Genomic DNA, 399,589 nt, shown 5'->3' with positions numbered 1-399,589 from the left:
CGCTTTTCTTTTGTAGCGTCCCAGGCGAGATTCGAACTCACGACCTACAGCTTAGGAGGCAGTCTATAATCTGTCATTAATTAACTTTACCATTAGAACATCTTTATTAGGCAACTGTTATTTGTATTATTCAGGACTTGCAAGAGAGGTCTAAATTATGGGGTTGTTGACGAATTGTTGACGAAAACGGTCAACAACTGTCCGTTTTAAACCTACAAGAACATACTTCATTCCTGCTAAAGCCTTGATATGTAAGGGATTTTCTATAATAAATTTATTGCTTCAGTGACTGTTTGCCACTTTGACAGGGTAGAGGTCGCTGGTTCGAACCCAGTCGGAAATATACTTAAAGTGTCTGGCTGCCGATAGCCAGGCACTTTTTTTGTTTACAGGGGGTTGCTTTTAAAGTGGGAACCCCTGCAATGTTTTAACGAAACAGTGATAAGGAATCGTTAAAATATAAAAATTCACAAAATAATTTTTATTAAAAATCTATGCTATAATTTCATTGTGAAATTACAAGAGTTAGGGGATATTTCTATGTTGAAAGATCTGTTTATCGGCCTTTCCCAAAACGAATTTCTGAATAGTGCTGCAAAGAAATATGGGTTGAAATTGGGAGCGCAGAGTGTAGTTGCGGGAACAAATTTAGATGAAGCAATTCAAAGCATAAAAGAGCTGAACGCTCATGGCATCTCTTGTACTGTCGATAACCTCGGGGAATTTGTATATAAAAAAGAAGAGGCGGCAGAAGCAAAGAAACAAATAATTGAAGTGATAGAAGCCATTCATGAAAATCAGGTGGATGCACATATATCTTTAAAGCCTTCCCAATTAGGCCTGGATATCGACTTCTCTTTCTGTCTTGAAAATGTTAGGGAGATAGTAGAGAGAGCAAGCCATTATGGTATTTTTGTGAATATGGATATGGAAGACTCTAAGCGTTTGCAGCCTTCCTTTGATATACTGGATGAATTATCTAAAGAATATAATAACATAGGTACAGTTATTCAAGCCTATTTCCTGAGTGCTGAAGAAGATTTAATGAAATATAAGGATTTCCGCTTGCGAATTGTAAAAGGGGCTTATAAGGAGCCTGAGGAAATTGCTTATCAGGACAAAAGTGACATCGATGCTAACTTTATAAAATTAATAGAATGGCATTTGCTGAATGGCAAATTTACATCTATTGCAACACATGACCATAAAGTAATTAATCATATAAAAGATTTTGTAAGGGCTAACAATATCCCTAAAGAGAAATTTGAATTTCAAATGCTTTATGGCTTCCGCAAGGATATGCAGCTGAAGCTTGCTGGTGAAGGCTATAATTTCTGTACCTATGTACCTTTTGGGAATGACTGGTACGGCTACTTCATGAGGCGTCTGGCTGAAAGGCCGCAGAATTTAAACCTTGTTGCCAAGCAGGTATTTACTAAGAAAACCAATACTGTGATTGGTGTGGCCGCAGGAGCTTTCCTATTAGGCAGATTGACAAAGAAACGGAAGAAATAATACTGCGAAAGTCTCCCTGTTTTATTTAAGCAGGGAGGCTTTTTTGTCTTAAAAGGGTACGGTATACCGGCTATAAAACTTGTGATAAAGGAAATGAAAGAGCTGTATGCTTGTAATGAAATCTACATATCAGTCATCAAGGAGGATGAGCCGGCTATTCGTGTTTATGAGAAAGTTGGTTTCGAACCAACAGGTGAGCTCTTTCAGGCCTTCCATCCTGAGCCCATCTACAAGCTAAGAGTGTAAAAAGAGTCCCTGACAGAGTTGTCAGGGACTTTTGCCTATATTTCAATTTCAACGCCATAATGATCTGAAATGATGGGTTTGTGTATGCCGTTAAAAATAACCCGAGAATATTTCGGCTGTATAGGCTGAGCCGAAAGAATTAAATCAATCCGCATATCATGTTTATTGTTCTCCCAGCCGGCAATCTTTCCTCTAACAGTAACACCAGAATCCTTCCTGGAAGCTAATTCATAAGTGTCGTAGAGCCCATTGCCTGTCAGAAAGTCATAACCTTCATTGCGGACATAAGCGGAGCTGTTGAAATCTCCCATTAAAATGGCGGATTCATCCTTTGGGACTTTTGAAAGTAGAGATTCAACCTGGAATCTATAGGACTCTTCTTGATCGTGCCACCAGCCGAGATGACAAGAATAGAAGGAGATAGGCTTATCTTGATGAAGTAATTTAATACCAACTATTTTCCGTGTCTTCCAGTGTTTCTGGTCTCGGTTTTTTGTAATGAAAAATGATTGATCTTCTTTTATTTCATGCCTTGTTATGATTGCAAGACCTTCTTCATATATATCGTAGCCAATATGTGAAAAATCCCATTTAAAAACGTAATCTTTCACACCTATTTTTCTCAATTCTTCAATTAACAACAGTGCATAATTATCTTCTCTGATATGGCCGTCTATCAAAGGGGCTTTGATATGCTGGCTGACTTCCTGCAGAGCGATGACATCATAGAGGTTCTCTTTAATTGCCTCAGCAAGAATTTTTATTTTTTCCAGCTGCTGATCCTCCTGCCATGAGTGGCAGTTTAGAGTTAATAATTTCATTGTTAAGCTCCCAGCAAGTCCTGTATATCAGATTTAAGGACATCTGCTTTGGGCCCATAAATTGCCTGAACGCCTTTGTCCTTAACGATAAGACCTAAAGCTCCATTCTTCTTCCAGTCCTGTTCACCAGCAACTGATGAAGTGTCCTTTACAGTGACACGCAAGCGGGTCATGCAGGCATCAACATCTTCAATATTTTCTTTTCCGCCTAATAATTCAATTAACACTGGGGCTAGTGAATTCTTATTAACTGAAGTATCCGATGATGCAGCGGTATTTTCTTCTTCAATATAGTTTCCATTACGTCCTGGTGTAGGGAAGTTGAATTTTCGGATCATAAAATTGGCAACACCAAAGTTTAACCCGAAGAATATTAGACAGGCAATTACAAAGTTTACAAGATCCAGCCATAAGCCAGCTTTTAAAATCATTGGTGTTCTTGTAATCAATTCAATGATGCCGAAAGAATGGACACGGATATTTATAATATCAACAATTGCAAAGGCCAGACCTGTCATAACTGCATACACGATATAAAGAAGAGGAGCAGCAAACATGAACATAAATTCGATTGGTTCAGTTACTCCAGTCAGGAATACTGCCAAACCAGCAGATAAGAACATCGATTTGTATTTCTTCTTTTTTTCATGATCTACATTGCGGTACATTGCAAGCGCAATTCCCAGCAGGGCAGCAGCGGATAGAATCATTTGGCCTACTTTGAAACGGGCAGGAGTAACATCATTCAGCAGCTGCTTGTAGCTTTCTGTATCTCCTGCAGTCAAAAAGTTATTTAGGTCAGCAATCCATGCAAGCCATAGCGGATCTTGTCCAGCCACCGTTGAACCTGCATTAGAGCCTGTCAGGATTTTGTAAGTTCCGCCAAGCTCCGTGTAATTAATTGGGACAGTCAGCATATGATGCAATCCAAATGGAAGAAGCAATCGTTCCAGTGCACCAAAAACAAATGGAGCAATAACAGGCGCCGTATTTCGTGATGTAGCAATCCATTGTCCGAAATCATTTAATAATCCTTGAATAAATGGCCACACAATCGATAAGACCAACGCAGCTGCAACAGAGCCGACAATTACAGTGAAGGGAACAAAGCGCTTTCCATTGAAAAAGGAAAGTGAATTTGGCAATTTATCATAGTTATAATACTTGTTAAATAAATTGGCTCCAAGAAAACCTGAGATAATCCCGACGAATACTCCCATATTCAATGCTGGTGCGCCTAAAACAGAAGTGAAATAGTCCGGGACAATAAGGTCTTGTCCAAACAGGGATTTTACCGCGGCCTCAGGATTACCTAACATGTCGGACTTTACTCCGAATATGGCGCCTGTGATTCTATTAATCAGAATGAAAGCAATAAGAGCTGCAAACGCTCCGCCTGCACGTTCCTTAGCCCAGGAACCGCCAATTGCTACTGCGAATAAGATATGAAGATTTGTAATAATGGCCCATCCGATATCCTCCAGCACTCGTGCAATCGCTTGCACAAATGCGATGTCAGTACCCGTCATGCCAACAAGCTTTCCAAGTGAAATCATAATACCTGCAGCTGGCATTACGGCCACTACAACAAGTAATGCTTTCCCAAACTTTTGCCAGAAATCAAAAGAAAATAGTTTTTTCATCGTTCTTCTCTCCCTTATTGTATGGGCTTTCATTAAATGGTCTAAAAAAGTATTTTCATAATTTGACGAAAAAAATTTCGATATATGAATGAATTTATTCCGTGAAAATACTATTTAGCTTTATTATTATCTTAAAATAACACGGGTAGAAATATGATGCAACCGTTTGCGTAAAAATGTTTTTTTAATCTTTTATGAATATGTAAGGAATTTTCCCTTATATTTTCCCAAGTCATACATCTATAAAAAAATGCCCTAGAGTTTCTTTATGGATTAAATGCATAAAAATAAATTTCTTTTACTAAAAATACATTTTTCTCTTGCTAAAGAAGTATTTCATCCTTTAAAATTCTCTTAAAGAAGGATTCCCTTCATGTAGAAGAATAGATTTCTAAATAGATATTGATAAAAATAATTTTGAATAGTGGAAATTCTTCTTGTTAGAGAAGCATTTCATGCTTTATACTTTGCATAAGAAGTTTTTCCTTCACTATTCATGAGGAGCCGGCATGGATAAGAAAACAATGAGCCAGTTGATTAAAGAAAGCTATTCCTCACTCTCACCAGGACAGAGGAAAGCTGCTGAATTTATTCTGGAGCATGCTGATGAAGCTGTTCTATTAACAGCATTTCAAGTTGGGAAAAATGCAGGAGTCAGTGAGACAACGGTCATCCGTCTTGCGTATGCACTTGGGTTCAGCGGTTATTCCCAAATGCAGGATCGAATTAGAAAAGAGTGGCTTGCCGGGAAACAGATGGATTATTTTGAAGATGACTCTTCCATAGAAAATGCTGCGAAAGAGAATCTGTTTAGGAGAGTCATTGATCAGGAGAGGAAGATACTTCGGCAATTGCTTGATCAGGTTGATGAAAGGGAAATTTGGAAAGCGATTGATGCATTAATCCGTGCAGACAGGGTTTATGTTGGTGGTTTTGGCAGCTCTTTTGCCGCAGCATACTGGTTTTATTACACACTTAAACAAATAAGGGGAAATGTTTATATCTCAGGCCCTAACGGTTTTCTTTCTGAGGATGTGTGTGATTTAACAGATAAATCGGCCGTTGTCATTTTTTCTTTTCCTCGCTATCGGAAAGAAGCGTTAAAGCTTGCTTCTTTTGCTGAAAGGCAAGATTCCGGGGTTATTGCCATAACAGACCGCCAGCTGTCGCCTATCGGGCAGTTGGCAGCAGTTACGCTTACTACGGATGAGCTTATGGATTCAGGACATCATTCGGCAGCTTCCGTAATTAGTTTACTGGGGGTACTGATTGCAGGTATCGATGAACGGGATCATGAAAGAATTGCAAAAAGACAGCAGGAACTGGAAATCTTATATGCTGAACAAGAGCGGTTTTTTGAGTAAGTTTGAACAGCAGGGGAGTTAATACAAGAAATAAAGGGGGCAAAATGAATGAGCAGTTTATCAAAGAAGATGATTCAGCAGGAGGAAAGGCCATCCTACACAACTGGGGACTATTTAAAGTTTTTAATTCCTTCTCTAATCGGGGTTTTACTATTTATGGTACCGATTCAAGGAGCTGATGGAATTACCATCCCCGTTGCTTATTTAGCAAATCAAATTAATGGATTACTGGGAGATTCCATACCTTCAATTACAGTTTTGATCATGGCTCTTTCAGTAATTGGCTCACTGATAGCAGTAATTTTTAAACCGGGCTTTATCTTGGACAGTCCATATCTGAACAAATTACTGAATGTGAGCAAGTTTTGGGTGGCGGCCCGTTTATTTGGAACAGTTTTTGCTATTATTACATTATTTGAGTTCGGTTTGGAACCGATATATTCAGAGAATACGGGTGCGCTCTTAATCTATGATTTAATTCCTATACTATTTACTACATTTCTTCTGGCAGGTTTATTGCTGCCGCTTCTATTAAATTTCGGTCTCCTCGAATTTTTTGGTGCATTATTGATCAAAGTTATGAGGCCTGTTTTTAAGCTGCCGGGGCGTTCTTCGCTTGATTGTCTGGCATCATGGGTAGGTGACGGGACAATTGGAGTCCTGTTAACGACAAAACAATACGAAGAAGGATATTACACAAAGCGTGAGGCAGCAGTGGTGGCAACAACCTTCTCAGTTGTTTCCATTACTTTTACAATTGTAATTATTCAATATTTAAACTTAGAGCAATACTTCATTCATTATTATTTAACGATTATTCTGGCTGGTCTGGTGGCAGCTATAGTAATGCCTCGAATACCGCCTTTATCAAGGAAAGCGGATACAGCTTATGAAGGGACAGAGCTCAAGGCGGAAACGAATATCCCTACACACACTACACCTGTTAAATGGGGATTAAATAATGCTATTAAGAAAGCGCGTACAAATAATAGTGCAGCCGCTGTTGTAAAAGAAGGTGTTGAAAATGTTTTGGACATGTGGATGGGAGTACTGCCAATTGTTATGGCGATTGGAACGGTTGCCTTGGTAATAGCTGAATTTACCCCTGCATTTACTATTCTTGGCAAGCCGTTTGAACCGATCCTGGCCCTGATGCAAATTCCGGAGGCAGCTGAAGCAGCCCAGACAATGGTGGTTGGATTTGCAGATATGTTCCTTCCAGCTGTCATCGGCAGCGGCATTGAAAGTGAAATGACAAGATTTATTATTGCCTGTGTCTCTGTAACACAGCTGGTATATATGTCTGAAATGGGCGGCCTGCTATTAGGTTCAAATCTGCCTGTCAGCATTAAGGATTTAATTCTAATTTTCCTTCTGCGTACTATTATAACACTGCCAATTGTAGCAGTTGTGGCTCATATTATTTTTTAGAAACTTTATAGCATTCATAAAAGGCAGCATATAGACCGGAAAATCTTTGGGTATGCAGGAAAGGGGAAGGTTATGAAGCAAGAAGCATTAACATCACTGGTAATTAAAAACCTTCACACAGTTAAGGAGCTTGAAGCTGTATACGAACTTGAAACTCGCATATGGAGTGTGGAAGAAGCGGTGCCGGTTAATCATACGGTGGCAACGGTTAAAAATGGCGGGTTTGTGTTAGGTGCTTTCCTTGAAGAGGAACTGATTGGATTTCAATACAGCTTTCCTGGCTTTGACGGCACAAAGGTATATCTTTGCTCTCACAGCCTAGGGGTTCACGAGGAGTACCGGGCGTTCGGGATTGGAGAAAAGCTGAAACATGCTCAAAAAAAGACAGCGCTTGAGAAAGGCTATGATCTCATTTCGTGGACATATGACCCGCTTGAAACGGTTAATGCCAATCTCAATCTGCATAAACTCGGTGCGGTATGCACTCAATATATTGAAAATGCTTATGGTGAAATGTCAGACCATATGAATGCAGGCATACCATCAGACCGATTTGTAGTGGAGTGGCGAATTAAAGGGGAATGTCCTGAACGTCAATGGTCTGAAGAGGTTCTGCCGATGGCATTGGAAACAGGTATGGCGGATGGCTTTTATTTTCCTGATAATACACAGTTGTTTCATGAAAATGAAAAAATTCTTATCCCGGTTCCGGGGAATTTTCAAGATATAAAAAAGCGGGATTTTGAATTGGCTTTGAAATGGAGGGAGAGCACGAAAGAAGTATTCGTTCATTATCTCAGCAAAGGCTGGATTGTAACGGATCTGATAAGGGACATAACCGCGGAAAACCAATACTTATATCTCTTGGAAAAAGAAAAGGGATACTGCTAGGAGAATGGGAAGATGGACATTAAAAGCATCGTTTTAAGGCACGTCAAAATGGAGCTGCTGAATCCATTTACAACAAGTGTCGGAACGGAAGTGGATAAGGACTTTATTCTGGTAGAAGTAAAATCAAAAAGCGGCGAGTCAGGCTGGGCTGAATCGGTTTCCATTATGGAGCCGATATACAATGAAGAAACAGTTAAAACAAATTGGCATATAATGAGTGATCATTTAATACCGATCCTTTTTGCATCAGAAATCCGGCACCCTGATGATGTTTCAGAGGCATTCAGGCCTATCAGGGGAAACTTTAATGCCAAAGCAGCGCTAGAGGGTGCTGTCTGGGATCTTTATGCCCGGGAGAAGGGGATTTCTCTCGCAAAAGCTTTAGGCGGAGTAAAGGAAAAAATAGAAGTGGGCGTAAGTGTGGGCATACAGGAGTCGGAAGTAAAGATGCTCAAGCAAATTGAAGGTTATGTAAATGAAGGTTACCGGCGGATTAAGGTGAAAATCAAGCCCGGCTGGGATGTGCATATTTTAAAATCCATTCGTGCCCAATTTCCTGAAATACAGCTTATGGCTGATGCCAATTGCGCCTATACACTTAATGATATTGATCATCTTCAAAGGATGGAGGAGTTTAATCTAATGATGATTGAACAGCCTTTAGATCATGATGATATTATCGACCATGCCAAGCTTCAAAGTCATCTGAAAACGCCAATTTGCCTTGATGAAAGTATACATACCTTTGAGGATGCAAGAAAAGCGATTGAGCTTGGAAGCTGCAGAATCATAAATCTTAAAATCGGCCGTGTTGGAGGACTGACAGAGTCCAGAAGAATTCACGACCTTTGCGAAGATCATAACATTCCGATGTGGTGTGGCGGAATGCTTGAAGCTGGAATAGGCCGTGCGCACAATATTGCCATTACTTCGCTGTCCAATTTTACGCTTCCTGGAGATACAGCGCCATCATCTCATTACTGGAAGGAAGATATCATCGATCCTGAAGTCACTATGGAAGATGGATTTATATTCGTGCCTGAAAGGCCTGGAATAGGCTATGAACCTAATCGTTCTAAACTAGAGGATGTCACCCTTTATAGCCGTACTTATTCAAAATAAATGACATGCATAGCTGCGCCAGGGGGAACTCTGGCGTTTTTTTTTTTTCTTATGTTGAAAATTGCATTAGGGCCCGCTTAAATTTGTGATTCATATCACCGAAAGTTTGTCCTGCTTTTGATAAACTGATTGCAAAATTGTAAATGCTGCAAAATAAGGGGTGTGTGCTTTGAAGGTAAAGCGGCTGGCATTTTTAACAATTGTCCTTACCTATTTTCTGATTGTATTCGGCGGGTATGTGGCATCTTCGGAGTCAGGCATGGGATGCGGGCCGGAATGGCCTTTATGCAATGGTCTGGTAATCCCGATATTAGAAGGAGATACCTTAATTGAATTTGCTCACAGGGTTATCGGTGCAGCACTTGGAATAATGACGGCAATGTTGTATTTTAGTATTCAAAAATCAAATCCGGTGCGAGAACTTGATAAAGTTTCTAAGGTACTGATGGTGCTTTTAATAATTCAAATTTTACTGGGGGCTGCTGTGGTTTGGATGGATTTGCCTGCTGTAGTTGTCTCTGTTCACCTAATCGTAGCTATGCTTTTCCTGGCCGCACTGATCTGGATCTGGCGAAATGCTGATGAACAGCGATCACTTGCTGTATTCGGAAAAGATAATAGTTTGCAAAATAAATTTAACGGATTGCTGATTGTGACGCTTCTTACTTTATTCCTTGGTGCTTATATTAAGCATGAATCATTCGGATTGTCATGCGGATGGCTTGAATGTGCAAATGGTTTTATGCCTGTATCTATTCCTGCAATGGTCCAGACCGGACATAGGATTCTGGCTGGAGTTGTGGCATTTTACATATTTATTCTTACGTATCTTTCATTTAAAAATAAATGGGAGGCTGGGTTGCAGAATCGGCTCATGGCTGCCTCCTTGCTTGTTTTAATCCAAATCATTATCGGAATTCTTACCATTATAAGTTACATTGAAATATCCTGGGCCGTTATCCATCTTGCTTTTGGGACAGTGTTATTTGCAATTGTTTTTGAGGCAGGAGTTTTTGTATCACGATTAAGTAGGGTGATTACTCCAGGGAAAATAACCCGTAATCAGAAGTATTTTGGTTAAATTAAGAATGAATAACAACCACCCAAAAAAAGGCAGTCAAGTGACGTGCCTTTTTTGTGTGAGACTTTTTATTTTTGCAGATCTTTTTTTGTCATTTCGCTTCTGATATCTGCCTCTCTTGAGAATTCCGTATCCTGTTTTTGGTTTTTAGGATATTTGTTTTTTCTTTCGCGGTTATCATTTTTGTTGGTCATAAGTATGCCTCCGTTTGGTAATTAAGCTTTTGAGTGAAACCATTTTTTTATTAACCGGCCCATGGGCAGGGCCGGTTAAGTCCAGCAAAAAAACATCCTCTACTGATTTTGCTGGTTTTTAAGCTGCTGTTCTGCCATTGCGACAAGGCGCTTTGTCATCTCCCCGCCGACAGAACCGTTTGCTCGTGATGTCGTATCAGCACCAAGCTGAACTCCAAACTCATTGGCGATTTCCTGTTTCATTTGATCCAATACATTTCCTGCACCGGGTACCAATAGTTTGTTTCTTGCCATGATACATCACTCCCCACGATTATTTGAGCAAATTAATGCTCGTTTTTAACTTATCCGATTAATGAAAAACAGATGCAACTATAAAATTGCCAATCGTTATAATCTGATAATAAAATTCATGTCAGATTATATAACACAAAAATTATAAATTTTCTAAAAACAGATTGACTTCTATAAAATTTAGAGTAAAATAAGGATTAAATTAAATGATGTTAGATAATATAACATTAAATTTATATTAATTCTTACATCAAAAAATAACAGGGAGGAATGACAATTGGATTCCACATTTTTAATGAACAGTCTGTGGGTTATGCTGGGAGCAATTTTAGTCATTTTTATGCTTGGCGGTTTTATTATGCTGGAAGCAGGTTCTACCAGGATGAAAAATGCGGGGCATATTGCAGGAAAAACGATCTTTACCTTTGGTCTATCATCATTAGTGTTTTGGGCAGTAGGCTTTGGCTTCATATTTGGCGGTAACGCAAATATCCTGGTCGGGCTTACCAATTTCTTTTACTCAGGTGCTGAACTTGAGGGAATGGGCTTATCATCTTCGGTATTCTTCGTATTCCAGCTGGCATTTGCCGGTATTGCCATCACGATTGCACTCGGCGGATTTGCTGAACGTGCAAAACTATCCGTTTACCTCATTTTCACCGTATTATTTTCCGCAATTGTATATCCTGTTGTTGCCCATTGGATTTGGGGAGGGGGCTGGCTTGCAGAACACGGCAAGCAGGACTTTGCCGGTTCAACAGTTGTTCACTTAACAGGTGCTATGGCAGCCTTGGCCGCTACTATTTTACTTAAGCCCCGAATTGGAAAGTTTAACAAGGACGGTTCGGCTAACAATATCTATGGTCATAACCAAGTATATACAGCCTTGGGTGTGCTGATCCTGTGGGTTGGCTGGTTCGGTTTTAACGCTGGGAGTACATTGACTGTTGACGATGGGTTCTTTGGATTTGTAGCTCTTAATACAAATCTTGCTGCGGGAGCAGGCGCAGTATCAGCACTGATTATTTCCTGGGTGGTTATGGGGAAATCCGATGTGCCGACAATGCTTAATGGTGCTCTTGCGGGCTTGGTCGCTATTACAGCTTCCTGTGCATTTGTGGATACTTGGGCGGCTGTTGTCATAGGGTTTGTAGCAGGAATACTGGTATTCTACAGTGTGCGATTCTTTGAAAAGAGGAAAATCGATGATCCCATCTTTGCCCTATCTGTTCACGGTGCAGCTGGGGTTTGGGGAACATTATCCACTGGATTCTTTGCGACACCTGAATTGGCAGCAGTCGGAAAGCCAGGATTGTTTTATGGAGGCGGTTTTGAACAGCTGGGAGTCCAGTTCATGGGTGTAGCTGTATCCGGTCTTTATGCATTTGCTGTATCCTTCATTATTTTGGCAGCTGCCAAGAAAGTATTGGGAGGACTTCGGGTAACAGAAGAAGAAGAAATTATGGGATTAGATTTAAGTGAACATGGAAGCTACGGATATCCGGAAGTCTTCATGGCTGAGGAAAACAAAAGTTTAAGCTCATAAGCAGGACTCGAGCTTTCTTTAAAGGAAGTGCCTGGATGGAATCATCATTTAATTCTTATCAATCCCTGAAAAAGTGGAAAGAGGAACAGATAATATATCGCTATGATACCAGTGCCCTGAATGAATTTCACGACCTTATCATGAATGCTGTTATTAGCATAGCTTTGGAGCGATTGAAAATAGAAAGATCACCTTCATGGAAGTTTGCCTGGTTTACGATGGGAAGCGGCGGGAGAATGGAACAGGGCTTTCTGAGTGACCAGGACCATGGCTTGGTGTTTGAACCGGGTGAGGCAGAAGCAGAAGCGTATTTTTTGCAGCTGGGGGAGGAAATTTCAAAAGGTCTGCATGCAGCTGGATATCCCTATTGCGAAGGGAATGTGATGAGTTCAAATCCGCTGTGGTGCAAGTCGCTTTCTAAATGGAAAAGACAGATTCAAGCATGGATGCAGGAGGAGAGTCTGCAGACGATAAGAAATCTCCACATTTTCTATGACAGCAGAGTTCTTGCGGGCCAGGAGGAATATATAGGTGAATTGAAGTCCAGTATCCACACGAACATTCAAAAAAGCCCTCATTTGCTGACCAGGATGATGGAGACCAGTATGCATATAAAAAAATCAGTTGGTCCATTTGGCCAGCTTCTGACAGAGGAAAAGGGGAGCCATCAAGGAGAGCTGGATCTAAAATATGCAGCATTTATACCTTATGTAAATGCGGTTAGAATTCTTGCTGTCAAAGAAGGGATATTGGAGACATCCACTATTGCCCGAATGGGTAAGCTCAAAAAAATGAATGGCTATGATGAGGAAATGGGTAAATATGAAAGTAATTTTGCCGCTTTGTTAAAATGGAGACTTCAATCTTACAGGCAAACAGATACCTATGATGATACTCATTACATTCAGCTGAAATCCTTATCAAAATCTGAAAGAAATGAATTGAAAAATATTTTAAAGGATGGCAAAAAGCTTCATCAATTTGTAATCAGGGCCATTGAAAAGGGTGCAGGTTAATGGGATTCCATCCTTTTGTCCAATTTGTCAGAGGTATTCAAGGAAAACTTCAAACTAATATGTTTGGTGGGATGAATGGTCAAAATCCACAGCAAATGGCATTTATAAGGCAAATGCAGAGGGAATTGGAGAATACCGATTCAATGGCTATTCCATTCGGAAATTTGAATGTGGCTGTCTTTGATATTGAAACAACTGGATTTTATCCGGATAAAGGGGATCAGATTATATCGATTGGTGCGGTTAAAATTATTAAAGGGAAAGTCAGTGAAGACAATTTTTATTCACTCGCCCGATTTGAAAAGCCACTTTCAAACGAAATTAAGGAGCTGACGGGTTTATCTGAGGCTGATTTAGAAAAAGCCCCTCCTCTCTCGGAAGTATTGATTAGTTTCCTTGAATTTGTGAAGGATATGCCGCTTGTGGCCCATCATGCGAACCACGAGAAAAGCTTTATGCAGCACAGCTGCTGGAAGCTATTCCGTACGCCATTCAAGTATAGGATATTAGATACTTCCTTCCTTTACAGGATAGCTGATCATAATAAATCATTCTGGAGATTAGAAGACCTTTGTGAATTTTATAGCATCCCTGTTAAAGACCGCCATCATGCCCTGGGAGATGCAAAGCTTACTGCTCTCTTATGGTGCCGTTTGATCGAGGAGGTTCATAAATTAGGATGCTCCAACTTAAAAGAGGTTTACGAGCGAATAGCCAGGTTTAGCTAAACAGTAGATGCCCTAACACTGGCCGGACAGTAATTACAAAGTTTGCGTATAAACCAATAGGTAAATTAAAGCCCCAATCACTATGAGATTGGGGCAAAGTTGTTATTCCTAAGGCTCACGGCAGTAAGCACAAAGTTCTCCCTTAGAATTCCCCGTCAAAAGGAGTAAAAGGGATGTTAAGTCTATTCTCAACTGCCCTTAGCCTTTGGTTCAGCCGATTAAGCCTTCGTGTATGGCGGTCAACGGTCTGGTTCAGCATTTTAACCTGGTCAGTCAAATTTACCAGCTGCCTGTTCAGCCGGGTAATCTCTCTGGATTGCTCCTGATTTTGCCTTTCCAAAGCTGTAACCCTTCTTTCGAGCTGCTGGGGCTGTCTGTCATCATATTGTTCGTACTGCTGATAATCATATTCAGGGGTGAAGTGGGCTGCTGGCTGAGGAAGATAACCTTGATAATAGCCATATGGATACATTGGGCACTCTCCTTTTATGCAAAAATCCTATAACTCCTTATAAGGTATGCATAAGTGGGCGGAGAGACACGGCAAATGCCTATTTTAATTGCCGGCTGCTAATTTGTGATCGGTATCATCTGAAGGGAAGGTCTTTAAACAGCCGTATCTGTCTTTACATGAAGGGGGGAACACCTTTGCTGATTTCTGAAACAAGGGAAGTGAGTGATTGCATCTGCTGGTCATCGAGGTCAAAAGCAATTTTAATTTTATTTTCAAGATCAGCTGTTACTCTTCTCTTGCCTACCTCAACCAGAGCTATTAGAGAGAAGCTGCAGCTGACAACTCTTGCGAAATCACGCTGTGTCATGTTATAGCTTTTTCTGATTAGCTTAATAATCTCTTTGTTCATTCAAATTCATCCTTTGAAAATTCTCCCTATTTTTTATCAGGGCAAGATTTTTTTAGTATTATAGCTATTAAATTAGCATTGTGCTATAGGTTTGTCAAAGTAATTTAATTACAATGGAAAAGCAGTTTAATAGATTAGCTACATGTATAATTACTAAAATAAGGGGAGAAAAGGATTTAGAAGGGAGCTTTGCCTTTTGAATTTACTTTGGGATTTTGACGGCACTTTGTTTGATACATACCCAGCCTATACAGCGATTGTCAGGGAAGTAATGGGAGATGAAAAGATCTCGGGAGAAGAGATTTTTTGGCAGTTAAAGGTATCATTCAGTGAAGCATTTGAACATTTCGGCTTAAATGATGAACAAATTAAAGCAATCAGGAACATGGCGAGACAGTTGCGGCCCAAAGATTTAACGCCTTTTCCTGAGGTTGAGCATGTATTAAAGCAGGCTGATAAGAATGTTATTATGACTCACAAGGAAAGAGATGATGTTCTATCTATATTGCAGTTCCATAATTTGGATGGATACTTTACCGATATGGTAGCAGGTGACGACGGCTATCCCCGCAAGCCTCACACCGCTTCATATGAATTTCTGCATGAGAAGCATAAAGTGGATATAGCAATTGGAGATAGGGAAATAGACATTTTGCCGGCAAAGGAGCTTGGCATAAAAACTTGCCTCTTTCAGAATAATACTCCAGGAGCAGATTACTATTTGAGTCACTATAGAGATTTTAATAAGATAATAAAATAAAGCATTCATAGAAAATACGCTCCTGGCTAAAATTATGGAAGATACAATACAAGACGCCTGGCACGTCATTAGATGCCAGGCGTCTTGGTTTATAAATCAAGTGTTTTTGGTGAATTTTCTTTTGTGTTCATCAGCGTTATTTTAACCGGTTTAATTTCAAGAACAATTAAATTGGAATCGTTCGGACCATCGAACCAGGGTTCCATATTTTCATTCCATAGTTTTTCTTTTAAAGCATCCGAATCATTAATAGAGGCTGTTCCTTCAATTTCTACATAGGAATCACCAAACCCTTCACCTTCATATCCTGCTAAGATATGAACGTTTGAGTTGGCTTTAATTTCATCTGCTTTATCTGTCTGAATGCTGGTGGGTGTAAACAAGGTAAGATTATCGTTAAAAAATGTCATGTAGCGGGAATAGGGTTTGTTGTTCTTCACGGTAGAAAGGATGCCTATTTTGCTGTTTTCCAGTATATTTATGATTTTTTCCTTTAGGTTATTCTGACTCATAGTATCCAGCCTTTCTTATGTCCTTGTTCCATCGTCATATTTATCGCCAAACAGCTTTTTCTTTTTGATTGTTTCAAAGTCAGCTTTGTACTTTTCCTCTGTAGAAGAACTGCTCTTTATGTTTGAGCCGTTTTTTTCTTCTTCTTTTTCTTGTTTTAAGTCTTCCACTGGAATAGGATCTACATTCTTCTCACTTTCATACTTGTCAAATAAACTTTCTTTTTCGGTTTTATATTGCTCGGGGTTATCCATCTTTCCATCCTGAATGTTTTTGTCAGCCATTTTAGACATCCTCCTTAATTCGGCTTCTCTTCCTGAGGTTTTTCCGGCTCTCTTTGGGGCTCGATATCTTTGTTGTTTTCTTTCTTTTTTTCTTGTTCTATAGAATTATTTTTTTCTGAGTTGTATTTATCTGACATTGTAAAACCTCCTTTAACTGTTAGTATTCATTACCCGCTTCATGAAGAGTAAAACGCAACGGGCCAGATATCCAGAGTGCAGGACTAACAGAATAGAAAGACAGACAGCAACTAAATTTGAAAAAAGGGTATTGGTCTGAAGGATTTCAGCAAATAAAAAAATGCACCTTCATTCTTGTGAATGAGGTGCATTTACAGTTAGGCTGCTGTTAAGCTGGTACTATTTTTGCCAAGCTGTCTATGTTTTATTATCTGGTAAACATACCATACTGCAATAGCAAGCGTAATGACTGAACCGATGATCATCGACAATTGATAATCCATCTGAAAGCCTTCAGGTGCATAGAAGATATACGTCGATACTACACCTGTCATAAACAAGGCAGGCACACCGCAAATCCAGTGGAATTTCTTATTTTTCAAGAGATACATCGTGGCGGTCCAAAGCATGACTGCAGCTGTAACCTGATTTGTCCATCCAACATATCTCCATAAGAAAGAGTAATCGATTGTTGCAAGGTATAAAGTTGGAAGAGCCACTGGTAAGGTGGTGATGACAACCTTCCATCTGCCATCCGTTTTCATAAAAGAGGACAGCGATTCAGCCAGCATCATTCTTGAAGAGCGGAGAGCTGTATCACCGGTTGTAATCGGGAGGATAATAACGCCTAAGATAGCAAGTATCCCTCCGAATGTACCTAGGAGGCTGCTCGAAATTTCATTAACGACTCCAGCTGGGCCTCCTGCTGCTAAAGCTTCCTGAAGACCTCCTGTTCCCCCGAAAAAGGTCATGCCCGCTGCAGCCCATATTAAAGCGATTATTCCTTCTCCAATCATTGCTCCATAGAAAACCTTTCTACCGTCGCTTTCCTTTTTCAGCGTGCGTGAGACAATCGGACTTTGTGTTGAATGAAATCCAGAAATGGCACCGCAGGAAATGGTGACCATCAGTAAAGGCCAGATAGGAAGCTCTCCGGGATGAAAGTTAGAAAGCGTTACATTCGGTATGGGTTTTTCGCTGAATAGCAATGCGACTGCAATGGATACAGCCATAAAAATTAAAATAGCTCCGAGAAAAGGATAAATTTTTCCGATAATCCGGTTTACAGGCAACACAGCTGCCAGGATGAAGTAAGCAAAAATAATGAACAATGAAGCCATAAAACTTAATGGTGTTATGCTGGAAATAAGCTGTGCCGGTCCAGCAGTAAATGCAGCGGCAACCAGTACCATTAAGAGAATAGAAAATATATTAATGGCTGTTTTGGCCGGTTTTCCCAAATATCTGCCAACAATAGAGGGAAATTGCTCGCCTTTATGCCTCAAAGAGAGCATCCCTGAAAAATAATCGTGAACGGCGCCGGCAAAAACGGAACCGGCCACTATCCAGATAAAAGCAACTGGTCCATATAAAGCCCCCATGATAGCACCGAAAATCGGACCCAGTCCTGCAATATTCAATAATTGGATCAGGCTGCCTTTCCACCAGCTCATTGGAACATAGTCCATTCCGTCATTTTCTGTGTAAGCCGGTGTAGGAATGTTATCATTTATACCAAAGATTTTCTCTACTACTTTCGAATAAGTGGCGTATCCTGCCACCAGCAAAACAATCGATCCTAAAAAAGTCACCATGAAACAAGCCTCCTGTTGAAAATGAATTATCGTTAAAGTCTGAAACTTATGAATATGTGGAATATTGTACAAGTAAAATGGAAGGAAAAGCAAGTCTATTTCAGAAAAAAGATATTTTCCGATAATAAATAACGCTTCCATTTTCCGAAGAGTAGAAAAAGAGAAGAAAAATATTGAAGGAACCCTCCTGCAAAAGAAACCATAAGCTACTATAAGTCCATTTGAAGGGGGGAAGGCAATGATTATCCTTTCGAATAATCAAAATAAACCGGGGGTTTCCAGCTTTTTTGGTGTTCAGCGTGAAATTTATCTTGCCCTGGAGAGCAGTCCGGAGACTCATCAATATGATTCAATGCATGAACTGCTGTTTGATATCCTTCTAAGGGAGAACATCATCAAAGCAGCCAGGCAGCTTTATGCCAGCCGAGTTGAATTTGCACCCTTTAACACATCGCGTTTCAATCCGCGCATATGGAGAGGGACAAAATATGGATACCTGCTCGATCCATCCGTTTTACCGTCAGATGCGATTATGGATGTGTTTACGAACAGCTGGGAATATGCTTTTGAATGTACAACAGCCATTGTGCTGATTTTTTATAAAGCTGTCTTGGACTCTATCTCTGTCAGCCGCTTCAATACACTATTTCAGGGGCTTCTTGTTTGGGACTGGAATTATGACCATGATCTATCGATTGTTACAAAAAGAGGCAGGAATTTCATACCTGGTGATGTGGTTTATTTTTATAATCCTGATTATGGTCATCCAGTTTGGACAGGTGAGAATTCCGTATATTTGGGCGGAGGGATGTTCTTTGGGCATGGGGTTGGCATGGAAAGTGAAGCAGGGATGATAAGAGCCCTTAATACGTTAAGGAAACCAGGTGCTACAAGGGATGCTTATCTTATTTCACAGCACAGCCGGTTGAATGTGAAGTATTTATCCCAGTTTGCAAAGCGGCCATTGTCTATAGTCTAAAACGCAAGTAAGCTGGTATTTCAATAGGGTGAATCGCTTATTTTCCAGAAGCCATTCACCCAAATTTATCCTCAATTCAAGTATATTAAGACGATTTTCCGATCCCCCCGTTATTTGTGTCCTTTAGAGGCATATTTCCTGTAAATATGGGAAAACAAAAGATAATGAATATAGACTTATACACCAAATTACTTGATGTTTAAACATTAAAGGAGACAGAAATATGAAATTATCCCAGGTTATTAAGTGCCTAAAGGATAGTGGGGAGATGGATGTTTTTACAAACGATCCTGAAATTAGAGGGATTGAAATGGATTCACGCAAAGTGAGGAAAGGAAGCCTTTTTGTTGCGATTAAAGGCTTTCAGACAGATGGACATCATTTTATTGGACAAGCTGTTGAAAATGGGGCGGCTGCCGTGGTGGGTGAAGAAGCCCTTGAATTGAATGTGCCCTATATAAAAGTAACGGATAGCAGAACCAGTTTGGGGAAGCTGGCAAGCTGTTTTTATGATCGTCCATCAAGGAAACATAAAATAATTGGCATAACAGGAACAAATGGGAAAACGACCACTGCCTATATTTTAAAGCATATCTTGGAGACTGCAGGCAGGACATGTTCCCTCTTGGGAACTGTATCCAATATTATTAATAACAGGGAATATAAGACCAGCAATACTACACCAGATGCTTTACAGATCCAAAAAATGCTGAGTAAAAGCCTTGATGAGTTTGTCGTTATGGAGATTTCTTCACATGCGCTGGAACAATCGAGAACAGAAGGTCTGGAATTAGATTACGGACTATTTACTAATCTGGCTCATGACCATCTTGATTATCATGAAAATATGGATCAGTATTTTCTTGATAAAAAGAAAATCTTCACCTTACTAAAAGACGGCGGTAAAGGAGTTATAAATCTCTATAATTCATGGGGAGAAAAAATGGCAGAGGACCTGCAAAAAGAAAAGATTCCTTTGATTTTGCTTGGTGATGATCAGTGCTGTTCAATAAAAGACGTTGCTATTAATGGGAGAACAGTATTTATTTTGGAGATGAAAGGTCAGTCTTTTGAAATTGAATTTCCTCTTCCGGGACACCATAATGTCTATAATGCAGCAATGGCTTTTTTGACAGGCGTTGATCTGGGGATAGACACTGCAGATATTATTAAGGCCCTGGCTGGATTCCCGGGCATCCCGGGCCGTTTTGAAACTATAATCCACCCTTCAGGAGCTAAGTTCGTTGTGGATTATGCCCATACTGTGGATGCGTTTGAATATTGCCTGGAAGCAGCGAGGCAACAGGGAGCGGAAAGAATCTTTCAAATCTATGGATTCCGCGGAGGAAGAGATCAATCTAAGCGCATGGACATGATTAAGGCATCTGCAAAATACTGCCATAAATTTTACTTAACGGCTGATGATTTAAACGATGAATCTGAGGATGAGATGATAAGCCAATTGCATCGGCTGAATAAAGAATTTGGATGCGGTAAGGGGGAAGTGATTCCCGACCGTACTTTGGCTATTCAGAAGGCATGGCGGGAAGCTGGGGAGAGTGACTGGATTTTTATTACCGGAAAGGGGCCGGAAGCTTATCAAAAGCCATTTGCTCTTCCGGCTGAAAGTGATTTGGAAACCCTGAAGCTGCTCCTGGAATCTGGGAGAAAACAGGCGGTGCTATAAGAAAAGCGGAAGCGCCTTGCCCGCGAAGGAACGCAGACTAAGAACGCCATGTCCTCGCATGTCCTGGGGCCTCACCCCGAGGGGGGAGGCTGTTTGTACAGACAGTTGTCGGCCTTCGGAATTTTATACTTCCTTATCTTTCAAAATAAAGGATGCAGACCATTATTGGTCTGCATCTTTTGTTATTCAATAAGATCTAGATAATCGGCAACAATCCCATCCAGTGGATAATGCTTCAACTTTTCTGCCTCTTTCCTGGAACGCACAGTCCAGGCGATTGCTTTCATGCGATTTGAGTGAATCAGATCGATCACGCGTTTATTAACCACAGTCCATTTTGGGTTCAGGTAACTGGCATATTCAGCAATATTTTTAATCTCAACAGTGTCAGGCGGATAGTTAATTAAGATGGCGACAGGGATTTCCGGCACCAATTCATGGAATCTTTTCATTGATTCGGTTTCGAATGACTGAACAATAATATGGTCGTCCCCTTTTGTGTGAAAATTTCTTTTCTTTAGTTCCTCTGCAATCATTTTTTCAATGCCAGGGTATAGGGACGGTTTTTTTAATTCAATTAAAAGCCCGACGCGATCTGCATATTTGTCTAAAACCTCTTCGAAAGAAGGGATGCAGGCACCGCGGAATTTTTGGGAAAACCAGCTTCCGGCATCCATCTTTCTGAGCTCGTCAAAGGTAAAATCGGACACCTTGCCTTTATGGTCAGTTGTGCGGTCGACAAGTGAATCGTGAATCACAACAATCTTTCCATCCTTGCTTAATTGGACATCAATTTCCAGATAATCTGCACCCATTTCGATCGCACGGTCATATGAAGGGAATGTATTTTCAGGACAGTAGCCGGCTGCTCCCCGATGTCCGATTTTTTTCATTTTGTGAGTGGTGCTTGTCATTTTTTTTATGCCGAAAAATGAAATAACTGTAGCCAAAGCTGTAAAAAAAACATTTTTCATTACCTTCAAAGTCATTTCTCCTCGCCATTTTTTGCTCATCTTAAAGGATTTAAAAACATTTTGTCAACTGCCAGTGGATTTCTTCAAAATAAAATGACTCTGCCCCGGGATAAGGAGCAGAGTATCTTATCTCTGTTTATTCCCATTCTTCATAAACAATAGTACCGCCAGTCAGATCCAGAGTATTTCTTTCGCCCTTATAAAAAAGCTTTCCTTCTTCTTTAACAACCAGGTTCTCATATGTAAATACACTCTTTCCGGAAGGAAGCTGGATAATAATTTTCTCACCTAGTTCTTTTTTAGGGGCTTCTATATTAATGAGGCTTTGAGAATAAAAATATAATGCTGTAAAGACAGCAGCAAAAAAGCACAATAGGACAATTGACATCAGCATAAATTTGCTCTTTGGCTTCCCCATATGCAATTCAGATCTTGTCATGTTCCCTATCCCTCCGCTAACTAGATATATTCGTCTATTCCACCAATTTTCGGCATTTAATCCCCAGTGGCGAATTTTAGTCCCAAAATAAGGTATGCAGAAATAGAGATGAAAATGACAAAAACGGGCTGAAAGTTAGACAAGCTGAACAGATAGAAGTATGAATATGGAAAAAAACTGCGAAAAATGAAACAATTACAGGTTTTTGTCCGTATATAAATTAATCCGTTAAGGGAAAAGGGAAAGGAGGCATGGGATAGAATAGATGGACAATAAAATATGGATAGGGTGATGTAATGGAACTATTTGGTTTTCCTATTCAGACAATATATCTCTTCACACTTATTTTTTCGGGCATCTTAATTATTTTGTATGTGTTTTTTGGAGATATTGCTGACGGAATTGGGGAGGGAAGTTTTCTAAATCCTGTACTGATTCTTGCATTTATCACTTTTCTTTCCGCTGCAGGCTATATCTTTGAAACGGCAACCTCTCTTAATAGCGTGGTCATTCTCTTGATAGGAGCTGGAATTGCAGGACTGCTGGATGTACTGCTGAATATCTTTGTTCTTATTCCATTATCATCTGCTGAAGAATCTCTCGTTTACACAGATGAATCCTTAAGGGGAAGATTAGGTACGGTATTAATACCTATACCGGAGAATGGTTTCGGTGAGGTTTTGATTGAAAATATAAGCGGGAGAATTTCCAAGCCTGCCCTAAGCTATGAAAATACGTTTATAGCAGAAGGCAGCAATGTGCTGATCGTTGAAGTGGAAAATGGAGTTATTAAAGTTATCGATTATAAAGAATTATAGACAGGGGGACATATAATGCTAATGATTTGGGTTGTAATTGGAATTGCAGCATTTTTGCTAATTGCGCTTCTTGGTGTGTTCATTACAAAATATCGGACTGCAGGGCCAGATGAAGCGTTAATCGTAACAGGAAGTTATTTGGGCAGCAAAAATGTCCATGTGGACGAATCCGGAAATAAGATAAAAATAATTAGAGGCGGAGGAACATTTGTATTGCCGGTCTTTCAGCAGGCAGAGCCATTGAGTCTCCTTTCAAGCAAACTGGAGGTTACCACTCCGGAAGTATATACCGAACAGGGAGTCCCTGTCATGGCAGATGGTACTGCAATCATAAAAATCGGCGGGAGTATTGGAGAAATTGCTACTGCTGCAGAACAATTCCTTGGTAAATCAAAGGAAGATCGTGAAAATGAAGCGAAAGAAGTTCTAGAGGGGCATTTACGGTCAATTCTGGGTTCTATGACAGTCGAAGAAATATACAAAAATAGGGATAAATTTTCCCAGGAGGTTCAAAGGGTTGCATCACAGGATTTGGCTAAAATGGGCCTGATCATCGTTTCTTTCACAATCAAAGATGTCCGCGACAAAAATGGCTACCTGGACTCACTGGGAAGGCCAAGAATTGCTCAGGTTAAGCGGGATGCGGATATTGCCACAGCTGAAGCTGAAAAGGAAACCCGGATAAAACGGGCGGAAGCAGCCAAGGATGCCCAAAAGGCAGAACTTGAAAGAGCGACAGAGATAGCAGAAGCTGAGAAGGAAAATCAAATGAAAATGGCTGATTACAGAAGGGAACAGGATATTGCCAAAGCCCGGGCTGACCAGGCATATGACCTTGAAACGGCCAGGGCAAAGCAAGAAGTTACGGAGCATGAAATGCAGATCAGGATCATTGAACGCCAAAAGCAAATTGAGCTTGAAGAAAAAGAAATCTTAAGAAGAGAACGCCAATATGATTCCGAAGTGAAAAAGAAAGCTGATGCAGACAGGTACGCTGTTGAGCAGGCAGCAGAGGCTGAAAAGAAAAAGCAGATTGCCGAAGCGGATGCAAACCAATATCGGATTGAATCACAGGCCCGTGCCGAAGCTGAAAGAGTTAGGGCAGATGGGATGGCGAAGGCTGATTCACAGCGCGCTCAAGGTGAATCAGAAGCCGAAATCATCCGCCTCAAAGGACTGGCGGAAGCGGAGGCAAAGAGGAAAATCGCTGAAGCGTTTGAACAGTATGGCCAGGCGGCCATGATGGATATGGTCATTAACATGCTTCCGGAATATGCGAAGCAGCTTGCAAGCCCGCTATCAAATATTGATAAGATTACAGTGGTAGATACAGGAAGTGACAGCAATAATGGCGGGGCCAATAAAGTAACTGGCTATGCCACCAACCTGATGTCCACGATGCAGGAAAGCCTGAAAGCTTCGTCTGGCATAGACGTGAAGGAGCTTCTCCAAAATTTTTCTGGCAAAGGAAACGTCCGGCAAAGCCTGGAACAGCTGACTGAGGAAATTAAAGAAAAAGAACCCGTCCAATCCGCTAAAGGAATCCAAGCCACTCTAGCTCATAAAAAATAATAAAATTGCCTATTTTTTCAAGGAAGATAGTCTGGAAATACTGTTATATCAGCAAAAAGCAGAAGCCTTCACACGGAAGGCTTCTTTTTTGCGATGAAAACTGTGTATTCGTCTATCGCACAAATTGGGTGAATTGAATAGGATATATTGAATCAAACAAAGGAGGTAATTGACTATGTCAGACGGATGTGGATACGGCGGCGGTTTCGCCCTTTTAGTTGTTTTGTTTATTTTACTGATTATTATCGGTGCTTCTTGGGGTTATGGCGGATTCTAATAATTAAACATGGAGACAGAGTTTATTAGTAAGGGAGGGGATTCTATAATGTATGGCTACGGATATGGCGGCTGTGGATATGGTGGAGCTGGATATGGCGGAGCTGGATACGGCGGCGGTTTTGCGCTAATCGTTGTTCTGTTCATCCTGTTGATCATCGTAGGTGCTTCTTGCTTTAAGTGGTAATAGATTAAAAGAAAAGCAGGGGGACCTGCTTTTCTTTTATATGCATACATACCTTTGGATGTGAGTGTGAGAAGCCACGGCAAATTCCGCTTGAAAATGAAAATATCCACTCGCAAAGAGTCTGTCTCCGCGCAAAAAAAAAAGTGCGCGCAAAAGGAAAAATCCCGCGCAATACAAACAAATACCCGCGCATAAAAATCCGTCTCCGCATACAAAAACCTGAAATCAGTCAGCAAATTCACTAATTGCAAACTCGTGTTTCCTATTAAGCCAAATAGGGAAAAGAAGCAGCATAAACGAAAATGGGAGGTTTGCAAAATGGATGAACTTAAAACTCAGGATCGGGAAAATACGATGAGGGAAATATACTCGATATTGGAGGGTGGACTTCAGCGGGAAATGCATAAAAGCGAGTACAAGCTTGTTTCAGAGTGGGTAAGCGGTTTTAACCTGGAGGAAAGAGCAACGATATTAAATATGCTTAAGGAGCTAACCAACAAGCATATCAGGATTGATTAATGACAAGCAGGCAGATACTTGCATTAAAGCTGCTGATCATTTGCCTATTGACAATAAAAGCCAGAAGCTTATATACTACAATCAAAGAGTTTGAAAGGATGATTTAGGGGCATGAAGTTATAATCTTATTTTTTCTGGTATCTTTTTATATTTAAAAAGTTTAACCCGGAGAACATAGGATTAGTGTGCCCTTTTTTAGTCATCCCTTATCGGAACTGATGGTTACTATATTTGTCTGTAAGCGGATCAAATTTTATTTAGGCGCATGTTTTTTATGTATTTGCACCATTTCCAATGATGGGTGCACAATCCTCTCCGGGTATGGGGAGGTTTTTTTATGTGTGCAAATAAACGTATAATCAGCAATCAGAACAATAATAACCTGCCGATTCTCATGGCCAGGGGTCTTCAAAAGTCATTCGGTGATAAAACGGTGTTTTCTAATTTGGACTTCGATATTTATCAGCAGGACCGCATCGGCCTTGTTGGCTTAAATGGCACAGGTAAAACTACACTGGCCGATATTTTGTTCGGCAGTATTCAAGCGGATAAAGGCACTATCGAGCGGATGAAGGAGCCATGCAGAATTGGCTACCTGCATCAGTCGGCAGACTATTCTGTCAGTGAAATTCGCGATTTCAACCAATCTCCAGATGAAGAGATTCTTCAGCAGGCAAGCAAACTAGGCCTTTTAAAACTCCATGAATGGGAGCCGGATAGACTTGATTCTTTGAGCGGCGGTGAAAGACTGAAGCTTTCTTTAGCTAAAGTCTGGTCATCTAACCCGGATATGCTGATTTTGGATGAACCTACTAATCATTTGGACTTACAGGGCATCGAATGGCTAATTAGCGAAATCTGCAATTTCAGCGGCCCGGTTCTGATCATTTCCCATGACCGTCATTTCCTTGATCAGGCAGTCGGGAAAATTTTCGAATTACAGGAAGGCATTCTCACCATTTATCAGGGTAATTACACAGCATACCGGGAGCAAAAGCAGAAAAACTTTGATGATCAGCTACATCAATTTAATGTACAGCAGAAAGAGATCGAAAGAATCGAAAATCAGATGTCCAATTTAAAAAAGTGGTCTGAAAAAGCTCACAGGGAATCAACTAAAGGCGGAAGTCCTTCTGAGAATAGGCAGATGGGATTTAAAGAATATCACAGAGTGAAAGCCAAAAAGATGGATCAGCAGATTAAGTCAAAAATGAAAAGACTTCAGCAGGAGCTGGATAAAAATAAAGTTGAGAAGCCGGAAGAAGAGGGGAAAGTACATTTTCAATTTGATGCGTCAGGCAAAAGAGGGAAGAGAATCATTGAAGCTAAAAACCTTTCAAAAAGCTTTGGCGATCGGACTCTTTTCGAGGATAGCCAATTTTATATCAAGCACGGTGAAAAAATAGGGATTCTTGGAGCAAACGGGGCAGGCAAGACCACATTTATCCGAATGCTTTTAGATGAAGTACCGCCTTCTGATGGAGAACTTTGGGTCAGCAGCACTTTAAAGATTGCTTATTTAAATCAGGATATCAATGATTTGCCCTTAACCAAAAATGCCGTTGAGGCACTTGATCTCACCGATCGTGAAATGATTTACAAGGCAAGGACCCTGTTAGCGAATTTGGGGATGAAGGAAGCGAAGTTAAATCAGCCGATTGAACAACTTAGCATGGGAGAGCGAATTAGGGTCAAGCTTACAGATATGCTTTTAAAAGAATATGATGTGCTAATACTAGATGAGCCGACGAATCATTTGGATTTGCCGAGCAGGGAACAATTTGAAAAAACACTCAAAGAATTTTCAGGGACGCTCATCATTATTTCTCATGATCTATACTTTTTGGAGAAGTTAAGCTCAAGGTTACTTGTATTTAAAGATAATAAAATTACCAGATTTGAAATGGACCTGAAGGAATATCAGATTAAATCCAGGAATTCCAAACAGGAAAAAGACCATGACTCCATGAAAGAGCAAATTATGGTTATTGATAACCGCATCAGTGTGATACTGGGAGAACTCAGTCTGCTTGTTCCGGGTGACAGCAAATATGCGGAATTGGATAAAGAGTTTAATGGCTTAATAACTAAAAAAAGAAAATTATTAAATCAATAAGTGCAAAAAGGCGGGCCTTAATAAAAATGGCCCGCCTTTTCATCTGATTATTAATTCTTTTTAGTGCTGTTATTATTCTTTTTCGCATTAATCCACAGTTTGCCCTCTGCTGTCTTGCGAGTTTCATTGCCGTAGTCATCCGTTACTTTCACTTCAATTTCGGCACCAGGTGCCTTTACATTTGAAGTGGCAGTATAGTAGCCGACATAATGGCCAGGGGAAGTTTCCATCATTGGAAGTTCAGTAGCGTTATTCAGCTGTCCCCCTGCATTTGTTAAAGGCATTCTGATGGCAAACGTCGCTTTTAACCCTGGTTCGCTATCAAATTCGATTTTTACCGATTCGCCTTTTTTAAGTTCCTTGTCTTCTGCAGGAAGAAGATTTTCTATGGCTGGAGCGGTATACTTAGCTTCGACCGTGATCGTTTTTTCTTCGGTATTCTTCGCTTTATCCTGTGCTGTTACCGTAATGGTGTTTTCACCTTCATCCAGCAGGATGCGAAGAGAGTATTCACCATCTGTAATCTTTGCTGCCTGGCCGTTTACTTTAACCCAATTAAGGTTATCGTCTGAAACGGTTCCTTTAACAGTGACTGTTTCTTTATTTGTTTTGGATTTATCTGCAGGACTTGATATTGTCAATTCCGGCTTTGTTTTGTCATATATTACTTTTACAGATTCAGAGGCATCAGTAGACCCAGACTCTGTAGCTGCCTTCGCTGTAAGAGTATTTTCCCCTTCAGAAAGTGAAACTTCACTTGAGAATGTACCTTCTTCAGTTGTTTCTGCTGATGCGACTTCCTCTCCATTATTAAATACTTTTACAGTAGTTGTAGGAGCCGAAGTACCTTCAACTGTAACCTTCCCTTGGTTTGTGAAGGCTCCGTCAGCCGGAGAAGTGATGACTGGTGCAGTTACTTCATAGTTCACTGTGGCACGGATCATATAGTTTCCTTCATCCTCTGGAGCAGGAGACCATGCACCGCCTACAAGCTGCCAGCTGCGTCCTGCATTTTCTCCATCCTCATCTGTACCAAGACCAGGAGCATTAGGGTTTGGTGCTGATTGGATATATACCAGATAGAAGTCGCCATTTGTAACGATTCCTTCGTCACTAAGATCTACATGTGTCCATTCACCGTTTCTTAAGGCTGTTGCTTCAAATGGACCTGCCAGCTTTTTGCCAGGTGCCCCATCTGGTCCGCTTGCATCATATACTTCCACTTTGAAGTCTGTTCCGCCCGGAGTCGGCCAGCTGGTATCCCAGAAGCGGAATAAGCCGCCAGTAACCATCGCACTGTCATGGCCGGATGCAAGGGACATCTTAACTGCCCAGCCGTTGCCGGCATCGTAGAATGCACGTGCATTTTCAGCTGTACCATCATCATATCCGATTTCACCCGGGTATCCGATAAATGGCTTTAGCTCAATATTTTGCTCTAAAGAAGAGCCGCCTTCGATTGTGATGCTCTGCTCCTTGCTGTAGTAGGAAGGTGCCATAGCTTTTAAAGTGTATGTGCCTTCGTAGGCTGTGATTGTATATTCACCATTTTCATTAGTTGTTACTGGCTGTACTGCTGCATCTTCTATTAAAAGTAGTGAAGTGTTCGCAACAGGCTCCCCAGTTGCTTCATTTGTCACAACACCTGTGACTGTGCCTTTTGGTATTTCCTCAAGGACGAAGTTTGCAGTCGCTTCTCCATCCTGCGGGATATTTACGCTTTGCGTTTGAGAACGATAACCGTAAGCTTCCGCTTTTACAGTGAAATCTCCTGAAGCATGTGTCATTTCAAACGTTCCATTTTGAGGATTGGTAAATACGGACCTGCCTGATTCCAGCACACTTACTTCGGCAGTAAGCGGAAGCAGCACAGGCGCAGGCTGCTGCTGTTTATCATCATCTTTTGCAGGAGTATCCTTTTTAGGAACAATGCTATCCGGATTTACCTTTTCTTTCTTTAATTCTGCAGAAGGTTTATCTTTGCTGATGCCAAGCTGAGCTTTACCTGCAGGTTCAACTGGAGTATCAGATAATTGAACATCATCGATATACCAGCCTTGCTTCTGTACTGATCCATCTGTAGTCACATTGAATGCTACATAAATTCTTTGTCCTGAATACGCACTTAGATCCACTTCTGCATTAACCCACTCTGTTGTATTACCATTTACTCGAAGAACCTGTTCCCAGTTTTCCATGTCAGTTGAAACGAATACATGGCCGTAATCATAACGGTTTTCAAGCTCGTGCCATTGCTTGAACTGAAGGTAGGCATTGCCTTCCGGCAGGTCAATAGGAGGCATCTGAAGATTCATGTTTGCTCTATTTGCATAGTTGCCGTCAAGTTTAGTTGCATATACTTTTTCTCCGGATGCTGCATTGCCAGGACCTGAAGATGGGGTACCCCACTCCCAGCTGTTTTCCGCTCCATATGAAGTCCAGCCGACCGGCTGTGCTTCAAAGTCCTGAGAATAGCCGATGCTGATTCCAGGTCTTACTGCAACTTCATAGGAGTCAGTTTCAGTTAGATTTCCGCCAAAATCATTGACCTTCCATTTATAAGTAACTGAAGGCTCGGCGATGTCTTCTCCAGGAATCACTGCCTGGTAAGTACCATCTTTATAGTTTCCAGCTGTTCTTTCGGCCTCAATGGCTGCCCAGCTGCCGTCAGCTTTTAAGTATTCAAGATCAACTCTTGTGACGCTTACATTATCTGATGCCGTCAATTCAAGTGCCAGATCCATTCCTGCATATGTTTCCTGAGGTGCTTCGTGATTGGCTGCGGGAGCTTCTGAGTCATCTCCTTCTTTTGCAACCTGGCCTTTAATTTTTCCAAGACCGGTCAGTACGGAAGAAACCGCATCGAAGGCATTGACGAGCCCATATCCAAAACCATTATTTGGTGTCTCAGGATAAGTACCATTTGTCAATGGAGTAGAGGTAGTCAGTAAAATTTCCTCCATCTCTTCAACAGTCAGACTTGAATCAACCTGGCGGAGCAGCGCGGCAACCGCAGAAACATGCGGGCCAGCCATGGAAGTTCCATTCCAGCCGCCTTCATATCCGCTTCCGGGAACTGAGGAACGAATGTTGACCCCGGGTGCGGATACATCAGGTTTAATTTCATCGTATGGTGATGGTCCCAGCAATGAGAAGCTGCCTAAACCATTATTAATGTCTGTCGCACCAGTTGCGAATGATTCCGGGTAGTTAGCCGGTGTTGCAACGGAACCAGGTCCGCCTGGATTAAACAAAGTTGTGTTTCCGGCAGAGAACTCTGGGAAAATTTCAGCTGCCCTCCATGCCTGAACCATTGGACGATACCACTCATCCAGCCCAGGTCCGCCGCCCCATGAATTGTTGACAACATCCGGAGCTTTTTCAGGATGCGGGTTTCCTTCAGCATCCTTTGGAGCTAGAATCCATTCACCTGCTTCAAGCAGATCTATGTCAGTTCCGCCGCTTGCAGTGAAGGCTTTTACTGCAATCCATTTCGCACCAGGTGCAACCCCGATCTGATTGGCTCCATTTGGCTCGGAACCCACCATTGTTCCAGTTACGTGGGTACCATGTCCCTGATCATCATATGGTGCTGTCTGGCCTGCAGTGGCATCAAACCAGCTGAATTCATGCGTTGGTGAATCAGGTTGTGCTGGGTTATAGCCCCGGTATTTTTCTTTTAACGCCGGGTGGTTCCACTGAACACCTGTATCAATGGATGCAACGACAGTACCCGATCCGTCGATTCCCATTTCCCATACTGCAGGAGCACCGACACGGTCAATATTCCACTCGATTGAACTTGTTTCTGCTTGTGTTTTGAGAGCTTTTTCGGCTGCCTTTACTGGCTTATGAAGCTGTCTGGTTTCGTTTGGAAGGATTTTTTCTACTTCAGGAAACATGGCGATTTTTTCCATAACGTCCTTTGTAGCTGTTACTGCAATGGCGTTGACGATGTAGAAGGATTGAACATCTTTTGCCTTGCCGTCTTTTTCCTGCTTTTGAAGGAAATTTGTGACTTGGCCTTGAGTTTCAATAGCTGTAGATCTTAGTGAGGATAGGACTGCAGAGCGTTTCATGTACTTGGATTTAGAGGCTGTCAGTTTTTGGGATGCAGCCGCTTTTTGAGCTTTCTTGGCTGCTGCTGAAGTATCAGCTTGTTCTTTAAATTTTATCAGGAATGTTACTTTATCTTTTTTATCAAATTGTTTCAGCAATGAGCTGTTTATTTTGCTTTTTGCTGTCTGAGGTGCAGCTTGCTTAACTGAGGTATGCGGAGAGCTTTTACTTTCAGCTGATCCCATGCCTGGGAACATCAGGGGCAAAATCAAAAAAGCTGTCAGCATCACATAAAGAATGCGATTCAATGATTTTCTTTTTCTTTTCAAAAAATTCCCTCCTTGTTTTGTTTAATTCCTTAAATAGTGTTTTCCGGCAAAATGAACTCGATCACCTCCTAAGGGTTTCTTCCAAAAATGGAAAACCCTTCCGCTAACAAGAACTTTAGCTGAATAATCAGCTGGAGATTGTCGAAAAATGAAGTTTATTGCTGGGGAATGAATAAAATAGCTAGAAGGTTTTAGAGCATTCATAAGGTTACAGTCTTAAAGAATCAACTTAACCTGGTTATATCTAGATGAAAGGAATCATTTTTACCCGGAAATATTGGAATAATAATAATTTTTGGAAAAAATAAGAAAAAGGAGGGAGGCAGTATTTTTCCAGAATGATAAAATGAATAAAAAGAGGGGGAACTTTAAAAGATGCCTTTCGTCAATCCAATAGGAAAATAGCAAGTAAATTATATGAAAATGGGTATTTTGAAGTGTAACTTTCTTTGTATTACTTATGAATTCTGGCTGGAAGAATGGTTACAGTGAAAAGGACTCTTTCTTCGGAATTCGTCTTAATTAATACAAAGGAATCAGAACATTTAGGAAAAATAGGATAAATGAACAGAATTTGTATTTTGACCTGCATGAAATTTGATTTGATTATTTTACATAAATATTTGAATAGTGTTTCTTTTTTATTTTTCATTCGTCTAATAATACGCGAGGGGGCGCCAAAATGGAGAGAATATCGGCAGAAGCTTTTGAAGATATATACAGCGAATACAGCGATCGAATTTATGGATACATATTTCTTCTCGTGAATGATAAGGAAGTCGCCGAAGATCTGACACAGGACACCTTTATTAAAGCTTATAAATACATGAGCCAATTTAATGGGGAATCCCAGATCTTTACATGGCTGGTCCGAATATCAAGAAATGTAGCCATTGATTATCTGCGTAAAAAAAACAGATTCAAATTTTTCTCAATTGAAAAATTCCAGCTCCAATCAGATGAAGAGACTCCAACCGAGATTATGATTAAGGGTGAAAAAGTTACACTCTTATATGAAGCAATCCGACATTTGAAATTAAGCTATCAAGAAGTGCTGATTTTGAGAAAAATAAAGGAGTTTTCAATCAAAGAAACGGCCGAAATCTTGAATTGGAACGAAAACAAAGTTAAAATCACCACTTCCAGGGCACTCGCAGCACTAAAAAAAGAATTGCAGAAAAGGGGGGAAATCCATGAAGAGCTCATTCGGATTCGATAATTCTTTTCGTGAATTAGACCGTATTCCGCGATCGCAAAAGCAAAAACAGGATAGCCTGCAAAAAATATGGAGTGGTATAGAGGATAGGCCAAAAAGAAAGAAAAATATTTTTCCTAAATTTTTATCTGCTGCCGCAGTAATGGCTGCTTGTATTATGTTCGCTTTCATTATTTTTTCTGAGGATTCAACGACAGGGGGCAGCAGCAGTGCAGATATACTTGGAGATAGTTTTATCAGTCAAACAGCTATTGCTCTATCAGAAACTGAGAATTCCTTCTCTGCTGATGGAACGTATTCTGCTGAAACCGCGACTGTAAAAGATGAAAAGTGGGAAAGCACGGCAAGAACTGCCATAAATTCGGCAATGCCTGCAGAGGCCGTCATCGACTCCAAACCATTATATGATATCCAATTTATTATGAAAGGCAAAGAATCTGTAAAGGTGAAAGTCTGGAACGAGCGTGGTGAAGTATATTTCAAGTCAATGGACAGTGAGATAATGTATGCAGTTCCCTCTGAAGAAGGTGCCATATTCATTGAGTATTTGGAAGCCATTGCACACAGTATTCAAAAAACTCCTTAATTCAGACTCCTTTTTAGGGGTCTTTTTTTATTAGGCGTAAAGCCCTGAAAATTTACATATTACGAGAATTTTTTCAAAATAATGTTTTATCCCCAAATATCAGGGTAGTACTATCTTAGTTGTTAATTAATTTATTTGCTGGCCAGTATTTTTCCTTTGCGCAGGGGTTAGGCACAAGCTTAAAGCTGAAGATTAAATATGATTTAGGGGGAGCATCATGAAAAAGGGATTAATCTTTATCATTTCCGCCATCCTGCTTATTGGCACCTTGGCAGGCTGTTCCGGTGAGGAAAGTGTTCAGGCAGAAAAAACGAAGGATGGAAAAGTAATTGTTGATTTTTGGAGCTTCTGGGGTTCGGAAACGAGGCGTCCGATCATAGAAAAAATCATAGAGGATTTTAACAATTCACAGGATGAGGTTTTTGTAAAGCATACATATTTGCCCTGGGGAGATATTTGGACAAAGAACCTGGCATCCGTCGCAGCGGGAAACCCGGCTGATGTTATTATAAACGATATTAATTCAGTCGCCCAGCGAGCTGAAAACGCCCAATCAGAAGATCTGAGCAAGTATATCGATGAATCCTTCAAAAATCAATTTTATCCTCATTTATGGGAAACGGTAATGTACGGGGACAAACCTTATGCAGTTCCATTCAATACAGATACAAGATTGCTATTTTACAATAAAGATGCTTTTAAAGAAGCTGGACTTGATCCGGAAAAGCCGCCAGCAACATGGGCGGAACTGGAGGAGTACGCCGCAAAGCTTGATATAAAGGATGGAGACCGATATGAGAGAGTTGGCTTTTATCCGCTATGGGGCAGCATTGGTGCGGCCAGCTGGATGACAAGCGCTGACGGCGGAAAAGGATTCATTCAAGATGGAGAACTTTATATCAATACACCTAAAAAGCAGGAAGCGCTTCAATGGCTGCTGGGATGGAAAGAGCGTCTTGGTGAGAAGACAGTTCAATCTTTTGAAGCTGAATTTGGCAGTGAGCAGTCAAATCCATTCATAGCAGGCAAAGTGGCAATGTGGGTTGATATCGGCACGTTTTACACACAGATTCGTGACTACGGAGAGGATATGAACTTTGGTGTAGCTCCAATTCCTGCATTTGAAAAAGGTTCGGGGAATTGGAGCGATGGCGGCGGTTTCGTAGCTGAAATACCGAAAGGAGCCAAACATCCTGAGGAAGCTATGAAATTTATCAAGTATTTAACTGGCCCGGAGGCACAAAAATACTGGGCTATGAAAAACTATGATAATGTCGCAAACAAAGAAGCTGCAGAAGCAGTTGTTAATGAACTAAAGGGCGATGATAAGTACGTATATGAAGCTTCGGTGAAAAACCTGGATCAAACGCAATTGTTTCCGGTTCCAGTAAAGTATCCTGATTACCAAAACCGCATCAATCCGCATATAGACAGTGTGCTGCTAGGAAAAACGAAGCCAGAAAAAGCGCTGGCAAAAGCAGAGAAAGATGTTGAAAAACTAAAGAGAAAATAGAACAAAAGAGAGAAGGGGCCTCCTTCTCTCTTTAAAAATAAATAAAAGAAGGTGTATGGGTTGAAATCATATGATACAACGATTGCTCGCCGGGGAGCGGGTCTTGCGGAAAAAAAAGAAAAGACATCACGCAGACGGATGTCCCGCCAAACAAGAGAAAATATCTTTGGATATCTATTCATCAGCCCGTGGATAATTGGTTTCCTTGGACTGACACTTGGTCCGCTTTTATTTTCCTTATTTGCCAGTTTTACAGATTATAATATTACTTCAAGGATGAATTTTATCGGCCTTGATAATTTTAAACGCATGTTTACAATCGATGATCTTTTTAAAACGTCTTTATGGAATACCCTTTATTACGTTTTATTTTCTGTCCCGCTGACTACTGCAGGGGCGATTTTTCTGTCGGTTCTTTTAAATCAGAAAGTAAGGGGCATGAAATTCTTCCGCACACTTTATTATCTGCCTGCTATCCTCTCGGGTGTTGCGGTTTACTTTTTGTGGATGCAGCTGCTAAGTCCTTCGACAGGATTGGTAAATACGTTCCTTGCATGGATTGGGATTGAAGGGCCAGCCTGGCTGTTTGATCCTGAATGGACGAAACCAGCTTTGCTTTTGATGAAAATGTGGAGTGTCGGAGGCGGAATGCTGCTTTACCTTGCAAGTCTGCAGGGAGTTTCAGCTTCACTGTATGAAGCAGCGGATCTTGATGGGGCAGGTGTTATGCAGAAATTCTTTTTTATCACCCTGCCAATGATTTCACCAATCATTTTCTTCGATGTGCTGACTAGTACCATTGGTGCCTTCCAGATCTTTCAAGAAGCATATGTCATGACAGAAAACGGAAGCGGAGGACCAGGAAATTCACTCCTATTCTACAATCTGCATATGTGGAATAACGCGTTTGAAGTGTTTGACATGGGCTATGCATCTGCAATGGCCTGGCTGCTGTTTATTGTCGTAATGGTACTGACAATCATTAATATGAAACTCGGCAAAAAATGGGTCCATTATGAGGGGGGAGATAATAAATGAGAACTGCCGCAGCACCGAAGTTTTATGAGACAAAAAAATTCAAAGATAATTTAAAGCAGACGATTATTTTTATCGTTTTATTAGCGGGAAGTGTACTGGTATTATCTCCCCTGTGGTGGATGATTTCGACATCATTGAAATCTCCTGCTGAGATTGCGCAATATCCGCCTACCTTTGTGCCAAAGGAATTCCATTTTTCCAATTATGTTGAAGCATGGAAAACAGCGCCGTTTACCCGCTGGGCAATGAATACGTTTTTTATTGCCCTCTGTGGAATGGCTGGAAGTGTTCTTGTCAATTCACTCGTTGCATATGCGTTTGCGAAAATCCGTTTTAAAGGAAGAAATGCTTTGTTTATAGTTGTGTTATCAACCATGCTGATCCCAGGGTTTGTCACGATGGTGCCTCAATACATTTTATTTTCGAAGCTTGGCTGGGTAAATACGTACCTGCCGCTGATTGTTCCAGCTTTTTTGGGGAGTGCCTTTTTCATCTTCCTATTGCGCCAGTTTATGATGTCCATTCCTAATGAACTAATAGAGGCGGCAGTGCTTGACGGTGCGAATCATCTGCAGATCTGGTGGCATATTATGCTGCCTCTGACGAAGCCGGCTCTTATTACAGTGGCCATTTTTTCGTTTAATGGGGCATGGAATGATCTTCTCGGACCATTATTGTATATAAATGATGAAAGTCTGTACACACTGCAAATCGGGCTTCAGACCTTCAAGGGAACAGTTCAGACACAATGGCATTACCTGATGGCCATGTCAGTCATGGTCCTCCTGCCAGTTGTACTGCTATTCTTCTTCTTCCAGAAGCACTTTATAGAAGGATCAAATATCGCATCAGGTACTAAGGGATAATAAAACCGGCTAAGCATCTGCTTAGCCGGTTTTATAACTGTCCAGCTCAGGCGTCATCGGCTTATGAATGTCGATGATAAGCATAAGCGCTCCGCTTTTCTTATTGAATAGGGCAATATGTTCTCCATTCCCCGCTAACACATACTTTATGGCGGGGTACATAACAGTCAATGATTACCGAATCTGGATTTAGTCCGCTTTCTTTTAGCTGGGAAGACACTGAAACTTCAGGCTCAGTATTTGCGGATGAGCAAGGGTATCCGCCGCGCCATTCATATTTTGTACAGTAGTAGCATAACTCGGCTGCTGCAGTGATTTTATCGGAAGAGACAGCATTGCTTACTGCTGCTTCTTCAATCAAATGCGTTTTCTTCCTTTCTACCTCTGTCAAATAATCAGTAAAGATGCTGTCTTTCGATATATCTATTTTGGTTTCTTCATTTGACTTCAGGTCTTTTACATAAAAAGCCTGATCCTCAATTAACCTGCTGTAATCGACGAGCCGGACTTTTAATCCTTTTCCGTCGGACTCATAAGAAAATGATAGAAGTGACGAGAAATTTACGAGGGCTTTACTATCTAAGAAAACATTTTTTTCTTTGTATTCTATTTCATATTGAACTGTCCAGCCATATTGTTTTCCTTTTTCATCAACAAGAGCTCTTGGCTTGGCGGCCGCATCTTTTAAAATGGAGGATTTAAATTCCTTAAACTCATCAGCCTTTAATACGGCTTTCATGAAATCTTTCTCAGTCAAATCAGCAGAACGGCTTTTGGTTTCTGCAGAAACATTGCCTGAGAAGACTAGTAAAATAGTCAATAACAAGAAAATATACCTTTTCATTACATACCTCCTAAACGTATTGTCCAATATAAGATTAACCTATATTTCCAAAATTAGGAATGGTGCGAAATGATTATATTTATCTAGTATTTTTTATCTAATCTGAATAAAAAAAACAGCCTTATGGCAAAAGACTATAAGGCTGATTAATCAATATTATAGAAGCTTTTTGTATTATCATACAGCTTCTTAAGAGCGCTGCTGAAAGCTAATTCTTTTAGTTCAGCAAGGGCACTGATGGAATGGGCCATCATGGCTGGATGGGTAGGCTTGTTTTTAAAAGGGCCTTCGAATTCCCATGGACCATCCGTTTCTGCCATCAATTTATCCAGCGGGTAATCCCGTACAAGGTCCTGTATTTCTTTTTCGTACACGATATCTGGAGTAAAGGAGATGTAATAGCCATTGGCAATCAGCCTGCTTGCCGCTGCGCTGTCACCTTTAAACCAGTGAAAATGAGCTTTTTTAATCGAATGCTTTTCCAATAAATTGCACACAATCGGTGCATCATCATAAATTGCATGGAGGGCAATGGGCTTATCCCACCTTTTAGCGAGCTTAATGAATTCTTCGAGAAGTTCAATATATCCCCCAAGCTGCTTTCTCCCTTCAGACCTTAAATAGTATGGAAGGCCAACCTCGCCAACAGCAGCCATTTGTTCTATGTGAATCTTTATCCAGCTGAAAAGCTCTGAAATTTCATGATCACTGGGCAGAACCTGTTCAGGGTGAAAACCGAAGGCAGGTTTAACAAAGGAATAAATTTCTGCAAGAGCAAGATTTCTTTTGCAGGATGCTAAATCGCTTGAAACTGTAACAAGTGAAAGCTGAAACGGCAACTCATGAAACATTTTCTCTAATTCAATATTGCTGTACTTATCAAGATGAATATGGGCATCAATATACTTATCCATGCTGTTGCCTCCTAATGATTTTTCAGCGCATGATGGATGCTTCTTTTGCAGGCAAGGAAATTTTCATTGAGATAAAGTTCCTCCATTCTTGGCCTGTTAAAGGGTACCTTATATTCTTTAATTACTTTAGCAGGCTTGCTGCTCAGTACTAAAATTCGATCAGAGAGGTAAATGGCTTCTTCGATATTGTGGGTTACAAACAGAATTGTCGGCTTATGCTCATTCCAAATATCGAGAAGCCACTTTTGCATATCGTGGCGGGTAAGCTCATCTAAAGCTGAAAAAGGTTCATCCAGCAAAATGATAGGCTGCGGGCTTAATAATGCCCGGATAAAGGCAGCCCTTTGCTTCATTCCCCCTGACAATTCATGGGGGTATGCATTTTCATAGCCGCCGAGACCAGCTTTTTGAAGCATCTTTCTGGCCGCTTCCGAATCGGTTTTACCCATTAGCTCCTGTCCAAGCAGAACGTTTTGAAGAATGGTTCTCCAGGGCATCAGGGAAGGTGTCTGAGGCATATAGCTTATTGAACCGCGTTTGCCGTTGATTTTCACATTCCCAAGCGTTATGGAGCCTTCGTCCGGCAGAAGCATCCCGCCAATCAGGTTGAAAATGGTGCTCTTTCCGCTCCCTGAAGGACCTAAAATCGAAACAAATTCCCCTTCATTTACATGAAAACTCAAATTGTCTAAAACCTGATTAGTATCAAAACTTTTGGTTAAATGATTAACGGATAATTGTATCATTTCCTGGCACTCTCCCGTGACTTCCATTTAATCAGCAAACGTTCAGCCAGTAAAATTCCTCCAAAAAACAGCAAGCTTAACAGCATAATCGCAAAAATGGCAACAAAAACACGGTCTGTCCGAAATGAAGAAGATGCCAGAGTCATATAAACACCTATTCCTTCTTTAGCTCCGAGCCATTCGGATATTACAGCACCCATCACACTATAGGTTGCGGAGATTTTTAGCCCTGAAAATAGAGAGGGAAGGGAATAGGGAAGCTCCAGCTTCCAAAACAGCTGTCCTTTGCTGGCCCCTGCCATCAGCATATAATGCCTAAGTTCTCCGGGTGTCTGGCGAAAGCCGTCCAATGCAGCAACAGTAATGGGGAAGAAGCAAACCAGCGTGATGACAATCAGCTTTGGAAGTATCCCGAAACCAAACCAAACAACCAGCAAAGGAGCCAGAACAATTATAGGCACATTTTGTGAAAGTATGAGGAGAGGGTAAACCGACTCCCTTATAAAAGGCAATAAGTGCAGTATAACGGCTGTGATTAAACCTATGACGGTGCCAATGGCAAATCCCAATAGGGAAAGCATGACTGTCGATTGAAGGTGGTGGCTGAAGCCCTCCCAGCCCGAAATCGCTTCCAGAACGATTTCTGTTGGCGGAGGCAGGAGCCATGCAGGGACTTCTGCCAGATTTACTGCCATTTCCCAAGCAATGAATAAAAGAAGGAGAACCGCAGCCGGCCTCCATCCTTTTCTGAACAAATTTATCATGGACGATATTTCTCCGTTAAATCACTCATTTCAATACCGTCCGGCTGATATAGAACCTTTACCTGTGAGATTACATTGCTGCTTCCTCTTTCAATCATTTTTCTGTTCATATCAGCTATGATTTTCAATAAATGGTCTAAATCGCCTTCCATCGTTGTTTCGAGGGGATGCACTTCGTACTTAACACCGGATTGCTGAATGACACTAATTGCTTCATCAACGTAAGGTATAACATTTTCCCCATCTTTTGTTTTCGGTATGATCTGAATGCTTACAAGTGCGTTTGCCATATTTGAACTCTCCTTATTCCGGCAGGAAGTCATTAGTGAATGCTTTGCCTGCATCTAATTCTTTATCTAAAAGACCATTTTCATGCATCCAGTCTGCATAGTTTTCCCAGACTTCAAGCTTTTGTTCACCCCATCTTGAAGCATCATCCTGATAGCGGGGGGATAGCCATTCCTGGCTTTTTTTGACCAATTCGCTGTCCAGATCCGGAGCATTCTTTAACAAAATATCTGCTGCTTCGCCAGGTTGATCGATTGCAAATTCATATCCCCTTGCTGCTGCTTTTACAAATGCTTTGACAGTATCCGGATCATCTGCAATCATTTTTTCGCTGGTTGCGAGAACGGGCGTGTAGTAATCCAGTTTTTCTGAGTAGTCGGTAAGGTAGACCATATTAATCTTTTCCCCCCGAAGTTCTGCTTCTACACCTGTCCATCCATAATAAATCCATGCGAAGTCTATATCTCTTTTAACAGCTGTAAAAAAGTCAGCATCCCCCATATTAACAATTGAGACCTTATCAATATTAGCGTTTTCCTTCTTCATTAGGGAGTCTATTACCGATTTTTCTACAGGTGCCCCCCAGCCGCCATAAGTTTTTCCTTCAAAGTCTTTCGGCGATTTAATGTTTTTTTCGGCAGGGGATGCAAAACCGGAAGTATTATGCTGAATAACAGCTGCTATCGATACAAGGGGAACGCCCTGTACACGTGCTTCCGTGATGCTTTCCTGATAGCTGACACCAAAATCAGCCTTGCCTGATGCAGTCAATTGATCTGCACCTGCTTCACCTGGCATTATAATTTCTACATCGAGCCCTTCTTCTTTAAAATATCCTTTGTCCTTTGCGGCATATAAGCCGGTATGATTGGTATTAGGTGTCCAATCCAGTACAACAGTAACTTTTTTCAAATCTTGTTTGCTGTCTGAATCTTCGCTTCCAGTCTGATTATCCGGTCCATTGCCGGCACAGCCTGAAAGAAGCAGCAGCGAACAGATAGCTGCAATCCACTTTTTCATAAGTACTCCTCCTAAAAAACGTTATGTAATAAGGAAAGTTAATGATAGTCTGCCCTGAAAAATAAAAACGCCCCGGTATAAACCAGGGCGCATATAAAAAACATTTAGTATGTTTAAGAATATGTTCCCTACGCTGGTATGAGCCAGATCAGGTTCAAAGGGTCAGCATCTTAATGATGAAGTCTCAACCGGCATACCGGTTCCCCTACATTTCTTGCTATTTAATTTTGACAGCATAAATACTTTCCATCATTATTATAGCAAATAATATTAAAATGCACAGAAAATAATTATTTCATTCCAATCGTCCTGCTCTCTTTCCAAATTCTGAATTTTTCAAGTTCACCTGTAATTTGGCTAACGGCAAAACCAAGGACTGCTACATCATCTAAGATTCCCATTCCTATTAAAAAGTCAGGAACAAGGTCTATTGGGGAAACAAAGTATAGTATGGAAGCAATAATAAAGATAATCGATTTTTTTGAAATATGCCGGTAATCGCCTTTAGACCATGACTTTACTAAATCGATCAGAAGCTGAACCTTTTCCCATATATCACTTAATGAAGATTGGTTTTTATCTGCTTTAAGTGTAGCCTTTCTTAAAAGTCCTTTTGTTTTTTCAGGATCGTCCGCATAACGTTTAGCCCTGGATGAAAATTTTTTATAGCCGTCCTTATAAACTTTGGTTTCTATTTCAGGCATAGCTATCACTCCTATATTGATAATTCGCATAAACAGTTATAATCTAGTATTTACCGCATACCTGACATGACATAAACATTTCATTGGGAGAAATAAATGGAAATCAAATTTAACCTGTGACAAAACCTTATTGGGAGCTGATATATATGCTTGAGAAATGGCTGAAAGAATCAAATTATACAGTAATATTGACTGGAGCAGGAATGTCGACAGAAAGCGGACTGCCTGATTTCAGGTCTGCCAATAATGGATTATGGAATGGGAAAGATCCTGGGAAAATAGCCAGTACAAAAGCATTGAATGAAAATGTGAACGAATTTATAGAATTTTATCGGCACAGGGTAATCGGGCTTAAGGAGTGTAATCCCCATCAAGGGCACTATATTCTTGCAGATTGGGAAAAGAGAGGTATTATTAAGAGCATTATTACCCAGAACGTGGATGGATTTCATGGACTCGCGGGAAGTGAAAAAATATCAGAGCTCCATGGGAATCTGCAGACACTCCATTGCCGGAAATGTAAAAAAGAGTTCCCGAGCGAGGGGTATTTGCATGGTCAATTCCAATGCCGTTGCGGGGGTGTGCTCCGTCCTTCAGTGGTTCTGTTTGGGGAAATGCTCCCTGAGGAGGCCTTAGATTTCGCAGCAGATGAAACAGAAAAAGCAGAACTTTTTATTGTTCTGGGATCATCCTTGACTGTAACACCTGCAAATCAGTTTCCGCTGATAGCCAAACAAAAAGGAGCAAAACTTGTGATTATTAATATGGAACCTACGGATTTCGATATTTATGCTGATAAAGTGATTCATGACCGCAAAATTGGTGAAGTGCTGGATGAACTTGATAGAGCCTTCAAATAGTCAAAAAACATGAAATCATAGCACTCATGCTATGATTTTTTTTATCAATCAACTATAATGGACAATGAACATGATTACTACTGCCTCAAGCGATATGATATATAAGGAGTGTTCAGCATGTTATCAAACATCGGTATTCCAGGTTTAATTCTAATCCTGGTTTTGGCTCTGATTATTTTTGGACCTAAGAAACTTCCTGAAATAGGAAGAGCGTTCGGGGAGACATTAAAAGAATTTAAGAAATCTACCCGTGAACTCACAAAAGATGATGACAATGATAAAAGGAAATAACCTATTCAAGTGGTTTAGAACCGGCTTTGCAGACAATAGTCTCGAAGCCGGTTTTTTATTTTCTGGCTTTCGAAGCGAGTGAATGGGTATAGAAAAGAGAGAAATGAAAAAATGGTTGACTAACATGTATATACAAGATAAAATGAAAGCGTAAACAGTTCATGTATATACAAGTTGGTTTGCTAAATTGGATAGAGTTGTAAATGGCGAGAACAATAAATAAAAACCTTATAACTGTTTTTTTCTATAATATGAAAACGGTAACAGGAGGAGAGCGAAGAATGGCTACGAATAAAGAGTCAGCAGAGCAAATTGTAGAAGCTATCGGGGGCAAGGATAATATCGCAGCGGCTACTCATTGTGTTACACGTCTGCGTTTTGCCTTAAAAGATGAGGGGAAGGTCAATAAAGAAAAACTCGAAAATATAGATGTAGTGAAAGGTTCCTTTTCCACAAATGGACAATTCCAGGTTGTCATTGGACAAGGCCTTGTTGATAAAGTGTATAAAGAAATGACAGAAGCAACTGGAATAGGCGAATCATCAAAAGAAGAAACAAAAAGTGCTGCTGCTGAGAACTTAAATCCATTGCAGCGCGGCATTAAAACACTCGCAGATATTTTTATTCCAATCCTTCCAGCTATCGTAACAGCCGGTTTGCTGATGGGGATAAACAATATTATGACAGCACCGGATATTTTCTTTGATGATAAGTCTTTTGTTGAAGTTTATACTAACTGGGCTGATCTGGCTGGCATCATTAACCTGATTGCCAATACTGCTTTCGTATTCCTTCCCGGTTTGATTGGATGGAGTGCTGTAAACCGGTTTGGCGGAAGTCCTCTTCTTGGTATTGTGCTAGGTTTAATGCTAGTGCATCCGGATCTTTTAAATGCATGGGGCTATGGTTCTGCTGAAGAAGTTCCGAAGTGGAACTTATTCGGGTTAGAAATAGAAAAGGTAGGTTATCAGGGGCAGGTATTGCCTGTATTATTTGCTTCATACGTATTGGCTAAGATAGAAGTATTTCTGAGAAAAAGAATCCCTGATGCTTTTCAGCTTCTAACTGTCGCGCCGATCGCTTTACTGATCACTGGGTTTCTTTCTTTTATTGCTATTGGACCGATCACATTCATGATCGGCAGCTGGATTACAAATGGGGTTGTCGGAATCTTTGATGCTGTTCCAGCCCTTGGAGGCTTGATTTACGGTGGATTATATGCCCCTCTCGTTATCACTGGTATGCATCATACGTTCCTGGCAGTTGATCTGCAGTTAATCGGCAGCATTGGCGGCACGTTTTTATGGCCGATGGTTGCATTGTCTAATATAGCTCAGGGTTCCGCCGCTTTTGCCATGATGCTGTTAAGCAAAGGGAACGAAAAACTGAAAGGGCTTGCGCTAACTTCTTCAGTATCAGCGTGGCTGGGCGTAACAGAACCGGCAATGTTTGGCGTAAATCTTCGCTTTAAGTACCCGTTCTTTGCAGCGATTATTGGGTCAGCAATTGCAGGAATCTTCATCACTATTAATGGAGTTAAGGCACCGTCGATAGGTGTAGGAGGCTTGCCGGCATTCTTCTCTATCTTTGCGGAAAATTGGGGTTCTTTCTTTATCGGAATGGGTATTGCACTTGTCGTACCGTTTGTATTGACCTTAGCCTTCTCTAAATTTAAAAAAGCAGAATAGAAAGATTGATGCCATGGGGTTCTATGATTCCATGGTATCGCCATTTCTTGGGGCATGCACACAAATGTTAAAAATCGGAGGTCGCCATATGAAGAAGCAATGGTGGAAAGAAAGTGTAGTTTACCAGATATACCCGCGGAGCTTCATGGATAGCAATGGAGATGGAATAGGAGATTTGCAGGGTATCATCTCCAGGCTGGATTATTTGAAAGAGCTAGGGATTGATGTGGTCTGGCTTTCTCCAGTATATAAATCGCCAAATGATGATAATGGCTATGATATAAGCGATTATCAGGATATTATGAGTGAGTTTGGAACAATGGAAGATTGGGAAGAACTTCTCGGAGAGATGAATAAGAGAGAGATTAAACTCATTATGGATCTGGTGGTGAACCATAGTTCAGACGAACATATCTGGTTTGCAGAGTCCAGGAAATCCAAAGACAATCCATTCAGGGATTATTATATATGGCGCGAAGGAAGGAATGGAAAAGAGCCGAATAACTGGGGAAGCAATTTCGGGGGATCCGCCTGGAAACTTGATGATAAAACAGGAGAATATTATTTGCATCTGTTTTCAAAGAAACAGCCAGATTTAAATTGGGATAATCCGAAACTTAGAAATGAAATATACGACATGATGACTTGGTGGCTGGAAAAAGGCATTGATGGATTCAGAATGGATGTGGTCAACTTTATTTCCAAAGTAGAGGGACTTCCTGATGATGAACCAAAGCCTGGAAAGAAATATGCTTCTGGAAGCAAGTATTATCGAAACGGCCCCAGAATTCATGAATACCTGCGGGAGATGAATGAAAAGGCGTTAGCGAAGTTTAATGTTATGACTGTTGGCGAAATGCCCGGTGTGACTCCTGAGTGGGCCAGGCAATATACAGGGGAATCACGAAATGAGTTAAATATGGTCTTCCAATTTGAACATGTTAGCCTGGACAACGGGCCAAACGGCAAATGGGATCTTAAACCCCTTGATCTGTGTGACTTAAAACTAAACCTGACAAAATGGCAAAATGAGCTGGATAAAGCTGGCTGGAACAGCCTTTACTTTAATAATCACGACCAGCCCCGCTCTGTTTCAAGATTCGGCAATGACGGAGAGTATAGGGAAAAGTCGGCTAAGATGCTCGCAACATTGCTTCATATGATGAAGGGAACTCCTTATGTTTATCAGGGCGAAGAAATTGGAATGACGAATGTCCGTTTCTCAAGCGTTGAAGAGTACAGGGATATAGAAACACTTAATTTTTATAAAGAAGCACTTAACGATGGCTGGACAGAGGATAAGGCCCTTGAAAGCATATACGCAAAAGGGCGTGACAACGCCCGGACGCCGATGCAATGGGATTCTTCCGAGCACGGAGGTTTTTCGGATGGAACCCCCTGGATAAAAGTAAACCCTAACTATAAAGACATTAATGTGGAAAAGGCCATGAAAGACCCTGATTCTGTTTTTCATTACTATAAAAAGCTTATTGAACTTAGAAAGAAAAATGAAATTATTGTTTACGGCAGGTATAACCTAATACTTGATCAACATCCTGAAGTGTACGCTTATACAAGAACATTGGGCAATCAGATCCTTCTTGTCTTGTGCAACTTCTATGGAGGAAACCCTGAAGTAGAACCCCCTGCATACATCCAGGAAAAGAAATTTGAGGCACTGATTGGGAATTATAAAGATATACAAATTAACAGAACAATTAAGCTGCGTCCCTATGAAGCTCAGGTCCTTCTTTTTAACAGCTAAAAACTCAATTTCTAAAAAACTAAAACAGGTGTGATTCTAATGAAACAACCATGGTGGAAAAAATCAGTAGTATATCAAATTTATCCAAAAAGCTTTAACGATACGACAGGAAATGGGGTTGGAGACATTCCTGGTATTATTGCTAAGCTTGATTATTTAAAAGAATTAGGTGTGGACGTCGTCTGGCTGACACCAATTTATAAATCTCCGCAGCGCGACAACGGATATGATATTAGTGACTATTTCAGCATTCACGAAGAATACGGAACTCTAGCTGACTTTGAAAAGCTTCTTGAAGAGGCACATAGCCGGGACATTAAAATCATTATGGATATTGTAGTAAACCATACTTCCACAGAACATCAATGGTTCCAGGAAGCAAAAAAATCAAAAGACAATCCATACCGTGATTTTTATATTTGGAAAGACCCTAAGGACGATGGAAGCGAACCGACAAACTGGGAATCAAAATTCGGTGGAAATGCATGGAAATATGATGAAGCAACCGGCCAATACTATCTCCATCTTTTTGATGTCACGCAGGCGGATCTAAATTGGGAAAATGAAGAGCTTCGCCGAAAAGTGTATGACATGATGGAATTCTGGTTTGAAAAAGGTGTAGATGGCTTCAGACTTGATGTAATCAATCTGATTTCTAAAGACCAGGAGTTTCCCGATGATAACGGATCTGTGCCTCCGGGAGACGGCAGAAAATTCTATACAGACGGACCTCGTGTACACGAATTTATGCATGAAATGAATGAAAATGTATTTTCAAAATACGATAGTATGACTGTTGGCGAAATGTCCTCCACTTCCATTGAACATTGTATAAAGTATTCCAATCCTGAGAGGGAAGAGCTGAGCATGACTTTCAACTTTCATCATTTGAAAGTGGATTACCCAAATGGAGAGAAATGGGCAATCGCTGAATTTGACTTTAGAGCGTTAAAGCAGATTTTATCAAGGTGGCAGACTGAGATGCACAAGGGCGGAGGCTGGAATGCTTTATTCTGGTGCAATCATGATCAGCCCCGAATTGTGTCAAGATATGGTGATGACAGGAAATATCATCGTGAATCTGCTAAAATGCTGGCGACAGTCATTCATATGATGCAGGGAACCCCTTATATTTATCAGGGTGAAGAGTTTGGCATGACAAACCCAGGCTTTGAAAACATTGGAGACTACAGAGATGTAGAATCACTGAACGTTTATAATATCCTTAGGGAAAAGGGAATGAGTGAAGAAGAAATCATAAATATTCTCAAAAGCAAGTCTCGCGACAATTCCCGGACCCCGGTGCAGTGGGATAGTTCTGAAAATGCCGGTTTCTCCGATGGAACGCCATGGATAAATGTTGCAACAAATTATATGGAAATAAATGCCGAAAAAGCATTGAAGGACGGAGATTCTATTTTTTATCATTATAAGAAGCTGATCCAGCTTCGCAAGCAATATGATATTATCACGTACGGAGACTATGAACTGATTTCTGAGGAGCATCCTAAGGTATTTGCTTATGTTCGAAATGGCAATAATGAAAAGCTGCTGGTCGTGAATAATTTCTATGGGGAAGAAACATCATTTATCATTCCTGAACACCATCAGGCAGACGAATATAAAGATGAGATCTTACTGTCCAATTACAATCAGTCACCTCCGGCAGCACAGACCATTAAATTAAGGCCGTATGAATCCGTTATCTATTATTTAAAGAAATAAGATCAAAAAATCCTCCCGTAAATAGCGGGAGGATTTTTCACATGATATTTAAAAAAGCATTCCAGCTATGGCAGCACTTAACATAGAAGCCAGGGCACCTGCTGCAACTGCCTTCAGGCCAAGCCGCGCAATGTCCTGCCTGCGGTTAGGTGCCAGTCCGCCAAGCCCTCCAAGCAGAATGCCCAATGAAGAAATATTGGCAAATCCGCAAAGGGCAAAGCTGACGATTGCGACCGTTTTATCAGATAAATTTGGAATATCCGGTGCAAAAGCAGAATAAGCAACGAATTCATTCAAAATTAACTTCTGGCCAATATAATTTCCGGCCTGCACAGCTTCTGACCATGGAACGCCTATTGCAAATGCAAGAGGCGAGAAAACATAACCCAGAATGATTTCGAGCGTTAATCCCTCGAAGCCGAATAATCCTCCAACCCATCCAAGGAGACCGTTAATCAATGCAACCAGAGCAATAAAGGCAAGAAGCATCGCTCCGATATTCAAAGCCAGTTCCAGCCCGACACTTGCACCTTTTGCGGCTGCATCAATGACATTGGCAGAGTCGCTATCCACTTCCATATCGAATTCTTTAGGCTCTTCTTTATCCTCTGTTTCAGGAAGCATGACTTTGGCCAGTATTAAACCCGCCGGTGCAGCCATAAAGCTTGCAGCCAAGAGATATTCAAGAGGCACACCCAAAAGGGAATATCCGATTAAAACAGATCCTGCCACAGAAGCAAGGCCGCCGGTCATTACCGCAAATAACTCAGATTTTGTCATATTGGCAATATAAGGACGGACAACAAGCGGAGCCTCTGTTTGCCCTACGAATATATTTGCTGCTGCCGACATGGACTCTGCTTTTCTGGTTCCGAGTAGCTTTGACAGCCCCCCGCCAAGGATTTTTATGAAAAACTGCATAATCCTTAAATAATAGAGGACAGAAATCAATGATGAAAAAAAGATTACCACAGGCAGGACCTGAAGTGCGAAAACGAAGGTGATACCCGATTCATCTGTAAAAAGGCCGCCAAATAAAAAATTAATTCCCTGATTAGCGTAATTGATAATATCGTTTACCTTCATTGTTAGCCATTCTAAACCTTTTCTGCCGCCTTCCCACTTTAGAACGAGAAAGGCGAAAATCAGCTGAATGGCAAGCCCACCCGCAACAGTTCTTAAACTAATGGCCCTTCTGTTGCTTGAGAGCAGGAAAGCTAATCCTAAAACGACAATGATACCGAATATTCCCCAAATAAAATTCATATTAACACCTCTTAACTATGTAATTTTCCCTTAAAGGAAGCTCAAGGGAGGATTCTGGCAGTACTCCTATTCCCTAATGAAACTGCTTGTAAAGCTCAATAGTTGTATTATGTGCAAAAGGAATAAATTAATGAAAAAATCTATGCATGCAGCATACATGGTGAAAATAAAAAAGATGAGCAAGATGCTCATCTTTCTGTATTTTTCTCGATATATTCAAACAGAAAAGACTGACCGTTTCTGTAAAATCGGGGATCATAGAGGCCAAGCCTTTCATCATCATCAACAAGAACGACAAATGGGGACCATTCATAAAGGGTTCTAGCTTCAGGACGCTGAGAAAACAATTTATCTAAATCAGCAGTTTCTCTGGATTGAAGCACATATTGAGTTTCCTCTTTCTTAAAAAGGTTATCATTAAAGATGATTACTTCATCGTCTTTTTTGGTTATAACTGAAAAGGTCCATGGAATAAAATCTGCCGAGAGGGCAACTTGATCATATTGATCATCATACTGCTTATAAATAATAAATCCCTGAGTACTTTGGATGATAACATGCACCAGCAAAAAGGCCCATGCCATTCTAAAGTAGTAAGGTGATTTCAGTTTGTTTCTTCTAGAGTAAATAAAAGCAGTTCCCATGATGAACCAAATCACTAAATCAACAATAGGAATCGTGCCAAAGGTAATCCTCATATTTGAAAATGGCTCCAAGTATCCCGTTCCCCACGCATTGAATAAATCACTTGTATTATGTATGAAAACTGCAAGCCAACCCAGCAGGAAAAGCTTCTTATCCTTAACTTTGAAGAGCAGGAAGGATAGCAGAAAAAACAGGAGAGCCCAAACCGGAGTAAGAAAAACTGAATGGGTAATGCCTCTGTGCCACATCTGATAAAGTCCTTCTGTATCCCATAAGCGGGAGATGACATCAATATCCGGAATTTGGCTTGCCCCCACGGCGGTAAGCAAGTACGCTCTCTTGGTGTTCTTATCCATATCTCGTTTATTAACTGCACCGTAAAGGCCCAAGCCGAATAAAGTATGAGTAATTGTGTCCATTTGCAACCTCCTTTTTTATATTTTGTTTCACTATTATAAGCCTGAAAAAGATTTATAAAAAGAAATATGCAATCTTAAAATGCGTTGCAAACTTTACTTCGGAGCGATAAAATTGAAGGTATTGCAATAATTAAGTGTCACATTGATTGCTTGATAAAGTGAAACTTCAATCTGTGGGGGTTCATCCCCCGCTGATTGTAAGTTGAGGCCCGCACGATGTGGGTCACAAAGACGTTGCCACAGGATAAGGAAAGCTACAGAGCGATACATCGCACGACCGAAAGCGGCAGCTTTTGGGAGGACGTGGCATTCTTAGTCTTTGTGCTTCATTCGGGCCTATACGGGCAGTTTAGACTCCCGCTTACCCATTCTCAATTTGCTATGTGTACGACATGGGAGTCAAACTGACCGTTAGACTGCGATAAACAAATTTTCATATAAGTAAGTGAGGAACCAATATGTCCAAAAATTTTAAAGAAGAAGTTTTATCCCGCCGCACCTTTGCAATCATTTCCCACCCGGATGCCGGTAAAACGACGCTGACAGAAAAACTCCTATTATTCGGGGGTGCCATTCGTGACGCGGGTACAGTTAAAGGAAAGAAGACAGGCAAGTATGCAACAAGCGACTGGATGGAAATTGAAAAGCAGCGCGGTATTTCTGTTACCTCCAGTGTGATGCAGTTTGAATATGATGGTGCGCGCGTTAATATTCTAGATACTCCTGGTCACCAGGATTTCAGTGAAGACACGTATCGTACGCTGACAGCCGTTGATAGTGCTGTTATGATCATTGACTCAGCGAAAGGCATCGAAGAGCAGACACTTAAATTATTCAAGGTCTGCCGCATGAGAGGAATTCCGATCTTTACATTTATGAATAAGCTTGACCGCCAGGGAAAGGCACCGCTTGAGCTCCTTGCGGAATTAGAAGAGGTCATGGGAATTGAATCATATCCTATGAACTGGCCAATCGGGATGGGGAAAGAATTCCTCGGAATTTATGATCGGTTTAATAATCGAATTGAGCAATTCAGAGTAGAGGAAGAGGACCGCTTTATTTCACTGAATGAGGAAGGCGAAATAGAGGGAAACCACTCCATTAAGGATTCTGGTCTATATGATCAGACTCTTGAAGAAATTATGCTGTTAAATGAAGCGGGCAATGAGTTTTCAAGAGAGAGAATTGCAAAGGGAGAATTGACCCCTGTGTTTTTTGGAAGCGCGCTGACCAACTTTGGTGTACAGACATTCCTTGAGTCTTATCTCCAATTTGCACCGCCGCCGCAGCCGAGGAATTCTTCAGCAGGTGAAATTGATCCGCTGTCAGAAGAATTTTCTGGCTTCATATTTAAAATTCAGGCAAATATGAATCCTGCTCATCGCGACAGGATAGCATTTTTAAGAATTTGTTCTGGCCAATTTGAAAGAGGCATGGCTGTAAATATACCAAGAATCGGAAAGTCCATCAAGCTTGCGCAGTCCACACAATTCATGGCTGATGACAGAAGTACAGTCGATACTGCAGTAAGCGGGGATATCATTGGAATTTATGACCCGGGAACTTACCAGATTGGCGATACGTTAACGGCAGGTAAAAATAATTTCCAATACGAACGTCTACCTCAATTTACACCTGAGCTATTTGTAAAAGTAACTGCCAAAAATGTCATGAAGCAAAAACATTTTCATAAGGGCATCCAGCAGCTGGTGCAGGAAGGAGCCATCCAGCTGTTTAAAACAGTAAAAATGGAAGAATACCTTCTCGGTGCAGTTGGACAGCTGCAATTTGAAGTTTTTGAACATCGCATGAAAAATGAATATAACACAGAAGTTTATATGGAAAGGCAAGGCTCCAAAATCGCCCGCTGGGTAGAAGGCGATGAGGTCAACGAAAATCTTTCCAGCGGAAGAAGTCTCCTGGTTAAAGACCGTTATGACAAAAACGTTTTTCTTTTTGAAAATGACTTTGCACTCCGGTGGTTCCAGGAAAAAAATCCGGATGTAAAACTATATAATCCGATGGACTCAGAATAATCATGCGGCCTCTTTTAGGGGCCGTTTCTGCTTTTGGTCCCTGTAAATGATCAGCCTCTCTTCTCCTGATTCAATTCCTGTAAATTCCTCTGTCACTCCTATTGACATATTCATCAATAGATAATATAGTATTAACACATCCGCTTTAGTACTAAAAAGCGTTTAAGTTAAAAAGCAGGAAGTTCAATCTCGATAAAAATATAGACTTTGTCCGCAGAAGAAAGTAGAGCAGTTGCCGGCAGCAGATAGAAACTGAATGGGTGATGAAAATTCAGGCAGCAATTGGTCGAAATACAACTGCATTTCACAGGACATTCTTTTTAAGCGGGTAAGCATAAATGGCTTATCAATTAGGGTGGTACCGCGGAGCTCCTTCGTCCCTATAGGCGAGAGGGCTCTTTTTGTTTGCTCTCGAATTTCTTGTATTTTTTTAGGAGGAATACATTATGCATCAGGAACATGCAGCATTGAATTTGAAGCCGCTTGAGGCACTTATTGTCACTCTATTAATCCTTGGAGGGATCAGTTATTCTATTATTTTCGCAGGGGCAGTGCCTCATATTCCCGTTGTTTTCGCGATAATGGGGTTAATTGCTTACGGTTTAATAAAAAAAGTATCCATTACACAGCTGGAAAAGGGGCTGATAGAAGGTGCCCAGTCCGGATTAGGGGCGATTTTCATTTTCTTTTTAATCGGCATGCTGATAAGCAGCTGGATGGCAAGCGGAACCATTCCAACATTTATTTACATGGCTTTGGAAGCTGTTAATGGAAAGTTCTTTTATGCCATTGTGTTTGTGGTAGCATCAGTGATTGGCATGAGCATTGGAAGCTCGCTTACAACGGCTGCTACATTGGGAGTGGCCTTTATGGGAGTCAGCTCTGCTTTGGGTCTTTCGGATGCGATTACGGCAGGTGCAGTTATTTCCGGTGCTTTTTTTGGAGATAAAATGTCTCCGTTGTCTGATACAACTAATCTGGCATCATCGACAGTTAAGGTGGATTTATTTGAGCATATAAAGACCATGGCATGGACAACGATCCCTTCGTTTATTATTTCTTTGGCAATTTTTGCTGTGCTGTCACCAGGCGAGGCAGCATCTGATTTTTCAAAAATTGCCCAGCTGAAAAAAACTCTGCTGGATGAGGGGCTGGTACATTGGTACTCCCTAATTCCATTTGTCATTTTGACAATACTGGCCATTAAAAGAGTATCGGCTATCATCACGCTGTCAGCCGGAATTTTATCGGCTTTAATCCTGGCCATCTTTGTTCAAAACAGCTTCGGTTTCGAAAAAGTGATGTCATTGCTGTTTTCAGGATATGTCTCAAAAAGTGGTTCAGAGGAAGTAGACGCACTATTATCAAGAGGCGGCATGGAAAGTATGATGTTTTCTATTTCATTGGTATTGCTTGCACTTTCCATGGGAGGCTTATTCTTTAAGCTTGGCATTCTTCCAGCTTTGCTTGAAGGAATCAAAGGTGTTTTGAATCGTGTGTCCTCTCTAGTGGCAGCAGCAGCAGGAACAGCAATCGGCATTAACTTCCTGCTTGGAGAACAATATCTGTCGATTCTCTTAACTGGGAATGCGTTCAGAGAGCCTTTTGAAAAAGCCGGTCTGCACCCGAAAAATCTTTCAAGGATTCTTGAGGATGCCGGCACCGTGGTAAACCCGTTAGTCCCGTGGAGTGTTTGCGGAGTTTTTCTGGCAGGTGTACTAGGGGTGGAAACAGCAGCTTACATGCCGTTTGCGTTCTTCTGCATACTAAGTCCAGTTATTACTCTTATCTATGGATTCACTGGTTTAAAAATCGAAAAAATTGAGAAAAAAGCAGCTGTGTAATGCTGCTTTTTTCTGTGGGCAAAGGTTTAGGCAATGTCTTTTTTGGGGTGATTGAGCCCCTTTAAAGTCATAGATATTGTTCTCTATCACCATTCAGCAGCACACTGATTTCTTGCATAGTGATAGCTGCTTTAATATAGTTAAAATGTGTTTATATCTATCTTGCAGCCGTCATATATTTACTGACTTTGAAAGGAGCAGAATGTGTGCGAATAAGTGATTTTTCAATCAAAAGGCCAATCTTTACATTGGTTACGATGTTCTTAGTGCTTATTTTAGGGGCTGTCTCCCTTATGAATATTCCATTAAAGCTCATACCCGATCTGAATCCTCCTGTAGGAGTAGTAGTAACTTCGTATCCAGGAGCAAGTCCCGATGAAGTTGTGGAAAAAGTAACAAAGCCGCTCGAGGAAAATTTGGCAACATTGCCGGGGATTAAAACCTTAACTTCTACCTCGCAAGAGAGCGCAAATTTCATTCTGATGCAATTTTCCTGGACGACAGATATTGATGAAATACAAAATGAGGTTATTCAAAGACTGGACCAGACACAGCTTCCTGATGAAGCCGATAAACCGCGATTTATGAAGTTTGATCCTGCCCAGTTTCCTATCATACAATTATCCCTTAGTGCAGATGAAGAGCCTGAAGCATTGAGAAGGCTTGCAGAACAACTGAACCTGGAGCTGACCAAGGTTAAAGGAGTAGCAAGCGTAAATCTCTCCGGAACAGCCATTAAGGAAGTAAGGGTGGAACTTGATCAGGAAAAACTAAGAGATTTCAAACTAAGCCAGGCAGATGTTGTCGATGTAATTGAATCCAATAATATTACAATGCCGGGTGATCCGGTTTTGACTGAGGGAAAAGAACTGACAACCAGGATCATTAGTTCCATAGATTCCCTTGAAACGCTGAAAAAACTTACTGTAACAGTTGACCCTGCAACAGGCGATAAAGTAAGCCTTGAAGATATTTCAGAGGTTCAGCTGGCCAGCCAGGATGATCGCACTATCACGCGCACAAACCATTCTCCATCTGTCTTGCTGAGTGTCCTGCAGCAGTCAGACGCTAATACGGCAGAAGTTTCAAATCAATTCATACAGAAATTGGATGATCTTCTTGAGAAAGAACAGTTTGAAAATATTGAATCAGAAATTCTTTTTGATCAGGGGGATTACATAAAGCTTGCAATAGGGAATATCTCCAATTCACTGATTCTTGGCGGTGCTTTTGCGATGATTGTGCTATTTTTCTTTTTGAAGAATGTTAAAAGCCCGCTTATTATTGGCATCTCAATTCCTTACTCTGTTATTTTTACGTTTGTTTTAATGTATTTTTCAGATTTCACCTTAAATATTATGACGCTGGGCGGATTAGCGCTTGGAATTGGGATGCTGGTGGATAATTCCATTGTAGTTATTGAAAATATTTACCGCCATTTATCAATGGGGAAAGATCCTAAAACGGCCGCCAGCGATGGAGCAAAAGAAGTAGGCGGTGCGATTACTGCTTCCACACTAACGACTGTCGCTGTATTCCTTCCAGTAGTATTTATTACTGGAATCATCGGTGAATTGTTTAAGGAGTTTGCCCTGACCATTTCCTTTAGCTTATTTGCATCTCTAGCTGTTGCACTGACAGTTGTGCCAATGCTGGCGAGCCGGCTGCTGAAGTCTCCAAAAGCAAATATTGAGACAAAAAGGCAGGAATCAGGCTTAATGCGTTCACTTGAAAAATCAATTAAGTGGTCTTTGCGGAATCGCGCAGTGGTAATAGCGATCACCATGCTGTTATTGGCAGCGGGAAGCTTTGGAATGACCACCTTAGGCACACAATTTCTTCCAAATACAGATGAAGGCTTCTTTACGGTGCGTATGGAGCTTGAAAATGGCACTGCACTTTCAGAAACTGAAAAAGTTATATCTGCTTTAGAGGAAGAATTAAAGGATGAAGAAGAGGTAGATACATATGTCAGCCTCATCGGAACTACACAGGAAGGATCCTTCCGGGGCTCGAAGAATGCCAATATCGCTGAATTGTACATCAAAATGAAAGGGCTTGATCAGCGTGAAAGATCAACCTTTGAATTTGCCGATGATATCAAAAAGGATCTGGAAAATGCTGCATCAAAGGTTAATGAAACTGCCGAACTCTCATTTAACATGCAATCCTCATCCGGTACAGCTCCGAATACTCTGACTTTCAGTGTAAAGGATACAGATCCAAATCGCTTAACGGAAAATGCAGATAAAATCTATAATAGATTGAAGGACTTAGATGATGTAACAGAATTATCCACTGACCTTATGGATACAGTTGAAGAAATTCAAATTACTGTGGACCGTGAAAAGGCACTTGAGCAAGGCCTGGCTCCTGCCCAGGTAGCCATGGCAGTAAATGATGTAACACGTGGCAATCGGGCAACACAAATGATAGATGAAGAATCGAATATATATGGCGTTTTTGTTGAGTACGATCGGGAAGTCACACAGGATATTGATAATTTAAAAAAATTGCTTATAAAAAAGCCTGATGGAAATTATGCTGCTCTGAGTGACGTAACTAATATAGAACGCGGAGAAGGACCGGTCAATATTCAGCGCATCAACCAGCAGGATGCTGTTCAATTTACATTAAAGTACAAGTCTTCAACAAACATGGGTGCCATGTCAAAAGCAGTGGATAAAGAAATTGCTGATCTGGATTTGCCGGATGAAACGGAAATCGTTTTTAGCGGTGACAGGGAGTTGCTGGAATCATCCATTGATGACCTGATTCTGGCCTTTGTTCTGGCAATAATCTTTATATATCTTGTAATGGCAGCCCAATTTGAGTCGCTGAAGTATCCTTTAGTTATCATGTTTACTGTGCCTCTCATGGTGATCGGGGTGGCAATTGCTCTTACAGCAACCCAAACACCTATTAGCTTAACAGCAATAATCGGGATTATTGTGCTGGCAGGAATTGTAGTTAATAATGCAATAGTCATTGTCGATTATATTAACCAAAAGAAAGAAAATGGCCTTAAGACCTATGATGCCCTAATTATTTCCGTTAAGGACCGTGCAAGACCGATACTTATGACAGCTTTAACAACCATACTTGGGTTAGTTCCTCTTGCCCTTGGTTTAGGGGAAGGTACTGAAATTAACCAGCCTATGGGAATTGCTCTGATAGGCGGGCTGATCAGCAGTACATTCCTGACACTATTTGTGATACCTGTTGTATATAGTTTCTTTGACAAGGATACAAGGCGGTTAAATAAAATGTATGCAACACCGGATGGCCATTTAGTGCCAGCCTATCTGCTTGAAGAAAGAGTGGATAAAGACTGGAATCACAATAAAAGTCCAGAAGACAAAAATCAGCTTCAAACCTCTGAAGCCAATTCCTACAGCAGAGATGATATGTCAGCCATGCTGGAAGAGTTGTTAAAAATTGTAAAAGAAGATAACAAAGAAAAAAAAGAACACAACAAGGATGAAAATACTTAATCCGTGCAGGCTCCTTCGATAAGAAGGGGCCTTTTGTCATGGTGTTTCAAAATGGAAATAACTTCCTACTGGATTTTCAGGAAAATATCTGGAAAATTCATTGATAATTGACCTATAAACAGAGCACAATAAAAGTATCGACTTGTAGCTGGTGGTAATGAAATGAAAAAATTCAGTAAACTAGAAGCAGTTTTTTGGAGTATTGCATTGCCTGGTTTTAGCCAATTATTAATGGGGAAGCTGTGGAAGGGAACTTTATTTGTCGCGCTTGAATTCATCATTAATGTATACAGCCATTTTAATTCAGCCATCATGCTCAGTTTCATGGGAGAAATTGACAAAGCGGTTCATGTCCTAAATTATCAGTGGCTCATGTTTTACCCTTGTCTTTATATGTTTGCAATGTGGGATGCATATCGTACTGCTATGCCGGAAAATGAAGAATTATCTTTCCTTCCCTTTGTGTTCAGTGCCTACTTTGTGACAGTAGGACTTATGTACTCAACCAAGCTGAAATTATTTGGGATTTTTTTCGGACCGGTCTTTCTTCCTATGCTCTTTGTAATTCCGGGTGTATTCACCGGTCTATTGATCAGGTGGATCATTTTGAAATGTAGAAAGCACCCGGTGGAAAGTTAAGATGGCACATCATTTAATTAATGAAAAAAGCTTTGGCACACTAATCAATTTAGTGATGTTAAAGCTTTTTATCTTTTTTAAAAATAAATTTTTTAATAACCCCCAAAAATCTCTTTCATGAATCCGTACAGTTGTAATGAACAAGCGGCCGCTTTAATTAAATTTTGAGGTGAAATTATTGAAATTTTTATCCAGTAAAGAAATGAATAAAATGGCAAAAAGCACACTTGCACTGGTAATTGCGGGAACATTCACATTTTCAGCCGCAACAGCCTTTGCAAGTGAGAACAAGGAAGATGAAGAATTTGAAACAGTTGAAATAAAAAATGATCCTTCAGCTGAAGCAACTGCTGAATCAAAAAAAGATGCAGCAGAATCCATTGAAAATGATAAAGAAGAGCTTGATGAAGAAGCCCCATCTCTATTGCCTGGAAGCTTCTTCTACTTTGCAAAGATTGCATTGGAAAAAGTGAAGCTTGCTCTAACTTTTGATGACATTAAAGATGCAAAATTGCTTGCCGATTATGCTTCAGAGCGTATGGCGGAAGCAGAAGCACTTTTTGCTGAAGGAAAGGGAGAAGAAGCTTTAGAAGCAATAGAAAAAGCACTGGAACAGATGGAAAACGCTGAAACTATCGTTGATGAAGAAGCGAATGAAGACCTGGGAAAATCAATATCAGATGAGGAGGACAACGGTAATCTAGACGAATCAGCTGAAGTGGAAACTCCAGATGAAGACGATGCAGACCGTGAAGATTCTTCTGATAATGACACGGCCAACAAGGAAACTGAAGATGAAATAAAAGAAATCCTTGCCCAGAATATCATTGCCCTTCAGGCAAATCTTGCTAAGTTTTCAGAAAGATTCGATGAAAACCATCCCTCTGTTTTAGCGATGCAAAAGAACATTGCTAAGTTCACTGAAAAATGGTCTGAACAATTGATAGAAGAAAAAGAATATACTGGAATTGACCAGGCTGGGCAATCTTCAGAAATGGCGCCTGCTCCGATTAAATCTGAAGAAGCTGAAGCAGCAGAAGATCCGGAGAAAGAGATGGATGAATCAGCTTCTGAAGAGAAAACTGTGTTACCTGAAAATGCCGTGAAGGTGTCTAAAGAGGTAAAAGATGCAGCTAAATCTGAGAAGAAAAAAGAGGCAAAGGCTTTAGAGGCTAAAAAGAGAGCAGAAGCAAAGGCGGCACGAGAAGAAGCTAAAAAAGCAGAAAAGGAAGCACGCGAAGCAGCTAAACAAGCTGAAAAAGCAGAACGTGAGGCAGCTTGGAAAGCAGCAAAAGAACAGCAGGCAAAGAAAGTTCAAGAAAAGCAGGCAGAGGCAAAGAGCCATGCCGGCAAAGGAAAATTGAAAGCTGAAGAAGTAAAAGGTCAAGGAAAAGAGAATAAAGGCAACTGATTTATGCTGGAAAAGAAAGCTCCTCGAGGCTTTCATTTCCTTTGCCAATAAACAAACCACCCTAAAAAAAATAATCTGGACACCGTATGATATAATGTGTTTTGAAAAGAGGTGGGGCAATTGCTAAGTTTATTGTTTTTGGCAAAGAAGCGTAAAAGAACGCTCGAAGAAACGGTAGAGTTAATACAGCAGGGAGATACAGCATTAAATAATGAGCTAATAGAGTCATATAAGCCGTTTATTGCTAAAACAGTATCATCAGTCTGCAAGAGATACATACATGAATCAGATGATGAATTCAGCATTGGTCTCATCGCTTTTAATGAAGCCATTCAAAAGTATAGTCCTGATAAAGGGAGTTCATTGATCAGTTTTTCGGAAGTGCTGATTAAAAGACGGGTTATTGATTATATCCGTAAGCAATCCAAATTTCAGAATCTTAGTTTTAATGGAGGCTCTAATCTGGAAGATGATGATACGGGTTCTGCGATTGAAGACGAATTGTCCATTGAAGACTTCAGAAAAAAAACGGATGAAGAACTGAGAAAAGAAGAAATTCTCCAGTTTACACAGGTTCTGCAGGAATTCGATCTTACCTTCAGCGATTTGATCGAACAGTCTCCAAAACATGCTGATGCACGAAAAAATGCGATGACAGTAGCCAAGATTCTGGTTGAAAATGATGAACTCAAAAACATACTTTATGATAAAAAAAAGCTGCCGATAAAGCAGCTTGAGAGCTATGTATCCTTAAGCAGAAAAACAATAGAGAGAAATAGGAAATATATAATTGCCATATCACTGATATTAACTGGCGATTATATCTTTCTAAAGGATTATATAAAAGGGGTGTTGGAAACGTGAAAACAGGAATTATCATGGAAATAAACGAACGTTTTTTAACACTATTAACCCCGGAAGGTGAATTTCTGCGGGCCCGAAAACAAGATGGGGCATATACACTTGGCCAGGAAATTGAATTCTTCCCAATAGAACTGAAAAACGGAAAAAAGTCGTCGCCTTTAACTATTTTTAATCTATTTAAAGGAAAAGGATTAATGGCAGCAGCTTTTGCACTAATGCTCGCTATCGTTTCATTTCTGCCGTTCCTGCAAAATGACGAAGTGTATGCATATATGTCAATCGACGTTAATCCGAGTATTGAACTAGGGGTCAATCAAAAATATCAGGTAGTAAAGCTCGTTCCTTATAATGAGGAAGGAAAACTAATTATACAAAACATCAAGAAATGGGAAAAAAACAGCATTCATGATGTAGCTGACAAAATTCTTCTTCAGATAAAGAAACAGGGCTATTTTAAAGAAAATAAAGAAGTAGTCATTGCTGCCGTTTATACAGAACAGAGTAAAGAAGCGGATAAGCGTATTCAGGAGGAGCTGGCAGATATAAAACAAGCTGCACAAAAAGAGCAGCTTGAAGTAACTTTACTGGAAGCAAGTGAAGAGGAAAGAGAAGCTGCTATTGAAAAAGGGCTCTCACCTGGATTATATAAAGAAAATAAATTAAAAGCTGACGCTGACAAGATAGAAATGCCTGAACCTGCAAATCCTGTTAAACAGACAGATAAAGAAATTCCTGCTCCGCAAAAGCCGGCAGAAAATACGCAAATCCAATTAAAAAAGCAGGAGAAAATAGAAGATCATAAAGAAAAACCTGCTGTTCCAGGGCAAATAAAGAAATCTGGGAACCAGCAGAATAACAGCGGTAAAAACAATGGAAATAATCCTGGAAATAGGCATGATAATAAAGAAAAGATAAATCAAGAAAATAACGTAAAAGCCCAAAAACATCAAAATCGTCCAAGCGAAAAAAAAAATAATAAAGCTAATGAAAACAGAAAAAACCCCGAGAGAAATCCCAAAGAAAAAGATAATGGGAAAAACAGAGGCGGTAATGGTCCTGATAAGAATCAGAAAGACAGGAACAATCGAAATAATGCCAGCGGAAACAATCAAGGGAAGCATAATGACAGAGGGAATAGGTAAGAATAAAGTCCGGAGATGGCTCCGGACTTTTTCCATTTATATGAAGTTGTTATTGATTATTTTGGCCGGACATTTGTGCCTGTGCTTGCTGTACTAGTCGCTTAGTAATTTCTCCGCCCACAGATCCGTTAGCCCGGGATACAGTATCAGAGCCTAATTGAACACCAAATTCCTGGGCAATTTCATATTTTACCTGGTCCATGTATTGTTCAATCCCAGGAACTAAAAGCTTATTGCTGCTTCTTGCCATTGTATTCAACTCCTTTTTATTGGTCTTACAGAGTTTATCTTCCCTCTGTATTTTTAGTATGAATTAAAAAGGGAGTTTCATAAGTGGTAATATTTCGGCATAAGCAGTTTCTTTATGTTTCTTTATGAACAGCAGCTTCCAGAAGAATATCTGCGATATGAACGGCCTTTACGTTTCCGGATAAACCTTCACGTTCTATCCCCAGCTTCATCTGCAGAAGACAGCCCGGATTAGAGGTCACAATTACTGCTGCATCTGCCGACTTGGCCTGAATCATTTTATGATCAAGTATTTGCATTGACATGTCAGATTCAACAATATTATAAATACCGGCAGAACCGCAGCATCTGTCTGCATCCTTCATTTCCCTGAATTCGATGCCTTTAATTGAATTCAGAAGAGTGCGCGGGGCTGCTGAGGTTTTCATGACATTGCGCAAATGACAGGAATCCTGATAAGTTAGGATCTGCCCTGGCAGCTCAAGATTAACTTTTTTGTGGAATTCTAGTTCGTATAGAATTTCGCTGATATCTTTGAGCTTTTGCGAAAACTTTACAGCTCTTTCATGCCATTCCCGGTCATCTTTAAGAAGATGGCCGCAGTCAATAAGGAATGCTCCACATCCTCCTGCATTTGTAATGATATAGTCTGCGTCCAGCTTCTCAAAAGCCTCTATGTTCCTCTTTGCCAAGTTTTTAGCCGCCTGTTTTTCACCGCTATGGCCATGAAGAGCACCGCAGCAGGCTTGATTTTGAGGAATATGGATTTCACATCCTGCAAGCTGCAGAAGTTTTATTGTCGCATTATTGGTTTCCAGGAACATCGTATCCATTAAGCACCCAGTAAAAAAAGCGGCTTTTTTTATAGGTTTATCTGCTGAGAGATATGATGGCCTATTTTTCATTTCTTTTAATTTTGGCACTTGAGGCAGTACCTTTTCCATGGCCGTGAGGTTTTTTGGAAGCCAATTCAGCATTCCTGTTTTTCTGGCGGCCGATTGGAGACCTGAACGCTGATAAAAGCCCAATAGCCCGGCAGCTGCCCTCATTCTGTTCTGGTGGGGGAACAGCCCATTAAAGACCAAACTGCGAACCGCTTTGACCGGAAGCGAATGTTTCTTATTCTGATTTATAATATCTCTTGCTTCTTCCAGCAAGTGCCCATATTTTACTCCTGAAGGACATACAGGCTCGCATGCCCGGCAGCCCAGGCAAAGATCAAGAGATCTCTCTACGTCTTCATCCGGTTCAATTAATCCGTCAGCAACAGCTTTCATTAACGCGATCCTTCCCCTTGGAGAGTGTGTTTCTTTAAAGCCTGACTCGACATAGGTGGGGCAGGAAGGGAGGCAAAAGCCGCAGCGCATGCAATTCAGGAGTTCATCTTCATTCATTCGGTTCTTAAATTCTTCCTGAATGATTATTTGTTCTTTTAATGTTGTCATTGGGCAACCACCACTCGTTTTCTGTCATCCTTGGCAAAAATTTTGCCGGGATTAAGAATGTTATTGGGGTCTAAAGCAGTCTTAACAGCTTTCATTGCATCAATGCCAGCCTGGCCAAGTTTCAGTTCAAGATAGGGAGCTTTCATGACCCCCACTCCATGTTCGCCTGTTATAGTCCCTCCAAGTTCAATCGCCTTGATAAAAATCTCTTCAAAAGCGTTTTCAACCCGTTTCATTTCATCTTTATCCCGGGCATCTGCAGGGCAGGTCGGATGCAGATTTCCATCACCGGCATGGCCAAATGTACAGATGGAAAGTCCGTATTTTTTGGAAATTTCATTTATTGCTTTTACCATGTTGGCAATTTCAGATCTTGGCACTGTAGCATCTTCAAGAATGGTTGTGGGCTTAAGGCGTGCAAGGGCCGATAATGCGGCACGCCTTGCAGTCCGCAAGGCTTCTGCTTCCATTTCGGAATTTGCGAGCTGTACAGATACAGCCCCTTGTTTCTTGCAGATTTCAGCCATATTCTGCATATCTTTTTCCACCACCTCAATCGGACCATCCTGTTCAATAAGAAGTACTGCTTGGACATCGGTTGGCAATCCAATTTGGGCAAAATCCTCAACTGCCTTTAATGTAGGCTGATCTAAAAACTCAAGGGTGGCGGGTATGATTTTGTCAGCGATGATTTTTGAGACTGATTTTGCAGCTTGTTCAAGATCCTGATATAAAGCAAGCATTGTCTTTTTTGACTCAGGAAGCGGGATTAATTTTAATGTTGCTTCCGTAACGATCCCCAAAGTTCCTTCAGATCCAACCAGCAGTCTGGTAAAATCATATCCTGCCACGTCCTTCGCAAGCTTGCCGCCCGTTCTAATAATGTCTCCGCCCGCAAGTACAGCTTCCAGCCCCATTACATAGTCCCTTGTAACTCCATATTTCAATCCACGCAGTCCGCCGGAATTTTCATTGATGTTTCCTCCGATTGTGCTTATTTTCATCGAACTTGGATCTGGAGGATAAAAAAGCCCTCTTGCTTCAACCTGGTTAATCATGTCAAGCGTGATGACACCGGGCTGTACTGTAACCGTAAGATTTTCTTCATCGATTTCAATCACTTTATTCATATGCTTAAACAGGAGTACAATTCCGCCTTCTGTAGGACAGGTGCCTGCACATAAATTGGTGCCCGATCCCCTTGGTACGATTGGAATTCCTGAGCTGCTGCAAATCTTGAGGATACTTGATACTTCCTGTGTATTTCGCGGACTGATCACTGCGTCGGGCATCGATTGGAAATTTGGAGTAGCGTCATATGAATAGACGAGGCGCCCTGCTTTTGAGTCATCATAATTTTCTGCGCTGACAACGGCTATTAATTCTTCTTTTATTTGAACGTCAACCAAATGGATCCTCTCCTTTAATGGAAGCTGTCAATATCTATTTCTTTAAGTATAAAAAAGCAGGGAATGCCCTGCTATGGTTAACTATACAAATATTCATGGATATTTTAATTGTTTTTTGTACCTTCATCTAAAAGTTTTGCCGCAATGAATAATTTCATTAAATCATTCAGATTTGATGTGTATAGGCCGGAAAGATCCGATATTTTCTTGAGTCTGTAATGAAGGGTGTTAATATGTATATGCAATGCTTCAGCAGTATTTTTCAAAGAGTGATTTTGCCTGAAAAGTTCCTGAAGGGTTACCATAAGATCCTGTTCATTCATGAATGTCCCAATTGTTCTTTCTACAAAGTCCTTTTTAGTTTCTGGTGAGAGGTCATCAAAAATCATTTCAATGGTCAAGTCCTGGTCAAAAATTATGGTGCCACGGTCTTTTGCAATTTTTAAAGCACGTTCTGCCTGCATAAACGATTCGGACAGGCTGAAGGGAGGCAGTGGTTTACCGGTGCCCATACTTACTTCAGCGGCCAGAAGGTTCTCAAGAAAACGATGAAAGCGAGTGACCTTTTCTCTTATCAGGTTCTCTTTTTGTGCTGAAGAAGCTCCAGCTAAAAGCACTATCCGGTTATTGCCCCAGCGGATTAGAATATCATGAGGGCCAGCTTCCTTCCAGGATAATATCCTATTCCAAAGATCCCTATGAAGCAATTGGCTATTTTGCCTGAATTCTGCGATGGAAACCTGTCTGTCCACAGCCAGATTAATTTTCAGAAGATGAGCCCGTTCTTTGAATGCGGGATCCCATTCTTTTGCCTGCAGCCAGTCAAACATAAAACCTTCCAGTGCACGAGCCTGCCAATCGAGCTGCTCTGCAAAGTAACTTTCACTGATAAATAATTCTGTAAGCTTGCGGATGATTTCTGCGAATGGGGAAATTTTATAGGGATTTCCGGTTATGCCAATTACGCCAACTGTTTCTCCTTTAAAAAAGATCGGCAGGTTAATGCCGGCTTTTACACCTTGAAGGCGAGACTGATCCTCCCTGGTAATAATCAGCTTTTCTTTATTTTTTATGCAAATCAGTGCGCCTTCATGAAAACTGCCTATTCTGCCTGCATCTGTACTTGCAATGATTACCCCGCAGGTATTGGCAACTATGATATCTTCCTGAAGAAACTGACGCACTTCAGCTATAATTTTTTCAGCCAGGTCAGGCAACAACATGTTATATCTCCCTTTGATTTTTTGACTTTATTATATATAAATAAAAAACTTCCTGCGAATTTTCTAATATCCCTTTTAAAAACCGGGTATATTCATTATGATAAGGGTTAGAAAAATTTTGAAGGGGACAGGTATGATATGTGGAAAGACGTAAGAAATTGGCTGGATAAACTGACACCTGCCCAAGTAATATCCGGATATTATTTATTGGCAGTATCTGTATCGGTACTTTTATTAAGAATACCGGCTGTACATAAACCAGGAGTGGAGGTTGCATTTATTGATACAGTTTTCACGGCTGTCAGTGCAGTGAGTGTAACCGGTCTGTCAGTGGTTGATATATCGGAAACATACAGTGTTTTTGGTTATTTTGTCATCATGTTCATCCTTCAGTTTGGCGGGATAGGGATCATGGCGCTAGGCACATTCTTTTGGCTCCTGCTGGGCCGTAAGATTGGATTAAGAGGGCGTCGCCTCATCATGGTCGATCATAATCAGTATGCCTTGTCCGGCCTAGTCAATTTAGTAAAAGAAATCATTAAAATTATATTGGTGATTGAAACGCTTGGTGCGCTCATATTGGGTTTTCATTTTCTTAAATATTATCCTGCATGGGATGAAGCATTCCTGCATGCGCTGTTCGCATCTGTCAGTGCTACAACCAACGGGGGCATGGATATAACAGGAGCCTCTCTAAAACCATATGCCGGCGATTATTTCGTGCAGCTGATCAATATTATTCTGATTACTTTAGGAGCTATAGGTTTTCCTGTTCTTATCGAATTAAAGCAATATCTATTTAGGAATAAATGGGACCAGGAACCATCTTTTCGCTTTTCCTTATTTGCAAAATTGACGACCGTTACATATGCCGCCCTTCTTGTGTTTGGTACCGTTATTTTGCTCATCATGGAGTTTAATCAATATTTCAAAGGCATGAACTGGCATGAAAGCTTCTTTTATGCATTTTTCCAATCCGCTACCACCCGGAGCGGCGGGTTATCAACCATGGATGTTAATGAGTTTACAATGCCTACTCTCATTATAATGAGTATTTTAATGTTCATTGGGGCATCACCAAGTTCTGTCGGCGGGGGCATCAGGACGACTACATTTGCTGTGAATATCCTCTTTATATATCACTTTGCCAAAGGAAATCGGGATATAAAAATATTTAAAAGAGAAATTCATGAAGATGATATTCTGAAGTCCCTTGCTATCACTTTGCTTGCTATTGGAATGTGTTTTTTCTCTGTTGTTATTCTAAGCATTACAGAAAAGCAGATGGAGCTTATTGAAATTATTTTCGAGGTCTGTTCAGCTTTTGGTACCACGGGTCTGTCGTTAGGAATCACACCGGAATTATCAATGATCGGGAAATGTATCATAATGGCCTTAATGTTTATTGGAAGAATTGGATTAACTTCCTTCTTATTTATTATAGGCGGCAAAGAAAAACAGCCGAATTTTCATTATCCTAAAGAGCGCGTTATTATTGGCTAAAAAAGCAGACCGGAAGATTATTCCGGACTGCTTTTTTTCTTGTCCCCATCGCCTATGCGCAAGACTTTTCTTATTAATCCGTACCGCGGCTGACATCTTTAGTAGGATGCATGAATGGGTAGGCTTGAGGCGGCTTTTTGCTTTCAAGGAGTTCTTTGTTTTCCGATGTATTCCAGCCGATATCATTTGTCGGATGAATCCAATCCTCACCTGCCATCACTGCAGGATCTGTTTCATCGCTCCAGTTTTCCAGCGGTGAACTGTCAGAAGAATAATAACTGTCCCCAATGGTTACGCCAAAAGAATTCTTGAAAGGCGGCTGAAGTTTCATGCCTGTGTCTTTAAAGCTCGGTGCTTCTATTTGATGTGGAAGTGTCTCATCAATGCCAATGCTATTGTTATCTTTATTCTTTTTATTAGTCATATCGCTCATTCCTTTTTACTCTATTTTTTGCACCGCAGTAAAATTTATGATTGTAAAATAAGGAAGACTCAGATAGGAATGAAACCATGTTTTTTACTAAAAATAAAGCTGTGTTAAACCTTAAAATGGATTTAGCACTATGAAATATTTTTTCAGGGGGAGATTGGGATGGCCAAACGAAAAGCTGAGTATAATGCAGTTGAAAAATACAGCAAGACGCCTAAGAAGAACCTTCAGGAATCAGAGTTTTCAGCAGAATTCAGCCAGGGAGAAAATCCCATGAAAATGGCTAACCGCAACTCCAAGCATGGGGAAGAGGGAAGAGCCTAGTGGATCATAATAAACAACGAAAAAAAGGACGGCAAAATGGCTCGGCCAATGTTGAATTCGGTATGGAGTTTGGTGATATAAATGCCGGAAAACTTTATGAGCTGCCATTTATGAACCGTGATAAAGATAATAAGAAAGATCGGGATAAATGCTAAAAAAAAAACCGGCAGATTTCTGCCGGTTTTATCAATCATGTATAGGGCCAGTAAAGATGGAAACTTTTTCTGAGCTTGAGTCGAAATAGGCAAGCAAAACTGAGTCTCTCTTTTCAATTATTCCATCCTTAATATATTTTTCAATATCAAAAGATAATCTTTCACTTAAGGTATGTTTGTATATTTCTTTTTCATTCAGCTGAAGGCTTAAGAAGTCTTCTCCCAGCTGGATTGGATTTTCAAGCAGAGACTGGTAAAGCTTTGATCTCTCGGATTTTTCAAAGCTTGGCTGCCACCAGGGTTTTCTTGGCTTGTATTTTTGTTTTGAAATATAGTCAAGCTTCATAAGGCCTTCTGCTATCTCCAAATCAGCAATGTTTTTTGACTGCAGGAATTCAAAAAGCCGTTTGAAAAGATCCTCAAGCTGATGGCCAATTCTGGACCATCCTTTTTGTTCCCAATAACTGCCGAATTCCTGGAAGAAATCGAATGGAGTCGGAAATACTTTTGTAACTAAATATTCAACAGTCGCATCCATTCTATGATCATTCCAATATTTCTCTAATACATCTTCAACCTGTTTAATGCGAATGATGTCATCAAAGGACAAAACATTATTTCCAAGTATTTCATATGGAGAATGGTCCATATAAATATATTGATGTTCTTCTGCTCTCAAGCGAAGCCCGGTGCCTCTCAGCATTTTTAAGAAGCCGAGCTGGAGCTCTTCCGGCCGCATTGCAAATACATCGTTGAATGTTCTTTTGAATGAATCATAATCTTCCTCAGGAAGTCCGGCAATTAAGTCAAGATGCTGGTCAATTTTCCCTCCATCCTTTACCATTGTGACTGTTCGGCAAAGCTTGTTAAAGTTCTGCTTCCTCATGACCAATTCATTTGTATAGTCGTTTGTAGATTGCACACCAATTTCAAATCGGAATAATCCTGCTGGAGCTTCCTTGTTTAGAAATTCAATCACTTCAGGTCTCATGATGTCGGCAGTGATCTCAAATTGAAAGACAGTACCAGGCAGATGTTCATCAATTAAAAATTGGAACATCTCCAAGGCATAACTGCGGCTTATGTTGAATGTGCGGTCCACAAATTTAAGGGTTTTTGCGCCATTCCTCATTAAATATCGGATGTCGTCCTTAATTTTTTCCCTGTCAAAGTATCGCACGCCTACTTCAATAGAGGAAAGGCAAAACTGGCAGCTGAATGGGCATCCCCGGCTGGTTTCTATATAAGTGACCCGTTTAGAAAGGTGGGGAATATCTTCTTCAAAGCGGAATGGCGAGGGCAGCTCGCGCAAATCCAGCTTATTCCGCTGAGGATTAATACGAACCTGGCCATTTTCCCTGAAAGCAAGACCATGCACATTTTCCATATTCATTGTGCCATTCAGCTCTGTAAGCAGCTGTTTGAACGTTTCCTCACCTTCACCGATAACAATGTAATCAAATTCTTTTACATTGTTCATCCAATCCGCAACATCATATGTTACTTCAGGTCCTCCGACTGCAATATGAATGGAGGGGTCAATCTTTTTAATCATTTTAATGACCTTAATGGTCTCTTCGATATTCCATATATAGCAGCTGAATCCGATCACATCAGGTTTTTTGCGGACCAGATCTGTAACGATATTCATTACCGGATCTTTAATTGTATATTCGGCTAATTCCACATCGAAATCAGGCTGAGCATATGCCTTTAGATAGCGGATCGCTATATTTGTATGAATGTATTTGGCATTAAGCGTACTGGCGATAACTTTCATTTATTTTTGAACTCCCTTTTTAGCTACTTAAACATCATATAATTGTATCATATTTTTTAATGAAAAAAAGGAAGTAAAACATTGACATATAATAAGGAAAATAAATTATACTAATTATTATAATATTTATAAAAATTCAACAATTTGTATTATAACTATAGTAAGATAGTAGAAAAATATAATATCTAGCTGGGAGAGGGAATGAATGAAGGTAAGTCTTTTTGCAACATGTCTGGTAGATATGTTTCAGGGAAATGCAGGCAAGGCAGCTGTTGAACTGCTAGAACGCCTGGGATGTGAAATAGATTTTCCGGATGCACAGGTCTGCTGCGGCCAGCCTGCCTACAACAGCGGCTATGTGAAGGAATCAAAGGAAGCTATGAAAAGGATGATCACAGCATTTGAACATGCAGAATATGTTGTTTCCCCTTCTGGATCTTGCGCTTATATGTTTCAGGAGTATCCTCATGTTTTTAAAGGTGACTCTGTGTGGGAACCCAGAGCAAAAAAGCTTGCCGAAAAAACATACGAACTTACTCAATTTATTGTTGAAGTTCTAAACGTTGACGATGTAGGTGCAAAATTAAAAGGAAAGGCCACCTTTCATACATCCTGCCATATGACCAGGCTTCTTGGAGTGAGAGAAGCACCTATGAGATTATTAAAAAATGTGAAGGGTCTGGAATTCGAAGAGCTTCCCGGCAAGGAGCAATGCTGCGGTTTTGGCGGTACTTTCTCCGTGAAAATGGCTCAAATATCTGAACAAATGGTAGATGAGAAGGTTGGACATATAGAGGAGACAGAAGCAGAAATTCTCATTGGAGCTGACGCGGGGTGCCTGATGAATATTGGAGGCAGGATCGGTAGGCAGGGAAAGCCAATAAGGGTTATGCATATTGCTGAAGTGTTAAATTGCCGCTAAGCAATTAATGGACATGCTTTCTTAAAAAGCAGGATAGACAGATTTGAAAGTTGATCATTGTCTAGCATAAGCAGCCTGGCGCCTCGTGTGACACTGGCGGGTAAGGCGCTTGCGCTTAAGGGGGAATAGAAATGGCTATGAAAATAGGAACAAACGACTTTAAGGATCGTGTAGATTCCGGAATAAGCAATTCCTTTATGAGAGGGGCAGTTTCAGGTGCACAGGAAAGGCTTCAGACAAGAAGGCTAGACGCTGCAGCAGAACTTGGAAATTGGGAAGAATGGCGGTCGCTTTCAGAAGAAATTCGCCAGCATGTACTGGAAAATCTTGATTTTTACTTATACCAGCTCAGCGAAAATGTAGCTAAAAGGGGAGGGCACGTTTATTTTGCTGAAAGTGCTGAAGAAGCCTCTGCCTATATACGGGAAGTAATTGAAAAGAAGAATGCAAGAAAAGTAGTTAAATCAAAATCGATGGTAACCGAAGAGATTCATTTAAATGCCTCACTGGAAGAGGCCGGATGCCAGGTCATTGAAACTGATTTGGGGGAATACATCCTTCAGGTAGACGACCATGATCCCCCTTCACATATAGTGGCGCCTGCCCTTCATAAGAATAAAGAGCAGATTCGGGATGTTTTTGCAGAAAAATTGAACTATCAGAACACAGAAAAGCCGGAAGAACTTGCGTGGCATGCGAGAGAAATGCTGCGCCACGAATACTTAACCGCCGATGTTGGCATTACGGGCTGCAATTTCGCTGTTGCTGAAACCGGTTCAATCACATTAGTGACTAATGAAGGCAATGCAGATCTTGTCACTGCCTTGCCTAAGACGCAAATTACGGTAATGGGCATGGAAAGGCTGGTCCCGACTTATGAGGAAATGGAAGTGCTTGTAAGCATGCTGACAAGGAGCGCTGTTGGACAAAAGCTTACGAGCTATATTACTGTTCTGACAGGTCCAAAAGAAGAACTCGATGTCGATGGTCCTGAAGAATTCCACCTGGTTATAGTGGACAATGGCCGCTCTTCGATTTTAGGAGGAGAGTTTCACTCCATTCTCCAATGTATCCGCTGTGCTGCTTGTGTAAATGTTTGTCCCGTATATAGGCATGTTGGCGGTCATTCCTACGGATCCATCTATTCAGGCCCGATTGGAGCGGTCCTGTCCCCCCTTTTAGGCGGCTATGATGATTATAAGGAATTGCCTTATGCATCAACACTTTGCGGAGCCTGCACGGAAGCCTGTCCAGTCAAAATCCCTCTTCATGAACTTCTTCATAAACACCGGCAGGTAATTGTCGAAAAAGAAGGAAGAGCTCCCATATCGGAAAAGATGACCATGAAGGCTTTTGGACTGGGAGCAGCTTCACCGTCCCTTTACAAACTGGGGTCAAAGCTGGCACCGGCAGCCATGAATCCATTTACCGCAGGCGACAAAATTACAAAGGGACCAGGCCCATTAAAGGCATGGACAGAAATCAGGGATTTTCCAGCTCCTAATAAAGAAAGATTTCGCGATTGGTTCAAAAATCGGCCGAAAGGAGGCGGACAGCAGTGAATGGAACAATTCAGAATCGAGATGCTTTTTTAAGTAAAATTGCAGGCAGATTAGGCAGAGAAAAAAGAGTTACTGGAGTGGAAAGACCAAAATGGAGCTTTAACCCGCAGGATGCAGTCTTGAAAGAAGCAGATGCTGATGAGCTTCTTGAAGCATTAAAGACACAGTGTACGAAAATCCACACTGATCTTGTTGTAACCAATGCTGACAATTTGACTGAAACGCTCAAAGAAATTGTAGCCCAATATGGCGGGGGGCCAGTTGTGACCTGGAAGGATGACCGCTATAGACAGTTTGGGCTTACACCGCTATTTAAGGAAATTTGGCCAAAAGAGAAAGTAGAGGTATATGAGTGGGATTTTTCTGAAGAAAGAAGAAATATTGACTACGCAGAACATGCTAACATCGGAATTACGGTCAGTGAGATAACTCTGGCTGAATCCGGCACAGCAGTCTTGTTCAGCAGCAAAGATCACGGGCGGACAGTCAGCTTTCTCCCTGCTGCTTCTATCATCCTTATTCCGAAGAGCACCCTGGTCCCGCGTATGACACAGGCTGCAAGGATCATTAGGGAAAGGGTAAACTCAGGGCAGCTGGCACCTTCCTGCATTAACTTCATTACTGGACCAAGCAACTCCGCTGATATTGAGATGAACCTCGTTGTTGGTGTACATGGGCCTGTAAAGGCTGCGTATATTGTTATTGAAGATTTATAATGCCTTTGACACCTGGCATTCTGGTTTGTTAGTACGAGAAAAAAACGCCAACTTTTGTTGGCGTTTTTTTCTGAAAGCGTCCCAGGCGAGATCAGCTTCTATAAGAGGAAGAAGGTTTAGAATATCAGTAGCTAGTTTATTTGAAATGTTCACATTTTCTATGATGGAATGACATTTAAAAACATAAACAGAGGGGAATTTGTTTTCAAAGATAAAGTTTGGATTGGAGCCGACAGTGATTTATTGCAGCTTTATGGGAGAACGAATTGTTATATTGAGTTCTTTAAAACCGGTACTACAAGAAGTGCATATTTCGGATTTGGTAGCGCCAGCAGCGAAGGTCTCACTGTAAGAAATGAAAGGCCAGGCGGTGAACTAACCCTTGTAGCCGGATCTTGTGGGAATGTTAATATTCTGAGGAATGATTTGAAAGTACGTTCAACCACTTATACTTCTGATGAAGAACTAAAAAGTGAAATTGAATTGTATACCAAATCTGCACTAAAAGAAATCCTTGCAACTCCTGTGAAACAGTATTACTTAGAAGGTGATATTCCGGGAGTAGATAAAAAAGGCTTGGTCTTACCTATCAGGAAGCGCCTGTTGATATTGTAACACCACAAAAGGCGCTTGTGGGTATGCAATAGACGTTATGGAATGGAAAGCCATTCAGGAATTATCCCCAAAATTAGATGTGGCGCTTACAGAATTAGAAAATCTAAAAGCCCAAATAGGAGGAGAAATTACATTATGAGCGGAGATAATCAAAAAATTTCTATAGACCCTTATCTTCAAAATGAACTTGGAAAACTAAAACACGAAAATATTATCTTGAAGGCACAATTTAATGTGGTTTCTCAAAACAAAGAATTGCAGCAGAAAATCCAGGAACTTGAAAATAATCTAATTGAATCAAAGGAAGCAAATGGTACAAAAGAACCTAAGATTTAAGGGTTCTTTTTATTACCTTCAAAGGAGGTATTGTAAGTGACAAATGAGGTGGAAACAATGGATTTATGGAAGACATCTGTAAAGAAAGACATTGAAGAAATGAAAGGTGATATTCGCCGGCTACAGGATAAAACACTCTTACAAGACCAAATAATCCAGAACATCCAAGGTGACCTAAAGGAAATTAAAGAAGATACTAAAGAACAATTACAAATGCCATTATTATGTCCGTTTTCACTGCTATAATTGGCGGCGGTATTGCAATTATCTTTACAGTGTTTAAAGGTTAGGGAAAGTAAATTACTTTGTAGAAGAACTATTAATGCAAAATGGAGATAGTTGCCGTTACTTGATGCAGAAGGTTTTCATTTACTACCTTATAGAGTGCTCAATGTGGAAAAGAATATAAATTTTAGCCACTTAAGTCCATATAGCTGGACAAGCACAAGATATCCTTATATGGAGGTTGGTTATCTTGAAGGAGACGGTTAATGAAAATATGTACGACAAAGAAATTGCAGAAATAAAAGGGGATCTTAGAGATATTGAGAATCGGGTGAACAATCTTGAAAAAATTACAACTCGACAGGATCAACAAATTATTTCAATAAATGAAAAGCTAAATAAAATTGACGAAAATACAACATGGATAAAAAGAACAATTACAGCAGCCATTATCACTGCAATCAGTACTGGAATCATTGGGGGAGCGATTGCAATTTTTTATAATGTTTTAAGAGGGGGACAATGAACATGATCAACTGGAAGATTCGCTTTAAAAATCCTGTATTTCTAGCACAGTTATTTCTAGCTTTTTTTGCACCAATACTAGGATACTATGGTTTGACTGCACAGGACCTCACTACTTGGGGTTCTGTTTTTAATTTGCTGGTCGGAGCTTATTCTAATCCATATGTTTTACTGCTGATAGTGGTGAGTGTGTGGAATGCTTTAAATGATCCTACAACAAAAGGAATAGAGGATAGTCAACAAGCAAAACGCTATCAATGGCCTAAATAAGCTGCCCTTTTGGGTGGCTTTTCTTATTCCTTAAAGGGGGTGAGGGTCATGTGAGTTAAGGACAGCAGTACAAGCAGTTAATAGATTTGTGAATAAAAATATTATTAGAGGTGATTTAAATATGGTAAAACTTTTTATTGATCCAGGTCACGGCGGCACTGATCCAGGTGCAGTAGGAAATGGTCTTCAGGAAAAGAATTTAACACTTCAAATCGCTACACGTATAAAAGATATTCTAACCCTTGAATATGATAATATTTCCATCCGTATGAGCCGAACTGGAGATCAAACAGTATCTTTATCTGAGCGTACAAATGCTGCCAATGCATGGGGAGCTGATTACTTCTTGTCAGTTCATATTAATGCAGGCGGGGGAACAGGATATGAAGACTATGTTTATCCAGGAGTTGGAGCACCTACGTCCACCTACCAAAACAATATTCATGCTGAAGTAATTAAGTTGGTAGATTATTATGATCGCGGTAAAAAGCAGGCAAACTTCCATGTACTTCGTGAAACATTGATGCCTGCTTTGTTAACTGAAAATGGATTTATTGACAATGCCAATGATGCAACAAAGTTAAAATCAAGCACATTTATTGAAAATTTAGCCCGTGGACATGTTAATGGAATTGTGAAGAGCTTTAATCTTCCCAAGAAGAGTTCAGCGGTCTACCACACTGTTGTATCTGGAGATACTGTATATTCTTTAAGCAGAACCTATGGGAGCACAATCCAGCAGGTCCGGGATTGGAACAATCTTGATGCAGACTATACTATCTATGTTGGTCAGCGCTTACGTGTCAAATAATAAATAAACCCTTTTTCGATCGAGAGTGGTTATGGAAAATCAAGCCCATCATGGTTTAGCAATTGATGGATTAGTAGGCAGGAATATTTCGTGCAAAATAATCTAAAGGTCAGCCCAGGATGAACAATCCGGGGCATTATTTTTTTCATAAACAAAAAGTTCCACTTTGGAACAATCAAATTATTCAAGAACCCTTTGTGTTATTTTTAGCGTATTAGTTGTTTATAAAGGAGGAATGAAAGATTTTATATCTTTTATATATAGTTACTTGCCTGGCAGTTACAGTTTTCTTCAGCGTTCTGGTTTGGTATTTAATCTATATAGGTGCAGCTGGCGTCGCGGTTGTGGCTTCAATTATATGGTTTGGGTTCATTGTTGGGTTCTTGACAGAAAGAGAAAACAGGGAAAACGATAGGTCGCTTTTTAGCAATCAATATTAAAAACCCTACTCACTCGAGAGGGGCTTTAGTATATTACATCTTTAATTTTCTCCCCGGGTACTCCATAATATCTCGCCAACTTTTCAAGGTCCTCCAGTGAGGGATTAATTTTGTTACATTCGTAGTAACTGAGTTTTTAATATAGATCCCAGTAGCTTCTGCTACTTCTTTTTGAGTCTTGTTCTTTTCGAACCTTAACATTCTTAAATTGATACCTATACTTCCATACATGTTATCACCCAATAATTATTTCGGCAAGAATTACCTGACTTTAATCCAGCAGGCAATATAAAAAGCCCCATCCGAAGAAAGGGCTTATCTAGTCATAGCAACTTTACAGTTGCAAAACTCATTATAGAATATAAGTATTAAAACGGCAAAGCAGCCTTCAGGATTGATTTCCTTCACATTCTCAGTAATATCATTCTTAAATAGGGAAAAAAATTATCTATAAAATTAAAAGGCGTTTGGAAAATGAGGACATTTCCAAATGCCTTTTGTCTACACTGTAAACCAGTTATATAAAACTGGTTTTTTCATTTCTCAGTCAATTGTTTTTTTTATTTCATCCAAATAACTGTATACGGTAACTTTTGAAATACCAAGCTTTTCTGCCACTTTATCTACAGATCCTTTGATTAGAAATATCCCTTTCTCATCCATAAACTTGATTAATTTAATTTTTTCTTTTCTTTTTAACTCTTCGGTTCCGTAATTGGCAATAATGCGATCTATTAAATCGTCTGCAATTTCTACTACATTTTCCATAAGTTCCACATTTTCTTTTTCTTTTTCTTCCTCATCTTGTCCAATACCCATAAAATCATCTAGAAATTCCTTAAAATGAATCATGCTTTCCAAACTATAATTAACACAAAGTGCCCCAATAACTTTTTCGTTCGAATCTCTAATTAAAGCTGTAGATGATTTTATTTCCTTTCCATCGTCGGTACGTATTTTATAATTTGCCAAATAATCGTTCTCAAATTTACTAGATAGAAGCACTTGCTTCACTAGGTGATCGAAAGCCTGTCCAACTTTTCTTCCTGTTACATGATTATTAACAGCGTAAATCACTGAGTTTTGAGGAACGGTTAAGTCATGAATGACGACCTCACAATTCCGTCCAAAGGTCTTTGCGATTAAATTAGCGATTGGGATGTACTTTTTTAATTCTTTATTATTGATATTCATAAGATGGTCCCTTCTTTTTAAACGATATCTATTTATTTGAATCATTTCTAACATGAAATATATATATTTTTATATAAAAATCTTTATTGTGTTGACTTTTGTATAACTTTTTATATAATTTTAATAAATAATAATGATTTAGTTCTATTTTATATAATTTTTTATGTGTTTTCAATTTAAAATATATAAAAGTTTCTTTTCTTGAATTGAATAGTTAATCTCCTTTGTAATTTTTACAATTAACTTAAACTAATTACTACTTTGGTCATCGGTTAGTTGATAAAAAAGTTTTTTAAATCCTACCTACTCAATTGCAACCATGAAAATACTCACTCCCACAAGCTTATCAAAAAAATAAAAAGGAGCCGATAAAATGAAATATGTTGAGTTAGATACACCAGCACTTTTAATTGATAGAGAAATAATGATGGATAATCTTCGCTTCATGCAAAATTACGCTAATGAACATAAAGTACATTTACGTCCACATACCAAAACTCATAAAATGCCTAAGCTTGCTAGATTACAAGAAGAATTAGGCGCAGTTGGAATTACAGTAGCAAAAGTCGGTGAGGCTGAAATTATGGCTAAAAACGGCTTGAAAAACATCTTTATTGCCAATGAGATTGTTGGAAAATCAAAAATTCAACGAATTAGAAAATTAGCTGAGACCATCGATATCTCGTTTGGTATAGATAATAGTTACCATGTAACTGAAATTGAAGAAGTATTCAAAGGAGCAGAGAAAAAAGCCCAGGTTCTAATTGAAATTGAAGTAGGAGAACAACGCTCAGGGATTATGGAAGAAAGTGATTTCAGAACATTATTAGAAAACGTAAAGGCTTGTAAACATGTTGAACTTAGAGGGATTTTTTCACATGATGGGCATTCCTATAAAGCTGAAAACATTGATGAATGTAAAGAGCTTTATCTTGAAAGTGTAAACCGAACCTTGCACTTTGCAAGAATAGCAGAAGAGATGGGAGTTAAACCTGAAGTAATAAGTATTGGCTCGACTCCTCCTTTCATGCTCAATTTCGAGATACCGGACGGGGTTACTGAAATTAGGCCTGGTACCTATATTTTAATGGATTCCTCACAGGCAAACGTTATTGGCACATATGAGCGATGTGCAGCATCGGTCCTTACAACAATCATCAGTAAACCTACTAATGAACGGGTGATTACAGATGTTGGGGCAAAAGGAATTACAGCCCAAACACGAAGCGAGGGACATACAACCACAAATGGTTTGGGGCGTATAAAGGAGTTTGAAGATGTCTATATTCACGGTGTTTTCGACGAACATGCGATCATTTACAATAGAGATTTCCGTAATCAAGTAAATATTGGAGATAAAGTACAAATTATCCCAAACCATATTTGTCCGGTTTGTAATTTATATGAAAAAGCTTATTTGCTTTCCAAAGGCGAAGTTGTTGAAGAAATCCCTATCGACTGCCGGGCAAAACTGCAGTAAATAATTTTGTATTCTCAGTTTCAATTATAAGATCTCTTATAGAGTTTGGACTGATTGAATCAGTTTATTCACAAATTTGATAATGGAAAGGATGAGTTACAATGATCGATTTAAGTGCAATGGGAAACACTGAGTTTCTACTTCTTAGTAGGTCTGAAATTGCCTCCATGATTTCATCTAATGATTACTTAACGGCAATGGAGAGTGCTTTTAGAAAACGGTCTGAAGGTCGAGCTCTAGTTCCAGGATTAATGCACGCGGATGTAGAAGACGGAGAATTTCATATTAAGAGTGGCGGACTTAAAATTGACAAGACGTATTTTGCGCTGAAAGCAAATGGCGGATTTTTCGGAAATTGCACCAAATTCGGCTTACCAAACATTATCGGATTGATTATACTGTTTGATGGTTCGAATGGGAGACCCTTATCCATCATGGACTCAACGGAAATCACCTCAAAGCGTACTGCTGCAACAACAGCAGTGGCAGCAAAATATCTTGCCCGTTCAGACTCATCAACAGTCACTATTTGTGGCAGTGGAAACCAAGCGAGAGTTCAGCTGAAGGCTCTTATGAATGTCATTTCTTCTATCTCTCAAGTATACGTATGGGGAACTAACCAGAACAAGATAGAAAAATTTTCGAAAGAAATGTCAGAGGAGCTTAAAGTGAACATTGAGGCTACTGATAATTTAGCCGATGTTGCACCTAAAAGCGATATTATTATTACTTGTACTTCTGCAAAAAAATTCTTTCTGCACGAAGAGTATGTTCGCCCTGGGACCTTCATTTCTGCAGTTGGTGCAGACAGCCCAGATAAACAAGAACTTGACCCGCAACTTTTGGCAAGTGGAAAACTAGTTGTGGATATTCTAGAACAATGTGCACATGTAGGAGAGCTCCATCATGCTATGGATGCAAATCTAATGTCTACTGGGGATGTTTATGGAGAATTTGGGGATATTGTTACTGGTAAAATTGATGGACGAACAAATTCTGAGGAAATTATTATTTTTGATACCACAGGTAGTGCGATTCAAGATACAGCTGCTGCAGTCGCTGTATATGAAAAAGCTATATCACTTGGCAGAGGAAAACTTTTAAATATTTACGAATAATATTTAATGGAAAATAAGAGCTTTAGTAGTTTCCAACATTAAAACTGTTTATAAGAAGGATCTGTTGAGAAGGTCGCATCTAAGTTAGGCATTTCCAAAGTAGTTATTTGGATGAAATCAAAAATAAGTCAAGTTAAGGGGAATCAAATGAAAAGCATCTTTGAAGTAGGAAATTTAAAATCTAATGGACACTATGCATTAGCAACAGTTCATCAGAACACTGTCTATGTATCAGGGCAATTTGCCATTAATCCAGAAACCGGTGAAAAGAAATTTGGCACAATCGAAGAAGAAACATTACAAGCACTTAAGAATGTGGAAATGATTGTAGAAGCAGCTGGAAGTAAAAAAGAGAAGATTTTGCGTATGACATTATATACTCCGGACGTGAAATTATGGGATAAAGTAGATGCTGTTTATAAGGAATTTTTCGGTGAACATAAACCAGCACGTACCGTTGTACCAACTAATTAATTACATTTTGGCTTCAAAATTGAAATTGATGCCATTGCATATATTTAGTCATATTTTTTTCCTGTTTTGTATGAAAAAATCTAGTTAATATCATTTAAAGGGTTGATTAACGATGAAACAATTTATTTGTAACAGTTGTGGGAAAAAGCATGATATTACACCAACTATATGGAAATGTGAATGTGGAGGAGTCTTAAACATAGTAAAAGATACCCCGAAAGTTGATATTAAAGCTTGGAATAACTATCCAAACTCATTATGGCGTTATTTTGAAACTATGCCATTCGCAAAAGATTCTAAGACATGGGAATCCGTGACAATGGGTGAAGGTCAATCACCATTAATCGTTCTAGATCCTATGGAGCCAAATACGTATGTAAAAGTTGATTATATGATGCCTACATTATCCTTTAAAGATCGAGGGGCCGTTGTTTTGATGACGAAGGCTAAAGAATTAGGGGTATCAAAGGTCATTGCTGATAGTAGTGGTAATGCAGGTACGGCGATTGCAGCTTATGCAGCACGTTGTAATATTGCCTGTGATATTTATTTAAGCGACGAAACATCCCCGAAAAAAATTGCTCAAGTAAAAGCTCATGGTGCAACGATTAAAGAAATTCGTGGTACACGAGAGGACATTGCAGCTGCTGCCCAAAAAGCAGTAAAAAATGAAAATGTATTTTACGCAAGTCATGTGTATAATCCATACTTTTATGAAGGAACAAAAACATATGCTTATGAAGTTTTTGAACAATTAAAAGGTGCGCCTGATGCATTAATAATTCCAGTTGGTAACGGTACACTTTTACTTGGTGCATATTATGGTTTTAAAGAGTTATTGGGAAATGGATTAATAGAAAGAATGCCGAAAATCATTGCTATCCAAGCAGCGAATTGTGCGCCTCTTGTAAATGCCTACAAACATGGTGAGGTAACAGCGAAACCTATTATGAACGAAGGTACTTTAGCGGAAGGGATCGCCATTGCAGCTCCAGCACGTTCAAAACAAATTTTAGAAGCTGTAGGGGAAACAAATGGTACATTTATTGAGATTCAAGAAGATGAGATTCTAAGAGCACGGGAGAAGCTTAGTGAAAAAGGTTTTTATGTTGAAGTGACATCAGCGACCAACTATGCCGGTTATTTAAAATATGGAAAAAAATCGGATGAAAAAATAATAATACCTCTTTGTGGTGCAGGTATAAAATCGAAATAAACCAAGAGGAGCTAGTTGGATGTAATAGAGAATATAGGAGAGAAGCATGAAAAGTAAGCCAACGATAAAAATTATTGGAACCGGTGGAACAATTGCAGGGGCTGGAACTTCGAGTACAATGACCACAGGCTATCAACCAGGAGCTTTGTCTATTGATGACTTATTAAAAGAAGTACCGGATTTAGTCAACATTGCAAATTTAAAAGTTGAACAATTGTTTAATATTGATAGTGTTGATATGACAACAGAACGACTATTGACACTGAGTAAATATATCAATGACATATTATTAGATGAAGAAATAGATGGTGTTGTGATCACACATGGTACAGATACACTGGAAGAAACCGCCTATTTTTTACATTTAGTGATTAAAAGCCATAAACCAGTCGTGATTGTTGGAGCAGTAAGACCTGCAACAGCGATAAGTGCAGATGGTCCGTTGAATATCTACAATGGTGTAAAAGTTGCTTGTAATCAAGAAGCTCATGGAAAAGGTGTATTAGTTGTCCTTAATGACCGAATTGGTTCTGCACGTTATATCACTAAAATGAATGCTACAGCAGTCGATTCGTTTAAAGCTCTCGAACAAGGTTATATCGGATCAATTGTTGGTGGGAAAGTTTATTTTTATTATAAAGATATCACCTATCTTCATACGACTGAAACCATATTTGATGTTAGCTCCATTAGTAAGCTGCCTAAGGTTTCAATTATATATACTCATCAAGGAGATGAACGATATTTATACGACGCAGCCGTTCAAGCAGATACAAAGGGAATCATTGTAACTACTGCTGGGGGCTATACAATCTCTAAAGAAGCAGAGGCTGGAATTCATGATGCGATAAACAAAGGGGTTATCGTCATACGATCATCTCGACTCAATACGGGAATTGTTAGCCGTACTGATATGGATAATCAACACGCATATATCGTATCTGAATCATTAAATCCTCCAAAAGCAAGGATTCTTCTTATGCTAGCATTAAACTTAACAAATGATAAAAATGAGATTCAACAGTATTTTCATATATACTAATTTTTTGAGTGTCCCTTAGAAGAATGAAAAAAAAAGATTTGATTTTTCACGATTTCATTCAACGAATGATTTTTGAAGGAAGCGAAGATTCACGGTGTGAAAAAAATGGTGTAATGCCAGAAAGAATAAGGTGGATTATTATAAAAAGTTTGGTTTAAGAGACCAACTCCAGTTTTATAGGAGAGGGGAAATGCTAGAGTTCTAAAAAATTTAGTAGAGGAGATCAAAGATGGATATTATAGCTTTAAGGCGAAAGTTTCATATGCACCCTGAGGTTGGATTTACTGAATTTCGAACGGCTTCAAAGATAGTGGAGCTGTTAAACTCGCTTGGATATCATTTAATCTATGGGAGAGATGCAATGGACGGAGATTTTATGAGAGGAGTTCCATCCAATGCGGTTTTAGAGATGGCATATCAAAGGGCATTACTGGATGGTGCTAATCCGAATATACTTCAGAAAATGAAAGGTGGCTATACTACTGTAATTGGAGTTTTAAAAGGTATAAAACCGGGTCCTACCGTTGCATTTCGTTTTGATATGGATGCCTTGCCAATTGCAGAGAGTCAGGATGAGAACCATTATCCTAAAGTAAATGGTTTCCGTTCAAAATATGAAGGGAATATGCATGCTTGTGGGCATGATGGCCATACTGCCATAGGCTTGGGGCTCGCTGAAAAACTGGCGGATGGTCAGTTTGCTGGGACAATAAAGCTGATATTTCAGGCAGCAGAGGAAGGAGTTCGCGGAGCATATGCAATTGTACAGAAGGGGTTATTAGATGATGTGGATTATATGTTTTGTCATCATCTAGGTGCAGATGTTCCGACTGGTGAGTTCCATGGTGGTTCAACGCACTTCCTTTCCTCCACGAAAATGATAGCTCACTACTATGGTGTTGCTGCTCACGCAGGCGGTAATCCGGAAATGGGTAGAAATGCTTTGTTGGGTGCTAGTACCGCCTTATTAAATATACATGCTATCCCGCGCTTTAGTACAGGACCCACCCGAGTTAACGTAGGAATCTTAGAGGGTGGAACAGCAACTAATATCATTCCCCAATATGCAAAAATGAATATTGAGACTAGGGCTCTTACCGAAGAGGAGAATAAAGATTTGGAGGAGAGAGTTAGAAATATCATTACTCACAGTGCATCTATGCATGAGCTTGATCATCAAATTGAAGTTATTGGTGCCGCTATCCCAATTACCTGTGACAATGAACTGGTTGAGTTAACTATAGAAGAGGCAAAGCAAGCAGAAGGATTTACATCATTTGGAAATGGTGAAGGTAAAGGACTCGGGAGTGAAGATGCTAGCTTTATGATAAAACGAGTCCAAGATTTAGGGGGAAAAGGGACTTATATGATTGTAGGTTCCACTATACCCGCACCGCATCATAATCCAAAGTTTGATATTGAAGAAGAAATTCTTCCGCATGCAGTTGAATTGTTTAACCGAATTGCACGTCGAATATTAAAATAATTATTATTTGGATTTAGGTTATCGGTCACAAAGTGAATAATCATAACTTATTTGAAGTGTTTATCAGCATAAATTTGAGAAGTCCCGATTAATGTGATTCCTCTATTACACTTTTTTATGTTTAATATATTCATGTGTTATTGAAGATGAATGTAATTAACTAACGGATTCTTAACTTCAACATTAGCTGCTAATCAGGCAGCTTTTTCTTTTTAAACAACACTGATGTCTTAACCAACAACAGGGGCTTTAGTGGCCGATTAGAGGTATGAAATCATAAATAAAAATCGGTTCGACCCCAAACCGACCCCAAACTTGGTATTCTAAGGATTAGGAATAAACATATTGAATAAAATAAAAAGCGCAAAACCCTTGATATAAATGGGTTTTGCGCTTTTCTTTTGTAGCGTCCCAGGCGAGATTCGAACTCACGACCTACAGCTTAGGAGGCTGTCGCTCTATCCAGCTGAGCTACTGGGACATATTGGCGTAAGTATATTTTTTGTAGTGCAGATAAGACTGGTATATCCTGTTTCTTCCTCTGCAAGCCCAATACAAGGGAGCAAATGCGTCGAAACAGAGCTACAGGGATGTAATTCAGGGATGTTTACGCTTAGCTGAGCTATTGGGACAAAATAATATAACACAGTTATTTATTATAATCCCATAATCAAAAATGGTCAATAGTTATGACTAAAGTAAAAACCGGCCATTAATACATGACCGGTTTCTGTTCTAACTTGTAAGTTTTTTACGATAAAATCTGGCATATGCCTTTGATCTATCTTTTAGCTTCTTTAGCTGTGATGTTCTCAGTTCTATAATAGGCTGCGCAAATGAAGTAATCAGTTTGCTTGAGAGAAGCAAAGTCAGCAGCAGCGATATTCCGGCAAGCAGCAGGAAGTTTTCCGGTTTGCTGAAAAAGCCCTGTACATCACTTTCCCTGAATACCCGTACAAAGAATCCGTGAAGCAGATAGACATAAAGTGTATTTTTTCCTAAATCAGTAAAGAAATATTGTTTGCGGGGCACAAAAGCAAAGAAGCTAAATACCATTATCAAACTTAGGACATAAAAGCCCAATCTCGTTAAGACTGCCCCAATTGAAGCTGCCCCCATTTCAGTATATGGCTTTGAGCCAAGCAGCCACTTATAATCCACTTCAGGATAGAGGTAAAAGCCTATAAAGACTACAGCAAAGATTGCTAATGCACTAATTCTGAACTTTGGCTGGAATAGCGCATAGAAATGCTCCTTCTTTAAATAATAACCCAATAGGAATAAAGGAAAGAACACAAATGTTCTCGATAAACTTAAATAGTTTGAAATCCAATCGGCATATCCGACAGCAAGCCCAATGATAAAAGCAGCTACCAGGGAATAAACCGCTTTATACTTTGCAAAGAATAAAAGCATGATATTCCAGCAAAACATACTGATCAGGAACCATAAAGACCAATGCGGGTTAAAAGGATCCAACTCAAAGGTGCCTTTATTATATAAAAAATAATAGAAGATCGAATAAATAACCTGAAAAATAATATATGGCAGTATGAGCTTTTTTGCAATTTTCTTTATATAGCCTTTTTTATAAAAGCCTTTTGCAAAAAAACCGGATACCAGTATAAATGCTGGCATATGGAACGTGTAGATTACCTTATATAAAGTATAGATTGTTTCATTATCTTCAATAAAAGAGCGGAGTAAATGTCCGAAAACGACAAAGAAGATTAAAATAAACTTCGTGTTGTCGAAGTAATAGTCACGTTGTTTCATAAGTCCTCCTCTATTAAAGACCCCCATAAATACTCTTTCTTTCTTTACCCACTTTAACATGAAGCAAACTTCTTTTCTCGTGTAAATAGAAGGTTTAATTTACAGAAAAAGTAAAAACTTCTAACTCTGAAAATGCTGTCATACTAATTAGAAATTACTGTTATACAAATAAATATTGCTTGTTACTTCATATATTATATGGCTTGAATGGATTTAATTTAAATCTGTTTCAAATTTTATTTAAAGAAAATCATTTTTGTCGCAGATAAAAGGGAGTAGTCCGATTAGTATGTCATGACTGATGCTGACGTGAGAAAATCAGGTTTTTTAAGGTAAGAATTTAAAGGGAATAGGTGCAGGGAAGGCTTTATTAAAATGAAAAATTGGAAAAATAATCTTCAAATGTCTTTTTTGTTCTATTATAATGAATTGAAAGAATAGTAAAAAAGAATTAGGTACATACTAGTTCAATTGTTCGCATCTGGTTCAATCATAAAGGGGGAAGTTATGTTGAAAGGGGTAAGAAAATTTATACCTGGCAATAAGGAAAGAAAAGAATCGTCCAGGTCAAAAAAGTTTAAAATAGGCAAGTATTTAAATAAAATGGCGAGCACGAAATGGTGGAGGAACCTGAAGCTTGGCCAGAAATATGGGGTTGCGCTTTTTGTGACCATTGGACTATTCACGGTTTCCACCGTTCTAACTTTCTTCTTGCTGACAATTGCCAATTCAAAACTGGAGACTGTTAAGGATTCTGGGGAAAAAGCCATTAAGATTACAGAATCAGCGGCCACTTTTCATCATAAAGGGAGCACGATTGGAAACTTTATCATTGACTCCAACCCCAAACATTTAAAAACATTTGATGAGCTGACAGAGGATTTTAATAAATTGAAAGAGGAAATTTCTCCGGAACTGAGCGATTCAAAATCAAAAACCCTTTTTAGGCAAATCGATGAAAATGATCAAAAAATCACCAGTTTATTTCATGATGTCATCGAGCCAGAAGTAAAACTGCAGCATGCAAGAGAATATAGGCTGGGGAAATTGCAGGCAGATAATATTATTTCTGAAACGGTTGATAAGTTAAATACCCTTGGCAGAATGATGAAGGAGGATCAGCAAAAGGCTGTGTCTTCTGCCAAATATGGTCTTATCCTTACTTTAATAGTACTTGGTATTTCAATCATCATTTCTGCTATCCTGGGAATCGCGAGCATCCTTTTTATTGGAAGTATAATTTCTAAAAAACTAACTGCCATTGTCCAATTCTCAAATGAAATTGCAGGAGGAAACCTCAATGCAGATTCAGTGGAATATGAAGGTGATGATGAAGTAGCACAGCTTAGCAGAGCCATGAACTCAATGAAAATGAAGCTGCAGGCCATGATTCAGGAAATCAATGCGGTTTCTGGGTATGTGACAGAAAGAAGCGGTGAACTGAATATTGCTGCAAATGAAGTGAAAGCAGCCAGTCAGCAGGTGGCTTCAACCATGCAGGAACTGTCCGGAGGAGCCGAGGATCAGGCGGGTTCTGCAACGCGTTTATCTTTAATGATGGACGAGTACCTGGAAAAAGTAAAAGAAGCTTCATACAGCGGTAATGAAATAAAGAGTGCTTCCACAGAGGTGCTATCACTTACTGAGAATGGAAACAAGCTAATGAAAGAATCCCAGGAACAAATGAGATTAATTAACCAAATAATGAAGTCTTCTGTTGACAAGGTAAATGGACTTGATGGTCAGACAAAACAAATCTCCAGATTAGTTAAGGTTATAAAGGAAATTGCAGACCAGACCAACCTTCTGGCATTAAATGCAGCAATTGAAGCTGCCAGAGCCGGTGAGCATGGAAGAGGCTTTGCAGTAGTGGCAGATGAGGTGAGGAAACTGGCTGAGCAGGTATCATTCTCGGTTTCAGATATCACTAAGATTGTCGGGGGTATTCAAACGGAGTCAAGCAGTGTGGCCACATCCCTTCAAACAGGCTATGTTCAAGTTGAAAAGGGAACCGAGCAAATTCAATTGACAGGACAAACATTTCAGAAAATTTATGAGGCAGTTAACTCAATGTCCAATAATGTCAGTGACATTTCCCGCAGCCTCGAGCAGGTATCCATTAATTCTGCCCATATGAACCAGTCCATTGGCAGTATTGCCGCAGTGTCTGAGGAATCTGCGGCAGGCATCGAACAAACGAGTGCATCAATGGCTCAGACTAACCAATCAATGGAGGAAATCTCAGACAATGCACAGTCCTTGTCGGAATTGGCAGAACAATTAAATGAGATGATTGCAAAATTCAAATTGTAAAATCCAGGCATACTCTCTACACAGGGTATGCCTTGTCCTTTCTCCAGACATTTGAGATGAAAAATTAATAAGACAGTTTTCTCGGAGATTTAAAGGTTTTAGTCAGATATTGTAGAAATATTTAATTAATTGCATATCCCAATAGGAGGAAATAGAGTGGTCATTATGAATCAGGAAATCAGGAGACTCTATGCCAGGATTGAGACTTTGGAAAAGGAAAATAATATTTTGGCCAATAATCATTCACTTAAATATAATATATTCTCACGCTCAAATGATGGAATTTTAATTTTTGATAGCCAGGAGAGAATTGTTGATGTCAATCCATCATTTGCTGAAAGTATAAAGACGGATAAACAACACCTGATCGGCAGGAGACTGTCTGATATCGTGCCGAAAAATAGACATTTCAAGCTTGAAAAGCAAAGGGAATTATTAAAGAAGAAGGAAAGTGTCAGGGGCATTCTGCCAATATATAACGGCAGAACGATAATAGAGTTTGATTTTACTACCAGCATCCTTAATGAGGACGGTCTTTATATGTGTATATTAAGAGATGTAACGAGTAAGCGGCTCCTCGAACGAAAAGTGAAAAAGAATGAAGAGCTGTATGCTGACCTATTTATTGAAGCCCTGGATGGGATCATTTTTTGGCGTGGAAATGGTGAGATCATTGATGCGAATGAAGCTGCTTGCCGAATTTTTGAATGTACTCATGATGAGCTTCTCAATAAAAAGATCAAAGATTTTGTATATGAAAAATCGGAAAGATACAAAAGCATTGTTAAAGAGATGTTCGTTAAGGGAAGCATACGGGATGAGCTAGTTTTTCTTATGCCAAATGGCCAGTTCAAATCTTTGGAGTTTACAGTGAAATTGAACTCCGTTGAAGGCTACCATATGACAATCTTCAGAAATGTCAGTGAGCGTCACGCTATGGAAAAAAGCTTGAGGGAAAGCGAACAAAAATTTCGCATGATATTTGAAGGTGCCCTTGAAGGGATTCTGCTCTGGAACAATCAGTTTGAAATAGTCGATATTAATCAATCAGGTCAGAGAATGCTTCAGATGACAAAAAAGGAGCTTATTGGTGTTTCGCTGCATAGTATTTTAAATGACTGCAATATAACCGATGATGAATTAAAAGAGCAGATAAAAAACATACACTCTGCGGGGCAATCAGACGGTAACCTTTCCATTACTCTGAAATCAGGCAGAAAGAAATTTTTTGAGTTTTCCAACAAGCTGAATATTTTTTCTAATATCAGTATGACAACATTTAAAGACATTACTGAGAAGCTGGAAATGGAAGAACAGCTTCGGAAATCAGACACTTTGCATGTGATTGGAGAATTGGCAGCAGGGATTGCCCACGAGATAAGAAACCCCATGACAGCACTTAAAGGCTTTATACAGCTGCTGGAGGACAGTGTGAAGGAAGATCATACTATGTATTTCAATGTGATTACCACTGAGCTTAGCAGGATTGATTCAATTATTAATGAATTTCTCATACTTGCTAAGCCTCAAGCTGTCAAATTTGTGGAAAAAGACATATCTCAAATCATGAAGGAAACAGTCGATCTCCTTAGTGCTCAGGCTGTGCTCCATAATGTTCAATTCAGGACTTATTATGAAAAGAATTTGCCCAATGTTTTCTGTGAATCCAATCAAATGAAAAAGGTCTTTATCAATATTATAAAAAATGCCATTGAAGTCATGCCTAAAGGTGGATATATTACTGTATCCATCCAGAAAGGGTTTGACCATAAAGTTCACATATCCATTAGGGACGAAGGGACAGGAATTCCTGCACATAAAATAAAAAAGCTTGGTGAACCTTTTTATACTACAAAGGAAAGAGGCACTGGACTTGGCTTAATGGTTACATATAAAATTATTGAAGAACACAAGGGAACAATTGAAGTGGAAAGCAAATTGGGGGAAGGAACTGTATTCCACATCCATTTGCCCTATTCTTTAAAGGCGGGAATGAAATGAAAGGCAGAGTTTATTCTAAAACATACACACCGGCAGGGGACATTTACATTGTCATTGAGAATGGAATCCTTTCGGCTTTATACATGGGGGAAGAAGATTTTCTCGAAGGGGAAGACGTTTTATCATTGAAATTGGATCCCTCCGACTCTTTAATTAAAAGGTGTACAAATCAGCTTGAGGAATACTTTGAAGGGCATAGGAAAGAGTTTGACATCCCCATTGAACCTCATGGCACTGAATTTCAAAAGGCAGTCTGGAAAGAGCTGTGCCTAATCCCATTTGGAGAGACAAGAAGTTATCAGGACATTGCTTTTAAAATAGGGAAAGAAAAAGCAGTGCGTGCCATTGGTCAGGCAAACAAGGCCAATCGCCTTCCGATCATTATCCCATGCCATCGCGTGATTGGAAAAAATAAATCGTTAACGGGTTATGCAGGAAACAGGACTGAAATTAAAGAAGTACTGCTAGCACTCGAAGGGTCTAATTATATAAAATAGCTCAAACTTAACAATCACCTCTTAGGTGATTTTTTTATGGGGGTTATTATATATATGGTTGACTGAATGAGTAGGATTCGATTATCATCTAATTAGATATCGATCGAAATGAGGGCGCTGAAAATATGCAATTAAATCGTTTAGTAGCTTTTTATAAGACAATGGGAGACCCAACCAGAATCAGGATTGTTTTTCTCCTTGCCAAAGGTCCTTTGCATGGACAGGCGATAGCGGGGAAGCTTGGTTTAACTCCGCCAACCATTACTCATCATTTAAATAAACTGAGGGAAATAAACCTTGTTTATCAGAGAAGAGATAAAAATACTGTTTATTTTTATTTAAATGAATCCGTACTGAAACATCAATCAGGTGTTCTTGCAAAATTGGCAGATAAAGAGGAGGTTAAGAAAATGGAAGAACAAAATATAGAAAGCCAGAAGGTTATTGAAAATTTCTTTACCAAAGATGGAAAGCTGAAGAATATTCCTGCACAGAGGAAGAAGAGACTCATGGTTTTTGAGTATCTAATCAAAGGATTGAAAATGGGGAAAAAATATGAAGAAAAAGAGCTTAACGAATATATTCAACAGTATCATGAAGACTATGCTACGATACGCAGAGAATTTATTATAAATCATTATATGTACAGGGAAAATGGCATTTATGAATTAAACCCTCCGGAAATGTGGGCGAAAATAGAAGGGTAAAGCAAGGCAGGGCCCCAGTTAGGGCCCTGCATGCCTTCAATAGTAATAATCCGGTTTGCGGTCGGTAAAAATCGGAATCATGCTGCGGACTTCTTTCACTTTATCCAGGTCTATCTCAGCATATAGGATTTCTTCCGTTTCAGAACCTTCTGCAAGCACTACTCCCCAAGGATCTATAATCATCGAATGGCCAGCAAAGACATTGTCAGGATCAGAACCGGAGCGGTTGCATGCAATTACATAGCACTGGTTTTCAATGGCACGCGCAATCAAAAGTGCCCGCCAATGTGCCAGCCGGGCCAATGGCCATTCAGCTACTACAAATAAAGCTTCAGCACCTTCCGCTGTATGGGTCCGCACCCACTCAGGAAAACGGATATCATAACAAATCATCCCTGCAAACTTCCTATTTTCCAGTGAAAAAACTCCCTTGGCTGTCCCTCCGTTCAGATAGAGATGTTCATTCATCAGCTTGAACAAGTGCAGCTTGCTGTATTCATGTATAAGGTCACCTTGGTTATCTACAATCAGCAGAGTGTTGTAAATGCCATCGGGTGTTTTCTTTGCAACAGATCCGCCAATCATATGAACCCGATTGCTCTGTGCGGCCTCTTTCAAAAAGACTAGCGATGATTCTGCATCCTGGTCTGCAATTTCACCCAATCTGGTCAAGTCATAACCAGTCGTCCAAAGTTCCGGCAGCACAATAACATCCGGTTTATCCCTAAGCGCCTTTTTAATCATGATTTCGGCTGCTTTAAAATTATCCTCGGGTTTTCCAAATGCAATATCCATTTGCAAACAGGCAATCTTTAATTTCATAAAACTCCCCCGCAATCATCATATCCTTATGGTAAAATTAGTCCGATAGATGGAAATTTTCAAAATTTTACTTTACATCTTACCATTTACGTTATATCATTTGTGACTATATTTTCAATCTTTTTTTTAAGCAGGTGAACAATTTGGTAAATTATCCGCAATCAGATCTTTTGAAAAGTCTGCCTAAACAGTTTTTTGCATCTTTGACAGCCAAAGTGGGGAGAAAACTCCAACAAGGGCATGATGTCATCAATCTTGGACAGGGCAATCCTGACATGCCTACACCAGAGCATATTGTCAAGAGTCTTCAAAGTGCAGCCGATAATCCGCAAAACCATAAATATTCCCCTTTCCAGGGCTTCCCGTATTTAAAAAAGGCAGCTGCTGACTTTTATAAAAGGGAATTTAATGTTGAATTGGATCCTGAAACCGAAATAGCCATCCTTTTTGGTGGTAAAGCAGGATTGGTTGAAATCCCTCAATGCCTTTTAAACCCTGGGGACAGCGTATTGGTTCCGGACCCGGGATATCCTGATTATTGGTCAGGTGTTGCACTTGCCAAAGCAAAAATGGTGACAATGTCTCTAAGAGAAGAAAATAACTTCCTGCCAGTATACAGTGAATTGTCAGCAGACCAGCTTAATGCAGCTAAACTGATGTTCCTTAATTATCCAAATAATCCCACTGGAGCAGTGGCAAACAAGGACTTTTTTCAAGAAACAGTTGATTTGAGCAGGAGCCATGGTATTTGCATCGTCCATGATTTTGCATATGGAGGAATTGGTTTTGACGGCATAAAGCCTGAAAGCTTTCTTCAGGCAGAAGGGGCAAAAGAGGTCGGAATTGAAATTTATACACTTTCAAAAACATTTAATATGGCAGGCTGGAGAGTTGGATTTGCAGCTGGAAATGCAAGTGTCGTCGCAGCACTGAACCTTATGCAGGATCATCTATACGTCAGCTTGTTTGGTGCTGTTCAGGAAGCTGCAGCAGCTGCTCTGTCAGGACCACAGGATTGTGTTAAAGAATTGAATTCCATATACGAATCCAGACGTAATACATTCATCTCTGGCCTCAGGGAAATCGGCTGGAATGTTCAAGCTCCTAAAGGCTCTTTTTTTGCATGGCTCAAGGTCCCTGAACAATTTACATCGGAAGAGTTTGCTGACTATCTCTTGGATAAAGCGCATATTGCGGTTGCACCAGGCATCGGATTTGGTGATTTTGGAGAAGGGTATGTGAGAGCGGGTTTACTGACATCTGAGGAGAGACTTAAAGAAGCAGTGGGCAGAATAAAAAAATTAAATTTATTTTAAATTTTTCTCATAATTCAATTGACAAAAATATTAAGCACTGTCATAATTCTAATTAAATTTTAATTCTAAATTAACTGAATACTCGTTTCGTTTTCTTATCAAGAGCAGGCGGAGGGACTAGCCCTATGAAGCCCGGCAACCGACTTATACATGAGCACGGTGCTAAATCTTGCAGCTTATAGCTGAAAGATAAGAAGATGTTAGATTGCTATCCTAACCTCTTCTTATTTGAAGAGGTTTTTTATTGTTTTCATTCTTTGATTTTTGAAAGGAAGAATATACATGAGTGAAATTATTGCAACGTATCTGGTTCATGATGAAAAACATAACCCGGAGAAAAAGGCCGAGGAGATCGCTTTAGGCTTAACGGTCGGGTCATGGACCCATTTGCCGGAACTAGAAAAACAGCAGCTGGAAAAGCATAAAGGCAGGGTCGTTTCTGTTGAAGACTATACTAAAGATGAAGAAAAAAAGGAAACAGCCGCAGTCATTAAGATTGCCTATCCAACTGTTAATTTCAGTCCTGATTTACCGGCAATATTAACAACAGTCTTTGGAAAACTATCATTGGATGGAAAGATTAAATTGTTAGATTTACAGTTTTCCAATGAACTTAAAAGCTTTTTTCCTGGGCCACGATTCGGGATTGACGGACTGAGGGAAAAACTGAATGTATATGATAGACCCCTTCTGATGAGCATCTTCAAAGGGGTGCTGGGCAAAGACATGGATTTTTTAACTTCGCAGCTGAGGGAACAGGCCCTTGGCGGCATCGACCTTGTAAAAGATGATGAAATTCTATTTGAAAACCGCCTTACACCTTTTGAAGCCCGGATAACCGAAGGCAAAGAAGTGCTAAGGCAGGTTTATGAGGAAACAGGCCACCGTACCCTATATGCTGTGAATTTAACAGGCAGGTCTTTTGATTTAAAAGATAAGGCAAGGAAAGCATCCAGACTTGGTGCAGATCTTCTTCTCTTCAACGTATTCTCGTATGGGCTCGATGTTTTGCAGTCATTAAGAGAAGATGATGAGATAGGGCTGCCTATCATGGCACATCCTGCAGTTAGTGGAGCTCTTTCTGCTTCAAGTGTTTATGGGATTTCCTATCCTTTGCTTTTAGGCAAACTCCTCAGGTATGCAGGCGCAGACTTGTCTCTATTCCCTTCACCTTATGGATCGGTTGCCCTTGAAAAAACTCTGGCCTTATCAATTGGGGATACCCTGACTAGGAATGATTTCTGCAAAAGAACCTTTCCGGTTCCATCAGCCGGCATCCATCCGGGTCTTGTACCTTTGCTTTTCGAAGACTTCGGAATAGACAGTGTAATTAATGCCGGAGGTGGCGTACATGGGCATCCGGATGGGGCAAGAGGAGGCGGTTTGGCATTCCGCCAGGCAATAGATTTAATTTTAAATGGGGCTTCTTTAACAGATGCTCCATCAAACTTCCCTGAATTAAAAAAAGCGATTGATCTGTGGGGGTACAAAGAGGTGGCTGTAAAGAATGGCTAAAGTGGCGGTATTTTGTGATTTTGATGGAACTATTACCGAAAACGATAACATCATTCATATCATGAAGCACTTTGCTCCTTCTCAATGGGAGGGGATAAAAAATCAAGTTCTGGGACAGGAAATTACCATTCAAGAAGGAGTAGGAAAGATGTTTTCCCTTCTGCCAAGCAGTCTGAAAGATGCTATCACCGATTTCATCTTAGAAAATGCAAGAGTAAGAGAGGGATTTCAGCCATTTATCGATTATCTGGAAAAAGAAAAAATACCGCTTTATATAGTCAGCGGAGGAATAGATTTTTTTGTGGCTCCTGTACTGGATAAGTATGGACCCTTTGAAGAGGTGTTCTGCAATAGTTCTGATTTTAGCGGAGATACAATTAATATCTTATGGCCCCATAGCTGCGATGAAAAATGCAATAAGAATTGCGGCTGCTGCAAGCCTTCTATTATGAGGAAACTGGTGGATGAGAACACCTTTAAAGTGGTGATCGGAGATTCAGTAACCGATCTGGAGGCTGCCAAACAGGCAGACTTTGTCATTGCCAGAGATCTGCTCCTGGAGAAAAGCAAAGAGATGAACCTAAATCATTCTGCCTTTGAAACATTCTATGATTGCATTGAGCTTTTAAAAAGATTAAATGAGGTGAGGGTATGAGCAGAGTTGGGGAAAAATGGAATGAGCTTGCAGATATTAAGGAAGAGCTTGCAGAAAGGGACTGGTTTATGGGAACAAGCGGAAATCTGGCCATTAAGGTCAGCTCACATCCCCTTCAATTCCTCGTAACAGCAAGCGGAAAGGATAAAAGGAAACGCACTGATGAAGACTTTCTCCTTGTTGATGAATATGGACACCCGGCAGGGGAAACACATTTAAAGCCTTCTGCTGAAACACTTCTGCATTCTGAGATATATCGAAGAACGAAAGCTGAATGCAGTCTTCATGTACATACTATTGACAATAATGTCATTTCAGAAATTTATGGTGATCAGGCGGCGGTTACATTTAAAGGGCAAGAGCTGATTAAAGCATTTGATAAGTGGGAGGAAGATGCTGTTCTCGAGATTCCGATTATTCCGAATCATGCGCATATTCCAACGCTGGCAAAGTGTTTTTCTTCCCATGTATATGAAGATTCAGGTGCCGTCTTGATAAGAAATCATGGAATTACAGTATGGGGCAGAACCTCCTTTGAGGCTAAAAAGATCCTTGAGGCTTCAGAGTTTCTGTTCCGTTATCAGTTAAGGCTCCTGGCATATAAGCCCGATCAGCTAATTAAAGTAGTTTAATATATGAACTGCTGTTATTAAATCATGCGAGAAAAAAATTATAATAGAGAGGAATGATTAGATTGGCATATATCGTACTGAAAAATTCAAAAAAAGAAATTAGGAATCAGGAAGAGGTTGCTGCTTTTCTGGAAAAGCAGGAGGTTATCTATGAGCAATGGGCAATAGATAAATTGCCTGAAAATCTGCAGGAAAAATATTTACTTTCCGATGATGAGAAACAAGAAATTCTGGCTGCATTTGCTGAAGAAATTAAGGATATTTCTGATCGAAGAGGATATAAGGCACAGGATGTAATTTCCCTTTCAGAGAATACGCCGAATTTAGAACAGCTTCTTCAGAATTTCCAGCAGGAGCATCATCATACAGATGATGAGGTGAGATTTATTGTCAGCGGTCATGGAGTCTTTATTATACAAGGAAAAGATGGAGAGTTCTTTGAAGTATTCCTGAATCCTGGCGATTTAATATCCGTACCCGAAAACATCCGTCATTATTTTACTCTTCAGGAGGATCGAAAAGTAGTAGCCATCCGGATTTTTGTTACCGCAGAAGGATGGGTGCCAATTTATGAAAAAAAGGAAGTTCATCAATAATTTAATGACCCACCCATTGCCCCCGGCATTGGGTTTTTATTTTCCTGCTATAACAATTGGATATTTTTTTAACATATTATGGTCTTGCGATTTTTTTATCAAATCCCGTTGATGCCACATAATAAATTTAGCAGAATGTGTCGAAACCCCATGAGGGTGAATTGAAATTGATGTCGATAAAAATAAATTCGGAAAAAGATTGTCTAATATTGCGAATCTATTTACATTTATAGAAATTCTTGTAATAATGCTTCAAGTAGACACATTTATATCGGATAAAGGGATAGGAGTAGGAGGAAGAAAGTTGCGCTATAAAAGAATACAGCTGCTGACTGAAATTCAGCAAAAAAGGGAAACAATGATAGAAACGGCCAAGAAAAATGGAATGGCGAGCCAGGAAACGGTTCGCTGCAGCCAGGAACTTGATCAATTAATTTTTGAATATCAATGCGTCGTTAAAAGAGAGAAGGAACAAAAGAAAAGAATGAGGATTTCCTTCCGGGAAATGATTCTCTTATGGAAGAAAGCTGTTGTATAATTTTAAAATTCCAAGCACATAGATTGAACATATAATAGGGAAGAAAAAAAAGGATCCGTTGAGGATTCTTTTTTTTAGTTGGCGCCAGTTCTCGCTTTTCTTAGTAATGAACTGCACAATTCTTATTAATTCTTCATAGCAGTACTATGCATGTATCGAGAATCATATCGTAATACAAAGCTTTTTTATCTATCTCTTAAAGCGAACTATACTTATAGAAGCTTTAAGTTTAGAGGGGGGAAAGTAAAAAATGCACATAGTAGTGTGTGTCAAGCAAGTGCCTGATACAAAAATTATTAAAATCAATCCCAAAACCAACACTCTTGACCGGCGCAGTGCACCTGCCATTTTAAATCCTTATGATGCCCATGCAGTACAGGAAGCAGTGAAAATAACAAAGACCATAGGAAAAGGCACCATTTCGGTTTTATCCATGGGACCTCCACAGGCTGTTGCTGTTATTAAGAAAAGCATCGAAATAGGAGCAGACCGCGGCTTTTTAATCTCAGACCGTGCATTTGCCGGCGCAGATACACTGGCAACAAGCTATGCTCTGTCTAAAGCATTGGAGCGTATTTCAAAAGATATGCCTGTGGATTTAATCATATGCGGAAAACATGCCATTGATGGAGATACCGGCCAGGTGGGACCAGGAATAGCAAGAAGGCTGGATATTCCGCCTGTTACAAATGTTATAGAGGTATCCGAACTTAATGAAGGTGAAAAAACGATACTGATCAAAAGGAAAATTACAAACGGATATGAATTAATACAAGCTCAAGTCCCTTGCCTGCTGACCGTTGAAAAAGAGATTAATAGCATAGAATACTCCCCTATGCCAAACATGATAAAAGCTGCCAGGTATGAGCCGGTTATCTGGTCTGTAAATGATCTTGAGGAAGTAGATCGTACACAGCTCGGGTTGAAAGGGTCTCCTACGATAGTGGGAAAAATGTTTACTCCTCCCAAGCCGGAAGGCGGAAAGAGGCTTGAAGGGAATGCGGAAGAACAGGTTAAGCAGCTGATGGAGCTGCTTAATGATAAGAAAGAGCTGTTTGTAAGCCGATAATGGGAATAATTAGGGGGGATTTACATGATGGATGAGTACCGGGGAGTGTGGGTATTCATAGAACAAAATGATGGGAAAATAGAAGGGGTTTCCCTTGAATTGCTCGGTGCAGGCAGAAAGCTGGCAGATAAGCTGGATGTGCCTCTTTCCGGTGTTCTGCTTGGATATGAAATAAAGTCTTTATGCCAGGAAGTGATCGCTTATGGAGCTGATCAGGTATATGTTATTGACCATGAAGTGATGAAAGATTATCGGACGGAGTCTTATATGAAGGCAGTAATCAATCTTGCAGAAAAGTATAAACCTGAGATATTTCTCTATGGGGCCACTTCCAATGGTAAAGATTTGGCCAGTGCTGTTGCTACAGATCTTAGCACTGGATTGACTGCTGATACAACCATGCTGGATGTCGAAGTGGATAAAAGGCTGCTTGAAGCTAGCCGCCCGGCGTTTGGGGGAAATATAATGGCAACCATCCTTTGTAAAAAGCACCGGCCGCAGATGGCTACTGTCCGTCCTAAGGTTATGAAAGCCCTGGAGCCAGATCCAGATAGACAGGGCGAGGTTATAGAAGAAGCGATTACCCTAAGTGAAGATGATATGCGCACAAAGGTAATTAAAATTGTGAAAGATGTCACAAAAAAAGTGAATTTAGCAGATGCGCATGTTGTTGTTGCGGGCGGAAAAGGAATGGGGGATTTTCAGAATTTCCAGCTGATCCATGACCTGGCTGATGCAATTGGAGCAACTGTAGGGGGCACAAGGGATGTAGTGGAGGCAGGATGGCTGCCGCATGAACAGCAGGTAGGGCAGACCGGAGAAACCATTACCCCAAAGGTCTATTTTGCTATTGGGATTTCAGGGGCAATCCAGCATGTCGTAGGCATGAAGAATTCAGAGTTCATTATTGCGATTAACAAGGATCCAGACGCACCTATATTTGATGTAGCAACCTACGGAATCGTGGGTGATGCACTTGAAATTGTGCCGAAGCTGATTAAAGAGTTAAAGGAAGCAAGGGAAAGAGGGGGTGAAATGAGTTAGGTCTGAAAAGTTTGATGTCATCGTGGTGGGGGCAGGGCCTGCAGGAACTTCCTGTGCTTACACATGCGCCAAAAACGGTCTAAAAGTCCTTCAAATTGAAAGAGGAGAATATCCCGGCAGCAAAAATGTAATGGGTGGAGTTTTATACCGTAAGCAAATGGAGGAAATCATTCCAGAGTTTTGGAAAGAAGCACCGCTGGAGCGGCCTGTCGTAGAGCAGCGGTTTTGGATGATGGATAAAGAATCGACAGTGAGTTTTGGCTATAAAGGTCTTGAGTGGGGGAAGGAACCATATAATAATTTTACAGTACTCCGGGCGCCATTTGACCAATGGTTTGCAAAAAAAGGGGTTGAACAGGGCGTTCTATTAATAAATGAAACAGTCGTACTTGAGTGCCTGACTGAAAATGGAAAAGTGGTTGGTGTAAGAACTGACCGGCCGGATGGGGAGGTATATGCAGATGTAGTGGTTTTGGCAGATGGTGTAAATTCACTGCTGGCAAAACAGCTGGGCTACCATAAAGAATTTCGCCCTGATGAAGTGGCACTGACGGTAATGGAAGTCATTAATCTTTCTAAAGACAAAATTAATGACCGCTTTAACCTGGAAGACAACCAGGGCTGTACGATTGAAATATTCGGGGACTCCACGAAAGGCAATCTGGGAACTGCCTTTATTTACACCAATAAAGATAGTATTAATATTGGTGTGGGAACCACGCTGTCAAGTATGATTAAGGCGAAGCTTAAGCCTTATGACCTGCTGGATTATTTAAAAACACACCCTATGGTAAGACCCTTAATAGAAGGAGGAGAATCTGCCGAGTATCTGGCTCACTTGATTCCTGAAGGGGGCTACCATTCAGTGCCTAAAGTGGCCGGGGATGGTGTCCTTCTTGCAGGTGATGCTGCACAGCTGGTTAATGCCATACACCGCGAAGGCTCCAATATGGCAATGGCTTCCGGAACAATGGCTGCAGAAACCATCATTGATGCCAAAAAACGGGGTGACTTTAGCGAAACAAGCTTGAATCAGTACAGGGAAACACTTTACCAAAGCTTTATTATTAAAGACCTGGAAAAATATAAAGATGCAACTCACACGTTTGAACACTACCCTCAGTATTTTAAAGAATATGTTCCGATGCTTAACAGGGCAGCGAGCAAATTTTTTACAGTTGATGGAACTCCTAAGAAAGAAAAGCAAAAAGAAATTATGAAGAGCTTTACCAGTGAACGCGGGACCATTCGTGTGCTTCAAGACATGTACAGGGCATGGAAGGCGGTGAAATAATGTCAACGAAAACGATCGAAGAAAAGCAATATTTAGTTCGTTTTAAGGCAGACACCAAATCACATCTTACCGTATTGGATCATGATATCTGTATGACAAAATGCCCCGATAAAATATGCACTATTTTCTGCCCGGCTGAGGTGTATAAGTGGGAAGGATTGAGAATGCAGGTGGGTTATGAAGGATGCCATGAGTGCGGCAGCTGCAGGATTGGATGCCCATATCAGAATATTAAATGGGAATACCCAAAAGGCGGCCATGGTATAGTATTTAGGCTTGCATAAAGTTAACCCTATTTCATACAAAAACCGGCCGCATTTGGCCGGTTTGAAAAGGGGGGTAATGAAAAAGGTTTTATCTTTCGGTACATTTATATTATAGATAAGAAATATTAACAAACTGTTAACAACATATATCAAAACTATTAATCCTGCAGCATACATATCATTCTGTTTTTTTATTATAAATTACCGCGTTAAAGCTTTTAAGTAATAGTACTTTAGTATCTTAATTTTTTAGGCAGGATTTGTTAAACTAAATGTGGTCGGACTATTATAGTTGACCCCCTATAATCTGGAGAGCTTAGAGAAGTCTAGGCTCTTTTTTTGATCTGAATTAAGAATTCACTTTTTGGGATTTTGATTAAAAGTAGAAATTACCTATATGTATGTTATTTCACATTCGAGGGTAAAAAAAGAGTAACGCATAGGGGAATGGATTTTGAGGTTAGCTGATTTTCTCTTGTCTCTTTAAAAAATTGAACTGGGAGTCCTTTACATTGGCTTCAAGTTCTTTAGCATGTTCAAAAGCTTTATGGATGCATTCGTACAGAGATGAAGAATAAAGCGCCTTATTCCATATAAAACTTCCTTCTGAATTGGATGGATATAAGGTTACTTTCCAGAGGTAATATTCTTTTTCCTGTTCCTTAAGCTGTCCTTCCAGAGCAATTAGCCAATGGGTTTGCCCGGCCGGAAGGAATGTATCAGCTCCATTTGCAGGAATAAGGCATTTTTGATAAAAATCAAAGTAGTTTGGCAGATGCATAGTTATCCCTCCTAACATTTTACAGGGTATTTAGCTGCGCCAAAGAGAGCTAATATCTTACCTTTATTATATGGCAAAAAAGAAGAAGATTGCACACAATTATTAAAATTTTTAGAAAATTTTAATAAAAATAATCTATATCCTTTATAAAAAGGAGGGACACCCCCTCCTCCTTACCTATTTATTCCATTCTGAAACAGTTTCATCCGGTGGGAGTAATAATGTCAGCAACCCCAGTACGGGAAGAAAACCGGTAATAATAATCATATTTACCAGACCAACAGTGTCCGCTATATAGCCCAGAGCGATTGAGCCTATTGCCCCCATACCAAAAGCCAGACCCACTGTAAGTCCCGCCATAGTGCCGATTTTGCCGGGAACTAATTCCTGAGCGTATACTACCGTCACCGAAAAGCTTGACATCAATATGAATCCGCTTGCCACCAGCATTATAAATGCAATAGGAGATGGAACGAAAGGGATCATGGCGGATAGCGGAACAGTCAGGATCATGGACAGAAAAATAATTCTTTTCTTTCCAAACCGATCTGCGAGCGGCCCGCCAAAAAATGTGCCCAATGCACCTGATACTAAAAATGCAAATAAGAAGAGCTGCGCCTGACTAATGGAGAAAGAGTATTTTTCTATCGCATAAAAGGCATAGAAATTTGTCATACCCGAAATATACCATGAACGGGCAAATATCAAAAAGAGAACCAGGATCAGTGCACTCCATATTTTTTTTGATATCCTTTTATTATTATGGCCACCAGCTTGTTTTTTTGCTCTGCCGGCAATCAATTCCTCCTGAAGGCGTCCAGTATACCAAAACGCTATATAAATCAGCAGCCCGACTGCAATAGCAGCAACTGCAGTAAACCAGGCAGCACCCATTTGACCTAGCGGAACAAGAATAAGGGCCGTAATGATAGGAGCAAGTGCCTGTCCAGTGTTTCCCCCTACCTGATAGATTGATTGGGCCAGACCTCTGCGCTGGCCAGCTGCCATATAAGCAACCCTAGATCCTTCCGGGTGGAATACAGCTGAACCGAGACCAATGAACAATACTGATATAATAATCCATTTATAATCCGGGGCAAAAGCCAATCCTAATATGCCAAATAAAGTTGAAGTCAGACCGATTGGCAAGGCGAAAGGGAACGGCTTTTTATCAGTGGCCATTCCAACAACCGGCTGCATGATTGAAGACACGATATTAAGTGAAAAGGCAATCATACCCAGCTGTGAGTATGAAAGCCCCATAGATTTTTCTAAAATGGGAAACATGGCTGGAATGACAGATTGAATAGAGTCATTTAATAGGTGGCAAAGGCCAATAATGAATAAGATCCGATAGGCCGTTTTTTGATGTGGCTCATATCTTGGACTGACTGAAGCAGCGGTAGTACTCATAGTATAGTCTCCTTTTTCACTGAACATTTCGTAAAACTAAATATAGTTTACCTTATTCATTAGCCTTTCAAAATAGTTATTTTGGAAATCTATTAAATATTATATAATTTACATTATTCAGATTAAATAAGAGGGCAGGGAAGCCAATGGAAAAAGCAGTTGATGCTTTAATGACGGACGATATTCTCACTAATTTCCTTAGAATCTATTCTTTAAATATAGGAAATTATAAAAAGCTGGGTGACTTTGAAAACTATGTTTATGAGGTTTATAAAGATGAAAAAGCATATATTTTGAGGATTACCCACTCATCTCACCGCATGCTTGAGGAGCTTTTATCAGAAGCAGACTGGATGAGTTATCTGATATCGAAGAGTTTAAAGGTTCCAGAAGTTTTTCCATCACAGAATGGGAATTTGGTTGAGCGGTTAACAGCTGGGGACGATTCTGCCTTTTACGCCTGCCTGTTTTCAAAAGCAGAGGGAAAACCAATAAGTGTTCGGGCACCGGAATTCAATAAGGAGTTATTTCATGCGTGGGGAAGTGCGGTAGGGAAAATGCATGCAGCCACTAAATCATATATGCCATCAGCTGGAATTGTACCGCGGATGCAATGGGATGACGAAGAATTGCTTAAAGTTGAGAAATATATACCTGAAGAGGATCAATTGGTCATTAAGCATACAGAAGATTTGTTGAATCTGCTTCAAAATTTGCCAAAACATATAAACAATTATGGCCTTATTCATACTGATCTCCATTCCGGAAACTTCTTTTATGATGGGAAAGATATACAAGTATTTGATTTCGATGACTGCTGCTATCATTGGTTTGCATCAGATATAGCCATACCGCTGTATTACTCACTTTTATATAAGTTTAAAGAGGCGGATCAAGCGGAAATGGAAATATTCGGCAAGCAATTCCTTGACTCCTTTTTGGATGGCTATCGGCTGGAAAATGAAATTCCCGAAGATTTGGGAAGGCAGCTGCCCTTATTTCTGAGACTGAGAGATATCACACTTTATTCTGTCCTGCATAAAAAAATCGCACCTGAGGAAAGGAATTCGCAGCTATTATTTATGATGGAGACGATCAAGAAAAGAATTGAAAGAAATGCTCCAATCTATGTGAGTTAAAAAAAGAAGGTGCCTCCGAGCGAGCACCTTCCTTCTTATGCGTCGTTTTTGATGGGCAGAAAAATATCTACATGCGTTCCTTTAGTTTCTTTGCTTGTAATAAAAATTTCACCGCCGAAAGAATGCAGAATGCGCCTGCAGACTACGAGGCCAAGGCCCGTGCCCGTTTCCTTTGAAGTGTAGAATGGATGGAAAATCTTTTCAATTTCATCTTCAGAGATGCCTGAACCTGTGTCCGCAATTTTAAGCTGACACTTAGAATGCATTTTATTTAGTTTAATTGTCAGCTTTCCTCCGCCCTCCATCGATTCAAAAGCGTTTTTCGTTAAATTCAGGATAACCTGTTTCATCTGGTCTTTCGTACATTCGACCATGACAGGTTCATCTGAAATAGCAGATTCAAAAGTGACATTGTGTAAATTGGCTTCGGAGAATATCAACGGTTCCAATTCCTTTATGATGTTTCTCAAATCCAGGGTTTCCATCTTTTGAGCTGCAGGTTTACCCAGAATTAAAAATTCACTTACAATTTCATTAATTCTGCTGATCTCATCATTTATAACTGAAAAGTAATACTGGTCATGTGTATTCGTATATTTTTCACTTAATAGCTGTATAAGACCTTTTATTCCTGTTAAAGGGTTCCTGATTTCATGGGCTGTGCTGGCAGCCAGAGTACCCACCAGTTCCAGTTTTTGGAGCTCATTTTCCTTTTTTTCCTCTTCATTCTGCTTTTTAAGCCTTAAATACTTAATAAAGAGAAATAGAATATGGCTTATAATCATTAATACAAGGATAGCCTTAAAAGCATCTTTGACAATTGCCAGCATAACTCTTGGCGGCAATTCTACTTTTACACTCCAGGGAAGCCTGTCAATTGGAATTGAGATGCTATTCTGGCTGGAAAATGATGAGTCACCATTCATGTTGATATCCATAATCGTTTCCCTTTCAGAATTAAGGACAGAAAGTCTTGCTTCTGGAGTAAGAAGTCTCATGATATTTTGTACGTAATCCACCCTCATATGTGCCACAATAATAGAGATTACATCTCCATTGTCATTGAACACGGGTTTTCCTATCCCAACGACTGTTTGCCCATTGGTTAGTGTTTCAGGGGAGTTAGAGATTACAATATCTTTCGTGCGCGAAACCTCTTTAAGATATTTCTTATTAGATAAATCGGAGTTCGCTAAGAATTGATTGGACCCTGTAAGAACCTTTCCGCTGGGATTAAGAAGGTAAATTCCGCCATATCGCGGATCCAGCTGATTGGCTTTTTGGAGCAGAGGCTCCAGTTTATCAGAGGGAGTGTCAGCACTTCCTGCAGTCAGTGATAACATATCAAGTGTGGTCACAGTTTCGGAAATAAACTGGTCCCAGCTTCTTTGGTGTATGGAGCCAATCCATTTTGCTTCTTCCAGCCTTTCCTCATCATTTTGTTTAACAGAGTCCATAAAGAAAAAGATGCTGCCGGCCAAAGTGGGAATAATTACTGCGATTAAATATAGTAGTAAATTTCGTTTTCGACTTTTCATCAGGTTAACTCCAGCATAATTAGGTTAATTTATTCATATCTAACTGACATTATCAATATTATACCATTTTGTGTTAAAAGAGGTTTATTTCTAACAAAGGAATGATATTTTATATGTAAGGAGGGGTTTGATGAAATCAGAAGTTTTTCTCACGGTTTTGGCTACAAGTGATGTCCATGGACATGTTTATCCATATTATTATGGAACTGGTGAGCATGCTGGTCATGGGCTGGGCAAGCTTGCAGCAATAATAAAGAAAGAAAAGGAACAATCTGAGATCTCAATACTTATTGATAACGGGGATCTGATCCAGGGAACTCCTCTAACTTATTATTATTCCAGATACTTAAATAACCAAAAAAATCCCATGATTCAAATATTAAATGAACTTGAATACGATGCAGCTGTAATCGGAAACCATGAATTCAACTATGGAAAGAACACACTTGCAAGAGCTGTCAGTGAATCCAATTTCCCATGGCTGTCAGCCAATATATTATTTAATTCAACAAAAGAAACGTATTTCGGGCTTCCCTATAAAATAAAATCCTTCCCAAATGGCTTGAAAGCAGCAGTTATAGGTGTTACAACCCAGTATATTCCCAATTGGGAGAAAAGGCAGCATATTGAACATCTTGTTTTTGAATCTGCGGTGATCAGCTTAAAAAGGTGGGTTTCATATATTCAGGAGGAAGAAAAGCCGGATGTGATTATTGTCTCTTATCATGGCGGCTTTGAAAAGGATATCAGAACTGGTGAAGAGACGGAAGAACAAACAGGAGAAAATGAAGCATACCGGATCTGTACAGAAGTTCCTGGAATCGATGTTCTGATTACCGGGCATCAGCACCGTTTTATTGAAGGAGAACAAGTAAATGGTGTGGCTGTTGTTCAGCCGGGATTTAATGGTCAAGCGCTTGCAAAGGTCACCGTTAAATTCAGAAAGAAACATAATGATTGGCTGATTGATGATAAACACTCTGCGTTAATCTATCCCGACGGAATACCGTCTGATAATGAGGTTCTGCAGCTGGCTGGGTATTATGAATCCAAAACCCAGAAATGGCTGGATACGGAGATCGGTGAAATTGATGGTGATATGCTGATTGATGATATATTTGAGGCACGTACAGGGGAGCATCCGCTGATTGAATTCATTAATAAAGTGCAGATGGAAGCCTCAGGTGCTGATATTTCCTGCACTGCCTTATTTCATGAGGGGGCACCAGGATTCAAGTCTAAAGTAACGATGAGAGAAATTGTTTCTAACTATATTTATCCAAATTCATTATGTGTCCTCAGAGTTGCAGGAAAGGACATTAAAGATGCTTTGGAGCGGTCTGCAGCTTATTTTGAATTGAACAGTGACGGAAAAATTATAGTGAATCCTGATTTTTCAAATCCAAAGCCACAGCATTATAATTACGATATGTGGGAAGGTATTGAGTATAAAATAGATGTTTCACGACAAAAGGGCAGCCGGATTACAAAGGTTTTGTATAAAGGGCATCCAATCAGGGAAGATGACGAGTATCATGTAGTAATGAACAATTACCGCGCTGCAGGCGGGGGAGGCTACAACATGTTCAAGGATAAGCCAGTGGTGAAAGAGATTTTAACCGATATGACCGAATTGATTGCAGACTATTTTTTGGAAAAGAAAAAGGTAATTCCAACTCTTAATCACAATTGGGAGGTTGTTTCGGGCAAATGATCCGGATGTGTTAAATTGACAGCTTTCTTCCTGTTTTCTATAATGATTGAGAATTGAATTTATGTATACGCTACTAATTAAAAGGAAAAGGGATTGGATAAAATGGGGTCTGAACAAATTGACCAATCGTTGAAATTGTTTATTGTCCTGTCCAGGGCATATAGGGCAATAAATGAAAATGTAAATAAACTAATACAAACATATGGAGTGAATCCAACTGAATTTGCTGTTCTGGAACTGCTATACCATAAGGGTGACCAGCCTTTGCAGCAAATCGGCGGGAAAATACTATTGGCCAGCGGAAGCATCACTTATGTAGTGGACAAGCTTGAGCAGAAAGGCTTGTTGAAAAGGGTCGCATGCCCTAATGACAGAAGAGTTACCTTTGCGCAAATAACAGATAAGGGAAAAGACTTTATCGAAAACATATTCCCTGACCATGAAAAGCATATCCATTCTTTAATGTCCGAGCTTACTCCAGAAGAAAAAGGAACAGCCATTGAGTTATTAAAGAAGCTTGGACTATCTATCTCCAATGATAAAAATAGCTTACAATAACTAAAACAGCCTTGACCGGCTGTTTTTTATTTTGTGCTTTATAGATATGTTCAGGGGAGGAATTAACCAAATATTGTCGAAATAGTTTAGTGGTTTAATTAAAATCGATTTACATATACACGAGGGGGCAATAATGTGAGATTTGAAGACTATACATACGTTCGTCCGGATCTTGATACAGTACAGGGGAAATTCGAAGCAGCGCTTGAGAAATTTGAAAACGCAGCTTCTGCAGACCAGCAAAATCAAGCTATGAAAGAAATTAATGATATTCGCAATGATGTCGGCACTATGTTCAACCTTTGTTATATCCGCCATTCAGTCGATACGAATGATGAATTTTACAAAGCAGAGCAGGATTATATGGATGAGATTCAGCCTGAAGTAGAAGGGTTTGTTACAAAGTATTATCAGGCTTTGGTTAATTCCAGGTTCAGGGCAGAGCTCGAAGAAAAATGGGGGAATCAGCTTTTTGCACTTGCGGAAGCCCAATTGAAGGTGTTCTCGCCAGAGATTGTTCCGCTTTTGCAAAAAGAAAATAAGCTCTCATCAGAGTATACTAAGTTAATTGCTTCAGCCAAAATTCATTTTGAAGGTGAAGAACGCACTCTTGCCCAATTGGAGCCATTTACTGAATCTACAGATCGGGAAATGCGCAAAAAAGCAAGCGAGGCACGCTTTGGTTTCCTGGCAGATAATGAGAAAGAGCTGGACCGTATTTATGATGAGCTTGTCAAGGTTAGAACAGAGATTGCCCATAAACTTGGATATTCGAATTTTGTTGAACTGGCTTATTTCCGTATGTATCGAACTGATTATAACGCCGAAATGGTTGCAAATTTCCGCAAGCAGGTGAAGGATTTCATCGTCCCAATCGCCACAAGGCTAAAGGAACGGCAAAGAGAGAGGATTGGCGTTGACAAGCTGAAATTTTACGATGAAGGATTTGAATTTAAAACAGGAAATGCTGTACCCAAAGGCAATCCTGAATGGATTATTGAAAACGGACAAAAAATGTATGATGAGCTTTCCAGAGAAACCAGTGAATTTTTCTCTTATATGAGAGAAAATAATCTTATGGACCTGGTGGCCAAAAAGGGAAAAGCAGGGGGCGGCTATTGCACTTATATTGAGAACTATAAATCCCCATTCATTTTCTCAAACTTCAATGGGACGTCAGGAGATATTGATGTTCTTACTCATGAAGCAGGCCATGCATTCCAGGTGTATTCAAGCAGTCATTATGAGATACCTGAATATAACTGGCCAACTTATGAAGCTGCAGAAATTCATTCCATGAGTATGGAATTTTTCACATGGCCATGGATGGAGGGCTTCTTTAAAGATGATACTGAGAAATACAAGTTTTCCCATTTGAGTGGAGGACTGCTATTCTTGCCTTATGGCGTATCAGTTGATGAATTCCAGCATTGGGTATATGAAAACCCGGATGCATCACCTCAGGAAAGAAAACAGGCTTGGAGAGAAATTGAGAAGAAATACTTGCCGCATAAAGATTATGATGGCAATGAGTATTTGGAGAACGGCGGATTCTGGCAGCGGCAGGGCCATATCTACAATTCACCTTTCTATTATATCGATTATACATTGGCACAGATCTGTGCATTCCAATTCTGGAAACGGTCCCGGGAGAATCAGGAAGCAGCATGGAAAGATTATTTGAAACTGTGCCAGCTTGGCGGCAGCAAACCTTTTACCGGACTGGTAAAAGAAGCTGGGTTGATTTCTCCTTTTGAAGAGGGATGTGTCGAGTCAGTTATCGGGGAAATTGAGAATTGGCTGAATTCAGTGGATGATAAAAGTTTATAAACAAATAAAAAAGAGCCGGAAGTTATTTAATTCCGGCTCTTTTCGTTCTTTTTAGCGGATGGGTTTAATAACAATTGCTTCGTCTTTGAGATCGGCCTGTAATTGGCTATTTCCGCCATGATCAATGATGAAATCAGCAATCTTGTCTTCAAGTTCATCCTGGATGATCCTTCTTAATGGCCGTGCGCCAAAAGCAGGATGATATCCTTCTGCTGCTAATTTCTCCTTGGCTTCCTGGGTAACAGTCAATTCTATATCCTGCTCATTTAATGTTTCCTGAAGGTCATTGAGCATTAAGTCGACAATTTTCAATAAATGCTCTTTTTCCAAAGCTTTAAATTCAATAATGCTATCAAAACGGTTCAGGAATTCAGGCTTAAAGAAGCTGCCGAGTGATTCAAGAATGTTTGACTCCATGACGGCGTCAGCTGTGCCAAATCCAACATGGATTTCCTTTTGCCCAGCTCCTGCATTGCTGGTCATGATAATGACTGTATCTTTAAAGCTGACAGTGCGGCCTTGGCTATCTGTCAGGCGTCCATCCTCCAGTATTTGAAGGAACATGTGCTGTACATCCGGATGTGCTTTTTCTATCTCATCAAGCAGAATGATGCTGTACGGGTTTCTGCGCACCTTCTCAGTAAGCTGTCCGGCTTCTTCATGACCCACATATCCTGGAGGGGAACCGATAATTTTTGATACGCTGTGTTTTTCCATATATTCACTCATATCAAGCCTTATCATGCTTTCTTTTGAGCCGAATAGCTCTTGGGCAAGTGTTTTGGTTAACTCAGTCTTTCCGACCCCTGTTGGCCCGACAAATAGAAATGATCCAATTGGGCGGTCCTTTGATTTAAGTCCTGCACGGCTTCGGCGAATTGCCTTTGCAACTTTTTGCACGGCTTCTGCCTGTCCGATTACTTTTTCAGCAAGGCTTTCCTCAAGGTTCTGCATTTTTTCCTGTTCATCTTCTGCTAATTTGCCGACAGGAATCCCGGTTTTCTTTTCGATAATCTCCTGAATATGGCTAACGTCAATAACTGGCCGTTCTGCCTTGTTGTCCCCGTTTAGTGCCTGCTGGAGTTTTAGTTCCTTTTCACGGAGTTTTGCAGCCTCTTCATATTTTTCTTCATTTAATACAAGTTCTTTCTGCCTGCTGATTTCTTTCAGCTGATTTTCAATATCATCTGCAGGTATATATCCTGATTGAAGATTCATTTTAGAACCTGCTTCATCCATTAAATCAATGGCTTTGTCAGGCAGGAACCGATCCAGAATATAGCGGCTTGACAGCTGCACACATGCCTTGATGGCATCTTCTGTAAAAGAAACATCATGATAGTCTTCATATTTTTGTTTCAGTCCAAACAGGATATTAATTGCCTCATCAGGTGTCGGCTCATCTACATGTACAGGCTGGAATCTGCGTTCTAGTGCAGGATCTTTTTCAATTTGGCGGTATTCTTTCAAAGTGGTTGCTCCGACCACTTGAAGCTCTCCTCTTGCAAGTGCTGGCTTCAGAATATTGCCTGCATCCATTGACCCCTCAGCTGATCCTGCTCCGACAAGAAGATGAATTTCATCTATAAAGAGAATAATGTTCTTCCGTGACTGAAGCTCAGAGATCAGCTGCTTCATGCGTTCCTCGAATTGGCCGCGGATGCCTGTGTTTGCAACCAGAGACGCCACATCAAGCAAATAGACTTCTTTATTTTGAAGTTTCTTTGGTGCATTTCCCTCGGCAATCTTAATGGCTAGCCCTTCGGCAATAGCTGTTTTTCCTACTCCTGGTTCACCGATTAAGACCGGATTATTTTTGCTTCTTCTATTTAATATTTCAATCACACGATATACTTCATCGTCCCGTCCGATGACTGGGTCGATTAAACCAGCTTTGGCAAGCTGTGTAAGATTTTGTCCGAATTGATCTATAAAACCGCCGTTGCCATGACTGTATCCCGGTGCTTCGTTTAGAGCATAGTTTTCATTCCCTTGGGATGCAGCCATTTTCTTGAAGAAATCCTCTAATGGCATTTGGCCAAAACCTGAAAAACCGCTCAAAGCAGGCCCAAGGGAAGTAAGGCTATTTTGCTTTTCAGTTTGATAACAGTTATGGCATAGGTGTAGATTACGCTCATTTCCATTCACATTCAGTCTTAATTGTACATTTGCTTGTTTTGTTTGACATTTTTGACAAAGCATTTTGCATCCCTCCATTAATAGTTTGGTCTGACTTTGACTATATTTGACCTAATATCCACATTATAATTTGACCTTCTTTGACTTTCAAGTGATTTGTATTGTTATTTTTAACCAAAACTGAAGTTTAGCCATAATGCAAAAAAGCTCGTCTTTGTTTGTACTAGCCTACATATATTGGAAAGGAAGGAGGAGATTAAGTGAAGACAAATTGGGGGGCAGCTTTCCAGATCGCTGCCGTTTATGTGGGAACCGTGGTGGGAGCGGGCTTTGCCACTGGCAGAGAGATTGTGGAGTTTTTTTCCCGATTTGGTTTTATCGGATTAATTGGGATTATAATGAGCGGCTATATCTTTATTTTTCTCGGTTCCAAATTAATGAGAATCTCTGCACGAATAAAGGCTGCATCATATCAGGAATTGAATGAATATTTATTTGGAAGATTTTTTGGTTCTGCCATTAATATATTGATGCTGTTTATGCTGCTGGGCGTTTGCGCCGTCATGCTGTCGGGAGCTGGTGCAGTGTTTGAAGAACAGATCGGCATCAGCAAAACTGCAGGGTTGCTCATAACGATAGGGTTAACGATTATCACAATGATAGTGGGCATTCGCGGATTATTCGCTGTGAATACGTTTGTTGTTCCAATGATGATTGCATTTAGCTTTATTTTATTGTTCATAAGCATGAAGCTTCCTAGTTTTGCAGATCAGGTTCTATTTATCCCATATGCTGAAGATGGATGGAAAGCAGTTGTGGCTCCGTTTTCATATACGGCTCTGAATTTGACATTAGCACAAGCAGTCTTAGTGCCTGTGGCTTCAGAAATAAATGATGATCGGACAATAAAGTGGGGTGGATACCTTGGTGGAGCCGCACTGACTCTTATCCTGCTTTCCAGCCATTTGACACTGATGATGCTCCCAAATCTGCAGGCTTATGATATCCCAATGGCCGCAATTGTGAAGACATTGGCATCATCTTTCTATTGGATATTTGTTTTTATCATCTATGGTGAAATTTTCACTTCTGTTATTGGGAATGTGTTTGGGATCGAGAGGCAGGTAAAAAAATATATTTCCGTGCCGAGTATTATAATTGTGGGCTTTATCTTTATAGTTTGTTACTTTATCAGTTTGATCAATTACGGAACCTTGCTTTCCTATTTATATCCGGTTTTCGGATATGTAAGTTTGACATTTATTATTCTTCTGTGGATGAAACCATTTGATAATGGAAGTAAAGGCAAGAAAGCTTAAAAAAGCTAAATAAAGAGATCCGTTTTGCACGGATCTCTTATTCACTCCATTATTTTTGCGGCTCCTCTTTCATAATGGTTTTCGCCATCTGAAGGAAAGCCTCTTCATGATCAGCTTCTTCCTTATTGAATAGGGTAAGCTTCAGTGAAAGATCTTCGTTTTTCACTAGATAGGCTGAAACCTTCTCGCCGTTTCCTTCAGCCTTCATAACATTAGCATCTTTGTAAAAATCATCTGAAGGAGCATCAGCTGTCTGCACATTTTCGCTAACAGCTCCTAATTGTGCTTTTGTGTTTTCTTCGACCATGTTCCAATCTGCATCATTCGGAAGAAGTTCAATACGCATGAATACCTGATCATTTTCTGAAAGGTATAAAACATCCTTATTAGGCTCCTCGGCAGTTAGTTCATAGGCGGGCAGAACGTACATAGAATAATTCTGATTATCACTATGTTTCAGGAAGGCAGTCTCTTCCTTGGCTTCACCCTCAACCGTATAAGTCATGTTCTGTTCAAGGATTCTGATTACGCTCTGTCCTTCATCCACAGTGCCCTCTTCTGCTGGATCCTGTTCTTCAGTTTGCTCTTGTCCATCCTGTCCATCTGAAGCTGTTTCTTCTTCATTTTGCCCAGGATCTGATCCATTGCCGGAATCATTCTGAGACGTGCCGCAGCCTGCCAGGATAACAGCAAATAAACCCAGAATTAACATAAATTTCGCCATGAATTTCATTAATGTTCCATCCTCCCGTTGTTACTTCTAGCGCTTTTGCATAATTAGACGTAAGTGGAATAAAAGGGTTACATATAAATTCCTATTAATTAGTACATTACCATTTATGTAAAACATCGACAAGACTCAACAAAAACTTTAAAAAAAGACAATCCATTAAGGATTGTCTAATCAACATTGAATCTGCACGTGGCCATTTAATAAAAAGGGAGCAGGACAAACATCAATAAATCAAAAATCAGGTGGGAAACGATTACTAGCGGAATGCTTCTTTTCCATGCGTAAAGCCATCCCCAGAAGAGGCCTGCGATTAACGCTGCAAAGGCCAGCATCCAGTATCCTGAATAAAAATGAACTGAAGAATAGAGGAGAGACGATAGGATGATGGATAACTTAACAGTCGTAAGTTTCATCAATCTCTTTTGAACGAACCCTCTCCAAAAGACTTCTTCTCCTGGAACAATGATTAAAATCAGCACAATATAGTGCCAGATAAAGGAAGGCGAAAAACGGCCATATAGTTTTTCAACCTGATTAACAAGGGGAAGATTGAGTATTTCAAATAAACTGTAGCCGGCCCAAAAAAGACCGTACAATAGAAAACCTGAAAGGGCCCCATAGGTAATAAATGTCCCAAATGAGGCCTTGTCTTCCACTTCCTCCATTATGATGGAATAACTGATTAGAAGCAGTAAAGAGGCAGAAAAGATATACCAAAAAATTGATTTATCCTGAAATGTAAAATACATAAGCAGATGAGCGAGTAATATCCCGCCAATAAAGCGGAGATCTGCGGCAACACTCTTCAATTTTTAATCTCCTTTCAATAAGAAAAGCGGAAGCGCCCTGCCCACCCCCAACAAGCTTATGAACTCGAGGGAGCAGGCGCTGCAGCTGGACAGTTCTCAAAGCAAAAAAACTTTCTTATCTATTAAAAATAACCAAACACTATTCTAACAAAAAACAATCCTAAAAAGTAAGGAAAAGATTTCTTTGGAAACGATAAGATAAAATAATGCAGAAATGCTAATCATAAGCCCATGAGAAGGGAGGTATGTATAATGACGAAATCAAAAAGAGAAAAAGAGCGTGCCTGGACGGTAAGAAAGCAGGATCAGCATCCTCATGGCAAAGTGAAATCCTTAAAAGAACTGTCAGGGGAAAAGGAATAATATCATGGCCTCCTATTCAGGGGGCCGCGAATGTGCAGAATTCCAAGGCTGCGCCTGTTTAATTTGCAAACTAAAAAGAGGACGGTGGAGCAAAAAGCATCAAAAGGCTTGAATGGCAAAGATAAAATAAAAAAATAAAAAAAGCAGCAAGAGAGCTGCTTTTTTTAGACTCCGAAAGAATACGCTTTCATTTTTTCTTTTATACTGCTGATTCTCTTACTACCTTGTAATTTTTATGATTGACAACTGTTCTTTGATCTAATTCCAAATCACGGTAGTTATCCATATACGTTAAATCAACAATAACAGAATTCTCATTTACTTTTTCTACAATTCCCTGTAATCCGTCACGAAACTCAATAATATTGCCAACCTCTGCTTTCTTCAAAAAGCATCTCTCCTTTTGTCCATTTCTTTCGCTGGTAATAACAGTTTGCACTATATTATGAAATGCGTAAAGAATTTTGCAATTCCACTGATGCTTAGGTAATTTATTACAGCATTAGGTTGGTAATATTATACCAGATAAAAAAAATTTGTACATTCAAATTATTTAATATTCAGAAAAAATGATTGGTATGCAAATATAATATTAGATACTTCAAAATTGACAGCACTTTATTTATGATAAGGAAAGAATAGAAATAAAAGGAGTTCTGAGTAATGAATCATGAACAAATCCAGGAAGTGCTCGATCAATTAAAAAATGGAATCATTTCTGAATATCATGTGTCAAAAGATGACTTTCTTCCATTTCGGAGTGTCATAGTGAACAGGGAGGATTTTAAACACTTCCGCGGAGTTGCCCAAAGAGGCGGACACGTTATATATCAATATTTAGATTCGCCCCGGAGCTAAAAAAGGAATGACACTGAAATATAAAGCATAGGAAAGACACCTGAGTGTCTCAGGTGTCTTTCATGCAAGCCTTTATGAAAAATTGAATAGAAAGATAAGCAAGCAGGGTATAAAAGCAATATTGCAAGTTTGAAGGGAATGAAAAGGTATGAGCAAATTTAAAGGAAAAACAGTCATCGTTACCGGAGGAGCCAGCGGAATTGGCAAGGGAATTGCCGAGACGTTCGCAGCGAACGGGGCCAATGTAGTCATCGCAGACTTAGATGAGATGAAGGGGAAAAATTTAGAAGAAAGCTTGAACAAAAATGGACTTATAAGCATGTTTATCAGAACAGATGTTAAGAATGAAGCAGAAATCAAGGGACTTATAACAAAGGTTTATGATTCATTTGGAGCAATTGATGTTCTAATAAATAACGCTGGCATCTCAAAGTTTCATTCATTTTTTGAGCTGACTGTGGAATTGTGGGATGAAGTGATCAATACGAACCTTCGAAGTGTCTTCCTGTGCAGCAGGGAAGCTGCCAAATTGATGAAACAAGGATCCTGTATTATTAATCTCTCATCTACGAGAGCTGTAATGTCTGAAAGCAATACAGAAGCATATTCAGCATCAAAAGGAGGAATTATGGCGATCACCCATGCTTTGGCCAGCACGCTCGCTGAAAAAGGGATCAGAGTTAATTGTATAAGTCCCGGCTGGATTGAAACAGGAGATTATGAAAGTCTCAGGAAGATTGATCATAAACAGCATTTTGCCAACAGGGTTGGAAAACCCGGGGACATTGCAAGGACCTGCCTATTTTTAGCCGATCCAGAAAATGATTTTATAACAGGAGAAAACATAACGGTAGATGGAGGCATGACAAGGAAAATGATTTATGAACCATAATAACTGTCTATTTTCTTAATAATACGATATTCAGCACAAAAACTGCACCAATGAAAATAAGGCATAGCAGGATGTTAATCATTATTCTCGCCTCCTGTCTTAAAGACATTGTAAAATAGCCTCGTTAAATCGCGTTGAGTTCTTTGTAAATTTACTGTGAAAAATGATAAATAAGTTATAAACACGAACAGGCTCATATCCTTTAAATGCTTTAGAACAATTAGAGCGAGTGATTCTAGTGGGAATTACTATGATTATGATTTCATCCGTTTAATTTGCGGTGGGAATTTTGCTTGGGTATTGTATGTCAAGTACTCATTCATACCTATTAACGCCTGTCCATGTCCATATAGGTTTACTTGTGGCATTTCTGGCTTTATTATATAGAGCTTCCAATCATCCTTGGTCCTGGTAACGGAGATTAATGCCTTTCTTCCTGGTACTGCTATTGGAGCCGCTATTACTGCTGCCGGAATTTTAATTTTCGTATGGAACAAACTGAAAACTTTATAAGCTGATTAGTCAGGAATTAGCGTATTGGATTTATTATTCATGCGTTTTTCTTTTTGTCAGGCGAACTATCAGATAATTGTAAATAATAATATTTTTTAGTAAAATTATACCAGTCAATCTAAAACGCAGAGAGCAGCATGGAAGTGAACAGGAGGGCAAAAATGAAATATATGGACAAGCTTAAAACAGAAATTGGGAAAGTAATATCAGGGAAAGACCTGGAAATTGAATTGATGGCCATTTCCTTAATATTCAATGGCCATATCTTATTGGAAAGTGTGCCTGGAACTGGAAAAACAATGCTTGCCAAAGCATTTGCCCGCACCATTAATGGGGATTTCTCACGCATTCAATTTACACCGGATGTTTTGCCGAGTGATGTCACGGGCATACGTTTCTTCAATCCGAAAAATCAGGAATTTGAATTTCATCCTGGGCCAATTATCTCGAATGTTGTACTTGCTGATGAAATTAATCGTGCAGCACCAAGAACGCAGTCAAGTCTTCTCGAAGTTATGGAGGAGCGCCAGGTCACCATTGATGGACACACAATTAGACTTGACCCACCTTTTATGGTTATAGCTACACAGAATCCAGCTGAATCTCAGCAGGGGACATTTCCGCTACCTGTTGCTCAGCTTGACCGTTTTTTTATGAAACTTAAAATGGATTATCCTAGCAGGGAAGAGGAAAAGGCGATGCTTCAAATGTATCGAAGCGGTGCCGCTCCTTCGGAAGTCAATGCCATTTTCATCTTAGATCAAATCATTAATTTAAAGAAGGATGCCGGCAAAATTATTCTAAATGAGCCTGTTGAAGCTTATTTGCTGGATATTGTAAGGAAGACACGTGAACATGCGGATATTGTATTGGGGGTAAGTCCCAGAGGAATGCTTGCCTTAATGAAAGCTTCCCAAGGCAAAGCGCTTATGGAGGGAAGAAACTATGTGATACCTAATGATATTAAAGAAATGGTTCCATTTGTGCTTGGTCATAGGATTTTCCTTTCCACTGAAGCTTCTATGACAAAAAGCCCTGAGTCGGTTCTGAAAGAAGTGCTGGAATCTGTGCCAGTTCCTGTAGAGTCAGGTGCTCTCTAGTATGGAGTGGAAAAAGTATCATGCTGAAGACGGGTATTTGTCCCTTTCAAGTGTATTCTCCGTATTTTTATTAATAGCAAGCTTTTATTTAAAATCATGGGAAGTATTTCTGGCATCAATCCTTTTTCTGCTTATAATATCTGCCAATACATATTATATGAAGCACCTGGGGGAAAAGCTGAGTCTGCAAAACACGAAGGTCAGATACAAATTGTTTGCCGGACAAGAAGCAAAATGGATTTTGGAATTTGATAATAAAGGGCTTCCCATTTTAAAGGGAGAATTAAGGATTTTATTTGACGATTGTATTTGTCCGGTGGATCAAAATCTGGAGCCCAGGCTGGGGAATTTTGAGCTTTCTATCCCTTTTTCATTAAATCATAATGAAAGAAAAATAATAACAATCCCCATTTCTGCAAGGAAAAGGGGAGTTTCAAAAATAAGAAAATTGGAGTTATATATTCCTAACTTTATAGGTTTTGGAGAAACCATTCTTGAATATCGTGCTCAACTGCTGCAGGATGCATTGGTCTATCCAAGTCGTCTGCCAGTTAAAAATATCCTGTCACTCTTTACAGACCGCCCAGGCACTTTTCTTTCCGCCTATTCACTTTTTGAGGATCATTTTTCGCCAGCCGGAACAAGGCAGTATGTTTCATCTGATAGTTTTAATCGGATCAATTGGAAGGCAAGTGCGAGGAAACAGAGTTTGCAAACAAAGGTCTTTGAAAAAGCTGCGGAAACAGGCTGGAATATTTCGCTTAATGTTTCAGCTGGACATTCAATATCTGCACAACTGGAAGAACGCATCAGCAGCGCAGCAGAAATTGCCTATATTTGTGTTAAGGAAAATATCCCTTTTTCCATGTGTATAAATATCCGGACTGCTGGCAGCACTCCCTTTTATTTTATATCTGCTGCATCTGGAAAAGATCATCTGCAAAAGGTGCTTGAAATGCTGGCTGTTGTAGATAATCATTCTTCTATTTACCCTTATGAAAAAATGCTTTCCTTTTATGAAAGACATTTGACTAGTCAGCCTTATTTCCTTCATGCAGGAGAATTGAATCCAGCGGCTTCCAGCGCAATAACTAATATCAGCCGAAAAGGAGCATTTTTATTTGAACTGCAACTGCTTAATGAAGAAGCCGAATTGAGGCCGCTTCAAGTGAAAGCGAAGGAAGTGGCAATACAATGAAAAAAATGTTTGAAGTGAGTTTTCTTCTTGGCATTGAAATCATTTTTGGAGCACTAGTGTTATTCCCTTTTTATATGGCTAATGAAGCGGCTGTTCCTCTCACTGAATATTTTGTGCTTGTTTTTCCTGCAGGAATGGCCTTTATAATTCTGCTCATCAGATTTAGAGAAAAAGGGAAGGTTCTTTTTTTTCTTTTAGAGCTTCCTTTATTATATGTAATCGGAAATTTTCTCTCTTTTTCCTGGTTTTTTATAGTACTGATGAGTTTTTTGGTTTTTTGGAGAACTTATGTTCATTTCAATGAACATAATAACCGGCCTGAGGGCTGGTGGATTCTGCTTACGGTTTTCTTCGGAACTTTCCTGGTTATCTTTTCGGCCATAAAGGACGGTGCTTATACTGGAGAAATTGTGGGATTAATGATATTTGAACTGTTTTTTATCATCTCTGGAGGGTTTATAAAACGTATAATTGAATCGGATGCAAATGCGAAAGAAAAGAAAAGGTTTTTAATTTATTTCTTGTCACTGACTGCTTCAATTCTTGCAGTTGGCATGGTAGTTTCCTTCGGTATGGGAACTGTCAAGTTCCTATTCTTTGGTATCCTAAAATTAATTGCTTCTGCAGCTGCCATCATTGCTTCACCGCTGTTTAATTGGGCAGAGAAACAGGATTGGGCAGTGCATATGAAGTTCTTATCTGAGAATGAAAGCCGTGATAACGATGTACTCTTCAAGGAACCTGCTGATTTGGGGGAAAGCGGGCAATACATAGATCCTGCTGCCTTAATATCTATCCTGTTTATTATAGTTATCATTTTTCTGTTCATTTATATTTATAAAAAAACTATAAAGGTAAGATTCGTGAAAAATGGAGCTGTATTTGCCTCTTATAGTCAGCAGATTGAAGATGAAGGAACATTGCTGTCAAGGAGGTTTCAGCATATTGCTCCTGAAAATCAAATCCGTAAAGAGATTTTTCACCTGGAAAGACATGCAGCTAAATTTGACCTGGGAAGAAAAGAGTCCGAAAGCTTGCCTGAATGGTTTGATAGAATAGGGCTCAAGGACCCCGAAAAGATTGTAGATGCCTATGAAATAGTCCGATACAGCAATAACATGTCCACTCAAAGCGTTGAGAAATATAAACATGCAGTGGATCAAATAAAAAAAGAAATAAAAAGGATTCATAAGGAAAATTTGAAAAGGAAACAGGCAAAGAAAAACTCTAAATAAATAATGTGTATAGTCTTTTCTCATATGGGAAAGGGCTTTTTTAAAACCAATACAAGCTATTGCGATTAAAGGGATAAGCTAGAGGGTATACGGAAACTGGAAAAGGAGCTGCATATGACAACAGATTTGCTATTCGCAATAAGAGGAGTAAGGGTTAATAATATTTTGAATGTGGATCATCTTGACATAAGAAAAGAAAAAGTAACTTGTATTACGGGTGAAAGCGGCGCTGGAAAGTCAACTCTCATGAAATTGCTGAACAAAATGATTTCCCCGGATTCTGGTGAAATCTTCTATGAAGGCGCCCCGCTAAAAGATATAGATTCTGTCCAGCACAGAAGAAAGGCAGTCATGCTATCGCAGGTTCCATTAATATTTCCTGGCACAATAAAAGATAACTTGATGATGGGTTATATGCTCAACGGATCTAAACCTGATGGTGATGAAGTACTTAAGCAGGCACTACATAATATGCAAATGACTAAGGAGCTTGATGAAGATGCAGGGACTCTTTCCGGCGGGGAAAAACAGCGGCTGGCATTGGCAAGAATTCTGCTTCTTGCAGCTGATGTCTATCTGCTGGATGAACCGACTGCTGCATTGGACGAAGACACCGAAATGATGGTTTTGGGTCATTTTATCGCGGAAATTAAAAAGAAGCATGCTTCATTAATCATGATTACTCACTCCAGGAAAGTCAATGAGCAATATGCAGATGAAAGGATTGATTTATCCCAGCTGCCGTTCAGGGAGGAGATGGAAAAGAATATCTAAGGGGGATTATGATGGAAAATAGCTCCATTATTGATATTGAATTTTGGCGGCTAATATCAGCTTATTTATTTGTGCTTCTTCTTATCATTATCTTTAAAGTGAGAGGAATCGCCCGTGAGAAAAAGCTGACTATTGCAGCTTTCAGAATGACACTTCAGCTCGTAATTGCAGGCTATGTATTAACTTGCTTGTTTGAATTTTCCAATCCGCTGTTGACATTAGGTGTTATCTTGATTATGGAAGGTTTTGCTATTTATACAATATATAAACAGGCTGGAACCAGGCTTTCAGTAAACCTTAAGAAAACCATTGCGATATCCATGATAGCCGGTACATCCTTTTGTCTTGTGTTTTTTAATTTTGTAGTTATTCATTTTGAGCCGTGGTATGATCCACGCTACTTTATTCCAATAGCAGGGATGATAATTGGCAACTCCATGACAGGCATTACTTTAAGTGTAAAGGAGCTTCTAAATTCCTTTACAACTCAAAAAGATATGATTGAGGGTGCACTAATGCTTGGCGCTGATCCAAAAGCTGCAGTTAAGCCATATGTTAATCATGCTTTTGATTCTGCTGTTCTGCCGACTATCAATAATATGCTGGGAATGGGCATCATATTTTTGCCTGGGATGATGACAGGGCAGATTCTATCAGGAGTCAGCCCATTGCTTGCGATTGAATATCAGATTGTTATTCTGCTGGGGATATTGGGAAGCGTAGGTTTATCGGTAATCTTATTCATCCTTCTGGCTCATAGGAATTTTTTCAATCTGGATGCCCAATTTTTTCCGGAAGGAAAGAACTAGATTGCTTAATAGCCTAAGCTCACAGCATTTCACTCTTCTGGCCCGCATATAATGAAAAAATCAATCAAAAAGGCGGGATAAAATAATGAAAGTTGAATCCGAAAAAGCATTAAGAGTGAAAAGTTTATCTCAAGATATTTTAGAGCATCTGATGGAAGACAGCACTTCTTATAATCATGAAGACTTGAAACATGTCATAGAAATGCTTTCGCGATCCGTATCGGATCTTGCCACATTGTATACGGACCGGGAATGCGATCATGAAACGGCTCTAAAGGGAACCATTTCAAAAATGCGAATCAGCTATAATGTACTTCAATACAAAGAAACTTCAAAACTGGTTAGAAAACAAGATAAGTATCATCCACAGCCATAAATCAAAAGGAATATTGGATCTGAAACATTAAGTAGAAATCATTGGCAAATGAAAGCGTTTTACTCAAAAAAGTGTGAACAAACGTGAAAAATTAAGGGTTTTTCATTGTCTAAATGAATGTGAAATGCTATTCTTTTGTCTGAGATGTAAGTTGTCCGATGACTTAATTGCAGCCAGGTAATATTTCCTGATTTTATGGAAGTTTTCAAAGTGCAGAGAAGCTTCGAGACGAAGTGATTTTATTAATTTTTCTCAGCCTTTTTGAACAACTATATACATGAATAATAGGGCGTTGGAAAAAATAAAACAGCATATAGGACGAAATATCCGGCATCATTACTGTTTCATCCTGCTGCTGATTTGCAGAATAAGTTCCAGTTCCCGTCTTTAAGTTCGTGAGGCAACGCCTTGCACATCTTAATACAATCATTAATAAGAAGGAGATTGATCCCATATGGTTCAAAAACAATTTAAAGTAACTGCAGAAACAGGAATTCACGCTCGTCCAGCTACAATGCTTGTACAAGCTGCCAGCAAATTTGACTCAGAAATTCACCTTGAGTACAAGGAAAAGAAGGTAAACCTAAAATCAATCATGGGTGTTATGTCTTTAGGTGTTGGACAAGGTGCAGATATAACTATTATTGCTGAAGGCAGTGATGAACAGGATGCCCTTAACAGCCTTGAAGAAACACTGAAAAAAGAAGGTTTGGCTGAATAATGAGCTTTTTAAATGGAATTGCGGCGTCAAGCGGTATCGCAATAGCGAAAGCATACCGTTTGGTTGAGCCGGATCTCTCTTTTGATAGAAAGACAGTAGAAAATGCTGAACAAGAAGTGGAACGCTTTCAGTCGGCATTAGCTGAATCTAAAGGTGAATTGGAAGTCATCCGCGATAATGCCCATAAAGAACTTGGGGCTGATAAAGCTGCTATTTTCGATGCTCATCTTCTTGTATTAAGTGATCCGGAATTAATTTCTCCAATTGAAGATAAAATCAAAACAGATAAAGTAAATGCTGAATCTGCTTTAAAAGAGACAGCAGATATGTTCATTACAATGTTCGAACAAATGGACAATGAATACATGAAAGAGCGTGCAGCGGATATCCGTGACGTAACAAAACGCGTACTTTCTCATTTGCTTGGAGTGCAAATTGCGAATCCCAGCATGATTGCAGAAGAAGTAATCATTATTGCTGAAGACCTGACCCCTTCCGATCCTGCTCAGCTGAACCGCCAGTTCGTAAAAGGGTTTACAACTGACATTGGAGGCAGGACATCTCACTCTGCCATTATGGCCCGTTCCATGGAAATTCCAGCAGTAGTGGGGACAAAGGAATCCACAAAGCAAATTAAAAATGGTGACCTGGTTATCGTGGATGGATTAAAAGGTCTGGTACATATTAATCCGACCCCAGAGGCCATCGCCGAATACAAAGAAGAACACCGCAAATTCGAGGATCAAAAAGCTGAGTGGGCAAAGCTAGTAAACGAAAAATCAGTTACTGCTGATGGCCATCATGTTGAATTGGCTGCCAATATCGGCACTCCAAAAGATCTGAAGGGCGTAGTTGAAAATGGCGGAGAAGGAATTGGCCTTTACCGCACGGAATTTTTATATATGGGAAGAGACCAGCTTCCAACTGAAGAGGAGCAGTTTGAATCCTACAAAGCTGTCCTGGAAGGAATGGGCGGAAAACCGGTTGTAGTCCGTACGCTTGATATTGGCGGGGATAAAGAGCTTCCTTATCTAAATCTTCCTAAGGAAATGAACCCATTCCTGGGCTTCAGGGCGATTCGCCTATGTCTGGAAGAACAGGATATGTTCAGGACACAATTAAGGGCTTTGTTAAGAGCAAGCACTTATGGAAACCTGAAAATCATGTTCCCTATGATTGCAACTCTCGATGAATTCCGTCAGGGCAAAGCAATCCTTGAAGAAGAAAAACAAAAGCTTATAAGCGAAGGCTCACAGGTTGCTGACAACATTGAAATTGGTATTATGGTTGAAATTCCTTCAACTGCTGTTATGGCTGAGCAATTTGCTAAAGAAGTTGATTTCTTCAGCGTAGGCACAAACGATTTAATTCAGTACACAATGGCTGCAGACCGAATGAATGAGCGTGTTTCTTATCTTTACCAGCCGTATAATCCTGCAATCTTGCGTTTAGTTAAAATGGTTATTGACGCAGCACACAAGGAAGGAAAGTGGGCAGGCATGTGCGGTGAAATGGCTGGGGATGAAACTGCAATTCCATTGCTGCTGGGATTAGGACTTGATGAGTTCTCCATGAGCGCTACGTCGATCCTTAAAGCTCGTTCTCAAATCAGTCACCTAAACAAAAAAGACATGGAAGCACTGGCTGAAAAAGCGCTTCATATGAATACAGCAGAAGAAGTAGTCCAAGCTGTAAAAGAAGCAGCGAAACTGTAATTAAATTGAAATAATTAAAGAGTTTTAAATATAATTTCCCGGGTAAATAAGAAGTAAGCACTTAGGTCAGTCTTAAGTAAGCTGATCATTCTCATTTTCCCCCCTTTTTAAGCCGGCCAATAATGGCCGGTTTATTTTTTATCCTTCTCCAGTCGAAACTGCCATTCAGCCTAAAGGATGACGGCAATCACATCTTATGATTGTTATCCGGAATCTGAAACTCTCCTATAATAAAGCTACAACATAAAAAGGAGAGATGGAAAATGGTTACCATGATAATCAGCTTTCTCTTTCATGACCGATATAGATGTATTAAAGATAAGCAGAAAAACGACTTATATGAGAAGCAGAGCTCATTTTTAAGCCGTGTCCTCCACTAAAGAAGCCCGGAAGGGTTTCTTTTGTATTTTGTGAGCTTAAATTAAGGTAACGTTTTAGTTTTATAATTGGGGTTTATCTTAAGGCGAGAATGGAAAAGGTGATGAAAAAGGAGGAATTCTTATGAATAAAAAGCTCATTTGCCTAATCCTTACCGCCATATTAGCCCTGTCTTTGTCAGGCTGCATGCAGGGTCCCCAGGACTCAATCGTTAATAGTCATGCTGAAGCCTTGCTGACTAAAAACAATGAGCTGCAGTTCCGGTTTAAAATTAATGATAAAATCCTTTCAGAAGAAGAATTATACAAAGTAAAAGTTTCCATACATAATGAAAAACTGGCAGCTGCCCTGGGTACGGATGAGTTTGTATATGGGGAGGACACGATAATCGACGGGGAATATATAGAAGTCAATAATGAAAAGGGAAACTTTATTTTTATGAATCCCATTCCTCTTACACAGGACCTGCATGTTTTCGAAATAGAAGAAATGATCGTGAATGAAGATGCGGTATCTGTAGAAATCTTAAATGAGGAGGTAGTAATCGCTAGAGCATTCTTAAATAATTTTTCATCACAGCTTTAAATAGAATCAAATGTGATGACAGGAGTTTTGTTTTTATCTAAATTGGGTAATATTTATTACGCGCATAAAATTGGGGATGGACCAGGTATTTGCCTGGTCTTTTGTCTTTATTGGGACATCTAATATTTTTAATATGAGAAAAGGAATGGTAGAATTAATATAAAAAATTCATATTTAAAGGGAGCGGGTACGTTGATTTCACCTGAAAATACAGTTATCGGTTTTGTGGGAACAGGGGTTATGGGCAAGAGCATGGCGGGACATCTGCTGAAAGCAGGTTATCCATTAGTTGTTTATACAAGAACCAAAGAAAAAGCTTCTGAACTAATAAAACATGGGGCAGAGTGGGCTGAGACGCCGTTGGAAGTTGCAAAGAAGGCAAATGTCATAATTACGATTGTTGGTTATCCGGCAGATGTAGAGGAAGTGTATCTTGGGGAAAATGGCATTATCACAAATGGCAGAGAAAATACATATGTAATTGACATGACCACCTCGACACCTACATTGGCCAAAAAGATATACGAAGAAGCAGGCAAAAAAGGAATGCATGCAATAGATGCCCCTGTTTCAGGGGGAGATATCGGCGCCAGGGATGCAAAGCTTTCAATAATGGCCGGAGGAGACAGGGACGCATTTCTGGCTGTGGAGCCGATTTTCAACCTTCTCGGAACAAATATCGTTTATCAAGGAAAAGCAGGAGCCGGACAACATACGAAAATGTGTAATCAAATTGCGATTGCATCAAATATGATCGGGGTGTGTGAAGCGGTAGTTTATGCTGAAAAAGCAGGTTTAGATCCAAGGACGGTGCTTCAAAGCATATCATCTGGTGCAGCAGGCAGCTGGTCACTATCAAACCTTGCACCTAGAATAATTGATGGCAACTTTGAACCCGGCTTTTATATAAAACATTTTATTAAGGACATGAATATCGCCTTAGATGAAGCAGAAGCAATGGACATGATGACTCCAGGGCTTGCTCTTGCAAAAAAAATGTATGCCGAGCTTTCTGAAAAAGGGGAAGAAAACAGCGGTACACAGGCGTTATATAAATATTGGGATAAGTAATTTGCGCCCGTTAATGAATAAAGCCCCTTTTTTCACTTCAAACTAATAATGAAAGTGAAAAGGGGGTTAGACAGGTGGCTAAAAAAAATAAGAAAAACGATCCTCAGCAAAAGAACAAAAAAGGCTTCGATTCCGCTGTCATTGATTCTGAATTCTCCCACGAATTTGGAAGTGCTGACACAAATAAAATTCATAAGGATAAAGCAAAAAAGGAAAAAGCATCAAAAAACAACGGGCACTATCAGGGGCAGTAAGGGTGATAAAGGCAGGCAGGAAGCCTGCCTTTTTGCTTTGATTGAAATTAGAAGCAATGAATATACAAACAGCGCCATTCCTACTAAAAAGGAAAATGGCGCTATTGACTGAGTGATTCGCTACAATATACCCTCCAGATACTTTTCAATCCGGTCAAGCCCTTCTTTTAATGTATCCATGGAATATGCAAAGGAAATCCGGAAATAACCTTCTCCATATGAGGAGAATGCACTGCCTGGAACTACTGCAACTCCTGCTTGTTTAACGAGAGAAAGGGTAAATTCAAAGGAGTTCATTGATACATCTGGTATTTTTATGAAAAAATAAAATGCACCATCCGGTTTGACTACATCCAGGTTCATTTGTATTAATCGTTCATATACATAATCACGGCGTTTGGCATATTCATTCCTCATTGGCAGGGCGTCGTTGATTCCTGTTGTCAGCGCATCAAGAGCTGCCATTTGGGAGACAGAAGCTGCACATGTCACATTATACTGATGCACCTTCAAGATATGTTTAGCCAGGTTTTCCGGTGCGAATAAAAGACCAATGCGCCAGCCTGTCATTGAATGGGATTTTGAAAGTCCATTAATTACTATAGTTTGCTCCCGCAAAAGGGAGGCGATTGAGTGGTGTGTTTGATCATAGATCAGTTCGCTGTAAATTTCATCAGCAAGGATAAAGATATCTTTGCCTTTAACAAGAGCAGCAATTTCCTCAAGCTCCTCCAAACTCAGACTGACACCTGTCGGGTTCGAAGGATATGGAAGAACAATACACCTTGTTTTATCACTCATATGTTTTGCAATTAAATCCGCAGTAAATCTAAACTTGTTTCTGGAAATATCAGTATGTACCGGAACTGAACCGCAAAGCTTTATGATTGGCTCATAACCGGGATAAACAGGACCAGGCAGAATTACTTCCGATCCTTCATCCAGAATTGTACGGAATGCAATATCGATAGCTTCACTTGCCCCCGATGTCACAATGACTTCTAGTTCAGGGTTATATGTAAGGTTATATTTTGTTTTTACAAAAGAAGCTGCAGCTTCCCGCAATCGAATATCGCCCGCATTGTGTGTATAGGAGGTAAAGTTCTCGTCGATTGCCTGTTTAGCTGCTTCTTTAACATGTAATGGCGTCGGGAAATCAGGCTGTCCAATTGTAAGAGAAATCATGTCCCTGGTGCCGGCAACCATATTGAAAAACTTTCTGATTCCGGAAATTTCAATGTCCTTCACTCTTTGGTTAATTAAATGTTCCAATGTGTTCACCTCGCATAATCATAATGTATATTCTATCACTTTGATGCGGGAGCAAACAGAAAAAAATAAAACAGGCTCTGAATTCTATTCAGAGCCTCCAAAAATAAAATTAGTATCCGTAATCCCAATCGACTTCGTCTTCATGCCATAATACCGGGGATACAGCACCAAAATCGATTACTTTATTTTCTATATGGCATCGGCAATGTTTGTCGCCGCATTGATCTTTCATTTCCTCAAACACAGAATGCTCCACATTTTCCAGGATTGTAACTTTATGTTCATCATGGTAAAGGATTGCTGTACCTTTCATGCCTGATCGCACCTCTTTTTTAATTTATGTAAAACTTACTTTCAGCTTTACAAACTTATTTTATGACTTGGTAAAAACAGTGTCTACACTGTTATAAGACTGTTCACAAAAAAGTCAAGATGAAAACGTTTTAGAGGAATTTTTGTAAAAAATAAATGAGTGTAAAAATTTACAAATAGTTGAATATAATTCATTTAGAGATTAACATTAGTAGATAGTGGAAACTGCATTTTTAGTTTGTTAGTTTTCCAGCTGAATAAATAAAGGAGGTTTTAAAGTGGAGACATCTTTAGAGAAGCAGCCTTATGAAAGCACTAAGGAATATGAGGAGTATGGCGGGTTCTGGCTCCGATTTGCGGCCTATTTAATCGATTCTATTATTGTTGGAATTCCGCTTACAATTCTAAGCATTGTTATCTTTATGATTTTCTTTGGCACTTCTGACGCTTTTAATACGATGATAAGCGACCCATCTTATATGGAAACAGAAATGACCAATGAAGAAGCTTTTGCATTCATGGGATCTTATTTTGGCGCACTTGGAGTAACCTTTCTTGTCAATCTTGTCGTTGCTGTTGCCTATTTTGCAGGCCTGCACGCATCCAAATGGCAGGGAACTGTGGGCAAAAAGCTGCTGGGATTAAAAGTGACTGACTTAAATGGTAACCGTATTTCTTTCTGGAGGGCGCTTGGAAGATATTTGGCCATGGCCATTCTGTCTGGAATTTTCCTTATCGGCTATATCATTGCGGCCTTTACAGAGAAAAAACAGGCATTGCATGATTTAATTGCAAGCACAGTCGTATTAAAAAAATAAGGTATTTGGTAAAGTAGTTACTTTATTACTGAATAATAAGTTTAAAAAACGAGTTGATCTTCGCTGTGGGCACTTGATCCTCGAAAATGCTGACGCATTACCTTCGTGCGGGATTCATACAATGAAGCTTAATCAAGGTCCTGCGGGAAGTGAGGGAATCCCCGCAGACGGAGCCAAGGAGGCTCTCATTCCTCCCCTCGGGTTCGCTGAATGTCCCATGCTGAAATCAACGGGCAGTATTCATAAGCAAAACGGTATTCTATGCAGATAGACCAATAATAATTCTTAATTAAGCTGCTGGGCAACTGAGTTGCAACGCAGCTTTTTTTGGGGTCAGCAATAGGAAGGATTTATTATCTGCATGCAGAATATATTTTTAGGAAGGGAGGATGAAAATGAAGAAGCAAGATATTGTTACTCACTACGAATCATATTCTGTATGGCTTGAGTCGATAAAAGATCTTGGCCGTGAAAATTGGGTAAAGCCTGTCTCGGATGGAAAATGGCCGGTTGCGGCAGTAGTTGCCCATCTGTTATTTTGGGATAAATATTCTCTTGAACAGCGTTTTCCATTTTTTAAAGAGGGTGCAGTACTTGAGAACTATCCTGATTTTCAAAGTGTGAATGACGCTGCAGGAGAATACGCTAAAAAGCATGCACAATTAGAGATTATTGAAGAACTTTTATCAGTACGGAGTCAATTTCTTCAGATGCTTCAAGGCATGTCAGAAGAAAAACTGGATACAGCTTTTAAAATCGGCCGCACCAGCTTAACTGTGCGCGATTATTTTGCAGACTTTATAGAACATGACATTCACCATAAAAAGCAAATAATGCATGCAGCCGGCATCAGTGTATAACACAGGCTGGCAGTCCGATTTTACTGTAAAGTAAGATGCTATAACGTCATGCAGCAAAACAGGCAGAGGCTCCTGATCGGGATGATGCACTCAATAAAACAAAATGCCCAAAAAAGAAGGCACCATCATTGCGGCAATACGGGAAGATTCTGCCTGTTCATTTAACTCCTCCCCTGTTTTGGCCTTCACAAATCAGACAAGTAGATTAATTGCTTTTTGTTCATTTCTTTTCGCTTTTCCCCTCTTTAAATTAATTTCTGCCATTATTGCATAACAAACTTATCTGAATATTCATAAAAATTTCAAAAATGTTGCATTGAATAAAATTTGGTAAAATAAAAGGGTTTTAAAGAAAGGTCTTGAATAAGGATTAAGGTATTTTTTACCTGAAGGAGCTGATGACATGGAAATAGAAAAAACGGAGCTGCAGAAACAGGGGAATTTCAATTCCTGGCGGCTGTATATGACACTGCCCATTGTATCATGGGCACTTTACGATTTTGCGAATACTATTTTTTCCTCAAATATTAATACCATTTTCTTTCCTTTTTACCTGCAGGAAGTAATAGGAGAGAATGAAGTTTTGAATCAGATAGCGAGCACCTTTATTTCTTATTCAAATGCGCTGGCAAGCTTTTTTCTTGTCCTGTTCTCTCCATTGTTTGGGGTTATGATAGACAGGACAGGAAGAAAAAAGAAATATATAGTAATCTTTACGCTTATTACTGTAATGGCGACCATTTTAATGGGGGTTTTTGCATCAAGCCAGATTAGCGGGAAAATATTTGGGCTTCCAGTTTATCTTGCACTCGTTATTATATGTTTTATTATTGCAAAGTTTTTTTTCCATTCCAGTCTGGTTTTTTACGATGCCATGATTTCCGATTTGGGAACAAAGCAGGATATACCGCTGATTTCAGGCTTTGGAGTGGCTGTTGGCTATATCGGAACCCTTGTAGGGCTGACAGTTTATTTATTTGTAGGAGATGACGGTTTTCACGAATCTTTTATACCAACTGCTATATTATTTCTGCTGTTTTCTTTGCCGCTGTTTTTCTTTGTAAAAGATAAGCCTTACCAGGCAAAAGAAAAACAAAAATTTTTATCAGGCTATAAGGAAATTTGGCAGACCTTTAAAGATATGAAACATTATAAGGCGATTTTCACTTTCATGATTGCCTATTTTTTTTTAAATGATGCAATTGCCACAACGATTGCCATGATGGCTGTTTACGCAAAAACCATTGTCGGCTTTTCAACTGGCCAATTCATTTTGCTATATCTTGCTTCAACGGTGTCCAGTATAATTGGTTCTTTTGTATTTGGATATATTACCAAGGCGAAAGGGCCCAACAAAGCGGTTAAATACGTTGGGATCCTTCTTCTTGTTGCTCTGGCAATTGCTGTTGGGGCTGTCAATGAAATCATGTTTTGGATTGCGGGCAGCATGTTTGGCGTCGCTCTGGGGTCCATGTGGGTTACCACAAGGACTTATATTGTGGAATTGACTCCAGAAGATAAAAGAGGGCAGTTTTTTGGTTTGTTTGCATTTTCAGGGAAAGTATCTTCCATAATCGGACCCGTTATTTATGGAAGCATTACTTTGATCTTTGCCAGCTATGGAAACCTGGCAAGCAGACTTGCTTTAGGTTCATTGATGATATTAACTATAATTGGACTGCTTGTTCATTCAAAAATTAAGGATGACAGCATTCCTGAATAGGTATGCATCTGTATCGCATGTAAGAAGCAAGCCGCCAATGGCTTGCTTTTTCTTGTTTTAGCAAAGCAGCTGACTTCCAGTCTCAGAAATAAGGACTTTTTTCATAATGAACTGAAATTTTTATAAGAAATTTTATCCATTCATGGTATATTAATAGAGAAAAAGATTCATAATTCATATTCGGTGTCTTGCTGCTCATAAAACAAGTGTCATACAAACAGGAGCCGCGAACTTAGATATAAGCATATGAAAAAGGAAGGGCGAAAAAAGTGGAACAGAAAAAAGGCATTTTACTGGAAAGCGGAACGAATGAACTGGAGATTGTTGAATTCTCAATAGGAAGGAATAAATTTGGGATTAATGTTATTAAAGTGAAGGAAATTATTAATCCTGTCCCTGTCATTCCTGTCCCGCATTCTCATCGTAATATTGAAGGGATCATTGAACTGAGGGGAGAGGTTCTTCCAGTAGTGGATGTAGCATCATCATTAAATATGCCGGCCTCAGAAAGCCCTCAGCAGGATAAGTTTATTGTGACAGAGTTTAATCAGCAGAAAATTGTTTTTCATGTTCATAATGTTTCAAAAATTCACCGCATTTCCTGGAACCAAATTGAGAAGCCTTCTGAAATGTATCAGGGTCAGGAAAGCCAGATTATCGGAATCATAAAGCTTGAGGATGAGATGGTGCTGCTCCTTGATTTTGAAAAAATGGTCACTGAGATAAATCCTGATTCAGGGATTAGCATCCAGAAGGTGCAGAAACTTGGAAAGCGTGAAAGGTCTGACAAGAAGCTGCTTATTGCTGAAGACTCTCCACTCCTAAGAAAGCTTTTGAATGATACTTTAAATGAAGCTGGCTTTTGTCAAATTGAATTCTTTGAAAATGGATACGATGCTTATAGATATTTGCATTCCTTAGCCGAGTCGGGGCGTGATGTCACTGAGGAAGTGCAAATCATGATCACTGATATCGAAATGCCGCAAATGGATGGGCATCACCTTACTAAAAAAGTTAAAGATCATCCTGTGCTTGCAAAAATTCCAGTTATTATTTTTTCTTCATTGATTACCGAAGATCTTCGCCACAAGGGTCAGATGGTTGGAGCCAATGCGCAGGTGAGCAAGCCTGAAATTGCAGAATTGGTGCTTTTGATAGATCAGTATGCATTATAGAACCACCACAAAGAAAAAGCTGGAATACTCCAGCTTTTTCTTGTTAGGTAAGAAAGTATAACTTTGAACTTTGATAATTGTCTAGCTCCAGCGCCTGCCCCCTCGAGGTCACAAGCCTGTCTAGTTGCGGCTCCTAGGGACGAAAGCCTAGCCAAACCCTTCCAGAAGGAAAGAACACCTTCTTGCATGGCTCGTCTCATGCTTGTCGTCCCTGTGCAGCCGCCTCCACATTTCGGCAATCCTCCTAAAAAGGCAAAGGACGCCTTTCCATGAGGCCCGTCTTAGGCTTTTCGGGGGTGAGCACCTAGGGAAAGCTTCCTTGGATGTTCTTCGCAGGAACAAGCGGTTTCGGCTTGTTCCGAAGGCGCTTGCGCTTTTCTTGATTAAAAGTAACTTTCTCCTAATTTCTTAAATACAGGTTTTTCATAGCGGTGCTTTTTTGCATTTGGCTTGCTATTAAGCTCTTTTAGCCCTGTATATGACATAAGCAATTTTTTCGCCGCATTAAGAGATAGAGAAGATTTTGGATTTCTGACGAAGGAATCGAGTTTGCCCAAATGGGGAAGCTCTGAGAAATCCTCTTTAGAAGGCGGAAGATGGAAAGAATAATTCCCGCATTTTACGAGAACATCTGACTGCTGCTGGCTGTTTTTTGGATTGCCAGAATAGTGAAGGCCTGCTTTCTGGGCTTTTCCTTCTCTAATTAACTTTTGAAGTGCATCGTGCTTTAATTTATACAAAAATTTAGGGTTTGGTGCTGTCTTTGCATGGCGGTTAACGGTGAAGATGGCTTGAGAGAGGTTTTCAACCGTTGGTTGCAGATGGGGATATTGTTTCTTATCAGAATTCAATTTCCAATCTCCTTTCAAATTATAAAGGGGTATAAACAATATTATACCCTTTTTAGTCAATAAAACCAACTTGGATAAGGCTTTTAATACAAAAGCTTATCCATCCAGCTGCTTTCTGCTTATAGGTTGTAAGGATCCTGACTTTTTCCATATAACCATCAGCATTGATGAACCTAATAATGTTGTTGCCAAGCCAGCGCCAATCATAACAAAAGAGGTACCTAGCTGTTTTGCAAGAAGAGCTCCTGCAGCAGGTGCAATAAGCATGGAAAAAGTCTGCAGGGACATGGCGGCAGCCGAAACTCTGCCCATCATTTGCTTTGGTGTTTCAGATTGGAGCACATAGCCGTAAGGAACAGATTCACCAGCTCCTAAAAGACCTAATAGACATGCACCGATTATCCAGACCAGTGGAGGGAAATTAAGAAGACCTAAGCCTCCAAGTCCAACAGCTACAATAAAAGTGCCGCTTAATATGGCCGAAGAACTCATTAAATGGACGGGTTTTCGGTTCCACCCTGTCCAATGGCCCAGCAAAAGTGAGCCAGCAACACTGCCTGCTCCCACTGCACTGATCAGTAATCCAAAATTGCCCTCATTAAATCCAATCTGCTTTGCAATAAAAATAAATAACCCATCATAAAGGAAAATGATGAAAAATGCTGCAGAAGAAAGAATAATTGAGACCCTTAAAAGGGGAGTGTGGAAAATATGTTTTATTCCCTCTGAAAATTCTTTCCAATAACTTGTTTTGACAGTATAGTCTTCTGCCATTCTTTTATCTGATTCCTCAAAAGAAGTTAAGCTGGGAAGAAATAGAAGGAAAACAATGGCTGCAATGAATCCTGCTGCTTCAAATAGAAAGGGGCTTTTTGGTCCGAAAACTGCTATTATCCCTCCGCCTAATGCTGGCCCGGCAATTTTCATGGTATTGACTGAAAGCTGGCTTAGAGTTACTGCTTCAGGCAGCATGCTGTCAGGTACAATCATCCGGATAGCACTCTGCCTTGCCGGGTCGTAAAGGGCTGATACGGTTCCCTTTAAAAAAACAAATAATAGCAGAATGTATAGGTTGGGAGCGTAAAACAAGCCTCCGACAAAGACAATTCTTAAAAGGAGGCAAACGATCATAACAGCTTTTTTCGGTAATCTATCCACAAATACACTTGCAAATGGACCGATAATGACCCAGGGAAGGCCGAGAACAATAATAACAGAGGCAATTGCCGTTTCATCAAGCCCCCAGTGATAAGCGACAATAACCTGCAAAGCAATAAAATCGAGCCAGTTACCCAAATCGGAAAATAACTGGGCACCAAATAGAGAGCGAAAGGATTTCAGCTTGAGTGGTTTAAAAATGCCGGGTTTCATTGGCAATTCCCCTTATCCCCCCCAATGGCCCTCCTTCGCCTGTTTAGCAGCTTTTCAGTATTGCCATGAGGGTCCTGGCCATCTGGCAGATTATTATTTTGCAGCGCTTCAATTGATTCTTCAATCCATTTAATTTCTGTTTCCAGCTTCATTTCTGCATATCGAATAGAGAGGCAGCCAAGCTTGCTGACATAGGAGTATCCATTTCGCGGCCATTCTTGTACAAATTTTAGAATATCAGAGGTTTCTTCTTTTCTTTTTAATAAATGGCTAATTAACACTTCATTATCCATATCTTCATGCCATGTTGACATTTTCATTAGCAATTCATCTTTAATAACCGGGAAAGAAGGAGGAATCTTCAGCCAGTTCTCAAACTCTTTCCAGCCTTTTGCAGTGAGCTCATACATTTTTTTCTTTCTTCCTTCATCTTCCTGCTCGATTGCATAGATAAATCCTTCTTCCTCCAGCTTTTTTAATTTCGGGTAAATGCTCCCATAGCTCATTCCCCAATAAAGGCCAGCAGCTTTGTGTTCAAATTCAGATTTAATATTATATCCTGTGCTGGGCCAAAAGCTTAGTACAGCAAGAATGGTATGTTCTATAGACAATTATAAAACTCCTTTCAATGTATCATGCTGATATATCAATATGATATGTTGTGTTTAAAAAAATATCAACTAAAAAATAAAAACTTTCGCAATTTTTCAGCGAAAGTTTTGTTGAAAGGACGATTGTAAGTAACAGCTAAGGCTGTATCCGTACCCTGGTGCCATTTGGCACTATGCGTGACAATTCGAGCACATCCTGGTTATACATGCGTATACAGCCTTGGGAAACAGATTGGCCAATTGAGGAAGGATTATTAGTTCCGTGAATTCCATAGCCGGCTTTCGACAGGGAAAGCCACATGACACCATATGGGCCGCCGGGATTAGGTTCTCTGTTCACAATAACAAACTCTCCAATTGGGGTCTGTGTCAGCATTTTTCCGACGGCAATGGGGTACACTTTTTGAATGGCACCGTTATATAAAAGAGTTAAGCTTCTTTTACCTCTTGAAACAATGATGGTATACGGAATGGAATCTGGTTCCGGCAGCCCTGGTATTACTAATCGCTGGCCGGGATAGATCAGGCCTGGGTTTACAATGGAAGGGTTTGCCCCCAGAAGCTCGCTTAAAGGGCGGCGGTAATTCTTTGCGATTACAGACAATGTCTCACCAGGTTTTACTATATGGTACATAACAATCACCTCTTTCTGAAAGGTCTATTCAAATATATGCCTGCAAAAATGATCTTGTAACTTATTGAATAAATTGTGTCACGAAGGCAGCAAAAAAAGGAAAGCTGCAAAGGTGTGCTTTCCTTTAATTCCCGCTGTTTGATTGTAGGGTAAATACCGTCAGTTCAGGTTTGGATAAAAACCGGAAGGGCAGCCGGGTTGTACCAAGCCCTCTGTTTACATAAAGAGTTAAAGGGCGTTGGCTGCCGATTTCATAGAAGCCTTCATAGTATCTTTCAGCATGCGGCGGTTTAACTAACGCTCCAATGAACGGCAGTTTTATTTGTCCTCCATGACTATGGCCGCTCAACTGCAGATTGATGTTGAAAGCTGAGGCTTCATCTGCTAAATCCGGTGCATGGGACAATAAAATGTTATAGGAAGAATCGTCCAGACTTCCGCTGGCAAGCTTTATGTCCGGTTTGCCGAGCATGGCATCGTCAATGCCGATAATCTGGATGCTGCTTCCGGAAAACTCGATTTTCCGATTTTCATTCAGCAAAAGAATAAACCCGGATTCTTCCATAATAGATTTATAGATATCAGAACCATAGCCCCCGTGATCATGGTTTCCATAAATAGCAAACCTTCCAAGCGGCGCCTGAATCCTTTTCAGGAGGGGGGCGATTTGGTTTGCCTCTTTATATTTGTTGGGTTCATCCATCAGATCACCTGTAAAGAAGACAATATCAGGCTTCAAGCTGTTTATCTTTTCAATCAATTTTTCAAGCTGTTTCAGGTCATAATGAAATCCTAAATGGGTATCGCTGAATTGGATGATTTTTTTATTATGGAACGCTTGTGGAATAGCGTTGTCAGAAATTTTGTAGTTTGTGATTTCCAAGAGCCGCGGCTCAATATCCCGTGCATAATAATAGCCGCCTGCACTAATACCAAAAACAGCAGCAAAAAAGCCGAGAGCTCTTTTTAAAAAAGATCTTCTGGACACTTTTTCCGGCATTTAGCATACCAACCTATCTATTAAAATTTTTTTTGAAGTATTGAGCATGAGTAAAGGCAATGCTTCTCATAGCAGTATCTTTAATACTATCAAACTATCCTATTAAAAAGAAGAAATAACTATGCTTGTTTTTTATCCTTCATTTTCCTTAAAATTATTAATTAATTTGTAAATAATAATTCGAAAATTCTATATTTAATGGTAAAATATAAATGAATGATCATTCATTTTTTGAGAGGGGAATTAGAATGAAGAATAAAACAGTCATTGTTACTGGCGGTTCCAGCGGTATGGGAAAATATATGGCAAAGAGGTTTGCTGAAGCCGGAGCGAATGTGGTGATAACAGGAAGGAATCCGGAACGCCTTGAGACAGCAAAAGCTGAAATTCAAACCTTCCAGGGTCAAGTTTTGACAATTCAAATGGATGTCCGTGAAATTGAACATGTTAAACATATGCTCAACGAAACACTAAATGTATTTGGACAAGTTGATTTCCTTGTTAATAATGCAGCGGGAAATTTTATATGCCCTGCAGAGAGCTTGAGTGCAAATGGATGGAATTCTGTTATTAATATTGTCTTGAATGGAACCTTTTATTGTTCGAGTGAAGTCGGTAAACACTGGATTGAAAAAGGAGTTAAGGGAAGCATCATTAATATGGTGGCTACATATGCATGGGATGCTGGAGCGGGTGTTATACACTCGGCAGCAGCAAAAGCAGGTGTATTATCCATGACAAGAACCTTGGCTGTAGAATGGGGAAGAAAATACGGAATTAGAGTGAATGCAATAGCCCCAGGTCCGATTGAAAGGACAGGAGGGGCTGACAGGCTTTGGGAATCAGAAGAAGCTGCAAACAGGACACTCCAAAGTGTGCCCCTTGGCAGGCTCGGTAAGCCGGAAGAAATCGCAGAATTGGCATTCTTCCTTTTCTCTGAGCATGCAGGTTATATTAATGGGGAGTGCATCACTATGGATGGAGGACAGTGGCTGAATCAATTTCCATTTTAATCTTATGAATACCGGCTGAATTAATTTCAGCCGGTTGCCATTATCTATTGGTAACTTACTGCTCTGGATTGCAATGCTTTCCATGATGAGATGAATCGTTCTTTAGAAACCTTCACCTGTTTTTTCCCTGAGAGGGGATCGTTTAGAATAACAAACTGTTCATCATAGCCTACCAATACGACTGCATGAAGATCTAAAGGAGTTTTAATGGTTTTGCCGGAGTGAGTCCAGGACTCCCAGCGGTCAGGAAGCCTATAATCTCCTGTTGTCCAGACCACAGCAGGATATCCCTTGGATACATGCATAAGAATCGCTTCAAAATTTTGGCCGGATAAATTTACGGCTCTTCCGGGAAGATATTTATTCACTAATTCTTCAATTGGTTTATCAAAAACAGCGTAGCCTGCACTTGTCCCGGTCATATCTCCTACAAATCCTTCTGCTGGATTACCCCATTTTAAAATATCGCCTTTTGAACGTATCAGCGGATCATTATCTTTCTTTACTGCATTATACAAATCCATTTTCCCTACTTGCACACCTGCATGCCGCAGGACCATTGTCAGGCTGGTTACTTCGCATCCATACTTCAATTCGGGGTTTTGTCTGATTAGTGGAACATCAATGATGACAGATTCCTTTTTCACAGCCGCAGGAGTTTTCGGAGATTGGGCTGTTGCTTTCTGCTGTACCTTCTTTGCCTTTACTGGTATTTGTGCATCCAGATCTTTTGAGGCCATGTCAGGCTTTTGCAAAGGACTGGCAGGTTCTGAATGGCCGCAGCCAAGCAAAGGAATAAGAAGGGATATAAATAGGAGATTTCTCATGAAATACCCTCTTTCTTTGATGTCCTGATATTAGCTTGTGAGAGAAGGCGCGGCAATATGATGCAAAGCTTTTGCCAAACAATGCTGTTTTATCAAAAAGTGGAATCTATATTTTGAATAGTAAAAGTTTTAAGCGAATATGGTATAATAACTCATTAATATACATAGGGAGGCTAGGACATGGATGCATTGGATATCCTTACAGATTTGGATAATGTATTTCCTTATTTCCAGCCAATATTCAGTGCAGATGAGCATCGTGTCATTGGTTATGAGGTTTTAGGCCGATATAGAGGATCTGATGGAGTAATAAGTAGTCTGGGGCCGTTCTTCCAGGATGAGAATATTCCTGAAGAATACCGGATTGAAGTAGATTATGAAGTATTAAAAAAGGCTTTGGATAAGGCCCGGGACCTGGATAAGGATATTTTGCTTTTTGTCAACAGGGATGCTGACTTGCTCATGTATAATGACGGGGAACAATTTTTAAATACCCTCCAGGAATATGAAAAACAAGGAATAAGCCTTGACAGGATTGTATTGGAAATTACAGAACGGAATTATAAGGGAGATATTGACCATCTGGACCATCTATTGAATTATTACAGGACTTATGGAATTAAATTAGCAATAGATAAACTTGGAAATGAAAGCAGTCATCTCGATAGGATCGGGCAATTGGCTCCCGACATTTTAAAGGTGGATCTGGAGTCCATGAAATCAAATGCTTCTGCTTATAATTTTAATGATATCCTCTATTCTTTATCCATGCTTGCCAGGAAAATAGGAGCGAGCATGCTTTTTGAAAATATTGAAATGGTTTACCAGCTTCAGTTTGCCTGGAAAAATGGAGGCCGTTATTATCAAGGTTATTATTTGCAAAAACCGGCTGAAAATTTCACTGATAGAGATATTTTAAAGGAAAAATTTCGAAGTGAATGCCATCGGTTTATTGTACATGAAAAGAAAAAACTGGAGTCCTTGTATCAGGTTACACTTGAGTTCAACGAAAAGATGATTGATTTTGCAAATAAAAATAAAAAGGTTTTTGTATATGAAGAAACCTTGGAGCAGATTGCGGTTCTTCTGGATGGTGCAGCTTTTCGCCTGTATATTTGCGATGAAGATGGATTCCAGAAATCTGCGAATTACTTCAAACGGGATGGGGAATGGATAACCCAGGAAGAATATCTTCACAAAAACTGGAGCTGGCGGCCATACTTTCTTGAAAATATCATGAAAATGCGAATAAATAAAAAAGGTATCCTCTCTGATTTGTATACTGATATTGAGACAGGTGAAACAATCAGGACGTTTTCCTTTCCGCTTAATACCAATGATTACTTATTTGTGGATCTATCGTATGTATTTTTATACAACCATGATGGGTTATTATAAGCATAAAATTTTAAAAGTATAAACAATCTTAATTTGAGGAAATGTAAGTGTAGAACTTTCCTTGAGGAGAGATTAGACATGAGCATGTACACATTGATCATTTTACTAATTGGAGTGGGTATCCTTGGATACTCCTTAGTTTACACTTTGTTTGTTGCAAAAGAGCGAAAAGCCGTAAAGGGCGATATTGATGCAGAATTGCCGGATAATGTTCAGAAGCATGCATATATTAGAAATCCGATTTTTCTAACGTATGTGATTTTCTTTGGAATTGTTCTTGTTATGATTATCTATTTTGCACTTACATGGAATTGGTAAAGACCCTCATAGGCAGGGTCTTTTTTTATTGAAATGGGTACATGCTGCTGATTAACAATATTTACATCATTATTTATATACACTTTTCCGCTTATTGCGTTAATTCTTTGTCAATTCGGGTAGATTCATAACAAGAAAAGAATTATTATGTCAAAACGTAAGAGAATTTCGGGTGCGAAAACCGGCAACAGCAGCTTTATTTGCTGGTAAAATTGATGGTACACAATAGTAAACGATTAAGAAAGGGAGAGTGGAATGTACAAGCACTTAGCAGGAATTATTATAACAATTGCAGTCATGGCAGCAGCGATTCCTTCCCATACAAATGCCGAGAGCCTTAACAATAACCAAGAGGTATACAAATTCTTGCAAAATGCATTTCATACACAGGTTTCGCTGAGCGAGGAAGAGCGAAGCATGAAGGAAGTCGATGAATTGCTTGACCCATATTTTTCTGAAGAGCCTAAAGCTGAATTTCTGAATGAAAACCTTGTTTCAGAGAATGGCAAGTATTTTACCCTTGGATCTGATGCTGCTGCATATTACATTCCCTTCTTTACGTATTCAGATAGTACAAAAGTAGTTAAAGAAGGAAGCAAAATTTATGTGTATGAATACTTTCCGGAAAATAATGAAGGCCCAGTAGAATACGAAGGTCACTATGAGGGACTTTTACTTGTGGAACAAGAAGGGGAATTTAAAGTCGCCAAATTCCTGGGTGAAAATATACCCGAGAAAATTTTAAAGAAAGCCGAGAGTAATGAAGAAGCAGCAACACAAAGCTCATTTAAAACACCTGAAAATCCAAATTGGATTAACAAACCGTCGTATCAATTCGGTTTCCTGCTGAATCCATTCGACGCTTTGTTTCGTTCCGGAAGTATGGTTTTAACAGATAATAAACAAGGTATAATTGCTTTATTTGAACATCAGGAATTAAACGGGCAGCTGGCATCCAATTAGATGATAGGAGCTTAAAAGCTTAGCTTTTAAGCTCCTATTTTTATTATTGCAGCCTGACAGGCAGGAGATCCATGCAATTGAAGTTTCACTTTATGCCATCATCTAATACAGATTGCAGTCTTTCCGGGTCAAATCCCCTAATGACAGTATCTCCGATGACAATTGTTGGAGTGGAAAAAGATTTATATTGTCTGGTCAGCTCTTTGTGGGCTGCTGCATCTTTTTTAATATCTTTTATCGTATAAATATATCCTTTTTCATTCAAAAACATCTTCGTAATCTCACAGGGCGGACAATCAGGCTGTGTGTATAAAACAATTTCTTTCAAAGTGCTTCCCCCTGAGTTTTTTGTTATTCCATCATAATGCAGGATATTAAAGTAAGCAATCAATCAGTTTGTTTTTTGCATATAATCTATCAATCCCATAGAGCAGACAGCGATATCCACAGAAAGGATCTTATATACAGGGTGGTCAGATGGGATGCCTCTGCCATTTAGATTGGCTTTAATTTTTTCTTCAAGCATGGCTTGCGCTGCCTGTGTCTGCTGATCAATAGAACCGCCTTCAGATACGGCAATTCTGCCTGTATGGAGGAATATCTTAAGCCAATCCTTAATTTGCCTGTAGACCTCTTTTGGGTTTGTACTCATTCCATAATGGCCAAAGAAAATAAAATCAAGATCCATTTTTTCATACATGCCAATGGATTCGAGCATTTTGCCTGGATCGAATTGGTTTGGTGAAGTAGAGGGCAGATACATTTCAATTCCATTTTCTTTTAATTGAGGATAAGATACACCAGCCGTGTCTCCTGTGAACATTCCATTTAAAGCAGGATGAAAGATACTGAAGTGGTGATTAGCGTGCCCAGGTGAATGAAAAAATTTCAGAGTGCAATTTGGTCCTATTTTAAGCTCTTCTTCATGTTCTTTTGTGATAATTTTATCCTCTCGAACAGGCAAAATAGGATTAAACAGTCCATCAAATTTATCTCCGTAAACAGCTTTTGCACCAGCAATTAAGCGTGAAGGATCTGCTAAGTGCCTGCCGCCTTTCGGGTGGACAATAACCTTTGCATTGGGACAATGGGTTAGTAAAAGGCCTGTGCCGCCTGCATGGTCAAGATGAATATGGGTAACGATGATATACTCAACTTCCTCAGGCCGAATGTGAAGCTGGCTTAGCCCTTCCAGTATGTAGGGAATTGAAGGGCTTGCGGAAGTTTCAATCAAAGTCAGCTTTTCCTCTGTTAAGACATATGTACCGGTACGTTTTTCCAGTGAAAGATCAAAATCGTCAATTAAATATAGATTTTCCGCTAATTTTTCAGGTTTTGCCAAAAAAAATCACATCCTTTATAAAGCTTTTGCTTGTACAAACACCTGACAATATTTTATTCTGTTAATATTGGTATGTAAAGCATCGAGCTTGAATATTCTGAATTTATTTCTTTAGGATAGAAACATGCCAAAAGAGAAACCTAAATGTAGAATTATGGGTTTTGTTTTGGAAAGGAGAGAGAGCATGTCACAGCTTCAAGGTATATTAACACGCTTAAAGAGCTTACAGGAACAAGCAACAGGCGGAGAGCCAATGCAAAGATTTTTTGAGGTGAATGGTGAAAGGAAATGCCAGGTAACTTTTCATCCGAAAAATGAAACATTTGAACTGGAAGTATATTACGATAAAGAAAAGCCAAAAAGATATCAATTCGACAACATTGATATGATTACGATCGAAATTTTCGATTTGATTCAATAATCCACCATATACATAAGGGGCCTTTTGGGCCTCTTTTCTTATTAAAAACAGCTTGAAGAAAAAGCGTGCTATAATATGAAATATCAATCTTCCAGAGGTGTGAAATGTATTATCTGCTCATGATTTTGCTGTTTTTTACAGTTCTTCTTTTGCTTGCAGATTTAATTAATACAAAAAAAGAAGTAATCCGGATCAGGAAAACTCTTGAAGAAATGAAAGAAATTTTAAAAGATAATAAGGACTCGAAAAAATAGGTATTGAGAACAATAAGTAATAAAGGACCCTTTGATTTGAGGTGAAGCAGAATGATGCCAATTGTAACATGTCCAGGATGCATGGCTGAAAAAGACATCGATGCCGTTTTAACCGCACAGTCCAATCAAAATGTTATTTTTCGCTGTCCTGACTGCGGCTATGAAGTAAAAGACATTCAAACGAGCAAAGGTTAATAGGGGCAAAATGCCGGAGACTATGATAAAATGGGTAAGAAGTATAACTAATTTTTGAGGAGTTTTCGGCGATGATCAGTCTCCATAGCGAGGAATTTTTAGAATTTAACATAAGTGATTTCATGATTCCTTCTGAACGGGTAGCACATGTACAGGTTGGCAATAACCTGGAGCATGCCCTCTTAGTGTTAACAAAAAGCGGATATACAGCAATACCTGTACTAGACCCGCAATATAAGCTGCAGGGCTTAATCAGCACACCCATAATCATGGATTCTATTCTCGGGCTAGAGCGGATCGAATTTGAGCAGCTGGAGCAAAAAAGGGTTGAAGAGGCTATGAACAGAAATATCCCGCGGCTTGATGCTGAGTCCTCTATACAGCAATCGATCGAGCTTTTAGTTGACCATCCCTTTATATGTATAGAAAACAAGGAAGGCTACTTTGAGGGAATACTGACTCGCAGAACAGTTTTGGATCAATTAAATAAGCACATCAGACGATTAAATAAGCGATAAACATCATTCAGCTCCCAGCAGTGGGAGCTTGCTTTATTTTCAATGATGAGAGTACCGGTGTATTTATTTCCGCTACTTGCAGGCGTTATTCATGTTTTTATTCATTTTGGAGGGGAAATGCTTGAGTCAGACTTTACATAAAAAAATGCCGGAAGGAAAGAGAAAAGTTACGAAAAAGCCTTTTGTGCTTGCTTCAGTTATGCTTGCCATGTTTATGGGAGCTATAGAGGCAACCATTGTTTCAACCGCAATGCCTGCCATTGTAGGGGATTTAGGCGGATTTGCTTTATATAGCTGGGTGTTTTCAGCTTATCTGTTAATGAATGCTGTGACTGTTTTAATTTATGGCAAGCTCTCAGACTTATTTGGGCGGAAGCCCGTTTTGACATTCGGGATTATCATATTTTTAATTGGTTCCATTTTATGCGGTTTTGCTGAATCGATGACAGCACTGATCATTTTCCGATTAATCCAGGGGGTTGGAGCTGGAGCAGTCATGCCGATAGCAACCACCATAGTCGGGGATATCTATACAAAAGAGGAAAGGGCACAGGTTCAGGGTTATTTATCAAGCGTATGGGGTATTTCAGCCATAATGGGTCCTGCAATAGGAGGGCTTCTAGTTGAATTCGTCAGCTGGCGATATGTTTTTTGGGTGAACATTCCGCTTGGCATTATGGCTATAGCAGGCTTATGGCTCTTCCTTCATGAGAATGTGGAAAGAAAAAAGCATCAGATCGATTATGCAGGGGCTGTGCTATTAACGGTTTCCATCTCATCTCTGATGTTTGTGCTTGTTGAGGGAGGAACAAATTGGGCATGGAATTCCATCGAAGCAATCAGCCTTATAGCGGTTAGTGTGATTTCCTTTATTTTATTTATCCTGCAGGAACAAAAAGCTGCAGAGCCGATGATGCCTTTTAATATTTGGAAGGAAAAACCGATTTTAATTGCTAATTTAGCTTCACTGACAACTGGTGTGATGCTGATAGGGATTTCCAGTTTTCTGCCGGCATTTGTCCAGGGTGTGATGGAAAGGTCGCCGATTGTTGCAGGTTTTACACTTACGACCATGTCGATAGGTTGGCCAATAGCTTCTGCAGCTGCAGGCAAGCTTCTTTTGAAAATTGGTTTTAGAAGCACCTCTGTAATAGGGGGAGTATTCTTAATTGCAGGGAGCATATTATTTGTCACACTCACTCCTGAAGCAGGACCTGTATGGGCGGCGGCTGGAAGCTTTCTGGTCGGGGCCGGCATGGGATTAACTAGCACTGCTTTTATTGTATCCATTCAGAGTACAGTGGAATGGAAGCAAAGAGGAATAGCTACTGCTGCCAATATGTTTATGAGAAATCTTGGCAACACTATAGGAGCAGCCTTGCTGGGCGGGATTCTGAACAGCCAGATAAAATCATATATACAGAATAATGGTGAAGGCATAGATTCCAGCCTATCTTTAGATTCAGCAAATGTACTTTTAAATGAAGAAGCGAGAAACAGCCTGAATACGGGAGTGAAGGAAATCCTGCAAAATGGTCTCACCATTTCACTTCATTCAGTGTATTATGCGGTACTATTATTTGCTGTTATAAGTTTCTTACTGGTAATTGCTCTGCCAAAGCATGAAAAGGAAGCTGCCGATTAAACGGCAAGAGATCTCTGCATTTAATTTGCAGAGATTTTTATATTCTTAAAGAACTGTAAGCTTTTAAGGTGCTGATGTCCTTTCTAATGATAATGAAACTCTAATTCAATTAAGATATACTATAAGAAAAAGTTATGAGGGGAAGATGTTTATGTCTTCACTTACGGAATTTCACCTTTTATCAGTGCTGGCACAGGAAATGAATATGAGAAAAGCGGCTGAACGTTTATTTGTTTCGCAGCCAGCCCTTTCACAGCGTCTTGTAAATATTGAAAAGGAATGGGGCAGCAAACTATTCCTCCGCTCACAAAAGGGTTTGTCACTGACGCCCGCTGGAGAAATCGTATTACAATTCATTAATGAAGTTCTTGCGAAGGAAGAAAAGGTCAGGGAGTCAATTACAGCCTTGAATTCAGAGGTCCATGGCACCTTAAAAATTGCAGTTGCTTCAATCGTAGGGCAGAATTGGCTGCCTCAAGTTCTTAAGAAGTTTGTCAGCCGCTATCCCCAGGCAAAAATTTCACTGATCACCGGCTGGAGCAGTGAAATATTAAAATCGCTCTATGATGATCAGGTTCACATTGGAATTATTAGAGGGACTCCGGACTGGAAGGGGATTAAAATCCCTTTATTTAAGGACAGTCTTTATCTAGTGGATACAGAGATTACAAGGCCGGAGCAGGTCCTTGAAACAGACAGGCCCTTCATTCAGTTTAAGAGTGATTCCAACTATTATCAGGAAATTCAGGACTGGTGGCTGCGGCAGTTCAAAACGTCTCCAAAACGGACAATAGTAGTTGATCAAATTGAGACGTGCAAGCAAATGACTTTCAATGGAATAGGATATGCCATTCTTCCAGCCATTACACTGAATGGTGCGGAGAAAAATATTTTTAAAATCCCGCTGCTGGATGAAAATAATTTGCCGATTAAGCGTGATACATGGCTGCTGGGATATGAATCCGCCTTTCAGCTCAAGCAAGTTCAGGCATTTGTTGAGTTAATTAAGGAGCATATTGAAGAAGAAGGAAAAGGATATCACCCATGACTTCTATTTTCATTTATTTTTCTTGTTTTCAGCGCTTTTGTTTGTTAAAGTAATGCTAGTTGCAATGTTATACATAGAGGAGGATTTTTAATATGAAAATGATGGATGCCAATGAGATTATTTCATTTATCCAGAACAGCACAAAATCAACACCTGTAAAGGTTTATATTAAAGGTGAATTAGAAGGAATCGACTTCGGTGATTCAGCAAAGGCCTTTATAAATGGCAGTACCGGTGTGGTTTTTGGTGAATGGTCTGAAATTAGCCAGGCAATTGAAGCAAATCAGTCACAAATTGAAGATTATGTTATTGAGAATGACCGCAGAAACTCAGCGATTCCACTGCTTGATATGAAAAATATTAAAGCCCGCATTGAGCCGGGGGCAATCATCCGCGACCAGGTTGAAATCGGTGATAACGCTGTAATCATGATGGGGGCATCCATTAATATTGGTTCAGTGATCGGAGAAGGTACAATGATTGACATGAATGTTGTCCTTGGCGGAAGAGCAACAGTCGGCAAGAATTGCCATATTGGAGCAGGAACTGTGTTGGCTGGAGTTATTGAGCCTCCTTCAGCAAAACCTGTTGTTGTAGAAGATGATGTAGTTATAGGAGCCAATGCAGTGGTTCTGGAAGGTGTAACTGTTGGTAAGGGTGCAGTAGTTGCGGCAGGTGCGATTGTCATTGATGATGTGCCTCCTTACACTGTGGTGGCAGGAACACCAGCTCGTGTAATTAAAGAGATTGATGAAAAGACTAAGTCTAAAACAGAAATTAAGCAGGAGCTTCGCCAATTATAAGAGTTTGAAAGCGTGGATTGCGATCCGCGCTTTTTCTAAAGGTGAAAGCCTTTTGGTTACCCAAGACTGCTATAGCGTTAATGAAATATAAGGGGCATTTTTAACAAGGGGGAAGAAAGTTTGGACACAAACAATCCATTCGTTGCATTACGGCGGGAGCTGCACAAAATACCGGAGTTAGGGTTCCGTGAATTTAAAACACAGCAGTTTCTATTAGATTACCTGTATTCTCTTCCTCAGGACAGCATGGAAATTAAAACTTGGAAAACAGGTATTCTTGTGAAAATCAGCGGCAGGAATCCGTCCAAGATGATTGGGTATCGTGCTGATATAGACGGCCTCCCAATCATTGAGGAAACAGGCCTGCCGTTCAAATCCGTGCATAGTGAACAAATGCATGCCTGCGGACATGATTTTCATATGTCGATTGCACTTGGCCTAATAGCAAAATTTATAGAAGAACGCATTAACGATGATTTACTGTTTATATTTCAGCCAGCAGAAGAAGGGCCTGGCGGAGCAGAACCCATGCTTAAATCTGAAATAATGAAAGAATGGAAGCCGGATATGATATTGGCTCTCCATATTGCTCCAGAATATCCCGTCGGAACAATCGCATTGAGAGAAGGGCTGCTGTTTGCAAATACCTCAGAACTTTTCATTGATTTAAAAGGAAAAGGGGGACATGCAGCATATCCGCATAATACCAATGATATGGTTGTGGTAGCATGTACTTTGGTCAGCCAGCTTCAGTCCATCATTTCAAGGAACATTGATCCTTTGGACAGCGCAGTCGTTACAATCGGAAAAATTACAGGTGGCACCGTTCAAAACATCATAGCTGAAAAAGCGAGGCTTGAAGGTACCATCCGAACGTTATCTCCTGAATCAATGAAAAAGGTAAAAAGCAGGATTCAGGCGCTAGTAAAAGGAATTGAAGTTGGGTATGAATGTGAAGCTTCAATCGACTATGGAAGCATGTATCATCAGGTTTACAATGAGACAGCCTTAACGAAGGAATTCATGGAGTTTGCGCGTTCCAACACAGACATAAACGTTGTTGAATGCCGGGAAGCCATGACAGGTGAGGACTTCGGATATATGCTTGAAGAAATTCCAGGCTTCATGTTTTGGCTTGGGGTCGATTCAGAATACGGACTTCATCATGCCAGGCTGAATCCAAATGAAGCGGCAATCGAAAAAGCGATTGAATTGATTGCAGCATATTTAAGGTATAAAGGATAAGTCAGCTCATTTTGCAATAAGTATTTACTAAATAAAGTGGAAATGTTAAAAAAGCTGATTTCGCAGCACCTTTTTAGGTTCTGCGAAATCAGCTTTTTGCTTACGGTTTTATCCGGCAGCACTTTCTGATCCTGCGTGTTTTTGAATGAGCACCTGATGAGGGAATGGAATTTCGATTCCGTTAGCTTCCAGGGCTTCCTTCAGTGCTTTTCTCAGCTGCCGTTCGACAGCCCACTGTTCCATGTTTTCTGTCTTTGCAATAATTCTTAATACAACATCCGATGAGCCTAATGTTTGTACGCCAATGACATTAGGTCCTTCCACAATCGCCTGGTTTACTTCGGCGATTTTGTCGCAGGTTTCCTGAAGTACTGTGATAGCTTCATCAATATTGTCATCATAGGAGATTCCTATATCAACCAGTGCGCGCATATTGCCGCGGGAATGATTGCTCAGACTGGTAATCTCCCGGTTCGGGATATAATGCAATGTACCGTCAAAACCGCGGATTTGAGTAGTTTTTAATCCAATTTGCTCCACTATTCCTGAGTAGCTTCCGGTAGTAACATAATCACCGACATCAATTTGCCTTTCCAGCAATATAAAAAATCCTGTTACTACATCGCTGACAAGGCCTTGAGCTCCAAAGCCGACCGCCAATCCGACTACCCCGGCACCGGCAAGAATGGCAGTTGCTTTTATACCGAAAATCTGAAGAATCGTAACAGCAAAAATAAAAATAAGTACGTAAGAGAAAATGTTTTTAGCAAGACTTTGCAGTGTCTTCGATCTTCCCGGAGATATTCTTTCCTTCCTCCCGATTCCCTCAAAACTTTTATGTATTATTTTATTCCCCGCAGACTTAACGATTAAAAATGCAAAATAGATAGCTGCCAGCTTTAATAGAATAAGTCCGGCATCAATCAACAGGGCTTCCCAATTTATTTGCGATAAATTTAGATTCTCCATTCTAACGCTTCCTTTCAGTATGATTAAAGTCATCATTTTATCGCAACAGCACTTTATATGCAAACGGTTAGCCTTTCTATCATTCGGGCAGCTCTATATACTGGCTGGATGTGAAAAACTAAATTACTGATATGCAGGATTTTAGATCGAAAGCCTTTTAGCGATTTCAAAGGGTATTAATAAAGATTAGGAGTTTGAATAGACTCATTAAGAAGATAAGCTTAAAAAAAGTGGAAAAATCAAACAAAAAGGGGTGGAAAAATACTTCGAAACTCGATATATTTAATATTACGTTCTAACTTTTCTAATTTTTCCGCAAATTAAAGGGGGCATGCAGATGGAAACATTTAAAAAGTTAAAGCAATATTACTGGCCATATAAACATTACTTTCTCTGGTCCATATTCTTTCTGTTTATTGTGACAGCGATTACGGTTGTGTATCCAATGATCCTTCAGCTGACAATTGATGAGGTTGTCATTGGGGGAAATTATGGGTGGATACCTTATTTGGCTTTAGGCTTCATTGCCATAATGGGTGTAAAAGGGGCAGCGACATATATCCATCAGTACACTGGTGATTTGTTTGGGATCACATCGGTCTATAAACTTAGAAATGTACTTTATGAAAAGCTGCAGTTCTTGCCGTTTCGATATTATGACAATGCAAAAACAGGCGATTTAATGTCTCGGCTTACTGCTGATGTTGAGGGGTTCCGTTTTTTTCTTTCATTCGGATTTTCTGAACTCATACGTTTTGTTTTACTGATCTTTATCAGTGTTTCGGTCATGTTTTATTATTCTATTCCACTGGCGATTGTCACTCTTATTACGCTGCCTTTTCTTGCGGTAGTCACCTTTAAATTCGATAAAGCTGTGCATCCGGCATTCCGGAGCATCCGCAAATCATTCGGACGGCTGAATACAAAAGTTCAGGAGAATATAAGCGGAATTAATACAGTGAAGTCATTATCACGGGAAGATTTTGAGATAAATAAATTCAATGACTCTAACAGTGACTATAAAGATAAATATCTCTTTACATCGGATATTTGGGCTAAGTATTTTCCTTTAATGGAGTTTCTGGGCAATTTAAGTGTTGTATTGCTCCTGGCTTACGGAGGTTATCTTGTTATGGCTGGCAGTCTGAAGCCAGGGGAGCTTGTCGCTTTTTACAGCCTTCTCTGGTATATTATGTGGCCTATTATGAACCTTGGATTCATCGTTAATCTCTTTTCTCAGTCCAAAGCTTCCGGAGAGCGGCTTATTGAGATCCTTGAGGCAGATAATGAAATTGAGGATATAGAATCATGTGTTAAAGCAGAACGTTTGCTGGGTGAGGTGGAATTTCGCAATGTTACGCTGAAATATACCCAGGATGATAATGACGCTTTATCCAACATCTCTTTTCATGCTGAGCCAGGAAAGGTAATTGGGTTAATAGGCTCGACAGGATCAGGAAAAACGAGCTTAACACAGCTTATGACAAGATTTTATGAGCCAGTTGAAGGTCATGTGATTATAGATGGTGTAAATGTGCAGGAATACTCTCTTCAATCTCTGAGAAGAAATATCGGCTTTGTTCTCCAGGAATCCTTTTTGTTTTCTTCTTCGATTAAAGCAAATATTGCATTCGGAAAGCCTGAATCCACTATGGAGGAAATCATTGAAGCTGCCAAACGTGCACAGGCACATGAATTTATCATGGAGCTTCCTGATCAATACGATACCGTTCTTGGCGAAAGGGGCATGGGGCTTTCAGGCGGCCAGAAGCAAAGGATTGCGATAGCAAGGGCCATCTGTGCAGATCCCAGTATTTTAGTATTGGATGATGCAACAAGTGCGGTGGATATGGAAACAGAATTCAGAATACAAAAAGCCTTGAAAGAAGTAATGGCTGATCGAACTACCTTTATCATTGCCCACCGGATTTCTTCCCTGAAGCATGCAGATGAAATACTTGTACTAGAGAACGGGAGAGTGGCAGAACGGGGAACACATGAAAAGCTTCTTAAAAATAATGGCCCATATCAGCGGATTTACGATATTCAATATCAGGACCGCGATAAGGTTCTCCAATCAAATGCAGGCTAGGAGGTGCCTCCTTGAAAAAAAATAAAACAAAAAATGAAAATGTGTTAAATAGATTTCAATACTCAGCCGACGAAATTATTGAGAAGCCTTTTAACTGGAAGCAAATGCTGCGCTTATTCAGTTATATGGAGCCATACAGAAAAAATTTACTTCCGCTCTCAATTATTATGGTATTAATAAATACAGCAGTCAGGCTTATAATTCCCATCTTAATCGGTGTGTATACGTTAGATAAAGCTTTGATTGAAAAGGACGGCAGGCTGCTCGCCATTCTGGTTTCAGTGATTGCAGTACTCTATACCATTTCATATGCTGCAAACTATTACAGGATAAAATGGATGAATAAGCTTGGCCAAAGTGTAATTTATGATCTTCGGAAACATTTATTTACACACGTACAGACGCTTTCGCATCGTTTTTTTGATCAGCGTTCAGCAGGATCCATACTGGTAAGGATTATGAATGACATAAATTCGCTTCAGGAGCTGTTTACCAATGGGGTCATAAATCTGCTGATGGATCTGATTATGCTGGCAGGGATTTTTATTATTTTATTTACACTAAGCCCAGAACTGACTCTGGCAATCATGGTCATTTTGCCCATCATGTTTTTTATCTCGACCAGCTTGCGCAGAAATATCCGTAGATCGTGGCAAACGGTCCGGTTAAAACAATCCAAATTGAATTCTCACTTAAATGAAAGCATTCAGGGGATAAGGATTACCCAGTCTTTTACACAGGAAAAAGAGAATATGGCATTCTTTGATGGTGTGAATACTGAGAACTTTGAAAGCTGGAGAAATGCATCTCAGAAAAATGCAATGTTCAGGCCGCTGGTTGAATTGACCAATGCCCTGGGTACCGCTGTACTGATTTGGTTTGGGGCACATCTGATTCAGGATGGGTCAATCTCAATCGGTGTATTTGTTTCTTTTGCCTTTTATTTAGGGATGTTCTGGGAGCCTATTTCCCGTCTTGGAATGGTTTATAACCAGCTTCTCATGGGAATGGCTTCCTCTGAACGAATCTTTGAGTTTCTTGATGAGAAACCAATCGTATCAGAAAGGAACGATGCATTTCATTTACAGGAGATAAAAGGGAAGATTGAATTTGAGAATGTCACATTTTCCTATGATGAAAAAAGAACAGCCTTAAATGGGGTTTGCCTTGAGATAAAAGCAGGGCAAACCGCGGCGCTTGTGGGGCATACAGGATCAGGTAAAACGACCATAGCAAATTTAATCAGCCGCTTTTATGATCCTTCGGGAGGTTCTGTAAAAATAGATGGCTATGACCTGAAGGATGTATCCTTATCAAGTTTGCGCAAGCAAATCAGTGTGGTGCTGCAGGACACTTTCATATTTTCCGGAACAATCTATGATAACATCCGTTTTGGCAGACCTGATGCAACTGATGAAGAAGTAGTGGAAGCAGCCAAAGCTGTTGGTGCACATGGGTTTATTGCAAAACTTTCAAAGGGATACGAGACGGAAGTGGAGGAAAGAGGAAATATATTATCGGTGGGTGAGAGGCAGCTCCTCTCCTTTGCCCGTGCTTTACTTGCAGACCCTCGTATTCTTATACTAGATGAAGCTACTGCCAGTATTGACACTGAGACAGAGGTCAAAATCCAGCAGGCTTTAAAAACACTCTTAAAGGGAAGAACGGCCATTATTATTGCCCATAGGCTATCCACAATCCGTGAATCCGATCAAATCTTTGTGCTCGATCATGGAAATATTTTAGAAAAAGGAAATCATGAAGAATTAATGAATGCAAAAGGTGAATATTATCATTTGGTAAAAGCACAATTCAATATGCTTGATGCAATGTGAATGAACAAAATAACCTCCGAGCGTCCGAGCGGAGGTTTTATTTTATCAGGAAGGAATATCTAATAGCTATACTTCTGTTTATGCTAATATGGTATTATTGTCTATATTGCTAACTATGCTGGGGGAAGATAGGATGAAGAAAGAATTTGCTGTTATCGGACTTGGACGTTTTGGAGGAAGCATCTGCCATGCTCTGGCTGAAGAAGGAATGGAAGTAATGGCGATTGATGTAAATGAAGACCGGGTGAACGAATTCGCGAAAATCGCTTCACACGCAGTGGTTGGCGATACCACGGATGAATCCGTTATCAAGAGTTTGGGAATACGCAATTTTGACCATGTTATCGTAGCAATTGGCGATAATATTCAAGCCTCCATCCTGACGACTTTAATTTTAAAAGAGGTAGGAGTTAAAAAAATTACGGTTAAAGCTCAAAATGATTATCATGCAAAGGTATTGAGGAAAATAGGGGCAGATCATGTTGTTCATCCTGAACGGGATATGGGCAGAAGAATAGCCCATAGTATCGTTTCAAATAATGTTCTGGATTATCTGGAACTATCAGATGAGCATAGCATAGTAGAAATTGTTGCTAATGAAAAACTTGCTGGCCATAGCATTATTGATCTTGATATCCGTGCAAAGTACGGAATCAACATTGTTGCCATCAAAAGAAAAAATGAAATTATTGTGTCTCCGCAGGCGAATGAAAAAATACAATTTGACGACATCCTTATAGTTATTGGAGCAGACGTAGATATCAACCGTTTTGAAAAGAAAGTGATGTCTTAATTTGAAAAAGGCTGTATCTCTTACTAGAGAGATACAGCCTTTTTTTCTTATACTAAATACATTATCGATCCACACGAGCCCATGAAGGTTATTAAACTTCCATGATAATCGGTAAAATCATTGGACGGCGCTTTGTTTTTTCATAAAGGAAGGGTGCAAGTGTGTCAGTGATTTCATTCTTGATTTCTGACCATTGAGTTGTTCTGCGTTCCATAACTTTGCTTAAGTGTTTTGTAATGAGTGCCTGTGCATCATTGATTAAATCTCCGGATTCCCTCATGTAGACGAATCCGCGGGAAATTAAGTCAGGGCCAGCAGCAATTTTGAAATCCTTCATATTGATGCTCACTACGACAACCACTAAACCTTCTTCAGATAGAATGCGGCGGTCCCGTAAAACTATATTTCCGATATCACCAATTCCGCTTCCGTCAATATAAACAGAACCAGACGGTATTTTACCTGCTACTTGAGCAGAATCTTCGCTCAGGGCCAGGACTTCACCATTATCCATGATGAAGCAGTTTTCTTCATCTACTCCACAATCCACAGCTAATTTGGCATGCATTTTCTGCATTCTGTATTCACCATGAATCGGCATGAAGAATTTCGGCTTAATTAAACGAAGCATTAGTTTTTGTTCTTCCTGGCCGCCATGACCGGATGTATGAATATCGCTTAATTTGCCATAAATGACTTCTGCACCTGCACGGGAAAGTCTGTCAATAGTTCTGCTGACACTAATTGTGTTCCCGGGAATGGGTGAGGAAGAGAATACAACAGTGTCGCCAGGAATGATTTGGATCTGGCGATGCGTTCCGTTAGCAATTCTTGATAGGGCTGCCATTGGCTCTCCCTGGCTTCCTGTACATAGGATTGTCACCTGGTTGGCTGGAAGTCTATTAATTTGATGCGCATCAATAAAGGTGTCTTTTGGTGCCTGAATATAACCCAATTCCTGTCCAATATTTATAGCTGCTTCCATGCTTCTTCCAAAAACAGCAATCTTTCGGCCATTCGTGACGGCCGCTTCAGTCACCTGCTGAAGACGGTGAATATTAGAAGCGAAAGTGGCAAAGATAATCCGTCCTTCAACTTTGCGGAAGATGTCATGTATGCTGTCGCCAACTCGGCGTTCAGACATGGTGAATTCAGGTATTTCACTGTTTGTGCTGTCAGAAAGCAGACAAAGGACGCCTTCCTTTCCGATTTCAGCCATTTTTGTCAAGTTGGCCGGCTCTCCCACAGGAGTGAAGTCGAATTTGAAGTCCCCAGTGTGAACAACTTGTCCAGGCGGCGTTTTAACAACGATGCCATATGAATCAGGGATACTGTGAGTCGTCCGGAAAAAAGTCACGGAAGTTTTCCGGAACTTAATGATATCGTCTTCCTTGATTTCATGAAGAGTGGTTTGTCTCAAGAGTCCGTGTTCTTCAAGTTTATTTCTTAGTAGGCCAAGGGCCAGCTTTCCGCCGTAGACAGGGATGTTAACTTCTCTTAGGAGATATGGAATTCCACCGATATGGTCTTCGTGCCCATGAGTGATAAATAATCCCTTAATCTTATCTTCATTTTTCACTAAGTAAGTGTAATCAGGAATAACATAATCGATTCCAAGAAGCTCGTCCTCAGGGAATTTAATTCCAGCATCAATCAGGATAATTTCATCCTGGAATTGGACAGCGTAAGTATTTTTTCCGATTTCACCCAGTCCGCCCAGGGCAAAAACGGCTGTTTGATCATTTTTAACAAATTTCATAAATTACTCAATCTCCAATACTTTAAAGTCTTCATTTTGTCTTTCGTATTCCAGGAATTCTCCTTGGACAGATGTTACAAATTCAATATTATAGTTGCGGTCAGCCAGCTTTAAGCGAACGTCTCTCTCAGAATCGCCTTCCACAAAAATGGTTTTTGTTTTTTCTCTAACCGGTACCTCTGTCTTAGAATCCTGATAATATACCTTGAAAATCATTTCTATCTCTCCTTAATCCGATAAAAAACTTTTATCTAATATATAAAATAATAACATGTATTACATGTTTTTTCCTGCCGGATATGAATAATAAATTCTTCTCAGTGCTAATATGCTCCCGAATCTATGTAAAAAAGTATACTGATAACCAATTTACAATAAGGAAGGAGCCCTTCGCAAGTTTGAAGGGCTCAAATTTGTCAGGCAATTGATTTTTTTCGAAGCATTTCATTCCACTGTTTTAAAAGCTTCTTTCTCAGCTTCTTTAACATAGTGGATCAACTCCTTACTTTCTATTTTAAACGATCCTTGTCCAAAGTAAAGGCAGCAAGGACGTTTTAAACAGATTTTTGTAAATAATGAGGTCTCTTTTAATAACTGTCTAGCGCAGGGAGCCTACCCCCTTGAGTTGTCAAGGGGCTGGGCAGGCGCATCTGCTTTTCTTAATTATATTATATGGTAAAATAGTTAAATCTCTCATGGGTAAAAATGGAAATGTTGTCTGTTAATAGCATGGAAATTGACTTTTTAACTTTATGGGTTTAGTGTTTTATTACGATAAATCATGTCATAGCAGCCAGTAAAAAAACGCTTGAAAGGAAGTTAATTTTAAAATGAAAAAGATTGTTTTCTTTGATATAGATGGGACCTTATTGGATCACGATAAAAACTTGCCGGACAGTACGAGAGAGGCAATAGGCAAGCTGAAAAAGAACGGAACTTTCGTGGCAATTGCCACCGGCAGGGCGCCTTTCATGTTTGAAAGTCTTCGCAGAGAACTTGATATTGATTCATTTGTCAGCTTTAATGGCCAATATGTAGTATTCGAAAACGAACCCATTTATCGTAATCCTCTTAAATCATCTGAGATTGAAAAGCTATATCTTCATGCACAGTCAAATGGGCATCCATTGGTGTTTATGAATGAGAAAACGATGAAATCCACAGTACACCACCATGCATTTATTGAAAAAAGCATGGGCAGCTTAAAGTTTCCGCATCCTGAGGAAGATCGTGAGTTTTACAGCGGAAGGGAATTATATCAATCGCTCCTGTTCTGCGAGGAAAAAGATGAGGAAAAGTATATTTCTTCTTCTATATATCCTGATTTTGGCTTTATCAGATGGCATCCATACTCCGTTGATGTTTTGCCTGCAGGCGGTTCTAAAGCTGAGGGAATAAAACAAATGATAAAAAGGCTTGGGTTTGATTTGAAGGATGTATACGCGTTTGGAGATGGACTAAATGATATAGAGATGCTAAACGCTGTAGGAACCGGAATAGCAATGGGCAACGCAGAAGATGTGGTTAAGAAGGCTGCAGACCATGTAACCTCCGGTGTTGACGATGAAGGAATTTGGAAGGGGCTAAAGGAACTTCAATTAATATAGGAAATGAAGGAAAGCATCCGAGTAATTAGCTGGAGGCTTTCCTTTTGTCATGCTATGGATCAGCAAGCTACCGCTCTATAGCAATTGCATTTTCAATTGGATGAAACGGATTTTGTTTATTGATGTGATCGTAAAACATGATTCCGTTCAGATGATCAATTTCGTGCTGAAATACAATAGCTGGCAGCCCTTTGAGCCTGAGTTTTACTTCATTGCCCTGCAAATCGGTACCTTTTACTGTCACTTTTGCATATCTGGGTACAAAACCGGGTATGGATTCATCAACAGATAAACAGCCTTCTCCTTCAGCCAGATAAGAAAGCTGCACAGAATGGCTAATGATCTTAGGGTTGAAGAGAGCATAACTGTATAGATCCTGGTTATAGGTTACATGAACAGCGATCATCCGCCTGGAAACATTAATTTGAGGAGCAGCTAAACCAATACCTGCCCTTAAGCCATATTTTGCAGAAAGCTCTGGATCCTGGCTGTTTTTTACATATTCCATCATTTCTTTTAAGATTTGGATTTCTTCTGCAGATGGTGGCATGTTCACTTCCGCGGCAATTTTCCTTAAAGTTGGATGGCCGTCGCGAATAATATCTTTCATGCTCAGCATGATTATCACTCCCGCTAAGTAATAAAGAATAGAAATATGGCTAAATTATTGGCAAGAAGATCAAATGAAATTGCCAAAAAAAACCATGAGTCTATTTAATTATATTCAGTCTATCAGAGCGGGGCAAAAAAGTTAATAAGAGAAGGCGCCTTTGGCACCTTCCCAAATAATTAAAACTTCCAGCAAGCGCAGCCAACTATGATTAAGAGAATGAATAATACTACTATTAACGCAAAACCTCTGCCGCAGCCGGCTCCTGCTGCTGGATATCCGCATCCCAAACCGTAACCGCCATATCCGTACATGAAGGATAACCTCCCTAAAGTAAGATTATCGTCCATTTTTTTGAATTGCCGCATCGGACGATTAATATAGCCTATGTTTCTAATGATGTTTGGTGTAGGCCTATGCCCAAGTCATAAAGGAAAAATGGAGTGAATAGATTTAAATTATACTTGTAATGAGGACAAGCTTCTGCAATGATGCGAAGAGTGTCAAACCAAAGGGCTATTGTCAAACCGGGCAGGTACCTTTATAGTTAAAAATGTTATAAGTAAGGAGGTTTCAAGGTGTTGATTTTGAACAAAAGTAGACTGCTGCTTGTTTTTATCATAGGGGCTTTCATCCTCACAGGCTGTATGAACAGTCCGGATCCCGAGGAAAAAATATATGATGTGCTGGAGAGTGTTGTAGCTAAAGAAAAGGATTTTGAAAAGCAGCAGGAACCGCTCGTGAAGCTGGAGAAAAGAGAAAAGGAATTATACGATAAAATTATCAACCTGGGAATGAAGGATTTCGAGGAAATTAAAAAGTTGTCTGATGAAGCTTCCGCCATTGTGGATCAGCGGGTAGCTCACATGGAGAAAGAGCAGGAAAGCATCCAGGCGTCGAAAAAAGAATTTGAGACATTATCTCCGACCATAGAGGAGATAGAGGATCAAAAATTGAAAGATAAAGCTAAAGAGCTGTATGAGATCATGATGGAAAGGTATAAAATCCATGACGCTCTTTACAAGGATTATTCTAAAGCGACTCAATTAGATGAAGAGTTGTATGCCATGTTTAAAAAGGAGGATCTTACTCTAGAACAGCTGGAAGGCCAAGTGAGCAAAATAAATGATATGTATGAAAAGATACTGGCTTCAAATAAACAGTTCAATGAAAAAACAAAAGAGTATAACGAAGCCAAACTGGATTTCTATAAAGAAGCAGGACTTGAAATAAAAACAGAAGGATAATATTAATGCCGGCATATTAATGCCAGGCATTTTTTTGCTTTTGCTATTCTTAAAAGCAATTGAATGAGAGGAAACGGCGCTCGGGATGAATCCGCTTTCTTTTTGAGGGCGGTACTTTTTATTTTAAAATAATGACGGGAGGGTTTTCTTTACTATAACACATCGAAATATAATAGTTTTTTATAGTACAGATGCGATTCAGTCGATAATACAGTTTTGATTATCAATAAAAAATATAAAAAGTATGGAAACTGTGAAAAACAAAAAGCAAGGTAATTGACTAAGGTCTTGAAGGTGTATTAAACTAAATCTCGTAATTAATTCTGTATCAATTATGTTGCAAAATAAATTGATACAGAATATGATAGTTAAAGATGAACAGAAAGACGTTTTTTTAGAAGTGATCTGTGGAACACTATTTAAAAGTATGCATATGGCAGAAACGAATGTTCTGCTTTTTAGAGATGCTTAATAAAACATGCCGGAAAGAGAAAACTTTTTGCCTTTGGAAAGAGTATCTAATATGGCTTCGTTTTGGGTAACCTAAATTTTGTGTATAAAACTCTATAAACGTCTTTTTATGAAAGGAAAGGGTGACTGATATGGCTTCTAAAACAAAGAAGGCACAATTCGATGCTAAAAAACAGCTCGAAACAGTTGAAGAACAGTTCCAAACTCTACAAATTTTAAACGAAGAAGGCAAGGTTGTTAATGAATCAGCAATGCCTGACTTAAGCGACGAGCAGCTTCAGGAATTAATGCGCCGTATGGTTTATACTCGCATTCTTGATCAGCGATCCATTTCACTTAACAGACAAGGCCGCTTGGGCTTCTATGCTCCTACTGCCGGACAGGAAGCTTCTCAGCTAGCATCTCATTTTGCATTGGAGAAAGAAGATTTCATTCTTCCAGGATATCGTGATGTTCCTCAAATCATTTGGCATGGCCTTCCGTTATACCAGGCTTTCCTATGGTCCCGCGGACACTTTGAAGGCGGAAACATCCCTGAAGGTGTAAATGTCATTTCACCTCAGATTATCATTGGAGCTCAATATATTCAGACTGCAGGGGTTGCCCTTGGAATGAAGAAGCGCGGCGAAAAGAAAGTTGCCATCACTTATACTGGAGACGGCGGTGCTTCACAAGGTGACTTCTATGAAGGCATCAACTTTGCAGGAGCATTCAAAGCACCTGCTATCTTCATTGTTCAGAATAACCGCTTTGCAATCTCTACTCCAGTAGAAAAACAATCAGCAGCAAAAACAATTGCACAAAAAGCAGTGGCTGCCGGAATTCCTGGAATTCAGGTTGATGGTATGGATCCTCTTGCTGTCTATGCAGCTGTTCGCGAAGCGCGTGAACGTGCATTGAATGGTGAAGGTCCTACACTAATCGAAACTTTGACTTACCGCTACGGACCACACACAATGGCCGGTGACGATCCAACGCGTTACCGTACTTCTGACCTGGATAATGAATGGGAAAAGAAAGATCCGCTTGTTCGTTTCCGCAAGTTCCTTGAGGATAAGGGCATCTGGAATGAAGACATGGAAAACGAAGTAATTGAACAAGCAAAAGAAGATATTAAAGAAGCTATTAAAAAGGCTGATGATACACCTAAACAAAAGGTTACTGACCTTATGAACATTATGTATGAAGAAATGCCTTATAACCTAAAAGAGCAGTATGAAATATACAAAGAAAAGGAGTCGAAGTAAGCCATGGCGCAAATGACAATGATTCAGGCAATTACTGATGCTCTTCGCACAGAATTGCGCAACGATCCGAATGTATTGGTATTCGGTGAAGATGTGGGCGTAAACGGCGGCGTTTTCCGTGCTACCGAAGGCCTACAAAAAGAGTTCGGCGAAGAGCGTGTATTTGATACACCTCTAGCTGAATCCGGAATCGGCGGTCTGGCAGTCGGTCTTGGTTTACAAGGCTACCGTCCGGTGCCTGAAATCCAATTCTTTGGATTCGTCTATGAAGTAATGGATTCTATTTCCGGCCAGCTGGCACGCATGCGTTACCGTTCAGGCGGAAGATATAATTCACCGGTTACAATCCGTTCACCATTCGGGGGAGGGGTACATACTCCTGAAATGCATGCTGACAGCCTGGAAGGCTTAATGGCTCAACAGCCTGGGCTAAAGGTTGTAATTCCGTCAACTCCTTATGATGCAAAGGGACTGCTTATCTCTGCAATTCGCGATAACGATCCTGTTATCTTCCTTGAGCATATGAAATTGTACCGTTCTTTCCGTCAGGAAGTGCCTGAAGAAGAATATACAATTCCTCTTGGTAAAGCAGAAGTTAAACGTGAAGGTTCTGACCTGACTATTGTGACTTACGGAGCAATGGTTCATGAATCTCTAAAAGCGGCTGAAGAGCTTGAAAAAGAAGGAAAATCTGCAGAAGTTATTGACTTGCGTACAGTTGCTCCTCTTGATATTGAAACAATTATTGCTTCTGTTGAAAAGACAGGAAGAGCAATTGTTGTTCAAGAAGCACAAAAGCAGGCTGGTATTGCAGCAAGTGTCGTTGCAGAAATCAATGATCGTGCTATTCTCAGCCTGGAAGCACCAGTTCTGCGTGTAGCTGCTCCAGATACTGTTTTTGCTTTCCCGCAAGCTGAAACTGTTTGGCTTCCAAACTATAAAGATGTTATTGAAACAGCTAAAAAAGTTCTTGAATTTTAATCGCATATAACTGATGACACAAGGGGGAAAATATCCCCCTGACGTGTTTTATAATGAACGATCGAAATAATAGGAGGGTGAATTCCATTGGCATTCCAATTTAGATTGCCTGATATCGGTGAAGGTATCCATGAAGGTGAAATCGTCAAGTGGTTTGTAAAGCCAGGTGACGAAGTACAAGAAGATGACGTGCTTTGTGAAGTTCAAAACGATAAAGCGGTTGTTGAGATTCCTTCCCCAGTTAAAGGTAAAGTTGAAGAAATCCTTGTTGAAGAAGGTACAGTTGCAACTGTAGGTCAAGTATTGATTACTTTTGATGCTCCTGGTTATGAAGACCTTAAATTCAAGGGAGATCATGAAGATGAGGCTCCTAAAGAAGAAAAAACAGAAGCGCAAGTTCAGGCAACTGCTGAAGCTGGCCAGGATTTGAAGAAGGAAGAAGCTCCTGCTCAAGATGCACCAAAAGAAGGAGTAGTTATTTCTGAGACGGAAGTAGATCCTAATCGCCGTATTATTGCTATGCCGTCTGTTAGAAAATACGCTCGTGACAAAGGTGTAGATATTCGCCAGGTAGCTGGAAGCGGCAAAAATGGACGCATCCAGAAAGATGATATTGATGCATTCCTGAATGGCGGAGCAAAAGCTGCTGAAGCCACTGCTAAAGAAGACGCACCAAAAGCTGAAGCAAAAGAAACTGCACCCGCAGCTGCACAGGCGATTCCTGCTGGACAATATCCAGAAACTCGCGAGAAAATGAGCGGAATCCGTAAAGCAATTGCAAAAGCTATGGTAAACTCTAAGCAGACAGCTCCACACGTAACATTAATGGATGAAATTGATGTTACGAAACTTGTTGCACACCGCAAGAAGTTTAAAGAAGTTGCAGCTAATAAAGGAATTAAGCTTACATTCCTTCCTTATGTGGTAAAAGCATTAACAAGTGCATTGCGTGAATTCCCAGCTCTAAACACTTCAATTGATGATGCAGCAGGTGAAATCATCCATAAGCATTACTACAACATCGGTATTGCAGCGGATACTGAAAAAGGTCTACTTGTGCCAGTTGTTAAGGATGCAGACCGCAAGTCGACATTTGCCATTTCTAATGAAATCAATGAGCTGGCTGGTAAAGCCCGTGATGGCAAGCTTGCTCCAGATGAAATGAAGGGTGCTTCATGCACAATTACAAATATTGGTTCTGCCGGCGGTCAATGGTTTACTCCGGTAATCAATCATCCTGAGGTTGCCATTCTTGGAATTGGCCGTATTGCTGAAAAGCCAGTAGTGAAGGACGGAGAAATTGTTGCTGCTCCAGTATTGGCATTGTCACTAAGCTTTGACCACAGAATTATTGATGGAGCAACTGCACAAAATGCATTAAATCACATCAAGCGTTTACTGAACGATCCAGAACTATTGTTAATGGAGGCGTAATAACAAATGGTAGTAGGAGATTTCCCAATCGAAACAGATACTATAGTCATTGGTGCAGGTCCTGGTGGATATGTTGCAGCGATTCGTGCAGCACAGCTTGGACAGAAAGTAACAATCGTAGAAAAAGCTAATATGGGCGGAGTTTGCTTAAACGTTGGATGTATTCCTTCAAAGGCTTTAATCGCAGCAGGCCACCGCTATGAAAATGCAAAGCACTCAGATGTAATGGGTATTACAGCTGAAAATGTAAAAGTTGACTTTACAAAAGTACAAGAATTTAAATCCGGTGTAGTTAATAAGCTTACTGGAGGAGTAGAAGGTCTTTTAAAGGGCAATAAAGTTGACATCGTACGCGGGGAAGCTTATTTCGTTGATGCGAATACCCTTCGTGTAATGGATGATAATTCGGCACAAACTTATACATTTAAAAATGCAATCATTGCTACAGGATCGCGTCCAATAGAGTTGCCAACGTTTAAATTCTCCAATCGAGTTCTTGATTCAACAGGTGCACTGGCACTTCAAGAGATTCCAGAGAAAATCGTCGTTATTGGCGGCGGTGTTATCGGAATCGAACTAGGCGGAGCTTATGCGAATTTTGGTTCTCAAGTAACAGTTCTTGAGGGTGCTGATGATATCCTTGTCGGTTTTGAGAAGCAAATGACATCACTTGTTAAACGGAACTTAAAGAAAAAAGGCGTTGAATTCATTACGAAGGCACTTGCTAAAGGTGTTGAAGAGAATGAAAATGGAGTTACCGTTAAGTTTGAAGAAAAAGGCGAAGAGAAAACTCTTGACGCAGATTATGTATTTGTAATGGTTGGAAGACGTCCAAATACAGATGAACTGGGCTTAGAACAAGCCGGCATTAAGATGACTGAACGCGGTGTTATTGAAATCGATAAACAATGCCGTACGAATGTAAGCAACATTTATGCAATTGGTGATATTGTTGCAGGTCCTCAATTGGCTCATAAAGCTTCTTACGAAGGCAAGATTGCTGCAGAAGCAATTGCAGGCCATAACGCAGAAATTGATTACTTAGCAATCCCAGCTGTGGTATTCTCTGAACCTGAATTGGCTTCTGTAGGATATACTGAGCAGCAGGCTAAAGAAGAAGGAATCGAAGTAACGGCAGCGAAGTTCCCATTTGCAGCTAATGGCCGTGCCCTTGCACTTGATTCCACTGACGGCTTTTTAAAGCTAGTGACACGCAAAGAGGATGGCCTTGTAATCGGGGCGCAAATCGCTGGTGCAAGTGCATCTGATATGATTGCTGAGCTTGGATTGGCTATTGAAGCAGGTATGACTGCTGAAGATCTTGCCATGACTATTCATGCTCATCCAACATTGGGAGAAATCACAATGGAAGCAGCAGAAGTTGCTATTGGAAGCCCAATTCACATTGTAAAATAATTAAAAAAATCCTCCCTGCCAGGGGAGGATTTTTTTGTATATGATGACTATTTTTCGTCTTTTTCATCCATTGCATCAGCAAGCGGATGAATGATCTTCTCTTTAGGTACCGTGCCATTAATTTCTACAATCACTTTATCTTGATAGACCAGCAGCATGGCAGGGCAGTTTTCTACATTATAATTGCTTATATGGCTGGATTCAGATGCTGTTATGATTTTCATATTCTTGATCAGATCCGGATAGCTTCTCTTTAATTCGATGATGGCATCATAATAGGATATTTCCTGTTCATATTGTTTTTTATCCGTGAAAAAAATGAGCTGTTTAACACTATCGTCTATCTTCAGCTCTTTTTTTACTTCCTTATGATTGCATGAAGAGGTTACAAACAAGAGTGCAGTAATTAAGATCAGCGGCAGACCTTTCATCATTTTGCCCTCACTTTATTATAAATTCCACCGTATGACATAAGATTGTTTTATCTAAAGCGGTATAGAAGTCTCGGTGATTTTCCAGTCTTCTGACAGTTGATGAGCAATTCATAATAATCTCCTAATATTTATGAGTATTTTATCATATAGTGAAAGAAAATTTTGGCTTGTCATTCAAATGTTACAGAAATGAAAAATAAGAATATCCTTTTCAACATATATTACATACACAAGTGTTTCTTCTATTAAAAAAGCGGGTAAGGATTAAAAAATTTGGTGGTGGAGTGCATGAAGATTTATACAGCTCTTTTGCTGCAGATGTTAATTTGGAGCGGATATACTTTTATTGAATGGCTGTCAAAATATGACCAGCTCATATATAAAGTCATTATGTTTTTTGTTTTTTTCTATTTGGCAATAAACATTGGAAATTGGGTAATTAAGTCTGCAAAAAAAACATTTATGGTAACTGTTATGAGCTTAAGCTTATATGCATCTTTCCATTTTGCAATGTCCTACCTGTCCCATTGGTAAAGATAAGTATAAGGATAAAAAAATCGGCACCTTTTGCAGGTGCCGATTTTTTATTTGGCTTTATCAGCTGTTTTTTTCAGGATGTCCTCTTCTTTAAACGATTTAACCAGCGATGCCACAATTAGTAGCATAATGATGGTAAAAGGGAGTGCAGCTATAATGGAAGCTCTTTGGAGAGCTTCAAGACCTCCTGTCCATAAAAGGATGGCTGCAGATGCTGATTGAATAATGCCCCAGACAAATTTCACTTTTCCCGGAGGGTTCAGGCTTCCGTTAGTCGTCTGCATGCCAAGAACAAAAGTAGCTGAGTCTGCAGAAGTAATAAAGAATGTACTGATTAAGAAAATAGCCATTGAGCTAAGAACAGTGCTGAAAGGGAAGTTATCAAACACAGTAAATAGTGCTACCTCCATTCCCTGCTGCTCGATTGTTTCAAAGATAGGCTTCGCCTCGAAGAATTCAAGGTATATACCTGTTCCTCCAAAAACAGAGAACCAAAGGGCTCCAAATAGGGTTGGAACAGCAAGCACACCAATGACGAATTCTCTTATTGTCCGTCCACGGGATATTCTTGCTATGAACGTACCGACAAATGGCGCCCAGGCAATCCACCATGCCCAATAAAAAATGGTCCAATCCTGAAACCATGTCAGCTCCTGATCAAAAGGGCTGAGCCTGAAGCTCATGGATGGAAGGTTTTGAATATAAGACCCAATTGTCGTTGTGAACAGGTCCATAATAAAGTTAGATGGACCTACAAACAGCAGAAATAATAATAAGGATATTGCTAAGATAATATTTAAGTTACTTAAATACTTTATTCCCTTGTTTAATCCGGTTTGGGCTGAAAACATAAACAAGACCGTCACAACGACAATAATAATTAATTGAGTGTTGAAATTATTACCGATACTGTCGAATATTCCAGAAAGTCCTCCGGAAATCTGAATGGCACCCAGACCTAGTGATGTTGCAACTCCGAAAACAGTAGCAAAGACGGCAATAAAATCAATTAATACGCCCAGCGGCCCGTCCACTTTCCTTCCTAAAATTGGCCTCAAAATGGAGCTGATAACTCCCGGTGCTCCTTTTCTGAACTGGAAATACGCCAATGCAAGCCCAATGACAGTATAAATAGCCCATGGATGAAGACCCCAATGGAAAAAGGAGTACCTCATGGCTGCCCTGGCTGCTTCAGGTGTCTGTCCTTCGAGAAAAGGGGGGGCATAAAAGTGATACATAGGTTCCGACACTCCCCAAAAAACCAGGCCTATTCCCATCCCGGCACTAAAGAGCATGGCAAACCATGATAAATAGCTATATTCGGGCCTATCTGCATCCTTGCCCAGACGAATATTCCCGTATTTGCTGAATGCTAATAGGATAGAAAAAATTAAAAAGATAGAAGCTGATAAAAGGTAAAACCAGCCGAACTTCTCCAATATGAATCCTTGAACAGATGCTGTAACAGAATCAAGATTGCCTTTTGGCAGTATAGTCTTTGGGACAAGTCCCCATAAAATAAAAATTGCTGTGAATATGACTGAAACCGTAAATACTGGTGTCAGTTTCTTCATCAAATCCCTCCAAATCTTATTATAATGAACGTAAATAAAATAATTCCGTAAAACTCCCAATCCTAAAAATGCAGGAAAATAAGAATTCCGCATTCCTGACAGTTATAGCTTGATTTTTAAAGCATTTTGAAGCTCAGCAGGGGAGAGCAGCTTCCCGAAAAAGATCGACTATGTAAAATCTAAAGGATGTATAGATCCTCACAGAAATTCTAAATTTTACTTTTTGAATGTTCAAAACGGATCTATTTCGGGTAAAATCAGTAGGTAATGGTAAGGTGTCAAAAAGGGGGACAACTCCTTTAAAAGGCCATTTCACATACTAACACTAATTGGAGTGAGATTAAAGGGATATGCACTGTAGGGGGGGCAATATGAAAATAACGGGGCTTATCATAGGTGTTTTTTTTCTAATGATTTTGGCTTCTTGCACGGATCTTACTGCGGTTCAAAAGCCATCAGAATTGGAAAAAGAAGAGTATAAGCAAGAAGAAAATAATTCGGATGACCATTCCAAAGTTCATGAATCAAAATTGCAGAAGAACAAGGGAGATGACGAAAGAGAGCCTAAAGAAGAGGCAGTATCCTTATCAGAGCCGCAATACAAGATAAATGCAAGTAATTGGACAGTAGAACCAATGAATCATGCAAACTCAAAGGTTGTATTACTGACTATTGACGATGCTCCAGATAAAAATGCATTGGAGATGGCCAGGATCTTAAAAAAACTTTCAGCACTTGCAATCTTCTTTGTTAATGGACACTTCATTGATACTCCGGAAGAAGCAGAAGTTTTGAAGGCAATTCACGAACTTGGTTTTGCTATTGGTAATCACACATACAGCCACTACAACTTAAAAACCTTATCCGAGGCACAGCAATATAATGAGATTGTTAGTCTTAATGATCGAGTAGAAGAGATTATCGGAGAGAGGCCAAAATTCTTCCGGGCACCATTTGGATCCATTTCAGACTACAGCCGAAAGGTTGATAAGGATGAAAACATGATTCTCATGAATTGGACATACGGATATGACTGGGAAAAGGAATATCAATCAAAAGAAGCTTTGGCAGATATAATGATTAATTCACCCTTTTTAGTGAATGGTGCAAACTTATTGATGCATGATAGGCAATGGACAAAAGAAGCATTAGAGGATATTGTGAAAGGGTTGCGGAATAAAGGATTTACACCTGTCGATCCTGCTCAGATCAGCCAGGAAATAGAATGAGAACAGCAGCCGCTGTTCTCAACGTTTTTTATAAATGAATTATTTTCTTTTATAATAGTACATGATTCTTCCATTGAAGAGATGCAATTCACCTTGCAGCTTTTTAGCAAGAAATTTGCAAAATTCATTAGCTTTACCTTTATCTCCAAAAGTTGCAGTTTCCGGCAATGTAACCTGTATGTAGGCCTGCTCCCGTTCAGAGCCGTCTTCCTCAATAACTTTTTCTTTATCAATGCCAAGCAATATGGCATTATATCGGTCATGGTCTGAATATAGGTAAAACCAGGTTCCTTTTGCTTCAGGCTTCTCTTTAATCTCATAAGGAAAAGCGGCATCATTATATTCCCATTTAATCTGGCTGCCTGTTTTGCCTGTAATATCCTTATAATATAAGAAAAGTTCTTTAAGCTCTTCTGTTGAAATATTTTCCTTAGCTGATGAAGGAACCAGCTTGATAAAAGAATTAGCCGCCAACATCTTTCCCCCCATTATCCCCATAATTATGGTAATGAACATCTTCCTTCATTCTAGCATTAGATAAAATCTTATGACAACTTAAAATAGTAAGGTAAATTTAAATTACTTGTCAAAGCGCTTAAAATAAATTATAATAATATTCTAAATATTTATTTAAAAGGGAGGTATTTTATGGATTATTTTGAGAAGCTCTATGATGAGCATGAAAACGTGAATGTCCGTTTTGTTGGATTTACCACCGAGTCAACACGGTATGATTTTGGAATTGTTTATACAAACCTCTTCTTTTCTAAGCCTCTGGTTATTTGTATGCAGACCGGCCGCTCCACTCTCCTTGACCCAAAAGATCTCGAAGACATCGAATACTTGCAAAAGGCATTTAAGCTTGATTTATATGAACAGGCAGCTGATTTAAGCGAGTTTTTCATAGAAGCGATCCCTGGTGCACGTTTCGAAGAACAATACGATTAAACAAAAAAAACAGGCCGAATTGGTCTGTTTTTTTTATTATGTCATACTATTAATAAAGGTTTATAAATGTTGTCAACGTAAATACCAATAAAAAACAATAATTATGTTATACAATTAGGCTTGATAATTTAATAATGTTATATTATTATTGATTTATAGATAAAGCGCTTTCAAATGATTCTAAAACTCATTGAAAAGGAGAATGAAAAGATGGGTACAATCGTATGCCAGGCTTGCAATTCAACTATTGATCACTTTGAGGATGAAAAAGTAACAGTACTATATTCAAAAAAATGCAATTGCTGTGATGGAGAAAAAACAGAGAATACAAAAAATAATCGTTAATAATAAAAAGAGCCTTTCCTAAAATGGAAGGCTCTTTTGCATTATCTGATGGCCCGGTGCTCTTCAATGACACGAAGATATTTGAAGTCGTAATCTTCCGGCCCTTGAACTGGAAGTCCCGCTTCCATATTCGTTTTAATATAACGCAGGTTTTCCTTAGTAATGATTTCTCCTGGAATAAATATAGGTATTCCGGGAGGATAAACCATAATGAATTCGGCGATAATTCTTCCTTCTGATTCGTCAAATGGAACCAGTTCTGTGTCAGCATAAAATGCGTCACGGGGAGTAAGCGATAAAACGGGAATATCAGGCAGCAGCACTTGAGTTTCAAGCTTTTCAGTATTTCCTTTACGCTCATTAGCGAGTTCGGCAAGAGCGGAAACTAAAATATCAGCTTCTCTTTCCGTGTCACCGGGGGTAACAATGCAAAGGATATTATATAAATCGGACATTTCTACTTCAATATTATGATGTTCCCGAAGCCAATTTTCCACATCGAAACCATTCATGCCAAGTTCTTTGACAGAAATAATCAATTTGGTCGGATCGTAGTCATGCGCCGCTTTTGTTTCCAGTATTTCTTCACCGACACAATATAGCCGGTCAATTTCATTGATGCGGCGGCGAATGGACTGGGCCAAATCAATAGTCTTTTGAATGAGTTCCTTTCCTTCAGTGGCAAGACGTTTTCTGGCAACATCCAATGAGGCAAGCAATAAATAAGAAGTGGAAGTTGTTGTCAGCATGCTTAAAATGGATTGTACCCTTTTGGCAGAAACAAGATTCCCTTTCATATTTAAGATTGAACTTTGTGTCATGGACCCGCCCAGTTTGTGGACTGATGTTGCTGCTAAATCAGCTCCGGCCTGCATGGCGGATAATGGAAGCTCGTCATGGAAGTGAATATGCACACCATGGGCTTCGTCCACAAGGACAGGCACATTGTATGAATGGGCTATTTCAACAATTTTTTTTAGATCGGCAGAAATACCGAAATAGGTAGGATTAATTACTAATACCCCTTTGGCATCCGGATGAAGTTCCAGGGCTTTCGAGACGGATTCAGTTGTTATTCCGTGAGATATTCCCAAGTTTTCATCAATTTCAGGATGTATAAAAATAGGGGTTGCCCCTGAAAACACAATTGCAGACATGACGGACTTATGAACATTCCTCGGAACAATGATTTTATCCCCTGGCCCGCAGACAGCCATAACCATGGTCATGATGGCTCCGCTCGTTCCTTGTACAGAGAAGAATGTTCTATCCGCCCCAAAGGCCTCTGCTGCAAGATCCTGTGCTTCTTTTATAATGCCTTTGGGCTGATGAAGATCATCAAGAGGACCAATGTTAATCAGGTCAATAGCGAGTGCATTATCACCTATATATTCCCTGAATTCCGGATCAATCCCGGCACCTTTTTTGTGGCCGGGTATATGAAATTGTACCGGATCCTTTTTTGCGTGTGCAAGCAAACCGCTGAACAGCGGTGTTTTGTATTGAGACAACTTATTCCCACACCTCTTTAAAATAATATTTCAATATACTCATGCTGTTATAAAACATTTGCATTATAGCATTATTCAATCCCTTTGCATAGAAAGTTTTATTGCATACTGATTCTGTTAATGCCTGTCTAGTTTCCGTCCCTAGGGAGGAAAGACCTGCCAATTCCTTCCGGAAGGAAAGAATACCTCCTCGCATGGCTCGTCTTGTGCTTGCCGTCCGTCCCTGAGCAGTCGCCTGCTATTTCGGTTTGCCATTAGTTTTAGAAGTTAACAGGAATTTAAACCTTACAAATAGAAATAAAAGTTAGGAAGAAATGGAGGTTATATAAATGAACTGGAACACACGTGTGACAGAATTATTGAAAATTAAATATCCAATTATACAGGGCGGTCTTGCCCATCTTGCCTATTCAGATTTGGCTGCAGCTGTTTCAAATGCCGGAGGATTAGGGCAGGTTACCGCAATGTCTCTCAGCAGCCCGGAAAAACTTAGAGATGAGATACAAAAGGTGAAGAAATTGACAGACAAGCCGTTCGGGGTTAATTTTGCTATTGGACAGCATGGAAGGCCATTTTCTCACTACCTGGATGTTGCGATTGAAGAAGAAGTCCCTGTTATTTCTATGACAGGGGGAAATCCTGCTCCTATATTTGATCAATTAAAGGGTGTAAATGTTAAGAAACTTGTACTTGTGGCGGCAAAACGGCAGGCGGTAAAGGCGGAGGAACTTGGGGCCGATGCTGTGATGGTTGTCGGTCAGGAAGGCGGCGGACATTTAGGCAGGGACGATATTGGAACCTTCGTTCTTGTACCTCAGGTGGCTGATGCTGTATCAATTCCTGTTATAGCCTCAGGAGGAATCGGAGACGGCAGGGGCCTGATGGCAGCATTAAGTCTTGGCGCAGAGGGTATTGAGATGGGGACAAGATTTGTTGCAACAAAAGAATGCGTACATGCTTCTGAATTATATAAAAATCGTTTAGTCGAAGGCACAGAAAATGACACAGTAGTCATAAAAAGAACTATAGGAGCACCCGCAAGGGTTATCGCTAACTCATGGTCGGAAAAAATACTCGATATCGAAAAACAAAACGGCGGCTATGAGCAGTTAAAAGACTACATTAGCGGGAATGCTAATAAAAAATATATATATGAAGGGAAAGACCATGAAGGATTTGCATGGGCTGGACAAGTTATGGGATTAATTAAGGATATCCCGTCTGTTGAGGAATTATTCCAGCGGATCATTGCAGATGGAGAATCAATCAGAGGGAAATGGATTAAATAATTATGATAAAATAATGTGACAAAGCACCATGAATTATCATAAATGAGGTGAAGTGAAGTGGAATATCAATACCCGATTGACCTGGATTGGTCAACAGAAGAAATAGTTGACGTCATCAAATATTTTGAAAGCATTGAAATGGCATACGAAAAAGGAATTGAGCGAGAACAATTCATGAATGCATATAGACGCTTTAAGGAAATTGTTCCGGGAAAAGCCCAGGAGAAAAACATCTGTGATGAATTTGAAGAACAAAGCGGCTATTCCTCTTACCGGACAGTTAAATTGGCCAAAGAACTTTCACCTGGGGATAAAGTAAGAATGCAGAAATAGACTTGGTAAAAAAACAAACCTTCAAATTGAAGGTTTGTTTTTTTTTGAGCTGCCTGATCCACGTTATGCGAAACATGTTTATGCCATTTTGTATAGGGGTAATAAATTTCTAAATACAGATTCAGCTTTTTCAATAAACTGATCAGGTGACATGAGAACGGCATCTTCTCGAGAAATTTGATAGCCGCAAAGAATTTCAGCTTTTTTAACATTTTGCAGGCGCTGAAACATGGATCTCAATTCTTCTTTGGAAAGTTCATTATGCATAACAGCATCTGGTTTTGTGTGATCGCCGGACCAGACATAATCTTTGGGTATTTCTTTATAAAATTTATCCAGGCTGTTCTCAAAAGACTTGCCTGCGGCAGCTTTATTCGGTGCTTCATAGATGATGGCAAACCAGATGAATACATGCGTTTCCCATAAACCTATCTGGAAATGAGGAAGCATTTTGTATCCCCTTGCATTGCCTGCAAATGCGACCCAAGTATCATTTGGCGGATTCTTTGTTCTTCTGGCATGCTTAGCAACATGAGGGAACATTTCATCTCCGGACAGGTTTGAGAGAGAGGGTGCAAAATGGCGTCCCAACTCTTCTAACTTAGGCCTAATAACAGATTTTAACCTGTCCATTCTTTCATCAAGTCCATCTATTTTAAAGACATCGAAATCATCGTTTGTGAAACCAGGAAAAGACATAAGCTAACCTCCTATATGCTTTGTCAAATATTGTAGCATAACCTCGAACAATCGAAAAATTTTAAGCTTTAAAGAAGAGACTAAATAAAGTTTTAGGTTATCGCACAAATTAGTTGCAACTGAGAATTGTCCTTCATATGATAATAGTAAAAATAATCAGAAAATTAAACACTATTGGAAGGGGTGTACTGTCTAATGAAACAACTTATGAATACAGTGAAGAAGAAAAATGGTGATAGGGAAAGAACAGCGGTCTTAAGGCTGGAAATGGATTATGAGTTAGCTACTTTGTTTGATGCCATGTCAGAAAGGAATGAAGATCTCCAGAAACAATCAAAACTAAAGCTTGAAAAAATCAGGCAGGAACTTCTCAGATTAAAAGCACTTTAAGATTAATTGTGACTAAAGGAGATAAGGCAGAAAAAATGCAAAAGAAAAGAAAGAATAATTAGAAACGGACTCCCTGATTACATGAGGAGTTCGTTTATTATTTTGGCAATTGTTTTTTACTGCAAATGATAACCCGCATCATAGGAGAGTATATAACTTGAAGAACCTTGCTAATTCATTTAAGCTAGTTATATTTTAATGATATACCAAGCGGAGGGCTGACCAATGACAAATTGGAGTGAAATTCATACATATGCCAAAGCCTTGATTAGAGAGGCCGGCGAGAATATTAAAAATTCTTTCAGCAAAACGTTGACCATCACCACCAAGTCAAATGCAAACGATTTAGTGACAGATATAGATCAGGAAACAGAACAATTCTTCATAAAAAAAATTAATGAAAAATATCCCGGCCATCGAATCCTTGGTGAAGAGGGTTTCGGGGATAAGCTAAGTGATATGGAAGGAATTGTCTGGATTATTGATCCAATTGACGGAACGATGAATTTTGTCCATCAGCAAAGAAACTTTGCCATATCAGTAGGCATTTATGAAAATGGAAAAGGGAAAATTGGATTAATTTACGATGTAGTCCATGATGAGTTATATCATTGCATGAAGGGACAGGGTGTTTTCATGAATGATTTGGAACTTCCGCCATTAAAGGAAACGGAAGTATCAAAGGCAATAATCGGACTGAATGCTACATGGGTTACGGAAAATAGAAGAATTGATCCATCACTCCTGGCTCCACTTGTTAGAAATGCAAGAGGAACTCGATCCTATGGTTCAGCTGCAATTGAAATGGCATATATTGCATCCGGGAGGGTTGATGCATACATAACAATGCGTCTGGCTCCATGGGATTTCGCCGCAGGTGTGATCATGATCGAGGAATTGGGAGGAATTGCAACAACCGTTAAAGGTGAACCGCTGAACTATCTTGAAAACAATTCTGTTTTTGTCTCTAAGCCAGGGCTTCATCAGGAAATTATGAAAGAATACTTAAAAAATGGCAATTGGTAATTTATCGAGCAGCTGCGTCACACATGCAGACTTGACATTTTTTTTAGAGATCATCAAGGATAGTGCTGCTTGGGAAGAAGAAGAAAAAAGCGGGCATAACCTAATGGAATATATGGCCAGGTATCAGAAATTGAATGGTGAGTGGAGAATTTGGAGGCTTGATGGAGAACGGATAGCCGTCACATTCCATGTGAATTCATCTCCTTCTAACGGGAAACCATGGCTCGGTACGATTCTGGTTAAGAACAGTATTCGCAGGAAAGGAATCGGTACTAAGATTATCGAGCAGTTGGCCGCAGAATTAAAGGAAAAAGGAGAAAAGTCTTTCTTTGCGGGTGTTCCTGAAAACCGGCAAAATTGGATATATTTTTTAGCTGATGCCGGTTTTGAGCAATTCAAAATGGAGGCTTCTCCTGATGAAAAAGAATTCTTAATAATGGTCTGTCCATTAATTTGAAAAAGCTGCAGCGCAGAGCTGCAGCTTTTATGCCGTTTCTATAATAAACCGTCTTCCCTCATTTTCTTCTTTGTTTTAAAACCGTATCCCATTACAAAAATTAAAGCAATGATGGCAATAATCATGCCTATAATGCTTCTTTCAGCTACAGCAACGCCTATGCCCATCATGCATAGAGCTGCGCCAATCGCAAAGGCTAATAAAGGCCACTTGATTTTGTCCATAAATTTTTTCCACTCCCAAGCGGATTATTTTAAGTAAATACTGGCGAAAAATATGTAAAGAGAATAAAAATAAAAAGCATACATCAGGAATAAATCCTTTTCTACATTATTTTACACAAAAAGCTTTTAGGTTTCTATAGTAATTGTGATATAATGTATCAGTTGTGAAAAATGTTAAAAAGTGATTCAGTTCTTATAAATAGGAGGAAATCTTTTGAAATTAAGAGAAGATATTCGAAATATTGCAATTATAGCCCACGTTGACCATGGTAAAACAACATTGGTTGACGAGCTTTTAAAACAGTCCGGGACTTTCCGTTCAAATGAGCATGTGGAAGAGCGCGCGATGGATTCAAATGATCTGGAAAGAGAACGCGGTATTACGATCTTAGCTAAAAACACTGCAGTTAAATATAAAGATACAAGGATTAACATTCTGGATACGCCTGGCCACGCAGATTTTGGCGGTGAAGTAGAACGTATCATGAAAATGGTTGATGGTGTCTTATTAGTAGTTGATGCATATGAAGGGTGTATGCCTCAAACGCGTTTCGTACTCAAAAAGGCTTTGGAGCAAAAATTAACACCAATCGTAGTAGTAAATAAAATTGACAAGGAATCTGCCCGCCCAACAGAAGTTGTTGATGAGGTTATCGATTTATTTATCGAACTTGGTGCAGACGAAGACCAGCTTGAATTTCCGGTCATATATGCTTCAGCTATTGCTGGGACTGCAAGTACAACTCCTGATAAACAGGATGATGATATGCATTCGGTTTATGAAGCAATTATTGACCACATACCAGCACCTGCTGATAATCGTGAAGAGCCGCTCCAATTCCAGGTTGCCCTTTTAGATTACAATGATTATGTGGGAAGAATCGGTATTGGCCGTGTATTCCGGGGAACAATCAAGGTCGGCCAGCAAGTTGCTTTAATGAAGCTTGATGGTTCGGTCAAGCAATTCCGCGTTACAAAAATCTTTGGATTCTTCGGGCTTAAGCGCGAGGAAATTCAAGAAGCATTTCCTGGAGATCTGATCGCTGTTTCCGGAATGGAGGACATCAACGTTGGAGAAACCATCTGTCCTGTCGAGCATCAGGAAGCACTTCCTGTTCTAAGAATAGATGAGCCAACATTGCAAATGACTTTCGTTGTAAATAACAGCCCATTTGCAGGAAGAGAAGGAAAGTATATTACAGCCAGAAAAGTTGAAGAAAGATTGCGTGCCCAGCTTGAGACAGATGTGAGTCTTCGTGTCGAAAATACAGATTCACCTGACGCTTGGGTTGTATCTGGACGTGGAGAACTTCATTTATCAATCCTCATTGAAAATATGCGCCGTGAAGGTTTTGAATTACAGGTTTCCAAGCCTGAAGTAATTATTAGAGAGATTGATGGTGTTCGCTGCGAACCGGTAGAACGTGTTCAAATTGATGTGCCAGAGGATAATACCGGCTCAATCATTGAATCAATGGGTACACGTAAAGGTGAAATGCTTGATATGGTCAATAACGGAAATGGCCAAGTGCGACTAACATTCAACGTCCCAGCTCGCGGACTAATTGGCTACTCCACAGAATTTATGACGCTTACTCGCGGATATGGTATTATCAATCACACATTTGACAGCTACCAGCCTGAAATTAAAGGACAAATCGGAGGCAGAAGCAAGGGTGTGCTTGTTTCCATGGAAAGCGGAAAGTCATCCACATATGGTATTATGCAAGTAGAGGATAGAGGTACCATTTTCGTTGAACCAGGTACTGAAATCTATGAAGGAATGATAGTTGGAGAGCATACTCGCGAAAATGACCTTACTGTCAATATAACTAAAGTGAAGCATGCAACCAACATCCGTTCTGCTAATAAGGATCAAACGAATGTAATTAAAAAGCCGCGTATTTTGACTCTTGAAGAAGCGCTTGAATATTTGAATGATGATGAGCTGCTTGAAGTAACACCTGAGTCAATCAGACTGCGCAAAAAAATTCTTGATAAAAATGAACGTGAAAGAATGGCCAAAAAGAAGAAATACGCTGAAACTAACTAAGGCTAAGAAGGGGAGGAGAGAAGGATATGGATGTTTCACAGCGCCTTTCTTTTTTCGCTGCTTTGTTCAAAGTCCATGAGAATCCCACAACTGGAATGTGGCTTCTATATATAACAATTGTTCTACTATCCATACTGGTTTTTAAATTAGGGTTTGCCAAGAAACTTCCTATAATAAAATCAGCTGTTATATATACCTTCTTGATTTTAGGATGTACCGTGCTTACATTTCTTGGGGTATTCCTTCCTGTAGCAGAAGGTCTTGTTGTGGCTGCGTTAATCTTGATTATCTATAAAATCCGCCTTCACCAGGAAAAGAAAGAACAGGCAAAGGCGGAATAACCGGGAGAGGCTGAGATGAAATCTTTGCAGGATTCACTGTATAACTGGTTAACGATAAAAATTGTCTGTGATAAACGTCCGGATGATACAGCAGCAGCAGACACAGAAAAAATGTTTTTTGACATTCTTTCAGAAGAGCATAAGATTTCTGATATCGAAATTGAGAAAGATGATCTAATGTACTTTGTGCATTATTCTAAGGATAAAGAACGGAAAAAGAGCCGTTTTCCCCGTGAATTAATAGAAGTGATGCTTAATCAGATTCAAAATGAACCAGAAAAGTATGTGAATTATCCAGAGGATTAAGAAAAGCCGTCCCTATATGTTGTTAGGGACGGCTTTTTTATAGTTTAGGAATTTAAAAAATATACAGGACGTGGCGGTTTTAGTTGAACTTCAGCTGATCAAGGCGCTTCCGCTTTTATTCTGCTCTTCATGATCGGTGTTGCCCGATTTACCATTCTTCCTCCTGGACTTTGCTTCGGTAGAGCTTAAAGTTTCCGGTATCTGCTCTTTCTTGAGTTTTTTCGGTAATTCTTGTTTCACATGGTTTGCACATATATGTGTGAATAGGGCGGTTTCGAAGCCGTTTAGCCTGTAAGGACTCGTTTTCAATTGATTCGATTTTATCACAAAGTACACATTTTACTCGCATAGGACACCTCATATTGTTTTTGCTGTTGTTAATACCATTATAGTATAAGTTAAGGATTGATTCGAATGCTTTAACGGCAAATTAAAATTTTTACGGTCAGACCGTATCGGGTTTATTGTGTTAGTTCATATTAGTATAGAAAGTGCAAAGGCTTCAACCAAACTTAAGGATAGGATGTTATTGGTTGAAAGAAAAGCGTTATCATACTATGATGAAGTTAATAAAGGAGGGAAAAGAATGGCAAATCAGGTAGAACCGAAATTAATTAAACCATTATATGACGAACTGCAAAAGGAACGTTTTGTTACACTTGCTACTGTTGATTTTGAAACCGGAGGTCCTAATGTCAATGCGATTTCGTGGGTATTGGCAAAAAATGAGGAAACATTGTATTTTGCAGTCGATAACCGTTCCAGGATTGTTCAAAATATAAATAGCAATAACATGGTTGTTCTGAATATTATTGCGAATGAATCTACATATTCCATCGCTGGTAAAGCTTCCGTTAAGGCAGAAAAGATGGAAGGAGTACCTCTTAAGCTTGCCCTTATGGAAATCACTGTGAAAGAAGTCCGTGATGTTATGTTTTACGGGTCTAAAATCACTGTAGAGCCGCAATATGATAAAACATATGATAAAGACGCAGCAGCCCGTTTGGATAAACAGGTTATGGAAGCGATGAAAAAAGCTTAGTTCCCTCTTGGAACTAAGCTTTTTTTGAGTGGCTAAAAAGCGGCAGGCACCTATACCGATTAGCTAAAAAGCTATAGATGCCTGTCACCCTTTATTTATGATAATTCGATTGTTCTTCCTGTTTTTGTTCGAGCTGTTTTTCCTGATCGTTATCGAGCTTTTTCTTTGGATCTTCGGTTGCGTTTTTCTCATTTTTCTTTTTGGGATCAACTAAATCGGCTGGAACTTCAGGCATAAGCCGGCCTGCGATATCTGCCAGTTCATTCATGATTCCTTGCAAGGGTTCACCGTTTTGGATGTCATCAGCTATTTCCCGCAGCCTTGCGTTAATATCCGGATCAGCCACTACAATTGCTCTTGCACCATGAGGATCATTTTTGAGGCTTTCGGCAACTGAAAATTTAATTGTTCCAACCTCAGAACGGTCGAGGTTTTTGTTCACATCTACTCCGACTATAGCAAAACGTCCAAGGACAACAGCAGTGGCATCATTCACATTAGGAACTCGGGTAGCCAAATTGACAAGATGCCTGGAAACTTGCTGTCCAGTCTCCCTGTCAACTTCCTGTATTGTACTATTTTTAACATTTATCGTGTTGGTATTTTGCTGTTCCTGATGGTCTAGCGCCTGATTGCCGTTCATACCGCACCCTGATAATAGCAATCCTGTCATGCATATCAGCAGCCATCTATTCATATTTGACACCTCCGGGCGATCAAAATTTCCCTGAAAATGAAATTGGTTCACTTGACTTTTCAGGTTCAGGAATAATGAGATTCTTTAATGTTATTGTGCAAAATTTCTTCTATCTTTATTCGGCATTACATATATTTTTACCAAGATAGATTTGTCCACTTCATTAGGTAGCTTTATTCCTGATTAATCAACATCTGTAAAAGAATGAATAATATAAAGCAACAGGAGAATATCCATCAAGATTGAAGGTGATTCTTTCATGAAGCTGCAAATCCGCAAGCAGGGGACCTCGCTTTTGTAATTTGCTAAATAAAGACACAAGAGGAGCAGGAGGCATCATATTGAGTAAAATTTACGTATTAGATACCAATGTCTTGTTGCAGGATCCTAATTCCATATTTTCATTTGAAGAAAATGAAGTAGTCATTCCGGCTGTAGTACTAGAAGAAGTTGATTCTAAGAAAAGGTATATGGATGAAATTGGGAGGAATGCAAGGCAAGTATCCCGGCTGATTGACAGCATGAGGGAGACGGGTAAGCTGCATGAGAAAATACCTCTTGAAAATGGCGGAAGCCTGCGAATTGAGTTAAATCATAGGTCTTTTCATGAACTTCAAGAGATTTTTGTAGAAAAAACAAATGATAATCGGATTTTGGCAGTTGCAAAAAACCTATCACTTGAGGAAGAGACAAAAGAAAATGGACGAACGGTTATTCTTGTAAGCAAAGATGCCCTTGTCAGAGTTAAAGCGGATGCTATCGGGCTAATATCAGAAGACTTCTTAAGTGACCGTGTGGTTGAAAATGATCATTTATATCCTGGGTTTCTGGAAGTCTATATCGGACTCGATATTATGAACCGCTTTTATGAAAAAGGAGAACTGCCGTTATCAGAAATAGCGAACCATCCTTTCTACCCTAATCAGTTTCTGGTGATGAAGGATGCGCTGGGTTCATCTTCGTCTGCGCTTGGTATTGTGGACAAAGGTGGAAAAAAAGTGAAAAAGCTTATTTTTGACCATGATCATATTTGGGGGATCAAGCCAAGGAACGTCCAGCAAACAATGGCTCTTGAGCTCTTGCTGAGAGATGATCTGCCGCTTGTTACTCTTATCGGAAAGGCAGGGACTGGGAAAACTCTTATGGCGCTGGCATCCGGATTAATGCAGACAGAAGATTATGGCCAGTACAAAAAATTACTGGTGGCTCGCCCCATTGTACCGGTAGGAAAAGATTTGGGATTCCTTCCCGGAGAAAAAGAGGAAAAGTTAAGGCCGTGGATGCAGCCGATATATGATAATTTAGAGTACCTGTTTAATGTCAAAAAACCAGGTGAATTGGATGCGATATTGGCTGGTATGGGCTCTATTGAGGTTGAAGCTCTGACATATATTAGGGGGAGAAGCATACCAGATCAATTTATTATTATTGATGAAGCACAGAACCTGACAAAACATGAAGTTAAAACTATTTTAACCAGGGTGGGGGAAGGAAGTAAGATTGTCCTGATGGGAGACCCTGAGCAAATAGATCATCCCTACTTGGATGCTTATAACAACGGGCTCACCTATGTGGTGGAGAGATTTAAAGATCAGGTTATCTCAGGGCATGTTAAGCTTGTTAAAGGTGAGAGATCTGGCCTTGCCCAACTTGCTGCTGACCTATTATAGCCTGCAATGAAAGCGGCTCTGGAATCTGCAGTCTTTATGCCCGTTTGGCTCCCGAAAGAAAAGCGCAAGCGCCTTGCCCACGAATAAACCAGATTAAGAACAACACGTCCTCCCAAAAGCTACCGCTTTAGGTGGTGCGAATTTTATGCAGCCGAAGCTTTCCTTTCCTTGTCCTGGGGCCTCAAGCACAAGACGAGCCTCCCGGAAAGGCGTACTTTGCCTTTTTGGGAGGATTGCCCGAAATGTGCAGGCGACTGCCCAGGGACGACAAGCATAAGAAAGTCCTGCATGAAGGTGTTTTTTCCTTCTGGAAAGGGATTGGCTAGTCTTTCGTCCCTAGGAGCCTCAGCTAGACAAGCATGTGACCTCGAGGGGGGCAGGCTTCATTCGCTAGACATTTTTGGGCGTTCAAATATTGTATATATTAAATAAAAGGGCGATGCACAATCGCCCTCTCCGGTCATTCCACTCTAAATGCCTTCACTCTTTTTATGGGTGAGTTTTGATTGCTTCCATCCCCGTAATAGACATGAACTGGCCCATCTTCTTTTAAAGGTTTTCCATCCTTTGAGAACCCTAATATCAAATCGTCGGCTAGAGATAAAGTTAATCGAATTTCCCCATCTTCACTTTCAATGATAACAGTTTCAGCATTCTCCTTTGGTTCTGCATTCCTAAGAAATGGCTTAAAAGGTATACCGAAAGTGCCTGTCAGAACCTTTTCTTTTTCAAATTTCTTTTCTGTTTTAAGTGTTGGAGGAAATACTGCGCCTTCCATGATTTCTCTATCCCAGTGCTTTGAGACTGCCTTGGTATATTCCTCAAGTTCATTTTTCCTGATGCCATCTTGAATAAAGTATGTTGTCAAATCGAGTCTCCGATCATCGAATATCCAGACTCCTGGATCTAAGGTGATTTGGTATTTAACGTTTCCTTTAAAGGCAATTATATTTTCCATATTGATCCTCCTGTCGGCGCATTAATGTATGTATAGGGTAAGTATACAGATTTTTGAGCGGCTTGTCATACAGGCATTCCCCGCAGTGAGTTGGGACAAGATATCAATATGAAAAGAACGAATCCGGGAGGTTCACAGATGACATGTCATACAAACGCTGATCTTCAGAAGATTGTTAATGAGGCAGCCCTGCATACTGTTTATGGAGAGGTGGCAGGCTATATTCCCGCACTTGCAGAGGTAAATAGGCATGACCTCTCAGCTGCTGTATATAATATCAAAGAAAAAAGCTGTATTTACGCGGGTGATTATCAAAATAAATTCACTCTTCAAAGCATATCCAAAGTTCTTGTTTTGGCTTTGGCGATCCAGGATATGGGATCCGAATATGTTTTCGGAAAAGTGGGAATGGAACCAACTGGTGACCCGTTCAATTCAATTTCCAAACTGGAAACTTCAATCCCCTCTAAACCATTAAATCCAATGATTAATGCAGGAGCTTTAGCAGTAACTAATATGATAAAAGGTGAGAGCTCCGATGAAAAATGGCATCGTATAATAGAGTTTGTGGGGCGGCTCGTAAATGATAAAAATGTATCTTGTAACGAAATAGTTGCAAAATCTGAATTTGAAACCTCATGGCTTAATAGGGCTTTATGCTATTTTATGAAACAGCATGGTGTAATTAATGGTGATGTAGAGGAACTAATAGACATATATACAAGACAGTGTGCAATCGAAATGAACTGCTTTGATCTTGCCAGGGCAGGTGCAGTACTGGCATTGGATGGAAAAGATCCTGAAACATATGAAGAGGTTATTCCGTCTGATATTGCCAGGGTTTGCAAGACGTTAATGGTGACATGCGGGATGTATAATGCTTCTGGAGAGTTTGCTATTAAAGTTGGCATACCAGCAAAGAGCGGGGTATCCGGTGGAATACTAGCTGTGGTGCCAAATAAATGCGGAATTGGCATATTCGGCCCTTCCCTGGACAAGAGAGGAAATAGCATCGCTGGTGTAAAAGTGCTTGAAATGCTTTCAAATCGAAATGACTACAGTATATTTTGAAATATATGGAAAGTGAGTATATTATGAAGGAATTCCTGGTCGAATCCCTTATTATCCTTGCTTTTTTCCAAGCTTAAGTATAAAATTTATAGATAGGATGATCGCTCGGAAATGGAGGGATTGAAAGTTGGCTTCTGACATGATTATTGATCACAAAGAAAAAGCAAATGCTCTATTAAAGGCAGATGCTGCTAAAATATTAAAATTAATTAAGGTGCAAATGGATAATCTGACTATGCCTCAATGTCCTCTATATGAAGAGGTTCTTGATACCCAGATGTTTGGCTTATCCAGAGAAATAGATTTTGCTGTCCGTCTTGGATTAATTGAAGAGGCTGAAGGCAAGGCTATTTTAGATGAATTGGAAAGGGAGCTATCCATGCTCCACGAAGCCTCAGTAAAAAAATAAAAAAAAACTCAAACATCTTTTAAAGATTGTTTGAGTTTTTTTATAACTGCATGAATTTTAAAAGAAATGAAATAGTATATCCACAAGAAAAGAAACCCCTAAGTTGTATAACTTATTTTTAAATTAGTATGGCATAATTATAGAATTTTTTTCTTTGCTGTGTTACATTTAAATTAACTTTTCTTTTCTTCAAAGCAGGATATTCAATACTATAGTAGAATAAGTAATAAACTTTAGAAGATAAGGGAAGAGGGCTGGATGTTTAAAAAAATATTAAAATCATATGATTATACCCTGATTATTGCAGTTGCCCTGTTATCTGTTTTTGGACTCATTATGGTATTCAGTGCAAGCATGGTAACAGCGGTGCAGATCTATGATCAGGAAAGCGACTATTTTTATAATAAGCAAAAAATGCATTTAATTATCTGTGCAATTGTTTTTATTATTGTCGCTCTATTTCCTTACAAAGCAATGCAAAGCAATAAATTTCTTGTTCCGATGGTGTTCATTTCGTTATTCGGCCTGATTGCGCTATTTATTTTTGGTAAAGTAGCCGGCGGGGCGATGAGCTGGTTTGAAATCGGGAGCAGAAGCCTTCAGCCTGCAGAATTTGTCAAGCTTTCAGTCATCATATATTTAGCAGCTGTCTATGCAAAAAAGCAGCCCTATATTAATGAGTTTAATAAAGGGGTTCTTCCCCCGCTTGCTTATCTGATTCTAGCTGCTTTGCTTGTTGCAGTTCAGCCTGACTTTGGTTCTGCGATGATTATTTTTCTGGTAGCAGCTGCCGTCATTTTTACTTCAGGCATGAATTTCAAAAACATATTTAGGCTAGGACTATTCGGGGTAATATTAGCTGCGCCTTTTATCCTTCTGTTAAAAGATAAGATTTTCGCACCTTATCGATTGGGCAGGGTCGAAGCATTTAGGGATCCCTTTGGATCAGAATTCGGGTATCAGCTATCGAATTCCTATATTGCCCTTGGTGCAGGCGGATTAAAAGGGCTCGGTCTTGGCGAAAGCATACAAAAGCTTGGTTATCTTCCTGAAGCGCATACAGACTTCATTATGGCTGTAATTGCTGAAGAGCTTGGGGCATTTGGAGTAGGTTTTGTAATTTTGCTTCTCGGGTATATTGTCCTGAGGGGAATCTTTATCAGTTTAAAGTGTAAAGATGCTTTTGGCAGCTTATTGGCTATTGGCATATCAGCTATGATAGGTATTCAGGCATTCATCAATCTTGCAGGGATTTCCGGTGTTATGCCGCTGACAGGTGTCACACTTCCATTTATCAGCTATGGAGGTTCATCTCTGCTTCAGCTTTCGATTGCAATGGGGATTTTAGTCAATGTATCTATGTTTGTAAATTATGAACAAAAATACAAAAATAAAAATGAACAGACAAAACCGGAATCCATGGAACTGGCTTCCGAAAAAACATTTTCCATTCGTAAATAGGCACAGAAACTTTTCAGTGCTTTATTTATACATCAATCAGCAGAAGCTGATTACATAATTGCTTCCATCAGGGAGCAGCCAATTCAAAGTTACTAAGGCCGGCCAGCGGGAAACCCACCCGGCCTCAACTTGGATTTGGCAGAATATTGCCAAAAAATACATAAAGACGAGGTGTTTTGGTTGAGCAGAAGAATTAACAAGGTATTAGTAGCCAATAGAGGAGAAATTGCCATTCGAGTGTTCCGTGCCTGCACAGAGCTGGATATCCGCACGGTAGCCATCTATTCCAAAGAGGACTCCGGATCCTATCACCGCTATAAAGCAGATGAAGCTTACCTGGTAGGGAAGGGAAAAAAACCGATTGATGCCTATCTGGATATTGAAGGAATCATTGACATTGCGAAAAGCAGTGATGTTGATGCCATTCATCCGGGATACGGATTTCTGTCGGAAAATATTGAATTCGCAAAACGCTGCGAGGAAGAGGGCATCATATTTATCGGTCCTACTTCTAAGCATCTGGACATGTTTGGGGATAAAGTTAAAGCAAGAACCCAGGCACAGCTTGCAGAAATTCCGGTTATTCCAGGCAGTGATGGCCCTGTAGAAAGCCTGGATGAAGTGATTAGCTTTGGCAAAAATCACGGATTCCCCATTATCATTAAAGCTTCACTTGGCGGCGGCGGAAGAGGCATGCGCATCGTAAGGAGCCTGGAAGATGTTAAAGAATCATATGAGCGTGCAAAGTCGGAAGCTAAAGCTGCTTTTGGAAATGATGAAGTTTATGTTGAAAGATTCATAGAAAGGCCAAAACATATAGAGGTACAAATTATTGGTGACAATGAAGGGAATATTGTCCACCTGTATGAAAGAGATTGTTCAGTCCAGAGGCGTCACCAGAAGGTTGTAGAAGTAGCACCTTGCGTATCTCTTTCCGAAAAATTAAGAGATGATATATGCCAGGCTGCTGTCAATCTTATGAAGAATGTAGATTATATTAATGCAGGAACTGTGGAATTCCTTGTATCAGGTGATCAGTTTTATTTCATAGAAGTAAATCCGCGTGTGCAAGTTGAGCATACGATCACCGAAATGGTAACAGGAGTAGATATTGTACAAACACAAATTTTAGTGGCTGAAGGCTACTCGCTGCACAGTAAAGAAGTGGGTGTTCCGGAACAGGAAAATATTCACATTCATGGATTTGCCATTCAATCACGTGTTACAACAGAAGATCCTTTAAATAACTTCATGCCTGATACTGGGCGTTTAATGGCTTACAGATCAGGCGGCGGTTTCGGCGTGCGGCTTGATGCGGGGAACGGTTTCCAGGGGGCAGTAATCACCCCTTATTATGATTCACTGCTTGTTAAACTCTCAACGCACGCTATGACTTTCCAGCAGGCAGCATCAAAAATGGTGCGGAACCTGCAAGAGTTCCGAATCAGGGGCATTAAAACAAATATTCCTTTCCTTGAGAATGTAGTAAAACATGAGAAATTCTTAAGAGGGGAATATGATACATCATTTATTGATGAAACACCTGAACTATTCCTGTTCCCAAAAAGGAAAGACCGCGGAACAAAGATGCTGAGTTATATCGGGAATGTAACTGTTAATGGATTCCCGGGAATTGAAAAGAAGAAACGTCCGGTATTTGATGAGCCGCGGGTGCCAAAATTAAAATACAGCACAGATTACCAGGATGGCACAAAACAAATATTAGATAATCACGGTCCTGAAGGACTTGTTAAATGGATTAAAGAGCAAAAAGAAGTTTTAATTACTGATACGACCTTCCGTGATGCCCATCAATCATTGCTAGCGACAAGAGTAAGGACGAATGACCTGAAGCATATCGCAGAACCGACAGCAAAATTGCTTCCTGATATGTTTTCCTTTGAAATGTGGGGCGGTGCAACTTTTGATGTTGCGTATAGATTCCTGAAAGAAGATCCTTGGGAAAGGCTGCTGACATTGCGCGCAAAAATGCCAAATGTTTTATTCCAGATGCTTCTTCGTGCTTCAAATGCAGTAGGATATAAAAACTATCCGGATAATGTAATAAGAGAGTTTGTTGAAAAATCAGCCTACGCTGGCATTGATGTCTTCCGGATATTCGATAGCCTTAACTGGGTTAAAGGGATGGAAGTCGCAATTGATGCTGTCCGCCAGACAGGGAAAATTGCAGAAGCCTCCATGTGCTATACAGGTGATATTTTGGATCCTGCAAGAACAAAGTACAATCTTAAATACTATAAAGACCTGGCAAAAGAGTTAGAGAATCAGGGAGCCCATATACTGGCAATCAAAGATATGGCTGGTTTATTGAAGCCGCAATCAGCATACACCCTTATATCTGAATTGAAAGAGACTGTTGATATTCCAATTCACCTTCATACTCATGATACGAGCGGAAATGGAATTTTCACATATGCAAAAGCTATTGAGGCTGGAGTGGATATTGTGGATACGGCCCTAAGCACAATGGCAGGTTTAACATCCCAGCCAAGTGCTAATTCTTTATATTACGCACTGCAGGGGAATGACAGACAGCCAAAAATTGATATCCAGTCGCTTGAGCAGTTATCTTACTATTGGGAAGATGTACGCAAATATTACCAGGACTTCGAAAGCGGCATGAAGGCCCCTCATTCAGAAGTCTACCAGCATGAGATGCCTGGCGGACAATACAGTAATCTTCAGCAGCAGGCTAAAGCTGTTGGCCTTGGAGATAAGTGGGATGAAGTTAAGGACATGTATTCCCGTGTGAATCAAATGTTTGGTGATATCGTTAAAGTTACACCTTCTTCCAAGGTAGTTGGTGATATGGCGTTATTTATGGTCCAGAATCAGCTGACAGAGCAGGATGTTTTGAATAAAGGCAAATCTCTGGATTTTCCAGACTCAGTTGTAGAATTGTTTGAAGGCTATTTAGGACAGCCGTATGGAGGATTCCCGGCAGAACTGCAAAAGGTCATATTGAAAGACAGAGAGCCAATCACTGTCCGCCCGGGTGAGCTTCTTGAAGACGTGGATTTCGATGCTTTAAAAGAAAAACTCTTTAAAGAACTGGGCAGGCAAGTTACAAGCTTTGATGCAATTGCCTATGCATTGTATCCAAAAGTATTTATGGACTATATTAAGACCAGTGAACAATTTGGTGATATTTCTGTTCTTGACACCCCAACATTCCTATATGGTCTAAGGCTGGGTGAGGAAGTCGAAATTGAAATTGAAACAGGTAAAACATTGATAGTAAAATTAGTTTCTATTGGCCAGCCTCAAGCTGATGGCACAAGAATTGTTTATTTTGAGCTGAATGGCCAGCCTCGTGAAGTAAGCATAAAAGATGAAAGCATTAAAGCAACTGTAGCCTCCAAGGCAAAAGCTGATCCGCATAATGAAAGTCATATTGCTGCCAGCATGCCGGGAACTGTAATCAAGGTGCTTGTAGAAAAAGGTGAAAAAGTCGAAAAGGGCGATCACTTAATGATTACAGAAGCTATGAAAATGGAAACAACTGTACAGGCGCCATTTTCTGGAACAGTTAAAGACATCCATGTCTCGAACGGTGAAGCAATTCAAACAGGAGACTTATTGATAGAGCTGTCAAAATAAAGTGAAACTGCAATCAGTGTGGATCTTATCCCCACTGATTGTTAGTTGAGGAGGCCACAGTCTTTGTTCTTCTTTTTGGGCCCTTCTATCCTCCTTGATTCCACTGTGTCATGAAGTGGGGGTCTCACTCCCATAAGACTGCGAAAAATTAACAAAAGAGCTTCGGCAGTTTGCCGAAGCTCTTTTGTTTAAAGCAATTATGGAATGGAAGTAATGGTCGGGATAGCAGCGTCATCATTTTTCTCATTTTCCCTAACAGCTGAAACAGCAAGCTCATTCTTCCTGCTCCGTGAGGACAGAAGGATAAAATAGCTTAATACTCCAAATAAGCAGGAAATAAAGAATGCGTGGGCAAGAGCTATATACAGGTTAAGTCGTGTTAAAACAACTAATGCACCAGCAGCAACCTGCAGGGTTACTAAGATAAATGAAATGATCCAGCCCCAATAAACAACTTTCTGCTCCTTGTAATGCTTAATTGCAAGATAAGTAATGTAACCGATCCATATGAAAATTAATCCGGCAGCAGCTCGGTGGCCCATTTGCACCCATTCATACATATTTTCCGGAAGAGCGAAAGAACCGTTAAAGCAAAGCGGCCAGTCACGGCAGACAAGACTTGCATTAACATGGCGCACAAGCGCGCCAGTGTATACAACAGCATAGCTGTATATAGAAACTCCAATAATATGTTTCCTCATTCTTTTATCAATAATGAGCTTCTCGGCTTCGAATTTCTTATCTACTTCAAAGATAAGCAAAGTCAAAAGCAGTACTGCAGCAAATGATATTAAGGAAATCCCGAAATGAAGGGCAAGTACAAAATCAGATTGCCCCCATACTACTGCGGCCGCTCCAATTAAAGCCTGGAGGACAAGGAAGAAGAATGAAGTGAGTGATAAAAACTTTGTTTCCCTTATATGTCCCAATTTTCTCCATGTCCAAATCGATAATATCAGGACCATAAAACCAACTGAGCCTGAAACAAGTCTGTGCGCCAGTTCGATAATCAATTCAGGAGTAATGTCGCTTGGAACAAATTCGCCATTGCAAAGCGGCCAGGATTTTCCGCATCCCATTCCTGATTCAGTTTTAGTTACCAGGGCACCGCCGAGCAAAATTAAGAGCATGCCGATAGTTGTAAGAACGGCAAACCATTTTAAAGATCGTTGCAAAGCCTTTCACCTTCTTTAAATATTCTATGTCTATCAATGGGAAAACAATTGAATTACTAAGTATTTGTCCGTTATCTATCTTATCAAAGATTCTATAAAAAGCCATATAGTAATGTGCGTCATTTTACTTTTTCGATAGTACAGGAATAAAGCTTTTTTTACAACAGTAATAAAATTTATAAAGTTAATTATAGTAAAAAAGGTTGAAACTTGTAATGGAGTTTGCTAGAAATATAAAGGGGGTATAAAATGGATAACCCCTGTCGCGGAAAGTATCACAAAATACATAAAAGTAAGTATATTTTTTCTTCTGTAGTTTTCTGAAGCAGTTTTATTATCTCAAAAAAGCAACCATTCTTTAAGTGAATTTATTTTTTGACACAAATTAGTCATAAATTATTCTAAAAAAATTCACAAAAGAGTTTTAAAGTGTGATTTAATATACAGAGAAATGGTTTAGTTTCATTTAGATAATAAACAGTTTGAATACATTATTAATGGAAGAAAACTATTAGGATTATTATTATTCATCCAGGGTTTACCCCTCGTTTTTTATCGCGTACATAGCTTTGCAGGCATTTATGCTTTATAGTAGGTGTTGTGCAAAGATAGCTTTTGTCTGCGATAAGAGATAAAGGAGGAAAAGATATGTCTAACTCACGGGCTTTGAGTGATGCTGCAATTGAGGACAGTAAGCGAAGCCTTCAAAAAGATATACCTGAAACTACAGTTTGGAAGGATTTTCTTGCCCTAATCAAAATAGGCATTGTGAACTCCAATCTGATTACAACCTTCACCGGACTTTGGCTTGCACTGCACTTTTCCGGAAAGGGATTTTTCAATAATCTTGATCTGGTTCTTTATACAGTCATTGGCTCCTCATTGATTATTGCAGGCTCCTGCAGCCTAAATAATTATATTGACCGCGACATTGATCCATTAATGGAAAGAACAAAAGGGAGGCCAACTGTTACTGGGAAAGTAAACCCGGGCAAGGTTGCACTTTTGAGCTTTCTGCTTATTGGCCTTGGTACGGCCTTTTTAATGTTTACAACAGCAGCAGCAGTTGTAATTGGATTAATTGGCGTTTTCAGCTATGTTGTTTTATATACAATGTGGACGAAACGCAGATTTGTATCCAATACGATTGTAGGCAGCATTTCAGGAGCAGTTCCCCCGCTGATCGGGTGGGCAGCTGCCGATGGCAATCTCGACCCAATGGCTTGGGTGCTGTTCGCTATCGTTTTTATCTGGCAGCCTCCTCATTTTTATGCTTTAGCAATGAGAAGGGTGGAGGAATACCGGGCTGCGGGAGTTCCCATGCTTCCAGTTGTAAAAGGGTTTAAAGCTACCAAAAGGCATATTTACATATGGGTTGCAGCTTTATTGCCGCTGCCATTTCTTATGCCATCACTTGGATTGCCTTTTTTAATCCTGGCCACAGTATTGAATATTGGATGGTTATTGACGGGATTATATGCAAGGAGATTTAACAATGATATAAAATGGGCTACATTAATGTTTGTATACTCCCTGCAATATCTGACCATCATGTTTGTAGCTATGGTGATCATCACAATTATCTAACTTAGTTAGGAAATTCTTTCTTTCGCTAGTAACGAGAGAGGATTTATCCATATTTTTTGATCAAACAATTCAAAAAATGAAATTTTTACGAAAGAGGGGTTTGATTAAGCTATGAAAAGGCTTGCAAAGTGGCGTCTTTTTTCTCTGTTTGCAATGATGGCGCTCATTCTTTCCGCTTGCTCAGGCAAACCGTATTTATCTACGCTGAATCCTGCCGGCGAAGTGGCGCAAACACAATTTGATTTGATGGTGTTAAGTACTGCAATTATGGTAGGAGTAATTGCGGTCGTAACAGTAATCTTCTTTATTGTTATTTTTAAATTCCGCCGCAAGGACGACAGAATTCCAAAACAAGTTGAAGGAAGCCACAAACTGGAAATCATTTGGACTGTTATTCCTATTCTTTTGCTTCTAATTCTTGCTGTACCTACAGTTTCTGCTACCTTTAAGCTTGCAGATGTAAGCCCAATGGAAAAGAAGAATGAAGAAGGCAAAACAGACGCACTTGTTGTTAATGTGCGTGCAAACTTATACTGGTGGGAATTTGAATATCCAAACCAGGAAATTATCACTGGCCAGGAATTAGTTGTGCCAACTGATGAAAAAGTTTATTTCAATCTTATTGCTTCAGATGTTAAGCACTCCTTCTGGATCCCTGCTGTAGGCGGTAAGCTGGATACGAACACTGACAACGTGAACAAATTCTGGCTGAAATTTGATGGTGAAAAGGCTGCTGAGGCTGATAATTTCTTCTATGGAAAATGTGCTGAGCTTTGTGGTCCTTCCCACGCTCTAATGGATTTCAAAGTTAAAGCGGTTCCACGAGATCAATTCGATCAATGGGTAACTGCCATGCAGGACGTTAAAGAACCTAAAAAGGCAGAGACAGATCTGGCTCAAGCTGGTCAGGAAGTCTTCAATAACAGCTGTATCGGCTGTCATGCTGTAACACCGGCTAACACTGCTCCTGAAGCAGCTCGTCTAGCTCCTAACTTAACGAACTTCGGTGATCGTGACCGTATTGCTGGTATCCTTGACCATACTGAGGAAGATCTTAAGGATTGGTTAAGAGATCCAGAGACATTCAAGCCTGGAAATAAAATGACAGGTACGTATGGCGAATTGACTGAAGAACAGCTTGATGCCCTTACAGAATACTTAATGGGCTTGAAAGTTACCGAACAATAGGGGATTTTTGAAAAGGGAGGTAAAATTGTGAGTACCTTAGCACAAAAAAAAGGTTTCGGAGCGGTTTTATGGGATTACTTAACAACAGTTGACCATAAAAAAATCGCAATCCTTTATCTTATAGCTGGCGGATTTTTCTTCTTGCTTGGCGGATTGGAAGCTATGTTCATCCGTATCCAGCTAGCAGTACCAAATAATGACTTTGTAAGTGCCGGATTGTATAATGAGATATTAACAATGCACGGTACAACGATGATCTTCTTGGCGGCTATGCCACTAATTTTTGCTTTTATGAATGCAGTTATGCCACTTCAAATCGGTGCGCGTGACGTTGCGTTCCCATTCTTGAATTCTTTAGGATTCTGGCTGTTTTTCTTTGGCGGAGTTTTCTTGAACCTATCATGGTTCTTAGGCGGAGCTCCTGATGCCGGCTGGACTTCTTATGCTTCTTTATCAATTGCTTCTGAAGGGCATGGGATCGACTTCTATGCACTTGGGCTGCAGATATCAGGGGCTGGTACGTTAATCGGGGGTATTAACTTCCTTGTTACCATCATTAACATGCGTGCTCCTGGTATGACATACATGCGTATGCCGATGTTCACATGGGCAACTTTTGTTACATCTGCATTGATTTTGTTTGCATTCCCTGCTTTAACAGTAGGATTATTCCTGTTAATTTTCGACCGTATGTTTGGATCTAACTTCTTTGATCCGGCAATGGGCGGTAATACAATTATCTGGGAGCACTTCTTCTGGATTTTTGGTCACCCTGAAGTTTATATCTTGGTATTGCCGGCTTTCGGTATTTTCTCTGAGATATTTGCGATTTTCTCAAGAAAGCGTCTTTTCGGATACTCTTCCATGGTATTCGCAACGGTTCTTATTGGTTTCTTAGGATTCATGGTATGGGCTCACCATATGTTTACAACTGGTATGGGGCCGATTGCTAACGCAATTTTTGCTGTTGCCACTATGGCGATTGCAGTACCGACTGGTATTAAGATCTTTAACTGGCTATTTACAATGTGGGGCGGAAGCATAACGTTCACAACTCCAATGCTTTGGGCTGTTGCCTTTATTCCTTCCTTCGTAGCCGGCGGTGTAACTGGTGTAATGCTTGCATCTGCTGCACAGGATTATCAGTACCATGATAGCTACTTTGTAGTTGCTCACTTCCATTATGTTATTGTCGGCGGTGTTGTGTTTGCATTATTTGCAGGTGCACATCTATACTGGCCAAAGATGTTCGGAACAATGCTAAACGAGTTCCTTGGAAAAATTACATTCGTATTATTCTTTATTGGATTCCATTTAACATTCTTTATCCAGCATTTCCTCGGCCTTTGGGGAATGCCTCGCCGTATCTTCACTTTCCTTCCTGGACAGGGACTTGAAACGGCAAATATGGTTAGTACTGTCGGTGCCTTCTTCATGGCAGCTGCAGTAATCATTATGTTAATTAATATTGTCATTACAAGTGTTAAAAATGAAAAAGTTGGCAATGATCCTTGGGGAGATGGCCGTACTTTAGAATGGGCCATTCCATCACCGCCACCATTCTACAACTTTAAGCAGCTTCCGCTGGTTCGCGGTCTTGATGCATATTGGCTTGAAAAAATGGAAGGCAAAAAAGGCATGTCACCTGCTGAGCCGCTTGGTGATATTCATATGCCAAACAACTCTTTCATTCCATTTGTAATTTCTTTAGGTCTATTTGTTGCTGCATTTGGTGCAATGTACCGAGCGGAGCATAGCTGGGGTATTCCAGTCCTAATCGCTGGTATGCTTATTACCTTAGGTTCTATGTTTGTTCGTTCTGTTAAGGATGATCATGGATACCACATTCATAAAGAAGATTTGGAAGATAATAATGATAAGGGGGTTAAGGCATAATGGCTGCTGAACAAAAAATGACTTATGAAACTTGGCCGGCGTCGCCTGAAAAGCAAACCCTCGAAGCCAAGAACAAATTCTTAGGTTTCTGGTTTTTCCTTGGGGGAGAGACGGTTCTATTCGCATCCCTCTTCGCAACATACCTTGCCTTAAAAGATAAAGTACCTAGCAGTGATATGGCTTTAGCGAAGGACTTGTTTGAAATTCCATTGGCATTCATTATGACGATGCTATTATTAACAAGCTCGTTAACAAGCGTGTACGCTATGTACCACATGAAGAATTTTAACTTTAAAAAGATGCAGCTATGGCTTGGAATTACTGTTTTGCTTGGACTTGGATTCCTAGGATTGGAAATTTACGAGTTCAATCACTATGTGCATGAATTCCATCATAGCTTTACAAGCAGCGCCTTTGGTTCAGCTTTCTATACATTAGTCGGCTTCCATGGTGGTCACGTTGCATTTGGTTTACTGTGGATCACTACTTTAATGATCCGCAACAGCAAGAGGGGATTAAGCCTTTACAATGCTCCTAAGTTCTATGTTGCCAGCCTGTACTGGCACTTCATCGACGTTGTTTGGGTATTCATCTTCACTGTAGTATATTTAATGGGAATGGTGGGATAAACTGATGGCCAATCAACAACCAAACTCAGGTAACCCAAGAGTAGACATTGAATATAGACGCAAAAAAAGTGCAGAAGAGATGAAACATCAAGTTATCACCTTTGCACTTATGATCTTCCTGACAATTGTTGCGTTCGTAGCAGCAGGTTATGAAGGTTTCTCTGGATGGTTTATTGTTCCATTCATCCTGATTCTTGCAATTGTGCAAGTAATCTTTCAATTATATTATTTCATGCATATGAGTCACAAAGGTCATGAAGCACCTGCATTGTTCTTATATTCCGGAGCATTAGTCGGATTTATCACAATCATTGCTTTCTTGACTGTTATTTGGTGGTAAGTATAAGAGAAAATCGGCTGATGGCCGATTTTCTTTTTATGTAACGCAGCTTTAGCAAATTAATAAGCATTTATTGATTTATTGAGATTGCAGGCTGAAAAGAGTATAATGATACTTGTCAATATGGAAAGCAGAATATTCATGGCAGGATGCGTTTATGGCAGGTGATCAATATTGAATGAGGTGAAAGCATGTCTTTAGAAATATTCGGTTTTCGTGCACTTTGGAGTCCATATTTCTTTTTATTTGTACTATTGATACTTACAGGCTACTATATGATTACAATAAAGTACCGCGGAAAGTTCAAGAATAGCGAGCCTTTAACTAGAAGGCAGGGTGTTTATTTTACTGTCGCGATGATCGTGTTATATGTAATTAAGGGCTCCCCTGTGGATTTGATGGGCCATTTAATGTTCTATGCACATATGATTCAAATGGCTATCCTGTATTTAGTTGTTCCTCCCCTTGTTGTCATGGGAGTCCCTCAATGGTTATGGAGAGCAGTGATTAATCACAAAGCTATTAAACCTGTATTCCGTCTTTTTACAAAGCCATTAATAGCCATAATCCTGTTTAATGGAGTATTTTCCATTTACCACATACCGGATGTTTTTGATGTAGTCAAAACAGATATGATGTTCCATACTGTGTATACATCTGCTCTGTTCCTGCTTGCAATCTTTATGTGGTGGCCGACGATTAATGAGCTCCCTGAAATGGAATCCCTTGACGGTCTGAAAAAGGTAGGATATGTTTTTGCCAATGGTGTTTTATTGACACCAGCGTGTGCACTGATCATATTTGCAGATACTCCAATGTACAACACATATTCTGATCCGAATGCCTGGGCGCAGGCGCTTCAGTTGTGTGTCCCATCTGCAACACTGGCAAGCCTGAACCTCAGCGGACCCGAAATGTTTAATTCAATGTCACTTATACACGACCAGCAGCTTGGCGGCGTAATTATGAAGATCATCCAGGAAATTGTCTATGGCATCATCCTCGCGCAAATCTTCTATGCATGGTATAAAAAAGAACAGGAAATTACACCTTCAGAGGAAGAAACAATGCTAAATCCGCATTTAGTAAAATAATGAAACTCCAGTCAGCGGCTGGAGTTTTTTTTATAAAATACTTATTTTTCCTTTTTCTTAAACCAGCAATGAAATCTATCACTTACTAATTGATAAATATTGAACAATTAAGGAACTTTTATGAAAAGCCCTTACAGTTTGTTGAAAAAAACAGTGCACTCTACTAAAATTAACTTTGTACTAATCAACAACATACTGCTGAATTTCAAACCGATATTGGAGAGAGGAAGAATCTATGGAATACTCATTGCCTATACTGCCTACCATCAGCACTACTTTTATTGTACTCAGTGCAATAACGGTTGCGATTGGATGGGTCCAAATTAGCCAAAAGAAGCTTGAAGCTCATAAAAAAACAATGACCTTGGCTGCTGTGTTTGCTGTTATTTTCTTTATCATATATGCCAGCAGAACAGTATTTATAGGAAATACTGCTTTTGGGGGCCCTGATGATATAAAAATTTATTATACAATTTTCTTGATTTTTCATATTACGCTTGCAACTGTAGGAGCAGTATTAGGAATTATCTCATTATATACAGGCTATAAAAATAAATTGGCAGCACATAGAAAATTAGGCCCGGTTACTAGTGTAGTCTGGTTCTTTACTGGCATAACAGGTGTTGCAGTCTATTTGCTGCTGTATGTTTTCTATCACGGCGGAGAAACAACCTCTGTCATTAAGGCGATTTTGGGTACGTAACAGGTTAAAGATGCCGCTATCTATTCAGCGGTATTTTTTTATGCTCATAATTATATCCACTTCCTGTTTTAAAAGGACTTATTAAGTTTATGGCGAATATTATAAGGATATTTAATTGGGAGTGAATGTTGTGCCTGTAAGAAAATTATCAGAGAATGAATATATAGAGGCCATGAAGCTTTCCATGTATGCTTTTCAGTACAATGTGCCTGAAGCTGACATCCCAGCCAGGAAGGACCGATTAAATAATCATTCCATTTTTGGTATCTGGGAAGAGGGAAGCCTGGCTGCGAAGCTCCACATCATCCCACTTAAAGTTCATATTAATGGATTTGAATGGAACATGGGAGGTGTTGCAGGTGTGGCAACATATCCTGAATTCAGGAGAAAAGGGTATGTAAGCAGCCTGATAAAGCACGCTTTGATCGAGATGGACAAAAAGGATCAGCTTTTTTCATTTTTGCATCCTTTTAATATTTCTTTCTATCGGAAATTCGGATGGGAGATATTCACCGAATATAAGAAAACCCTTATTAACAAAAAAGATTTACAAATGGCCGGAAAACCTTCAGGGACCATTAAACGATATACTAAGAACCAGCACACAAAAACCATAGAAAAAATTTATAAAGAATATATGCTGCGGTATTCAGGCGGGCTTGTAAGAGACGCATATTGGTGGGAGAACTTTGTTTATTCAGACTATCAGGTTGCGGTGTACTTTGACGAAGCAGGTGAAGGACAGGGCTATATTTTATTCAAAGTAAAAGACAATAAAATGGAGGTCGAAGAATTTGCAGCTTTAAATCAGGAAGCCAGAGTGAATTTATGGAATTTTATCTGTCAGCATGATTCGATGGTTGAGGAAGTAAAGATCATTACATCAGTACACGATCCATTTCCTTATTACCTGAATCAGCCATATTTAAAAATGGAGGTTTTCCCTTACTTTATGGGGAGAATCGTCAATGCTGATAAGTGTCTCAGCCAATATTCATTCAATGAAAATAGTGAAAATGTCTTTCTTCATATCGAGGATCACCATGCACCATGGAATAATGGAAGCTACTTAATTGCAGGCGATGGTGTCAGGGTGTTTAAAGAGAAAGAAGGAAGCCAATGCACAAAACCTCCAGCTCGAGGTCTGCGCTTGTCTATCAATGCCCTTTCAGCGATTATAATTGGCTATAAGAGGCCAATGGAGTTATATGATTTAGGCGAAATTAAAGGACCAAGAAATGATGCTGAGATACTGGAAAGAAAAATTCCTGTTCAACAATCCTTTTTCTATGACTTTTTTTAAGAAAACTCAGTAGAGATATATGCAGGAAAGAAAAAGCGTCCTAGCGGACGCTTTTTTACTTATTCATTGAGTTTATATTTTGAAATTCATCCTAATAAGTCCTGCTTCTTTTGCGGAATTAAACGCAATGACCAGTAATGGGCCAATAATGAAGCCCAGTATTCCGATGAGTTTCAGGCCTAGATACATGGCTATTAGCGTAGCAAGCGGAGATAGCCCTATATGGGTGCCCATTACCTTTGGCTCTACTGTTCTGCGGATAATTAACAGGACGGCTGCAAGAATTGCCAATTGTGTACCCATAGCTAAATCTCCTGTCAGCAGGTGGAACAATGCCCATGGGCCAAGAATGACAATCGAGCCAATAATAGGGATAAAGTCAATAATCCAAATGATTATAGACATGATCAATGCCATTTCTGGATTGATGAATAATAATCCAATCAGGGAAACGATAAAGATAATCACACTTACTAGAAATTGGGCCTTAAAAAAGCCAAATCCGACATAGGACAGCCGTGAAGTCATAAACTTGACTTTATCTGCTGTTTTTTCTGTAAGGTGATTATATAAGCCTTTCCTTAATCGGGGAAGATCTATTAAAAACAAAAATAATGCAATCAAATATACGATGAAACTGACAAGATAATTCGGGATGTTTGTCAGAAGTGCTTTTAAGCTATCAATATTTACGTAAGCGACAAGGTCATTCTTCGTTTTATTCAAGAAGGATTGAATCTGGTTGCTTATTTCATCAACAAGGTCTTTAGGAAGGTCTTTGGCGGCATTGGAAAAGTCCGCTTCTGCCCTGAGCCATGCTTTTGTGATTTCATTAATGTACATAGGAGCATTCTCAACAAGTTTAATGGCTTCAGTTATCACTTTTGTCGTAATAAAATAGCCTGATAAGCCAATGAAGAGGACAAATCCTAGAAAAGTAATCAGCACGGATACTCTTCGGTTTATTTTTATTTTATTTTGCAGCAGTTTCACAACCGGCTCCAGGATTAATGCGGTAATAAATGCAACAATCAGCGGAACAGAAACAGGCAAAATGAAATAAAAAACGGCAGTTATAAGAATTACAGCAATCAATATTAATAAAAAACGTTTTGTGAATATCGCAGACAAAATAAGTCCCCTTCCCCAATTTTGTTAACCATCAAAAGATCGTAACACTTTGATTATAGTATGCATTAAATATTATAAAAACTGAAAGTAATTTGGTTTAAAACTGAGAGATTATTGCCCGATATATAATAAATCGTACAGAAAGAAGTGAAAGAAAGATGCATAATGATCATCTTGACTTCGAGACGATTCAGGCAGCCAGTGATATAATCTCCGCAATCGTAGAATCGAGCCTGCAGGAAAGAGAAAGCGTCATTCCTCTTAATCATGAAAGATTCACATTCTTTAAGAAAATAAAAGACCCGATCTCAATATCTTTTAAAAACACTGAAGTATATCTGAAGATTAAGCTTAACTTTATAAAGGGAAAAAATATTTTGGAAGAAACTCTCCAGATTCAGGAAGAAATCAAAGATGAAATTGTTCATTTAACCGGACTGGAAGTTAAAAGAGTTGATCTCTCCATTCAAAAAATTATACCTGCGGGAAACAGTCTTCCGGAACGATGATTTTTTAAGGTCATACAGCTAATGTAAAAAGACGCATGATGTTCATGCGTCTTTTCCATGTTAAAAATAAATTCATAAATCATAATGAAAAAGCAAAAATTACTCAGCGAATTGGTCAATCTCTGCTTTGATCTCACTTAGAATTTTTTCGCATTGACTTACTAATGATTTAGGGAAGGTTTCTCCTTCACCGTATTCTACCCCATGCGGATAATAATGTTTGCCAAGCAGGGGAGTCATAAGCTGGATATTTGCTCTATGTGCACCTACATCTCCTTCAGCAGCATATCCAAACACACGAAGGTAAAATACACCCTCTTTTAATTCGAACTTACGGTCATATGTAACTCTTTCATAATCCCATTGCCCTTCACGGACCAGGCCGTGTGAAAGCATTACTTCATCTAAGCGGGTTAAGTCTGCTTTTTTATTTTCCAGACCTGTGTTTTCAAATTTCATAATTGTCCCTCCTGAAAACAATCCATGGTTCAGATGAACGATCCATGCATAATTTTAACAAGTTTATCTCAAATTTAATAATAGTAGAAAAAAGGATAACTTGCAACGGATTCATGCAAGAAAACATCGATCTCTGAAAGAACGTTAGTTGAAATGCCATAATTGAATGACTGGCTGCCTTAACATTAGCAAATATAAACTCGGTGCTGCCAAACTGTGAAAGGGGAAGCGTCAATTGCGGAAATTCAAAACCATTATTATCTTCTTTTTTCTTATTTTTTTCACAGCAGATCATGCGGGCGCAGCAACAGATTACAGGGTTGAGCAAAAGGACACTCTTTGGGAAATTGCGCTAAGATTCCAGCAGGATTTACAAGAAATTATTAATAGCAACCCCCAAATAGAAAACCCTGATTTAATTTTTCCTGGTGAAATTATTATCATTCCCGGTGATGGAAGGGAAATTGCTATTCCCAAAATGGATGTGAATGAAATTGAGCTTATCAAGCTTGCCAACCAAAAACGAAAAGAATTAAGGCTTAAACCATTATCTGCCGATTTGCATCTGAATGGTGCAGCCAAGAAAAAGTCTTTGGACATGATGAAATTAGAATATGTTTCACATAATTCTCCTACATATGGAAATCCTATTGAAATGTTAAGGAATCAGCGGATTTCTTTCCTGACCGTAAAGGAGAATATTGGGGCGGGCTATAAAACAGCTGATGAAATGTTTGCTGCCTGGATGAATTCCTCAGTCCACCGGGAAAATATTCTAAGCAAAAAGGCAACACATATTGGTGTTGGCTATATTCAAGGAGGCCTGCACGGTCACTATTGGACCATATTTATTGTTGAGAAAAAACAAGGAGGATAAAAAATGGAAATGATTCGTGATATTATGACCGGCCATGTTGAAAGCTGTTCTCTACTGGACAATGTGTATGAAGTGGCAGTTAAGATGAAAGAATTAAACGTAGGGGCTATCCCAATTGTGGATAATGAGAAGCTAGTAGGAATGATAACAGACCGGGATATCGTTCTTCGCTGTGTGGCAGAAAAACACCCTGCTTCATCCAAAGTAGAAGATATTATGAGCAGCCATTTAGTAACCGTTACCAGGGATACAGAGGCTCGGGAAGCTGCACGCTTGATGGCTGAAAATCAAATTCGCAGGCTTCCTGTTGTGGAAGGTGACAAGCTTGTTGGAATAGTATCTCTCGGGGACTTTGCTGTCCGTCATTTAACGGATGACCAGGCTGGAGAAGCGCTTACTGATATTTCAAAACACGGAACTGAAGCACAGCATTAAGAGGACACCATTAGGGTGTTCTTTTTTTATTATCTGCCTAGACCAAAACAGCAATCTAATAAGGAAACCGCTCTTTGTATACATAGATTATTTTACATGGGGAACTCAGTGAAAAGAATAGATAAACAATACACCTAATGGTATGATTAATAGTATAGATTGCATGATTTTAATTAGGTTCCATTATGCAGAACACACTGCAAGTTATACTTTTTACATACATTAAATACAATGAATGAGAGAAGGGAGGGACGGTTCTCTGAGGGCACTTTTTCGAATTTTAGTTTTGATTTCCATTTTTCTGGCAGCGGGCTTTTACATAGATATTGGACGTAATGAGAAAGGGGAAATACTTGTCAATCAGGAAAATACACAGCCTGGTGCAATTAAGGATATAAGTAACGATGACAATAATTTATCTTCCAATACAGGGTTCCCTGAAAAAGGCATGGTATCCTTTATAGGGAAATCCGCTGCGGAGCTTAAAGAAAGTTTAGGAGCACCCTCAAGAATAGATCCTTCTTTCTATGGCTACGAATGGTGGATATATAATAAAAGCGGTACTGAGTACATTCAGGCTGGGGTAAGCAAAAATAAAGTGGTTAGTTTGTTTGCGACAGGCGAAGATGCAGACATTTATCCTTTCAAAATAGGGCAGCCCATTGGTGAATTATATGCATCCGTCTTTTTTGAAACAGATTTCAACCTTAAGGTAAAAGATAGCTCATATCGTTTCGAATTGTCCGAAGATGACCTGAATACAAGGCCGCTGGTTATGGTTGGAGAGTATTATGCACAGCTGAATATAGATAGATTTACAGGGACACTCTCCAGTGTGAGAGTAATGGATGCAGCCACCTTAATTAAGCTTCGCCCGTATGAAATGGTTTACCGTGGTGAATTATTGGAGCCCCCCCTGGCTTCTCCTGCCTTTGAGGAAGATGTAGAGAGAGCGAAAGAAAAGCAAATTCTTGACCTTACAAATGTAATAAGGGTCAGACATCATTTACAGCCGTTGAAATGGGATGATATGACTGCAGCTGCAGCTTTTGCCCATAGTAAAGATATGTATGAAAGCAATGACTTTTCTCATACTTCTAAAACTTATGGAGATTTGTCGGACCGCCTTGAAGCTGGGGGAGTCTCATATGAGGCTGCAGGGGAAAATATAGCTGCAAATTATACGGATGCCCCCGCCGTCGTTGAAGGATGGCTTAACAGCAAAGGCCATCGGGATAGTCTGCTGAACGAAGAATTTACACATCTTGGAGTTGGAGTTTATAAAAAGCATTATACGCAAAATTTCATAAAAAAAGCTGATGAAGAAACCTAAAATTAAAAAGAGCCTAAGTATGAGGCTCTTTTTCAGTTTTTGCAATTTGAATACGGCCAACCTGAAAAAAGTCATCCTTCCAATTTCCATATAGGTGAACAGAATCGCCAATCTTTACAGAAGGGACTCTGGTATTTTTCATTAAAGGGGTGATTTTTTTAATATTGGAATGTTTGTTGCTCTTTGTTTGGATGGTCAGCTCAAGAACATGAACATAGCGGCTGTAATTATAGCGCTGCCTGCGCTCGCTGATCTGGACGACTTCGCCGGACATTATGGCCTCTTCAGGGACATTTTTTAAGCTTGCCCACTTCTCATAACCCTCACGCATTTCCTTTTTTGTCAGCCAAAAAAAATAAAGGCAAATAATTGGTATAACGATAGCGGTGACCATTTTCCCACCTGCTTTTAATTATTAACGTTCTTCTTTTCGATGATAAAAAAACTGCCTGTTGCCTGAGCAATTTTTCTTCCATCCGAACGGAGTACATCTGCAGATAATACCATGCTTTTTGTTCCCTTATGGTCAATCGTCGCTCTGCATGTCACGTATTCTCCTTTACCAACTGCAAGATAATGAATGTTCAACTGTGTCGTAACAGCCCCAAAGCCTTCAGGAAGAAGTGATGCTGCAAGTGTTCCCATGGCAGAGTCAATAATGGTTGCGGTTATTCCTCCATGGAGAATGCCCAGCGGATTATTGACTATCTGACTTAAAGGAACAGTCAGAATGCATTCATCCGCGGTTATTTGCCGTTCCATATGAAGAAGTCCGCCGATATAGGAACTGTTTTGACCGGTCTGTCTTTTATGAAAACCTAATAGAAGGGACTCTAAGGCGCTTAATTCTTCCTCAGTTGCATTCTTGGTGCACTGATCAAATAATTCCATAAGTTCTCTGTTCATTCTAATTCACCTTTCGATAACTTTCTGCATTCATATATTATCATTAATGGCAGAATTTTTGAATTTATTTTAATGGCTGAATAGAGCAGGCATTTCATTCACCTTTTCCATTCCTATTCATATGGTATTATAGGCATTTGCATCAGAACGAGGTGATATGGCATGACTAAAACGAAACTTCATCCCTCAGTCGAAAAGTTTAAAGAATTTGTAAAACAGAATCCGCAAATCATCAAGGAAGTCAGGGCTGGAAATACAACTTGGCAGGAATTATATGAGGATTGGTATTTGCTTGGGGAAGAAGATTCAAGGTGGGATTCCTATAAAGAAAACAAAGATGAAGCACAAAAGCCAGAAGAGAAAAAAAATGACTGGATGGGCAGTATCATGGGTACTCTTAAGCAAATGGATGCGAATCAAATGCAGGGGTACATCAGTAATCTCAGCCAGGCCCTTTCAGCAGTACAGGGTGTCATTTCCCAATTCCAGGGCGGCGGCCAGAAACCATCAGGAGGCTCAAAATCAAGTGTGTCTAAACCAAGCAGCCCTTTTACATTTAAAAAGGATTAAGGGGTTAAACAGATGAGAAAAGATATTGTCGAGTATCTAGAACAAAAAAAGGAACTAAAGCAATTTATCCGTGAGCAGCCTCATTGGTATAGAACACTGAGCAGAAATCCAAATGAAATTCAATCTCTTGAAGTGGCCGCACTGCATTATTACAAAAAAACGATTCCCCACCAAGTTGAAAAATTTACTAATGGAGTGCAAATGGCTTCCATGATGATGAGCATGTTTCAGGCTATGAATTCTCAATCCAGTTAGGAAGCTTTCTCGTTACCCGAGAGAGCTTTTTATTTGTTCTGTCCTGCTCCCCGCCTGACTTTTGTCAGAGGCAGGCAAGGAGCTGTCACTTTAATAATTACAGAGTAAAAATAAGCTGCTGGGCAAACACTATCTTTATCAGATGGTTACGGATGACATCATTAAGGAGTGTAAAATAATGAAGAGGCAAAAATGCATTTTATTATTGCTGGTTATTTTTGTACTTGCAGCATGCCAGAAAGATCTGCCAGAACCAGAAACAAAATTGGAAGCCAGTCCGGTAAAAGAAGTTGAAGCAGCATCGCTTATGGGTCCTTCAGGTGTTGAAAGCGCAGCTAAAGATCCTTTTTATGTCAGACACCAGGTGAAAGGAAGAGACATTTTCGTTGAATGTATTGTGCAGGATGTTTCCTTTAGGAAACAAAGCAGCAAAGAAAAGGGCAAAATTCTTCTGTATGTAAACGGAAAGAAAAAGGATGAAATCCATTCTGCTGCTTTTATAGTCAAAGGACTTCCATCAGGCAAACATCGAATTGGATTGGAGCTCATAAAAGGCAACAGTGCTGAAGCATCTTCAAAAAGAGAGTTTATTGTGGTGATCCCTTAGTTTACTTGCTTTAGCTTTAAACCGTTTCATGATAAAATAAGAAACGGAGGTGAGCTGTTTTGCTTGCTACATTAGAAAGAATGGCTATTTTGGACAAAGCTGACGAACTTGCAGCTATGATTACAGAATCTGAAGAAGCGGAACATTACCGCAAAAGTTTATATAAATTAAAGAACAGCAGTGAAACACAAAGGAAGATACAGGATTTTGTCAAAATGAAAGAACTGTATGAAGAAGTTCAGCGATTTGGCAAATATCATCCCGAATACAAAAGGGTAATGATGTCTATTAGAGAGCTAAAGCGCGACATGGATATGGATGACCATGTGGCAGAATTCAGAAGAGCTGAAACGGGCCTGCAAAATCTGCTGGATGAGATAAGCATGATGATAGGGCGTTCTGTTTCTGAACATATTAAAGTTCCTGCCGGCAATCCCTTCTTTGAAGCAAGCTGCGGAGGGGGCTGCGGTTCTGGAGGCAGCTGTGGCTGCTCTGCTTAAAAAACCAGCAAATGCTGGTTTTTTGTTTTGGATTAGTACACAGTTTGAACCTTCCCATTGAAAACTGACATTTTTCTATGCTAGACTAAATAAAACAAACGATCGCTGAAGGGGAAAACTATATGCTTGGTCAAAGGCAAGGAATAATTGTCTGGCTTTATTCATTAAAGCAGGCGAAAATGTTAAGAAGATTTGGAAATGTGCATTATGTTTCAAAGCGGCTGAAATATGTTGTGCTATATTGTGATCTTGCTGATACGGAAACAATTATGGAGAAGATAAATTCATATTCTTTTGTTAAAAAAGTGGAACCATCCTATAAGCCGTTCCTAAAAACGGAATTTGAAAATTCCAAACCGGACAAGGCTAAAGAATATGATTATAAGATGGGAATCTAAAAAGGCGTGAGCATAAGCTCATGCCTTTTTGTGAAATCTTTTACTGCAGCGGTGCAATATAGTGATTAAGCCTTAAAATCCCAATCAAATACTGATAATATAATTCCTTTTCATTAAAAATAGCAGAAGGCTTTACTGCCAGCTGAATAATTTCCTTATTAAGTGCTTTCGCAGCATCCGCAAATAAATCATATCGTTTATTTGGTGATGTCTTTGGATTAGGTATCCCTTCCCGGCAAATATATAAAGGCTGAAATCCGCCAGGGTCTGTCGGCTTCAGTATCACTGCCAGGGATGTCACTTCTTTATTATTAATGCTCGTATGGAAAGCAGCCATGTGGGACAATCGATGCTTATTTGCCTGGGCAATTTCAATTAATTCATAAATATCAGAGTAACCTTCACCAATTTCTATAAAACGCTGTATCAAAATTAAAGCCCCCCTTAAAACTCATAGCATTCACTTCTTAAAAATAAAATGCCTTTTGTCCATCCATACTTTATCATTTTCAGCATAAAAATAGAAGTAGCACCTAAAAAGCAGAGGGGAGAGTGGATGTATGCTTTACCTTTTTTTTTCGATGACATTTTTTCTGTGGGCAGCATATTTGGTAAAGAGGGATATTTCTGCAATTGAAAAAAAGCATATTCATCATATGAATGGTTTTATTGTGGTCTCTATCATTGCAGCACTCAGTGCAAAGGGGATGCTGACAGCAGCTTATAATATGGATGTCTTTTCTCTGACACTTGGTGAACTTGAAGAATTTACGTCGTCACAAGGTGTATCGTTTGATGATTGGGCAATTACCTGCATGAGCATTGGGGATGTGAGCGGTATTTTAGATCATGGTGTGGACTTTGATTTTGCATAAATTAAAGTAACGTAACCGGCGGAGAAGTTTTTATGGTCCTTTTTATGATCTCTGTTCATGAAAAAATTCCCGGGCATAAAATATGAAATTTCATACAAATTATACAAAAAAATTGTGACGGATGACCTTCCCTTTGGTATTGTTAGGTTAGAAGAAAATTGACTAAGAGGGAATAGCAATGTGGAAGGCATCTTTATTTATTTTTATAATTTTGTCTGGAATCATTTCAGGCATGCTGTTGTGGCAGTGGCAGGCTTATTCTGAGCATGCGATTGCCTTGGAGAGTTCCGGGGCGATTACACAGGATATCACAGTTGACACACGTCTAAATGAACTTAAAATCACTCAAAAGATACACGGACTTATGGCACAGGAAGAATATAGGCTTGTTATCCCCGAAGCTCTGTTCAAATGGAAATGCAAGAATGGAGCCGGAGAAGCCTGTGATTCAGCAGATGAAAATCCTTTTACCTTTTTTTCTTCTGATGATCAGATGGTATTTGAGTATGCTGTACCGATAAATGAAAGAAATAAGGCATTTTTGTTAACTGATTGGTTTGTGGAAATTCCCGGCATTAAGGCTGAAAGCTTGTCTATTACTATTTCGGATTCTTTCAAAAGAGAGGGTTCGTGGGCAGCGGGAATCCCCCTAAAAGCCCGAAAGAAATTAGAACTTATCGATTATTATTATTTCGAGGGCAAAGGGAATGTTCCACCACTTTACTGGCAGCAAAAACCACTGTTAAAGAAAGCTGTTAACAACGCAGAAGTATACTCAGAAGACATACAGGCAGCCAGCTTAAATTTCCAAAAACTAAATGAGATTGGAAATTCCCCATTCTTGACGATTATCTTTACTGATCAATATCCTGAATATAAGGATGAAAATATCCTTATTGCATCTCCCCGCACTGAGGCCAAAATGCTGGAAAAAGATATTATTACATTGCAGTTTCGAAGAAAGCTTGCAGACAGCACTCAAGTGTGGATAATCGATGTTTTATCCTCAGGCTTATTAGATCTGAAACCCAGTTCAAAAAAAGGAAGCATAGTACTGCAGGAGCTGCAGGGAGAGTTAACCGATGATGAGCTGAAAGCTTTCTTTATGATAGTAAACAAGGTGAATTCTCTGACTCCAGAAAAGCTGGACAAGCTCTTAAGTGATGTGAAAGGTCTTAGCACACAGTTTTTCACGATGAATACAAAAAGCGATGCTCCGTTTGTTCCTCTGTATTTCCAGGAAGAAAAAAAGCTTTTGGTATCTGGTGCTGAGAAAGCAAACATTGATTTAATCTATAGGGATGGAAAGAGGCTTCTTCCATTTGCAGAGACGATGAAGTCATTAGGATATGAAGTTAAGATCCTATCCGGTGAGGAAACGATGCTTTTGTCAAAAGGGAATAACAGCTATCGATTTTACTTAAATAAAAATGTTTTCATTTATAATGAAGAAGATTATGGACTGCTTGAAAATCCATTAACCAATCAAAACGGAACCGTATTTATAGAAATCCAATGGTTTAAATCACTGTTTGGAGTGACTGCTGAAGAAAGAGAAGACGAGATTCATCTGACGTCCGATCCAGACTAAATGAATCCAAAATAAAAAGCCCTGCAGATAACTGCAGGGTCCTTCTATATCCTTTTCAGGATAGAAGGCAAAGGGAGAGGAGAAACCGGAGGAAGAACTTATGGGGAAACGTAAGTCTTCTCCGCGGTTGGCAACAACATCCTCGAATAGATGCTGTTAATTACATTATTTCCACAATCCTCACGGATATACACTTCATGCTATAAATTTTTTCAGCTGATGATTCCGCTTACAATTTGCCGGGTGGCTACCAATTGTAAGATATGGTAGGATAGGATAGAAAAAAGCAGTTTTCCCATCTCAGCAGACAGGAAAATTGACAATTTGCAGGTTAGCGGTGATAGTATGCGAGTGGTATCAGGAACAAGAAAAGGGAAGATATTGAAAGCTGTTCCGGGCAGTTCAACCCGTCCGACTACTGATAAAGTTAAAGAAGCTATTTTTAATATAATTGGGCCGTATTTCGAAGGGGGCCTTGGGCTTGATCTATTTGCGGGCAGCGGCGGTCTTGGCATTGAAGCCCTCAGCAGAGGAGCAGATAAGGTTATTTTTGTGGATCGGGATGGGAAGGCCATTCAAACCATCCATGAAAATATTCGGACATGCGGTTTTGAAGAAAAGGCGGAAGTATATCGAAATGATGCAGATCGTGCCATTAAGGCAATATTAAAAAGGGATCTGGTTTTCGATTATATATTTCTCGATCCGCCTTACCGCAAGCAGCAGCTTCTTAAGCTTCTGAAGTTAATTGATGAGAATGATCTGCTTTCGGTTCAGGGAACGATTCTATGCGAACATGGTTCTGATGTAGAGCTCCCTGATTCAGTCGGAAGACTGGTTCAGCGGAAACATGAAAATTACGGGATAATTTCTATCTCAATCTACAGCTGGGCTGAATAATACATACTTAGAATGCTTATGGAAAACGATACATAATAAGAACATGACAGGGGGATATCAATGGGAGGCATCGCGGTTTGTCCAGGCAGCTTCGATCCAATAACTTATGGCCATTTGGATATTATTAAGAGGGCGGCAAAGGTATTTGAACAGGTTTATGTAGTTGTATTGAATAACTCTTCAAAAAAACCTCTTTTTACTGTTGAAGAAAGAATTCAGCTGATAGAAGAAGTAACAAAGGATCTTAAAAATGTTAAAGTAGATTCGTTTCAGGGGCTTCTGATGGATTATGCAAAATCGGTTAATGCGAGTGCTGTCATTCGGGGCTTGCGGGCTGTTTCTGATTTTGAATATGAAATGCAGATAACATCCATGAACAGAGTCTTGAATGATGAAGTGGAAACCTTTTTTATCATGACTAATAATCAGTACTCGTTCTTAAGTTCAAGTATTGTGAAAGAAGTGGCAAAATATAACGGGAACATATCAGAACTCGTTCCTGACACTGTAGAAAAGGCTCTTAAGACCAAGTTTAGCTAAACACTAGAGCGTGGTGTCTTTCCTGCTGATTGTACTGGAATAATATAAAACGGGTGCCCGATTGATAGGTACCCGTTTTTTGTTATCTCTTATCCAAGCGCCTTGCGAGCATAAAGGTATAAACAGAAAGTGCAAGTATGGTTATAAGCGGTCCTGAAGCAGCTATTCCATCAAATAATTTGCCGAAAAATGAATATTTTTCAAAAAATCCGACCGGAATGGCATTGGATGGCTGTTCTGTATTGTAAAACCGTTCATAAATAGGCTGCCAAAGGATGTATGCATAAAAGGCAGCAGCAAAGCCGTGAAGGATTCTTGCGAAAAAGAATGGCTTGAAATTAATATCAGTTTGGGCAAGGATGCTTGCTACCTGAGCCTGCACGCTGAATCCGCTGAATGCGAGTATGAAGCTGACAATAATGACCTGCTGCATTAATGTTGCCTGCTGAACCTGGCTTGTCATCTGGCTGCCAAGTGTTATTTCAAATAAGCCTGAAATGAATGGGATGCTCAATTCGGTTGGCAGACTAAATATTGACAGTACCGCCTCTAAGCCTTTAGCAAGGAATGCCGTGATTCCCAGATGAAATAGCAGTTTGTTAATAACAGAGAATAATATGATAAATCCGCCAATCATTAAAAGTGTTTGGATGGATGACATGACTGCATCCCCAAGAAGCTTGCCTATAGGGCGATTATCTTTTATTCTTGTCCGATGAAGAGCTGATAAGGCTGCCCGTAACGATGGTTTTGACGTCTCTGAACCAGGTGGAGGCTGCCTGGTTTTTTTTCCGTAGAACCTCATTAATAAACCGACAGTAATATTGCCGAGATAATGAGCCAGGGCTAATATAACACCAAGCTTGGCGTTATTAAAAAAACCAACAGATACTGCGCCAAAGATAAACAAAGGATTTGAACAATTAGTGAAAGAAACCAGGCGCTCTGCTTCTGTTTTTGATAGCTGTCCTTCCTGCCGAAGTCTTGCGGTCAGTTTGGCACCGGCTGGATAGCCTGAAGCCATCCCCATTGCCCATACAAATCCTCCGACTCCAGGTACTCTGAATAAAGGTCTCATCAAAGGTTCAAGGAGTACCCCGATGAACTTTACTACACCGAAGCCGATCAGCATTTCCGATACAATGAAGAAAGGCAGCAATGAGGGGAACACAATTTCCCACCACATATTTAATCCCCTGATTGATGCATCAACCGATTCCTGGGGAAAGGAAATTAATGAGATGGCTATTAAGGTTACAGAGAGTGCAAGAGTAACCGTTTTTAATTTGGAACGAAACACGGACAAGCCTCCCTCAAGTTGTACTGACTGTGCAATGATTTTAAACAATGGTAAAATAAAGAAGCGTTTAAATATATATTTTCTCATGACTTTTTCATTTATTTTACTTGAATGAACGAATTCAGGTATACAAGGGTCAAACTTTTGCTGTCAAGTCTTGTCCCCATATAACCCAATATACTCATAGAACTTTAAAATAGACCATAGAATTAGGTACAGGCATATTGTATTTTTCAGCTGAAGATTTTTATTGTATGCTCCTTTTGGAAATAAATAGAATAGAATAACTTGAAGGCAAAAGTTCTAATCGGCCATTGGCGTTTGAGGGGGGAGTCTTTTGCAACGACCGAAAATAGGATTGGCACTTGGTTCGGGAGGAGCTCGGGGATTCGCTCACCTGGGTGCCATCAAGGTCTTGAAGGAAGCCGGCATACCGATTGATTATATTGCCGGCAGCAGCATGGGTGCCATGGTAGGCTGCTTTTATGGGGCCGGACTTGATGTTGATCGTTTATATAAACTTTCCAAAGCATTTAAAAGGAAGTATTATTTAGATTTCACGGTTCCTAAAATGGGTTTTGTTGCAGGGAAACGAGTAAAGGAACTGATCCGTATATTTACTCATGGAAAAAATCTTGAGGACCTCGATATTCCTGTCAATGTTGTGGCTACTGATTTAATGACTGGAGAAAAGGTTGTTTTTAAAAGCGGCCCCATTTCTGATGCTGTAAGGGCAAGCATTTCCATCCCAGGCATTTTTGTGCCTGAAAAATTAAACGGGCGCCTTTTAGTGGACGGAGGAGTAGTGGACAGGGTTCCTGTGTCTGTTGTTAAAGAAATGGGGGCTGATATTATCATCGCCATCGATGTCTCACATGTCAAAACGAATGCGGAAATCACTTCAATCTATGATGTTATTATGCAAAGTCTGGATATCATGCAGATGGAGCTGGTTACTCACCGGGAGATAGCTTCCGATTTTATGATCAGGCCCCGGGTGGAAATGTATAGCTCCCGTGCATTTACCAATATAGAAGAAATCATCAAAATCGGCGAAGAAGAAGCAAAAAAGCATATTGACAGTATTCATCATTACATAACAAAGTGGAAGGAGCATCCCGACAGATGAGAAGCAAGTTTTATACCCGTTCCTTCTTGGTTTTGGCAGTTATTCTTCTGGTTAGTTCGTTTTATTATCTGCCTTATTATGTATCAAAGCCAGGTATGGCTAAAGAACTGGAACCAATTATTGAGGTCGAAAACGGCAATGAAGAACAAGGCAGCTTTATGCTGACGACTGTAAGAATGGGCCGGGCTAACATATATGCATACGCAGCTGCTAAATTCAGCAAGTATCAGGAACTATACCCTGTAGAAGAAATACGTTCCGAAAATGAAACAGAAGAAGAATATAATGTACGGCAGCTGCATCTGATGGCAACATCCAAATTGGCTGCTATTGAAACTGCCTATAAAAAAGCTGGCATACCTATTCATTATCATTATAATGGCGTATATGTCCTTAATGTGCTCCCTGATATGCCTGCTCACGGCAAACTGCAGGCTGGTGACCGCATCTTTAAAGTGGATGGCAAGGAGTTCAAATCCTCTGATGAATTTATCAGCATGGTCTCCAATAAACAGGAGGGCAGTGAAATAACATTAACCTTTGAACGCCAGGATAAGACTAAGGAAACCTCGATTCCTTTAAAGACACTCAAAGAAACAGGAAAGCCGGGAGTGGGAATTACCCTGGTTGATGACAAAGAAATAGAGGTTGAACCGGCAGTGAATATTGACAGTGAAGAAATTGGCGGCCCTTCCGCCGGGCTGATGTTTTCACTTGAAATTTACAATCAGCTTATAAAAGAAGATTTGACTGGAGGCTATAAAATAGCTGGAACCGGAACTATTAATTCGGAAGGTACAGTCGGAAGAATAGGCGGCATCGAGCAAAAAATTGTGGCCGCTGACAAAGCCGGAGCAGAAATCTTCCTTGCCCCTAATGAAAAAGGAGCAGAAGACTCCAATTACAAAGCCGCTGTTGCAACAGCCAGGGATATCAAGACTGATATGAAAATCGTTCCTGTGGAAACCTTTGATGATGCGGTTGAATATTTAAGGAGCCTGGATTAACAGGAGCTTGCACCAAGCAATGAACAGCCAGCGGCAATCAAGAAACCGCTGGCTGTTCATTATTATCTGCTGGCAAACTGCAGCTTTCAGTTTATAGAATTAAGGAGTTCAGAATTTAATCAACCATAATAGGAGGCTGATTAAATTCCTTCTGCATTAGAGTACGGTCCCGACCACCATCTATACCCATTGCATATACCCGGGAAGCTTTAATATTCAGCTGCAGCTGCTGTGCAGCGTGTGAAGAAATTCTTGAAATCAGCGGCAGTTTTAATTCGGATTTATGCCTATTTAAATACTTCCTGCCGTTCTTAGACATCCCCAGAAGATGCAGATAATCTGCTTTTAATGGTTTGTTGGGCATCTCTGACTTTTCTGTATTTGTAAGGATATGCACACATGCCCGCTGAAGTCTTGTCCAGGTGTAACGCTTAGTTTTAATCTTCTCCATAAACTGCTGAAAAGTTTGAGCCTGGAGTGCTGCTGATAAAAATCTATGCTCCAAGCCTTCTTCCATTTCATAAATGTCCCGTAACTTTTCCGGCTGTAGATGAACCAGTCGGAATTTTAAGAAGGGCCAATATTGTTCCCATTGGTGAAACCCGCCAAACTCTTTTTTATACTGGAGTAAACCTTGATATGTAGTTTCCGGAACATATTGGCGAATGGATTCAATCTCTCCATTCTTGGAAAAAAGTGCTTTTCTTATGCTTGTGGCACTTGCTATGGAATCAGAAGCAAATTGTTCGTCGTGGTATCCTGCGCTTTTTCTTGCAACTGTAAAAAGTTCCATGGATGAATATTGCCTTCGGGCTGACTTTAAATACTGAAAGCCAAGAATATTATTAGGTTTTGAAAGGTCTACCAATTCACCTTCAGGGTTCAGATCGAGGAATGCCATCGATGTTGCTTTGGGATAGCTGAAGCCAGCATCCAGATGCACTCTGACCCTTTCTTGATAGGCAGAATTATGTTCCTCAAGAAAAGATAAAGTTTGGTGAAAGCTTTCCATACTGCCGGATTCGCTTCCGAAGCAAAGGCTCCTGCAGCCGGCTGCTTCCAGAATGGATACAGCTCCGCTTGCAAAAATATCTGCCTGCTGAACAGCAAACTGGTATGGAAGCTCAAATACAATATCTGCACCCGCTCTTAATGCCATTTCAGCACGTTTCCATTTGGAAACTAATGCAGGTTCCCCCCTCTGGAGAAAGTTGCCGCTCATGACAGCTATAATGGTTTCTGCACCTGAAACTTTTTTTGCCTGCTCCAAATGAAAAGCATGGCCGTTATGAAAAGGATTATATTCTACAATTACACCTGTTGCATTCATATTGACATACTCCTCGAAAAGGTTTAAAAAGATATGTAATGGAAAAAGTATTAAGAAACAAAATCTTTAAATCCTGCAAAATTTTTTTTACTGAAGAAGCCTTCAATAGTAGGATATTAGCTACATTATAGTGTAAAGAAAAAATATTGACAAATAATTATAGGAAGGCTATAATTACCTTTGTTGCCTTGGGGTGATTCGTATGAAATGGACTTTAAGTCAGTTACAAAAATATCGAAGCAAGGATTTTCCCATTGATGAAACTGTCAATGTTGATGAGGTCATGAAATTGAATCCGGAAATACGCGGTGCATCACCAATGCATGTGACGGGCCGTACGGATATTGATTCTGCCAAAGTGACTTTTCATTTAAATATAAAGGGTCATTTAATATTACCTTGTTCTCGTACTTTAGTTGACGTAAATTATCCAATTAATGTTGAAACAACTGAAACTTTCCTTTTAAAAGGTCTTGATTATGAGACTGAAGAGGAGGTTCACCAGGTAAAAGGGGATGTGATTGATTTAAATCCGATCCTTCATGAGATCCTTTTACTCGAAGTCCCAATGCAAGTTTTCTGCGAAGACAGCAGTGAAGAAGGAGCTCCTCAATCCGGTAAGGATTGGGAGGTCATTCAGGAGCAGGATAAACAGGATAAAGTAGATCCTCGTCTTGCCGGACTTGCTCAATTTTTTGATCAGAATGATCCTTCTTCCGATTCATAACGGAAGAAAAACAAGAAGCACTTGAAGACACCAGCTTGCTCTGGCCTTCATAACTTTCTTAATGGGTGTGTCCAATTCCTATGGACATCCTCTAATACTCTTTAAGGAGGTGGGAAGAATGGCTGTACCTTTTAGAAGAACATCTAAAACTGCGAAGAGAAAACGTCGTACCCATTTTAAATTACAGGTTCCTGGTATGGTAGAATGCCCAAACTGTGGTGAAATGAAACTTGCTCACCGCGTTTGCAAAGCTTGCGGAACTTACAAAGGAAAAGAAGTAGTAAACGACTAATCCTTTAGATATAAAGCACAAGAACTTAGTTCTTGTGCTTTTGTCGTTTTTAGGCAGTGATTTTGCCTCATCAATAAGTAACTGTCTATGTATATTTTTGCTAATATTATAAATAGTTTAACCAATTACAAGGAGGCAGCCATGAACCCTTACATAATTGAAGAATTCGAGAATGGACTTTTAGTATTTAAGATTAACAGGCCTGAAAAAAGGAATGCCATAAGCTATGAAGTTATGGATGGCCTGGAGATCGCACTTCATAAAGCAGGTAAGAAATCAGTTAAGGCACTTGCGATTACAGGAGAGGGAGACCAGGCTTTTTGCTCAGGAGGTGATCTATCTTCCTTTCACAGCTTAAAAACAGAAGATGAAGCTTTTGGAATGCTAAGCAGAATGGCTGGTCTTTTAAAAGATATACTATTCTTGCCAAAACCAACTATTGCCATATTGAATGGAACAGCTGTCGGCGGTGGCTGTGAGCTTGCTGCTGCATGTGATTACCGGATTGCCAATGCAGGAATTAAAGCCGGTTTTATCCAGGGAACTTTAGCCATAACAACCGGCTGGGGCGGCGGTTCCATCATTATGGAAAAGATGCTTCCTGCCAATGCCATGAGAATGCTGATGGAAGCAAAATTATATTCTGATGAAGAATTAAAAGAATTAGGTTTCATACATTCTGTCTTTGAAGGGAATCCAATCGACGGGTGCAAGAGCTTTCTGGAAAGAATGCTTAAGCTTGAGAGTGAGGTTTTGGAAGCTTATAAAGACCTTCTTGTAAAAAAGTGGGCTGCAGCTGGCTTAGAAGAGAGAATTGATCAAGAAGTGCATCGCTGTTCGGTTTTATGGGAGGGAGAAGCGCACCATAATAAAGTTGACAGTTTCCTGAATAAGCCTTAAGCATATCCTTCCGAAATTAGAAAAAACCATTAATTTCCTGGGGATGAATAAAGTTACACTTTATAATACGATATCAGTCTATCTTTTCTAGCATTGGCATATGTATAAAGAAAAACACTAGGAGGGATACACTGATGTCTTCAACCCGTCAGGATGCTTGGTCTCAAGATGAGGATTTACTGCTTGCAGAAATCGTACTCCGTCATATTCGTGAAGGAGGAACTCAGCTTCAGGCATTTGAAGAAGTTGGCAAACAGTTAAGCAGAACCGCGGCTGCCTGCGGATTTCGCTGGAATTCCTTTGTAAGAAAACAATATAAATCAGGAATTGAACTGGCAAAAAAGCAGAGGAAAGAAATGAAGAAAAGTCCGCAGGCTGTGGAAGTGGAACAAGAGCTTCCAGCTGTTCCAGAGGAAAATGCGGAAAAAAGAAATGAAAACTCAGTTCAGTCAATTAAAAGGACTATCGAGTTTGAGGAATTAGCCTCTTTCCTGAAAGAGTTATATGAAAAAGCTCAGAAGCCTGATGTCTCAGAAGATCCTTATCCTAAAAAACGCATTCAGGAGCTTGAGAAGCAAATGTACTACCTGGCAGCGGAAAATGAAAAATTAATTAAAGAATTGAATACAATGGAGCAGGATTACAAAGCTCTGGTAGAAATTATGGAAAGTGCAAGAAAGCTTGTCGGGCTCAAAGACGGCACCCGCCACAAAAACTTGAATTTTACTGTGAATCCCGATATAAAGCCTGAGAAGGTGGAGAAATAGATGTAGCGTAATTAAATAGAAATAAGCGGACTGCAATAGTCCGCTTATTTAATGACTTAGTAGTAGTAGACAGCATCTTAATGGGTTTGTTCTTTAACTCCTGCCGGGAACCAGGCCAGCGGATTCTCTCCCAGGTCGCGTTCCATATCATAATTGACGGGTTCGAATCCCATTTTCTCCCAGAAAACTTTCGATTTTACTCGTGGATTTGTTTTAATAGGAAGTCCAAATCCTTTGGCAAATTCTACAAGTTTCTGGCCGTAGCCTTTGTTTTGATAGTCAGGCAGGACTTCAAGCTTCCATAACTCCAGATAATCCTGTGCGGGATCGAAATATCGATCGAATCTTGCTTCTATCTGGTAAAGGCTCATACGTGCTACAAGTTTATCCCCGAAATAAATGCCGTAGAAAGGTGACTCGCTGTCATTTTCAATAATATTAGCTTCAAGGTCTTCAAGCATGGATAGCTCCTGCAGTCCATACTCTTTGAATTTCTTAAACTCTTCCAGTGTTTTATAATTTACTTTTAATTTTTCAACTTTATAGTTCATAAAATCTCCCCCTTAGCCATCGATGTATAGGAATTCTGCAGATGTAACCGCTTTATAATGCCTTCCTAATAGTTGAAAGGTTTTTTCTATGTCTATTATTATATAACAAGTAAACAAAAAATTCTGCACATATGAAAAACTTAATATATTTTTAGTTTTTTTATAAAAATTAGAAAGCGTTTACAAAAACAGAAGGAAATAGGCAGAAGATTGTAGAAATATATATTATTGCAGGATTACTACAATGAGAAAGGGGACCGATTGTGCGAAAAATTCTGATTGCCAACAGGGGAGAAATTGCTTTAAGGATAATTAAAACCTGCCGTGAAATGGAAATTGAGACTGTTGCCATATATTCTGATGCAGACAAAGATCTGCCATTTGTTAAAGAAGCTACATATGCTTTCCGAATTGGTGAACCGCCTGTTAATAAATCTTATTTAAAGACAGAGGCCATTTTGGAAATTGCAAAGAGGGAAAATGTAGATGGAATTCATCCGGGATATGGTTTTTTATCAGAAAACGCCGTCTTTGCAAGAGCCGTAATTAATGCGGGTATTGCTTTTATTGGACCAGATCCTGAAACCATTGAATTGATGGGGGATAAAATTGTATCCCGCAATACTATGAAGGAAGCGGGAGTGCCGGTTGTCCCAGGAAGCGGAGAGGGAACATCCACTCTTGAGGAAGCATGCAGGCTTGCGGATTCTATGGGCTATCCAGTCATGCTGAAGGCCAGTGGAGGAGGCGGAGGTATTGGAATGGTGCGCTGTGAAAATGAGCAAGCGCTCGCTAAGTCTTTCGACTCCACAAAAGCCCGTGCAAAAGCCTATTTTGGATCTGATGAAGTATTTATTGAAAAATATATAGAAAATGCCAGACATGTCGAAATACAAGTGTTTGGTGACCATCATGGGAATATCGTACATCTATTTGAAAGAGATTGCTCTATTCAGAGGAGACATCAGAAAGTAGTAGAGGAATCACCGTCACCTTTCCTTTCAGAGCAAACAAAACAGAAGATGTATGAAACGGCTTTGACTGCTGCCAAAGCAGTCAATTATAAAAATGCCGGAACAATTGAATTTATTGTGGATGAGCAGGAGAACTTTTATTTTCTTGAAATGAACACAAGACTTCAGGTTGAACATCCCGTAACTGAACAAGTAACTGGGCTGGATCTTGTAGAATGGCAGCTGCTTGCAGCAAGAGGAGAAAAGCTGCCGCTGCAGCAAAATAGCATCAAGCAGGCTGGCCATTCAATTGAATTTAGGCTGTATGCTGAGGATCCTGTAAGCTTTATGCCTTCTCCAGGCAAATTGTCTAAATTTGAATGGAAAGATACCCCAGGAATACGCGTTGATTATGGATATGCTTCAAATACGGCAGTCAGCCCATTTTATGATCCAATGATTGCAAAATGCATTATATATGGCCAATCAAGGGATGAAGCGATAGAAAATGCCTTACAATTCTTTGAGGGACTTGGAATTGAAGGCATTAAAACAAATGCACCGTTATTTAAAGAAATATTAAAAGACGAAGATTTCCGTAAAGGGAATTATTCTACATCATTTCTAGCAAAGAAGGCTTTTGCCGTTAACTAAAAGGAGGAAAATACAATGAAAGAAATTACATCATCAATGGCAGGTACTGTATTAAATGTTTTGGTTGAAGCGGGTCAGGAGGTTAATGCAGGCCAGGAAGTATTAATGCTTGAATCCATGAAAATGGAGATTCCAGTTGAAAGCGAAGCTGCTGGAAAAGTAGCTGAAGTGAAGGTAAGCATAGGAGATTTTGTTAACGAAGGCGATGTGTTAATCGTATTCGAATAAGAAGGCTGAGACACGGATATCCAGTACAGGTGGCTGATGCTGAGTACCGTGCAGCAATAAGCAAGTATAACGAAGAATGGAAAATTTATATTTTAGGAGGATGGGAATGACCACTGCAAAGACATTAACAGAGACGCTGCAGGAAAGAAGCAGGGTAATAGAAGCTGGCGGACATCCAAAATATCATGAAAAGAATGAAGCCCAAAATAAGCTCTTTGTCAGAAGACGGCTTGAACTCCTGTTTGATGACGGATTCTATGAGGAAGATGGCAAGTTTGCGAACTGTCAGGAAAGTGATCTTCCGGCAGACGGGGTTGTAACAGCAGTTGGCAGGGTAAATGGCCAGACCGTTTGTGTAATGGCTAATGATTCCACAGTAAAAGCCGGTTCCTGGGGTGCGAGGACGGTTGAAAAGATTATCCGTATACAGGAAACGGCTGAGAAATTAAAAGTTCCGATCCTTTACCTGGTTGACTCTGCCGGTGCCCGTATTACCGATCAGCTTGATATGTTTCCGAATAGACGAGGAGCAGGGAGAATTTTTTATAACCAGGTAAAACTTTCAGGCATGGTACCTCAGATATGTCTGCTTTTTGGACCTTCTGCTGCTGGCGGAGCTTATATACCTGCGTTTTGTGATATTGTTATTATGGTAGATCAAAATGCATCTATGTATCTGGGTTCACCAAGAATGGCAGAAAAGGTTATTGGGGAGAAGGTTACCCTTGAAGAAATGGGCGGTGCCCGCATGCATTGTTCTGTCAGCGGCTGTGGCGATTTGCTTGCATATAGTGAGGAAGAGGCCATTGATTCAGCAAGAAGATATTTGGCTTACTTTCCTGCAAGTTTTAAAGAAAAATCAGTGAAGCTCGAGGCGGTAATGCCCAAATCCGGCCGCAGCCTCGAAGAAATTATCCCTAAAAATCAAAATGCCCCATTTGATATGTATGAGTGTATTGATTCCTTAATTGATGAAGGCAGCTTTTTTGAAATTAAGAAACTTTTTGCAGGGGAACTCATTACGGGACTTGCACGGATTGGGGGGAATCCTGTAGGGATTATTGCCAACCAGCCAAAGGTTAAAGGCGGGGTATTATTTGTGGATTCTGCTGATAAAGCAGCGAAATTTATTCAGCTTTGTGATGCTTTCCATATTCCGCTATTATTCCTTGCAGATGTCCCTGGATTTATGATTGGGACTAAGGTGGAGAGAGCAGGGATTATCCGGCATGGTGCAAAGCTTATTGCTGCGATGAGTTCTGCAACAGTGCCGAAAATTTCAGTTGTCGTCAGAAAAGCATATGGAGCCGGGTTGTATGCAATGGCTGGACCAGCGTTTGAACCTGATTGCTGTATTGCCCTGCCTACAGCACAAATCGCAGTTATGGGTCCTGAAGCAGCAGTAAATGCGGTTTATTCCAATAAAATCAATGCGATTGAAGATCCGAAAGAAAAGATTAAATATGTTCAGGAAAAACAGCAGGAATATAAAGAAACAATTGATATCTACAAACTTGCCTCTGAATTAATTGTTGACGATATTGTTGCACCTTCAGAATTAAGAAATGTTTTAATTAACCGTTTTAACCTGTATGAGACTAAAGAATTGACATTCAGCATCCGCAAACATCCGGTTTATCCAGTTTAATACTTTATCCTTTTAAAAATCCCTTTTTCGATCTTCGAAAAAGGGATTTTTTTAAAGGATTTAGCTGATGAAAAATGGAATAAAGAAAATAAATATTGGAATTAGTAATTAAAACATTCCATTTTACCCATGAATTTATCTTATTTTGTTAAAATATGCTTAAAAAGTAAAAATGGTGGAGTCTGTTATGAAAATAGCTATTATCGGTGGAGGCGCCATTGGCCTTCTGTTTGCCCATTATTTAAATGAAAATCATGAAGTGCGTGTTTATATTAGAAACAGTACTCAATTGCAAAAGCTGCGCAAAAAAGGACTTACAACTGAGAGAAAAGGCATTCGCAGCAATGCCCCCTTAAAGGCATTCCATTTCAAAGAATGGAAGGGAGAAGAGGATTTAACAATCATTGCTGTTAAGCAATACAGCATTCCTGAAGTTGTAAAGGACTTAATGGAAATGAATACTGGCAAGTGTGGATCATATTTGTTTTTGCAAAATGGCATGGGGCATTTGAAATGGGCTGAAATGCTTGAAGCGGAAAATATTTATGTGGGCAGTGTAGAGCATGGTGCTTTAAAGTCAGAGCCTGACACAGTGCTGCATACTGGAATTGGGGTAACCAAAGTGGCTGCTTTAAAGGGAGATGTGGAACTTTTATCGAAAATATCCGATTCAGCATCTTGTTATTTTCCTTTTAAATTTGCCGAGAATCACATAGAAATGCTAATTGAAAAATTAATCGTAAACTGTGTAATAAATCCGCTTACAGCAGTTCTCCGTGTGAGAAATGGTGAACTCTTAGCTAATAAATATTATTATCAGTTATTTTTGAGGTTGTTTGACGAGGTAAGTGGCATATTAGGCATTCCTGATAAAGCAGGTGCATTAACCCATGTAAAAAGTGTCTGTGAGGAAACAGGGATGAACAGATCTTCAATGCTTAAGGATATCGAAGAAGGCAGAGAAACAGAGATAGATGCTATTTTAGGATATATCCTTGAGGAAGCTGAAAAGAAGAAGATGTCTGCTCCATATTCTGAAAGCCTTTATTGTCAGATCAAAGGCAGGGAGTAAAAAGGGGGAAATGAGTTGAATACTGTGTTCTCAAGCCTAATTGCAACATTGGTGACCATACCGCTGCTCGGATATCTGGCTGTTTTTATTATCAGCAAACAAATCACTAAAAAACACAAAAGATCTGTACATATTGCCCTGGATGTCAGCACATTATTTTTTATTCTGGCGGTTCACTATTTAATTGTCGTAATCTGGGATAAATCCTATCTATGGATGATAGTCCTATCACTGCTGATTACAGCGGTCACTTTTATTATCATGCATTGGAGAATTAAGCAGGAAATCAATCTGCGTGCCTTATTCAAAGGGTTCTGGAGATTCAATTTTTTACTTTATTTCACCGCTTATATAGTTCTAATGTTAATTGGGCTTGTTCAAAGGGTAACTTCTGTTGTCTTCATTCCATAAGTAAAGCAGGTCCGGAATATAATTATTTTACCTCTAGAATTAAAGCATTTAGGTAAGCAAAGTTTTTTTCTTTTCATTTAAGACAATGCTATACTCATAAGATGAAAATTAAAATTGATCAGCTATGAGAAAGGAAGTTCATTAATGGAGATTCTTAATCTCTCATTGCCGGCAACAAACCGGTTTGCAACAGATTATATTGCACAAACAGAAGAAATTATGCAGTTTTTTCACTATCGTTATAATTCCGACTCTGATTATAAAGCACGGTTAGCTGAACTGAAGGGCCGGTCGTTTATGAGAAATGAACTTTCTGAATATATTGGAGAGTTTATGGATCAATTCCCTGCTTCCCCGGCTGTTCATGACTCACTAAATAAGCTGAAGCAAGAAAATAGTGCAGTGATTATCGGAGGGCAGCAGGCCGGTATTTTGACGGGACCCCTATATACTATACATAAAATCATCTCAATCATAAATCTTGCAAAACAGCAGGAAAGTAAGCTGGGAATCCCTGTTGTTCCGGTATTCTGGATTGCGGGGGAGGATCATGACTATCAGGAAGTAAATCATATTTTCATCGAGAAGAATAATAAAATGGAAAAAATGACTTATCCTGAAAAAGTTTTAGAGAAGAAGATGGTTTCAAATATCCCTTTGAACCGTGAAAAATGCAGGGCATGGGTGGAAGACATCATTGAGACTTTCGGAGAGACGGAACATACAAAAGACCTTCTTTTGAGTTTAGAAGGAATTATTATGCATTCACAAACCTATGTGGAGTTCTTTGCCGGCATTATTATGCATTTATTTAAAGAAACAGGGCTTCTTCTGGTTGATTCAGGTGACCAAAAGCTTCGCAGACTTGAAAGCAGCATTTTTGGCAAACAGATCAAAGGTTTTGAAGATATCACAAAGCGTGTGAAAAGCCAGCAGCAAAACTTGGAGAATGCCGGGTTTCCAAATGCTATTGACTTAAGTGAAAATGCTGCAAACCTATTTTATTATGATGAAAAGCATAAAGAAAGAATACTTTTGGAGTTCAATCAGGAAAAAAAGGTATTTACCGGTAGGGAACAAACTCACGAGTTCTCAATGAATGAGCTCCTGGAGATTTCAGAAAATCATCCCGAACGACTAAGCAATAATGTGGTGACAAGGCCTATCACACAGGAATGCCTGTTTCCGGTTCTTTCCTTTATAGCCGGTCCTGGCGAAATTGCCTATTGGGCTGAACTAAAAATGGCATTTGAATGGTTTGGAATGAAAATGCCTCCGATTATGCCCCGTTTAAATATCACTATCTTAGAACGTTCTGTGGAAAGTGATTTGAGAGAATTAGGACTTGATTTGCAGGGCGTGCTTGTATCAGGCACGAAAGCAGAGAAAGATGAGTATCTGAGGAGTATTAAAAATGAAAGCATAGAAGCCCAATTCCAAAAAACAAAAGCTCAAGTAAAACAAAACTATGAGCTAATCGAAGAACTTACAATGAAAGAGGTTCACGCCCTTCTTCCTATGTTAAAGAAAAATGAAGATCTTTTAATAAGGCAGATAGATTTCATGGAGAATAAAATCCAGAAGTCCATCCAGCAAAAACATGAAGTAATCATTATGAAATATGAAAAAGCTGAAAACTCACTGAGGCCGGGTGGAGTTCCTCAGGAGAGAGTTTGGAATGTTCTCTATTACCTTAATAAATATGGGATGAATTTCCTTGAAGAATTGATTGAGTACTCCTTTCATTTCGATGGGACACACAAAGTCATAAAAATTTAATATTCGCCATTATTCTTCGGACCTTTTCCATACGGATGAGGTCTTTTTTTTGATGAAAAAAGATGAAATCCCTTTATATCCTGACTATTCCCCAGCGTGAAAATCTGTGAAAAGCATAGTAAAGAATTTAAAGAAAATGTAATAAAAAGACGAACGGAAAATGGGGGAATACCTTATGGGAAGCAGGATTTTATATGAAGTGGTAGAATAATTAAAAACATGTGGAGGAAAGTGGGGGATTGTGGTACATTTGAGTTAGAAAGTGGGTGCAGTGGGTATGTTCATGGGTGAGTTCCATCACAACGTTGATAATAAAGGCCGTCTCATCGTGCCATCCAAATTTCGTGATAACTTGGGTGAAACATTTGTTTTGACACGCGGACTTGATCAATGTTTGTTTGGCTACCCCATGGATGAGTGGAGGCAGCTTGAAGAAAAATTAAAGGGCCTTCCGCTTACCAAAAAAGATGCCCGTGCATTTACCCGTTTTTTCTTTTCAGGTGCCACTGAATGTGAAATTGATAAACAAGGAAGAATAAATATTGCTTCCCCTCTTCTGCAATATGCAAAATTGGAAAAAGAATGTGTAGTGCTGGGCGTTTCCAATCGGATCGAGATATGGAGCAAAAATCTTTGGGAAGATTATTTTGCAGAATCAGAGGAATCTTTTGCTGATATTGCGGAAAACATGATTGGGTTTGATATATAATGGGAATGTTTTAGTAATATAATTTCCCATGATACAAAGATATTTGTTTAGCTCCAGGTGCCATTAATGCATCTCGTGCTTCTCGGATTGGAAAGGTGGATTCATACAACAATGTTTGAACATACAACAGTACTATTAAAAGAAACAGTAGAAGGCTTAAATATCCATCCTGATGGAGTGTATGTGGATTGTACGCTGGGCGGTGCAGGCCACAGCGAATTAATTCTTTCCCAGCTGTCTGAAAAGGGAAAGCTGTATGCATTTGACCAGGATGACACAGCGATTGCTCACGCAAAAGAAAAACTGGCTGAATATGGTGACAGAATTACGATCATCAAAAGTAATTTCAAGTATCTTCAGGAAGAGCTTGCAAACCTGGGTGTGTCAAAAGTAGATGGTGTTTTATATGACCTTGGCGTTTCATCACCTCAATTGGATACACCTGAAAGAGGTTTCAGCTATCATAATGATGCCCCGCTTGATATGAGAATGGATACAGGCGCTGACATTTCCGCTTATGACGTAGTAAACAGATGGGAATATGGTGAACTTGTGAAAATCTTCTTCAGATACGGAGAAGAGAAATTCTCGAAGCAAATTGCGAGGAAGATTGAAGCGGCCAGGGAAGTTTCCCCGATAGAAACAACAGGCCAGCTGGTTGAGCTGATTAAAGAGGCAATACCTGCTCCTGCCAGACGAAAAGGCGGGCATCCCGCCAAGCGTGTATTTCAGGCCATTAGAATAGCTGTTAATGATGAACTTGGTGTATTTGAGGATTCTCTTCACCAGGCTATTGACATATTAAATCCCAATGGAAGAATCAGCGTGATCACGTTTCATTCACTGGAGGATCGGATTTGTAAAGCGGCATTTAAAAAAGCCAGTGAAACACCAAATCTTCCTCCCGGCCTCCCGATTATTCCAGATGAATATAAACCAATCTTAAAGCTCATTAACAGAAAGCCGATTCTGCCTTCAGAAGAAGAGCTGGAACACAATAATCGGGCAAGGTCCGCTAAACTGAGAATAGCAGAGAAGCTTTAAGGGATTACGAATACTCATGTAGAGAATAAATAAAAAATTTACAGGAGGGGAATTATGAGCAATTTAGCCCGAAAAATTCAAGAAGAAAAACAATTTGATATCCAAACCCAGCCCGTCCAGGCTCCCAAGAAATTATCAAAAAAGTCATGGCTTTCCCCCGGGGAAAAAATACTGGGACTTGCTTTCACTGGCATTGTTTGTTTTGGTGCTGTACAAATGGTTTCAAACCAGGCAGCCATATACGAAGTGAATAAAGAAATTCAGCAAACAGAAGAAGCAATCCAAACGCAGAATAAAGTGAATACAGATCTCAAAATGCAAGTGGGCGAATTAAGTACATACGAGCGCATTAAAGAAAAAGCTGAGGAAATGGGACTTAAATTCAGCGGAAATAATGTCAAGGTAGTGGAAGATTAATGAAGAAACAGCCAAATATCAATTTTGGAGCAGCGATATTATTTTTAATATTCAGCCTGCTCTTTTTTGTATTAATTTTCCGCTTTGTTTCCATTCAGGTTACAGGGGAAGCAGCGGGACATGCACTTGCGGCAAAAGCTCAGCAAAAATATGAACGTGAAAAGACAATTCAAGCCAAAAGGGGTACTATCTATGACCGCAATGGTGAAGTCATTGCCGAGGATACTATTTCCTACAAGCTTGTAGCAATCCTTGACAAAAGTATGAAGCCGGATTATGTGAAAGACCCTGAAAAAACAGCAGCGGCGCTTTCGAAAGCAATCGATCTGGAAGAGTCGGAGATATATAGAATCTTAACGAAGAAAACAGAAAAAGGGGACCCGCCATTCCAGGTTGAATTTGGTAAAGAAGGGCGCGATCTTCCGTTAAAGACAAAAAGAGAAATTGAAGATATGAATTTACCGGGAATTACATTCATAACTGATTCCAAACGGTTCTACCCAAATGGCGTCTTCGCCTCGCATTTAGTCGGATATGTTGAAAAGAAAAAATCGAAGACGAATAAGACCGATACAGTAGGGATGCTGGGTCTTGAACAGAGTTTGAATGATGTGCTTACAGGAAAAGATGGAAAGTTCAGCTATGAAAGCGATATATGGGGCTATCTCCTTCCAAATGGAGATCAAAAAATCCAGCCGGCTCAAAATGGCAAAGATGTGTATTTGACAATCGATAAGAAAATCCAGACTTTCCTCGAAGATTCCATGAATAAAGTAGACGAAGAGTATAAGCCGAAAAAGATGGTTGCTGTTGTCGCGGATGCCAAAACGGGTGAGATTTTGGCAATGGGACAGAGGCCATCCTTCCACCCGAAAACAAAGGAAGGCATTGAAGAGACGTGGCATAATGAAGTGATCGAAAACTCATTTGAGCCCGGCTCAACTATGAAGATCTTTACTTTGGCTGCAGCCATTGAGGAGGGAGAATTTGATCCGAATGAATGGTATAAATCAGGAAGTTATAAAGTAACAGAAAATTCACCGGCTATACGCGACCATAACCAGGGACGGGGCTGGGGGTCCATTACTTACCTTGAAGGCGTTCAGCGTTCGTCGAACGTGGCTTTCGCGAAAATAGTTAAAGAGAAGCTTGGTTATGAAAAATACAGGGAATATATAACAAAGTTTGGATTTGAAAATCCAACTGGAATTGACCTGCCGAATGAAACAGGCGGAAAAATAGCTTACGAGTGGCCGCTTGATAAGGTAACTACCGGATTCGGGCAAGGTTCTGCCATTACGCCGATTCAGCAGGTACAGGCAGCTACTGCCATTGCAAATGACGGCAAAATGATGAAGCCTCATGTGATCAGCAGTATTGTTGATGGTGATAAAAATGAAGTATTAAAAAAAACAAAGCCGGAAGTGAAGGGGAATCCAGTTTCAGCAGAAACGGCCAAGAAAACAAGGGATATCCTGGAAACGGTTGTGTCTTCTGAAAACGGAACGGGTTACAAAAGGTATAATATTGAGGGCTACAAGGTTGCCGGAAAAACGGGGACTGCCCAAATCCCTGACCCAAATGGCGGAGGATATTTAACTGGGCATGAAAATTTTATCTTCTCCTTTTTAGGCATGGCGCCAAAAGATGATCCTGAACTGATCATCTATGTAGCTGTCCAGCAGCCGGATATTGACATGAGTACAAACGGTGCAGAGCCGGTTTCCAAGATTTTTACACCGGTTATGAAAAGCAGTCTTCAATATTTAAATATCGAGCCGGCAAAGGAACTGAAGGCGAACTCTGAACAGGCACCTGAAGTGGAAGGGAAAACAGTTGAGGAAGCAAAAGCAGAATTGAAAAAGTCCGGTTTTGAAGCTATTGTACTGGGAAAGGGAAGCAAGGTTGAAAGACAGGTCCCTGGAAATATGTACAATTTGCTGGAAGGAGAACGAGTAATCTTAAAGACTGAAGGCGATTTAACAGTGCCCGATATGAATGGATGGTCGCTGAGGGACGTTATGAAGGTGGCAAAGCTTGCTGACTTAAAGCTGAATACTGTAGGAAGCGGATATGTGGTGAAGCAAAATCTGAAGGCTGGTTCTGCACTCAGGGAAGGTGACTATTTAATCGTCGAACTTGAGCCGCCTGCAGAGAAATATAATGAGGAAAATGCACAATCAGAAGAGCAGCGGGAAGAAGAGGAAGCAGTGCTGGATTAAATTAGAACGTACTGCCGGATGAGCGGCAGTGCGTTCTATTCATTTATGTACAAGCATATATTGGAACGAGCCATAATCTAAGGAGGTTCGTCCGTACATGCGTGTTTCAAATGTAACCGTTCGAAAACGGCTGACTGTAGCGTTGTTTGTTGGTATTCTCGTTTTTTTTATTATTGATTTGCGTCTTGGATATGTTCAATTCTTTCTGGGGAATTTGCTTACAGATGGTGCAAAGGAACTATGGAGCAGAGACATCCCTTTCGAACCGGAAAGAGGAGAAATCGTCGACCGCAACGGTATTCCACTGGCTACGAATGTCAGTGCTCCAACTGTCTATGTTGTACCCAGGCAAATAAAAGATCCTGCTGATGCTGCAGAGAAATTGGCTGCGGTGCTGAATATGTCAAAAGAAAAAGCTTACCAGCTGATCACCAAAAGAGAATCAAGTGTGAAAATCCCTGAAGGCCGAAAAATTTCCCATGAAAAAGCGAAAGAAATCCGTGCACTGGAAATTGAAGGCATATACATTGGTGAAGATTCAAAACGCCATTACCCTTTCGGGAATTATCTCTCACATGTTTTGGGGTTTTCGGGAATTGATAATCAGGGTCTTATGGGGCTGGAATTATATTATGATGAAGAACTAAAAGGAAAAAAAGGATCTGTTAAGTTTTATGCGAATGCAAAGGGAGAACGGATGAACGATATGGCGGATGACTACAAGCCGCCGGTTGATGGTATGGATTTAAAGCTCACTATCGATTCCAAGATTCAGACAATCGTAGAAAGGGAGCTTGATATTGCTCAGGCTGAATACAACCCTGATGGAATAATAGCAATTGCCATGAATCCAAATAACGGGGAAGTTCTTGCCATGGCCAGCAGGCCTGATTTTGACCCTGCGAATTTTAGGAATGTACCCCCGGAAATTTACAACCGCAACCTGCCAATCTGGAGTACATACGAGCCTGGTTCTACATTCAAAATCATCACTCTGGCAGCTGCGTTAGAAGAGGGCAAGGTAGACTTGGAAAAGGATCATTTTCATGATCCGGGATCTGTTGAAGTTGGCGGTGCAAGACTAAGATGCTGGAAAAAGGGCGGCCATGGCAGCCAGACTTATTTGGAAGTAGTTCAGAATTCCTGTAACCCTGGTTTTGTAGAGCTCGGTGAGCGATTAGGCAAAGATAAACTGTTTAAATACATCCGCGACTTTGGATTCGGAGAAAAGACCGGTATCGACCTGCAGGGCGAAGGGAAAGGGATTCTATTTAATCTCGACCGGGTTGGCCCAGTTGAGCAGGCAACTACTGCTTTTGGACAGGGAGTTTCTGTGACTCCGATTCAGCAGGTAGCAGCCATTTCGGCTGCCGTTAATGGGGGAACATTATATACCCCTTATATAGCCAAAGAGCTTATTAATCCGGCTACCGGGGAAATATTAATGAAAAAATCACCTGATGCAAAGAGAAAAGTAATATCAAAGGAAACATCAGATGAAATCCGAAAAGCGCTTGAATCAGTTGTGGCAAAAGGGTCGGGGAAAAAGGCCTTTGTAGACGGGTACCGTGTAGGCGGTAAAACTGGAACTGCACAAAAAGCGCAAAACGGCCGTTACCTGGAAAATAACCATATTGTATCATTTATAGGATTCGCACCTGCAGATGATCCGCAGCTTGTTGTTTATGTGGCTGTGGATAATCCAAAAGGAACTATTCAATTTGGCGGGGTAGTTGCTGCTCCAATTGTCGGAGAAATCATGGGGGACAGCTTGCGGGCGATGGGTGTAAAGCCGCGGAAAAATCAAATTGAAAAAGAACTGACATGGATGGATTCACCAATGATTGAAGTTCCTGATATGGTCGGCCTGACAAAGAAGGATCTGGGTGAGCTCTACCTTAACCTGAAAATTGATGCGAGCGGCACAGGAAATACAGTGGTCAAGCAAACGCCTCAGCCTGGCATCAAGTTAAAGGAAGGTTCAACGATCCGGCTGTATTTTGACGACAAATAAGAATAGGACTGAGGGCGGCATTATCCTGCGCCGCCTGAATTTTTTTGTTTGTAAGGAAACTGCAACATACTTTCAGGGTTTGGGTTCTATATATTAAATAGCTAAAAAAGCAATTATCATGTACAATATATATCGCCATCATATAGAATGTTAGTTTGAGAACTTAGAAATGAATATGACAAGAGGCAGTAAAAAAGGATTAGATTGTTCTGTTTAACACGAGAGGATTGGTAGACATGGAATTACATAAATTGCTGCGATTTTTGCAGCCATATATGACTTTTAAAGGGGAAAACCCGGAAATTACAGCGATTGTTAACGATAACCGGAAAGTTACACCTGGAAGTCTGTTTGTTTGTATTGAGGGCTATACGGTGGATGGCCACGATTTTGCGGCTTCTGCTGCCAAAAAAGGTGCAGCAGCAGTCATTGCCCAAAGAGAATTGGATTTGGATATCCCGGTTATAGTGGTAAAGAATACAAAACGGGCCATGGCTGTGCTGGCTGATGCTTTTTATGGACAGCCGAGCAAGCAGCTTCATTTAATTGGCATAACAGGAACCAATGGCAAAACAACAACAAGCCATTTAATAGAGAAGATCCTTGCTGATGCAGGAAGAAAAACCGGCTTAATTGGCACGATGTATACGAAGATTGCCGATGAAACCTTTGAAGTGAAAAATACCACTCCTGAAAGTTTGACTCTGCAAAGCACATTTAGAAAAATGGCAGATGCAGGTGTAGATTCAGCCGTAATGGAAGTGTCTTCACATGCACTTGATGAAGGACGCATTCATGGGTGTGATTTTAATATAGCCGTATTTACAAACCTGACTCAGGATCATCTGGATTATCACAAAACAATGGATGAATACAGGAGAGCAAAAGGGCTGCTTTTTGCCCAGCTCGGAAGCTCCTATAATCATGAAGAGCCGAAATATGCCATTTTAAACTCAGATGACCCTGCTTCTGCAGAATATGAAAAATCGACGGCAGCTCATGTCATTTCCTATGGAATTGATCAGGAAGCTGACCTTCGGGCAATTAATATTCAGATGACTTCTGGCGGGACAGAATTTGACTTAATCTCTCCATTTGGAAAGCATAAAGTTTCTCTGAAAATGATAGGCAAATTCAGCATCTATAATGTCCTTGCCAGCATAGGTGCAGGGATCGCTTCAGGGATATCAATCTCGCAAATCATCAAATCTGCTGAAGAAGTTAAAGGCGTAGCAGGCAGATTTGAAACCGTAGATGCAGGTCAGGATTTTTCTGTGATTGTTGATTATTCACATACTCCTGACAGCCTGAAAAATGCTTTGGAAACGGTAAAGCAATTTGCCCTGAAACGCATTTTTACCATCGTGGGATGCGGAGGAGACAGGGACAGATCCAAGCGGCCGCTAATGGCTGAAATTGCATGCCAGTACAGTACAGACCCAATCTTTACTTCTGATAATCCCCGAAGTGAAGACCCAATCCAAATCCTTAGGGATATGGAAGAGGGAGTAAAAGGTGAAAGTTATAAAACAATCGCCGATCGAAAAGAGGCCATTCACTATGCCGTGAAAAATGCCAGTAAAGGAGACGTTATTTTAATAGCTGGCAAGGGCCATGAGACATATCAGCAGGTAGGGAACCAGGTTTTCGACTTTGATGACCGTCTTGTCGCAAAAGAGGCTATAGAGGAGCGATAAAATGTATTTGATGTATCGGGATTTAGCGGTATTGTTTCCGTCCGTAAAAGGGATAAAGGATAATGAGCTTGAATTTCATACGGTCGCTTCCTCCTCTTCCGCTCTGCAGCCAAAAGGAATTTATATTCCTTTTGGAGAGGCCGGAAATCTGAAAGAAGCTATAGAAAATGGGGCTGTTGCTGCTCTCTGGCATGAGAATGCAGAGACGCCGGCATATACCCCTAATCATTTCCCTATTTTTTATACTAACGACTTAACGAAAGGCTTAAAGGACATCATGAAATTATATATAGAAAAATTAAACAAATCAGAAGAAAAGATGAACACAACTAATTTCCTTATTTCAGGTGAAAAAAGTCTTAAAGAAAACGAAGCAACATATGATATTGCTGTGATGGCTGAAAGATTAGCGGAAGCTGCAGGAAATGCCAAGCGGGAAAGGAGGGGATAAGTATGATGGAGCAAGTTATTTTTTTCACAATATTGGCAGGCTTTTTAATAACTGTTTTGCTGTCTCCCATTTTTATTCCCTTCCTGAGAAGACTGAAATTCGGGCAGAGCATCCGTGAAGAAGGCCCTAAATCCCATCAGAAAAAGACAGGTACCCCGACAATGGGCGGAATCATGATTCTTCTTTCTGTTACGGTGACCACTTTGCTTATGACCGGGAAATTTTCAGGGCCTACTGTAGAAACTTATTTGCTGCTGCTGGTTACCCTGGGCTTTGGACTCCTCGGTTTTCTTGATGACTTTATTAAAGTAGTATTAAAGCGCAACTTAGGTCTGACTTCAAAGCAAAAGCTGCTGGGCCAAATCATTATTTCTGTTATTTTTTATTTTGTTTTCAAGCAAAATGATTTTTCAACAGAAGTGCATATTCCGCTGACAGACATTTCGATTGATTTGGGCTGGTGGTATGTTTTATTTATTATTTTCTGGCTGGTCGGATTCTCGAATGCTGTCAATCTGACAGATGGACTTGATGGTCTTGTTTCAGGAACTGCTGCAATCGCTTTTGGAGCATTTGCAGTACTGGCATGGAATCAATCCCAATTTGAAGTTTCCATTTTTTCTGTAGCTGTAGTGGGAGCGGTATTGGGTTTCCTTGTCTTTAATGCCCACCCTGCAAAGGTGTTTATGGGAGATACAGGATCACTGGCTTTGGGAGGGGCTATTGCGACCATAGCCATCTTGACAAAACTTGAAATCATCCTGATTATTATCGGCGGTGTTTTTGTTATTGAAACATTATCTGTTATTTTACAGGTGGCATCTTTTAAGACCACCGGGAAGCGGATCTTCCGTATGAGCCCGCTCCATCATCATTATGAATTGGTGGGCTGGTCAGAATGGCGTGTTGTCGTTACATTCTGGACCGTAGGCCTATTATTTGCAATCTTAGGAATCTATATTGAGGTGTGGGTGTAAGTGAAAGAAGTCAATCGCTATCGACATAAAAAAATATTAGTACTGGGTCTGGCCAAAAGCGGAGTGAGTGCAGCTTCCCTTTTACATAAGCTTGGAGCATTTGTAACTGTTAACGATTTTAAGCCTCTTGCGGAAAATCCTGAAGCTCAAGGACTGCTTGAACAAGGGATTACGGTTATATGCGGGGGCCATCCAATTGAACTTCTGGAAGAGGGGTTCGAGCTGATTGTAAAAAATCCGGGTATTCCTTACCATAATCCAATGATAAAAGGAGCTCTTGAAAAGGGCATACCGGTCATTACAGAGGTGGAGCTTGCCTTTCAGGTCTCTGAAGCTCCTTTTATTGCGATTACAGGTACCAATGGAAAAACCACCACAACTACTCTTGTGTTTGAAATGCTTCAGGCAGGAAGCAAAATGCCGCTGATAGCAGGAAATATTGGAACAGTAGCTTCCGAGGTTGCCCAGAATGCTGCAGAAGAAAATAATATCGTGATTGAGCTTTCATCGTTTCAGCTGATGGGTATTCAGGATTTCAGGCCGAGAATCGCCATTTTAACAAATTTATATGATGCCCATTTGGATTATCATGGTACTAGAGAAGAGTATCATGCAGCCAAAGCCAATATTACGATGAATCAGACTGAAAAGGATTATTTCATAGTCAATGCCGATCAAGATAAAGTAATGGAAGCCGCTGCACGGTCAGAGGCGAAAATAATACCTTTTTCAACTTCCAGAGTCCTGTCTGAAGGGGCATATGTCAAAGATGGCTGGATTTATTTTAATGATGAACAAGTGATGAAAAGAAAAGATGTTTCATTGCCGGGAGAGCACAATCTTGAGAATATCCTGTCCTCAGTGGCTGCTGCCAAGCTGACCGGTGTCGGGAATGAAGCCATTAGCCAAGTTCTAAGTTCGTTTACCGGAGTCAAACACCGCCTGCAGTATGTAGGCGAATACCAGAGCAGGAAATTTTATAATGATTCTAAAGCAACGAACATTTTAGCAACGAAGAATGCAGTGTCAGCATTTGATCAGCCTGTCATTCTTCTTGCAGGCGGTCTTGACCGCGGAAATGGCTTTGATGAACTCATCCCATCTCTCAAAAAGGTAAAAGCTCTTGTAACCTTTGGACAAACAGCTGAAAAGATTGAAAATGCAGCGATGGAAGCGGGAATAAAAACAATTGAGCGTGTCGATAATGTTGAAAAAGCCGTACCTGCCGCCTTTAAGCTTTCAGAGCCAGGAGATGTGATTCTGCTTTCTCCTGCTTGTGCAAGCTGGGACCAATATAAAACTTTTGAGGTTCGGGGAGACATGTTTATAGATGCGGTGCATAAGCTTAATTAAGGGCTTGTCTGCGGGACTATGGGAACTTCAGCAAAGGCATACATCTGCTTCGCGTGACATTTAGAGCTTTAATAAGGAACGCAATAAGACTTCCGGAAAACAGGTAAGTTTATTTGCGGCAGGAAAAAAGTTCCTTGATAGCCCTAAAACTTGCATTCGAGGTGTTTTCGTTGCCGACCAAAAAAACCACTCCCGATGTTATATTAATGATCGTCACTTTTATGCTGCTTGCTGTAGGATTGACTATGGTATATAGTGCAAGTGCAATTTGGGCAGATTATAAATTTGATGATTCTTTCTTTTTTGCGAAAAGGCAAATGCTTTTTGCCGGAGTTGGAATTATTGCGATGTTTTTTATCATGAATGTGGATTATTGGACCTGGAGAACATGGGCAAAGGTTTTAATCATTGTCTGTTTTGTACTTTTGCTCCTGGTGCTCATTCCGGGAATCGGCAATGTGCGAAATGGCTCGCGGAGCTGGATTGGTGTAGGAGCATTTTCTGTTCAGCCTTCCGAGTTTATGAAGCTTGCCATGATTGTGTTTATGGCAAAATTCCTCTCCGAAAAACAAAAGCTGATCACCTCTTTCAGAAAAGGTCTTGTTCCATCTTTAGGGCTTGTATTTTTAGCATTTGGATTAATAATGCTGCAGCCTGATTTAGGCACTGGAACTGTAATGGTGGGTACTTGCGTCGTCATGATTTTTATCGCGGGAGCGAGGATCAGCCACTTTGTCTGGTTTGGCGTTGCAGGTTTAGCCGGATTTGTCGCACTTGTTCTGTCAGCCCCATACAGGATAAAGCGGATTACTTCATTTTTAGACCCATGGGAAGATCCTCTGGGCAGCGGATTTCAGATTATCCAATCCTTATATGCAATAGGGCCTGGAGGATTGTTTGGCCTTGGCCTTGGACAGAGCAGACAGAAGTTTTTTTATCTTCCTGAGCCGCAGACAGATTTTATCTTTGCTATTTTAGCTGAGGAACTGGGATTTATAGGCGGATCCTTTGTCATTTTATTATTTGCACTTCTTTTATGGCGCGGCATCCGCATAGCACTGGGCGCCCCTGATTTATATGGGAGTTTCTTGGCTGTTGGGATCATAGCAATGGTCGCTATTCAGGTAATGATAAATATTGGTGTAGTAACAGGACTGATGCCTGTTACTGGCATCACACTTCCGTTTCTGAGCTACGGGGGATCGTCTTTGACACTGATGCTCATGGCTATAGGGGTTCTGCTTAATATAAGCAGATATGCAAGGTACTAGCGCATTTTATAACATGCATTTCGGAAACCCTGTGAAGCAGGGTTTCTTTTTTGGAAGAAATAATTTATCCAGCATAGAAGAATTATCAAACTTCTTTGCAATTTTGCACATTATTACATTTCTTTAACATTATGATGTACGTTCCTATCTATTTGTTTTGAATATAGTAGAATAGGGAAAAGAGGGGGAGTGTTTTCCGCTCGAACGCTGGATGACCTTCACTAAATCTGTAAGCTTTATATTTGTTCATAAAATAAAGCTTTGATTTCTTTGATAATTAGACTCTTTTTTGAGGTGAAAGAATGAAAATTGCTGTTAGCGGCGGAGGAACTGGCGGACATATATATCCGGCACTTGCGCTTATAAGACAAATAAAGAAAGAACATAAAGATGCCGAATTTTTATATATTGGAACTGAAAAAGGGCTTGAAAATACGATTGTCAATCGTGAAAATATCCCTTTTAAATCAATACATATAACGGGTTTTAAAAGAAAACTTTCTTTGGAAAATGTTAAAACTGTTTTAAGGTTCCTGAAAGGCGTTCGTGAAAGTAAAAAGATGCTTAAGGAATTTAATGCGGATGTCGTGATCGGCACCGGCGGTTATGTTTGTGGTCCTGTTGTATATGCTGCATCAAAGCTTGGCATCCCAACCATAATCCATGAGCAAAACAGCGTCCCGGGATTAACCAATAAGTTTTTAAGCAGATATGTTGATAAAATCGCAGTCTGCTTTGAAGAAGCAAAGGCTTTTTTTCCGGATACTAAAACAGTCATGACAGGAAATCCTCGTGCTTCAGAGGTGCTGGGACAGGATGGGATCAGGGGGAGACTATCAGCAGGATTAAAAACGGGTGTCCCTGCTGTGTTAATCTTTGGAGGCAGCAGAGGGGCAAGGCCAATTAATGATGCAGTTCTAAAAACTCTGGCTGAGCTGGGTGAAAAGCCATATCAGGTTTTATATATCACAGGGGACGTCCATTATGAGGATGTACAAAAAGAAATAGAACTGGTCGGAAGCCCTGAAAATGTAATGATTAAACCATTTATTCACAATATGCCAGAAGTGCTGGCCGGAGCAGACCTGGTCGTGTCACGTGCTGGAGCCACAACTTTGGCAGAGATTACCTCTTTAGGAATTCCGAGCATTTTAATCCCAAGCCCATATGTAACAAATAACCACCAGGAGAAAAATGCAAGGGCGCTAAGCGACCATGGTGCTGCAGAACTATTGCTTGAAAAAGAGTTAACAGGGAAAAAGCTTATTGACAGCATCGACCGAATCATTCTCGATAAAGATAAGATGAGTAACATGAAGGAAGCTTCAAAAAAACTTGGAATCCGTGATGCTTCAAATAGGCTATACACATTAATGGCCGAATTGGTTTCCAATAAGGTGAAGTAGCCCCAAATAGTAAATTTGCATAGAATAAATAAATTTAGGCACAGATCAATAGAAAGGGAGGTAAATATGGACGAATTTATCAGCAAGCTTAGAGAATTAAACATCGGAACAGTTAAAGAAAATGAGCCGATGGCTAATCATACAACAATGAAAATTGGCGGACCCGCCGATTTGTTTATTGAGCCTTCTTCCATAGAAAACCTGGCAAAAGCGATGGAACTGATCCAGAGCTATGAAATGAAATGGAGAGCAATTGGAAGAGGATCTAATTTGCTCGTATCTGATGGAGGCATAGAAGGAGTGGTCATTAAGTTGGGCCGCGGCATGGATCAACTGGATCTTAATGGTGCGGAATTAAGAGCAGGCGGGGGTTATTCATTGGTTGCCCTCTCCACAATTATCAGCAAAAAAGGCTTGTCAGGTCTTGAATTTGCCAGCGGAATTCCGGGGTCTGTAGGCGGAGCAGTTTATATGAACGCTGGTGCTCACGGTTCTGATATTTCGCAGATCCTGACCAGAGCACATGTTCTTTTCGAAGATGGGAAGATGGAATGGCTCACGAACGAAGAAATGGAATTCTCTTATAGAACATCCGTCCTTCAAAAGAAACGTCCGGGTATTGTTCTGGAGGCCGTTTTCCGGCTTACAGAGGGAGACAGGGAAAAAATTTCCTCTGCAATGCAAAAAAATAAGGATTACAGAAAGGAAACCCAGCCTTGGAACTACCCATGTGCAGGCAGTATTTTCCGTAACCCGCTTCCGGAATATGCTGGCCAGCTGATAGAAAAAGCCGGAATGAAGGGCCATAGCATCGGCGGTGCGCAAATTTCCAATATGCATGGGAATTTCATCGTAAATGCGGGAGATGCCAAAGCGGAAGATGTACTTGCATTAATTCAGCATATTAAGGATACAATCTTTGATTTGTATGGAGTAAAGATGGAGACAGAAGTGGAAATAATCGGTCGAAAGTAACGGGGAATAATACCTTACGTATACCATTTATTGTGATATAATAATTTATTAGATAACAGTAAATGTAGTAAAAACGGCATGGTTTACATGCCGTTCTCTTCCCTAATTCAGTATTGCATAAATTTTGCTGGACAAGCTGCTTTGTTTTAATTTATTGTCCTTGCGCTATTCTGAAAAAATATGAAGGTATACTCTAAACTTCTATAACTGTCTAGCTCCAGCGCCTATCCCCTCGAGTTGTCGGGGGTGGGCAAGGCGCTTGTGCTTTTCTTAATGGGGTGATAAAAGTGGAGAAAAGTAAGGTTGTCTCGCTTGAGGATCGAATACCGAAGCTTAAACAGCAAAGAAAGAAGAAAGCGAACAGAAGACTGATCTTTTTGCTGCTGCTTTTTTTCTCGCTGATTGTTTTAGTTATTTACTTTCAATCGCCCTTAAGCCATATTAAACAAATTAAGGTATCCGGCAATTCAATTTACGATAAAGAAGAAATTATTCAAATTAGCGGTGTTACTGAAAAAACAAATATTTGGAAGGTTGACGAAGAGGCTATTGAGGGTAAGCTTAAAGAACTGCCTGAAATAAAATCTTCAACTGTTAAAATTCAGCTGCCAAGCACAATTAATATACAGGTAGATGAACTGAAGCGCATTGCCTACATAGCGAAAGAGAAGCATTACCTTCCTGTTATGGAGAATGGGAGCATATTAAAGGATGAAAAGGTTGCGGAAATCCCTGTCAACGCTCCCATCCTTAATGACTTTTCTGAGGGCGACATCCTTAACATGATGATTGGGGAGCTTGAATCACTGCCTGAAGAGGTGTTAAATTCGATTTCCGAAATCCATCATTCTCCCAAAAAGACAGATTCCAACCATATTACTTTGTATATGAATGATGGTTTTGAAGTAAGTGCTACTTTAAGAAGCTTTTCAGAAAAAATGGCACACTACCCTTCTATCATAAGCCAGCTGGATCCTGAGAAAAAAGGAATCATCGACTTGGAAGTAGGCTCTTATTTTAAAGCTTATGAAACAGAGGGAGCTGAAGAAGTTGAAAAAGAAAATGAAGGTGAAGGGTAATCATGTAATATTCTCCCTGGTGTTTCTCGTACTGGGTTACATGATGGCTTTTTCCTATCACCTTACACAGGGAGAAGATGAAAAGCCGGCATTAAGCGGAAAACAGTGGGAAAGAGATTTGGAACTTCGTAATCAGCTTGTCGAATTGGAGGAAAAAAACAGAGCTCTTCAAAAAGAATTAAATACAAAACAGGAAAACGTTCTTGACATTGAAAAAGAGCTTTCACAGGAAGCCCAGGTTTATTTTAATCTTGCCGAGGATGCTGAGAAGTACAGGATGCATCTTGGTAAAGTAAAAGTAAAAGGTACAGGAGTGGAAGTAACTCTGGCAGACGGTGACTACGATCCGGATGAAGATAATATTAACAATTATATCGTCCATGAACACCATGTTTTTAAGGTTATTAATGAACTCTATATTTCCGGAGCTTCCGCAGTAGCTATAAATGGCCAAAGATTATCACACAGTTCCTATATTGTTTGCAATGGGCCTGTTATAGAAGTTGACGGCTACCAGCATCCCGCCCCTTTTGTCATCACTGCCATTGGTGATGCCGAGGTGCTTTCCTCTGCTCTGAATCTGACAGGCGGAGTAAAAGACACATTGGTGGATGAAAACATCCATTTCACATTAGAAAAAAAGGGCGAAATCATCATGGAACCATTACTGGGTTCGTAAAGCCAATCCAGCATTGTAAGCAGTATTAATTTGTCCACAGAATAATTTATTCGGGAAAGCAAGGTGGAATTAAAGTGGACAGCAAGAAGAAATTCAGCTTTACCTTTATAACCGTAATAATTGGCTTTATGATTGCCATACAGTTTCAAACAGTTAAGGAACCGGCTGTCCGGGATACAAGGGATACCTGGCAGCTTAGAGGTGACATCCTTAAAGAAAAAGAACTGCAATTAAAACTTTTGCGGGAAATTAGTTCAAATGAAGAAAAAATTGCCCAATATGAAACAAAGCGCAAACAAAGCAAAGAGCAAGTGCTTCGTGATACGCTGGAAGAATTAAAAATGGAAGCCGGACTAAGTGAAGTGACGGGACCAGGCATAATCATAAGCATTGAACCGGTGCATGAGGAGCTTCTTCTGGGCAAACAGGCTGATTCTGTTTCCCCGGATTTGCTCAAGAGGCTTGTCAATGAGTTAAATATGTATGATGCCAAGCACATTTCCATTGGAGGCAGAAGGATCATCAACACGACAGTCATAAGGGATATCAACAGTGAGACCATGATAGATGGATTTGCCTTAAATCGCCTGCCTATAGAAGTGAAAGTAATAACTGAGAATACCCAATCTGCCGAGAAGCTTTTTAATCGCATGCAAGTATCAAATACTGCCGAAGAATTTTTCATTGACAATCTGAGGGTTAAGGTGGAAAAGTCTGCAGAGCCTGTCACGATTCCTGCATATGATGAGGCATTGAGAATCAGACATATGGAGCCTGTGAAACCTGACGAAGGAGGCAAATCATAATGTGGCTTCCTGTTTTAGGATTGATCATTGGTGTGATACTTGGACTTATGACAGATATAAAAGTGCCGGATGAATACTCGAATTATCTTTCCATTGCTGTTCTTGCTGCATTGGATACTCTATTCGGAGGGATCAGGGCGCAGCTTCAAAATATTTATGATGAAAAAGTTTTCGTTTCCGGTTTCTTTTTTAACATCCTGCTGGCAGCAAGTTTAGCTTTTCTGGGTGTCCATCTTGGTGTAGACTTGTACTTAGCAGCAGTATTTGCTTTTGGGGTCAGGCTTTTCCAAAATATTGCGGTCATCAGAAGAATTTTAATCGCAAAATGGTCCCAAAACAGAGAAAAAACAGAAAAAAATGATATTTAAAAAAGGGAAAGTATTAGTTTTGACGAATAATTTTATAGATAAACTAACTTATTAAAACAAACAACAGCAAGAAAAGATTGTTGTTCAATAATCGGAATTGCAAAAAAAAGGAGGTGCCAGAGAATGAACAGCAATGAAATATATGTTAGTCTTGACATCGGTACATCCAGTGTAAAAGTAATCATTGGGGAAATGGTCAATGACTCTTTAAATATTATTGGTGTTGGCAATGTACAGTCAGAAGGGTTACGCAAGGGTTCCATTGTTGACATAGACGAAACCGTTCATTCTATTAAAAAGGCAATCGAACAGGCTGAGAGAATGATAGGAATGGAGATAAAGAATGTGATTGTAGGAATTACCGGCAATCATGTTATGCTTCAGCCATCCCATGGTGTTGTTGCAGTCTCGAGTGAAAATAGGGAAATTACAGACGAAGATGTTGCTAGAGTCATAGACGCGGCACAAGTTGTATCGATCCCGCCGGAAAGAGATATTATTGATGTCATTCCAAAACAGTTTATCGTTGACGGATTGGACGAGATCAGTGATCCCCGCGGAATGATTGGTGTGCGGCTGGAAATGGAAGGCACCATTATTACAGGATCGAAAACGATTTTACATAACACCCTGCGCTGTGTTGAACGCGCTGGCCTTGAAATCATGGATATTTCGCTTCAGCCTCTGGCAGCAGGTGCATTCGCTCTTTCAAAAGATGAGAAAAATCTGGGAGTTGCACTTGTTGATATTGGCGGCGGCTCCACAACTATTGCCATATTTGAAAATGGATCATTAAAGGCAACCAGTGTGCTTCCTGTAGGGGGAGACCATATCACAAAAGACTTATCTATCGGACTCCGCACATCTACAGAAGATGCAGAAAAAATCAAAACAAAATATGGCTACGCGTTCTATGACCATGCATCTGAAGATGAGGTATTCAGTGTTCCCATCATCGGAAGCGATCAGCATCAGCAATTTAATCAATTGGAAATTTCAGATATTATTGAAGCCCGGATGGAAGAGATTTTTGATCTTATCCAGCACGAAGTGAAACGTCTTGGAGCAAAAGATCTTCCAGGGGGCTATGTACTATCTGGAGGCGTAGCTAATACCCAGGGAATTCTTGAACTGGCACAGGATATATTCCAAAATAGAGTGCGTATCGCAATCCCTGATTATATTGGCGTGAGGGAACCGCAGTATACGACTGCTGTTGGATTGATTAAGTTCGCATATAAGAATGCTAAAATACAGGGCAGAAAAATGGAGCAGCCAGTGACTGTCCCTGAAGCTAAAGAAAAACGAGTGCAAAAACCGCAACCGCAACCGAAAACAAAGCCGGAAAAACAGCCGGAAGAAAAAATCACATCAAGAGTTAAAAAGTTCCTCGGATACTTTTTCGAATAACTTGATTTGATTCGCAAGGGTTAGGGAAACGGAAATCAAAAGCCATACGGCGGATAGAAAAATGCACTGAAAAGCCATTTTGGGAGTGCGTATAAAAAAGCGAATCAAAAAAGGTGTTCTTAGGAATATCGACGAATTAGGAGGATTAGTCATGTTGGAATTTGATACAAATTTGGATTCATTAGCAACTATAAAAGTCATCGGCGTTGGAGGCGGCGGTAACAATGCAGTAAACAGAATGATTGAGCATGGTGTTCAAGGTGTCGAGTTTATTGCTGTTAACACGGATGCTCAGGCGCTGAACTTATCAAAAGCAGAAGTGAAAATGCAAATCGGAGGCAAACTTACAAGGGGACTTGGAGCAGGTGCCAACCCTGAGGTAGGTAAAAAAGCAGCAGAAGAAAGTAAAGAGCAGGTAGAAGAAGCACTGAAAGGTGCTGATATGGTATTCGTCACTGCTGGTATGGGTGGTGGTACAGGAACAGGAGCGGCTCCAGTTATCGCCCAGATTGCACGTGATTTAGGAGCGCTGACTGTTGGTGTTGTAACCCGCCCATTTACTTTTGAAGGCCGCAAGCGTTCCACTCAAGCAGCCGGCGGTATTGCTGCTATGAAGGAAGCGGTTGATACGCTGATCGTCATTCCTAATGACAGACTGTTGGAAATTGTTGATAAAAGCACTCCGATGCTTGAAGCATTCCGCGAAGCGGATAATGTTCTGCGCCAGGGTGTTCAAGGTATTTCCGACTTGATTGCTGTTCCAGGATTAATTAACCTCGACTTTGCAGATGTGAAGACAATCATGTCCAATAAAGGTTCTGCACTAATGGGTATTGGTGTCGCTGCAGGAGAGAACCGTGCAGCAGAAGCGGCGAAAAAGGCGATTTCATCACCTTTGCTTGAAACATCAATTGATGGTGCACAAGGCGTCTTAATGAATATTACTGGCGGATCAAATCTAAGCCTATATGAAGTACAGGAAGCAGCTGACATTGTTGCTTCAGCTTCAGATCAGGACGTGAATATGATCTTCGGTTCCGTAATTAATGAAAACCTTAAAGATGAAATTGTTGTAACGGTTATTGCAACTGGATTTAATGAAGAGGTGATCCAGCCTAAGCCTATGAGGCCAACATTCGGACAGCCTAAATCTTCCCCAGGCATGGGAACGTCTATGAAGCGTGAACCAAAGAGAGAGGAAGCTCCGCAAGAACCTGTAAGAAGCAGCCAATCTCAACAGCCGGAAGAAACTTTGGATATCCCGACGTTCTTACGCAACCGTAACCGCAGAAGATAAAATTTGATTGAAAAAACCCCTGTAATCAATTTGATTCCAGGGGTTTTTTAGAATTGTTATTGAAGGTTTTTTACACAGATAAGCATGGCTCTATGAGCCATGCAAAAATTATATTTAAACCATCTGAGTTTCCTTTAGCTGCATAGAAGGTCCAAAGAATTCATATCGGATATTTTCCTTCTGAAAGCCTGCTTCAAGCAATGCCTCGTACATAGCCTGCATAAATGGTACTGGCCCGCACATATAAACCATACTATCTTTATTTGGCACTATGGTGTTTAACCAGTCTGAAGTAATATAGCCTTCTTTGCTGAAGGTCTTTTCGGCTATATCTTGTTCTGTTGGACTTTCATAGCAGAAATATGTTTTTACCAATGAATTCCTTTTTTCAATTTCATGTACTTCTCCTAAAAATGCATGTACATTCCCGTTTAGTGCAGCATGAACAAAAATAGTTTCATGATTTACTCCTGTTGCATCAAGATGACGCAGCATGCTGTGCATTGGTGTAATGCCTACTCCGCCGCTAAGCAGAACGACAGGATTATTCATTTTATCCAGAACAAATTCTCCGGCAGGAGCACTTATTTCTATATGATCGCCCTCTTTCAGATCATTGTGAAGATAGCTGGAAACCTTTCCGTCCGGTTTTTCAGAATGGCCTTCTTCTTTCTTAACAGAAATTCTGTAATATGACTTTTCCGGAGAGTCAGAAAGGCTGTATTGGCGGATATGTGTATAATCTTCTCCTGGAATATTTAATTTCAAACTAATATACTGGCCAGGAAGATAACTGGAAATATTCCCCCTATCGTCAGGTGTAAAATAGAAGGAAGTAATTACATCACTTTCTTTCACCTTTTTTGCAACAGTGAATGTTCTGAAGTCATCCCAGCCTCCTGGCTTATCAGCGGCATCCTCATAAAGGCTCTTTTCTAATCCGATGAATGCATCCGCAATCACACCATAAGCTTTAGTCCATGCATCAATAATTTCTTCAGTAGCAGCCTCTTTCAGCACTTCCTTGATTGCAAGAATTAAATGCTCTCCAACAATCGGATAATGTTCAGGCTTAATGCCTAAGGATCGGTGCTTATGAGCGATTTGTGTGACAACCGGGAGAATAGCTTCCAGGTTATCGATATATTTTGCAGCAGCATATACTGAATTTGCCAGTGCTTTTTGCTGTCGTCCCTGTTTCTGATTAGCATGATTAAAGATGTTCAGCAGTTCAGGGTGATTTGTAAACATTAACTTATAAAAGGTTTTCGTAATATCTTCGCCATGTTTTTCAAGTACAGGTACAGTGCTTTTAATAATTTCAATTGTTTTTGTGTCCAGCATATCAGCAAAACTCCTTTTTATTATTTTCACTGTCATTATAGTTGATATTGAAAATAATAAATGTGATATAAATCACACCCAGTGAAAAATGAAGGAGCATTAAATAGAAAAATAATGACAAAATCCGTTGGGAATAGGGAAAATTTCTATCTTTTTGCATACAGAAAGCGACACACTTCCTTTACTGAAATGCGCTATACTTTTTTCTAACAGAATCATAGCACAATAAATATATGAGAGAATTTGACTGCTAAAGTCAATCTGCCAGATGCTGATTTTGAAGAGGAAGCAAGAAGTATAACTATAATCTTTATAACTGTCTAGCTCTAGCGCCTAACCTCTCGGGGTGTCGGAGGTGGGCAAGGCGCTTGCGCTTTTCTAAGGGGGAAGATAATTGACAGTCTATTTGGATATTATCTGGGCGCTGAATTTTATGTTTGACAGCCTTCTCCTTTATCTAACAGCCATAATACTAAAAAGGGAAATCAGGCTTTGGAGGATTTTTGCAGGCGGCTTAATAGGATCGATCATCATTTTATTAGTATTTACACCATTTAATGAATTTTCAGGTCACCCAGTCACTAAATTATTATTCTCGGTTGCAATGGTATTGGCTGTTTTTGGCTTTAAGCGTTTGCGTTACTTTCTAAAAGGGCTCATGACTTTTTATTTTGCTACTTTTTTAGTTGGAGGCTCATTAATAGGCATTCATTATTTTATTAATTTTGATTTTCAGCTTTCTTCATCTGTCATGCTCGCCAGTGTTAAAGGCTTTGGTGATCCAATCAGCTGGCTGTTTGTACTTCTTGGGTTTCCTCTTGCCTGGCATTTCTCTAAGAGAAACGTTGAAGGAATTGAGATGACAAAAATACAATATGACTCTTTAATTATGGTGCGTGTTGTTATCAATGAAACAGAATTCCGTTTCAGAGGCCTGATTGACAGCGGCAACCAGTTATACGATCCCATTTCGAAAATGCCAGTGATGTTTATATCCATTAAAGACAGGCTTGACGAGTTCCCGCCTGAAATAATTAAAATGGCAGGGAACCCGGAAGATATCATTATGGGCAGTGATTCAATTGGCGGGAATTGGGAGCATAAAATGAGGGTTATTCCATGTAAGGTTGTTGGACAAGAACACCAGTTGATTATAGGATTCAAGCCTGACCGCATTCTCCTTGAAAAAGAGAATGAAATAATAGAATCGGAGCGAGGATTAGTTTCCTTTTCCATGCAGCAGCTATCTGCGGACGATGCGTTCCAGTGCATTGTTCATCCTAAGATGCTTACAGGTACAAGTACAATGAAGCAGGATGCAAAAGTAAGTTAATATACTATACTCTGCAAAAACCTAATTTAGAAGGAGGACAAATCATGAAAAAGTTAAAACTTCGCTTATCCTACTATTGGTATAAATTATTGATTAAGCTGGGGATCAAAACAGATGAAGTATATTATATAGGCGGCAGCGAAGCACTACCTCCTCCACTTAGTAAGGAAGAAGAAGAAATGCTCCTGATCAAGCTTCCGAAAGGAGATAAAGCTGCAAGATCCATTTTAATTGAAAGAAATCTGCGTCTTGTTGTATATATCGCCAGAAAGTTTGAGAATACAGGCATCAATATAGAGGACTTGATCAGCATTGGAACCATTGGGCTTATCAAAGCTGTAAATACGTTTAATCCAGAGAAAAAAATCAAGCTGGCTACATATGCATCCCGCTGTATTGAGAATGAAATTCTAATGTATTTAAGAAGGAACAATAAAATCCGTTCTGAAGTTTCCTTTGATGAACCCCTCAATATTGATTGGGATGGCAATGAACTCCTTCTTTCCGATGTGCTTGGCACTGAGGATGACATCATCACAAAAGACCTTGAAGCAAATGTTGATAAAAAGCTCTTGCTAAAGGCATTGCATCAGCTTTCAGATCGGGAAAAACAGATAATGGAGCTTAGATTTGGCCTTGGATCGGGTGAAGAAAAAACTCAGAAGGACGTGGCAGATATGCTGGGTATTTCTCAGTCCTACATTTCACGACTGGAAAAACGAATAATAAAAAGATTAAAAAAAGAATTTAATAAGATGGTTTGAAACTTTAAACAGGAATATTTTTTTACAAAATTTTGCAAGGAGAAAACCTAGTGTTTATGATGCTTTGACCGTTTCCCCATCCGGCAGTCAGATTAGCCGGTGCATATTTTTCCTTTCCAAGGAGATACTGTTTTTTGTACAGCAGCTCCTGTGAGGAGGGAAATGGATTGACTCGAAATAAAGTAGAAATTTGCGGTGTTGATACTTCAAAGCTTCCAGTTTTAAAAAACGAAGAAATGAGAGAGCTCTTCAAGCAAATGCATAAGGGGGATATAACCGCACGGGAAAAACTCGTCAACGGCAATTTGCGTCTCGTATTAAGTGTGATTCAGCGTTTTAATAACAGAGGCGAATTTGTTGATGACCTTTTCCAGGTCGGCTGTATCGGTCTAATGAAATCTATTGATAATTTTGATCTAAGTCAAAACGTTAAGTTTTCCACCTATGCAGTTCCGATGATCATTGGGGAAATACGCAGGTATCTGCGTGATAATAACCCGATCCGCGTCTCGCGTTCATTAAGGGACATTGCTTATAAAGCTCTGCAGGTAAGAGAACGTTTAATGAGCAAAACATCCAGAGAGCCTACGGCGGAAGAAATAGCAAAAGAGCTGGATGTGCCTCATGAAGAAATCGTTTTTGCATTAGATGCAATTCAGGATCCTGTCTCCTTATTTGAACCCATTTATAATGATGGCGGAGATCCGATCTATGTGATGGATCAGCTGAGTGATGAACGGAACAAAGATATTCAATGGATTGAAGAGATAGCCTTAAAAGAGGGAATGAGAAGACTGAATGAACGGGAAAAACTGATTCTTAGAAAACGCTTCTTCCAGGGCAAAACTCAAATGGAAGTGGCAGAGGAAATCGGCATTTCCCAGGCTCAAGTTTCAAGGCTTGAAAAAGCGGCAATCAAACAAATGAATAAAAATATTCAAAGCTAGCAGCCAATTTGGCTGCTTTTTATATTTACCAAACATTTTTCCTATAGGGGCAAACATATATTGAATAAGAACATAAATTGGGAGTGAAATGTCGATGGTGAAAATATCTGAATTTCAAATGAAGGATGTTGTAAATGTAGCTGACGGCAAAAAGCTTGGAAATATTGGGGATATAGATATTAATATAAATACAGGAAAAATTGAAGCCGTCATTATCGGGGGAACGGGAAAAGTGTTAGGTTTTTTTGGGAGAGATGCTGATATTGTCATACCGTGGAAAAATATTATAAAAATTGGTGAGGATGTCATACTGGTCCGCTATCAGGATGCGATTGAGCCAAAATATATTGAGGAGGAAGCATAAGAGTTGTTAATGGTGTCATCACTGCCTGCCTTGTGGTAAACTATAGAAAAATAAGATGGGGTTAATCGCATGGAACCATTTTCTTTAAAAACGGAAGAGTATTTTGTCATAAAAGAGTGGGCAGATCGTTTTCCTAATATAACTGCCGGTTTTACAACTAAAAATGGCGGCTGCAGCCGTAATGAATACAAAACGCTTAATGTAGGATTGCACGTGAACGACAGCAATGAAGCAGTCAGCCGAAATCGGCAGCATGTGGCTGACTTGCTTGGGTTTTCTCATGAAAAATGGGTTGGTGCTGAACAAACTCATGAAATAAACATAAAAAAAGTTACCAGAAAAGATAAAGGGAAAGGTGCTCTTGTTTACGAGGATTCCTTTTCTGGTACTGACGGGTTTTTCACTTATTCTAAAGGTGTCATGCTGACTCTCTGTTATGCAGATTGTGTGCCGCTTTACTTTTTGCATGAAAAGACAGGAGCCATAGGCATGGCCCATGCAGGCTGGAAAGGTACTGTCGGGGGGATTGGCAGGAAGATGGCCGAGCTATTTGCCAAAGAAGGCATTGACTTAAGTGAGGTCCAAACCGTGATTGGCCCTTCCATTTGCGGTAATTGTTATATAGTTGATGACCATGTTATTTCAAAAGTGCAAAAAATACTAGAAGATGTCGATATTAAGCCATATAATCAAATTAGTGACAATCAATTCCAGCTTGATTTGAAAGAACTAAACCGGACAATTCTGACAAATGCAGGAATTCCTCATGAAAATATTATGATTACTGATTATTGCACAAGCTGTCATGAAAACTATTTTTTCTCCCACAGAAGAGATAGGGGAAAGACGGGCAGAATGATGAGCTTTATTGGCTGGAAGGAGGAAGTCGGAAGCTAAATGAGAGTAGAAGATAATTTAAAGCAAATTGAGTCAGCTATAAAGGAAGCGTGCATAAAGGCCAACCGTAAGCCAGAAGAAATTACCCTCATTGCTGTTACTAAGTATGTATCAGCCGAACGGGCACAAGAAGCACTTGAAGCAGGAATTGTTCATTTAGGTGAAAATAGGGATGAAGGACTGCTTGCCAAGTGGGATGTGTTAAAGGACAAGCCGACATGGCATTTTATTGGAACGCTGCAAACGCGCAAAGTGAAAAATATAATTGATAAAGTTGATTATATCCATTCACTGGACAGGCTTTCCCTCGCAAAGGAAATCGACAAGCGGGCTGATCGAAAGATAAATTGTTTTGTTCAGGTTAATGTCTCAGGGGAAGAGTCGAAACAGGGAATAAATCCTGAAGAGGTAGCTGACTTTATTTCATGCCTGGCTGATTATAAAAATCTCAATGTTATCGGCCTTATGACAATGGCACCTCTTTCAGATAACGAGGAATTGCTTCGTTCCTGTTTCCGGAAGCTAAAGAACCTGCAAACAAAGGTGAAAGATCTGGGGTTTGATTTTGCTCCTTGTACTGAGCTTTCAATGGGCATGTCTAATGATTTTTCCCTGGCAATTGAAGAAGGTGCCACAATGGTGAGGATTGGTACTGCTTTAGTAGGTCAAAAGAGTCAGGAGGTTTGATAAAATGAGTATAAAATCAAAATTTAAAACATTTTTCTTCCTGGATGATGAATATGACTATAAGGAAGAGGAAATCATCGAAGAAGAAAGAGAGCCGGTGAAGCAGGTGCAGAAGCAGCAGCCAGTTCAAAAACAAAACATCGTCAGCCTCCAAAGTGTGCAGAAATCTTCTAAAGTAGTTCTTGTTGAACCGCGTGTTTATGCAGAAGCACAGGATATTGCGGATCAGCTGAAAAACAGAAGAGCTGTTGTTGTCAATCTGCAGAGAATAGAAAAAGATCAGGCAAAGCGGATTGTTGACTTCCTTAGCGGAACCGTTTATGCCATCGGCGGAGATATTCAAAAGATTGGAACTGATATTTTTCTATGTACCCCTGACAATGTTGAGGTATCAGGAAACATCTCTCAGCTGATGAAAGAACAAGAATTAGAAAATACGAGGTGGTAGCATTTAATGGAATTAGTATTTGGGATATTGTCATCTGCAATTTATTATTACTCGTGGGCACTGATTATTTATATTTTGCTGTCCTGGTTCCCTAATGCCAGGGAATCAGCTTTTGGCCAGTTTCTTGCAAGGATTTGTGAACCGTACCTTGAGCCATTCCGCAAAATCATACCTCCGCTTGGAATGATTGATATCTCTCCTATTGTGGCTATCTTAGTTTTGCGATTTGCCACTGGAGGTTTGCAGCAGCTTTTTTATTGGATTTCATAAGACTACAAACAGGGCTATCAAATGGCCCTTTTTTATTTGTGTAAAAAGGAGGTTCCTTAAAGATGACCATTTATCAGCACTTCCGGCCGGAAGAAAAAGAATTTATCGATCAGGTTCTTAACTGGAAAGACCTTGTAGAAAATACATATGCACCAAAGCTTACTGATTTTCTTGACCCAAGGGAGCAGCAAATCCTTAAAAGCGTCATAGGGCAGCATGCCGGAATCTTATTTGCTTTATTTGGCGGAACTCCAAATGCTGAGAGAAAGAGAGCCCTCATATTTCCGGATTACTATGAAAGCGATGAGGGAGATTTTCAAATTCGGCTGTTTGAACTGGAATACCCAAAAAAGTTTGTCACCATAGAACACCCGCAAGTCCTGGGCAGTCTAATGTCTCTAGGGCTAAAAAGAGGGAAATTCGGTGATATCCTTTTTGAAGACGACAGAATCCAGTTTTTTGCAGCACAAGAAATTGAAGATTACATCAGCCTGCAGCTGCAGTCAATTGGCAGAGCTTCCGTGTCCCTGAAAAAACTGCCCTTTTCAGAGGCAATCCAATCAGCAGAAGTGTGGAAAGAAAGCTCCATCACCTCTTCATCCCTGAGATTGGATACAGTCATCTCAGCCATCTACAATATCTCCAGGCAAAAATCCCAGCTCTATATCCAGCAGGGATTAGTCAAAGTCAATTGGACGCAAATAGAAAACCCCTCATTTGAGTGCCAGCAAAGCGACATCATCTCAGTCAGGGGTCAAGGCCGTTCCAAAATCATAGATATAGATGGGAAAACAAAGAAGGACAAATGGAGGATTATTGCTGGGAGGCAGAGATAGCCTATATGCGAAGTATGGAGCGAGACTACTGGGGTCAGCGCACTCAGGAGGCTGCCGGAAGCCCGCCGTCGCTGAGTGCCTGTAGCGGAAGTCAACACTTAAGCAAACAGATAAAATTTTTTATAATCTTGAAGGAATTTGAAACAACCTGTCGAATAAATAATCAAAAGACTACGGAGTCTGCTATAATTAAAATGAACCAGCAGGCTCAAACCAATTTACATAAGATCAACAGACCTGGGAGGTGGCACACATGCCATTAACACCGTTAGATATTCATAACAAGGAATTCAGCAAAGGATTCCGCGGTTATGACGAAGATGAAGTAAACGAATTCCTCGACCAGATCATAAAGGACTACGAAATCCTGATCAGGGAAAAAAAGGAGCTTGAAGAAAAGCTCAATGATACAAACGAACGCATAGGCCACTTTACTACAATTGAAGAAACACTTAATAAATCTATTGTGGTTGCACAGGAAGCAGCAGAGGAAGTAAAGCGCAATGCCCATAAAGAAGCGAAGCTAATCATTAAAGAAGCTGAAAAGAATGCTGACAGAATTGTGAACGAATCCCTGTCTAAAGCGAGAAAAATCGCACTGGATATTGAAGATTTAAAGAAACAGTCCAAAGTATTCCGAACACGTTTCAAGATGCTTGTTGAAGCACAGCTGGATATGCTAAACAACGATGATTGGGATCATTTAATGGAATATAAGCTGGATTCCACTGAACTTAAGTCATTAAGAGAAGAAGAAGAATCACTGGCTTGACGAAAGCTGGAAATATCGCATATAATTTTAAAACAAAGTAAAATACGATGTTTATCAACAATGAGAGGGACAGTACAGTCTTTCAAAGCTTATGTACAGAATGGCATTCTTACTCTGTAAGCGAGCCGGGGATGGTGGAAGCCCGGGTATAAGCAAAAGCTGGAAAATCACCCTTGAGTTCCTTGCCGAACGTATAACCATCAGTAGGCCAAGGCGGTTCATTCACGTTAAGAATTCTTTGAGCGGATGAAATACAATCATTTTTCATCTACAAGGGTGGTACCGCGGGAGAATATAACCTTCTCGTCCCTTTTTGGGATGGGAAGGTTTTTTTGTATTTTACTGTGGTTTTTATCAGCTCTCATTGGCTATCATGGTATTTAATGAGTTATAAACAGGAGGCAAAGGAATGGATTACAAAGATAGTTTATTAATGCCAAAAACCGAATTCCCAATGCGCGGCAATCTACCAAAGCGCGAACCAGAAATTCAGGCAAAATGGGAAGAGATGAATATTTATGAGAAGGTCCAGGAACGGACCAAAGGCCGTCCAATGTTTGTTCTGCATGATGGTCCTCCATATGCGAATGGCGACATCCACATCGGCCATGCGCTGAATAAAATCTTAAAGGATTTCATCGTACGCTCTAAGTCAATGACAGGCTATAATGCTCCATATGTTCCTGGCTGGGATACACATGGTTTGCCAATTGAGCAGGCCTTGACAAACAAAGGCGTAAAGCGGAAAGAAATGAGTATTGCTGAGTTCCGCAAGCTTTGTGAAGAGTATGCATACGAGCAGATTGACAGCCAGCGCGGTCAATTTAAGCGCTTAGGCGTCCGCGGTGACTGGGAGAATCCATACATCACTCTAAAGCCTGAGTACGAAGCCCAGCAAATAAAAGTATTTGGGGAAATGGCGAAAAAAGGCTATATCTACAAAGGCAAAAAGCCTGTATATTGGTCACCATCATCTGAATCAGCTCTGGCTGAAGCTGAAATTGAGTATAAAGATAAGCGTTCACCGTCCATCTATGTTGCTTTTAAAGTAAAAGATGGCAAGAACGTATTGGATCAGGACACTCATATTGTCATCTGGACTACTACTCCATGGACTATCCCGGCAAACCTTGGAATTTCAATTCATCCGGACCTTACCTATAGTGTAGTTGAGGCAAACAGCAAAAAGTTTATGGTTGCTGAAGATTTACTGGCTTCAGTGGCTAAAGAATTTGAATGGGAAGACTATAAAGTTGTCCAATCAGTAAAAGGGACCGACCTCGAAAATGTAGTTGCCGAGCATCCCCTTTATGGCCGTGATTCCCTTGTCATGCTGGGTGAGCATGTTACAACTGATGCTGGTACTGGGTGTGTTCACACTGCCCCTGGCCATGGGGAAGACGATTTCCATGTAGGCATGAAATACGGGTTAGACGTATTATGCCCGGTTGATGATAAAGGAAACATGACTAGTGAAGCTCCTGGCTTTGAAGGTTTATTCTATGATGCAGCCAATAAGCCGATTACTGAAAAACTTGAGGAAGCCGGGGCTTTATTAAAACTTACTTTTATTACTCACTCTTATCCGCATGACTGGAGAACGAAAAAACCAGTTATTTTCCGTGCTACTGCCCAATGGTTTGCATCCATTAAAGATTTCCGCAATGAACTTCTGGAAGCTGTTAAGGAAACAAATTGGTATCCTGCATGGGGCGAGACAAGACTATTTAACATGGTCAGGGACCGCGGTGATTGGTGCATCTCCCGACAGCGTGTATGGGGCGTGCCAATTCCTGTCTTTTATGCGGAAAATGGAGAAGAAATTATCACAGATGAAACCATTGAACATGTGTCTAATCTTTTCCGTGAACATGGTTCGAACATCTGGTTCGAGAGAGAAGCGAAAGAACTGCTGCCTGAAGGATTTACACATCCAGGAAGCCCGAATGGCCAGTTTACAAAAGAAACGGATATCATGGACGTGTGGTTTGATTCCGGTTCTTCCCATCAGGCAGTTCTTTTAGAGCGCGACGATTTACAGCGTCCTGCAGATTTATACCTTGAAGGCTCTGATCAATACCGAGGCTGGTTTAACTCTTCACTTTCAACTGCTGTAGCAGTAACAGGCAAAGCTCCTTATAAAGGTGTCCTGAGCCACGGGTTCACACTTGATGGCGAAGGAAGAAAAATGAGTAAATCCATCGGAAACGTAGTTGTTCCGGCAAAAGTCATGAATCAGCTTGGTGCTGACATTCTGCGTTTATGGGTGGCGTCAGTTGATTATCAGGCAGATGTCCGGGTATCTGATGCTATTCTGAAGCAGGTTGCAGAAGTATATAGAAAGATCCGCAATACGTTCCGCTTCTTGCTTGGAAATCTGGATGATTTTAACCCGGCAACAGACTCGGTTTCATTTGAAAACCTGCGTGAAGTTGACCAGTTTATGCTTGTTAAGCTGAATAAACTGATCAAGAATGTTCGCGAGTCTTATGACCGCTATGAATTTGCCAGCATCTACCATGCTGTCAATAATTTCTGTACATTGGATCTAAGTGCATTCTATCTTGATTTTGCAAAAGATGTCCTATACATTGAAGCGAAAGATAATGCAGAACGCCGTGCTATCCAAACTGTTTTATATGAGAGCCTTATTGCTTTGACAAAACTTGTTGCACCTATCCTTTCCCATACTTCAGATGAAGTTTGGAGCTTTATTCCGAATGTGAAGGAAGTAAGTGTACAATTGACGGATATGCCTGAATATCAAGAGCTTCCGAACGCGAAACAGCTGGAAGAAAAGTGGACTGCATTTATGAAGCTTCGCAATGATGTTCTTAAAGCATTGGAGGAAGCGCGTAATGAAAAGGTGATCGGCAAATCTCTGACTGCTAAAGTGACACTTTATGTAAACGATCAAGCAAAGAGCCTGCTGGATTCAATTCAGGAAAATCTTCAGCAAATCTTTATCGTTTCTGGATTTGAGGTTGCAGGCAGCCTGTCAGATGCACCTGAAAATGCCGTGAAATTTGAAAATACTGCAATTGTGGTTTCCAAAGCAGAAGGCGAAACATGTGATCGCTGCTGGACAGTTACTCCAGAAGTCGGCCAGACAGAAGGCTATGACACTCTTTGCCCCCGCTGTGCTGAGGTTGTAAAGAATAATTATAGCCACTTGGCTTAAATACCTGCAGTCCCTCAAATATTTGGGGGACTGTTTTTTTTGATAAATGACGTTCTTTTTTATCCTAAGGCGAATGCGAAATCCATTTTATAAATAATTCCACCTTCACTAAATGTTGTGCCGTTTGCTAAAAGTTTGCCCGTGTCTGAAATCCGTTCCGAGAAGATAATAAAGTAAACATCATAGAACGGAGGAAACGGCATGGATGCAAAGGCAGAAGGGCTATATACAGAACTCCGTAATACAAGACAGGAAATATTGGAAAGACTAATGGAAGGCAATAGTTCCGCTTTGATAAAACCTATTTTATTGGAAGAACTGCATGATATCGAGCAAACACTCAGCAAAATTGAAACTGGAAGCTTTGGCATATGTGAAATTTCAGGTGAGCTGCTCCCGTCAGATTTGCTTCATATGATCCCTACTTTAAAAACAATGGAGGATTGCAGCAGGCTTGGGAAATTCTACAGAAAATCTATTTTCCACTGAGTTTAGGCGTGTGCTGTGTTTTTTATTCAGTTTGTGCTAAAATGCAAAGGTAATGATATGAGATTTGGGGGTTGCCTTTGTGTTTTATTACATAATTGCATTGTTCGTGATAGCACTTGATCAGTTTACGAAATGGCTGATTGTTAAGAACTTTGAATTAGGGGAAAGTGTTAAAGTTATTGAGGACTTTCTTTATATTACATCGCACCGCAACCGTGGCGCTGCCTGGGGCATCCTGCAGGGGCAAATGTGGTTTTTCTACGTAATAACCGTTATTGTCATAATTGGTATCATTTATTACATTCAAAAAGCAGCCAAAGGCAAATTGCTTCTTGGAGTCTCTTTGGGCCTGATGCTGGGCGGAGCGATTGGAAACTTTATTGACAGGGTATTTCGAAAAGAAGTGGTGGATTTTGTAAACACTTATATTTTTGGCTATGACTTTCCCGTTTTCAATATTGCTGACTCGGCACTGGTCATTGGTGTAGGATTATTGATGATTCAGATGCTGCTTGAAGAGAGAGAAGCAAAGAAAAAGGAGAAATCTTATGGAGAAAATGGAACACATCATTCCTGATGAACAGGCAGGAGAAAGAATAGATAAAGTGTTATCCACACTGAATGCGGATTGGTCAAGAACGCAGGTTCAGCAATGGATCAAAGACGGCAATGTCCTTGTAAATGGGCAGAAGCCGAAAACCAATTACAAATGTACGGCAAATGATAAAATTGAAATATCAATTCCTGAACCTGAGGAATTAGATGTCGTGCCGGAAAAAATGGATCTGGATATTTATTATGAAGATAAAGATGTCCTGGTGGTAAACAAACCAAAAGGAATGGTGGTCCATCCGGCAGCCGGGCATGGTACTGGCACTCTTGTTAATGGACTTATGGCACATTGCACAGATCTTTCAGGAATTAATGGGGTTATGAGGCCAGGAATCGTTCATAGAATCGATAAAGATACATCAGGACTTCTTATGGTTGCTAAGAATGATATGGCACATGAAAGTCTTGTGAACCAGCTGATGAATAAAACGGTTACACGTAAGTACCGTGCCGTTGTTCATGGAGTTATTCCCCATGATTATGGTACGATTGATGCGCCTATTGCCCGCGATCCCAAAGACCGTCAAAGCATGACCGTTGTTGACAATGGAAAACATGCGGTTACTCATTTTCAGGTCCTGGAGCGTTTCAGGGATTTCACACTGGTGGAATGCCAGCTGGAAACGGGAAGAACTCATCAAATCCGTGTTCATATGAAATATATTGGCTATCCTCTGGCAGGAGATCCTAAATACGGTCCAAGAAAGACTCTTGATATTGGCGGACAGGCACTGCATGCAGGTGTTCTTGGATTTGAACATCCAAGAACAGGAGAGTACCTAGAATTTGAGGCATCTATACCTGCTTATTTCGAGGAGCTATTAGATAAACTGGCAAATAATCGTTGACAATTGTCCAATTGTGCTTTAAGATGACAATAGTTGAATAAGTCCTTTAAAACAGTCCCGTGAGGCTGGGAAGGAAACGGATTGAATAAGGAAATTTGTATCCCTTATTCTGCAGCAGCAGAATCGTTTACCCTCTCGCCCGATCGGTGAGAGGGTTTTTTATATATATAACATTAACAGAAGAGAATCAGATAATAGAGGTGAGTCAGAATGCCGCAGCAAAAAGCAATTGTTTTGGATGACCAGGCAATCAGGAGAGCGCTGACAAGGATAGCTCATGAAATCATAGAGAAAAATAAAGGGATCGAACATTGCATCCTGATTGGAATCCGCACAAGGGGGATTTACCTGGCGAACCGCCTGGCCGAGCGGATCGAACAAATAGAAGGTGCCAAAATTGATGTAGGCGAACTTGATATCACTCTCTATAGAGATGATCTTACAAAAAAGACTGATAATCAGGAGCCGCTAGTCAAAGGCTCAGATGTTCCAAAAGATATAAATGATCAGAAAGTGATCTTGGTCGATGATGTTCTTTATACAGGAAGAACGGTCAGAGCCGCTCTTGATGCGCTGATTGACATCGGAAGGCCATCGCAGATTCAGCTGGCAGTACTCGTGGACCGGGGCCATAGAGAGCTTCCGATAAGAGCTGATTATGTAGGAAAAAACATTCCAACCTCCAGTTCGGAGAAAATTGTTGTTGAGCTGAAGGAAGTGGATGAAAACGATCAAGTAAGCATTTTTGAAAATTAAATAGCCCTTTTAAATGCAGTCCAGAGAGGCTGGCAAAGGGGAACTCAGCAGAAGCAGTCTGTCTTTTGCTGTGCTCTTATACCCTCTTTGCGGATCTGGCAAGGAGGGTTTTTTAATAAAATGAAGAGGAGAGATTGGGATGCATAAGCCTATTCTAGATATAAAAGATGTTCCAAAACCAGCCCATTGGCTGACATTAAGTTTACAGCACTTATTCGCAATGTTCGGAGCCACTATACTTGTACCTTTCTTAGTAGGATTAAATCCTGCCATAGCTTTAATCTCAAGCGGACTGGCAACAATCGCTTTCCTCATCATAACAAAATGGCAGGTACCGGCATACTTAGGGTCATCTTTCGCTTTCATTGCTCCGATCATAGCAGCAAAAGCAGCTGGCGGACCAGGTGCTGCCATGATCGGAAGCTTTATGGCAGGGCTAGTATATGGAGCCGTAGCATTAATCATCAAAAAAGCAGGCTACCGCTGGATTATGAATCTGCTTCCACCCATCGTGGTCGGCCCGGTTATCATCGTAATCGGTTTGGCATTAGCAGGCACAGCAGTCGGTATGGCCATGAACAACCCTGAAACGGGTGAATACAGCATGCTGCATTTTTCAGCGGCGCTCATCACTTTAGGTGCAACAATTATCTTCTCCATCTATGCAAAAGGAATGCTCAGCATGGTGCCGATTCTTGCAGGTATCATCATCGGGTATGTTTACTCACTGGCTGTGGGCCTTATAGACTTCTCACTTGTACAGCAGGCAGCCTGGTTCGAAATGCCGGAGTTCATAATTCCGTTCGCTGATTATGAAGTGAGGATAACCCTGGATCTGGCACTTCTAATGATTCCGGTGGCTGTTGTGACAATCTCTGAACATATCGGTCATCAGCTTGTCCTTGGAAAAGTAGTTGGGAGAGACTATATTAAAGAACCGGGTCTTCACCGCTCCATCCTTGCTGATGGAACAGGAACAATGATCTCGGCATTAATCGGGGGTCCGCCAAAGACAACTTACGGTGAAAACATTGGCGTACTGGCCATCACAAAAATATACAGTGTCTATGTACTGGCAGGTGCTGCAGTCATCGCCATCATCTTCGGATTCATTGGCAAGGTAACAGCACTGATCAGCTCGATCCCTACTCCAGTAATGGGCGGCGTGTCGATCCTGCTGTTCGGGATCATCGCTTCATCAGGATTAAGAATGCTTGTTGACAGCAAGGTGGATTTTGGAAACAACCGTAACCTGGTTATCGCATCCGTCATCCTTGTACTCGGAATTGGCGGAGCCCATATCGAAATTTGGGCATTCAAACTGGAAGGAATGGCTCTGGCAGCGATCAGCGGCGTTCTCCTGAACCTGATTCTCCCTGGAAGAGAAGAGGCTAAGGAAGATATGTTTGAAGCTGAAAATGAAAAAAAAAATAATGTAGCTTAACGCTTTTTAACTAAGTCCCGAGAGGCTTATAAGGGTGTTGGCGGCAAACCTGCTATACGGGGATCAGTGTATCCGTATATCTGGCTGCCTCAACTTTGCAGCACCCTGACCAAATCGGCAGGGTGCTTTTTTTGAAGAGGAGGAAAAAAATTGAAACATTTGCTCACTACCTCAGAGCTAGAGATTAAAGAAATCAATAAAATACTTAATGATGCACAATACTTTTTAAACGGAGGAACATGGACTCCTGAACAAAAGGTTTTTGTCGCCAACCTCTTTTTTGAGAATAGCACAAGGACAAAGTGCAGCTTTGAAGTTGCGGAAAGGCGGCTTGGATTGGACATAATCCCATTTGAAGTCAGTACGTCAAGTGTATCGAAGGGTGAGTCACTATACGATACGGTAAAAACACTTGAAGCAATCGGAGTGCATGCAGTAGTCATTCGCCATAGCCAGGACCGCTACTTTGACGAATTAACAGATAAAAGCGGTGTTTCTATCCTTAATGCAGGGGATGGCTGCGGCCACCATCCAACACAATCCCTGCTAGACCTGCTGACAATTAAACAGGAATTCGGTTCCTTTGAAGGATTAAAAGTAGCCATCATCGGTGATATTGCCCATAGCCGTGTCGCAAGATCCAATGCAGATGCACTTGTCCGGCTCGGTGCGAAGGTTGTTTTCTCCGGACCAAAAGAATGGTTCAATGAAGAATTGCTTGAAAATGGCATGTATGAAGATGTTGATACAGCTATTGAAACCGCTGATGCTGTCATGCTGCTGAGAATCCAGCATGAGCGGCATGAATCCAAAGCCAATCAAACGGCTGAAGAATACCACCTGGCATACGGCCTTACAGAAGAGCGTGAAACAAAAATGAAGCCAAACAGCATTATCATGCATCCGGCCCCTGTAAATCGGGGTGTGGAAATAGCAGATTGCCTGGTGGAATGTGAGCGTTCCAGAATCTTCAAACAAATGCAAAATGGTGTGTACATCCGAATGGCTGTACTAAAAAGATCGATTGAACATATTGAAGGGGGAGCTAATCATGTCAATATTAATCAAAAATGGCCAGTTGCTTACTAAAGAAGGGAACTTTGTAAAAACTGACATTTACATAAAGTCAGGAAAAATTGCCGGGATAGGTGCAGGTATCGAGGAAAAGGCACAGGAAGTGATTGATGCTGAAGGCTTATTGATTGCACCAGGCTTTATAGATCTCCATGTACACTTGCGTGAACCTGGCGGTGAAAAGAAAGAGACCATTGAAACTGGCACTAAAGCAGCAGCCAAAGGCGGTTTCACAACGGTTGCTGCCATGCCGAATACCCGGCCTGTACCTGATACGAAAGAACAGCTTGATAAATTGAACTGCAGTATTGAAGAGACTGCGTCGGTCAAGGTTTTGCCATATGCATCGATTACGATCCGTGAGCTTGGCCAGGAATTAACAGATTTTAAAGCACTGAAAGAAGCTGGAGCGTTTGCTTTTACAGATGACGGAGTTGGAGTTCAATCAGCAGCCATGATGCTGCAGGCAATGAGGAATGCCGCAGAGATAAGAATGCCGATTGTTGCGCACTGCGAAGAAAATACCCTCATTAACAAAGGTTCCGTACATGATGGAGTTTTTGCTAAAGAGAATGGTTTAAATGGTATCCCTTCCGTCTGTGAATCAGTGCAAATCGCAAGGGATGTACTCCTTGCCGAAGCTGCTGGCTGCCATTATCATGTCTGCCATATCAGCACGAAAGAGTCTGTCAGGGTGGTAAGAGATGCAAAGCGGGCAGGCATCAAGGTAACGGCCGAAGTGACACCTCATCACCTCCTTCTATGTGAAGAGGATATCCCAGGTCTGGATGCAAACTTTAAAATGAATCCTCCATTAAGAGGGGCAGATGACCGAGCTGCCTTAATAGAAGGATTATTGGACGGCACGATTGATTTTATCGCGACCGACCATGCACCTCACACAGCAGCGGAAAAAGAAGAGGGGATGGAGCTGGCGCCTTTTGGGATTGTTGGACTTGAGACAGCCTTCCCGCTTCTATACACACACTTTGTCGAGAAGGGAATATTCACGCTAAAACAGCTGATTGATTATTTAACAATCAAGCCAGCAAAGGCATTCGGCATTCAATCAGGAAAATTGGAAGCAGGTGGAATCGCTGATCTTGTCCTGCTTGATCTAAACCGCCAGGAAAAGATTGACCCTGTTCAGTTCTTATCAAAAGGGAAAAACACGCCATTTACTGGCTGGGATTGTAAAGGCTGGCCAGTCATGACAATAGCTGAAGGAAAAATTGTTTGGAACAGAAGGAGTGTAAAAGCATGAAAAAACAGCTGATTCTGGAAGACGGAACAATTTTTATTGGAAAAGGCTTTGGAAGCGATACGAATTCGATTGGAGAGGTAGTATTCAATACAGGAATGACGGGTTATCAGGAAATTCTCTCTGACCCTTCCTACTGTGGACAAATTGTAACATTGACATACCCTTTAATCGGAAATTATGGAATTAATCGAGATGATTTTGAATCCATCTCCCCTGCCATCTCCGGGTTCATTGTAAAAGAAGCAAGCGAGTTTCCATCAAACTGGAGAAATGAACAGTCAATTGCTGAATACTTTGAGATGAAAAACATCCCTGGGATCGCTGGGATTGATACTAGAAAATTAACAAGGATTATCAGGCAGCATGGTACGCTGAAAGGTGCTATTTGCAGCATAAGTGAAAACCCGGAATTAATCTTAGAAAAACTGCGGGCAACCAAGCTGCGAAACGATCAGGTTAAGAAAGTTTCAACTAAGACACCTTATCCAAGCCCCGGACGCGGCAGAAGGGTAGTCCTTGTAGATTTCGGCATGAAACACGGTATCTTAAGAGAATTAAACAAACGGGATTGTGATGTGATTGTTGTACCATATAATACAACAGCTGAAGAAATACTCAGCATGAGCCCGGATGGGGTTATGCTTTCAAATGGGCCGGGAGACCCGAAAGATGTTCCGGAAGCCATCACAATGATTAAAGGTCTGTTAGGAAACGTGCCGATTTTTGGGATTTGCCTGGGACATCAGCTTTTTGCCCTCGCATGCGGTGCCAATACAGAAAAAATGAAATTCGGCCATCGCGGTTCAAACCATCCGGTAAAAGATTTGCAAACCGGAAAAGTCGCATTAACATCTCAAAACCATGGATATTCAGTGGAAGAAAACTCCATCTCGGGTAGTCCTCTGGAAGTAACACATATTGCATTAAACGATGGAACGATTGAAGGTTTGAAACATAAAGAAGTCCCGGCGTTCACTGTGCAATATCACCCTGAGGCTTCACCGGGACCGGAGGATGCAAATGGATTATTTGAACAATTCCTGCAAATGATTGAATCACATAAAGAGGAAGGTGCTGCAGCATGCCAAAGCGTACAGATATAAAAAGCATTTTAGTTATCGGATCAGGACCAATTGTCATCGGACAGGCAGCAGAGTTTGATTATGCTGGAACACAGGCCTGCATTGCATTGAAAGAAGAAGGTTATCGTGTCATTCTAGTAAATTCCAATCCTGCCACCATCATGACAGATACTGAAATTGCTGACGCTGTATATATTGAGCCGCTTACGCTGGAATTCGTCAGCCGCATCATCCGAAAAGAACGCCCTGATGCCCTTGTACCTACTCTTGGGGGACAGACAGGATTAAACCTGGCAGTAGAACTTGCTGAATCAGGTGTGTTGGAAGAATGCGGGGTTGAAATCCTCGGTACAAAATTATCTGCTATTCAAAAAGCGGAAGACCGGGATCTTTTCAGGAATCTGATGAATGAACTAGGCGAGCCGGTGCCTGAAAGTGAAATTATCCATAATCTTGAAGAAGCCTATAAATTTGTAAATAGGATTGGCTATCCGGTCATCGTACGCCCTGCTTTTACATTAGGGGGGACAGGCGGGGGAATCTGCCACGATGAAGAAGAGTTAATCGAAATTGTGACAAGCGGCTTGAAGAACAGCCCTGTAACACAGTGCCTGCTTGAAAAGAGCATTGCGGGCTTCAAAGAAATTGAGTATGAAGTGATGCGAGACTCCAATGACAATGCGATTGTTGTCTGCAATATGGAAAACTTCGATCCTGTAGGTGTCCACACAGGTGATTCCATTGTTGTAGCTCCAAGCCAAACTTTAAGTGATCGTGAATATCAGCTGCTTAGAAACACTTCATTAAAAATTATCCGCGCCCTTGAGATTGAAGGAGGATGCAATGTCCAGCTGGCACTTGATCCGGATAGCTTCAATTATTACATCATTGAAGTTAACCCGCGTGTCAGCCGTTCATCAGCACTTGCATCCAAGGCAACAGGATATCCGATTGCCAAACTGGCAGCCAAGATAGCGGTGGGGCTGACACTTGATGAAATGATGAATCCTGTGACAGGAAAAACATATGCCTGCTTTGAACCGGCATTGGATTATATTGTCTCAAAAATTCCACGCTGGCCGTTCGATAAATTTGAATCTGCGAACCGTTCGCTTGGGACCCAAATGAAGGCTACAGGTGAAGTGATGGCAATAGGCCGCACATTTGAAGAATCTCTTCTGAAAGCAGTCCGTTCACTTGAAGCCAACATTTATCATCTTGAGCTGAAGGACGCTGACCAAATTTCGAATGAATTGATCGAAAAGCGGATTCGAAAAGCAGGCGATGAACGTTTGTTTTATATCGGAGAAGCCATCAGAAGGGGAGTCACCATCGAGACGATCCATGAATGGAGTATGATTGATCTATTCTTCCTTCATAAGATTAAGAAAATCATAGATTTTGAGAGTGTATTAACAGAAAATCCTTTTGACCCTGAAACAGGGAAAGCTGCAAAGGAAATGGGATTTGCCGATCTGGTGATTGCCAGGCTGTGGGATTCAAGTGAAATGGAAGTATACAGCTGGAGAAAAGAACAAGATATTGTACCGGTTTATAAAATGGTTGATACATGTGCAGCAGAATTTGAATCTGAAACACCGTATTTCTATGGAACTTACGAAGATGAGAACGAATCGGATGTAACCGGCCGCAAAAGTGTTGTTGTTCTCGGCTCAGGACCTATCCGAATTGGCCAGGGAGTGGAGTTTGACTATTCAACTGTCCACGCAGTATGGGCCATCAAGGAAGCAGGTTATGAAGCAATCATCATTAATAATAATCCGGAAACTGTTTCTACTGACTTTAGCATCTCCGATAAGCTATATTTTGAGCCGCTGACGATTGAAGATGTTATGCACATCATTGATCTTGAGAAGCCAGAAGGTGTAGTTGTGCAATTTGGCGGACAAACAGCGATTAACCTTGCAGCAGATCTGGTAAAGAGAGGCGTGAAAATTCTCGGAACTTCTCTTGAAAATGTAGACCGGGCAGAAGACCGGGATAAATTTGAGCAAGCTCTTGCAGAGCTTGGCATTCCGATGCCAAAAGGAAAGACTGCCTTATCAGTGGAGCAGGCAGTAGCGGTTGCTGGTGAAATCGGTTATCCCGTAGTTGTCCGACCATCATATGTACTTGGCGGAAGGGCCATGGAGATAGTATATAAAGAAGCCGAGCTTCTTCATTATATGGAAAACGCTGTTAAAGTAAATCCAGAGCATCCAGTATTGATCGACCGGTATCTGACTGGGAAGGAGATAGAAGTGGACGCCATTTCGGATGGAGAAAATGTGCTTATTCCAGGCATCATGGAGCATATTGAAAGAGCTGGAGTACACTCAGGAGATTCCATTGCCGTCTATCCTCCGCAAAATATATCAGAAGCAATCAAAGACAAGCTTGTTGAGTATACCGAGAAGATGGCTAAGGGCCTTGGCATTATAGGTCTCCTGAATATCCAGTATGTAGTGGCAAAAGGGGAAGTATATGTCCTGGAAGTCAACCCGCGTTCAAGCCGGACGGTTCCTTTCTTGAGCAAGATTACAAACGTGCCAATGGCCAAAATCGCCACGAAAGTTATCATGGGCCAAACATTGGCTCAGCAGGGCTGCGGATCTGGCCTCCTGCCGGAGAGAAAAGGCGTGTTTGTAAAAGTCCCAGTGTTCTCTTTTGCAAAATTAAGAAGAGTAGACATCACTTTAGGGCCTGAAATGAAGTCAACTGGAGAAGTTATGGGAAAAGATTCAACGCTTGAAAAAGCCCTTTATAAAGGTCTTGTTGCTTCCGGCATGAAAATCCAGCCGTTTGGAACCGTACTAATGACTGTCGCAGATAAGGATAAGGATGAGGCGCTGCAGCTGGCAAAGAGATTTGTATCCATCGGCTACAGGCTAATGGCAACGAGCGGAACAGCGTTATTCCTTAAATCTGCCGGCATTCCTGTAAAGGTGACTGGAAAGATCGGCTCAGAAGGGCCAAACCTTCTGGATGTCATCAGAAATGGCGAAGCGCAATTTGTTATAAATACTCTAACAAAAGGAAAGCAGCCTGCCAGAGATGGCTTCCGCATCCGCCGTGAATCGGTGGAAAATGGCGTGCCATGCCTTACTTCCCTGGATACGGCAGAAGCAATCCTTCAAGTAATCGAATCAATGAATTTCTCAGCAGATGCGATGGATAAGCCAGAACAAGTCCGGGAGGCGGTTTTATCTTGATCAGACAGGAACAATGCACTGTAATATCGCAAATTAAACTTGCCGAAAACATTTACGAGCTCACCCTTCAAGGTGAGCTTGTTCATGAAATGAAAGTGCCCGGGCAATTTGTGCATTTGAAAATATCCGGGGGTTATGATCCGATGCTAAGAAGGCCGATCAGCATTGCAGAGATTTTACCTGATGAAAGCCAGTTTAAGATGATATATCGTGCTGAAGGCAGGGGAACGGTGATGCTTTCAGAAAAAAAACCTGGCGATTACACAGATGTATTGGGGCCTCTGGGAAATGGGTTTCCTATCAGTGAAGCTGGCCGGGGGGATACAGCACTTCTTGTAGGAGGCGGAATTGGAGTCCCCCCTCTATATGAGTTGTCCAAACAGCTTGTAAGCCATGGTGCTAAGGTGATACATGTCCTTGGCTTTCAGTCAGCAAGTACGGTTTTCTATGAAGAAAAGTTTGCTCAGCTGGGCGAGACCTATCTGGCTACAGCTGATGGAAGTGCAGGAACGAAAGGCTTTGTTACAGATGTTATTAATAAATTTAATATTAATTTCGATGTTTTATATTCATGCGGCCCAACGCCGATGCTGAAGGCGCTTGAAAATCAATACTCTCATAAAACGGTATACCTTTCATTGGAAGAACGAATGGGCTGCGGCATCGGAGCGTGCTTTGCATGCGTTTGCCATACAGGGGATGATCCTGATGGATACAGTTATAAAAAAGTCTGCAGTGACGGACCGGTCTTTAAAGCAGGGGAGGTAGTTCTATGAACTCATTAAATGTCAGTCTGCCTGGACTGGAATTAAAAAATCCAATCATGCCTGCATCAGGATGCTTTGGCTTCGGAAGAGAATTCAGCCAAATGTATGATTTGAGCCAATTGGGTGCGATCATGATTAAGGCGACAACCTTTGAGCCCCGTTTTGGAAATCCAACACCAAGAGTGGCTGAGACCTCAGCAGGAATGCTGAATGCAATAGGACTGCAGAATCCAGGACTGGAAAAAGTGGTGAATGAAGAACTTCTCTGGCTTGAACAATATGATGTACCGATCATTGCCAATGTAGCTGGTTCGCAGGAAGAGGATTATGTTGCGGTTGCCAAAAGAATTTCTGAAAGCCCGAATGTACATGCGCTTGAGCTCAACATCTCCTGTCCGAATGTAAAAACAGGCGGAATTGCCTTTGGGACTATACCGGAAATTGCTAAAAACCTAACGAAAAAAGTAAAAGAGGTTTCAGAGGTTCCTGTCTATGTAAAGCTTTCACCAAATGTCACAAATATTGTAGAAATGGCGAAAGCAGTGGAAGATGGCGGAGCTGACGGTTTAACAATGATCAACACGCTTGTTGGCATGAGAATCGATCTAAAAACAGGCAGTCCGGTTTTGGCAAATAGAACAGGGGGACTTTCAGGGCCAGCCATTAAGCCTGTCGCGCTAAGGATGATTTATGAAGTGAGCCAGCAGGTGTCCCTTCCGATAATCGGAATGGGCGGCATTGAATCTGCAGAGGATGTAATCGAATACTTCTATGCAGGTGCAAGTGCAGTAGCGGTTGGAACAGCTAACTTCGTAGATCCTTTTGTGTGTCCGAAAATTATCGATAGGCTGCCCGAACTTATTGAAAACCTTGGATATGAACATATTTCAGATTGTATAGGAAGGAGCTGGAAGAAGCATGAAAAAGCCGCTCATTATTGCTCTTGATTTTTCAGGGAAAATGGAAGTTAATCATTTTCTGAAAAACTTTGAAAATGAAAAATTATTTCTAAAGGTCGGCATGGAGTTATTTTATCAGGAGGGTCCTTCCATCGTTCACGAACTAAAAGAACAAGGGCATGAGATCTTCCTTGATCTCAAGCTTCATGATATTCCTAATACTGTTAAAAGTGCAATGAAGAGGCTTGCGGGGCTTGGCTGCGATATGGTTAATGTCCATGCCGCAGGAGGAAAAGCCATGATGGAAGCAGCACGTGAAGGACTTGAAGCCGGAAGTTCAGGGAAAAGGCCATCTTGTATTGCTGTGACGCAGCTGACAAGCACATCCGAACAGCAAATGAAATCAGAGCAGTTAATTCCTGCTTCATTAAACGAATCTGTTCTTCATTATGCCAAGCTTGCCAAAGAAGCAGGACTTGATGGGGTAGTATGTTCAAGTCTTGAGGCAAGGGAAATAAGTTCGCGAATAGGATCTTCCTTTTTGACTGTAACACCGGGAATACGACTGTTATCTGACGACTCCGGAGATCAGAAAAGAGTGGCAACACCTGAATTCGCCAGAAAGGAAGGGGCTTCCGCAATTGTAGTAGGCCGATCGATTACAAGAGCGGAAAATCCATTTGAAAAATATATTCAATGCAAGCAATCTTGGGAGGGCGTTCTAAATGAAGCGTAAAATAGCAGAAAAATTATTAGATATAAAAGCAGTTGCATTAAACCCAAACGATCCATTTATATGGTCTTCAGGATTGCGTGCTCCAATCTATTGCGATAACCGTCTTACATTGTCATACCCTGAAGTTAGAAAAGAAATAGCTGCTGGCCTTAAATCAATCATTCTGGACAAATTTCCTGAAGCAGAACTAATTGCAGGTACAGCAACAGCAGGCATTCCGCATGCTGCCTGGGTAAGTGATATTATGGAACTGCCTATGTGCTATGTCCGCTCAAAGGCTAAGGGCCATGGGAAAGGCAAGCAAATTGAAGGAAAAGCTGACAAAGGCCAGAAGGTTGTTGTTGTTGAAGATCTAATTTCAACAGGAGGAAGTGCTATCACTGCTGTCAAGGCTTTAAGAGAAGCGGGCTGTGAAGTGCTGGGTGTTGCAGCTATCTTTACATACCAGCTGGAAAAAGGAAAGGAAATGCTGGACAAAGAGAAAATTGAAGCATATACCCTGACCAATATTGAAGCTCTGACAGAAGTAGCCGTTGAAAATGGCTATATTCAGGAAAAGGATATGAAGAAGCTGGTAGAATGGCGAAAAGATCCTGCTGAGTGGGGAAAAGTAACACAATAAAGCAGTTTTTGATAAATGAAAAAGCAAGCATCTGAGCTTGCTTTTTTCATTTATTTACAGATTTTGCTTTAATGACAGCACCGTTTCTTCATCAGGCGTAACGTAAACTGTCTGCTGATGGTCATATATGACAAATCCAGGTTTCGCTCCACTTGGTTTTTTAACATGCCGGACTAGGGTGAAGTCAACTGGTACTGAACTGGAATTACGGGCTTTGCTGAAGTATGCTGCGAGAGATGCAGCTTCAAGAATTGTATTTTCTGCCGGTTCCTTGCTTCGGATAACCACATGTGAACCAGGGATATCCTTTGTATGCAGCCAGATCTCATCCCTTGCGGCCAACTTGTTCGTTAAATAATCATTCTGCTTGTTGTTTTTTCCAACCAATATTTCGGTTCCGTCTGTGGAAGTATAGCGGTCAAGAACAGGATTAAGGCTCTGCTGTTTTTTATTGCCCCGTCTTTGCCTTTCTCTAATATAACCGCCTTCAACAAGCTCTTCTCTAATTTCGGCAATATCTCTTGTTGATGCAGTTTCTACTTGCTGCAGAAGAGAATCGAAGTATGACGCTTCCTCTTCCGCCTTCTTAATTTGCTCTTTTACGGCAATTACTGCATTTTTTGCTTTTTGGTATTTTGTAAAATATTTTTGTGCATTCTCTGAAGGAGTCTTCTGTGGATCCAGCGGAATGATAACCGCTCCGCCATTTTCATCGTAATAATTGATGACTTCCGCTTCCTTCATCCCTTTTTGGATCGCATAAATATTGGCTGTGATTAATTCTCCATATAATTGATGTTTATCGGCATTTTCTGCTTCATGGAGGGTTCTTTTTAGCTTTTCAATTTTTTTCTCATTCTTTTCTTTCTCATTTACTATAAATCGTTCAAGGTCATTGGATTGCTGTTTGACCCGGTCTCTTTCCGCTTTTCCAAAATAAAAGCGGTCTAGCATTTCGCTCAAGGAATTAAATTCCCTGCTTTCCCCTTTTATATGCTGGAGAGGCAATAAATAAAAGCTTTCCTTTTGTTCACCTGCTGTAATGGCTGGCCTTATGGAATGGTCCTTTAGGGAGCCTATTAATTGCTGGAAGCTGTTTGGAACAGTTGTTCTGTTTATAAGACCAGCTTGGTGTATGACTTCTTTTGCAAAAAGCGGTGAAATTCCAGCGAAGCTCGCTACGAGCTGTTTATCCACTTTCCCGCTGTTAAAGTCGATCTTACGAAGTATATCGTCTTTGTCTGCTTCGAAAGGATTCATTTTATCCTGGGACGGAGGGAGAATATACTCCTGTCCAGGCAAAATCGCACGGTGGCTATTAACTGCATAAGATACATGTTTGACGCTATCTAGAATAATATTGCGGGATTTATCCACCAATGTAATATTACTGTGTCTGCCCATTATCTCAACAATCAGCTGTTTATAGGATGTATCACCAATCTCATTCCTGCCTTTAACTTCAAACACGATTATACGGTCAAGCCCGATTTGATGGACATCTTCAAGTATGTATCCTTCCAGATGCTTTCTTAAAAGCATGCAGAACATCGGAGGCTCTGATGGATTTTCATGTGCTTCATTGGTAAGCTGGACTCTCGCATAGCTTGGATGGGCTGACAGCAAGAGCCTGTGATTCCTCCCATTTGCCCGCACAACTAAAATAATTTCATTCTTATAAGGCTGCTGAATCTTATTGATTCTGCCGCCCTTTAAAGTATCTATAAGCTCTTTCGTCATTGCTCTTGTAAACAAACCATCAAATGACATATTGGAACATCCTCTTCTATTAAAAATAACAGCTTATCACTTGCTGCAGATATACATTATTCTTTCATTTAAATAATAAAAATCAAGTTTTAAGACTTGGCTTAATGTCTTCGCTAGGGGGTTCCGCTTTTCTATAATATCAGAATATATATCTTCGTACTTCGATAACTGTCTGGCGCAAGCAGCCTACCCCCTCGAGATACCGGGGGTGGGCAAGTCGCTTCCGCTTTTCTAATACTGTCTAGCTCCAGCGCCTACCCCCTCGAGGTCACAAGCCGGACCTCCCAAAAAGGCAAAGGACGCCTTTCCGGGAGCCCCGTCTTGTGCTTGTCGGGGGTGGGCAAGTCGCTTCCGCTTTTCTTTTTAATAATAGCATTTTTTTGGACAGGGCTGAATATGCTTTCTTTAGAGTGAGATTGGACAACTCTGCTTCACTTGATTGACCAGAAGAAGCAGGACGGTCTGCCATCTGGCGGATTCTCTTAAAGTCTGGCTGTGAGTGCTGATGAATTTCTTTACTATTGTATCCCTTCTCCATGCAGCTCATGGCTTTTCTCAAACCACAAAGGAGGAAGTGTGATGTCCGGATGAAGTTCCATGAAATGAATGAAAGGGAGGTTGAGCAAGCCTTAAATACAGATATTAAGGCGGGCTTAACAGAGGATGATGTAAAAAAACGGCATAAACAATATGGTTATAATGAGTTGAAAGAGGGAGAAAAGCAGTCAGCTTTACTCTTATTTTTTAGTCAATTTAAAGATTTCATGGTTCTTGTCCTGTTAGCAGCAACCTTAATATCAGGGCTGCTTGGTGAATATATTGATGCAATTGCCATTATTGCAATTGTAGTCATAAATGGCTTTTTGGGTTTCTTTCAGGAGAGAAAAGCGGAAAAGTCTTTGAACGCACTTAAGGAATTATCAGCTCCTCAAGTTATTGCATTGCGTGATGGACAATGGAAGAAGATCCCTTCCAAAGAAGTGGTGGCAGGGGACCTATTGAAATTTGCGACAGGTGACAGAATTGGAGCAGATATGAGAATCGTAGAGTCCAATAGCCTGGAAATTGAGGAATCCGCTTTGACTGGAGAATCTCTTCCTGTCCAAAAAAGGACCGGTTCCTTGAAAACTGCTAATCTGGCTATTGGAGATATGGAGAACATGGCTTTTATGGGGACTATGGTAACCCGTGGCAATGGACTGGGCGTAGTTGTCGGAACAGGGATGAATACAGCCATGGGGCAGATTGCTGATCTTCTGCAGAATGCTGAAACAATGACGACTCCGCTTCAGAGAAGATTGGAACAGCTGGGCAAAATCCTCATTACGGCAGCGATTTTACTGACTGTCCTTGTTGTTGTGGCTGGTGTGGTGCAGGGGCAGGAATTATATACAATGTTCCTTGCCGGTGTTTCCTTGGCAGTAGCAGCCATTCCAGAAGGGCTCCCGGCCATCGTGACGGTAGCTCTGTCGCTTGGGGTACAAAGAATGATAAGAAAAAAAGCAATCGTCCGGAAGCTTCCAGCGGTTGAAACACTGGGCTGTGCATCTGTGATATGTTCAGACAAAACTGGCACTATGACTCAAAACAAAATGACAGTTACGCATCTCTGGAGCGGCGGGAAAGAGTGGAGAGTAGATGGTATCGGCTATGAGCCGCAAGGCCATTTTTATAGAAATGAGAATCAAATTGAACCGAAAAGTGATAAAGCACTCCAGCAAATGCTGATGTTTGGCATGTTATGCAACCATGCTGAAATACAGCAGAAAAATAATGAGTTTGTGATTGATGGAGATCCGACAGAAGGGGCTCTGCTAGTAGCGGCCATGAAGGCGGGCTATAACAGGAGCAGTCTGTTAAACCAATTCCAGATTATAAATGAGTTTCCGTTTGACTCAGCCCGAAAAATGATGAGTGTTGTGGTAAAGGATCATAACGGAAGGCAATTTATAGTAACCAAAGGAGCACCCGATGTATTAGTCGGAAAGAGTGAATCGGTTCTTTGGGAGGGAAAGCGTCAGATTCTTTCGAGGGAGCTCTCAGGTGAAATTCAGGGAGCGATAGAAGATCTAGCTTCTCAAGCCTTGAGAACGATAGCGATTGGCTTTAAGGAAATCCCCTCAAAAAATGTCATTCTTGATGAGAAAGAGGCGGAGAAGGGATTAACATTTATCGGGCTGCAGGGGATGATTGATCCGCCAAGGCCTGAGGTAAGGGAAGCAGTCAAGGAATGCAAGGAAGCAGGAATTAAAACGATCATGATTACAGGAGATCATGTGATTACTGCACAGGCAATTGCCAAGCAGTTAGGCATTTTAACACAAGGCTCTAAAGTCCTTCAGGGCAAAGACCTGGCAGAGATGGCGGTTGAAGATCTTGAAGATGTGGTTGAGGATGTCGCAGTATTTGCCAGAGTATCACCTGAGCATAAATTGAAAATTGTAAAGGCTCTCCAGAACAGAGGCCATATTGTTGCCATGACAGGGGATGGTGTCAATGATGCCCCGGCCATTAAAGCAGCAGATATCGGAATATCGATGGGCATAACAGGGACCGATGTTGCCAAAGAGGCCTCCGCTCTGGTACTGCTCGATGACAATTTTGCTACCATAAAAGCCGCGATAAAAGAAGGAAGAAATATTTACGAGAATATTCGAAAGTTTATCAGATATCTGCTTGCATCCAATGTTGGTGAAATTCTGGTTATGCTGTTTGCTATGCTTCTTGCCCTTCCGCTGCCCTTAGTGCCAATCCAGATTCTCTGGGTGAACCTTGTAACGGATGGACTTCCTGCAATGGCTCTTGGCCTTGACCAGCCAGAGGAAAATGTGATGAAGCGGAAGCCGAGGAGTCCAAAGGAAGGTGTATTTTCAAGAGGGCTTGGCTGGAAAGTAGTTTCCAGAGGTTTTTTAATTGGCCTTGTAACATTGCTGGCGTTCATTTTTGCCTATAGGGCAAATCCGGAACATCTTGCGTATGCACAGACAGTAGCATTTGCTACATTGGTAATGGCACAGCTGATTCATGTATTTGATTGCCGAAGTGAAAAATCTGTATTCTCGAGAAATCCTTTCGGCAATAAATATTTAGTCTGGGCAGTCATCTCGTCCCTTGCTTTAGTGCTGGTTGTCATATACTATCCGCCGCTTCAGCCAATTTTTCACACCGTCCCAATTGAATTGCGCGACTGGTTTATGATCACAGGACTCTCAGCCGTACCAACATTTTTACTGGCAGGCACATTTTTGGCAAGAAAAACAAAATGAAATATGTTATAATCCTTTAGGTAGTAGAGAAGAACTCTATTACCTTTCTTTTTTGCGCAAACATATAAATCTACATCATTACTTGATTTTTATACATAACTGCACAGGCATCATGCCGCTAACTGAAAGTAATAGTGCTTTTTATAAGCTGTGCTTTTCCCAAAAGGAAGTGTGAGAAATGGCAGTAAGCATGACTGGTTATGGCAGAAGCAAGAAAGAATCCGGGCAATGTTCCATTACGGTTGAAATAAAGACTGTAAACCATCGTTTTTCCGAGTTTCAGATCAGAATGCCCAGACAGCTGATGCATATCGAAGACAAGATTAAGAAAAAGCTTAACGGGCATATCAAAAGAGGCAGAATCGAGGTTTATATCACCATTGACGGCGATGGCCTGTCCAGCAGGAAAGTTAATGTTGATTGGGAACTATTGGATGAATATTATCAATACATAACTGCAATTCAAACAAAGTACCAAATCTCAACGGATCTATCCATCGGGAATATCATACGGGAAGAACTGATTGGTATAGAAGAAAAGGAGTCCGGCAATGAAGAATTGAGCCAGCTGGTCCTTTCTGCTGCTGAAGAAGCATGCCTGCAGTTAACTGAGATGAGGAGGCTTGAGGGGGATGAGCTGGAAAAAGATCTACGAAGCCATCTTAGTCTTTTAAGCAGCAGGGTCCTCAAGCTGAGAGAGTACACTCCAAAGGTCGTGCAGCTTTACCGGGAGAGATTGGAAAAGCGTATGAGAGAATTTCTTGATGGCCAGGTGGATGAACCGAGAATTTTAACAGAGGTAGCGATGTTCGCTGATAAAGCGGATATCAGTGAAGAACTGACAAGACTTCAAAGTCATATTAGCCAATTTGAAAAGACCCTTCAGCTTTCAGAACCGGCTGGAAGAAAACTTGACTTTATTCTGCAGGAAATGAACCGGGAGGCCAATACAATCGGCTCCAAGGCAAACAGTGCAGAGATAGCTGCCGAAGTGGTTGAAATAAAGAGTTTACTGGAAAAAATGAAGGAACAAGTTCAAAATATTGAATAGCAGTTGTTTAGATTCCGGCTCTGGGGGTCAAAATAAATAACTGATGATTGGAGGACCCAAATGTCAATTAAACTGATCAATATCGGATTTGGCAATATTGTCTCTGCCAACCGGATAATATCAATAGTCAGTCCAGAATCTGCCCCAATTAAACGGATCATTCAGGACGCACGTGACCGGGGCTCTTTAATAGATGCTACATATGGAAGGCGCACCCGGGCTGTTATCGTTATGGACAGTGACCATGTCATTTTGTCTGCGGTCCAGCCGGAAACTGTTGCGCACCGATTAAATGACCGTGATGAAATTGTTGAGGAAGGGTAGGATTTTATAAATGAAAGAAAAAGGGTTATTGATTGTTCTATCCGGACCCTCAGGTGTAGGAAAAGGAACAGTAAGAAAAGAGATATTTGCTCAGCCTGATACTGCGTTTGAATACTCCATATCAATGACAACGAGATCTCCGAGAGCAGGAGAAGTCAATGGAGTTGATTATTTTTTCAAAACGCGTGAAGAGTTTGAAGAGCTGATCAGGCAGGATAAGCTGCTTGAATATGCAGAGTTCGTCGGTAACTACTACGGAACGCCAGTTGATTATGTAAGAGAAACACTGGACCGGGGCAAAGATGTTTTTCTTGAAATCGAAGTTCAGGGTGCCCGCCAAGTGCGTGAGAAATTCCCTGACGGCTTGTTCATCTTCCTGGTTCCACCTAGTTTATCCGAGCTTAAGAACCGTATCGTAACCAGGGGAACAGAGACAGAAGATATAATTAACAATCGCATGAGTGCAGCGAAAGAAGAGATCGAAATGATGAACTTATATGATTATGTTGTAGAGAATGATCAAATCGATCTTGCCTGCGAAAGAATTAAATCCATTGTAGTAGCAGAACACTGCCGCAGGGAACGTGTAGAACCTAAATACAAAAAGATGCTGGAGGTAGAATAAATATGCTTTATCCTTCTATTGATTCTCTAATGACAAAGATTGATTCCAAATATTCACTTGTTTCTGTTGCTGCCAAGCGTGCCCGTAAGCTTCAGCTTAATGCCAGACCACAGCTTGAGAGCTATAAATCACATAAAAATGTGGGAAAAGCACTTGAGGAAATCCATGCGGACCAGCTTCATTATCGGCTTGGTGAAAAGACTGCCAATGAATCATACGAGTAAAATCGCTGAATAACAACCTTTTAAAAGGTTGTTATTTTTGTTTAAAGGTTTTATTAGATGAAAATTCACTGCTCTTCTTGCATAATAAAACTATCATGAAAACTAAGCCATTAACGGCCAGTGCTGCTTATAGAAATATATAGCAGGCCGTTTTTCATAGAGATGAATTATTTTTTTAGATTGGTGGGGTCATATAATGCTGACTGGAAAGAAGATATTATTATGTGTAACCGGCGGAATTGCTGTTTATAAAGCTGCAGCCTTAACGAGCAAGCTTACTCAGGCTGGAGCGCAGGTGAAAGTTATCCTAAGTGAATCGGCTGCTAAGTTTGTAGCACCATTAACCTTTCAGGCTCTTTCAAGACATGATGTTTACACCGACACTTTCGATGAAAAAGATTCGAAAGTAATTGCTCATATCGACCTGGCTGATTGGGCCGATTTGATTCTAGTTGCTCCTGCTACAGCAAATGTAATCGGAAAGCTGGCCAATGGAATTGCAGACAATATGATCACAACAACCCTTTTGGCGGCCTCATCACCAATCTGGATTGCGCCTGCAATGAATGTACATATGTACAGCCATCCTGCTGTCCAGAAAAATATTGAAACCTTATATCGTTTTGGATGCAGATTCATAGAGCCTTCAGAAGGGTATCTTGCATGCGGCTATGTTGGAAAAGGCAGGCTGGAAGAACCAGAGAAAATTATAGATACAATTGAAGAATTTTTTAAGCCTTCCAGATTGGAGCTATCTGGCCGGAAAGTGGTCATAACTGCCGGCCCAACAAGGGAAAAAATTGATCCTGTCCGTTATATTACAAACCATTCTTCAGGTAAAATGGGCTATGCAATTGCGGAAGCAGCTGTATCTGCAGGAGCTGAAGTTGTATTGATATCCGGTCCGGTTACAATTAATGCTCCTGCTGGCTTAAAACTGATAAAGGTAGAATCTGCTGAGGAAATGTATCAAGCGGCAATAAGCGAATTTGATCATGCGGATGTTGTCATTAAGACCGCTGCAGTCTCCGATTATCGTCCAAAGGTGACTTCTGCGCAAAAAATGAAAAAACAGCCCGGGGATGAATTATTGGAACTTGAAAGAACAAAAGATATATTATTCGAATTGGGACAAAAAAAGAAGAAGCAAATCCTTATAGGGTTTGCGGCTGAAACTGAACAGGTTGATGAGTATGCACAGGGCAAGCTAAAGAGGAAAAATGCCGATCTGATCGTAGCCAATAATGTAACTGCAGAAGGAGCAGGCTTTGGAACAGACACCAATATTGTTACATTTTTTAAAAAAGATGGGTCTTCGGAAAAGCTTCCGCTTATGGCAAAAAAGGATGTTGCAGTAAAAATTCTTGAAGAAGCTGCGATCTTGCTAAAGGATGAGCATGAATGAATATTGCGAGAGTCATTGTCGATGTACCTGCCAAACAGACAGACCGGGCATTTGACTACAAAATACCCTCTCATCTGGAAGGTGTCATTCTCCCCGGCATGAGGGTTGTTGTTCCATTTGGACCTAGGAAGATCCAGGGGTTTGTAACAGCATTACAAGCAGAGTCCGATTTTCAGCAGCTTAAATCCATTTCAGAGCCGATGGACTTAAATCCAGTCCTTAATCAGGAGCTCTTGACTCTAGGTGAATGGCTGACAGAAAAAACATTATGCTACAAAATCTCTGCCTTTCAGGCAATGCTGCCTGCAGCATTGAAGGCAAAATACGAAAAGAAGCTTGTAATGGCAAAAAATGCAGATCGTAAACTGCTTCCTGAAAGAGTATCTGCTCTCTTCCAGAAAACTGAAGAAATTTTATGGGATGATGCAGTAAAGAGCGGAGCTTTGCCGCTTCTTCAAAAGGAAGCATCCAATGGAAATATCGAAATTATCTACCAAGTAAAAGAACGAGTGAAAAAGAAAAAAGTAAAGCAGGTATTCGCGGCTGCTGACCCTAATAAGCTTGCTGATTATCTTCAACAGCTTCCGGGCAACGCAACCAAGCAGAAAGAAGTGCTTGAGTATTTTCTTCATGAGGAAGGACCGGTCGATCAGAAAGAGTTATTTTCCTTGTTTGGAATAACATCGTCCACCATAAAAGGGCTTATGCAAAAAGGGCTGCTTGGCCAGAGGGACGTGGAAATTTATCGAAATCCATTTGGAGACCGTGAATTCGAAAGAACTGAACCGCTCTTTTTGACCGATGGACAGAGAAAGGCTATAATCCCGATCCTTAATTCTATTGAAAATAACCGGCATGAAACATTTTTGCTTTATGGGGTAACAGGAAGCGGAAAAACTGAGGTGTATCTGCAATCCATTCAGCGAGTTCTTGAGAATGGCAAAGAAGCCATTGTCCTTGTTCCTGAGATTTCTTTAACTCCGCAGATGGTCAAACGCTTCAAGGGCAGATTTGGCAATCAGGTTGCCGTAATGCACAGCGGCCTTTCAGCTGGAGAAAAGTATGATGAATGGAGAAAGATTCAGCGGAAGGAAGTCAAGGTTGTTGTGGGAGCGCGATCGGCTATCTTTGCCCCTTTTGAAAACCTCGGAATCATTATCATTGATGAAGAGCACGAAACCAGCTATAAGCAGGAAGAGAACCCAAGATACCATGCAAGGGATGTCGCCATCGAAAGAGCGGGAAATCATAAATGTCCTGTGGTGCTTGGAAGTGCAACTCCCTCATTGGAATCTTTTGCGCGAGCACATAAAGGAGTTTACCATCTCCTCACTCTCGAAAATAGAATGAACAATCAGGCTCTCCCTTCCGTTGATATCATTGATATGCGGGAAGAGCTGCGTGAAGGGAACCGCTCGATGTTCTCAAGGAAACTCCTCGAAAAAATTAAAGACCGTCTCGGGAAAAAAGAGCAGATCGTATTATTTTTAAATAAAAGAGGACATTCCTCATTTGTTATGTGCAGGGACTGCGGATATGTTATTAATTGTCCTCATTGTGATATATCTTTGACTTATCATCGGTATAACCAGCAGATGAAATGCCATTACTGCGGCTATGAGGCACCCGTTCCAAATGCATGTCCGGAATGCGAAAGTGAGCATATCCGTTATTTTGGAACAGGCACTCAAAAAGTGGAAGAGGAATTGGCGAAAATTTTGCCGGAAGCGAAGGTAATCCGGATGGATGTCGATACAACCAGCAGGAAGGGAGCACATGAAAAGCTCCTTGATCAATTCCAGGATGGGCATGCAGATATTCTTCTTGGGACTCAGATGATTGCTAAGGGTCTTGATTTCCCCAATATTACCTTAGTAGGCGTACTATCGGCAGACACGATGCTGCACCTGCCTGATTTCCGATCTTCTGAAAAAACCTTTCAGCTTCTGACTCAGGTAAGCGGGCGTGCAGGGAGGCATGAATTGGAAGGGGAGGTAATTATTCAAACCTACACTCCTGAACATTATAGTATTGAACTGGCCGGGGAGCAGGATTACGATAAATTTTATGAAAGAGAAATGATGGTCCGCAAAATTCATAGATATCCCCCTTTCTACTATATATCCCTTGTCACCGTCAGCCACGAGGAATTAATGAAGGCTGTTTCGGTAACTGAGAAAATCACGCAGTATATTCAGTCAAAATTATCTGCAGAGAGCATAGTCCTTGGTCCAGTTGCATCGCCGATACCGCGGATCAATAATAGATATCGGTATCAATGTCTGATAAAATACAAGCGGGAGCCGGAACTTGGCCTGGCGCTGAAGAAAGTCCTGGATAATTATCAGCAGGATATTGCTACTGGGGGCCTATCCGTCTCAATTGACCTGAATCCTTATATTTTAATGTAATTTCTTAACCATAAGGTTAGTTTGTTTGAACTTAGAGAACTGTTGGCCTTACAAAGAACGTTTTACAGCTTCAAATCATAAGTCTAAAAGCGTTAGCTATTTAGGAGGAGCTTCTCAGGAGCTTCTGTTTTTGTGGTTATGAATAAACTCAATTTGGTTGAAAATAGATAAAAATGGAGGAAATGTTTTGGCAGTAAAAAAAATTGTATCTTATCCGGCTGAGGTTCTGGAGGCAGAATGCGAACCCGTTAAGGTGTTTGATAAAAAGCTGGGCAAGCTGTTAAATGATATGTATGATACGATGATCGAATTCGATGGTGTCGGGCTTGCTGCTCCGCAAATCGGGCTTAGCAGGCAAATTGCCATTGTTGATATAGATGATGAATTTGGAACAATTGAAATAATTAATCCCGAAATCCTTGAAACGAATGGGGAACAGACAGGCCCTGAAGGGTGCCTGAGCTTTCCTGGGTTATATGGTGAAGTAACAAGGCCTGAATATGTAAAAATCAAGGCGCAGGATCGAAAAGGGAAATATTTTACCCTCGAGGCTGAGGATTTCCTGGCAAGAGCGATCCTCCATGAAATTGATCATTTGCATGGGGTGCTATTTACCTCAAAAGTTACAAGATACTTGAACGAAGAAGAGTTGGAAGGATTGGAAGCTGAATGACAAAAATCGTATTTATGGGCACACCCGATTTTTCAGTGCCTGTACTGAAGCAAATAATAGAGGACGGATATGAAGTAATCGGAGTGGTTACTCAGCCCGACAGGCCTGTTGGAAGGAAAAAGGTTCTTACTCCCCCGCCTGTAAAAGTCGAAGCTGAAAAACAGGGCATCCCTGTGTATCAGCCCGAAAAAATCCGCCAGCCAGAAGAGCTGGAGAAAGTTCTTGCTCTTAAGCCTGACCTGGTTGTCACGGCTGCATTTGGACAAATTTTGCCGAAGGAGCTTTTGGATGCACCCAAGTTCGGCTGCATAAATGTACATGCATCATTGCTCCCTGAATTGCGCGGCGGTGCACCTATTCACTACTCCATTCTGCAGGGGAAAGAAAAAACGGGAATCACCATTATGTACATGGCTGAGAAGCTTGATGCCGGCGATATTTTAACACAAGTGGAAGTGCCGATTACGGAAAGAGATACAGTTGGCACTCTTCACGATAAACTTAGCGCTGCTGGGTCAAAGCTTTTGTCTGAAACACTGCCAAAGCTCCTGAATAGTGAACTCACTCCCATCAGGCAAAATGATGAAGAAGCCACTTTTGCTTATAACATTAAAAGAGAACAGGAAAAAATCGACTGGGGCAAAACTGGTGAAGAAATCTATAACCACATTAGAGGGTTAAATCCATGGCCGGTTGCCTATACAACTTTTGACGGCAAAGTGATTAAAATCTGGAATTCGGAGAAGGTTAAATCTGCTGAAAACAAAGAACCGGGAACAATTATCAGGCTTGAGGAAGATGGAATCGTTGTGGCAGCAGGGAATGAGACAGCCATTAAAATTACAGAACTGCAGCCTTCCGGAAAGAAAAAGATGCCAGCAGAACAATTTTTAAGAGGCTCAGGATCCCATCTAACTCCCGGCGGCCGTTTGGGAGACTCCGAATGAAAAAGCTAAAAAAGAAAAATGTAAGAGAAACTGCACTGGAACTTCTCGAAGCAATTGAAAAAAATCAGTCCTACAGCAATCTATTACTTAATAACGCCATAAAAAAGAACGAAATTGACCAGAAGGACATCGGTCTTCTTACTGAACTGACTTATGGTACCCTTCAGCGCCGGATGACACTCGATTTTTACCTGCAGCCTTTTTTGGCAGGCAATAAAAAAATTGAAAGCTGGGTAAACCAGCTCTTAAGGCTTACACTGTATCAGATGGTTTTTCTTGATAAAATTCCAGATCGCGCAGCTATTTTCGAGGCAGTAGAAATAGCAAAACGATGGGGGCATAAAGGGATTTCCGGCATGGTCAATGGCGTGCTCAGGAACGTTCAAAGAAAGGGGCTTCCTGATCTTGAGCAAATTGAAGACAGTGTTGAACGCCTTTCCATTGAGACTAGTCATCCTGCGTGGCTTGTAAAAAGATGGGCCGATCAGCTTGGGTTTGAAGAAACAAAGAAAATGTGTGAAATTAACTTGACTGCTCCACTTCAGACTGCAAGGGTAAATGAGGTAAAGGCCTCGAGGGAAGAATGCTTGTCACTTCTTAAGGAAGAAGGATTTGAAGTGGAACCAAGTCAGTTTATACCAGTTGCCATTAAATGTTTAAGAGGAAACCTTGCCAATTCGCGTGTCTTCAAAGATGGCCTGATTACTATTCAGGACGAAAGCTCCATGCTCGCTGCTTATGCCCTTGGAGGAAATCCAAATGAAAAGATTCTGGATGCCTGCGCAGCACCCGGAGGAAAAACCACACATATTGCAGAAAAAATGCAAAATACTGGACAAGTCATTTCGCTGGACCTTCACGAGCATAAAGTAAAGCTGATTAATGATAATGCCGATAGACTGGGACTATCGAATATTAAGACAAATGCCCTTGACAGCAGGAAAGTGCAGGAGCATTATGAAAAAGAATCATTTGACCGTATTTTAGTGGATGCCCCATGCTCAGGCCTTGGAGTTATGAGAAGAAAGCCTGATATGAAATACACAAAAAAAGAAGATGATTTATATCATCTTCATAAGATTCAAAGAAATCTTTTGGATGCCGTTTCACCTTTGCTGAAAAAAGGTGGTATTCTTGTTTATAGTACATGTACAGTGGACAAGGAAGAGAATCAGCATGTTGTCCAGTCGTTTTTAAAGAATAATGCGGAATTTGAGGGAGATATATCAGTTCGTGAGCGAATGCCTAAAGCAATTGCTCCGTTTATAGATAATTTTGAACTGCAGATTTTACCGCAGGATATTGGTTCGGACGGGTTTTATATAGCCTGTCTGAGAAAGAAGGTGCAATAAATGGAACAAACAGCAGCAGAGAAAATAACAGAAGCAGAACAAAAACCATCCATTTATACTTTACAGCTGAATGAGCTGAAGGATTGGCTTAAAGAAAATAATGAGAAAGCTTTCAGGGCTGAGCAAATTTTTGATTGGCTTTACACAAAAAGAATCACATCATTTGAGGATATGACGAACCTGTCAAAAGGGTTAAGAGATACGCTATCAGCAAATTTTTCGCTGACAACTCTTAAAACGATCATTCAGCAGGAGTCAGCTGATGGGACAATAAAATTTTTATTTGAACTTCATGATGGCTATTCCATTGAAACCGTACTGATGAGGCATGACTATGGTAATTCAGTGTGTGTAACTACTCAAGTGGGCTGCCGAATCGGCTGTACATTCTGTGCTTCAACTTTAGGCGGATTAAAACGGAATCTTGAAGCAGGAGAAATCGTTGCTCAGGTCGTAAAAGTACAACAGGCACTAGATGAGACAGATGAACGGGTCAGCTCGGTTGTTATTATGGGGATCGGTGAGCCATTTGATAATTATGACAGTATGCTGTCATTCCTGAAGATAATCAACCATGATAAAGGGCTGAATATCGGTGCGCGCCATATCACTGTTTCAACTAGCGGAATCATCCCAAAAATCTATAAATTTGCAGATGAAAATATGCAGATCAATTTCGCGATCTCATTACATGCTCCAAACACCGAGATCAGAAGCCGCCTGATGCCAATAAATAGAGCTTATAAGCTGCCGGACCTTATGGATTCAATCAGGTACTATATAAATAAAACAGGCAGACGAGTGAGTTTTGAATATGGATTATTCGGAGGGGTCAATGACCAGGTGGAACATGCCGAAGAGCTGGCAAAGCTAATAAAAAATGTGAAGTGCCATGTTAACCTGATTCCAGTAAACTATGTGCCTGAACGAGATTATGTGAGGACACCCAAGGATCAAATTTTTGCTTTTGAAAAGACACTGAAGAACCACGGCATTAATGTAACCATTCGCAGGGAGCACGGTCATGATATAGATGCAGCATGCGGACAACTTCGTGCAAAGGAGCGAAAAGAGGAGACGAGGTGACAGAATGAAAGCTGTTTTTATGACAGATCAAGGCAAAGTCAGGCAGCATAACGAAGATAATGGCGGCATCTATGTGAACAGCAAGGGGCAGCGCCTTGCCATCGTAGCAGATGGCATGGGCGGCCACCGGGCTGGCGATGTGGCAAGCGAAATGACGCTAACAAGTTTAAAAGGATTCTGGGATCAGACAGATGATTTTCAGACTGCCGAAGAGGCAGAAGGATGGCTGCGGAAGCATATTGCAGAGGTCAACACCATTCTTTATGAACATTCGAAAGAAAATGAACAATGTGAAGGCATGGGAACAACTGTTGTGGCTGCAATCTGTACTGATCGTTTTGCGACAATTGCCAATATCGGCGACAGCAGATGTTATATCTTGAATGAATCGGGTTTTCAGCAGCTGACGGAAGATCATTCCCTAGTGAATGAACTTGTAAGGTCCGGGCAGATTACCAAGGAAGATGCTGAGCATCATCCAAGAAAAAATGTGCTCCTCCGGGCATTGGGAACTGAAGCAGCGGTTGAGATGGATATCAAAACCATAACGTTTGAAGAGGGCGATTTATTATTATTATGCTCTGACGGTTTGTCCAACAAGGTAGCTGTGGCTGAAATGATTGAAATCCTCAAAAGCGGACGAACTCTGGAGGAAAAAGCCTCAGTGCTGATTGAACAGGCCAATAATAATGGCGGCGAAGACAATATTACGCTCGTGATTGCTGAGTATTTTGAAAGCAATGAGAGCGGGATGATAAATGATGATTAAGGGAAGAAGATTAAGCGGCCGCTATAAGATTCTTGATATGATTGGCGGAGGCGGCATGGCAAATGTCTACCTGGCCCATGACATGATTCTGGATCGAGATGTAGCGGTGAAAGTGCTTCGGATGGATTTTGCCGAAGATGAAGAATTTATCCGCCGTTTTCATCGTGAAGCCCAATCAGCTACCAGCTTAGCCCACCCGAACATCGTCAGTATCTATGATGTTGGCGAAGAGGATTCAATCTATTATATTGTGATGGAATATGTAGATGGACAAACGTTAAAGCAATACATACAGCAAAACAGCCCGATTCGCATAGATGATTCGCTGGAAATTATGAAACAGCTCACCTCAGCCATATCTCATGCACATCAAAACCATATCATACACCGGGATATTAAACCGCATAATATTTTGATAGATAGGCATGGTAATGTAAAGATTACTGATTTCGGAATTGCCATGGCATTAAGCGCTACCAGTATAACTCAGACCAATTCTGTTTTAGGCTCTGTTCATTATCTTTCTCCGGAACAGGCCAGGGGGGGGATGGCCAACAGAAAGTCTGATATCTACTCCCTTGGCATTGTTATGTTTGAGCTTTTGACTGGCAGGCTTCCTTTCTCAGGTGAATCCGCTGTATCAATAGCTCTCAAACATCTGCAGTCAGAGACGCCTTCCCTTAAGCGATGGAATCCTTCAATACCGCAAAGTGTTGAAAATATCGTTTTAAAAGCGACAGCTAAAGATCCTTTTCACAGGTATGATTCTGTTGAAGATATGGAAGAGGATATCAGTACAGCGCTTGAACCCGAAAGGCTTCATGAAGAAAAGTTTATGGTCCCGATTGACGATGATGCTACAAAGGCAATCCCTGTTATTACGGATGACCGCCCATACCAAAGCATGGACGAAACACTTGTACATGCTAAGGATCCAAAGGGAGACACGCAGCCTGTGGCAAAACCTCTTCCTGAAAAGAAGAAGAAGGAAAAAAAGAAAAAAAAGAAGAAAAAGAAATGGCCAATTATTCTGGTATCCGTCTTTTTGTTTCTGGCTGTGTTAGGCATCCTGGCCATAACTGTTTTACCTGATCTTATTGCGCCCAAGGATGTCCAGGTTCCTGATGTGTCAGGAAAAGAGGTGGAAGACGCAGTAGCAGAGCTTATTGCCGCTGGGTTTACGGTTAGGGATACAAAGCCGATAAGTGACCCTGATGTGGAAGAAGGTCTGGTAGTAAAAACAGATCCGAAAGCAGGCAGAACCGTAAAAGAAGGAACTTCCATTGATATCTATGAAAGCACTGGCAAGGAAAAATTTGAATTAGCTGATTACCAGGGCAGGCAATACGACGATGTAGTCCGCTTGCTTGAAAGCAAAAATTTTAAAAGCATTGAAAAAACAGAAGAAAATAATGAGAGTGAGCCGGCTGGGACAATCCTGGACCAAAACTTCTCAGAAGGCGATCTTGTCGTTCCCGAGGATACAGAATTGATTTTTACTGTCAGCAAAGGTCCGGCGCCAATTGCCTTAAAAGACCTGCGCGGCTATAACGAAAAGGGGCTGCAGGAGTACGAAGAATCGTCGGGATTAAAAGTAGAATATGGAGAAGAAGAATTTCATGAGGAAGTCCCAGAAGGACTAGTCATCAATCAGGATCCGGCACCAGGCACAAACCTGGCAAGCGGACAGAAAGTGACGGTGGTTCTTTCAAAAGGGAAAAAAGAACTTCTTCCTAAGACAGAAAATATTGAGATCAGCGTTCCCTATGAGCCTGCAGCCGAAGGTGAGCCAAATGAAGTTCAGATTATCATTAAGGATATGAATAATCCTGGTTCTGAACCAGTTCATACAGAGCTGATTTATGAAGATACGGTAATCCCAATTGATATAACAATTGCTCCCGGACAGAATGCCACTTATAAGGTTCTGCGGGATGGCCAGGTTTTTGAAGAAAAGGAAATCCCTTATCCGGAAGAAGAATCATAAGCAAGGAGTGTTGCTATGCCTGAGGGCAAAATTATTAAAGCCTTAGCCGGGTTTTATTATGTTTTTAGCGGAGATGAAATCATTCAGTGCCGAGGCCGCGGAGTTTTCCGGAAAAATAAGGTTAACCCGCTGGTCGGTGATGAAGTCGTGTTTCAGGCAGAAAGTATTACAGAAGGATACATCTTAGAAGTAAAAGAACGGAAAAATGAGCTGATCCGTCCGCCAATTGCAAATGTTGATCAGGCCATTCTAGTGTTTTCAGCTGTTGAACCGGGCTTCAGCACCTCTCTATTAGATCGTTTCCTGGTGCTGGTTGAATTCAATCGTATAAAGCCAATCATCTGCATTACTAAAATAGATCTGACAGACGAACATGGGTATAAGGAAATCCAGCAATATGCATCAGATTACCGCAAAGCCGGCTATGATGTTTTGCTGACTTCCTCCGAAACAGAAGAAGGCGTTAAAGACTTAATGCCATATCTGGAAGGCGAGATCTCCGTTTTTGCAGGACAGTCAGGTGTGGGGAAATCATCTTTGTTAAATGTATTAAGACCAGATTTAGAGCTGAAAACAAATGATATTTCTTCACATTTGGGCAGGGGAAAGCATACAACCAGGCATGTAGAACTGATAGAGGTTGGGAAAGGGCTTGTTGCTGATACCCCAGGATTCAGCTCCCTTGAATTTACAGATATCGAATTGGAGGATCTGAATTATTGCTTTCCGGAAATTCAGGAGAAAAGCGATCAATGCAAATTTAGAGGCTGCCTGCACATGGCAGAACCGAAATGCGCTGTAAAGGCCGCCAGTGAAAACGGTGAAATTCCTTCCTACAGATACGAACACTACAAAACCTTTCTGCAGGAAATAAAAGATAGAAAGCCGAGGTATTAATTCATGGTAAAAATCGCACCTTCGATTTTATCGGCAGATTTTTCCAAATTGGGAGAAGAGATTAAAGATGTAGAGCGCGGCGGAGCTGATTATATTCATGTCGATGTAATGGACGGCCATTTTGTACCGAATATTACAATTGGTCCATTAATTGTTGATGCAATCCGTCCTGTGACAAAGCTGCCCCTGGATGTTCATTTGATGATAGAAAATCCGGATAACTACATTGAGGCATTTGCTAATGCGGGGGCAGATTATATCACTGTACATGCAGAAGCATGCAAACACCTTCACAGAACGATTCATTTTATTAAATCATTCGGGGTCAAGGCAGGAGTGGTTCTTAACCCGGCTACACCAGTTAATATGATTGAGCATATTATTGATGATATTGATATGGTATTGCTTATGACTGTTAATCCTGGTTTTGGAGGACAAAAGTTCATCCCTGGCGTTCTTCCTAAGATTAAGGCGGTTAAGGAAATGGCTGACGCAAAAGGTCTAAATATTGAAATTGAAGTGGACGGCGGAGTGAATGAAGAAACAGCACAATTGTGCATTGAAGCTGGAGCGAATGTGCTTGTTGCCGGGTCGGCAATTTATAATCAGAAAGACAGAGCCGTGGCGATTGCTGCTTTAAAAGGTTCGAAATAAAAAAGAGCCAGCTTGAATAGAGCTGGCTTTTTATAATATAAGATATATATCATGATTGGAGCAATATGAAATGATTATAAATATTTTAGCTGGCGGCCCTGAGGATTTGCTGCCTGAACTGTCTTCATTCAGTAATGCCGGTGACATTTGGGTCGGGGTAGATAGAGGAGTGCTTACACTCATTCAAAATGGCATGCAGCCGAAAATGGCATTTGGCGATTTTGATTCTGTGTCAAATGAAGAACTATTAATCATTGAAGAAAAAGTAAAAGAGCTGAACAGGTTCAAGCCGGAGAAAGACGAAACCGACATGGAGCTTGCCCTGAATTGGGCACTGGAACAAAATCCTGAGAAAATCCGTCTGTTTGGCGCCACAGGCGGCCGGCTTGACCACTTATTTGCAAATATTCAGCTGTTAATAAAGCCTGTACTTGAAGGAAACTTTGTTCCTGTCGAAATTATTGACAAAAAAAATAAGATTAATATTAAAGCTCCAGGTGAATACACCATAAAGCAAAATCCAAATTTCAAATACATTTCTTTTGTCCCGATCACAATGGAAATTAAGGGCCTCACATTAAGAAATTTCAAGTATCCGCTCACAGATCGGACCGTCCCTGCCGGTTCTACTCTTTGTATCAGCAATGAACTTATTGATGATTGTGGTACTTTTTCTTTTACTGAAGGCATATTAATGGTTGTAAGAAGCAAGGATTAAGAGCCGGGCCAGTGCTGCCCTGCAAGGTGCTGGGAATCTGGATATGAGTGCTGGCATGAATTGCTTTCTGATCATTTTTTGTAATCATGAGTACTCATCTTTCGTTATTTGAATAAGATGGTAAAGACGATTTAAGGACAGAATGGATGCGTAAGATCGTGAGGAGGGACACGAGTAATGAGATTTTATACAATCAAACTTCCTAAATTTTTAGGGGGCATTGTGCGTGCCATGTTAGGGACCTTCAAAAAGGGGTAAACTCCCATAAATGAAAAAGAAAATAGCATTAAAAACTGGGCACCTCTCTGGGGTGCTTTTATTTTTGATTCAATGGGGGAGAATGAATAGTGGATTATAAAAAGGAAAATAAAAAGGACATCCTAAAAGGATGTCCCTGAGCAGATTAAACGCGCTCAACTTTACCTGATTTAAGTGCTCTTGCAGATACCCAAACACGTTTAGGTTTACCGTCTACAAGAATACGTACCTTTTGAAGGTTAGCACCCCAAGTACGCTTGTTAGCGTTCATCGCGTGAGAACGTGCGTTACCTGAAGTTGTTTTTTTACCAGTTACAACACATTTGCGTGGCATGTATGTTTCCCTCCTTACTAAAAGCATAAGCTGAAACTATTTTTCAATGCTTTCATTTGCAATAGTCAGATTCATCCATCTGAATTAATGAGGAATTCCGTTTCGGATCTCGACATTAAAAGATACTTTAATAATTTATCATACAACCCTTCTGATTGCAATAGTTTGCTTTCAAGAAAATTTCCTTGACATAGGGGTATGGAACATGAGCTATAATAGGGATGGGGAAGTATGGCTTTCAATATTACAGCCCATATAGTAAAATATCATAAGGTATGCATAAAGCTTTGGAGTTAGAAAGATCGCTGCCCAGCTGAAAAGGATGCATTCTCCTTTAACAGCAAGCTTGCCTCCATTTTACAATTAAGGGGGAACGCCAGCGTTTCCGTAAAGCGGGAGCGCTTGAAGAAGCTTTTATTAAAAGCAATTTCCAAAGGGGGAACGAACCATGTCCATCGAATTAAAAACGAATTTCGGGCAAATTGATATCTCTAATGACGTAATTGCAACAATCGCAGGCGGAGCAGCAGTTGACTGCTACGGCATCGTAGGGATGGCCTCTAAAAATCAAATTAAAGATGGCCTTACAGATATACTTCGAAAAGAGAATTTTACCCGCGGTGTTATTGTACGCCAGGAAGAAGATGAAGTACATATCGATATGTATATTATTGTAAGTTACGGAACGAAAATTTCCGAGGTTGCCCACAATGTGCAATCTAAAGTGAAATACACCCTTGATAAAACAGTTGGGCTAAGTACGGACTCGGTTAATATTTACGTTCAGGGAGTTCGTGTAACGAACCCGTAGTGAGGAGGAAAGACTTGTGTCAAAAAGAGATTTAGATGGGAAGCTTTTTGCCGAAATGGTCATACAAGGAGCGAACCATTTATCTGCTAATGCAAAATTAGTGGATGCGTTAAATGTTTTCCCTGTTCCTGATGGAGACACAGGAACGAACATGAATTTGTCAATGACTTCCGGTGCAAAGGAAGTAAAAGCTAATATTCAGGAACATATAGGGAAGGTGGGCTCTGCTCTTTCTAAAGGTTTGCTGATGGGGGCCCGCGGGAACTCTGGAGTAATTCTCTCCCAGCTGTTCCGAGGCTTCTCAAAGCATATTGAACAGAAATCTTCCATCAATGGCAAAGAGTTTGCTGATGCTTTGAATTCAGGTGTAGAAACTGCTTATAAAGCTGTTATGAAGCCGGTTGAAGGAACAATTTTAACCGTTGCTAAAGATTCCGCTAAAAAAGCGGTGCAGGCTGCAAAAAATGAAGATGATATCGTAGTGATTATGGAGGAAGTGTTAAAAGAAGCACGGGCTTCTTTAAACCGGACTCCGGATCTTCTTCCTGTCTTAAAAGAAGTTGGGGTTGTAGACAGCGGCGGGCAGGGTCTTGTTTTTGTATATGAAGGATTCCTTGCAGAGCTCAAGGGCGAAAAACTTCCTGATACACCAGCAGCCCTTCCAAAGATGGATGACCTGGTTAGCGCAGAACACCATAAAAATGTTCATAGTTTTATGAACACTGAAGATATTGAATTTGGTTATTGCACAGAGTTTATGGTCAAGTTCGAAACTGAAAAGCTATCTGCTAATCCTTTTTCAGAAGACAAGTTCCGCCAGGACTTAAGCAAATATGGCGACTCGCTTCTTGTGATTGCGGATGAACAGCTTGTAAAAGTACATATCCACTCTGAACAGCCAGGAGATTGCCTGACATACGGACAGCGCTATGGGAGCTTAATCAATATGAAGATTGAAAACATGCGCCAGCAGCACACCAATTTGATTGATGACGTTCCTACACCATTGGCAGCTGAAGCTAAGCCAAAGGAAAAGCAGGAATACGGAATCGTTACAGTATCAATGGGCAGCGGGATTGCGGATCTTTTCCGAAGCATCGGAGCACATGCAGTCATTGAGGGCGGCCAGACGATGAATCCTAGTACGGAAGATATTGTAAAGGCCATCAAAGAAGTGAATGCCAAGAAAGTAATCATTTTGCCAAACAATAAAAATATCATCATGGCTGCACAGCAGGCTGCAGAAGTGACTGAAGAAGAAGCAGTAGTTGTTCCTTCCAAGACCGTCCCTCAGGGAATGGCTGCCCTGCTTGCTTTTAATTCAAGTGCCGGACTCGCAGAAAATGAAGAAGGCATGACAGATGCCCTTCAGCATGTGAAGACAGGCCAAATTACATTTGCTGTCCGTGATACAAGCATCGATGGCCTCGAAATTGAAAAAGATGATTTTATGGGCATCTCAGATGGGAAAATTGTTGTCAAGAACAAGGATAGAGTGCAGGCTGCCAAAGATCTTCTCGATGGAATGATTGATGAAGACTCTGAGATCCTAACCGTATTAAAAGGTGAAGATGCGGCAGAAGAGGAAGTGGATTCACTTATCAGCTATATTGAAGATAAGTATGAAGATGTTGAAGTCGAAGTGCATGATGGCAAACAGCCGCTATACTCTTTTATATTTTCAATCGAATAAACAAAAAAAAAGCGAGGGCCCAGCCTTCGCTTTTGTCCATTTAAAACGATTACATTTTAGTGAACTTCGGAAATATTAATTTATTTGGTTAAAGATTGCTTACTTGCCTATTTAGATTATAGTGTGCTAGTTATAAAGCAGGCGCTGTATAAGCCTGCAGTTAAAAGTAATTGAGCAGGGAGGGGTGGCGGACTGCCTTGAGAAAATATATTTGGCAGCCGTTCAATAAACGTGAATCCAAATTATAATCAGTCTGTTACAGCTGTTAAAGGCATCGGGGAGGAAACAGCAGTATCACTTGCTGAAATGAACATAAACACTGTAAAAGATTTGCTTGAATATTTCCCATATAGATATGAGGATTACAGGCTCAAGGATCTGGAAGAGATTAAGCATGATGAAAGAGTAACTGTGGAAGGAAAGATCCACAGTGAACCTTCACTCGCCTATTATGGAAGGAAACGGTCCAGGCTGACTGTGAGAGTTCTTGTAGGCAGATATCTGATACAAGTGGTCATGTTTAATCAGCCATATTTAAAGAATAAAATTACATTGAACGAAACTGTGACAGTGACAGGCAAATGGGACCAGCACCGCCAGATCATAACAGCCAATGAATTAAAAATAGGGAGTGCCTCCAGTAACAAGGATTTTGAGCCTGTTTACGCTGTGAAAGGAAATATCACTGTCAAGGGAATCAGACGTTTTATAAAACTGGCTTTTTCACAGTATGGAAATGAGATATCAGAAACTTTGCCTGAAAAATATCTTTTGCAATATAGGCTTTTGGATAGGCGAGATGCTATGAGATCGCTCCATTTTCCTGCCAATGATCAGGAACTTAAACAGGGAAGACGGCGATTTGTTTATGAAGAATTCTTCTATTTTCAATTAAAAATGCAGGCACTAAGAAAGATTGAAAGAGAGCAGTCTAAAGGGATTGCGCAAGCTTATGATCTTTCGAGGCTGATGGAGTTTATAGACTCTCTGCCATTTGCCTTAACCAATGCCCAGAAAAGGGTGGTTAATGAGATTCTGACTGACATGAAATCGCCTTATCGGATGAACAGGCTATTACAGGGGGATGTTGGTTCCGGCAAAACGGCTGTTGCGGCGATCGCCCTATTTGCCAGCAGGACAGCAGATTTCCAGGGAGCTTTAATGGTGCCGACCGAAATCCTTGCAGAGCAGCATGCGGAATCTTTAAAAACGATGCTTGAGCCATTTGGCCTGCGATGTGAACTCCTGACAAGCTCCGTCAAAGGAAAGCGCAGAAGAGAAATTCTTCAGCATTTAAAGGATGGAGAAATTGATGTTCTTATAGGCACACATGCACTTATCCAGGAAGAAGTGGAATTTAATAAACTGGGGCTTGTTATTACTGATGAACAGCATAGATTTGGTGTCGGGCAGCGGCGCATCCTCAGGGAAAAAGGCGAGAGTCCGGATGTTCTGTTTATGACTGCCACGCCAATCCCGAGAACATTGGCCATTACTGTTTTTGGGGAAATGGATGTTTCCATCATAGATGAAATGCCGGCAGGGCGAAAAGCGATTGAAACTTATTGGGCAAAACCTGAAATGCTTGATAGAGTACTTGGTTTTATGGAAAAGGAGCTTTCAGCAGGCCAGCAAGTATATGTGATATGTCCCCTAATTGAGGAGTCGGACAAGCTGGATGTTCAAAATGCTATAGATGTCCATGCAACATTGATGCATCATTTTCATGGCCGCTATGATGTGGGCCTCATGCATGGCAGGCTTCACCCAGATGAAAAAGAAAATGTAATGAAGGCTTTTAGCCGAAATGAAACTCAAATTCTTGTTTCTACTACAGTTGTCGAGGTGGGTGTAAATGTCCCAAATGCAACGATGATGGTGATCTATGATGCTGAGCGCTTTGGACTTGCACAGCTGCACCAATTAAGGGGCAGGGTAGGGAGAGGAGATAAACAATCTTATTGTGTTCTTTTAGCAGACCCCAAATCGGAAGTTGGAAAAGAACGAATGAAAATCATGACGGAAACCAATGACGGATTTGCACTAAGTGAAAAGGACCTTGAGCTGAGGGGACCTGGGGACTTTTTCGGAAAAAAACAAAGCGGGCTCCCGGAATTTAAAGTCGCCGATATGGTCCATGATTACCGCGCTCTCGAAGCCGCCAGAAACGATGCAGCTTCTCTTGTTGAATCCCATGAATTCTGGCATTCAGATGAGTACCTGCCTTTGAGAAATTATTTAAAGGAAACAGGAGTGCTGGAAGGGGAAAAACTGGACTAAAGGATCGAATGTCACACGCTGAGCTGATTGGAGTGGAGGGAGCTTGATCTTCGAAAAATGTTCTCGCATTTCCTTCGTGCGGTGCTGGCTGAGGAGGCTCCTGTTCCTCCCAGCGGAAATCAACGGACAGAATATGTAAGCTAAACAAATATTCAATCACACTTAAAGCAGATTGCAGAAAAGTTCTTCCTTGCAATCTGCTTTTTTTGATTATATACTACTATTAGTACCTAGTCTTAATATCTCGGACGGTGGGATTTTTAATGAAAAGAAATAAAAAAGAACGCCAGCATTTATTAACGGACACAATAAAAGAAAATCCATTTGTCACGGACGAGGAACTTGCAGAAAAGTTCACTGTCAGCGTCCAGACAATAAGGCTCGACCGCCTGGAATTATCTATTCCGGAATTGCGGGAAAGAATCAAGCATGTTGCTGAAAAAACTTTCGAGGATGAAGTCCGATCTTTACCCATAGAAGAAATAATCGGTGAAATAATAGATATAGAATTGGATAAAACGGCAATTTCCATTTTCGATGTAAAAAATGAACATGTATTCAAGCGGAATGGAATAGCCCGGGGGCATCACTTGTTTGCACAGGCCAACTCACTGGCAGTTGCTGTAATAAATGATGAACTGGCATTGACAGCGAAAGCCAATATTCAATTCACAAGGCCAGTGCGATTAAATGAACGTGTTATAGCTAAAGCCAAGGTCCTTACAATTGATGTTGACAGCGGGAGGACGATTGTTGAAGTCAATAGCTTTGTGAATAACGAACAGGTATTTAAGGGCGAATTCGACATGTTCAGAAAAAAATAATCACTAAAGGATGAAGCATCATGAAAATTTCCATAGACGCAATGGGAGGCGACAATGCCCCGAAGGAAATTGTCCTTGGCGCAATGAAAGCTGCCGCAGAGTTTAAGGATATACACATTACTCTTGTTGGCGATGAGTCAAAAATAAAGGAATACCTTACTTCAAACGAGCGGATTGAGATCTTACATACAGATGAAGTCATCTTGCCGGATGATGAACCAGTGAGGGCTGTGCGCAGAAAGAAAAATGCATCAATGGTGCTTGCAGCGCAGCTTGTCTCAGACGGTAAAGCGGATGCATGCATTTCTGCAGGAAACACGGGTGCTCTTATGGCAGCAGGCCTTTTTGTGGTAGGAAGGATTGATGGCATTGAACGCCCGGCATTATCACCTACGCTTCCAACGATAGGCGGGGAAGGGTTCCTTTTGCTGGATGTAGGGGCGAATGTTGACGCGAAACCTGAGCATCTTCTTCAATATGCGATCATGGGATCGATATATACAGCAAAAGTCCGGGGTGTTTCCAATCCTAGAGTGGGCCTTCTAAATATAGGAACTGAAGAGAAAAAAGGCAATGAACTGGCGAAAAATACATTTGACCTGCTGAAGAATGCTGATATCAATTTTATCGGTAATGTGGAAGCACGCGATTTGCTTGAGGGAGCTGCAGATGTTGTAGTGACAGATGGCTTTACCGGAAATATGGTCCTAAAGACAATTGAGGGTACTGCTCTTTCTGTGTTTAAAATGCTAAAAACAGCTCTGACCAGCAGCTTTAAAACGAAATTGGCAGCAGCTGCCTTAAAGCCTGATTTATACCAGCTTAAATCTAAGATGGATTATTCGGAATACGGCGGTGCTGGATTATTCGGATTAAAGGCGCCTGTTATTAAGGCTCATGGTTCCTCAGATGCGACTGCTTTATTCAGTGCAGTCAGACAGACCAGGGTTATGGTAGAAAACAATGTCGCTCAAACGATTAAGGAAGCTGTTGAAAAAGAAGCAGAAAAAACAGCCGTTAAATAAACTTATTTTATTTGGGGGGAATCACGATGGGTAAAATCGCCTTTTTATTTCCTGGGCAGGGATCACAGGCTGCGGGAATGGGAAAAGCATTAGCCGAACAGGATGAGAAAGTAAAATCATTTTTCGAGAGTGCTGATCAAAAACTTGGCTTTTCACTATCACAACTTATTTTTGAAGGGCCTCAGGAAAAATTGACGTTAACAACAAATGCACAGCCGGCATTGTTGACTACTAGCATTGCCATACTCGATTATTTTAAAAGATCTGGCGTAGCACCTGATTTTGTGGCTGGCCACAGCCTTGGAGAGTATACTGCACTCGTTGCAGCGGAAGCACTATCCTTTGAGGACGGTGTTTATGCTGTCCGTAAAAGAGGAGAGTTCATGGAAGAAGCAGTTCCTAACGGTGAGGGAACAATGGCAGCGGTACTGGGACTGGACAGGGACAAGCTTACTGCTGTCACAGAAGAGGTTACTGCAGGCGGCAATCCGGTTCAGCTCGCAAATTTGAACTGTCCTGGACAGATTGTTATTTCAGGTTCAAGGGCAGGTGTTGAACAAGCTTCTGCAAAGGCTAAAGAAGAAGGTGCCAAGCGAGTGCTTCCACTGGAGGTAAGCGGTCCTTTCCATTCTGAATTAATGAAGCCTGCTGCGGAGAAGTTCAGGCAAGTCCTGGACGATATTGAGATCAAAGATGCAGTTGTTCCTGTCATTGCAAATGTAACGGCTTCTGAAATGACTTCTGCTGCAGAAATAAACAGCAGATTAATTGAACAGCTGTATTCACCTGTACTCTGGGAGGATTCAATCCGCAGGATGATAGAGCTAGGAGTAGATACATTTATTGAAATTGGACCAGGGAAAGTACTGTCAGGCTTAGTGAAAAAGGTAGATCGTTCCCTTAAAACGTATGCCGTTTCCGATGCTGAATCCTGCCAGGCAGTTACAGAATCCTTGAAGGAGGAAATGAGATGAAGCTAGAGGGAAAAGCCGCATTAGTAACGGGAGCTTCCCGCGGAATCGGAAGAGAAATTGCTTTGGGTCTTGCTAAGCAAGGTGCAGATATCGCGGTTAACTATTCCGGAAGTGAGGCAAGGGCGAACGAAGTCGTTGATGAAATAAAAGCATTAGGCAGAAATGCTTTTGCTATCCAATGCGATGTGTCAAATAGTGATTCCGTGGCAAGCATGGTTAAAGAAACAGTAGAAAAGTTTGGCAAGCTTGATATTTTGGTTAATAATGCTGGAATTACGAGGGACAACCTGCTTATGAGAATGAAGGAAGACGAATGGGATGATGTTATTAACATTAACCTGAAAGGTGTATTCCTTTGTACAAAAGCTGTTACAAGGCAGATGATGAAACAGCGCAGCGGCCGCATTATCAATATTTCATCCATCGTTGGTGTCAGCGGCAATCCTGGCCAGGCTAATTATGTCGCTGCCAAATCAGGTGTTATTGGCCTGACAAAGACCTCTGCAAAGGAACTTGCAACAAGAGGCATAACGGTCAATGCTATTGCACCAGGCTTTATCACAACTGATATGACTGATAAGCTGAACGAGGATGTAAAAGAGCAGATGCTTAAGCAAATTCCTTTGGCGCGTTTTGGCGACCCTGCAGATATTGCGAATGTGGCAGTATTTCTTGCTTCAGAGGACAGCCGCTATATGACAGGACAAACCCTTCATGTTGATGGCGGTATGGTCATGTAGTTTGTAACAGGCTTGTAATGCAAAATTTTTTATAAAACCTTTCAATAAAGGCTAAAAATAATCTATAATACTTGAGGGGAGGTGACAAGCATGGCAGAAGTATTAGAACGTGTAACAAAGATCATCGTGGACCGTCTTGGTGTAGAAGAGTCTGAAGTGAAATTGGAAGCTTCTTTCAAAGATGATCTGGGTGCTGATTCCCTTGACGTAGTAGAATTAGTAATGGAATTAGAAGACGAGTTCGACATGGAAATTTCTGACGATGATGCTGAAAAAATCGCAACAGTCGGTGACGCTGTAAATTACATAAAAGCTAGCCAATAATCGTTAGTTGGACCACTCTGCAGTGAGGGTATACCCCTCGCTGCAGCAATTTTTTATCAGCAGATGTTTACTGTCCGGTGTTACCTGTGGCATAGAGGACAGCATGGATAAAGCTGTCGCACGGCAGCAGGTGGCTGTGGACAGTAAATATGTTAGGCAAAAGCTCCGTTGAATAACGGGGCTTTCTTCTGTGAAGATGGCTGTATCCGAATGAAACTTAAAAGTGTTTTGTAAATAGAAATTTTTTTGCGTTTTTGATTTTTATTACGTAAACTTAGAAAAGACCATTTAAGCTTTATATGAATTTCAGTTTACTTAATTTTTGCGGGTTTTGAGCAGTTATCTATATTTACATTGAGCGATTGGAGCGGAAGATGCGAGATCTCCGAAAAGGCTACCGCATTTTCTTCGTGCGCAGTTGTTCGAGGAAGCTTTCCTGCGGGAGCAGCATACCAAGGGAGACCCGCAGACGCAGAGCGTCGAGGAGTCCAGGCAGCCCACACGGAAGCTTGAGTACATGCAGCGGCAATCAACAGGCTTAGTTAAAACTAGAACATCATTTTGAGATGTCCCTAATAATAAAAAGAATATTAATATTAGCAAGGTGGATGCATTATGCGCAGCAATAAGGATAAGGAAAGAAAATCATTTCGCGCAATCGAAAAACAATTTAAAGAATTCCAGACGGAAATCGGAATCCAATTTGAAAATGAAAAATTATTAAAGCAAGCTTTTACCCATTCATCTTATGTGAATGAGCATCGGAGAAAGCCCTATGAAGACAATGAAAGACTGGAATTTTTGGGTGACGCTGTACTGGAACTGACTGTTTCGAAGTTCCTTTACCTAAAATATCCCATGATGAGCGAGGGGGAATTAACTAAGCTGAGGGCAGCGGTTGTTTGCGAACCATCCCTGGTCTCATTTGCCCATGCATTGTCCTTCGGCAGCCTGGTACTGCTTGGAAAAGGGGAGGAAATGACAGGAGGAAGAACCCGTCCGGCCCTGCTTGCAGACGTATTTGAAGCCTTTATAGGTGCACTATACCTGGATAAAGGATTAGATACGGTTGTCGGTTTTTTGGAGAAAGTTGTTTTTCCGAAGATTGATTCAGGTGCTTTTTCGCATGTGATGGATTTCAAGAGCCAGTTGCAGGAACTTGTGCAGCGGGATGGTGCAGGTACAATTGAATATAAAATCCTTCAGGAAAAAGGGCCTGCCCACAATCGAGAATTTGTTTCCACTGTTTCCCTAAATGGCAGGGAGCTTGGGACAGGCACCGGCCGATCAAAGAAAGAAGCGGAGCAGCATGCAGCCCAAATGGCCCTTGAAGTATTGAAGAATCATATCAAGTGACATCGAAGAATAGAAACTTGGAGGAGACAGAGGGGGAGCAAGGTTGTTTTTAAAAAGGCTTGATGTTATTGGATTTAAGTCATTTGCTGAGCGGATCACGGTTGATTTTGTTCCAGGCGTTACGGCAGTTGTAGGTCCAAATGGAAGCGGAAAAAGCAATATAACAGATGCCATACGCTGGGTATTGGGGGAACAATCAGCTAAGTCCCTTCGCGGCGCGAAAATGGAGGATGTCATTTTTGCTGGCAGTGATTCCCGGAGAGCGCAGAATTTTGCTGAGGTTACACTGACCCTTGATAACGGCGATCAGGGTCTGCCGATTGAATACAGTGAAGTCAGTGTTACAAGAAGGGTTTACCGATCTGGAGACAGTGAATACCTAATCAATAAGCAAACATGCAGATTAAAAGATATCGTAGATTTATTTATGGATTCAGGCCTTGGCAGGGAAGCTTTTTCAATAATAAGCCAGGGCAGGGTAGAGGAAATTCTAAACAGCAAAGCTGAAGAACGCCGGACGATATTCGAAGAAGCGGCTGGTGTGCTTAAATATAAGACAAGAAAGAAAAAAGCGGAAGGCAAACTTTCTGAAACCCAGGATAATTTAAACAGGGTGAATGATATTCTTCATGAACTTGAAAGCCAGGTAGAGCCTTTGAAAATTCAGGCTTCGATTGCAAAAGATTATCTGCAGCAGAAGGAAGAGCTTGAGAAAATTGAAGTTGCCCTTACAGTCTATGAGATAGAAGACCTGCATTCAAAATGGGAGCAGCTTTCACGTCAGCTTGAACGGCATACAGAAGATGAAATGAAGCTATCGGCAGTTATTCAGAACAAAGAAGCCAAAATGGAAGAGTTAAAGGATCATATTGCTGCAATCGATGAATCAGTAAATGATTTACAGGACGTACTCCTTCATGCCAGTGAAGAGCTTGAAAAACTGGAAGGCAGAAAAGAAGTCCTAAAAGAGCGAAAGAAAAATGCCAGCCAGAATAAAGACCAGCTTCATCGAAACATGGAGGAACTTTCTTCGAAGATAACTGAATTAAAAGAGCAAGAAGAAAAGCAGTCGGCTCTCAAAGGAAAAATAAAGGAAGAAGCAGTTAAACTTCAGAAAGCATTAAAGGAAAAGCAGGAACAGCTCAAACTCTTCAGTGAAAATACGGAAGAGAAAATTGAATCGCTGAAAAGTGATTATATTGAAGTGCTGAATAGCCAGGCGGCTTCAAGAAACGAACTGCAGAATATTGATCAGCAGCTCAGCCAGCAGGGTCAGCGCAGTTCTAAGCTTGAGATGGATAACGAAAAGTATATTGCCGACCGCAAGAAAAATGAAGAGAAAAAGCAAAAGATACAATCAGAACTTGAAAGCCTGCAAAAAGAAATAGAGAGTCAGGTACATGTTTTTCGAACGGAAGACCGCAAGCTTGAATCATTAAAGAATAATTATCAAAAGCAGGAAAAAACATTGTATCAGGCTTATCAGTATTTGCAGCAGGCAAAATCCAGGCAGGAAATGCTTGAAGAAATGGAAGAAGACTTTTCGGGCTTTTTCCAAGGTGTAAAGGAAATATTGAAAGCAAGGGGCAGCAAGCTGCAGGGAATTGAAGGAGCCGTAGCGGAATTAATTCAGGTGCCAAAAGAGTACGAAACGGCGATTGAAACTGCTCTTGGCGGTGCCATGCAGCATATCATCGTACAAAATGAGCAGGATGGGAGAAGTGCCATCCAATTCCTGAAAAAGAATTCATACGGAAGAGCAACTTTCCTGCCGTTAAGCGTAGTGAAGGGGAAAAGGCTTAATACCGGGCAACTGCAATCGGTTCAAGGCCATCCCGCCTTTATTGGTGAAGCTGCTACGCTGATCCGGTTTGAAGGAAGGCATCAGTCTGCTATTGAAAACCTGCTTGGCAATGTTGTTATTGCACGTGACCTTAAAGGAGCCAATGAACTGGCGAAGCTTCTTCAATACCGTGTGAGACTCGTTACTATTGATGGAGATGTGGTTAATCCCGGCGGGTCCATGACGGGAGGAGCCCTGAAACAGAAAAGCACTTCCATTCTTTCACGCAAAGGTGAACTTGAAGAGCTGAAATCACGAATTTTGGACATGGAATCCAAAACAGCTAACCTCGAAAAACAAGTGAAACTGCAAAAAAGCGAAATTCAAAAACAGGAAACACGCATTGAACAGCTTAGAAAAACAGGTGAAGAGCTTCGTTTGATGGAACAGAGGGTAAAAGGAGAGCTTCTAGAAGTAGAGTTTGAGGAGAAAAGCATTAATGAGCGCTTATCTCTTTATGATATGGACAAAGCACAGTTTTCGGAAGATAGAGAAAGACTGCTGACCAGAAAGAGTGAGCTTGCAGATCTATTGGAGCAGCAGCAAAAACAAATAGCTGATCTTGATAATGAGATTAAAGCATTAACAGAAAGAAAAAACACCCAGCAGACTTCAAAGGAAACTCTTGTATCTGAAATAAATGAGCTGAAAATCAGCTTCGCTTCCAAAAGTGAACAGCTGAATCATGCTGAGGACAAACTAGCCGCACTAATTTCTGAGCTTGCTGCTAACAGGGATAAGCTGAAAACAGTAAAAGAGGATTTAGAACTGCTATCATCTGAAATGACGAATAGCTCTTCAGGTGAGCAGCATCTGGAAGAGGCAGCACAGCAAAAATTAAAAGAAAAGAATGAAACGCTTGAGTTGATTGCTTCAAGAAGGGATGAGCGCTTAAAGCTCCAAACATCTTTAGAGGACTTGGAACTTGAGGCAAAAGAATTAAAACGCCAGCATAAAGGCCTGGTAGAAGTTTTGAAAGATGAGGAAGTTAAGCAGAACCGGCTTGATGTTGAGCTGGAAAATAGGCTGAATCATTTAAGGGAAGAATATCTGTTGTCTTTTGAAGGAGCTAAAGAGGAATATCCGCTGGAGATTGAGATTGATGAAGCACGAAAAAAAGTAAAACTCATAAAGCTGGCAATGGAAGAGCTTGGGGCTGTGAACCTCGGGGCAATCGAAGAATATGACAGAGTATCTGAACGATATGAATTCCTGCTTGAACAAAAAACAGATCTTCAGGAAGCAAAAGATACGTTATTCCAGGTTATCGATGAAATGGATGTTGAAATGAAAAGGCGATTTGAAGAAACCTTCGAAGGGATCCGTTTCCATTTTGAGTCGGTTTTCCAATCTTTATTCGGCGGCGGCAGAGCCGATTTACGCTTGACCCAGCCTGATGATTTATTGAATACAGGTGTGGAAATTGTCGCACAGCCTCCAGGCAAGAAACTGCAGAACCTCGGATTATTATCTGGAGGAGAAAGGGCACTTACAGCAATTGCATTGCTGTTTTCCATTTTGAAAGTACGTCCTGTTCCATTCTGTATCCTTGATGAAGTAGAGGCAGCCTTGGATGAAGCAAACGTGCAAAGGTTCAGCCAATACTTAAAGAGATACAGCGACGTCACCCAGTTCATCGTTATTACCCACAGAAAAGGAACAATGGAAGAAGCGGATGTCCTTTACGGTGTAACCATGCAGGAATCCGGTGTTTCCAAACTGGTATCTGTACGTCTGGAAGAAACCAGGGAACTAATTACTCAATAGCAGCTTTAATGCGGGACAGTTTACAACCTGTTCCGGACTAATACATATTGCTTTTAAAAGGAAGTGAAAACATGAGTTTCTTTAAAAAACTAAAAGAAAAAATCACTAAGCAGACAGATAGTGTTACTGAAAAGTTTAAAGACGGATTAACCAAAACGCGCGATAATTTTTCAAATAAGGTAAATGACCTTGTATCCAGGTACCGTAAAGTGGATGAGGAATTTTTTGAGGAACTGGAAGAAATCTTAATTGGGGCGGATGTTGGATTCGACACTGTCATGGAATTGGTCGAAGAGCTGAGAAGGGAAGTAAAACGCAAGAATATTCAGGATCCTCGCGATGTGCAGGCTGTCATCTCAGAAAAGCTTGTAGAAATTTATGACAGTGCAGGCGAAACCTCCACAGAATTAAATATTCAATCTGAGGGACTAACTGTTATCCTATTTGTTGGTGTTAACGGAGTCGGTAAAACGACCACGATCGGAAAACTTGCCCATAAGTTCAAAAATGAAGGAAAAAATGTCCTGCTTGCAGCAGGAGATACCTTCCGTGCAGGAGCGATTGAACAGCTTGAGGTGTGGGGAGAACGTGTCGGCGTTGATGTCATTAAGCAGGGAGCTGGCTCTGACCCTGCAGCTGTCATGTATGATGCCGTTCAATCTGCCAAGTCCCGCAAAGCTGATATTTTAATCTGTGACACTGCGGGACGCCTGCAGAATAAAGTCAATCTAATGAAAGAATTAGAGAAAGTAAAGCGTGTAATAGAAAGGGAAGTACCGGGGGCCCCGCATGAAGTATTGCTAGTACTTGATGCTACAACTGGACAAAATGCCATGATTCAGGCTAAGACCTTCAAGGAAGCTACTGATGTTTCTGGTATTGTTCTTACAAAACTGGATGGAACTGCAAAGGGCGGCATCGTTCTTGCAATCAGAAATGAACTTGAAATCCCGGTGAAATTTGTAGGTTTAGGTGAAAAAATGGATGACCTGCAGGAATTCAATGCAGAACAGTATGTCTATGGACTCTTTGCCGACATAGTCGAAAGAGAAGCAGAAGAAGAAGAGGAAGAATAAAATTGTTACACAGCCGGAGAGCGAGTTCTCCGGCTGTTTTTTTACGAAATTTAAAATATAAAAAATAGTTTGAAATTTATACTTTTTAGTGTAAAATTACACTGTGTTAATAAAGGTCTTTCAAGTTTGGTCTGACAAACAAATTAAATAAATATCCGCAGGAACTTTTTGTCAGCCGGCTGCGTCTATACTAAGGAAGAAGTCATCAGGCTGGCAATAATTTATATTTTTAAAGACTGCCTAAAAAAAACATAAGGCAGATACTTAAGATTTTTAATGGGGGAGATTGGGTTGCACGGAAAATTAAAAGTGATCATCATGGCTTTATTCTGTTTTGTGTTAATGTTTCATCCATTCCAAACAGCAGAAGCTGCCAGCACAGACATCAAAGTTTCTATAGATGAGGGCTTTGGCGGAAAAGTGAAAAGAGGAGAGGGGTTTCCTCTGCGGATTAAGATGGAAAATACAGGAGAGGCTTTTAGCGGGGATTTGCTGATAAGTTACCATCCATCCTACAATACGAGCGGTGCGGTTACTATAAAAGTAGACCTTCCTGCCGGAACAGCTAAGGAATACCTGGTTTCCATCCCTGGCATGACAGAGGACCACCCTTCCATGTATCAGAACATACCTTTACTGACTCTTTATGAAGGTGATTGGAAAAACGGAAAAAAGGTTAGTTTTAAAGGCGAAAATACATTAAAGCCGAAATTTATAGATACGGCAACTGAAGTAATTGGTGTTCTCAGTGAAAACTATGACCGTGTAAAAGAATTGAGGACGCTTCCTTCAAAATCGATAATTGAACTTAATAAGGAAGATTTGCCGGATGAAGCGACAGGATTGGAAACACTCGATTATTTGCTGATTGATGAATTCAAGATATCCCAGCTTAGTGACAAACAGCAACAAGCTATAAGGAACTGGGTTTACAACGGTGGAGCATTGATTGCCGGAGGAGGACCTGATGCAAGCGGTGCCTATGGAGAACTATATTCTTTGCTGCCAATGAAATCTGAAAACGAGGCCGCCGGTACAGTAAAATTCCTGCAGTCAGCAAAGAGCGAGGAGCCGGATTTTAAAGAACTCAACTTCTTTACTGGTCCCATTGAAGCGGGTGCAGAAGTTATCGCTGAAAGCGGGGATCTTCCAGCAGCAGTGAAAAAGGAGTATGGAAGCGGGACGATTCTGCAGACAGCTTTTTCACTGGGAGATGAGCCTTTATCTTCATGGCAGGGATACAACACATGGTTTGCAGACTTTATTAATCAGGCAACAGGTGCCGGCATTGGATCCAGCCCATATTCTCAGGATTACCTGGACCAGCTGTATTGGGAATTTGCAGAAGTGAATGAATTCTTTCCTGCATCCAATTTTTCAATCGGGCAGCTTATTGGCCTTTTTGCCGGTTATATTATTCTGATAGTGCCTGTTCTTTATTTTGTATTAAGAAAGCTTGATAAACGGGAGCATTCCTGGTGGATCATTCCTTCCATCGCCATATTAATGGGGACAGCTGTCTTTGGAATGGGAGCAAAAGATAGAATTTCTCAGCCGCAGCTGAACCAGATGGGGATCTATAAAGTGAATAACAATCTGCTTACCGGATATCAGGCATCAACCCTGCTTTCAAATAAAAGCGGTGAATATACCCTCTCAATGCCCAAGGGTGAATTTAATGCAGTGGTTTATTCAAACAATTCCAATACATCAGATCCCCTTAGAGGCGGAATCATGGCTGAAAAGGTAAAAAACAATGAGATTATTTTCCCTGAGGTAGAATATTGGTCATCCAAAACAATTTACGGAAAGGCCCAGACCGATATCAATGGGAAGTTTAAAGCGGACCTCACCCTTAAGGAAAAGAGATTAACTGGAACAATCAAAAACGAAAGTGAGTATGATTTTGAAGAATTATATATTTGGTCAGGCAATGAAGCAATCAAATTAGGGCCAATCAAGAAAGATGAGGCAATTAAAGTGGATAAAACCATAAAGCAGTCCCTGCTGAGCAGACCATATGGAGGAACTTTTAATGGGGCATATCCTGCCAATGGCCAAAATGATATAAATAGGTTAAGAAGAGAAAAGCTTGAATATGCCTCCACTACATTTCTGCTTGGGGATGTTGCTCAGCCAGTCCTTGCGGGGATTACAAAAGAATCAATTATTGATGTAGCCATGAGAGGGAAGAAGGAAAAACAGAATAACACAAATCTGATCCTTCAGCCATTTGAGGCCATAAATGAGTTCTCCGGATCCTTTACATTGAAGGATGGAATGATGGCAGCTGATTGGAATGTGATCCAGGGTCAGATTTATGAAAAAGGCATGGGCAGCACGAATGCAGAAATGATGCTTGAAGACGGAGAATATGAATATATTCTCAGCCTCCCGAAGCAGCTAAAAGAGAAAACATATAGATTAGAAGAAATTTCGGTAAGGATCAATAGCCAAAACGTACAGTATTCGATAAAAAACCATAAAACGGGTGAGTGGCTGCCGATTGAACCAGATCAAAGGAGCATAAAGCTGACAAGTAAAGATGACTTAACCCAGTACGTTTCGAAAGAAGGCCGTTTTATTATGAAGCTGAATAAATCAGCTCAGGGTGATCCTTTCGTTCAATTGCCGGCTGTTACGATCAAAGGGGAGGTGGCAAAATGATCGAAATTATGGATTTATCGAAAAGATACGGAAAATTTACAGCACTTGATTCTTTAAATTTAAATATAGAAAAAGGCAGTGTATTTGGTTTTGTCGGACAGAATGGTGCAGGAAAATCCACAACCTTCTCCATTTTGGCAACCTTACTTGCCCCCACTTCGGGCTCTGCGTACGTAAACGGGTATGATGTTCAAAAGGATTCAAAACTCGTGAGGAAGCAGATAGGCTATATGCCGGATTTCTTCGGGGTTTATGACCAGCTTAAGGCTGATGAATATCTGCACTTCTACGGTGCGAGTTACGGCATACCATTCGCAGAACGCGAGAAGCTGATACCGCAGCTTCTCGACCTAGTCAACTTGTCAAATAAAAGAGAGTCATATGTAGACCTATTATCAAGAGGCATGAAGCAGCGTCTCTGCCTGGCCAGGTGTCTTATCCATGATCCTGAAGTGCTGATTCTGGATGAACCTGCATCAGGACTTGACCCAAGAGCAAGGGTTGAAATGAGGGAAATATTAAAAGAATTGAAAAGCATGGGCAAAACAATTTTAATATCTTCACATATACTGCCTGAACTTGCAGAAATGTGCGATACCATCGGCATTATTGACCAGGGAAAACTGGTGGCTCAGGGGTCTGTTGCTGATATTCAGTCACAGCTGAGGGGAGAAAGGCTGATCATTGTAAAAGTTCATGGAAGTTCAGAAAAGGCCGTTTCTTTCTTTGAGGATGATCCTAATATATTTAAATTGGCTTTACTGGAAGACGGAGCATCTTTTCAGTTTATTTATAAAGGGACAGCTGAAGAACAAACAGAACTGCTGAAAAGAGCCATTTTAAATAATTTAGCGATCACCAGCTTTGCAGAAGCAGAAACGGATCTGGAAGATGTCTTTATGGAAATTACAAAGGGAGTTGAGCTGACATGAAGAATTTAGTCGTAAATCCTGTTCTGAATAAAGAGTTTAAGCTCCGCTTCCGCAGCTTTAAAAGCTACCTGGGGGTACTCTTTTACCTCTTGGCATTAGGGCTGATCATTGTTGGTTTTATCTTTATAGAATCATTGTCAAATAACATGCAGGGCTTTTTTAAACCTGATCAGAGCCGGACAATGTTTATGGTCCTATCTATATTGCAGCTTGGCTTAATTCTGTTTATTACTCCCGGTTTAACAGCTGGGGTTATTAGCAGTGAAAGAGAGAGGCAGACCTTAAATATCATGCTCACGACGACCCAAAGCTCTTCTAGCATTATTTTGAGCAAGCTGATTTCTTCCATTTCATATTTGATTTTGCTTATTGCGGCAAGTTTGCCTCTCTATAGCTTTGTGTTTTTATTTGGAGGTATTTCCCCAGGTCAGCTGCTTACGACAATGGGATTTTATTTATTTACCATCCTGGTTTATGGAAGTCTCGGGGTCTTATTTTCAACGGTCATTAGAAAAACAATTGTCTCGATGGTTACCACCTATGGGGTTACTTTATTTCTAGCTGGAGGAACGGCATTCCTGACTTTGATTTTTATGCAATTAACCAATGCATATGGCTATACAGGGACTCAGCCAACAAATCCTCTTGCATACTTCCCGGCTATGCTTAACCCGGTCATTATTCTAATGAGCACCTTTGAGCCGGAAATGACCAATGAAATTACTAGATCAACAGGCATTGAATTTCCTTTATGGATTTCATACTTAATTTCGTACACATTGATTTTCATTGGAGCTATTCTGCTGAGCATAAAAAAACTCCGTCCCAATATGAAAAAGGGCTAGTATTTATTCGGGCAAATCCCTGGGAGACGGGATTGCCCGTAAATTTTAATAAGGGAATGATATCGGTGGAAAACCGCAATCAATATCTTAGACTTTTAAAACCGGTAAAAAGACAGCTCCTATTTCAGCTGATCGTTAAGGAATTCCAGGTGTTCCTTTTATCGGCTGCTGTCTTGGCCTTTTTTCTTATGATGGCTGCAAGATTTTTTGTTATCCCATTTCTCCAAAACTATCTCCTGCTGATTTTATTTCTGTCTGCTATTTATGCAGCTTTTCGAATTTGGAAGAAGCGTCCTGACATGATCCAGACTGCATCATTGTATAACACGTTTGTAGCTGAAGACAGGGTCATTACAGCCCATTCTTTCCTTCACGATGATGGCATTCTTGCAAGATTGCAGCTGGCAGATGCAGTAAAGCATATGAAAAAGGTGCATCATCAGGTTTTAGGCAGGAAGAAAACTTTCATTCTTCCTAAACCTTTTCTAATGTTTTTGTCTTTCCTAGGTCTGGCAGTGCTTTTGTACATGATTCCCGGCGAGAAAATGGAATTGGCGCTAAAACAGGAAAAAGAAATCAAGATAATTGAAGAAGCTAAAGAGAAACTTGAGAAAAAAGCTGAGAATGAAAAGAATCCTGAAGTGAAAAAAGCATTAGAAGAAGCAAAAGACAAGATTGCAGAAAAAAAGTCAGCTGAGGAAGCTTTGAAGGAATTAGAGAAACAAACAAAAAGCTTTGAGTTGAAAGCAATTAAAGAAAAAGAAAAATCAATAGCCCTGGATAATATTAAAAATAATCTTGATAAGAGCGGGTTAGAACAATTAAGCCGAATGCTGAAAGAAAAAGATCTGGCTTCCTTTAGGGAAGAGTTTTCAAAGCTTGATAAGCAGAGAAAGGAACTTAATGAATATCAAAGAAATGCCTTGAAAGAGCTTACTGGAAGTGATGCACAGTTGTCTGAAGAAGAGCTGACAAGTCTCCTGGATCAGCTCGAAAAGGCATTGCAATCAGAAGAGCTTTTAAAACAGCTGGCTGCAGCACAGGAAGCTCTGCAGAGTTCAGGGGTTTCTTTACAGCAGCAGATGGCTGCGAATGGAATGCCCTCGGGACAGCTAGCGTTTTCGCCGCCTGGCCAGCCTGGCAGTTCAGGAAACGCCTCCCATACGCCTCAGCAGGGGCAGCAGAATAATTCAAATCAGCAAAATAATCAAAATCAAGCTGGCAATAGCTCAAACAGCAGCAATGGCAGCGGAGCGGGTTCAGGCAGCGGCTCAGGAAATGGAACCGGCTCAGGAAATGGTTCGGGATCTGGTACCGGGGCTGGCTCAGGGAATGGTTCAGGCAGCGGTCTTGGAGGAGGTGCCGGGCTCGGACAGGGGTCTAGGGAGCTGCTCACCATCCCATCTGGCATGGAAGGGAAGACGAATATTGAAAATGACAACGGCAGCCTTGGACAGGGGAATCCAGGACAACAGTTTGAAGGGGAAGGCCCTGTCTTAAAAGGGAATATCAGACCATACAGTGAAGTTTTTGGGAATTATGAAAAGGCATACAGGCAAAGTACGGACCGGTACAAGCTTCCGGCTGATTTAGAGGAAATCGTTAAAAGTTATTTTACTAGTATAGATCCTGACAAGGAGTGACTGCAATGTCGGTAACACAGGAAAAAGAACAGCAATTCGCACAAGCGGCAGATATCATTGCAAGAGTAAAAGATGAAATTCAATCATTTATAGTCGGCCAGGAAGAAGTGGTCGAACATGTACTATGGAGCATATTCTCAGGAGGGCATGTTTTGCTTGAAGGTTTGCCAGGGCTGGGTAAAACTATGCTCATTAAAACCATTGCTGAAGTACTTGATCTTAAATTTTCACGCATTCAATTCACCCCTGATATTATGCCTTCAGATATAACTGGAACCATGCTGCTTCAGCCTGATGAAGCTGGCAGGCAAACATTCAGTTTTCATAAAGGGCCCATTTTCGCCAACATCATTCTTGCAGATGAAATTAACAGGGCAACACCAAAAACACAAAGTGCCCTGCTCGAGGCAATGGGAGAAAAAACGGTCACGATTATGGGCGAAACCAAAAAGATGGAAAAGCCATTTTTTGTACTCGCAACTCAAAACCCGATTGATATGGAAGGGACTTATCCCTTGCCGGAAGCACAAACGGACCGGTTTTTATGCAAGGTGAATGTTGTGTATCCGACTAAAGAAGAATTAAAAGAAATTGCCAGGAGGACAACGGGGTCGCAAAAAATCCATTTAAATAAAGCTGCCGGATTGAAGGATGTCATTGCTCTTCAGGAGCTTTCGAGAGAAATTCTCCTATCAGATGAAATCCTGGATTATGCCGTTTGGATGGTCACTGCAACGCACCCGGATTCAGAGGGGGCACCAGAAACAGTGAAAAAGCACGTCCAATATGGGAGCGGTCCACGCGGCCTTCAGAGTCTGATAAGTATGGCAAAAGCAAGAGCCATGTGCTCCGGACGATTCCATGTATCAATAGGGGACATTAAAAACGTTGCCTATCCGGTTTTGCGGCATCGTCTTATTTTGAACTTTGAGGGAGAAGCAGCGGGTATTTCAGCGGATTCAATTATTGAAGTTTTGTTAAAAGAAACTTCCTGGGGAGCTAAGAGCTGATGAACAGCCATCAAGCTATTCTTGGAAAGCTTCAAAAACGAAAGATTGCTGCAAAGACAAGGAAAAGAGGATATCATTCAGGGTCCAGGAAATCCCATAAATTCGGATCTTCCATGGAATTCTCTGATTTCAGGGCCTATCAGCCTGGTGACGATATTCGGCAAATAGATTGGAATGTCTATGGCAGAACACAAAAACATTATATTAAACGCTTCCTGGATGAGCAGGAGCTTTCTATTGCAGTTTACCTGGATGCAACGTCTTCAATGACAAAAATCCAGCAGAAATGGGAATATGCCAAAGCGCTGGCATCAGCTTTAAGCTTTATGGTGCTTTCAAGTGAAGACCGGCTTTTCTTTTCAGCAGTTTCTTCTGCAGGCGTACAGCCTATCAAAAGGAAAGGCTCTGTTTACAGCAGGCGAACGTTCATGGAAACCCAAAAAATTGAACCTGCAGCTCAGTCCACAAACTTTCTGGGCTGTCTGAAAGAAACTCTTTCTAAACATCAGCAGCTTGCTGTAATAATAGCGGATGGCTTTGAGCCCCTTCAGGATTGGGAAAGCCTTTTTAGGAAGCTCAGGGGGTTAAAACAGGAGTTCTGGCTATTTCAGGTGCAGGCAGATGAAGAGCTTACTCCTGCATATTCTGGAGATATAAAGTTGATTGATAGTGAAATTGGGACTGCTGTAAATGTCAGCATGAGCCCTTCCATATTAGCTGAATATGAAAAGCGCCTAAAAGAACATAATGAACAGCTTGAGATTTTATGCAAACGGTATGGCGGCCAGTATATCTTTGCTCCGGAAACAAGAGATCTTCAGTCAGTTCTTTTCAGGGATCTGTATGCGAAGGGGCTGGTCAGGTGAGGACACAATGCAATTCTTAAATCCTATCTATTTTGTATTAGCCATTTTCATAGGGGCTGTTATCTTATTTTATTTCTTTCGGAAGCAGTACACTGAAAAGACCGTTTCATCCAATCTGCTCTGGGAGCAGGTGCTGAACGAATGGCAGGCTTCCCCTTGGCTGAAAAATCTTCAGCAGAATCTATTATTTTGGCTGCAATTATTGGCTCTGATCTTATTGATGCTGGCCCTTGTGCGCCCATTTTGGCTTGAAGATTCTTTAAAAGGAGAACATTTAATCATCATTATAGACCCATCCGCCTCTATGTCGGCTGAACACGGAGGAAAGAGCCGTTTTGAGATGGCAAAAGAGGAAATGCTTGACCTTGCCGGCAAACTTAATGGCCATCAGGTAACCCTGATTAAAGCAGGAGAGAAAAATGAGATCCTATTAAGCCGTGAAGATGATCCAAATGCCATTCGCAGAACCATTGATGGGCTGAAACTTACTTATGAACATGAAAATATGGATAAAGCCATTCTTTTGGCAGGTTCCTTATCTTCTGGAAAAGACACAGCTCTTCATATTTTTTCAGATTCGGCTGTAAAGAATGATTTAATGGAGGAACTGGCTGGCCTATACACTGTTGCACATAATATCGGAGAGGATGCAAGGAACGTCTCGCTGCAATCGTTTGGGACAGCTGCAGCTGGTGATGGTATCTCAGCCATTGCCGTGATAGAAAACCAGTCTTCCGAAAATATAGAAACAGGTTTTACCGTCCAATTTGAGGATGAAGTCTTGTTTGAACAAAATTTATCATTGAAAGCAAATGAACAAACAACCGTCCAAATTAAAAACCTGCCTGAAAAACCTTATTATGAGGCATCCGTTTCCATTAATGACGGCTACAGAGCAGATAATTTCGCAGCCTCTATTTACACAGACCCAGAACCAAAGGTATACACAATGGGGGATGTAAATCCGTTTGCGGTGAAGGGCTTTCAAACCATAGGAGCCGAATTGCTGCAGACGGATCCAGCTGCTCTCAAAGGTTTTGAAATGAAGGGTGTGGTTGTAGCAGAAGGAAGCACATTATCGGAACTTCCAGAGCTGCCAATGATCTTTTTTAACACAGGCAAGGAAAAAACAAAACTAAAAGAGGCAATTTCGGGGGATGAGGATCCTTTATTTGAATATGCAGACTTTGGGCGTGTGTATATCAGTTCCGCTTCCGCTGCATTGAAAGGAGAATGGGAGACTGTTTTGAAAAGTGGAGACATTCCTTTAATACAGAGGGGAATGCAGAATGGACAGCCAATTATTATTGTCAATTTCGATCTATCCGACACAGATTGGCCGCTCATGCCAGGTTTTCCGATCTTTTTGTATAACTCTTACCAGTGGTTATCCCAGCAATCAGATTTCCTTGGATATTTCAGCGCCGGAGAAGAGAGATGGATAAATATTGGCAAAGGAAATGGAAGATGGGAGATTTTCAATAATAAAGACGAAAATCTCTACTCCCTTGATCTAAACAAAGAAAACTTTAAAGCTCCTGTGATTCCCGGAACTTACCAGGCGGTATCAGGAAATCAAATTTATTATTTTTCTGTCCTTCTGGATGAAAGGGAGAAAAATGCAGAAATAGCAGAATCTTTTACAGTGAATGACAAATCATCTGAAAAAAACAGCATGATCCAAAGGCCCAACGAAAGCCTCTGGTTCTGGCTGGCTTTAATTGCTTTTATACTGATTGCTATCGAATGGGAGGTATATCGCCGTGGGCATCGAGGTTAAATATCCCTTCCTGTTTCTGTTCCTGATTCCTGCTGTCATTATGGTTTTTTTGTTTATTCGAAATCACAGAGGAAAAGGCAACGAAAAATTTTGGATTGCCAGTCTAAGACTGGTCATTTTCTCATTGTTAATTTTTGCACTAACCGTCCCGCAGGTCCTCCTTCCGGTTAAGGGGCAGACCGTCGTATATCTTGCAGACCGCTCTGCAAGCATCGGTTCAAATGATGAAGCACTTGCCTGGATAGAAAACAGTGCCAGCAAAAGGAAAAGTGAGGATCAATTTGCGGTGGCGGCTTTTGGCAAAAATGTGGTGCTTGAACAGAATTTGGGCAGGAACCGTGAAGCTATTACCGAATTTAACGGGAAAGCAGATGATTCTCAATCGAATCTGGAAGCAGGCCTGCAATTTGCCGCTTCACTCATTCCGAGGGATTCTTCTGGCAGAATTGTCTTGATGACGGACGGAAATGAAACGGCAGGCAAAAGCCTGGAGGCTGCCTCAGTTTTAAAGAATCGAAATATCGAGATTGACCATGTGCCATTAAGAACAGCAGCAGGTGACGATGTATCAATTTCAGAATTAAAGATGCCTCCATCACTTTATTTAGGAGAAGAGGCTCCGATTACAATAGAAGTTACCAGCAATATTGCCAAAGAAGCTGATATCAGATTATCTGTAAATCATAAAGAGGTTTTAAAGGAAAGCGTTCAAGTGAATGAAGGGAAAAATGTATATACCTTTACTCACAAGGCAGATACTGCAGGGTTAACGGTATATAAGGCAGAGATAGCTGCTGACCAGGACACCTTCTCTGAAAACAATACACTGCACTCGGTTGTTAATGTTAAGGGAACTCCTAAGGTCCTGATCGTACAAGGGAAGGACGCGGGTGATATTGCGAATCTGTTAAAAGGTTCAGGCCTCGAGACAGACACGGTTCTCCCTGAGAAGCTTCCAACCGTTCTCTCAGGGTATTTGCAATATCAGTCGATTATTTTTAATAATGTTCCTGCAACAGTTATCTCAGAGCATCAAATGACGCTAATGGAGAAGGCAGTTAAGGAATTCGGCACTGGTTTTATTATGTTCGGCGGTGAAGAAAGCTTCGGGCTGGGGGGCTATTTTAAAACTCCGATTGAGAAATTGCTGCCGGTGGATATGGATATCAAGGGCAAGAAAGAAATGCCTTCCTTAGGCCTGGTATTAGTTATGGACCGCTCTGGAAGCATGGCCAGGAATAAAATTGAATTGGCAAAAGAAGCGGCTGTCCGATCAGTGGAACTGCTGCGTGAAGAAGATACACTCGGATTCATTGCATTTGATGACCGGCCATGGGAAATCCTTGAAACCGAGCCTCTCAAAGATAAAAAGAAGGCAATTGAAAAAATCAGATCTATAACTCCAGGCGGGGGGACAGAAATCTTTACTTCTCTGGAACAAGCCTACAGTGAGCTTGAAGAATTGCAGCTTCAGAGAAAGCATATTATTTTGCTGACAGATGGCCAATCTGCCACAAATGGAGACTATGAGCTTTTAATCGAAGGCGGGAAAGAGAAAAATATCACTCTATCAACTGTTGCACTTGGTCAGGATGCTGATAGAGGGCTTCTTGAAGATCTTGCGGGAATGGGATTAGGGCGTTTTTATGATGTTACAGACTCTTCCATCATTCCGAGCATTTTATCACGTGAAACCGTAATGGCTACGAGAACCTATATCGAAGACAATCCATTCTTTCCAAGTGTTCAGCCCTACCCGGACTGGTCCTCACTCTTTGAAAAAGGTGTTCCGGAAATGAATGCCTATATAGCTGCTGCGGCCAAGCCGCGAGCACAGGTGCCGCTGTTAAGCGAAATAGAGGATCCTGTACTTGCTGAATGGCGATACGGAATGGGGCGGGCAGCTGCCTTTACATCCGACTCCTCGGGCAAATGGTCAGGAGATTGGGCCAGATGGGAAAAGTGGCCATCATTTATTAATCAGCTTGTCACCAAAACCCTGCCGCAATATGAAAGTGAACCATACAGGGTTGCTGTTGAGAATAAGGATGGCAATACAGTGCTCAGCCTGGAGTCTGCGGCAAGCAGATCTTTGCCAATTGAGGCATCCATCGTATCGGAAACGGGCGATCAGATAGAAGCCAATATTAGGCTTACTGCTCCAGGTAAATATGAGGCGGCAATGCCTGAAAGTGCAGGAATGTATTTTTTAAATATTAAACAGACAGATCAAAATGGGAATATACAGGTTCATCAGACTGGTTTTACTATTCCCTATTCAGAAGAGTATTTGCAAAAGGGTACAAATAAAGAGCATTTGGAGACACTCTCAAAAATGACTGGCGGCAAGGAGCTGGAAAGCGGAGAAGAAGCTTTCCGACCGCTCAAAAAACCAGCCAGCACCAAACAGCCAATCAGCGAATGGCTGCTTCTCGCTGCATTCCTGATCTTTTTTTCAGAAATCGCTTTAAGGCGCTTTGGCTTAACTGCTATCGCTGCGGGAATTTTGAAGAAAAACAGAAATAAAAAGGAAAAGCCAGAGGCTCCTATTAAAATTCAAAACCTTAAAGCTTCCAGGGAAAAAAAATCTCCTTCCGTGCAGATGCCTGATAAACTTCAAGGGGGAACTACTGTAAAAGAAACACCGGAAAAAACAAAAGAAAAGAAAAAAACAAACCGGCCAAAACCTCCAGCAGAATCCTCGCCGAAAGAAAGAGAAGAACGCATGAAAAGGCTGCTGGATGCAAAAAACAGGAAAAAGTAAGTGGGGATTTTTCAATAACGTATGCTGGATTTAGAAAAGTATTATAGATCGCTGAGCTGATTGCAGCGCACTTGACTCCTGCTCAGAGGCTCCCGTTCCTCCCCGCGGAAAGCCAAGTGCCCCGTGCTGAAATCAACGGGCTAAATTATAAAGTGAAAATAAAATGAATAATTAACCCTGTAAAGATATTTTCTTGACATGCTATGAACTTCTATGTAAACTTACTTTGTAAAGGCTTTTCACTTAACAAGGGGGAATAGGGAATGCTCGAAAAAACAACGAGGATGAACTACCTATATGATTTCTATCAATCGTTGTTAACTCCTAAGCAGAGAAGCTATATGTCCCTGTACTACCTGGATGATTTTTCGCTTGGAGAGATTGCCGAGGAATATGATGTTAGCCGGCAAGCGGTATATGACAACATTAAAAGAACAGAAGCAATGCTTGAAGAGTATGAAGAAAAGCTATTATTATTTCATAAATTTCAAGAGCGCAGCAAGCTGATTGCAGAAATAAAAGTGATGCTTCAGGAAGGCTCCCCTTCCCGAGAAGCATTGGAAGAAGCAGTGGCAGAGCTTGAGAAATTAGATTAGGAGGCGGCATATATGGCATTTGAAGGATTGGCCGACCGACTGCAAAATACAATTCAGAAGATCCGCGGAAAAGGCAAAATCAATGAAGCGGATGTAAAAGAAATGATGCGTGAAGTCCGTCTCGCCCTTTTGGAAGCGGACGTAAACTTCAAAGTCGTCAAAGAGTTTGTCAAAAAAGTCAGCGAACGTGCTGTCGGACAGGAAGTATTAAAGAGCCTGACGCCAGGACAGCAAGTCATTAAGGTTGTTAAAGAAGAATTAACGGAACTGATGGGCGGAGAGCAAAGCAAAATTGCTGTCTCCAATCGTCCCCCGACAGTCATTATGATGGTCGGTCTTCAGGGTGCCGGTAAAACGACTACAACCGGAAAGCTTGCAAACCTGCTCCGCAAAAAGTATAACCGCAATCCGATGCTGGTTGCTGCAGATATTTACCGCCCTGCGGCGATTAAACAGCTCGAAACACTTGGCAAACAGCTTAATATGCCGGTCTTCTCCCTTGGTGATCAAGTCAGTCCTGTTGAAATTGCAAAACAGGCAATCGCAAAGGCAAAAGAGGATCATCATGATTATGTTCTGATCGATACAGCAGGAAGGCTGCATGTGGATGAAGCCTTAATGGATGAGCTAAAGCAAATCAAAGAGCTTTCCAATCCAGATGAAATCTTCCTTGTTGTAGACGCCATGACTGGTCAAGATGCGGTTAATGTAGCGCAAAGCTTCAATGATCTGCTGGGTCTTACTGGGGTTGTCCTGACGAAGCTGGATGGCGATACTCGAGGCGGTGCCGCTCTATCCATTAGATCCGTAACAAACACGCCGATTAAATTCGTCGGTCTTGGGGAAAAACTGGATGCGCTTGAAGCGTTCCATCCAGAACGGATGGCGTCCCGTATATTAGGTATGGGAGATGTCCTATCCCTAATTGAAAAAGCACAGGCCAATGTGGATGAAAAAAAGGCAAAAGAGCTTGAGCAGAAGATGCGCACGGCTTCTTTCACATTCGATGATTTTTTGGATCAGCTTGGTCAGGTCCGCAGCATGGGACCGCTCGATGAGCTGCTGAAAATGATGCCTGGTGCAAACAAAATCAAAGGCTTGAATAATATCCAAATCGACGAGAAGCAAATCACTCATGTTGAAGCGATTATTAAATCGATGACGAAGGAAGAGAAAACTCACCCTGAAATCATCAATGCAAGCCGCCGCAAACGGATTGCCAAGGGAAGCGGAAGAACCGTGCCTGAAGTTAACCGTCTGCTGAAGCAATTTGAAGACATGAAAAAGATGATGAAGCAAATGGCTGGCATGCAGCAAAAAGGCAAGAAAAAAGGCGGATTTAAGCTTCCTTTTAACCCTTTTTAAGCTGTCAGCAAAGCTTTTCATAAGATGTAAAGAAAAAAACCTTTACAAACTAATTAACAATCTGATATTATACTATCTTGTGTGAAACTATTCGGAGGTGCTTATTTAAAATGGCAGTAAAAATTCGTTTAAAGCGTATGGGTGCTCACAAAAACCCTTTCTATCGTATTGTTGTAGCTGATTCTCGTTCTCCTCGTGACGGACGTTTCATTGAAACAGTAGGAACTTACAACCCGGTTGCTCAACCAGCGATCGTTGAAATCAATGAAGAGTTGGCTCTTAAATGGCTTCAGACAGGTGCTAAGCCATCTGATACAGTACGCAACCTTTTCTCTAAGCAAGGCATTATGGAGAAATTCCATAACGCTAAAAACGGTAAGTAATTCATTATAAGATGAAAGAGCTTATCGAAACGATTGTTAAGCCCCTAGTTGATTTTCCGGAAGATGTTCAAGTGAATGTCCAAGAAGAGGATCAGCGCGTAACCTATCAGCTTTCCGTCAACAAGAATGACATGGGGAAAGTAATTGGGAAGCAAGGGCGCGTTGCGAAAGCAATACGGACCGTTGTCTATGCAGCAGGTTCATCAGAACAAAAGAAGATCTTTTTAGAGATCATAGAATAATTATCCTGCATTGAGCAGGGTATTACCAAAAAAAGGAGGGGCTTCCCCTCCTTTTTTTACAATCTAAAAAATCCTGCTGTTTGAACTTTATTGTCCTCTGATTTAAAATATTATTCAATCTGCTGAGTTGATTGGAGTGGAGGGGCATTTGATCCTCGAAAATGCTGACGCATTTCCTTTGTGCGGTGTAATTTCGTGGAAGCTTATCAAATTTCCTGCGGGAAGTAAGGAAAGTGAAAGACCTCACAGGCAGGCGAAGCCGAGGAGGCTCTCATCTCTCCCAGCGGAAAGCAAGTGACCCGTTCTGAAATCAGCGGGCAGAATATATAAAGTAACACAGCATTACACCAGAAAAGTTAAAATATAAACATCGCCAACTAAGAATTTGACAGCAGTCAGTAAAGCCGTTTTTTTAATCGGATCAATTTGGGAGGCGCTGTACGTGAACATCATTCAATCGGTTACAGTTAAGCAGGTGCTGACAGAGAACAGCAAGAAAGAACTGCTGGAAGGCTATATGGCCAAAAAAAAGCAGCTGCAGAAAGAAAGTGATCAGCTGAGGTTTGAACTGAAAAAACAGGAAAAAACCAAAAAACTGCATCCGGCCAGTCTAAAAAAGCATTTTGAAAAGGAAATTCAAATGAGGCAGGAAAAAGTCCAGCTGCTCGATTTTCAAATAGAACAATTACATATGCTACCGTTAGGAAGCGAATTGAAAGAAAAAGAAGTCCAGGCGATTATTGAGGTTCAAAAGGGTACCCGCTGGGAAGACATAGAAAAAGGGAAAACCATCATCATAAGAGATGGAATTGTTGATGAAATACGCTAGAGGTGATAGTACATGCAGAAATGGTTCAACGTAGGAAAAATCGTGAACACCCATGGCATAAAAGGGGAAGCAAGGGTCATTTCCAAAACAGACTTTGCAGAGGAAAGGTATAAGCCGGGAAATAAACTTTATTTGTTCATGCCTGATACAAAAGGTGATCCAATTGAGCTGACAGTGAAAACTCACCGTACCCATAAAACATTCGATTTGCTTACCTTTGAAGGATACGAAAATATTAATGGGATTGAAAAAATGAAGGGCGGCATCCTGAAAATTTCGGAAGATCAGCTAGGCGATCTTGAAGAAGATGAGTTTTACTACCATGAAATCATAGGGTGTACTGTTGAAACGCTTGATGGAGCGGAAGTAGGTAAAATCAAGGAAATTCTTTCTCCTGGAGCAAATGATGTATGGGTAATCAAAGCAAAAGGCGGGAAGGAAATACTGATCCCGTATATTGAAGATGTTGTTAAGGAAGTTAATGTGAAAGACAAACTTGTGAAAATTAATGCGATAGAAGGATTGCTTTCATGATGAATATTGATGTGCTCACTCTGTTTCCTGAAATGTTTGAAGGCGTTTTTGGACATTCCATCCTAAAAAAAGCGGCTGAAAATGAAGCAGTGAATTACAACGTGGTCAACTTTAGGGAATATGCCGACAATAAGCACAAAACCGTAGATGATTATCCATATGGCGGAGGGGCGGGAATGGTTTTAAAACCCCAGCCCATATTTGATGCTGTAGATGATCTTCGCAGTAAAAGCGGGGCGTCCCCGAGGGTTATTCTCCTGTGTCCTCAAGGAGAACGCTTTACACAGAAGAAAGCTGAAGAGCTTGCTGAAATGGATCACCTGATTTTTGTTTGCGGACATTACGAGGGGTATGATGAAAGAATACGTGAACATGTGGTAACCGATGAAATTTCGATTGGTGATTTTGTGCTGACTGGAGGAGAGCTTGGAGCCATGGTCGTAATCGATAGTGTTGTCCGTTTGCTGCCAGGTGTATTGGGCAACGAAGAATCACACATAAAGGACTCTTTCAGCACAGGTTTTCTTGAACACCCTCATTACACCCGTCCAGCGGAATTCAGGGGCATTAAAGTGCCGGATGTCCTCATGTCAGGGAATCATCGCCTTGTCGACGAGTGGCGAGCCAAAGAATCCTTAAGAAGGACGTATTTAAGGCGTCCTGATCTTCTTGAGGGTGCAGAATTAACAAAAGAACAGCAAAAGTGGCTGGATGAAATTAAAAAAGAAGATAAATAACATTGAAGTTGCCGTCCAAGTATGGTATGATACTTTTTGTGACTTAGGCTGAACTTGTTCAGTTTTCGTCTGATAAAGATGTTCCGCTGCAAACATATAGGTTGTGCAAGAGCGTCTGCTGAGAGGAGTTGAAAACGATGCAAAAACTAATTGAAGAAATCACAAAAGAACAGCTTCGTACTGACCTTCCGTCTTTCCGTCCTGGTGATACTGTACGTGTACACGTAAGTATTGTTGAGGGAACTCGTGAGCGTGTTCAGGTATATGAAGGTGTTGTGATTAAGCGTCGTGGTGGTGGAATCAGCGAAACTTTCACAGTTCGTAAGATTTCTTACGGTGTAGGCGTTGAGCGTACATTCCCTGTACACACACCTAAGATTGCGAAGCTTGAAGTTATCCGCCGCGGTAAAGTCCGCCGTGCGAAACTTTACTACCTGCGTAACCTTCGCGGTAAAAAAGCTCGTATCAAAGAAATTCGATAATAAAGAAAAGAAGGAGCTTGTTAAATCAAGCTCCTTTTTCTTTCATGAAACAGCAGAATATAAATAATATTACATAAATGTTAAATAATATATAAATAAGGTTCCCATCGTGTTTATTAAGAAGAATTTTTGTAAAATAAAAAAGACAACACTTTCCATGCAGATTAATTAATGGCTTAGAAGAATGGTGGGGGATTTAATGGCGAAAAAGAAAAATGAATTATGGGAATGGACAAAAGCACTTGTAATCGCAGTCCTGTTAGCAGCAGTCATCAGATATTTTTTATTTGCTCCGATTGTGGTTGACGGCTTGTCCATGATGCCAACATTGCATGATCAGGATCGAATGATTGTTAATAAGTTCAGTTATAAGATTGGCGAGCCCGAGCGCTTCGACATCATTGTTTTCCATGCACCTGAAAACAAAGATTACATCAAAAGGGTAATAGGCCTTCCTGGAGATAAGATTGAATACAAAGATGATACTCTTTATGTAAATGGGAAAGCTTATGAAGAGCCTTACCTGGAGGAATATAAAAAACAGGTAATCGATGGGCCGCTGACAGAGCCGTTTACTTTAAAAGAAAAGATAGGACAGGAAACAGTGCCTGAAGGCCACTTATTTGTAATGGGTGACAACCGCCGCTTCAGCAAGGACAGCCGTCACATTGGCCCTGTTCCGATGGAAGAAGTACTGGGTGATGCCGGAGTAATATACTGGCCTATAGAGGACATTCGAATCGTTGATTGATTCTTTCTTTAATAAATACATATTGGATGGAGGTGACCAGCTGTGACGATCCAGTGGTTTCCCGGCCATATGGCGAAAGCCCGCAGGCAGGTTACAGAAAAATTAAAACTGGTCGATATCATCTTTGAGCTCGTTGATGCAAGGATCCCTTATTCATCACGAAATCCGATGATCGATGAAATTATTCAGCACAAACCGCGGCTTGTTTTATTGAATAAAGCTGACATGGCTGATAAAGAAGCGACAAAAAAGTGGATCAAACATTTTGAAGATAAGGGTATAAGAGCTCTTGCGATAAACTCGCAGGCGGGACAAGGCATGAAGGAAATCGTCTCCGCATCTCAGAGTATTCTTCAGGAAAAGTTCGATCGAATGAAGGCGAAGGGTGTTAAGCCTAGAGCAATCCGGGCAATGATAGTAGGTATTCCAAACGCTGGAAAGTCTACCCTTATCAATCGCCTGGCCAAAAAGAATATAGCCAGGACAGGAAATACCCCCGGCGTTACGAAAGCCCAGCAATGGATAAAGGTAGGGAAAGAGCTGGAGCTTCTCGATACCCCTGGGATTCTATGGCCAAAATTTGAAGATCAGGAAGTAGGTCTTAAGCTTGCTCTGACTGGAGCAATAAAAGATACTATATTAAATCTTCAGGATGTTGCAGTATATGCTCTGCGCTTTCTCGGCCTCAGGTATCCAGATCGCCTGCATGAGAGATATCAGCTTGATGAAATTCCGGAGGATATTGTGGAAGTATTTGATAAAATCGGCAGGCTGCGCGGCTGCCTGATGGGCGGCGGCGAAATTGATTATGATAAGGTAACAGAGCTGGTAATCAGAGAATTCCGTTCTGAAAAATTGGGGCCAATCACTTTGGAATTGCCCGAAGAGATGGGAGTTCGGAGTGAAGCTGAATAATTTAGATGAAGACCTTCTGTTCACAGGAGGCCTTTATTTTTTTGCGGAAATGCCGATACATACATTAGATTGAAATGGAGAAGTCTATGGAAAAATTAACTATTCGTCAAATAGAAGAAAAAATCAAAACAATTAAGTCAGAGGATGACCCTTTCCTTTATTCCATAAAGCATGATGAAAGAAAAGGAGTACAGCAGCTATTAGAAAGATGGCATTCCCGAAATCTGCAGCAAAAAAAGATATATGAAAAGCATAAAGAAATGAGTCAGTATGAAGTTCGTTACCGGAGCCAGGGTTTTCAGTTTATTGCCGGAATTGATGAAGTAGGCAGGGGCCCGCTTGCAGGACCAGTGGTAGCTGCAGCAGTTATTTTGCCAGAAGACTTCTTCCTCCCGGGTTTAGATGATTCAAAAAAGGTGCCGGAGAGCAAAAGAGAAGAATTTTCTGAGATAATTAAGGCTAAGGCTGCAGCGTTCAGCGTTGGAATCATTGATCCGGAAGAAATCGACCGCATCAATATATTTGAAGCGACAAAAAAAGCAATGCTTTCAGCAATTGAAGGGCTGAGCCCAAAACCGGACTTCCTGCTTGCAGATGCCGTAAAACTATTAACTCCTTACCCAATGGAAGCTATCATTAAGGGAGATGGCAAAAGCATATCGATTGCTGCAGCCTCTATCATAGCTAAAGTCACGAGAGACAGAATGATGGCTGAAATAGGTAAAGAGTTTCCTCAATATGGATTCGAGAAAAATATGGGCTATGGGACGAAGGAGCATCTTGAAGCCATCACACTGCATGGAATATCTCCTTATCATCGGAAAAGCTTTGCACCAATAAAAAATCTTATTAGTGAAATAGAATAGAAGGTGAAGGCATGAAGCCGTCTGATATTATCCAAAGAATAATAAGGCATGACCAGAACAATGCAGTAAAAACGGCTGCATTTATACCTGGCCAAATTGTCAGCGGAAAGATAGTAAAGCTATTTCCAAACCAGACGGCAGAGGTGCAAATTGGGTCACATAAAGCGATAGCGCAGCTGGAAATCCCTTTATCAGCCAACATCAGATATTGGTTTAAAGTTGAGCCAGGTGAGGGAATGCTGCGCTTAAAGGTAATGGAATCAGCAGACAGACCAGGTGCGGAAGCCCCGGCTGAAAGCCTTCTAAGACAGCTGGGAATGCAGTTATCCAGAGAAAATAAGATGCTTATTCAATTTTTTCTTAGAGAACAGCTTCCGATTACAGGTGAAACTCTGAAGATGGCATCTGAATGGATCAAGGAAAGCCGATCAGCTGAAGATGGACTGCGGACAGTAAAAGAGCTGTTTATAAGGCAGCTTCCCTTTTCAAAGGATGTTTTTTCAGCGATATCCTCAGTCTTGCATGGGGACTCTCTTTCATCCCTTATGGGGGAATTGCTGGATGAATTAAAGGGTGGTGGTTTATCAACTAAAGGGCAGCAAATATATTCGCTGCTTGGTGATCTGACAAAGCCTTCAAGAGAAAAATGGGGTCAGCAGGCAATATACAGATTGTTTTCTGAATGGCTGAATACAAAAAACCAGGCAAGTTCACACACTGCTTTCCAGCTCCTGAAAGTATTGGGGCTGATGCCGGGTGAAACGGCCGAGGATGCGGCTTTACAGCAGCTTATGGAGGTAAGCATCCAAAATAAACCGATTAGTCATGTCCTGACGGAAATTATGAAAGCAAACGATTCCGGGAACAGGCAGGAATTTATATTGAACTTGGCAAAGCTAAATGGATTTATTGCACAAAGATCGGAAAGCAGTGGACTATCTCAAACTCTGGAAATCTTATTCAATGATATTCGAAATGGAAAGAATTCTTTTCCAGCAGAAAAGAATTTGCTTAACACCTTTTTCAAATCAGTTCTTTCCCACACATTAAATGATGATTTGGACCAATTATTGTCAGATGCTTATGGGATAAAGCAGGCTGCTGTTCAGGCGGGGAGATTACTGGCAGGTGAGAAACCTTTGGCAGCAGCGGCTCTCAATCTGCGGGAAAAGACAATGATGGAAGAACTGAAAAATAGCCTGCAAACAGAGGTTAACCTTACATATGACCAGCGGAATATTCATAGTGAATTGAAGAGAATAATCAGAACATTGGGGCTTTCTTATGAACATGACTTCATAAATTTATTAAAACATTCCGATGAAGGAGCTTCCAAAAAGCTGGATACCCTTAAACCGCTCCTGATGGGCTTTATAAATGAAGAAACTTCGCACATAGCTAAAGATGCAGCTGAACGGCTTCTGCATAAATTAACCGGCTTTCAGGCTCTCTCGCAGGAATCCGGCCCATTGCAGCACTATATTTTTCAGCTTCCTGTTTCTTTATGGGGGAAAATCTCCGATTTGACAATGCAATGGAGCGGCCGCAAAACGGAAGAGGGGAAAATTGATCCCAGCCATTGCCGGGTTATATTTTATTTGAATTTAGAGCATCTGAATGAAACTATTGTCGATCTTCAAGTTCAAAACAGAATTATTAAAATTTCAGTTATTAATGAGCACAAAGAAATAAAGGATTTAACAGCTCCATTTGCCGCTGAACTAAAAGAAAATCTATTAAAATTAAATTATAAGCTGTCCTCTGTTTCAGTCCAAAAGCCGGAGTCTGCAGGGGATTCACCTATTGGAAAAGATACAATGACATCGATTGTGCAATCAAATCAATTCAGCGGAGTAGATATAAGGATATGAAAAAAGTTCATGATCAAAAAAGGAAAGAAGCGGTAGCATTAACCTATGATCCTGTGAATCAGGGAGCACCAAGGATATCCGCAAAGGGGAAGGGACTGGTTGCTGAAAATATCCTTGTGAAGGCTAAGGAACATGATATTCCGGTTCAGGAAGATCCTGCTCTTGTAGAGCTTCTTGGCAAGCTTAACATCAATGAGGGTATACCGGAAGAACTATATCAGGCTGTTGCTGAGGTGTTTGTTTTTATCTACAGGGCTGATCAGGAAGCCGGGAAGAGGGAAAATGAAGAATAATCTATTCTGGTAAACCAATATGGTTTATTCTCAGTAATTCAATTCGAAGGGATGACAGCGGGATTTTACTTGAGTCTAATAAAAAAGAAAACTGTCGAAAAGGCAGTTTTTCTTTATTTTAAAAAAATAATTTTAAAATAAAATAAGTGTAAAACATCTATTATGACAGGGTTTCTGCACTTTTTAATATTTTTAATTTTTAAAGAAATATAATATTTTAGAGTAAATGGTAGACAAGGGTTGTGTCATTTTATAAAATGAAAGCGCAGTTATTTTTTTGAAGAGTTAGATAGGAGGATGGGAAATGAATATACATGAGTATCAAGGTAAAGAAGTCCTCAGACAATACGGGGTCGCAGTTCCGAACGGAAAAGTGGCATTTACAGTAGAAGAAGCTGTTGAAGCTGCTAAAGAACTTGGCACTGAGGTATGTGTGGTAAAAGCACAAATCCACGCCGGAGGACGCGGTAAAGCTGGCGGTGTAAAAGTTGCCAAAAATCTTGACGAAGTTCGTACATATGCAAGTGAAATCCTGGGGAAAACACTTGTTACACATCAAACAGGCCCGGAAGGCAAGGAAGTAAAGCGTTTACTGATTGAAGAGGGCTGTGACATTAAGAAGGAATATTATGTTGGTCTAGTCTTGGACCGCGCAACGTCACGCGTAGTTTTAATGGCTTCTGAAGAGGGCGGCACAGAAATCGAAGAAGTAGCTGAACAGACGCCTGAAAAAATCTTCAAGGAAGAAATTGATCCTGTGCTTGGTTTAACAGCATTCCAGGCGCGCAGAATCGCTTTTAATATCAATATCCCATCAAAGCTTGTCGGACAAGCTGTTAAATTCATGATGGGCTTATACAGAGCTTACATTGAAAAAGATTGCTCTATCGCTGAAATCAATCCATTAGTAGTAACTGGAGACGGCAAGGTAATGGCTCTGGATGCAAAGCTGAACTTTGATGGAAATGCTCTTTACCGTCAAAAGGACATCATGGCTCTTCGTGACCTTGAAGAAGAGGATGCAAAGGAAATCGAAGCATCCAAATATGACCTGAGCTATATTTCCCTTGATGGAAATATCGGCTGCATGGTTAACGGTGCAGGATTGGCGATGGCTACTATGGATATCGTCAAACACTATGGCGGAGACCCGGCCAATTTCCTTGATGTTGGGGGCGGTGCAACTGCTGAAAAGGTTACTGAAGCTTTCAAAATCATCCTTTCTGATAAAAACGTAAAAGGTATTTTTGTTAATATCTTTGGCGGAATCATGAAGTGCGACGTCATCGCCACTGGCGTAGTGGAAGCAGCGAAGCAAGTAGGCTTGACTGTGCCTTTAGTTGTACGTCTGGAAGGTACAAATGTTGAATTGGGCAAGAAGATCCTTGCTGAATCCGATATCGATATCATTGCGGCTGAATCAATGGCCGACGGCGCACAAAAAATCGTTTCTTTAGTAGGCTAGGAATCAAAATTGAGCGGCCGTTCAGTGTCTAAGGCATTTGGCGGAATCCGAAAGGCTTGTTTGCCTGAAAGAGCTTTTGCTTATGACCTTTGAGTACAGAATGGCACTCTTTAGACCAGAAAGGAGAATTAACGTGAGCGTATTTATTAATAAAGATACTAAAGTTATAGTTCAAGGGATTACTGGTTCAACAGCCCTTTTCCATACTAAGCAAATGCTTGAATACGGAACGCAAATTGTCGGCGGTGTAACTCCTGGTAAAGGCGGTACTGAAGTAGAAGGTGTTCCTGTCTTCAATACTGTGGAGGAAGCAGTTAAGGCTACAGGTGCCAATGCCTCCGTTATCTATGTTCCAGCTCCATTTGCTGCAGATGCTATTCTTGAGGCGGTAGATGCAGAATTGGATCTTGCCATTTGTATCACCGAGCATATTCCTGTATTGGATATGGTTAAAGTTAAGCGTTATATGGAAGGCAAGAAGACTCGCCTTGTAGGTCCTAACTGCCCTGGTGTTATTACTCCTGATGAGTGTAAGATCGGCATTATGCCTGGATATATCCATACTAAAGGTCATGTTGGGGTTGTTTCCCGTTCTGGAACATTGACATATGAAGCGGTACACCAGCTGTCACAGGCTGGAATCGGCCAGTCCACTGCTGTTGGTATCGGCGGAGACCCGGTTAACGGAACAAACTTCATTGATGTATTAAAAGCATTTAATGAAGATCCAGAAACTTATGCTGTAATCATGATTGGTGAAATCGGCGGAACAGCTGAAGAAGAAGCTGCAGAGTGGGTTAAAGCAAACATGACTAAGCCTGTTGTAGGCTTCATCGGCGGTCGCACTGCACCTCCAGGTAAGCGTATGGGCCATGCCGGCGCAATTATTTCAGGAGGCAAAGGAACAGCTGATGAAAAAATCCGTGTTATGAATGAATGCGGTATTCAAGTAGCAGATACTCCATCCGTAATGGGTGAAACCCTGATAAAGGTTTTAAAAGAAAAAGGCCTTTATGATCAGTGTAAAACTCATTAATCCTATTTAAATAACTTAAGAGTAGTCCCTCTGTTTGAGGGACTATTTCTGCATTGCCAAATCCGTTTATCCCCGCACATACCCCGCTTTATAAAAAAATTCAGGAGGCTCCCCATGAATGAATTTAATATGAGGCTCACCCATCTCCATCATTGCAGAGGAATGAGCTGGAAGATGATTTATAACATTCTTAAGAAAGATCCCCAATTAAATTGTATGTATAATCATACCCTTTTCCGAATAATACCCCAGTTATTCACCACCAAAGATTCTCTTTCAAATGTACTCCAAGATCTTCATTCAGATCAAATCCAGGAACAAATTCGCCAATATTCACCAAATGGCATTAAAACAATTACAATTTTTGATAAGGAATATCCGATTCTATTAAAAGAAACGTATCAGCCGCCATGGGTTATTTATGCAAGAGGTGATATCAGTCTTCTGAATAGCGGAACTCACCTGGCCGTTGTCGGTTCCAGACAGGCAACAGAGTATGGAGAAAAAGCCATTCAATACATGTTTCCAAAGCTTATCGAAAAAGGGGTTATTATTGTAAGCGGGCTGGCAGCTGGTATTGATGCCATTGCACATAAGGAAGCAATCAAAAATAAAGGGAAAACAATTGGTGTCATAGCTGGCGGGCTGTTCCATATTTATCCTCAGGCTAATCAAAGGCTAGCATATGAAATGATGAAAAATCAGCTGGTTATTTCTGAATATCCGCCAGCCACAAGACCCTCGAGATGGCAGTTTCCAATGAGAAACCGAATCATCAGCGGCATTAGCAGAGGCACATTGATAATCCAGGCTAAAAGCAAAAGCGGCTCCCTTATTACAGCAAATTATGCGGTTCATGAAGGAAGAGAAGTCTTTGCAGTCCCTGGAAATATCTTTAGCCCATTCTCTGGGGGAACTAATGAATTAATTCAGCAAGGCGCTAAATTGGTAAAATCAGCTGAGGAGATCTTAGAAGAATTCCTTTACTAATCAGGAAAATGAAATAGGAGCCTTGCTATAGATTAAGTGCTCCTTTTTCTTACTTCAGCTCATTTTAAATGTGTTAATTTAAAGGATTTTTTACAAAAAGGTTGAAATTCTATTAAAACTGTTATACATTTTGCAACAGGTATTATGGAAAGAAAAAGTCTGCTTCTTTATTCGCTTTAGAATATTTTCTTGGAAACGGTTGCGGAAATAATCCGCTTAAGTTTGACAAACTTGAATAGAATGTAGAATAATAATGAATATTTCAATACTCAAGCAGTAAAGCTGATGATATCAGCAAGCTGGCGAAGAATAAGCAATATTACTTCAATTATGCTATAAGACACTTAAGCCGCTCCTCAGGATGTAAATATCCAACCCAGAGGCTGTTTAATATAGGTTAGTGATAAATGAAAGCAGGCAAGTTTAGCATGTAAAAAATGCAGCATTCAAAGATGATTTTGCCTGAATGTTTAAAAATCCCTCTCAAGGAGGACTACTGATGTCAGAGTTTCTTGTAATCGTTGAGTCACCTGCAAAGGCAAAAACGATTGAGCGTTATTTAGGAAAAAAATATAAAGTTAAAGCTTCCATGGGACATGTCAGGGATCTTCCTAAAAGCCAAATGGGCATAGATGTGGAAAATAATTTTGAACCAAAATACATAACCATTCGTGGAAAGGGCCCAGTTTTAAAGGAACTTAAGTCAGCGGCCAAAAAAGCCAAGAAAATTTATCTCGCGGCTGACCCCGACAGAGAAGGGGAAGCAATTGCATGGCATCTGGCACATAGCCTGGATATGGACGTTACTTCGGACTGCCGTGTTGTTTTTAATGAAATTACGAAAGATGCCATTAAAGAATCCTTTAAGCATCCAAGGCCAATCAACATGGATCTTGTTGATGCCCAGCAGGCAAGACGGATGCTTGATCGGTTAGTCGGTTATAATATCAGCCCATTATTATGGAAGAAAGTGAAAAAAGGATTAAGTGCGGGCAGAGTACAGTCTGTTGCAGTCCGTTTGATTATCGACCGCGAAAAGGAAATTAAGGACTTTATACCAGAAGAGTACTGGTCCATTGACGGAGAGTTCCTAAAAGGAAAAACAGCCTTTGATGCAGCTTTTTACGGGCTGGAGAATGAAAAAGTGGAATTGAAGTCTGAAAGCGATGTTCAAAATATATTAAGTAAAATGAAGGGCAATAAATTTAAGGTGGCATCGGTTACCAAGAAGGAAAGAAAGCGGAATCCTGCCGCCCCTTTTACTACGTCCTCACTTCAGCAGGAAGCTGCAAGGAAATTAAATTTCCGTGCCAAGAAAACCATGATGCTTGCACAGCAGCTTTATGAGGGAATTGACCTCGGCAAAGAAGGAACTGTTGGTTTAATTACTTATATGAGAACTGATTCAACACGCATATCTGAAATTGCGCAAAATGAAGCAGCAGATTATATTCAAAATTCTTACGGAAAAGAATTCCTGCAGGGTGAAAAGAAAAAAGAAAAGAAAAACAGCAACGCCCAGGATGCCCATGAGGCCATCCGCCCGACAAGCACACTAAGGTCGCCTGCAAGTTTAAAAGAATACTTGTCGCGTGATCAGCTTCGATTATACAGGCTCATTTGGGAACGCTTTGTTGCAAGCCAAATGGCACCAGCTGTTATGGACACAATGAGTGTAGATTTAAAGAATGGAGAAGTGATCTTCAGGGCAACAGGCTCAAAAGTGAAGTTCCCTGGATTTATGAAAGTCTATGTTGAAGGTACAGATGATCAGTCAGAGGAAAAAGATAATATGCTCCCAGACCTAAGAGAAGGGGATGAAGTCCTTAAAAAAGACATCGAACCCAAACAGCACTTCACTCAGCCTCCTCCAAGGTATACTGAGGCGAGGCTGGTAAAAACACTTGAAGAACAGGGAATTGGGCGGCCATCCACTTTTGCTCCGACTCTTGACACAATTCAAAAACGGGGTTATGTTGCTCTGGACAACAAACGTTTTATTCCGACTGAACTGGGGGAAATTGTTCTTGAGCTGATCATGGAATTCTTCCCTGAAATCCTTGATATCGAGTTTACAGCAAAGATGGAAAAGGACCTGGACTATGTTGAAGAAGGCAAGGTCAATTGGGTACAGATCATTGATGAATTCTATAAAGATTTTGAAAAGAATCTTGAGATAGCGGAAAAAGAAATGCAGGAAGTAGAAATTAAGGATGAACCTGCAGGTGAAGATTGTGAGCAATGCGGAAATCCAATGGTGTTCAAGATGGGGCGCTATGGAAAATTCATGGCATGCAGCAATTTCCCTGACTGCCGCAATACCAAACCAATTGTAAAGGATATTGGTGTGAAGTGTCCGAAGTGCAAAGAAGGAAATATTATAGAAAGAAAAAGCAAAAAACGCAGGATCTTCTACGGCTGTGACAGATTCCCTGAATGTGACTTTATTTCATGGGATAAGCCGCTGCCAAGAAGCTGTCCTAAATGCGATAACCTTCTAGTTGAGAAAAAACTCAAAAAAGGTGTCCAGGTTCAGTGTGTTGAATGCGACTATAAGGAAGAAAAGCAAAGTTAAGGGTGGGCTTAAATGCTCACTCTTTTCTATTGCGGGATGTGTATCCAGAATACTTCCAGCCGGTGTATTCCTTTTGGTTTGTTTCAAAGTATATTAGCTTCAAATCGTTCACGAAACTTTTTTATTTTTAAATCGTATTGTAAAATGGCAAAATGAATAAGAACAGGGTAAAGTAAGAGAGACTGTTTTTAAAAAATATAAATTAATCATGACATCGTCATCATAAGTATATATGGAGGTTCATTTTATGAAAGATACAGCAGTAAATGTAATAGGAGCGGGATTAGCAGGCAGTGAGGCCGCGTGGCAGCTGGCCAGCAGGGGAATAAAAGTAAAGCTCTATGAAATGAGGCCAGTAAGGCAGACTCCTGCCCACCACACAGATAAATTTGCAGAACTTGTCTGCAGCAACTCTCTGCGTGCAAATACTTTAACAAATGCAGTTGGTGTATTAAAAGAAGAAATGCGGAAGCTGAATTCTGTTATCATTCATTCAGCTGACAGCAGTGCCGTTCCTGCTGGGGGCGCATTGGCAGTTGACCGGCATGATTTTGCCGCTCGTGTTACAGAGCAAGTCAAAAATCATCCGAATGTAACGGTAATCAACGAAGAAGTGACAGATATTCCGGAAGGGCCAACTGTAATTGCTACTGGACCGCTGACAAGTGAAGCCCTATCCGGAAAATTAAAAGAGCTGTCCGGAGAAGATTATTTATATTTTTATGATGCGGCTGCTCCAATATTAGAAAAAGACTCAATCGATATGAATAAAGTTTATTTGAAATCACGGTATGATAAGGGAGAAGCGGCATATTTGAATTGCCCTATGACAGAAGAAGAATTCGACCGTTTTTATGAGGCTCTTACCACGGCCGAAACAGTTCCATTAAAGGAATTTGAAAAGGAAATCTTTTTCGAGGGCTGTATGCCAATAGAGGTCATGGCAAACAGGGGAAAGAAAACAATGCTCTTTGGCCCGATGAAGCCGGTAGGTTTAGAAGATCCGAAAACAGGAAAAAGGCCATATGCAGTTGTTCAGCTTCGACAGGATGATGCTGCCGGAACTCTTTATAATATTGTAGGTTTCCAGACACATTTGAAATGGGGGCCGCAAAAAGAAGTAATACGCTTGATTCCTGGTCTCGAAAATGCTGAAATAGTAAGGTATGGCGTTATGCACCGGAATACATTTATCAACTCTCCAAAAGTTCTGCGCGCAACATATCAATTCAAGAACCGGGATGATTTGTTCTTTGCAGGGCAAATGACAGGGGTTGAAGGGTATGTTGAATCTGCTGCCAGCGGACTTGTGGCAGGCATCAATGCTGCAAGGCTTGTTAAAGGAGAAGATCCTATAGAGTTTCCTCATGAGACAGCGATTGGAAGCATGGCGCGTTATATTACCACTGCTAACCCGAAAAGTTTCCAGCCAATGAACGCTAATTTTGGTTTGTTTCCTGAACTTCCTGAAAAAATCAGAGGAAAAAAAGAAAGAAATGAGAAGCATGCGGAGAGAGCATTGGGAACAATTCAGAACTTTGTGAAAAATTTGTAAATTATGTTGCGTTGGGCTGCTGAGTTGTGATACTATTTAGTAGCCCTTGCGAGGTGAACATTTAATGTCTGAAAATGTGAACGTTTCTTTAAAGTTGTTTATTGAATATTTACAAATTGAGAAAAATTATTCACAATATACTATTGAGCATTACCAGCATGATATTAGTGAATTTTTTATGTTCATGGCTGAACAAGCCATTGCTGATTTAACCAAAGTCGCATATCAGGATGTCAGGATATATCTTACTGAACTTTACGATAAAAAAATGTCCCGTAAGTCAGTTGCCAGGAAAATATCAAGCTTAAGGAGCTTTTTTAAATTTTTGCTCAGAGAAGAAAAAGTCGCTGAAAATCCTTTTGCACTTGTTTCGATTCCGAAAGCGCAGAAAAAGCTGCCGGAATTTTTCTATGAGGCGGAAATGATGCAGCTTTTCAATGCTTGTGAAGCCAGCACTCCTCTAGGGCAAAGAAATAAGGCACTTCTTGAACTATTGTATGCAACCGGCATCCGCGTCAGCGAGTGCAGCCAAATCCGCTTAAAAGACCTGGATATGTATCTATCAACGGTTCTAGTCCGCGGCAAGGGCAGTAAAGAGCGGTATGTCCCTTTCGGAAGCTTTGCCCAGGATGCACTTGACACATACATAAACCATGGACGTAAAAAATTGCTTGCCAATGGGAACGTGCAGGAAAATTTGTTTCTGAATGCCCGGGGTGGTCCGCTTACAGCAAGGGGAATCAGGACTATACTGGATAGAATAATCGAGAAATCCTCCTTAACAGGCAAAATTCATCCCCATATGCTTCGCCACACATTTGCGACGCATTTAATGGCAAATGGGGCTGATATGAGAACAGTTCAGGAATTACTTGGACACGCATTTCTATCATCAACCCAGGTATATACACATGTTACGAATGAATACTTGAAAAAAACTTATATGGCCCATCATCCGCGGGCTTAGCAAAAGAAAGTCAATACCAACTAGTCTGCAGAAAAAAATCAAAGGCAATATGCTCCAAAGGAGGAGTCTTTCATGTCCGAATTTCATGCTACAACAATATTTGCTGTGCATCATAATGGAGAATGTGCAATGTCCGGCGACGGCCAGGTTACCTTTGGAAATGCAGTTGTGATGAAACACACTGCAAGAAAAGTCAGAAAGCTATTTAATGGTAAGGTGCTGGCTGGATTTGCAGGCTCAGTAGCCGATGCATTTACATTATTCGAAATGTTTGAAGGAAAACTTGAAGAGTATAATGGAAACCTTGAGAGAGCAGCTGTTGAGCTTGCAAAAGAGTGGAGAAGCGATAAGGTTTTGCGCAAGCTCGAAGCAATGCTTATTGTTATGAATACGGATAGTCTGCTGCTTATCTCCGGTACAGGTGAAGTGATTGAGCCGGATGATGGAATTCTGGCTATTGGATCAGGAGGCAACTATGCCCTCGCAGCTGGAAGATCTTTAAAGAGATTTGCAGGCGAACACCTGTCAGCAAGAGAAATTGCGAAGGCCTCGCTTGAAATGGCTGCGGAAATATGTGTATATACAAACCACAACATCATTGTGGAAGAACTCTAATAAAAGGAGTGCTGTTGCATGGGTAAAGGAACAAATTTAACTCCCCGCCAAATTGTTGAGCGTTTGGATCAATTTATCATCGGTCAAAAAGATGCAAAAAAAGCAGTCGCTGTTGCACTTAGAAATCGCTATCGCCGCAGCTTGCTTGAAGAAAAATTACGGGATGAAGTAAATCCTAAAAATATACTGATGATTGGCCCGACTGGTGTAGGAAAGACTGAAATTGCGCGCAGAATGGCTAAATTGGTCGGTGCACCATTTGTTAAAGTGGAGGCAACCAAATTCACCGAGGTCGGATATGTGGGCAGGGATGTTGAATCCATGGTCAGGGACCTTGTAGAAACATCCGTCCGTTTGGTTAAAGAAGAGAAGATGGCCAGTGTAAAGGAAAGAGCAGAAGAAAGTGCCAACCGCCGCATACTTGAACTGCTTGTACCGGGTGCCAAAAAGGCAGCTAACTATAAAAATCCTCTCGAAATGCTATTTGGTGGAGGTAATGATCAGCAGCAGGATACGTATCAGACAGAAGATTTAAACCTCCAGGAAAAACGCAAGATTGTAAAAGAGAAGCTTGCTCTTGGCGAATTGGAAAATGAAGTTATTACCGTTGAAGTAGAGGAGCAGCAGCCTTCCATGTTTGATATGCTGCAGGGCTCTGGTATGGAGCAAATGGGCATGAATATGCAGGATGCTCTCAGCAGCCTTATGCCGAAAAAAAGGAAGAAAAGGAAACTGACTGTACGGGAAGCAAGAAAGATCTTAACAAATGAAGAAGCCCAAAAGCTGATTGATATGGACGAAGTCGGCCAGGAGGCTGTATTCCGCGCTGAACAGTCAGGAATTATTTTCATTGATGAAATCGATAAAATAGCTAGCAAAAACAGCGGAGGTTCTTCAGCTGATGTTTCAAGGGAAGGGGTTCAAAGAGACATTTTGCCGGTGGTAGAAGGTTCAACAGTAGTAACCAAATACGGTTCTGTAAAGACAGACCATGTATTGTTTATTGCTGCCGGGGCATTCCATATGGCTAAGCCTTCCGACCTGATTCCTGAATTACAGGGACGTTTTCCGATCCGTGTGGAGCTCACGAAACTAACCGTTGAAGATTTCTACAAAATACTCGTTGAGCCCGATAATGCATTAATAAAACAATATGAAGCATTATTGGTAACTGAAGGTATACAAATTGAATTTTCTGACGATGCTATTCGTAGGATTGCTCAATTTGCTTTCGAAGTTAACCAAAATACAGATAATATTGGTGCTAGGCGTCTTCATACGATCATGGAAAAACTGCTTGAGGATCTATCATTTGAAGCACCGGATGTCACAATGGAAAAAATCACAATTACCCCTCAGTATGTTGAGGAGAAACTGGGAGCCATTTCCCGCAATAAGGATTTAAGCCAGTTTATTCTATGACCCATTGTTTAAAGAACCATGTCATAGGGTACACGAGGAATGAATCTTAAATTTTTTACGAATCTTCAAGAAGTAATAAGTTATTTAATCTTAACAAAATATATGTTTATGGTTGTAGCAAATAGGAGGAAATACAATGGATTTATTAACAAAAACAAGAAAAATTAATGCAATGCTCCAAAGAGCGGCCGGAAAACCGGTTAACTTCAAAGAAATGTCAGAAACACTAAGTGATGTAATCGAAGCAAATATCTTCGTAGTGAGCCGAAGAGGCAAACTGCTTGGATTTGCTGTAAACCAGCAAATTGAAAATGAGCGTATGAAGCAAATGCTTGCAGATCGTCAATTCCCTGAAGAATATACTAAAAATTTATTTAACATCCAGGAAACTTCATCAAATCTGGGTGTAGAAAGCGAATATACTGCATTCCCGGTTGAAAACAAGGATCTTTTCGCAAGCGGTTTGACTACTATTGTTCCAATCATCGGCGGCGGTGAGCGTCTGGGTACATTAATTCTTGCCAGATTACAGGAACAGTTCCATGATGATGATTTAATTCTTGCTGAATATGGTGCTACTGTAGTTGGTATGGAAATCCTTCGTGAAAAAGCTGAAGAAATTGAAGAAGAAGCACGCAGCAAGGCTGTTGTACAAATGGCAATCAGTTCACTTTCATACAGTGAGCTGGAAGCGATCGAGCATATCTTTGAAGAGCTTAATGGCAACGAAGGGCTTCTTGTAGCATCAAAAATTGCTGATCGTGTAGGCATTACGCGTTCAGTAATCGTAAATGCTCTAAGAAAACTGGAAAGTGCAGGGGTTATTGAATCCCGCTCTTTAGGTATGAAAGGTACTTATATCAAAGTTCTAAACGATAAGTTTCTGGTTGAATTAGAAAAACTTAAATCTAACTAATATAGTCCTCTAAAACCCGTCCTTAAATGACGGGTTTTTTTATTACAAATAGATTACATAAGCTGTTGGTAAATTTATGCATTTTTATCATTTTTTATAAGGATTTTAGACTTATTTTACATTATAAGCATTTGCCATGTTTATAATAGATAGTTCAAAAGAACCACGAAGAGGATGTAGGTAAATTTCAGTTGGGAGAAAGAATCATGTGCCATTGGTAATTAATAGAAATAAATCAATATAACTTTCAGCATATTTAAAGGATTTGCGGAAAATAGGACAAAAGAATCATTAAAATTAACCTTATGTTCATAGACATATTATTTCATATTCATTACAATAATGTTTATGATGACATAATTTGTCCATTATCACCAAATTTCTACAATAATTACCATGATAAAAATTGTTTTTATATGAGGTGTTATGATTGAAACTGTTTTCAGGCACTATATCAACTTTAGAAAAAGCATTGGATTACTCTTCGCTGAAGCAAAAGGTAATATCTCAAAATATTGCAAATGCAGACACTCCAAACTATAAAGCAAAAGATGCAAGCTTTAAAGAGGCTTTTCAGAGCGCTCTAGAAGGATCAATGGAAGCAAACAAAAGTGACATCAGGCATTACGATTTTAAGAATGGATTATCCTCAGCGCAAGGTGTAATTACAAAACGCAATGCTTCTTACAATCATAATGGCAATAGTGTAGATGTAGATAAGGAAATGGCGGAATTAGCTACAAATCAGATTTACTATAATGCAGTGATTGAACGGGTTAGCGGCAAGTTTTCTAGTCTGCAGAATGTATTGCGGGGAGGAAAATAGTAATGTCTATGTTTCATAGTATGAATAACACAGCATCGGCACTTACTGCCCAAAGGCTCCGCATGGATGTAATTTCTTCTAATATGGCCAATGCGGACTCTACCAGAAGTGTGAATGGAGATGGACCCTACAGAAGGAAATCAGTAGTATTGGAACCGAAAGAAGGACAATTTTCATCTTTTTTAAATATGGCAATGAGCCGAAGAGGCGAAAGCTCTGCAGGAAACGGTGTAAAGGTATCAAGAATTGTAGAAGATCGGGAGACGCCAACTAAAATGGTTTATGATCCCACCCATGCCGATGCTAATGAGGATGGATATGTTGAAATGCCAAATGTGGACCCTTTAAGAGAAATGACGGATCTAATTAGTGCGACAAGATCTTATGAAGCCAATGTAACTGTTTTTAATGCCTCTAAAGGCATGATGATGAAAGCCTTGGAAATCGGCAAATAAGGAGAACGTTAAATGAATAATGTAACTTTTATGCCAGTGAATGCTTTAAAGCCTGCTGAAAATCAAAAGACTCATACATATACAGCATTCGATGCTCAGCAAAGTTTTTCGTCCGTTTTAAAGCAATCAATTGAAAAAATTAATAATGCACAGATTCAGTCAGATGTTATGACTGAAAAGCTAGCAAAGGGAGAAAATGTCGATCTTCACCAGGTGATGATTACATCACAGAAAGCGAGCATTACAATGCAGGCTGCACTGGAAATCAGAAATAAAGTAATTGAAGCTTATCAGGAAGCGATGAGAATGCAAGTTTAATTTTACAGCTGTTCCCTTGGAATAAAAATTAAAAAAATTGAAAGGATCCACTTATGGTGAGATTTTTTCAATTTTTTCATGAATGAAAATGATTAAAGCTAAAAACTAGTTATGGCGGTTATTAGCTTAGACAGAATAACCGGAGGATTGTAATGAATGAGACACTACAGAGATATATAGGTAAAGTGAAAGAATACTGGAGCAGCAGGACAAAAAAACAAAAGACGGTTATGATTGGTGCCGCTGCGATATGTATATTGCTGATTGCGGCTGCCGCATTCCTAAGTACTAGGACTACTCTAGTTCCTCTTTATAGCAATTTAACTCCCTCGGAGACTGGGACGATCAAAGAAAGTCTCGATACCAGGGGCGTTGTATCTGAAATTGCAGATGGGGGAACAACGATCAAAGTACCTGAAGAGGCAGTGGATTCTCTGAAGGTAGAACTGGCAGCTGAAGGAATTCCGAAATCCGGAAGCATTGATTACTCATTTTTCAGCCAGAATGCCGGCATCGGTATGACTGAAAACGAATTTAATGTTCTAAAGCTTGAAGCAATGCAGACTGAGCTTGCGAATTTGATGAAAGGGATCGATGGAGTAAACGATGCCAAGGTAATGATTAACCTTCCGGAGAAAGGCATCTTTGTAAATGATTCTTCGGAGGAAGCATCTGCCTCTATTGTTCTTAACACCAAGCCAGGCTATCAATTTGAAGAATCGCAAATCCAGGCGCTTTATCACCTGGCTGCGAAAAGTATACCAAATCTTCCCACTGATAATATCGTCATTACCAATCAGTTTTTTGAGTATTTTGACTTAAAAAATAAACAAAATTCTTCATCAGAAAGCACTTTTGCAGCACAGCACGAAATTAAAAAAGAAATAGAACGCGATGTACAGCGCCAGGTGCAAAATATGCTGGGCACTTTAATGGGGCAGGATAAGGTTGTTGTATCTGTAACCGCTGATATTGACTTCACACAGGAAAACAGGGAAGAAAACCTGGTTACGCCTGTTGATGAAGAAAATATGGAAGGTATAGCTATCAGTGCTCAAAAGATTACGGAGACTTTTACCGGCAATGGCGAAGGGGCAGGAGGAACTCCGGCGCTGGGAGGAAACGATGAACCAGCTGGGACAGATTCATATGTAGCGACCGGGGATTCAAGCGGTGATTATGAACGGATAGAAGAGACTATTAATAATGAAGTAAATAAAATCCGCAGGGAAATTGTCGAAAGCCCGTATAAAGTCAGAGACCTAGGCATTCAGGTAATGGTGGAGCCGCCGACGGCAGATGATCCTGCATCACTTCCGCAGGAAAGAATTAATGATATTACCCAGATACTTGGGACTGTTGTTCGTACAACCATTAATAAGGATGCTGCAGCTGATGCAGAATTAACAGATGAGGCAATTCAGGATAAGATTGTCGTCTCAGTACAGCCTTTCAATGGTAAAGTTGAGTTCACAAATGAGACAAGCACCAGCATTCCTTGGTGGATTTATGCAATCGGAGGAGTACTGCTTTTAATCATTGTTCTATTAATCTTCCTTTTTGTTAAAGCGAGAAAGAGGCAGAAGCAAGAAGAAGAGATGGAAGTACAAACTGCAGAGACATTCAATCTTCCGGATGTAAATGAAGAGCATGAAACAGAAAGTACAGTGAGACGCAAGCAGCTGGAAAAAATGGCGAAGGAAAAGCCTGAAGACTTTGCAAAACTGCTTCGCACTTGGATCGCAGAAGACTAAGGAGGATGAAAAATGCCAAAAAAAGAGCAAAGAGAACTAACAGGTAAACAAAAAGCGGCAATTCTTCTTATTTCACTTGGTCCTGATGTTGCATCCTCTGTTTATAAACATTTAAGCGAGGATGAAATTGAGAAGCTTACACTGGAAATCTCCGGGGTCAGAAAAGTTGATTCGTTTGCTAAAGAAGAAATACTTGAAGAATTCCATCAAATTGCACTGGCACAGGACTATATCACTCAGGGCGGTATTGGTTATGCGAAAACAGTTCTCGAGAAAGCACTTGGCACCGAGCAGGCTTCAGCCATTATTAACAGATTGACGTCTTCCCTTCAGGTAAGGCCATTCGATTTTGCCAGAAAGGCAGATCCGGCACAAATTTTGAATTTCATACAAAATGAACATCCGCAAACAATCTCATTGATCTTGTCCTATCTGGATCCAGCGCAGGCCGGGCAAATCCTGTCAGAGCTGCCGCAGGAAATGCAGGCGGATATTGCAAGAAGGATTGCCGTTATGGATAGTACATCTCCGGAAATTATCAATGAAGTTGAACAGATTCTCGAGAGAAAGCTGTCTTCTACTGTAACACAGGATTATACTCAGACTGGCGGAATTGAATCAGTTGTCGATGTTCTTAATGGGGTTGACCGGGCGACAGAAAGGACTATTCTGGATGCACTGGAGATTCAGGATCCAGAGCTTGCTGAGGAAATTAAGAAGAGAATGTTTGTATTTGAGGACATCGTAACGCTTGATAGCCGCGCCATCCAGCGTGTTATCCGCGACTGTGAAAGTGAGGACCTCATGCTTTCATTGAAGGTGTCCAGTGATGAAGTTAAGGAAATCGTCTTTAAAAATATGTCATCCAGAATGGTTGAAACCTTTAAGGACGAGATGGAATATATGGGTCCTGTAAGATTAAGAGATGTTGAGGAAGCTCAATCAAGAATAGTCGGCATTATCCGAAGACTAGAAGAATCAGGAGAGATCATCGTCGCTCGCGGCGGAGGGGATGATATTATTGTCTAGGCTTATTAAATCATATTCTTCCGCAGTGCCGAAAGAAGAAAAGAAAGTCATTTCTATTAGACTTCTGCAAAGCAATTCAAATCAAATTGCTGATGCAATGGAGCAAAACGCGGTTAGAACTGACGAAGAACTTCAGGCCATGCTGAAAAGTGCCCGTGAGGAAGCTGAAAGGATTGTGAATACTGCGAGAGTAGATTCAGAAAATATGACACGGCAAATTGAGGAGCAGCTAGGAGCGCTAGAAAAGGAAAAACAAAAGGTTCTTGAGGAAGCCCGCTCTGAGGGATTTGCTGCTGGAGCTGATGAAGGCAGACAAAGCGGTCTCCGGGAATACAGCGAACTGATTCATATGGCAAGAGAAGTTGTAAACTCAGCCAAACATGATTATCAGCAGCATATCGAATCATCAGAACAGACCATTCTAAATTTGGGGTTAAAGGTTGCAGAAAGAATTCTTGGAGAAGTTCTTGAACAAAATAGTGACAAATTCCTTTCCATTGTAAAAAGAGCAATAAAGGAAGCGAGAGAATACACTGAGATTCAGCTCCATGTACACCCTATGCATTATGATATGATTCTATCCCATAAGGATGAACTAACCAGGGTATTTCCAAAAGAGACAGATTTATATATATATCCAAATGAGGAACTAAGCAACACAAGCTGCATTATTGAATCAGCAAATGGACGAATTGAGGCCAGTGTTGACAGCCAGTTAGAAGAAATAAAAAGAAAACTCTTTGAGATGCTGGAGAGTGAACTCAATTGAAACTTGAACAGCTGATCCACGAGGTGGATAAAATTGATAGCTTTAAGCGTTTTGGCAGAGTAAAAAGAGTAGTCGGTTTGATGATTGAGTCTCAAGGTCCGGAAAGTTCAATAGGGGATGTATGCATTATTCATATTGGCAAAGGACGGACAAGAAGGATCCAGGCTGAAGTAGTCGGTTTCAAGAATGAGAATGTGATTCTTATGCCTTATACAGACGTACAGGATATTTCACCAGGCTCTCTTGTCGAGACAACCTCGAGACCTCTTGAGGTGAAAATTGGTCCTGCTCTTATAGGAAAGGCAATAGACTCACTGGGACAGCCTCTTGATGGGGGAAATTTGCCAAAGGGTTTAACGCCAGTACTAACCGAACAAACGCCTCCTAATCCTTTGAAAAGACCGCCAATCTCTGAACCTATTGAAGTAGGAGTAAGGATGATCGATAGCATGCTTACAGTTGGAAACGGGCAGCGGGTCGGGATATTTGCCGGAAGCGGTGTCGGAAAAAGTACACTTCTTGGAATGATAGCCCGCAATACTAATGCAGATTTAAATGTGATAGCACTTATTGGTGAGAGGGGCAGAGAGGTTAGGGAGTTTATTGAGAGGGATCTCGGCCCGGAAGGATTAAAAAGGTCCATCGTGGTGGCAGCTACGTCAGACCAGCCGGCACTCATGAGAATTAAAGGTGCATACACTGCCACAGCAATTGCTGAGTATTTCAGGGACAAAGGCTTAAATGTCATGTTAATGATGGATTCAGTAACCAGGGTGGCTATGGCGCAGCGTGAAGTCGGCCTCGCAGTCGGTGAACCGCCAACAACAAAAGGATATACACCTTCGGTTTTCGCTGTTCTTCCTAAGCTGCTTGAAAGAACAGGAACAAATGAATATGGCTCTATAACTGCATTTTATACCGTATTGGTCGACGGTGACGACATGAATGAACCAATCGCTGATACAGTCAGGGGAATCCTGGATGGACACTTTGTTCTGGATCGGGCGTTAGCGAACAAAGGGCAATATCCGGCTATTAATGTCCTGAAAAGTGTAAGCCGGGTTATGAACCATATTGCAGATGCCTCCCATATTAAATCAGCAGAAAAAGTAAGGGAACTGCTTAGCACATATATAAATGCAGAGGATTTGATTAATATTGGAGCCTACAAGCGCGGATCATCGATGGAAATAGACGAAGCCATTCGATTATATCCTTCGATTATCTCTTTCTTGAAACAAGAAACGAATGAAAAAATTTCTATCTTGGAAAGCATTGGCCAATTAAAAGGATTAGCTGGAAAAGGGGAATAAAAATTGCAGTATCAATTTAAGTTCAATAAAATCTTGAAGATAAAAGAAAGAGAAAAAGATCAGGCGTTTGATGTATACAATCAGGCTGTCAAACGATTTGAAGAAACTGCCAGGAAACTGTACGATCTTCTGAAAAAGAAAGAGGATCTGGAGGAATATCAGCAATCAAGACTGGCTGAAGGTCTTCCGGTTCAGGAAATCAGGCATCACCAGCATTTTGTGAGCAGCCTTGAAAAAACCATTGACCATTATCAAAAAATGGTCGCCAATGCGCGAACCCAAATGAATTTCCAGCAGGAAAAACTAATGGAAAAGAATATTGAAGTAAAGAAATATGAAAAAATGCAGGAAAAAGATTTAACTGGCTTTTTGGAAAGCATGAAACAAGCAGAAGGAAGGCAAATGGATGATATCTCGATTCAGCTGTATATGAATCGAGGAAATTAGGTGGTTAAATGGAAAGAATGCCAGAAGAACAAGAGACACCCAAAACAAGCAGGTTTCAATGGTTTATATTCGTTTTCTTGATTCCGATCCTTTTCGGAATAACTGTAGCCCTGCTGGTTTTTACATTATCAGGAAACAATATTTTTGAAACAGCCAGAGAATATAGCCAAAAGGTGCCATTTTTAGCTTCCGTTTTTGATGACAAGAAATCCCATTCACAGGAAGTGATGGAGGAGGAGCTCATCGGACTGCAGGCAGAAGTTAAGGATCGAGAAGCAAGGATATCTCAACTGGAAAGCCAGCTTGACAGCAAAGACCTGGAATTAGAAAGAGCAGGGCTCGAAAAGCAGAGGCTGGAAGAAGAAATCAACGAGCTTACGGCAATAAAGGAAGAAAACAAGCGAGCATTTAAAGATATCGTAAAGACCTATGAAAATATTTCCGCTAAAAAAGCAGCACCCATTTTAACAGAGATGAAGGATGAAGAAGCTGTAAAAATATTATCAAATGTTAATTCTGACACGCTGGCTGCCATTATGGAGAAGATGAACCCGGAGGATGCAGCACGGTATACAGCACTCCTGACCGCTGCCAAAGAAAAAAGCGGTTCGAATAATTAACAAAAAGTCTTGAGAGGAGGTGAATTTAAGTGCAAATCGGAGGATTAGGATTTATTCAGGCACAATATTCATCGGAAGATAAAAGATCTCTTCAAGATATGAGCAGCACTGGTTTTGGGAGTCTTTTCTTTTCTTTAACCGGAACTGCCAAACCGCAAGCAGAAAGCTTACCTGCAGCAGCTGATGAGGAGAAGATCGAACAGTTAAAAGAATTAATGGAGTTTCTTAAAGTGAGTGAGATCACCGAATTAGAAAACGGAAGTGGGCTTTTGGAGAAGATTTCCCTGCAAACAGAATCTGACATTATAGTGGTCATTTCAGAGCAGCTAAATCTTTCACAGGAAGAATTGGTGCAGATGCTGGAGGGTTTTATGGACCAGGTTCTGCCGGGTGTAAAGCTTGAAGATGTATATTCTGTAGAAGATTTAGATGGTGTCAGCAAAATCCAATTATTAATTTCAGCAATCTCAAATTTTGATCAGAAAGAAGGCATGATCCTGCAGGGAAAAGATTTTAGCGGAGCATTAAAAGCTTTGAAATTGTTTGATATTCTATCTGCAAAGAAGGATTTTTTCAGCAGCAAAATCAATCTGAAGGAATTTCTAAATCATGTCCAAGTAAAAATTGATGGGTTAATAAACAGTACTTCTGTTGATAAAGGCAGTATGATACAAAAGGTTTTTACCCCGCTTGCAAACGAATTAAACACTGCAAAACAACAAAATAGCTCTGCTAATGAAAATTTGGGTAAGGGAGCCTATAAAATCATTAACAGACCGGAAACTGCTTTGCAGGGATTCGTTCAGGTCCAATCATTTTCAAAACCGGAACAGATGGCTCTGCTGAATCCGCAGGGAAGGACAGTAAGTCCAGATCAGCTTATGCAGCAATTTGAAAACATATTATCCAAGAGCAGCTTTCTCAAAACGGGAGGAACACAAAAGTTATTTATCAAGCTGAATCCTGAACATCTTGGAGCGCTGCGCATAGAGCTTATTCAAAAGGACTCTGCAATGATTGCCAGGATACTTACATCAACTGGCTCCGCCAAAGAAATTCTTGATTCACATATTAATGGTCTAAAGCAGGCCTTCAGTTCACAAAACATTCAGATTGAGAGAATTGAAATCTCTCAGCAAATGACGCAGCAGGATCGCTCCTTTAACAGGGACCCCCAGCAGCAGGAACAGAGGCAGCAGCAGAACAAGGATGAGAATGATCTGCAGCCTGAGAGCGAATTTAACAGCTCTTTTGAAGAAGCACTTCTTAATACAGAAGCATAGGAGTGATAGTAATTGGCAAACACAATAGATTCTTCCCTAATGCTATCAAACTACCAAAGCCAAACCCGAAAAACGGGATCAGATATATTAGGCAAAGATGATTTTCTAAAAATTCTAATGACACAGCTGCAAAACCAGGATCCAATGAACCCTATGCAGGACAAGGACTTTATTGCACAGATGGCAACCTTTTCATCATTGGAGCAGATGACTAATATGAATAAGACGATGGAGAAGTTAGTGGCTTTTCAGGAACAGAACCAGCTAATGACTTACAATAACTTTTTAGGCAAAAATGTCACCTGGCATAAATTGACTGAATCAAGTGAACCAAACGAGGAGCCAATTATTGAAGAGGGAACTGGAAGAGTAGTTTCTATCCAGTATAAGAATAATACAGCAGTATTTATTTTGGATGATGGAACAAAGCTTGAACCTGCAAATATTTCTCAACTAAATGAATAAAAGGAAGTGAGTGGGTGGATAAACTTATTTTTCGTCCGATCCACACCCAGCCGGTAATAACACCAAAGGGGAATGCTGTTCAAACTTCTAAGCAATCACATAATAAATTCTCTGACCACCTCCAAACAGCCTTGCAGACTGAGGGCGATTTAATTGTCAGCAAACATGCAAAGCAGAGACTTGAACAGAGAGGTATACATATAAGTGCAGAGCGGTGGAAGCAAATTGAAGAAAAGGTAAAGGAAGCCAAGGCAATGGGTGTTAAAGAATCCTTGGTATTGCTCGATAACGCAGCACTTGTAGTCAGTGCTAAGAATAATACAGTAATTACTGCGATGGATCGTAAGGAAACTCGAACACAAATATTCACTAATATTGACGGAACCATAATTCTGGATCAATAAAAATAAGGGCTGGACCTTTTAAGGAAGCCTATGCTGCCGACTGACAGAAGCAGCATTAAAGAGAGGAGCAAAAATTAATGCTACGTTCAATGTATTCAGGTATAAGCGGGATGAAAAACTTTCAGACGAAGCTGGATGTTATTGGGAATAATATTGCGAATGTTAATACATTTGGATATAAAAAAGGTCGCGTGAATTTTAAAGATATGGTGAGTCAGACTATTTCAGGTGCAACAGGAAGCGGAGAAAATTCGGGCGGTATCAATCCTAAGCAGGTAGGTCTTGGTTCGCAATTATCATCTATAGATACAATTGATACACAGGGGAGCCTGCAAACCACTGGCCGTGTATTGGATATAGGGATTCAAGGTGATGGCTACTTGATGGTTCAGCGAGGGAATAACACCTATTATACCCGCGCTGGAAATTTGTATCTTGATGATGATGCAAACCTTGTTACGGCATCAGGAGATAAAATAAAAGGAGCTGATGGGGCAGCTATCCAATTAAATGGAGGGGATGCTACCGTAATTAAAAGCTTAAGTATATCGAATGACGGAACTATAAACTTCTTAATAGATGGTAACGATACATTGCAGGCTGCCGGACCAATTGGAATAGCACGCTTTAATAATAATGGCGGTCTTGAAAAAATTGGAGACAATCTATATAAGGACACTGTAAACTCAGGTGATGCAGTCCCATTAACCCCAGGAGAAGACGGTGCAGGAATACTCGTTTCCGGAACCCTGGAAATGTCCAACGTAGACCTTTCAGAAGAATTCACTGAAATGATTACAGCTCAGCGCGGGTTCCAGGCAAATACTCGCATTATTACAACATCAGATGAAATTCTGCAGGAGCTTGTTAATTTAAAACGATAATCTAAAGGAGGGTCAGGGCTGAAGGCAAAGAATCTTTAGCCCTGAGAATAAACATTGATTAAAGTATCTCGTCTGAACGGCAAAACTTTTATATTAAATGCTTTGTACATAGAAACAGTGGAATCTTTTCCAGATACGACGATAACGCTCACAAATGGAAAGAAGTATGTTGTAAAGGAATCTGAAGATCAAGTCATGCAATCGATACTAGGATTCTATCAATCTGTTAATCTTCTGGGGCAGCAGCTGGCGGAGGGAAATGAAAATGAAGAACAATAAGCTGTTAATGATAATGTTGATGATGCTTGTAGCGATCACACTTGTAGGAGCTATTGCTCTGGTGATTGTGATGAAATTTTCGGGTGAGGATGAAACAAAAGAGCCGACCATTGATGATGTACTGGAAGCCTCTGTTGATATCCCGCAAATTACAGCCAATTTAGCGAGTGATGATTATATAAGGATTTCCTTTAAAATCCAGACTGAAAACAAAAAAGCTAAAGAGGAATTGCAGAAAAGAGATTTTCAGGTGAAAAACCTCATCATTCAGGAATTGTCTGAAATGAAAGCAGAGGATATACAGGGGAAAGAAGGCCAAATCAAGCTGCAGGAAGATTTGAAAACCAAAATTAACGGTTTAATGCAAGAAGGAAAGATCGTTCAGGTGTACATTACTGAATCTCTCCTCCAGTGATAACCAAATAACTAACTGCAATAGATGGAGGTGAGGATTCATGTCAGGTGAGGTTTTATCGCAAAGCGAGATTGATGCACTGCTTTCCGCTCTCTCTACAGGAGAAATGGATGCAGATGAGCTGAAAAAAGAACAAACAGAGAAAAAAGTAAAAGTTTATGATTTTAAGAGAGCATTAAGATTCTCTAAAGATCAGATTCGCAGCTTAACAAGAATACATGAGAATTTTGCCAGGCTCTTAACCACCTTTTTTTCTGCCCAGCTGAGGACCTATGTGCAGATATCGGTTGCTTCTGCGGATCAGATACCATATGAGGAATTTATCCGGTCCATCCCGAAAATGACAATACTTAATGTAATTGAAGTGCCGCCTCTGGATGGAAGAATTCTTATGGAAGTGAATCCAAATGTCGCCTATGCCATGATGGACAGACTGATGGGCGGCAGGGGGACAAGCATAAATAAGGTTGACAATTTAACAGAAATTGAAACAAAAATCATGTCTGCTACATTTGAAAGGGCATTTGAAAACCTAAGGGAAGCCTGGAGCACAATCGCGGATATTGATCCGCTTTTGGCTGATTTTGAGGTGAATCCGCAATTTCTGCAAATGGTCTCTCCAAATGAAACAGTCGTCGTTATTTCATTAAACACGACTATCGGGGAAACAAGCGGCATGATTAATATATGTATACCTCACGTCGTTCTCGAGCCCATTATTCCAAAGCTGTCTGTACATTATTGGATGCAGACGGACAAAAAGGAAAGGGAGCCGGAGGTCATTGCCCGGCTAGAACGAAATATTCATAAGGCGGAAGTTCCAGTCATATGTGAACTCGGCAGTTCTGACATAGCCATTCAGGATTTCTTATCTCTTGATATTGGTGATGTCATTGAGTTAAATCAGGGAATTGACCAGGCGCTCATAATAAAAGTCGGTAATATTCCTAAATTCATCGGACAGCCTGGGAAAATGAATAAAAAAATGGCCGTGCAAATTTTAGACACTGTGAAAGGGGGAGATGAGGATGATGAGTGATGATATGCTTTCGCAAGATGAAATTGATGCTCTATTAAGGGGAGCAGCTGACGACAGCGATGAAACAGAAAGTTATAATGAGGCATTTTTTCAAACTGAAGATTATCTGTCCCATATGGAGCAGGATGCGTTAGGGGAAATCGGCAATATCTCATTTGGGAGCTCTGCAACAGCATTGTCTACATTATTGAATCAGAAAGTTGATATCACAACTCCAGCTGTTTCAGTTGTTTTGCGTCAGAAATTAGCTGAGGAATTCCCGCATCCTTATGTAGCAATTCAAGTGAATTATACGGAAGGTTTCTTCGGAAGCAACCTGCTTGTAATTCAGCAATCGGATGCAGCCATCATTGCTGACTTGATGCTTGGGGGAGATGGAACCAACCCGGCTGAACTAATGGGTGAAATTCAGTTAAGCGCGGTTCAGGAGGCAATGAACCAGATGATGGGTTCTGCAGCAACTTCGATGTCAACCATCTTTGGAAAAAAGGTTGATATTTCACCGCCGGCAATTGATATACTTGATTTGCCGCAGGGAGAAGGGGCTGATCGGGTTCCTGCTGATGACATGCTTATAAGGATTTCATTCCGACTAAAAATAGGAAGTCTGATCGACTCGAATATTATGCAGCTGCTTCCTCTGGAATTTGGCAAAAGCCTAGTAAATGAATTATTGAATCCGGGTCAGGATCTTCCGGCAGATAGCGCTGTTTCAGGAGAGAATCAAGCAGCGCAAGGACAGCCCGATTATCAGGAAAGCCAGCTTCCGTTTGATAAGAAACCTGAAGTACAAACAGGCGGATTAGACAAGTCTTACACTCAAACAGGTTTTTCCGGAGAGCAGCCGGCATATTCACAGCCGGTTATGAATCAGGCATCAAGCCCTCAAAACTATATACCGGCTCAAAACCAGGCTCAGCAATCCGGTCCACAGCATTTCGGAGGCTCTTATGCAAATGGAGTACAGCCGAATGTGCAGCCGGCAGCCTTTTCGAGCTTTGAACCATACCACATGCAGGATCATGAAACAAAGAATTTAGATATGCTTTTGGATATACCGCTTCAGGTAACGGTCGAACTTGGAAGGACCAAACGTTCCGTTAAGGAAATTCTTGAACTGTCTTCAGGATCGATTATTGAACTGGATAAACTGGCAGGTGAACCTGTTGACATTCTGGTGAATAATCGATTAATCGCCCAGGGTGAAGTGGTTGTCATTGATGAAAACTTTGGTGTGAGGGTTACAGATATTATCAGCCAGAGCGACCGAATAAAAAAACTAAGATGATAAGCGGGGGTTATTAAAATGGCACATAAAATTTTAATAGTTGATGATGCAGCTTTTATGCGAATGATGATAAAAGATATTTTATCCAAGAATGGCTATGAGATAGTGGGTGAAGCTGCTGACGGTGCACAAGCAGTTGAAAAATATAAGGAAACTCAGCCTGATCTTGTCACAATGGATATTACCATGCCGGAAATGGATGGAATTACAGCTCTAAAAGAAATCAAAAAATTAAACCCGAGTGCAAAAGTCATTATGTGTTCTGCTATGGGCCAGCAGGCAATGGTCATAGATGCCATTCAGGCTGGCGCCAAGGATTTTATCGTAAAACCTTTCCAGGCTGATAGAGTGCTTGAGGCAATCGGCAAAACTTTGGGCTAGTGATTATTCTTTTTAGAGGGTGCAAAATGGTGTTGAATGTAAAGAAAGTGATTTCTTTGCTGCTGTTGTTTTCAATTGTTCTGCTGGGCGTGCAGCCGCTGGCCCAGGCAGAGCAATTGAATAATAGTGTTAAAGAATGTATGGAAAATCCTAAGGAATGCGAGAAGCAGGAAACTAAGGAATCAAAAGATTCAAAGATAGACGAAGGGCAGACTCAGCAGGATAAAAGCGGCAAAATTGGTCTTACTTTTTGGGACTTTATAAAGATGATTTTAGCAACAGGCTTTACTATCGGACTTTTGTACGCTCTTCTAAAGTTCATTAACAAAAAAAGTAAGGTATATAACAGGTCGCAGTTAGTTGAAAACCTCGGGGGTACAGCTTTGGGTGCGAACAGATCAGTTCAGCTGATAAAAGTGGGGAATCGCATTTTTGTAGTAGGGGTAGGAGAAAATATTCAGCTGTTAAAAGAAATAGACGATTCGGAAGAATACAGTCAAATCATCAAAGAGCATAATGACAAACTGGAACAGCTTATCCGTCCAAGCGATATTGTGACAAAGGTGATGAAAAGAACACAGCAAACAGAAGGAAGCAAGCAAAGCAGCCCAAACTTCAGCTCGCTGCTCGGGATGCAGCTGGACGATATCAAAAAGGGCAGAAAGAAACTGTTTGATGAGTTAGAAAGAAAGGGCCAGAAGAAAGATGAATGAATTCATGGAGTTTTTTAATAGCAGTTCTCCTGAAAATGTATCTACATCTGTGAAGCTTTTTTTATTGCTGACGGTACTTTCTCTCGCGCCCAGTATTCTAATTTTAATGACGTGCTTCACAAGGATTATCATCGTTCTTTCCTTTGTCAGAACGGCGCTGGCTACTCAGCAAATGCCGCCGAATCAAGTTTTAATCGGCTTGTCCTTGTTCCTGACATTTTTTATAATGGCACCGACGATGCAAGAAGTGAACGAACAGGCTTTAACACCTTTATTTAATGAAGAAATTAATCTGGAAGAAGCTTATGAAAAAGCTTCAATCCCTTTTAAAGAGTTTATGAGTGCCCACACAAGACAGAAAGATTTGGCTTTATTTCTTCAATATTCCGGAGCGGAAGCGCCATCTTCCATTGAAGATATTCCGCTTACAAGTCTTGTTCCGGCATTTGCCATAAGTGAGATCAAAACAGCTTTCCAAATTGGCTTTATGATTTTTATTCCATTTCTCGTTATCGACATGGTTGTAGCCAGTGTATTAATGTCCATGGGGATGATGATGCTTCCTCCGGTTATGATTTCTTTGCCGTTTAAAATATTATTATTTGTACTTGTAGACGGCTGGTATTTAGTAGTTAAATCCCTTTTACAAAGCTTTTAAGCAGGTGAACATTCAGAATGACTCCAGAAACAGTTATATCCATTGCAGAAAGAGGGATTATCACCGTACTTATGATTTGCGGTCCCTTGCTAATTCTGGCTCTAGTAGTAGGCTTGGTTGTCAGTATCTTTCAGGCAACAACACAAATTCAGGAACAAACTCTGGCATTTATTCCTAAGATTGTAGCGGTCCTTGTAGGTGTTGTTTTCTTTGGGCCATGGATGCTTAGTCATATGCTCTCTTATGCAAATGAAATATTTTCTAATTTGACCAGGTTTGTTGGCTGATGACATGTTAGATTTTCTGCCTTCTTTTCCTGCCTTTTTACTTATTTTTGTAAGGGTGACATCTTTCTTTTTAATGATGCCCCTTTTTTCATACAGATCCATCCCGGCCGCACATAAAATTGGCCTTGGCTTCTTTCTGGCATGGATAATGTTCCTGGGAATGGATGTGCCAATGCTAGAAATTGACGGCACATATTCTCTTTTAATAATTAAAGAAGCATTAGTAGGGCTGATGGTCGGATTTATAGCGTATTTGATTCTTTCTGCGATTCAAATTGCGGGGGGATTCATTGATTTCCAGATGGGTTTTGCCATTGCAAATGTGATTGATCCTCAAACAGGCGCACAAAGTCCATTAATGGGACAGTATTTGTATACGATAGCGCTCTTTTTTCTATTAACTGTCAATGGGCATCATTTAATGCTTGATGGAGTGTTCTACAGCTACGATTTTATTCCTCTGGATCAGGCATGGATTTCTTTTGGAGATGAGGATATGGCTGAATATGTCATAAAAGCCCTGAATACAATGTTCGTTATTGCCTTTCAGATGTCCATTCCTGTTGTCGGCAGTCTATTTCTTGTAGATGTCGCATTAGGGATTGTTGCCAGGACAGTTCCGCAGCTAAATGTCTTTGTCGTCGGCCTTCCTTTGAAAATTGGCGTTAGTTTTATTGTTCTAATCATTGTTATGAGCGTATTAATGTATGCTGTTTCCCTTGCGTTTGAAACGATGCTGCAGACAATGAGAGGGCTCATGGAACTTATGGGGGGGTCATAGAATGAAGTTATTGCTCTCTTTAGATCTTCAGCTTTTTTCCGGAGAAAAAACAGAAAAAGCCACACCGAAAAAGAGGCAGGATTCCAGAAAAAAAGGACAAGTAGCAAAAAGCCAGGATGTTAATACAGCCATCGTCCTTCTTGCAGTGTTTCTGTTTCTGCTGTTTGCGGGATCGTATTTGAAGAATATCATCTTATATATTTTTACGCACTCATTTAATGATTATATGTTGATGCCGCTGACAGAGGCGAATATACAGGTAATCTTTCTCGATGTCTTAAAAGAATTGGTTCTTTTTTTAGGTCCAATTATGCTGGTTGCTATGCTGGCGGGGATTACTGCAAACTTTATGCAGGTGGGCACTCTTTTTTCAACAGAAGCTATACAGCCTAAATTGGAGAAAATGGATCCAATAAAAGGATTCAAGCGGATTTTTTCCATGAGAGCGATTGTGGAGCTGCTGAAGTCGATGCTCAAAATTGCTTTCGTAGGTGTCGCTGCGTTTGCTGTTTTATGGTTAAGGATAGATGAAATATTAATTCTTTCTCAAAAATCGGTTGGAACAGCGATGGCCACACTTGCCAGCCTGACCGTTCAAATGGGTTTAATTGCTTCAGCGGCACTCCTGTTTTTATCCGTCCTGGATTATCTATATCAAAAATATGATTTTGAAAAGAACATCCGAATGTCAAAACAGGATATTAAAGATGAGTACAAAAATATTGAAGGGGATCCATTAATAAAATCCAAGATTAAGCAGAGGCAGAGGGAAATGGCGATGAGAAGGATGATGCAGGAAGTTCCTAAAGCGGATGTGGTCATCACCAATCCAACTCATTTCGCGATAGCTCTGAGCTATGATGAAACCAAGAGTGATGCCCCCATCGTAGTGGCAAAAGGTGTTGACTTTGTTGCCCAAAAGATTAAATTAATCGCAAAGGAACATGATGTGATTGCTGTTGAAAACAGGCCGCTTGCAAGGGCTCTATACAGCCAGGCGGAAATTGGCCAGGCCATCCCTGAAGAATTTTTTAAAGCTGTTGCAGAGATTTTAGCTTATGTGTACAGAACCAAAAACAAAATTTAACCAGATAAATATTTATTAGAAATAGCTGGTCTTAGGAAGCTGTTGAATGGCTGCCAAGGCGTTTCCGCCTTTTGTAAAATAAGAAAGTATTGATCTTTGAACTGCGATAACTGTCTAGCTCCAGCGCCTAGCCCCTCGAGGTGTCGGGGGTGAGCAAGGCGCTTGCGCTTTTCTTGTAAGGAGAGAGTTTCGATGCAAGTAAGAGACTTATCAGTATTGATGAGTGTAATTTTAATAGTAGCCATGCTTATTATACCTTTTCCGCCATGGCTTTTAAGTGTACTGATCATCATTAATATTGCGCTTGCACTTATGGTTTTGCTGACAGCCATGAATATGAAGGAAGCGCTCGAATTTTCCATTTTTCCTTCGTTAATATTGTTAATGACATTATTCAGGCTGGGGTTAAATGTTTCTACGACCAGATCCATTCTATCAGAAGGGGAAGCCGGTAAAGTTGTTGAAACTTTTGGCTCTTTCGTAACCGGAGGAAACGTCATTGTTGGTCTTGTAGTTTTCTTAATACTCATCATTATCCAGTTTATCGTTATTACGAAGGGATCTGAGAGGGTCTCCGAAGTAGCTGCGCGTTTTACACTTGATGCGATGCCGGGTAAACAAATGAGTATCGATGCAGACTTGAATGCAGGTATGATCTCAGAGCATGAAGCCCGGGAACGCCGCGAAAAAATCAGCCGTGAATCTGATTTTTACGGTTCAATGGATGGTGCGAGCAAATTTGTTAAAGGTGACGCCATTGCTGGGATCATCATAACTCTAATAAACCTTCTGTTCGGAGTGGTCATCGGGATGATGCAGCTTGGGCTTCCGTTTGGAGAGGCAGCCATGAAATATTCGACGCTTACGGTTGGTGACGGAATTGTCAGCCAAATCCCGGCACTGTTAATTTCCACTGCAACAGGTATTGTGGTTACAAGGGCAGCATCTGATGGAAATATTGGTAAAGATATTACTTCCCAGCTGTTTGCTTATCCGAAAATGTTATATGTTACTGGCGGTACTATTATTCTTTTAGGTTTACTGACACCAATAGGGCTAGTGCTAACTTTGCCGATTGGCGGCTTAATGATTTTCGGAGGTTACACGATTGCAAAGACTCCCCAGCCTGATAAGGAACAATTGCTGGAGATGGAAGAAGAAATTGAAACCGATGAAATGAAAAGTCCTGAGAGTGTGGTTAATCTTTTAAATGTAGATCCAATTGAATTCGAGTTTGGCTATGGGCTGATTCCTCTTGCCGATACGAATCAGGGCGGTGACCTTCTGGACAGGATTGTTATGATCAGGAGACAGCTGGCGATCGAATTGGGACTTGTCATACCTGTGGTAAGGATACGTGACAATATTCAGCTGCAGCCGAATGAATATAGGCTGAAGATAAAAGGAAATGAAATGGCACGCGGCGAGCTTCTGCTCGATCATTATTTAGCCATGAGTCCTGGTATTGAAGATGATAGCATAGAAGGTATTGATACGATTGAGCCATCATTTGGTCTGCCGGCAAAATGGATAACAGAAGAAATGAAAGAGCAGGCAGAAATATTTGGCTATACAGTCGTTGACCCTCCATCTGTTGTTTCTACTCATATTACAGAAGTAATAAAAAGCAATGCCCATGAGCTATTAGGCCGCCAGGAAACAAAACAGCTGATTGACCATGTCAAGGAAAGCTATCCAATCCTTGTTGAAGAGGTGACCCCAAACCCATTGTCAGTGGGGGAAGTTCAAAAGGTGCTTGCGAAATTATTAAGGGAAAACGTTTCAATCCGGAATTTGCCGGTTATTTTTGAAACACTTGCTGATTTCGCAAAATCTACAAGTGATACAGACCTGCTTACCGAGTATGCCCGTCAGGCTTTGGCCAGACAAATTACTAACCAGTTTTCACAGCAGGGTGACTCCATAAAAGTCGTAACCCTATCAGGGAAAGTCGAGAAATTGGTTGCAGAAGGTGTTCAGCAGACAGAGCATGGCAATTATTTATCCATGGACCCAACAGTATCGCAGAATATCCTGGAATCCATTGCTTCGCAGGTGGAACAGCTTTCACTGATGGAGCAGACGCCAATTGTCCTTTGTTCTCCAGCAGTCAGAATGTACGTCAGGCAATTAACGGAAAGGTATTTTCCGCAAATACCGATTCTTTCCTATAACGAACTGGAAGCAAATGCGGAAGTTCAGAGTGTCGGGGTGGTGAATATTGATTGAAGGTAAAAAAGTTTATGGCAGCATCGATGCCTGATGCGATGAAACAAATCCGGATGGAGCTAGGCAAGGATGCTGTAATTCTAAATTCAAGAGTAGTATATACCGGCGGAGTTCTGGGCTTTTTTAAAAAAAGGAATATTGAAGTAATGGCCGCGCTGGATGCAAATCAGGAATCAGAACAAAAGCCTTCGGTAAAGCCGGCAGCTGTCCAAGATCATTCAGACGATTACAAGGGGAATGCAGAAGATGCTCAATTTTCCAGCTTGAAAACTTCAGATGAGCTGATTAGGGAGATAAGCAGCCTGAAACAGATGATGTCCTCTTTGGCCAGTTCAAACCAGGCAATTCCTGTTCATCCCGAAGCGATAAGAAAAGCCCAGTTCATTCTTGATGAACAGGAAATTGATAAGTCCGTTCAGGATCATGTTCTTCAAGCATTGCTGGAAAAATGGTACCTGCGCGGTGCGAATGCTAAGGATTCTGAAATAGATGCCTGGCTGCACGAAGAACTAATAAAGCAAATAGAGGATATTCCATTCGAAGGGATTTCTTTCAGCAAAAAATATATCAATGTAGCAGGCCCAACAGGAGTTGGAAAAACCACTACATTGGCGAAAATGGCAGCAGAGTGTGTTATTAAACATAGAAAAAAGGCTGCATTTATCACAGCCGACACTTACAGGATAGCAGCGATCGATCAATTAAAAACCTATGCAAGTATCCTGAACATGCCTTTGGAAGTTTGCTATACAATAGAAGATTTCAGACAGGCTGCCGATAAACTGAAAGAATTTGACGTGGTTTTAATTGATACAGCAGGGCGGAATTTCAGAAACAAACAGTATGTAGAAGATTTAAAGAATGTCATTGATTTTGAAAATGAAATGGAAACCTTTTTAGTGCTTTCACTAACCTCGAAACAAAAGGATATGGAAGAGATCTATAATCAATTTTCAATTATAGACATTGATAAGCTTATCTTTACAAAGGCAGATGAAACGTCAACTTATGGTTCCATGTACAACATAATTCATAAATATAAAAAAGGTGCCGCGTATATTACAAATGGACAGGATGTTCCTGATGATATTCTGATGGCAGGGCCAGAGGCTATTGTAAAACAACTAATGGGGAATAAGAAATGAACGATCAGGCAGAAAGGCTAAGAACCAGGCTGAAAGAAGAAGACAGCCGAAATCATCAAGTTAAAACAATAGCAGTTGTAAGCGGAAAAGGGGGAGTAGGCAAATCCAATTTCTCATTAAATTTTTCCATTTCCCTATGCAGAACTGGCCACAGGGTATTGTTATTCGATTTGGATATTGGTATGGGGAATCTTGAAATTCTAATGGGAAGGTCGGCTAAATATTCGATTGCTGACTTTTTAGAAAAGAATATCCCATTGAAAAATATTATTTCTGAGGGTCCTTTTGGACTTGACTATATTGGCGGAGGGACTGGCCTTTCGCATTTTGTGAAACTGGATGCTGGGCAAATTTCAAGATTCACAGACGAACTTGCTGATCTCATCCAAAACTATGATTATATCATCTTTGATATGGGTGCAGGCATTACAGAGGAATCGGCTAAGTTCATACTCTCGGTCCAGGAAATTGCAGTTATTACGACACCTGAACCAACGTCTATCACTGATGCATACTCTGTAATGAAACATATACATCTTTTGGATGGGACAATCCCATTTCATTTGGTCATTAATCGATCTGAAGGAGAGAGAGAAGGGAAGGAAACGTATAAGAGGATTTCAGCTGTCTTATCAAGATTTTTAGGGAGAAAGGCTGACCTCTTAGGAATCATTCCGGATGATCGCAGCGTACAGCAGGCTGTTAAACGGCAAATCCCTTTCATTTTGCATCAAGGGAATTCAGCTGCTTCAAAAGCAATTCGGAATATGACTGAGAAAGTTGGCGGCAGGCCTATCGGACATACTGGTGAACACCATTCTGTCCAATTTATATCAAAACTGAAAGAATTTCTTTTTAATAGGGGGTGAACCAGCATGAAGACAGTCAAAGTGCTTGTAGTAGATGATTCAGCCTTTATGAGAAAACTGATTGGGGATTTCCTTTCTGAAGATGACAGAATTCAAGTTGTCGGGACAGCCAGAAATGGGGAAGAGGGACTAAGGAAGATAAAAGAATTAAATCCTGATGTAGTAACCATGGATGTTGAAATGCCGGTTCTAAATGGCCTGGAAGCTCTAAAAATTATTATGAAGACCATGCCGGTCCCTGTAGTGATGCTTTCAAGCACCACGAAGGAAGGTGCTGAAAACACCTTCACAGCTATGGAATATGGTGCAGTAGATTTTATTGCCAAGCCATCAGGTCCCATTTCACTGGACCTGCATAAAATAAAAACTGAATTAACAGAAAAAATAGTGCAGGCGAGCAATGCAAATATGAAAGGGCTGGTTAAATTTCCGGCTAAAGGAAAAAAAACTGCTGTATTACAGCAAAAATTTAGTAAAATAGAACCATGTCAATTTATGCAGATCGGCCGTTCTTCTTCCGTATCGAGTTCAAATCTCAGAAAGTTAATTTGCATAGGTACTTCCACAGGCGGACCGCGGGCTCTTCAAAAAGTGCTGTGTGACCTCCCTGGAAATCTGAATGCGCCGGTACTCATTGTTCAGCATATGCCTGCCGGATTTACGAAATCGCTGGCCAGCAGACTTAATGGTTTATCAGATTTATCGGTAAAGGAAGCCGAGGATGGTGATATTCTTCAGAACGGCACGGCATATATAGCTCCAGGAGGCTTTCATCTGACAGCTGCAAGATTAGGCAAGGATCTTGTTGTCCATCTGGATGATTCACCGCCAAGGAACGGACACAGGCCTTCAGTTGATGTGATGTTTGAGTCCTTAGGTGAAATCAAAGGGATTCAAAAAATTGCTGTCATCATGACAGGAATGGGTGCAGATGGAAAAAATGGCCTGATGGAAATGAAGAAAAACGGTGAAGTAAAGGCTATTGCTGAATCAAAAGAAACATCGATAGTATTTGGAATGCCAAGAGCGGTGATTGAATCCGGTCTGGCAGATGATGTGCAGAATATTGAACATATAGCAGAATCCATATTGAAATTTGTTTAAAGCCGAGGGGTGCAGGCACATGGAGATGAATCAATATTTAGAGGTATTTATTGAAGAAAGCAAGGAGCATTTGCAGGCGTGCAATGAGCAGCTTCTGGAATTAGAGAAAAATCCTGAGGATATCAAAATAGTTAATGAGATCTTCAGATCAGCGCATACGCTAAAAGGCATGTCAGCCACTATGGGGTATGAAGATCTCGCAAATCTAACCCATCAAATGGAAAATGTGCTTGATGCAATCAGAAATCAGAAAATAAAAGTGAATGCTGAAATTCTGGATGTCGTTTTTCTGGCTGTTGATGATCTTGAAGCAATGGTCCAGTCAATTGCAGAAGGCGGTGACGGCAAAAGGGATGTTTCCGAAGCTGTAGAAAAATTAATGCTGATCGAAAAAGGGGAAAGTCCGGTGCAGTCTGCAGCAAGAGCCGAAACGGCAGCAGCAATTGCAGAACCGCAAGGAATGATCAAGAGTACATATGATGATTTTGAATGGACAGTTATTCAGCAATCCAAGGAGCAGGGCTTTGAATCCTATGAAATATCAATAGCATTGCGGGCAGATTGTCTGCTGAAAGCCGCCAGAGTATTTATGGTTTTTGAAGTACTTGAGAAGAGCGGGGAAGTGATCAAAGCCACACCTTCAGTTGAGCAGCTTGAAGAAGAGCAATTTGATCAGGAATTTTCTGTAACAATTGTTACCAAAGAAACGCCTGAAGATATCCGTCAAAAACTTTTGAAGGTATCGGAAGTGGAAAGAATTGAAGTGCTGCGGCTATCTATGGAGAACTACAGCACTCAGGAAGCTTTGAAAGAGGCAGAAGCTGCACCGCCTGCCGCGGAAGTGGCCGCAGAGGCTGCTTCAGATATGCCAAAAGAGGACAAAAAAGCCCCAACAGTAAAGCAGGTTAGCAATAAAACGATTAGGGTAAATATCGAGAGATTGGATATCCTTATGAATTTGTTTGAAGAATTGGTGATTGACAGGGGACGGCTTGAACAAATATCCAAGGAATTAAACAATCAGGAACTGCATGAAACGGTTGAGCATATGTCAAGGATCTCAGGAGACCTTCAGAATATTATTCTGAATATGCGCATGGTCCCAATAGAAACGGTATTTAATCGTTTCCCAAGAATGGTCAGACAATTGGCAAGAGATTTAAATAAAAAGATCAATCTCGAAATAGTCGGGGCAGAAACCGAACTAGACCGGACTGTTATTGATGAAATTGGCGATCCGCTTGTTCATTTAATTCGAAATGCACTGGACCATGGGGTTGAAACGCCGGAAGTCCGCAAAGAAAACGGAAAGAGTGAAGAAGGAAATGTCGTATTAAAGGCATATCACAGCGGCAATCATGTGTTCATTGAAATAGAGGACGATGGTGCAGGTATAAACAAAGATAAGGTTATAAAGAAAGCACTGAAAAACGGCATCATTACAGAGCAAACAGCTTCTGCTCTAACGGACAAACAGGCTTATGAACTGATTTTTGCTTCTGGCTTCTCGACTGCGGATAAAATCTCAGATGTTTCCGGACGGGGTGTGGGGCTTGATGTTGTAAAGAATACAATCGAGTCATTGGGAGGATCAGTTTCAATTGATTCAAAAGTGGGGCAGGGTTCCATTTTCTCCATACAGCTGCCATTAACTTTATCCATTATTTCAGTCATGCTCGTTGAGATTGAGAAGGAAAAATATGCAATCCCTCTATCGTCTATTATTGAAACAGCTATTATCAGAAAAGAAGACATCTTAAGTGCGCATAATCAAAAGGTGATTGATTTCAGAGGAAAAGTGGTTCCGCTCCTATCTTTGAAGGAAATCTTTGAAGTGCCATCTGAGAATCATGAAGAAGAATTCATTTCCGTTGTCATCGTCAGAAAAGGGGAAAAGATGGCAGGGCTTGTTGTAGATTCCTTTATTGGACAGCAGGAAGTGGTTTTAAAATCCCTTGGAAACTACTTAACCAGCGTATTTGCCATTTCCGGTGCAACCATTTTAGGTGATGGACAGGTCGCCCTGATAGTGGACTGCAATGCATTGATTAAATAATTAAGATTGACGTTTATAAAGGAGTGAACAGGATGAGTGAAACGGCAGCCGCAGATTTAAAATTGATTGTATTCCAGCTGAAAGAGAAAGAGTATGCAATTCCGGTGAATCAGGTGCGTTCAATTGAAAAGGTTGAGCATATAACCCGGGTTCCACGAACAGCAGGCTTTGTAAAAGGAGTAATCAATTTACGGGGGGTTGTAACGCCGATTATTAGTCTCAGAAGCAGATTTAATCTGGAAGAGGCTGAATATAATGAGCATTCACGAGTAATTATCGCGGTATTGGATGATATGGAAGTTGGGCTGATTGTAGATTCTGCAAATGATGTCATTGATGTGGACCTTGAATCTATTGAACCCCCGCCGGAGGTAATCGGTACTGAAGAGGCCGATTTTATCAAAGGTGTAACGAAAATCGATAAGCGATTATTTATTCTGATAGATTTGGAAAGAGTCCTGAATCCTGAAGAGTTGACAGCCCATGATGGACAAGGGATAGCGGGATGAGTTTTCTAGACAAGAATATCAGCAGCTTGAAATTGGATATTCTTAAAGAAATCGGGAATATTGGAGCTGGGCATGCGGCGACTGCATTATCAACGCTTCTCAATAAAAAAATTGATATGTCTGTGCCGGATGTGAAAATTGTTTCTTTTGATGAAATGATCGATATGGCTGGAGGGGCAGACAATGTAGTGGCCGGGGTGTTTCTGAGGATAGACGGAGACGCCCCAGGCAGCATGTTTTTTGTACTGCCTCTTGAACAGGCTGAAATCTTCATTCGGGAACTGCCTGGAAACATACCTTTCTGTGCAGATGAATTGCCATATGATGAGCTTGCCCTATCGGCACTGCAGGAGCTTGGAAACATTCTCTCAGGCTCTTATTTATCTTCTTTATCTGATTTTACCAAACTATCACTTTTCCCCTCTGTGCCAATGCTGAGCATTGATATGGTGGGAGCAATAATTGGCACGGGGCTGCTGGAAATTTCACAGTTGAGCGATTACGCGATTGTAATTGATACAGCTTTAAATGAAGAATTTCAAAATACGGATGCTGTAAATGGCCACTTTTTTTTGCTTCCCGATCCTGAATCATTTCAAATCATTTTTAAGGCCTTGGGAGTCCCGGATCATGAATAATCTTCTTGAAGTTGTAAAAGTAGGCATCGCAGATATGAATATTGTTAAAACCCCCAGCTTAATCAGGACATCAGGACTTGGTTCCTGTGTAGGTGTGGTTCTTTATGACCTTAGCGCAGAAATTGCCGGACTTGCACATATTATGCTGCCTGACTCCTCTCTTGCCAAAGGTGCAAGCTTTAATTCAGCTAAATATGCTGATACTGCAATCAGGGACTTAGTGAGCCTTCTGGCGAAAGGCGGGGCAAGGCCTTCAGGATTAAAAGCGAAGATTGCCGGTGGAGCCCAAATGTTTAAGTACTCCTCCGGAAGTGATTTAATGAGGATTGGTCCCAGGAACGTAGAGGCAGTAAAACAGGAACTTTCATTCTTGAAAATTGCCATTTTAGGTGAAGATGTTGGGGGCCACAGCGGCAGAACAATCGAATTCAACCCTCAATCAGGTGAATTGATGATTCGGACTGTAAACAAAGGCCAAATGATTATTTAAGTTCCTGTTTTTAATTATGTGCAGTTTTTAGAGAATCAGCTTTTTTTTTCCGGCTTTTTATAAATCTCTCCAATAACCTCTCCGAAGAACACGTCCCCTCTTTATGGGTTAAAAGCGAGCGGTGAAGGCTGAAGTTAATATTTTTATAGGAAACATTTTGATATACTAACAATAGTTAATAGAAATGGAAACGTTTGAGGAGGATGGCCATGACAGACCTGATAACCGAAGAAAGCACATACTGGGCTAAATGGGTCGACTCTCGTGATGCTCAAGCGGGGAATTTTCTTGTGAAAAAATATTTGCCTCTTGTAAGCTATCATGTACAGCGGATATCCGCTACCCTGCCGAAGAATGTTTCAAGAGATGATATTCGTAGCCTGGGGCTAATGGGGTTATATGACGCTCTGGAAAAATTTGATCCTGCAAGAGATTTGAAATTTGATACATATGCTTCTTTTCGCATTCGCGGTGCAATTCTGGATGGATTAAGGAAGGAAGATTGGCTTCCGCGAAGTACGAGGGATAAAGCGAAAAAAATAGATGCTGCCATTGAGAAGCTGGAGCAGCGGCTGATGCGCAATGCAACTGTGCATGAAATTGCTGAAGAAGCAGAGATGCAGGAAGATGAAGTGTATTCTGTTATGAATGAACATTTTTACGCAAACATCCTTTCAATTGATGAACAGCCCGATGCTGACGAAAAGGATGGCAGCTACTCCATTAAGGATGAAAAAGCAATTATTCCAGAAGAAAAGGTATTAAAGAATGAACTTTTGGAAGAAATGGCTGAAAAAATCTTACAATTAAATGAAAAAGAGCAGATGGTGCTAAGTTTATTTTATAAAGAGGAATTAACACTGACAGAAATTGGCGAAGTGATGGGCCTATCTACCTCCCGTATATCTCAAATTCATTCAAAGTCAATTTTTAAGCTGAGGCAGCTGCTGGAAAAAGCAATATAATCTAGTGTCATTTCTTTCTGCAAAGGAAGGAATCAGCATGAAAAGCCAATTTCAAATTTTAGTTGATGCTCAACGTTTAGCTGCATTGATTCAGCCGTCAGATATTAAACTTGATAGAGCCGTCCACCCTGAAGATTTGTACAAACTGCTTGCTGACGAAAAAATCACATTTGGTATGAGCGAAGAAGTAATCCAGTGAATCTGCAGAAATCCTTTCTCAGTGGAATACCCCATTCTATTATCAAAAGGAATTCCTGCAGAAAACGGCAGTGATGCATATCTGTTAAAATTAAAAGCTGGGCAATCACCTATTTACTAAAACGGAGCTTTTTACAGGGATGGACACCGATTTGGATAAGGCCGATAAAGCTCTCCTAAACGAATCAGCCAAACTGCAAGAAGCAATCAAAAAGCTGGATAGTATTGATGGAAGACTGACAGAAATGGCAAGGCTTACAGGAAAGCTGTCGGAAGAACATAGAATCATTATTCTCAAACAAAGGGCAACCAAAGCTCATTTGCAGGTTAAATTGACCAAATAAATGAAGAGCTACCGAACTGGAAAAAGATAAAGATGAAAAATGAAAGCTTCGATTGTTATTTATGGGAAGGTCTATCCAAACACTTCTATGCATTTTGGAAAATATTCAAAAGTGATTCGCCAGACAATTCAAATCTTCAAAGTTCCATTTTTCAAAGGGAGAAATAAGAAGTAATCCTTTAGAAACAGGGAGAAACGATCCTTTATTAAGGAAGTGATCCGGGATGAGTTTAAAATCAATAGAAATGCAGATAGCACTGCCGAGAACGTTTGACGCAGGTAAAATCCAGGAACAGCTTCAGCAGAGGGGACAGACAATAAGCGGGTTTGCTGCCGAGAGTATACGGGAAAATGCTGAGAAGCAGCGGAAGACCGTGATCAAACATGAGCAAAAACAAAATGTCAATCTTGGCAATGATGACAGCGAAAGCCAAAATGATGCCGGGGGACATGAACGGAAAGATAATCAGAAAAAAGACAGCAATGAAATACAGAACCATCCATACAAAGGGAAGGTTATTGACTACAGCGGATAGAGGGATATCATGACAGCTTTTCTATTAGCTATTAGCCTGCTGCTGAATATTGTAGCGTTATTAGCCATTATTTTGCTGTTTCTGCGTCAGAACAAATTAATGGAAACAGAGAAAAAACAGGAAAAAATGCTTGTTGAAATGGAAGAAGTCATATCTTCTTACCTAATTCAAATGAAGGAAGAAAACGATGACTTTATTAACAAATTTTCGCAGATAAATGCTAAAAACCAATCATTTGTAAAAGAAAAAAGCATCAGGGTAAATCCCGAAAGAAAAAGTGATGAAAATATAGCTAAAGCTGCTGAGAAATCATTGCGATTAGCCAGAGCATCCGTATATCAGGCATCTAAAGCCTACAAAAAGAACTTGAGGGCTGCGGAGGAAGAATCGAATGAATCAGAAGGTTTAGCATCTTTAAAGGTACCTGAATCTGTAATGCAGTCAGATAACAGTCAGCGGGTTAAAGAAGAGATTCCTTCATCAATGGAAGATCAAGTGCTTATGATGAAAAAACAGGGACTGAATGTGGAAGATATTGCAAAGAAATTAGGAAAAGGGAAGACAGAAATCGAGTTAATGCTTAAATTTCGTCAAAATCAGCAAGAATAGCTTGATTGTGAAAAACACTTATGCTATATTAACAAATGGTGTTAATACACACGCTTATGGATTTAGCCGGATGGTGCTGTTCAAATGCAGTTGCCGGCTGAAAATGATATGGGCGGAGGAACTAAAAACCATTAGGAGGAAACACAAATGTCAGTAATTTCAATGAAGCAATTGCTTGAAGCTGGTGTACACTTCGGACACCAGACTCGCCGCTGGAACCCTAAGATGAAGAAATATATCTTCACTGAGCGTAATGGCATCTACATCATCGACCTTCAAAAGACTGTTAAGAAGGTAGAAGAAGCTTATAACTTCGTTAAGGAGCTTGCTGGTAACGGCGGCACAATCCTTTTCGTAGGAACTAAGAAACAAGCTCAAGATTCTGTTAAAGAAGAAGCAATCCGTTCTGGTATGTTCTATGTGAACCAGCGCTGGTTGGGTGGAACTTTAACAAACTTTGAAACAATTCAAAAGCGTATTGCGCGTTTAAAGGATATCGAAAGAATGTCTGAAGACGGAACTTTCGAAGTTCTTCCTAAAAAAGAAGTTGTTCAATTGAAGAAAGAGCAAGAGCGCTTAGAGAAGTTCTTAGGCGGAATCAAAGATATGAAGAGCCTTCCGGATGCTCTATTCATCATTGACCCACGCAAAGAGCGCATCGCTGTTGCAGAAGCACATAAATTAAACATCCCTATCGTTGGTATCGTTGACACTAACTGTGATCCGGATGAAATTGATGTTGTCATTCCTGCAAACGATGATGCTATCCGCGCTGTTAAATTGTTAACAGGCAAAATGGCAGATGCTATCCTTGAAGCTAAACAAGGTGAAGAAGTTACAACTGCTTAATAGAAAAGCGGAGGCGCCTTGGAGCGCTGGAGCTGAACTGCTCTAAGGTGCTTTTTTCTTGATTTAAAAGAAGGTGATAAGAGGGAGCACCCTTTATCACCTTTTTTTAAAGAAAAGGCAAAGTTTAGTTTTCCATACAGCTATAAATGGTAAAGATATTATTACATAACTCATTAAGGAGGATCTCATAATGGCAATTACTGCTCAAATGGTTAAAGAACTTCGTGAAAAAACAGGCGCAGGCATGATGGACTGCAAAAAAGCACTTCAGGAAACTGAAGGTGATATGGAAAAAGCAATCGACTTCCTTCGTGAAAAAGGAATCGCTAAAGCTGCTAAGAAAGGTGACCGTATTGCTGCAGAAGGTCTTACTTCTGTTAAAGTAGACGGAAACGAAGCTGTTATCCTTGAAGTAAACTCTGAAACAGATTTCGTTGCCAAAAACGAAGGGTTCCAAACTCTTGTTAAAGAAATCGCAGAGCATTTGCTTTCTGTAAAGCCTGCTTCTGTTGAAGAAGCAGCTGGCCAGACAATGGCTAACGGTGCAACATTAGAATCTCACATCAACAGTGCGATTGCTAAAATCGGAGAAAAGCTTTCTCTTCGCCGCTTCGAAATCAAAACAAAAACTGACAGCGATGCTTTCGGTGCGTACCTTCACATGGGCGGACGCATTGGTGTGCTAACAGTTCTTGAAGGAACAACTGACGAGGATGCAGCGAAAGATGTTGCAATGCATATTGCTGCCCTAAACCCAAAATATGTATCTCGTGATGAAGTATCACAGGACGAAGTAGAGCGCGAGCGTCAAGTATTGACTCAGCAAGCTCTTAACGAAGGCAAGCCTGAGAACATCGTTGCTAAGATGGTAGAAGGACGCCTTGGCAAATATTTCGAAGATGTTTGCGTAAATGACCAGGCTTTTGTTAAAAACCCTGATCAAAAAGTAGGGAAATTCGTTGAATCTAAAGGCGGAAAAATCCGTGAGTTCGTTCGCTACGAAGTTGGAGAAGGTATTGAAAAGCGTGAAGACAACTTCGCTGAAGAAGTAATGAACCAAGTTAAGAAGTAAATTTTAATATTAATTAATTCAGCTATGATTCAGGGAACACTTGGTGTTCCCTGTTTTTCAGAATGAGATAAAATTAAAAAGCAATGGTGAGTTTTTATACTACATATGGAGGTTCTTATGAGCAGCCCTAAATACAAACGCGTGGTCTTGAAATTAAGTGGAGAAGCTTTAGCAGGGGAGCAAGGATTTGGAATTAATCCTTCAGTGATTAAATCAATTGCTGCACAGGTTAAGGATCTGGCTGCATTAGGTGTTGAGGTTGCCGTTGTTGTCGGCGGAGGAAACATCTGGCGCGGAAAGATTGGAGAAGAAATGGGTATGGACAGGGCAAATGCCGACTATATGGGAATGCTTGCTACTGTCATGAACTCATTGGCGCTGCAGGATAGCCTCGAGAATCTCGGAGTGGAGACGAGAGTTCAAACCTCAATCGAGATGAGGCAGGTCGCTGAGCCGTACATCCGCAGAAGAGCCATCCGCCATCTTGAGAAAAAGCGGGTTGTGATCTTTGCTGCAGGAACCGGAAATCCTTACTTCTCTACTGATACAACAGCAGCATTGCGAGCTGCAGAAATTGAAGCAGAAGTAATTCTAATGGCGAAAAACAATGTGGATGGCGTCTATTCAGCTGACCCTCGCATTGATAAAAATGCTAAAAAATATGATGAGCTTTCCTATCTTGATGTTTTGAAAGAAGGATTGGCTGTTATGGATTCTACAGCTTCATCTTTATGCATGGATAACAACATTCCATTAATTGTGTTCTCAATTATGGAAAAAGGCAATATTAACCGCGCCGTAATGGGTGAAACAATCGGAACAATCGTTAGGGGGAAAAAATAATGCCAAAACAAGTTATTGCAGATGCAAAAGAAAGAATGACTAAAGCAATTTCAGCTTATACAAGGGAGCTTGCGAGCATCCGAGCAGGTAAAGCAAATGCTTCATTGCTTGATCGCATTACTGTTGATTACTATGGTGCACCGACTCCTGTAAATCAGCTAGCCGGGGTATCTGCTCCAGAAGCGCGCCTTTTAGTCATTACTCCTTATGACAAATCCATTCTTGGAGAAATTGAAAAAGCCATCCTTAAATCTGATATCGGCTTAAATCCGTCTAATGACGGCAGTGTTATCAGACTGGCTATTCCTCAGCTTACTGAGGAACGCCGCAAAGACCTCGTGAAGGTTGTCAAAAAAGAATCGGAAGACGCAAAAGTTGCTATCCGCAATGTTCGCCGCGATGCCAATGATGACCTTAAAAAGCTTGAAAAAAATGGAGATATCACAGAAGATGATCTTCGCGGTTTTTCTGATGACATTCAAAAACTTACTGATGATCACATCAGTAAGATTGACGAATTAACAAAAGAAAAAGAAAAAGAAATTCTTGCAGTCTAATGACTCTATACTGAGAACCCTCTATCAATAGGGGGTTCTTTTACTCTTTGGGAGCTACATAATCAGTTTGTGTATTTGCATGCTGACTTCGCTGGAATATGTATAGAAGCCAGTATTCCTATCCTGAATTTAGTTTCTGGTAACATACTCTTTTATAGAGATATATTTTTTTATTTTTGGTATGATATTATCATGCGGAAAGAGGCAATATCATAATTTACCATTAGAATAATCTCTAAAAGATACTATGAATGAATATCAGCTATCAATCATCCGGGATCAAGCCCCTGCTGATTGAAGTTTCACTTATCTTTTATCGGAGGATTAACCTATTTTAAAGGAGCAGACTTATGTTTGATAAAATGAAGTTATGGAAGTCCCAAAACAGTTCTTCCGATCTCCGAGAGAGAGTTGAAAAAATAAAAGAATTGCAAATCCCTGAGCATGTTGCCATCATTATGGATGGAAATGGAAGATGGGCGAAGAAAAGAGCTCTTCCAAGAGTTGCCGGCCATCATGAGGGAATGAAAGTTGTCCGAAAAATTACCAGATTTGCAAGCGATATTGGAGTAAAGACCTTAACTCTATATGCATTCTCTACTGAAAATTGGAAAAGGCCTAAAATGGAAGTGGACTTTCTTATGAAACTGCCTGAGGAATTTCTGGGAACTTTCCTGCCAGAGCTGGTAGAAGAGAATGTGCAAGTAAGAATGATTGGTTATTTTGACCACCTGCCTGCCCATACCCGAAATGCAGTTTCCAAAGCGATGGAAGAGACAAAAAATAACACAGGCCTGGTGTTGAACTTTGCACTTAATTATGGAAGCAGAGCCGAAATACTCGAAGCCGTCAAGCATGTCTTAAATGATTGCAAAAGTGGTATAATGGATGAAAATGAATTGAATGAAGAAAAATTCTCATCCTACCTCATGACGGGCGGACTGCAGGATCCTGATCTGCTGATTCGTACAAGCGGTGAAATCAGATTAAGCAATTTTATGCTTTGGCAGCTTGCGTATACAGAATTCTGGTTTACAGATGTATTGTGGCCGGATTTCAATGAAGAGCAAATGCTCGAAGCAATCGAAGTATTCCAAAGCCGCCAAAGGCGTTTTGGGGGAGTACAATAAAGGTGTTGAAAAATTGAATGAAGCAGCGTATTATCACAGCAATTATATTCGGTGCAGTCCTCCTGCCAGTCATTATCTTTGGAGGCATGCCAATAATCATCCTGGCATACTTGCTGGCATCCATTGCACTATATGAACTATTGAAAATGAGAAATTTAAGTTTATTCTCGATTCCAGGCATTATTTCTTTACTATTATTGTGGGTTTTCCTATTGCCTAAAGAATTTCAGTCAATCCTGGATGATTTGAATTATACAAAAATTGAGGTAGCTCTTTTTGGGGTGCTTCTTTTCCTAACGTATACTGTTGCAACAAAAAATAAATTTACTTTTGATGATGTGGCTTTTTCGATTATGTCTACTTTATATGTTGGCATTGGGTTTTTCTATTTTATTGAGACCCGCTTCGCAGATCAGGGTTTGACATATCTCTTTTTTGCATTATTTCTTATTTGGGCAACAGATTCAGGTGCCTACTTTATAGGAAAAGCAATGGGAAAGAAGAAGCTTTGGCCTGAAATCAGCCCGAATAAGACTGTGGAAGGGTCACTTGGTGGTGTGGTCTGTGCTCTTGCCGTTGCGGTATTATTTATTATCTTCACAGATATTGATGAGTCCATGCTGGGATTATTAGTGATTACAGCAATCTTGTCAGTGTTCGGGCAAATAGGGGATTTAGTGGAATCAGCATTAAAGCGTCATTATAATGTAAAAGACTCAGGAAATATTCTGCCTGGCCATGGCGGAATTCTGGACCGCTTTGACAGCTTATTATTCGTCCTGCCATTGCTGCACTTTTTTCACTTGCTCTAAAGCTGGTGGCCAGGGAGCAGTCCGCATTTGATTAATAGATAACTGTCTAGCTCCAGCGCCTGCCCCCTAATGGTGTCAAACCAATATTCGGAGGTGGGCAAGGCGCTTCCGCTTTTCTTTTAGGAGGAGACTATGAAACATATCAGTTTAATGGGTGCAACAGGGTCGATTGGGACACAGACCCTTGATATCATTAAGGAACACCCAGAAGAATTTAAGCTAGCAGCCATGTCTGCAGGCAGAAATATAGACCTTGCCCGGAAAATTATCTCTGACTTTCAGCCGGAACTTGTCTCACTATCAGAAAAAAGTTCTGCAGATATTCTTAAAGCTGAGTTTCCCGGCATAACATTTACATATGGACATGAAGGTTTGATAGAAGTAGCTGTTTATCCAAAATCTGAAATACTGGTTAATGCAGTTTTAGGCAGCGTAGGACTTGATTCCACATTGCAGGCGATTGAGGAAAAAAAGACAATCGCCATCGCAAATAAGGAAACCCTTGTGACTGCCGGCCATCTGGTCATGGAAGCAGCAAAGCGAAACGGTGTTATGCTTCTTCCTGTAGACAGTGAACATTCGGCTATTTTTCAATCCCTTCAGGGGGAAAAAGAGAAAAATATTGAAAGGCTCATTTTGACAGCTTCTGGAGGAAGCTTCAGAGACCGCTCACGCAAGGAATTAGAAAATGTGACAGTTGAAGAGGCACTTAATCATCCGAATTGGTCAATGGGAGCAAAAATCACCATCGATTCTGCTACCATGATGAATAAGGGACTTGAAGTAATTGAAGCACATTGGCTTTTCTCCATGGATTACAGTAAAATTGACGTCCTTCTTCATAAAGAAAGTATTATCCATTCCATGGTTGAATTTCATGACAGCAGTGTAATCGCACAGCTTGGCACCCCGGATATGAGAGTACCGATTCAGTATGCTTTAACTTATCCTGACAGGCTCCCGCTCCGAACAGCAAACCGGCTGAATCTTGCTGAAATTGGCAAGCTCCATTTTGCAGAAATGGACTTTGAGCGCTTTCGCTGCCTGAAGTTTGCCTATGAAGCCGGAAAAGCTGGCGGATCAATGCCAGCTGTATTAAATGCTGCAAATGAAGCTGCTGTTGCTGCATTCTTAGATGGAAAGATTACCTTCCTGCAAATAGAAGATTTCATCGAAAGAGCACTGGCCAGCCATAATATTATCTCAAATCCAAGTCTTGATGAGATCCAGGCAACAGATTTGGAAACGAGGAAATATGTTAACTCGCTTCTATAAGCTTGCGTTCAAATGGCTGCAATAAATTTATTAACACTCACCAGCACATTTGAACAACCTCTAAAAAAAGGTGGTTAAAACTTGAGTACAGTAATAGCCTTTATTGTTATTTTCGGGGCACTGGTATTTTTCCATGAACTGGGACACTTAATTTTTGCAAAAAGAGCAGGAATTCTCTGCCGCGAATTCGCTATTGGATTCGGCCCTAAAGTGTTTTCCTTTAAAAAAGATGAAACAGTTTATACGATTCGTCTATTGCCAATAGGCGGGTTTGTGCGCATGGCCGGTGAAGATCCCGAGATGGTGGAAATTAAACCTGGCTACCGCATCGGCCTGATCCTTGATGATAACGAGGAAGTAAGCAAAATTATTTTAAACAATAAGGATAAATATCCAGATGCAAGAATAGTTGAAGTTGAAGATGCTGACATTGAGCATGCCCTTGAAATAAAAGGGTATGTTGAGGGTGAAGAGGAAGAGTCAATCCAAGTTTTTAAAATCAGCCGTTCAGCTGTGCTGGTTGAGGATGGAACAGAGACGCTCATTGCCCCGTATGACCGTCAATTTGCATCAAAGACATTGGGCCAGAGAACAATGGCGATTTTCGCAGGCCCGATGATGAATTTTGTTCTGGCTTTTATTGTTTTTGTACTAATAGCCTTATTGCAGGGTATTCCGACTAATGAACCTGCACTAGGCAAGCTGACCCCTGATGGTGCAGCTTATGAAGCTGGGCTTAAGGAAGGCGATTTGGTTCAAAGTGTCGATGGAGCAGAAATTTCAAGCTGGTCAGATGTAGTAGAAATCATTAGACAAAACCCAAGTGAAGAATTGGAGTTTTTGGTGGAAAGAAACGGCCAGGAACATACAATACCGGTTACTCCGAAGGTTCAGGATGTTGAAGGCGAAAAGATTGGAATCATTGGAGTATATAGTCCAATGGAGAAATCACCTTTAAAGGCCATTACCTATGGAGCTAAGGAAACCTATTTCTGGACTAAAGAGATTTTTGTCATGCTAGGCAAGCTTGTCACTGGACAGTTCTCAATTGATGCATTATCAGGCCCGGTAGGTATCTATGTTTCAACAGATACAGTAGCCAAATCAGGTATCTATTACTTAATGAAATGGGCAGGTATCCTAAGCATAAATCTGGGAATTATGAACCTGCTTCCAATTCCGGCTCTCGATGGCGGAAGATTAATGTTCTTTGCTGTTGAAGCTGTAAGAGGGAAGCCAATTGACCGCCATAAAGAGGGAATGGTCCACTTTATTGGGTTTGCCCTTTTAATGCTATTAATGCTCGTGGTCACTTGGAATGATATTCAGAGATTTTTCCTGTAAAAACTTAGCAGAGCTGCATGCAGAAGAAGGATGAGGGCTCTGGTCTTTAGGAAGCTATTAGCTTTTTCTGAAGACCGGGAGACCCTTCTTTTGTTGAGGAAGCAGATTCATTACATATTTTTAATTGAGGTGCAAATAAATGAAACAGAGCATGACGCTTATTCCTACATTAAAAGAAGTGCCTGCAGATGCGGAAACCAGAAGCCACCAATTATTGCTGAGGGCTGGTTTTATCCGCCAGAACGCAAGCGGAATTTATAGCTATATGCCTTTAGCGAAAAAAGTTCTGCAAAAGGTTGAAGCTATTATCAGAGAAGAAATGGATAATGCAGGGGCTGTCGAGCTTCTGATGCCAGCCCTTCAGCAGGCTGAACTATGGCAGGAATCCGGGCGCTGGTATACATACGGACCTGAACTGATGAGAATGAAGGATCGCCATGAGCGAGAGTTCGCTTTGGGTGCCACTCATGAAGAAGTGATTACCAGCCTGGTTCGTGATGCAGTAAAATCATATAAGAAATTACCATTGGCTCTTTATCAGATTCAGACAAAGTTCCGTGATGAGAAGCGTCCTCGCTTTGGGCTTCTTCGCGGGCGTGAGTTTATCATGAAGGATGCCTATTCCTTTCACTCAAATCAAGAAAGCCTTGATGAAATGTATGATAAACTTTTTACAGCTTATTCTAATGTGTTCAGACGCTGCGGCCTGAATTTCAGAGCTGTCATTGCTGACTCGGGTGCAATGGGCGGTAAAGACACACATGAGTTTATGGTTCTTTCAGAAGTTGGAGAAGATACTATCGCATACTCAGATACTTCCGAATACGCTGCCAATATTGAAATGGCTCCGGTTCTTGCACAATACTCAAAGAGCAATGAGGAGCCTCAGGAACTGGAAAAGGCAGCAACAGAAAACAAAAAAACAATTGAAGAAGTTTCAACTTTCCTAAACGTGGCTAAAGAGCAGTGCATAAAGACGCTTCTTTTTAAAGCTGATGAAAAATATGTTCTTGTTCTTGTCCGCGGTGACCATGAAGTAAATGACATCAAGCTTAAAAATCTGCTTGAAGCCGCTGCCGTGGGGCTAGCTGATGCCGAAGAGACTAAGCAAATTCTTGGCTGTGCTGTTGGTTCTTTGGGACCTATTGGAGTGAAGGATATTGAGATCATTGCAGATCATGCAGTGGAAGCCATTGTGAATGGTGTATGTGGCGCAAATGAAGAAGGAATTCATTATGTCAATGCTAATCCAGATCGTGATTTCTATGTAACCCGATATGCAGATCTCCGTTTCATTCAAGAGGGCGACCCTTCACCAGATGGACAAGGAACGATTCAATTTGCCAAAGGAATTGAAGTTGGACATATCTTTAAGCTGGGCACCCGCTATAGTGAGGCAATGGAAGCGACTTTTTTAGATGAAAATGGGAGAACACAGCCAATGATTATGGGCTGCTATGGCATCGGAGTTTCCCGTACTATGGCTGCAGTTGCCGAACAGTTCAGCGATGAGAACGGCTTTATCTGGCCGCGCTCCCTGGCTCCATTCGACTTGCATCTCATCCCTATTAACATGAAGGACGAAACTCAGTCTGCAGTTGCTGAGGAATTATATACAATGCTAAAGCGTGATCGCTATGAAGTATTAATGGATGACCGCCAGGAACGTCCCGGTGTCAAATTTGCAGATTCCGACCTTATCGGTTTGCCAATCCGCATAACTGTGGGCAAAAAAGCTTCTGAAGGCATCGTTGAAGTGAAAGTTAGAAAAACAGGTGAAATGCAGGAAATTCACAAAGATCAGCTTGCAGATAAAATTGCTGAAATGATGTCTGCAATATAAAAATATGGGCAGTGTTCATTTTGATTTAGACGAAAAAACGGGTTCCAAAATGGAATCCGTTTTTTCATTCACTATCTGATTCGATATGTTATAATTAAGTCCGTCTGTCCATTTCTAAATATGGCGGTGCTTATTTATTTTCAGTTTTCTAACATTATAACAATATTTCTAATGCTGAGTTGATTGGAGTGGAGGGTACTTGATCCTCGAAAATGCTTTCGCATTTTCTTCGTGCGGTGCTAAGTCAGGATGATTATTCAAAGTCCTGCGGCAGGAGAGGGAGTGGGAGACCCCACAGGCGGAGCCGAGGAGCCCTGTTCCTCCGCGGGAAACAAGTGCCACGTGATGAAATCAACGGGCAGAATATTGAATTAAAACAAGGATTATAACAAAAGTGTAAAACATAGAAACCAAGTTTATTAGATGGGAGAGAGAAAGATGAGCGAACCTTCTAGATTTCAGCTCTTGCTCCAGCAGATGCAGCTAACTGAAGATGCCTTTGTGCAGCACTTTCATGATGCCCAGATCGAAAGGGTCATAGTCGAAAGACAGTCACGGAAATGGCATTTTTATTTTGCTTTTCCAAAGATTGTGCCTTGCAGTGTATATAGCCGCTTCACAGATCAGCTGGAAAAGACATTTTCCCATATTGCAGAAATTTCCTACAGCATATCTGTGAAAAATCAGGATTTTACTGAACAGCTTGTTCTTGAATACTGGCACAACTGCATCAAAGAAATGGATGGCATGGCGCCCCCGCTCATAAAGCTTCTGAATGAACAGGTTCCTTCTGTTCAGGGCAACAAACTTATCATTAAGGTCCGAAATGAATTGGAAGGATTGTCTATCAAGAAAAAGTATGCCGGCACTATTTCAGATGTTTTTCAAGTTTTTGGCTTTCCGGCCTTAACAGTTGATACAGAAGTATCTTCTGAAGGATCCAATGAAGAATATGAAAAATTCATGGAGGCCAAACGCAAAGAAGATCAGGAGCGCGGTCTCCAGGCAGCAATCGAGATGCAGAAGAAAGAAGCAGAAGCTGAATCAGCAGATCCTTCAGCACCTCAGGGGCCGCTTACAATCGGTCTTACCATTAAGGATGATGCAGATTACCGCAAATTGATTGATATAGTTGATGAAGAGCGCAGAGTAGCCGTTGAAGGCTATGTGTTTGCTGCTGAAACGAGAGAACTCCGCAGCGGCCGGACACTCTTAACTTTCAAAATTACTGATTATACCAGCTCCATTCTTGTAAAAATGTTCTCGCGGGACAAAGAGGATGCTGCTTTATTTCAGCATGTTCAAAAAGGTATGTGGCTAAAGGTCCGAGGCAGCATACAAAACGATACATTTGTACGTGACCTGGTAATGATCGGGAACGATATCAATGAAATTAAACCTATTCAAAGACAGGATACATCACCTGCTGAAGAAAAAAGGGTTGAACTTCATCTTCATACACCGATGAGCCAAATGGATGCAGTTTCATCTGTCAGTGCACTTGTTTCACAGGCGAAAAAGTGGGGACACAAAGCTATTGCCATTACTGATCATGCTGTTGCTCAATCATTCCCTGAAGCCTATGGTGCCGGGAAAAAGAATGATATAAAGATCTTATACGGAATTGAAGCGAACCTTGTGGATGATGGTGTGCCGATTGCCTATAATGATGCGCATCGCAAGCTTACTGAAGATACGTATGTTGTATTTGACGTTGAGACAACAGGCTTATCAGCTGTATATGATACGATCATTGAGCTTGCCGCGGTTAAGATTCATGATGGTGAAATCATTGATCGGTTTGAATCCTTTGCAAACCCTCATCACCCTTTGTCGGCAACAACGATCAATCTGACTGGAATCACCGATGATCTGGTGGAGAATGCACCGGAAGTGGAAGAGGTACTGAAGAAGTTCCATGAATGGGCAGGAGATGCTGTTTTAGTAGCTCATAATGCATCCTTCGACATGGGCTTCCTAAATGTAGGCTATAAAAAAATGGGCATAGGCAAAGCGTCTAATCCTGTAATAGATACTCTTGAACTTGCACGCTTTCTATATCCGGACATGAAAAATCATCGTCTGAACACGCTTGCCAAAAAGTTCGACGTTGAACTTACCCAGCATCACCGTGCCATATATGACGCGGAAGCCACAGGTTATCTGCTTCTTAAGATGCTTAAGCATGCAGATGAAAAAGGGATCGAATATCATGATCAATTCAATGATAATATGGGTCAGGGAAATGCCTATCAGCGTGCAAGACCAGCGCACTGCACCCTGCTTGCTCAGACAGAAGAAGGCTTGAAAAATATCTTTAAACTCGTATCCATCTCGCATCTTGAATATTTTTACAGAGTGCCCCGCATTCCGAGGTCAGTCCTGCAAAAACATCGTGCAGGAATTCTGGTTGGATCGGGATGTGACAAAGGCGAAGTTTTTGAAGGCATGATGCAGAAATCTCCAGATGAAGTGGAAGATACAGCGCAATTCTACGATTATCTTGAAGTGCACCCGAAAGCTGTCTATGCACACCTTTTGGAGCTTGAACTTGTAAGAGATGAAAAAGCGCTGGAAGAGATTATCGGCAATATTGTAAAGTTGGGAGAAAAGCTTGATCTGCCGGTTGTCGCGACAGGCAATGTACACTACCTGAATCCAAATGATAAAATCTATCGGAAAATCCTTGTTAATTCACAGGGAGGAGCAAATCCTTTGAATCGCCATCAGCTCCCGGATGTTCACTTCAGGACTACTAATGAAATGCTTGATGCTTTTTCATTCCTTGGCAAAGACAAAGCGAAGGAAATTGTGGTAGAGAATACGAACAGAATAGCGGATATGATTGAAGAAATTAAGCCGATTAAAGATGATTTGTATACACCAAAAATTGAAGGCGCAGATGAAGAAATGCGCAGCATGAGTTACGGAATGGCTAGGAAAATCTATGGTGATCCGCTACCTGAGATCGTTGAAGCCCGCCTTGAAAAAGAACTTAAGAGTATTATCGGGCATGGGTTCGCGGTTATCTATCTGATCTCACATAAGCTTGTAAAAAGATCACTGGATGATGGCTATCTTGTTGGTTCCCGTGGATCAGTCGGCTCCTCTTTTGTTGCGACGATGACCGAAATAACTGAAGTAAATCCGCTGCCTCCCCATTACGTTTGCCCGGAATGCAAGACATCCGAGTTTTTCAATGACGGGTCAGTTGGCTCCGGTTTTGACCTGCCTGATAAAGACTGCCCGAACTGTGGAGCAAAATATAAAAAAGATGGACATGATATCCCGTTCGAAACGTTCCTTGGTTTCAAGGGAGATAAGGTTCCCGATATTGACTTGAACTTTTCGGGGGAATACCAGCCGAGGGCACATAACTATACAAAGGTGCTATTCGGGGAGGAATATGTATACCGTGCAGGAACAATCGGTACTGTGGCAGACAAAACAGCTTATGGTTATGTCAAAGCATACCAGCAGGATAATAATCTTCAAATCAGGGGTGCCGAAATTGACAGGCTTGCTTCCGGCTGCACAGGAGTAAAGCGGACAACAGGACAGCACCCTGGCGGTATTATTGTTGTGCCAGATTACATGGATATTTATGATTTTTCGCCTATTCAGTTCCCTGCTGACGACCGGACATCTGAATGGAAAACGACTCATTTTGACTTCCATTCAATTCACGATAATCTATTAAAACTCGATATACTAGGGCACGACGACCCAACCGTCATAAGGATGCTTCAGGATCTTAGCGGTATTGATCCAAAAACGATTCCGACAGATGATCCTGAAGTAATGAAAATTTTTAGCGGGCCGGAATCACTTGGTGTGACAGAAGAGCAAATCATGTGTAAAACTGGAACACTAGGCATACCGGAATTTGGTACACGATTTGTCCGCCAGATGCTTGAAGATACAAAGCCGACCACTTTCTCAGAACTTGTCCAGATTTCGGGTCTTTCTCATGGTACAGATGTTTGGCTCGGGAATGCCCAAGAATTGATCCATAATAATATTTGTAACTTAAGTGAAGTAATCGGGTGCCGCGATGATATTATGGTTTATTTAATCTATCAGGGGCTTGAGCCTGCTTTTGCTTTTAAAATTATGGAATCGGTTCGTAAGGGTAAAGGCCTGAGCGATGAAATGGAAGCTGAAATGAGAAAGAATGAAGTGCCGGAATGGTATATTGATTCCTGTAAAAAGATTAAATACATGTTCCCTAAAGCCCATGCGGCAGCCTACGTATTAATGGCAGTCCGGATTGCATATTTTAAAGTGCACCATCCGCTTCTTTACTATGCAGCATACTTCACTGTTCGTGCAGAGGACTTTGACGTTGATGCCATGGTTAAAGGATCCCAGGCGATACGTTCCCGCATCGAAGAAATCAATGCAAAGGGACTTGATGCTTCTACGAAAGAAAAAAATCTATTAACTGTAATGGAGCTGGCTTTGGAAATGAACGAAAGGGGCTTTAACTTCCAAAAGGTGGACTTATACCGCTCTAGCGCAAATGAGTTTATCATTGATGGAAATTCTTTGATACCGCCGTTTAATTCCATTCCAGGATTGGGTACAAACGCAGCATTCAATATTGTTAAAGCAAGGGAAGAAGGAGAATTCCTATCCAAAGAAGATTTGCAGCAGCGCGGAAAAGTGTCCAAGACGATTATCGAGTATCTGGATAATCACGGCTGCCTTGAATCTCTTCCTGAACAAAATCAGCTTTCACTATTCTAAAAAAGAGGGCAGGCAAATGGTCCGCCCCCTTCTGCTGACAGCTATTCCATTTGCATAAAAAAATTGGTTATGGTATAGTTTTATTGGAAATACTAAGAATAACTCTCGCAAAAGGAAGAGTGGGGCAACCCACTCTTTCGTGTTGTGTACGGTTTTTTCCTGAAGATTGTTTTCGTAAGTTTTGTTGCTTTTTGTATATTATTTGCTGAGTTGATTGTAGCGGAAGGTGCGAAGACTTATGCGGGAGAGGCTCACCGCCCGCCACGCGGTTCGCTGAGCAGCCTGGAGCGAAAATCAAAGGACAATATAGATAGATGAAAAACAACAATATATCCGAAAAAGTCTTCCTGTATATCAAAATAAAACTTTTGTAAAACAAGAGCTAAGAATCCAGTAAAAAGGAGGGAAATGAATGAGCAAAGTGACTGAAACGGTGGAACAACTGGTCACCCCTATTGTGGATGAACTTAATTTAGAATTAGTCGACATTGAATATGTAAAAGAAGGGAAAGACTGGTTCCTTCGCGTATTTATTGATAAAGAAACTGGTGTTGATATCGAGGAATGCGGAACGGTCAGTGAAAGGCTTAGTGAAAAGCTTGATGCTGAAGATCCGATTCCTTACAACTATTTCTTGGAAGTTTCATCGCCGGGAGCTGAACGCCCTCTAAAGAAAGACAGTGATTTTGTTAAGGCAGTTGGCAAGAATGTTTTCATAAAAACATACGAGCCGATTGATGGAGAAAAGACGTTCGAAGGTGTATTAACCCAATTTGACGGGGAGACCGTTACGGTTGAAGTGACAATCAAAACAAGGAAGAAAAGGATCGAAATTCCTTATGAGAAGGTAGCGAATGCCCGTTTAGCCGTTGTTTTCTAATGACGGCTGATTGCGGGCTTGCTTATTAAGAAAAGCGGAAGCGTCTTGCCCACGAAGGAACGCAGACTAAGAGCGCCGTGTCCTGTGGCAACGTCTGCATGACCCTCATCCTGGGGCCTCACCTCGAGGGGGTAGGCAGCTTGCGCTAGACAGTTGTTGACGTTCAAAAACCAATACTTACTTGTCTTATTAATTAAAGCAAATTGCTACTTTAGAGTTGATCATTTTTATAAGAGAAATAAAGGGGGATATAAATCTCATGAGCAGTGAACTTTTGGATGCTCTGACATTGCTTGAGAAAGAAAAAGGCATTTCTCGCGATGTGATTATCGAAGCAATTGAAGCTGCATTGGTGTCAGCCTACCGCAGAAACTTTAACCAGGCACAGAATGTGCGCATTGATTTAAACCTAGGAAACGGAACGATGAGAGTCTTTGCACGAAAAGAGGTAGTGGATGAAGTATTTGATCCGCGTCTTGAAATTTCAGTTGAAGATGCTCAAAAGATCAACCCGAACTACCAGGTGGAAGATGTCGTCGAAATGGAAGTAACTCCTAAGGACTTTGGGCGCATTGCTGCCCAAACGGCCAAACAGGTTGTTACACAGCGTGTCCGTGAAGCGGAGAGAGGCATCATTTATTCTGAATTTATCGACCGTGAAGAAGATATCATGACGGGAATTGTTCAGCGTACAGATCCTAAGTTCATCTATGTGAGCCTTGGAAAGATTGAAGCAATCCTTCCGGCGAACGAACAAATGCCAAATGAGCGTTATCAGCCCCATGACCGCATTAAAGTCTTTATTACAAAAGTAGAAAAGACAACAAAAGGACCACAAATCTTTGTTAGCAGAACGCATCCTGGTCTGCTGAAGAGATTATTTGAAATTGAAGTTCCAGAAATTTATGATGGAACTGTTGAAATCAAATCTGTTGCGCGTGAAGCAGGGGACCGTTCTAAGATCTCCGTACATTCAGACAATGAAGAAGTAGATCCGGTAGGTTCATGTGTAGGCCCTAAGGGAACACGTGTACAGGCGGTAGTAAATGAGCTTAAGGGCGAAAAAATTGATATTGTAAAGTGGTCTTCAGATCCGGTAGTTTTCGTTGCAAATGCACTTAGTCCTTCAAAGGTGCTTGACGTAATCGTAAATGAAGTTGACAAAGCAACAACAGTTGTAGTCCCGGATTATCAGCTATCCCTGGCAATCGGAAAGCGCGGCCAGAATGCAAGACTTGCAGCCAAGCTTACAGGCTGGAAAATTGATATCAAATCAGAAACAGATGCCCGTGAAGCCGGAATTTATCCGCGGGATGAAACACTGTTGAACTTTGATAATGATGGTTACGAAAACGAAGACTACGAAAATGATGCAGACTTCGATTTTCAGGATAATCTTTTAGAGGGAAAAGAATAGGGAAGAGGTGAATGATCGTGAACAATCGTAAAAAAGTTCCTTTGCGAAAATGTGTCGCTACCGGTGAAATGAGGCCGAAAAAAGAACTCGTTCGCATCGTTCGCTCCAAAGAAGGGGAAGTATCTGTAGACCCGACCGGAAAAAAATCAGGGCGCGGGGCTTATCTTTCCAAAGAAAAGGAAGCAGTTTTATTAGCAAAGAAAAAGAATATCTTAGCCAATCATTTAGAAGTTTCCATAGATGATGCTATCTATGAAGAACTCTTGGAGTTAATAGAGAAGGAGAAACGGCAATCCAAATGAACTCAAATCAATGGATGTCATTGCTTGGCTTAGCCAATCGGGCACGGAAAATTACTTCGGGAGAAGAGCTTGCTGTTAAAGAGATCAGAAATGGCAAAGCAAAGCTTGTTTTGCTGTCTGCAGATGCATCCGCAAATACGGCAAAAAAAGTTACAGATAAATGTAAATCATTCGGGGTTCCTTATAAGCTGATTCAAAACCGGGAAATGCTTGGTAAGGCTATAGGGAAGGAAGCCCGCGTTGTTGTGGCAGTGTTAGATGCCGGATTTGCAAAAAAGCTGTTAACGTTGCTCGATTAATACTAGCGGGGGTGAAAGTATGAGTAAAATGCGCGTATATGAATATGCGAAAAAACATAACATTTCAAGCAAGGATGTTATTACAAAATTAAAAGACATGAATATTGAGGTTTCCAATCATATGACTACGATTGAGCCGGCTGCAGTCCAGAAACTTGACGGCATCTTTATCAAGAATGACAGCCAGTCTCAAAAACAGAGCAAACCTCAAAACCAGCAAAAACCGCAAGGGAATCAAAAACCAGCTTCAAATAATAGTGCTGCCAGTTCAACAGCTGTTAAAGGCAAGCCCCAGAATAAACCAGGTGAAAACAGAAACCAGGGGCAGGGCAGCCAGTCCAGCAATAACCGGGGCAATAACAACAACAATAGAAACAATAATAACAACAATAGAAGCAACAATAACAACAACCGAAACAATAACCGAAACAACAATAAGAATAAAAACAACAAAGGCAAACAGCAGCAGACTTTTGTGGCCCCAGCTCCTAAAAAAGTGAAGGAGCTTCCTTCAAAAATTACTTTCAGCGAATCACTGACTGTAGCGGAACTGGCAAAGAAGCTTCACCGCGAACCTTCTGAAATCATTAAAAAGTTATTCATGCTGGGTGTTATGGCAACCATTAACCAGGATCTTGACAAAGATGCCATTGAGCTGATTGCAGGTGAATATGGTGTAGAAGTAGAAGAAGAGGTGCTGGTTGATACAACCGATCTTGAAGTATACTTCACAGAAGATGAAAATGCCGAACTAGTGGAACGTCCATCTGTTGTAACCATCATGGGACACGTTGACCATGGTAAAACAACATTGCTAGACTCCATCCGCAACACGAAAGTAACAGCGGGAGAAGCTGGCGGGATCACACAGCATATCGGAGCTTATCAAGTTGAAGAGAACGGCAAAAAGATAACCTTCCTTGATACTCCTGGACACGCAGCGTTTACGACTATGCGTGCCCGTGGTGCGAAAATTACCGATATTACAATTCTCGTTGTTGCAGCAGATGATGGTGTTATGCCGCAAACGGTTGAAGCAATCAACCATGCAAAAGCAGCAGAAGTGCCAATCATTGTGGCTGTTAACAAAATGGATAAGGAAGCAGCAAATCCTGACCGTGTCATGCAGGAACTGACTGAACATAACCTAGTTCCTGAGGCATGGGGCGGAGACACAATTTTTGTTCCAATCTCTGCTATAAAAGGCGATGGAATTGATGAACTGCTTGAAATGATTCTTCTTGTAGGTGAAGTGGAAGAATACAAGGCTAATCCTGACCGCAATGCCGTTGGTACAGTTATCGAAGCACAGCTTGACAAAGGACGCGGTTCAGTTGCGACTCTGCTTGTGCAAAACGGTACATTGAAAGTAGGAGATCCAATCGTTGTCGGCAACACATTTGGACGTGTCCGTGCAATGGTTAATGATCTTGGCCGCCGGGTGAAAACTGCCGGACCTTCAACACCTGTTGAAATTACAGGTCTTAACGATGTTCCTCAAGCTGGTGACCGCTTTGCTGTACTTGATGATGAAAAGACAGCCCGCCAGATTGGTGAAGCTCGTGCCCAGCAGGCATTACAGGCCCAAAGAAACGAAAAAACACGCGTAAGTCTTGATAACTTGTTTGAACATATGAAACAAGGGGAAATGAAAGACTTAAACATCGTTGTTAAAGCGGATGTTCAAGGTTCAGCGGAAGCATTAACTGCTGCGCTTCATAAAATAGATGTAGAGGGTGTTAATGTTCGTATCCTTCATACAGGTGTCGGTGCCATTAATGAGTCTGACATCACTTTAGCTGCAGCTTTCAATGCTATTGTCATCGGATTTAATGTACGTCCTGACAATAATGCAAAACGTGCAGCAGAAGCTGAAGATGTGGATATCCGTCTGCACCGCATCATCTACAAAGTAATTGAGGAAATTGAACTGGCGATGCAGGGTATGCTTGACCCTGAGTTCGAAGAAAAAATCATCGGCCAGGCCGAAGTACGCCAGACATTCAAAGTTTCAAAAATCGGTACCATTGCAGGTTCGTATGTCACAGACGGAAAAATCACTCGTGACAGCGGTGTCCGCTTAATCCGCGATGGAGTTGTTATTTTTGAAGGGGAAGTTGATGCTCTTAAGCGATTCAAAGATGACGCTAAAGAAGTAGCTCAAGGCTATGAATGCGGTATTACCATCAAAAACTTCAATGACGTTAAAGAAGGCGACGTTATCGAAGCATATATTATGGAAGAAGTGGAACGTTAATGATAATTGGGCTTGCAGCCTGTGAATGTATCATTTATGACACACATTCTTTGAAAGAGAAACGGGCTGTTTTGCAGCGGATTCTCACCCGGCTGAAGCAAAGATACAATGTATCTGTATCTGAGGTGGACTATCAGGACCTATGGCAGCGGACAAAAATTGCCATTGTGGCCGTTTCGTCCACCCAGGTTTCAACGGAACACGAGCTGCAAAATGCGCTTAAGATGATTGATTCGTTCCCGGAAATAGAACGGACAATTACAGATTTAGAGTGGCTTTAAGAAGAGGTGATATAGAATGAGCCTTAGAGCAAATCGAGTTGGAGAACAAATGAAAAAAGAACTGGGCGAAATCATCGGCAGGAAAATAAAGGACCCGCGGGTTGGATTTGTAACAGTTACCGATGTTCAAGTTACTGGGGATCTCCAGCAGGCAACCGTATTTATCTCAGTTCTGGGTGATGAGGAACAAAGGGAAAATACGCTTCGGGGTCTGGCTAAAGCAAAAGGCTTTATCCGATCTGAAATTGGCCAGCGAATCCGGCTGAGAAAAACGCCGGAAATTCTTTTCGAATTTGATGAATCAATCGACTACGGAAACCGTATAGAATCATTGCTCCATCAAATTCAGGACGAAGGCCGTTCCAAAGATGAGGATCGCTCCAATGAAGAAGAATAATGGAATGGATAGACATTTTGTCTATCCATTTTTTTCTAATTACAAGACAAGGTGGTACATGATATGGAAGGAATTTTGCCGCTTTTTAAACCTAAAGGAATGACATCCCATGATTGTGTCTTTAAGCTTCGGAAGATTTTGCGGATGAAAAAAATCGGCCACACTGGCACACTCGATCCAGACGTAACTGGTGTACTCCCAATCTGCCTTGGGAGGGCAACAAAGGTGGCTGAATACATAACAGATGCTGGAAAGTCATATGAGGGAGAAGTCACAATAGGCTTTTCTACGACAACAGAAGATGCATCAGGAGAAGTCGTGGAGAGAAAAGATGTTACAGCACCTATTGCCAGAAATCAAATAATGGATGCACTTCAAAGTCTGACCGGGGAAATTACTCAGACACCTCCTATGTTTTCAGCAGTAAAAGTGAATGGGAAACGCCTCTATGAATATGCAAGACAGGGAATAGAAGTAGAACGACCGTCCAGGAAAGTTACTATTTACTCTATCGAACTGCTCGATGGCAGAAAAATGTTTGAGGGTGAGAATATTACCTTCCGTTTCCGTGTAGCCTGCAGCAAAGGAACATATATACGTACTCTTGCTGTCATGATTGGAAGTGAACTGGGATACCCTGCTCATATGTCTGAGCTGGTCAGAATCCAGTCTGCCTCATTGACACTTGATGATTGCCTGACTTTTGAAGAAATAGAAGAAAGAGTGGAGAAGGGGACAATGGACGAGGTTCTTCGTCCTATGGAAGCCGCGCTTTCTCATTTGCCGAAATTTCAAATAAGTGATAAAGTAGCAGAGAAAGTAAAAAATGGGGCTGTATTAACTATCCCTGATCATTTGCATAACACTAAAGGGCCAATTGCAGTGGAAACAGAGGCAGGCCTCGTGCTGGCTATCTATGAGCATCATCCGCGCAAACCTGGGATGATGAAGCCAGTAAAGGTGTTAAGAAATGATCAATAAGCACTCGTTAAAAAGCTGTGCATTTTTATAGGTCCAGGCTCTGTAGAAAAAGGTGAATCAATAATATGGAAGTTATTCATATAAATCATCCCCATCGAATGGATAGAACCGTATTGCCTGAAATGGCAATAGCACTTGGATATTTTGATGGTGTTCATCTGGGTCACCAGAAAGTCATCCGTGAAGCAAAATCAATAGCGGAACAAAAAGGATTAAAAAGTGCTGTTATGACATTTGACCCGCATCCATCGGTTGTTTTGGGGAAAAGCGTTCAGCATGTGGAGTATATTACGCCTCTTGAGGATAAAATTGCTATCATGGCTGATTTGGGCATAGATTATTTGTTTATCATCAATTTTACAAGGGAGTTTGCAAATCTCCTGCCGCAGGAGTTTGTTGATCAATACCTGATTGGTCTTAATGCAAAGCATGTTGTAGCAGGCTTTGATTATTCCTATGGGAGAATGGGGCGCGGTACAATGGAAACACTATTGTTCCATTCAAGGGATCAATTTGATTATTCGGTCGTTGCAAAGCTTGCAAAAGAAGACGAAAAAATCAGCTCTACGCTTATAAGGAAATACATCCGGGAAGGGAAAACAGCTGAGCTTCCCGACCTTTTAGGAAGATATTATAAAACATCAGGTACCGTTATCCATGGCGATAAGAGGGGCCGTACAATCGGCTTTCCTACTGCGAACGTGGATGTTTCGGATGACTGTATCATCCCACCGCCAGGTGTATATGCTGTGAGATTCTTAGTAGATGGCAGCTGGTATGAAGGGGTATGCAATGTTGGCTACAAACCTACCTTTAATAAGGAAAAGGGGGATAGGCCATCGGTTGAAGTCCATATTTTTGATTTCTCTTCAGATATTTATGGCAGGAAAGTTACGGTTGAATGGCATAAACATCTTAGAAACGAAAGGAAATTTGCTGGCGTTCAGGAATTAATCGCCCAAATTGCGAAGGATAAACAGCAGACTGAGCAATATTTTGAGAAAAACAGGGTTTAGCCTTGCTTTTTGTCATAAAAAGTTGTATTCTAAGTAACGTACCAAATGAACCTTTGCTTGGCAAGTCGAGTCACCGACGCTTGCTCAGTAACAGGGGATTGAAAATTTAGGAGGTGAACCGGATGGCAATCACTAAAGAACGTAAAAATGAGCTAATCAATGAGTTCAAAACTCATGAAAGCGACACTGGATCTCCAGAAGTTCAAATCGCTGTCCTTACTGAAGAAATCAACAATTTGAACGACCATTTACGTACTCACAAGAAAGACCACCATTCACGTCGCGGTCTTTTGAAAATGGTTGGTAAGCGCCGTAACCTATTAACTTACCTTCGCAACAAAGACGTTGCTCGTTACCGTGAGTTAATTAATAAGCTTGGCTTACGTCGATAATCAACAGAAGCGGGATTTTTTCCCGCTTTTTTATTAGCTTTAAAAACTTGAATTTTGTTCCTAATCATGTACATACATAAGTTATTCTTATTTTAGCAAACGGAAAAATTGTGCATACTATAAGATGCCTAATTTTATTATGATTAAAGAGCATTTCATGCTTTTATATAAAACTGGACTGCTGGCAATGCAGAGGATATCAGTCTTTGCTGATGTCATGGCAGGATTATCTGCAGCTAATGCAGGATAAATAACAATTGAACGGACCAGGCAGAATAGACGCCTGTCCTTAAGTGAAAGCAGAGAGGGGTACAAATATGGGACAAGATAAACATGTCTACAGCCTTGAGTGGGCTGGGCGCAAATTGACCGTTGAGATTGGCCAGCTTGCAAAACAGGCTAACGGTGCAGTTTTAGTGCGCTATGGCGATACTGTAGTATTAAGTACTGCTACAGCATCAAAAGAACCGAAAAATCTGGATTTCTTTCCGCTGACAGTTAACTATGAAGAACGTTTATATGCTGTTGGTAAGATTCCCGGCGGGTTTATTAAGAGAGAGGGACGTCCAAGTGAAAAAGCGATTTTGGCCAGCCGCTTGATTGACAGGCCAATCCGTCCATTATTCGCTGACGGTTTCAGAAATGATGTACAGGTTGTAAGCATGGTGATGAGTGTGGATCAAAACTGCTCATCTGAAATGGCTGCAATGTTTGGGTCATCATTAGCTCTTTCTGTGTCGGATATTCCATTCGGCGGACCGATTGCAGGGGTCAGCGTAGGGCGCATCGATGGAGAATTCATCATTAATCCATCTGTGGATCAGGCTGAAAAGAGCGATATCAGCCTGGTTGTAGCCGGTACAAAAGATGCAATTAACATGGTAGAAGCAGGTGCAGATGAAGTGCCTGAAGAAACAATGCTTGAGGCGATTATGTTTGGCCATGAGGAAATCAAACGCCTTATTGCTTTCCAGGAAGAAATTGCGTCTGAAATCGGCAAAGAGAAAATGGAAATTGTTCTATACCAGGTTGATCAGGACCTTGAGGCTGAAGTACGCGGCATCTGTGAGAAAGATATGATTCAAGCTATCCAGGTGCAGGAGAAGCATGCCCGAGAAGCTGCCATTAAAGCCGTTAAAGAACAAATTACAGCTAAATATGAAGGTGAAGAAGCAGACGATGACAAGCTGAAGCAAATCAGGCAGATTCTTGATAAAATTGTTAAAGCTGAAGTGAGGCGTCTAATCACAGAAGATAAAGTTCGCCCGGATGGACGCGGATTGGATGTTATCCGCCCGCTATCATCAGAGGTAGGCCTTCTGCCGCGCACACATGGTTCCGGTTTGTTTACACGCGGACAAACTCAGGCTCTGAGCATTTGTACATTAGGAGCTCTTGGAGATGTACAGATTCTTGATGGTCTGGGCATTGAAGAAGAAAAGAGATTCATGCACCACTACAATTTCCCTAACTTCAGTGTAGGTGAAACTGGGCCAATTAGAGGGCCAGGACGCCGCGAAATCGGACATGGAGCTCTTGGAGAACGCGCTCTTGAGCCGATCATTCCATCTGAAAAGGATTTCCCTTATACAATCCGTCTAGTATCAGAGGTATTAGAGTCCAATGGTTCAACATCACAGGCAAGTATTTGTGCAAGTACATTGGCAATGATGGATGCAGGTGTGCCTATTAAAGCGCCAGTTGCCGGTATAGCAATGGGTCTTATTAAATCAGGCGAGCATTATTCAATCCTGACAGACATTCAGGGTATGGAAGACCACCTGGGTGACATGGACTTCAAAGTGGCGGGTACATCCAAGGGTGTTACTGCCCTGCAAATGGATATTAAAATTGAAGGTTTGTCTCGTGAGATTCTTGAGGAAGCATTGCAGCAGGCGAAAAAAGGCCGCATGCAGATTCTTGATTCCATGCTGAGCACTATTGGGCAGCCAAGAAAAGAGCTGTCTGAATATGCTCCTAAGATTCTGATGATGTCAATTAACCCTGATAAAATCCGTGATGTCATTGGGCCAAGCGGAAAGCAGATCAATAAGATCATTGAAGAAACAGGCGTTAAGATTGATATCGAACAAGATGGCACAGTATTCATCTCATCTGTAGATGAAGAGATGAATCAAAAAGCGAAGAAGATTATTGAAGATATCGTACGTGAAGTGGAAGTTGGACAAATGTATCTTGGCAAGGTGAAACGAATTGAAAAATTCGGTGCATTTGTTGAAATCTTCTCCGGTAAAGATGGTTTGGTTCACATTTCTGAACTTGCTGAAGAGCGTGTAGGAAAAGTGGAAGATGTTGTATCCATCGGTGACGAACTTCTCGTAAAAGTTACTGAAATCGATAAGCAAGGCCGCGTAAACCTTTCCCGCAAAGCCGTATTGCGTGAACAGCGTGAGCAAAAGGAAAAAGCACAGCAATAATACTAACCTCTATTTAGAAGAGAAGCATTTTGCTGGGCTGAATTTCCTAGAAGCCAGGGGAAACCCTGGCTTTTTACATATACGAATATCCATGGGGGCGTTTGCCCTATACCTTTGTAATTTGCTTCCGTTCTACCTTGTCCCTTTGAATCATACTATGAATTGAAGGAGGCATGAAGAATGAGAAAGTTTATCCATATCGCCATCATGTTTGTTATGGCACTTGCTTTTATCAATAATCCTTTTACTGATCAGTATGTATCTGGCCTCAAACAGGAGACGGGAGCCGTACCTGTTTCCAAGTCTAAGGATTTACTTTATGAAGAGATTACAGCAAAAAAAGATGAATACAGCATTCCTGCACAGGATGCAAAAATAGACCGTGTAT

The 399,589-nt window shown here is 40.7% G+C and carries 396 protein-coding genes, 1 tRNA gene, 1 pseudogene, 2 riboswitches and 1 other annotated feature (1 of these 401 cut by a window edge); of the genes and pseudogenes, 322 read left to right on the top strand and 76 right to left on the bottom strand.

Features of this window, described 5'->3' with window-relative positions; translation table 11 throughout:
* Positions 1-540: 540 nt before the first annotated feature.
* Together NR125_RS04270 and NR125_RS04265 are read left to right on the top strand one after the other, a co-directional pair.
* Entirely contained in the window at positions 541-1,515 is a 975-nt protein-coding gene (locus tag NR125_RS04270) for a proline dehydrogenase family protein (RefSeq protein ID WP_009331142.1), read from the top strand.
* Positions 1,516-1,578: 63 nt separating this feature from the next.
* On the top strand, positions 1,579-1,761 hold the full coding sequence (locus NR125_RS04265; protein WP_256814765.1) for a GNAT family N-acetyltransferase: 183 nt from the start codon (positions 1,579-1,581) through the stop codon (positions 1,759-1,761).
* 35 nt (positions 1,762-1,796) lie between these two features.
* Here the strand turns inward: NR125_RS04265 and NR125_RS04260 are convergent, their stop codons facing one another.
* Both NR125_RS04260 and NR125_RS04255 read right to left on the bottom strand, forming a co-directional pair.
* A complete protein-coding gene (locus NR125_RS04260; protein WP_009331139.1) occupies positions 1,797-2,582 on the bottom strand; it encodes an endonuclease/exonuclease/phosphatase family protein in 786 nt (261 codons plus the stop codon).
* Positions 2,583-2,584: 2 nt separating this feature from the next.
* Positions 2,585-4,225: a PTS transporter subunit IIBC gene (locus tag NR125_RS04255; protein WP_256814757.1), complete on the bottom strand. Its 1,641-nt coding sequence runs from the start codon at positions 4,223-4,225 to the stop codon at positions 2,585-2,587.
* Positions 4,226-4,734: 509 nt separating this feature from the next.
* On the opposite strand from NR125_RS04255, the gene NR125_RS04250 reads away from it, so the two are divergent.
* The 5 genes from NR125_RS04250 (at position 4,735) to NR125_RS04230 (ending at position 10,114) form a co-directional block, all read left to right on the top strand.
* Positions 4,735-5,589 carry a MurR/RpiR family transcriptional regulator gene (locus NR125_RS04250; RefSeq protein WP_256814756.1) on the top strand — a complete coding sequence of 285 codons (855 nt, stop codon included), beginning with the start codon at positions 4,735-4,737 and terminating at the stop codon, positions 5,587-5,589.
* 48 nt (positions 5,590-5,637) lie between these two features.
* Complete coding sequence (locus tag NR125_RS04245) at positions 5,638-7,020, top strand: YjiH family protein (RefSeq protein ID WP_256814755.1); 1,383 nt, start codon at positions 5,638-5,640, stop codon at positions 7,018-7,020.
* A 72-nt stretch (positions 7,021-7,092) separates the two neighbouring features.
* On the top strand, positions 7,093-7,911 hold the full coding sequence (locus NR125_RS04240) for a GNAT family N-acetyltransferase (protein ID WP_256814754.1): 819 nt from the start codon (positions 7,093-7,095) through the stop codon (positions 7,909-7,911).
* A gap of 12 nt (positions 7,912-7,923) precedes the next feature.
* Positions 7,924-9,033, top strand: coding sequence for an o-succinylbenzoate synthase (menC, locus tag NR125_RS04235; protein WP_019381572.1), 1,110 nt, complete (start codon positions 7,924-7,926; stop codon positions 9,031-9,033).
* 169 nt (positions 9,034-9,202) lie between these two features.
* Positions 9,203-10,114: a COX15/CtaA family protein gene (locus NR125_RS04230; protein ID WP_071156875.1), complete on the top strand. Its 912-nt coding sequence runs from the start codon at positions 9,203-9,205 to the stop codon at positions 10,112-10,114.
* A 68-nt stretch (positions 10,115-10,182) separates the two neighbouring features.
* On the opposite strand, the gene NR125_RS04225 is transcribed toward NR125_RS04230, so the two are convergent.
* Complete coding sequence (locus NR125_RS04225; protein WP_019381574.1) at positions 10,183-10,308, bottom strand: hypothetical protein; 126 nt, start codon at positions 10,306-10,308, stop codon at positions 10,183-10,185.
* Between the two features lie 99 nt (positions 10,309-10,407).
* Complete coding sequence (locus NR125_RS04220; RefSeq protein ID WP_256814753.1) at positions 10,408-10,602, bottom strand: alpha/beta-type small acid-soluble spore protein; 195 nt, start codon at positions 10,600-10,602, stop codon at positions 10,408-10,410.
* 277 nt (positions 10,603-10,879) lie between these two features.
* Between NR125_RS04220 and NR125_RS04215 the strand changes: the two genes are divergently transcribed.
* The 3 genes from NR125_RS04215 to NR125_RS04205 are packed head-to-tail and all read left to right on the top strand — an operon-like array spanning position 10,880 to position 13,892.
* The gene (locus tag NR125_RS04215) at positions 10,880-12,148 is read left to right on the top strand and encodes an ammonium transporter (protein ID WP_009331131.1); all 1,269 of its coding nucleotides are present in this window, start codon (positions 10,880-10,882) and stop codon (positions 12,146-12,148) included.
* A gap of 35 nt (positions 12,149-12,183) precedes the next feature.
* Positions 12,184-13,164, top strand: a complete 981-nt coding sequence (locus NR125_RS04210; protein WP_009331130.1) for a DUF294 nucleotidyltransferase-like domain-containing protein — start codon at positions 12,184-12,186, stop codon at positions 13,162-13,164.
* Positions 13,164-13,892, top strand: coding sequence for an exonuclease domain-containing protein (locus NR125_RS04205; RefSeq protein WP_192908370.1), 729 nt, complete (start codon positions 13,164-13,166; stop codon positions 13,890-13,892). Before NR125_RS04210 ends, NR125_RS04205 begins: the two co-directional genes overlap by 1 nt.
* A 142-nt stretch (positions 13,893-14,034) precedes the next feature.
* Here the strand turns inward: NR125_RS04205 and NR125_RS04200 are convergent, their stop codons facing one another.
* Together NR125_RS04200 and NR125_RS04195 are read right to left on the bottom strand one after the other, a co-directional pair.
* Positions 14,035-14,364 (bottom strand): hypothetical protein, encoded by a 330-nt coding sequence (locus NR125_RS04200; protein WP_009331128.1) that lies wholly within the window; start codon positions 14,362-14,364, stop codon positions 14,035-14,037.
* 154 nt (positions 14,365-14,518) lie between these two features.
* Positions 14,519-14,755, bottom strand: a complete 237-nt coding sequence (locus NR125_RS04195; RefSeq protein ID WP_009331127.1) for a helix-turn-helix domain-containing protein — start codon at positions 14,753-14,755, stop codon at positions 14,519-14,521.
* Positions 14,756-14,951: 196 nt separating this feature from the next.
* Between NR125_RS04195 and NR125_RS04190 the strand changes: the two genes are divergently transcribed.
* Positions 14,952-15,515 (top strand): HAD hydrolase-like protein, encoded by a 564-nt coding sequence (locus tag NR125_RS04190; RefSeq protein WP_256814752.1) that lies wholly within the window; start codon positions 14,952-14,954, stop codon positions 15,513-15,515.
* A gap of 89 nt (positions 15,516-15,604) precedes the next feature.
* Here the strand turns inward: NR125_RS04190 and NR125_RS04185 are convergent, their stop codons facing one another.
* From NR125_RS04185 to NR125_RS04170, 4 genes are all read right to left on the bottom strand, one after another.
* Complete coding sequence (locus NR125_RS04185; protein ID WP_251266736.1) at positions 15,605-16,027, bottom strand: pyridoxamine 5'-phosphate oxidase family protein; 423 nt, start codon at positions 16,025-16,027, stop codon at positions 15,605-15,607.
* A 15-nt stretch (positions 16,028-16,042) separates the two neighbouring features.
* Entirely contained in the window at positions 16,043-16,309 is a 267-nt protein-coding gene (locus tag NR125_RS04180) for a hypothetical protein (RefSeq protein ID WP_009331124.1), read from the bottom strand.
* 14 nt (positions 16,310-16,323) lie between these two features.
* Positions 16,324-16,446, bottom strand: coding sequence for a hypothetical protein (locus tag NR125_RS04175; RefSeq protein ID WP_019381577.1), 123 nt, complete (start codon positions 16,444-16,446; stop codon positions 16,324-16,326).
* A 198-nt stretch (positions 16,447-16,644) separates the two neighbouring features.
* On the bottom strand, positions 16,645-18,081 hold the full coding sequence (locus NR125_RS04170) for a carbon starvation CstA family protein (protein ID WP_256814751.1): 1,437 nt from the start codon (positions 18,079-18,081) through the stop codon (positions 16,645-16,647).
* Between the two features lie 238 nt (positions 18,082-18,319).
* On the opposite strand from NR125_RS04170, the gene NR125_RS04165 reads away from it, so the two are divergent.
* Both NR125_RS04165 and NR125_RS04160 read left to right on the top strand, forming a co-directional pair.
* Positions 18,320-19,060: a hypothetical protein gene (locus NR125_RS04165; RefSeq protein ID WP_009331122.1), complete on the top strand. Its 741-nt coding sequence runs from the start codon at positions 18,320-18,322 to the stop codon at positions 19,058-19,060.
* Positions 19,061-19,283: 223 nt separating this feature from the next.
* Positions 19,284-20,747 carry a UDP-N-acetylmuramoyl-L-alanyl-D-glutamate--2,6-diaminopimelate ligase gene (locus NR125_RS04160; protein ID WP_009331121.1) on the top strand — a complete coding sequence of 488 codons (1,464 nt, stop codon included), beginning with the start codon at positions 19,284-19,286 and terminating at the stop codon, positions 20,745-20,747.
* A 182-nt stretch (positions 20,748-20,929) separates the two neighbouring features.
* Here NR125_RS04160 and NR125_RS04155 read toward each other — a convergent pair whose 3' ends face one another.
* Positions 20,930-21,736 (bottom strand): glycerophosphodiester phosphodiesterase, encoded by an 807-nt coding sequence (locus NR125_RS04155; protein WP_372675452.1) that lies wholly within the window; start codon positions 21,734-21,736, stop codon positions 20,930-20,932.
* A gap of 121 nt (positions 21,737-21,857) precedes the next feature.
* Positions 21,858-22,160 carry a hypothetical protein gene (locus NR125_RS04150; protein ID WP_256814750.1) on the bottom strand — a complete coding sequence of 101 codons (303 nt, stop codon included), beginning with the start codon at positions 22,158-22,160 and terminating at the stop codon, positions 21,858-21,860.
* Positions 22,161-22,456: 296 nt separating this feature from the next.
* On the opposite strand from NR125_RS04150, the gene NR125_RS04145 reads away from it, so the two are divergent.
* The 6 genes from NR125_RS04145 to abc-f all read left to right on the top strand — a co-directional run bounded on the left by NR125_RS04145 (position 22,457) and on the right by abc-f (position 27,648).
* Complete coding sequence (locus tag NR125_RS04145; protein ID WP_019381582.1) at positions 22,457-22,978, top strand: NfeD family membrane protein; 522 nt, start codon at positions 22,457-22,459, stop codon at positions 22,976-22,978.
* 15 nt (positions 22,979-22,993) lie between these two features.
* Entirely contained in the window at positions 22,994-24,550 is a 1,557-nt protein-coding gene (locus NR125_RS04140) for a flotillin lipid rafts scaffold protein FloT (protein ID WP_009331117.1), read from the top strand.
* A 175-nt stretch (positions 24,551-24,725) separates the two neighbouring features.
* On the top strand, positions 24,726-24,827 hold the full coding sequence (locus NR125_RS04135) for a YjcZ family sporulation protein (protein WP_019381583.1): 102 nt from the start codon (positions 24,726-24,728) through the stop codon (positions 24,825-24,827).
* Between the two features lie 48 nt (positions 24,828-24,875).
* Positions 24,876-25,013, top strand: coding sequence for a YjcZ family sporulation protein (locus NR125_RS04130; protein WP_019381584.1), 138 nt, complete (start codon positions 24,876-24,878; stop codon positions 25,011-25,013).
* Between the two features lie 318 nt (positions 25,014-25,331).
* Positions 25,332-25,532, top strand: coding sequence for a hypothetical protein (locus NR125_RS04125; protein ID WP_019381586.1), 201 nt, complete (start codon positions 25,332-25,334; stop codon positions 25,530-25,532).
* A gap of 337 nt (positions 25,533-25,869) precedes the next feature.
* Complete coding sequence (gene abc-f / locus NR125_RS04120; RefSeq protein ID WP_256814749.1) at positions 25,870-27,648, top strand: ribosomal protection-like ABC-F family protein; 1,779 nt, start codon at positions 25,870-25,872, stop codon at positions 27,646-27,648.
* 50 nt (positions 27,649-27,698) lie between these two features.
* Here the strand turns inward: abc-f and NR125_RS04115 are convergent, their stop codons facing one another.
* A complete protein-coding gene (locus NR125_RS04115; protein ID WP_256814764.1) occupies positions 27,699-31,994 on the bottom strand; it encodes a S8 family peptidase in 4,296 nt (1,431 codons plus the stop codon).
* Between the two features lie 724 nt (positions 31,995-32,718).
* Between NR125_RS04115 and NR125_RS04110 the strand changes: the two genes are divergently transcribed.
* The 5 genes from NR125_RS04110 (at position 32,719) to NR125_RS04090 (ending at position 37,255) form a co-directional block, all read left to right on the top strand.
* Positions 32,719-33,255 (top strand): RNA polymerase sigma factor, encoded by a 537-nt coding sequence (locus NR125_RS04110; protein WP_019381590.1) that lies wholly within the window; start codon positions 32,719-32,721, stop codon positions 33,253-33,255.
* Positions 33,230-33,838 (top strand): hypothetical protein, encoded by a 609-nt coding sequence (locus NR125_RS04105; protein WP_256814748.1) that lies wholly within the window; start codon positions 33,230-33,232, stop codon positions 33,836-33,838. The genes NR125_RS04110 and NR125_RS04105 overlap by 26 nt, the downstream gene beginning before the upstream one ends.
* 217 nt (positions 33,839-34,055) lie before the next feature.
* Complete coding sequence (locus tag NR125_RS04100; protein ID WP_019381593.1) at positions 34,056-35,351, top strand: ABC transporter substrate-binding protein; 1,296 nt, start codon at positions 34,056-34,058, stop codon at positions 35,349-35,351.
* Between the two features lie 60 nt (positions 35,352-35,411).
* Positions 35,412-36,389 (top strand): carbohydrate ABC transporter permease, encoded by a 978-nt coding sequence (locus tag NR125_RS04095; RefSeq protein WP_019381594.1) that lies wholly within the window; start codon positions 35,412-35,414, stop codon positions 36,387-36,389.
* Positions 36,386-37,255, top strand: coding sequence for a carbohydrate ABC transporter permease (locus NR125_RS04090; RefSeq protein ID WP_009331109.1), 870 nt, complete (start codon positions 36,386-36,388; stop codon positions 37,253-37,255). Before NR125_RS04095 ends, NR125_RS04090 begins: the two co-directional genes overlap by 4 nt.
* 100 nt (positions 37,256-37,355) lie before the next feature.
* Here the strand turns inward: NR125_RS04090 and NR125_RS04085 are convergent, their stop codons facing one another.
* From NR125_RS04085 to NR125_RS04055, 7 genes are all read right to left on the bottom strand, one after another.
* Entirely contained in the window at positions 37,356-38,099 is a 744-nt protein-coding gene (locus NR125_RS04085; RefSeq protein WP_009331108.1) for a hypothetical protein, read from the bottom strand.
* A gap of 146 nt (positions 38,100-38,245) precedes the next feature.
* The gene (locus NR125_RS04080; RefSeq protein WP_019381595.1) at positions 38,246-39,013 is read right to left on the bottom strand and encodes a TatD family hydrolase; all 768 of its coding nucleotides are present in this window, start codon (positions 39,011-39,013) and stop codon (positions 38,246-38,248) included.
* An 11-nt stretch (positions 39,014-39,024) separates the two neighbouring features.
* Positions 39,025-39,759 (bottom strand): ABC transporter ATP-binding protein, encoded by a 735-nt coding sequence (locus NR125_RS04075; RefSeq protein ID WP_019381596.1) that lies wholly within the window; start codon positions 39,757-39,759, stop codon positions 39,025-39,027.
* Positions 39,756-40,523: an ABC transporter permease gene (locus tag NR125_RS04070; protein WP_009331105.1), complete on the bottom strand. Its 768-nt coding sequence runs from the start codon at positions 40,521-40,523 to the stop codon at positions 39,756-39,758. Before NR125_RS04070 ends, NR125_RS04075 begins: the two co-directional genes overlap by 4 nt.
* A complete protein-coding gene (locus NR125_RS04065; protein WP_009331104.1) occupies positions 40,520-40,813 on the bottom strand; it encodes a thiamine-binding protein in 294 nt (97 codons plus the stop codon). Before NR125_RS04065 ends, NR125_RS04070 begins: the two co-directional genes overlap by 4 nt.
* 13 nt (positions 40,814-40,826) lie before the next feature.
* Positions 40,827-41,831: an ABC transporter substrate-binding protein gene (locus tag NR125_RS04060; protein ID WP_019381597.1), complete on the bottom strand. Its 1,005-nt coding sequence runs from the start codon at positions 41,829-41,831 to the stop codon at positions 40,827-40,829.
* Between the two features lie 108 nt (positions 41,832-41,939).
* Positions 41,940-42,048, bottom strand: a riboswitch (TPP riboswitch).
* 73 nt (positions 42,049-42,121) lie between these two features.
* Complete coding sequence (locus tag NR125_RS04055) at positions 42,122-42,535, bottom strand: YkvA family protein (RefSeq protein WP_256814747.1); 414 nt, start codon at positions 42,533-42,535, stop codon at positions 42,122-42,124.
* 146 nt (positions 42,536-42,681) lie between these two features.
* Here NR125_RS04055 and NR125_RS04050 point away from each other — a divergent pair, with 146 nt between their 5' ends.
* The 5 genes from NR125_RS04050 (at position 42,682) to treC (ending at position 48,864) form a co-directional block, all read left to right on the top strand.
* Complete coding sequence (locus NR125_RS04050; RefSeq protein ID WP_251174391.1) at positions 42,682-43,395, top strand: NAD-dependent deacylase; 714 nt, start codon at positions 42,682-42,684, stop codon at positions 43,393-43,395.
* A gap of 117 nt (positions 43,396-43,512) precedes the next feature.
* On the top strand, positions 43,513-43,686 hold the full coding sequence (locus NR125_RS04045; protein WP_009331100.1) for a twin-arginine translocase TatA/TatE family subunit: 174 nt from the start codon (positions 43,513-43,515) through the stop codon (positions 43,684-43,686).
* Positions 43,687-43,967: 281 nt separating this feature from the next.
* Positions 43,968-45,374 (top strand): PTS system trehalose-specific EIIBC component, encoded by a 1,407-nt coding sequence (gene treP, locus NR125_RS04040; RefSeq protein ID WP_071160482.1) that lies wholly within the window; start codon positions 43,968-43,970, stop codon positions 45,372-45,374.
* Positions 45,375-45,462: 88 nt separating this feature from the next.
* Positions 45,463-47,139 (top strand): glycoside hydrolase family 13 protein, encoded by a 1,677-nt coding sequence (locus tag NR125_RS04035; protein ID WP_256814745.1) that lies wholly within the window; start codon positions 45,463-45,465, stop codon positions 47,137-47,139.
* A 39-nt stretch (positions 47,140-47,178) separates the two neighbouring features.
* On the top strand, positions 47,179-48,864 hold the full coding sequence (gene treC / locus NR125_RS04030) for an alpha,alpha-phosphotrehalase (RefSeq protein WP_256814744.1): 1,686 nt from the start codon (positions 47,179-47,181) through the stop codon (positions 48,862-48,864).
* A gap of 48 nt (positions 48,865-48,912) precedes the next feature.
* On the opposite strand, the gene NR125_RS04025 is transcribed toward treC, so the two are convergent.
* Positions 48,913-50,130: a NupC/NupG family nucleoside CNT transporter gene (locus tag NR125_RS04025; protein ID WP_009331096.1), complete on the bottom strand. Its 1,218-nt coding sequence runs from the start codon at positions 50,128-50,130 to the stop codon at positions 48,913-48,915.
* A 188-nt stretch (positions 50,131-50,318) separates the two neighbouring features.
* Positions 50,319-51,194, bottom strand: coding sequence for a metal-dependent hydrolase (locus tag NR125_RS04020; RefSeq protein WP_009331095.1), 876 nt, complete (start codon positions 51,192-51,194; stop codon positions 50,319-50,321).
* Positions 51,195-51,652: 458 nt separating this feature from the next.
* Here NR125_RS04020 and NR125_RS04015 point away from each other — a divergent pair, with 458 nt between their 5' ends.
* The 7 genes from NR125_RS04015 (at position 51,653) to NR125_RS03985 (ending at position 62,624) form a co-directional block, all read left to right on the top strand.
* Entirely contained in the window at positions 51,653-53,230 is a 1,578-nt protein-coding gene (locus tag NR125_RS04015; protein WP_009331094.1) for a peptide chain release factor 3, read from the top strand.
* 446 nt (positions 53,231-53,676) lie between these two features.
* Positions 53,677-55,074 (top strand): Na+/H+ antiporter NhaC, encoded by a 1,398-nt coding sequence (gene nhaC, locus NR125_RS04010; protein ID WP_071160474.1) that lies wholly within the window; start codon positions 53,677-53,679, stop codon positions 55,072-55,074.
* A gap of 206 nt (positions 55,075-55,280) precedes the next feature.
* Positions 55,281-58,568 (top strand): efflux RND transporter permease subunit, encoded by a 3,288-nt coding sequence (locus NR125_RS04005; protein WP_256814743.1) that lies wholly within the window; start codon positions 55,281-55,283, stop codon positions 58,566-58,568.
* A 162-nt stretch (positions 58,569-58,730) separates the two neighbouring features.
* The gene (locus NR125_RS04000; RefSeq protein WP_009331091.1) at positions 58,731-59,207 is read left to right on the top strand and encodes a hypothetical protein; all 477 of its coding nucleotides are present in this window, start codon (positions 58,731-58,733) and stop codon (positions 59,205-59,207) included.
* Between the two features lie 169 nt (positions 59,208-59,376).
* Positions 59,377-60,618 carry a DUF5667 domain-containing protein gene (locus NR125_RS03995; RefSeq protein ID WP_256814742.1) on the top strand — a complete coding sequence of 414 codons (1,242 nt, stop codon included), beginning with the start codon at positions 59,377-59,379 and terminating at the stop codon, positions 60,616-60,618.
* 120 nt (positions 60,619-60,738) lie between these two features.
* Positions 60,739-61,482: an RNA polymerase sigma factor SigI gene (gene sigI, locus NR125_RS03990; protein ID WP_251174387.1), complete on the top strand. Its 744-nt coding sequence runs from the start codon at positions 60,739-60,741 to the stop codon at positions 61,480-61,482.
* Complete coding sequence (locus NR125_RS03985) at positions 61,479-62,624, top strand: anti-sigma factor domain-containing protein (RefSeq protein ID WP_256814741.1); 1,146 nt, start codon at positions 61,479-61,481, stop codon at positions 62,622-62,624. Before sigI ends, NR125_RS03985 begins: the two co-directional genes overlap by 4 nt.
* Before the next feature lie 49 nt (positions 62,625-62,673).
* Here the strand turns inward: NR125_RS03985 and NR125_RS03980 are convergent, their stop codons facing one another.
* From NR125_RS03980 to NR125_RS03965, 4 genes are all read right to left on the bottom strand, one after another.
* Entirely contained in the window at positions 62,674-62,874 is a 201-nt protein-coding gene (locus NR125_RS03980) for an alpha/beta-type small acid-soluble spore protein (RefSeq protein WP_009331086.1), read from the bottom strand.
* A 112-nt stretch (positions 62,875-62,986) separates the two neighbouring features.
* On the bottom strand, positions 62,987-64,318 hold the full coding sequence (locus tag NR125_RS03975; RefSeq protein ID WP_256814740.1) for a (Fe-S)-binding protein: 1,332 nt from the start codon (positions 64,316-64,318) through the stop codon (positions 62,987-62,989).
* The gene (glcD, locus tag NR125_RS03970; RefSeq protein ID WP_256814739.1) at positions 64,315-65,727 is read right to left on the bottom strand and encodes a glycolate oxidase subunit GlcD; all 1,413 of its coding nucleotides are present in this window, start codon (positions 65,725-65,727) and stop codon (positions 64,315-64,317) included. Before glcD ends, NR125_RS03975 begins: the two co-directional genes overlap by 4 nt.
* A gap of 104 nt (positions 65,728-65,831) precedes the next feature.
* Positions 65,832-66,950 carry a CdaR family transcriptional regulator gene (locus tag NR125_RS03965; protein WP_256814738.1) on the bottom strand — a complete coding sequence of 373 codons (1,119 nt, stop codon included), beginning with the start codon at positions 66,948-66,950 and terminating at the stop codon, positions 65,832-65,834.
* A 138-nt stretch (positions 66,951-67,088) separates the two neighbouring features.
* Between NR125_RS03965 and NR125_RS03960 the strand changes: the two genes are divergently transcribed.
* Entirely contained in the window at positions 67,089-68,453 is a 1,365-nt protein-coding gene (locus NR125_RS03960) for a TrkH family potassium uptake protein (protein WP_009331082.1), read from the top strand.
* A 73-nt stretch (positions 68,454-68,526) separates the two neighbouring features.
* Here the strand turns inward: NR125_RS03960 and NR125_RS03955 are convergent, their stop codons facing one another.
* On the bottom strand, positions 68,527-68,877 hold the full coding sequence (locus NR125_RS03955) for a DUF3905 domain-containing protein (RefSeq protein WP_009331081.1): 351 nt from the start codon (positions 68,875-68,877) through the stop codon (positions 68,527-68,529).
* A 168-nt stretch (positions 68,878-69,045) separates the two neighbouring features.
* Here NR125_RS03955 and NR125_RS03950 point away from each other — a divergent pair, with 168 nt between their 5' ends.
* Positions 69,046-69,207 carry a hypothetical protein gene (locus tag NR125_RS03950; protein WP_019381612.1) on the top strand — a complete coding sequence of 54 codons (162 nt, stop codon included), beginning with the start codon at positions 69,046-69,048 and terminating at the stop codon, positions 69,205-69,207.
* Positions 69,207-69,362: a hypothetical protein gene (locus NR125_RS03945; RefSeq protein WP_009331079.1), complete on the top strand. Its 156-nt coding sequence runs from the start codon at positions 69,207-69,209 to the stop codon at positions 69,360-69,362. Before NR125_RS03950 ends, NR125_RS03945 begins: the two co-directional genes overlap by 1 nt.
* 31 nt (positions 69,363-69,393) lie before the next feature.
* Here the strand turns inward: NR125_RS03945 and NR125_RS03940 are convergent, their stop codons facing one another.
* Positions 69,394-71,142, bottom strand: a complete 1,749-nt coding sequence (locus tag NR125_RS03940) for a B12-binding domain-containing radical SAM protein (protein ID WP_009331078.1) — start codon at positions 71,140-71,142, stop codon at positions 69,394-69,396.
* Positions 71,143-71,347: 205 nt separating this feature from the next.
* Between NR125_RS03940 and NR125_RS03935 the strand changes: the two genes are divergently transcribed.
* The 9 genes from NR125_RS03935 to NR125_RS03895 all read left to right on the top strand — a co-directional run bounded on the left by NR125_RS03935 (position 71,348) and on the right by NR125_RS03895 (position 77,124).
* Positions 71,348-72,064, top strand: coding sequence for a (Fe-S)-binding protein (locus NR125_RS03935; RefSeq protein ID WP_009331077.1), 717 nt, complete (start codon positions 71,348-71,350; stop codon positions 72,062-72,064).
* A 131-nt stretch (positions 72,065-72,195) separates the two neighbouring features.
* The gene (locus NR125_RS03930; protein WP_256814737.1) at positions 72,196-73,626 is read left to right on the top strand and encodes a LutB/LldF family L-lactate oxidation iron-sulfur protein; all 1,431 of its coding nucleotides are present in this window, start codon (positions 72,196-72,198) and stop codon (positions 73,624-73,626) included.
* Positions 73,623-74,342, top strand: coding sequence for a LutC/YkgG family protein (locus NR125_RS03925; protein WP_009331075.1), 720 nt, complete (start codon positions 73,623-73,625; stop codon positions 74,340-74,342). Before NR125_RS03930 ends, NR125_RS03925 begins: the two co-directional genes overlap by 4 nt.
* Positions 74,343-74,510: 168 nt before the next feature.
* Positions 74,511-74,957: a hypothetical protein gene (locus NR125_RS03920; protein ID WP_019381613.1), complete on the top strand. Its 447-nt coding sequence runs from the start codon at positions 74,511-74,513 to the stop codon at positions 74,955-74,957.
* A gap of 135 nt (positions 74,958-75,092) precedes the next feature.
* Entirely contained in the window at positions 75,093-75,293 is a 201-nt protein-coding gene (locus NR125_RS03915; RefSeq protein WP_019381615.1) for a hypothetical protein, read from the top strand.
* Positions 75,294-75,329: 36 nt separating this feature from the next.
* Complete coding sequence (locus tag NR125_RS03910; protein WP_256814736.1) at positions 75,330-75,539, top strand: hypothetical protein; 210 nt, start codon at positions 75,330-75,332, stop codon at positions 75,537-75,539.
* 229 nt (positions 75,540-75,768) lie between these two features.
* Complete coding sequence (locus tag NR125_RS03905) at positions 75,769-76,044, top strand: hemolysin XhlA family protein (RefSeq protein ID WP_019381617.1); 276 nt, start codon at positions 75,769-75,771, stop codon at positions 76,042-76,044.
* 2 nt (positions 76,045-76,046) lie between these two features.
* Complete coding sequence (locus tag NR125_RS03900; protein WP_026041693.1) at positions 76,047-76,313, top strand: phage holin; 267 nt, start codon at positions 76,047-76,049, stop codon at positions 76,311-76,313.
* Positions 76,314-76,434: 121 nt separating this feature from the next.
* Positions 76,435-77,124, top strand: coding sequence for an N-acetylmuramoyl-L-alanine amidase (locus NR125_RS03895; RefSeq protein ID WP_019381619.1), 690 nt, complete (start codon positions 76,435-76,437; stop codon positions 77,122-77,124).
* A gap of 465 nt (positions 77,125-77,589) precedes the next feature.
* On the opposite strand, the pseudogene NR125_RS29880 reads toward NR125_RS03895, so the two are convergent.
* Together NR125_RS29880 and NR125_RS03890 are read right to left on the bottom strand one after the other, a co-directional pair.
* Positions 77,590-77,685 (bottom strand): annotated as a pseudogene (locus NR125_RS29880) (helix-turn-helix domain-containing protein); the annotation flags it as partial.
* Positions 77,686-78,107: 422 nt separating this feature from the next.
* Positions 78,108-78,758, bottom strand: coding sequence for a helix-turn-helix transcriptional regulator (locus NR125_RS03890; RefSeq protein WP_071160454.1), 651 nt, complete (start codon positions 78,756-78,758; stop codon positions 78,108-78,110).
* A 373-nt stretch (positions 78,759-79,131) separates the two neighbouring features.
* Here NR125_RS03890 and NR125_RS03885 point away from each other — a divergent pair, with 373 nt between their 5' ends.
* The 6 genes from NR125_RS03885 (at position 79,132) to NR125_RS03860 (ending at position 85,574) form a co-directional block, all read left to right on the top strand.
* Complete coding sequence (locus NR125_RS03885; protein WP_019381622.1) at positions 79,132-80,238, top strand: D-TA family PLP-dependent enzyme; 1,107 nt, start codon at positions 79,132-79,134, stop codon at positions 80,236-80,238.
* Between the two features lie 101 nt (positions 80,239-80,339).
* Positions 80,340-81,356 (top strand): ornithine cyclodeaminase family protein, encoded by a 1,017-nt coding sequence (locus NR125_RS03880; RefSeq protein WP_019381623.1) that lies wholly within the window; start codon positions 80,340-80,342, stop codon positions 81,354-81,356.
* A gap of 147 nt (positions 81,357-81,503) precedes the next feature.
* Entirely contained in the window at positions 81,504-81,830 is a 327-nt protein-coding gene (locus NR125_RS03875) for a RidA family protein (RefSeq protein WP_256814735.1), read from the top strand.
* A gap of 112 nt (positions 81,831-81,942) precedes the next feature.
* Positions 81,943-83,046, top strand: coding sequence for a threonine synthase (locus NR125_RS03870; protein WP_019381625.1), 1,104 nt, complete (start codon positions 81,943-81,945; stop codon positions 83,044-83,046).
* A gap of 46 nt (positions 83,047-83,092) precedes the next feature.
* Positions 83,093-84,088 (top strand): type II asparaginase, encoded by a 996-nt coding sequence (locus NR125_RS03865; protein WP_019381626.1) that lies wholly within the window; start codon positions 83,093-83,095, stop codon positions 84,086-84,088.
* 229 nt (positions 84,089-84,317) lie between these two features.
* Positions 84,318-85,574 carry an amidohydrolase gene (locus tag NR125_RS03860; protein WP_256814734.1) on the top strand — a complete coding sequence of 419 codons (1,257 nt, stop codon included), beginning with the start codon at positions 84,318-84,320 and terminating at the stop codon, positions 85,572-85,574.
* A 407-nt stretch (positions 85,575-85,981) separates the two neighbouring features.
* Here the strand turns inward: NR125_RS03860 and NR125_RS03855 are convergent.
* Positions 85,982-86,055, bottom strand: a tRNA-Arg gene (locus NR125_RS03855).
* 254 nt (positions 86,056-86,309) lie between these two features.
* The gene (locus tag NR125_RS03850; RefSeq protein WP_256814733.1) at positions 86,310-87,350 is read right to left on the bottom strand and encodes an acyltransferase family protein; all 1,041 of its coding nucleotides are present in this window, start codon (positions 87,348-87,350) and stop codon (positions 86,310-86,312) included.
* Positions 87,351-87,857: 507 nt separating this feature from the next.
* Between NR125_RS03850 and NR125_RS03845 the strand changes: the two genes are divergently transcribed.
* The 4 genes from NR125_RS03845 (at position 87,858) to NR125_RS03830 (ending at position 92,868) form a co-directional block, all read left to right on the top strand.
* Positions 87,858-89,663: a methyl-accepting chemotaxis protein gene (locus NR125_RS03845; protein WP_256814732.1), complete on the top strand. Its 1,806-nt coding sequence runs from the start codon at positions 87,858-87,860 to the stop codon at positions 89,661-89,663.
* 165 nt (positions 89,664-89,828) lie between these two features.
* On the top strand, positions 89,829-91,664 hold the full coding sequence (locus NR125_RS03840) for a PAS domain S-box protein (protein ID WP_256814763.1): 1,836 nt from the start codon (positions 89,829-89,831) through the stop codon (positions 91,662-91,664).
* Positions 91,661-92,161 carry a methylated-DNA--[protein]-cysteine S-methyltransferase gene (locus tag NR125_RS03835; protein WP_256814731.1) on the top strand — a complete coding sequence of 167 codons (501 nt, stop codon included), beginning with the start codon at positions 91,661-91,663 and terminating at the stop codon, positions 92,159-92,161. Before NR125_RS03840 ends, NR125_RS03835 begins: the two co-directional genes overlap by 4 nt.
* Positions 92,162-92,286: 125 nt before the next feature.
* Entirely contained in the window at positions 92,287-92,868 is a 582-nt protein-coding gene (locus tag NR125_RS03830; protein WP_256814730.1) for a DUF2087 domain-containing protein, read from the top strand.
* A gap of 36 nt (positions 92,869-92,904) precedes the next feature.
* On the opposite strand, the gene NR125_RS03825 is transcribed toward NR125_RS03830, so the two are convergent.
* The gene (locus tag NR125_RS03825) at positions 92,905-93,690 is read right to left on the bottom strand and encodes a carbon-nitrogen family hydrolase (RefSeq protein WP_256814729.1); all 786 of its coding nucleotides are present in this window, start codon (positions 93,688-93,690) and stop codon (positions 92,905-92,907) included.
* A 143-nt stretch (positions 93,691-93,833) separates the two neighbouring features.
* Between NR125_RS03825 and NR125_RS03820 the strand changes: the two genes are divergently transcribed.
* From NR125_RS03820 to NR125_RS03775, 10 genes are all read left to right on the top strand, one after another.
* Positions 93,834-95,006 (top strand): pyridoxal phosphate-dependent aminotransferase, encoded by a 1,173-nt coding sequence (locus NR125_RS03820; RefSeq protein ID WP_256814728.1) that lies wholly within the window; start codon positions 93,834-93,836, stop codon positions 95,004-95,006.
* A 92-nt stretch (positions 95,007-95,098) separates the two neighbouring features.
* Positions 95,099-95,202, top strand: a riboswitch (SAM riboswitch).
* 86 nt (positions 95,203-95,288) lie between these two features.
* The gene (locus NR125_RS03815; RefSeq protein ID WP_019381635.1) at positions 95,289-96,521 is read left to right on the top strand and encodes a 2,3-diketo-5-methylthiopentyl-1-phosphate enolase; all 1,233 of its coding nucleotides are present in this window, start codon (positions 95,289-95,291) and stop codon (positions 96,519-96,521) included.
* Complete coding sequence (locus NR125_RS03810; protein ID WP_009331059.1) at positions 96,514-97,176, top strand: 2-hydroxy-3-keto-5-methylthiopentenyl-1-phosphate phosphatase; 663 nt, start codon at positions 96,514-96,516, stop codon at positions 97,174-97,176. The genes NR125_RS03815 and NR125_RS03810 overlap by 8 nt, the downstream gene beginning before the upstream one ends.
* On the top strand, positions 97,173-97,808 hold the full coding sequence (locus NR125_RS03805; RefSeq protein WP_256814727.1) for a methylthioribulose 1-phosphate dehydratase: 636 nt from the start codon (positions 97,173-97,175) through the stop codon (positions 97,806-97,808). Before NR125_RS03810 ends, NR125_RS03805 begins: the two co-directional genes overlap by 4 nt.
* 53 nt (positions 97,809-97,861) lie before the next feature.
* Positions 97,862-98,404 (top strand): 1,2-dihydroxy-3-keto-5-methylthiopentene dioxygenase, encoded by a 543-nt coding sequence (locus NR125_RS03800; protein ID WP_009331055.1) that lies wholly within the window; start codon positions 97,862-97,864, stop codon positions 98,402-98,404.
* Between the two features lie 304 nt (positions 98,405-98,708).
* On the top strand, positions 98,709-98,942 hold the full coding sequence (locus tag NR125_RS03795; protein WP_009331053.1) for an aspartyl-phosphate phosphatase Spo0E family protein: 234 nt from the start codon (positions 98,709-98,711) through the stop codon (positions 98,940-98,942).
* Between the two features lie 250 nt (positions 98,943-99,192).
* Entirely contained in the window at positions 99,193-100,011 is an 819-nt protein-coding gene (locus tag NR125_RS03790; RefSeq protein WP_009331051.1) for an electron transfer flavoprotein subunit beta/FixA family protein, read from the top strand.
* Between the two features lie 24 nt (positions 100,012-100,035).
* Positions 100,036-101,055, top strand: coding sequence for an electron transfer flavoprotein subunit alpha/FixB family protein (locus NR125_RS03785; RefSeq protein ID WP_256814726.1), 1,020 nt, complete (start codon positions 100,036-100,038; stop codon positions 101,053-101,055).
* A 19-nt stretch (positions 101,056-101,074) separates the two neighbouring features.
* Positions 101,075-102,349: an FAD-dependent oxidoreductase gene (locus NR125_RS03780; protein ID WP_256814762.1), complete on the top strand. Its 1,275-nt coding sequence runs from the start codon at positions 101,075-101,077 to the stop codon at positions 102,347-102,349.
* Positions 102,349-102,633 carry a ferredoxin family protein gene (locus tag NR125_RS03775; protein ID WP_019381639.1) on the top strand — a complete coding sequence of 95 codons (285 nt, stop codon included), beginning with the start codon at positions 102,349-102,351 and terminating at the stop codon, positions 102,631-102,633. The genes NR125_RS03780 and NR125_RS03775 overlap by 1 nt, the downstream gene beginning before the upstream one ends.
* Before the next feature lie 442 nt (positions 102,634-103,075).
* Here NR125_RS03775 and NR125_RS03770 read toward each other — a convergent pair whose 3' ends face one another.
* Positions 103,076-103,396, bottom strand: a complete 321-nt coding sequence (locus NR125_RS03770) for a hypothetical protein (RefSeq protein WP_009331043.1) — start codon at positions 103,394-103,396, stop codon at positions 103,076-103,078.
* Between the two features lie 177 nt (positions 103,397-103,573).
* Positions 103,574-104,809 carry an MFS transporter gene (locus tag NR125_RS03765; protein WP_019381640.1) on the bottom strand — a complete coding sequence of 412 codons (1,236 nt, stop codon included), beginning with the start codon at positions 104,807-104,809 and terminating at the stop codon, positions 103,574-103,576.
* Positions 104,810-104,955: 146 nt separating this feature from the next.
* Here NR125_RS03765 and NR125_RS03760 point away from each other — a divergent pair, with 146 nt between their 5' ends.
* Entirely contained in the window at positions 104,956-105,948 is a 993-nt protein-coding gene (locus tag NR125_RS03760; protein WP_019381641.1) for a phosphotransferase enzyme family protein, read from the top strand.
* Positions 105,949-105,983: 35 nt separating this feature from the next.
* On the opposite strand, the gene NR125_RS03755 is transcribed toward NR125_RS03760, so the two are convergent.
* Complete coding sequence (locus NR125_RS03755) at positions 105,984-107,486, bottom strand: PAS domain-containing sensor histidine kinase (RefSeq protein WP_256814725.1); 1,503 nt, start codon at positions 107,484-107,486, stop codon at positions 105,984-105,986.
* Positions 107,487-107,616: 130 nt separating this feature from the next.
* On the opposite strand from NR125_RS03755, the gene NR125_RS03750 reads away from it, so the two are divergent.
* From NR125_RS03750 to NR125_RS03740, 3 genes are all read left to right on the top strand, one after another.
* A complete protein-coding gene (locus NR125_RS03750) occupies positions 107,617-109,200 on the top strand; it encodes a bifunctional metallophosphatase/5'-nucleotidase (protein WP_019381642.1) in 1,584 nt (527 codons plus the stop codon).
* Between the two features lie 102 nt (positions 109,201-109,302).
* Positions 109,303-109,758 carry a MarR family winged helix-turn-helix transcriptional regulator gene (locus NR125_RS03745; protein WP_009331038.1) on the top strand — a complete coding sequence of 152 codons (456 nt, stop codon included), beginning with the start codon at positions 109,303-109,305 and terminating at the stop codon, positions 109,756-109,758.
* Positions 109,759-109,893: 135 nt separating this feature from the next.
* Positions 109,894-111,588 (top strand): M3 family oligoendopeptidase, encoded by a 1,695-nt coding sequence (locus NR125_RS03740; RefSeq protein WP_009331037.1) that lies wholly within the window; start codon positions 109,894-109,896, stop codon positions 111,586-111,588.
* A 51-nt stretch (positions 111,589-111,639) separates the two neighbouring features.
* Here NR125_RS03740 and NR125_RS03735 read toward each other — a convergent pair whose 3' ends face one another.
* Positions 111,640-113,790, bottom strand: coding sequence for an ATP-dependent Clp protease ATP-binding subunit (locus NR125_RS03735; protein WP_256814723.1), 2,151 nt, complete (start codon positions 113,788-113,790; stop codon positions 111,640-111,642).
* Positions 113,791-113,987: 197 nt separating this feature from the next.
* Between NR125_RS03735 and NR125_RS03730 the strand changes: the two genes are divergently transcribed.
* Positions 113,988-115,046, top strand: coding sequence for a YkvI family membrane protein (locus NR125_RS03730; protein ID WP_071160330.1), 1,059 nt, complete (start codon positions 113,988-113,990; stop codon positions 115,044-115,046).
* Positions 115,047-115,095: 49 nt separating this feature from the next.
* On the opposite strand, the gene NR125_RS03725 is transcribed toward NR125_RS03730, so the two are convergent.
* The gene (locus NR125_RS03725) at positions 115,096-115,770 is read right to left on the bottom strand and encodes a hypothetical protein (RefSeq protein WP_251263798.1); all 675 of its coding nucleotides are present in this window, start codon (positions 115,768-115,770) and stop codon (positions 115,096-115,098) included.
* 206 nt (positions 115,771-115,976) lie between these two features.
* A complete protein-coding gene (locus NR125_RS03720) occupies positions 115,977-116,588 on the bottom strand; it encodes a CPBP family intramembrane glutamic endopeptidase (RefSeq protein WP_009331030.1) in 612 nt (203 codons plus the stop codon).
* 252 nt (positions 116,589-116,840) lie between these two features.
* Here NR125_RS03720 and NR125_RS03715 point away from each other — a divergent pair, with 252 nt between their 5' ends.
* Positions 116,841-116,951, top strand: a complete 111-nt coding sequence (locus tag NR125_RS03715; RefSeq protein ID WP_019381647.1) for a DUF6254 family protein — start codon at positions 116,841-116,843, stop codon at positions 116,949-116,951.
* A 199-nt stretch (positions 116,952-117,150) separates the two neighbouring features.
* Here NR125_RS03715 and NR125_RS03710 read toward each other — a convergent pair whose 3' ends face one another.
* Complete coding sequence (locus NR125_RS03710) at positions 117,151-117,339, bottom strand: YkvS family protein (RefSeq protein ID WP_009331029.1); 189 nt, start codon at positions 117,337-117,339, stop codon at positions 117,151-117,153.
* A 275-nt stretch (positions 117,340-117,614) separates the two neighbouring features.
* On the opposite strand from NR125_RS03710, the gene NR125_RS03705 reads away from it, so the two are divergent.
* The 13 genes from NR125_RS03705 (at position 117,615) to NR125_RS03645 (ending at position 129,430) form a co-directional block, all read left to right on the top strand.
* Positions 117,615-117,809 carry a hypothetical protein gene (locus NR125_RS03705; RefSeq protein WP_009331028.1) on the top strand — a complete coding sequence of 65 codons (195 nt, stop codon included), beginning with the start codon at positions 117,615-117,617 and terminating at the stop codon, positions 117,807-117,809.
* A gap of 148 nt (positions 117,810-117,957) precedes the next feature.
* On the top strand, positions 117,958-118,701 hold the full coding sequence (locus NR125_RS03700) for an SDR family oxidoreductase (protein ID WP_009331027.1): 744 nt from the start codon (positions 117,958-117,960) through the stop codon (positions 118,699-118,701).
* 674 nt (positions 118,702-119,375) lie between these two features.
* Entirely contained in the window at positions 119,376-120,314 is a 939-nt protein-coding gene (locus tag NR125_RS03695; protein ID WP_009331026.1) for an AAA family ATPase, read from the top strand.
* 1 nt (position 120,315) lies between these two features.
* Positions 120,316-121,512, top strand: a complete 1,197-nt coding sequence (locus NR125_RS03690; RefSeq protein ID WP_009331025.1) for a DUF58 domain-containing protein — start codon at positions 120,316-120,318, stop codon at positions 121,510-121,512.
* A complete protein-coding gene (locus NR125_RS03685; RefSeq protein ID WP_009331024.1) occupies positions 121,509-122,747 on the top strand; it encodes a hypothetical protein in 1,239 nt (412 codons plus the stop codon). The genes NR125_RS03690 and NR125_RS03685 overlap by 4 nt, the downstream gene beginning before the upstream one ends.
* A 114-nt stretch (positions 122,748-122,861) precedes the next feature.
* Entirely contained in the window at positions 122,862-123,521 is a 660-nt protein-coding gene (locus NR125_RS03680) for an ABC transporter ATP-binding protein (RefSeq protein ID WP_009331023.1), read from the top strand.
* Between the two features lie 11 nt (positions 123,522-123,532).
* Complete coding sequence (locus NR125_RS03675; protein ID WP_009331022.1) at positions 123,533-124,330, top strand: ABC transporter permease; 798 nt, start codon at positions 123,533-123,535, stop codon at positions 124,328-124,330.
* A gap of 85 nt (positions 124,331-124,415) precedes the next feature.
* A complete protein-coding gene (locus NR125_RS03670; RefSeq protein ID WP_009331021.1) occupies positions 124,416-124,706 on the top strand; it encodes a hypothetical protein in 291 nt (96 codons plus the stop codon).
* Positions 124,707-125,160: 454 nt separating this feature from the next.
* Positions 125,161-125,427, top strand: a complete 267-nt coding sequence (locus NR125_RS03665; protein ID WP_035328512.1) for a phosphocarrier protein HPr — start codon at positions 125,161-125,163, stop codon at positions 125,425-125,427.
* Positions 125,427-127,142 carry a phosphoenolpyruvate--protein phosphotransferase gene (ptsP, locus tag NR125_RS03660; RefSeq protein WP_256814722.1) on the top strand — a complete coding sequence of 572 codons (1,716 nt, stop codon included), beginning with the start codon at positions 125,427-125,429 and terminating at the stop codon, positions 127,140-127,142. The genes NR125_RS03665 and ptsP overlap by 1 nt, the downstream gene beginning before the upstream one ends.
* A 501-nt stretch (positions 127,143-127,643) precedes the next feature.
* A complete protein-coding gene (locus NR125_RS03655; protein ID WP_009331018.1) occupies positions 127,644-128,105 on the top strand; it encodes a hypothetical protein in 462 nt (153 codons plus the stop codon).
* A gap of 192 nt (positions 128,106-128,297) precedes the next feature.
* Entirely contained in the window at positions 128,298-129,176 is an 879-nt protein-coding gene (locus NR125_RS03650; protein ID WP_009331017.1) for an NAD(P)-dependent oxidoreductase, read from the top strand.
* Between the two features lie 74 nt (positions 129,177-129,250).
* On the top strand, positions 129,251-129,430 hold the full coding sequence (locus tag NR125_RS03645) for a hypothetical protein (protein ID WP_009331016.1): 180 nt from the start codon (positions 129,251-129,253) through the stop codon (positions 129,428-129,430).
* A gap of 120 nt (positions 129,431-129,550) precedes the next feature.
* On the opposite strand, the gene NR125_RS03640 is transcribed toward NR125_RS03645, so the two are convergent.
* Together NR125_RS03640 and NR125_RS03635 are read right to left on the bottom strand one after the other, a co-directional pair.
* The gene (locus tag NR125_RS03640; RefSeq protein ID WP_256814721.1) at positions 129,551-130,702 is read right to left on the bottom strand and encodes an aminotransferase A; all 1,152 of its coding nucleotides are present in this window, start codon (positions 130,700-130,702) and stop codon (positions 129,551-129,553) included.
* A 109-nt stretch (positions 130,703-130,811) separates the two neighbouring features.
* Positions 130,812-131,015, bottom strand: a complete 204-nt coding sequence (locus NR125_RS03635; RefSeq protein WP_009331014.1) for a hypothetical protein — start codon at positions 131,013-131,015, stop codon at positions 130,812-130,814.
* A 277-nt stretch (positions 131,016-131,292) separates the two neighbouring features.
* Between NR125_RS03635 and NR125_RS03630 the strand changes: the two genes are divergently transcribed.
* From NR125_RS03630 to NR125_RS03615, 4 genes are all read left to right on the top strand, one after another.
* A complete protein-coding gene (locus NR125_RS03630) occupies positions 131,293-131,832 on the top strand; it encodes an RDD family protein (RefSeq protein ID WP_019381654.1) in 540 nt (179 codons plus the stop codon).
* A gap of 395 nt (positions 131,833-132,227) precedes the next feature.
* The gene (locus NR125_RS03625; RefSeq protein ID WP_071160322.1) at positions 132,228-132,692 is read left to right on the top strand and encodes a DinB family protein; all 465 of its coding nucleotides are present in this window, start codon (positions 132,228-132,230) and stop codon (positions 132,690-132,692) included.
* 403 nt (positions 132,693-133,095) lie between these two features.
* On the top strand, positions 133,096-134,415 hold the full coding sequence (locus NR125_RS03620; RefSeq protein WP_009331011.1) for an MFS transporter: 1,320 nt from the start codon (positions 133,096-133,098) through the stop codon (positions 134,413-134,415).
* A gap of 269 nt (positions 134,416-134,684) precedes the next feature.
* Positions 134,685-135,590: a chemotaxis protein gene (locus tag NR125_RS03615; protein WP_009331010.1), complete on the top strand. Its 906-nt coding sequence runs from the start codon at positions 134,685-134,687 to the stop codon at positions 135,588-135,590.
* Between the two features lie 383 nt (positions 135,591-135,973).
* Here NR125_RS03615 and NR125_RS03610 read toward each other — a convergent pair whose 3' ends face one another.
* The 5 genes from NR125_RS03610 to NR125_RS03590 all read right to left on the bottom strand — a co-directional run bounded on the left by NR125_RS03610 (position 135,974) and on the right by NR125_RS03590 (position 140,057).
* Positions 135,974-136,441, bottom strand: coding sequence for a YkyB family protein (locus NR125_RS03610; protein WP_009331009.1), 468 nt, complete (start codon positions 136,439-136,441; stop codon positions 135,974-135,976).
* Positions 136,442-136,537: 96 nt separating this feature from the next.
* Positions 136,538-137,812, bottom strand: a complete 1,275-nt coding sequence (locus tag NR125_RS03605; RefSeq protein ID WP_071160318.1) for an MFS transporter — start codon at positions 137,810-137,812, stop codon at positions 136,538-136,540.
* The gene (locus NR125_RS03600; RefSeq protein ID WP_009331007.1) at positions 137,809-138,423 is read right to left on the bottom strand and encodes a helix-turn-helix transcriptional regulator; all 615 of its coding nucleotides are present in this window, start codon (positions 138,421-138,423) and stop codon (positions 137,809-137,811) included. Before NR125_RS03600 ends, NR125_RS03605 begins: the two co-directional genes overlap by 4 nt.
* Positions 138,424-138,559: 136 nt before the next feature.
* Entirely contained in the window at positions 138,560-139,057 is a 498-nt protein-coding gene (locus NR125_RS03595) for a L,D-transpeptidase family protein (RefSeq protein WP_009331006.1), read from the bottom strand.
* 124 nt (positions 139,058-139,181) lie between these two features.
* Entirely contained in the window at positions 139,182-140,057 is an 876-nt protein-coding gene (locus NR125_RS03590) for a metallophosphoesterase (protein WP_019381659.1), read from the bottom strand.
* A gap of 248 nt (positions 140,058-140,305) precedes the next feature.
* Between NR125_RS03590 and fadH the strand changes: the two genes are divergently transcribed.
* On the top strand, positions 140,306-141,070 hold the full coding sequence (gene fadH, locus NR125_RS03585) for a 2,4-dienoyl-CoA reductase (RefSeq protein ID WP_009331004.1): 765 nt from the start codon (positions 140,306-140,308) through the stop codon (positions 141,068-141,070).
* Positions 141,071-141,114: 44 nt separating this feature from the next.
* Here the strand turns inward: fadH and NR125_RS03580 are convergent, their stop codons facing one another.
* Positions 141,115-141,897 carry a C39 family peptidase gene (locus tag NR125_RS03580; protein ID WP_009331003.1) on the bottom strand — a complete coding sequence of 261 codons (783 nt, stop codon included), beginning with the start codon at positions 141,895-141,897 and terminating at the stop codon, positions 141,115-141,117.
* A 180-nt stretch (positions 141,898-142,077) separates the two neighbouring features.
* Here NR125_RS03580 and NR125_RS03575 point away from each other — a divergent pair, with 180 nt between their 5' ends.
* From NR125_RS03575 to NR125_RS03565, 3 genes are all read left to right on the top strand, one after another.
* Positions 142,078-143,295: an EAL domain-containing protein gene (locus tag NR125_RS03575; protein WP_217027714.1), complete on the top strand. Its 1,218-nt coding sequence runs from the start codon at positions 142,078-142,080 to the stop codon at positions 143,293-143,295.
* Positions 143,296-143,373: 78 nt separating this feature from the next.
* Entirely contained in the window at positions 143,374-143,613 is a 240-nt protein-coding gene (locus NR125_RS03570; protein WP_019381660.1) for a hypothetical protein, read from the top strand.
* Positions 143,614-143,868: 255 nt separating this feature from the next.
* Positions 143,869-144,576 carry a DUF3993 domain-containing protein gene (locus NR125_RS03565; protein ID WP_019381661.1) on the top strand — a complete coding sequence of 236 codons (708 nt, stop codon included), beginning with the start codon at positions 143,869-143,871 and terminating at the stop codon, positions 144,574-144,576.
* Positions 144,577-144,661: 85 nt separating this feature from the next.
* On the opposite strand, the gene NR125_RS03560 is transcribed toward NR125_RS03565, so the two are convergent.
* Together NR125_RS03560 and NR125_RS03555 are read right to left on the bottom strand one after the other, a co-directional pair.
* Positions 144,662-144,904: a glutaredoxin family protein gene (locus NR125_RS03560; protein ID WP_071160311.1), complete on the bottom strand. Its 243-nt coding sequence runs from the start codon at positions 144,902-144,904 to the stop codon at positions 144,662-144,664.
* A gap of 63 nt (positions 144,905-144,967) precedes the next feature.
* Positions 144,968-145,918 carry an MBL fold metallo-hydrolase gene (locus NR125_RS03555; protein WP_019381662.1) on the bottom strand — a complete coding sequence of 317 codons (951 nt, stop codon included), beginning with the start codon at positions 145,916-145,918 and terminating at the stop codon, positions 144,968-144,970.
* Positions 145,919-146,102: 184 nt separating this feature from the next.
* Between NR125_RS03555 and NR125_RS03550 the strand changes: the two genes are divergently transcribed.
* From NR125_RS03550 to NR125_RS03515, 8 genes are all read left to right on the top strand, one after another.
* A complete protein-coding gene (locus tag NR125_RS03550) occupies positions 146,103-146,339 on the top strand; it encodes a YkuJ family protein (protein WP_019381663.1) in 237 nt (78 codons plus the stop codon).
* Positions 146,340-146,443: 104 nt separating this feature from the next.
* On the top strand, positions 146,444-146,593 hold the full coding sequence (locus NR125_RS03545; protein WP_019381664.1) for a hypothetical protein: 150 nt from the start codon (positions 146,444-146,446) through the stop codon (positions 146,591-146,593).
* 51 nt (positions 146,594-146,644) lie between these two features.
* Positions 146,645-146,788 carry a hypothetical protein gene (locus NR125_RS03540; protein ID WP_019381665.1) on the top strand — a complete coding sequence of 48 codons (144 nt, stop codon included), beginning with the start codon at positions 146,645-146,647 and terminating at the stop codon, positions 146,786-146,788.
* Positions 146,789-146,859: 71 nt separating this feature from the next.
* On the top strand, positions 146,860-147,306 hold the full coding sequence (gene cbpB, locus NR125_RS03535) for a cyclic-di-AMP-binding protein CbpB (RefSeq protein ID WP_009330996.1): 447 nt from the start codon (positions 146,860-146,862) through the stop codon (positions 147,304-147,306).
* A gap of 145 nt (positions 147,307-147,451) precedes the next feature.
* The gene (locus NR125_RS03530) at positions 147,452-148,951 is read left to right on the top strand and encodes an MDR family MFS transporter (RefSeq protein ID WP_009330995.1); all 1,500 of its coding nucleotides are present in this window, start codon (positions 147,452-147,454) and stop codon (positions 148,949-148,951) included.
* A 151-nt stretch (positions 148,952-149,102) separates the two neighbouring features.
* On the top strand, positions 149,103-149,999 hold the full coding sequence (locus tag NR125_RS03525; protein WP_019381667.1) for a transcriptional regulator CcpC: 897 nt from the start codon (positions 149,103-149,105) through the stop codon (positions 149,997-149,999).
* 92 nt (positions 150,000-150,091) lie between these two features.
* A complete protein-coding gene (gene dapD, locus NR125_RS03520) occupies positions 150,092-150,802 on the top strand; it encodes a 2,3,4,5-tetrahydropyridine-2,6-dicarboxylate N-acetyltransferase (protein ID WP_009330993.1) in 711 nt (236 codons plus the stop codon).
* Between the two features lie 120 nt (positions 150,803-150,922).
* Positions 150,923-152,047 (top strand): N-acetyldiaminopimelate deacetylase, encoded by a 1,125-nt coding sequence (locus NR125_RS03515; RefSeq protein WP_071160309.1) that lies wholly within the window; start codon positions 150,923-150,925, stop codon positions 152,045-152,047.
* A 108-nt stretch (positions 152,048-152,155) separates the two neighbouring features.
* Here the strand turns inward: NR125_RS03515 and NR125_RS03510 are convergent, their stop codons facing one another.
* Positions 152,156-153,016, bottom strand: a complete 861-nt coding sequence (locus tag NR125_RS03510; protein ID WP_019381669.1) for a mechanosensitive ion channel family protein — start codon at positions 153,014-153,016, stop codon at positions 152,156-152,158.
* Between the two features lie 337 nt (positions 153,017-153,353).
* On the opposite strand from NR125_RS03510, the gene NR125_RS03505 reads away from it, so the two are divergent.
* From NR125_RS03505 to NR125_RS03495, 3 genes are all read left to right on the top strand, one after another.
* Positions 153,354-155,108 (top strand): ABC transporter ATP-binding protein, encoded by a 1,755-nt coding sequence (locus NR125_RS03505; protein ID WP_019381670.1) that lies wholly within the window; start codon positions 153,354-153,356, stop codon positions 155,106-155,108.
* Between the two features lie 11 nt (positions 155,109-155,119).
* On the top strand, positions 155,120-156,943 hold the full coding sequence (locus tag NR125_RS03500) for an ABC transporter ATP-binding protein (protein ID WP_009330989.1): 1,824 nt from the start codon (positions 155,120-155,122) through the stop codon (positions 156,941-156,943).
* Between the two features lie 133 nt (positions 156,944-157,076).
* Positions 157,077-157,736 carry a potassium channel family protein gene (locus NR125_RS03495; RefSeq protein ID WP_009330988.1) on the top strand — a complete coding sequence of 220 codons (660 nt, stop codon included), beginning with the start codon at positions 157,077-157,079 and terminating at the stop codon, positions 157,734-157,736.
* Between the two features lie 91 nt (positions 157,737-157,827).
* Here NR125_RS03495 and rnjA read toward each other — a convergent pair whose 3' ends face one another.
* Together rnjA and NR125_RS03485 are read right to left on the bottom strand one after the other, a co-directional pair.
* Positions 157,828-159,495, bottom strand: coding sequence for a ribonuclease J1 (gene rnjA, locus NR125_RS03490; RefSeq protein ID WP_009330987.1), 1,668 nt, complete (start codon positions 159,493-159,495; stop codon positions 157,828-157,830).
* A gap of 3 nt (positions 159,496-159,498) precedes the next feature.
* Positions 159,499-159,711 carry a DNA-dependent RNA polymerase subunit epsilon gene (locus NR125_RS03485; RefSeq protein WP_009330986.1) on the bottom strand — a complete coding sequence of 71 codons (213 nt, stop codon included), beginning with the start codon at positions 159,709-159,711 and terminating at the stop codon, positions 159,499-159,501.
* Between the two features lie 614 nt (positions 159,712-160,325).
* Between NR125_RS03485 and NR125_RS03480 the strand changes: the two genes are divergently transcribed.
* Positions 160,326-161,102, top strand: a complete 777-nt coding sequence (locus NR125_RS03480) for a Cof-type HAD-IIB family hydrolase (protein WP_071160305.1) — start codon at positions 160,326-160,328, stop codon at positions 161,100-161,102.
* 67 nt (positions 161,103-161,169) lie between these two features.
* Here NR125_RS03480 and def (NR125_RS03475) read toward each other — a convergent pair whose 3' ends face one another.
* Positions 161,170-161,721 carry a peptide deformylase gene (gene def, locus NR125_RS03475; protein ID WP_071160303.1) on the bottom strand — a complete coding sequence of 184 codons (552 nt, stop codon included), beginning with the start codon at positions 161,719-161,721 and terminating at the stop codon, positions 161,170-161,172.
* Positions 161,722-161,891: 170 nt separating this feature from the next.
* Positions 161,892-162,026 (bottom strand): YjcZ family sporulation protein, encoded by a 135-nt coding sequence (locus tag NR125_RS03470; protein ID WP_083390603.1) that lies wholly within the window; start codon positions 162,024-162,026, stop codon positions 161,892-161,894.
* Between the two features lie 264 nt (positions 162,027-162,290).
* On the opposite strand from NR125_RS03470, the gene NR125_RS03465 reads away from it, so the two are divergent.
* The 5 genes from NR125_RS03465 to lpdA all read left to right on the top strand — a co-directional run bounded on the left by NR125_RS03465 (position 162,291) and on the right by lpdA (position 168,508).
* A complete protein-coding gene (locus NR125_RS03465) occupies positions 162,291-162,959 on the top strand; it encodes a YkyA family protein (protein WP_019381672.1) in 669 nt (222 codons plus the stop codon).
* 602 nt (positions 162,960-163,561) lie between these two features.
* On the top strand, positions 163,562-164,677 hold the full coding sequence (gene pdhA / locus NR125_RS03460; protein ID WP_009330982.1) for a pyruvate dehydrogenase (acetyl-transferring) E1 component subunit alpha: 1,116 nt from the start codon (positions 163,562-163,564) through the stop codon (positions 164,675-164,677).
* Between the two features lie 3 nt (positions 164,678-164,680).
* A complete protein-coding gene (locus NR125_RS03455; protein WP_071160301.1) occupies positions 164,681-165,658 on the top strand; it encodes an alpha-ketoacid dehydrogenase subunit beta in 978 nt (325 codons plus the stop codon).
* A gap of 87 nt (positions 165,659-165,745) precedes the next feature.
* Positions 165,746-167,092 carry a dihydrolipoamide acetyltransferase family protein gene (locus NR125_RS03450; protein ID WP_071160299.1) on the top strand — a complete coding sequence of 449 codons (1,347 nt, stop codon included), beginning with the start codon at positions 165,746-165,748 and terminating at the stop codon, positions 167,090-167,092.
* A 6-nt stretch (positions 167,093-167,098) separates the two neighbouring features.
* Positions 167,099-168,508 carry a dihydrolipoyl dehydrogenase gene (gene lpdA, locus NR125_RS03445; RefSeq protein ID WP_071160297.1) on the top strand — a complete coding sequence of 470 codons (1,410 nt, stop codon included), beginning with the start codon at positions 167,099-167,101 and terminating at the stop codon, positions 168,506-168,508.
* A gap of 47 nt (positions 168,509-168,555) precedes the next feature.
* Here the strand turns inward: lpdA and NR125_RS03440 are convergent, their stop codons facing one another.
* A complete protein-coding gene (locus NR125_RS03440) occupies positions 168,556-168,942 on the bottom strand; it encodes a hypothetical protein (protein ID WP_009330978.1) in 387 nt (128 codons plus the stop codon).
* 288 nt (positions 168,943-169,230) lie between these two features.
* Between NR125_RS03440 and NR125_RS03435 the strand changes: the two genes are divergently transcribed.
* Positions 169,231-169,476 carry a hypothetical protein gene (locus NR125_RS03435; protein ID WP_009330977.1) on the top strand — a complete coding sequence of 82 codons (246 nt, stop codon included), beginning with the start codon at positions 169,231-169,233 and terminating at the stop codon, positions 169,474-169,476.
* A gap of 50 nt (positions 169,477-169,526) precedes the next feature.
* Here the strand turns inward: NR125_RS03435 and NR125_RS03430 are convergent, their stop codons facing one another.
* On the bottom strand, positions 169,527-171,053 hold the full coding sequence (locus NR125_RS03430) for a glycine betaine uptake BCCT transporter (protein WP_071160295.1): 1,527 nt from the start codon (positions 171,051-171,053) through the stop codon (positions 169,527-169,529).
* Positions 171,054-171,424: 371 nt separating this feature from the next.
* Between NR125_RS03430 and NR125_RS03425 the strand changes: the two genes are divergently transcribed.
* Positions 171,425-172,282, top strand: coding sequence for a polysaccharide deacetylase family protein (locus NR125_RS03425; protein WP_256814717.1), 858 nt, complete (start codon positions 171,425-171,427; stop codon positions 172,280-172,282).
* Positions 172,283-172,321: 39 nt separating this feature from the next.
* On the opposite strand, the gene NR125_RS03420 is transcribed toward NR125_RS03425, so the two are convergent.
* Entirely contained in the window at positions 172,322-172,759 is a 438-nt protein-coding gene (locus tag NR125_RS03420) for a DUF1885 family protein (RefSeq protein ID WP_009330974.1), read from the bottom strand.
* Between the two features lie 171 nt (positions 172,760-172,930).
* Between NR125_RS03420 and NR125_RS03415 the strand changes: the two genes are divergently transcribed.
* Positions 172,931-173,230, top strand: coding sequence for a DUF3055 domain-containing protein (locus NR125_RS03415; RefSeq protein WP_009330973.1), 300 nt, complete (start codon positions 172,931-172,933; stop codon positions 173,228-173,230).
* Positions 173,231-173,440: 210 nt separating this feature from the next.
* Entirely contained in the window at positions 173,441-173,575 is a 135-nt protein-coding gene (locus NR125_RS03410; protein ID WP_019381676.1) for a GapA-binding peptide SR1P, read from the top strand.
* A gap of 41 nt (positions 173,576-173,616) precedes the next feature.
* Here NR125_RS03410 and NR125_RS03405 read toward each other — a convergent pair whose 3' ends face one another.
* Complete coding sequence (locus tag NR125_RS03405; protein WP_009330971.1) at positions 173,617-175,086, bottom strand: aminotransferase class I/II-fold pyridoxal phosphate-dependent enzyme; 1,470 nt, start codon at positions 175,084-175,086, stop codon at positions 173,617-173,619.
* Positions 175,087-175,415: 329 nt separating this feature from the next.
* On the opposite strand from NR125_RS03405, the gene NR125_RS03400 reads away from it, so the two are divergent.
* Together NR125_RS03400 and NR125_RS03395 are read left to right on the top strand one after the other, a co-directional pair.
* Positions 175,416-176,375 carry an NAD(P)H-dependent flavin oxidoreductase gene (locus NR125_RS03400; RefSeq protein WP_009330969.1) on the top strand — a complete coding sequence of 320 codons (960 nt, stop codon included), beginning with the start codon at positions 175,416-175,418 and terminating at the stop codon, positions 176,373-176,375.
* Positions 176,376-176,432: 57 nt separating this feature from the next.
* Positions 176,433-176,708, top strand: coding sequence for a UPF0223 family protein (locus NR125_RS03395; RefSeq protein ID WP_019381677.1), 276 nt, complete (start codon positions 176,433-176,435; stop codon positions 176,706-176,708).
* 78 nt (positions 176,709-176,786) lie between these two features.
* Here the strand turns inward: NR125_RS03395 and NR125_RS03390 are convergent, their stop codons facing one another.
* Positions 176,787-177,407, bottom strand: coding sequence for a YktB family protein (locus NR125_RS03390; RefSeq protein ID WP_009330967.1), 621 nt, complete (start codon positions 177,405-177,407; stop codon positions 176,787-176,789).
* Between the two features lie 195 nt (positions 177,408-177,602).
* Between NR125_RS03390 and NR125_RS03385 the strand changes: the two genes are divergently transcribed.
* The 3 genes from NR125_RS03385 (at position 177,603) to NR125_RS03375 (ending at position 179,280) form a co-directional block, all read left to right on the top strand.
* Positions 177,603-177,797 (top strand): hypothetical protein, encoded by a 195-nt coding sequence (locus tag NR125_RS03385; protein WP_009330966.1) that lies wholly within the window; start codon positions 177,603-177,605, stop codon positions 177,795-177,797.
* 225 nt (positions 177,798-178,022) lie between these two features.
* A complete protein-coding gene (locus tag NR125_RS03380) occupies positions 178,023-178,823 on the top strand; it encodes an inositol monophosphatase family protein (protein ID WP_071160291.1) in 801 nt (266 codons plus the stop codon).
* Positions 178,810-179,280, top strand: a complete 471-nt coding sequence (locus NR125_RS03375) for a GNAT family N-acetyltransferase (RefSeq protein ID WP_071160289.1) — start codon at positions 178,810-178,812, stop codon at positions 179,278-179,280. The genes NR125_RS03380 and NR125_RS03375 overlap by 14 nt, the downstream gene beginning before the upstream one ends.
* A gap of 38 nt (positions 179,281-179,318) precedes the next feature.
* Here NR125_RS03375 and NR125_RS03370 read toward each other — a convergent pair whose 3' ends face one another.
* Positions 179,319-179,504, bottom strand: a complete 186-nt coding sequence (locus NR125_RS03370; protein ID WP_019381679.1) for a YlaF family protein — start codon at positions 179,502-179,504, stop codon at positions 179,319-179,321.
* 214 nt (positions 179,505-179,718) lie between these two features.
* Between NR125_RS03370 and typA the strand changes: the two genes are divergently transcribed.
* The 3 genes from typA to NR125_RS03355 are packed head-to-tail and all read left to right on the top strand — an operon-like array spanning position 179,719 to position 182,204.
* A complete protein-coding gene (typA, locus tag NR125_RS03365; RefSeq protein WP_009330962.1) occupies positions 179,719-181,557 on the top strand; it encodes a translational GTPase TypA in 1,839 nt (612 codons plus the stop codon).
* Between the two features lie 26 nt (positions 181,558-181,583).
* Positions 181,584-181,898, top strand: coding sequence for a YlaH-like family protein (locus tag NR125_RS03360; RefSeq protein ID WP_009330961.1), 315 nt, complete (start codon positions 181,584-181,586; stop codon positions 181,896-181,898).
* Between the two features lie 15 nt (positions 181,899-181,913).
* A complete protein-coding gene (locus NR125_RS03355) occupies positions 181,914-182,204 on the top strand; it encodes a hypothetical protein (RefSeq protein ID WP_071160288.1) in 291 nt (96 codons plus the stop codon).
* A gap of 148 nt (positions 182,205-182,352) precedes the next feature.
* Here NR125_RS03355 and NR125_RS03350 read toward each other — a convergent pair whose 3' ends face one another.
* Positions 182,353-182,553 (bottom strand): YlaI family protein, encoded by a 201-nt coding sequence (locus NR125_RS03350; protein WP_009330956.1) that lies wholly within the window; start codon positions 182,551-182,553, stop codon positions 182,353-182,355.
* Positions 182,554-182,790: 237 nt separating this feature from the next.
* On the opposite strand from NR125_RS03350, the gene NR125_RS03345 reads away from it, so the two are divergent.
* On the top strand, positions 182,791-183,246 hold the full coding sequence (locus tag NR125_RS03345; protein WP_019381680.1) for a pyridoxamine 5'-phosphate oxidase family protein: 456 nt from the start codon (positions 182,791-182,793) through the stop codon (positions 183,244-183,246).
* Positions 183,247-183,337: 91 nt separating this feature from the next.
* On the opposite strand, the gene NR125_RS03340 is transcribed toward NR125_RS03345, so the two are convergent.
* On the bottom strand, positions 183,338-183,943 hold the full coding sequence (locus NR125_RS03340; protein ID WP_009330954.1) for a YhcN/YlaJ family sporulation lipoprotein: 606 nt from the start codon (positions 183,941-183,943) through the stop codon (positions 183,338-183,340).
* A gap of 338 nt (positions 183,944-184,281) precedes the next feature.
* On the opposite strand from NR125_RS03340, the gene NR125_RS03335 reads away from it, so the two are divergent.
* Positions 184,282-185,613: a PhoH family protein gene (locus tag NR125_RS03335; RefSeq protein WP_180321099.1), complete on the top strand. Its 1,332-nt coding sequence runs from the start codon at positions 184,282-184,284 to the stop codon at positions 185,611-185,613.
* A 460-nt stretch (positions 185,614-186,073) separates the two neighbouring features.
* On the opposite strand, the gene NR125_RS03330 is transcribed toward NR125_RS03335, so the two are convergent.
* Entirely contained in the window at positions 186,074-186,571 is a 498-nt protein-coding gene (locus NR125_RS03330; protein ID WP_009330952.1) for a molybdopterin-binding protein, read from the bottom strand.
* Between the two features lie 138 nt (positions 186,572-186,709).
* Here NR125_RS03330 and glsA point away from each other — a divergent pair, with 138 nt between their 5' ends.
* From glsA to pyc, 4 genes are all read left to right on the top strand, one after another.
* On the top strand, positions 186,710-187,642 hold the full coding sequence (glsA, locus tag NR125_RS03325; RefSeq protein ID WP_009330951.1) for a glutaminase A: 933 nt from the start codon (positions 186,710-186,712) through the stop codon (positions 187,640-187,642).
* Positions 187,643-187,769: 127 nt separating this feature from the next.
* The gene (locus NR125_RS03320) at positions 187,770-188,051 is read left to right on the top strand and encodes an Fpa/YlaN family protein (protein ID WP_019381685.1); all 282 of its coding nucleotides are present in this window, start codon (positions 187,770-187,772) and stop codon (positions 188,049-188,051) included.
* A gap of 258 nt (positions 188,052-188,309) precedes the next feature.
* Positions 188,310-189,512, top strand: a complete 1,203-nt coding sequence (locus tag NR125_RS03315) for an FtsW/RodA/SpoVE family cell cycle protein (protein ID WP_009330949.1) — start codon at positions 188,310-188,312, stop codon at positions 189,510-189,512.
* A gap of 180 nt (positions 189,513-189,692) precedes the next feature.
* A complete protein-coding gene (gene pyc, locus NR125_RS03310) occupies positions 189,693-193,133 on the top strand; it encodes a pyruvate carboxylase (protein ID WP_071160286.1) in 3,441 nt (1,146 codons plus the stop codon).
* 197 nt (positions 193,134-193,330) lie between these two features.
* Here pyc and NR125_RS03305 read toward each other — a convergent pair whose 3' ends face one another.
* A complete protein-coding gene (locus NR125_RS03305) occupies positions 193,331-194,308 on the bottom strand; it encodes a COX15/CtaA family protein (protein WP_071160284.1) in 978 nt (325 codons plus the stop codon).
* Between the two features lie 648 nt (positions 194,309-194,956).
* On the opposite strand from NR125_RS03305, the gene cyoE reads away from it, so the two are divergent.
* The 8 genes from cyoE to NR125_RS03265 all read left to right on the top strand — a co-directional run bounded on the left by cyoE (position 194,957) and on the right by NR125_RS03265 (position 203,048).
* A complete protein-coding gene (gene cyoE / locus NR125_RS03300; protein WP_009330946.1) occupies positions 194,957-195,895 on the top strand; it encodes a heme o synthase in 939 nt (312 codons plus the stop codon).
* Positions 195,896-196,006: 111 nt separating this feature from the next.
* Positions 196,007-197,083, top strand: coding sequence for a cytochrome c oxidase subunit II (coxB, locus tag NR125_RS03295; protein WP_009330945.1), 1,077 nt, complete (start codon positions 196,007-196,009; stop codon positions 197,081-197,083).
* Between the two features lie 27 nt (positions 197,084-197,110).
* Positions 197,111-198,979 (top strand): cytochrome c oxidase subunit I, encoded by a 1,869-nt coding sequence (ctaD, locus tag NR125_RS03290; protein WP_009330944.1) that lies wholly within the window; start codon positions 197,111-197,113, stop codon positions 198,977-198,979.
* Complete coding sequence (locus tag NR125_RS03285) at positions 198,979-199,608, top strand: cytochrome (ubi)quinol oxidase subunit III (RefSeq protein WP_009330943.1); 630 nt, start codon at positions 198,979-198,981, stop codon at positions 199,606-199,608. Before ctaD ends, NR125_RS03285 begins: the two co-directional genes overlap by 1 nt.
* Positions 199,609-199,612: 4 nt before the next feature.
* Positions 199,613-199,948 (top strand): cytochrome c oxidase subunit IVB, encoded by a 336-nt coding sequence (ctaF, locus tag NR125_RS03280; protein WP_009330942.1) that lies wholly within the window; start codon positions 199,613-199,615, stop codon positions 199,946-199,948.
* Positions 199,949-200,139: 191 nt separating this feature from the next.
* On the top strand, positions 200,140-201,042 hold the full coding sequence (ctaG, locus tag NR125_RS03275; protein WP_019381690.1) for a cytochrome c oxidase assembly factor CtaG: 903 nt from the start codon (positions 200,140-200,142) through the stop codon (positions 201,040-201,042).
* Between the two features lie 235 nt (positions 201,043-201,277).
* Entirely contained in the window at positions 201,278-201,745 is a 468-nt protein-coding gene (locus tag NR125_RS03270; protein WP_009330940.1) for a DUF420 domain-containing protein, read from the top strand.
* A 130-nt stretch (positions 201,746-201,875) separates the two neighbouring features.
* Positions 201,876-203,048, top strand: coding sequence for a GNAT family N-acetyltransferase (locus tag NR125_RS03265; RefSeq protein ID WP_071160281.1), 1,173 nt, complete (start codon positions 201,876-201,878; stop codon positions 203,046-203,048).
* 72 nt (positions 203,049-203,120) lie between these two features.
* Here NR125_RS03265 and ytvI read toward each other — a convergent pair whose 3' ends face one another.
* Positions 203,121-204,179 carry a sporulation integral membrane protein YtvI gene (ytvI, locus tag NR125_RS03260; RefSeq protein ID WP_009330938.1) on the bottom strand — a complete coding sequence of 353 codons (1,059 nt, stop codon included), beginning with the start codon at positions 204,177-204,179 and terminating at the stop codon, positions 203,121-203,123.
* A gap of 158 nt (positions 204,180-204,337) precedes the next feature.
* Here ytvI and NR125_RS03255 point away from each other — a divergent pair, with 158 nt between their 5' ends.
* Positions 204,338-204,688: an Asp23/Gls24 family envelope stress response protein gene (locus NR125_RS03255; protein ID WP_009330937.1), complete on the top strand. Its 351-nt coding sequence runs from the start codon at positions 204,338-204,340 to the stop codon at positions 204,686-204,688.
* A 99-nt stretch (positions 204,689-204,787) separates the two neighbouring features.
* Here NR125_RS03255 and NR125_RS03250 read toward each other — a convergent pair whose 3' ends face one another.
* The gene (locus NR125_RS03250; protein WP_009330936.1) at positions 204,788-205,147 is read right to left on the bottom strand and encodes a YugN family protein; all 360 of its coding nucleotides are present in this window, start codon (positions 205,145-205,147) and stop codon (positions 204,788-204,790) included.
* A 235-nt stretch (positions 205,148-205,382) separates the two neighbouring features.
* On the opposite strand from NR125_RS03250, the gene NR125_RS03245 reads away from it, so the two are divergent.
* The 3 genes from NR125_RS03245 (at position 205,383) to NR125_RS03235 (ending at position 207,792) form a co-directional block, all read left to right on the top strand.
* Entirely contained in the window at positions 205,383-206,024 is a 642-nt protein-coding gene (locus tag NR125_RS03245) for a CAP domain-containing protein (protein WP_009330935.1), read from the top strand.
* A 3-nt stretch (positions 206,025-206,027) separates the two neighbouring features.
* On the top strand, positions 206,028-206,459 hold the full coding sequence (locus tag NR125_RS03240) for a CBS domain-containing protein (RefSeq protein WP_071160279.1): 432 nt from the start codon (positions 206,028-206,030) through the stop codon (positions 206,457-206,459).
* Positions 206,460-206,694: 235 nt separating this feature from the next.
* Positions 206,695-207,792: a CAP domain-containing protein gene (locus tag NR125_RS03235; RefSeq protein ID WP_071160277.1), complete on the top strand. Its 1,098-nt coding sequence runs from the start codon at positions 206,695-206,697 to the stop codon at positions 207,790-207,792.
* Between the two features lie 13 nt (positions 207,793-207,805).
* Here the strand turns inward: NR125_RS03235 and NR125_RS03230 are convergent, their stop codons facing one another.
* Both NR125_RS03230 and NR125_RS03225 read right to left on the bottom strand, forming a co-directional pair.
* Positions 207,806-208,186: a hypothetical protein gene (locus NR125_RS03230; protein WP_009330932.1), complete on the bottom strand. Its 381-nt coding sequence runs from the start codon at positions 208,184-208,186 to the stop codon at positions 207,806-207,808.
* Between the two features lie 14 nt (positions 208,187-208,200).
* On the bottom strand, positions 208,201-208,698 hold the full coding sequence (locus tag NR125_RS03225) for a PaaI family thioesterase (protein WP_009330931.1): 498 nt from the start codon (positions 208,696-208,698) through the stop codon (positions 208,201-208,203).
* Positions 208,699-208,860: 162 nt separating this feature from the next.
* Here NR125_RS03225 and NR125_RS03220 point away from each other — a divergent pair, with 162 nt between their 5' ends.
* The 5 genes from NR125_RS03220 (at position 208,861) to NR125_RS03200 (ending at position 211,028) form a co-directional block, all read left to right on the top strand.
* Positions 208,861-209,268, top strand: a complete 408-nt coding sequence (locus NR125_RS03220) for a YlbD family protein (RefSeq protein WP_009330930.1) — start codon at positions 208,861-208,863, stop codon at positions 209,266-209,268.
* 12 nt (positions 209,269-209,280) lie between these two features.
* Positions 209,281-209,523, top strand: a complete 243-nt coding sequence (locus tag NR125_RS03215; protein WP_009330929.1) for a YlbE-like family protein — start codon at positions 209,281-209,283, stop codon at positions 209,521-209,523.
* Positions 209,524-209,701: 178 nt separating this feature from the next.
* Positions 209,702-210,130: a hypothetical protein gene (locus tag NR125_RS03210; protein WP_009330928.1), complete on the top strand. Its 429-nt coding sequence runs from the start codon at positions 209,702-209,704 to the stop codon at positions 210,128-210,130.
* A gap of 59 nt (positions 210,131-210,189) precedes the next feature.
* Positions 210,190-210,630 carry a YlbF/YmcA family competence regulator gene (locus NR125_RS03205; protein ID WP_071160275.1) on the top strand — a complete coding sequence of 147 codons (441 nt, stop codon included), beginning with the start codon at positions 210,190-210,192 and terminating at the stop codon, positions 210,628-210,630.
* A gap of 122 nt (positions 210,631-210,752) precedes the next feature.
* Entirely contained in the window at positions 210,753-211,028 is a 276-nt protein-coding gene (locus tag NR125_RS03200; protein WP_009330926.1) for a YlbG family protein, read from the top strand.
* Between the two features lie 40 nt (positions 211,029-211,068).
* Here the strand turns inward: NR125_RS03200 and NR125_RS03195 are convergent, their stop codons facing one another.
* A complete protein-coding gene (locus NR125_RS03195; RefSeq protein WP_009330925.1) occupies positions 211,069-211,458 on the bottom strand; it encodes a DUF7147 family protein in 390 nt (129 codons plus the stop codon).
* 151 nt (positions 211,459-211,609) lie between these two features.
* Between NR125_RS03195 and NR125_RS03190 the strand changes: the two genes are divergently transcribed.
* The 4 genes from NR125_RS03190 (at position 211,610) to coaD (ending at position 214,934) form a co-directional block, all read left to right on the top strand.
* Positions 211,610-211,903 carry a hypothetical protein gene (locus NR125_RS03190; protein WP_236888012.1) on the top strand — a complete coding sequence of 98 codons (294 nt, stop codon included), beginning with the start codon at positions 211,610-211,612 and terminating at the stop codon, positions 211,901-211,903.
* Between the two features lie 211 nt (positions 211,904-212,114).
* Positions 212,115-213,494, top strand: coding sequence for a stalk domain-containing protein (locus NR125_RS03185; protein WP_256814715.1), 1,380 nt, complete (start codon positions 212,115-212,117; stop codon positions 213,492-213,494).
* A 345-nt stretch (positions 213,495-213,839) separates the two neighbouring features.
* A complete protein-coding gene (rsmD, locus tag NR125_RS03180; protein ID WP_009330922.1) occupies positions 213,840-214,394 on the top strand; it encodes a 16S rRNA (guanine(966)-N(2))-methyltransferase RsmD in 555 nt (184 codons plus the stop codon).
* Between the two features lie 60 nt (positions 214,395-214,454).
* Entirely contained in the window at positions 214,455-214,934 is a 480-nt protein-coding gene (gene coaD / locus NR125_RS03175; RefSeq protein WP_009330921.1) for a pantetheine-phosphate adenylyltransferase, read from the top strand.
* A gap of 82 nt (positions 214,935-215,016) precedes the next feature.
* Here coaD and ylbJ read toward each other — a convergent pair whose 3' ends face one another.
* Complete coding sequence (gene ylbJ, locus NR125_RS03170) at positions 215,017-216,234, bottom strand: sporulation integral membrane protein YlbJ (protein ID WP_009330920.1); 1,218 nt, start codon at positions 216,232-216,234, stop codon at positions 215,017-215,019.
* A 337-nt stretch (positions 216,235-216,571) separates the two neighbouring features.
* Between ylbJ and NR125_RS03165 the strand changes: the two genes are divergently transcribed.
* Positions 216,572-217,363: a patatin-like phospholipase family protein gene (locus NR125_RS03165; protein WP_009330919.1), complete on the top strand. Its 792-nt coding sequence runs from the start codon at positions 216,572-216,574 to the stop codon at positions 217,361-217,363.
* Complete coding sequence (locus NR125_RS03160) at positions 217,360-218,370, top strand: SepM family pheromone-processing serine protease (protein WP_009330918.1); 1,011 nt, start codon at positions 217,360-217,362, stop codon at positions 218,368-218,370. Before NR125_RS03165 ends, NR125_RS03160 begins: the two co-directional genes overlap by 4 nt.
* A gap of 115 nt (positions 218,371-218,485) precedes the next feature.
* On the opposite strand, the gene NR125_RS03155 is transcribed toward NR125_RS03160, so the two are convergent.
* Complete coding sequence (locus NR125_RS03155) at positions 218,486-219,700, bottom strand: nucleotidyltransferase (protein ID WP_071160273.1); 1,215 nt, start codon at positions 219,698-219,700, stop codon at positions 218,486-218,488.
* A 202-nt stretch (positions 219,701-219,902) separates the two neighbouring features.
* Between NR125_RS03155 and NR125_RS03150 the strand changes: the two genes are divergently transcribed.
* The 4 genes from NR125_RS03150 to NR125_RS03135 all read left to right on the top strand — a co-directional run bounded on the left by NR125_RS03150 (position 219,903) and on the right by NR125_RS03135 (position 222,386).
* Positions 219,903-220,427, top strand: coding sequence for a YceD family protein (locus NR125_RS03150; RefSeq protein ID WP_009330916.1), 525 nt, complete (start codon positions 219,903-219,905; stop codon positions 220,425-220,427).
* Between the two features lie 118 nt (positions 220,428-220,545).
* Complete coding sequence (gene rpmF / locus NR125_RS03145) at positions 220,546-220,719, top strand: 50S ribosomal protein L32 (RefSeq protein ID WP_009791160.1); 174 nt, start codon at positions 220,546-220,548, stop codon at positions 220,717-220,719.
* A 141-nt stretch (positions 220,720-220,860) separates the two neighbouring features.
* The gene (locus NR125_RS03140; protein ID WP_071160271.1) at positions 220,861-221,619 is read left to right on the top strand and encodes an enoyl-CoA hydratase/isomerase family protein; all 759 of its coding nucleotides are present in this window, start codon (positions 220,861-220,863) and stop codon (positions 221,617-221,619) included.
* Positions 221,620-221,753: 134 nt separating this feature from the next.
* The gene (locus NR125_RS03135) at positions 221,754-222,386 is read left to right on the top strand and encodes an RsfA family transcriptional regulator (RefSeq protein ID WP_009330913.1); all 633 of its coding nucleotides are present in this window, start codon (positions 221,754-221,756) and stop codon (positions 222,384-222,386) included.
* A 77-nt stretch (positions 222,387-222,463) separates the two neighbouring features.
* On the opposite strand, the gene NR125_RS03130 is transcribed toward NR125_RS03135, so the two are convergent.
* Complete coding sequence (locus NR125_RS03130) at positions 222,464-222,937, bottom strand: N-acetyltransferase (RefSeq protein ID WP_009330912.1); 474 nt, start codon at positions 222,935-222,937, stop codon at positions 222,464-222,466.
* A 263-nt stretch (positions 222,938-223,200) separates the two neighbouring features.
* Between NR125_RS03130 and NR125_RS03125 the strand changes: the two genes are divergently transcribed.
* The 24 genes from NR125_RS03125 (at position 223,201) to ftsZ (ending at position 249,857) form a co-directional block, all read left to right on the top strand.
* Complete coding sequence (locus tag NR125_RS03125; protein ID WP_009330911.1) at positions 223,201-224,544, top strand: acetyl-CoA carboxylase biotin carboxylase subunit; 1,344 nt, start codon at positions 223,201-223,203, stop codon at positions 224,542-224,544.
* A 15-nt stretch (positions 224,545-224,559) separates the two neighbouring features.
* The gene (locus NR125_RS03120; protein ID WP_009330910.1) at positions 224,560-224,772 is read left to right on the top strand and encodes an acetyl-CoA carboxylase biotin carboxyl carrier protein subunit; all 213 of its coding nucleotides are present in this window, start codon (positions 224,560-224,562) and stop codon (positions 224,770-224,772) included.
* A gap of 106 nt (positions 224,773-224,878) precedes the next feature.
* On the top strand, positions 224,879-226,420 hold the full coding sequence (locus NR125_RS03115) for an acyl-CoA carboxylase subunit beta (RefSeq protein ID WP_009330909.1): 1,542 nt from the start codon (positions 224,879-224,881) through the stop codon (positions 226,418-226,420).
* A 187-nt stretch (positions 226,421-226,607) separates the two neighbouring features.
* Positions 226,608-227,492, top strand: a complete 885-nt coding sequence (locus NR125_RS03110) for a 2-dehydropantoate 2-reductase (RefSeq protein WP_009330908.1) — start codon at positions 226,608-226,610, stop codon at positions 227,490-227,492.
* 24 nt (positions 227,493-227,516) lie between these two features.
* Positions 227,517-227,903: a DUF3397 domain-containing protein gene (locus NR125_RS03105; protein ID WP_009330907.1), complete on the top strand. Its 387-nt coding sequence runs from the start codon at positions 227,517-227,519 to the stop codon at positions 227,901-227,903.
* A gap of 144 nt (positions 227,904-228,047) precedes the next feature.
* Complete coding sequence (gene bshC, locus NR125_RS03100; RefSeq protein ID WP_009330906.1) at positions 228,048-229,682, top strand: bacillithiol biosynthesis cysteine-adding enzyme BshC; 1,635 nt, start codon at positions 228,048-228,050, stop codon at positions 229,680-229,682.
* Between the two features lie 277 nt (positions 229,683-229,959).
* Positions 229,960-230,391, top strand: a complete 432-nt coding sequence (gene mraZ, locus NR125_RS03095) for a division/cell wall cluster transcriptional repressor MraZ (RefSeq protein WP_009330903.1) — start codon at positions 229,960-229,962, stop codon at positions 230,389-230,391.
* A gap of 111 nt (positions 230,392-230,502) precedes the next feature.
* On the top strand, positions 230,503-231,435 hold the full coding sequence (gene rsmH, locus NR125_RS03090; RefSeq protein ID WP_009330901.1) for a 16S rRNA (cytosine(1402)-N(4))-methyltransferase RsmH: 933 nt from the start codon (positions 230,503-230,505) through the stop codon (positions 231,433-231,435).
* Between the two features lie 54 nt (positions 231,436-231,489).
* The gene (ftsL, locus tag NR125_RS03085; protein ID WP_009330899.1) at positions 231,490-231,852 is read left to right on the top strand and encodes a cell division protein FtsL; all 363 of its coding nucleotides are present in this window, start codon (positions 231,490-231,492) and stop codon (positions 231,850-231,852) included.
* Positions 231,852-234,074: a penicillin-binding protein gene (locus tag NR125_RS03080; protein ID WP_256814710.1), complete on the top strand. Its 2,223-nt coding sequence runs from the start codon at positions 231,852-231,854 to the stop codon at positions 234,072-234,074. The genes ftsL and NR125_RS03080 overlap by 1 nt, the downstream gene beginning before the upstream one ends.
* Positions 234,075-234,171: 97 nt before the next feature.
* Positions 234,172-236,088, top strand: a complete 1,917-nt coding sequence (locus tag NR125_RS03075) for a stage V sporulation protein D (protein WP_009330892.1) — start codon at positions 234,172-234,174, stop codon at positions 236,086-236,088.
* Between the two features lie 236 nt (positions 236,089-236,324).
* Entirely contained in the window at positions 236,325-237,785 is a 1,461-nt protein-coding gene (locus NR125_RS03070; protein ID WP_019381710.1) for a UDP-N-acetylmuramoyl-L-alanyl-D-glutamate--2,6-diaminopimelate ligase, read from the top strand.
* Position 237,786: 1 nt separating this feature from the next.
* Positions 237,787-238,236, top strand: a complete 450-nt coding sequence (locus NR125_RS03065) for a hypothetical protein (protein ID WP_009330887.1) — start codon at positions 237,787-237,789, stop codon at positions 238,234-238,236.
* A gap of 2 nt (positions 238,237-238,238) precedes the next feature.
* Positions 238,239-239,213 carry a phospho-N-acetylmuramoyl-pentapeptide-transferase gene (gene mraY, locus NR125_RS03060; protein ID WP_009330885.1) on the top strand — a complete coding sequence of 325 codons (975 nt, stop codon included), beginning with the start codon at positions 238,239-238,241 and terminating at the stop codon, positions 239,211-239,213.
* Positions 239,214-240,566 (top strand): UDP-N-acetylmuramoyl-L-alanine--D-glutamate ligase, encoded by a 1,353-nt coding sequence (gene murD / locus NR125_RS03055; RefSeq protein ID WP_009330883.1) that lies wholly within the window; start codon positions 239,214-239,216, stop codon positions 240,564-240,566.
* 170 nt (positions 240,567-240,736) lie between these two features.
* Positions 240,737-241,837 carry a stage V sporulation protein E gene (gene spoVE / locus NR125_RS03050; protein WP_009330880.1) on the top strand — a complete coding sequence of 367 codons (1,101 nt, stop codon included), beginning with the start codon at positions 240,737-240,739 and terminating at the stop codon, positions 241,835-241,837.
* 302 nt (positions 241,838-242,139) lie between these two features.
* Positions 242,140-243,243 carry an undecaprenyldiphospho-muramoylpentapeptide beta-N-acetylglucosaminyltransferase gene (murG, locus tag NR125_RS03045; RefSeq protein ID WP_009330878.1) on the top strand — a complete coding sequence of 368 codons (1,104 nt, stop codon included), beginning with the start codon at positions 242,140-242,142 and terminating at the stop codon, positions 243,241-243,243.
* A gap of 66 nt (positions 243,244-243,309) precedes the next feature.
* Entirely contained in the window at positions 243,310-244,218 is a 909-nt protein-coding gene (murB, locus tag NR125_RS03040) for a UDP-N-acetylmuramate dehydrogenase (RefSeq protein ID WP_009330876.1), read from the top strand.
* Between the two features lie 287 nt (positions 244,219-244,505).
* Positions 244,506-245,297 carry a cell division protein FtsQ/DivIB gene (locus NR125_RS03035; protein ID WP_009330874.1) on the top strand — a complete coding sequence of 264 codons (792 nt, stop codon included), beginning with the start codon at positions 244,506-244,508 and terminating at the stop codon, positions 245,295-245,297.
* Positions 245,281-245,976, top strand: coding sequence for a DUF881 domain-containing protein (locus NR125_RS03030; RefSeq protein WP_256814709.1), 696 nt, complete (start codon positions 245,281-245,283; stop codon positions 245,974-245,976). Before NR125_RS03035 ends, NR125_RS03030 begins: the two co-directional genes overlap by 17 nt.
* A 74-nt stretch (positions 245,977-246,050) precedes the next feature.
* A complete protein-coding gene (locus NR125_RS03025) occupies positions 246,051-246,782 on the top strand; it encodes a DUF881 domain-containing protein (RefSeq protein WP_009330870.1) in 732 nt (243 codons plus the stop codon).
* Positions 246,782-247,150, top strand: coding sequence for a small basic family protein (locus NR125_RS03020; protein WP_019381715.1), 369 nt, complete (start codon positions 246,782-246,784; stop codon positions 247,148-247,150). Before NR125_RS03025 ends, NR125_RS03020 begins: the two co-directional genes overlap by 1 nt.
* A 123-nt stretch (positions 247,151-247,273) precedes the next feature.
* On the top strand, positions 247,274-248,560 hold the full coding sequence (ftsA, locus tag NR125_RS03015) for a cell division protein FtsA (RefSeq protein WP_009330865.1): 1,287 nt from the start codon (positions 247,274-247,276) through the stop codon (positions 248,558-248,560).
* 151 nt (positions 248,561-248,711) lie between these two features.
* Entirely contained in the window at positions 248,712-249,857 is a 1,146-nt protein-coding gene (gene ftsZ, locus NR125_RS03010; RefSeq protein ID WP_009330863.1) for a cell division protein FtsZ, read from the top strand.
* A 114-nt stretch (positions 249,858-249,971) separates the two neighbouring features.
* On the opposite strand, the gene hmpA is transcribed toward ftsZ, so the two are convergent.
* Positions 249,972-251,201 carry an NO-inducible flavohemoprotein gene (gene hmpA, locus NR125_RS03005; RefSeq protein ID WP_009330861.1) on the bottom strand — a complete coding sequence of 410 codons (1,230 nt, stop codon included), beginning with the start codon at positions 251,199-251,201 and terminating at the stop codon, positions 249,972-249,974.
* A 394-nt stretch (positions 251,202-251,595) separates the two neighbouring features.
* On the opposite strand from hmpA, the gene spoIIGA reads away from it, so the two are divergent.
* The 24 genes from spoIIGA to pyrE all read left to right on the top strand — a co-directional run bounded on the left by spoIIGA (position 251,596) and on the right by pyrE (position 275,505).
* Entirely contained in the window at positions 251,596-252,534 is a 939-nt protein-coding gene (gene spoIIGA / locus NR125_RS03000) for a sigma-E processing peptidase SpoIIGA (RefSeq protein ID WP_009330859.1), read from the top strand.
* A gap of 44 nt (positions 252,535-252,578) precedes the next feature.
* Complete coding sequence (gene sigE, locus NR125_RS02995) at positions 252,579-253,298, top strand: RNA polymerase sporulation sigma factor SigE (RefSeq protein WP_009330857.1); 720 nt, start codon at positions 252,579-252,581, stop codon at positions 253,296-253,298.
* Positions 253,299-253,465: 167 nt separating this feature from the next.
* Positions 253,466-254,245 carry an RNA polymerase sporulation sigma factor SigG gene (gene sigG, locus NR125_RS02990; RefSeq protein WP_026041699.1) on the top strand — a complete coding sequence of 260 codons (780 nt, stop codon included), beginning with the start codon at positions 253,466-253,468 and terminating at the stop codon, positions 254,243-254,245.
* Between the two features lie 94 nt (positions 254,246-254,339).
* On the top strand, positions 254,340-254,609 hold the full coding sequence (locus tag NR125_RS02985) for a YlmC/YmxH family sporulation protein (RefSeq protein ID WP_009330854.1): 270 nt from the start codon (positions 254,340-254,342) through the stop codon (positions 254,607-254,609).
* 69 nt (positions 254,610-254,678) lie between these two features.
* Positions 254,679-255,506: a peptidoglycan editing factor PgeF gene (pgeF, locus tag NR125_RS02980; RefSeq protein ID WP_009330853.1), complete on the top strand. Its 828-nt coding sequence runs from the start codon at positions 254,679-254,681 to the stop codon at positions 255,504-255,506.
* Positions 255,507-256,193: a YggS family pyridoxal phosphate-dependent enzyme gene (locus NR125_RS02975; protein ID WP_009330851.1), complete on the top strand. Its 687-nt coding sequence runs from the start codon at positions 255,507-255,509 to the stop codon at positions 256,191-256,193.
* A gap of 4 nt (positions 256,194-256,197) precedes the next feature.
* A complete protein-coding gene (locus tag NR125_RS02970) occupies positions 256,198-256,641 on the top strand; it encodes a cell division protein SepF (protein WP_009330849.1) in 444 nt (147 codons plus the stop codon).
* A gap of 6 nt (positions 256,642-256,647) precedes the next feature.
* Entirely contained in the window at positions 256,648-256,911 is a 264-nt protein-coding gene (locus tag NR125_RS02965; protein WP_009330847.1) for a YggT family protein, read from the top strand.
* A gap of 62 nt (positions 256,912-256,973) precedes the next feature.
* Positions 256,974-257,747, top strand: a complete 774-nt coding sequence (locus NR125_RS02960; RefSeq protein ID WP_009330844.1) for a YlmH family RNA-binding protein — start codon at positions 256,974-256,976, stop codon at positions 257,745-257,747.
* Positions 257,748-258,000: 253 nt separating this feature from the next.
* On the top strand, positions 258,001-258,519 hold the full coding sequence (locus NR125_RS02955) for a DivIVA domain-containing protein (RefSeq protein ID WP_009330841.1): 519 nt from the start codon (positions 258,001-258,003) through the stop codon (positions 258,517-258,519).
* 51 nt (positions 258,520-258,570) lie between these two features.
* Positions 258,571-258,833, top strand: a binding site (T-box leader).
* 95 nt (positions 258,834-258,928) lie between these two features.
* On the top strand, positions 258,929-261,700 hold the full coding sequence (ileS, locus tag NR125_RS02950) for an isoleucine--tRNA ligase (RefSeq protein WP_009330839.1): 2,772 nt from the start codon (positions 258,929-258,931) through the stop codon (positions 261,698-261,700).
* A gap of 201 nt (positions 261,701-261,901) precedes the next feature.
* On the top strand, positions 261,902-262,189 hold the full coding sequence (locus NR125_RS02945; RefSeq protein WP_009330838.1) for a hypothetical protein: 288 nt from the start codon (positions 261,902-261,904) through the stop codon (positions 262,187-262,189).
* Between the two features lie 79 nt (positions 262,190-262,268).
* Entirely contained in the window at positions 262,269-262,766 is a 498-nt protein-coding gene (gene lspA / locus NR125_RS02940) for a signal peptidase II (RefSeq protein WP_009330836.1), read from the top strand.
* Positions 262,738-263,649: an RluA family pseudouridine synthase gene (locus NR125_RS02935; RefSeq protein WP_019381722.1), complete on the top strand. Its 912-nt coding sequence runs from the start codon at positions 262,738-262,740 to the stop codon at positions 263,647-263,649. Before lspA ends, NR125_RS02935 begins: the two co-directional genes overlap by 29 nt.
* 210 nt (positions 263,650-263,859) lie before the next feature.
* Positions 263,860-264,405, top strand: a complete 546-nt coding sequence (gene pyrR, locus NR125_RS02930) for a bifunctional pyr operon transcriptional regulator/uracil phosphoribosyltransferase PyrR (RefSeq protein WP_009330834.1) — start codon at positions 263,860-263,862, stop codon at positions 264,403-264,405.
* Between the two features lie 139 nt (positions 264,406-264,544).
* A complete protein-coding gene (locus NR125_RS02925) occupies positions 264,545-265,849 on the top strand; it encodes a solute carrier family 23 protein (protein WP_009330833.1) in 1,305 nt (434 codons plus the stop codon).
* Positions 265,850-265,999: 150 nt separating this feature from the next.
* Positions 266,000-266,938, top strand: coding sequence for an aspartate carbamoyltransferase catalytic subunit (locus NR125_RS02920; RefSeq protein ID WP_071156636.1), 939 nt, complete (start codon positions 266,000-266,002; stop codon positions 266,936-266,938).
* Positions 266,901-268,187: a dihydroorotase gene (locus NR125_RS02915; protein ID WP_256814707.1), complete on the top strand. Its 1,287-nt coding sequence runs from the start codon at positions 266,901-266,903 to the stop codon at positions 268,185-268,187. Before NR125_RS02920 ends, NR125_RS02915 begins: the two co-directional genes overlap by 38 nt.
* Positions 268,184-269,290: a carbamoyl phosphate synthase small subunit gene (locus NR125_RS02910; RefSeq protein ID WP_009330830.1), complete on the top strand. Its 1,107-nt coding sequence runs from the start codon at positions 268,184-268,186 to the stop codon at positions 269,288-269,290. Before NR125_RS02915 ends, NR125_RS02910 begins: the two co-directional genes overlap by 4 nt.
* The gene (carB, locus tag NR125_RS02905; protein WP_009330829.1) at positions 269,269-272,481 is read left to right on the top strand and encodes a carbamoyl-phosphate synthase large subunit; all 3,213 of its coding nucleotides are present in this window, start codon (positions 269,269-269,271) and stop codon (positions 272,479-272,481) included. Before NR125_RS02910 ends, carB begins: the two co-directional genes overlap by 22 nt.
* Positions 272,481-273,257, top strand: coding sequence for a dihydroorotate dehydrogenase electron transfer subunit (locus NR125_RS02900; protein ID WP_269721467.1), 777 nt, complete (start codon positions 272,481-272,483; stop codon positions 273,255-273,257). Before carB ends, NR125_RS02900 begins: the two co-directional genes overlap by 1 nt.
* Complete coding sequence (locus tag NR125_RS02895) at positions 273,254-274,195, top strand: dihydroorotate dehydrogenase (RefSeq protein WP_009330827.1); 942 nt, start codon at positions 273,254-273,256, stop codon at positions 274,193-274,195. Before NR125_RS02900 ends, NR125_RS02895 begins: the two co-directional genes overlap by 4 nt.
* Positions 274,167-274,883, top strand: coding sequence for an orotidine-5'-phosphate decarboxylase (pyrF, locus tag NR125_RS02890; protein ID WP_009330826.1), 717 nt, complete (start codon positions 274,167-274,169; stop codon positions 274,881-274,883). The genes NR125_RS02895 and pyrF overlap by 29 nt, the downstream gene beginning before the upstream one ends.
* Complete coding sequence (gene pyrE / locus NR125_RS02885) at positions 274,873-275,505, top strand: orotate phosphoribosyltransferase (RefSeq protein ID WP_009330825.1); 633 nt, start codon at positions 274,873-274,875, stop codon at positions 275,503-275,505. The genes pyrF and pyrE overlap by 11 nt, the downstream gene beginning before the upstream one ends.
* A 54-nt stretch (positions 275,506-275,559) precedes the next feature.
* Here pyrE and NR125_RS02880 read toward each other — a convergent pair whose 3' ends face one another.
* Positions 275,560-277,275, bottom strand: coding sequence for an Rqc2 family fibronectin-binding protein (locus tag NR125_RS02880; protein WP_071156634.1), 1,716 nt, complete (start codon positions 277,273-277,275; stop codon positions 275,560-275,562).
* 587 nt (positions 277,276-277,862) lie between these two features.
* On the opposite strand from NR125_RS02880, the gene NR125_RS02875 reads away from it, so the two are divergent.
* From NR125_RS02875 to spoVM, 17 genes are all read left to right on the top strand, one after another.
* Complete coding sequence (locus tag NR125_RS02875; RefSeq protein ID WP_009330823.1) at positions 277,863-280,541, top strand: calcium-translocating P-type ATPase, SERCA-type; 2,679 nt, start codon at positions 277,863-277,865, stop codon at positions 280,539-280,541.
* Positions 280,542-280,719: 178 nt separating this feature from the next.
* Positions 280,720-281,592 (top strand): YicC/YloC family endoribonuclease, encoded by an 873-nt coding sequence (locus tag NR125_RS02870; protein ID WP_009330822.1) that lies wholly within the window; start codon positions 280,720-280,722, stop codon positions 281,590-281,592.
* Between the two features lie 60 nt (positions 281,593-281,652).
* Positions 281,653-281,916 carry an extracellular matrix/biofilm regulator RemA gene (gene remA / locus NR125_RS02865; RefSeq protein WP_009330821.1) on the top strand — a complete coding sequence of 88 codons (264 nt, stop codon included), beginning with the start codon at positions 281,653-281,655 and terminating at the stop codon, positions 281,914-281,916.
* Between the two features lie 10 nt (positions 281,917-281,926).
* A complete protein-coding gene (gene gmk, locus NR125_RS02860; protein WP_009330820.1) occupies positions 281,927-282,541 on the top strand; it encodes a guanylate kinase in 615 nt (204 codons plus the stop codon).
* A gap of 2 nt (positions 282,542-282,543) precedes the next feature.
* The gene (gene rpoZ, locus NR125_RS02855; protein WP_009330819.1) at positions 282,544-282,765 is read left to right on the top strand and encodes a DNA-directed RNA polymerase subunit omega; all 222 of its coding nucleotides are present in this window, start codon (positions 282,544-282,546) and stop codon (positions 282,763-282,765) included.
* A gap of 196 nt (positions 282,766-282,961) precedes the next feature.
* Positions 282,962-284,170: a bifunctional phosphopantothenoylcysteine decarboxylase/phosphopantothenate--cysteine ligase CoaBC gene (gene coaBC, locus NR125_RS02850; protein ID WP_009330818.1), complete on the top strand. Its 1,209-nt coding sequence runs from the start codon at positions 282,962-282,964 to the stop codon at positions 284,168-284,170.
* Complete coding sequence (gene priA, locus NR125_RS02845) at positions 284,167-286,581, top strand: primosomal protein N' (RefSeq protein ID WP_009330817.1); 2,415 nt, start codon at positions 284,167-284,169, stop codon at positions 286,579-286,581. Before coaBC ends, priA begins: the two co-directional genes overlap by 4 nt.
* 187 nt (positions 286,582-286,768) lie before the next feature.
* Positions 286,769-287,254 carry a peptide deformylase gene (gene def, locus NR125_RS02840; protein WP_009330816.1) on the top strand — a complete coding sequence of 162 codons (486 nt, stop codon included), beginning with the start codon at positions 286,769-286,771 and terminating at the stop codon, positions 287,252-287,254.
* A complete protein-coding gene (gene fmt, locus NR125_RS02835) occupies positions 287,251-288,201 on the top strand; it encodes a methionyl-tRNA formyltransferase (protein ID WP_019381733.1) in 951 nt (316 codons plus the stop codon). The genes def (NR125_RS02840) and fmt overlap by 4 nt, the downstream gene beginning before the upstream one ends.
* Positions 288,198-289,553, top strand: a complete 1,356-nt coding sequence (rsmB, locus tag NR125_RS02830; protein ID WP_009330814.1) for a 16S rRNA (cytosine(967)-C(5))-methyltransferase RsmB — start codon at positions 288,198-288,200, stop codon at positions 289,551-289,553. Before fmt ends, rsmB begins: the two co-directional genes overlap by 4 nt.
* The gene (rlmN, locus tag NR125_RS02825; RefSeq protein WP_009330813.1) at positions 289,554-290,639 is read left to right on the top strand and encodes a dual-specificity RNA methyltransferase RlmN; all 1,086 of its coding nucleotides are present in this window, start codon (positions 289,554-289,556) and stop codon (positions 290,637-290,639) included.
* A gap of 4 nt (positions 290,640-290,643) precedes the next feature.
* Positions 290,644-291,408 (top strand): Stp1/IreP family PP2C-type Ser/Thr phosphatase, encoded by a 765-nt coding sequence (locus NR125_RS02820; RefSeq protein ID WP_009330812.1) that lies wholly within the window; start codon positions 290,644-290,646, stop codon positions 291,406-291,408.
* On the top strand, positions 291,401-293,395 hold the full coding sequence (gene pknB, locus NR125_RS02815) for a Stk1 family PASTA domain-containing Ser/Thr kinase (protein ID WP_009330811.1): 1,995 nt from the start codon (positions 291,401-291,403) through the stop codon (positions 293,393-293,395). The genes NR125_RS02820 and pknB overlap by 8 nt, the downstream gene beginning before the upstream one ends.
* Before the next feature lie 15 nt (positions 293,396-293,410).
* Positions 293,411-294,292, top strand: a complete 882-nt coding sequence (rsgA, locus tag NR125_RS02810; RefSeq protein WP_009330810.1) for a ribosome small subunit-dependent GTPase A — start codon at positions 293,411-293,413, stop codon at positions 294,290-294,292.
* A 3-nt stretch (positions 294,293-294,295) separates the two neighbouring features.
* Positions 294,296-294,946 (top strand): ribulose-phosphate 3-epimerase, encoded by a 651-nt coding sequence (gene rpe / locus NR125_RS02805; protein WP_009330809.1) that lies wholly within the window; start codon positions 294,296-294,298, stop codon positions 294,944-294,946.
* Positions 294,947-295,016: 70 nt separating this feature from the next.
* Positions 295,017-295,664 carry a thiamine diphosphokinase gene (locus tag NR125_RS02800; RefSeq protein ID WP_009330808.1) on the top strand — a complete coding sequence of 216 codons (648 nt, stop codon included), beginning with the start codon at positions 295,017-295,019 and terminating at the stop codon, positions 295,662-295,664.
* Between the two features lie 177 nt (positions 295,665-295,841).
* Positions 295,842-295,922 carry a stage V sporulation protein SpoVM gene (spoVM, locus tag NR125_RS02795; protein WP_019381739.1) on the top strand — a complete coding sequence of 27 codons (81 nt, stop codon included), beginning with the start codon at positions 295,842-295,844 and terminating at the stop codon, positions 295,920-295,922.
* A gap of 145 nt (positions 295,923-296,067) precedes the next feature.
* Here spoVM and rpmB read toward each other — a convergent pair whose 3' ends face one another.
* A complete protein-coding gene (gene rpmB / locus NR125_RS02790; protein ID WP_019381740.1) occupies positions 296,068-296,256 on the bottom strand; it encodes a 50S ribosomal protein L28 in 189 nt (62 codons plus the stop codon).
* A gap of 448 nt (positions 296,257-296,704) precedes the next feature.
* On the opposite strand from rpmB, the gene NR125_RS02785 reads away from it, so the two are divergent.
* From NR125_RS02785 to NR125_RS02290, 100 genes are all read left to right on the top strand, one after another.
* Entirely contained in the window at positions 296,705-297,067 is a 363-nt protein-coding gene (locus NR125_RS02785) for an Asp23/Gls24 family envelope stress response protein (RefSeq protein WP_009330806.1), read from the top strand.
* A 16-nt stretch (positions 297,068-297,083) separates the two neighbouring features.
* Positions 297,084-298,760, top strand: a complete 1,677-nt coding sequence (locus NR125_RS02780) for a DAK2 domain-containing protein (protein ID WP_009330805.1) — start codon at positions 297,084-297,086, stop codon at positions 298,758-298,760.
* Between the two features lie 231 nt (positions 298,761-298,991).
* Positions 298,992-301,040, top strand: coding sequence for an ATP-dependent DNA helicase RecG (recG, locus tag NR125_RS02775; protein WP_071156628.1), 2,049 nt, complete (start codon positions 298,992-298,994; stop codon positions 301,038-301,040).
* Positions 301,041-301,303: 263 nt separating this feature from the next.
* A complete protein-coding gene (gene fapR / locus NR125_RS02770) occupies positions 301,304-301,864 on the top strand; it encodes a transcription factor FapR (RefSeq protein WP_019381743.1) in 561 nt (186 codons plus the stop codon).
* Positions 301,865-301,884: 20 nt separating this feature from the next.
* Entirely contained in the window at positions 301,885-302,889 is a 1,005-nt protein-coding gene (plsX, locus tag NR125_RS02765) for a phosphate acyltransferase PlsX (RefSeq protein ID WP_256814706.1), read from the top strand.
* A 26-nt stretch (positions 302,890-302,915) separates the two neighbouring features.
* The gene (fabD, locus tag NR125_RS02760) at positions 302,916-303,863 is read left to right on the top strand and encodes an ACP S-malonyltransferase (protein WP_009330801.1); all 948 of its coding nucleotides are present in this window, start codon (positions 302,916-302,918) and stop codon (positions 303,861-303,863) included.
* Positions 303,860-304,603 (top strand): 3-oxoacyl-[acyl-carrier-protein] reductase, encoded by a 744-nt coding sequence (gene fabG / locus NR125_RS02755; protein ID WP_009330800.1) that lies wholly within the window; start codon positions 303,860-303,862, stop codon positions 304,601-304,603. The genes fabD and fabG overlap by 4 nt, the downstream gene beginning before the upstream one ends.
* 90 nt (positions 304,604-304,693) lie before the next feature.
* Positions 304,694-304,927 carry an acyl carrier protein gene (locus tag NR125_RS02750; protein WP_009330799.1) on the top strand — a complete coding sequence of 78 codons (234 nt, stop codon included), beginning with the start codon at positions 304,694-304,696 and terminating at the stop codon, positions 304,925-304,927.
* Positions 304,928-305,542: 615 nt separating this feature from the next.
* On the top strand, positions 305,543-306,283 hold the full coding sequence (rnc, locus tag NR125_RS02745) for a ribonuclease III (protein WP_009330798.1): 741 nt from the start codon (positions 305,543-305,545) through the stop codon (positions 306,281-306,283).
* A gap of 43 nt (positions 306,284-306,326) precedes the next feature.
* Positions 306,327-309,893: a chromosome segregation protein SMC gene (gene smc / locus NR125_RS02740; protein ID WP_071156624.1), complete on the top strand. Its 3,567-nt coding sequence runs from the start codon at positions 306,327-306,329 to the stop codon at positions 309,891-309,893.
* 71 nt (positions 309,894-309,964) lie between these two features.
* Positions 309,965-310,969 carry a signal recognition particle-docking protein FtsY gene (ftsY, locus tag NR125_RS02735; protein WP_009330796.1) on the top strand — a complete coding sequence of 335 codons (1,005 nt, stop codon included), beginning with the start codon at positions 309,965-309,967 and terminating at the stop codon, positions 310,967-310,969.
* A gap of 291 nt (positions 310,970-311,260) precedes the next feature.
* Complete coding sequence (locus NR125_RS02730; protein WP_009330795.1) at positions 311,261-313,636, top strand: hypothetical protein; 2,376 nt, start codon at positions 311,261-311,263, stop codon at positions 313,634-313,636.
* Entirely contained in the window at positions 313,633-314,568 is a 936-nt protein-coding gene (locus tag NR125_RS02725; protein ID WP_009330794.1) for an ABC transporter ATP-binding protein, read from the top strand. Before NR125_RS02730 ends, NR125_RS02725 begins: the two co-directional genes overlap by 4 nt.
* Positions 314,565-315,413, top strand: coding sequence for an ABC transporter permease (locus NR125_RS02720; RefSeq protein ID WP_256814703.1), 849 nt, complete (start codon positions 314,565-314,567; stop codon positions 315,411-315,413). The genes NR125_RS02725 and NR125_RS02720 overlap by 4 nt, the downstream gene beginning before the upstream one ends.
* 56 nt (positions 315,414-315,469) lie before the next feature.
* Positions 315,470-317,056: a hypothetical protein gene (locus tag NR125_RS02715; protein ID WP_256814702.1), complete on the top strand. Its 1,587-nt coding sequence runs from the start codon at positions 315,470-315,472 to the stop codon at positions 317,054-317,056.
* Between the two features lie 5 nt (positions 317,057-317,061).
* Positions 317,062-318,066: an AAA family ATPase gene (locus tag NR125_RS02710; protein WP_071156622.1), complete on the top strand. Its 1,005-nt coding sequence runs from the start codon at positions 317,062-317,064 to the stop codon at positions 318,064-318,066.
* Entirely contained in the window at positions 318,066-318,932 is an 867-nt protein-coding gene (locus NR125_RS02705) for a DUF58 domain-containing protein (protein WP_009330790.1), read from the top strand. Before NR125_RS02710 ends, NR125_RS02705 begins: the two co-directional genes overlap by 1 nt.
* A 7-nt stretch (positions 318,933-318,939) precedes the next feature.
* Complete coding sequence (locus tag NR125_RS02700) at positions 318,940-320,712, top strand: vWA domain-containing protein (RefSeq protein WP_009330789.1); 1,773 nt, start codon at positions 318,940-318,942, stop codon at positions 320,710-320,712.
* Positions 320,696-323,476 (top strand): VWA domain-containing protein, encoded by a 2,781-nt coding sequence (locus NR125_RS02695; RefSeq protein ID WP_256814701.1) that lies wholly within the window; start codon positions 320,696-320,698, stop codon positions 323,474-323,476. The genes NR125_RS02700 and NR125_RS02695 overlap by 17 nt, the downstream gene beginning before the upstream one ends.
* A 263-nt stretch (positions 323,477-323,739) precedes the next feature.
* A complete protein-coding gene (locus NR125_RS02690; RefSeq protein ID WP_009330786.1) occupies positions 323,740-324,072 on the top strand; it encodes a putative DNA-binding protein in 333 nt (110 codons plus the stop codon).
* Between the two features lie 12 nt (positions 324,073-324,084).
* On the top strand, positions 324,085-325,437 hold the full coding sequence (gene ffh, locus NR125_RS02685) for a signal recognition particle protein (protein WP_256814700.1): 1,353 nt from the start codon (positions 324,085-324,087) through the stop codon (positions 325,435-325,437).
* Between the two features lie 110 nt (positions 325,438-325,547).
* A complete protein-coding gene (gene rpsP / locus NR125_RS02680) occupies positions 325,548-325,820 on the top strand; it encodes a 30S ribosomal protein S16 (RefSeq protein WP_009330784.1) in 273 nt (90 codons plus the stop codon).
* Between the two features lie 11 nt (positions 325,821-325,831).
* On the top strand, positions 325,832-326,062 hold the full coding sequence (locus tag NR125_RS02675; RefSeq protein ID WP_009330783.1) for a KH domain-containing protein: 231 nt from the start codon (positions 325,832-325,834) through the stop codon (positions 326,060-326,062).
* A gap of 442 nt (positions 326,063-326,504) precedes the next feature.
* Positions 326,505-326,891, top strand: coding sequence for a YlqD family protein (locus NR125_RS02670; protein ID WP_009330782.1), 387 nt, complete (start codon positions 326,505-326,507; stop codon positions 326,889-326,891).
* A gap of 12 nt (positions 326,892-326,903) precedes the next feature.
* Complete coding sequence (rimM, locus tag NR125_RS02665; protein WP_009330781.1) at positions 326,904-327,425, top strand: ribosome maturation factor RimM; 522 nt, start codon at positions 326,904-326,906, stop codon at positions 327,423-327,425.
* The gene (gene trmD, locus NR125_RS02660; protein WP_026041703.1) at positions 327,425-328,162 is read left to right on the top strand and encodes a tRNA (guanosine(37)-N1)-methyltransferase TrmD; all 738 of its coding nucleotides are present in this window, start codon (positions 327,425-327,427) and stop codon (positions 328,160-328,162) included. The genes rimM and trmD overlap by 1 nt, the downstream gene beginning before the upstream one ends.
* 137 nt (positions 328,163-328,299) lie before the next feature.
* A complete protein-coding gene (gene rplS / locus NR125_RS02655) occupies positions 328,300-328,644 on the top strand; it encodes a 50S ribosomal protein L19 (RefSeq protein WP_009330779.1) in 345 nt (114 codons plus the stop codon).
* 199 nt (positions 328,645-328,843) lie between these two features.
* Entirely contained in the window at positions 328,844-329,395 is a 552-nt protein-coding gene (gene lepB / locus NR125_RS02650) for a signal peptidase I (protein WP_009330778.1), read from the top strand.
* A gap of 42 nt (positions 329,396-329,437) precedes the next feature.
* Positions 329,438-330,310 carry a ribosome biogenesis GTPase YlqF gene (gene ylqF / locus NR125_RS02645; RefSeq protein WP_009330777.1) on the top strand — a complete coding sequence of 291 codons (873 nt, stop codon included), beginning with the start codon at positions 329,438-329,440 and terminating at the stop codon, positions 330,308-330,310.
* Positions 330,311-330,396: 86 nt separating this feature from the next.
* Positions 330,397-331,176 carry a ribonuclease HII gene (locus NR125_RS02640; protein WP_009330776.1) on the top strand — a complete coding sequence of 260 codons (780 nt, stop codon included), beginning with the start codon at positions 330,397-330,399 and terminating at the stop codon, positions 331,174-331,176.
* 11 nt (positions 331,177-331,187) lie between these two features.
* Positions 331,188-333,047 carry a hypothetical protein gene (locus tag NR125_RS02635; RefSeq protein ID WP_009330775.1) on the top strand — a complete coding sequence of 620 codons (1,860 nt, stop codon included), beginning with the start codon at positions 331,188-331,190 and terminating at the stop codon, positions 333,045-333,047.
* Entirely contained in the window at positions 333,044-333,340 is a 297-nt protein-coding gene (locus NR125_RS02630) for an EscU/YscU/HrcU family type III secretion system export apparatus switch protein (protein WP_009330774.1), read from the top strand. Before NR125_RS02635 ends, NR125_RS02630 begins: the two co-directional genes overlap by 4 nt.
* A 304-nt stretch (positions 333,341-333,644) precedes the next feature.
* Positions 333,645-334,805, top strand: coding sequence for an ADP-forming succinate--CoA ligase subunit beta (gene sucC / locus NR125_RS02625; RefSeq protein WP_009330773.1), 1,161 nt, complete (start codon positions 333,645-333,647; stop codon positions 334,803-334,805).
* A gap of 133 nt (positions 334,806-334,938) precedes the next feature.
* On the top strand, positions 334,939-335,841 hold the full coding sequence (gene sucD / locus NR125_RS02620) for a succinate--CoA ligase subunit alpha (RefSeq protein ID WP_009330772.1): 903 nt from the start codon (positions 334,939-334,941) through the stop codon (positions 335,839-335,841).
* 114 nt (positions 335,842-335,955) lie between these two features.
* Complete coding sequence (gene dprA / locus NR125_RS02615) at positions 335,956-336,831, top strand: DNA-processing protein DprA (RefSeq protein ID WP_009330771.1); 876 nt, start codon at positions 335,956-335,958, stop codon at positions 336,829-336,831.
* 499 nt (positions 336,832-337,330) lie between these two features.
* Positions 337,331-339,406 carry a type I DNA topoisomerase gene (gene topA, locus NR125_RS02610; protein WP_009330770.1) on the top strand — a complete coding sequence of 692 codons (2,076 nt, stop codon included), beginning with the start codon at positions 337,331-337,333 and terminating at the stop codon, positions 339,404-339,406.
* 247 nt (positions 339,407-339,653) lie between these two features.
* Positions 339,654-340,961 (top strand): FADH(2)-oxidizing methylenetetrahydrofolate--tRNA-(uracil(54)-C(5))-methyltransferase TrmFO, encoded by a 1,308-nt coding sequence (gene trmFO, locus NR125_RS02605; RefSeq protein WP_009330769.1) that lies wholly within the window; start codon positions 339,654-339,656, stop codon positions 340,959-340,961.
* Between the two features lie 64 nt (positions 340,962-341,025).
* Complete coding sequence (gene xerC, locus NR125_RS02600; RefSeq protein WP_019381760.1) at positions 341,026-341,928, top strand: tyrosine recombinase XerC; 903 nt, start codon at positions 341,026-341,028, stop codon at positions 341,926-341,928.
* A gap of 72 nt (positions 341,929-342,000) precedes the next feature.
* Positions 342,001-342,543: an ATP-dependent protease subunit HslV gene (hslV, locus tag NR125_RS02595; RefSeq protein ID WP_009330767.1), complete on the top strand. Its 543-nt coding sequence runs from the start codon at positions 342,001-342,003 to the stop codon at positions 342,541-342,543.
* An 18-nt stretch (positions 342,544-342,561) separates the two neighbouring features.
* Positions 342,562-343,965 (top strand): ATP-dependent protease ATPase subunit HslU, encoded by a 1,404-nt coding sequence (gene hslU, locus NR125_RS02590; protein WP_009330766.1) that lies wholly within the window; start codon positions 342,562-342,564, stop codon positions 343,963-343,965.
* A 136-nt stretch (positions 343,966-344,101) separates the two neighbouring features.
* Positions 344,102-344,881 carry a GTP-sensing pleiotropic transcriptional regulator CodY gene (gene codY, locus NR125_RS02585; protein ID WP_009330765.1) on the top strand — a complete coding sequence of 260 codons (780 nt, stop codon included), beginning with the start codon at positions 344,102-344,104 and terminating at the stop codon, positions 344,879-344,881.
* A gap of 430 nt (positions 344,882-345,311) precedes the next feature.
* Positions 345,312-345,707: a flagellar basal body rod protein FlgB gene (gene flgB / locus NR125_RS02580; protein WP_009330764.1), complete on the top strand. Its 396-nt coding sequence runs from the start codon at positions 345,312-345,314 to the stop codon at positions 345,705-345,707.
* 2 nt (positions 345,708-345,709) lie between these two features.
* Positions 345,710-346,162, top strand: coding sequence for a flagellar basal body rod protein FlgC (gene flgC, locus NR125_RS02575; RefSeq protein ID WP_009330763.1), 453 nt, complete (start codon positions 345,710-345,712; stop codon positions 346,160-346,162).
* A gap of 12 nt (positions 346,163-346,174) precedes the next feature.
* Positions 346,175-346,480, top strand: a complete 306-nt coding sequence (gene fliE / locus NR125_RS02570) for a flagellar hook-basal body complex protein FliE (RefSeq protein ID WP_009330762.1) — start codon at positions 346,175-346,177, stop codon at positions 346,478-346,480.
* A 152-nt stretch (positions 346,481-346,632) separates the two neighbouring features.
* The gene (gene fliF / locus NR125_RS02565; RefSeq protein WP_071156618.1) at positions 346,633-348,234 is read left to right on the top strand and encodes a flagellar basal-body MS-ring/collar protein FliF; all 1,602 of its coding nucleotides are present in this window, start codon (positions 346,633-346,635) and stop codon (positions 348,232-348,234) included.
* A 12-nt stretch (positions 348,235-348,246) separates the two neighbouring features.
* Complete coding sequence (gene fliG / locus NR125_RS02560; protein ID WP_009330760.1) at positions 348,247-349,263, top strand: flagellar motor switch protein FliG; 1,017 nt, start codon at positions 348,247-348,249, stop codon at positions 349,261-349,263.
* Positions 349,247-350,032 (top strand): flagellar assembly protein FliH, encoded by a 786-nt coding sequence (gene fliH, locus NR125_RS02555; protein ID WP_009330759.1) that lies wholly within the window; start codon positions 349,247-349,249, stop codon positions 350,030-350,032. Before fliG ends, fliH begins: the two co-directional genes overlap by 17 nt.
* Positions 350,029-351,345, top strand: a complete 1,317-nt coding sequence (fliI, locus tag NR125_RS02550; protein WP_009330758.1) for a flagellar protein export ATPase FliI — start codon at positions 350,029-350,031, stop codon at positions 351,343-351,345. The genes fliH and fliI overlap by 4 nt, the downstream gene beginning before the upstream one ends.
* Before the next feature lie 3 nt (positions 351,346-351,348).
* Positions 351,349-351,792: a flagellar export protein FliJ gene (gene fliJ, locus NR125_RS02545; protein WP_009330757.1), complete on the top strand. Its 444-nt coding sequence runs from the start codon at positions 351,349-351,351 to the stop codon at positions 351,790-351,792.
* Positions 351,793-351,800: 8 nt separating this feature from the next.
* Positions 351,801-352,412, top strand: a complete 612-nt coding sequence (locus tag NR125_RS02540) for a MotE family protein (RefSeq protein ID WP_009330756.1) — start codon at positions 351,801-351,803, stop codon at positions 352,410-352,412.
* A 29-nt stretch (positions 352,413-352,441) separates the two neighbouring features.
* Positions 352,442-353,695 (top strand): flagellar hook-length control protein FliK, encoded by a 1,254-nt coding sequence (locus NR125_RS02535; RefSeq protein ID WP_009330755.1) that lies wholly within the window; start codon positions 352,442-352,444, stop codon positions 353,693-353,695.
* Positions 353,696-353,707: 12 nt separating this feature from the next.
* Positions 353,708-354,160 (top strand): flagellar hook assembly protein FlgD, encoded by a 453-nt coding sequence (flgD, locus tag NR125_RS02530; RefSeq protein WP_009330754.1) that lies wholly within the window; start codon positions 353,708-353,710, stop codon positions 354,158-354,160.
* A gap of 14 nt (positions 354,161-354,174) precedes the next feature.
* Positions 354,175-354,564, top strand: coding sequence for a TIGR02530 family flagellar biosynthesis protein (locus tag NR125_RS02525; protein ID WP_071156616.1), 390 nt, complete (start codon positions 354,175-354,177; stop codon positions 354,562-354,564).
* Between the two features lie 77 nt (positions 354,565-354,641).
* On the top strand, positions 354,642-355,448 hold the full coding sequence (flgG, locus tag NR125_RS02520) for a flagellar basal body rod protein FlgG (RefSeq protein ID WP_009330752.1): 807 nt from the start codon (positions 354,642-354,644) through the stop codon (positions 355,446-355,448).
* Between the two features lie 54 nt (positions 355,449-355,502).
* Positions 355,503-355,727 carry a flagellar FlbD family protein gene (locus tag NR125_RS02515; RefSeq protein WP_009330751.1) on the top strand — a complete coding sequence of 75 codons (225 nt, stop codon included), beginning with the start codon at positions 355,503-355,505 and terminating at the stop codon, positions 355,725-355,727.
* Positions 355,714-356,142 carry a flagellar basal body-associated protein FliL gene (fliL, locus tag NR125_RS02510; protein ID WP_019381766.1) on the top strand — a complete coding sequence of 143 codons (429 nt, stop codon included), beginning with the start codon at positions 355,714-355,716 and terminating at the stop codon, positions 356,140-356,142. Before NR125_RS02515 ends, fliL begins: the two co-directional genes overlap by 14 nt.
* Positions 356,143-356,182: 40 nt before the next feature.
* The gene (gene fliM / locus NR125_RS02505) at positions 356,183-357,181 is read left to right on the top strand and encodes a flagellar motor switch protein FliM (RefSeq protein WP_009330749.1); all 999 of its coding nucleotides are present in this window, start codon (positions 356,183-356,185) and stop codon (positions 357,179-357,181) included.
* A complete protein-coding gene (fliY, locus tag NR125_RS02500; protein ID WP_009330748.1) occupies positions 357,171-358,469 on the top strand; it encodes a flagellar motor switch phosphatase FliY in 1,299 nt (432 codons plus the stop codon). Before fliM ends, fliY begins: the two co-directional genes overlap by 11 nt.
* 18 nt (positions 358,470-358,487) lie before the next feature.
* On the top strand, positions 358,488-358,850 hold the full coding sequence (locus NR125_RS02495) for a response regulator (RefSeq protein WP_009330747.1): 363 nt from the start codon (positions 358,488-358,490) through the stop codon (positions 358,848-358,850).
* A gap of 26 nt (positions 358,851-358,876) precedes the next feature.
* On the top strand, positions 358,877-359,563 hold the full coding sequence (locus NR125_RS02490; protein WP_071156612.1) for a flagellar biosynthetic protein FliO: 687 nt from the start codon (positions 358,877-358,879) through the stop codon (positions 359,561-359,563).
* On the top strand, positions 359,556-360,221 hold the full coding sequence (gene fliP / locus NR125_RS02485) for a flagellar type III secretion system pore protein FliP (RefSeq protein ID WP_009330745.1): 666 nt from the start codon (positions 359,556-359,558) through the stop codon (positions 360,219-360,221). The genes NR125_RS02490 and fliP overlap by 8 nt, the downstream gene beginning before the upstream one ends.
* Positions 360,222-360,238: 17 nt before the next feature.
* Entirely contained in the window at positions 360,239-360,508 is a 270-nt protein-coding gene (fliQ, locus tag NR125_RS02480) for a flagellar biosynthesis protein FliQ (protein ID WP_009330744.1), read from the top strand.
* Between the two features lie 4 nt (positions 360,509-360,512).
* Complete coding sequence (fliR, locus tag NR125_RS02475) at positions 360,513-361,289, top strand: flagellar biosynthetic protein FliR (RefSeq protein ID WP_009330743.1); 777 nt, start codon at positions 360,513-360,515, stop codon at positions 361,287-361,289.
* Position 361,290: 1 nt separating this feature from the next.
* Entirely contained in the window at positions 361,291-362,376 is a 1,086-nt protein-coding gene (flhB, locus tag NR125_RS02470; protein WP_009330742.1) for a flagellar biosynthesis protein FlhB, read from the top strand.
* Positions 362,377-362,568: 192 nt separating this feature from the next.
* Positions 362,569-364,605 (top strand): flagellar biosynthesis protein FlhA, encoded by a 2,037-nt coding sequence (flhA, locus tag NR125_RS02465; RefSeq protein WP_009330741.1) that lies wholly within the window; start codon positions 362,569-362,571, stop codon positions 364,603-364,605.
* Positions 364,602-365,750 (top strand): flagellar biosynthesis GTPase FlhF, encoded by a 1,149-nt coding sequence (flhF, locus tag NR125_RS02460; protein ID WP_034295725.1) that lies wholly within the window; start codon positions 364,602-364,604, stop codon positions 365,748-365,750. The genes flhA and flhF overlap by 4 nt, the downstream gene beginning before the upstream one ends.
* The gene (locus tag NR125_RS02455; protein WP_009330739.1) at positions 365,747-366,619 is read left to right on the top strand and encodes a MinD/ParA family protein; all 873 of its coding nucleotides are present in this window, start codon (positions 365,747-365,749) and stop codon (positions 366,617-366,619) included. Before flhF ends, NR125_RS02455 begins: the two co-directional genes overlap by 4 nt.
* A gap of 6 nt (positions 366,620-366,625) precedes the next feature.
* Complete coding sequence (locus tag NR125_RS02450; protein WP_009330738.1) at positions 366,626-367,723, top strand: protein-glutamate methylesterase/protein-glutamine glutaminase; 1,098 nt, start codon at positions 366,626-366,628, stop codon at positions 367,721-367,723.
* Between the two features lie 19 nt (positions 367,724-367,742).
* Positions 367,743-369,779, top strand: a complete 2,037-nt coding sequence (locus tag NR125_RS02445; protein ID WP_034295723.1) for a chemotaxis protein CheA — start codon at positions 367,743-367,745, stop codon at positions 369,777-369,779.
* 32 nt (positions 369,780-369,811) lie between these two features.
* Positions 369,812-370,288 carry a chemotaxis protein CheW gene (locus NR125_RS02440; RefSeq protein WP_009330736.1) on the top strand — a complete coding sequence of 159 codons (477 nt, stop codon included), beginning with the start codon at positions 369,812-369,814 and terminating at the stop codon, positions 370,286-370,288.
* Positions 370,285-370,926, top strand: coding sequence for a chemotaxis protein CheC (locus tag NR125_RS02435; RefSeq protein ID WP_009330735.1), 642 nt, complete (start codon positions 370,285-370,287; stop codon positions 370,924-370,926). Before NR125_RS02440 ends, NR125_RS02435 begins: the two co-directional genes overlap by 4 nt.
* Positions 370,919-371,416, top strand: a complete 498-nt coding sequence (locus tag NR125_RS02430; protein ID WP_009330734.1) for a chemotaxis protein CheD — start codon at positions 370,919-370,921, stop codon at positions 371,414-371,416. Before NR125_RS02435 ends, NR125_RS02430 begins: the two co-directional genes overlap by 8 nt.
* Before the next feature lie 209 nt (positions 371,417-371,625).
* On the top strand, positions 371,626-372,381 hold the full coding sequence (locus NR125_RS02425; RefSeq protein WP_009330732.1) for a FliA/WhiG family RNA polymerase sigma factor: 756 nt from the start codon (positions 371,626-371,628) through the stop codon (positions 372,379-372,381).
* Between the two features lie 4 nt (positions 372,382-372,385).
* The gene (locus NR125_RS02420) at positions 372,386-372,580 is read left to right on the top strand and encodes a hypothetical protein (RefSeq protein WP_009330730.1); all 195 of its coding nucleotides are present in this window, start codon (positions 372,386-372,388) and stop codon (positions 372,578-372,580) included.
* 151 nt (positions 372,581-372,731) lie between these two features.
* A complete protein-coding gene (locus NR125_RS02415) occupies positions 372,732-372,923 on the top strand; it encodes a hypothetical protein (protein WP_226280705.1) in 192 nt (63 codons plus the stop codon).
* A gap of 223 nt (positions 372,924-373,146) precedes the next feature.
* On the top strand, positions 373,147-373,458 hold the full coding sequence (locus NR125_RS02410) for a hypothetical protein (RefSeq protein ID WP_009330726.1): 312 nt from the start codon (positions 373,147-373,149) through the stop codon (positions 373,456-373,458).
* Positions 373,459-373,467: 9 nt separating this feature from the next.
* Entirely contained in the window at positions 373,468-374,067 is a 600-nt protein-coding gene (locus tag NR125_RS02405; protein WP_009330724.1) for a DUF6115 domain-containing protein, read from the top strand.
* Positions 374,068-374,214: 147 nt separating this feature from the next.
* A complete protein-coding gene (rpsB, locus tag NR125_RS02400) occupies positions 374,215-374,916 on the top strand; it encodes a 30S ribosomal protein S2 (protein ID WP_009330721.1) in 702 nt (233 codons plus the stop codon).
* A gap of 190 nt (positions 374,917-375,106) precedes the next feature.
* Positions 375,107-375,988, top strand: coding sequence for a translation elongation factor Ts (tsf, locus tag NR125_RS02395; protein ID WP_009330719.1), 882 nt, complete (start codon positions 375,107-375,109; stop codon positions 375,986-375,988).
* Between the two features lie 117 nt (positions 375,989-376,105).
* Positions 376,106-376,831 (top strand): UMP kinase, encoded by a 726-nt coding sequence (gene pyrH / locus NR125_RS02390; RefSeq protein WP_009330717.1) that lies wholly within the window; start codon positions 376,106-376,108, stop codon positions 376,829-376,831.
* On the top strand, positions 376,831-377,388 hold the full coding sequence (gene frr / locus NR125_RS02385) for a ribosome recycling factor (RefSeq protein ID WP_009330715.1): 558 nt from the start codon (positions 376,831-376,833) through the stop codon (positions 377,386-377,388). Before pyrH ends, frr begins: the two co-directional genes overlap by 1 nt.
* 350 nt (positions 377,389-377,738) lie before the next feature.
* Complete coding sequence (locus NR125_RS02380; protein WP_009330713.1) at positions 377,739-378,518, top strand: undecaprenyl pyrophosphate synthase; 780 nt, start codon at positions 377,739-377,741, stop codon at positions 378,516-378,518.
* Between the two features lie 17 nt (positions 378,519-378,535).
* Positions 378,536-379,330, top strand: coding sequence for a phosphatidate cytidylyltransferase (locus NR125_RS02375; protein WP_009330712.1), 795 nt, complete (start codon positions 378,536-378,538; stop codon positions 379,328-379,330).
* A gap of 132 nt (positions 379,331-379,462) precedes the next feature.
* Positions 379,463-380,605, top strand: a complete 1,143-nt coding sequence (locus tag NR125_RS02370) for a 1-deoxy-D-xylulose-5-phosphate reductoisomerase (RefSeq protein WP_009330711.1) — start codon at positions 379,463-379,465, stop codon at positions 380,603-380,605.
* 81 nt (positions 380,606-380,686) lie between these two features.
* Positions 380,687-381,949, top strand: a complete 1,263-nt coding sequence (gene rseP / locus NR125_RS02365; protein WP_019381777.1) for an RIP metalloprotease RseP — start codon at positions 380,687-380,689, stop codon at positions 381,947-381,949.
* Positions 381,950-382,088: 139 nt separating this feature from the next.
* A complete protein-coding gene (locus NR125_RS02360) occupies positions 382,089-383,792 on the top strand; it encodes a proline--tRNA ligase (RefSeq protein ID WP_071156610.1) in 1,704 nt (567 codons plus the stop codon).
* Positions 383,793-384,230: 438 nt separating this feature from the next.
* Positions 384,231-388,541 carry a PolC-type DNA polymerase III gene (locus NR125_RS02355; RefSeq protein ID WP_019381779.1) on the top strand — a complete coding sequence of 1,437 codons (4,311 nt, stop codon included), beginning with the start codon at positions 384,231-384,233 and terminating at the stop codon, positions 388,539-388,541.
* Between the two features lie 412 nt (positions 388,542-388,953).
* On the top strand, positions 388,954-389,421 hold the full coding sequence (gene rimP / locus NR125_RS02350) for a ribosome maturation factor RimP (protein ID WP_009330707.1): 468 nt from the start codon (positions 388,954-388,956) through the stop codon (positions 389,419-389,421).
* A gap of 259 nt (positions 389,422-389,680) precedes the next feature.
* The gene (gene nusA / locus NR125_RS02345; protein WP_251175174.1) at positions 389,681-390,838 is read left to right on the top strand and encodes a transcription termination factor NusA; all 1,158 of its coding nucleotides are present in this window, start codon (positions 389,681-389,683) and stop codon (positions 390,836-390,838) included.
* A gap of 17 nt (positions 390,839-390,855) precedes the next feature.
* Positions 390,856-391,140 carry an RNase P modulator RnpM gene (gene rnpM / locus NR125_RS02340; protein ID WP_009330705.1) on the top strand — a complete coding sequence of 95 codons (285 nt, stop codon included), beginning with the start codon at positions 390,856-390,858 and terminating at the stop codon, positions 391,138-391,140.
* Positions 391,137-391,439: a YlxQ family RNA-binding protein gene (locus NR125_RS02335; RefSeq protein ID WP_009330704.1), complete on the top strand. Its 303-nt coding sequence runs from the start codon at positions 391,137-391,139 to the stop codon at positions 391,437-391,439. Before rnpM ends, NR125_RS02335 begins: the two co-directional genes overlap by 4 nt.
* Positions 391,440-391,458: 19 nt before the next feature.
* Positions 391,459-393,696: a translation initiation factor IF-2 gene (gene infB, locus NR125_RS02330; protein WP_009330703.1), complete on the top strand. Its 2,238-nt coding sequence runs from the start codon at positions 391,459-391,461 to the stop codon at positions 393,694-393,696.
* Positions 393,696-393,977, top strand: a complete 282-nt coding sequence (locus NR125_RS02325) for a DUF503 domain-containing protein (RefSeq protein WP_009330702.1) — start codon at positions 393,696-393,698, stop codon at positions 393,975-393,977. The genes infB and NR125_RS02325 overlap by 1 nt, the downstream gene beginning before the upstream one ends.
* Before the next feature lie 16 nt (positions 393,978-393,993).
* Positions 393,994-394,374 carry a 30S ribosome-binding factor RbfA gene (rbfA, locus tag NR125_RS02320; RefSeq protein WP_009330701.1) on the top strand — a complete coding sequence of 127 codons (381 nt, stop codon included), beginning with the start codon at positions 393,994-393,996 and terminating at the stop codon, positions 394,372-394,374.
* 63 nt (positions 394,375-394,437) lie between these two features.
* Positions 394,438-395,355 (top strand): tRNA pseudouridine(55) synthase TruB, encoded by a 918-nt coding sequence (gene truB / locus NR125_RS02315; protein WP_009330700.1) that lies wholly within the window; start codon positions 394,438-394,440, stop codon positions 395,353-395,355.
* Positions 395,356-395,420: 65 nt separating this feature from the next.
* Positions 395,421-396,371 (top strand): bifunctional riboflavin kinase/FAD synthetase, encoded by a 951-nt coding sequence (gene ribF / locus NR125_RS02310; RefSeq protein ID WP_217025427.1) that lies wholly within the window; start codon positions 395,421-395,423, stop codon positions 396,369-396,371.
* 122 nt (positions 396,372-396,493) lie between these two features.
* Positions 396,494-396,763: a 30S ribosomal protein S15 gene (rpsO, locus tag NR125_RS02305; RefSeq protein WP_009330698.1), complete on the top strand. Its 270-nt coding sequence runs from the start codon at positions 396,494-396,496 to the stop codon at positions 396,761-396,763.
* A gap of 124 nt (positions 396,764-396,887) precedes the next feature.
* On the top strand, positions 396,888-397,013 hold the full coding sequence (locus NR125_RS02300) for a hypothetical protein (RefSeq protein ID WP_256814685.1): 126 nt from the start codon (positions 396,888-396,890) through the stop codon (positions 397,011-397,013).
* 67 nt (positions 397,014-397,080) lie between these two features.
* Complete coding sequence (gene pnp, locus NR125_RS02295) at positions 397,081-399,201, top strand: polyribonucleotide nucleotidyltransferase (RefSeq protein ID WP_009330697.1); 2,121 nt, start codon at positions 397,081-397,083, stop codon at positions 399,199-399,201.
* A 180-nt stretch (positions 399,202-399,381) separates the two neighbouring features.
* A protein-coding gene (locus NR125_RS02290; RefSeq protein ID WP_251175175.1) for a polysaccharide deacetylase family protein crosses the window boundary here: on the top strand, positions 399,382-399,589 show its beginning. Its footprint extends 809 nt past the window's final position; the window shows 208 of its 1,017 coding nt (coding positions 1-208); the start codon lies at positions 399,382-399,384; its stop codon lies off the right edge, out of view.

The organism is Cytobacillus sp. Bac17, from assembly GCF_024519925.1.
In the GTDB taxonomy this organism is placed as follows: domain Bacteria; phylum Bacillota; class Bacilli; order Bacillales; family Cytobacillaceae; genus Cytobacillus; species Cytobacillus pseudoceanisediminis.
This window is presented reverse-complemented; position numbering and strand designations above follow the sequence as displayed.

Coding starts and splice junctions, on each gene's coding strand:
- NR125_RS02355 (WP_019381779.1), top strand. CDS start 384,231: ATGAGCGAACCTTCTAGATTTCAGCTCTTGCTCCAGCAGATGCAGCTA.
- NR125_RS03635 (WP_009331014.1), bottom strand. CDS start 131,015: ATGAAAGGTACAGCAATCCTTTACCATGATGAACATAAAGTTACAATC.
- NR125_RS03190 (WP_236888012.1), top strand. CDS start 211,610: ATGACATTTTTTCTGTGGGCAGCATATTTGGTAAAGAGGGATATTTCT.
- ptsP (WP_256814722.1), top strand. CDS start 125,427: ATGAGCTTTTTAAATGGAATTGCGGCGTCAAGCGGTATCGCAATAGCG.
- NR125_RS03480 (WP_071160305.1), top strand. CDS start 160,326: ATGAAAAAGATTGTTTTCTTTGATATAGATGGGACCTTATTGGATCAC.
- NR125_RS03545 (WP_019381664.1), top strand. CDS start 146,444: ATGTATTATCTGCTCATGATTTTGCTGTTTTTTACAGTTCTTCTTTTG.
- flgG (WP_009330752.1), top strand. CDS start 354,642: ATGCTACGTTCAATGTATTCAGGTATAAGCGGGATGAAAAACTTTCAG.
- ftsA (WP_009330865.1), top strand. CDS start 247,274: ATGAACAGCAATGAAATATATGTTAGTCTTGACATCGGTACATCCAGT.
- NR125_RS03800 (WP_009331055.1), top strand. CDS start 97,862: ATGATTAGATTGGCATATATCGTACTGAAAAATTCAAAAAAAGAAATT.
- NR125_RS03160 (WP_009330918.1), top strand. CDS start 217,360: ATGAGAAGCAAGTTTTATACCCGTTCCTTCTTGGTTTTGGCAGTTATT.
- rsmD (WP_009330922.1), top strand. CDS start 213,840: ATGCGAGTGGTATCAGGAACAAGAAAAGGGAAGATATTGAAAGCTGTT.
- NR125_RS03845 (WP_256814732.1), top strand. CDS start 87,858: ATGTTGAAAGGGGTAAGAAAATTTATACCTGGCAATAAGGAAAGAAAA.
- NR125_RS04195 (WP_009331127.1), bottom strand. CDS start 14,755: ATGAACAAAGAGATTATTAAGCTAATCAGAAAAAGCTATAACATGACA.
- nusA (WP_251175174.1), top strand. CDS start 389,681: ATGAGCAGTGAACTTTTGGATGCTCTGACATTGCTTGAGAAAGAAAAA.
- NR125_RS04045 (WP_009331100.1), top strand. CDS start 43,513: ATGTTATCAAACATCGGTATTCCAGGTTTAATTCTAATCCTGGTTTTG.
- NR125_RS03415 (WP_009330973.1), top strand. CDS start 172,931: ATGGATTATTTTGAGAAGCTCTATGATGAGCATGAAAACGTGAATGTC.
- fliL (WP_019381766.1), top strand. CDS start 355,714: ATGAAGAACAATAAGCTGTTAATGATAATGTTGATGATGCTTGTAGCG.
- NR125_RS03530 (WP_009330995.1), top strand. CDS start 147,452: ATGCCGGAAGGAAAGAGAAAAGTTACGAAAAAGCCTTTTGTGCTTGCT.
- infB (WP_009330703.1), top strand. CDS start 391,459: ATGAGTAAAATGCGCGTATATGAATATGCGAAAAAACATAACATTTCA.
- NR125_RS03765 (WP_019381640.1), bottom strand. CDS start 104,809: ATGAGTACTACCGCTGCTTCAGTCAGTCCAAGATATGAGCCACATCAA.
- rpe (WP_009330809.1), top strand. CDS start 294,296: ATGGTAAAAATCGCACCTTCGATTTTATCGGCAGATTTTTCCAAATTG.
- NR125_RS03595 (WP_009331006.1), bottom strand. CDS start 139,057: ATGTACCATATAGTAAAACCTGGTGAGACATTGTCTGTAATCGCAAAG.
- NR125_RS03065 (WP_009330887.1), top strand. CDS start 237,787: ATGTATTTGATGTATCGGGATTTAGCGGTATTGTTTCCGTCCGTAAAA.
- NR125_RS03270 (WP_009330940.1), top strand. CDS start 201,278: ATGGAATACTCATTGCCTATACTGCCTACCATCAGCACTACTTTTATT.
- def (WP_071160303.1), bottom strand. CDS start 161,721: ATGCTGAGCATGAAAGATATTATTCGCGACGGCCATCCAACTTTAAGG.
- NR125_RS04250 (WP_256814756.1), top strand. CDS start 4,735: ATGGATAAGAAAACAATGAGCCAGTTGATTAAAGAAAGCTATTCCTCA.
- NR125_RS02635 (WP_009330775.1), top strand. CDS start 331,188: ATGAAGCCGTCTGATATTATCCAAAGAATAATAAGGCATGACCAGAAC.
- mraY (WP_009330885.1), top strand. CDS start 238,239: ATGATGGAGCAAGTTATTTTTTTCACAATATTGGCAGGCTTTTTAATA.
- NR125_RS03240 (WP_071160279.1), top strand. CDS start 206,028: ATGGAAATGATTCGTGATATTATGACCGGCCATGTTGAAAGCTGTTCT.
- NR125_RS02490 (WP_071156612.1), top strand. CDS start 358,877: ATGGTGTTGAATGTAAAGAAAGTGATTTCTTTGCTGCTGTTGTTTTCA.
- NR125_RS04180 (WP_009331124.1), bottom strand. CDS start 16,309: ATGGCTGACAAAAACATTCAGGATGGAAAGATGGATAACCCCGAGCAA.
- NR125_RS03685 (WP_009331024.1), top strand. CDS start 121,509: ATGAAAAAAATGTTTGAAGTGAGTTTTCTTCTTGGCATTGAAATCATT.
- NR125_RS04105 (WP_256814748.1), top strand. CDS start 33,230: ATGAAGAGCTCATTCGGATTCGATAATTCTTTTCGTGAATTAGACCGT.
- NR125_RS02800 (WP_009330808.1), top strand. CDS start 295,017: ATGATTATAAATATTTTAGCTGGCGGCCCTGAGGATTTGCTGCCTGAA.
- NR125_RS02630 (WP_009330774.1), top strand. CDS start 333,044: ATGAAAAAAGTTCATGATCAAAAAAGGAAAGAAGCGGTAGCATTAACC.
- NR125_RS03835 (WP_256814731.1), top strand. CDS start 91,661: ATGAAAGGCAGAGTTTATTCTAAAACATACACACCGGCAGGGGACATT.
- NR125_RS03625 (WP_071160322.1), top strand. CDS start 132,228: ATGAAGAAGCAAGATATTGTTACTCACTACGAATCATATTCTGTATGG.
- murB (WP_009330876.1), top strand. CDS start 243,310: ATGGACGAATTTATCAGCAAGCTTAGAGAATTAAACATCGGAACAGTT.
- NR125_RS04140 (WP_009331117.1), top strand. CDS start 22,994: ATGCTAATGATTTGGGTTGTAATTGGAATTGCAGCATTTTTGCTAATT.
- hslU (WP_009330766.1), top strand. CDS start 342,562: ATGGGTAAAGGAACAAATTTAACTCCCCGCCAAATTGTTGAGCGTTTG.
- NR125_RS03680 (WP_009331023.1), top strand. CDS start 122,862: ATGACAACAGATTTGCTATTCGCAATAAGAGGAGTAAGGGTTAATAAT.
- NR125_RS02985 (WP_009330854.1), top strand. CDS start 254,340: ATGGTGAAAATATCTGAATTTCAAATGAAGGATGTTGTAAATGTAGCT.
- hmpA (WP_009330861.1), bottom strand. CDS start 251,201: ATGCTGGACACAAAAACAATTGAAATTATTAAAAGCACTGTACCTGTA.
- NR125_RS03850 (WP_256814733.1), bottom strand. CDS start 87,350: ATGAAACAACGTGACTATTACTTCGACAACACGAAGTTTATTTTAATC.
- NR125_RS04115 (WP_256814764.1), bottom strand. CDS start 31,994: ATGCTGACAGCTTTTTTGATTTTGCCCCTGATGTTCCCAGGCATGGGA.
- NR125_RS03220 (WP_009330930.1), top strand. CDS start 208,861: ATGACTAAAACGAAACTTCATCCCTCAGTCGAAAAGTTTAAAGAATTT.
- NR125_RS03380 (WP_071160291.1), top strand. CDS start 178,023: ATGACAAATTGGAGTGAAATTCATACATATGCCAAAGCCTTGATTAGA.
- NR125_RS03840 (WP_256814763.1), top strand. CDS start 89,829: ATGAATCAGGAAATCAGGAGACTCTATGCCAGGATTGAGACTTTGGAA.
- NR125_RS04075 (WP_019381596.1), bottom strand. CDS start 39,759: ATGATACAATTATCCGTTAATCATTTAACCAAAAGTTTTGATACTAAT.
- NR125_RS04020 (WP_009331095.1), bottom strand. CDS start 51,194: ATGGACACAATTACTCATACTTTATTCGGCTTGGGCCTTTACGGTGCA.
- dapD (WP_009330993.1), top strand. CDS start 150,092: ATGAAAATGATGGATGCCAATGAGATTATTTCATTTATCCAGAACAGC.
- NR125_RS03930 (WP_256814737.1), top strand. CDS start 72,196: ATGGCTATGAAAATAGGAACAAACGACTTTAAGGATCGTGTAGATTCC.
- NR125_RS04160 (WP_009331121.1), top strand. CDS start 19,284: ATGAAATTATCCCAGGTTATTAAGTGCCTAAAGGATAGTGGGGAGATG.
- lepB (WP_009330778.1), top strand. CDS start 328,844: ATGGCGAAAAAGAAAAATGAATTATGGGAATGGACAAAAGCACTTGTA.
- NR125_RS02440 (WP_009330736.1), top strand. CDS start 369,812: ATGAGTGAAACGGCAGCCGCAGATTTAAAATTGATTGTATTCCAGCTG.
- fabD (WP_009330801.1), top strand. CDS start 302,916: ATGGGTAAAATCGCCTTTTTATTTCCTGGGCAGGGATCACAGGCTGCG.
- NR125_RS04220 (WP_256814753.1), bottom strand. CDS start 10,602: ATGGCAAGAAACAAACTATTGGTACCCGGTGCAGGAAATGTATTGGAT.
- fliH (WP_009330759.1), top strand. CDS start 349,247: ATGATATTATTGTCTAGGCTTATTAAATCATATTCTTCCGCAGTGCCG.
- NR125_RS03435 (WP_009330977.1), top strand. CDS start 169,231: ATGAAGATTTATACAGCTCTTTTGCTGCAGATGTTAATTTGGAGCGGA.
- NR125_RS03155 (WP_071160273.1), bottom strand. CDS start 219,700: ATGAATGCAACAGGTGTAATTGTAGAATATAATCCTTTTCATAACGGC.
- NR125_RS03885 (WP_019381622.1), top strand. CDS start 79,132: ATGAAATATGTTGAGTTAGATACACCAGCACTTTTAATTGATAGAGAA.
- NR125_RS04080 (WP_019381595.1), bottom strand. CDS start 39,013: ATGGATAAGTATATTGATGCCCATATTCATCTTGATAAGTACAGCAAT.
- NR125_RS03420 (WP_009330974.1), bottom strand. CDS start 172,759: ATGTTGGCGGCTAATTCTTTTATCAAGCTGGTTCCTTCATCAGCTAAG.
- NR125_RS02965 (WP_009330847.1), top strand. CDS start 256,648: ATGGAATTAGTATTTGGGATATTGTCATCTGCAATTTATTATTACTCG.
- NR125_RS03705 (WP_009331028.1), top strand. CDS start 117,615: ATGAATCATGAACAAATCCAGGAAGTGCTCGATCAATTAAAAAATGGA.
- flhA (WP_009330741.1), top strand. CDS start 362,569: ATGCAAGTAAGAGACTTATCAGTATTGATGAGTGTAATTTTAATAGTA.
- NR125_RS04205 (WP_192908370.1), top strand. CDS start 13,164: ATGGGATTCCATCCTTTTGTCCAATTTGTCAGAGGTATTCAAGGAAAA.
- NR125_RS03115 (WP_009330909.1), top strand. CDS start 224,879: ATGACCACTGCAAAGACATTAACAGAGACGCTGCAGGAAAGAAGCAGG.
- NR125_RS03735 (WP_256814723.1), bottom strand. CDS start 113,790: ATGCTTTGTCAAAAATGTCAAACAAAACAAGCAAATGTACAATTAAGA.
- NR125_RS03230 (WP_009330932.1), bottom strand. CDS start 208,186: ATGGTCACCGCTATCGTTATACCAATTATTTGCCTTTATTTTTTTTGG.
- abc-f (WP_256814749.1), top strand. CDS start 25,870: ATGTGTGCAAATAAACGTATAATCAGCAATCAGAACAATAATAACCTG.
- NR125_RS02785 (WP_009330806.1), top strand. CDS start 296,705: ATGTCCATCGAATTAAAAACGAATTTCGGGCAAATTGATATCTCTAAT.
- rpmF (WP_009791160.1), top strand. CDS start 220,546: ATGGCTGTACCTTTTAGAAGAACATCTAAAACTGCGAAGAGAAAACGT.
- NR125_RS03355 (WP_071160288.1), top strand. CDS start 181,914: ATGAAATCTTTGCAGGATTCACTGTATAACTGGTTAACGATAAAAATT.
- NR125_RS03605 (WP_071160318.1), bottom strand. CDS start 137,812: ATGAAACCCGGCATTTTTAAACCACTCAAGCTGAAATCCTTTCGCTCT.
- NR125_RS03345 (WP_019381680.1), top strand. CDS start 182,791: ATGGCAAATCAGGTAGAACCGAAATTAATTAAACCATTATATGACGAA.
- NR125_RS04085 (WP_009331108.1), bottom strand. CDS start 38,099: ATGAAAAGGTATATTTTCTTGTTATTGACTATTTTACTAGTCTTCTCA.
- NR125_RS02960 (WP_009330844.1), top strand. CDS start 256,974: ATGACCATTTATCAGCACTTCCGGCCGGAAGAAAAAGAATTTATCGAT.
- NR125_RS03225 (WP_009330931.1), bottom strand. CDS start 208,698: ATGAACAGAGAACTTATGGAATTATTTGATCAGTGCACCAAGAATGCA.
- rsmB (WP_009330814.1), top strand. CDS start 288,198: ATGAAAAAGCTAAAAAAGAAAAATGTAAGAGAAACTGCACTGGAACTT.
- NR125_RS03570 (WP_019381660.1), top strand. CDS start 143,374: ATGAGCATGTACACATTGATCATTTTACTAATTGGAGTGGGTATCCTT.
- NR125_RS03575 (WP_217027714.1), top strand. CDS start 142,078: ATGGATGCATTGGATATCCTTACAGATTTGGATAATGTATTTCCTTAT.
- NR125_RS04145 (WP_019381582.1), top strand. CDS start 22,457: ATGGAACTATTTGGTTTTCCTATTCAGACAATATATCTCTTCACACTT.
- NR125_RS03760 (WP_019381641.1), top strand. CDS start 104,956: ATGGAAAAAGCAGTTGATGCTTTAATGACGGACGATATTCTCACTAAT.
- tsf (WP_009330719.1), top strand. CDS start 375,107: ATGGCAATTACTGCTCAAATGGTTAAAGAACTTCGTGAAAAAACAGGC.
- NR125_RS04260 (WP_009331139.1), bottom strand. CDS start 2,582: ATGAAATTATTAACTCTAAACTGCCACTCATGGCAGGAGGATCAGCAG.
- NR125_RS04165 (WP_009331122.1), top strand. CDS start 18,320: ATGATTATCCTTTCGAATAATCAAAATAAACCGGGGGTTTCCAGCTTT.
- NR125_RS03250 (WP_009330936.1), bottom strand. CDS start 205,147: ATGAAATTTGAAAACACAGGTCTGGAAAATAAAAAAGCAGACTTAACC.
- NR125_RS02375 (WP_009330712.1), top strand. CDS start 378,536: ATGAAGCAGCGTATTATCACAGCAATTATATTCGGTGCAGTCCTCCTG.
- nhaC (WP_071160474.1), top strand. CDS start 53,677: ATGCATCAGGAACATGCAGCATTGAATTTGAAGCCGCTTGAGGCACTT.
- pknB (WP_009330811.1), top strand. CDS start 291,401: ATGATTAAGGGAAGAAGATTAAGCGGCCGCTATAAGATTCTTGATATG.
- NR125_RS04225 (WP_019381574.1), bottom strand. CDS start 10,308: ATGACCAACAAAAATGATAACCGCGAAAGAAAAAACAAATATCCTAAA.
- NR125_RS04060 (WP_019381597.1), bottom strand. CDS start 41,831: ATGAAAAAGTGGATTGCAGCTATCTGTTCGCTGCTGCTTCTTTCAGGC.
- NR125_RS02370 (WP_009330711.1), top strand. CDS start 379,463: ATGAAACATATCAGTTTAATGGGTGCAACAGGGTCGATTGGGACACAG.
- NR125_RS03805 (WP_256814727.1), top strand. CDS start 97,173: ATGAGCAGAGTTGGGGAAAAATGGAATGAGCTTGCAGATATTAAGGAA.
- NR125_RS03675 (WP_009331022.1), top strand. CDS start 123,533: ATGGAAAATAGCTCCATTATTGATATTGAATTTTGGCGGCTAATATCA.
- NR125_RS03620 (WP_009331011.1), top strand. CDS start 133,096: ATGGAAATAGAAAAAACGGAGCTGCAGAAACAGGGGAATTTCAATTCC.
- codY (WP_009330765.1), top strand. CDS start 344,102: ATGGATTTATTAACAAAAACAAGAAAAATTAATGCAATGCTCCAAAGA.
- NR125_RS03895 (WP_019381619.1), top strand. CDS start 76,435: ATGGTAAAACTTTTTATTGATCCAGGTCACGGCGGCACTGATCCAGGT.
- NR125_RS02495 (WP_009330747.1), top strand. CDS start 358,488: ATGGCACATAAAATTTTAATAGTTGATGATGCAGCTTTTATGCGAATG.
- NR125_RS02875 (WP_009330823.1), top strand. CDS start 277,863: ATGAAGTTCCATGAAATGAATGAAAGGGAGGTTGAGCAAGCCTTAAAT.
- NR125_RS03775 (WP_019381639.1), top strand. CDS start 102,349: ATGTCAACGAAAACGATCGAAGAAAAGCAATATTTAGTTCGTTTTAAG.
- ileS (WP_009330839.1), top strand. CDS start 258,929: ATGGATTACAAAGATAGTTTATTAATGCCAAAAACCGAATTCCCAATG.
- NR125_RS02970 (WP_009330849.1), top strand. CDS start 256,198: ATGAGTATAAAATCAAAATTTAAAACATTTTTCTTCCTGGATGATGAA.
- NR125_RS03860 (WP_256814734.1), top strand. CDS start 84,318: ATGGATATTATAGCTTTAAGGCGAAAGTTTCATATGCACCCTGAGGTT.
- NR125_RS02720 (WP_256814703.1), top strand. CDS start 314,565: ATGAAGAATTTAGTCGTAAATCCTGTTCTGAATAAAGAGTTTAAGCTC.
- rnc (WP_009330798.1), top strand. CDS start 305,543: ATGCGCAGCAATAAGGATAAGGAAAGAAAATCATTTCGCGCAATCGAA.
- NR125_RS03150 (WP_009330916.1), top strand. CDS start 219,903: ATGAAATGGACTTTAAGTCAGTTACAAAAATATCGAAGCAAGGATTTT.
- NR125_RS03200 (WP_009330926.1), top strand. CDS start 210,753: ATGCTTGGTCAAAGGCAAGGAATAATTGTCTGGCTTTATTCATTAAAG.
- cyoE (WP_009330946.1), top strand. CDS start 194,957: ATGTCTAACTCACGGGCTTTGAGTGATGCTGCAATTGAGGACAGTAAG.
- rimP (WP_009330707.1), top strand. CDS start 388,954: ATGAGCAAAGTGACTGAAACGGTGGAACAACTGGTCACCCCTATTGTG.
- treC (WP_256814744.1), top strand. CDS start 47,179: ATGAAACAACCATGGTGGAAAAAATCAGTAGTATATCAAATTTATCCA.
- NR125_RS03505 (WP_019381670.1), top strand. CDS start 153,354: ATGGAAACATTTAAAAAGTTAAAGCAATATTACTGGCCATATAAACAT.
- NR125_RS03920 (WP_019381613.1), top strand. CDS start 74,511: ATGACATTTAAAAACATAAACAGAGGGGAATTTGTTTTCAAAGATAAA.
- NR125_RS03390 (WP_009330967.1), bottom strand. CDS start 177,407: ATGTCTTTTCCTGGTTTCACAAACGATGATTTCGATGTCTTTAAAATA.
- NR125_RS03360 (WP_009330961.1), top strand. CDS start 181,584: ATGGATGTTTCACAGCGCCTTTCTTTTTTCGCTGCTTTGTTCAAAGTC.
- pnp (WP_009330697.1), top strand. CDS start 397,081: ATGGGACAAGATAAACATGTCTACAGCCTTGAGTGGGCTGGGCGCAAA.
- NR125_RS04090 (WP_009331109.1), top strand. CDS start 36,386: ATGAGAACTGCCGCAGCACCGAAGTTTTATGAGACAAAAAAATTCAAA.
- NR125_RS03135 (WP_009330913.1), top strand. CDS start 221,754: ATGTCTTCAACCCGTCAGGATGCTTGGTCTCAAGATGAGGATTTACTG.
- NR125_RS02725 (WP_009330794.1), top strand. CDS start 313,633: ATGATCGAAATTATGGATTTATCGAAAAGATACGGAAAATTTACAGCA.
- NR125_RS04150 (WP_256814750.1), bottom strand. CDS start 22,160: ATGACAAGATCTGAATTGCATATGGGGAAGCCAAAGAGCAAATTTATG.
- truB (WP_009330700.1), top strand. CDS start 394,438: ATGGAAGGAATTTTGCCGCTTTTTAAACCTAAAGGAATGACATCCCAT.
- NR125_RS02945 (WP_009330838.1), top strand. CDS start 261,902: ATGGATGCAAAGGCAGAAGGGCTATATACAGAACTCCGTAATACAAGA.
- NR125_RS04015 (WP_009331094.1), top strand. CDS start 51,653: ATGTCCAAAAATTTTAAAGAAGAAGTTTTATCCCGCCGCACCTTTGCA.
- NR125_RS03655 (WP_009331018.1), top strand. CDS start 127,644: ATGAATAAAAAGCTCATTTGCCTAATCCTTACCGCCATATTAGCCCTG.
- fliF (WP_071156618.1), top strand. CDS start 346,633: ATGAATGAGACACTACAGAGATATATAGGTAAAGTGAAAGAATACTGG.
- fliG (WP_009330760.1), top strand. CDS start 348,247: ATGCCAAAAAAAGAGCAAAGAGAACTAACAGGTAAACAAAAAGCGGCA.
- priA (WP_009330817.1), top strand. CDS start 284,167: ATGAATATTGCGAGAGTCATTGTCGATGTACCTGCCAAACAGACAGAC.
- NR125_RS02750 (WP_009330799.1), top strand. CDS start 304,694: ATGGCAGAAGTATTAGAACGTGTAACAAAGATCATCGTGGACCGTCTT.
- coxB (WP_009330945.1), top strand. CDS start 196,007: ATGAAAAGGCTTGCAAAGTGGCGTCTTTTTTCTCTGTTTGCAATGATG.
- NR125_RS02640 (WP_009330776.1), top strand. CDS start 330,397: ATGGAAAAATTAACTATTCGTCAAATAGAAGAAAAAATCAAAACAATT.
- NR125_RS04125 (WP_019381586.1), top strand. CDS start 25,332: ATGGATGAACTTAAAACTCAGGATCGGGAAAATACGATGAGGGAAATA.
- NR125_RS03695 (WP_009331026.1), top strand. CDS start 119,376: ATGAAATATATGGACAAGCTTAAAACAGAAATTGGGAAAGTAATATCA.
- NR125_RS03140 (WP_071160271.1), top strand. CDS start 220,861: ATGAACCCTTACATAATTGAAGAATTCGAGAATGGACTTTTAGTATTT.
- NR125_RS03785 (WP_256814726.1), top strand. CDS start 100,036: ATGATGGATGAGTACCGGGGAGTGTGGGTATTCATAGAACAAAATGAT.
- NR125_RS03330 (WP_009330952.1), bottom strand. CDS start 186,571: ATGGAAAATATAATTGCCTTTAAAGGAAACGTTAAATACCAAATCACC.
- fapR (WP_019381743.1), top strand. CDS start 301,304: ATGAAAAGAAATAAAAAAGAACGCCAGCATTTATTAACGGACACAATA.
- flhB (WP_009330742.1), top strand. CDS start 361,291: ATGAAGTTATTGCTCTCTTTAGATCTTCAGCTTTTTTCCGGAGAAAAA.
- NR125_RS03580 (WP_009331003.1), bottom strand. CDS start 141,897: ATGAGAAATCTCCTATTTATATCCCTTCTTATTCCTTTGCTTGGCTGC.
- NR125_RS03495 (WP_009330988.1), top strand. CDS start 157,077: ATGAAGAAAGAATTTGCTGTTATCGGACTTGGACGTTTTGGAGGAAGC.
- NR125_RS04200 (WP_009331128.1), bottom strand. CDS start 14,364: ATGTATCCATATGGCTATTATCAAGGTTATCTTCCTCAGCCAGCAGCC.
- NR125_RS03565 (WP_019381661.1), top strand. CDS start 143,869: ATGTACAAGCACTTAGCAGGAATTATTATAACAATTGCAGTCATGGCA.
- NR125_RS03410 (WP_019381676.1), top strand. CDS start 173,441: ATGGGTACAATCGTATGCCAGGCTTGCAATTCAACTATTGATCACTTT.
- spoVM (WP_019381739.1), top strand. CDS start 295,842: ATGAGATTTTATACAATCAAACTTCCTAAATTTTTAGGGGGCATTGTG.
- fliY (WP_009330748.1), top strand. CDS start 357,171: ATGATGAGTGATGATATGCTTTCGCAAGATGAAATTGATGCTCTATTA.
- ftsL (WP_009330899.1), top strand. CDS start 231,490: ATGAGCAATTTAGCCCGAAAAATTCAAGAAGAAAAACAATTTGATATC.
- dprA (WP_009330771.1), top strand. CDS start 335,956: ATGAATGAATTTAATATGAGGCTCACCCATCTCCATCATTGCAGAGGA.
- NR125_RS03430 (WP_071160295.1), bottom strand. CDS start 171,053: ATGAAGAAACTGACACCAGTATTTACGGTTTCAGTCATATTCACAGCA.
- NR125_RS02300 (WP_256814685.1), top strand. CDS start 396,888: ATGCCTAATTTTATTATGATTAAAGAGCATTTCATGCTTTTATATAAA.
- NR125_RS04130 (WP_019381584.1), top strand. CDS start 24,876: ATGTATGGCTACGGATATGGCGGCTGTGGATATGGTGGAGCTGGATAT.
- NR125_RS03935 (WP_009331077.1), top strand. CDS start 71,348: ATGAAGGTAAGTCTTTTTGCAACATGTCTGGTAGATATGTTTCAGGGA.
- NR125_RS02360 (WP_071156610.1), top strand. CDS start 382,089: ATGAAACAGAGCATGACGCTTATTCCTACATTAAAAGAAGTGCCTGCA.
- NR125_RS03745 (WP_009331038.1), top strand. CDS start 109,303: ATGGGGTCTGAACAAATTGACCAATCGTTGAAATTGTTTATTGTCCTG.
- NR125_RS02915 (WP_256814707.1), top strand. CDS start 266,901: ATGTCAATATTAATCAAAAATGGCCAGTTGCTTACTAAAGAAGGGAAC.
- NR125_RS03810 (WP_009331059.1), top strand. CDS start 96,514: ATGGCTAAAGTGGCGGTATTTTGTGATTTTGATGGAACTATTACCGAA.
- NR125_RS03510 (WP_019381669.1), bottom strand. CDS start 153,016: ATGGAGAATCTAAATTTATCGCAAATAAATTGGGAAGCCCTGTTGATT.
- NR125_RS03870 (WP_019381625.1), top strand. CDS start 81,943: ATGAAACAATTTATTTGTAACAGTTGTGGGAAAAAGCATGATATTACA.
- fliQ (WP_009330744.1), top strand. CDS start 360,239: ATGACTCCAGAAACAGTTATATCCATTGCAGAAAGAGGGATTATCACC.
- rimM (WP_009330781.1), top strand. CDS start 326,904: ATGCAGAAATGGTTCAACGTAGGAAAAATCGTGAACACCCATGGCATA.
- NR125_RS03880 (WP_019381623.1), top strand. CDS start 80,340: ATGATCGATTTAAGTGCAATGGGAAACACTGAGTTTCTACTTCTTAGT.
- bshC (WP_009330906.1), top strand. CDS start 228,048: ATGGAGATTCTTAATCTCTCATTGCCGGCAACAAACCGGTTTGCAACA.
- NR125_RS02335 (WP_009330704.1), top strand. CDS start 391,137: ATGAACTCAAATCAATGGATGTCATTGCTTGGCTTAGCCAATCGGGCA.
- NR125_RS03210 (WP_009330928.1), top strand. CDS start 209,702: ATGAAGAGGCAAAAATGCATTTTATTATTGCTGGTTATTTTTGTACTT.
- NR125_RS02935 (WP_019381722.1), top strand. CDS start 262,738: ATGGAGAAAATGGAACACATCATTCCTGATGAACAGGCAGGAGAAAGA.
- NR125_RS03030 (WP_256814709.1), top strand. CDS start 245,281: ATGAAGGTGAAGGGTAATCATGTAATATTCTCCCTGGTGTTTCTCGTA.
- coaD (WP_009330921.1), top strand. CDS start 214,455: ATGGGAGGCATCGCGGTTTGTCCAGGCAGCTTCGATCCAATAACTTAT.
- NR125_RS04055 (WP_256814747.1), bottom strand. CDS start 42,535: ATGCCTGAAATAGAAACCAAAGTTTATAAGGACGGCTATAAAAAATTT.
- NR125_RS02430 (WP_009330734.1), top strand. CDS start 370,919: ATGAATAATCTTCTTGAAGTTGTAAAAGTAGGCATCGCAGATATGAAT.
- pyrF (WP_009330826.1), top strand. CDS start 274,167: ATGAAAAAGCCGCTCATTATTGCTCTTGATTTTTCAGGGAAAATGGAA.
- fliE (WP_009330762.1), top strand. CDS start 346,175: ATGAATAATGTAACTTTTATGCCAGTGAATGCTTTAAAGCCTGCTGAA.
- rsgA (WP_009330810.1), top strand. CDS start 293,411: ATGCCTGAGGGCAAAATTATTAAAGCCTTAGCCGGGTTTTATTATGTT.
- fliM (WP_009330749.1), top strand. CDS start 356,183: ATGTCAGGTGAGGTTTTATCGCAAAGCGAGATTGATGCACTGCTTTCC.
- NR125_RS02425 (WP_009330732.1), top strand. CDS start 371,626: ATGACAGACCTGATAACCGAAGAAAGCACATACTGGGCTAAATGGGTC.
- NR125_RS03350 (WP_009330956.1), bottom strand. CDS start 182,553: ATGCGAGTAAAATGTGTACTTTGTGATAAAATCGAATCAATTGAAAAC.
- ftsY (WP_009330796.1), top strand. CDS start 309,965: ATGAGTTTCTTTAAAAAACTAAAAGAAAAAATCACTAAGCAGACAGAT.
- NR125_RS02445 (WP_034295723.1), top strand. CDS start 367,743: ATGGAGATGAATCAATATTTAGAGGTATTTATTGAAGAAAGCAAGGAG.
- rplS (WP_009330779.1), top strand. CDS start 328,300: ATGCAAAAACTAATTGAAGAAATCACAAAAGAACAGCTTCGTACTGAC.
- NR125_RS03965 (WP_256814738.1), bottom strand. CDS start 66,950: ATGTTGTTGCCTGACCTGGCTGAAAAAATTATAGCTGAAGTGCGTCAG.
- NR125_RS03940 (WP_009331078.1), bottom strand. CDS start 71,142: ATGAAAGTTATCGCCAGTACGCTTAATGCCAAATACATTCATACAAAT.
- NR125_RS04155 (WP_372675452.1), bottom strand. CDS start 21,736: ATGACTTTGAAGGTAATGAAAAATGTTTTTTTTACAGCTTTGGCTACA.
- NR125_RS02690 (WP_009330786.1), top strand. CDS start 323,740: ATGCTCGAAAAAACAACGAGGATGAACTACCTATATGATTTCTATCAA.
- NR125_RS03120 (WP_009330910.1), top strand. CDS start 224,560: ATGAAAGAAATTACATCATCAATGGCAGGTACTGTATTAAATGTTTTG.
- NR125_RS03590 (WP_019381659.1), bottom strand. CDS start 140,057: ATGCCGGAAAAAGTGTCCAGAAGATCTTTTTTAAAAAGAGCTCTCGGC.
- NR125_RS03915 (WP_019381615.1), top strand. CDS start 75,093: ATGAGCGGAGATAATCAAAAAATTTCTATAGACCCTTATCTTCAAAAT.
- NR125_RS03975 (WP_256814740.1), bottom strand. CDS start 64,318: ATGACAACATTAAAAGAACAAATAATCATTCAGGAAGAATTTAAGAAC.
- NR125_RS04170 (WP_256814751.1), bottom strand. CDS start 18,081: ATGGTGACTTTTTTAGGATCGATTGTTTTGCTGGTGGCAGGATACGCC.
- NR125_RS03815 (WP_019381635.1), top strand. CDS start 95,289: ATGAGTGAAATTATTGCAACGTATCTGGTTCATGATGAAAAACATAAC.
- NR125_RS03770 (WP_009331043.1), bottom strand. CDS start 103,396: ATGCATCTGCCAAACTACTTTGATTTTTATCAAAAATGCCTTATTCCT.
- flgC (WP_009330763.1), top strand. CDS start 345,710: ATGTCTATGTTTCATAGTATGAATAACACAGCATCGGCACTTACTGCC.
- ribF (WP_217025427.1), top strand. CDS start 395,421: ATGGAAGTTATTCATATAAATCATCCCCATCGAATGGATAGAACCGTA.
- NR125_RS03755 (WP_256814725.1), bottom strand. CDS start 107,486: ATGAAAAGTCGAAAACGAAATTTACTACTATATTTAATCGCAGTAATT.
- xerC (WP_019381760.1), top strand. CDS start 341,026: ATGTCTGAAAATGTGAACGTTTCTTTAAAGTTGTTTATTGAATATTTA.
- NR125_RS03900 (WP_026041693.1), top strand. CDS start 76,047: ATGATCAACTGGAAGATTCGCTTTAAAAATCCTGTATTTCTAGCACAG.
- trmFO (WP_009330769.1), top strand. CDS start 339,654: ATGAAAGATACAGCAGTAAATGTAATAGGAGCGGGATTAGCAGGCAGT.
- NR125_RS02705 (WP_009330790.1), top strand. CDS start 318,066: ATGAACAGCCATCAAGCTATTCTTGGAAAGCTTCAAAAACGAAAGATT.
- NR125_RS03750 (WP_019381642.1), top strand. CDS start 107,617: ATGAAATCAGAAGTTTTTCTCACGGTTTTGGCTACAAGTGATGTCCAT.
- rpsO (WP_009330698.1), top strand. CDS start 396,494: ATGGCAATCACTAAAGAACGTAAAAATGAGCTAATCAATGAGTTCAAA.
- NR125_RS04240 (WP_256814754.1), top strand. CDS start 7,093: ATGAAGCAAGAAGCATTAACATCACTGGTAATTAAAAACCTTCACACA.
- NR125_RS03375 (WP_071160289.1), top strand. CDS start 178,810: ATGGCAATTGGTAATTTATCGAGCAGCTGCGTCACACATGCAGACTTG.
- fmt (WP_019381733.1), top strand. CDS start 287,251: ATGACAAAAATCGTATTTATGGGCACACCCGATTTTTCAGTGCCTGTA.
- NR125_RS03215 (WP_009330929.1), top strand. CDS start 209,281: ATGAGAAAAGATATTGTCGAGTATCTAGAACAAAAAAAGGAACTAAAG.
- rpmB (WP_019381740.1), bottom strand. CDS start 296,256: ATGCCACGCAAATGTGTTGTAACTGGTAAAAAAACAACTTCAGGTAAC.
- remA (WP_009330821.1), top strand. CDS start 281,653: ATGTCAATTAAACTGATCAATATCGGATTTGGCAATATTGTCTCTGCC.
- pyrH (WP_009330717.1), top strand. CDS start 376,106: ATGAGCAGCCCTAAATACAAACGCGTGGTCTTGAAATTAAGTGGAGAA.
- NR125_RS03665 (WP_035328512.1), top strand. CDS start 125,161: ATGGTTCAAAAACAATTTAAAGTAACTGCAGAAACAGGAATTCACGCT.
- NR125_RS03875 (WP_256814735.1), top strand. CDS start 81,504: ATGAAAAGCATCTTTGAAGTAGGAAATTTAAAATCTAATGGACACTAT.
- NR125_RS03960 (WP_009331082.1), top strand. CDS start 67,089: ATGTGGAAAGACGTAAGAAATTGGCTGGATAAACTGACACCTGCCCAA.
- NR125_RS03470 (WP_083390603.1), bottom strand. CDS start 162,026: ATGTACGGATATGGCGGTTACGGTTTGGGATGCGGATATCCAGCAGCA.
- lpdA (WP_071160297.1), top strand. CDS start 167,099: ATGGTAGTAGGAGATTTCCCAATCGAAACAGATACTATAGTCATTGGT.
- NR125_RS04025 (WP_009331096.1), bottom strand. CDS start 50,130: ATGAATTTTATTTGGGGAATATTCGGTATCATTGTCGTTTTAGGATTA.
- ffh (WP_256814700.1), top strand. CDS start 324,085: ATGGCATTTGAAGGATTGGCCGACCGACTGCAAAATACAATTCAGAAG.
- NR125_RS03715 (WP_019381647.1), top strand. CDS start 116,841: ATGACGAAATCAAAAAGAGAAAAAGAGCGTGCCTGGACGGTAAGAAAG.
- NR125_RS03255 (WP_009330937.1), top strand. CDS start 204,338: ATGCATAATGATCATCTTGACTTCGAGACGATTCAGGCAGCCAGTGAT.
- NR125_RS03950 (WP_019381612.1), top strand. CDS start 69,046: ATGGCCAAACGAAAAGCTGAGTATAATGCAGTTGAAAAATACAGCAAG.
- NR125_RS03070 (WP_019381710.1), top strand. CDS start 236,325: ATGGAATTACATAAATTGCTGCGATTTTTGCAGCCATATATGACTTTT.
- carB (WP_009330829.1), top strand. CDS start 269,269: ATGCCAAAGCGTACAGATATAAAAAGCATTTTAGTTATCGGATCAGGA.
- NR125_RS03690 (WP_009331025.1), top strand. CDS start 120,316: ATGGAGTGGAAAAAGTATCATGCTGAAGACGGGTATTTGTCCCTTTCA.
- NR125_RS02675 (WP_009330783.1), top strand. CDS start 325,832: ATGAAAGAGCTTATCGAAACGATTGTTAAGCCCCTAGTTGATTTTCCG.
- NR125_RS02410 (WP_009330726.1), top strand. CDS start 373,147: ATGAGTTTAAAATCAATAGAAATGCAGATAGCACTGCCGAGAACGTTT.
- topA (WP_009330770.1), top strand. CDS start 337,331: ATGTCAGAGTTTCTTGTAATCGTTGAGTCACCTGCAAAGGCAAAAACG.
- NR125_RS04000 (WP_009331091.1), top strand. CDS start 58,731: ATGAAAAAATTCAGTAAACTAGAAGCAGTTTTTTGGAGTATTGCATTG.
- pyrE (WP_009330825.1), top strand. CDS start 274,873: ATGAAGCGTAAAATAGCAGAAAAATTATTAGATATAAAAGCAGTTGCA.
- fliR (WP_009330743.1), top strand. CDS start 360,513: ATGTTAGATTTTCTGCCTTCTTTTCCTGCCTTTTTACTTATTTTTGTA.
- NR125_RS04135 (WP_019381583.1), top strand. CDS start 24,726: ATGTCAGACGGATGTGGATACGGCGGCGGTTTCGCCCTTTTAGTTGTT.
- NR125_RS03370 (WP_019381679.1), bottom strand. CDS start 179,504: ATGGACAAAATCAAGTGGCCTTTATTAGCCTTTGCGATTGGCGCAGCT.
- NR125_RS03540 (WP_019381665.1), top strand. CDS start 146,645: ATGATGCCAATTGTAACATGTCCAGGATGCATGGCTGAAAAAGACATC.
- NR125_RS02895 (WP_009330827.1), top strand. CDS start 273,254: ATGAACTCATTAAATGTCAGTCTGCCTGGACTGGAATTAAAAAATCCA.
- NR125_RS03020 (WP_019381715.1), top strand. CDS start 246,782: ATGTGGCTTCCTGTTTTAGGATTGATCATTGGTGTGATACTTGGACTT.
- NR125_RS02540 (WP_009330756.1), top strand. CDS start 351,801: ATGGAAAGAATGCCAGAAGAACAAGAGACACCCAAAACAAGCAGGTTT.
- NR125_RS03285 (WP_009330943.1), top strand. CDS start 198,979: ATGGCTGCTGAACAAAAAATGACTTATGAAACTTGGCCGGCGTCGCCT.
- hslV (WP_009330767.1), top strand. CDS start 342,001: ATGTCCGAATTTCATGCTACAACAATATTTGCTGTGCATCATAATGGA.
- ftsZ (WP_009330863.1), top strand. CDS start 248,712: ATGTTGGAATTTGATACAAATTTGGATTCATTAGCAACTATAAAAGTC.
- NR125_RS03865 (WP_019381626.1), top strand. CDS start 83,093: ATGAAAAGTAAGCCAACGATAAAAATTATTGGAACCGGTGGAACAATT.
- NR125_RS02715 (WP_256814702.1), top strand. CDS start 315,470: ATGATATCGGTGGAAAACCGCAATCAATATCTTAGACTTTTAAAACCG.
- rpoZ (WP_009330819.1), top strand. CDS start 282,544: ATGCTTTATCCTTCTATTGATTCTCTAATGACAAAGATTGATTCCAAA.
- rsmH (WP_009330901.1), top strand. CDS start 230,503: ATGTTTGAACATACAACAGTACTATTAAAAGAAACAGTAGAAGGCTTA.
- pdhA (WP_009330982.1), top strand. CDS start 163,562: ATGGCTTCTAAAACAAAGAAGGCACAATTCGATGCTAAAAAACAGCTC.
- sigE (WP_009330857.1), top strand. CDS start 252,579: ATGAAAAAGTTAAAACTTCGCTTATCCTACTATTGGTATAAATTATTG.
- ctaG (WP_019381690.1), top strand. CDS start 200,140: ATGTCTTTAGAAATATTCGGTTTTCGTGCACTTTGGAGTCCATATTTC.
- NR125_RS02925 (WP_009330833.1), top strand. CDS start 264,545: ATGCATAAGCCTATTCTAGATATAAAAGATGTTCCAAAACCAGCCCAT.
- NR125_RS03725 (WP_251263798.1), bottom strand. CDS start 115,770: ATGGCGAAATTTATGTTAATTCTGGGTTTATTTGCTGTTATCCTGGCA.
- coaBC (WP_009330818.1), top strand. CDS start 282,962: ATGCTGACTGGAAAGAAGATATTATTATGTGTAACCGGCGGAATTGCT.
- NR125_RS03080 (WP_256814710.1), top strand. CDS start 231,852: ATGAAGAAACAGCCAAATATCAATTTTGGAGCAGCGATATTATTTTTA.
- NR125_RS04035 (WP_256814745.1), top strand. CDS start 45,463: ATGAAGAAGCAATGGTGGAAAGAAAGTGTAGTTTACCAGATATACCCG.
- NR125_RS02710 (WP_071156622.1), top strand. CDS start 317,062: ATGTCGGTAACACAGGAAAAAGAACAGCAATTCGCACAAGCGGCAGAT.
- NR125_RS03340 (WP_009330954.1), bottom strand. CDS start 183,943: ATGAATAGATGGCTGCTGATATGCATGACAGGATTGCTATTATCAGGG.
- NR125_RS02910 (WP_009330830.1), top strand. CDS start 268,184: ATGAAAAAACAGCTGATTCTGGAAGACGGAACAATTTTTATTGGAAAA.
- NR125_RS02820 (WP_009330812.1), top strand. CDS start 290,644: ATGAAAGCTGTTTTTATGACAGATCAAGGCAAAGTCAGGCAGCATAAC.
- NR125_RS04110 (WP_019381590.1), top strand. CDS start 32,719: ATGGAGAGAATATCGGCAGAAGCTTTTGAAGATATATACAGCGAATAC.
- murG (WP_009330878.1), top strand. CDS start 242,140: ATGAAAATTGCTGTTAGCGGCGGAGGAACTGGCGGACATATATATCCG.
- NR125_RS04175 (WP_019381577.1), bottom strand. CDS start 16,446: ATGTCAGATAAATACAACTCAGAAAAAAATAATTCTATAGAACAAGAA.
- NR125_RS04070 (WP_009331105.1), bottom strand. CDS start 40,523: ATGATAAATTTGTTCAGAAAAGGATGGAGGCCGGCTGCGGTTCTCCTT.
- NR125_RS03825 (WP_256814729.1), bottom strand. CDS start 93,690: ATGAAATTAAAGATTGCCTGTTTGCAAATGGATATTGCATTTGGAAAA.
- NR125_RS03455 (WP_071160301.1), top strand. CDS start 164,681: ATGGCGCAAATGACAATGATTCAGGCAATTACTGATGCTCTTCGCACA.
- fabG (WP_009330800.1), top strand. CDS start 303,860: ATGAAGCTAGAGGGAAAAGCCGCATTAGTAACGGGAGCTTCCCGCGGA.
- NR125_RS03955 (WP_009331081.1), bottom strand. CDS start 68,877: ATGACTAATAAAAAGAATAAAGATAACAATAGCATTGGCATTGATGAG.
- NR125_RS02455 (WP_009330739.1), top strand. CDS start 365,747: ATGAACGATCAGGCAGAAAGGCTAAGAACCAGGCTGAAAGAAGAAGAC.
- NR125_RS04255 (WP_256814757.1), bottom strand. CDS start 4,225: ATGAAAAAACTATTTTCTTTTGATTTCTGGCAAAAGTTTGGGAAAGCA.
- NR125_RS02380 (WP_009330713.1), top strand. CDS start 377,739: ATGTTTGATAAAATGAAGTTATGGAAGTCCCAAAACAGTTCTTCCGAT.
- NR125_RS02870 (WP_009330822.1), top strand. CDS start 280,720: ATGGCAGTAAGCATGACTGGTTATGGCAGAAGCAAGAAAGAATCCGGG.
- NR125_RS04185 (WP_251266736.1), bottom strand. CDS start 16,027: ATGAGTCAGAATAACCTAAAGGAAAAAATCATAAATATACTGGAAAAC.
- NR125_RS04065 (WP_009331104.1), bottom strand. CDS start 40,813: ATGGCAAACGCACTTGTAAGCATTCAGATCATACCGAAAACAAAAGAT.
- frr (WP_009330715.1), top strand. CDS start 376,831: ATGCCAAAACAAGTTATTGCAGATGCAAAAGAAAGAATGACTAAAGCA.
- menC (WP_019381572.1), top strand. CDS start 7,924: ATGGACATTAAAAGCATCGTTTTAAGGCACGTCAAAATGGAGCTGCTG.
- sucC (WP_009330773.1), top strand. CDS start 333,645: ATGAATATACATGAGTATCAAGGTAAAGAAGTCCTCAGACAATACGGG.
- NR125_RS03550 (WP_019381663.1), top strand. CDS start 146,103: ATGTCACAGCTTCAAGGTATATTAACACGCTTAAAGAGCTTACAGGAA.
- NR125_RS03385 (WP_009330966.1), top strand. CDS start 177,603: ATGAAACAACTTATGAATACAGTGAAGAAGAAAAATGGTGATAGGGAA.
- NR125_RS03790 (WP_009331051.1), top strand. CDS start 99,193: ATGCACATAGTAGTGTGTGTCAAGCAAGTGCCTGATACAAAAATTATT.
- NR125_RS04050 (WP_251174391.1), top strand. CDS start 42,682: ATGCTTGAGAAATGGCTGAAAGAATCAAATTATACAGTAATATTGACT.
- NR125_RS04245 (WP_256814755.1), top strand. CDS start 5,638: ATGAGCAGTTTATCAAAGAAGATGATTCAGCAGGAGGAAAGGCCATCC.
- NR125_RS02435 (WP_009330735.1), top strand. CDS start 370,285: ATGAGTTTTCTAGACAAGAATATCAGCAGCTTGAAATTGGATATTCTT.
- NR125_RS03130 (WP_009330912.1), bottom strand. CDS start 222,937: ATGAACTATAAAGTTGAAAAATTAAAAGTAAATTATAAAACACTGGAA.
- glsA (WP_009330951.1), top strand. CDS start 186,710: ATGACATGTCATACAAACGCTGATCTTCAGAAGATTGTTAATGAGGCA.
- fliP (WP_009330745.1), top strand. CDS start 359,556: ATGAATGAATTCATGGAGTTTTTTAATAGCAGTTCTCCTGAAAATGTA.
- pyrR (WP_009330834.1), top strand. CDS start 263,860: ATGCCGCAGCAAAAAGCAATTGTTTTGGATGACCAGGCAATCAGGAGA.
- NR125_RS04100 (WP_019381593.1), top strand. CDS start 34,056: ATGAAAAAGGGATTAATCTTTATCATTTCCGCCATCCTGCTTATTGGC.
- NR125_RS04270 (WP_009331142.1), top strand. CDS start 541: ATGTTGAAAGATCTGTTTATCGGCCTTTCCCAAAACGAATTTCTGAAT.
- NR125_RS02975 (WP_009330851.1), top strand. CDS start 255,507: ATGAGAGTAGAAGATAATTTAAAGCAAATTGAGTCAGCTATAAAGGAA.
- fadH (WP_009331004.1), top strand. CDS start 140,306: ATGAAGAATAAAACAGTCATTGTTACTGGCGGTTCCAGCGGTATGGGA.
- NR125_RS03670 (WP_009331021.1), top strand. CDS start 124,416: ATGAAAGTTGAATCCGAAAAAGCATTAAGAGTGAAAAGTTTATCTCAA.
- NR125_RS02405 (WP_009330724.1), top strand. CDS start 373,468: ATGACAGCTTTTCTATTAGCTATTAGCCTGCTGCTGAATATTGTAGCG.
- NR125_RS03075 (WP_009330892.1), top strand. CDS start 234,172: ATGCGTGTTTCAAATGTAACCGTTCGAAAACGGCTGACTGTAGCGTTG.
- trmD (WP_026041703.1), top strand. CDS start 327,425: ATGAATATTGATGTGCTCACTCTGTTTCCTGAAATGTTTGAAGGCGTT.
- gmk (WP_009330820.1), top strand. CDS start 281,927: ATGAAAGAAAAAGGGTTATTGATTGTTCTATCCGGACCCTCAGGTGTA.
- NR125_RS04210 (WP_009331130.1), top strand. CDS start 12,184: ATGGAATCATCATTTAATTCTTATCAATCCCTGAAAAAGTGGAAAGAG.
- NR125_RS03235 (WP_071160277.1), top strand. CDS start 206,695: ATGAGAGAAGGGAGGGACGGTTCTCTGAGGGCACTTTTTCGAATTTTA.
- ctaF (WP_009330942.1), top strand. CDS start 199,613: ATGGCCAATCAACAACCAAACTCAGGTAACCCAAGAGTAGACATTGAA.
- cbpB (WP_009330996.1), top strand. CDS start 146,860: ATGATCAGTCTCCATAGCGAGGAATTTTTAGAATTTAACATAAGTGAT.
- NR125_RS03700 (WP_009331027.1), top strand. CDS start 117,958: ATGAGCAAATTTAAAGGAAAAACAGTCATCGTTACCGGAGGAGCCAGC.
- rpsP (WP_009330784.1), top strand. CDS start 325,548: ATGGCAGTAAAAATTCGTTTAAAGCGTATGGGTGCTCACAAAAACCCT.
- rpsB (WP_009330721.1), top strand. CDS start 374,215: ATGTCAGTAATTTCAATGAAGCAATTGCTTGAAGCTGGTGTACACTTC.
- NR125_RS03525 (WP_019381667.1), top strand. CDS start 149,103: ATGTCTTCACTTACGGAATTTCACCTTTTATCAGTGCTGGCACAGGAA.
- NR125_RS02450 (WP_009330738.1), top strand. CDS start 366,626: ATGAAGACAGTCAAAGTGCTTGTAGTAGATGATTCAGCCTTTATGAGA.
- NR125_RS02700 (WP_009330789.1), top strand. CDS start 318,940: ATGCAATTCTTAAATCCTATCTATTTTGTATTAGCCATTTTCATAGGG.
- NR125_RS03425 (WP_256814717.1), top strand. CDS start 171,425: ATGAAAATAACGGGGCTTATCATAGGTGTTTTTTTTCTAATGATTTTG.
- NR125_RS03440 (WP_009330978.1), bottom strand. CDS start 168,942: ATGATGAAAGGTCTGCCGCTGATCTTAATTACTGCACTCTTGTTTGTA.
- treP (WP_071160482.1), top strand. CDS start 43,968: ATGGCTACGAATAAAGAGTCAGCAGAGCAAATTGTAGAAGCTATCGGG.
- NR125_RS03400 (WP_009330969.1), top strand. CDS start 175,416: ATGAACTGGAACACACGTGTGACAGAATTATTGAAAATTAAATATCCA.
- NR125_RS02880 (WP_071156634.1), bottom strand. CDS start 277,275: ATGTCATTTGATGGTTTGTTTACAAGAGCAATGACGAAAGAGCTTATA.
- NR125_RS03485 (WP_009330986.1), bottom strand. CDS start 159,711: ATGATTTTCAAGGTATATTATCAGGATTCTAAGACAGAGGTACCGGTT.
- NR125_RS03110 (WP_009330908.1), top strand. CDS start 226,608: ATGAAAATAGCTATTATCGGTGGAGGCGCCATTGGCCTTCTGTTTGCC.
- plsX (WP_256814706.1), top strand. CDS start 301,885: ATGAAAATTTCCATAGACGCAATGGGAGGCGACAATGCCCCGAAGGAA.
- NR125_RS03830 (WP_256814730.1), top strand. CDS start 92,287: ATGCAATTAAATCGTTTAGTAGCTTTTTATAAGACAATGGGAGACCCA.
- rbfA (WP_009330701.1), top strand. CDS start 393,994: ATGAGCCTTAGAGCAAATCGAGTTGGAGAACAAATGAAAAAAGAACTG.
- pgeF (WP_009330853.1), top strand. CDS start 254,679: ATGGAACCATTTTCTTTAAAAACGGAAGAGTATTTTGTCATAAAAGAG.
- NR125_RS03980 (WP_009331086.1), bottom strand. CDS start 62,874: ATGGCAAGAAGCAGCAATAAGCTTTTAGTTCCTGGGATTGAACAATAC.
- NR125_RS02325 (WP_009330702.1), top strand. CDS start 393,696: ATGATAATTGGGCTTGCAGCCTGTGAATGTATCATTTATGACACACAT.
- NR125_RS03890 (WP_071160454.1), bottom strand. CDS start 78,758: ATGAATATCAATAATAAAGAATTAAAAAAGTACATCCCAATCGCTAAT.
- mraZ (WP_009330903.1), top strand. CDS start 229,960: ATGTTCATGGGTGAGTTCCATCACAACGTTGATAATAAAGGCCGTCTC.
- NR125_RS02955 (WP_009330841.1), top strand. CDS start 258,001: ATGCCATTAACACCGTTAGATATTCATAACAAGGAATTCAGCAAAGGA.
- rnjA (WP_009330987.1), bottom strand. CDS start 159,495: ATGAAATTTGTTAAAAATGATCAAACAGCCGTTTTTGCCCTGGGCGGA.
- rlmN (WP_009330813.1), top strand. CDS start 289,554: ATGGAACAAACAGCAGCAGAGAAAATAACAGAAGCAGAACAAAAACCA.
- NR125_RS03315 (WP_009330949.1), top strand. CDS start 188,310: ATGTTTAAAAAAATATTAAAATCATATGATTATACCCTGATTATTGCA.